Origin of the sequence: Nocardiopsis sp. L17-MgMaSL7, from assembly GCF_003182025.1 — a bacterium.
Lineage (GTDB): Bacteria > Actinomycetota > Actinomycetes > Streptosporangiales > Streptosporangiaceae > Nocardiopsis > Nocardiopsis prasina.
Genome location: NZ_QGTF01000003.1, coordinates 167,336 through 564,642, shown reverse-complemented (window position 1 = coordinate 564,642; position 397,307 = coordinate 167,336). Strand labels below are relative to the sequence as shown.

Annotated in this window: 333 protein-coding genes, 1 pseudogene and 1 CRISPR repeat array (1 of these 335 cut by a window edge); of the genes and pseudogenes, 176 read left to right on the top strand and 158 right to left on the bottom strand. The window is 71.1% G+C overall.

Annotated features, from left to right (window positions below; translation table 11 throughout):
* Positions 1–151: 151 nt before the first annotated feature.
* Positions 152–793 carry a TetR/AcrR family transcriptional regulator gene (locus tag BDW27_RS07790; protein WP_110048784.1) on the bottom strand — a complete coding sequence of 214 codons (642 nt, stop codon included), beginning with the start codon at positions 791–793 and terminating at the stop codon, positions 152–154.
* 158 nt (positions 794–951) lie between these two features.
* Here BDW27_RS07790 and BDW27_RS07785 point away from each other — a divergent pair, with 158 nt between their 5' ends.
* The 4 genes from BDW27_RS07785 to BDW27_RS07765 all read left to right on the top strand — a co-directional run bounded on the left by BDW27_RS07785 (position 952) and on the right by BDW27_RS07765 (position 3,159).
* Positions 952–1,341, top strand: a complete 390-nt coding sequence (locus BDW27_RS07785; protein WP_017544916.1) for a hypothetical protein — start codon at positions 952–954, stop codon at positions 1,339–1,341.
* A gap of 273 nt (positions 1,342–1,614) precedes the next feature.
* Positions 1,615–1,995, top strand: a complete 381-nt coding sequence (locus BDW27_RS07780; RefSeq protein WP_017544917.1) for a GntR family transcriptional regulator — start codon at positions 1,615–1,617, stop codon at positions 1,993–1,995.
* A 516-nt stretch (positions 1,996–2,511) separates the two neighbouring features.
* Entirely contained in the window at positions 2,512–2,691 is a 180-nt protein-coding gene (locus BDW27_RS07770) for a hypothetical protein (RefSeq protein ID WP_017544919.1), read from the top strand.
* A gap of 51 nt (positions 2,692–2,742) precedes the next feature.
* Complete coding sequence (locus BDW27_RS07765; protein WP_110048782.1) at positions 2,743–3,159, top strand: hypothetical protein; 417 nt, start codon at positions 2,743–2,745, stop codon at positions 3,157–3,159.
* Positions 3,160–3,212: 53 nt separating this feature from the next.
* Here BDW27_RS07765 and BDW27_RS07760 read toward each other — a convergent pair whose 3' ends face one another.
* The 3 genes from BDW27_RS07760 to BDW27_RS07750 form a co-directional block, all read right to left on the bottom strand.
* The gene (locus BDW27_RS07760) at positions 3,213–3,566 is read right to left on the bottom strand and encodes a hypothetical protein (RefSeq protein ID WP_110048781.1); all 354 of its coding nucleotides are present in this window, start codon (positions 3,564–3,566) and stop codon (positions 3,213–3,215) included.
* A gap of 145 nt (positions 3,567–3,711) precedes the next feature.
* The gene (locus BDW27_RS07755) at positions 3,712–5,124 is read right to left on the bottom strand and encodes an RNA polymerase sigma factor (protein WP_017544922.1); all 1,413 of its coding nucleotides are present in this window, start codon (positions 5,122–5,124) and stop codon (positions 3,712–3,714) included.
* 520 nt (positions 5,125–5,644) lie between these two features.
* On the bottom strand, positions 5,645–6,916 hold the full coding sequence (locus BDW27_RS07750; protein WP_110048780.1) for an AMP-binding protein: 1,272 nt from the start codon (positions 6,914–6,916) through the stop codon (positions 5,645–5,647).
* 174 nt (positions 6,917–7,090) lie between these two features.
* On the opposite strand from BDW27_RS07750, the gene menB reads away from it, so the two are divergent.
* From menB to menD, 3 genes are all read left to right on the top strand, one after another.
* Positions 7,091–7,930 carry a 1,4-dihydroxy-2-naphthoyl-CoA synthase gene (gene menB, locus BDW27_RS07745; RefSeq protein WP_049579029.1) on the top strand — a complete coding sequence of 280 codons (840 nt, stop codon included), beginning with the start codon at positions 7,091–7,093 and terminating at the stop codon, positions 7,928–7,930.
* Entirely contained in the window at positions 7,930–8,913 is a 984-nt protein-coding gene (locus BDW27_RS07740) for an o-succinylbenzoate synthase (RefSeq protein ID WP_110048831.1), read from the top strand. Before menB ends, BDW27_RS07740 begins: the two co-directional genes overlap by 1 nt.
* 185 nt (positions 8,914–9,098) lie before the next feature.
* Positions 9,099–10,817 (top strand): 2-succinyl-5-enolpyruvyl-6-hydroxy-3-cyclohexene-1-carboxylic-acid synthase, encoded by a 1,719-nt coding sequence (gene menD, locus BDW27_RS07735; protein WP_110048779.1) that lies wholly within the window; start codon positions 9,099–9,101, stop codon positions 10,815–10,817.
* 60 nt (positions 10,818–10,877) lie between these two features.
* On the opposite strand, the gene BDW27_RS07730 is transcribed toward menD, so the two are convergent.
* Entirely contained in the window at positions 10,878–11,495 is a 618-nt protein-coding gene (locus BDW27_RS07730) for a Uma2 family endonuclease (protein ID WP_026129323.1), read from the bottom strand.
* A 245-nt stretch (positions 11,496–11,740) separates the two neighbouring features.
* On the opposite strand from BDW27_RS07730, the gene BDW27_RS07725 reads away from it, so the two are divergent.
* The gene (locus BDW27_RS07725) at positions 11,741–12,304 is read left to right on the top strand and encodes a dihydrofolate reductase family protein (RefSeq protein ID WP_110048830.1); all 564 of its coding nucleotides are present in this window, start codon (positions 11,741–11,743) and stop codon (positions 12,302–12,304) included.
* Between the two features lie 56 nt (positions 12,305–12,360).
* Here BDW27_RS07725 and BDW27_RS07720 read toward each other — a convergent pair whose 3' ends face one another.
* The 8 genes from BDW27_RS07720 to BDW27_RS07685 all read right to left on the bottom strand — a co-directional run bounded on the left by BDW27_RS07720 (position 12,361) and on the right by BDW27_RS07685 (position 23,782).
* Positions 12,361–13,788 carry a glutamine synthetase family protein gene (locus BDW27_RS07720; protein ID WP_110048778.1) on the bottom strand — a complete coding sequence of 476 codons (1,428 nt, stop codon included), beginning with the start codon at positions 13,786–13,788 and terminating at the stop codon, positions 12,361–12,363.
* Positions 13,785–15,677 carry an IucA/IucC family siderophore biosynthesis protein gene (locus BDW27_RS07715; RefSeq protein ID WP_110048777.1) on the bottom strand — a complete coding sequence of 631 codons (1,893 nt, stop codon included), beginning with the start codon at positions 15,675–15,677 and terminating at the stop codon, positions 13,785–13,787. The genes BDW27_RS07720 and BDW27_RS07715 overlap by 4 nt, the downstream gene beginning before the upstream one ends.
* Positions 15,678–15,706: 29 nt before the next feature.
* Positions 15,707–17,527, bottom strand: a complete 1,821-nt coding sequence (locus tag BDW27_RS07710) for an IucA/IucC family siderophore biosynthesis protein (RefSeq protein ID WP_233515674.1) — start codon at positions 17,525–17,527, stop codon at positions 15,707–15,709.
* Between the two features lie 47 nt (positions 17,528–17,574).
* Entirely contained in the window at positions 17,575–18,894 is a 1,320-nt protein-coding gene (locus BDW27_RS07705; protein ID WP_110048775.1) for a lysine N(6)-hydroxylase/L-ornithine N(5)-oxygenase family protein, read from the bottom strand.
* Entirely contained in the window at positions 18,891–20,405 is a 1,515-nt protein-coding gene (locus BDW27_RS07700; protein WP_255421466.1) for a pyridoxal-dependent decarboxylase, read from the bottom strand. The genes BDW27_RS07705 and BDW27_RS07700 overlap by 4 nt, the downstream gene beginning before the upstream one ends.
* Positions 20,406–20,607: 202 nt before the next feature.
* Positions 20,608–21,198, bottom strand: coding sequence for a GNAT family N-acetyltransferase (locus tag BDW27_RS07695; RefSeq protein ID WP_110048773.1), 591 nt, complete (start codon positions 21,196–21,198; stop codon positions 20,608–20,610).
* Between the two features lie 150 nt (positions 21,199–21,348).
* Positions 21,349–22,662 (bottom strand): alanine racemase, encoded by a 1,314-nt coding sequence (locus BDW27_RS07690; protein WP_110048772.1) that lies wholly within the window; start codon positions 22,660–22,662, stop codon positions 21,349–21,351.
* 94 nt (positions 22,663–22,756) lie between these two features.
* Entirely contained in the window at positions 22,757–23,782 is a 1,026-nt protein-coding gene (locus BDW27_RS07685) for an iron-siderophore ABC transporter substrate-binding protein (RefSeq protein WP_110048771.1), read from the bottom strand.
* 195 nt (positions 23,783–23,977) lie between these two features.
* Here BDW27_RS07685 and BDW27_RS07680 point away from each other — a divergent pair, with 195 nt between their 5' ends.
* The 4 genes from BDW27_RS07680 (at position 23,978) to BDW27_RS07665 (ending at position 29,353) form a co-directional block, all read left to right on the top strand.
* Positions 23,978–25,054: an iron ABC transporter permease gene (locus BDW27_RS07680; protein ID WP_110048770.1), complete on the top strand. Its 1,077-nt coding sequence runs from the start codon at positions 23,978–23,980 to the stop codon at positions 25,052–25,054.
* On the top strand, positions 25,051–26,148 hold the full coding sequence (locus BDW27_RS07675; RefSeq protein ID WP_110048769.1) for an iron chelate uptake ABC transporter family permease subunit: 1,098 nt from the start codon (positions 25,051–25,053) through the stop codon (positions 26,146–26,148). Before BDW27_RS07680 ends, BDW27_RS07675 begins: the two co-directional genes overlap by 4 nt.
* On the top strand, positions 26,145–26,996 hold the full coding sequence (locus BDW27_RS07670; protein ID WP_199560575.1) for an ABC transporter ATP-binding protein: 852 nt from the start codon (positions 26,145–26,147) through the stop codon (positions 26,994–26,996). The genes BDW27_RS07675 and BDW27_RS07670 overlap by 4 nt, the downstream gene beginning before the upstream one ends.
* A gap of 341 nt (positions 26,997–27,337) precedes the next feature.
* On the top strand, positions 27,338–29,353 hold the full coding sequence (locus BDW27_RS07665; RefSeq protein WP_110048768.1) for a PhoX family phosphatase: 2,016 nt from the start codon (positions 27,338–27,340) through the stop codon (positions 29,351–29,353).
* Between the two features lie 102 nt (positions 29,354–29,455).
* Here the strand turns inward: BDW27_RS07665 and BDW27_RS07660 are convergent, their stop codons facing one another.
* On the bottom strand, positions 29,456–29,905 hold the full coding sequence (locus tag BDW27_RS07660) for a GNAT family N-acetyltransferase (RefSeq protein WP_017544942.1): 450 nt from the start codon (positions 29,903–29,905) through the stop codon (positions 29,456–29,458).
* A gap of 163 nt (positions 29,906–30,068) precedes the next feature.
* Positions 30,069–31,385 carry an isochorismate synthase MenF gene (locus tag BDW27_RS07655; RefSeq protein WP_017544943.1) on the bottom strand — a complete coding sequence of 439 codons (1,317 nt, stop codon included), beginning with the start codon at positions 31,383–31,385 and terminating at the stop codon, positions 30,069–30,071.
* A gap of 319 nt (positions 31,386–31,704) precedes the next feature.
* On the opposite strand from BDW27_RS07655, the gene BDW27_RS07650 reads away from it, so the two are divergent.
* The 6 genes from BDW27_RS07650 to BDW27_RS07625 all read left to right on the top strand — a co-directional run bounded on the left by BDW27_RS07650 (position 31,705) and on the right by BDW27_RS07625 (position 37,273).
* Positions 31,705–33,339, top strand: coding sequence for a glycoside hydrolase family 10 protein (locus BDW27_RS07650; RefSeq protein ID WP_110048767.1), 1,635 nt, complete (start codon positions 31,705–31,707; stop codon positions 33,337–33,339).
* Positions 33,340–33,542: 203 nt separating this feature from the next.
* Positions 33,543–33,944 (top strand): molybdopterin-binding protein, encoded by a 402-nt coding sequence (locus BDW27_RS07645; RefSeq protein WP_017544945.1) that lies wholly within the window; start codon positions 33,543–33,545, stop codon positions 33,942–33,944.
* Positions 33,937–34,788: a molybdate ABC transporter substrate-binding protein gene (modA, locus tag BDW27_RS07640; RefSeq protein WP_110048766.1), complete on the top strand. Its 852-nt coding sequence runs from the start codon at positions 33,937–33,939 to the stop codon at positions 34,786–34,788. Before BDW27_RS07645 ends, modA begins: the two co-directional genes overlap by 8 nt.
* A 44-nt stretch (positions 34,789–34,832) precedes the next feature.
* On the top strand, positions 34,833–35,642 hold the full coding sequence (locus BDW27_RS07635) for an ABC transporter permease (protein WP_017544947.1): 810 nt from the start codon (positions 34,833–34,835) through the stop codon (positions 35,640–35,642).
* Positions 35,639–36,727 carry an ABC transporter ATP-binding protein gene (locus tag BDW27_RS07630; protein WP_110048828.1) on the top strand — a complete coding sequence of 363 codons (1,089 nt, stop codon included), beginning with the start codon at positions 35,639–35,641 and terminating at the stop codon, positions 36,725–36,727. Before BDW27_RS07635 ends, BDW27_RS07630 begins: the two co-directional genes overlap by 4 nt.
* Positions 36,728–36,946: 219 nt before the next feature.
* Positions 36,947–37,273 (top strand): DUF3040 domain-containing protein, encoded by a 327-nt coding sequence (locus BDW27_RS07625; protein ID WP_110048827.1) that lies wholly within the window; start codon positions 36,947–36,949, stop codon positions 37,271–37,273.
* 94 nt (positions 37,274–37,367) lie between these two features.
* Here the strand turns inward: BDW27_RS07625 and BDW27_RS07620 are convergent, their stop codons facing one another.
* The 5 genes from BDW27_RS07620 to BDW27_RS07600 all read right to left on the bottom strand — a co-directional run bounded on the left by BDW27_RS07620 (position 37,368) and on the right by BDW27_RS07600 (position 44,399).
* Positions 37,368–37,616 (bottom strand): hypothetical protein, encoded by a 249-nt coding sequence (locus tag BDW27_RS07620; protein WP_110048765.1) that lies wholly within the window; start codon positions 37,614–37,616, stop codon positions 37,368–37,370.
* A 164-nt stretch (positions 37,617–37,780) separates the two neighbouring features.
* The gene (locus BDW27_RS07615) at positions 37,781–38,074 is read right to left on the bottom strand and encodes a hypothetical protein (protein WP_017544951.1); all 294 of its coding nucleotides are present in this window, start codon (positions 38,072–38,074) and stop codon (positions 37,781–37,783) included.
* 567 nt (positions 38,075–38,641) lie between these two features.
* Complete coding sequence (locus tag BDW27_RS07610; protein WP_370446456.1) at positions 38,642–41,710, bottom strand: penicillin-binding transpeptidase domain-containing protein; 3,069 nt, start codon at positions 41,708–41,710, stop codon at positions 38,642–38,644.
* Between the two features lie 383 nt (positions 41,711–42,093).
* Positions 42,094–43,440 (bottom strand): FAD-dependent oxidoreductase, encoded by a 1,347-nt coding sequence (locus BDW27_RS07605; RefSeq protein ID WP_017544952.1) that lies wholly within the window; start codon positions 43,438–43,440, stop codon positions 42,094–42,096.
* Between the two features lie 278 nt (positions 43,441–43,718).
* Positions 43,719–44,399, bottom strand: a complete 681-nt coding sequence (locus tag BDW27_RS07600) for a 1-acyl-sn-glycerol-3-phosphate acyltransferase (protein ID WP_017544953.1) — start codon at positions 44,397–44,399, stop codon at positions 43,719–43,721.
* A gap of 249 nt (positions 44,400–44,648) precedes the next feature.
* Between BDW27_RS07600 and BDW27_RS07595 the strand changes: the two genes are divergently transcribed.
* Positions 44,649–45,302 (top strand): cyclase family protein, encoded by a 654-nt coding sequence (locus BDW27_RS07595; RefSeq protein WP_017544954.1) that lies wholly within the window; start codon positions 44,649–44,651, stop codon positions 45,300–45,302.
* A 48-nt stretch (positions 45,303–45,350) separates the two neighbouring features.
* Here BDW27_RS07595 and BDW27_RS07590 read toward each other — a convergent pair whose 3' ends face one another.
* The 3 genes from BDW27_RS07590 to BDW27_RS07580 form a co-directional block, all read right to left on the bottom strand.
* On the bottom strand, positions 45,351–47,438 hold the full coding sequence (locus BDW27_RS07590) for an FUSC family protein (RefSeq protein ID WP_017543674.1): 2,088 nt from the start codon (positions 47,436–47,438) through the stop codon (positions 45,351–45,353).
* Between the two features lie 96 nt (positions 47,439–47,534).
* Entirely contained in the window at positions 47,535–48,710 is a 1,176-nt protein-coding gene (locus tag BDW27_RS07585; RefSeq protein ID WP_110048763.1) for a hypothetical protein, read from the bottom strand.
* A 243-nt stretch (positions 48,711–48,953) separates the two neighbouring features.
* Entirely contained in the window at positions 48,954–49,496 is a 543-nt protein-coding gene (locus BDW27_RS07580; protein WP_110048762.1) for a GNAT family N-acetyltransferase, read from the bottom strand.
* A gap of 314 nt (positions 49,497–49,810) precedes the next feature.
* Between BDW27_RS07580 and BDW27_RS07575 the strand changes: the two genes are divergently transcribed.
* Positions 49,811–50,740, top strand: a complete 930-nt coding sequence (locus BDW27_RS07575) for a LysR family transcriptional regulator (protein WP_017543671.1) — start codon at positions 49,811–49,813, stop codon at positions 50,738–50,740.
* 38 nt (positions 50,741–50,778) lie between these two features.
* On the opposite strand, the gene BDW27_RS07570 is transcribed toward BDW27_RS07575, so the two are convergent.
* Positions 50,779–51,699, bottom strand: coding sequence for a LysR substrate-binding domain-containing protein (locus BDW27_RS07570; RefSeq protein WP_110048761.1), 921 nt, complete (start codon positions 51,697–51,699; stop codon positions 50,779–50,781).
* A gap of 71 nt (positions 51,700–51,770) precedes the next feature.
* Here BDW27_RS07570 and BDW27_RS07565 point away from each other — a divergent pair, with 71 nt between their 5' ends.
* From BDW27_RS07565 to BDW27_RS07550, 4 genes are all read left to right on the top strand, one after another.
* The gene (locus BDW27_RS07565; protein WP_110048760.1) at positions 51,771–52,820 is read left to right on the top strand and encodes a DMT family transporter; all 1,050 of its coding nucleotides are present in this window, start codon (positions 51,771–51,773) and stop codon (positions 52,818–52,820) included.
* A gap of 271 nt (positions 52,821–53,091) precedes the next feature.
* A complete protein-coding gene (locus BDW27_RS07560; protein ID WP_017543668.1) occupies positions 53,092–54,894 on the top strand; it encodes a hypothetical protein in 1,803 nt (600 codons plus the stop codon).
* A gap of 87 nt (positions 54,895–54,981) precedes the next feature.
* Positions 54,982–55,629 carry an alpha-ketoglutarate-dependent dioxygenase AlkB gene (locus tag BDW27_RS07555; RefSeq protein WP_110048759.1) on the top strand — a complete coding sequence of 216 codons (648 nt, stop codon included), beginning with the start codon at positions 54,982–54,984 and terminating at the stop codon, positions 55,627–55,629.
* Between the two features lie 115 nt (positions 55,630–55,744).
* The gene (locus tag BDW27_RS07550) at positions 55,745–56,830 is read left to right on the top strand and encodes a magnesium and cobalt transport protein CorA (protein WP_017543666.1); all 1,086 of its coding nucleotides are present in this window, start codon (positions 55,745–55,747) and stop codon (positions 56,828–56,830) included.
* Between the two features lie 15 nt (positions 56,831–56,845).
* On the opposite strand, the gene BDW27_RS07545 is transcribed toward BDW27_RS07550, so the two are convergent.
* Complete coding sequence (locus BDW27_RS07545) at positions 56,846–58,450, bottom strand: hypothetical protein (RefSeq protein ID WP_110048758.1); 1,605 nt, start codon at positions 58,448–58,450, stop codon at positions 56,846–56,848.
* 139 nt (positions 58,451–58,589) lie between these two features.
* On the opposite strand from BDW27_RS07545, the gene BDW27_RS07540 reads away from it, so the two are divergent.
* Both BDW27_RS07540 and BDW27_RS07535 read left to right on the top strand, forming a co-directional pair.
* Positions 58,590–59,972, top strand: coding sequence for a GH1 family beta-glucosidase (locus BDW27_RS07540; RefSeq protein ID WP_017543664.1), 1,383 nt, complete (start codon positions 58,590–58,592; stop codon positions 59,970–59,972).
* A gap of 202 nt (positions 59,973–60,174) precedes the next feature.
* On the top strand, positions 60,175–60,741 hold the full coding sequence (locus BDW27_RS07535) for a TetR/AcrR family transcriptional regulator (RefSeq protein WP_017543663.1): 567 nt from the start codon (positions 60,175–60,177) through the stop codon (positions 60,739–60,741).
* 68 nt (positions 60,742–60,809) lie between these two features.
* On the opposite strand, the gene BDW27_RS07530 is transcribed toward BDW27_RS07535, so the two are convergent.
* The 5 genes from BDW27_RS07530 to BDW27_RS07515 form a co-directional block, all read right to left on the bottom strand.
* Entirely contained in the window at positions 60,810–61,037 is a 228-nt protein-coding gene (locus BDW27_RS07530) for a hypothetical protein (RefSeq protein WP_040693363.1), read from the bottom strand.
* 291 nt (positions 61,038–61,328) lie between these two features.
* The gene (locus tag BDW27_RS27435) at positions 61,329–61,475 is read right to left on the bottom strand and encodes a hypothetical protein (RefSeq protein ID WP_233515671.1); all 147 of its coding nucleotides are present in this window, start codon (positions 61,473–61,475) and stop codon (positions 61,329–61,331) included.
* Positions 61,476–61,566: 91 nt separating this feature from the next.
* The gene (locus tag BDW27_RS27430; protein WP_199560573.1) at positions 61,567–61,974 is read right to left on the bottom strand and encodes a hypothetical protein; all 408 of its coding nucleotides are present in this window, start codon (positions 61,972–61,974) and stop codon (positions 61,567–61,569) included.
* 418 nt (positions 61,975–62,392) lie between these two features.
* The gene (locus BDW27_RS07520; protein ID WP_233515670.1) at positions 62,393–62,785 is read right to left on the bottom strand and encodes a CBS domain-containing protein; all 393 of its coding nucleotides are present in this window, start codon (positions 62,783–62,785) and stop codon (positions 62,393–62,395) included.
* Positions 62,786–63,401: 616 nt separating this feature from the next.
* Positions 63,402–64,529 (bottom strand): glycosyltransferase family 9 protein, encoded by a 1,128-nt coding sequence (locus tag BDW27_RS07515; protein WP_110048756.1) that lies wholly within the window; start codon positions 64,527–64,529, stop codon positions 63,402–63,404.
* Positions 64,530–64,749: 220 nt separating this feature from the next.
* Between BDW27_RS07515 and BDW27_RS07510 the strand changes: the two genes are divergently transcribed.
* From BDW27_RS07510 to BDW27_RS07450, 13 genes are all read left to right on the top strand, one after another.
* On the top strand, positions 64,750–66,414 hold the full coding sequence (locus tag BDW27_RS07510; protein ID WP_110048755.1) for a carbamoyltransferase C-terminal domain-containing protein: 1,665 nt from the start codon (positions 64,750–64,752) through the stop codon (positions 66,412–66,414).
* Positions 66,411–67,910 (top strand): HAD-IIIA family hydrolase, encoded by a 1,500-nt coding sequence (locus BDW27_RS07505; protein WP_110048754.1) that lies wholly within the window; start codon positions 66,411–66,413, stop codon positions 67,908–67,910. Before BDW27_RS07510 ends, BDW27_RS07505 begins: the two co-directional genes overlap by 4 nt.
* Positions 67,907–68,917 (top strand): glycosyltransferase family 9 protein, encoded by a 1,011-nt coding sequence (locus tag BDW27_RS07500; RefSeq protein WP_110048753.1) that lies wholly within the window; start codon positions 67,907–67,909, stop codon positions 68,915–68,917. Before BDW27_RS07505 ends, BDW27_RS07500 begins: the two co-directional genes overlap by 4 nt.
* Entirely contained in the window at positions 68,914–69,954 is a 1,041-nt protein-coding gene (locus BDW27_RS07495) for a glycosyltransferase (RefSeq protein ID WP_110048752.1), read from the top strand. Before BDW27_RS07500 ends, BDW27_RS07495 begins: the two co-directional genes overlap by 4 nt.
* Complete coding sequence (locus BDW27_RS07490; RefSeq protein ID WP_110048751.1) at positions 69,951–71,210, top strand: glycosyltransferase; 1,260 nt, start codon at positions 69,951–69,953, stop codon at positions 71,208–71,210. The genes BDW27_RS07495 and BDW27_RS07490 overlap by 4 nt, the downstream gene beginning before the upstream one ends.
* Positions 71,210–71,803 carry an SIS domain-containing protein gene (locus tag BDW27_RS07485; RefSeq protein ID WP_110048750.1) on the top strand — a complete coding sequence of 198 codons (594 nt, stop codon included), beginning with the start codon at positions 71,210–71,212 and terminating at the stop codon, positions 71,801–71,803. Before BDW27_RS07490 ends, BDW27_RS07485 begins: the two co-directional genes overlap by 1 nt.
* Positions 71,800–73,179, top strand: coding sequence for a PfkB family carbohydrate kinase (locus tag BDW27_RS07480; protein ID WP_110048749.1), 1,380 nt, complete (start codon positions 71,800–71,802; stop codon positions 73,177–73,179). The genes BDW27_RS07485 and BDW27_RS07480 overlap by 4 nt, the downstream gene beginning before the upstream one ends.
* A 26-nt stretch (positions 73,180–73,205) precedes the next feature.
* Positions 73,206–73,892 (top strand): SDR family oxidoreductase, encoded by a 687-nt coding sequence (locus tag BDW27_RS07475; protein ID WP_110048748.1) that lies wholly within the window; start codon positions 73,206–73,208, stop codon positions 73,890–73,892.
* A 55-nt stretch (positions 73,893–73,947) separates the two neighbouring features.
* The gene (locus BDW27_RS07470) at positions 73,948–75,006 is read left to right on the top strand and encodes an NAD-dependent epimerase/dehydratase family protein (protein ID WP_110048747.1); all 1,059 of its coding nucleotides are present in this window, start codon (positions 73,948–73,950) and stop codon (positions 75,004–75,006) included.
* Positions 74,954–75,832, top strand: a complete 879-nt coding sequence (locus BDW27_RS07465; RefSeq protein WP_110048746.1) for a glycosyltransferase family 2 protein — start codon at positions 74,954–74,956, stop codon at positions 75,830–75,832. The genes BDW27_RS07470 and BDW27_RS07465 overlap by 53 nt, the downstream gene beginning before the upstream one ends.
* Positions 75,814–76,722, top strand: a complete 909-nt coding sequence (locus tag BDW27_RS07460; protein ID WP_233515669.1) for a glycosyltransferase family 2 protein — start codon at positions 75,814–75,816, stop codon at positions 76,720–76,722. Before BDW27_RS07465 ends, BDW27_RS07460 begins: the two co-directional genes overlap by 19 nt.
* A gap of 106 nt (positions 76,723–76,828) precedes the next feature.
* Positions 76,829–78,124 carry an acetyl-CoA carboxylase biotin carboxylase subunit family protein gene (locus BDW27_RS07455; RefSeq protein ID WP_110048744.1) on the top strand — a complete coding sequence of 432 codons (1,296 nt, stop codon included), beginning with the start codon at positions 76,829–76,831 and terminating at the stop codon, positions 78,122–78,124.
* A 10-nt stretch (positions 78,125–78,134) separates the two neighbouring features.
* Positions 78,135–80,165 (top strand): CocE/NonD family hydrolase, encoded by a 2,031-nt coding sequence (locus BDW27_RS07450; protein ID WP_110048743.1) that lies wholly within the window; start codon positions 78,135–78,137, stop codon positions 80,163–80,165.
* 244 nt (positions 80,166–80,409) lie between these two features.
* Here the strand turns inward: BDW27_RS07450 and BDW27_RS07445 are convergent, their stop codons facing one another.
* Genes BDW27_RS07445 through BDW27_RS07430 form a run of 4 tightly spaced genes read right to left on the bottom strand, consistent with a single transcriptional unit; the run spans position 80,410 to position 82,772 of the window.
* A complete protein-coding gene (locus tag BDW27_RS07445; protein ID WP_110048742.1) occupies positions 80,410–80,730 on the bottom strand; it encodes a PRC-barrel domain-containing protein in 321 nt (106 codons plus the stop codon).
* Between the two features lie 5 nt (positions 80,731–80,735).
* The gene (locus tag BDW27_RS07440; protein ID WP_110048741.1) at positions 80,736–81,122 is read right to left on the bottom strand and encodes a hypothetical protein; all 387 of its coding nucleotides are present in this window, start codon (positions 81,120–81,122) and stop codon (positions 80,736–80,738) included.
* Between the two features lies 1 nt (position 81,123).
* Positions 81,124–82,353, bottom strand: a complete 1,230-nt coding sequence (locus BDW27_RS07435; RefSeq protein ID WP_110048740.1) for an NRAMP family divalent metal transporter — start codon at positions 82,351–82,353, stop codon at positions 81,124–81,126.
* Entirely contained in the window at positions 82,350–82,772 is a 423-nt protein-coding gene (locus BDW27_RS07430; RefSeq protein ID WP_146223247.1) for a hypothetical protein, read from the bottom strand. Before BDW27_RS07430 ends, BDW27_RS07435 begins: the two co-directional genes overlap by 4 nt.
* A gap of 170 nt (positions 82,773–82,942) precedes the next feature.
* Here BDW27_RS07430 and BDW27_RS07425 point away from each other — a divergent pair, with 170 nt between their 5' ends.
* Positions 82,943–83,689 (top strand): YqjF family protein, encoded by a 747-nt coding sequence (locus BDW27_RS07425; RefSeq protein WP_233515668.1) that lies wholly within the window; start codon positions 82,943–82,945, stop codon positions 83,687–83,689.
* Between the two features lie 46 nt (positions 83,690–83,735).
* On the opposite strand, the gene BDW27_RS07420 is transcribed toward BDW27_RS07425, so the two are convergent.
* Positions 83,736–85,019, bottom strand: coding sequence for a cytochrome P450 (locus tag BDW27_RS07420; RefSeq protein WP_233515667.1), 1,284 nt, complete (start codon positions 85,017–85,019; stop codon positions 83,736–83,738).
* A gap of 286 nt (positions 85,020–85,305) precedes the next feature.
* Positions 85,306–87,165, bottom strand: coding sequence for a glycoside hydrolase family 15 protein (locus tag BDW27_RS07415; protein ID WP_110048737.1), 1,860 nt, complete (start codon positions 87,163–87,165; stop codon positions 85,306–85,308).
* Between the two features lie 268 nt (positions 87,166–87,433).
* On the opposite strand from BDW27_RS07415, the gene BDW27_RS07410 reads away from it, so the two are divergent.
* On the top strand, positions 87,434–87,892 hold the full coding sequence (locus tag BDW27_RS07410) for a hypothetical protein (protein WP_040693376.1): 459 nt from the start codon (positions 87,434–87,436) through the stop codon (positions 87,890–87,892).
* A 565-nt stretch (positions 87,893–88,457) separates the two neighbouring features.
* Complete coding sequence (locus tag BDW27_RS07405) at positions 88,458–89,069, top strand: flavodoxin family protein (protein WP_110048736.1); 612 nt, start codon at positions 88,458–88,460, stop codon at positions 89,067–89,069.
* A gap of 314 nt (positions 89,070–89,383) precedes the next feature.
* On the opposite strand, the gene BDW27_RS07400 is transcribed toward BDW27_RS07405, so the two are convergent.
* Positions 89,384–90,292, bottom strand: coding sequence for a sigma-70 family RNA polymerase sigma factor (locus BDW27_RS07400; protein WP_017543659.1), 909 nt, complete (start codon positions 90,290–90,292; stop codon positions 89,384–89,386).
* A gap of 440 nt (positions 90,293–90,732) precedes the next feature.
* Between BDW27_RS07400 and BDW27_RS27735 the strand changes: the two genes are divergently transcribed.
* Together BDW27_RS27735 and BDW27_RS27730 are read left to right on the top strand one after the other, a co-directional pair.
* Entirely contained in the window at positions 90,733–91,215 is a 483-nt protein-coding gene (locus BDW27_RS27735; protein ID WP_233515666.1) for a hypothetical protein, read from the top strand.
* Between the two features lie 21 nt (positions 91,216–91,236).
* Entirely contained in the window at positions 91,237–91,611 is a 375-nt protein-coding gene (locus tag BDW27_RS27730; RefSeq protein ID WP_370446454.1) for a molybdopterin dinucleotide binding domain-containing protein, read from the top strand.
* A 60-nt stretch (positions 91,612–91,671) separates the two neighbouring features.
* Here BDW27_RS27730 and BDW27_RS07390 read toward each other — a convergent pair whose 3' ends face one another.
* Complete coding sequence (locus BDW27_RS07390) at positions 91,672–91,887, bottom strand: hypothetical protein (RefSeq protein WP_026129083.1); 216 nt, start codon at positions 91,885–91,887, stop codon at positions 91,672–91,674.
* Between the two features lie 508 nt (positions 91,888–92,395).
* Here BDW27_RS07390 and BDW27_RS07385 point away from each other — a divergent pair.
* The 5 genes from BDW27_RS07385 to BDW27_RS07365 all read left to right on the top strand — a co-directional run bounded on the left by BDW27_RS07385 (position 92,396) and on the right by BDW27_RS07365 (position 97,771).
* The gene (locus tag BDW27_RS07385; protein WP_026129082.1) at positions 92,396–92,791 is read left to right on the top strand and encodes a Fur family transcriptional regulator; all 396 of its coding nucleotides are present in this window, start codon (positions 92,396–92,398) and stop codon (positions 92,789–92,791) included.
* A 232-nt stretch (positions 92,792–93,023) separates the two neighbouring features.
* Positions 93,024–94,535, top strand: a complete 1,512-nt coding sequence (locus BDW27_RS07380) for an ABC transporter substrate-binding protein (RefSeq protein ID WP_110048735.1) — start codon at positions 93,024–93,026, stop codon at positions 94,533–94,535.
* Complete coding sequence (locus BDW27_RS07375) at positions 94,535–95,533, top strand: ABC transporter permease (protein WP_110048734.1); 999 nt, start codon at positions 94,535–94,537, stop codon at positions 95,531–95,533. The genes BDW27_RS07380 and BDW27_RS07375 overlap by 1 nt, the downstream gene beginning before the upstream one ends.
* On the top strand, positions 95,530–96,381 hold the full coding sequence (locus BDW27_RS07370) for an ABC transporter permease (RefSeq protein WP_051061269.1): 852 nt from the start codon (positions 95,530–95,532) through the stop codon (positions 96,379–96,381). Before BDW27_RS07375 ends, BDW27_RS07370 begins: the two co-directional genes overlap by 4 nt.
* The gene (locus BDW27_RS07365; RefSeq protein WP_110048733.1) at positions 96,374–97,771 is read left to right on the top strand and encodes an ABC transporter ATP-binding protein; all 1,398 of its coding nucleotides are present in this window, start codon (positions 96,374–96,376) and stop codon (positions 97,769–97,771) included. Before BDW27_RS07370 ends, BDW27_RS07365 begins: the two co-directional genes overlap by 8 nt.
* A 380-nt stretch (positions 97,772–98,151) precedes the next feature.
* On the opposite strand, the gene BDW27_RS07360 is transcribed toward BDW27_RS07365, so the two are convergent.
* The 4 genes from BDW27_RS07360 to BDW27_RS07345 all read right to left on the bottom strand — a co-directional run bounded on the left by BDW27_RS07360 (position 98,152) and on the right by BDW27_RS07345 (position 102,689).
* Entirely contained in the window at positions 98,152–99,009 is an 858-nt protein-coding gene (locus BDW27_RS07360; protein ID WP_110048732.1) for a cyclopropane-fatty-acyl-phospholipid synthase family protein, read from the bottom strand.
* A 64-nt stretch (positions 99,010–99,073) separates the two neighbouring features.
* Positions 99,074–100,390, bottom strand: coding sequence for a salicylate synthase (locus tag BDW27_RS07355; RefSeq protein ID WP_110048731.1), 1,317 nt, complete (start codon positions 100,388–100,390; stop codon positions 99,074–99,076).
* Positions 100,391–100,662: 272 nt separating this feature from the next.
* Positions 100,663–100,860 carry a ferredoxin gene (locus BDW27_RS07350; protein ID WP_110048730.1) on the bottom strand — a complete coding sequence of 66 codons (198 nt, stop codon included), beginning with the start codon at positions 100,858–100,860 and terminating at the stop codon, positions 100,663–100,665.
* A 158-nt stretch (positions 100,861–101,018) separates the two neighbouring features.
* Positions 101,019–102,689, bottom strand: a complete 1,671-nt coding sequence (locus BDW27_RS07345) for a (2,3-dihydroxybenzoyl)adenylate synthase (protein ID WP_110048729.1) — start codon at positions 102,687–102,689, stop codon at positions 101,019–101,021.
* Between the two features lie 165 nt (positions 102,690–102,854).
* Between BDW27_RS07345 and BDW27_RS07340 the strand changes: the two genes are divergently transcribed.
* The 4 genes from BDW27_RS07340 to BDW27_RS07325 are packed head-to-tail and all read left to right on the top strand — an operon-like array spanning position 102,855 to position 118,001.
* Positions 102,855–109,439 carry a non-ribosomal peptide synthetase gene (locus tag BDW27_RS07340; RefSeq protein ID WP_233515664.1) on the top strand — a complete coding sequence of 2,195 codons (6,585 nt, stop codon included), beginning with the start codon at positions 102,855–102,857 and terminating at the stop codon, positions 109,437–109,439.
* Positions 109,436–114,901 (top strand): non-ribosomal peptide synthetase, encoded by a 5,466-nt coding sequence (locus BDW27_RS07335; protein ID WP_110048727.1) that lies wholly within the window; start codon positions 109,436–109,438, stop codon positions 114,899–114,901. The genes BDW27_RS07340 and BDW27_RS07335 overlap by 4 nt, the downstream gene beginning before the upstream one ends.
* Complete coding sequence (locus tag BDW27_RS07330; RefSeq protein ID WP_110048726.1) at positions 114,898–116,043, top strand: NAD(P)H-binding protein; 1,146 nt, start codon at positions 114,898–114,900, stop codon at positions 116,041–116,043. Before BDW27_RS07335 ends, BDW27_RS07330 begins: the two co-directional genes overlap by 4 nt.
* Entirely contained in the window at positions 116,040–118,001 is a 1,962-nt protein-coding gene (locus BDW27_RS07325) for a Gfo/Idh/MocA family oxidoreductase (protein WP_110048725.1), read from the top strand. Before BDW27_RS07330 ends, BDW27_RS07325 begins: the two co-directional genes overlap by 4 nt.
* Here BDW27_RS07325 and BDW27_RS07320 read toward each other — a convergent pair.
* A complete protein-coding gene (locus tag BDW27_RS07320) occupies positions 117,991–119,172 on the bottom strand; it encodes a cytochrome P450 (protein ID WP_233515663.1) in 1,182 nt (393 codons plus the stop codon). The two genes, BDW27_RS07325 and BDW27_RS07320, sit on opposite strands and share 11 nt — an antisense overlap.
* A 253-nt stretch (positions 119,173–119,425) precedes the next feature.
* Between BDW27_RS07320 and BDW27_RS07315 the strand changes: the two genes are divergently transcribed.
* From BDW27_RS07315 to BDW27_RS07290, 6 genes are all read left to right on the top strand, one after another.
* Entirely contained in the window at positions 119,426–120,217 is a 792-nt protein-coding gene (locus tag BDW27_RS07315) for a thioesterase II family protein (RefSeq protein WP_110048723.1), read from the top strand.
* Between the two features lie 25 nt (positions 120,218–120,242).
* Positions 120,243–120,995 carry a trans-aconitate 2-methyltransferase gene (locus tag BDW27_RS07310; protein ID WP_017543639.1) on the top strand — a complete coding sequence of 251 codons (753 nt, stop codon included), beginning with the start codon at positions 120,243–120,245 and terminating at the stop codon, positions 120,993–120,995.
* 635 nt (positions 120,996–121,630) lie between these two features.
* Positions 121,631–123,721 (top strand): catalase, encoded by a 2,091-nt coding sequence (locus tag BDW27_RS07305; RefSeq protein ID WP_110048825.1) that lies wholly within the window; start codon positions 121,631–121,633, stop codon positions 123,719–123,721.
* A 299-nt stretch (positions 123,722–124,020) separates the two neighbouring features.
* Entirely contained in the window at positions 124,021–125,205 is a 1,185-nt protein-coding gene (locus BDW27_RS07300; RefSeq protein WP_199560572.1) for an alcohol dehydrogenase catalytic domain-containing protein, read from the top strand.
* Between the two features lie 58 nt (positions 125,206–125,263).
* Positions 125,264–125,701: a ChaB family protein gene (locus BDW27_RS07295; protein WP_026129075.1), complete on the top strand. Its 438-nt coding sequence runs from the start codon at positions 125,264–125,266 to the stop codon at positions 125,699–125,701.
* 61 nt (positions 125,702–125,762) lie between these two features.
* Positions 125,763–127,571, top strand: a complete 1,809-nt coding sequence (locus tag BDW27_RS07290; protein WP_110048721.1) for a thiamine pyrophosphate-requiring protein — start codon at positions 125,763–125,765, stop codon at positions 127,569–127,571.
* A 249-nt stretch (positions 127,572–127,820) separates the two neighbouring features.
* Here BDW27_RS07290 and nrfD read toward each other — a convergent pair whose 3' ends face one another.
* The 5 genes from nrfD to BDW27_RS07265 form a co-directional block, all read right to left on the bottom strand.
* Entirely contained in the window at positions 127,821–128,891 is a 1,071-nt protein-coding gene (gene nrfD / locus BDW27_RS07285; RefSeq protein WP_110048720.1) for an NrfD/PsrC family molybdoenzyme membrane anchor subunit, read from the bottom strand.
* Positions 128,888–129,814 (bottom strand): 4Fe-4S dicluster domain-containing protein, encoded by a 927-nt coding sequence (locus BDW27_RS07280; protein WP_110048719.1) that lies wholly within the window; start codon positions 129,812–129,814, stop codon positions 128,888–128,890. The genes nrfD and BDW27_RS07280 overlap by 4 nt, the downstream gene beginning before the upstream one ends.
* A complete protein-coding gene (fdh, locus tag BDW27_RS07275; protein WP_110048718.1) occupies positions 129,814–133,068 on the bottom strand; it encodes a formate dehydrogenase in 3,255 nt (1,084 codons plus the stop codon). The genes BDW27_RS07280 and fdh overlap by 1 nt, the downstream gene beginning before the upstream one ends.
* A 57-nt stretch (positions 133,069–133,125) precedes the next feature.
* The gene (locus BDW27_RS07270; protein ID WP_017543631.1) at positions 133,126–133,980 is read right to left on the bottom strand and encodes an SDR family oxidoreductase; all 855 of its coding nucleotides are present in this window, start codon (positions 133,978–133,980) and stop codon (positions 133,126–133,128) included.
* A gap of 238 nt (positions 133,981–134,218) precedes the next feature.
* A complete protein-coding gene (locus tag BDW27_RS07265) occupies positions 134,219–134,839 on the bottom strand; it encodes a TetR/AcrR family transcriptional regulator (protein WP_110048717.1) in 621 nt (206 codons plus the stop codon).
* Between the two features lie 200 nt (positions 134,840–135,039).
* On the opposite strand from BDW27_RS07265, the gene BDW27_RS07260 reads away from it, so the two are divergent.
* Positions 135,040–135,753 (top strand): SDR family oxidoreductase, encoded by a 714-nt coding sequence (locus tag BDW27_RS07260; protein WP_110048716.1) that lies wholly within the window; start codon positions 135,040–135,042, stop codon positions 135,751–135,753.
* Positions 135,754–135,893: 140 nt separating this feature from the next.
* Here BDW27_RS07260 and BDW27_RS07255 read toward each other — a convergent pair whose 3' ends face one another.
* Positions 135,894–136,754 (bottom strand): alpha/beta fold hydrolase, encoded by an 861-nt coding sequence (locus tag BDW27_RS07255; RefSeq protein ID WP_110048715.1) that lies wholly within the window; start codon positions 136,752–136,754, stop codon positions 135,894–135,896.
* Positions 136,755–136,816: 62 nt separating this feature from the next.
* On the bottom strand, positions 136,817–137,812 hold the full coding sequence (locus BDW27_RS07250; protein WP_110048714.1) for an NADP-dependent oxidoreductase: 996 nt from the start codon (positions 137,810–137,812) through the stop codon (positions 136,817–136,819).
* Positions 137,813–138,215: 403 nt separating this feature from the next.
* On the opposite strand from BDW27_RS07250, the pseudogene BDW27_RS07245 reads away from it, so the two are divergent.
* Positions 138,216–138,941 (top strand): annotated as a pseudogene (locus BDW27_RS07245) (NADPH-dependent F420 reductase); the annotation flags it as partial.
* A 52-nt stretch (positions 138,942–138,993) separates the two neighbouring features.
* Here BDW27_RS07245 and BDW27_RS07240 read toward each other — a convergent pair.
* A complete protein-coding gene (locus BDW27_RS07240) occupies positions 138,994–139,704 on the bottom strand; it encodes a nitroreductase (protein ID WP_110048712.1) in 711 nt (236 codons plus the stop codon).
* Positions 139,705–139,827: 123 nt separating this feature from the next.
* Here BDW27_RS07240 and BDW27_RS07235 point away from each other — a divergent pair, with 123 nt between their 5' ends.
* A complete protein-coding gene (locus tag BDW27_RS07235; protein ID WP_017543625.1) occupies positions 139,828–140,187 on the top strand; it encodes a MerR family transcriptional regulator in 360 nt (119 codons plus the stop codon).
* A 93-nt stretch (positions 140,188–140,280) separates the two neighbouring features.
* Here BDW27_RS07235 and BDW27_RS07230 read toward each other — a convergent pair whose 3' ends face one another.
* Positions 140,281–140,814, bottom strand: a complete 534-nt coding sequence (locus BDW27_RS07230) for a PACE efflux transporter (RefSeq protein WP_110048711.1) — start codon at positions 140,812–140,814, stop codon at positions 140,281–140,283.
* 88 nt (positions 140,815–140,902) lie between these two features.
* Here BDW27_RS07230 and BDW27_RS07225 point away from each other — a divergent pair, with 88 nt between their 5' ends.
* Positions 140,903–141,811, top strand: coding sequence for a LysR family transcriptional regulator (locus tag BDW27_RS07225; protein WP_110048710.1), 909 nt, complete (start codon positions 140,903–140,905; stop codon positions 141,809–141,811).
* A gap of 234 nt (positions 141,812–142,045) precedes the next feature.
* On the opposite strand, the gene BDW27_RS07220 is transcribed toward BDW27_RS07225, so the two are convergent.
* Positions 142,046–142,465: a CBS domain-containing protein gene (locus tag BDW27_RS07220; RefSeq protein WP_110048709.1), complete on the bottom strand. Its 420-nt coding sequence runs from the start codon at positions 142,463–142,465 to the stop codon at positions 142,046–142,048.
* A 499-nt stretch (positions 142,466–142,964) separates the two neighbouring features.
* On the opposite strand from BDW27_RS07220, the gene BDW27_RS07215 reads away from it, so the two are divergent.
* The 7 genes from BDW27_RS07215 (at position 142,965) to BDW27_RS07185 (ending at position 150,862) form a co-directional block, all read left to right on the top strand.
* Positions 142,965–143,735: an IclR family transcriptional regulator C-terminal domain-containing protein gene (locus BDW27_RS07215; RefSeq protein WP_110048708.1), complete on the top strand. Its 771-nt coding sequence runs from the start codon at positions 142,965–142,967 to the stop codon at positions 143,733–143,735.
* 862 nt (positions 143,736–144,597) lie between these two features.
* The gene (locus tag BDW27_RS07210; RefSeq protein WP_158543567.1) at positions 144,598–146,022 is read left to right on the top strand and encodes a DASS family sodium-coupled anion symporter; all 1,425 of its coding nucleotides are present in this window, start codon (positions 144,598–144,600) and stop codon (positions 146,020–146,022) included.
* A 134-nt stretch (positions 146,023–146,156) separates the two neighbouring features.
* Complete coding sequence (locus tag BDW27_RS07205; RefSeq protein ID WP_199560571.1) at positions 146,157–146,990, top strand: alpha/beta fold hydrolase; 834 nt, start codon at positions 146,157–146,159, stop codon at positions 146,988–146,990.
* A gap of 37 nt (positions 146,991–147,027) precedes the next feature.
* On the top strand, positions 147,028–147,585 hold the full coding sequence (locus BDW27_RS07200) for a carboxymuconolactone decarboxylase family protein (protein WP_199560570.1): 558 nt from the start codon (positions 147,028–147,030) through the stop codon (positions 147,583–147,585).
* Complete coding sequence (locus BDW27_RS07195; protein WP_199560569.1) at positions 147,572–148,462, top strand: amidohydrolase; 891 nt, start codon at positions 147,572–147,574, stop codon at positions 148,460–148,462. Before BDW27_RS07200 ends, BDW27_RS07195 begins: the two co-directional genes overlap by 14 nt.
* A gap of 41 nt (positions 148,463–148,503) precedes the next feature.
* Complete coding sequence (locus tag BDW27_RS07190) at positions 148,504–149,301, top strand: SDR family NAD(P)-dependent oxidoreductase (RefSeq protein ID WP_110048704.1); 798 nt, start codon at positions 148,504–148,506, stop codon at positions 149,299–149,301.
* Between the two features lie 859 nt (positions 149,302–150,160).
* Positions 150,161–150,862 (top strand): AAA family ATPase, encoded by a 702-nt coding sequence (locus tag BDW27_RS07185; protein ID WP_110048703.1) that lies wholly within the window; start codon positions 150,161–150,163, stop codon positions 150,860–150,862.
* Between the two features lie 24 nt (positions 150,863–150,886).
* Here BDW27_RS07185 and BDW27_RS07180 read toward each other — a convergent pair whose 3' ends face one another.
* The 5 genes from BDW27_RS07180 to BDW27_RS07160 form a co-directional block, all read right to left on the bottom strand.
* Positions 150,887–152,050 (bottom strand): oxygenase MpaB family protein, encoded by a 1,164-nt coding sequence (locus BDW27_RS07180; RefSeq protein WP_110048702.1) that lies wholly within the window; start codon positions 152,048–152,050, stop codon positions 150,887–150,889.
* 13 nt (positions 152,051–152,063) lie between these two features.
* Positions 152,064–153,116 (bottom strand): polyprenyl synthetase family protein, encoded by a 1,053-nt coding sequence (locus BDW27_RS07175; protein WP_110048701.1) that lies wholly within the window; start codon positions 153,114–153,116, stop codon positions 152,064–152,066.
* Positions 153,109–153,390: a hypothetical protein gene (locus tag BDW27_RS07170; protein ID WP_233515661.1), complete on the bottom strand. Its 282-nt coding sequence runs from the start codon at positions 153,388–153,390 to the stop codon at positions 153,109–153,111. Before BDW27_RS07170 ends, BDW27_RS07175 begins: the two co-directional genes overlap by 8 nt.
* A 494-nt stretch (positions 153,391–153,884) precedes the next feature.
* Positions 153,885–155,141, bottom strand: coding sequence for an NADH:flavin oxidoreductase/NADH oxidase family protein (locus BDW27_RS07165; protein WP_110048699.1), 1,257 nt, complete (start codon positions 155,139–155,141; stop codon positions 153,885–153,887).
* Positions 155,138–156,163 carry an NAD(P)-dependent alcohol dehydrogenase gene (locus BDW27_RS07160; protein ID WP_110048698.1) on the bottom strand — a complete coding sequence of 342 codons (1,026 nt, stop codon included), beginning with the start codon at positions 156,161–156,163 and terminating at the stop codon, positions 155,138–155,140. The genes BDW27_RS07165 and BDW27_RS07160 overlap by 4 nt, the downstream gene beginning before the upstream one ends.
* A gap of 344 nt (positions 156,164–156,507) precedes the next feature.
* Here BDW27_RS07160 and BDW27_RS07155 point away from each other — a divergent pair, with 344 nt between their 5' ends.
* Positions 156,508–156,753 carry a PLD nuclease N-terminal domain-containing protein gene (locus BDW27_RS07155; RefSeq protein ID WP_110048697.1) on the top strand — a complete coding sequence of 82 codons (246 nt, stop codon included), beginning with the start codon at positions 156,508–156,510 and terminating at the stop codon, positions 156,751–156,753.
* Positions 156,754–157,099: 346 nt separating this feature from the next.
* Here BDW27_RS07155 and BDW27_RS27425 read toward each other — a convergent pair whose 3' ends face one another.
* The 7 genes from BDW27_RS27425 to BDW27_RS07125 form a co-directional block, all read right to left on the bottom strand.
* Positions 157,100–157,567 (bottom strand): cytochrome P450, encoded by a 468-nt coding sequence (locus tag BDW27_RS27425; RefSeq protein ID WP_199560568.1) that lies wholly within the window; start codon positions 157,565–157,567, stop codon positions 157,100–157,102.
* Positions 157,564–158,313, bottom strand: a complete 750-nt coding sequence (locus BDW27_RS27420; RefSeq protein ID WP_199560567.1) for a cytochrome P450 — start codon at positions 158,311–158,313, stop codon at positions 157,564–157,566. Before BDW27_RS27420 ends, BDW27_RS27425 begins: the two co-directional genes overlap by 4 nt.
* Before the next feature lie 454 nt (positions 158,314–158,767).
* A complete protein-coding gene (locus tag BDW27_RS07145; RefSeq protein ID WP_110048696.1) occupies positions 158,768–159,325 on the bottom strand; it encodes a TetR/AcrR family transcriptional regulator in 558 nt (185 codons plus the stop codon).
* A gap of 257 nt (positions 159,326–159,582) precedes the next feature.
* Complete coding sequence (locus BDW27_RS07140; protein WP_110048695.1) at positions 159,583–160,188, bottom strand: ABC transporter permease; 606 nt, start codon at positions 160,186–160,188, stop codon at positions 159,583–159,585.
* 131 nt (positions 160,189–160,319) lie between these two features.
* Entirely contained in the window at positions 160,320–161,285 is a 966-nt protein-coding gene (locus BDW27_RS07135; protein ID WP_199560565.1) for an NAD-dependent epimerase/dehydratase family protein, read from the bottom strand.
* A gap of 118 nt (positions 161,286–161,403) precedes the next feature.
* Positions 161,404–163,638 (bottom strand): GMC oxidoreductase, encoded by a 2,235-nt coding sequence (locus BDW27_RS07130; protein ID WP_110048693.1) that lies wholly within the window; start codon positions 163,636–163,638, stop codon positions 161,404–161,406.
* 159 nt (positions 163,639–163,797) lie between these two features.
* Positions 163,798–164,352 (bottom strand): TetR/AcrR family transcriptional regulator, encoded by a 555-nt coding sequence (locus tag BDW27_RS07125; RefSeq protein ID WP_110048692.1) that lies wholly within the window; start codon positions 164,350–164,352, stop codon positions 163,798–163,800.
* A gap of 248 nt (positions 164,353–164,600) precedes the next feature.
* Here BDW27_RS07125 and BDW27_RS28000 point away from each other — a divergent pair, with 248 nt between their 5' ends.
* The 6 genes from BDW27_RS28000 (at position 164,601) to BDW27_RS07100 (ending at position 169,204) form a co-directional block, all read left to right on the top strand.
* Positions 164,601–164,723, top strand: coding sequence for a hypothetical protein (locus BDW27_RS28000; RefSeq protein WP_255421462.1), 123 nt, complete (start codon positions 164,601–164,603; stop codon positions 164,721–164,723).
* 70 nt (positions 164,724–164,793) lie between these two features.
* Positions 164,794–165,342 (top strand): TetR/AcrR family transcriptional regulator, encoded by a 549-nt coding sequence (locus tag BDW27_RS07120; protein ID WP_110048691.1) that lies wholly within the window; start codon positions 164,794–164,796, stop codon positions 165,340–165,342.
* Between the two features lie 95 nt (positions 165,343–165,437).
* A complete protein-coding gene (locus BDW27_RS07115; RefSeq protein WP_199560564.1) occupies positions 165,438–166,856 on the top strand; it encodes an MFS transporter in 1,419 nt (472 codons plus the stop codon).
* Positions 166,857–166,918: 62 nt separating this feature from the next.
* Complete coding sequence (locus BDW27_RS07110; RefSeq protein WP_110048690.1) at positions 166,919–167,773, top strand: SDR family oxidoreductase; 855 nt, start codon at positions 166,919–166,921, stop codon at positions 167,771–167,773.
* Between the two features lie 70 nt (positions 167,774–167,843).
* Positions 167,844–168,251, top strand: coding sequence for a Dabb family protein (locus BDW27_RS07105; RefSeq protein ID WP_110048689.1), 408 nt, complete (start codon positions 167,844–167,846; stop codon positions 168,249–168,251).
* A 221-nt stretch (positions 168,252–168,472) separates the two neighbouring features.
* Positions 168,473–169,204 carry an alpha/beta fold hydrolase gene (locus tag BDW27_RS07100; protein WP_110048688.1) on the top strand — a complete coding sequence of 244 codons (732 nt, stop codon included), beginning with the start codon at positions 168,473–168,475 and terminating at the stop codon, positions 169,202–169,204.
* A 175-nt stretch (positions 169,205–169,379) separates the two neighbouring features.
* On the opposite strand, the gene BDW27_RS07095 is transcribed toward BDW27_RS07100, so the two are convergent.
* Both BDW27_RS07095 and BDW27_RS07090 read right to left on the bottom strand, forming a co-directional pair.
* Positions 169,380–169,763, bottom strand: a complete 384-nt coding sequence (locus BDW27_RS07095; protein WP_110048687.1) for a nuclear transport factor 2 family protein — start codon at positions 169,761–169,763, stop codon at positions 169,380–169,382.
* 32 nt (positions 169,764–169,795) lie between these two features.
* Positions 169,796–170,641 carry a DUF1684 domain-containing protein gene (locus BDW27_RS07090; protein ID WP_146223246.1) on the bottom strand — a complete coding sequence of 282 codons (846 nt, stop codon included), beginning with the start codon at positions 170,639–170,641 and terminating at the stop codon, positions 169,796–169,798.
* A gap of 346 nt (positions 170,642–170,987) precedes the next feature.
* Here BDW27_RS07090 and BDW27_RS07085 point away from each other — a divergent pair, with 346 nt between their 5' ends.
* The gene (locus BDW27_RS07085) at positions 170,988–171,977 is read left to right on the top strand and encodes an NAD(P)/FAD-dependent oxidoreductase (RefSeq protein WP_110048685.1); all 990 of its coding nucleotides are present in this window, start codon (positions 170,988–170,990) and stop codon (positions 171,975–171,977) included.
* A 172-nt stretch (positions 171,978–172,149) separates the two neighbouring features.
* On the opposite strand, the gene BDW27_RS07080 is transcribed toward BDW27_RS07085, so the two are convergent.
* From BDW27_RS07080 to BDW27_RS07060, 4 genes are all read right to left on the bottom strand, one after another.
* Positions 172,150–173,349: a serine hydrolase gene (locus BDW27_RS07080; protein WP_110048684.1), complete on the bottom strand. Its 1,200-nt coding sequence runs from the start codon at positions 173,347–173,349 to the stop codon at positions 172,150–172,152.
* 681 nt (positions 173,350–174,030) lie between these two features.
* Complete coding sequence (locus BDW27_RS07070; protein WP_110048683.1) at positions 174,031–174,993, bottom strand: CPBP family intramembrane glutamic endopeptidase; 963 nt, start codon at positions 174,991–174,993, stop codon at positions 174,031–174,033.
* A 53-nt stretch (positions 174,994–175,046) separates the two neighbouring features.
* The gene (locus BDW27_RS07065) at positions 175,047–175,610 is read right to left on the bottom strand and encodes a DUF3887 domain-containing protein (RefSeq protein ID WP_017543616.1); all 564 of its coding nucleotides are present in this window, start codon (positions 175,608–175,610) and stop codon (positions 175,047–175,049) included.
* Positions 175,611–176,224: 614 nt separating this feature from the next.
* A complete protein-coding gene (locus tag BDW27_RS07060; protein ID WP_110048822.1) occupies positions 176,225–176,878 on the bottom strand; it encodes a TetR/AcrR family transcriptional regulator in 654 nt (217 codons plus the stop codon).
* A gap of 294 nt (positions 176,879–177,172) precedes the next feature.
* Here BDW27_RS07060 and BDW27_RS07055 point away from each other — a divergent pair, with 294 nt between their 5' ends.
* Together BDW27_RS07055 and BDW27_RS07050 are read left to right on the top strand one after the other, a co-directional pair.
* Positions 177,173–178,690: an MFS transporter gene (locus tag BDW27_RS07055; protein ID WP_233515660.1), complete on the top strand. Its 1,518-nt coding sequence runs from the start codon at positions 177,173–177,175 to the stop codon at positions 178,688–178,690.
* A 121-nt stretch (positions 178,691–178,811) separates the two neighbouring features.
* Positions 178,812–179,819: an SDR family NAD(P)-dependent oxidoreductase gene (locus BDW27_RS07050; RefSeq protein WP_110048681.1), complete on the top strand. Its 1,008-nt coding sequence runs from the start codon at positions 178,812–178,814 to the stop codon at positions 179,817–179,819.
* Between the two features lie 36 nt (positions 179,820–179,855).
* Here the strand turns inward: BDW27_RS07050 and BDW27_RS07045 are convergent, their stop codons facing one another.
* Positions 179,856–181,568: a DASS family sodium-coupled anion symporter gene (locus tag BDW27_RS07045; protein ID WP_110048680.1), complete on the bottom strand. Its 1,713-nt coding sequence runs from the start codon at positions 181,566–181,568 to the stop codon at positions 179,856–179,858.
* A 273-nt stretch (positions 181,569–181,841) separates the two neighbouring features.
* Complete coding sequence (locus tag BDW27_RS07040) at positions 181,842–183,008, bottom strand: enolase C-terminal domain-like protein (RefSeq protein WP_110048679.1); 1,167 nt, start codon at positions 183,006–183,008, stop codon at positions 181,842–181,844.
* A gap of 115 nt (positions 183,009–183,123) precedes the next feature.
* Between BDW27_RS07040 and BDW27_RS07035 the strand changes: the two genes are divergently transcribed.
* Positions 183,124–183,825 carry a GntR family transcriptional regulator gene (locus BDW27_RS07035; protein ID WP_110048678.1) on the top strand — a complete coding sequence of 234 codons (702 nt, stop codon included), beginning with the start codon at positions 183,124–183,126 and terminating at the stop codon, positions 183,823–183,825.
* A gap of 645 nt (positions 183,826–184,470) precedes the next feature.
* Here BDW27_RS07035 and BDW27_RS07030 read toward each other — a convergent pair.
* On the bottom strand, positions 184,471–185,445 hold the full coding sequence (locus BDW27_RS07030) for a phosphatidylinositol-specific phospholipase C (protein ID WP_110048677.1): 975 nt from the start codon (positions 185,443–185,445) through the stop codon (positions 184,471–184,473).
* A gap of 421 nt (positions 185,446–185,866) precedes the next feature.
* The gene (locus tag BDW27_RS07025) at positions 185,867–186,640 is read right to left on the bottom strand and encodes a DNA polymerase beta superfamily protein (RefSeq protein ID WP_110048676.1); all 774 of its coding nucleotides are present in this window, start codon (positions 186,638–186,640) and stop codon (positions 185,867–185,869) included.
* A gap of 250 nt (positions 186,641–186,890) precedes the next feature.
* On the opposite strand from BDW27_RS07025, the gene BDW27_RS07020 reads away from it, so the two are divergent.
* A complete protein-coding gene (locus BDW27_RS07020; protein WP_110048675.1) occupies positions 186,891–187,694 on the top strand; it encodes an SAM-dependent methyltransferase in 804 nt (267 codons plus the stop codon).
* A gap of 716 nt (positions 187,695–188,410) precedes the next feature.
* Here BDW27_RS07020 and BDW27_RS07010 read toward each other — a convergent pair.
* Positions 188,411–189,217: a sulfite exporter TauE/SafE family protein gene (locus BDW27_RS07010; RefSeq protein ID WP_110048821.1), complete on the bottom strand. Its 807-nt coding sequence runs from the start codon at positions 189,215–189,217 to the stop codon at positions 188,411–188,413.
* Between the two features lie 87 nt (positions 189,218–189,304).
* On the opposite strand from BDW27_RS07010, the gene BDW27_RS07005 reads away from it, so the two are divergent.
* Positions 189,305–190,078, top strand: a complete 774-nt coding sequence (locus BDW27_RS07005) for a helix-turn-helix transcriptional regulator (RefSeq protein WP_110048674.1) — start codon at positions 189,305–189,307, stop codon at positions 190,076–190,078.
* 402 nt (positions 190,079–190,480) lie between these two features.
* On the opposite strand, the gene paaK is transcribed toward BDW27_RS07005, so the two are convergent.
* Positions 190,481–191,839: a phenylacetate--CoA ligase PaaK gene (paaK, locus tag BDW27_RS06995; protein ID WP_110048673.1), complete on the bottom strand. Its 1,359-nt coding sequence runs from the start codon at positions 191,837–191,839 to the stop codon at positions 190,481–190,483.
* Positions 191,840–192,129: 290 nt separating this feature from the next.
* Here paaK and BDW27_RS06990 point away from each other — a divergent pair, with 290 nt between their 5' ends.
* The 11 genes from BDW27_RS06990 to BDW27_RS06940 all read left to right on the top strand — a co-directional run bounded on the left by BDW27_RS06990 (position 192,130) and on the right by BDW27_RS06940 (position 202,699).
* Positions 192,130–193,365 (top strand): thiolase family protein, encoded by a 1,236-nt coding sequence (locus BDW27_RS06990; protein ID WP_110048672.1) that lies wholly within the window; start codon positions 192,130–192,132, stop codon positions 193,363–193,365.
* Between the two features lie 86 nt (positions 193,366–193,451).
* Entirely contained in the window at positions 193,452–194,189 is a 738-nt protein-coding gene (locus BDW27_RS06985) for an enoyl-CoA hydratase/isomerase family protein (RefSeq protein ID WP_026129069.1), read from the top strand.
* The gene (locus BDW27_RS06980; RefSeq protein ID WP_110048671.1) at positions 194,186–195,070 is read left to right on the top strand and encodes a 3-hydroxyacyl-CoA dehydrogenase family protein; all 885 of its coding nucleotides are present in this window, start codon (positions 194,186–194,188) and stop codon (positions 195,068–195,070) included. Before BDW27_RS06985 ends, BDW27_RS06980 begins: the two co-directional genes overlap by 4 nt.
* Positions 195,067–195,855 carry an enoyl-CoA hydratase/isomerase family protein gene (locus BDW27_RS06975; protein WP_110048670.1) on the top strand — a complete coding sequence of 263 codons (789 nt, stop codon included), beginning with the start codon at positions 195,067–195,069 and terminating at the stop codon, positions 195,853–195,855. Before BDW27_RS06980 ends, BDW27_RS06975 begins: the two co-directional genes overlap by 4 nt.
* Before the next feature lie 175 nt (positions 195,856–196,030).
* Complete coding sequence (gene paaA, locus BDW27_RS06970) at positions 196,031–196,996, top strand: 1,2-phenylacetyl-CoA epoxidase subunit PaaA (protein ID WP_110048669.1); 966 nt, start codon at positions 196,031–196,033, stop codon at positions 196,994–196,996.
* Positions 196,993–197,304 carry a 1,2-phenylacetyl-CoA epoxidase subunit PaaB gene (paaB, locus tag BDW27_RS06965; protein WP_017543597.1) on the top strand — a complete coding sequence of 104 codons (312 nt, stop codon included), beginning with the start codon at positions 196,993–196,995 and terminating at the stop codon, positions 197,302–197,304. The genes paaA and paaB overlap by 4 nt, the downstream gene beginning before the upstream one ends.
* A gap of 36 nt (positions 197,305–197,340) precedes the next feature.
* Complete coding sequence (gene paaC / locus BDW27_RS06960) at positions 197,341–198,219, top strand: 1,2-phenylacetyl-CoA epoxidase subunit PaaC (protein WP_110048668.1); 879 nt, start codon at positions 197,341–197,343, stop codon at positions 198,217–198,219.
* The gene (paaD, locus tag BDW27_RS06955; RefSeq protein WP_110048667.1) at positions 198,213–198,728 is read left to right on the top strand and encodes a 1,2-phenylacetyl-CoA epoxidase subunit PaaD; all 516 of its coding nucleotides are present in this window, start codon (positions 198,213–198,215) and stop codon (positions 198,726–198,728) included. The genes paaC and paaD overlap by 7 nt, the downstream gene beginning before the upstream one ends.
* Before the next feature lie 2 nt (positions 198,729–198,730).
* Complete coding sequence (gene paaE / locus BDW27_RS06950) at positions 198,731–199,834, top strand: 1,2-phenylacetyl-CoA epoxidase subunit PaaE (RefSeq protein WP_110048666.1); 1,104 nt, start codon at positions 198,731–198,733, stop codon at positions 199,832–199,834.
* A gap of 41 nt (positions 199,835–199,875) precedes the next feature.
* Positions 199,876–200,253 (top strand): hydroxyphenylacetyl-CoA thioesterase PaaI, encoded by a 378-nt coding sequence (gene paaI, locus BDW27_RS06945; RefSeq protein WP_110048820.1) that lies wholly within the window; start codon positions 199,876–199,878, stop codon positions 200,251–200,253.
* 133 nt (positions 200,254–200,386) lie between these two features.
* Positions 200,387–200,841: a CRISPR direct-repeat array (repeat unit 29 nt; unit sequence GTGAGCCCCGCGCACGCGGGGATGGACCG).
* 484 nt (positions 200,842–201,325) lie between these two features.
* Entirely contained in the window at positions 201,326–202,699 is a 1,374-nt protein-coding gene (locus tag BDW27_RS06940) for a Vps62-related protein (protein WP_110048665.1), read from the top strand.
* Positions 202,700–202,922: 223 nt separating this feature from the next.
* Here the strand turns inward: BDW27_RS06940 and BDW27_RS06935 are convergent, their stop codons facing one another.
* From BDW27_RS06935 to BDW27_RS06925, 3 genes are all read right to left on the bottom strand, one after another.
* Positions 202,923–203,291 (bottom strand): hypothetical protein, encoded by a 369-nt coding sequence (locus tag BDW27_RS06935; protein WP_110048664.1) that lies wholly within the window; start codon positions 203,289–203,291, stop codon positions 202,923–202,925.
* An 84-nt stretch (positions 203,292–203,375) separates the two neighbouring features.
* Positions 203,376–204,677, bottom strand: a complete 1,302-nt coding sequence (locus BDW27_RS06930; protein WP_110048663.1) for a hypothetical protein — start codon at positions 204,675–204,677, stop codon at positions 203,376–203,378.
* Between the two features lie 428 nt (positions 204,678–205,105).
* A complete protein-coding gene (locus BDW27_RS06925) occupies positions 205,106–205,372 on the bottom strand; it encodes an acyl carrier protein (RefSeq protein WP_233515680.1) in 267 nt (88 codons plus the stop codon).
* Between the two features lie 642 nt (positions 205,373–206,014).
* Between BDW27_RS06925 and BDW27_RS06920 the strand changes: the two genes are divergently transcribed.
* A complete protein-coding gene (locus BDW27_RS06920; RefSeq protein ID WP_199560563.1) occupies positions 206,015–207,049 on the top strand; it encodes a LacI family DNA-binding transcriptional regulator in 1,035 nt (344 codons plus the stop codon).
* 850 nt (positions 207,050–207,899) lie between these two features.
* Here BDW27_RS06920 and mmsB read toward each other — a convergent pair.
* The 8 genes from mmsB to BDW27_RS06880 form a co-directional block, all read right to left on the bottom strand.
* Positions 207,900–209,174, bottom strand: coding sequence for a multiple monosaccharide ABC transporter permease (mmsB, locus tag BDW27_RS06915; protein WP_110048662.1), 1,275 nt, complete (start codon positions 209,172–209,174; stop codon positions 207,900–207,902).
* Complete coding sequence (locus tag BDW27_RS06910; RefSeq protein ID WP_110048661.1) at positions 209,171–210,748, bottom strand: sugar ABC transporter ATP-binding protein; 1,578 nt, start codon at positions 210,746–210,748, stop codon at positions 209,171–209,173. Before BDW27_RS06910 ends, mmsB begins: the two co-directional genes overlap by 4 nt.
* The gene (gene chvE / locus BDW27_RS06905; protein WP_110048660.1) at positions 210,745–211,836 is read right to left on the bottom strand and encodes a multiple monosaccharide ABC transporter substrate-binding protein; all 1,092 of its coding nucleotides are present in this window, start codon (positions 211,834–211,836) and stop codon (positions 210,745–210,747) included. The genes BDW27_RS06910 and chvE overlap by 4 nt, the downstream gene beginning before the upstream one ends.
* A gap of 75 nt (positions 211,837–211,911) precedes the next feature.
* Positions 211,912–213,348, bottom strand: coding sequence for an L-fucose/L-arabinose isomerase family protein (locus BDW27_RS06900; RefSeq protein WP_110048659.1), 1,437 nt, complete (start codon positions 213,346–213,348; stop codon positions 211,912–211,914).
* A gap of 9 nt (positions 213,349–213,357) precedes the next feature.
* Positions 213,358–214,065, bottom strand: coding sequence for an L-ribulose-5-phosphate 4-epimerase (locus BDW27_RS06895; RefSeq protein ID WP_017543584.1), 708 nt, complete (start codon positions 214,063–214,065; stop codon positions 213,358–213,360).
* Positions 214,062–215,759: a ribulokinase gene (gene araB, locus BDW27_RS06890; protein WP_110048658.1), complete on the bottom strand. Its 1,698-nt coding sequence runs from the start codon at positions 215,757–215,759 to the stop codon at positions 214,062–214,064. Before araB ends, BDW27_RS06895 begins: the two co-directional genes overlap by 4 nt.
* Positions 215,760–216,030: 271 nt before the next feature.
* The gene (locus BDW27_RS06885) at positions 216,031–217,248 is read right to left on the bottom strand and encodes an MFS transporter (RefSeq protein WP_110048657.1); all 1,218 of its coding nucleotides are present in this window, start codon (positions 217,246–217,248) and stop codon (positions 216,031–216,033) included.
* A gap of 397 nt (positions 217,249–217,645) precedes the next feature.
* Complete coding sequence (locus BDW27_RS06880) at positions 217,646–218,629, bottom strand: LacI family DNA-binding transcriptional regulator (RefSeq protein WP_199560582.1); 984 nt, start codon at positions 218,627–218,629, stop codon at positions 217,646–217,648.
* Positions 218,630–219,940: 1,311 nt separating this feature from the next.
* On the opposite strand from BDW27_RS06880, the gene BDW27_RS06870 reads away from it, so the two are divergent.
* The 10 genes from BDW27_RS06870 (at position 219,941) to BDW27_RS06825 (ending at position 230,497) form a co-directional block, all read left to right on the top strand.
* The gene (locus tag BDW27_RS06870) at positions 219,941–221,044 is read left to right on the top strand and encodes an LLM class flavin-dependent oxidoreductase (protein ID WP_110048655.1); all 1,104 of its coding nucleotides are present in this window, start codon (positions 219,941–219,943) and stop codon (positions 221,042–221,044) included.
* Complete coding sequence (locus BDW27_RS06865; RefSeq protein WP_017543578.1) at positions 221,041–221,658, top strand: FMN reductase; 618 nt, start codon at positions 221,041–221,043, stop codon at positions 221,656–221,658. The genes BDW27_RS06870 and BDW27_RS06865 overlap by 4 nt, the downstream gene beginning before the upstream one ends.
* A gap of 170 nt (positions 221,659–221,828) precedes the next feature.
* Positions 221,829–223,127 carry an extracellular solute-binding protein gene (locus tag BDW27_RS06860; RefSeq protein ID WP_110048654.1) on the top strand — a complete coding sequence of 433 codons (1,299 nt, stop codon included), beginning with the start codon at positions 221,829–221,831 and terminating at the stop codon, positions 223,125–223,127.
* A 104-nt stretch (positions 223,128–223,231) separates the two neighbouring features.
* Positions 223,232–224,101 (top strand): carbohydrate ABC transporter permease, encoded by an 870-nt coding sequence (locus tag BDW27_RS06855; protein ID WP_110048653.1) that lies wholly within the window; start codon positions 223,232–223,234, stop codon positions 224,099–224,101.
* Positions 224,098–224,937, top strand: a complete 840-nt coding sequence (locus BDW27_RS06850) for a carbohydrate ABC transporter permease (RefSeq protein ID WP_017543575.1) — start codon at positions 224,098–224,100, stop codon at positions 224,935–224,937. The genes BDW27_RS06855 and BDW27_RS06850 overlap by 4 nt, the downstream gene beginning before the upstream one ends.
* Complete coding sequence (locus tag BDW27_RS06845) at positions 224,934–225,755, top strand: IclR family transcriptional regulator (RefSeq protein WP_110048652.1); 822 nt, start codon at positions 224,934–224,936, stop codon at positions 225,753–225,755. The genes BDW27_RS06850 and BDW27_RS06845 overlap by 4 nt, the downstream gene beginning before the upstream one ends.
* 343 nt (positions 225,756–226,098) lie before the next feature.
* The gene (locus BDW27_RS06840) at positions 226,099–227,505 is read left to right on the top strand and encodes a glycoside hydrolase family 6 protein (protein ID WP_110048651.1); all 1,407 of its coding nucleotides are present in this window, start codon (positions 226,099–226,101) and stop codon (positions 227,503–227,505) included.
* Between the two features lie 82 nt (positions 227,506–227,587).
* Complete coding sequence (locus BDW27_RS06835) at positions 227,588–228,610, top strand: glycoside hydrolase family 5 protein (RefSeq protein ID WP_110048650.1); 1,023 nt, start codon at positions 227,588–227,590, stop codon at positions 228,608–228,610.
* 60 nt (positions 228,611–228,670) lie between these two features.
* The gene (locus tag BDW27_RS06830; RefSeq protein WP_017543571.1) at positions 228,671–229,741 is read left to right on the top strand and encodes a lytic polysaccharide monooxygenase; all 1,071 of its coding nucleotides are present in this window, start codon (positions 228,671–228,673) and stop codon (positions 229,739–229,741) included.
* 84 nt (positions 229,742–229,825) lie between these two features.
* Positions 229,826–230,497, top strand: coding sequence for a maleylpyruvate isomerase family mycothiol-dependent enzyme (locus BDW27_RS06825; RefSeq protein WP_110048649.1), 672 nt, complete (start codon positions 229,826–229,828; stop codon positions 230,495–230,497).
* An 85-nt stretch (positions 230,498–230,582) separates the two neighbouring features.
* Here the strand turns inward: BDW27_RS06825 and BDW27_RS06820 are convergent, their stop codons facing one another.
* Positions 230,583–231,176, bottom strand: a complete 594-nt coding sequence (locus BDW27_RS06820) for a flavin reductase family protein (protein ID WP_017543569.1) — start codon at positions 231,174–231,176, stop codon at positions 230,583–230,585.
* Positions 231,177–231,226: 50 nt separating this feature from the next.
* Between BDW27_RS06820 and BDW27_RS06815 the strand changes: the two genes are divergently transcribed.
* Positions 231,227–232,186, top strand: coding sequence for a threonine/serine dehydratase (locus BDW27_RS06815; RefSeq protein ID WP_110048648.1), 960 nt, complete (start codon positions 231,227–231,229; stop codon positions 232,184–232,186).
* An 8-nt stretch (positions 232,187–232,194) separates the two neighbouring features.
* On the opposite strand, the gene BDW27_RS06810 is transcribed toward BDW27_RS06815, so the two are convergent.
* The 3 genes from BDW27_RS06810 to BDW27_RS27415 all read right to left on the bottom strand — a co-directional run bounded on the left by BDW27_RS06810 (position 232,195) and on the right by BDW27_RS27415 (position 233,998).
* Positions 232,195–232,548 (bottom strand): hypothetical protein, encoded by a 354-nt coding sequence (locus BDW27_RS06810; RefSeq protein ID WP_233515659.1) that lies wholly within the window; start codon positions 232,546–232,548, stop codon positions 232,195–232,197.
* 149 nt (positions 232,549–232,697) lie between these two features.
* On the bottom strand, positions 232,698–233,567 hold the full coding sequence (locus BDW27_RS06805) for a serine/threonine kinase (RefSeq protein ID WP_370446451.1): 870 nt from the start codon (positions 233,565–233,567) through the stop codon (positions 232,698–232,700).
* Between the two features lie 275 nt (positions 233,568–233,842).
* Complete coding sequence (locus tag BDW27_RS27415) at positions 233,843–233,998, bottom strand: hypothetical protein (protein WP_017543566.1); 156 nt, start codon at positions 233,996–233,998, stop codon at positions 233,843–233,845.
* Positions 233,999–234,160: 162 nt separating this feature from the next.
* On the opposite strand from BDW27_RS27415, the gene BDW27_RS06800 reads away from it, so the two are divergent.
* Positions 234,161–234,466 carry a hypothetical protein gene (locus BDW27_RS06800; protein ID WP_110048647.1) on the top strand — a complete coding sequence of 102 codons (306 nt, stop codon included), beginning with the start codon at positions 234,161–234,163 and terminating at the stop codon, positions 234,464–234,466.
* A gap of 79 nt (positions 234,467–234,545) precedes the next feature.
* Here the strand turns inward: BDW27_RS06800 and BDW27_RS06795 are convergent, their stop codons facing one another.
* On the bottom strand, positions 234,546–236,009 hold the full coding sequence (locus tag BDW27_RS06795) for an alpha/beta fold hydrolase (protein ID WP_110048646.1): 1,464 nt from the start codon (positions 236,007–236,009) through the stop codon (positions 234,546–234,548).
* A gap of 283 nt (positions 236,010–236,292) precedes the next feature.
* On the opposite strand from BDW27_RS06795, the gene BDW27_RS06790 reads away from it, so the two are divergent.
* Positions 236,293–237,543 carry a sensor histidine kinase gene (locus tag BDW27_RS06790; protein WP_110048645.1) on the top strand — a complete coding sequence of 417 codons (1,251 nt, stop codon included), beginning with the start codon at positions 236,293–236,295 and terminating at the stop codon, positions 237,541–237,543.
* Positions 237,544–237,625: 82 nt separating this feature from the next.
* Here BDW27_RS06790 and purB read toward each other — a convergent pair whose 3' ends face one another.
* The gene (gene purB, locus BDW27_RS06785) at positions 237,626–239,056 is read right to left on the bottom strand and encodes an adenylosuccinate lyase (RefSeq protein WP_110048644.1); all 1,431 of its coding nucleotides are present in this window, start codon (positions 239,054–239,056) and stop codon (positions 237,626–237,628) included.
* Between the two features lie 137 nt (positions 239,057–239,193).
* On the opposite strand from purB, the gene BDW27_RS06780 reads away from it, so the two are divergent.
* Positions 239,194–240,609 (top strand): sensor histidine kinase, encoded by a 1,416-nt coding sequence (locus tag BDW27_RS06780; protein WP_110048643.1) that lies wholly within the window; start codon positions 239,194–239,196, stop codon positions 240,607–240,609.
* Positions 240,576–241,265, top strand: a complete 690-nt coding sequence (locus BDW27_RS06775; RefSeq protein WP_017543560.1) for a response regulator transcription factor — start codon at positions 240,576–240,578, stop codon at positions 241,263–241,265. The genes BDW27_RS06780 and BDW27_RS06775 overlap by 34 nt, the downstream gene beginning before the upstream one ends.
* A 16-nt stretch (positions 241,266–241,281) precedes the next feature.
* Here BDW27_RS06775 and BDW27_RS06770 read toward each other — a convergent pair whose 3' ends face one another.
* Complete coding sequence (locus BDW27_RS06770) at positions 241,282–241,995, bottom strand: nuclear transport factor 2 family protein (RefSeq protein WP_017543559.1); 714 nt, start codon at positions 241,993–241,995, stop codon at positions 241,282–241,284.
* A 192-nt stretch (positions 241,996–242,187) separates the two neighbouring features.
* On the opposite strand from BDW27_RS06770, the gene BDW27_RS06765 reads away from it, so the two are divergent.
* Together BDW27_RS06765 and BDW27_RS06760 are read left to right on the top strand one after the other, a co-directional pair.
* Entirely contained in the window at positions 242,188–243,141 is a 954-nt protein-coding gene (locus BDW27_RS06765) for an oxygenase MpaB family protein (RefSeq protein ID WP_110048642.1), read from the top strand.
* 45 nt (positions 243,142–243,186) lie between these two features.
* Positions 243,187–243,408 (top strand): DUF3099 domain-containing protein, encoded by a 222-nt coding sequence (locus BDW27_RS06760; protein WP_017543557.1) that lies wholly within the window; start codon positions 243,187–243,189, stop codon positions 243,406–243,408.
* A gap of 48 nt (positions 243,409–243,456) precedes the next feature.
* Here the strand turns inward: BDW27_RS06760 and BDW27_RS06755 are convergent, their stop codons facing one another.
* Complete coding sequence (locus BDW27_RS06755) at positions 243,457–244,554, bottom strand: alanine--glyoxylate aminotransferase family protein (RefSeq protein ID WP_110048641.1); 1,098 nt, start codon at positions 244,552–244,554, stop codon at positions 243,457–243,459.
* 183 nt (positions 244,555–244,737) lie between these two features.
* Between BDW27_RS06755 and BDW27_RS06750 the strand changes: the two genes are divergently transcribed.
* The 3 genes from BDW27_RS06750 to BDW27_RS06740 all read left to right on the top strand — a co-directional run bounded on the left by BDW27_RS06750 (position 244,738) and on the right by BDW27_RS06740 (position 248,267).
* Positions 244,738–245,283, top strand: a complete 546-nt coding sequence (locus BDW27_RS06750) for a GNAT family N-acetyltransferase (protein WP_110048640.1) — start codon at positions 244,738–244,740, stop codon at positions 245,281–245,283.
* Between the two features lie 164 nt (positions 245,284–245,447).
* A complete protein-coding gene (locus BDW27_RS06745; protein ID WP_017543554.1) occupies positions 245,448–246,941 on the top strand; it encodes an aminopeptidase P family protein in 1,494 nt (497 codons plus the stop codon).
* A 324-nt stretch (positions 246,942–247,265) separates the two neighbouring features.
* On the top strand, positions 247,266–248,267 hold the full coding sequence (locus tag BDW27_RS06740; protein WP_017543553.1) for a hypothetical protein: 1,002 nt from the start codon (positions 247,266–247,268) through the stop codon (positions 248,265–248,267).
* Between the two features lie 172 nt (positions 248,268–248,439).
* Here the strand turns inward: BDW27_RS06740 and BDW27_RS06735 are convergent, their stop codons facing one another.
* The 3 genes from BDW27_RS06735 to BDW27_RS06725 form a co-directional block, all read right to left on the bottom strand.
* On the bottom strand, positions 248,440–249,360 hold the full coding sequence (locus tag BDW27_RS06735; protein ID WP_110048639.1) for an LLM class flavin-dependent oxidoreductase: 921 nt from the start codon (positions 249,358–249,360) through the stop codon (positions 248,440–248,442).
* A 69-nt stretch (positions 249,361–249,429) separates the two neighbouring features.
* Positions 249,430–250,341 carry a patatin-like phospholipase family protein gene (locus tag BDW27_RS06730; RefSeq protein WP_199560562.1) on the bottom strand — a complete coding sequence of 304 codons (912 nt, stop codon included), beginning with the start codon at positions 250,339–250,341 and terminating at the stop codon, positions 249,430–249,432.
* 49 nt (positions 250,342–250,390) lie between these two features.
* The gene (locus BDW27_RS06725) at positions 250,391–251,569 is read right to left on the bottom strand and encodes a trans-acting enoyl reductase family protein (protein WP_110048637.1); all 1,179 of its coding nucleotides are present in this window, start codon (positions 251,567–251,569) and stop codon (positions 250,391–250,393) included.
* 130 nt (positions 251,570–251,699) lie between these two features.
* On the opposite strand from BDW27_RS06725, the gene BDW27_RS06720 reads away from it, so the two are divergent.
* Entirely contained in the window at positions 251,700–252,266 is a 567-nt protein-coding gene (locus BDW27_RS06720; RefSeq protein ID WP_110048636.1) for a TIGR03086 family metal-binding protein, read from the top strand.
* A 22-nt stretch (positions 252,267–252,288) separates the two neighbouring features.
* Here the strand turns inward: BDW27_RS06720 and BDW27_RS06715 are convergent, their stop codons facing one another.
* Positions 252,289–253,695 carry a PLP-dependent aminotransferase family protein gene (locus BDW27_RS06715; RefSeq protein ID WP_110048635.1) on the bottom strand — a complete coding sequence of 469 codons (1,407 nt, stop codon included), beginning with the start codon at positions 253,693–253,695 and terminating at the stop codon, positions 252,289–252,291.
* Between BDW27_RS06715 and BDW27_RS06710 the strand changes: the two genes are divergently transcribed.
* Positions 253,694–254,662 carry a DMT family transporter gene (locus BDW27_RS06710; RefSeq protein WP_051061264.1) on the top strand — a complete coding sequence of 323 codons (969 nt, stop codon included), beginning with the start codon at positions 253,694–253,696 and terminating at the stop codon, positions 254,660–254,662. The genes BDW27_RS06715 and BDW27_RS06710 overlap by 2 nt on opposite strands.
* On the opposite strand, the gene BDW27_RS06705 is transcribed toward BDW27_RS06710, so the two are convergent.
* Positions 254,659–256,272 (bottom strand): BCCT family transporter, encoded by a 1,614-nt coding sequence (locus BDW27_RS06705; RefSeq protein ID WP_110048815.1) that lies wholly within the window; start codon positions 256,270–256,272, stop codon positions 254,659–254,661. The genes BDW27_RS06710 and BDW27_RS06705 overlap by 4 nt on opposite strands.
* A gap of 248 nt (positions 256,273–256,520) precedes the next feature.
* Entirely contained in the window at positions 256,521–257,564 is a 1,044-nt protein-coding gene (locus BDW27_RS06700; RefSeq protein ID WP_110048634.1) for a LacI family DNA-binding transcriptional regulator, read from the bottom strand.
* A gap of 317 nt (positions 257,565–257,881) precedes the next feature.
* On the opposite strand from BDW27_RS06700, the gene BDW27_RS06695 reads away from it, so the two are divergent.
* The 5 genes from BDW27_RS06695 to BDW27_RS06675 all read left to right on the top strand — a co-directional run bounded on the left by BDW27_RS06695 (position 257,882) and on the right by BDW27_RS06675 (position 262,525).
* Positions 257,882–258,925, top strand: coding sequence for an extracellular solute-binding protein (locus tag BDW27_RS06695; protein ID WP_017543545.1), 1,044 nt, complete (start codon positions 257,882–257,884; stop codon positions 258,923–258,925).
* Positions 258,926–259,041: 116 nt separating this feature from the next.
* Positions 259,042–259,833, top strand: a complete 792-nt coding sequence (locus BDW27_RS06690; protein WP_110048814.1) for an ABC transporter permease subunit — start codon at positions 259,042–259,044, stop codon at positions 259,831–259,833.
* Positions 259,830–260,591, top strand: a complete 762-nt coding sequence (locus tag BDW27_RS06685) for an ABC transporter permease (protein WP_110048633.1) — start codon at positions 259,830–259,832, stop codon at positions 260,589–260,591. The genes BDW27_RS06690 and BDW27_RS06685 overlap by 4 nt, the downstream gene beginning before the upstream one ends.
* On the top strand, positions 260,588–261,688 hold the full coding sequence (locus BDW27_RS06680; RefSeq protein WP_110048632.1) for an ABC transporter ATP-binding protein: 1,101 nt from the start codon (positions 260,588–260,590) through the stop codon (positions 261,686–261,688). The genes BDW27_RS06685 and BDW27_RS06680 overlap by 4 nt, the downstream gene beginning before the upstream one ends.
* Positions 261,689–261,748: 60 nt before the next feature.
* Positions 261,749–262,525, top strand: a complete 777-nt coding sequence (locus BDW27_RS06675; protein ID WP_110048631.1) for an MBL fold metallo-hydrolase — start codon at positions 261,749–261,751, stop codon at positions 262,523–262,525.
* Between the two features lie 83 nt (positions 262,526–262,608).
* Here BDW27_RS06675 and BDW27_RS06670 read toward each other — a convergent pair whose 3' ends face one another.
* The gene (locus tag BDW27_RS06670; protein WP_017543540.1) at positions 262,609–262,833 is read right to left on the bottom strand and encodes a hypothetical protein; all 225 of its coding nucleotides are present in this window, start codon (positions 262,831–262,833) and stop codon (positions 262,609–262,611) included.
* A 156-nt stretch (positions 262,834–262,989) separates the two neighbouring features.
* Between BDW27_RS06670 and BDW27_RS06665 the strand changes: the two genes are divergently transcribed.
* The 4 genes from BDW27_RS06665 (at position 262,990) to BDW27_RS06655 (ending at position 266,593) form a co-directional block, all read left to right on the top strand.
* Complete coding sequence (locus BDW27_RS06665) at positions 262,990–264,228, top strand: MmgE/PrpD family protein (protein ID WP_110048630.1); 1,239 nt, start codon at positions 262,990–262,992, stop codon at positions 264,226–264,228.
* Positions 264,225–264,347 (top strand): hypothetical protein, encoded by a 123-nt coding sequence (locus tag BDW27_RS27995; protein WP_017543538.1) that lies wholly within the window; start codon positions 264,225–264,227, stop codon positions 264,345–264,347. Before BDW27_RS06665 ends, BDW27_RS27995 begins: the two co-directional genes overlap by 4 nt.
* Positions 264,348–264,459: 112 nt before the next feature.
* Positions 264,460–265,206, top strand: a complete 747-nt coding sequence (locus tag BDW27_RS06660; protein WP_110048629.1) for a GntR family transcriptional regulator — start codon at positions 264,460–264,462, stop codon at positions 265,204–265,206.
* A gap of 34 nt (positions 265,207–265,240) precedes the next feature.
* Positions 265,241–266,593, top strand: a complete 1,353-nt coding sequence (locus BDW27_RS06655) for a carboxylesterase family protein (protein WP_110048628.1) — start codon at positions 265,241–265,243, stop codon at positions 266,591–266,593.
* Positions 266,594–266,660: 67 nt separating this feature from the next.
* Here the strand turns inward: BDW27_RS06655 and BDW27_RS06650 are convergent, their stop codons facing one another.
* Positions 266,661–266,921, bottom strand: a complete 261-nt coding sequence (locus BDW27_RS06650) for a PLDc N-terminal domain-containing protein (RefSeq protein WP_017543535.1) — start codon at positions 266,919–266,921, stop codon at positions 266,661–266,663.
* Between the two features lie 352 nt (positions 266,922–267,273).
* Between BDW27_RS06650 and BDW27_RS06645 the strand changes: the two genes are divergently transcribed.
* The gene (locus BDW27_RS06645) at positions 267,274–269,151 is read left to right on the top strand and encodes a calcineurin-like phosphoesterase family protein (RefSeq protein WP_233515658.1); all 1,878 of its coding nucleotides are present in this window, start codon (positions 267,274–267,276) and stop codon (positions 269,149–269,151) included.
* Between the two features lie 52 nt (positions 269,152–269,203).
* Here the strand turns inward: BDW27_RS06645 and BDW27_RS06640 are convergent, their stop codons facing one another.
* Positions 269,204–269,779 carry a snapalysin family zinc-dependent metalloprotease gene (locus BDW27_RS06640; RefSeq protein ID WP_110048627.1) on the bottom strand — a complete coding sequence of 192 codons (576 nt, stop codon included), beginning with the start codon at positions 269,777–269,779 and terminating at the stop codon, positions 269,204–269,206.
* A 363-nt stretch (positions 269,780–270,142) separates the two neighbouring features.
* Here BDW27_RS06640 and BDW27_RS06635 point away from each other — a divergent pair, with 363 nt between their 5' ends.
* Positions 270,143–270,856: a class I SAM-dependent methyltransferase gene (locus BDW27_RS06635; protein ID WP_199560581.1), complete on the top strand. Its 714-nt coding sequence runs from the start codon at positions 270,143–270,145 to the stop codon at positions 270,854–270,856.
* Positions 270,857–271,136: 280 nt separating this feature from the next.
* Positions 271,137–271,466, top strand: coding sequence for a hypothetical protein (locus BDW27_RS06630; protein WP_110048625.1), 330 nt, complete (start codon positions 271,137–271,139; stop codon positions 271,464–271,466).
* A gap of 6 nt (positions 271,467–271,472) precedes the next feature.
* On the opposite strand, the gene BDW27_RS06625 is transcribed toward BDW27_RS06630, so the two are convergent.
* A complete protein-coding gene (locus tag BDW27_RS06625) occupies positions 271,473–272,090 on the bottom strand; it encodes a GNAT family N-acetyltransferase (RefSeq protein WP_110048624.1) in 618 nt (205 codons plus the stop codon).
* Positions 272,083–272,709, bottom strand: a complete 627-nt coding sequence (locus tag BDW27_RS06620) for a TetR/AcrR family transcriptional regulator (protein WP_233515657.1) — start codon at positions 272,707–272,709, stop codon at positions 272,083–272,085. Before BDW27_RS06620 ends, BDW27_RS06625 begins: the two co-directional genes overlap by 8 nt.
* A gap of 166 nt (positions 272,710–272,875) precedes the next feature.
* On the opposite strand from BDW27_RS06620, the gene BDW27_RS06615 reads away from it, so the two are divergent.
* Together BDW27_RS06615 and BDW27_RS06610 are read left to right on the top strand one after the other, a co-directional pair.
* The gene (locus BDW27_RS06615) at positions 272,876–273,772 is read left to right on the top strand and encodes a UTP--glucose-1-phosphate uridylyltransferase (protein ID WP_110048623.1); all 897 of its coding nucleotides are present in this window, start codon (positions 272,876–272,878) and stop codon (positions 273,770–273,772) included.
* A 131-nt stretch (positions 273,773–273,903) separates the two neighbouring features.
* On the top strand, positions 273,904–276,093 hold the full coding sequence (locus tag BDW27_RS06610) for an NB-ARC domain protein (protein ID WP_110048622.1): 2,190 nt from the start codon (positions 273,904–273,906) through the stop codon (positions 276,091–276,093).
* Between the two features lie 18 nt (positions 276,094–276,111).
* On the opposite strand, the gene BDW27_RS06605 is transcribed toward BDW27_RS06610, so the two are convergent.
* The 3 genes from BDW27_RS06605 to BDW27_RS06595 form a co-directional block, all read right to left on the bottom strand.
* Positions 276,112–277,827 carry a translation initiation factor IF-2 gene (locus tag BDW27_RS06605; RefSeq protein WP_110048621.1) on the bottom strand — a complete coding sequence of 572 codons (1,716 nt, stop codon included), beginning with the start codon at positions 277,825–277,827 and terminating at the stop codon, positions 276,112–276,114.
* A 191-nt stretch (positions 277,828–278,018) separates the two neighbouring features.
* On the bottom strand, positions 278,019–279,368 hold the full coding sequence (locus BDW27_RS06600; protein WP_199560561.1) for a PepSY domain-containing protein: 1,350 nt from the start codon (positions 279,366–279,368) through the stop codon (positions 278,019–278,021).
* Between the two features lie 208 nt (positions 279,369–279,576).
* Complete coding sequence (locus BDW27_RS06595) at positions 279,577–281,844, bottom strand: ATP-binding cassette domain-containing protein (RefSeq protein WP_199560560.1); 2,268 nt, start codon at positions 281,842–281,844, stop codon at positions 279,577–279,579.
* Positions 281,845–281,915: 71 nt separating this feature from the next.
* Between BDW27_RS06595 and BDW27_RS06590 the strand changes: the two genes are divergently transcribed.
* A complete protein-coding gene (locus tag BDW27_RS06590; protein WP_017543521.1) occupies positions 281,916–282,887 on the top strand; it encodes a YafY family protein in 972 nt (323 codons plus the stop codon).
* Positions 282,888–282,905: 18 nt separating this feature from the next.
* Here the strand turns inward: BDW27_RS06590 and BDW27_RS06585 are convergent, their stop codons facing one another.
* Positions 282,906–285,212 carry a penicillin acylase family protein gene (locus tag BDW27_RS06585; RefSeq protein ID WP_110048620.1) on the bottom strand — a complete coding sequence of 769 codons (2,307 nt, stop codon included), beginning with the start codon at positions 285,210–285,212 and terminating at the stop codon, positions 282,906–282,908.
* A gap of 268 nt (positions 285,213–285,480) precedes the next feature.
* Here BDW27_RS06585 and BDW27_RS06580 point away from each other — a divergent pair, with 268 nt between their 5' ends.
* Positions 285,481–286,227, top strand: coding sequence for a thioesterase II family protein (locus tag BDW27_RS06580; RefSeq protein ID WP_110048619.1), 747 nt, complete (start codon positions 285,481–285,483; stop codon positions 286,225–286,227).
* 65 nt (positions 286,228–286,292) lie between these two features.
* Here the strand turns inward: BDW27_RS06580 and BDW27_RS06575 are convergent, their stop codons facing one another.
* Positions 286,293–288,122 carry a glycoside hydrolase family 13 protein gene (locus BDW27_RS06575; protein WP_017543518.1) on the bottom strand — a complete coding sequence of 610 codons (1,830 nt, stop codon included), beginning with the start codon at positions 288,120–288,122 and terminating at the stop codon, positions 286,293–286,295.
* A 214-nt stretch (positions 288,123–288,336) separates the two neighbouring features.
* Here BDW27_RS06575 and BDW27_RS06570 point away from each other — a divergent pair, with 214 nt between their 5' ends.
* Complete coding sequence (locus BDW27_RS06570) at positions 288,337–288,858, top strand: GNAT family N-acetyltransferase (RefSeq protein ID WP_110048618.1); 522 nt, start codon at positions 288,337–288,339, stop codon at positions 288,856–288,858.
* Between the two features lie 98 nt (positions 288,859–288,956).
* On the opposite strand, the gene BDW27_RS06565 is transcribed toward BDW27_RS06570, so the two are convergent.
* Positions 288,957–289,835 (bottom strand): aldo/keto reductase, encoded by an 879-nt coding sequence (locus tag BDW27_RS06565; RefSeq protein WP_110048617.1) that lies wholly within the window; start codon positions 289,833–289,835, stop codon positions 288,957–288,959.
* Positions 289,836–290,010: 175 nt separating this feature from the next.
* Positions 290,011–290,883, bottom strand: coding sequence for an NAD(P)H-binding protein (locus tag BDW27_RS06560; RefSeq protein ID WP_110048616.1), 873 nt, complete (start codon positions 290,881–290,883; stop codon positions 290,011–290,013).
* A 109-nt stretch (positions 290,884–290,992) separates the two neighbouring features.
* Here BDW27_RS06560 and BDW27_RS06555 point away from each other — a divergent pair, with 109 nt between their 5' ends.
* On the top strand, positions 290,993–291,571 hold the full coding sequence (locus BDW27_RS06555) for a TetR/AcrR family transcriptional regulator (RefSeq protein ID WP_110048615.1): 579 nt from the start codon (positions 290,993–290,995) through the stop codon (positions 291,569–291,571).
* Positions 291,572–291,604: 33 nt separating this feature from the next.
* On the opposite strand, the gene BDW27_RS27410 is transcribed toward BDW27_RS06555, so the two are convergent.
* Complete coding sequence (locus BDW27_RS27410; protein WP_199560559.1) at positions 291,605–291,763, bottom strand: hypothetical protein; 159 nt, start codon at positions 291,761–291,763, stop codon at positions 291,605–291,607.
* 25 nt (positions 291,764–291,788) lie between these two features.
* Between BDW27_RS27410 and BDW27_RS06550 the strand changes: the two genes are divergently transcribed.
* The 5 genes from BDW27_RS06550 (at position 291,789) to BDW27_RS06530 (ending at position 297,535) form a co-directional block, all read left to right on the top strand.
* Positions 291,789–292,337: a CGNR zinc finger domain-containing protein gene (locus tag BDW27_RS06550; RefSeq protein WP_110048614.1), complete on the top strand. Its 549-nt coding sequence runs from the start codon at positions 291,789–291,791 to the stop codon at positions 292,335–292,337.
* A gap of 82 nt (positions 292,338–292,419) precedes the next feature.
* A complete protein-coding gene (locus BDW27_RS06545; RefSeq protein ID WP_110048613.1) occupies positions 292,420–294,303 on the top strand; it encodes a helix-turn-helix domain-containing protein in 1,884 nt (627 codons plus the stop codon).
* Between the two features lie 129 nt (positions 294,304–294,432).
* On the top strand, positions 294,433–295,701 hold the full coding sequence (locus BDW27_RS06540) for a hydroxymethylglutaryl-CoA reductase, degradative (protein ID WP_110048612.1): 1,269 nt from the start codon (positions 294,433–294,435) through the stop codon (positions 295,699–295,701).
* Positions 295,701–296,150 carry a hypothetical protein gene (locus BDW27_RS06535; RefSeq protein WP_017543509.1) on the top strand — a complete coding sequence of 150 codons (450 nt, stop codon included), beginning with the start codon at positions 295,701–295,703 and terminating at the stop codon, positions 296,148–296,150. The genes BDW27_RS06540 and BDW27_RS06535 overlap by 1 nt, the downstream gene beginning before the upstream one ends.
* The gene (locus BDW27_RS06530) at positions 296,147–297,535 is read left to right on the top strand and encodes a tripartite tricarboxylate transporter permease (protein WP_017543508.1); all 1,389 of its coding nucleotides are present in this window, start codon (positions 296,147–296,149) and stop codon (positions 297,533–297,535) included. The genes BDW27_RS06535 and BDW27_RS06530 overlap by 4 nt, the downstream gene beginning before the upstream one ends.
* Positions 297,536–297,597: 62 nt before the next feature.
* Here the strand turns inward: BDW27_RS06530 and BDW27_RS06525 are convergent, their stop codons facing one another.
* Positions 297,598–298,401 carry an IclR family transcriptional regulator C-terminal domain-containing protein gene (locus BDW27_RS06525; RefSeq protein WP_110048611.1) on the bottom strand — a complete coding sequence of 268 codons (804 nt, stop codon included), beginning with the start codon at positions 298,399–298,401 and terminating at the stop codon, positions 297,598–297,600.
* A gap of 179 nt (positions 298,402–298,580) precedes the next feature.
* On the opposite strand from BDW27_RS06525, the gene BDW27_RS06520 reads away from it, so the two are divergent.
* The 7 genes from BDW27_RS06520 (at position 298,581) to BDW27_RS06490 (ending at position 305,135) form a co-directional block, all read left to right on the top strand.
* Positions 298,581–299,459 (top strand): CoA transferase subunit A, encoded by an 879-nt coding sequence (locus BDW27_RS06520; protein WP_110048610.1) that lies wholly within the window; start codon positions 298,581–298,583, stop codon positions 299,457–299,459.
* Positions 299,456–300,211, top strand: coding sequence for a CoA-transferase subunit beta (locus BDW27_RS06515; RefSeq protein ID WP_110048609.1), 756 nt, complete (start codon positions 299,456–299,458; stop codon positions 300,209–300,211). Before BDW27_RS06520 ends, BDW27_RS06515 begins: the two co-directional genes overlap by 4 nt.
* Before the next feature lie 84 nt (positions 300,212–300,295).
* Complete coding sequence (pcaH, locus tag BDW27_RS06510; protein WP_110048608.1) at positions 300,296–301,048, top strand: protocatechuate 3,4-dioxygenase subunit beta; 753 nt, start codon at positions 300,296–300,298, stop codon at positions 301,046–301,048.
* A complete protein-coding gene (gene pcaG, locus BDW27_RS06505; RefSeq protein WP_110048607.1) occupies positions 301,045–301,626 on the top strand; it encodes a protocatechuate 3,4-dioxygenase subunit alpha in 582 nt (193 codons plus the stop codon). The genes pcaH and pcaG overlap by 4 nt, the downstream gene beginning before the upstream one ends.
* A 71-nt stretch (positions 301,627–301,697) precedes the next feature.
* Positions 301,698–303,071, top strand: a complete 1,374-nt coding sequence (gene pcaB / locus BDW27_RS06500; protein WP_110048606.1) for a 3-carboxy-cis,cis-muconate cycloisomerase — start codon at positions 301,698–301,700, stop codon at positions 303,069–303,071.
* Positions 303,061–304,200 (top strand): 3-oxoadipate enol-lactonase, encoded by a 1,140-nt coding sequence (gene pcaD / locus BDW27_RS06495; RefSeq protein ID WP_110048605.1) that lies wholly within the window; start codon positions 303,061–303,063, stop codon positions 304,198–304,200. The genes pcaB and pcaD overlap by 11 nt, the downstream gene beginning before the upstream one ends.
* A 95-nt stretch (positions 304,201–304,295) precedes the next feature.
* Positions 304,296–305,135, top strand: coding sequence for an isocitrate lyase/phosphoenolpyruvate mutase family protein (locus BDW27_RS06490; RefSeq protein ID WP_110048604.1), 840 nt, complete (start codon positions 304,296–304,298; stop codon positions 305,133–305,135).
* 13 nt (positions 305,136–305,148) lie between these two features.
* Here the strand turns inward: BDW27_RS06490 and BDW27_RS06485 are convergent, their stop codons facing one another.
* The 5 genes from BDW27_RS06485 to BDW27_RS06465 form a co-directional block, all read right to left on the bottom strand.
* Positions 305,149–305,985 carry an SAM-dependent methyltransferase gene (locus BDW27_RS06485; RefSeq protein ID WP_110048603.1) on the bottom strand — a complete coding sequence of 279 codons (837 nt, stop codon included), beginning with the start codon at positions 305,983–305,985 and terminating at the stop codon, positions 305,149–305,151.
* A gap of 71 nt (positions 305,986–306,056) precedes the next feature.
* The gene (locus tag BDW27_RS06480; RefSeq protein ID WP_110048602.1) at positions 306,057–306,836 is read right to left on the bottom strand and encodes a hypothetical protein; all 780 of its coding nucleotides are present in this window, start codon (positions 306,834–306,836) and stop codon (positions 306,057–306,059) included.
* Complete coding sequence (locus tag BDW27_RS06475) at positions 306,833–309,841, bottom strand: DEAD/DEAH box helicase (RefSeq protein ID WP_110048809.1); 3,009 nt, start codon at positions 309,839–309,841, stop codon at positions 306,833–306,835. The genes BDW27_RS06480 and BDW27_RS06475 overlap by 4 nt, the downstream gene beginning before the upstream one ends.
* Before the next feature lie 76 nt (positions 309,842–309,917).
* Entirely contained in the window at positions 309,918–311,315 is a 1,398-nt protein-coding gene (locus tag BDW27_RS06470; RefSeq protein WP_110048601.1) for an MFS transporter, read from the bottom strand.
* Between the two features lie 9 nt (positions 311,316–311,324).
* Positions 311,325–312,137 carry a glycerophosphodiester phosphodiesterase gene (locus tag BDW27_RS06465; protein WP_026129058.1) on the bottom strand — a complete coding sequence of 271 codons (813 nt, stop codon included), beginning with the start codon at positions 312,135–312,137 and terminating at the stop codon, positions 311,325–311,327.
* A gap of 154 nt (positions 312,138–312,291) precedes the next feature.
* Between BDW27_RS06465 and BDW27_RS06460 the strand changes: the two genes are divergently transcribed.
* The 5 genes from BDW27_RS06460 to BDW27_RS06445 all read left to right on the top strand — a co-directional run bounded on the left by BDW27_RS06460 (position 312,292) and on the right by BDW27_RS06445 (position 318,667).
* Entirely contained in the window at positions 312,292–312,753 is a 462-nt protein-coding gene (locus BDW27_RS06460; RefSeq protein ID WP_026129057.1) for an Rv3235 family protein, read from the top strand.
* A 408-nt stretch (positions 312,754–313,161) separates the two neighbouring features.
* Entirely contained in the window at positions 313,162–315,060 is a 1,899-nt protein-coding gene (locus BDW27_RS06455) for a S9 family peptidase (RefSeq protein ID WP_110048600.1), read from the top strand.
* A gap of 479 nt (positions 315,061–315,539) precedes the next feature.
* Positions 315,540–316,541 (top strand): C40 family peptidase, encoded by a 1,002-nt coding sequence (locus BDW27_RS06450; RefSeq protein WP_110048599.1) that lies wholly within the window; start codon positions 315,540–315,542, stop codon positions 316,539–316,541.
* Positions 316,542–316,630: 89 nt separating this feature from the next.
* The gene (locus BDW27_RS27405; protein ID WP_017543491.1) at positions 316,631–316,807 is read left to right on the top strand and encodes a hypothetical protein; all 177 of its coding nucleotides are present in this window, start codon (positions 316,631–316,633) and stop codon (positions 316,805–316,807) included.
* 192 nt (positions 316,808–316,999) lie between these two features.
* On the top strand, positions 317,000–318,667 hold the full coding sequence (locus tag BDW27_RS06445) for a glycosyltransferase (protein WP_233515656.1): 1,668 nt from the start codon (positions 317,000–317,002) through the stop codon (positions 318,665–318,667).
* A gap of 163 nt (positions 318,668–318,830) precedes the next feature.
* Here BDW27_RS06445 and pstS read toward each other — a convergent pair whose 3' ends face one another.
* Positions 318,831–319,970 carry a phosphate ABC transporter substrate-binding protein PstS gene (pstS, locus tag BDW27_RS06440; RefSeq protein ID WP_110048597.1) on the bottom strand — a complete coding sequence of 380 codons (1,140 nt, stop codon included), beginning with the start codon at positions 319,968–319,970 and terminating at the stop codon, positions 318,831–318,833.
* A 301-nt stretch (positions 319,971–320,271) separates the two neighbouring features.
* Between pstS and treY the strand changes: the two genes are divergently transcribed.
* The 7 genes from treY to treZ all read left to right on the top strand — a co-directional run bounded on the left by treY (position 320,272) and on the right by treZ (position 328,934).
* Positions 320,272–322,641, top strand: a complete 2,370-nt coding sequence (treY, locus tag BDW27_RS06435) for a malto-oligosyltrehalose synthase (RefSeq protein ID WP_110048596.1) — start codon at positions 320,272–320,274, stop codon at positions 322,639–322,641.
* 166 nt (positions 322,642–322,807) lie between these two features.
* The gene (locus tag BDW27_RS06430; RefSeq protein WP_110048595.1) at positions 322,808–323,689 is read left to right on the top strand and encodes a TetR/AcrR family transcriptional regulator; all 882 of its coding nucleotides are present in this window, start codon (positions 322,808–322,810) and stop codon (positions 323,687–323,689) included.
* A gap of 52 nt (positions 323,690–323,741) precedes the next feature.
* Positions 323,742–324,641: a 3-keto-5-aminohexanoate cleavage protein gene (locus BDW27_RS06425; RefSeq protein WP_110048594.1), complete on the top strand. Its 900-nt coding sequence runs from the start codon at positions 323,742–323,744 to the stop codon at positions 324,639–324,641.
* A gap of 29 nt (positions 324,642–324,670) precedes the next feature.
* A complete protein-coding gene (locus BDW27_RS06420; RefSeq protein WP_110048593.1) occupies positions 324,671–325,660 on the top strand; it encodes a 3-hydroxyacyl-CoA dehydrogenase NAD-binding domain-containing protein in 990 nt (329 codons plus the stop codon).
* Positions 325,657–326,109, top strand: a complete 453-nt coding sequence (locus tag BDW27_RS06415; protein ID WP_110048592.1) for a thioesterase family protein — start codon at positions 325,657–325,659, stop codon at positions 326,107–326,109. Before BDW27_RS06420 ends, BDW27_RS06415 begins: the two co-directional genes overlap by 4 nt.
* Positions 326,110–326,188: 79 nt before the next feature.
* The gene (locus BDW27_RS06410; RefSeq protein ID WP_110048591.1) at positions 326,189–327,037 is read left to right on the top strand and encodes a putative RNA methyltransferase; all 849 of its coding nucleotides are present in this window, start codon (positions 326,189–326,191) and stop codon (positions 327,035–327,037) included.
* A gap of 88 nt (positions 327,038–327,125) precedes the next feature.
* On the top strand, positions 327,126–328,934 hold the full coding sequence (gene treZ, locus BDW27_RS06405; RefSeq protein WP_110048590.1) for a malto-oligosyltrehalose trehalohydrolase: 1,809 nt from the start codon (positions 327,126–327,128) through the stop codon (positions 328,932–328,934).
* 35 nt (positions 328,935–328,969) lie between these two features.
* On the opposite strand, the gene BDW27_RS27400 is transcribed toward treZ, so the two are convergent.
* From BDW27_RS27400 to erm, 3 genes are all read right to left on the bottom strand, one after another.
* A complete protein-coding gene (locus tag BDW27_RS27400) occupies positions 328,970–329,266 on the bottom strand; it encodes a hypothetical protein (protein WP_199560558.1) in 297 nt (98 codons plus the stop codon).
* 84 nt (positions 329,267–329,350) lie between these two features.
* Positions 329,351–329,932 (bottom strand): hypothetical protein, encoded by a 582-nt coding sequence (locus tag BDW27_RS06395; protein WP_110048589.1) that lies wholly within the window; start codon positions 329,930–329,932, stop codon positions 329,351–329,353.
* Between the two features lie 24 nt (positions 329,933–329,956).
* Entirely contained in the window at positions 329,957–330,838 is an 882-nt protein-coding gene (gene erm, locus BDW27_RS06390) for an ErmE/ErmH/ErmO/ErmR family 23S rRNA (adenine(2058)-N(6))-methyltransferase (RefSeq protein WP_110048588.1), read from the bottom strand.
* 552 nt (positions 330,839–331,390) lie between these two features.
* Here erm and BDW27_RS06385 point away from each other — a divergent pair.
* Positions 331,391–332,092, top strand: coding sequence for a class I SAM-dependent methyltransferase (locus BDW27_RS06385; RefSeq protein WP_110048808.1), 702 nt, complete (start codon positions 331,391–331,393; stop codon positions 332,090–332,092).
* A 48-nt stretch (positions 332,093–332,140) separates the two neighbouring features.
* Here the strand turns inward: BDW27_RS06385 and BDW27_RS06380 are convergent, their stop codons facing one another.
* Together BDW27_RS06380 and BDW27_RS06375 are read right to left on the bottom strand one after the other, a co-directional pair.
* On the bottom strand, positions 332,141–332,989 hold the full coding sequence (locus BDW27_RS06380) for a phosphotransferase enzyme family protein (protein ID WP_110048807.1): 849 nt from the start codon (positions 332,987–332,989) through the stop codon (positions 332,141–332,143).
* Between the two features lie 86 nt (positions 332,990–333,075).
* Entirely contained in the window at positions 333,076–334,410 is a 1,335-nt protein-coding gene (locus BDW27_RS06375; protein ID WP_370446445.1) for an MFS transporter, read from the bottom strand.
* A gap of 73 nt (positions 334,411–334,483) precedes the next feature.
* Here BDW27_RS06375 and BDW27_RS06370 point away from each other — a divergent pair, with 73 nt between their 5' ends.
* On the top strand, positions 334,484–335,032 hold the full coding sequence (locus tag BDW27_RS06370) for a winged helix-turn-helix domain-containing protein (RefSeq protein WP_026129056.1): 549 nt from the start codon (positions 334,484–334,486) through the stop codon (positions 335,030–335,032).
* Between the two features lie 40 nt (positions 335,033–335,072).
* Here the strand turns inward: BDW27_RS06370 and BDW27_RS06365 are convergent, their stop codons facing one another.
* Complete coding sequence (locus BDW27_RS06365; RefSeq protein ID WP_110048587.1) at positions 335,073–337,328, bottom strand: DUF6351 family protein; 2,256 nt, start codon at positions 337,326–337,328, stop codon at positions 335,073–335,075.
* A gap of 243 nt (positions 337,329–337,571) precedes the next feature.
* Positions 337,572–338,132, bottom strand: a complete 561-nt coding sequence (locus BDW27_RS06360; protein WP_026129055.1) for a pyridoxamine 5'-phosphate oxidase family protein — start codon at positions 338,130–338,132, stop codon at positions 337,572–337,574.
* 359 nt (positions 338,133–338,491) lie between these two features.
* Between BDW27_RS06360 and BDW27_RS06355 the strand changes: the two genes are divergently transcribed.
* A complete protein-coding gene (locus tag BDW27_RS06355) occupies positions 338,492–339,148 on the top strand; it encodes a response regulator transcription factor (RefSeq protein ID WP_110048586.1) in 657 nt (218 codons plus the stop codon).
* Between the two features lie 27 nt (positions 339,149–339,175).
* Here the strand turns inward: BDW27_RS06355 and BDW27_RS06350 are convergent, their stop codons facing one another.
* The 6 genes from BDW27_RS06350 to BDW27_RS06325 all read right to left on the bottom strand — a co-directional run bounded on the left by BDW27_RS06350 (position 339,176) and on the right by BDW27_RS06325 (position 349,301).
* Positions 339,176–340,948 carry a GAF domain-containing sensor histidine kinase gene (locus BDW27_RS06350; protein WP_110048585.1) on the bottom strand — a complete coding sequence of 591 codons (1,773 nt, stop codon included), beginning with the start codon at positions 340,946–340,948 and terminating at the stop codon, positions 339,176–339,178.
* A gap of 193 nt (positions 340,949–341,141) precedes the next feature.
* Positions 341,142–344,450, bottom strand: a complete 3,309-nt coding sequence (locus BDW27_RS06345; protein ID WP_110048584.1) for an NACHT domain-containing protein — start codon at positions 344,448–344,450, stop codon at positions 341,142–341,144.
* Between the two features lie 134 nt (positions 344,451–344,584).
* A complete protein-coding gene (locus BDW27_RS06340) occupies positions 344,585–345,895 on the bottom strand; it encodes a VCBS repeat-containing protein (RefSeq protein ID WP_110048583.1) in 1,311 nt (436 codons plus the stop codon).
* Positions 345,896–346,214: 319 nt separating this feature from the next.
* Complete coding sequence (locus BDW27_RS06335; RefSeq protein WP_017543468.1) at positions 346,215–347,576, bottom strand: MFS transporter; 1,362 nt, start codon at positions 347,574–347,576, stop codon at positions 346,215–346,217.
* Between the two features lie 345 nt (positions 347,577–347,921).
* Positions 347,922–348,605, bottom strand: a complete 684-nt coding sequence (locus BDW27_RS06330) for a nucleoside/nucleotide kinase family protein (RefSeq protein WP_110048582.1) — start codon at positions 348,603–348,605, stop codon at positions 347,922–347,924.
* 159 nt (positions 348,606–348,764) lie between these two features.
* Positions 348,765–349,301, bottom strand: a complete 537-nt coding sequence (locus tag BDW27_RS06325; RefSeq protein ID WP_017543466.1) for an NUDIX hydrolase family protein — start codon at positions 349,299–349,301, stop codon at positions 348,765–348,767.
* A 458-nt stretch (positions 349,302–349,759) separates the two neighbouring features.
* Here BDW27_RS06325 and BDW27_RS06320 point away from each other — a divergent pair, with 458 nt between their 5' ends.
* A complete protein-coding gene (locus BDW27_RS06320) occupies positions 349,760–350,113 on the top strand; it encodes an STAS domain-containing protein (protein ID WP_017543465.1) in 354 nt (117 codons plus the stop codon).
* 109 nt (positions 350,114–350,222) lie between these two features.
* On the opposite strand, the gene BDW27_RS06315 is transcribed toward BDW27_RS06320, so the two are convergent.
* Together BDW27_RS06315 and BDW27_RS06310 are read right to left on the bottom strand one after the other, a co-directional pair.
* Positions 350,223–352,013: a PH domain-containing protein gene (locus BDW27_RS06315; protein WP_110048581.1), complete on the bottom strand. Its 1,791-nt coding sequence runs from the start codon at positions 352,011–352,013 to the stop codon at positions 350,223–350,225.
* Positions 352,010–352,507, bottom strand: a complete 498-nt coding sequence (locus BDW27_RS06310) for a PH domain-containing protein (RefSeq protein ID WP_026129053.1) — start codon at positions 352,505–352,507, stop codon at positions 352,010–352,012. Before BDW27_RS06310 ends, BDW27_RS06315 begins: the two co-directional genes overlap by 4 nt.
* Before the next feature lie 120 nt (positions 352,508–352,627).
* On the opposite strand from BDW27_RS06310, the gene BDW27_RS06305 reads away from it, so the two are divergent.
* Both BDW27_RS06305 and BDW27_RS06300 read left to right on the top strand, forming a co-directional pair.
* Positions 352,628–353,536 (top strand): SPFH domain-containing protein, encoded by a 909-nt coding sequence (locus BDW27_RS06305; RefSeq protein ID WP_017543462.1) that lies wholly within the window; start codon positions 352,628–352,630, stop codon positions 353,534–353,536.
* 16 nt (positions 353,537–353,552) lie between these two features.
* Positions 353,553–353,792 carry a hypothetical protein gene (locus BDW27_RS06300; protein WP_110048580.1) on the top strand — a complete coding sequence of 80 codons (240 nt, stop codon included), beginning with the start codon at positions 353,553–353,555 and terminating at the stop codon, positions 353,790–353,792.
* Positions 353,793–353,951: 159 nt separating this feature from the next.
* On the opposite strand, the gene BDW27_RS06295 is transcribed toward BDW27_RS06300, so the two are convergent.
* Positions 353,952–355,616 (bottom strand): FAD-binding dehydrogenase, encoded by a 1,665-nt coding sequence (locus tag BDW27_RS06295; protein ID WP_110048579.1) that lies wholly within the window; start codon positions 355,614–355,616, stop codon positions 353,952–353,954.
* A 148-nt stretch (positions 355,617–355,764) separates the two neighbouring features.
* The gene (locus BDW27_RS06290) at positions 355,765–356,859 is read right to left on the bottom strand and encodes an alcohol dehydrogenase catalytic domain-containing protein (RefSeq protein WP_110048578.1); all 1,095 of its coding nucleotides are present in this window, start codon (positions 356,857–356,859) and stop codon (positions 355,765–355,767) included.
* Positions 356,860–357,106: 247 nt separating this feature from the next.
* Between BDW27_RS06290 and ddaH the strand changes: the two genes are divergently transcribed.
* Both ddaH and BDW27_RS06280 read left to right on the top strand, forming a co-directional pair.
* On the top strand, positions 357,107–357,946 hold the full coding sequence (ddaH, locus tag BDW27_RS06285) for a dimethylargininase (protein ID WP_026129052.1): 840 nt from the start codon (positions 357,107–357,109) through the stop codon (positions 357,944–357,946).
* 214 nt (positions 357,947–358,160) lie between these two features.
* Positions 358,161–358,784 carry a TetR/AcrR family transcriptional regulator gene (locus tag BDW27_RS06280; RefSeq protein WP_017543457.1) on the top strand — a complete coding sequence of 208 codons (624 nt, stop codon included), beginning with the start codon at positions 358,161–358,163 and terminating at the stop codon, positions 358,782–358,784.
* 29 nt (positions 358,785–358,813) lie between these two features.
* Here the strand turns inward: BDW27_RS06280 and speB are convergent, their stop codons facing one another.
* On the bottom strand, positions 358,814–359,773 hold the full coding sequence (gene speB / locus BDW27_RS06275; RefSeq protein ID WP_110048577.1) for an agmatinase: 960 nt from the start codon (positions 359,771–359,773) through the stop codon (positions 358,814–358,816).
* A gap of 138 nt (positions 359,774–359,911) precedes the next feature.
* Here speB and BDW27_RS06270 point away from each other — a divergent pair, with 138 nt between their 5' ends.
* A complete protein-coding gene (locus BDW27_RS06270; protein ID WP_110048576.1) occupies positions 359,912–361,489 on the top strand; it encodes a PucR family transcriptional regulator in 1,578 nt (525 codons plus the stop codon).
* Between the two features lie 415 nt (positions 361,490–361,904).
* The gene (locus BDW27_RS06265) at positions 361,905–363,251 is read left to right on the top strand and encodes a GAF domain-containing protein (RefSeq protein WP_233515655.1); all 1,347 of its coding nucleotides are present in this window, start codon (positions 361,905–361,907) and stop codon (positions 363,249–363,251) included.
* 303 nt (positions 363,252–363,554) lie between these two features.
* Here the strand turns inward: BDW27_RS06265 and BDW27_RS06260 are convergent, their stop codons facing one another.
* Positions 363,555–364,172, bottom strand: a complete 618-nt coding sequence (locus tag BDW27_RS06260; protein WP_110048575.1) for a hypothetical protein — start codon at positions 364,170–364,172, stop codon at positions 363,555–363,557.
* A gap of 550 nt (positions 364,173–364,722) precedes the next feature.
* On the opposite strand from BDW27_RS06260, the gene BDW27_RS06255 reads away from it, so the two are divergent.
* Positions 364,723–365,955: a PLP-dependent aminotransferase family protein gene (locus BDW27_RS06255; protein ID WP_017543451.1), complete on the top strand. Its 1,233-nt coding sequence runs from the start codon at positions 364,723–364,725 to the stop codon at positions 365,953–365,955.
* A 52-nt stretch (positions 365,956–366,007) separates the two neighbouring features.
* On the top strand, positions 366,008–366,958 hold the full coding sequence (locus tag BDW27_RS06250) for a D-alanine--D-alanine ligase (protein WP_110048574.1): 951 nt from the start codon (positions 366,008–366,010) through the stop codon (positions 366,956–366,958).
* 226 nt (positions 366,959–367,184) lie between these two features.
* Here BDW27_RS06250 and yicI read toward each other — a convergent pair whose 3' ends face one another.
* The 7 genes from yicI to BDW27_RS06215 all read right to left on the bottom strand — a co-directional run bounded on the left by yicI (position 367,185) and on the right by BDW27_RS06215 (position 377,828).
* A complete protein-coding gene (gene yicI / locus BDW27_RS06245; RefSeq protein WP_110048573.1) occupies positions 367,185–369,524 on the bottom strand; it encodes an alpha-xylosidase in 2,340 nt (779 codons plus the stop codon).
* Between the two features lie 55 nt (positions 369,525–369,579).
* Positions 369,580–370,500, bottom strand: coding sequence for a carbohydrate ABC transporter permease (locus tag BDW27_RS06240; RefSeq protein WP_110048572.1), 921 nt, complete (start codon positions 370,498–370,500; stop codon positions 369,580–369,582).
* On the bottom strand, positions 370,497–371,405 hold the full coding sequence (locus BDW27_RS06235; protein WP_110048571.1) for a carbohydrate ABC transporter permease: 909 nt from the start codon (positions 371,403–371,405) through the stop codon (positions 370,497–370,499). Before BDW27_RS06235 ends, BDW27_RS06240 begins: the two co-directional genes overlap by 4 nt.
* Positions 371,402–372,655: a sugar ABC transporter substrate-binding protein gene (locus BDW27_RS06230; protein ID WP_199560557.1), complete on the bottom strand. Its 1,254-nt coding sequence runs from the start codon at positions 372,653–372,655 to the stop codon at positions 371,402–371,404. The genes BDW27_RS06235 and BDW27_RS06230 overlap by 4 nt, the downstream gene beginning before the upstream one ends.
* A 136-nt stretch (positions 372,656–372,791) precedes the next feature.
* Complete coding sequence (locus BDW27_RS06225; RefSeq protein WP_110048569.1) at positions 372,792–373,811, bottom strand: LacI family DNA-binding transcriptional regulator; 1,020 nt, start codon at positions 373,809–373,811, stop codon at positions 372,792–372,794.
* A 388-nt stretch (positions 373,812–374,199) separates the two neighbouring features.
* Positions 374,200–375,222, bottom strand: coding sequence for a xanthine dehydrogenase family protein subunit M (locus BDW27_RS06220; protein WP_370446442.1), 1,023 nt, complete (start codon positions 375,220–375,222; stop codon positions 374,200–374,202).
* Positions 375,219–377,828 carry a molybdopterin cofactor-binding domain-containing protein gene (locus BDW27_RS06215; protein ID WP_110048568.1) on the bottom strand — a complete coding sequence of 870 codons (2,610 nt, stop codon included), beginning with the start codon at positions 377,826–377,828 and terminating at the stop codon, positions 375,219–375,221. The genes BDW27_RS06220 and BDW27_RS06215 overlap by 4 nt, the downstream gene beginning before the upstream one ends.
* A gap of 219 nt (positions 377,829–378,047) precedes the next feature.
* On the opposite strand from BDW27_RS06215, the gene dctA reads away from it, so the two are divergent.
* Entirely contained in the window at positions 378,048–379,466 is a 1,419-nt protein-coding gene (dctA, locus tag BDW27_RS06210; RefSeq protein WP_110048803.1) for a C4-dicarboxylate transporter DctA, read from the top strand.
* Between the two features lie 103 nt (positions 379,467–379,569).
* Here dctA and BDW27_RS06205 read toward each other — a convergent pair whose 3' ends face one another.
* The 5 genes from BDW27_RS06205 to BDW27_RS06185 all read right to left on the bottom strand — a co-directional run bounded on the left by BDW27_RS06205 (position 379,570) and on the right by BDW27_RS06185 (position 386,394).
* The gene (locus BDW27_RS06205; RefSeq protein ID WP_110048567.1) at positions 379,570–381,012 is read right to left on the bottom strand and encodes an NCS2 family permease; all 1,443 of its coding nucleotides are present in this window, start codon (positions 381,010–381,012) and stop codon (positions 379,570–379,572) included.
* A 213-nt stretch (positions 381,013–381,225) separates the two neighbouring features.
* A complete protein-coding gene (locus BDW27_RS06200) occupies positions 381,226–383,661 on the bottom strand; it encodes a xanthine dehydrogenase family protein molybdopterin-binding subunit (protein ID WP_110048566.1) in 2,436 nt (811 codons plus the stop codon).
* Positions 383,661–385,019: an 8-oxoguanine deaminase gene (locus BDW27_RS06195; protein WP_110048565.1), complete on the bottom strand. Its 1,359-nt coding sequence runs from the start codon at positions 385,017–385,019 to the stop codon at positions 383,661–383,663. Before BDW27_RS06195 ends, BDW27_RS06200 begins: the two co-directional genes overlap by 1 nt.
* Positions 385,016–385,534 carry a (2Fe-2S)-binding protein gene (locus BDW27_RS06190; RefSeq protein ID WP_110048564.1) on the bottom strand — a complete coding sequence of 173 codons (519 nt, stop codon included), beginning with the start codon at positions 385,532–385,534 and terminating at the stop codon, positions 385,016–385,018. Before BDW27_RS06190 ends, BDW27_RS06195 begins: the two co-directional genes overlap by 4 nt.
* Positions 385,525–386,394, bottom strand: a complete 870-nt coding sequence (locus tag BDW27_RS06185; protein WP_049571708.1) for a xanthine dehydrogenase family protein subunit M — start codon at positions 386,392–386,394, stop codon at positions 385,525–385,527. Before BDW27_RS06185 ends, BDW27_RS06190 begins: the two co-directional genes overlap by 10 nt.
* 293 nt (positions 386,395–386,687) lie before the next feature.
* On the opposite strand from BDW27_RS06185, the gene BDW27_RS06180 reads away from it, so the two are divergent.
* Both BDW27_RS06180 and BDW27_RS06175 read left to right on the top strand, forming a co-directional pair.
* Complete coding sequence (locus tag BDW27_RS06180) at positions 386,688–388,271, top strand: PucR family transcriptional regulator (protein WP_110048563.1); 1,584 nt, start codon at positions 386,688–386,690, stop codon at positions 388,269–388,271.
* Between the two features lie 51 nt (positions 388,272–388,322).
* The gene (locus BDW27_RS06175; RefSeq protein ID WP_017543435.1) at positions 388,323–389,027 is read left to right on the top strand and encodes a pentapeptide repeat-containing protein; all 705 of its coding nucleotides are present in this window, start codon (positions 388,323–388,325) and stop codon (positions 389,025–389,027) included.
* An 84-nt stretch (positions 389,028–389,111) separates the two neighbouring features.
* On the opposite strand, the gene BDW27_RS06170 is transcribed toward BDW27_RS06175, so the two are convergent.
* Positions 389,112–389,987: an NAD(P)H-binding protein gene (locus BDW27_RS06170; protein WP_110048562.1), complete on the bottom strand. Its 876-nt coding sequence runs from the start codon at positions 389,985–389,987 to the stop codon at positions 389,112–389,114.
* Entirely contained in the window at positions 389,984–390,847 is an 864-nt protein-coding gene (locus BDW27_RS06165) for an NAD(P)H-binding protein (protein WP_110048802.1), read from the bottom strand. The genes BDW27_RS06170 and BDW27_RS06165 overlap by 4 nt, the downstream gene beginning before the upstream one ends.
* A gap of 81 nt (positions 390,848–390,928) precedes the next feature.
* Here BDW27_RS06165 and BDW27_RS06160 point away from each other — a divergent pair, with 81 nt between their 5' ends.
* On the top strand, positions 390,929–391,930 hold the full coding sequence (locus BDW27_RS06160; RefSeq protein ID WP_051061260.1) for an AraC family transcriptional regulator: 1,002 nt from the start codon (positions 390,929–390,931) through the stop codon (positions 391,928–391,930).
* 220 nt (positions 391,931–392,150) lie between these two features.
* Here BDW27_RS06160 and BDW27_RS06155 read toward each other — a convergent pair whose 3' ends face one another.
* The 3 genes from BDW27_RS06155 to BDW27_RS06145 all read right to left on the bottom strand — a co-directional run bounded on the left by BDW27_RS06155 (position 392,151) and on the right by BDW27_RS06145 (position 395,556).
* Positions 392,151–393,077 carry an aminoglycoside phosphotransferase family protein gene (locus tag BDW27_RS06155; protein WP_110048561.1) on the bottom strand — a complete coding sequence of 309 codons (927 nt, stop codon included), beginning with the start codon at positions 393,075–393,077 and terminating at the stop codon, positions 392,151–392,153.
* A 58-nt stretch (positions 393,078–393,135) separates the two neighbouring features.
* A complete protein-coding gene (locus BDW27_RS06150) occupies positions 393,136–394,212 on the bottom strand; it encodes an endo-1,4-beta-xylanase (protein WP_304592158.1) in 1,077 nt (358 codons plus the stop codon).
* A gap of 90 nt (positions 394,213–394,302) precedes the next feature.
* Positions 394,303–395,556, bottom strand: coding sequence for a cytochrome P450 (locus tag BDW27_RS06145; RefSeq protein ID WP_110048559.1), 1,254 nt, complete (start codon positions 395,554–395,556; stop codon positions 394,303–394,305).
* 296 nt (positions 395,557–395,852) lie between these two features.
* Between BDW27_RS06145 and BDW27_RS06140 the strand changes: the two genes are divergently transcribed.
* On the top strand, positions 395,853–397,307 hold the 5' portion of the coding sequence (locus tag BDW27_RS06140; protein ID WP_110048558.1) for a serine/threonine-protein kinase. 384 nt of this gene lie beyond the right edge of the window; the window shows 1,455 of its 1,839 coding nt (coding positions 1–1,455); it begins with the start codon at positions 395,853–395,855; the stop codon falls past the right edge of the window.

Sequence of the window (397,307 nt, the reverse complement as noted above, 5' to 3'; positions counted from 1 at the left end):
GAGATGGGTGACAGCGACTCGGTCTACGAGAACCCGCAGAGCGACTACACCAGGCAGCTGCTCACCGCCGCCCCGGTCCTGGACCCGGACGAGGCTCGCGAACTGCGCAGTGAACGGGTGCGGCTGCGGTCCCGGGGCGACTGACGGCGGCTCAGCCGGCCAGTCCCCTCAGCAGGGCGCGCAGACCGAACCGGAACCCGGCCAGGGCCTCGCTCGCGTCGGGCGCGTCCTCACGGTCACTGTGCCGGACCTGGTGGGCGACCGAGCCCAGACAGTAGGCGTTCAGGGCGTCGCAGGCCCGGGACACGTCGTCCTCCGCGAGCCCCGCCTCCGTGAGGGCCGTGTGGAGCAGCGCCCGTGTGTCCTCCTCGCCCAGGGTGTGCGGCGCCCGGTGCATGAGCAGGGACAGCGCACCGGAGTAGGTCAGCAGCCGCTCCCGGTAGGCCTCGGCCCAGACGGTCAGGCGCCGGTCCCAGGGGAGGTCGTCGGACCCGGCCGCCGCCACGGGGTCGGTCCCGGTCGCCTCCTCGCCCTCGGCGCCGTCGACGTCCCCGGGCGGTCCCTGCCCCTCGGCCAGTCCGCTGACCACCCGCGCCGTGGTGACGTACGCGGCGATCGCGTTGAACAGCTGCTCCTTGCCCTTGGGGAAGTGGTGGTAGATCGCCATGGCCTCCACGTCCAGAGCGTCGCCGAGCCGGCGCATGGACAGCCCGCCCAGCCCCCGTCCGGCGATGATGTGGAGGGCCTCGACGATGATGCGCTCGCGGCTCAGACCCGCGTAGTTCCTGCTCACTCTGGTGCCTTTCGGGGGACTGGGGGGTCGACGGAGTCAAGCTGGCAGGTCCGCCGCCGCGACGCCACCACCGACGCACGGTCCGGCTCGCCCGATGATCTTCGTCACCCATAGAGTTGCCTCGACACGGCTGACGGTACTCCCCACGGAGAGCGGACATGGGACTTGCCAAGCAGGACATGACGAAGGCGCGCGAAGAGCTCGCCCACGACCAGGAACGGGCCGATCAGCTGCCCGAGCTCCTGAGGTCGGTGGCCGAGGCCGAGCGGGCCCTGGACGAGGTGCGCGAGCAGGGCGCCCCGGTCGAGGAGGTCCACGCCCACGGCGTGCGGTTCGACACCGCCCTCACCGAGGCCATGCGCGCCGCCTACGCGCGGGAGCGCGTGCTGGTCGGGGTCAAGGGCTATACGGACCGCATCAAGCGCCGTAAGCGTCTGGCCCGGCCCGAGATCAAGCAGGCCACCCAGGTGGCGGAGGACCTGCTCACGGTTCGGGAGGCGCACCGGCTGCACGGTATCCAGCAGGTGCCCCGGTCGGTGGTGGTCTGACTCCGGCCCCGGCGGCCCCATGGGTTCACCCCGTGGGGCCGCTTCGTCTGTCGGGGCCGATCCCTCGGGGCCGGCAATGGTCGGAGTGGCGGGTGGGGTGTGCGCGCGGAGCGTGTCGTTTGAGGGTTGGTGGTGGGCGACGGGTGGGGGGGTGTGCGCGCGGAGCGTGTCGTTTGAGGGTTGGTGGTGGGCGACGGGTGGGCATAGGTTGGACGAACACCCGGTTCGCGCCGGGTGAGTGGTCGGCGATTCACGTGGGGAGCACATAAGGACATGGCGGATTTCATCCGCATTGATCCAACGTCGAAGGTTCCGCCCTACGAACAGATCAGAGCTCTCGTCGCGATCGCCGCGGCCAACGGTGAACTTCCCGTCGGCTACCGGCTGCCCACCGTCCGTGCTCTGGCCGGGCAGCTCTCCGTCGCGGTGAACACCGTCGCCCGTGCCTATCGGGAGCTCGAACAGGCCGGGGTCGTGGAGACCCGGGGCCGCTCGGGGACCTTCGTGGCCGCCGCCGGGGACGACCAGCGAGCCGAGGCCCTGGCCGCCGCCCGTGCCTACGCCGAGGTCATCACTCGGGTCGGGTTGGAGCACGACGAGGCCGTCGACATCCTGCGTGCCGCCCTGAAGGGTTCACCGGGGGCCGGTAACTGACGACGCGTGCGGGACTCGTGTGGTTCCCTTCCCGGCGCGTGATGACCGCAATCGGACCAAACCACTCCTGAAGCCCCTGAACTGGGGTGTTCGGCGATACTGTCGTGGTGCGCCGCCCTCCCCCGGTGGCGGTGAACGACAACCCCCAAGGAGGCGCCGATGAGCAGGAGATCTGGCGGCGGACGGTCATCAGGCGGACGATCCGGCGGAGGCCGTTCCAGCGGAGGCCGTTCCAGCGGAGGCCGTTCCAGCGGAGGCCGTTCCAGCGGCGGACGATCGGGCGGCGGGCGCTCCAGCGGTGGAGGCGGCAGCTCACGCGGAGGGGCCGCACGCCGTGGCGGCGGCTTCAACTCCCGCAGCAGTAGCGGTGGGGCCGGTCGCTCCGGAGGTGGCTTCGGCTCCGGTGGCGGCGCCGCGCGTGCCGGTGGCGGGTTCAACTCACGTTCGGGATCGTCCCGCCCCGCGCGGACCCCGAGGGCCGGGCGTCCCTCGCGACGCAGCAACCAGGCCCACGTCGTGGGCTCCGCGCACGCACCGCGCCCCCGGAACCGCTGGTACTACGGCAGGAACCGCCACTACTACAGCGACGGCCCGGGGTTCGCTCCCCGCGGCGGAGGACTGGGCGCGGTGCTGGGCTGCCTGGGAGCCGTCATCGGCCTGCTGGTCATCCTGGCGCTCCTCGCCGTGCTGATCTGACCCCGACCCGCGATCCCCCGAAAACCCCCGAGAAGGAAACGAGCAGCACCCGTGTCCCACCCCCGAACCCCCACCCGTGTTCTGTCGCTGGCCGCCGCGGCCGTGGTCGTCCCCCTGGCGCTGACCGCGTGTTCCGGGAACCAGGCCGAGATCGACGCCGCCTGCGCCGACATCCAGAGCAACATCTCGGCCGTCGACCTGGCGGCCGAGAGCATCGGGACCGACGTCCTGGTCGACGACGTCCCCTTCCAGGACGACCACTACAGCGTTCTCGACGCCCACGTGCTGGACGTCGAACGCCTGGAGGAGGCGGCCCGAGGCGACCTCAGCAGGGACGCCACCGAGCGCGCCGACGCGGTCAACGCCGTCCTGGAGGAACTGGACTTCGGAGACCACGACGGGCTGGCCGACGCCCTGGACTGGACCTCCGACACGCACGACATGATCCTCGCGGCCTGCGACTACTGAACGGCCGACGACGGGGTGGGAGCACAGGGTTCCCGCCCCGTCCCGCGGGCGACTCAGCGGCGCAGACCCAGCACCGCGATCAGGTAGAAACCGATCAGGCCCGCCCACACCATGAAGACGGACATGGCGCCCCCGATGAGGGAGGCGACGATCGCCGTGATGGGGATGCTGATCCCCAGGCACACCAGGGCCAGGACCATGCGCACGGTGTTGGAGGCCACGCCGACGCGGGGCTCGTCGGCCCCGGTCCGGCGCGCCACGTGGTGCTTGACGCGTTCCTCGATGGTGTCGTCGACGCGCTCGACGAGGGAGGCCGCCACCGCCTCGTCGTACTCGGGGCCCAGCTCGCGGCTGGCGCGCAGCGCGGCGGCGATCTCTTCCTGGTGCCGCTGGGGGTTGTCGGTCATCCGCCCATCGTCCCACCGGCTGGGGGGCGCCGACAGCTCCCGTCCCCGGATACCAGGGGAAGTCCGGGGTTGTCCCTGAGCCCGGAAACGCCGAAGGGGCCGCTCTCCCGAGGGGGGAACGGCCCCGTACGTCACACGAGGGTGGTCAGCTGGCGAAGTCCAGCAGCTGCTGGGCCCGGCTCGGGTGGCGCAGCTTCGACAGCGACTGCTTCTCCAGCTGCCGGATGCGCTCACGGGTGAGCCCCAGGTGCTTGCCGATCTCGTCGAGGGTGCGCGGCCGGCCGTCCATCAACCCGAACCGCAGCGACATGATGGTCGCCTCACGCGGCTCCAGGTCCGACAGGGCGTTGCGCAGCTGGTCGGCCATGAGCTGGCGGTCGACCACCTCGGAGGCCTCCGAGGCGTCCACGTCCTCGATCAGGTCGCCGATGCGGGTCTCGCCGTCCTCACCGATGGTGGAGTCGAGGCTGATCGGCTGGCGGGTGACGCGCAGCAGCTCCTCGATCTGGGCCGGGGTCTTGTCCAGCTCCAGTCCCAGCTCCTCCGGGGTGGGCTCGCGGCCCAGCGCCTGGTGCATGTCGCGCTCCAGACGGCTCACCTTGCTGAGCAGCTCCAGGACGTGCACGGGCAGGCGGATGGTGCGGGCGGAGTCGGCGAACCCCCGCTGGATGGCCTGGCGGATCCACCACATGGCGTAGGTGGAGAACTTGAAGCCCTTGGTGTAGTCGAACTTCTCCACGGCGCGGATGAGGCCGAGGTTGCCCTCCTGCACCACGTCCAGCAGGGACATGCCGCGGTCGCTGTACTTCTTGGCCACGGACACGACCAGGCGGAGGTTGGCCTCCAGCATGTGGGACTTGGCCTTGCGGCCGTCCTCGGCCACCCACTCCAGCTCTTCGCGTTCGACGTCGGCCATCGGGACCGAAGCGTCGATCTCGCCATGCTGTCCGAGCCGGTACTCGGCGTACAGTCCGGCCTCGACCCGCTTGGCCAGGTCCACCTCCTGCTCGGCGGTGAGCAGCTGCCGCCGCCCGATCGCCTTGAGGTAGGTGTGGACCGAGTCGCCCATCGCGGGTGACTGGTCGTCGAGGTCGGCTTCGCCGGTCTCCGGGTCGGTGGTGTTCTGGTTGGTCTCGGTCTTCTTGGTTCGCCGCGTGGTGGTGCGGGCCTTCCTCCGGGTGGAGGGGCCCTTGCGCGAGGCGGCCTTGCCGGATGCGGCCTTGGGTGCCTCGTCGGTGTCGGGTACCGTCGCGATGAGAGTGTTTTCCAGCACGTCGTCCTCGGCGTCAGGGTCGGCCACCATCGCGGAGTCCTCGCCCCCGTTGGCGAGTCGGACCCCGTTCTCGGTGAGTTCACGCAGGATGGAGCGGCCGTCACTGGAAGTGACTCCGGCCGCGGAGAAAGCGGTACGTAGTTCTGAGAGGGACAGGTGTCCCTGGGCGCGCCCCTGGGTGATCAGGTCGGTCAGAGCCTCGTGGGCGGCACGGCCCTCGGTCGGAGCGTTGCCGTCGGGGACTTCGGCCTCGGGGCCCGAAGCGTCTAGGGCAGTGCTCGTCATGTGGGCACCTCCCTCCCTTCCAGGACGTCTGGCACGCGGCGGAGGGTTCCCGCCGACTGGTCGCGCCAATATGTCCAACGTGTCGGCGAGTCAAATGTTCCCTGTCTCGATTGGATATCGAAGAGGGTGGTATGGATCACTCTCCCATGAGTGGCGCAGGACCGACCCATGCGGGTAATGGCGCCCGCTCGGTCCGAGTGCGGGAACCGCCCCGCGACAGGCGTTCCGGGCTTGGGGGAGGACGCAGGGGAGCGGACGATGGGATCGATGGCTGCCGCCAACCGCGGACCTCCTTGGAAGAGGGGCCGAAGAGACCGGATACTCAGGTAGACGCCGGGGAGCTTTCGGAAGTTCCCCGCCAACCGGACAAGGTCTCCCGGGCCAGGGTCCCACGTGTACGGACCACACCGGTAAACGCGCCCTCGCGCCCGGTACGGCCGGTGTTCCCGCTCCGACCAGCGACAGCGACCTCTCTGGGGAGTGCTGCCGGGCCCGCGGAGGCAGGCCGGCGGCCAGCCGCTCAGGAACCGGGGCGGCGCAGTGTGACCAGGTCGGGCTTGCCGGAGGCGAGCATCGGGAGCGCGGCGCGCACGTCCAGTTCCCGAGGGCACGCGTAGGCGGGCAGCCGTTCGCGGACCCATCCCCGCAGCTCCTCCAGCGCGGGCGGATTCCCGGGGTCGGCGGGTACCACGACCGCTGTGACCCGCTCGCCCCACTCGGGGTCGGGGCGGCCCACCACCACCGACTCCGCGATCTCCGGGCGGGCGGCCAGGATGGCGTTCACCTGACCGGGGACCACCTTGTGACCGCCCGTGTTGACCACCTCGTCCATGCGACCCAACACGTGCAGGCGTCCCTCGGCGTCCACACGGCCCAGGTCGTTGGTGCGCAGCCACAGACGCCCGGCGTCGTCGCGGACCATCCCGGCGTCGTCCCCGCCCCGGGCCCAACCCCGTGACTCCGAGCCCGGCGGCAGCCGGTAACCGGTGAGCAGGGTCGGGCCGCCCAGCACGACACGGCCGGGCTCACCCGGCTCCGCACCGGCGATCCGGACCTCGGTCCCGTCCAGCGCGACGCCGTCGTACACGCATCCGCCGCAGGTCTCGCTCATGCCGTAGGTGGTCACGACCCGGCCGCCCGCCGCGCGGGCCGCGTCCAACAGGGAGGGCTCGGCCGCCGCGCCGCCGAGCAGGATCGTGCCGAACACCGACAGGTCCGCGCCAGCGGCCATCAGACGGCGCAGCTGGGTGGGGACCAGCGACACGTGCGGTCGCAGCTCGCGCGCCAGCTCCGCCACCGTGTCCGTGTCGAAGGGGGCGTGCACCACCTCACCCCCGGTGACGAGGGCTCGGATCATCACCTGGATGCCGGAGATGTGCCCGGCGGGAAGCACGCACAGCCAGCGGTCGCCCGGGGCGGCTCCGATCCTCGCCACCGAGGCGCGGGCCGAGGCGCGCAGGGCGGACGCGGACAGCTCCACACCCTTGGGCTCCCCGGTCGATCCGGAGGTGGTGACCACCAGAGCCGCGTCCGGGCCCACCGCGACGCCACCGGGCAGCTCGGTGGTTCCGTCGGGGGTACACAGCGACGAGGGCCGCATGGCGGCCACCAGTGCCTCGGCGCGCGGGTCGGGGGTGCCGTCGGGGATGGGAAGCAGAGCGGGGCCGGTACCGTCCAACGCGCGGGCGAGCCGCTCGTGCATGACGGCGGGGGTCAGACCGCGTACCGCCTGGAGGGCGCGTTCGCCCTCGCGGCCGGGGACCTGGGACCGGGGTTCGCTTGCTTGTGCCACGGTGCTCCAGCGTACGCCCGACCAGGGGAGCGGCCGTCCGGTGGGGCCGGGTGTCGGGTGCGTGCCTGCCCGTCCCGGCTCGCCTGGCACAATGCGTAGGGTTGACGTCTGGGCGCGACGGCCACCCCGGCCGCGCCCACACCGTCCCCATCCCCGTGAGGAGAAGCAGAAGCCGTGAGCAGCGTGATCGACTGGCAGCGGTCGGGCGAGTATTCCGACATCATCTACGAGACCGCGGAGGGCATCGCCAAGATCACGATCAACCGCCCCGAGCGGCACAACGCGTTCCGTCCCCAGACGCTCTTCGAGCTCCAGACGGCCTTCGGCAACGCCCGGGACGACTCCAGTGTCGGCGTGATCATCTTCACCGGCGCCGGTGACCAGGCGTTCTGCTCCGGTGGCGACCAGAAGATCCGCGGCGACGACGGCTACATCGGCGACGACGCCGTGGCCCAGCAGGGCATCGGCCGCCTCAACGTGCTCGACCTCCAGGTGCAGATCCGCCGCCTGCCCAAGCCCGTGATCTGCATGGTCGCCGGTTGGTCCATCGGCGGCGGCAACGTCCTCCAGGTGTGCTGCGACCTCACCATCGCGGCCGACAACGCCAAGTTCGGCCAGACCGGCCCCAAGGTCGGCTCCTTCGACGGCGGCTACGGCGCCTGGCTGCTCGCCGAGACCGTCGGGCTGAAGAAGGCCCGCGAGATCTGGTACCTGTGCCGCCAGTACAGCGCCCAGGAGGCGCTGGACATGGGCATGGTCAACACCGTCGTGCCGCTGGCGGACCTGGAGAAGGAGACCGTCTCCTGGGCCCGCGAGATGCTGGACAAGTCCCCGCTGGCGCTGCGCATGCTCAAGGGCGCCATCAACGCCGTGAGCGACGGCGCCGCCGGGATGCAGCAGTTCGCCGGTGACGCCACGATGCTCTACTACATGAGCGAGGAGGCCCAGGAGGGCCGGGACGCCTTCAAGGAGAAGCGCCGTCCGGAGTTCGACAAGTTCCCGCGTCGCCCGTGATCGGCGCCTCGGAGCCTGCCCCGGCGGTGACCGCCGCCGGGGGGCGGGCCTTCGCCATCGGCCTGCGCAACCGCTTCCGGGGCATCACGGTCCGCGAGGGAATGCTGGTGCGCGGCCCCGCCGGGTGGGGCGAGTTCTCACCCTTCGCCGAGTACGGGCCGCGTGAGGCCTCCCGCTGGTGGGCCGCCTGCCTCGAAGCGGCCCACCGGGGCTGGCCGGAGCCGGTACGCGACCGGGTGGCCGTCAACGTGACCGTGCCCGCCGTGGACCCCGGACGCGCCGCCGCGATCGTCGCGGCGGGCGGCTGCGCCACCGCCAAGGTCAAGGTCGCGGAGAAGGGCCAGGACTGGCGCGAGGACGTGGCCAGGGTCGAGGCGGTCCGGTCCGCGATCGGCCCCTCCGGCCGGGTGCGGGTGGACGCCAACGGCGCCTGGGACGTGGACACCGCCGTGCGGATGACACGCGAGCTGGACCGGTTCGGCCTCGAGTACGTGGAACAGCCTTCCGCGACCCTGGACGAGCTGGCCGCCGTGCGCCGCCGGGTCGACGTTCCGGTGGCCGCCGACGAGTCCATCCGCCGCGCGGAGGACCCCCTGCGGGTGCGCGCCTCCGAGGCGGCGGACATCGTGGTGCTCAAGGTGCAGCCCCTGGGCGGCGTCCGCGCCGCGCTGCGGGTGGCCGAGGCCTGCGGACTGCCGGTGGTGGTCTCCAGTGCCGTGGAGACCTCGGTGGGACTGGCCGCCGGGGTGGCCCTGGCCGCCTGCCTGCCCGAGCTTCCGTACGCCTGCGGCCTGGCGACCATGCAGATGCTCGAAGCCGACGTCACCGCCGCCCCGCTGCTGCCCGTGGACGGGTTCCTCCCGGTCCGTCCGTCCGAGGTGGACGAGGCGGCGCTGGCGGCGGTCGAGATCGATCCGGGTGCCTGGCGCGCACGGGCCGAAGCCGCCGAGGCGGCCGGGCGGACCACCTCCGACCCGGCCTGACCTCGCGGGGCACGGTGACCGGTGTCCCGGAGTGACGTACCACCGCACCCGGTGGGCATGAGATCACAGCCGGGTTCGCTCGCCGTTCGGAACCGAACGGGGTTCACTGGAAGGGACCGGGCCCGTTCGACCGGGTCGAATCGCACGGGGATACTGGTACATACCTTGACGAACGAAAGACTCTGATGAATCCGTCTACCGCCCTGGCTCGGGTCCTCGTCGACGAACTGGCCCGCTGCGGGATGGTCGAGGCCGTCGTCGCCCCCGGATCGCGCTCGACACCCCTGGCGCTGGCCCTGGTCGCCCACCCCGGCGTCCGGGTCCACGTGCGTGTGGACGAGCGATCGGCCTCCTTCCTCGCCCTCGGCCTGGCCCGCGCCTCACGCCGACCTGTGGCGGTCGTGTGCACCTCCGGCACGGCGGCCGCCAACCTCCACCCCGCGGTGATGGAGGCGGACGAGAGCGGCGTGCCACTGCTGGTGCTCACCGCCGACCGGCCCCCGGAACTGCGCGGCACCGGTGCCAACCAGACGGTGGACCAGATCGGCCTGTACGGCGGCGCCGTGCGCATGTTCGCCGAGGTCGGCACCCCCGACCCGGCCCCGGGCATGGTGGCGTACTGGCGCTCGCTGTCCTGTAGGGCCTGGGCGTCCGCGACCGGCGGCCGCCCCGGCCCCGTCCACCTCAACGTGGCCTTCCGCGACCCGCTCACCCCCGACGAACCCTCCGCCACCCCCACCTGGACGGCGCCCCTGGACGGGCGCCCGGACGGCCGCCCGTGGATCTCGCGTCCCGGTCCGTTCACCGAGCCCGCGCCGCTGGTGCTGCCGGACGTCGAGCGCGGCGTCATCGTCTGCGGTGACGGCGACTTCGACCCCGTCCCCTTCCTGGCCCTGGCCGAGGTCACGGGCTGGCCCCTGCTGGCCGAGCCGACCTCCAACGCCCGCCGGGTGGGCGCGCTCTCGACCTACCGGCAGCTGCTGGCCTCACCGGGGTTCGCCGACGCGCACGCCCCCGAGCTGGTCGTGAGCGTGGGGCGGCCGAACCTGTCCCGGCAGGTCCTGGCCTACCTGCGCCGAGCCGAACGCCACGTGGTGGTCACCGCCGGGGCGCTGGGCGACCCCGCGGCGAGCCTGGCCAACGACTTCTCCGACCCCGCGCGCACCGCCACCGACGTCGTCGCGGCGGTGGCCCCGCCCGCCGGGCTGGACTGGGCGCACCCGCGCCGCACCGACTGGTCGGGGTCCTGGGAGCGCGCCGAGGCGGTCGCCCGCGAGGCCATCGACGCGGTGCTGGACGCGGACGAGACCCTGTCCGAGCCGCGCCTGGCCCGCGACCTCGTCGCCCACCTGTCCGCCGGTTCGCTGCTCTTCGCCGGCGCGAGCATGCCCATCCGCGACCTCGACGCCACGATGCGCGCCCGCTGCGGTGTGCGCCTGGTCGGCAACCGCGGGGTGAGCGGGATCGACGGGACGGTGTCCACGGCGATCGGTGCGGCCCTGGCCCACCAGAAGGAGGGCGAGGGCCCGGCCTACGCCCTGCTGGGCGACCTCGCCATGCTGCACGACCAGAACGGCCTCATCATCGGGCCGGACGAACCCCGACCCGACCTCGCGGTCATCGTGGTCAACAACGACGGCGGCGGCATCTTCTCGGGCCTGGAGCAGGCGGGTCACCCCGACTTCGAGCGGGTGTTCGGCACCCCGCACGGAGTCTCCATGGAGAAGGTGGCGGCCGTGGCCGACCTGCCCTACACCCGGGTGGAGTGGGCCACCGACCTGCCCAAGGCGCTCCTCGGAGAGGGGCTGCGCATGGTGGAGGTCCGCACGACCAGAGCGGGCAGCGCGGCCCTGCGACGCCGCGTCCAGGACGCCGTGGACCACGCACTCGGCGCCCTGTCCTAGCGGGAGCGTCACACGGAGGGGGAGGCACGGAGCACCGTGCCTCCCCCTCCGTGCGCCGGGTCAGCGGTCCAGGATGTTCGTCAGGTCGAACTCCAACTTCAGCGGAACGGAGGTCCTGAGGGACTTCCGGTGGATGGTCGGCCTGCCGTAGTCGCCCGACGGGCTGGCGGGGTCCTTCTCGTACTCGTAGACCACCGCGTCGTTCCCGTCCTGCTCGACGCGCCAGTAGAAGCGCACACCGGCCCGCGCGTAGAGCTCGGGCTTGCGTTCACGGTCCCGTACCTCCGACTCCTTGGAGACCACCTCGACCGCCAGCTCCACCGCCTCCGGCGGGAACCAGGTCTGTTCCAGCTTCTGGAACGCGTCCGTACGCACCAGCATCAGGTCCGGCTCCGGCCGCTGCCGTTCGGAGAGTCTGATGGTGAACTCCCTCGCGACCCGCAGTCCGGCGGACACACACCGGTCGAGTTCACGTTCCAACAGTTTGAGTACGAGCATGTGGAACAGCTTCTGGGGGCTCACCAGTACCAGGTTTCCGTCGATGAGTTCGGTGTGCGGCGGAAGATCCGGGATACGGTCGAGGTCGTCAGCGGTGAAGCCGTCCTGCGGCGGCATGGGGAGGACCACGGTGTCCTCGAACTCTGGCGCTTGTTGCTCGGCCACTGTCGGAGCGGACATGTGACTGCCTTCGGTCGTCGGATCGTTCTTGTCGCTCACCGTAGCCATCCCCGCTGTCCCTGGTGTCGCTTTTCGCGATTGTTCCTACCCAGAGCATGCACCAGAACCCGGGGTCGCCGGTCGACCACGGGTCCGAGGACACGCCCGAGTCCCCCCGGGGGGCGGTGTCGAGGTCGGCGCGCGTCGTGACGGGTTCCGCGGGGTTCGACGGTCATGCTGTCGGGACCGTCACGAGGGAGGGCGCGATGCGCGACGTGGTCTATTCGATGGGTGTGTCGTTGGACGGCTACATCGTCGGGCCGGACGGCTCCTTCGACTGGTCGGTACCGGACGAGGAGGTCTTCGCCCTCGCCACCGACGAGGTGCGCCGGGTCGGCGTCTACCTGCTGGGACGACGCCTCTACGAGACGATGGCCTACTGGGAGACCGTCGACCAGAACCCGGCACACGACCACTCGACGGTCGAGTTCGCCGAGATCTGGCGGGCGCTCCCGAAGGTGGTGTTCTCCTCCACGCTGTCCGAGGTACGCGGCAACACCCTTCTGGCGTCCGGCGGTCCGGCGGAGGAGATCGCACGGCTGAGGGCCGGTCCGGGGGAGGGCGACATCGCCGTCGGCGGCGCGACCCTGGCAGCCCAGGTGGCCGATCTGGGCCTGATCGACGAGTTCCGGCTCCGGGTGTACCCGGTGCTGGTGGGCGGCGGCATCCCGTTCTTTCCCCGGGGCGAGCGCCGGACGGATCTCCGGCTCGTCGAGTCCCGCACCGTCGGTGGGGGGATCGTCTACCTCCGCTACCGAGTGGCACGCTGACCGCGAGAGCGGAGGGACCGACGCCCCGCCGGAGCGGTCCGGCGGGGCGCCCGTACCTAGCCCCGCTCGAAGTGGCGGCGGCGTTCGAGGTCGGTGACCGTGGCGGAGAACGCCGCCAGCTCGGCGCGGCCCGCCGCCGCCTGGTTGCGCACCACTTCCGGGCCGAAGCAGGACCGGGCGATCTCGCTGTTCTCCCAGGCCCGGACGGCCTCCTCCAGGGAGGCGGGCAGCCGGGCGGCGTCGCTGGCCGAGGCGTCGCCCGCCGTGGGCTCGGGCAGGGGGAGCGCCTGGTCGATCCCGTACAGGCCCGCCGCGACGACCCCTGCCACCGTCAGGTAGGGGTTGGCGTCCCCGCCCGGCACCCGGAACTCGATCCGCGCGGACTCACCGGACCCGATCACGCGCACCGGGCAGGTGCGGTTGTCCAGCCCCCAGGTGACCGTGTTCGGCGCGTAGGCCTGCGGTGACAGGCGCTTGTACGAGTTGACGTTGGGCGCGTACAGCAGGGCGAAGTCGCGGGCGCAGGCCAGCTGTCCGGCCACGAAGTGCTCCATGTGCTTGGACATGCCGTGCCGCCCCGCGCCGTCGTCGGCGAAGACCGGTGCGCCGGTCTCGTCGCGCAGCGACAGGTGCACGTGGCACGAGTTGCCCTCGCCGCCGTCGAACTTGGCCATGAAGGTCAGCGCGACCCCGGCCTGCGCCGCCAGCGCCCGGGCCCCGGCTTTGTACACGACGTGGTTGTCGCAGGTGCGCAGGGCGTCGTCGTAGCGGAAGACGATCTCGTACTGGCCGGGATGACACTCGCCCCGGGCCGACTCCACCGTCATGCCGGTGCGCTCCATCGCGGTGCGGATGCGCCGCATGAGCGGGTCGATCTCGGTGACCTCGGGCAGCGCGTAGTCGGAGTTGAACCGGGTGGCGGTGGTCAGGCCCCGGTAGTCGGCCTCGAAGGCCTCCTGGTAGGAGTCCCGGAACACGAGGAACTCCAGTTCCGTCCCGGCCAGGGCGTGCCAGCCGCGTTCGGCGAGGCGGTCCAGCTGGGTGCGGAGCACCTGCCGGGGCGCCACCGGTACCGGGCGCCCCTCGGAGTCGCGGGCGTCTCCCAGCACCAGGGCCGTGCCCGGGTCCCAGGGCAGGTAGCGCAGCGTGGCGGGATCGGGCAGGACCGAGAGGTCGCCGAGGCCGCCGCCCCAGGGATCGACGGCGTAGCCCGGCCGCGACTCCATCTCGACGTCCGTGGCGAGCAGGTACTGGCAGGCGTCGAAGCCGTTGGTCAGGGTCCGGGAGAGGAAGTCGCGCGGGTTGATCCGGCTGCCCTGCACCCGCCCCTGGAGGTCGGGCAGGGCCACGATCACGTCGGTGACGGCCCCGGACTCCACGTCGGCGCGCAGCCGGTCGAGCGGCACCGGGAAGGGCGGAGGCGGCGGGCTGGGCGGCAGGGTCTCGGTCAGGGGCGGCAGTCCGTCGCCGACGAGCGGGTTCACCGGGTCTCGTCGGTGCTGGTGGCGGGGGCCCGGTACAGCGGGTTGGGGATGGGCGGCGCGTCCAGGTGGAACTCGGCGTCGCGTTCGGCCCGGTCGTGGTAGCCGCCGCCCAGCAGGCGCTCGCGGTTCAGGCACACCCGCTCGTACTCCGGGGCGAGCAGGTCGAACGTCGCGAAGCGTTCGGCCAGCTCGGGGAACTCCTCCTGGTAGCGCGTGACCTCCGCGCGGACGAGGTCCCAGAAGCGTTCCTCTGACACGTCCAGCGACTCGTGGACCAGCGGCGCGAGGTAGCGGAAGTGGCCGACGAACAGGGACTTGGCGACGGAGGAGGTGAGCTCCCGGGCGTCGAAGCGCATGAGCACGCCCAGGGTCTCCCCGGGCAGGTCCGCGTACTCGGGCAGGTCGGTGTCCAGGAGCTTCATGTCGTCCACGAAGTCCTTGACGGCGAGCCGTGCCGGGCGGTCGCGCTCGTCGTGGACCACGATCGCGTTCTCCCCGTGCGGGTTGAAGGCGAGCCCGTACCGGTAGAGCAGGTGCAGGATCGGCGGCAGGAGGGCGGAGAAGAGGGCGCGCAGCCACTCCTCGGCCCCGAGGCCGGAGCGCTCCACGAGTTCGGCGACGAGCGCCCGCCCCTCGCCGTCCACGTGCAGCAGCGCGGCCAGCGTGCGGGCGCGCTCGCCCGGGTCGAGCTGCTCGGTGACCGGCTCGCGCCACAGGGCCCCCAGCAGCTGACGGTGCCGGTAGGGGGCGTCGGGGATGTCCTCCAGGACCGGGTGGCGCACGGCCACCGCCGCGACCTCGCCCGGCAGGACCACCCGGCAGCGCTCCGAGAGGAAGGGGTCCCGGTCGCGCAGGGCGTGCACCCACCCGGTGCTGGCGGGCGCCGCCCGGCACAGCTCGGTGGGGATGCCCCGGTAGACCATCGTGTTGAGGATGGCCAGTGACAGTTTGACGTTGAGCCGGTCGGGGCGGCCGAGGTTGGTGAAGGTGCGGATGGACTGCTGCGGCAGGTAGTCGTCGGCCGCCTCGCCCAGCGGCACGACGAGGCGGTGCGCGATCTCGGCGGCGAACAGCGGCACCACCACCTCGTCCCACTGCCAGGGATGGACCGGCAGCCACACGAACTCGGTGGCGGTGGCTCCGGAACCCCGGAGCGAGTCCTCCAGGCGGTCGGTGAACAGGGAGGTTAGCTCGGGGCCGAGTTCCCGGGCGCGCAGTGCCTCCTGGTCCAGGCCGGGCACTCCGTGGTGCTCGGCCAGGGAGCGGTGGACCGCGATCCAGGGCATACGCGCGGGCCTGCGGGCCTCGGGCGGGAACTGGGCGCGGTCCCGTGCGGAGAAGCCCACCCGGCCCTTGTTGGCGAAGATCCACGGGTGGCCGGTCTGGTGCCCCTCCAACTCGGCGTGGGGGAGCGCGGCCAGCGCGGCGCTCGTGGTGCGGGAGGAGGCCAGACGGGCGTCGCCGCTCAGCGTGGCGGTCAGCTCCCCGACCGTGAACGCCTCCACGGCGGGGTCGACGATCCCGGCCGCGCCGAGGTCGCGTAGGAGCACGAAGGGTGAGGCGGCGGTCCGGGTACCGTCGGCGGCCTCGCGCTCGGCGGTGCCGGGGCGGACCCGCCAGCCGTCCATGCTGGTGCGCCGTCCCTCGAACACGTAGGAGGCGCCGGAGTGGACCCGGGCCCGCCAGCGTCCGGGACCGTCGGGGTCGGGGCGCAGGGCGTACTCGAAGCAGAGTTCGGCGAGCATCTTGGCGGCCAGGTGAGCGCTGGCTCGGTCCCAGTGATCGGCGGTGAGTTCCGGGGGGACCGGCAGCGGGCCCCGGGCGGTGGCCGCGTCCTGTGTCGCGGTCACGGAGGGGGTCCGGACACGGGGCGGGTTCTGGGTGGTCATCGGTGGGTTCTCCGGGCTGGTCGCGGTCGTCAGGGCTGGGCGAGGGGGTTGTCGACCAGGCCGTGCATGACGTCGAACTCGGCGTCGCGTTCGGCGCGTTCGTGGAAGCCGCCGCCCATGAGCTGTTCGCGGTTGAGGGCGACCCGGCCCACCTTGGGGGCGAGCAGGTCGAACATCGCGAAGCGGTCGGCCAGCTCGGGAAAGCGCTCCTGGTAGGCGAGGACCTGCTCGCGGGCGAGGCGCCACAGGGTCTCACCGGGCACACCCAGCTGGCGTTCGACGATGTCGGCGAGGAACCGCAGGTGCCCGGCGCAGATCGCGGACAGCACGGAGTGGGCCAGCTCCTCGGGCTTCCAGCGGTGCAGGACCGAGCGCACGTGGTCGGGGATCTCGGCGTATTCGGGCAGGTCGAAGGGGAGCAGCTCGACGTCGGAGCCGAAGTCCTTCAGGGCGACGCGGACGGGGGCCTCGTCGCCGTCGAAGACCAGCACGACGTTCTCGCCGTGCGGCGTGAAGGAGGCGCCGTAGCGGTGGAGGTAGTGCAGCACCGGTGGGAACAGCGCTCCCAGGAACCGCTCCAGCCACACCTGTGGTTCCAGCCCCGAGCGTTCGACGAGTTCGGTGACCAGCGCCCGCCCGTCGGAACCCTCCAGGAGCAGGCAGGCCATGGTGCGGGCCCGTTCCCCCGGGGCGAGGTGGCGGTGGATCGGCTCGCGCCAGATGGTGCCCAACAGCTCGTGGAAGCGGTAGGGGGCCTGCGGCATCCGGTCGAACACGGGGTGGGGGACGGTCGCGGAGGCGCGCTCGGCGAGCATGATCACCCCGGTCTCGGCGAAGTAGGGGTCGCGTTCGGCGAGCGAGCGCAGCCAGGTGCTCGTGTGCGGGGCGCACCCGGTCTGGGTTCCCGAGAGTCCGCGCCACACCAGGGTGTTGCGGATCATCAGCGGCACCTTGACGTTGAGGCGGTCGGGCCGGTCCAGGTTCATCAGGGTGCGGATGGACTGGAAGGGGCGGTAGCGGTCACGGCTCAGCCCCAGCCGCACCACCCGGCCGAGGGCGATCTCGGAGGCGAAGAGCGGCGAGACGACCTCGTCCCACTGGAAGGGGTGGACCGGCATCCACAGGTAGGCGTCCGGGTCCTCGCCGCGCGCCCGCACCGCCTCGGCGAACTCCGCGCGCTGGTCCTCGTCGAGTTCGCGGGCGAGCAGGCCGTGCCGTTCGGTGTCGGCCATGGACTGGAAACGTCCCAGATCGGGGTGGACCGCGATCCACACCAGGCGGAACGCGCCGCGGGCCTCGGGGGTGTAGCGGGCGGCGTCGGCGGCGGAGAAACCCAGGCGGCCCTTGTTGACGAAGATGCAGGGGTGACCGGTCTGGTGCCCCTCCAGGTCCTCGTAGGGGAGGTCGGCGAGCTCGGCGGCACCGAGGGCGGAGGCGATCAGCCGGGCGTCGGCGGCGTGGGTGGCCAGCAGGTCGCGGACCACCTCGGCCAGGGAGTCGCCGGGCAGTCCCACGGTGGTCTGCGCGTCGGTGACGAACAGGGCCGGCTCCCAGGCGGGCTCCTCACCGTCCCGTGTGTGACGGACCAGGGAGTCGGGGTCCACGTGCCAGGAGCCGAAGCCGCCCCTCCGAGCGGTGAACCCGTAGGCGACCCCGCCGTCCACGGTCAGCGTCCAGGCGGGGGAGCCGTCGGGGGCGCTCCGTCCCGCTGCCTCGGGGACCACCATCTCCTCGTAGGCCATCTCTCCGATCATGTGGGCGAGCAGGCGTCGTCCGGCCCTTCGCCAGGTCGCGGGATCAGTGGTGGCGGGGTCCACGGGGTCGGGTGTGGCGGGTGCGGTCTCGGGCAAGGGGTTCCCTTCCGTCCGGAGGTCGGCCGGTGTGGTGGACGTGCCGGTCACCGGTGTTCCCCGGCCGGTACGCCGAAGGTCTGGTAGGCGGTGCGTTCGGGGAGCCGGTACACGGCGCGTCCGGTGAGGCTGTTGAGGATGGTGGCGGCCCTCCAGGCACCAAGGCCCAGGTCCGGGGTGCCGACACCGTGTGTGTGCAGCTCGGCGTTCTGCACGTGGATGGGGGTGGACAGCGCGGGATCGGTCTCCAGACGGTGGTCCGCCCCGATCACGTGCCGTCCGCGCGCGTCCGTGCGCAGGAACTTGGCCACGGGCGCGAGGAAGTCGGGTGCGCGCTGGGCGTAGCCGGAGGCGGCCACCACGGCGTCGGTGCGCACGGTGAACGCGCGTTCCTGCTCGCGGTGGCGGAAGCGCAGCTCGTAGCCGTCCCCCTCCGCGCGGGCCCCGACGAGTTCGCACTGGGCGGCCAGTGAGGCGCCGACCTCGCCGCCGCCGATACCGCGCTCGTAGAGCACGTCGTGGATCTCGGCGATGGTGTCGGCGCTGACGCCCTTGTAGAGCTGCCACTGCTCGGGCACGAGGCGGTCGCGTACGGGCTCCGGCAGGGCGTGGAAGTAGGCCGTGTAGTCCGGGGTGAAGTGCTCCAGGCCCAGCTTGGAGTACTCCATGGGGGCGAAGGCGGGCGAGCGGGTCAGCCAGCGCACCCGGGTGTCGCGGTGCTCGGGGGAGCGCAGCAGGTCCAGGAAGACCTCCGCGCCCGACTGTCCGGAGCCGACGACGGTCACGTCGCCCGCCCCTGCCAGGGCGTCCGCGTGGTCGAGGTAGTCGGCGGCGTGCAGGACGCGTTCGCCCTCCAGCGCGCGCAGGGGCTCGGGCAGCACCGGAGCGGTGCCGATCCCGAGTACCAGGGCGTGGCCGCGCACGGCCTCCCGGGATCCGTCGGCCCGCGTGTACTCGACCGTGAACGCGTCGTCCTCCGCGCGTACGGCGGTGACCTCGGCGTCGAACCGGCAGGAGTCCAGGCTGCGGGCGACCCACCGGCAGTAGTCGTCGTACTCGCGGCGCGGCACGTGGAAGTGCTCGGCGAAGTAGAAGGGGAAGAGGCGGTCGTGCTCGCGCAGGTAGGACAGGAACGACCACCGGCTGGTCGGGTCCACCATGCTCACCAGGTCGGCGAGGAAGGGCACCTGGAGGCGGGCCCCCTCCAGCAGGAGCCCCGGGTGCCAGGAGAAGTCCGGACGCGCCTCCAGGAAGCGCGCGGAGAGCCTGGGCACCGCGTCGGCGAGGGCGGCCAGGGCGAGGTTGAACGGGCCGAGGCCGACCCCCACCAGGTCGTGGACGCGGTGGTCGTCGTGCGGGAGGGTCAACGGTTCTCCTCGGGGACGGTCCGTTCGGCGGCGCCCGCCCCGACCACCTCGTCGAGCAGTGCGGCGGTGTCGTCGGCGGTCGTGTCGGGGTTGAGCAGGGTGAGCTTGAGCCACACCCGGCCGCCCACCGATGTACGGCCGACCACGGCGCGGCCCTGTTCGAGCAGGCGGCGGCGCAGGCGCGCGTTGACGGTGTCGGAGTGCTCTCCCGCGCGGTACCGGAAGACCACGGTGGTCAGGCTGGGCGTGGCCAGGAGTTCCAGGTCCGGGTGGGCGGCGGCCAGGGCGGCGGTCTCCAGTGCGAGGTCGTGGCAGGCCTCGACCAGGCGTCCGATCCCGTCGGTGCCAAGGGCCCGCAGGGTGACGGCGATCTTGAGGGCGTCGGCCCGGCGGGTGGTGCGCAGCGAGTAGCCGAGCAGGCTCGGGTAGCCCGCCTCCTCGTCGTCGGCGGGGTTGAGGTACTCCACCGAGCGGGACAGCGGCGCGAACAGGGCGCGCTCACGGGTGAGGAGCACCCCGGCGGCCACCGGCTGCCAGCCGAGCTTGTGCAGGTCCAGGCTGACCGAGTCGGCGTCCTCGATCCCGGTGAGCAGGCCGCGCAGGCGTCGGGAGAAGAGGGCTCCGCCGCCGTAGGCGGCGTCCACGTGCAGCCACACGCCGAACTCCCGGCACAGGCGGGCGACCGCGTCGAGCGGGTCGACACCGCCCAGGTCGGTGGTTCCGGCGGTGGCGACCACGGCCACGACCGTGTCGCCCTCGGCGCGCACGCGTTCGACGGCCGCGCGGAGCGCCTCGGGGCGCATGCGGTGCCGCTCGTCCACCGCGACGGTGACCACGGCGTCCTCGCCCAGACCGAGGAGGGCGGCGGAGCGCTGCACGGAGAAGTGCGCGGCCTCGCCGCACAGCACGCGGGGCCGGGCGGTGCCGGTGGTCCCGGCCACCCCGCGGCGCCCGGCTCCGGGCAGGGCGTGGTCGCGGGCGAGCAGCAGGGCGGTCAGGTTGGACTCGGTGCCGCCCGAGGTGACCACGCCTCCGGAACCGGATCCGTCGTAGCCGAGAAGCCCGGCCAGCTCGGTCACCACCTCGGTCTCCAGGGCGGTGGCGGCGGGGGCCTGGTCCCAGGAGTCCATGGACTGGTTGAGTACCGACGCGACGGTGTCGGCCGCCACAGCGACGGCCAGGGGCGGGCAGTGCAGGTGGGCCGCGCAGTGGGGGTGGGCGGGGTCGGCCGCGCCCAGGGTCAGGGCGTGGGTGAGCCGCTCCAGGACGGTCTCGGCGGAGGCGTCGGGTTCGGGGAGGAGGGGGCCCAGGGCGGCGTGGACCCTTTCGGCCACCTCGGCGGGGCCGTGTGCGGGCAGGGGACCGCCCCGGAGGGCGGTGGCGGTGGCCAGGGCCTCGGCCGCCTTCCCCACGAGGGCGGCGACCGTGGCGGGACCGCCGGGAGCGCCAGCGAGCCTGGAGGCGAGGAGGGGAGCGGGTGGGTCGGTCTCGCTGTCACCTGGGGTGCTCATGGTCAGAGTCGAGTCACTCTGTGTGATGGGCATGGGTGTCGGGCTCCTGTGGGTCCGGGTACGGAACACGCGGGGCTGGTGGAGGTGCGCCGACCGTTCCGGGATGCTGCCGGGCCGGACGGTGCGGGGGAGGGCCCCTGTGTGGGGCGTTCCGGAGGTGAGCGGGCCGGGGCCGGCGGACCGGCTGGTCAGGGGAGCGGGCTCAGGGGCGCAGGGGCCGGACCAGACCGTGGTGCCTGCGCCAGCCCGGGTGCGGAGCGAGGTCGCCCACGTGCCGCGGGCCGTTGTCGAGGAAGAGGTCGAGGGCGCGGGTGTTGTTCTCGGAGACCAGCGCGGCGGCACGCTCCTCCCGGCGGTCTCCCAGCAGCAGGGTCAGGGTCCGGCGCGCCACGCCGAAGCCGCGGAACCGCTCGTGGACCAGGACCTCGCACAGGGCGAGGGTGCGGCCGGGGCGCTCCCGGACGGTCTCGTCGGCGTCGACGCCGGGCAGGGGCTCGAACCCGTCCCACCAGCCGGTGGTGGCGGGCAGCGTGTACCCGTAGGCGAACCCGGCCGGTTCGCCGTCGACCCGGCAGGAGGTGAGGCGGAAGCCGGGCCGCGCCGCGCTGAACGCCAGGCGTTCGCCGAAGGTGGGGTCCCGGTGATCGGGCAGGTGCAGGGAGTCGGCGTGGACCGTCTCGTAGGCCTTGATCCAGGGGGTGGGGTCGGCCATGACGTCGTGGCCCCGGAGGTTCTCCAGGTGCCACTGGGCGTCCGGCGCTGGTCCGGCCGTGGGAGCGGGTGTCACGGGCATCGGGGGCGCTCTTTCGTCGGTGTCCTCGGGGTGCCGCGGGGGAGGGTGTGTCGCCGGAGCGACCGTGGTGTTTCGGTCACGTCATGTGAGCCGGGTTCAATTAGGGCAGGCTAACCTAAGCAAGTCAATGCTCCAGTCGAGTGCTCAAGCTCACGTTTGCGCGCGGGTGGCGCGGGTGTCGACGGTCCGCCTCGGAGCCCCCGGATGCGCCAGGAACGCGGGCATGGCGAACTCGTGGCCGTAGGCGCCCGCGTTGGGGAAGACCAGCACGTCACCCGCGCGCAGCGAGCCCACTCGCACGTCCCTGGCCAGCACGTCCTCGGGTGTGCACAGCTCACCAGAGACCGTTACCGAGGCCCCCTCCACTCCGGGGCGGGGCAGGTCCCGGGGCCAGTCCCCGCCCTCCACGACCGCGAAGTTGTGCCGGATCTCCCAGGACGTGGGCAGCTGGAACTGGTTGATGCCGCCGCGTACCACCGCGAAGTGCTCGCCGTAGGCCGACTTCACGTCGGTCACCCGCGCCGCGTACCAGCCGGTCGGCGCCGCGATCCACCGGCCGGGTTCGAACACCACCTCCACTCCCGGGTCGGGCAGCGCGGCCAGGGCGGCGCCCAGGGCGGTGAGGTCGAACTCGCCGTCACCCTCCTCGAAGGGCACCCCGAGCCCGCCGCCCACGTCCACCACGCGCAGGTCCACCCCGTGCCGCTTGGCTGTCTCCGCCGCCCACTCCAGGCACCAGAGCACGTAGGCGGCGTGCGCCACGGCGTCGGTGTTGCCGCTCACCGCGTGGACGTGGAACCCCACCAGGTCCAGCTCAGGCAGGGACATCGCGGCCGCCACCGCGTCCGGCACCCGGGGCTCGGGCAGCCCGAAGGGGCTCGGCGCGCCGCCCATCACCAGGGACCCGCTCACCGGCACCCGCTCGGGGTTGACGCGCAGCGTCACCGGGAGCACGACGTCCGCCGCACGGGCAGCGGCGGCGGCCCGGTGCAGCTCCAGTTCGCTCTCGACGTTGACCACCACGTCGGCGCCCCGCTCGGCGCGCAGGCGGGCCAGACCCAGCAACATCTCCGGGGTCTTTCCAGGACCGCTCACCGCGATCCGCTCACGGGGCGCGGAACCCGCGCCCGGTCCTTCGCCGGGACCCTCCGGTTGGTCGCGTTCCCGCAGCGCCGTCAGGGCCGTGCGGGCCTCGCTCAACGACGCCGCCTCGAACCCGTCCACGGTCCGGGCCAGGTGCGACAGCACCGGGGGGAACCCGTTGGACTTGACGGCGAAGTACACGCGGGCCCAGTCCGGCAGGGCCGCGCGCAGGGTGCGCACGCGGTCGGCGGCCAGGGCCGGGTCGTAGACGTACCCGGAACCGGGGGAGTCGGCCAGTTCGAGGGCGGCCCGGCGGACCGCCTCGGGGAGGACGTCGGCGGACAGGGCGGGGGTGTGTTCGAAGGAGCGGGGCGGTTCCATGGGATGCCCTTTCGTCGTGTCATGGTCCGCGCACCGAGCGTGCGCGGTTCAGGGCAGGGAAAGGGGGCCCGGAGTCCGGGCCCCGAGGGGGTGGTCAGTTCCGGGGGTCGACGCCGAAGACCTCGGCGACGTCGTCGAGGACCGCGTGCGCGGAGATCAGACCCACTCCGGACATCCAGTAGGCGTCGTCCACGTCGGTCTTCTCGCCCTCCAGCTGGTCCCACAGGGGGTTGGTGACGTAGTCGCCCTTGGACTCGTCCACCTCGCCCGCGCCGTCGTCGTAGGTGGCCACCAGGATCCGGTCGGCCTCCAGGTCGAGCAGGCGCTCGGGGCTGTGGTAGGTCGCGATCTCCTCGGAGTCGGTCTCGGTGTGCTCGCTCGCGGGCAGGCCCAGGTCGTCCAGGATCACGCCCACGTAGGAGTTGCGGGTGTACAGCCGCACGCCCTCGGCGTCCCCGGCGAAGCGGACCACCGAGACCGTGGGCGCCTCGCCGTCGTGGACCTCGGTGATCTCCTCGCCGATGGCGGCCGCGCGCTCCTCGAACTCGGTGACCAGGCGCTCGGCCTCCTCGGCCTGCCCCATGGCCTCGCCGGTCAGGCGGAGGTTGTCCTTCCAGGAGGCCCCGGTGTCCCTGGACATGACCGTCGGAGCGACCTCGGCGAGCTGGTCGTAGGCGTCGCCGTGGCGGACCTCGGCGGACAGGATCAGGTCGGGCTGGGTCTGGGCGACCAGCTCGGGGCTGATCTCCCACAGCAGGCCGACCGACTCGGCGTCGTCGGCGCCGCCGGTGTTCCAGTCGCTCTCGAACAGGTACTCGGGCAGCCCGTCCTGGTTCTCGGCGATCTGGGTGTGGCCCACCACGTTCCCGCCCAGGGCGAGGACGGCGTCCACGTACGTGAAGTCCAGGGGCAGCACCCGCTCCGGGGCGGCGGCGATCTCGGTGGAGCCCATGGCGTGGTCGACGGTGAGGGGGAATCCCTCGGCGGTCGCGCCGTCGCCGCCACCGCTGACGGCGTCCTCGCCGGGGCCCGCCGCGCCGCACGCCGTGAGCAGGGCCAGCGAGGAGGCCGCCGCCAGGGCGGCCAGGCCCGCGCGGCGGGGGAGGAGGGGGTGGGTCATGATGGGGGCTCCCGGAGTGGTGTGGGCGGTTCCGGCGCCGCTCCGTCGAGGTTGTCGCGACGAGCTGCCAGAACATGACTAACGGTCGGACGGGATGACTCTCTGGTGTGAACCGTGGCAAACTTAGATCATCCAAGTGTGGCCAGGCAAACCTAACTTAGGTCTGCCTGGCCTTTTCCTGTGAGGGGAGATCCGGTGAGCCAGACCACAGGCCCGTCCCAGGGGGCGGCCGGGCCACCGCGCTCCCGGGAACCGGCACGCTCGGCCGTCGCCGCCCGACGATCACGCCGTCTGGGCGGGCTGGCACTGCTCACCCTGCTGCTGGTCCTCGCCCTTGCCGCCAGCGTGCTCGTGGGCGCCCGCACACTGGACCCGGTCACGGTGTGGCAGGCTCTGACCACCGGCGCGGGACCCGAGGCCGACACGATCGTCAACGAGATCCGCCTGCCCCGCACCGTGCTCGGCCTCCTGGCCGGGATCAGCCTCGGCCTGGGCGGCGCGCTGATGCAGGGCCACACCCGCAACCCCCTGGGCGACCCCAGCATCCTCGGCGTCACCTTCGGTGCGGCCCTCGCCGTCGTGGCGGGCATCTACTTCTTCGGCGTCACCGCCCTGCACACCCAGGCCTGGTTCGCCTTCGCCGGGGCGGGCGCCGCCGTGGTCCTGGTCTACGCGGTGGCCTCGGTGCCCGGGCGCGGGCCCACCCCCGTGACCCTGGCTCTCGCGGGCACCGCCGTCAGTTGGATGGCCTACTCGGTGGCCTCCGGGCTGGTGCTGCTCGATCAGTCCACCATGGAGAACTTCCGGTTCTGGCGGGTCGGCTCCCTCTCCGGCCGGGACCCGTCGATCATCCCCCAGATGATCCCGGTCGTGCTCCTCGGCGCCGTGCTGGCCCTCGCCAACGCCCGCGCCCTCAACGCCCTGGCCCTGGGCGAGGACACCGCCCGCGCCCTGGGCTTCCGGGTCGGCCGGGCCCGACTCGTCGGCCTCGTGGCCATCACCCTCCTGACCGGGATCACCGTCGCCGCCTGCGGGCCCATCGCCTTCGTCGGGCTCATCGTCCCGCACCTGGCACGGGGGATCGTCGGGGCCGACTACCGATGGCTGATCCCCTACTCGGCCCTCATGGGCGCCGTCCTCCTCCTGTCAGCCGACATCCTCGGCCGGTTCCTCGCCCCGCCCGGCGAACTCCAGGTCGGGGTGGTCCTCGCACTGGTCGGCGCGCCCTTCTTCATCCACGTCGTCCGCCGCCGGAGGTTGTTCGCCCTGTGACCGCCACACTCGAACCCCGGGCCCCGCGCGACCCCCTGGCGCGCCGGGCGCGCGCGGTCACCCTCGGCCCGGTCGCGATCCCGCTCCGCCCACGCCTGATCGTCGTCGGAGCGCTCACGGCCCTGGCGATCGTGGCCCTGACCGGGCTCAACCTGTCCGTCGGAGACGTGTTCGTCACCCCCGCCCAGGTGTGGGCCAACGTCGTCGGCACCAGCTACGACGAGTACTTCACCATCTGGCGGGTGCGCATGCCGCGCGTGGTGGTCGGCCTGCTCGCGGGCGCCGCGCTGGCGGCGGCCGGTGCCATCACCCAGGCGATCATGCGCAACCCCCTGGCCAGCCCCGACCTGCTCGGCGTCACCCACGGAGCCAGCGCGGGCGTGGTCGCGGTGATGGCCTTCGGCGGCAGCTACGGGATCGTCAGCGGTCCGCTCGCCCAGATCGGGGTGCCCGCCCTCGCCCTGATCGGCGGCCTGGCCGCCGGGGTGCTCTGCTACGGGCTCGCCTGGCGCAACGGGATCGACGGCTTCCGTCTCCTCCTGGTGGGCGTGGGCGTGTCCACCGTCCTCATGAACGTCACCATCTGGATGCTCACCCTCGGCGAGGTCAACGACAGCGGCCGGGCCATGGTCTGGATCGCGGGCAGCCTGTCCATGCGCACCTGGGCCCACGCGCTGCCGGTGGCGGTCGCCCTCGCCGTCCTCCTGCCGCTGGCCCTGGTGGGCGCGCGGACCCTGGACGCCCTGTCCTTCGGCGACGACGTCACCCGAGGACTGGGCGTGCGCGTGGAGACCGCCCGCACCGGCATGCTCGTCCTGGCCGTGCTCCTCGCCGCGTTCGGCACGTCCGCGGCCGGACCGATCCTCTTCGTGTCGCTGGCCGCCCCGCAGATCGCCCTGCGCCTCGGCCGCGCCGCACGGCCGCCGGTGCTGCTCTCCGCCCTGGTCGGGGCCGCCCTGGTGGCCGCCGCCGACCTCGTGGCCCGCAACATCTTCGGCACCGTCCAGCTCCCGGTCGGTATCGTCACCGGCTGTCTGGGCGCCCTCTACCTCGTGTACCTGCTCGTCCGCGGCAACCGAAAGGTCCAGGCGTGACCACCGAACAGACCCACCCGAACCCGCTCCTGGCGGCCCCGGCCGACACGGACACGCCCCGGACCCGGCTGAGCGCGCGGGGCCTCACCCTGGCCTACGACGAACGCACCATCGTGGACGGCCTGGACACCGACATCGTCGAGGGCACCGTCACGTGCGTGATCGGTCCCAACGGCTGCGGGAAGTCCACCATGCTGCGCGCCCTGGGCCGTCTCATGCGCCCGCGCTCCGGTGTGGTGGAGCTCGACGGCCGCGACATCCACCGGGTGCCCACACGGGAGGTCGCCCAGGTCCTGGGGGTCCTGCCGCAGCAGCCGACCGCCCCCGACGGACTCACCGTCGCCGACCTCGTCGCGCGGGGCCGCCACCCGTCCCAGCGGTGGTACCGGCAGTGGTCGGGCGACGACCACCAGGCCGTCTCCGCCGCCCTGGAGCGGACCGGCCTGCTGGAGCTGGCGGACTCCCCGCTGGAGGAACTGTCCGGCGGCCAGCGTCAGCGCGCGTGGATCTCGATGGTCCTGGCCCAGGGCACGGACCTGCTGCTGTTGGACGAACCCACGACGTTCCTGGACCTCGTCCACCAGGTCGACGTCCTGGACCTGGTCCGCGACCTGCACCGGCAGGGCGGCCGCACCATCGTCATGGTCCTGCACGACCTCAACCTGGCCGCCCGTTACGCCGACACCATCATCACCATGCGCGAGGGCAGGGTGGTGGCCAGCGGAACGCCCGCCGAGGTGCTCACCCCGCAGCTGCTGCGCGAGGCCTTCGACCTGGAGGCCGTGGTCGCCGAGGACCCCGTCTCGGGCGGCCCGCTGGTGGTTCCCGTGGGCCGCGCGGGGCACTGAACCGCCGCCACGAGAGGAGAGGGGCCCGCACCGCGGGGAGCGGCCGGGGACACGCGGACACTCCGACCTGGGCGAGGCTTCTGGACGTGATCGAGTGGGTAGGCGAGGATCACCACAAAGGTCCGACGGAGCGTGTTCGTACGACTTTGCAGAGTGATGCCCCCGGCCGTGTCAGGGGAGTTGTCGGCGCGTTCACCCGGGTTTCACCACGGCGTGTGAAACCTCGGCCAAGGTCGTGAGCGACCAGGCAGGACCTCCTGCACGATCGCTGGCGCGCCGCTGAGCGGCACCCCGCAGCCGCACGGGGGCGTGTGAGCGATCACGATCCCCGAGGAGAACGTGTGACCCCATCCGCGCCCCGCCGCCTCCTGCCCCTGCTTGGAGTCGGAGGAGGACGATCCCCCAAGACCTGCGAGTACCGGTGCGGCAACGCCTGCTTCCATCCCGCTCCCAACAGGAGCGACAACGCGTACTTCGGTGACATCTTCCAGGGCGTGCTCTCGCGGCGCACCGCGCTCAAGGGAGCGGCGGTGGGCGCCGGAGCCAGCGCCCTCGGCCTGGCGGCGCTGAGCCCCGCGTCGGCGGACAGAGGACCCGACCGCCCGCACCCCTCGCCCCGCCCCACCTTCAGGAGCGTCCAGCCCAACAACCGCGACGCGGTCACCGTCCCCGAGGGCTACGACCACCACGTGATCGTCCGCTGGGGCGACCCGGTGCTACCCGACGCCCCGGAGTTCGACTTCGACAACCAGACCGCCGAGGCCCAGGCCCGGCAGTTCGGCTACAACTGCGACTACGTCGGCTTCCTGCCTCTGGACGACGACAGCGGGCTGCTCTGGGTCAACCACGAGTACACCAACGAGGAACTGATGTTCCGCGGGTACTCCGGTGGCGCGGACGCCGACCCCGAGTGGATTCGCGTGGCGATGGCCGCCCACGGCGGTTCCGTGGTGGAGCTGGACCGGGTGGACGACACCGGCCAGTGGGTGCTCGCCGACGGCGAGCGGCCCTTCAACCGGCGCGTCACCCTCGACACGGAGTTCCGGCTCACCGGCCCCGCCGCCGGGGACGAGCTGCTGCGCACCGAGGCCGACCCCGAGGGCACACGGGTCCTGGGCATGCTCAACAACTGCGCGGGCGGCACGACCCCCTGGGGCACCATCCTCAGTGGCGAGGAGAACTACAACCAGTACTTCGTCGCCGCCCCCGACACCGAGCCCTACGCCCGCTACGGCTTCTCCACCGGCCGCGACGGTCGCCGGTGGGACCGCGTGGACGAGCGCTTCGACCTGGGCAGGCACCCCAACGAGGCGCACCGCTTCGGCTACATCGTGGAGATCGACCCGCACGACCCCGACTCCACCCCCGCCAAGCGCACCATGCTGGGCCGCTTCAAGCACGAGGGCGCCAACGTCAACCTCACCGAGGACGGCCGAGTCGCCGCGTACATGGGTGACGACGAGCGCTTCGACTACATCTACAAGTTCGTCAGCGCCAAGAAGTACGTCGAGGGCTCCCGCAGACACAACATGACGCTGCTCGACTCCGGCACGCTCTACGTCGCACGCCTGGAGGGCAACAGCCCCGAGGAGGAGATCGACGGCACCGGCGCGCTGCCCTCGGACGGTGAGTTCGACGGCACCGGCGAGTGGATCCCGCTGTGCACCGACACCGAGAGCTTCGTCGAGGGCTTCACGGTGGCGCAGGTACTGATCCACACCCGCCTGGCCGCCGACAGGGTCGGCCCCACGAAGATGGACCGTCCCGAGGACTTCGAGCCCAGCCCGGTGACCGGCAAGGTCTACTGCGCGCTGACCAACAACAGCGCGCGCGAGCCCGGCCAGGCCGACGAGCCCAATCCGCGCGGCCCCAACAAGTTCGGGCACATCCTGGAGATCATCGAGGACGGTTCGGACTCCGCGTCCACCACGTTCACCTGGGTCGTTCCGATCGTCTGCGGTGACCCCGAGGACGAGTCCACCTACTTCGCCGGGTACGACAAGTCCAAGGTGATGCCGATCTCCGCGCCCGACAACGTGGCCTTCGACAAGCACGGCAACCTGTGGATCTCCACCGACGGCCAGCCGGGCAGCCTCGGGATCAACGACGCCCTGCACGTGGTCCCGGTCGAGGGGCGCTTCCGCGGCGAGCTGCGCACCTTCGCCACCGTCCCGGTCGAGGCCGAGACCTGCGGTCCGCTCATTACCGACGACCAGAAGACCGTCTTCCTCGCCCCGCAGCACCCGGGCGAGAACGGCACGGTCGAACAGCCGACCAGCTTCTGGCCGGACGGGGACTTCCCGCGCCCGTCCGTCGTCTGCGCCTGGCACAAGGGCGGCCGCGACATCGGCAGTTGACCACTGCCCGGGGCCGTGACGCTCCGGACCGAGCCACCGGCCCCGGTTCCCTCCGTCGTGGGGGAGGAACCGGGGCCGGTCTCCGTGCCACCGGTCATGGGGTCACAGGACCCGCTCGAAACAGAGCGCTCCGGGCGCGTCCGCGTAGGCACCGAAGGGCGGAACGGGACCATAGCCCGCCTTCGTGTAGAAGCGCACCGCGTCCGGCTGGCGCTCACCGGTCTCCAGTCGCAGGCACGTCCAGCCCCGGTCGCGGGCCCAGTCCTCAAGGGCGTGAAGGAGGGTGGAGGCCGCGCCCGAACCCCGGCTCTCCGGCACCACGTACATGCGTTTGACCTCGCCGAACCCCTCTCCCAGGTCCCTGAGCCCACCGCAGCCCACGGCGGTGTCCTCGTCGTCGCGCACCACCGCGAACACGGCGATGTCCTCAGCGGAGGGCGGGGTACCCGGCTCCGAGTCCGGGGACGCGTAGCGTTCGGCGATCTCCCGCCGCTGACACGCGCGGAGCGCCGCGGCGTCGGGGTCGTCCCAGGGGACCAGTTCGATGTTCATGCAGTGAGCCTGCCGCAACCGTGTTTCCCGTGTGTGAAGCCGTGGACCGCGCCCCTGGAGCGCGGTGACACCCCGCCTCGCGGGAGGGGTGTGCGGTCAGTGCCCCGGGGCCGCCCTCCGGCTTCCGGAAGGACCTTCGGAGGCCGCCCGGGGACCCGGACTCTCAGCCTTCGGGGTCCGTGAGGGCCTCACGCATCACCCGGAACTTCGACTCGGCCTCGGCCACCTCCGACGCCGGGTCCGAACCCGCCACGATCCCACCGCCCGCGTACAGGCGAGCGTGGGCGCCGTCCACGTGGGCGCAGCGCAGCGCGATACCCCACTCGGAGTTGCCCGCGCCGTCCAGCCAGCCCACCGGTCCGGCGTACCCGCCCCGGTCCATGCCCTCCACCTCGGCGATGAGGCGCATCGCCGTCGCGGTGGGGGTGCCGCCCACCGCGGCCGTGGGGTGCAGTGCCGCCACCGCGTCCAGGGCGGACACCCCGGTGGAGAGGCGGGCGTGCGCGCGGGTGGCCAGGTGCTGCACGTTGGCGAGTTTGAGCAGGTGCGGCCACGCGGGGACCACCAGCTCCTCGGCGAGGGGTTCCAGGGCGTCGCGCAGCGAGTCCACGGCCAGCCCGTGCTCCTCGATGTCCTTGGCGGAGGCCAGCATCTCCTGACCCAGGCGCTGGTCGGACTCGGGGTCCTCGCCACGGGGGCGGGTTCCGGCCAGGACCAGCGAGGTGAGCTGGTCGCCCTCCCTGCGCAGCAGGAGTTCGGGGGTCGCGCCGACCATGCCGCCGACGGAGAAGGTGAAGCAGGCGGGGAAGCGGGTGCGCAGTCTCTCCAACAGCACCCGGACGTCGACAGGGGCTTCGGCGTCGGCGAAGGAGTCCCGGGCCAGCACGGCCTTCTCCAGTTCACCGGCGCGGATGCGCTCGACCGTTCCGGCCACCGCGCCCATCCACTCCTCGCGGGTCAGGGACCCGGGGCGCCACCGCACCGGCCCGACCGGCCGCGGAGCCGAGTTGGGGCGCAGCAGCTCCTCGGGGTGGGCGCCGGGCTCGTCGGTCACGGTGGTCAACCAGGTGCGGCCCTCGCGGCGGCCCACGACCACGCGCGGCACGATCAGCGTCGAACCGGCCGAGGTGGGGGCGAACGTGAACGTGCCGAAGGTGACCAGTCCCGTGCCGGGCAGCTCGACCTCGTCCTCGACCTCGGCGTGCTCCAGCAGGGCGTCGAACCAGCGTGCCGCCTCGTCGAACCGGGTGGTGTCGGTGGGCTCGGTGCCCTCCGGCAGCGGTGCGCACTCCAGCCGGGCGGCCTCGCCCCAGCCCACGACGCCGTCGTCTCCGGTCAGCCAGGCGAGCGGGACCCCGGTGGGCAGGCGCCGCACCAGACTGCTGCCGACGCGGTCACGCAGGGCGACGGTGTGGACGAACAGTTTCCTGGCGTCGGTGTTCGGGTGGCTCGGCTTCTGGGGGTGCGGCACGGCGTTCACGGGACTCGATTCTAGGACCTGGCCTGGGACGTTGTGTCCCGGGTCGGCCCCGTCGGGGCGATGCGTGCCGGGAGCGCTCCTCGGCGCGGGCCAGGCACCGGGGGCGAACTTTGCCCGAACGGGGGTGTGACGAGCCGGAGGCGCTTCTGGGGCGGTGCTTCGTTGACCTGGCAAAACATTCCCGTTGAGCACCCTGTGCGACGTTATCCACACCTTGCCCGAATCGTGTCCGAAAATTGACATCTTGCTCTACTCTGGTTCGCGGCGTGGCGCCAAGGGGACGGCGGCGCGCGGACCTCCCGAAGGAGATCTGTTGTTGATGCGTTCGAAGGCACGGAACGTGAGTACTCCGCGCGCCGGAGCACGGTGGGCGGCGGCCGCAGCGGCGGCCACGGCACTGCTGGCCGGTTGCTCCGCGAAGGACGGCGCCCCCGAGACGGGGGCCGAGGCCGCCGTCCCCGGCGGTGAGGGCATCGCCGCCCCCGCCCAGTGCGGGACCGACGGCGACAAGCGCGAGATGCGCGGCGCCTGGCTCACCACGGTCCGCAACATCGACTGGCCCTCGGAACCGGGCCTGTCCGCCGACGAGCAGAAGGCCGAACTCGACGAGTGGCTCGACGAGTCCGTCGACATGGGCCTCAACGCCGTGTTCCTGCACGCCCGGCCCACCGCCGACGCCGTATACGACTCCGACCTCGAACCGTGGGCCCGCTACCTCACCGGCGAGCAGGGCGGGGACCCGGGCTACGACCCGCTGGAGTACGCGGTGGAGGAGGCGCACAAGCGCGGCCTGGAGATGCACGCCTGGTTCAACCCGTACCGGGTCGGCCTCCAGGACCCCGACATCGAGAACCTCACCGACGACCACCCCGTCAAGCAGAACCCCGACTGGCTGGTGGACTTCGGCAAGGAGGCCTACGTGGACCCGGGCAACCCCGAGGTCCGCGAGTGGGTCACCTCCGTCATCATGGACGTCGTCGAGCGCTACGACGTCGACGGCATGCACTTCGACGACTTCTTCTACCCGTACCCGCAGGACGGCGCGACCTTCGACGACGACGCCACCTGGGAGGAGTACGGCGGAGACTTCGACGACCGGGCCGACTGGCGGCGCGACAACGTCGACCAGCTGATGCGTGACGTGCACGGCCAGATCCAGGAGACCAAGCCGTGGGTGAGCTTCGGTGTCTCCCCGTTCGGCATCTGGCGCAACGACAGCACGGACTCCTCCGGTTCGCCCAGCTCGGGCCTTCAGTCCTACGACGCGCAGTACGCGGACACCCGCACCTGGATCCAGGAGGGGACCGTGGACTACGTCGCGCCCCAGCTGTACTGGGAGCGGGGCTTCTCCACCGCCGACTACGAGGCCATGACCGACTGGTGGGCCGACGAGGTCGAGGGCACCGACGTGGACCTGTACGTGGGCCAGGGCGCCTACCGGCTCGGGGAGAGCGGCTGGACCGGCGACGACGCGCTGAGCACCCAGCTCGACTACTCGGGTGAGCTCGACCAGGTCTCCGGCGACATCTACTTCTCCATCAAGAGCATGCGCGACAACCCGGACGCGGTGGACCACCTCAAGGAGTCCCACTACGCCCAGCCCGCGCTGCCCCCGGTGATCGACTCGCCCGAGGGCGACGGCCCCCGGGTCGGCGCGCCCACCGGTGTCACCGCCCAGGGCGACGACGAGGTGGAGGTGGAGTGGCAGGCCATCGAGGACGCCCGCTTCTACGCGGTCTACCGTCTGCCCGCCGACGCCGCCCAGGCCCTGGAGTCCGGTGACGACGAGGCCTACTGTGCCGCGCTCGCACCGGAGAACCTGGTCGGCATGACCGGTGAGCCCGGCCTGACCGACACCGAGCCCCTGGACGACGGGGCCGGATACGTGGTCACCGCCCTGGACGACTACCGGGCCGAGGGGCCGGTCAGCGAGATCGCCGACCCGCGCGGCTGACAACCGACCCGGCAGGACCGACGGGCCCGCTCCCCACACGGGGGCGGGCCCGTTCTGTGTCCGGCGGGGCCGCGACGCTCAGCCGCGCACTCCACCCGCTCGTGCTCCATCCGGCACATTCGCCAGAATCCACCGGATAAAGCTATGATTTGCTAGCCCAAAGTCCATGAAAACCTTGTAAGTGCGAGTAGTAGGTTACTGCCATGCCGACCTTCCAGATCAGCGAGGCCGCAGACCTCCTCGGCGTCAGCGCCGACACCGTGCGCCGATGGGTGGACTCCGGCCGCCTGGCCGCCACCCGCGACCCCTCCGGGCGCCGCCACCTGGACGGGGCCGAACTCGCCGCGTTCATGCGGGCCGGGGCCGACGAGGACCCGGGCCGCCGCGTCTCCTCGGCGCGCAACCGTTTCCACGGCCTGGTCACCCACGTGATCCGCGACCAGGTCATGGCCAGCGTCGAGATCCAGGCCGGACCGCACCGGGTGGTCTCCCTGATGAGCCGTGAGGCCGCCGACGAGCTCGGCCTGGAGGTCGGGACCGTGGCCACGGCCGTCGTGAAGTCCACCAACGTCATCATCGAGACCACCGGAGAAGACCATGCGTGACCGCTCCCCCCGACGAGCCGGGCGTCGCGGCCACCGGCCGCTCACCGGGCTCGCCGCCGTCGCCGCCCTCGGCGTCGCGCTGACCGCCTGTGGAGCCGAGGACACCGGCCCCGGCGACGGGGCCGACACCTCCGGGGACGCCCTCTCCGGGGAACTCACCGTCTTCGCCGCCGCCTCCCTCACGGACGTGTTCGCCGAGATCGCCGACGACTTCCAGGAGCGGTACCCGGACGTCGAGGTCACCTTCAACTTCGCCGGCAGCAGCGAGCTGGCCCAGCAGATCAACGCCGGGGCGCCCGCCGACGTGTTCGCCGCCGCCAACACCGCCACCATGGAACAGGTGGTGGAGGGCGAGGGCCTGGACGCCGACTGGGCGGGTGAACACGGCGAACACGGCCTGGTCTTCGCCACCAACACCCTGCGCATCGCCGTGCCGCCGGACAACCCCGCCGGGATCGGGGATCTGGCCGACCTCGCGGGCGACGGGGTGCAGGCGGCCTTCTGCGCCGAGGAGGTGCCCTGCGGTGCCGCCACCACGACCGCCGTGGGCGCCTCCGGCCTGGAGATCACCCCGGTCACCTACGAGGAGGACGTCCGCGCCGTCCTCACCAAGGTCGAGCTGGGTGAGGTGGACGCGGGTCTGGTCTACTCCACGGACGTCATCTCCGCCGAGGGCCGGGTCGAGGGGCTGGAGTTCCCCGAGGCCGAGGAGGCCGTGAACGACTACCCGATCGGCGTGCTGGCGAACTCCGGCGACTCCGCCCTCGCCGCCGCGTGGATCGAGGCGGTCACCTCCGCCGAGGGCGCCGCGGTCCTCACAGGCGCGGGGTTCGGCGCACCGTGACCGCACAGACCCCCGACCGCTCCCGGCGCCGACCGCGTACACCCGTGCCGCGCGGTCGGGTCCGGCGCCCCCGGGCCGGGCGCGTCCCCTGGATCCTGGTCGTTCCGGCCGTCGCGGGTGTGCTCTTCCTCGTCCTGCCCTTCGCCGGGATGCTCGTTCGCGCGCCCTGGCCCACCATGGGCGCCCGCGTCACCGACCCCGCCGTGCTCGCCGCCCTGTGGCTGTCGCTGTCCACCGCCACCGTGGCCACCGTCGTCTCGCTCCTACTCGGTGTGCCCCTGGCCTGGCTGCTCGCCCGCACCGAGTTCCCCGGACGCCGCTTCGTCCGGGCCCTGGTGACCGTGCCCCTGGTGATCCCGCCCGTGGTGGGCGGCGTGGCCCTGCTACTGGTCCTGGGCCGCAACGGCCTGGTGGGCCAGTACCTGGACGCCTGGTTCGGGCTCACCCTGCCCTTCACCCCCGCCGCGGTGGTCATCGCGCAGGTGTTCGTGGCCATGCCCTTCCTCGTGATCAGCGTGGAGGGGGCGCTGCGCGGCGCGGACCGGCGCTACGAGGAGGCCGCGGCCACCCTCGGCGCCGACCGCGTCACCGTCTTCACCCGTGTCACCCTGCCGATGGTGCTGCCCGGCATCGGTGCGGGGGCCGTGCTCTGCTGGGCGCGCGCCCTGGGCGAGTTCGGCGCGACCATCACCTTCGCCGGGAACTTCCCCGGCACCACCCAGACGATGCCGCTGGCCGTGTACATGGCCATGCAACGCGACCCCGAGGCCGCCATCGTGCTCAGCCTGGTCCTGCTCCTGGTGTCCCTGGTGGTCCTGGCCACCCTGCGCGAAAGGTGGGTGAACGCCTCGTGAGGCCCACCACCCCGGCCCCCACCGCCGGACTCGACGCCGAACTGCGCCTGACGCGCGGCGACTTCACCCTGGACGTGGCCCTGAGCGCCCGGCCCGGGGAGATCATCGCCCTGCTCGGCCCCAACGGGGCGGGCAAGTCGTCCGCCCTGCGGGCCCTGGCCGGGCTGGTCCCGCTCACCGGCGGCCACGTGCGAGTGGACGGCGCCGACGAGACCACCACCGCCGTCGAACACCGGCCCATCGGCATGGTCTTCCAGGACTACCTGCTCTTCGAGCACCTGAGCGCCCTGGACAACGTCGCCTTCGGCCCGCGCTGCCAGGGCTCCAGCAGGGCGGAGGCACGTTCACGCGCCGCCGAACTGCTCGATCACATGGATCTGGCCGCCCACGCCCACTCCCGGCCCCGGCAGTTGTCCGGGGGCCAGGCACAGCGGGTGGCGCTGGCCCGCGCCCTCGCGGTCCGACCGCGCCTGCTGCTGCTGGACGAACCGATGGCGGCGCTGGACGCCAGCACCCGGATCGACGTCCGGGCCCGCCTGCGCCACCTGCTGGAGGACTTCGACGGAGTGACCGTGCTGGTCACCCACGACCCGCTGGACGCCATGGTGCTGGCCGACCGCATCGCGGTGGTCGAGTCCGGCCGCGTCGTGCAGCGCGGCGCACCCGCCGAGGTGGCCCGGCGTCCGCGCACCTCCTACGTGGCACGCCTGGTGGGACTCAACCTCTTCCAGGGGCGGGGCGAGGGGGAGACGGTGGCCCTGGACAGCGCCCCGGGGAAGGACGGCGCGGACGAGGTCGCGCGGGTGACACCGCGTGAACCGTATGAGGGGCCCGCCCTGGTGGCTTTCCCGCCGCGCGCCGTGGCCCTGTACCCGGAGCACCCCCACGGCAGTACCCGCAACGTGTGGCGCCTGACGGTGGAGGGAATCGAACGCTTCGGCGACCAGGTCCGCGTTCACCTGACGGGGCCGCTGTCCCTGGCGGCGGACATCACCCCCGCGGCCCTGGCCGAGCTGGGGCTGACACGGGGCGACACGGTCTGGGCGGGGGTCAAGGCCACCGAGGTGGAGTGCTACCCGGGCTGAGCGGCTGCCCGCCCGGTGGGGGCCTCGTGGCGGCGCACTCTGCCTTTCCGGGCGCGAAACCCGGTTCTCACATCATGAAACAAACCATCCCATTGGTACTCAACAGTGAAAAAACGGTACGGAATTACCGTGAAGCCTTGGATATCCGGACGCCACCCGGGGGAGACTCTAGGACATCCGGTGACGACAGTCCTTCCCTCAGTGGCCGAGGAGGGTTTCATGTCCCTGCGAGAGCACGAACGACGCATCCTCGCGGAAATAGAGCGACAACTCAGCGAAGAGGCTCCGGCACTGGCCGGCCGCCTCGAGGCGTTCGGGAGCGATGATCCCGACGCCCCCATCGACCCCGGGTTGCGTAGTTGGAAGCCCTGGGTCGCCTGCGGACTGATCGCCGCGGTCACCGCCGGGCTGCTCGTCCTGCTGTTCGTGCTCACGCCGAGCGCACCGCAGCCGGAGGACACACCACGCCCAGCCGAGACCTCACAGGGAGCCGAACCGGCACCGGAGGGCGGCACCGTGGACCGTGTACCCGCACCCGCCGACTGACCACCCGTGCCCCACGGGGTTCGGAGCAGAGGGAGGACGACGACGGCCGGTGGCCCCGGGAGGGACCACCGGCCGTCGTCCGGCGCTGCCGCGCTCAGCGAGCCGCGCTGCGGACATGGGACACCGTCGCCCCGTCGGGCCCCGCGGTGATGGTGACCGTCACGAAGTAGACGGAACCGTCGTCCCTGGCGACGCTGCGCGTCACGGTGTGGGAGGCGCCCTCGGGACCGGCCCAGGAGTCCTCGCTGTGGAAGAACGAGTCGGCGGCGGCGAGCGCGGGTGTGCCCAGGGCGAACCCCAGCGCCAGGACCGCTGTGGTCATCATGCGACGTGAATGGGCCATGGGTGTTGTCCTTCGTCTGAGTACCGGAGAGGGGCCGACGCTCCGCGCGCCGGCCCCTCGACACTGCTGGGGTGTGTTCGGCGGGCACTCACCCCGGCGCGTCACCCGGTGCCCCCCGGGCTCCGGCCGTGACGGTCACCGCCCGTCGAACACCGCCTCGTCGGCTAGTTGGTGCCGCTGATGACGCCACCCTGGGCGGCGCCCCACGGGCCAGCGGTCTCGAAGCCCTTGATGTAGATGGTGCTGGGACCCTTGTGGTCGTGGTCGTGCCCGTGGCCGTGGCCGTGGCCCGACTTGGCGGCGGAGAAGACGCCGCCCTGGCCGGCGCCCTTGGGGCCGGCGTAGCTGCCACCGGCACCGTAGAAGGTGTCGGCCATGGCCACCGCAGGAGCTCCGAAGGCGAGGGCGGGGGCGATGACGGCGGCGAAGGCGATACGGGTCACGGTCTTGCGGTTCATCGTCTGATTTCCTCTCAGTGCGATCGGTCCGGGAATCCGCCCCTTTGGTTGGACTCCGGTCCGGTCACTCTTGTTTCGTTCCGGGAAGCTGGTGTCCGGCTCCCGCTGTTTAGATGTCCGCTGGGTCGGCCGATCAATCGCTGAATTCTCGGTAATTTCTTAAACGAAAAAGTGGTGGGCGTGACTGGAAAGTTGCCGTCGGACCGCGTTTCCGTGCTTGGGATTCCCGCTCTGGTGGGGGATGCTGGTGGGTATGCCCAATGTCCGGGGCGGCTATGTCGGAAATATATGCCGGTCCCGACCGGTGCGCGAGGGTCGCTACGCGCGAGGGTGTCGTTCCGTTTACTCGGATCCAGTAAAAATCCTCCCCGGAATTTCTTCCGGGAGAATTCGTGCAATTTCTGAAATGAGTTCGATCTCGGTCGTGATCGAAATATAGCCGTCTTGTCTCATGGGTGTCGGTCATAGGCGTATGCACGAACCCTCGGGCGGCTTGTCGTACTACGTCCATGCGAGAGGCCCCGCCCGGAGTGATCCGGACGGGGCCTCTGTCTTCCCTGCGTGCGCCTAGAGCGCGTTGGTGAACTTGGCGGCCAGCGGACCGGCGACCGACCCACCGCCGCCACCGCCCTCCACCACGAGGGCGAAGGCCACGTCGCCCTTGTAACCGACCATCCACGCGTGGGTGGGCAGTTCGTCGTCCTCGTCGGCGTCGTCGGCGGTCCCGAACTCGGCGGAGCCGGTCTTGCCGAACACCTCGCCCTGGAAGCCGGCGTCCTTGGCCGTGCCGTCCGTGATCACCTCGCGCATCATCGGGCGCAGGGCCTCGGCGTTGCCGATGGTCTGCGGCTCGCGCAGGTCGTCCCGGGCGGGCTCGGTGACCAGCACCGGCTGCCGCCACGCACCGTCCGCGACGGCGGCGGGCACCGTGGCCATGTGCAGCGGCGAGGTGAGGATCTGACCCTGGCCGATGCCCTGGGCGCCCATCATGGTGGTGCTGTCCACGGCCGGGAAGCTCGGCTCCTGGGTGCTCACACCGATGTCCAGCGGGGCGTTCATCCCGAACTGCTCGGCACTGGCCTGGAGGGTCTCCGGGCTCAGGACCTGGCCGATCTCGTGCACCAGGGCGGTGTTGCAGGAGGTCGCGAAGGCCTCGGTCACCGACTGCTGCCCGTACTCGGCGCCGCCCGCGTTGCGGAACGGCCACCCGCCCAGCTCGTACTCCTCCGGACAGTCCATGGAGGCGTCCACCGACAGACCGTTGTCCAGGAGTGCGCTGTAGGTGACGATCTTGAAGGACGAACCCGGCGGGTACTGCCCCTCGAAGGCCCGGTTGAAGCCGCCCGGCACGTTCACCGCCGCCAGGATCTCACCGCTGGAGGGACGGATCGCCACCAGACCGGCGGGGTCGTCCGCGTCGATGATCGCGTTGGCGGCCGCGCTCTGGACACCCATGTCGAAACTCGTGGTGACGGACTCGCCGTCGGAGCCGTCCAGGGACGCGACGGTGTTCTCCTCGGTGACCTCCGGAGCCTGGCCGTCCTCGATCTCGGCGGCGTCCACCATCACGATGGTCGCGGCGGCCTCACCGGCCAGCCGCTCCTCGTAGGTGCGCTGGAGGCCGGTCTTACCGACGGTGTCGCCGACCTTGTAGGCCGGACCCAGTCGCTCGACGTCCTCCTCGTCGGCCTCGCCCAGCTCGCCCACGATCATCTGGATCGAACCGGAGACGTCCGCGGCGTCCAGACGGGTGCCGTCGGCGGCCAGGACCTGGCCGCGCTCGCCCCACACCGCCGTGCGGGTCAGGGTCTGGCCCTCACCCAGCCCGGGGTAGGCGACCTCGGGGGAGAACTCGACCAGCCACTCGCCGTCCTCGCGCAGCAGCGGGAGCTCGCCCTCCCAACCGAAGTCACTGGCGTTGGTCAGCGAGAGCGTCACCTCGTAGGGGGCGCTGCCGGTGCCGCCGTCCGTGGTGGGGGAACCGACCTCGACGTCGACACCGTCCACTCCCAGGCCGGAGTCGATCCCGCCGAGGATCGCCTCAGCGTCGTCGCCGGTGGTGACGGCGGCCAGACGGGCGAAGTCCTGCTCCTCCCAGGCGGCCTCGAACTCGGTCGTGGCCTCCTCGGGCTGGGGCAGCGTGTACACGTACCAACCGGCGCCCGCGCCGACCAGGGCCAGCACGACCACGGTCGCCACCACACCGATGACGAGCCCGCGCCGGGACTTCCGGGGCGGCGGCCCCGGGTCGTAGTCGTCATAAGCGTCGTAGTCGTCCGGACCACCGGGACCCTTCGGCCCCTCGGGTCCACCGGGACCGTCCTGGCCCGCTCCGCCGTAGAGGTACTCGTAGCCTTCTCCCCGGCCGTCCCGCTCCCGGCCCTCGGACCCGGCGGACGGCTCCGGGGCGGAACCCGGATAGGGGGTGTCGCCCTGGTAGGCGGGCTGACCCGCGTACGGGGTCTGCCAGGCCTCGTGGGCGGCCCCGACACTCTCGTGCCCCTGGGCCGTCTGGGCCCACCCGTCCTCGGGTGCGTGCCCGGGTGTGTCCTGCGGCCTGGGCGCGACCGGGGTGCCCCACGGTTCGTAGGGCTCCTCCCCGGAGGCGTTCGGGCGCTCCTGAGAACCCGGGGGCGGGACGGGCGTGCCCCAGCCGTCCGTCGGGGTCTGTGGTCCGGAGGGGTCGTTCCAGCCGTACTGCGGGGACTGCGGTTCCGAGGCGGACCCCCAGCCCGGTCCGGAGGCCTGGGAAGGGGAACTCCAGCTGTCGGCTGGTGCCTGCGGTCCTGAGGGGGTGTTCCACTCCTCGCGTGCGGCCTGCGGCTCCGGGGCCGAACCCCAGCTTTCGGAGGCCTGGGGAGTAGCAGGAGTGCCCCAGCTGTCCGTCGGGGTCTGTGGTCCGGAGGGGTCGTTCCAGCCGTACTGCGGGGACTGCGGTTCCGAGGCGGACCCCCAGCTGTCGGCTGGTGCCTGCGGTCCCGAGGGGGTGTTCCACTCGTCCCGTGCGGCCTGCGGCTCCGGGGCCGAACCCCAGCTTTCGGAGGCCTGCGGAGCGACGGGCGTGCCCCACGACTCCTGCGGATCGGCCGATCCGGTCCAGCTCTCCGAGGAGGACCGGGACGTCTCCGAGGCGGGGGCGTCCCAACCGTCGGACGAGGGCTCGGGGGCGGTGCCCCAGGTCTCGGAGACGGTCGGGGAATCGGAGGGGGCCCGCGACTCGGACGGTGCGTCCCAGCTCTCCGCCGAGGACCTCGGCGCGCTGGGGGAGCCCCACGGCTCATGGGGCTCCGGAGCGGCGGGCGCTGACTCCGGCTCGGACTCCTGCCGCGAACCCCGGTACGGGGCGCCCCAGGAGTCGTCCGTCCCGTCGTCACCATCGGAGGCCTCGCCGCCGTACTGGCCGGCGTCGGCGCCCCACGACTCCGCGGGCGCGCTCGGCTCCGACACCGGCGGCGCCGGGGGGTCAGCCGGGCGAGGGTGCTCGAACCCGAAGTTCCCGGTGTCCGAGGGGCGGGCACCTGAGGGTCGTGCCGGAATGCGGTAGGGATTCTCCGGGCGCGGTCGACGCGCCTCTGTACCGTCCGAATCCTCGGGCGGCCCGGAGGAATCCGGCTGCCGGGGGGACCGTTCGTCCACGCCTGACCGTCCTTCGTTGCGTTTTCCTGGAGATACCACGATGCCCCGCTCCCACCTCGGTGGGAGCGGGGCACGAGGATGAGGTCGGCATGGCGGTCGCCTCTCGGCGCGGGGCACAACGGGGCTCCTGACCGTCCGATCAGCCCACCCGCGAGGGGCGGGTGCCGGACACGGTATTCCGCGAAGGCAATAGTTGAGGCCCGGGGGACACTTGCTACCACACCGACCAACAGTGACTCTAACCCATACGTCCGAGGAGTTGTTCCACGAACCCGGGGAGAGCTCCATGCGCAATCTCACGGTGACACACGGGCCGGATCGGGGAAAGACGAAGGGCCGGTCCCGCAAAGGGGTACGGGACCGGCCGGGAAGCTCACACGCGGCTACGCCTGGCGTGCGACGCTGGTCTGTTCCTGACGGGTGAGCAGCTTGAGGCGCTTGCGTCCGCGCTCGGCGCCCAGCTCCTCCTCGCGGGCCTCGATGCGCTTCCAGCCCTCCCAGGTGGTGAACTCGACACCGCGCTCGGCGAGCAGCGACTCGAAGGCCACCGGGTCCGGCTCGGCGGCCGGGGTGAAGGCCTCGCGGTCGGCGACGAGGTTGGTGACGGTCTCCAGGGCGTCGCCCTTGGTGTGGCCGATGAGGCCGACCGGGCCGCGCTTGATCCAACCGGTGGCGTACACGCCGTCCACGTGCCGGTCGTCCAGGTCCAGGACCCGTCCCTCGGAGTTGGGGACGACCCCCCGCTCCTCGTCGAAGGGCAGGTCGGTCAGGGGCGAGCCCAGGTAGCCGATGGCCCGGTAGACGGCCTGGACCTCGGTGTCCACGTACTCGCCCGTGCCCTTGACGTTGCCGTCGCCGGTCAGTTCCATGCGCTCGGTGCGGATGCCGGACACCCGGTCCTCGCCGAGGATCTCCACGGGGGAGTGCAGGAAGTGCAGGTGCAGGCGGCGCTCGGCACCGCGCTCGTCGCGGATCGCCCAGTTCTGGAGGACCTTGACGTTGGTCTTGACCTGGTTGGACTCGTCGCAGGCCCGGAGGCTGCCCTCGTCCATCTCGAAGTCCTCGGCGTACACGAGGACCTCGACGCCGGGCTGCTTGTCCAGCTCGCGCAGTTCCATCGGGGTGGCCTTGCACTGGGCGATGCCCCGGCGGGCGAACACGTGCACGTCGGTGATCTGCTTGGCGCGCAGACCCTCGTAGACGTTGTCGGTGATGTCGGTGGACAGCAGGTCGTCGGCGTCCTTGGCCAGGATGCGCGCGACGTCCACGGCCACGTTGCCCGCGCCGATCACGGCGACGCTGGTGCCGTCGACGTGCCAGGACGGGGCGACGTCGGGGTGGGAGTCGTACCAGAAGACGAAGTCGGCGGCGCCGTGGCTCCCGGGCAGGTCCACGCCGGGGATGTCCAGGGGACGGTCGCGGTCGCTGCCGGTGGCGAAGATGACCGCGTCGTAGTGGTGGCGCAGGTCCTCCAGCTTGAGGTCCACGCCGTACTCGACGTTGCCGTAGAAGGTGATCTCCGGCTTGTCGAGGATCTTGTGGAGGGCCCCCTGGATCTGCTTGATGCGGGGGTGGTCCGGGGCCACGCCGTAGCGGACCAGGCCGTAGGGGGAGGGCAGCTTGTCGAGGATGTCGATGCTGACGGACGTGCCGCACGAGGACAGGGTCTCGTCCTTGGTGAGCAGGTCCGCGGCGTAGATTCCCGCGGGGCCCGCACCAACGATTCCCACTCGCAGTGGTCGCGTCATCGCACAGCTCCAAGTCTTCGTGCCAGGGTCGGACGCCATAGGTAAGGCTTGCCTAATCTATCCGATGTCACCACCGGAAAAACCTACTATAAGGGTAGGGAATTCTTCACACCCCGCCAGGGAGGGGGGAAGGCTCCGGACCGCCGCCCCGTGGCCGCGATCCAGGCGGGAGGCCGGGTCCGGCCTCGCCGAAAGGGCCTTCAGTCTGGGGTCAACGCCTCGTCAAGGAGGATTCAGCCCCGTGGGGACTGTGGGGAAGGTCACTGTTCCAGCTCCGCCTTGACGGAGGCAGCGTACCGGGAGATCTGCTCCTGGCCGGACAGCTTGGCGATCGCGCCCATGATCGCGTCCGTCGCCTCGCGGCGCGACCTGGCCCTGTCAGCCCCGCCCTCCCAGGGTGACAGGTCGACCGGCTCCCCGAAACGCACTCCCACGCGATTGAACGACGGGAGCTTGCGGCCGGGAGGAAGGATGCGCTGCGTTCCCGTGAGCGCGACCGGGACCACCGGAGCCCCCGTGCTCAGCGCGAGCCACGCCAGACCGGTCTGTCCCTTGTACAGGCGACCGTCGGGGGAGCGCGAGCCCTCGGGGAAGATGCCGAACACCTCGCCGCCCTTGATGACCTCCACGCTGTTGTTCATCGCCTCCTGGGAACTCTGCCCCGGACGCCGGTCCACTGAGACCGGCCCCAGCATCTTCAGGGCGCGGGAGAGCAGTCTCCGGAAGAACGTGCTCTCGTTGAAGAGTTCCTTCTTCGCGATGAAGCGCACCTGCCGGGGGCAGGCGAGCCCGAGGAAGAGCGGGTCGATGTTCGACAGGTGGTTGGCGGCCAGGATCACCGGGCCGCTCTCCGGCACCAGGTGCGCGCCCTCCACCTTCTGGGGCCACACCACACGGGTGACGGGTGCGACGACGGCCTTGGCCGCTCCGTACGGTGACACAGGTAGCCCCTTCTCGGTGGGTCGCGGAGTACGCGTGGGAAACGCGGGTGTGCGGGCTCGAGGGGAGTCGGCCGCCCACGACCGCGCCACCAGAGCTTATCCGGGTTGCCGACGGGCCGCCGGGGCCAGGTCCGCCGAAGTCGGTGCCGTGGAACACTGCCGTGACCTGGGACACGCGCGCTAGGCTGATGGTCTAGACCTCTGATCCAGGTCGGAGGTCCCCTCCGGACGCGAACGAGGAAGACAGCCATGGCGAAACTGGTCGATGTCAGCCACCAGATCACCGACGGGATGAACACCGGTCCCGGCCTGCCGCGACCGGCGATCGAGGAGAGCACCACCGTCGCGGGGGCCGTCCCCGGACACGGTGACAGCAGCGGCCGCGTCAACATGGTGGGAGCGACCGGCACCCACGTCGAGATCCCCGCCCACCGCTACCGGGACGGGGCCGACCCCGCCGACCTCGACCTGGAACGCGTCGCCGACCTCCCCGGAGTGGTGGTCACAGTGACCGAGGGCCACCAGATCGGCCCCGAGGCCTTCGCCGGACTCGACCTGCGCGGCCGGGCCGTCCTGGTCCGCACCGGCTGGGACCGGCACTGGCGCACCGAGGCCTACGGCGCGTTCGAGCACCCGCACCTGACCGAGACCGCCGCCAAGGCCCTGGTGGAGTCCGGCGCGACCCTGGTCGGCATCGACTCGGTCAGCGTCGACGACACCGCCCCCCACACCGAGGGCGCGCGCCCCGCCCAGGCCGCACTCCTGGCTGCGGGGGTCCCCATCGTCACCCACCTGTGCCTCCTCGACCAGCTGCCGGAGGAGGGGTTCCGGTTCCACGCGGTCCCCGCCAAGGTGAGGGGGGTGGCCGCGTTCCCGGTCCGGGCCTTCGCGGTGGTCTCCTAGGGCTCCGCGCCCCGCATCGGACGGAGGGGCGCCCCGACCCTCCCGCGGCTACAGGTCGGCGTCGACGTCCTTCTGGGCGCGGCGCCGCTCGCGTTGGGCCCGGCGCTCGGCCTCCTGCTGAGCGGAACGCTCGTCCTGGGCGACGGCGCTGGTCATCGAGTTGGCCAGCGCCCGCAGCTCCATGTTGATCCTCGGATAGGCGGGCAGGCGCGGCAGCGCGCCCAGCCTCGGGGTGCGGCGTTCCTCCATCGCGGAGATGAGCTCGTGGAAGGCCAGGTCCACCCGCTGGAGGGTGATGGTGCCCGCGGGGTTCGGGCTGCGGTCCTGCGACAGCGCGGCCAGGGCCAGGTAGCCGATTCTCTGGGTGGCCACCACCACGGGCCACAGCGGGCGCGTGGAGGCGGCGCGGGGGACGTCGCCGATGGCGCTGTCGTACACCCCGCGCAGGCTGACCAGGGCAGCCCGCATGTCGCGGCGCAGACGGTAGCGGCGCTCCTCGGTGATCTCCACGTCCTGGTCCAGCACCGCCATCATGCACTGGCGGGTGCTCGCCAGAACGTTCGCGATGGCCTGCGGCAACCGGGTGGCCGAGGCCCGACGCCACAGCAGCAGCGCACCCACCAGGCCGAAGGCCGAACCCACCAGGGTGTCGATGATCCTGGAACCCGCGAGTTCGGTGACGGGGTACGGGTTGGCGGTGTACGACAGCAACAGCGCCATCGGGGTCAACAGCACCGAGCCGTAGAAGAAGTTGCGCCCCACCACCAGCTGGGTGGCGCCCTGGAGCAGCCCGGCGGCGAGGATGACCACGACCAGGGGCAGGTCCAACGTGAGCAGCGCGACGCCGCCGAGCACACCCAGCAGGGTGCCCAGCGAACGCTGGACCGAACGGTTCAGGGTCAGCACCACGTTGCCGCCCTGGAGGACCGCCGTGGTGGTCAGGGCCACCCAGTAGTAGTGGTCCAGGCCCATCGAGAGCCCGAACGCGCCCGCGAGCGTCACCGTCAGCCACATGCGCAGCGCGGTCGGTCGGATCAGGGAGTCGCCGCTCAGACTGGAGCGCAGCGAGCTCCACAGCGCGGGGTAGCGGTCGTCGTGGAGGTCGGCGGTGCGCCGGTCGTCGTCGTTCTCCTCCTCGTCGGAGCCGCGCCGTGCGGACTGGGCCGCGCGCGACAGGAGGTTGTACAGGCGCGCCTCAAGGGAACGGGGGCGCATGCCGCGGCGCAGGTCGTCCAGGGAGTCCGGATCGGGCGCGCTGGCCGGGTCGGCGACGGCCAGGGCCATCTGGTCGGCGAAGTCCGCCGCCTCCTCGGGCAGCGCGGTGGGCCGGGCCATGCACACCTGGGTCGCGGCCAGATGGATGTCGGAGACCCACCGCAGCAGTGCCCGCAGTCGCGCGGCCTCGGTCGTGGTGCGGTAGCCGCGCGTCTGGCCGAGCAGTACGATTCGCCACGCCTCGGCGAGCGCCACCGACGCCGCGTGCTGCGCGTGGTCGAGTTCGGCCGTCCCCACCGCCCGCAGCAGGGTGGCCAGCCCCCGGTAGGCCGCGGCCACCGCCCTGTACTCGGGGTGGCGGGCACGCAGCGGGGCGCCGGACATCGAGACCGCCCACCCGACGGCGGCACCGAGCGCGGCGACCAGCGCGTGCAGGGGCACCTCGGCCAGGCCGCCGGGGGCGATGGTGGAGATGGTGGCGACCAGCACGAAGAACATCGTTCCGGGCTTGTCCACCCGCCAGGCGGCACACACCCAGGTGGCGACCCCGGCGGTCAGCCCGATGGAGGCCACGGCCGCCCACGGGGAGAGTGAGGCGGCCAACGAGTTGACGGTCACGGCCGCGACGAACCCCAGTCCGACCAGGGCCAGGGCCGCGGCGCGGTAGGCGTAGGGGGTCTTCTTCTCGTACAGGACGGTCATGGAGCCCAGGGCGGCGAGGGTGCCGATCTGGGGTCCGAAGATGACCGAGGCCAGGGCGAAGGACACGGTCATCGCGATGGCGGCCTGGAGTGCGGTGGTCCAGGCCCAGGGGCCCGCCTCCAGGCCGAAGATGGCCTTGAGGTTGACGCGCGGTCGCGGACGCTCACCCACCGTGACGCGTTCCGGGGTCTTGGCGGACTCCTCCCCGCCCAGGTTCATCGGGCCGGTCTCGCCAGTGGTTCCCAGATCTCGCACGTGGCCATCCTAAGCCGAAATACCGTGACGAAAGGGCACGTAGGTCGCAGATGTGCTCGATCAGGCACTCTGGGCGGCGGCCTCCCTGGCCCCTCTGAGGTCGGTCTCGGCCCTCTCGGCCCGCTCCAGCGCGCGGTCCCGCGCCTCCTCCGCCACGGACAGGCGCGCGGCCGCGGCCTCCCGGGCCTCGGTGAGGGTGAGTTCCGCGTTGCGGCGCTGGGCGTCCAGCTCGGTGGTCAGGCGTTCCAGTTCGGCGGTGAGCCGGGCCCGCTCGGCCTCCGCGGCGGCCCGGTCGGACTCCGCCCTCTGGTGGGCGCGCTCCAGTTCGGTGCCGAACCGGGCGCGCTCGGTCTCCAGGGCCGCGGCGTTGCGGGCGGCCTGTTCCTCCGCGTGCTCGGCCCGGGCCAGCGCGCCGCGCTCGGCCAGTTCCGCCTCGTCCCGACGGCGGGACTGCTCGGCCAGGTCGGTGCGCAGGCGCTCGGCCTCCACCTGCACCCGTTCCAGGCGCTCGGAGGATTCGGCCCTCTCCCGCAGGAGTTCGGTACGGGCCCGTTCAGCGGTCTCGGTGATCCGGTGCTCGGCGGCGGCCAGCCCGGCGTTGGCCTCGGCCACGGCCGCGTCGCGCTCGGCCACGGCGGCGCGGGCCAGTTCGGCCTGGTGTTCGCGTTCGGTCTCGGCGGTGTCCCTGCGGAGCAGGGCCTCCTCGGCCATGCGTTCGGCCTCCTGGGTGGCCGACACGGCGGCGGCGGTGGTCTCCTCCGCCGAGCGGCGGGCGGCCTCGGCCTCACGGCGCCGGTTCTCCGCCTCCAACCGGGCGGAGTCGGCCTCCGACACCTGACGGGAGGCGGCCAGCCGGGCCGCCTCCACCTGGGCCTCGGCGGCGGCCGGGTCGGACATCGTCGAGAAGGCCTCGGTCGCCGAGTCGAGCGTGGCGCTGAGCTGTTCGGCCTGGACGGCGAACCTCGTGAGGAGGTCGTCCGCGCGCAGTCGCGCGGCGGTCACGGGCTCCCCGCCCTGCGCGGGTGCCGCGGCTGCCGTCTTCTCCTCCGGCTCGGCGCGGGCCGCCTCCTCAGCGTTCTCGGCCTCCTGAGCGAGCCGCTGCCGTTCCTTCCACGCCCGCCAGCGGGTGTGTTCGGGCAGGTCGCAGTACTGCGGAGGGCGACCGGGGGAGGAACCCCGGGGAACCGGGCGGGTACAGCCGGGGAAGATGCAGGTGCTGGAGTCGGAGGAGGCCACGGGCCCGAGCGTAGCGCTTCGCGGTCCGCCCGCGCCGGGGTGTGTCGCGGGGTGTCGCCGGACGGGGCGCGAGCCGGATCACTCGTGGGCGCGGTGGGGGAGCGGGAGCCGTGGACGGGGGTCACGGGGGCGGGCCCCATCCCGGGCAGGGAGAAGCCCCCGCGCGGGACGTGGGTATGACCGCGCGGGGGCTCGTTCGCGGAGCCGTCACCGCTTCACCGCCGGTGAGGGGGCGGTGGGTGTTCAGTCGTGGGCGCCGAAGCCGTCCACGCGGGAGACCATTGTGGTGACGAAGGGGCGGAACCCCTCCTGTTCCAGGAAGCTGATGTCCTCGGAGGCGGTGGCCAGAGCGGAGAACTCGATGTCACGGATGCCCGTGGCGGCGAGCTGCCGGCGGACCTCCTCCAGGAGCTTGGAGCCCACCCCGGTCCCGGTGTAGTCGGGGTCGATGGCGAAGGTCTGCACGACGGCGACCCGCTCGCCCCGGTCCCAGCTGCCCTGCGCGCTCTCGCGGACGGTGACCATCGCGTACCCGGCGAGGTCGCCGTCGTGCTCGGCGAGGATCGCCATGGTGTCGGGGTCGCGGAGCCAGGCCAGGTACTGGGCGCGGCGCCGCCGCCAGGACTCGTCCAGGCTCACCGCGCTGATGATGTCCTCCAGGTGCGGGGCCGTCACCGTGTGCTGCTGGTGCTGGGCACCCCACAGGTCGGCGAGCTCCTCCACCTCGTGGGCGCCGAGGTAGCGGAAGCCGAGAACGTCGACGTTCCTTGAACGAGGTTTGGTCATCAGCGAAGTTTGCATTTTCTTCTCACCCGTTCCACCAGCATGGGGTGCTGTCCCTGGGAAGGTGCACTCCGCACCTCCTTGGTTGAGCTGTGGGTCTGACTGTACGTGCCGGTATCAACCGGAACAGGGGCGACACGGAGAAAAAGCCTGCCCGACATCCCTGATGGAGAAAAAAGTGAAATCTTTCTTCAGGGTGCTCCGGTGCGACCGGAAGCGGACACTGGTGGACGATGTGTAAGGAATCACCATCAAAGAGTCGGTAATCAGACCGGAACACCATCGAAACCTGTTCGTTCTGTCCTAAATTAGGCAGCATGATCGACGTTCGGCGGTTGCAGCTCCTTCAGGCCCTTGACCACCACCGCACGGTGGCAGCCACCGCGGAGGCGCTCAACGTCACCCCGTCGGCGGTCTCCCAGCAGCTCGCCGCCCTGGCCAAGGAGGCCGGGGTCCCCCTCGTCGAACGCCAGGGCCGTCGCTTCCTGCTCACCGGTGCCGCCCGGGTCCTGCTCAAGCGCGCGCACGTCATCTTCGCGGAGATGGAGCGCGCCGCCGCCGACCTGGCCGAGTACTCCGACGGCGACCGCGGTGTCGTGCGGGTGGGTTCCTTCTCCACCGGCATCAGCGACCTCGTCGCCCCGGCCCTGGCCCGCCTGCGCACCAGCCACCCCGGCTGGAACTTCGAGGTCGTGCAGGCCGAACCCGAGGAGAGCGCCGAAATGGTGCGCTCCGGCCGACTGGACGTGGCCGTCACCATGTCCACCAGCCACCTGCCCGCGGCGGGCGACCCGGACTTCCGCAGCGATCCGGTCATGGTCGAGCTCTTCGACGCGATCCTGCCCTACCAGCACCCCCTGGCCACCCGGACCAGCCTGCACCTGGCCGAGGACCTGGCCGACGAGGACTGGATCATGTCCGGTCCGGGCACGGCATGGAACTCCTGCGTGACGGCCGCCGCCAACCAGGCCGGGTTCCAGCCCCGGGTCGTGCACACGGTCGACGACTTCAGCGCCGTCTTCTCCATGGTCCAGGCGGGCCTGGGGGTCGCCCTCATGCCGAGGCTGGCGTGGACCGGGCTCAACCACCCGCAGATCGTCGTACGGGGGGTACGCGAGACCGCGCGCCGCCACATCGTCGTCCTGTCCCGGGCCGGGTCCACCCCCGAGCCGCTGCTCACCGCGATCCGCGAGGCCGCCAGCAAGGTCCCGGTCCCTTCGGTGGGTCCCTTCGCCATCGCGGGCTGAACCGGGGGCTCCCGGGTGCCGTCTCCTTGGCGGCGGGGTCAGAAGGGGAGCGGCGCCACCTCGTCCAACACGTCCTCGGCGGCCTGGTGCAGGTAGGAGGCCACCACGCGGATCGGCCGCCAGGCCCAACCGCCGGTGCGCCCGGCGAGGTACACCTGGCGGAAGCCGCCCAGCTCTCCCAGGGGCGCGTGCGCGACCCCGCGCCGGGTGGAGGTCGACAGCCGTGGCACCACGCCCACGCCCACACCGGTGGCCACCAGCTCCTCGAACAGCTCCAGGGTGTCCACGCGGTGCCTGATCCTCGGGGTGAACCCGGCATCGGCGCACATCCGTTGCAGGAGCGCCTCCTCGTCCCCTCGGAAGGGACTGGCGATCCAGGAGGCGTCGGCGAGCTCGCGCAGGCGGCGCCGGGTCAGTGTCCGACTGTCCGCCCCCTCGGAGGGCTGGGAGAGCAGGAGCGCCTCAGTGCCCACCGGGTACACCGTGAGCGTGCCCGGGAATTCCCGGGGGAGAAGACTGTACTGGTACACCACCCCCAGATCCGCGCCTCCGTCCTGGAGCAGAGCCAGCGCCTGGTCGGACTCGTACTCGGTCAGGCGGATGTCGATCCCGGGGTGGTCGCGCCGCAGACGGCGCACCGCGGGGAGCACGATCGGCGCCGCCGACGTGTACATCACCAGGTCGACGCGACCGACGGGGTCGGTGTCGCCGTCGAACTCGGCCTGGGCCGCCTCCACCCGGGCGAGGATGTCCACGGCGTGCTCCGCGAGTCGGCGCCCCGCGGGGGTGAGCCGCACCCGCCGCCCGTCCGGGGCGAGGAGGGGAACCCCGGCCTCCTTCTCCAGGACGGCGAAGTGCTTCGAGACGGCCGACGTACTCATGCCTGTGACCTCGGACACGGCGGCCATGGTCCCGAGTCGTTCCAGTTCGACGAGCAGGCGGAGTCGCGTGAAATCCATCAACCAAAACTACATGGTTCGTCAACCATCAGTCCGTGGACAGAAACGAACGAAATGAGTCCAATGGTCGGGTGATCCCCTCCTTCCTCTCCTCGCCCCGCCGTGCCCGGATCCGGGTCCCGGCGCCGTTGATGCTGCTCGTCGCCATGTTCACGCTGCACACGGGCAGCGCCCTGGCCGTGACCGCCTTCGCCCACGCGAGTCCGGCGACGGTCACCTGGCTCCGGCTGACGTGGGCCGCGCTCCTCCTCCTGGCGCTCGGCGGTCCCTCCCTGTGGCGGGCCGTGCGCGCGGCGACACCGCGCGAGCTGGGTGCCGTGGTGATCCTGGGCACGGCGAGCGCGGGGATGATGCTGTTCTACTCCGAGGCGACGGCGCGGATCGAGCTCGGCACCGCCACCTCCATCGAGTTCCTCGGCACCCTCGTGGTCGCCGTCGCGGCCATGCGCCGCCGCCGCGAGCTCGTGTGGATCGTCGCGGCCGTGGTCGGCGTGGTCTGCCTGACGCGCCCCTGGCAGAGCGAACTCGACCTCGCGGGCATCGGCTTCGCGCTGGCCGGTGCGGTCTGCGTGGTCGGCTACATCGTGCTCACGCAACGAGTCGGTGCCGGGTTCGGCGCCGTGCACGGCCTCGCCCTGGCGATGACCGTGGGCGCGCTGGTCACCGCACCCCTGGGCGCCCCGGCCGCCATCGCCGAACCGAACCTCGAACTCATCGTGTTCACGCTGCTCATCGCTCTACTCTTCCCGATGGTGCCGTTCCTGCTGGAGATGATCGCCCTCCAGAGGATGAGCCGGACCGGATACAGCACCTTCTCCAGCCTCGAACCCGCCGTGGCCCTGGTGATGGGCATGATCGTCATCGGCCAGGCACCCGTCACCGTGCAGCTGGTGGGCATGGCCCTGGTGGTGGTCGCGGGGATCGGCGCCGCCCGGGGGGACCGCAGTCCCCGGCCCGCCGTCCCCCGGAGCGAGCCCGTGCGGACGCGCCGCCACGGCACCGCTCCGGCGAACGCCCCGGGCGGCGGGCACACCGGTGCGCCCCTCCCGGAGATCGTACGGTTCCCCTCGGCGCCCGCCGACGAGGGCCCGCACGACCGCGAGCCCGAGCGGGCCGCCTGAACCCGGTCCCTCGCCGCGTGCCCCCAAGAGGGTGGACGCGGCGCGGCGGGGGACCGTCACCGTGCCGCCACCCAAGGGTGAGCGGGTCAGCGCCCCCGGCCCCGCGCCAGTGGTGAGACCACCGGAACGAGGAGCGTCGCCTGGGAACGGTGACGGCGTCGGACCCGACGCGGACCAGCCCGGACCGATCGGCGGCATGACACGTCCCACCCCGCCGCAGCGCGTCCCAGGGCGCGCACGTTCCTTTCCATGCACTAACTTGGTCCGAATCATGGCGGCCAAATCTGACCTCGAACTCCTGCGCGCCCACGAACCGGTGCTCATGTGCACCAAGGGGGAGTTGTTCTTCCCCACCGAAGTGGACGCCTACGTACGCAGCTGCAGCCTCTGGATCGAGGAGCCCGGCGGACGCGAAAGCGTCATCGTCCCCGCCGGTGAGCTGACCCTCGACCGGCTCTCCCAGGCCGAGGAGGAGTGGCCGGGCCGCCACAAGCACCTCCGCTTCGTCCAGGAGGAGTCGCTGCGCGAGGAGGCCCGGCGCTTCAAGGGCATCGCCCGCTCAGTGATCCCCAAGAGCGGCCGTCTGGCCGCCGTGGGCGTGCTCGGCCGCGTCCTCGACATCCTGATGAAGCTCTCCCTGCTCATCCGGGGCGCGGTCCCCGGCGGCGTCACCTTCGCCGCGGTCACCCGCTACCGCGAGCGCGTGGACAACGGCGGTGCCACCTACTACGGACGCGTCACCCGCGAGGGCGGCTACATCGTCCTCCAGTACTGGTTCTTCTACGCCATGAACGACTGGCGCACCATCTACGGCGGGGTCAACGACCACGAGGCCGACTGGGAGCGCGTCACCGTCTACGTGGTGGAGAACCCCGACGGCACCACCCGGCCGGTGTGGGTCGGCGCGTCCTCGCACGAGTACCACGGCGACGACCTGCGCCGTTCCTGGGCCGACCCCGACCTGCACCGCGACGGCGTCCACCCCGTCATCTACGTCGGAGCGGGCTCGCACTCGCACCAGATGCTCCCCGGCGACTACCTCATCCAGGTGGACCCCGCCTTCCTGCGCGGCCTCGTGCGCGGCTGGCGCCGGTTCACGCAGCGGCTGTTCCGCGCCGACGCCGCCATCAACCGGCACGGCATCGGTGTCCCCTTCGTCGACTACGCGCGCGGCGACGGCGAACGGCTCGGCCCCGGCGGCGACCGCGAGTGGAACGCCGTCCTGATCGACGAGGACACCCCCTGGGTGCGCGGCTTCCGAGGCCTGTGGGGACGTGACACCCGGGACTTCTTCGAGGGCGAGCGCGCCCCCAGCGGTCCCCGGTACGAGCGTGACGGCACCATCCGCCGGTCCTGGGCCGATCCGCTGGCATGGGTCGGGCTCCAGAAGGTCGCGCCCACCGAGACCGCCGCACGCTCCGAACTGCGCGCCCACGTGCGCGGCCTGGAGTCGCGCCTGCGCCGACTGGACGGCGACGTCGTCAGCCGCCGCGACAGCCTCCGCCAGCTCGACTCGGCCCGCATGGCCCTGGACCGGGAGGCCGCCTCCCGGCCGCGCGCCCGCGAGTACGGTCAGCGGATCGAGGGACTGGAGAAGGAGCTGGCGGAGATCTACGAGAAGCGGGCCCTGCTCGCCGACGAACGCGACACCCTCCTGCGTTCCCTGGACAGCCAGACCCCGCTGGTGCCGTCCCCGACCGGGCACCTCAAGGCGCCCCACATGCCCTACGCCTCCGGCGAGCAGCGCGCCAACCGCTTCCTTCACCTGTGGGTCGCCCTGAGCACACCGCTGCTGCTCATCTCGCTGGCGCTGACGCTGTTCCTCCTCCACGGACAGATGACCCTCTGGGCCATGCTCGGAGTGGTCCTGGCCTTCGCCGCGATCGACTCCGTCGCGCGCCGCAATTTCGTCCAGTACCTGACCGGGATCGCGATCGCCGCGGTGGTCATCGGGTTGATCGTGGGCGTGGTCGCCGCCTTCATCGCGGACTGGCGCATCGCCATCACCGTCCCCATCGTCCTGATCGTGGTCGTGCTGCTGGTGGTCAACATCCGCGACCTCATGCGCCGCTGACCCCGCCCGACCGGGCTCCGGGCGGCGCGGCCTCCGCCCGGAGCGCCTTCCCGGGCGGACGCATCGAGGGCCGTGCATGATGGACCCATGGACGATGCGCTGTTCGGACGACCGCCCGTCTCCGTCGCCCCGGGCGCGGTGCACCTGCCCGGTTGGCTCACCCCGGACACCCAGGCCGACCTGGTCCGCAGGTGCCGCGAGTGGGCCCGGGGCCCGGCCGGAACACGCCGCCACCCCATGCCGCGCGGTGGGGTCATGAGCGTCTCCATGACCTCACTCGGCTGGCACTGGGTCCCCTACTCCTACTCCCGGACCCTGCCCGACGGCACCCCCGTCCAGCCCTTCCCCGACCTCCTCGGCGAGCTCGCCGTCCGCGCCGTCGAGGCCGCCTACGAGGCCCCGTACGAGGGTGACCCCCACGACGTGGCCCTGGTCAACTTCTACGACGCCGACGCCCGCATGGGCATGCACCAGGACCGCGACGAACGCTCCCCGGCCCCGGTGGTCTCCCTCAGCCTCGGTGACACCTGCGTCTTCCGGTTCGGCAACACCGAGACCCGCACCCGCCCCTACACCGACGTCGAACTCCACAGCGGGGACCTGTTCGTCTTCGGCGGGCCCTCCCGCATGGCCTACCACGGGGTCCCCCGCACCCGGCCGGGTACCGCCGACCCCGCCCTCGGACTGGACGGCAGGCTCAACATCACCATCCGGGCCTCCGGCCTGCCCGGCTGACCCCGGACACCACCGGGTTCCCGGCCTCCCCCGGTCGCCCCGGCGTGTCGGGGCGCGCCCGCGCCGACCCCGCGTCAGGATCGGGCAGGTCAGGCCAGGCAGGGAAGGGCACACCATGACCGAATCCGCGCCCGAACGCACCATGGCGCTGGGCCGGGCGGAGGCCGCGCTCCCCGCCGACGCGCCCCCGGGGGAGTGCCGGATCGTCCTGTACCGCTCCGGTGAGCGACAGCGCGAGGCGGCCACCCTCGCCGAGGCGCACGCGGCGGTGCGCGCCGACCCCTCACTCGGGGCCTGGGTGAGCCTCACCGAGCCCAACCGGGACCAGCTCCGAGAGGCCGCCCGCGAGTTCCACCTGCCCCGCCTGGCGGTGGAGGACGCGATCGTCGCCCACCAGCGGCCCAAGGCCGAGACCTACGGTGACGTGTTCTTTCTGGTGCTGCGCCCGGCCACCTACGACGAGGACAAGGAGACGATCCGTGTCGGCGAGGTGCACGTCTTCGGCACCCGGGACGTCGTCATCACCGTCCGCCACGACCCCTCGGTGGACTTCGAGCGGATCCGCGCGCGCCTGGAGGCCAAACCCCACATGATGGGCCACGGCGCCCTCGGAGTGATCTACGCGGTCCTGGATCGGGTCGTGGACGACTACGCGCCGGTCGTCGCGGCCCTCCAGGAGGACATCGACGAGGTGGAGAGCGCCGTCTTCGCGGGGGCTCGGGACGCCTCCCAGCGGACCTACAGGCTGGCCCGACAGATCATCCTGCTGCAACGGGCGGTCGACCCGCTCGGCCGCGTCCTGGAGGAGATCATGGAACCCCTGGACAGCCCGGAGCGGTTCGGTCCCAACATGCCCCGGCCGGGCGAACACCACAGGGGAGAGCTGAGGGAACACCTGCGCGACGTGGCCGATCACGTGGCGGCCGCCAGGGACCACGTCGAGGGGTTCCGCCAGTTGTTGAGCAACATCATGACCGTGGAGAGCAACCTGGTCGACCAGGCCCAGAACGAGGCGATGAAGAAGGTCTCGTCCTGGGGCGGAATCCTAGTCGTCCCCACGTTGATCGCGTCGATCTTCGGCATGAACATCGCCCCCCAGCCCGGCTTTCACTGGGTGTTCAACTGGCCGCTCGTCCTGGTCTTCATGTTCCTCTCGTCGCTGCTGCTCTATCTGCTCTTCCGACGCAACGACTGGCTCTGACCGGGGTGTGCGGGCTCAGGAGGCGAGCAGGGAACGGATCGCCTCCAGGTCGTGCCGGGCCGCGACCGCGTGCTCCTCGGTCTCCGACCGTGTCCGGCGCCACTCCCTGACCGCCGTGTCCACCTGCTGGTCCAGCTGGCGGCTCTGGTGCCGGACCACGCCCTCGGCGTCCGCCTTCTCCCGTTCGGACAGGAAGAGGGCGTATCCGGCGGAGGCCGCCCCTGCCAGGGTCAGGACCCACAGAAGGCCGTTGGCGGTGAGCACCGAGAGCAACAGCAGGACCCCGGTGACGGCGGAGGCGCCCCAGAAGGACCGGCGGGGGCCACCCTCGGGGACGGCCCGCTGACGCAGCCGCTCACGTGTGTCCTCGACCTGCTGGCGGTTCGCTCCGGAAGGCGTCAGCTGGATCGCCGCCCCGTGCACCCTCAGGATCGCCGTCTCCGGGCACGGTTCGTTGGCCCGGTTCGCGAGTGCCTCGGCGGCGTCCAGGACGGCGGAACGCACGAGGACCAGCGAGAACGTGCGGCGCTGCGGGGGTGCGTCCTCCCTGGTCAGGTCCTGCTGGAGGAGCGAGGCCACCGTTCCCACGTCGTCGCTCCACGCCGGAAGGGTTCCGTCCTGGCCACTGTTCTCGATCACCGCGCGCAGACGGTTGGCGTCGGCCAACAGGGGAGCCTCCTCCGGGCTGCCCTCCTCCACGAGCAGACGCAGGGAGTCCTGGAGGAAGTCGGAGCTGGCCCGGTCCGGACCGAGTGTCTCGGAGGTGGCGCCCTCCCCGCGCACGTCGGTGATGCCGCTGATGCGTTCGCGCAGGTGGGCGAGGTCGGAGGCGGCCTGGCGCCACGGAGCGGCCGTGGTGGAGAGTGGGAGGGCACCCGAGTCGCGCGGTCCGCGGGGGCGCCCGCCCCGGCCGTTGGCGGGAGTGCCGGAGCCGAACCATCCGTCGACCAGCGGGCTGCGGACCCCGTCCCCGGGCCAGCCGCGCAGGGTGGACAGCAGCAGGTGCTCGCGGGCGTCGTCCCCGAAGGAGCCGTCGGCGGTGAGGATCCACAGCGCGCGCTCGCACCGGGTCACCTCGGAGTCGGGATCGGGAAGGCGGGGCAGCAGGTCCGCGGACACGTTCTCGCCCAGGGTGCGGGCGTGCTCGGCTCGGGTGAGCGCGCCCGTCAGAGCCGCGAACCCGCGAGCGCGCAGCGGGTCGACGCGGGCCGCCTCGTCGAAGTGCAGGCGGGCTCGGGGGAGGTCGTCGCCCAACAGGGAGTGCAGGCCCCGGGCGGCCGGGACCAGCCAGTACCCGGGGACGTCCTCGAGTTCCAGGCTGGGAAGCGCGGTTCCGTTCAGCATCTGGAGGGTGCGGTGGCGGGCGATGGCGGCGTTGTCGAACATCGCCAGTGTGGCGCGCACGTCACTGAGCTCGATGAAGGCGTCCAGGGTCGCGGACACCCGGTCCAACCGCTGCTCCAGCGTGCCCCGGACACGGCTCAGCTCGGACCGCACACGGCTGCGGTCGCGGGCCATCTGCGAGTACGCGACGTCCAGGTTCTCCTGGAGTTCGCGGATCCTCCGGTCCTGGGACATGTCCCTGGAGAGGAAGATCTGTGAGTAGTCGGTGTGGCTCAACCCGTTCCCTTTCCCTGTGTGCCCGGCGATCGCGGGGCGCGCTCACGACTGTGACGGATCCGGATCGCCTCTGGTTCGGGGGTTGCCCGGAACCGGTTCACCGGGCAGGCTTGGGAGCGCTCCCAAGAGAAAGGCCCCCATGAGCGCACCGCAACTCCCCCCGAACCTGCTGTTCGGTACCGCCACCGCCGCCTACCAGGTCGAGGGCGCCGCCACCGAAGGCGGCCGCGGCCCGTCCATCTGGGACACCTACTGCCGTACCCCCGGGCGAGTGGCCCGTGGGGAGTCCGGTGACGTCGCCTGCGACCACTACCACCGCTACGCCGAGGACGTCGACCTGATCGCCGGACTCGGCGTGGACCTGTACCGGTTCTCGGTCTCCTGGCCCCGCGTCCAGCCCGACGGCCGCGGAGCCCCCAACCCCGAGGGTCTGGCCTTCTACGACCGGCTCGTCGACACCCTCCTCGACGCGGGAGTCGAGCCCGCCCTCACCCTCTACCACTGGGACCTCCCCCAGGCCCTGGAGGACGAGGGCGGATGGCGGGTCCGCGACACCGCGCACCGGTTCGCCGAGTACGCGAGGATCGTCGCCGACCACCTCGGCGACCGGGTCGACCGCTGGATCACCCTCAACGAACCCTTCTGCAGCGCCTTCGTCGGGCACGCGGTCGGTCGCCACGCCCCCGGAACCCGGGAGGGCGCGGGCGCCCTCGCTGCCGCCCACCATCTGCTCCTCGCCCACGGCCAGGCCGTCGGGGAGCTGCGCGGCGCCGGGGCCGGGGAGGTCGGTATCACGCTCAACCCCGACCACCTGGTGCCCGCCACTGACTCCGAGGCCGACCGCGCCGCCGTCGAACGTGTCCGCACCCTGCACAACCGGACCTGGTTCGACCCGCTCTTCACCGGTGCCTACCCCGACAACGAGCGCGAGGTCTGGGGGGCGCTGGCCGACGCGCCCCACCGAAGGGAGGGGGACCTGGAGACCATCGGCCGACCCCTCGACTTCCTCGGTGTCAACTTCTACCGGCCCCTGATGTTCCGCGACGCCCCGCACGCCGAACCGGACCCTGCGCTGCGCACCGCCGTGGACGTCGGCGCCGAGCAGGTGGAGTACACCGGTTCGTGGCGGCACACCACCATGGGATGGCCGGTGGTCCCGGAGACCTTCGAGGAACTGCTGGTGGACCTGAACCGCCGCTACCCGGGGCTCCCACCCATCCTCATCACCGAGAACGGGTCGGCCGAGCCGGACGCGCCCGACGACGACGGCCGGGTCCACGACACGGACCGCGTCGCGTACCTGCGCGAACACCTGGCCGCGCTGGGCCGAGCCATTGAGGCGGGAGTGGACGTCCGGGGCTACTTCGTGTGGTCGCTGCTGGACAACTTCGAGTGGGCCTACGGGTACGAGCGCAGGTTCGGACTCGTGCGCGTGGACTACCAGAGCCTGGAGCGCCACCCCAAGGACAGCTACCACTGGTACCGGGAGTACCTGGCCGCGCACCGCGCCCGCCGGGGATAGGGGACGGCGGGAGCACGGACCTCCTGCCCACAGGGTTCCCTGGCGGACCAACGGCGTGTTGGCATACGTTCCGATCTGGGGCAAGCTGGAGGGCGTAGACGACGCACGAGGGCCATGGGGGCTCATGACGGACGGATCGGGTATGACGGCGCCGCGGGATGCGAGTTCGGGGACCAGCGGAAGCCTCCGCGCCGCACAGCGCATGCTCCAGTTGCAGAACAGCCTGGTGGAACTGCTGCGGACCAAGCCCTTCAGTCAGGTCACCTACAAGGAGATCACCGAGGGCGTCGACATCGACCGTTCCACCGTCTACCGGTACTACAACCACAAGAACCAGGTGCTCCAGGCCGCCGTGGACGTGCGGCTGACCGCCTTCGCCTCCCAGGTGGACCTCACCTTCGGTCGGATGGAGTCCATCGACGGGTACATGGGCCGCCTGGTCGACGCCTGGATGGCGCTGTGGCTGGAGTCGGGCGCGCTGCTGGCGGCCGCCTCCGGCCTGGGCGCGGAGCCGGGGGAGCAGCGCAGGTGGTGGCGCGAGCGGACCGAACCGTGGATCGAGGCGGTCCGTGAGGCGATCGAGGTGGCCCGTTTCGTCGAGGAACTGCCCGAGGACGGGCGTCCGGCGCTGCCGCTGGCCGAGATGACGGTGGGGATGTGCCTGTCCACCTTCAACAACGAGCTCACCGTCGCGCACACCGCCGAGCACCGTGAGATGCTCCGGGAGCTGCTGGTCGACGCGGTTCTGCGCACGATGGGCCGCGGCTAGCCTCCTCCGGGGACCACCACGGACGGTCACCCCCGGCAGGAGGCGGGACCGCGCCGCGCGACCGGGAGTCAGGCCGGCTGTCGGGCCAGCTTGCCGAAGGAGCCGACGACCGCGCCGAACGCGAACATGGACGCCTCGTCCTCGTCCATGTGCACGATCCCGGCGGGGATGCGTACACGGTAGGGCTTCTCCTCGGCGGGCAGGACATCCAGCCCGTCGATGATTCCCTGACCCTCCAGCAACAGGAGGGCCTCCCCGACGCGCCCCGTGCGGTCTCCCCGCGCCCAAATCGACATACGTTCACCCTAACTACAGCGCGTGGCCGAAAGCGGAGCCGGTCCGTGTTCCGGGCGGCCGCGCCGTGGCATCGCGGGAGGTTCGCGGCAAAGCGAATCCGACCTGGAACGCCCGGTTCACGGCGCCCCGGCTACCCCGCCCGGATTGGGGGAGTCTGTTCCCAGTGATATCACCGGCGGTGCAGTTGCACGTGCATGCGCACGTGAGTCTGGCCGGAAACGGCCATGGGCCCGGGAAGTGACTCTCGACCCGTTGGCCAGAGCCGAATCGGGGTAGGGCGGCGCTCGACCTCAGGGCGACAGGACGGTCATCGGTTCCCCCTCCGTGTCCAGGGCGGTCAGGCCGACCTCCGTCGCGGGAGGCGCCTCCGAGCGGGGTCCGGTCACCGCCAGCGCGCTCTCACCGCGCTCGGCGGCCCCCTCGGCGCCATCCTCCACGGTGAGGAGGCGACCTCCCGGGTGGCGGCGGCGAGGTAGTGCCACCGGCTGTCGTCGTCCCGCCACCACGTGCCCGCGGCCACCTCGCGGTTCAGGTTGCTACAGTCCCAGCCGCCCTCACGCTCCCCGGCCACCACAGTCCCCGTTCCCCCGCCGGTCCGAGTGACCAGCACCGCGCGAGCCAGCCCGCCGCCGTCGTGCCCGCCGAAGCGCACGCAGGTCCAACGGCCCTCGCCGCCGCCGGGACCCGCAGTCCCGCCTGGCCGCGCGGATGCCAGCTCCGGGGGTGCAGCGACCTGCGCAGGACCCGGCGGCGGGTCCTCGCGTACTCGTGCGGGCGGGGATGGCGGCGCCCGCGCGGGAGCGCGCCGGTCACGAGCCGGTGGGCGTCCTCCAACAGGCCTGGGGAGTCCCGGTGCCCGGAGAGCGTGGTCAGGGCGAGCAGGACGAGGTTGCGGTAGGAGTTGGGCGGAAGGCGTTGCTCCAGGGGGGTGGGCATGGTGTCTCCTTCGGATCTTCCGAGCGAGACTAGGGAAACCGGTGCACACACACTCGGCGAACACCGATACCCGCCCCCTATGTCCAGAAAGTCCAGGACAGCAGGTGCTTTCGTCCTCCCGGGATCGCCCGCGGCGGACTCGCGCAGCGCCGGTGACCACCCTGCCGGAGAGAGGGCCCCGGCACTCCTGCGGTCCCGTGGTCGGAGGTTCCCCGAGGGCGCTTCGAGCCGCCCCGCGCTCACGGTCTCACTCAGAGAACGGAGCACCCGAGATGGAACACTCCGAAACGGGACCGCCCCCGCGCATCACGGGAGCGGCCCAGACGCCCCCGGTAGGAGAGCGTGGACGACTCCAAGGTCCGTCATTCCTCCTCGCGCGTGCGTGGTGGTGAAGCCCACCAGCCGACGCCCGCGCGGCCTAGTTCAGGCTCAGCGCCTTCACCAGACCCCCTACTTCGGGATTGGGGAGAGCGCGTGCGATGTCAGCGGTCGTGACGATCCCGACGAGCGTGACACCGTCGATGACGGGGAGCCTCTTGACCCCGTGTTCCAGCATGGTGTCCATGGCTTCGTCCACGGAGTCGTCCGCTCCCACAGTCACGGCTTCGCCCTGGGTCAGGCCTCCGGCCGAGTCGGCCAGGTCCTTACCTCCGGCGAGCCCCCGCACGACGATGTCGCGGTCGGTCAGCACACCCTTGAGTCGACCGTCCTGCCCGCAGATGGGCAGTGCCCCCACCTGGTCGGCGGCCATGAGGTCCGCTGCCTTCTGCAGTGAGTCGTCCGTACCGATGCACCGGGGGTCGGCTGTCATTACTTCTCGGACCGTGGTCGGTGCCATCTCGAATCCTCTCCCTCCACGTGATGGCAGCGCGGTTCAGCGCCACTGCGGCCGGTGTGCCGGTCTGTTCCGGTCATACGGGCGGCGTTCAGATGTTCCCAAGGCACGGTTCGAGGTGAACGGCCCTTCGGACGACCGTGCGTCCTCGGGTCAGCGGGACCGTGTGGTTGCACCGAGACGTTGCCCGACCGCCCTGTGGGAGGCCTACCCGGCGGATCCCCCACCAACACGAACTCGGACGAATCCAGCCATCTGCGACAGGGAGACGAGTACCCGCGAGAGTACGGGCTGGTCGGCGGCGGACAACGGTGCCACTCGAACACATCGTTCCCTCTTGCGCCGTCCGCTCCGCCTCCCCTTCTCGCCCCGTGGACGCTGGACGGAGCCCCGGACCTGCCCGCTGTCCGCCGCCATCCGGGGTCAGAGCGCGTCCACACCGGGGTGGCCGGAACGAAGACGGGGTGCTATGGGGCCTGGTCGCGGGACTCCTGGGGAAGACGGGGGTTCGTGTTGCCTCCTCAGCCGCCCCGGTGATGGTCGTTGCCCTCGGGCACTGGGGAGGCGAGTGCGGCCGCGAAAGCGGAACCGGTCACTCTCCTGAGCCGGACGCCCCGGCCGGGGGCTCGTGGACCTCCACGTGCCATGGGCTGATCCGGTCACGGCGGAGGGCGCGTTCGCAGGCCTCGCGTACCTCCATGAAGCCCAGGGCGTCCAGGCCGGGATCGAGTCGGTCCCCATGGGGGTCGCCCGTTCTCCCCGTCCACAGGCACTCGTGCCGGTCGAGGTCGATCAGCGGGCCCCACAGGGCAGGTGACACCGGACCGAACAACCGGACCGACGGTGTGCCGTAGACGGTCGCGAGGTGGGCCACACCCGTGTCACCGCTCACCAACAGCCCGGCGTCGGCGACCAGACGGGCCAGACACGGTAGGTCGGTGCGTCCAGCCACGACCGCTTGTGGACTCAGCCCCGCCTCCCTGGCCACCCGGCACGCCAGGGGGCGTTCTTCGGCCGAACCCGTGAGCACCACTCGAAGCCCCTGTTCCCGCAGCCACCGTGCCACGAGCGCGAACCGTTCGGGAGGCCACCGCCTGGACGCGGTCTTCGCACCCGGGTGCAGGACCGCCGTGGCCGGACGCGCCCCGAGCTCTCCGTCGTGATCGGCGGGCCGCGGCCAGAGCATGTCCGTGGGCACGGTGCGTACGCCGTTCCACTCCAGGAGTCCACACCACAGGCGAGAGTCGTGTACAGCTCCCGGCCAGGGCGCTTCCGTGTACCGAGGGGGCGTGGAACGGGATGCGCGTTCGTCCGGTGCGCCCGTCGTCGCTTCTCCGGGTGGCGCGTAGGACCAGAGCCGGGTCGGTGCGAGCCCGCGCAGGACGGCGGTGCTCTGTGGGCCTCGCCCGTGCAGGTTCACCGCCACATCGGGTGCGGGGCCCCGCCACGGGGGAGTGCGCAACGGTTCCGAGGCAAGCACCGTCCATGTCAGCCCCGCCAGGCGCACGAGATCGCGATAGACGACCGGTGCCGCGAGGAGGCGCTCGTGGTGCGCGAACTCCCGCTCCAACGCGCGCAGGGCGGGGACGGCGGTGACGAAGTCCCCCAGACCCAGACAGCGCAGCGCCAAGAGGGAACCGCGCCCCGCGGGAGCCGACGACCGACTCGGGCCGTCTCCCCGGCCCGGGAGGGGCCGGTGCTGTGGGTGCCGACCGTCCATTCAACCTCCTCGTCGCACAGCCGTGTGCTCTGCGCCTGACCCGTCGCTCCGGCCGATAAACACCGGTCACGGTCGTAACCACAAAGCGGTCGCGACCGTGGGGGGAAACGAAGTCGCAGGTCAATCAGATGTGGCGGTCACGTTTATACCGGTTCGCGCTAGGTAGTCGAGTGCTTGTGTTCGGTGTCCGAGTTGTACCCCGACGGTGAGGAGGAGGACCATGCGGGTACTTGGCGTCAACGCCGTCTTCCACGATCCCGCGGCGGCCCTGGTGGTCGACGGCAGAACCGTCGCCGCCGCCGAAGAGGAGAGGTTCTCCCGCCGCAAGCACGGCAAGGAGGCCGTCCCCTTCTCCGCCTGGGAGCTGCCCGAGCAGGCCATGCGCTGGTGCCTGGACCATGCCGGACTCCATCCGTCGGAGCTGGACGCGGTCGCCTACTCCTACGACCCCGAACTCGCGAGCGACGAGGGTCCGGGACTCGAACCGGTCTGGGAGCGTCTGCGGTCCATCTACGTCGAGCGCGCGCCGCACTTCCTGGCCACGGCCCTCCCGGGCCTGGACCCGGCCAGCGTCGTCTACGTGCCGCACCACGTCGCGCACGCGGCCTCCGCGGCCCTGGCGGCGCCTCCCCCCTCCAACGGATCCGAGGGAACGGCTGTCCTGGTTGCCGACGGCCGAGGGGAGACCACGTCGCACCTCGCTGGTGCGTACACCGCGGACGGGGCACTGGAGATCCTCGCGCGGCAACCGCTCCCGGAATCCCTGGGCCTGGTGTACGAGGAGCTGACGCAGCACCTGGGGTTCCGGCGCTCCAGCGACGAGTACAAGATCATGGCCCTCGCCTCCTACGGCGAACCCTCCCTCGACGAACTCCTCAAGGACCGGATCGCGTACCTGGGTGACGGGCTCGTCGTGGCCTCCGGAGTGGACTGGGAAGCGCTGGTCCCAGCGCGACGACCGGGCGAGGAACCGGACCGGCGTCACGCGGACCTCGCCGCCAGCGTGCAGAACCGGATGGAGGAGGTTCTTCTCCAGCTCGTCGAGTGGCTGTACCAGAGCACTGGACTGAGCCGTCTGGCGATGGCCGGTGGAGTGGCCCTGAACTGCGTGGCCAACAGCCGCATCGCCGTCGAGGGACCTTTCGACGAGGTGTGGGTCCAACCCGCTGCGGGCGACGCCGGCACCGCCCTGGGCGGTGCCCTCCAGGTCGCCGCCGACCTGGGCGACACCATCCGACCCATGCCCGGCGCCGACCTCGGCCGCAGTTGGGACGAGGACCAGCTCCGCGAGATCCTCAACGACGCCGACGTCGAATACGAGCGCCCCGACGACCTCGTCGCGGAGGTGGCCCGGGCCCTGAGTGACGACGCCCTGGTCGCGTGGTTCCAGGGGAGGTCGGAGTACGGACCCCGAGCCCTGGGGCACCGTTCCCTCCTGGCCAACCCGTCCCGGGAGGAGAACCTCGAGAGGCTCAACCGGGTCAAGGGTCGGGAACAGTTCCGCCCCGTCGCCCCGATGGTGTCGGCCGAACGAGCCCCGGAGATCTTCTCCCAGGGGCCGCTGCCCAGCCCCTACATGCTCTTCGTCCACGAGGTCGCGCCCGAGTGGCGCGACCGGATCCCGGCGGTGGTCCACGTCGACGGCACCGCCAGGGTCCAGACCGTGGAGCACGGGGACGACCCGACCACCGCGCGGCTGCTCGCCGAGTTCGACGCGCTGACCGGACTTCCGGTCCTGGTCAACACGAGCCTGAACACGGCGGGACGGCCGATGGTGGACTCCCCACGTGACGCCCTGGAGTGTTTCGGCTCCGCCCCGGTGGACGTCCTCGCGCTGGGCCCCTTCCTCGTCCGACGCGCCCGGGCCGACGGAGCACGGTCATGAGGGGCCCCGAGTACGCGATCGTCATCCCGACCGTGGGGCGTCCGGGCCTGGCCGAGGTCCTGCGATCCCTGCTCGCGCCTTCGGAGGAGAACGCTCCCAGGGAGATCGTCGTCGTCGACGACCGCCCCGCGGCTGTGGAGGCCGACCCGGTCCCCGGCACCCACCTGCCAGGGGTCCGCGTCCTGCGAACCGGCGGTCGCGGTCCCGCCACCGCGCGCCAGGCCGGATGGCACTCCTGCACGGCCCCCTGGATCGTCTTTCTGGACGACGACGTACGGCCGCCACCCGACTGGTCGGCACGGCTCTGCGCTGACCTGGCCGACCTCCCACAAAACGTCGCGGGCAGCCAGGGGCGCATCGTCGTCCCGCGTCCCGTGGGGCGGCGCCCCACGGACAACGAGCGCAACACCATCGCGTTGGAGGGGGCCCGGTGGATCACGGCCGACCTGGCGGTGCGCCGGAGCGCCCTGGAACGCATCGGCGGTTTCGACACCCGTTTCCCCCGGGCCTACCGGGAGGACACGGACCTCGTGCTGAGGTTGGAAGAGGCGGGCCTGGGCCTGGTTCGGGGAGACCGTGTGTGCGTGCACCCCGCGGCCAAGGGCCGCCGAGGAGCCTCCCTCGCCGCTCAACGGGGCAACTCCGACAACGCCCTCATGCGCCGGCTCCACGGGCCGCGCTGGCGTGAACGCGTGAAGGAGGTCCCCGGGGCGCTGCGTTCCCACATGCTCACCACCTCCCTGCTCGTCCTGGCGGTCACCGCCGCCCTCACCCGACGCAGATCCACGGCGCTCGCGCTCGGAGCTGCGTGGACCGCTCGCACGGCCCGTCTCGCGGCGGCCAGGATCCTGCCCGGACCCGCCGATCCCGTCGAATGGGCTGACATGGCCTTCACCAGCGCGCTCGTCCCGCCATTGGCCGTCTGGCACCGGAGCGCGGGGGAACTTCGACACGCCCGCTCCAAGCGGAGGTCGACCGTGAGAGCGATCGTCTTCGACCGCGACGGCACCCTGGTGCAGGACGTGCCCTACAACGGCGACCCGGACCTGGTGGTGCCACGGGACGGCGCGGCGAAGGCCATCGAGCTGGCGCGCAGCCACGGGCTCTCGGTGGCGGTCGTGACCAACCAGTCCGGTGTGGGGCGCCGCCTGATCACCGAGGACGACGTGTCCGCCGTCCACCGCAGGATCGACGAGCTCCTCGGGGAGGTCGACGTGTGGGAGGTCTGCGTCCATCGCGAGGACGAGGGCTGCGCCTGCCGCAAGCCGCGCCCCGGGATGGTCTTCTCCGCAGCCAGGAGGCTGGGGGTCTCCCCGGCCGAGTGCGCGGTCGTGGGAGACATCGGGGCCGACGTGGAGGCGGCAGCGGCGGCGGGGGCCAGAGGCGTCCTTGTGCCCACCCCCCGCACCAGGGCGGCCGAACTGCGAGCGGCGCCCGAGGTGGAGGACGGTCCCTTCCAAGCGGTGGCCCGGATCCTGGGGGGTGTACGGCCGTGACCGCAGGCACCGTGATCGTGGCACGTATGGACAGCATGGGCGACGTGGTGCTGTCGGGACCGGCCGTACGCGCTGTTGCGCACGGCTCCGAAAGGGTGGTCATGCTGGTCGGGCCCAGGGGCGCGGCGGCCGCTCAGCTCCTGCCGGGCGTGGACGGCACCATCGTGTGGCGGTCCCCGTGGATCGATCCCGTTCCGCCGGCCGTCGAGCGCGCCGACGTGGACGCCCTGATCTCCCGGATCGCCGAGACCGGTGCGCGGGAGGCCCTCATCCTCACCTCGTACCACCAGTCACCTCTGCCCCTGGCCCTGCTACTCAGGATGGCCGGGGTCGGACGCGTCAGTGCCATCAGCGACGATTACCCGGGGAGCCTCCTGGACGTACGGCACCGGAGCGCTCCCGGGATTCCCGAGCCCGAGCGCGCCCTCTCCTTGGCGGAGGCCGCCGGGTTCGGGCTCGCACCCGGTGATGACGGACGACTGGCTCTCACCGAAGCCCTTCCGGACACGGTCGGTATGACCGGCCCCGACGGGTACGTCGCGGTCCATCTGGGGGCGGACGCGCCAGCACGCGAACTTCCCCGGGCTCTGGCCTCCGAGGTCGCGCGGGCGCTTCACGACCGCGGGCACCGGGTCGTGGTGACGGGCTCGGACGGCGCCAGCGCGTCCTCCGTGGCGGCGGATCACGCCCTCAACCTCGCGGGCCGCACCAGCACCGGCGAACTGGCGGACGTGCTGCGCCGAGCGAGGGTCCTGGCGGTGGGCAACACCGGCCCCGCCCACCTGGCGGCGGCGCTGCGCACTCCCGTGGTGTCGCTCTTCGCTCCCGTGGTGCCCGCCTCGGCCTGGGCGCCCTACGGGGTGGCGCGCCGTGTCCTCGGTGACCAGGGGGCGCCCTGCGCCGGCACCCGCGCGCGCCAGTGCCCGGTCCCGGGCCACCCGTGCCTGCGCGGTGTCACCGCACAGGACGTGCTGACCGCCATCGAGGAACTGGAGGGTCCACGATGACCGCGAACACGTACACGGCCTCCCCACGGGGGCGGGGGACGGCCCCGACGGCGAGGAACCCGGCGCGGGTCCTCCGTATTCTGCTGTGGCACGTGCACGGATCCTGGACGACGGCCTTCGTCCAGTCGGGGCACACCTGCCTGCTGCCACTCGAAGCCGAGCGCGGACCCGACGGGCGAGGCAGGGCCCGCACGTGGGACTGGCCCGCCAACGCCGTCGAGGTGCCCACCGAGGAGCTCCTCGACACCGACGTCGACCTGGTGGTGTTGCAGCGGCCCCACGAGCTGGAGCTGTCCGCGCGTTGGCTCGGGCGGGCACCGGGCCACGAGGTACCCGCCGTCTACGTCGAACACGACACTCCCCGCGGCGCGGTGCCCGACACGCGGCACCCTCTGGCTGACCGGTCCGACATACCGGTGGTGCACGTCACGCACTTCAACGAGCTGTTCTGGGACTGCGGACGCGCTCCCACTCGTGTGGTCGAGCACGGTGTTCCCGACCCGGGCCACCTCTACTCGGGCGACGTCCAGCGCGCCGGGGTGGTCCTGAACGAGCCTTTGCGTCGCTGGCGCTTCACTGGCACCGACCTGCTGCCGGGAGTCGCGGAGCACGTTCCTCTGGACCTGTTCGGGATGGCCGTCGCGGGAGTCCCCGGGCAGCTGGGCCTGGAGGAGTCGGAGCTCCGGGCCCACGAGGACCTGCCCCAGCTCGCCATGCACCACGAGCTGGCCCGGCGCCGGGCCTACCTGCATCCTCTGCGATGGACCTCGTTGGGCCTCTCCCTCATCGAGGCCATGATGCTGGGTCTTCCTGTCGCGGCTCTGGGCGCCACCGAGGCCTACGAGGCAGTGCCGCCCGAGGCCGGAGTGGTGTCGACCGACCCTCGTGTGCTGCGGGATGCCCTCCTCACGTTCCTGGAGGACCGCGAACACGCCGAACGGGTCGGAACCGCTGCCAGGCAGGCCGCACTGGAGCGGTACGGACTCTCCAGGTTTCTTGACGACTGGGAGCGACTGTTGGAGGAGGTGTCACGATGAGGATCGCTATGGTGTCGGAGCATGCCAGTCCGATGGCGTGCATCACCGGCGAGGACGCGGGGGGCCAGAACGTCCACGTCGCGGAGCTGGCCACGGCGCTCGCCGGTCTGGGGCACGAGGTGGTGGTCTACACGCGTCGCGCGGACACCACGAACCCCGACCGAGTACCCCTGGCCGACGGAGTCACCGTCGAACACCTCAGGGCCGGACCGGCCGCCGAGGTCAGCAAGGATCAACTGCCGCCGTACATGCCCGAGTTCGGGCGACGGCTGCGCAGGGCCTGGGCCTGGTGGCGACCGGACGTCGTGCACGCCCACTTCTGGATGAGCGGAGCCGCGGCCATCCCGGCCGCCGAGGCCTTCGGAGTGCCCGTGTTCCAGACCTTCCACGCCCTGGGGTCGGTGAAGCGTCGGTTCCAGGGGACCGCCGACACGAGCCCTCCGCAGCGCTGCGGGGTCGAACGTCAGGTGGCCCGAGCCAGCGCCATGGTGGTGGCCACCTCGAACGAGGAGCGGAACGAGCTGCTGACCTGGGGTGTGGGTCCGGAACGGGTGGCGGTGGTCCCCTGCGGGGTCGACCCGGAACGCTTTTCGCCGACCGGTCCGGTCCTGGACCGGAACAGGCGCCCCCGGATTCTCAGTCTCGGCCGCCTGGTGCCCCGCAAGGGCGTCGACACGGTCATGCGAGCGATGGCGTCGGTGCCGGAGGCAGAACTGCTCGTGGCCGGTGGACCACCTCCCGCGGATCTGGCCGAGGACCCCGAGGCGGCACGTCTGCAAGCGATGGCCGCGCAGCTGAGCCTGCGCGACCGCGTGCGCTTCCTGGGCTGCGTCGACCGCACCGACGTGCCAGCCCTGATCAGGTCGGTGGACGTGGCGGTCAACGTGCCTTGGTATGAGCCGTTCGGGATTTCGACCCTGGAGTCGATGGCCTGCGGGGTCCCCGTGATCGCCTCTCGCGTGGGAGGCCACAGGGACACGGTCGTGCCGGGTCACACGGGGATGTTGGTGCCGCCGCGCCGTCCGGCGCGACTGGCGGAGGCCCTGCGGTGCCTGCTCGCGGACCCACGTGCACGGGACGTCCTCGGAAAGGCGTCCAGGCGGAGGGTCGAGGACCGGTACACGTGGGAAGCGGTCGCGCGTGCCACAGAGGCCTGCTACCGCGCGGCGGCTTCCGCGGACGTGCCCCGACCGAGGCGTCCCCGCACGCAAGTCCTGGAACGAACGGTCGGCACGGTCATGGGAGGCGAGGAGTGATGCACGCACACATGCGAGAACTCTCCGACGCCCTCACCCGCACCGACGTGGAGAGCGTCGAGCACTGGGGGCACACAGCGGCGCCCGCCCTGGCGTCCGGGAAACACCTGTTCGCCTGTGGGAACGGAGGCAGCGCCGCTGAGGCGCAACATCTGACCGCCGAGCTGACAGGGCGCTTTGAGAGGGAGCGAGCCCCCTTGTCGGCTCTGGCGCTGCACGCGGAGACCTCCAGCCTGACCGCCATCGCCAACGACTACGGCTACCGGTACTCGTTCGCGCGGCAGTTGCGCGCCCACGCCTCTGAGGGCGACATACTCGTGTGCCTGTCCACCAGCGGGGCCAGCGAGAACGTGGTCGAAGCGGCCAGAGCAGCCCGTGAACTGGGGGTGGTGACATGGTCGTTGACCGGCCCGGAGGCCAGCGCCCTGTCCGTACTCAGCGACGAGGCGGTGGGTGTACCAGCGGTCTCCGCGTCGACCATCCAGGAGGTTCACCTGGCCCTCGTGCACGTCTTCTGCGCGGCCGTGGACCACCGGCTGGAGCGGCTCGGCCTGGCCCTGGAGGTCCCCGTTCCGAGGAGGACGTCGACATGAGCACCATCGTGGTGATCGGCGACGCACTGTTGGACGTCGACCTTCGAGGCGAAACGTACCGGACCTGCCCGGACGCGTCGGCGCCCGTCGTGGAGCACACCGTGCGCCGCCACCGGCCCGGAGGAGCCGCCCTCACAGCCCGGCTGCTCAGCGAACACGCGGGAGTGGACGTGGTACTCCTGACCGCGCTCGGGACGGACTCCGCGGCGGCTGAGGTCGCCCGGGGGCTGGGCCCCGAGGTGACCCTCGTTACGCCGTCCCCGCGTGGACACACCCCGACCAAGACGCGCATCCAGACGGGCGCGGGAACGGTCGCCCGAGTGGACGAGGGTTGCGAACCCGGCTTCGAGTGGAGTGGCGACTCCGACGTCCACGCCCTGATCCGGGAAGCCTCGGCCGTCCTGGTCTCCGACTACGGCCTCGGCATGACCGGTCAGGAGGCCGTGCGCGACGCCCTGGCCCGAGTTGTGGGGCGCGTGCCCCTGGTGTGGGATCCGCACCCGAAGGGCGCCCCGCCCGTGCCGGGGACCGACCTGGTCACCCCGAACGAGTCGGAGTCGTTCCTGGTCGGTCCAGGGGCCTCCGACACACCCGCGGACCGGGCGGGCGTTCTCGTGGACCGGTGGAGTGCGAACGCGGTCACCGTGACGCTGGGCGAACGGGGAGCGGTGTGGTCCGACCGGCGGGGGGCCCGCGGACGGACGGCTTCGCCGCCGGTGCGCACGCCCGCGGACACCTGTGGCGCCGGCGACGCCTTCGCCGCGGCCTGCACGGTCTCCCTGGCCTCGAACCCGGACGTGCACACGGCGGTGTGCGCCGGCGTCCGGGCGGCCACCGCCTTCGTCGGTCGGGGGGCGGCAGGGGGCCACGCACCCGCTGAGACGGGCCGTGGGCCCGCCGTCGGCCTCCACGCTCCTTCGCCCGTCACCGAAGCCGTCCGCCGTGGCGGCGGGCGGGTGGTGGCCACCGGCGGCTGCTTCGACGTGCTCCATGCCGGACACGTGGACCTGCTCCGACGCGCCCGCGCGCTCGGGGACCACCTGGTGGTCCTGCTCAACGACGACTCCTCCGTCCATGCCCTGAAGGGAGAAGGGCGTCCCGTCATGCCCCAACACGACCGGATCAGAGTGCTGTCGGCCCTGGACTGCGTGGATTCGGTCGTCCTCTTCGACGACCGCACTCCGATCCGGACCCTCGAACGGCTGCGGCCGGACGTGTGGGTCAAGGGAGGAGACTACGAGCCCGACCTCCTGCCGGAGACACCCGTGGTCCGGGGCGCCGGGGGCGAGGTCGTCACCGTGCCCTTGCTCGCCGGGCGTTCCTCCACCCGGCTCATCGACCGCATGCGCGAACGCGTGGACGTTCCCACGAGTTGAACACACCCGTTGGAAGGAGAAGGACAATGCGGGAAATCGGTACGACGATTGTCACCGGCGGAGCCTCCGGACTCGGCGCCGCCACCACACAGGCCATCTCGGAGCAGGGCGGTACGCCGGTGGTGCTGGACCGACGCCATCCGGGCAACGGTACGGCCTTCGAGGAGGTCGACCTCTCGGACCGGCGCGCCGTCGAACGGGCGGTGTCGCACGTGGTCGAGAAACACGGGCGAATCGACGCGGTGGTCAACGCGGCCGGGACGGACGCCTGCGGGACGTTGGGAGAGGTCTCGGCGGAAGAGTGGGAGCACGTCGTCGCCGTCAACCTCCTGGGAACGGTCGCGGTCACCCGCTCGGCCCTGCCACACCTGAGGGCGAGTGAGGGCACGATCGTGAACTGTGCCTCCACCCTGGGGCTCCGGGCGCTCAGCGACGCCACCGCCTACTGTGCCTCCAAGTTCGGCGTGGTGGGGTTCACCCGGGCGCTGGCGGCGGAACTCGCGGGAACGGTCGGCGTCACGCTCCTCGTGCCCGGAGGGATGCGGACCGCCTTCTTCGACGACCGCCCCGAGCAGTACAAACCCGGCCCGGACGCCAAGCTCAACGACCCGGCCGACGTCGCGTCGACCGTGCTCATGGCACTTCGCCAGCCACGCGGATGCGAGATCCGGGAGATGGTCGTGTGCCCGTCCATGGAGACCTCGTGGCCCTGAGCTCCGTCACACGTATCAGGGTCCGCGAGGCCCGAACCCAGAGGAGGAACCGAACATGCGGCATTCCGGACGAGGCGCCGTCCTGGTGACGGGCGGCGCCGGATTCCTCGGATCACACCTGTGCGAACGCCTGGTGGAGCAGGGTCGGCGGGTGGTGTGCCTGGACAACCTGGCCACCGGGCGGACGGACAATGTCCGTCATCTGCTGGACCACCCGCTGTTCCACCTCAACCTGGTCGACGTCACGGAGCCGTGGTCGATCGACGAACCGGTGTCGGCGGTGTTCCATCTCGCGTCCGCCGCCTCACCGCCGGACTACCTACGGCTGCCGGTGCAGACGCTGGAGGCCGGAAGCCTGGGCACCCGCAACGCGCTGGCCTGCGCCAGAAGGCACGGTGCCCGGTTCGTTTTGGCCTCCACCAGTGAGGTCTACGGCGACCCCCGCGAGCACCCCCAACGTGAGACCTACTGGGGACACGTCAACCCCATCGGTCCGCGCAGTGTCTACGACGAGGCAAAACGGTATGCCGAGGCACTGGTGATGGCGCACCACCGGGAGGGCCTCACGGACGTCGGGATCGCCAGGGTGTTCAACAGTTACGGACCCAGGATGCGCCCGGACGACGGGCGCATGATCCCGACCTTCATGACACAGGCGCTGTCCGGGCGGCCGATCACAGTGACGGGCGACGGGCACCAGACGCGGTCGATCTGCTTCGTCGACGACACGGTGGAGGGGCTGCTCCGCCTGGCGGAGTCCGAAGAGTGCGGACCCGTCAACATCGGCAGCCAGGAGGAGGTCAGCGTGCTGACGCTCGCCCGCTTCATCCGCGACTTCTCCGGGTCGGGATCGGAGGTCGTCTTCGTTGACCGTCCCCAGGACGACCCGCACTTCCGCAGGCCCGATATCACCAGGGCCGTACGGGCGCTGGGCTGGAGCCCGAAGGTCCGGCTGGAGGAGGGGCTGCGCCGCACACTCGCGCACTTCATGACCCAGCACACGGACATGGTGACGGAGGAGTGCGAGGGACGGCCACGCCACTTCGGGAAGGAGGGCAAGAATGGAGTCGGACACGAAGCGGTCCAGGGTGTCGGTCGTGGTGATCACCCGTGACCGGGTCCGGGAACTGTGCCGAACCCTGACCGAACTGCGCTCGCTCGATCCGGCGCCGCCGGTGGTCGTCGTGGACAACGGCTCGCAGGACGGGACGCCGCAAGCAGTGCGGAGCCGGTTCCCCGAGGTCACCCTGGTGGAGAACGGGTACAACGCGGGCTGCGCGGCGCGGGACACGGGGGTGGCCCGTACCAACACACCCTACGTGGCCTTCAGCGACGACGACTCGTGGTGGTATCCGCAGGCGTTGGAGCGGGCGGCCGACGCGCTGGACGCGCATCCAAGGCTGGGGCTGGTCGCCGCGGCCGTCTACGTCGGCGAGGAGGAGCGCCCCGACCCCGTCAACGAGGATCTGCTGCACAGTCCGCTGGCTCCGGCGCCCGACCTGCCCTGGCCACGCGCCATGGGTTTCCTGGCCTGCGCCAGTGTGGTGCGCCGTTCCGCGTTCGACGAGGCGGGAGGCTTCGGGTCGCTGTTGTTCTTCGGTGGAGAGGAGGCGCTGCTCGCACAGGACCTGGCCGCGCGTGGGTGGGCACTATGCCATCTGCCGCACGTGCACGCCCACCACCGGCCCTCCGCCTCGCGTCCGCCCGGTCGTTGGCGTCGCACCCTGGAGCAGCGTAACGCGCTGCTCACCGTGTGGCTTCGACGCAGGCCCATAGTGGTCTTGGACCGTACGGCCCGTGCCCTGGTCCGGGGCGTGCGAAACACCGAGACCCGGCGGGCGCTGCGCCTGGCGGTGGCCAAGGTGCCCATGGTCGTCACTGAGCGCAGCCGACTGCCCGCTCGGGTGGAGGAGGACCTCGCGTGTCTGGAACGGACGTGAACCCGCGGATCGGTGTCGTGGTCATCACCCACAACCGCAGACGGGAGCTGAAACGAACCCTGCGCCTCCTGGAGGAACTGCCGGAGTCACCGCCGATCGTGGTCGTGGACAACGCCTCCTCGGACGGGACGGTGCGGGCCGTCGAGAAGGAGCACCCGGGAGTGCACCTCATCCGCTCGGCCGTCAACCTGGGAGCGATCGGCCGTAACCTCGGTGTTGAGGCCCTGCCGACTCCCTACGTCGCCTTCTGTGACGACGACACCTGGTGGGAGCCGGGTGCGCTGGAACGCGCGGTCCAGCTCCTGGACGAACACCCCCGGCTGGGAGCGATCACAGCCCGCCTCTTGGTCGAGCCCGGGGGCGAGGAGGACCCGCTCACACCGGAACTGCGCCACTCTCCGCTGCCGTGCCCGGTCTGGCTACCGGGACCAGCCCTGCTGGGAGTCCTCGCCGGGGTCACCGTCTTCCGAGTGGAGGCCTTCAAGCGTGCGGGAGGGTTCTCCTCGCGCCTGTGGCTGGGAGGGGAGGAAGAACTCCTGGCGCTGGACCTGGCGGCCGACGGATGGTGGATGTGCTGGAACGAGTCCATGGTGGCCCACCACGAGGCCTCCGTCATTCGGGAACCGCGTCGCCGCAGGCGCCAGGGGATCCGCAACACTCTGTGGACCGCCTGGTTGCGGCGTGCGCCATGCGGTGCGTTCGCCCACACACGGGCCGTCCTGGGGTCGGTGCCGCCCGACCTCACCAGTGCCCTGGCGGTGATCGACGCGTTGGCGGGGCTTCCCTGGGTCCTCCGGGAACGCGAACGGGTGCCCGCGCACGTGGAGGACGGGCTGCGCCTGCTCGCCGAGCCCCGACGCAGGTCGGCGGCCAGGCGCTACGTCGACTAGCCCGTGCGCACGACTCATGGTGTTCGCGTGTACCGCGGGCACCAGCCGGGTAGCCGCGAGGGTGAGCCCACACGTCTCCCGCGCTGTGTGAAGGAGAGATGAGGACATGAAGAACGTCTTCGTGATGGGGCTGGACCAACGCAACCGCGAACTTCTGGATAGGACTCCGACCGGCCAGGGGTGCCGGTTCCACAAGCTCCTCGGCATCGAGGAACTCCAGAGCGGTGAGATCGATGTCGAGGAGACTCTCAGGGCCGCTCGGGCGGTGCTGGAGGGCTTCGACGGGTCTGTCGACGCCATCATCGGGTTCCGCGACTTCCCGATCACCCTCCTCGTGCCGGTCCTGTGCGCCGAACGCGGTCTCTCCGCACCGGACCTGGAGTCGGTGGTCCGGTGCGAACACAAGTACTGGAGCAGGCGGGTCCAAGCGGGCGTGACCGACGCCCACCCGCCCTTCGCGTTGGTCGATCTGGACGCGGACCGGCCCGAGCACGGTCTCCACTACCCACTGTGGGTGAAGCCCATCAAGTCGGCCTCCTCCGAACTGGCGTTCCGGGTGGAGGACGACGAGGAATTCGATGCGGCGGTCGAACGACTGCGTCGTGGGGTTGACCGGCTTGGTCGCCCCTTCGAAAGAATTCTGAGCCGGGTGGACCTCCCGGCGGAGGTCGCACGGGCCGATCGACACCACTGTCTCGCCGAAGGAGCCCTGCACGGAGTACAGGTCGCTGCTGAGGGGTGTGTGTACCAGGGAGAGATCACCGTGTACGGGGTGCTCGACTCGGTCGACTACCCGGGAAGCCCGTCGTTCCTGCGTCACCAGTACCCGTCGGGTCTGCCGGAGGAGGTACAGCGGCGTGTCGTCGAGACCACCGAACGCGTCATCGCCGCACATGGGCTGGACAACTCGACCTTCAGCGTCGAGTTCTTCTACGACCCCATCCTGGACTTCCTCGGCATCGTGGAGATCAACCCCCGGCATTCCCAGAGCCACGCCGCGCTCTTCGAGTTCGTGGACGGCGTGGCCAACCACGAGCGCATGCTCCGCCTGGCCCTGGGCCGTGATCCGCACCCTCCTGACGTGACCGGAGAGGTGTTCCCGGTGGCAGCCGAGTGGTACCTGCGGCGGTTCCGCGACGGTGTGGTCGCCCGCGTTCCCTCTCCTGAGGACGTGATCGCGCTCGGGGACTCCCTACCCGGGGTGAAGGTCCAGGTCGTGCCCCAGGAGGGCCAGCGGCTCTCCGACATGCTGGCCCAGGACAGCTACAGCTTCGAGCTCGCCAAGATCCTTACCGGAGGAGCGGGCGAGTTGGAGATTCGGGCCAAGTTCGAACGCTGCGTGAAGGCCCTGCGGTTCGAGTTCCGGGACGACGGTCCGACCGAGGGCCCCGCTCGGGTCTGAGGAGGTACACATGCGTTTCGTCGACGACCTGCCCCACGAGGTCCGAATTGAGGAGCACGTCTGGATCCCGATGTCCGACGGCGTGCGCCTGGCGGCCAAGCTCTGGCTGCCCAGCACGGCGAAGGAGGCTCCGGTTCCGGCTGTTCTGGAGTACATCCCCTACCGTCGGCGCGACCTGACCGCGGTCCGTGATTCCACGCACCACCCCTACCTCGCCGGACACGGGTACGCGTGCGCGCGGGTCGACCTTCGGGGCACCGGTGACTCCGAGGGCGTGCTCACCGACGAGTACCTCGACCGTGAGCAGCGGGACGCGGAGGAGGTCCTCGCCTGGTTGGCCGCCCAACCCTGGTGTGACGGGAACACCGCGATGATCGGCCTGTCCTGGGGCGGCTTCGCGGCACTCCAGGTCGCGGCGCGGCGGCCGCCGAGTCTGCGGACCATCGCTGTCAGCTGCTTCACCGATGACCGGTACGCCGACGACTTCCACTACATGGGCGGATGCCTCCTGTCGGACAACCTCGCCGAGGCCGGCACCACGTTCGCCTACGCCACCTGCCCGCCAGACCCGGAGACGGTCGGCCCCGCCTGGCGCGACATGTGGTTGAAGCGCCTGGAGGCCAACCGGCCCTGGGTGATCGAGTGGCTCCAGCACCAGCGCAGGGACGGTTACTGGCGGCACGCCTCCGTCAGTGAGGACTACGACCGGGTCCAGTGCCCGGTCCTCGCTACCAGCGGTTGGGCGGACGGCTACTCGAACGCCGTCCTCCGACTCATGGAACGGCTCGACGTTCCGATCAAGGGACTGGTGGGCCCGTGGTCCCACCGGTATCCGCACATGGGCGTACCCGGTCCCGCGATCGGTTACCTCCAGGAGGTGGTCCGGTGGCTCGACCGCTGGACCAAGGGTGCGGACAACGGCATCGACGGAGAGACCGGCCTGTGGGCGTGGATGCAGGAGAGCGTGGAGCCGTCCGCCTCCTATGAGGAGCGGCCCGGGCGCTGGGTTCACGAGGCTGACTTTCCGTGCGCACGGGTGGAGGATCGCACGTTCGCCCTGACGGAACACGGGATCGTCCACCCCGGTGAGGACCGACACATGGTGGGGACGGCGCGGACGGTTCGCTCTCCCCTGTCAGTGGGGCAGTTCGCGGGAAAGTGGGCCTCCTACAGCGCACCGCCCGATCTTCCATCCGACCAACGCGAGGAGGACGGGGGCTCGTTGGTCTTCGACTCCGAGCCGTTGCAGGAGCGCTGCGAGATCCTGGGGACGGCACGTGCTGTCCTCGAACTCTCGGTCACCGAACCAGTGGCGATGGTCGCCGCTCGGCTGAGCGACGTCGCACCGGACGGAAGCGCCACGCGGGTGACTTACGGGCTGCTGAACCTGACGCACCGCGACGGGGACGATGTCCCGGAGCCTTTGGTGCCCGGTCGGACCTACAGCGTGGAGGTCATTCTGAACGGTGTGGCGCAGGCCTTCCCACCGGGACACCGGGTGCGGCTTTCGCTGTCGACCTCCTACTGGCCCCTCGCCTGGCCCCCGCCCCGACCGGTGCTCCTGACGGTCCACCCGGAGCACAGCCACCTCGTCCTGCCGGTACGGAGCGTTCCGGAGGAGGACGCGCCGATGGAGAGGGTGTTCGACGAACCGGAGTCCGTGGCCCCGCTGCCGACGACCCGGGTACGCCCCGGAGAACACGAGTGGACGGTCAGCAGGAACCTGGCGGACAACCGCTTCTCCCTGGAGATCGAGAAGGACGGCGGGGTGCTGCACTTCGACGGCATCGACCTGGACGTCTCCCGGCGGGCCCATGAGGTCTACGAGGCGCTGGGCGACGACTTCACCTCGGTCCGCGGCCGGACGGCGTGGACGATGCGCTTCTGTCGGGGCGAGTGGTGGACCAGGACCGAGACCTACACGGTCCTGGAGTGCACCGAGGAGGAGTTCCGCGTGCACGCGACCCTCGACGCCTACGAGTCGGGGGAGCGCGTCTTCTCCCGTGAGTGGACCGAGCGGGTTCCCCGTGACCACGTCTGAGCTGTGCCCTCCGGGGCGCCTGTCCGCGCCGATCCGGCGCTAACCCGGCCGTCGTTGAGAGGGGCGTCGGGACCTGGCGTGTGAGGACCTCCACTGGCAGCCAGCTCGGGAAACGTGCTCCTCGCCCGGCTGGCCTGTGGTGGCTTCACCTGCTCGAAGGGGCTCTGCCATGGAGTGGGACGAAGAGCGGCGGCAGGGGAGCGGTCCTCTCGGAGCCCGGAAGGTGACAGGGTGCCCCGGGGGCTCAGCCTTCCTGATGCCAATGGCGGGGGAGGGAGGCGTGGTCCACCCCGATCTCCACGCGGTTCGTCTCCACCGAGACGACGTCCTCCCACCTCACGTAGCGTTCGTGGCGCCGTAGCCACGCCAGCAGGTGCCGCCAGGGCGTCGGCGGTTCCAGGGAGTCACCGAATCCGAGCCGCCCGGCGAGCGCCGAACGCCCCAGGACCAGCCCCAGGACCTGGTACTCCCCGTCGTCACGGCGGACCACGACGTCCTGGACCGAACCCGCGGTTTTGCCTGAGCGGTCGACGACACGGGCCCCCAGCAGGTCTCCCGCGAGCATGCGCCTCACCTTGTGGCCCCCGGAATCCGAGCGATGACGTTGCGGGCGATCCAGTCCTCCACGGGGCGCCCGCCCGGCGGGGCCTCCGTGGACAGCTCCGTGGTCGGTGTGAACTCCTCCACGTCGGCGAGTGGGACCGTGGCGGGAGCGTGGTCCAGTGGGCGCAGGCGTTGGAGAACGGCCTCCCAGGATCGTCCGAGACGCCCGGCGAGTCTGCCGCCGAGAGAGGCGGCGTCGACGACCAAAGCGGACATGATCGGGGCCTCGCCCGTCCGCCAGGTGAACACCACGTCATCGACCTTGCCCAGGTTCTCGCCGTGCCGGTCGACGACCTGGCGGTCCAGGACCGCGAATCCGATCCTGAAGGGCCGCTCGCTCTTGTCCCGCGACATCTCACTGCCCCGCCTTCGTGTAGACCATCAAGGGGATCGCGGCCACCGACACCACACAGACCAGGACCAGGTAGGCCGAGGCCAGGACGTTGGTGAAACGCGAGTTCACCCGTTCGCCAAGGTATCCCCGGTCGTTGGCAACCACGAGGATCGGCAGGTACGTCAACGGAAGGGCCGCCGCAGAAAAGATGAGGCTGTACTCGGTGACGGTCACCGGGTCGACCCCGGTGAGAATGAAGAGGGTGCCGCACAACAGACTCACCATGATGACCAGATGGAAGTAGGGCGCTCGCACCGGCGGCAGTGACTTCCCCCAACGCCAGCCGAAGTACTGGGTGACGCCGTAGGCAGCGGCCAGCCCCGACTCCAGAGCGGCGCCGAACGTCGCGGCGAAGAACCCGAGGATCACCACGATGAGGCCCACCTTGCCAAGGGTCGAGACGACAGGAAGGGCCACCTGCCCCAGGTCGGACACCTGGATTCCGGCCGGCATGAGGACGACGGCGGCGCAACCCATGATGGCGAGGGAGAGCAGCCCTCCCAGTGGAAGACCGACGAAGGCGTTGATCCGGGCCGTCGCCAGGTCCGCGGGTGTCCATTTCTCCTCCACACCGCCCGACGAGAAGAACAGCACCGTGTACGGGGTCATCGCGGCACCGAACAGGGCGATGGCGTAGTACCACCACACGGCTGGTCCCTCGTTCGGCGGTGGCGAGAAGGAGGCCGCGTCGGAGACGAGCGCCCCCCAGCCCGGGCCGAGCTGCCACAGAGCCACAGCGAACACGATCAGAGTCAGCCCGAGGAGACCGTAGGTTTTCTCCATTTTCTCGAAGGGCAGACGCCACAACACGACCCAGACGAGGAATCCGACGACCGGAACCCACAGTAGGTAGTGGATGCCGCTGGCCAGTTCGAGCGCCAGGGCGATGCCGCCCATCTGCGCGGAGAGGGTCAGCAACGTGATGAGGTAGGAGGCCAGCAGGTTGGCGAGCCCGACCCGGGCACCGAGCCGTTCGCGCACCAGGTCGAAGGTTCCGCGGCCGGTGGTTGCGACGACCCGGGCGGACATCTCCGTGAAGACCATGAGGCCGACGACTCCCACAGGGACGACCCAAGCGAGGCTCATTCCGAACCGGGAGCCGACCACGGAGTTGGCGACCAGGTCACCGATGTCCAGGAATCCGCCCACGGCGGTGAGTAGGCCGAGGGTCACGGCGCTCAGCCATCTCAAGAGAGCCGGCCCCGGAGGTCGGTGAGGTCGAGGGAGACGCTCCGCAGGGATCTCTCCGCCGCTTCCACGGCGTTTTGGTCGTCCTCACGCAGGGCGATACGGAGGTCGGCGAGCGCGTTCACCGCCGTGTCGCACAGGGGAGCCAGCTCCGAGCGTAGCGACCGGGCTCGGGCCGTGGGGGGCTGCCGTGTGCCGAAGGTGTCGTTGACGGAGCGGGCGGCGTCCTCGGCGTCCTCGACGGTGGTCTCCGTGTAGGGAGGCAGGGCCATGTCCCGGCGGTGGATCTCGGAGAGCATGATCCCCGTGCCCACAGCGGAGAGGAGGTCGGTGACGGTCTGCTCCGCGGCGTCCCGGTACAGGGAGTCGCTGGGGGTCGGCCCCGTGCAGCCGCTGACCAGTGTCAACAGGAGCAGGGACACGGTCAGGACGATGGCCGGCCGAGGTCCGGCCCCCCAGTGGCTCCGGGGTGGCATGGGATGAGAGAGCACCCTCTGACGTTACTCCAAGCGATGGGCGTATCACTGTTAGTGTCACCCTGATTCGCGCCGCGGAGCAGCCGGCGGAACGACGCCATGGGAAGTAGGACAAGGTGGCCGTAGAAGAACAACGACCGGACCGGGTGCCCCCGGTGGAAGCACCACCGTTGCCGGGGCCCGCCATGCTGTGTCAGGAGTGGGCGGGGGTGGTGTTCCTGCACTGGCCGGTGGACCCCGCCGAGGTGACGCACCTGTTTCCCGCCGGAACCCGGCCCGATCTGATCGACGGGGCGACCTACGTGGGTCTCGTGGCCTTCCACGCTCCCTCCACTCGTGTGCTGGGTGTGCGCGTGCTCGGAGCTTTCGACGAGGCCAACGTGCGTCTGTACTCCGTCGACGGACAGGGACGACGGGGAGTGGTGTTCCTGACCATGGACTCCGACGCGCTCCACGGTGTGCTCGCAGCCAGAGCCGTGCCCAGGGTGCCCTACACATGGGCCGACACCAGTCTCCGACAGACCACCGTCGGGCCGTGCGCGGGCGCGGTCAGACGCCGATGGCCCCAGCGCGGAGCGTGGGGACGTTGGCGCCTGCGGGTCGACGCACACCCGACGGATCCGACCCCGTTGGAGCACTTCCTGACCGCCCGCTGGGGTCTGCACACCTCCTGGGCCGGAGCCACACGGTGGGTGCGAGTGGCCCACGAACCCTGGATCCTGCACCGTGCGGCCGACACGACCTACGAGGGAGACCTCCTGACTCGCGCCGGGGTACGGCTGCAGCGCACACCCGTGGCCTCGGCGTTGTGGTCGCCCGGCGCGGTCGCCGAGCTGACACCGTCACTGCTGCCAGTGCGCTGACACGAGTAGGGACCCAGTACCCAGGAGGACCGGCATCATCGCGTCGTCATTGTGAGGCGGTGAGCGTGAGCTGCAGGTTGAAGTGGTTGAGCGAAGCGGGAAGCGCCTCGGTCCGCAGCGCCGGGGACCTGTCCACCCTCCGGAGATGGCCGTCCCTGAGGAGACCCCGCAGCAGATAGGAGACGGTCAGCGGCACCAGGTCACGGCCCGGGCATCCGGCGGGGCCGTAGCTGAAGGGCAGGATTCCGGGCTCCTTCTCGGCGCGGCCGTCGCTCCAGATGGAGGGCGCGAAGGCGTCCGCGTAGGAAAGCCGAGTGGGATCGCGGTGGAAGTAGGAACTCAGCACCAGGAAGGCGGTGCCGGGCGGGATGGACCGCTCACGCCAGGACGTCTCCCGCGTGCTCTCGCGGATCACCACCAGGGTGGTCGGCCACAAGCGGACCGACTCCCGCAGGGTGGCGCGCAACATCGGAAGGTCGGGGCCGTCCTCCGCCAGTGCCTCCGCCCAGACCGCCTCCACGTCAGGGCCGGTGGAGGTCAGCACGGCCAAGGACCGGAAGGTGGCGACGGCGGCGGCGTCGAAGGCGAACAGCCAGTGGGCGATCTGGTCCTCAGGCCGTTCAATCGAGCCCGGACGGCCCAGACGCGCGGCCAGACTCCCGGGTGCCGCACGGTCGATGTTCGCGCGTACGCGGTCGAGGAACTCCCCTCGACGGGCGTGGGCCGGCGGCAGCGCGTAGGACCAGTTGGCCCGTCGCCGCAGCGCCCGCAACAGTTCGGTGGTGCGGCGGTCCCTGGCGGCCTGGCTCCCGAAGACCACCCGACGCGCGAGGGCATCGAAGGTTTCGGAGAAGCGAGCCCAGTCCAGGACCCCACTGAGTGTCCCGGCATCGCGCAGGGCCCTGATCAGGGAACGTGCTTCCTCGTCCGCGTGCTCGGCGAGAGTGACGGCGTCGGGGTGCAGGCGCTCTCCCAGGGCCAAAGCCTCCTCATTGGCCCTTCGCCGGTCGGGCCGGTTCCCATGGTCGGAGACGAGGGCCCCGTGGGGCTGGAAGTGCGTCAGCGCTCCCCGTTTCTCGGCCCCGCCAGGTGAGAAGGTCTCGGGAGTCTCCAGCAGGAGCCGTCGAACGTCCTCGGGTGACAGGACCAGGGCGATTCTGCGGCCCGTGTACCCCAGGGGGAGCGGGTCGTCCCCGTGGCGCCGTCGAAGCTCGCGTAGCACCTCGACGCTTCGCTGGTCCGCGTTCAGGGCCGCCACCAGCCCCTCGCCCGAGGGGCGGCGCACGATGGCGCCACGTGCCACGGTGGGGGCCAGAACCGTCGACAGCACCTTCGTGGTTTCCTGCACATGTGTCGAGTGACGCCTCGGCCGCGCGTTCTCCGTCATGGTTGAGGTACTCCGTCCCGCTGTCGATGGACTGTCGGCCATGTTTGCCTGCTCTCCCGGGCGTTCCAGAGACGGGAGTGCGCGAGCCGCGACCAGTCGGAGACCGTAGCCGCGTCCCCGGCGTTCGGCCGGTCGGGTCGCTTTGGTGGGCCCGTGCCCTCGTCGGACGGTCTCCTAACCGTCCGCGCCGTCATCGAGGTCGGGCACCGGTTCCCTCGTCTCGTCTCGGTCATTCCCACCCCGCGGGACCGTTCCGGTTCCGCGACCGGTTCCGTGCCCACGCGTGCAGGGCCTCACGGTCGTCCGAGCCGTCCAGGTTGACGGCGGCCTCGATCAGGGCCAGGTGGGTGAAGGCCTGGGGAAAGTTGCCCAGCTGCGTGCCGTCCGAGGCCATGGCCTCGGACAGCAGTCCCAGATCACCCGCGCTCTCGCAGAGCCGGTGGAACCTGCGGGACGCCTCCGTGTGGTGCCCGGCGAGCACCAGCGCGGAAACCAGATCGAAGGAGCACAGGAGGAAAGCACCCTCGGGGGTGCCGATGCCGTCATCGGTCTCTTCGGGGTCGTACCTGTGAACGAGCCAACCCCCGTGCCCGAGTTCGGCGTCCACCCGTTCGAGGGTTCGGAGCACACGAGGATCCCTGCCGTGCAGAAAACCCAGGAGGGGGATCCTCAACAGTGCCCCGTCGACATTGGTGGAGCCGTACGACTGGACGAAGGAACCCGTGTCAGGATCGCGTCCGTGTTCGATCACCTGCTCCCGAACGGCGCGCGCCTCCTCGCGCCACTCGCCCAACGGAACCTCGTCCGCCCGACCGGTCGCTTCGGCCAACTGGACCGCGCGGTCCAGGCAGACCCAGGCGTAGACCTTGGAATTGGTCCAGTGGCGAGACTCCGACCTGATCTCCCACACCCCGTCGTCCGGTTCGCGCCACAGGTCTCGTACTGCCTCCACCATGGCGTCGAGCTGGCGAAGCTCGTGCCGTTCGAGACCGCCCCCGGCCGCCTCGAAGCAGTGCGCCGCGTCCAGGACGTGTCCGTAGACGTCGAGCTGGTGCTGCGAGAACGCGGCGTTGCCCACGCGCACCGGCCGGGCTCCACCGTGTCCCGCCAGATGGTCGAGGGTCCTCTCTCCGGGAGGCTGCCGTCCGTCCACCGTGTGGACGGGAGCGACCCACCCGACCGGCTGACCGCACACGCCCAGCAGGTAGCGCAGGTAGCTCCCGGCCTCCTCCTCGTGGCCCAGACGGAGGAAGGTGAGGACGACCAGTGCGGCGTCGCGGTGCCAGACGTACCGGTAGTCCCAGTTCCTCGGGCCCTGCGGCCATTCCGGCAGGGAGGTCGTGGGCGCGGCGATGAGGGCGCCGCTCTCCTCGTGGAGGAGTCCACGCAGGACCAGAGCGCTGCGTCGTACCTGAGCCGCGCCCACCCCGTCATAGTGCGTCCGCGCCGCCCAGGCGCCCCAGGCCTCGAGGGTCTCCCGGAGCAGGGAGTGCCCCTGTCCGGGCAGGAGGCGGCGCTCTCCTCCGAGGTAGTCCAACGCGAAGACCGCGGTCTCGCCCTCGGCGAGCTCGACGTGGAATTCCGGATCTCCGCTCGTGTTCAGGGTCGGGGAGGGCACCCCTGACAGCAGCGGTCCGGACGCCTCTCGCAGGCCCCCTTCGACGGCTTCCCAGGACGCTCGCGCTGTACCGAACCGGGGACGGGCACACAGGCGTGAGCGCACTGCGGTCGTGCCGGACCTGCACTCCACGAGCCGCACTAGGAGGCCCTCACGGAGCAGGCCCCGTCCGTCCGCACCGCGGCCGAGTGCGAGCAGGTCTCGCACGACCACCTCGATATCACTCCCGCGCCACAGGGTCTCCAGGACGAGACTGTCGTTCATGTAGGAGCGTGCCACCGGGCGTGCATCCTGGACCTCCATCGTCCACTCTCCACCCACATCGGGGTCCAGCACGCCTGAGAGGAAGGCGGGGCCGTCAAAGCGCGGCGTGCACAACCACGTGATCGCACCCTCGGGAGAGGTGAGTGCGGCGGTGTGACAGTCGGAGAGGAAGCCGTGCGCCCCGATCGTCGTCTCCTCACGTACCATCAGCCCCTCCCAACGAATCACGGACCCCGTGTCGAGCGACTGCCCTGATGAGCCCCTGCTGAAACAGGGAGCGTGAGGGGGTCGGTCCGCGTGAGCGACGTCGACGGGGCGGTCACTTCTCCACAGAGCGTTCCCCATGTGTACGAGTCGCTCGAACTGGTCAGGAACGCACCAACAGCGATGCTCGGAGGTGGCCATGTCGGACGCAACTCGTCTCCCTCCTCGCCGACCCTGGTTGAGAGGGGCCGCTCGTGGTGCCGTGGCGGCGATGGCGATGAGCGGTATGCGCCAGGCGGCGGTGGGGCTGGGGGTGATCGAGAGGACGCCCCCCGAGGCCATGTTGCTCGAGGGTGTTCCAACGGTTCTTCGCGCGGTCCCTGAGCACCGGCGGACGGCGTTCATCGAGTTCGCACATTGGGGGTACGGTGCGCTGGCAGGCGCGGCCTTCGGCTTGGTGCCTTCGCGTCTGCGCGCTTCCAGGATGACCGGGCCTCTCTACGGTCTGCTGTCCTGGGGGCTGTTCGAGCTCGCTCTGGCCCCCGCCCTCGACCTGGCACACGCCCACCGTGCACGACCGCAGGAACGGCTCGCCCTGCTGGTCGACCACGTGTTCTTCGGTCTCATCGTGGGTGCGCCGCCCGAGGCCGACATCGTTGAGCCCGCAGTGGGGGACCCTGGCGAGGGCGACCAGAGCCCTGACGACAGCGCGACCGCTGCGGAGCGGTGACGGGCAACGCAAGGAGCGGGCACTCCGACACTGAGTCCGAACCTGGGTTCGGAAACCTCAGGTGTTCGGTTCGAGCCCGCTCACATCGGCCAGCGCTGGGTCGGAGTCGGGTTCACGGGCCAGAGCGCCCATGGTCGCGACACTCACGACCCGGGTGCATCCGGGGTTTCGTGGGGGGGCGTCCCGGATACTCGCCTCAGTACAGGCTGACGACGCCGCGAGTTGAGGGAGGCCCACGGTATGTCCGCACCAGGACGCGGCCGGGATTGTTCCACTGTTCCGGTCGCGCGACTGCGCGAGTACATTCGAGCTTTCGACGCGGAGCAGGTTCGCCAGCTGATTGCCTGTGAGGAGCACCGGGGAGGTCGGTCGGAGGCCCTGGAAATCCTGCACGATCGCCTCTGTCGGTTGGAACGCGGCGCCGACCCCTCCGGGCACGGTGTGGAGTCTTGAACAGCCGGGCGTAGGCGTGCGGTGCACGCTCGATGTCCGTTCCCACGAGAACGACCCTCCATTGCAGTGGACTTCCGGGAGGTCAGGGCAGGAGGTGCGTAGGGTCTTGGACATGCCTTCAGATCTTCGGGCCCTGGCCCTGACGTGCAGTCTCAAACCGAGCCCGGACCCTTCCAGCAGTGAGTCGCTCGCCCGGCAGGTGCTCGACGAGCTCACCGGACACGGGGTGCGGGGAGAGTCGCTGCGGGTCGTCGATCATCGGGTCAGCCCGGGTGTGGCGGTCGACATGGGCCAGGGTGACGAGTGGCCCGTGCTTCGGGAGAAGCTGCTGGCAGCCGACATCCTGGTGTTGGCCACTCCCACATGGGTGGGTCACATGTCGAGCGTTGCCCAGCGGGTCCTGGAGCGGATCAACGCCGAGCTGTCAGAGACCGACGACGAGGGGCGGCCGTCGATGTACGGCAAGGTCGCCGTGATCGCGGTCGTGGGGAACGAGGACGGGGCGCACAAGATCGTCGCGGACTGCGTCCAGGCGTTGAACGACTGCGGGTTCACCATCCCCGCCACGGGGTCCACCTACTGGAACTCCGAGGCGATGAACCCGAAGGACTACATCGATCTCGACAGGACCCCGGAACCCGTGGCGGCCACCACGGCCACGGTGGCTCGTAACGCGGTACACCTCGCACGTCTGCTCCGAGAGCGCCAGTATCCGCGCCCGTGAACGGCGGTCACATTGCCTACGACCGGGACGGACACGCGAACAGCGCCGACTCTCTCCTCGGCGGGGCCGGGGTGGACACGTCTCCGTGCGGGAAGCGGTCGAGTCGCGGTGCGTACCGGCGAGTGTGGGCTGCCAGCGGAGTGAATCAGCTCGGGTGGGGCCTTCACGATGAGCTCGCAGTGCGAACCCGACGTGGTCGAAGTGTCCTTGAGCCAGAACCAACGCTCATGTCACCGGGTACCACTCCTCTCGCCGGAGGGTTGTCGAGGTGATCGTGGGACAGGAACGCGAGGCCATCGGCGCCTCACCGGCGGTCACCGCCTCATTCCGGGCTCGACCGTAGGTCGGGCTCGGGGCACATCGTGCTGCTGACCCGTTGCCGCGGCCGGCTTCGTCGGTGCCTCCTGGGCACGCAGTTCGGCGCGCAGCCATTCCAGAGCATGCGACAGGAGCCGAGAGACGTGCATCTGGGAGCAGCCCACCTCGCGGGCGATCCGTGCCTGCTTCCACTCGTCGAAGTAGCGGCGCTTGATGATGTGCCTCTCCCTCGGCGTCAGCTGCACCAGGGCCGATCGTGCGGCCTGCCGATCCACGACCAGGTCCAGGCCCTTGTCCTCCACACCCGTGAACCGCTCCCAGGCGAAACCGGACTCCTCGCCATGCGGGTCCGGCTCGCTGAGTGAAAAGGTGTTGTAGGCCTCCGAGACCAGGAGGACCTCCTCCACGTCCGCCACCGTCACCCCCATCTCTCGAGCGATCTCTGTGTTGGACGGGTGACGGCCCAGGCGTTGCTCGAGGTCCTGCCGGGTTTGGCGCATGAGTGGGCGGCGGGCCTGGGCTGTGCGCGGTGTGTGAACCGCCCACGTGTGGTCACGGAAGTGGCGCTTGATCTCTCCGGTTACCGTCGGCAGTAGATAAGCGATGAAAGGCCTACCTTTGCTCGAGTCGAATCCTTGAATGGCCTTGGCCAGGCCCAGACAAGCGGTTTGTCGCAGGTCCTCGAGAGTCTCGCCCCGTCCGCCGTAGCGGCGAGCGAGGCGGTTCAACAGCGGCTGGTAGTGGTTGAGGATGCGTTCCTTGAGCCACACGGCAGCCGCGCTGCCCTCGTGTTCCTCCCGCAGGGCCAGGAGGAGTTCCTCGACTGAGGCGTCCTCGGCCGGACACGCGTTGGTGCGGCCGTCGGGGCCGGGCGTGGGCACGGATGTCTCGGTGCTGGAGCTCATACGGGGTCCTCGCAACGATGGCATGGAGCCGAACGAGAAACGGACAGGTGACGGCCCTGTTCATGCCCGAGGCGCCGCGACGCGAAAACCTGGATGCCGGGGACTTGACGAGTCTTTGCGGCCGGTTGGATCGCGCACTCACCCGCGGCGCTCACCGTGGCGAGAAGCCGCACCGGGCGAGTCGACCTCCATCTCGCTCAGGGAGTGGCCCCCCACGAGGTGGACCACTGGGTGCCACCGGCGTCGATTCTGCATTCCAACGGTGACGCGTTGGACATCGCGGTCAAGGACGGCCGGATCGTCGGAGTGCGTGGGCGCCTTCTTGGAGGAGTACCACACCCTCGCCGCGATCGCCCACGGCGCGATCGGCACCTATCACCTGGACGGAACACCAGGTCGTGCACAGCCACAGCGGCGAGCGCCCTGAAGGAGTCCTTCGGTTGCGACGGACGGCCGGGCTCCTACGAGGACATCGATCACGCGGACGTCATCGCGCTGAGCGCGCCGCCGCGATCTGCGACCTCCCCGCCCACGAGATCCGCGAGGCGGCCACCATGCTGCTGGGCGATGCCAAGCGCCTGGTGTCGACCGTGCTCCAGGGCTTCTACCAGTCGAACCAGGCCACTGCGGCTCCAATGGCCCTGCAACGATCAGAACCCCGATGGCACTCCGCGACTCTCCTCGGACGGTCGGTTCTCAGCGCGCCGGACGAGTGTGAGAGCCACGGCAAGAACCTCGTCACGGGGGCTGCGCTGGAAGAGGATGAGTACCGCGCGGCCAACCCCAGCGGGTTGGCGATGCTCAAGGCTGTGGACTTCGTGCCACCACACGAGACCCCGAGCGAGGAATACCCGTTCGCACTGATCACGGGCCGCACGCTGTACCACTTCCACACGCGGACCAAGACCGGGCGTTCCCCCTAACTCCAGCGATCCGCCCCTGAGGTGTGGGTGGAGATCTCCCCGTCCGACGCACGAGCGGGGGGCAGGGAGGGAGACATGGTGGAGGTGCGTTCGCGGCTTGGGGGTGTCCGTGGCCGGGCGAGGGTCAGCGGAATCCGGCCGGGCGTTCTGCCAAGGGGGTGGAAGCCACCAGGGGAGACCCGGACACTGTGGAGGAGTTCGACGAGGAGGGGCATGACAAGAATGAGAGTGGCCCTGCGAGAACGGCTACCGATCCGTGCAGGCCTCGTTCCCTCCGCCAGACGCGCTGGGCGCGGGGGATGCTCAAGACGCTCTCGCCGCAGATCCTGGCGAGCTGAGCCGCGGCGTCCGCTCGTGCCGTTCGCCTCCGCGCTCGTGGTGAAGTCCAGCCCCTGACTGGGCGCCAAGGGCCGTTCTCCATCGGTGCCGATTCCTAGCTGACGTCCTGGGAAAGGGTCACTTTCCCTCCTCGAGACGCAGGGCGACGCCCAGCGCGAAGAAGGTGGGCGCCCACTGGCCGACGAAAATTCCCCACCGGTCGGCGCGATCGGTACCGGCGTCCTCCTTCTTCTTGGACACGACCCAGCTCAGGAACGACAGGCCGATGCTGGCGGCGCCTGCGCAGTACGCCATCTCCGAGGTGACGCCGAGCTCGGACAGTTTCGCGATCATGATGCCTCCCAACACTTGTGTGCAGTCCCTTGTGCCACTGCCCGACCTGCCCGGGTCCTACAAGTAAACCCGCGCAAACTCGTGCGCCGCTGTTGTGTCCGGGCCCTGGGCTGCCCTGCAGTGGGGCACTTCTGGTCGCTCATCTCCGGGGACGCGGATGATCCTTCGATCGGTGGCCATGCGGGTACAGCCGCTTGCCCTCATCAAGGACCCCGTCTGCTCGTCCGGGTTGTTGTGGCGGTCTGTCGACCGACACGTGTGTGGATGGACGGGCTCGCGGTCGGCAACCTCGAACTCGACACCCACGACAAGAGCCCCGATGGCGGCGAGTCGGGCAAGGCAGGCGTTTGGTGGCGGTGTGGGCCGTTTTGTCGTGCTACGGTTTTGATAATCATTTCCATTGGTCGTGCCTCAGACCCCTCCAGGAGGTCCCTCGTGTACGCAGGGCTGTGCCGATGCCGAGGCGCCCTCTTGTCTGTGTCGATCCTTCGTCTGGCGGTCGGCTGACATGCCCAACGTGCCCAAGTACATGGACTTCGTCCTCAGGATCATGGGGCGGGAAGCTCGCTTCCAGGGTTGCCGCGAGATCCATCAGAAGCTGGAGAAGGCACAGGCGGCCGTCTCGGACCGGCCGAGCCTCTCCACCGTCTACCGCACCCTGCATCGGATGGCCCGGGACGGTCTGCTGGACACCATTCAGTCGCCGGAGGGTGAGCGCCTCTATCGCCGCTGCCAAACCTCTGTGCATCACCACCACCTCTTCTGTCGGGTCTGTGGTGGTGTGGAGGAGATCACCGAGATCGCCGCACTCGCCGCAGCCGTAGAGCACATCCGAAACGCGAGCGGCTTCGAGAAGGTCGACCACACTTTCGAACTGAGCGGTATCTGTCCGCGGTGTCTCTGACTCCCGCGCGATCGAAGTCGAGCTCGGGCGGCACTACGCATGGTCTGCTCCACCAGGACGCCGGGCTCAACACACGGGGCCCCACGCCCGCGCGCTGGCCCAGCTGGCGCTACGAACCCACTCGCCTGGTGTTCCGCGTGCGCGGCGAACACCCACGAACCTCCTGACCACGTCAGGAGATCTCCTCCGGAGCCGTGGCGACCACGGCTTCTCCCCTGAGAAAGGCCGAACGATGAGACGACGATCCCTGGCCGCGGGCGCCCTCGTGGCGCTCCTGGCAGTAACCGCCTGTGGAGGTGGGGAGAGCGAGACAGCCTCGGCTTCCGACACCACCCTCCGCTACGCGGCGGTGGGAGCCCCGGCGGCCACCACCAACGACCCCCACGGGCGTGTCGGAAACGAGTCCGACTACATGCGGTTCGCCATGCTCTACGACGTGCTCACCGTCACTGACGAGGACGGACGGGTCCAGCCGCGACTCGCACGGACCTGGGAAGCCAGCGGTGGCGAGCTGGACCGTTGGACCATCACTCTCCGCGATGACGCCGTCTTCTCCGACGGTGAGCCGGTCACCGCGGACGATGTCCTGTTCTCCCTGAATCGCATCCAGGGCAAGGGCGCCGAGAACAACGGTCGCCTGTCGGTCTTCGACCTGGAATCCTCCTCGGTGGTGGACGAACACACCTTGGAACTGGCCACCCACCAGCCCTATGCCGAGGTCGGTAACGCTCTCGCCTCCCTGACCTTCGTGGTCCCCGACGGTAGCGACGACATCACCGAACCCGTGGTCGGCTCCGGACCGTTCCAGCTCCAGGAACACGACGACACCACCGCGGTCCTGACGCGCAACGACGACTGGTGGGGCGGGGCCGCCGACTACCGGACCCTGCAGATCAGCGCCATGCCCGACCCGGCCACACGGGCCGAGGCCGTGGCCGCGGGCCAAGCGGACGTCGGGGGCAGCGTGTCGCCCACCAGTGCGCAGCAGTACGAGGAGAGCGACGCGGTGCAGGTGGTCACCCGGCCCGCCGGAGTGAACTACCCATTGGTCATGGACCTGGACACCGAGCCCTTTGACGACCCGAACGTGCGGGAGGCCATCAAGCTGGCACTGGACCGCGAGCAGCTCGTCGAGACGGTCTTCCTCGGATACGGCGAAGCCGGCGCGGACATCCTCAATCCCCAGGAGCCCTTCGCGTCTGACCGCGCACCAGTCGAACGGGACCTGGACCGTGCCCGCGAACTGCTGGAGGACGCTGGCCACGCGGACGACGTCGAGCTCACCCTGCATGCCACCAACTCCTACCCGGGCATGGAGGAGACCGCTGCCCTGGCCGCCGAACAACTCGCGGAGGCGGGCATCAAGGTCGAGATCGAGGTGGGCGCCCCCGACACGTACTGGTCCGAGGTGTGGAACGTCGAACCCTTCTACCTCAACAGCCTGGGCGGCAACGGCTTCGTCGACTACGCCCGGATGGCCCTGCTCTCTGACGGCCCCGTCAACGAGACGGCGTGGGACGTCCCTGAGTGGGACGCCGATTTCGCCGACGCGCTGGCCACCGCCGACGAGGGCGACCGTCACGCCGTGCTCGCGGACCTCCAGGAACGCGTCGCCGACGATGGCGGCTATGTGGTGTGGGGCACCGGAGACGGAATCGACCTTGCGGGCTCCGGCGTGAGCGGACTGCCGACCGGCCCCGGCTTCCACCGCCTGTTCATCGAACAGGTCCGGGTCGCCCACTGATGTCCCGTCCCCGGACCGTCCCCGCGGTCGTCCACCTCCGCGCCCCGGGGACGGCCGCGGGGGCCTCCTTCCTGTTCGCCCTGGCTCGGACCGTGTTTCTGCTGGCACTGGTGTCGGTGGTGGTGTTCACCTCCACAGAACTCCTGCCCGGCGACGCAGCGGACCTGCGTGCGACACCCGGCGCCGACCAGGACCAGGTACGAGCACTACGGGACGAACTGGGCCTGAACGCCGCACCCTGGCGGCGCTACCTCGACTGGGCTGCCGCCCTGCTCACCGGTGACCTGGGCACGTCCCTGGTCAACGGCCGCCCCGTCGCCGACGCCCTCGCGCAACGTCTACCCGCCACCCTCACAGTGGTCGGGGGAGCCTTGGCGGTGGCTGCGCCCACCTCTGTGGCCCTGGCCTGGTGGGCAGGGGGAAGCGGACGAGCCAAGCGGGTGTCCACCGCTCTTCTGACCGGGGGCGCGGCCCTGCCCACCGCCGTCACCGCGGCGATCCTCGTCACAGTGTTCTCGGGCGCTCTGGGACTGGTGCCCCCGGTCTCCCTGCTCCCACCCGGGGCTGAGCCCTGGCAGCACCCGGAACTGCTCTTTCTCCCCGTGATGGCACTGGCACTTCCCACCGCGTTCTACGGAGCGAGCCTGCTCGCGGGAGCAGTGTCCGACACCATGTGCCTGCCACACGTGGCCGACGCCCGTCGGCGTGGTGTGCCGCCCTGGCGCATCGCCGCCACCGATGTCCTCCCCTTCCTCCTGGCTCCCTTCACCAGGGTCACGGCGGTGACCGGAGGCGGGCTGATCGCCGCCGCAGCGCTGGTGGAGACCCTCTTCGGCTATCCCGGCATCGGCTCCCTGCTGGTTTCCTCGATCGCCTCACGAGACCTGCCGGTCGTCCAGGCCACCGCTGTCCTCGCTGCTGCGGTCGTCCTCATGGGGCTGCTGGCCGGTGACCTGGTCGCCGCTCTGACCGAACCGCGTCGGAGGTGGTTGGCGTGAACCGTCGAGCCGCTGTACGCCTCGCCTCGTTGAGTGTCCCTCTCCTGGCAGCCGGGGTCCTCGCCGTCGCCCTGTTCGGCCAAGGGTGGGCACCGAACAGCCCCACGGCCCCCCTGGGGGCGCCCTGGCAGGGGCCTTCCCCCGGCCTTCCCCTGGGAACCGACGCTCTGGGCCGTGACGTGTGGTCCCGTGTGCTGGCGGGCGGGGGAGGACTGCTCGGTGTCTCCATGACCGCTGCCGTGTGCGCCTGTGTCATCGGAACAGTTGGAGGCCTGGTCGCAGGGTGGTTCGGCGGGCTGACCTCGCGGTCCCTCACCGCCGCGGCCGACCTGCTGCTCGCTCTCCCCTCCCTGCTGTTCGCCCTCGTCGTAGCGGTCGCCCTGCCCTGGTACACAGCAGTGATCATCGCGACGGTGTGCGGGGGAGCGCCGCTCACCCTGCGGGTCGTCCGAGATGCCGTCCGAGCCGCGCGCACGTCCGGTTACGTCGAAGCCGCGCTCCTGCGTGGGGAGGCCACCGCGTCCATTCTGGGCAGGGAGGTGCTCCCGGCCATGCGGGGGCTGGTCACCGCCGACCTGGGACTGCGCCTGGTGGTCGCCCTGCAGGTGGCCTCGGCACTGAGCGTCCTGGGGCTGGGCGCCGCCCCGCCCGCCCCCGACTGGGCCCTCATGCTCAGGGAGAACATGACCGGTGTGGCGATCAACCCCTGGGCCGTCGCCGCACCAGCTGTGGCTCTGGGCATCACCACCGTGCTGCTCGCGCTCCTGGCCCAGATCTGTCTCACTGCCGATCGCACGAGCCGGGTCCGAGACCACGACCCCGCACTGAAGGAGCCCGCGGATGGCTGAAGGACTGTGTGCCGAGGCGCTGCTGGTCGAGGACGAACACGGCTCCCATGTGGTGGGGCCTGTGGACCTGCGGGTGCCGGACGGTGGGGTGCTCGCGGTCATGGGAGCCTCGGGAAGCGGCAAAACCAGCGCCGTTCTGGCCGCCCTGGACGCACTCCCGCCCGGTCTGGTGCGCAGGACCGGCCAGGTGCGCTGGCAGGGAGAAACGGTGCCCGCAGGGCGGGCGGCGCGCCGATGGCGCCGCGGCAGCGCCGGCGTCCTCGGCCAGGACCCAGCCTCGGACCTGCACCCCCTGCGCCCAGTGTGCGCCCTGGTGGCCGAGGCGCTGCCGGTCGGATCCCGGCGCGCGAAAGCCGAGGCAGTCCATGCGGTCCTCACCTCACTGGGCCTGGATGCCGACACGCTGTGGCGGAGGCGCCCACACGAACTCTCCGGGGGGCAGGCCCAGCGCGTAGCACTGGCCAGGGCAGTGGTCGCCGATCCCGAGGTGCTGGTCCTGGATGAACCCACGAGCGGCCTGGACCCCGCCACCGTGGAACTCGTGCTCGGCGTTCTCGAACAGAGGCGCGGCCGTCGTGGAAGGGTCACCGTCGTGATCACCCATGATCGAGGCTTCGCTGAACGGGTGGCCGACCATCGTCTCGACATCGGTGTGACCGATCCGGTTCGCGGAGCCGGTGTCACGACCGCGGACCCCCGTCACCCACGGGGCGCCACCCTGCTGAGCCTACGGGGAGTCCGGCTCCTGGCCCCTGGCGGCCGGGAACTGGTCCGCGAGGTGAATCTGTCTGTCGGCGAGGGGGAGGCGGTCGCGGTACTGGGCCCTTCTGGTTGTGGGAAGTCCACCCTGCTCAGGAGTGTGGCCGGGCTCCATCCTCCAGCAGTGGGCACACTCTCGCTCGGCGGACGGATCCTGCCCGCCAGGCACACGGACCGGGCCAGGGAGTCGTTGCGAGCCATCCAGCTGGTAGCCCAGGACCCGGCCGCGACCCTGAACCCGTCCCAGCGAGTCGCAACCACACTCGCGCGCCCGGCTATGGTGCTTCGGGGGCTCACCCGTGGCCAGGCTGCGGCGGAGGTTCCGGGGCTCCTGCGGCGGGTGGGGTTGCCTGCGGACATCCAACGCGCGCTGCCGTCCCGGCTCTCCGGTGGCCAGCGCCAACGCGTGGCCGTCGCACGTGCCCTGGCTGCGGGACCTCGGGTGCTGCTGGCGGACGAGGTGTCCTCGGCCCTGGACGCCGAGAGTGCTTGCACCATCCTGGAGCTGCTGGACACTCTCCGTACTGAGGAGGGCCTGGCTGTCATCGCGGTCACCCACGACAGACACGTCGCCGACCGTATGGACCGGGTGCTCACGCTGGACCCGGAGCGCCGCATCTTGGCCGCGTAGCCCTGAGGCCTCGCGGCCAGCGGTATTCGTCTTCCGTCAGCTGAGGGGAGTGGACTGGCCAGCCCCGAGCCGCAACGTTCCGCCTCCCGGTCACACGCTCTTGTTCACACGGGGCGTGCACTGACGCTCTCCGGGCCCCGACGGATCCCACCGTCAGGGCCCCCGGGGCTCGTTGACCGCGGCGCCCATCGCCTGGCCGCGGCCAGGGTGTGTTCGACCGACAGCAGCCGTTGGCGGTCACGCGACGAGCGTGGCCTCCTCTCACCTGTCACCACGGCGCGGATGACGCGCCGCGCCGAGATGTGCCCGGACTGCCACGGTCGGGAAAGCCCCGCGAAACCGCCTGGCCCCAGCCGACAGGGACCAGGCGGCCGTGACACTCAGTCCGAGGACCGCCGTCCCAGGGCAAGCAGGGTCGGATGGACCATGTAATAGCCGGCGGAATCGACGATGTAGTCCGGGTGCCCGGGTGTCATGAGCCGCTCGGCCTCGGCCACCTCGTCACGGGTCAGACCCGCGTCGGTGCCACGCTTGACCACCGACTCGCGCAGTTCCGGCCACACGGCGTTCTCCAGGTAGGGGCGCACGCTCGGGTCCGCGTCGACCGGTGAACCCACTCGAGCGAAGACGCTCACCCTTACGTCAAGCAGTCCTGCGGCCGTCAGCCACGCGGCGTGGCGCTCATAGTGGGCGGGGCCACCGGAGGGGATCCCCCAGTTGAGTTCGGAAGCGGTGCGCGCCGCCCGCTCCAGCCGTGAATGACCAGGCAGGAACATGGCCTGGTAGTAGTTGCTGGTGAAGAGCCCCAGTACGCCGCCGGGGCTCAGGGCGTGCGCCGCGCGCGCGACCAAGGCGCCGGGGTCGTCGAAGTTCCCGGGCCAGACCACATCCGATGCCCAGATCGCATCGAAGCCCTCACCTGAGTCAGCGGCTTCGTCGAGTACCTCGACCAGGTCGGCGGCGCGCACCTCGACCCTGTCGGACACCCCTTCGGCTTGGGCGTGCTCCCTGGCCAGAGCCAGTACGTCGGGATTGCGGTCCACTGCCAGGACCCGTGCCCGGGGGCCGGCTGCCCGGGCCAGCGCCACCAGCCCGCCCCCGGCACCGGTTCCGGCGTCGAGCAGGCGTGTTCGTCCGGTCAGGTCCATCGCCCCGACAGCCTGTTCGACGGCTGGGGCGACGAAGGCCCGGTTGGCGAGCAGGTAGGAGACCAACCCGTTCTCTTGGACGTCTGTCATGGCATGACCACCTCGGCGAAGTCGGGAAGGGGAGTGCTGTGCTGGTGCGTCGACACGGTCACGGTCACGAGGCGGACACCACGTGCGGCAGGACGCTGGACAGCTTCTCGCGGGTTTCCTCGAATTCCCGTTCGGGGCGGGAGCCGGCCACGATCCCGGCGCCCGCGCGAAGCCAGGCCTGCCCCTGTTCCTCGTAGACGGCGCGTAGGACCAGCGCAGCTTCGAGTTCGCCGTGGGAGGTGGCAGTGACCACGGCCCCGGAATACAGGCCGCGACCCTCCTCCAGACGGACGATCGCCTCAAGCGCCTTCGGCTTGGGGATCCCCGATGCGGTGATCGCTGGGAACAGCGCCTCGAAGGCGCGCCAGGGGGTGGTGTCCTCGGCCAGGCGCCCCCGCACGGTGGACGCCAGGTGCTGGACACTGCCGCGGAGGGAGACGCTCATGAAATCCGAAACAGCGACTGAGTCGGGAAGGCACACTGACCGCATCTCCGTGACGGCCTCACGCACCGATATGGCGTGCTCGTGGATCTCCTTGGGATCGGACTGCAGCTCGGCGCGGGCCGCAGCATCGGCCTCCGCGCCCCTACCGGCCGCCCGAGTGCCCGCGAGCGGATTGGTCAGCACCTCGCCATCCCCGTCGACAGTGACGACCAGTTCGGGGCTGAAGCCCGCGCTGCGGAGCCCATCGATATCCAGCAGGAACGACCGGGCGGGGGTGTTGGCCCGGCGTCCGGCCACGTAGGTGGCGGGGATGTCGACGGCGAAGGGCACGTTCACCTTGCGCGACAGGATCACCTTGTCGTAGAGGCCGCGGTCGATCTCGGTGAGGGCCTCGCTCACGAGCCCGACGTAGGCCTGGGAGTGGTTCTGCGAGTCGATCGTGACGCGGGTCCGCTCCGTTTCGGAGACCCGTTCGCTCAGCACGGAGCGCACCTTCTGGCGCATCTGGGCTGAGCCCCCGCTGATGTGGGCCCCGCCCACGGTCATGCGGACTTCGCTCCGGGGCACGATGAGGCGGGCGAGCCGCGCGTGTTCCCTGCGGAGCGCGGGGGCCGCCGCGCGGGAGTGGAGCGCGAAGTCGAACCCCACCCAGCCGTAGGCCCGCCAGGACTCTTCGGGCAGAGCGGCCAGGGTCTCGGCCAGTGTGTCGGCCGGGCTGCCCGTGTAGGGGCGGGAGTCGACGATCCCCTCGGCGCCGCGGACCGTGACCCGGTCGCTGTCGAGGTCGACTCCCCAGCGCACTCCGCCGCCGAAGAGCCAGACCCCGTCGCGCTCGTAGAGGACGTATTCGGAGAAGAGGCCGGAGGCCGCGAGCCGCGCGGCGGCCGCGACGGGGTCGAGCGGGCCTTCGACCTGTTCGGTTTCGCTACGGCTCACGGCCGGCTCCTTGTCCCGGACGGCTCGAGGGCCGTAACTGGTGTGCCCGTGGTCAACATTCGTCTCCGGTCTGTTTTCGAGGCCAGTGGATGGTCGCTTCTTCGGGGCCCGGTCGCCTGTCTGCGGGCCCGGCGCGGGCCACACGTGCCGAGCCGGTGCCGGTTCGACGACCGCGGCCGCTGTCTCTCGCACGCGAGGTCGAGTCGGCCGAGGCCGGTCATCGTCTCTTCGCGTGCTGGCTGGGGGTGAGGGTGGATGGGCGGGCCCCGGGGTCAGTCCGAGGTGAACTCGATCGCGCCGGACGGGCAGCGATCGACCGCATCGCGCACGCGTGCGGTATCGCGGGAGTCAGGCCGGTCGGTGAGTAGACGTACCAGCCCGTCCTCCTCGCCCTGATCGAACACGCGGTCGGCGGCAATGACGCACTGGCCAGCGCCGATACAGACCTCGCTGTGGACGGTGATGCGCACGCGAGAACGTCCCCTTCACTGTGGAGCGGCCCGGGCAGGGCCGCTGAGCACCCGAGGGCGCTGTCCGATTGATCGTAAATGATAATCATTTTCGCCAGAAGCGCGTGCGTGTGTGGCTGGGGTCGCAACGCCTTACGTGTCGCTTCGGTCGCACAAGGTCACCGCGTCGCTCCCTGGTCGCGTGCGCGCAGAGCGTTCTTGTCGACCTTGCCCACGGCGGTCAGGGGAAGTTCTTCGACGACTTCGATCCGGTCGGGAGCCTTGTAGCCCGCCAACCCCCTGCCGCGCAGGAACGCGCCGAGCTCACGGGCGGTGGGCGGGGAGCCCTTGCAGACCAGGAAGGCGACCGAGCGCTCGCCCAGATCCGGATCGGGTGCGGCTACCAAGGCCGCCGCCGACACGTCCGGGTGAGTGAGCATCTGGCTCTCGACCTCGGTGGCGTCGATCTTCTCTCCACCACGGTTGATCTGGTCCTTCACCCGGCCCACGACATCGATGTGACCGGTCGGATGGAGGCGGACGAGATCACCGGTGCGGTAGAAGCCGTCGGACGTGAAGTGCGTGGTGGCGAGTTCCGGCGCGCGGTAGTAGCCGCGCAGGGTGTAGGGCCCCCGGGTCAGCAGCTCACCCACGGCTCCCGTGGGCACCACGGCGTCCGACTCGTCGACCACCCGCACCTCGTCGCCGGACGAGATGGGCCGTCCCTGCGTGGTGCACACCAGATCATCGGGGTCGTCGAGGCGGGTGACGTTGATCAGTCCCTCGGCCATGCCGAACACCTGCTGCAGACGACAGCCCAGCTCCGGGCGGACACGGCGTGCGAGCTCGTTGGCCAGCCGGGCTCCCCCCACCTGCAGGACCGAGAGGCTGTCGAGTTCGGCTGAACCCGGGTCCCGGTCGGCGTGGGCCTCCAACCACACGGGCACCATCGGGGGACTCAGTGCCGTGACCGTCACCTTCTCGCGGGCGATCAGGGGAAACGCTGTCTCAGGGGCCGGGTTGGGTGCCATCACCACGGTCCCGCCGACGGTCAGCGTGCCCAGGATTCCCGGACAGGACATCGTGAAGTTGAAGGCGGCTGGCAGTACCGCGAGGTAGACGCTGTCCGGCGTCAGGCCCGCGGCGGCAGCGGCGGCGCGGGCGTTGTAGGCGTAGTCCCGGTGTGTGCGCGGGATGAGTTTGGGCGTGCCCGTCGTCCCGCCGGAGAGCAGGAGCAGTCCGATGTCGCCGGCAGCGGGGCGCTCCCCACCGGGGGAGAGGTCGGCAGAGGCGTCGGTGCGCAGTTCCTCGAAGCCGATGGCGCCCTCGAGTTCGCCGGTGTCGCCGACGACCACCACATGGCGCAGCTCCCCGTGCCTCTCACGCATGGATGCGGCCAGCGTCCGGTAGTCGAACCGGGCGTGGCGGTCGGCCACGACGTAGCCGACGGCGCCGGTGACCCGGAGAAGGTGGGAGATCTCGTGCCCGCGGTGTCCGGGCATGGCATGGACCGGGACCGCGCCGAGGTACTGCAGGCCGAACCAGACCAGCAGGAACTCCGCCCGGTTGGGCAGCTGCACCACCACCCGGTCCCCCCGGCGCAGCCCTCGGCGGTGCAACCCCGCTGCCACCGCTCGGGCCTCGTCGGCCAGTTCCGCGTAGGACCACCGGGCTCGGCCGTCCACGAGCGCGATGGCCTCAGGGCGCTGCTCCGCCTGATGCGCCAGTAGGTCGGCCAGGGTTTCCGGGCGCCAGAATCCGGCTGCCTCATAGCGCTGGCGCTCCTCCTGCGGCCACCCGGGCCAGTCCGGCTCTCTGGACGCTTCGGGATGGTTTGCACGGTTGGTCATCTCTGCTCCTTTTGCGTCTTATGCCACACAAGGGGGGATCGCGCTCAACGCCCCGCTTAGGGTAAAAAGATAACGGTTTTCGTTTTCACTCATGTCACCGACCCCCGTGCCCCAGCGGGTCCCGGTCGGCCCCCAGCCCCTCGCGAGCCAAGGAGACGATCACGCGTGTCCCAGCCAGCCGATCCGCCAACGGTGCCCATGACGCAGGGAGAGCTGCGCGCCGCGATTGCCGCACTGGTGGACCTCCCACCGGCGGAGATCGGACCTGATGACGACTTGTTCGAGCTCGGCCTGGACTCCATCGCCCTGATGCGCTTGGCCGCTCGATGGCGACGCGCGGGCCTGACGGTCGGCTTCGATGAACTCGCGGAAGCAGCGAGCCTGCGCGGCTGGCAGCGACTCCTGGCACCGGTCACCTCATCCCAGGGGGCCGACCCCGCGGGGGAGAGCCCGAACGAACCGTTCCCGCTCGCCGCCATGCAGCACGCCTACTGGATCGGACGCCAGGAAGGCCAGCCCCTCGGCGGGGTCGGCGCGCACTTCTACGCCGAGCTCGACGGCACAGACGTCGACCCGGCACGCCTCGAAACCGCCGTCACAGCGCTGCGCCGCCGTCACGGGATGCTCCGCGTCACCGTGCTCGACGACGGACGACAGCGCGTCCTGGACCACCCGACAACACCCGCGCTGAACGTGCGCGACCTGACCAGCGAGACCCCGGAACGGGTCGACCGAGTGCTCGCTGAACTGCGCGACCACTACACCCACAGGCGTATGGACGTCGAGAGGGGCGAGGTGTTCGACCTCGCTCTGACACTCCGCCCCGGCGGGGCCACCCGCTTGCACATCGACCTCGACATGCTGGCGGCCGACGCCGCGAGCATGCGGGTGCTGCTGCGCGATCTCCAGCTGCTCTACGCCGACCCCGACGCGGCACTTCCGCAGATCCCCCTGGACTACCGCTCCTACCTGAACGCCACCGAGACGACTCGAGCGCGGGAGCGCGAGGAGGACCGCGCCTGGTGGAGCGAGAACCTGGAATCGCTGAGCGCCCCACCAGCCCTGCCCACCATCGTCGACCCGCTCGACCCGGACTCGGCCACGGCACGCTTCCACCCGACCACACGGCTGCACCACTGGCTCGACCCCGAGCGCAAGCAACAGCTGCTGGCTGCTGCCCGCAGACACCGGGTCACCCCCGCCGCCGCCTTGGCGGGCGCCTTCGCCGAAGCACTCGGCGCCTGGAGCGACTCCCCGAGATTCCTGCTGAACCTGCCGCTGTTCCACCGCGACCTGGACCTGGATGGGGCCGAATCACTCGTCGGTGACTTCAGCAGCTCGATCCTGCTCGACGTCGACCTCACCCGGGAGCGAACCTTCGCTGAGTCCGCGCGTCACGTGCAGAGCCGCCTGCGCACAGCGGCCGCCCACGGCTCCTACTCCGGTGTCGAAGTCCTCCGCGACCTCTCCCGAGCCCACGACGGCGTGCCGACCCTGGCCCCCGTCGTCTACACCAGCGCCCTGGGCCTGGGAGAAATCTACGACTCCGCGGTCCGCGGCACGTTCGGCGACCCGGTGTGGATCATCTCCCAGGGCCCCCAGGTCTGGCTCGACGCCCAGGTGACCGAACTCGACGGCGGGCTGCTCCTGAACTGGGACGTACGGCACCACGCGTTCGAACCCGGCGTGCCCGAAGCAGCGTTCGCGGCCTACCGCGACCTCGTCGAGACCCTTGTCGATGACGCCGCAGCCTGGTCCAGGCCCGCGAACCCGCCTCTGCCCGAAGCCCAGGCCCGAGTACGCGAAACCGTCAACGCCACCGATGCGCCGACCGTGACGGAACGGCTGCACGAGGGTTTCTTCCGTGCCGCACGCGAACGACCGGACGCCCCGGCCCTGCTCCCTGATACCGGCGAGCCGGTGACCTACGCCGCTCTGGCCGAAAGCGCGGGCCGTGTCAGCGCGCTCCTGGCCCGGGCGGGCGTGGAACCGGGCGACGCGGTCGTGGTCAGCCTGCCCCGCGGCGTGCGACAGGTGGCCGCTGTCCTCGGCATCCTCGGCGCGGGCGCGGCCTACATCCCCATCGGAGTGGAACAGCCGACAGAACGCACCCGACGCGTCCTCGGTGTGGCCGACGCCGCCGCCGTGCTCACCGACGCCGCGCACACCGACCGATTCACCGCCCCCGCACCGGGGCGGCAGGGGCCACCGGTCGTGCGGATCGAAGACGCGGACCGGCTCGCCCCAGTCCCGCCGGAACTCCACCAGAGCCTCGACAGCACCGCGTACATCATCTTCACCTCCGGATCCACCGGCACTCCGAAGGGCGTGGAGGTCGCGCACGGGGCCGCGATGAACACCATCGCCGCCCTGAACGACCACTTCGACGTCGGACCGCACGACCGAGGCCTGGCACTGGCGGACCTGGACTTCGATATGTCCGTCTACGACCTCTTCGCGCCCTTGTCCGCAGGCGGGGCAGTGGTCCTCATCAGCGACGAGGCCCGACGCGACGCCCACCACTGGGCCACGATGATGCGCAAGCACGGGGTCACACTCCTGAACTGCGTCCCCGCCCTGCTCGACATGGTCCTGACCGCGGCCGAGTCGCACCCCGACGGACTCGGCGACCACCTGCGATTCGTCCTGCTCGGCGGCGACTGGGTCGGCCTGGACCAGCCCGCGCGCCTGCGCGCGCTGGCCCCGGAAGCCCGGTTCACCGCCTTGGGCGGGATGACCGAAGCAGCCGTGCACTCCACCGTGTTCGAGGTCGACCAGGTCGATCCCTCCTGGGTCTCGATCCCATGGGGCCTCCCCCTGCCCAACATGCGGGCCCGGGTCGTGGACCACCACGGCCGAGACCGCCCCGACTGGGTCGCGGGAGAGCTGTGGGTCAGCGGTGCCGGACTGGCGACCGCCTACCGCGGCGACCCCGAGCGCACCGCCGAGAAGTTCGTCACCGAGCAGGGGCGCCGGTGGTACCGCACCGGAGACCGGGCACGGTACCGCTCCGACGGAGTCCTGGAATTCCTCGGCCGCGCGGACCACCAGGTCAAACTGCGCGGACACCGTATCGAGCTGGGCGAGGTCGAAGCGGCTGCCGCCTCCACACCGGGGGTCTCGACCGCGGTGGCTCTCATCACGGGCACACCGCGCAGGCTCGCCCTCCTGGCGGCCACGGGGGAGGGGACAGCGGGTGAAGCGGAGCTGCGCGCCACCCTGGAGCGCAACCTCCCCTCCTACATGGTCCCGTCCCAGCTCGTACTGGTGGACGCCCTTCCCCTGACCACCAACGGCAAGCCCGACCGGCGACGCGCCGAGGAACTGGCGGCGTCCGCGAACAACCGCACCCCCGACGAAGGCGACCGCGCCGAAGAGCAGTCCCCTCGCGGGTGGGCCGAGACCGTGGTCGCCGAGGTCTGGAGCGAGCTCCTCGGTGTCAGGGTCATCCGGCGCGACGACGGCTTCTTCGCGCTGGGCGGTGACTCGCTGCTGGCAACCCGGATGATCGGCGCCCTGCGTGAGCGCGGTGCCGGTGGCGCGGGGGTCGCACGCCTGTTCTCCTCGCCCACACTGGCCGACTTCGCCGCCACACTCACCCGGCAGGCGCCACCGACCGGCACAACCCTGGGAGAGGGCGACCACGCCAACCGCCACCAGCCCTTCCCCATGACCGACGTCCAGCGGGCGTTCTGGATCGGTCGCGACAGCAGGCTCTCCCTCGGCGGGGTCGGCACCTACCACTACAGCGAGTTCGACGGCGCCGACTTCGACCTGCACCGGTTCGAACGCGTCTGGACGATCCTGGTGGAACGGCACGAGATGCTGCGCGCCGTCTTCGACGAGGACGGAAAACAGCGAATCCTGCGACAGGTACCACCCGTCACGGTAGCGGTCACCGAGGTCGACTCCGAGGAAGAGGCGTCAACGGTCCTGACCCGACTGCGTGAAGACGCCTCCCACCTGAGCATCGATCTGACACGCTGGCCCCTGTTCGAGCTCCGTGCCGTGCGTTATCCCAGCGGCGGTACGACGCGCACGCGCCTGGCCATCGGACTCGACTACATCGTCCTGGACGCCGCCTCGATCATCGCCCTGTACGGAGAACTCGACCGTCTCTACAGCGACCCCGAGACGGAACTGGAGCCCATCGACGTCTCGTTCCGCGACTACGTTCTCCAGTCCGAACCCGACCCCGACTCGGTCGAACTCGCGCGCCAACACTGGATGCGGCGACTCCGGACACTGCCGCCCGCACCCGCCCTCCCGTTGGTCGCCGACCCCTCCACCGTGGAGCACCCGCGCTTCACCCGGCGCCAGCGCCCCGTCCACGCGCGATCGTGGCAGGCGATCACCGACAAGGCCCGAGCCCACGGGCTGACTCCTTCGGTCGTCCTCCTCACCTGCTACGCGGAAGTCCTCTCATCGTGGAGCGACCAACCAGACGTGACGGTCAACCTCACCCTGTTCAACCGGCAGCCGGTCCATCCCCACATCGACCTGATCATGGGCGACTTCACCTCGGTCTCCCTGCTCGGATACGAGCCGCGCGCCGGGGAGCCGTGGACAGCCGCCGCCCACCGCCTGCAGCTCGTCATGAGCGAGGATCTCGACAACCGCGACGCCTCGGTGACCTGGCTCCTCCAGGAACTCGCCAAACGTACCGGCGCCGTCGACGCGGCCATGCCCGTGGTCTTCAGCAGCTCCGTGGGGGTCGGTGACCGCACCGTCAAGGACCTCTCCGACGGTTTCCCCGAGAAGGTCTGGGGCATCTCCCAGACCCCGCAGGTGCTTCTGGACAACCAGGTCACTGAGTCCCACGGCGGAGTCATGGTCACCTGGGACGCCATCGAGGAGCTGTTCCGTCCCGGCGTGCTCGACGCCATGTTCGAGGCCTACAACGCGATGCTGGCCTGGCTGGCCGAGAACGACTGGGACACGGTCGCCCCAACCGTGCTGCCCCGTGCCCAGGCCGACGCGCGGCGCCCCGCCCTGGGTACCGCCCCCGCCGCCGACACCCTGCACGGCGAAGTCCTGCGCCAGGCGCGGAAGCTGCCACACTCTCCCGCCGTACTCCGGACACCGCAGAACGAATCCCTCACCTACGGCGGGCTCGCGGCACGGGCGACCCGAGTCGCGGGCGGCCTGGCCGCAAGAGGCGTGGGCGCCGACGACGTCGTCGCTGTCACCCTGCCGCCCGGAGCGGACCAGGTCGTCGCCATCCTGGGTGTGCTCTCCACTGGCGCCGCCTACCTTCTGAGTGACCCGGGGACGCCCCGATCCCAGCGCGAGCACGAGCAACGGGCGGCCGGGGCACGCACCGTGATCGTCGGCTCCGGGCACGCGGACGAACCGGACGAGGTCGATCTGGGGGATCTGGTCGCCGCAGACCCCCTGCGTGGTGACGTCGCGGCCGATCCCGGAGCTCCGGCGTACGTCACCGTCGACACCGGCCCGGATGGGCACGACACCACGGTCGAGTTCATCGAACACCGGGCGGTGCTGGCAACGATCACGGCTGTGCGCGAAAACTTCGGAATCGACGCACAGGATCGGATGCTCGCCGCCGACCCCCCATCCGCAGGAGTGAGCGCGTTCACCGTGTTCGGTCCGCTCGGTGTGGGTGGCGCACTGGTGTGCTCCCGAGCCGACCGAACGGGGAGCGGGGCCCCTTCCCCGGCCGCGCTGGTGGCCGAGCACGGTGTGACGTTGTGGAACGGTCCTCCGATGCTCCTCGAGGAACTGATCACGGCGGCCTCGGCACACGAAGGGGAGCCACTGCGCAGCCTTCGCCTGGCGCTCGTGTCGGGCGACCGGGTGAGCACGGGACTTCCCGGCCGCCTACGCGGGGCCTCCGGCGGTGGAGCCCGACTCGTGGCACTGCACGGCGGCCACGGCACCGCCGGCTGGGCGAGCGCAGTGGAGTCGCACAGCGACACCGATGGCTCCGTGACGTCGGGGCGGCCGCTGGCAGGCCACCAGTTGCACATCGTGGACTCCGTGGGCCGCGAACGTCCCGACCAGGTGATCGGAGACCTCTGGATCGGCCAGCTCCATGCCCAACCCGAGCCGGCCCTGACCGGGGCGTCCGGTTCGCCCGGACGGCTCCGCCCGGCAGGTGTCCGGGCCCGGTACCTGTCCGACGGCACCGTCGAATTCCTCGGCCCCGACCCGCAGGCTGTGCTCAGCGGTCGCCGGATCGACCTCAGCGCTGTCGCATCCGCGCTCGAGTCGCATCCACACGTCACCCAGAGCGCTGTGGTCACTGTGGGCCAGGGGCGTGAACGGCGGCTCCACGCCTTCATGGTGACCACTGGGGGCGAGGAACCCGAAGGCCTGTCGCGACACCTCGCCGACCTGCTGCCACCCTTCGCCGTGCCGGCCAGGCTCACCCGCCTACCCCGCCTACCCCTGACCGCCGACGGCGCCGTCGACCGCGGCGCCCTGACCGAAGCGGCCGTCTCGGAGGAACACGCTGCCTCGGGACCGCCCACGGGCGAGACCGAAATCCAGATCGCCACCTTGTGGAAGGAACTCCTGGGGACCGGGGCCGACCACCGCTACGCCGACTTCTTCGCCGCCGGTGGAGACAGCCTGACCGCGCTGCGCCTGGTCACCGCCACAGGCGAGGCATTCGGCGTCGACGTCTCCGTCCGTTCGTTCCTCACCGCATCCACCCTCGCCGACCTGGCCCGCCAGGTCGACCACGCGCTCGCCTCCCGCGACGAAGAAGAAAGCGGAACCCTATGAACGCCCACCAACTCGTCTCCGCCATGGAGAAGGACGGCATCCGGCTCTGGGAGGACGGCGGCGCCCTGCGGTTCCGAGCCCCCAAGGGAGTGCTGACCGAGGAGCGCAAAGCCCTGCTGCGCGAGAACCGCGCGGAGGTCCTTTCCCACCTGACCGCACGCCGTCTTGCCACCCGCATCACCCCGGACCCCCAGCACGCAGGCACACCCTTCCCGCTGACCGACATCCAGGCGGCCTACCTGGTCGGCCGAGGCAGCGCCTACGGGTACGGCGGAGTGGCCTGCCACGTCTACGTCGAGCTCTCCTTCCCAGCCGACACCGACCCCGAGCGGCTCGAAGCCTGCTGGTGGGGTGTCGTGCGCCGCCACGGCATGCTGCGTGCGGTGGTCCACCCCGACGGTTTCCAGGAGGTCCTGGCAGAGATCCCGGAAACGCCGGTTCCCACCGCTGACCTGCGCGCCGCCACCCCCGCTGAGGTCGTCGAAAGAGTCGACCAGGTGCGTCGGGAACTCGCCTCCAGGGTCCCGCCCACCGACGTGCCACCTCTGTTCGAGCTGCGTATGACGCGATGCGCCGACGAGCTCATCCTGCACCTGTCGATCGACCAGCTCATCGTCGACTACGCCAGCCTGCTGCTGGTGCTCTCCGAGCTTGAGGACACGTACCACGGCCGGGAGCCCGAAGCCCTGGAGATCGGGTTCCGCGACTACGTTCTGGCACGCCGTAACCAGACACTGACAGGCGAGTACGACCGTGCCCGGGACTACTGGACTCGGCGCCTGCCCACCCTGCCCCCCGCCCCTGACCTGCCGCTGCCCCCTGACGGCGGTCAGGTCGGTGCCTTCCGGCGCTTCGAGGAGATCCTGGGCGCCGAGCAGCGCGCATCCTTCGAGGCCAACGCCGCTCGCGCCGGTGTCACCGCCTCGGCTGCGGCGATGGCCGCCTACGCCGAGGTGCTCGGTCGCTGGAGCCGCAGTCCGCAGTTCACACTCAACGTCCCCACGTTCACCCGGCTGCCCCTGCACGCCGACGTCGACCGCCTCGTGGGAGACTTCACCGCTGTCGAACTCCTCGCTGTGGACCTGCGCCCGGCACAGACGTTCGCTGAACGTGCCGTCACGCTGCGCGACACCCTGCTCGAGGACCTGGAACACTCCCTGTACACCGGGAGCCAGGTCCTGGCCGATCTCACCCGGCGCAGTGACAGCGACACCGTGCTGATGCCGGTCGTGTTCACCAGCACCCTCGGCTCGGCGGCTGCCCGGCGTCCCGCGGCCGCGATCCGCCACGCCCAGACCCAGACCCCGCAGGTCTGGCTGGACTGCCAGGTCATGGAGCGCGCCGACGAACTGGCGCTCAGCTGGGACGTGCGCGAAGGGGTTCTGGGCGGTGACACGGCCGCTGACCTCTTCGCCGCCTTCGCCGCCCTGATGACCCGCCTCGCCGAGGAGCCCGACGCCTGGAACGAGACGGCCCGCATCGATCTGCCGGAGGCCACCAGCGCCGTCCGCGAGCGCGTCAACGACACCGCAGTGCCAGCACCGCGCGCCCTGTTGCACCAGGGGGTCCTGGCAGCCGCCGAACGCGACCCCGCGCGTGTGGCCGTCATCGACCGGGACCGCGAGCTGACCTACGGCGAGCTGGTCGGTCACGCCTCCGCGGTCGCGCGGGCGCTGGGAAGCAGTGGTGTCTCCGCGGGCGACCTGGTCGCCATCACGATGGAGAAGGGGTGGGAACAGGTCGCGGGCGTTCTGGGCACCCTGATGGTGGGCGCCGCCTACCTTCCGCTGGACACCACGCAGCCCCCGCAGCGCCGCGCGGCGATCCTCACCGACGCCGGAGCCTCGGTGGTCCTGACCCAGTCCTGGCTGGTGGAGGAGGGGGAGTGGCCCGCGGAGTGCACCACCGTCGCCGTGGACAGCCTCCCCGTCACGTCAGCTCCGCCGCCTCAGCACGAGACCGGTCCCGACGACCTGGCCTACGTCATCTACACATCGGGGTCGACCGGAGCTCCCAAGGGAGTGATGATCAGCCACGCCGCGGCGTTGAACACGGTCACCGACGTCAACCGCAGATTCGGCGTGACCGCGGACGACCGTGTTCTCGCACTGGCCCAGCTCGGATTCGACCTGTCCGTCTTCGACATCTTCGGCCCCCTGTCGGTGGGTGCGACCGTGGTGCTGCCGGACCCCGCGCGCCGAGGTGACCCCTCCGAGTGGATCGAAACGGTCCGGACCAGAGAGGTCACGTTCTGGAACTCGGTGCCGGGACAGCTCCAGATGGTGCACGACTACCTGCGATCGGACGACCCGCCCCTGTCGTCGCTGCGCGTCGCGCTGCTGTCGGGAGACTGGATTCCCACCACGCTGCCCGAAGCCGTGCGCACCTGGGCTCCGAACATGGCGGTGCACAGTCTCGGCGGTGCCACGGAGGCTTCGATCTGGTCCATCCACCACCCGATCGACCAGGTCGACCCCGCCTGGCGCAGCATCCCCTACGGCAGGCCCATGGACAACCAGACGTTCCACGTCCTGGACACGGCACTGCGCCCCTGCCCCGACCTGGTCGTCGGCGAGCTCCACATTGGCGGTATCGGACTGGCCCAGGGCTACTTCGGCGACCCCGAGCGGACGGCGGCACGGTTCATCCGGCACCCGGAAACCGGTGAGCGGCTCTACCGCACCGGTGACCTGGGCCGCTACTGGCCCGACGGGGTGATCGAGTTCCTCGGCCGCGAGGACCACCAGGTCAAGATCCGCGGCTACCGGATCGAGCTCGGTGAGGTCCAGGCCGCCGTGGAGTCGCTGCCCGAGGTGGGCGCTGCCGCGGTCGTACTCACCGGCGGGCGCGGCAACGCACCCACCGGCGCAGGCCAAAGCCTGACCGCCTTCGTTGAACCCGCTCACCGCGACACCCCCCTCCCTCTCCCGGAGACACTGCTCCCGGCTGTGCGCACCGCAGCCCTGCGGGTCGAGGAGCAGGTGGACATCGCGGAGTTGGCCGCCTTCCGCGCCGCGTTCAGCGAAGCGGCCCTGGCATCCATCGCCGACACCCTCGCGCCGGCCTTCGCTGATGGCGGTGCCCGCTCGCCGCAGGAGGTGTCCGAAACCCTGGGAGCAGCCCCCGAGCACCACCGGCTGGTGCGACGCTGGCTGAAGGGGCTCCTGACCGCAGGCCTCCTGGAGCGGACTCCCCAAGGAAAGCTGACCGCTCTGCGCGTTCCGGACCCGAAGGCCATCGCCCTCGCTTGGGACGAGGCCTCCCGGCTCGAAAGCCGTGCGGGGTGGAGCCCCGAGCTGTTCGCCACGGTGCGTTCCAGCGCCGAACACCTGCCCGCCCTGATCGCGGGTCGGGAGGAGGCAGCCGCCCGGCCGTTCTCCGGTGCTGACCTCCGGGCGCTGACCGCCGCCTACGCGGAAAACGCGGGATCCTCGGCGCTGCGCTCGGTCCTGGCCGCCGCTGCCACCGAGATCGCACGCACCAGAGACACCTCCGACCCCCTGCGGATCATGGAGGTCGGGCTGCGCGGCGGCGGGGTGGCCAACACCCTGCTACCCGCTCTGGCCGACCACCCGGTCGACTACCTGGGGGCCGACGCGTCGGCTCAGAACCGCTCCGCGTTCGAGCAGACCCACGCCGACGACCCGCGCGTGCGCTGCGCGGCCTTCGACCCCGCACACGACCCTGCCGAGCAGGGGCTGGCACGCAACTCCGTGGACCTGCTGGTCTGCGTCGGAGTCGTGGACAACCTCCCCGACGCACAAGCGGCCCTCGACCGACTCTCCACCTTGGTGGCGCCCGGCGGCTGGATGCTCCTGCTGGCCAACACCAACGACGACGACCACGCGCTCCGCATCTCCGCGGAGTTCATGGCCGAACACGCCGGACCCTTCACCGATGTTCGCCAGGCGCAGGAACAGTCCTTCCTGCGCCACGAACAGTGGCGGGAACTGCTCAACGGCCGGGACCGCCGCATCGCCGCCGAGTTCCCCGAGAGCTCCGAAGCGGCCGGGGCCTTCGGCCAGCACCTGTACCTGGTCCAGGTCAAACCCCTGCACGCCCCGGTCGCGGTGTCGTCACTGACACGACGCAGCCACGAACTCCTCCCCGAATACTCGGTTCCCTCGCACTGGGAAGTTGTCGACGCCCTGCCCAGGACGGAGAACGGCAAGCTGGACCGCACCGCTCTGGAGAAGCGGTCGCTGCAGCTGGGGACGGGCCCCGCCGAGGAGGCAGGCGACCAGACGCCCCGCGACGACCTCGAACGTGCTCTGGCCGACCTGTGGGCCGAGCTGCTCGAAACAGAGCGCATCGGTCGCGACGACGACCTCTTCGCGCTCGGCGGCGACTCACTGCTGGTGGCCCGGATCGTCGGGCGGCTCCGTGACGGGCTGGCCGGACACGAGTGGGATCTCGAATGGGAGGTCGTTCTACGCCACCTGCTGCGCCAGCCGACCATCGCCGGACTCGCCGCTTACCTGCGCGAACTCTCCGCACCCGAAGCGGAGACGGACGCTGAGAACTCCGCGCTGGTGGAGCTGATCGCGCCCGGGCCCGACGCTCCGGTGACCGTGCTCGTGCACGCCGGAACGGGCACCCTGCTCCCGTACCGTCCTCTGGTCACCCGGTTCCGTGCCCGCTCCGGAGCGGGACACGGACTGGTGGGTCTGGAGCTGCCGACGCCCGAGGACTTCCGCAACGCCGACCCGAACGGGCTCGTCGACCGCACAGCCGCCGAGTACGTGCGTGCCCTGCTCGACGCCGGCCACACACAGGTCGACGTCGTCGGGTACTGCGTGGGGGGTGTCATCGCCACCGAGGTGGCCCGAGGACTCTCCGAGGCCGGAGCCACCGTCCGCAGCCTCACGGTCATCAGCAGCCACAGCCCGACGTTCCGTATCGACGACGAACTGCTCTCCGAGTACTCCTTCGCGCTCATGATGGGCATCGAACCGGCCGACATCGGATTCCCCGCTGACTCCGAGCGGGCCGGGGCCGCGGTCTCGGCCGTTCTCGACCGTTCCCCCGGCGCCGTCCTGGACGGGGCGATCGCCGACCTGGACGACGAGTTCGCAGATGTGGCGGCCTCCTTCCAGGCGCTGGAAGCGGTGCCCCGCATGGCCCGGGTCACTCGCATGTGCGAGGCCCTGCCCCCTGAGCTCGCTGGAACCTACGAGCCCGAAGGTCTGCTCAGGGCGCTGCGCACCTACCAGCAGAGCATCTTCGCTCTGAGTCGGCACCGCGCCGAACCCTACGCGGGTGACATCACCTTCCTGCGGCACAACGGCGCCTACCCCTTCCCTGGAAGCGCCGACACCATAGCTGACCACTGGGCCCGGATCTGCCTCGGCGATCTGCGCACCCGCGACATCCCCGGCGAGCATTTCACCTGCATGACGGGTGAGAACGTCCCCACCGTGGACGGCCACCTGCACGAGATCATCGAAGGGAAGACGTCATGATCGGCCTCATCGGCGCCTCAGGCGCGGTCGGTCGCCACACCGCCGCCGCCCTGACCAAAGCCGGAGTGGGACCGCTGCGGCTGGGGGCGAGGCGCCCCTCAGCCATCCCCTCCGGCCCCTGGCCCGAAGGAAGCGAGACCGTCGAGGTCGACGCCCTGGACCCCGCCTCACTTGCCCGCTTCAGCGCTGGCTGCACCCTGCTGGTCAACTGCGCCGGTCCGAGCTACCTGCTCAAGGACACCGTCGTGCGGGCCGGTCTGGCCGCCGGAGCTGACGTCGTCGACGTCCTGGGCGACGACCCCGTCCACGAATCCCTGACGCGGTCGGGCGCGGTCGGGCCGGACCGCTGTGTCGTCCTGTCGGCCGGCACCGTCCCCGGACTGGCGGGTCTCATCCCCCTCTGGCTCGCCGGAGACGACCAGACAGAGGGGCCAGTACACAGGATGACCGGCTACGCCGGCGGGCTGGAACACGCGACCGAGAGCGTGGCGGCCGACATCGTGCTCTCCCTGGACACCGGGGGAGCGGGCGGCGAGCGGTTCGGCCGCCCCTTGGCCGCATGGCGTCACGGCCGCAGCGTGGACAGAGTCCTGCGGGTGGCCGACGGCGCCGAGGCCCCCTACTTCCCCCACAGGGTCGCCCTGCACCCGCTTCTGACGGCCGAGGTGGAGCGGCTGGCCGCACGGATGGACCTGGCCGAGGCCGACTGGTACACCGTCTTCCCCGGAACACAGGTGCGTGAGCTGTTCACCGCCCTGCCAACGCTCCCGATGGACACCGCTGAGCAACGGGACGCGGTGGCCCGGCGCATCCGTCGGGCCGCCGAGGTCGACGCCGCGGGCAGCGACCCCTACTACCGGATGGTGTTCAGCCTCTCGGGCCAGGACTGGGCACGCACATGCGTGGTCCACAGCGACAACAGCTACCAGCTCAGCGGGGCGGTCGCGGCACTCGCGGTCCTGGACGTCCTGGCCGGTCGTATCGGCAGGGGTCTGCACTACGCCGCCGAGGCCATGGATCCGCACGCCACGGTGGCAGCGCTGCGCGCGAACGGGGACGCGGAGTTCGCGACCCACCGGCACACTGTCGCACTGCCCGATCCCGGTGAAATGGACACAGCCGTCGAGGACGGTGAGCTGTGAGCGCGTCAGCGCCCCTGCGCGCCGTTGTCTGCGGCACGAACTTCGGCCGCTTCTACATTGACGCCGTCCAACGCCACCCGGGGTTCACTCTTGCGGGAATCCTCTCCACAGGCAGCCGTTACTCGCGGGAACTGGCAGAGGGGCACGGCGTACCCTGCCACACCTCTCCGGAGGAGCTCCCCGACGACATCGACGCCGCCTTCGTGGCGGTCCCCGCGGCGGTCATGGGCGGCCGGGGGTCGGAACTCACGTGCACCCTGCTCGACAGAGGTGTACACGTGCTCCAGGAGCACCCGATGCACCCCGACGAGCTGTCGGAGTCCCTTCGCCGGGCGCGGCGGGCCAACCGCCAGTTCCACGTCAACACCCACTACCCGCATGTGGCCCCGGTGCGCGAGTTCATCGAGGCGGCGACCAGGCTGAGAGAGCGGCAGCGCGTCCTCTTCGTCGACGCGGCAGCCCCGGTCCACGTCCTGGCCCCCCTGATCGACATCCTGGCGCGAGCTCTGGGTGGTACCCGGCCCTGGCGCCTGGGGGATCCGGCTCCACTGCCCGAGGACGTCGTCGCCGCCGCCAACGGCGAGGCACCGCTGCGCCTGCTGCACGGTGCCATCGCCGGCGCTCCGCTGACCTTGAGGGTCCAGAACCAGATCCACCCCGGAGACCGCGACAACCACTCCCTTTTCTGGCACCGAGTGGCTGTGGGGACCGAAGGGGGCGTCCTGACACTGGCCGACACCCATGGTCCGGTCCTGTGGCACCCACGCATGCACTCCCCCCGGGACTCCGGGCACCGGCTGGTGTTCACACCTGAGCCGGGAGCCGAGGCACTCCGGCTGCCGGCCTCGGCGATCCTGGGTCAGGCCGGTCCGCCGCCCCGTATCTGCGACATCTTCTCGGAGCTGTGGCCCGCGGCGATCGGTGAGGCGCTCGACAAGTTCGCTGCGGCTATCGCCGCAGGCGCGGATCCGCTTCGTTCGGCCCAACACGACCTCGCGGTCTTCGCGCTCTGGCGAGACCTGATGGCGCGTCTGGGGCCTCCGGAACTGATCCGTCCGGCGGATCCCGAACCTCTCGCCCCCTCCGCGCTCACATCCGGTGCGGCGCCGACGGAGCAGGCGGCGGGCCCCCGGGTCGGCAGCCCCCGGTCGGGGCCAGTCCTGCCCGGTGAGCCGACACGCCCTCCCGCGGCACAGCTGTCGGACTACAACGAAGCAGCGGAGTTCTTCGACCTCGGTGCGCGAGAGCACACCGCGCGCACCGGTCCCGCAGTCGTCGCGTGCCTGAACGGGATCGACCCGCAGGCTGGTCCCCTCGTGGACATTGGCGCGGGCAGCGGTTTGGTCACCCGGCAGGTCGCATCGGCCTACCCCGACAGCCACCTGATCGCCACCGAACCCGCCGCGGGTATGCGCGCCCTGCTCACGGCCCGGGTCGGCGATGACCCCGAGCTCGCGCGGCGAGTGACCGTTCTGCCCCACACCGCGGAAGAACTGCTTGAGCCGGGGGCGCTACCGGAGCGGATATCCGGAGCCGTGCTCTGCGGTGTACTGGGCCATCTCGAACCCGACCTGAGGCACGAACTCCTGAGAGAGTTGGTGCGGCGCCTGGCGCCCGGCGCACCGATCGTCGTCGAGCTGACAGGCATGCGCGAGCCCACGACGATCCCCCCGACACTCCTGCGCCACAGCGAGCTCGGCGACCAGCGGTACGAGTGGTGGATGGCCGGCGAACCGGACGGGCCGGACCGCATGCGCCTGGACACCACCTGGCGCGTCTTCCGCAAGGGCGGGCCCGTACGCGAGGTCCGGGAGCAGTACCGCTGGTACACCCTGGAACTCGAACAGCTCGCCAAGGAGAGCGGTCTGCACCTCACTCCGGCGCCCGCGCCCCACGCCGCGAGCGTGCCCTACCTGGGCACGCTCGCGGCGTCAGGGAACGGGGTGGTCACCACGTGACGAGCACCCGTTCGGGCCCGAACGCGATGCCGTCGTGACGGTACCGGACCGACTCGAACGGCTCCGCGGCCCGGAGCCCGGGCATGCGGTCGACCAGGGTTCCGATGGCGATCCCGAGTTCGAGACGGGCCACGTTCTGGCCCACGCACTGGTGGATCCCGTAGCTGAACGCCACGTGGGTCCTACCAGTGCGGTCGAAGTCGATGCGTTCGGGGTCGGGGAACACCGTGGGGTCGTGGTCGGCCGCAGCCAGCAGCGGGATGATCCCATCGCCCGCAGGGATGACGGTGCCGCCGATCTCGATGTCCTCCGTGGCTGTGCGCAGCGCGATGGAATCGCCCACGGACAGGGACCGAAGGAGTTCTTCGACAGCCTGAGGAAGCACAGCGGGGTCGCGTCGCAACCGGTCGAGCAGCTCGGGTCGCCGCAGCAGGGCGAGCACGCTCAGGGCGATCTGATTGGTGGTGGTCTCCCAGCCCGCGACGATCAGAATGCTGATCGTGGTCACCAGTTCCTGTCGAGTCAGCTCACCCGAGGGCAACCGCTCGTGGACCAGTCGACTCAGCAGGTCCTCACCGGGGTCGCTTTCCCGTGCACGCACGGCGTCCTCCACCACCGCTCCCAGGGCGCCGATGCCCTCGCTGGCCCCCTCCGCGGTGCTGGAACCGCCGCCGAAGACCTGGGAACCGAGGGTCTCGGTGACACGCCGGAACAGCGGGTCGCCGCGACGCAGCCCGATCAACTCGCACATGACGGTGCTGGAGACCACATGGGCGAAGTGGGTCACCAGATCAGCGGGCGGGCCGTAGGACAGCAATTCATCGATGCGGTCGTCGACGACCCGCTGAATGTCACGGCGCATCCGACGCGCCTTGCGCACTGTCATCTCCGCCAACAGCATTCGGCGGAACCGGGAGTGCTCAGGCGGGTCCATTCGGATGAACGGTGTCGTCTTCGTGCCCGCCTCCTGCTCACCCTCCACCAGCGCCGGAAAACCGGGCCTGCGGATGTCCGCGCTGACGCGGGGATCGGCGAGCACCGCGCGCACCTCCTGGTAGCCGGTCACCACCCAGGCGGTGCGGCCGGTGGGCAGGCGCACCTGGGCCACGGGGCCGCGCCGTCGCAGGTCGGCATAGGCGCTTGGAGCCGAGAACGGGCATTCGCGCGGCATGGGAAAAGTCGGAAGCTTCACCCCGTCGGCGTCGGACATACGCACACCAGCCCTTCTTGGAAGAATAGAGCGAGAAAACGGGAAGGCGGATAAATCCACAGATCCCCGTGCCTGACTTTACAGTGGGCGGATCTGAATTCCAACACGAAATCGAAATCGCGACTCGAGACCAATATCACTGGCGCTGCCAATGTCGGCGCCATTAAAAGCCATTCCATTATGCGTGGAATAGAACGTGATCAGGAGAACTCCCGTGGACCCGCAGCACCCACCCCTCAGCCCATGGCTGCGCAGGCCCCGGCACCGCCCCCAGGCGGATGTGCGCCTCATCTGCCTGCCCCACGCCGGGGGATCGGCATCCTCGCTACGCCCGTGGCAGTACCTGCTGCCATCCGGCATCGAGGCGCTCACCGTGCAGTATCCCGGGCGCGAGGACCGCTTCGGTGACCCCATGGTCGACACGATGCACGAAGTCGTCGACGCAGTCGTCAACGCACTGGACCCCCTCACGGACCGCCCCTACGCGCTCTTGGGACACAGCATGGGAAGCGCTGTGGCCTACGAGGTGGCTGTGGAAGCGCGTCGGAGGTCGATTCCAGCGCCTGTCCGGCTCTTCGCGTCAGGGCGGCCCGCACCCCACCACGCCCACCGCGGCGACGTCCACCTGCGCGACGACGCCCATCTGGCAGCCGACCTCACTCGTCTGGGTGGCACTCCGCCCGAGGTCCTGGCCGACGAGGAGCTACGAACAGCAGTGCTGCGCTACGTGCGTAACGACTACCGACTGATCGAGACCTACCACCCGACCAGGGCGAAACCCCTCGACATTCCTGTGCACGTCCTCATCGGTGCGCAGGACCCGGAGTGCTCGGTGGAAGCGGCGGCGACCTGGGAGACCACGACAACCCGAGAGGTCACCACCGAGGTGTTCCCTGGCGGTCACTTCTTCCTCGCGCAGCAGCGCCGCAGGGTCGCGGCCACCATCGCCCAGGCCCTCGGGCAGGACCCCGGCGACACGGCACCCACCTGGCCCAGCACACCCTGACACCTCAGCTAGAAGGGACACCACCATGGTCGCCGACTACTACACGGCCTCAGCCGAGTTCTACGAAATGGTCGCCGCACGCCATGTGCGCACCAGCGCGGGACCACTGCGGACCGCGTTGGCCGGTGTCAACGCCGGAACCGGCCCCATCGTCGAGATCGGCGCGGGCACGGGCAGCATCACCGAAGTGATCGCGGCCGCCCTGCCCAGTGCTCCAATCATCGCCGCGGAACCCTCGACGCCCATGCGGGCCATGCTCACCAGCCGCGTCTTCGGCAAGGTCGACCTGCGGTCTCGCGTGACCATCAGCGCCGAACCCGCCCAGCACATCCGCCTGCCCGATCGTGTGGGCGCGGTGGTCATCTTCGGTGTGCTCGGGCACCTCACCAAGGACGAACGAGCCGCACTCTGGCGCAAGCTGGGCGACCACGTTCCACCCGGAGCACCGATCATCGTGGAACTCATGGGCACCGGCTCCGCCAAGGCGATCCCTCCCTTCCGGATGCTGCGCGAACGTATCGGCGAACAGACCTACGAGTGGTGGATGCAGGTCGAACCTGTCGAGGGCAACATCCTCAGATGGGAAACGACCTGGAAGGTGCTTCACGACGGCACGGTGGTGCGCAGCACCCACGACACCTACCTGTGGGAGAACCTCAGCATCGCCGACCTCGCTGAGGAAGCGGGAATGACGGGGAAGCTGATCAGCGGGCCCGGTGTGCCCGGGGCCCCCGAGATCGGTGTCCTCACCATTCCACAGTCCGGTCGGGGGCACTGAGGAAGAAAGCCCCCTTCGACCAGTCGCACGGGAAGCAGCCGACACACACGGGAACCGTCCGACGCGCGCGACGAGGAGACCGCAGTGAGAACGGCTCGCGGAGGACGACCCACAAAGGACGTGGGGACGAACCAGGACGCCCGTCCACGTCCGCGCGCATCCACACGGGAACCCCACGCACGAGGGGTTTGCCCCGACAAGAAGAAGTCGGAGGCACGCGAACGAGTTCCTCACCTCTGACAGGTCCAGCCCGCCCCGCCGGCGTCCATCGAACCGGCGGGCGGGCTGAACGGGCAGGCGGCGGCACGTCAGAACTCTGCTCGCAAGGAGGCCGCGTCGGTCTCGGCACTACCACCAGGGAGCCTTGGCCACTCGGCTGGCAACGCCGGGCTGCCCTCGGCCCGCAGATGCACGGGGCTTCTCCGCAGACCCCCGCTCGGATCGGCGCGGCTGGGCACCCCGCGGCAGCATCGATCGCGATGGCAGCGCGTCGCCGCCCGACCAAGCTCGGCATCCGGCGGGGCGAGACGGGGTCAAATTCCGGTGTGCGGCGTTTACGAGGTCGTCTCCTCGGTCATGGCGAGGCGGGACGGGCGGTGCCCGTCCCGACCTGGACCCGACGGGGGGAGTTCGACATGCCCGACCACGAGCAGGACGCCAAGGACCGGCTTCTGGAACAGAACCGCACTGACTCCCAGGGCCCGCTGACCACCGAGACCGGTGTGCGGGTCGAGGACACCGACAACTCCCTCAGCGCCGGGGAACGTGGCCCCACCCTCCTGGAGGACTTCCACGCTCGGGAGAAGATCACCCACTTCGACCACGAGCGCATCCCCGAACGCGTCGTGCACGCCAGGGGAGCGGGGGCCTACGGCCACTTCACGCCCTACGAGGACCTCTCTGAGGTGACCGCGGCCCACTTCCTCAGCGGGCCCGACGTCACCACCCCCGTCTTCGTCCGCTTCTCCACCGTGGCCGGGTCCCGAGGTTCCGCGGACACCGTCCGCGACGTGCGCGGCTTCGCGGTCAAGTTCTACACCGAACAGGGGAACTACGACCTGGTCGGCAACAACATGCCCGTCTTCTTCATCCAGGACGGCATCAAGTTCCCCGACTTCGTGCACGCGGTCAAGCCCGAGCCGCACAACGAGATTCCGCAGGCCCAGTCCGCGCACGACACCCTGTGGGACTTCGTCGGACTCCAGCCGGAGACCACCCACATGATGATGTGGCTGATGTCGGACCGGGCGATCCCGCGCAGCTACCGCACCATGCAGGGCTTCGGCGTGCACACCTTCCGGTTCGTCAACGCCGGGGGTCGGGGGACCTTCGTCAAGTTCCACTGGAAGCCGCTTCTGGGCACGCACTCGCTGGTGTGGGACGAGGCCCAGCGCATCCAGGGCAAGGATCCCGACTACAACCGGCGTGACCTGTGGGAGTCCATCGAGCGCGGCCAGTTCCCCGAGTGGGAGCTGGGGGTGCAACTGATCCCGGAGGAGGACGAGCACGCGTTCGACTTCGACCTGCTGGACGCCACCAAGATCATCCCCGAGGAGCAGGTGCCGGTACGCCCCATCGGGCGCATGGTGCTGGACCGCAACCCGGACAACTTCTTCGCTGAGACCGAACAGGTCGCCTTCCACACCGCGAACGTCGTCCCGGGGATCGATTTCACCAACGATCCGCTGCTCCAGGCCCGCAACTTCTCCTACCTGGACACGCAGCTGTTGCGCCTGGGCGGGTCCAACTTCCAACAGATCCCCGTCAACCGGCCCGTGGCACAGGTGAGCAACAACCAGCGCGACGGGTTCTCCCAGCACCGGGTACACCGCGGCCAGACCTCCTACTACCCGAACTCCCTGGGCGGCGGCTGCCCCGCGCTGGCTGACGAGAACGTCTACCGGCACTACACGGAGAAGGTCGAAGGCAACAAGATCCGCAAACGGGCGGAGAGCTTCAAGGACCACTACTCCCAAGCCAGGTTGTTCCTGAACAGCCTCGTCGACTGGGAGCGGGAGCACCTGGTGGCCGCGTTCCGCTTCGAGCTGGGCAAGTGCGAGGAGTTGGCGGTGCGTCAACGGGCGGTGGCCAACCTGGCCCACGTGGACCACGGCCTGGCAGTCGAGGTCGCCGAGGGTGTGGGCGTGGAGCCGCCGCAGGACCCCGGTACCGGCCGCCACACCCGGACCTCACCCGCGCTCAGCCAGGCCAACACCGCGTTCGGAGACCTGACCGGACGCCAGGTCGCGGTGCTGGTCGACCACGGAGTGGACGGCGCCGAGGTCGAGGCTCTGCGGCAGGCCCTGGTGGCCGAAGGAGCCGTCGTGGAGGCGCTCGCCCGGCTGGACGGCTCGGTGCGCACCCGTGAGGGCGGCACTCTGCCGGTGGACCGCGCCTTCACGACCGTCTCCTCGGTCCTCTACGACGCCGTGGCCGTCCCCGGCGGCGGCGACGCCGCAGCCTCGCTCGCCCAGGACGGCGAGGCCCGGCACTTCGTGCTGGAGGCCTACAAGCACGCCAAGGCCATCGCCGCGGTCGGGGCGGGAACCGTGTTGCTCGACGCCCCTGGGCTCCCTGACACCCTCGGCCATCCGCCCACGGTCACCGAGACCACCCATGGCGTGGTCCGGGCCCCTGGGGTGGACGAGGGCCTGGTCAGGGAGTTCGCACGCCTGATCGGGGAACACCGCGACTGGACTCGGCCGACCCAGCCCGTCTCTGCCTGACTGCTCCGCGTCCGCGAGGGGACTGTCGCGGGAACAGGGAGTCAGTGGATGTTTCAGGGGCCGGGAGGTCGGCAAGGGCACCCATAGAAGGCAGTCAACGTGTGGCCTGGGAGACCCAGCCCAGGCGGTCCGATCAGCATGGTGACGCCGACCGCTGAGCGGACCACCGCCGACGGGACCACCCTGGAAACGGAACCCGCCCCGCCCGGTCAAGGGGGCCCGGGCGGGGCGCTCCGTCGGGACGTCGGCGCCCCAAACAAGGTAGGCACCCGCACGCGTGAACGGAGCGGAGGAGAACCGTGAGAGCAGTGGTGTGGAACGGCACACGCGACGTCAGGACCGAGAACGTGCCCGATCCGCGCATCGAGCAGCCCGACGACGCCCTCATCCGGGTCACCAGTTCCGGCCTCTGCGGATCCGACCTGCACCTCTACGAAGTGCTCGGGCCCTTCATGAACGCGGGTGACATCCTCGGACACGAACCCCTGGGCGTGGTCGAGGAGGTGGGCCCGGGCGTCACCACGCTGGCACCGGGGGAGCGCGTCGTCATCCCCTTCCAGATCTCCTGCGGACACTGCGCCATGTGCGACAGCGGTCTGCAGACCCAGTGCGAGAACACCCGCGCCGAGGAACAGGGGATGGGCGCCAGCATCTACGGCTACAGCTCCCTGTACGGCTCGGTCCCCGGGGCGCAGGCCGAGTACCTGCGGGTACCGCGAGCCGCCAACAACGCCATCCCGATCCCAGGCGAGGGACACGACGACCGCTACGTGTTCCTCTCGGACGTGCTGCCCACGGCCTGGCAGGCCGTGCGGTACGCGGACGTCGCACGTGGTGGATCGGTGGCGGTCCTGGGCTTGGGACCCATCGGTGAGATGTGCTGCCGAGTCGCCCAGCACCTGGGCGCCGGACGTGTCTTCGGTGTCGACCCGGTGGCTGAGCGGCGCGCACGCGCCGCCGCGAGGGGGGTCGAGGTCTTCGACCCCTCCGAGGGCTCGGACGGCCTGGTCGAGCAGGTCCGGGACCGCACCCAGGGGCGCGGCCCGGACGCGGTGATCGACGCCGTGGGCATGGAGGCCCAGGGCCACGGGTCCGCGAGGTTCGCGCAGCGAGTCGCCGCGTTCATGCCCAAGGGTGCGGCGGCCAAGATGATGGAGACCGCCGGGGTGGATCGCCTGGCCGCGCTGAGGACAGCGATCGACCTGGTGCGCCGGGGCGGCACCATCTCACTGATCGGCGTCTACGGAGGCATGGCGGACCCACTGCCCATGCTCACCCTCTTCGACAAGCAGATCCAGCTGCGAATGGGTCAGGCCAACGTCCGCCACTGGGCGCCGGAGATCCTGCCGCGACTCGACGATGACGACGTTCTGGGTGTGGACGACTTCGCCACCCACCACGTCACCCTGGACGAGGCCCCGCAGGCCTACCAGAACTTCCAGGCCAAGTCGGAGGGGACGTTCAAGGTGGTCTTCCGACCTTGAGCGAGTCACGGGCACGCACGCGGCACGGGAAAGAGTCGAAACAGAGGAGGCGCACACGATGCCTGGAGTGACGGAACTCCCGGACACCCTGCGCAGGTCGCCCAAGAAGGCGCAGCGCACGTGGATCGAGGCGCACGACAACGCCGTCAAGGAGTACGGGGAGGGTGAGAGGGCCCACCGGGTCGCCTTCGCCGCCCTCAAACACAAGTTCGAGAAGGTCGGTGACCGCTGGGAGCGCAAGCAGGCAGACCGCGGGGGCCCCTCGGACGAGCAGGCCAGGAACCCGCGGGCGGGCAAGCGCCCGGGCCGCGACCTGCCCACCGCCGGCGGCGTCGACGCCAAGGCCACCAAGGACCACCTCTACAACAGGGCCAGGCAGCTCGACATCCCCGGCCGCTCCAACATGAACAAGGACGAGCTGGTGGAAGCGCTCCGCAAGGAGAGCAACCGGCGCACCTCGGGGAGCGGCGGGTCCGCACGGAGCCGCTCCCGCTGACCCCCGCGCGTCACCGCCCGGTGCCTCAGGACGCCGGGCCCCACCCGATGAAGGAGGGGACATGGCCCAGAACGTCGCCAACCACGTGCTGCGCCGACTGGCGCAGTGGGGTGTCACCGAGGTCTTCGGCTACCCCGGCGACAGCGTGAACGGCCTCGTCGCCGAGATGGCGAAGGTCGCGGACGGACCCCGCTTCGTCCAGGCCCGACACGAGGAGATGTCCGCCTTCGAGGCGGTCGGCTACGCGAAGTTCGGCGGCCGTCTGGGCGTGTGCATGGCCACCGGGGGGCCGGGCGCCGTGCACCTGCTCAACGGCCTCTACGACGCCAAACTCGACCATGTCCCGGTCCTGGCGATCGTGGGTCAGGCCAGCCGCACCGCCATGGGCGGCGCCTACCAACAGGAGATCGACCTCCACAGCCTTTTCAAGGACGTCTCCTCGGCGTTCCTGGAGACGGTGAACGTACCCCAGCAGCTCCCGAACGTCCTGGACCGCGCCGTGCGCTCGGCCCTGGCGGAGCGAGCCCCGGCCACCGTGATCATCCCCGCCGACGTGCAGGAGCTCGACTACGCGCCGCCGGAGCACGAGTTCAAACACGTGCCGTCGAGCGCTCCGGACCAGCGGGTCCGTGGCGGCACCGTGCTGCCGCCCTCCAGCGATCTGGACCGCGCCGCCGAGGTGATCGACGCCGGTGAGCGGGTGGCGATCCTGGTCGGGCAGGGCGCCAGGGGAGCGGCGGACGAGGTGCTGGCCCTGGCCGACGCGACCGGAGCGGGGATCGCCAAGGCGCTCCTGGGCAAGGACGTGCTCCCCGATGACCTGCCGAGGGTCACCGGAGCCATCGGATTGCTGGGGACCCGGCCCTCGTGGGAGCTGATGCGCGACTGCGACACCCTGCTCATCGTGGGCTCGAACCTGCCCTACTCCCAGTTCCTGCCACCTTTCGGACGCCGGGCCGTGGAGATCGACATCGACCCGCGGTTCATCGGGATGCGCTACCCCACCGAGGTCAACCTCGTCGGGGACGCGGCGGGCACACTGCGTGCGCTGCTCGAACGGCTCGATCCGCCCGAGCCGGTGCGCGACGGCCGTGAGCGCTGGAGCACCGAGGTGGAGGGCAACGTGCGCCGCTGGCGGCGGGTCCTCGACTCGCAGGCGAAGGTCTCCGCGGACCCGGTCAACCCGATGAGGGTCGTCAGCGAACTCTCTCCGCGGCTGCCCGACGACGCCATGGTGACCGTGGACTCGGGTTCGGCCACCAACTGGTACGCGCGGTTCCTGGACCTGGGCTGGGGCAACCGGGGATCGGTCTCCGGCACCCTCGCGACCATGGGGTGCGCCGTCCCCTACGCCATCGGGGCCAAGTTCGCCGCTCCCGACCGGCCCGTGGTCGCGCTGGTGGGCGACGGCGCCATGCAGATGAACGGGCTCATGGAGCTGCTGACCGCGCGCCGCTACCAGCACCTGTGGGACGACCCCCGGCTGGTGGTGTGCGTGCTGCACAACAACGACCTCAACCAGGTCACCTGGGAACTGCGGGCGATGGGTGGTTCGCCGAGGACCCCGTACTCACAGGATCTGCCGGACCTGTCGTATGCGGACGTCGCCGAGTCGGTGGGGTTCACGGGGATCACCGTGAAGCGGCCGGAGGACGTCGGCCCCGCCTGGGACCGGGCCCTGTCCGCCGAGGGGGCCGTGGTGCTGGACGTCCACTGCGACGCCGACGTACCGCCGATCCCGCCCCAGACCGAGTGGGACCAGGTCACCGACACGCTCAGAGCACTCCTGAGCGGGGACCCCGACCTGTCGGGCGTCGCGGCACGCGGCCTGGCCACCAAGATCCAGGAGTTCCTGCCGCACGGCCGCTGACCGGCGCTCCCGCAACGCGCGGACCGCGTACCTGATCGCCGACCATCGGGGGCTCGACGCTCAGATGTGGGGCCCGGGACCTGCGGTGGCGTGCGAGCCGTGCGGTGCCGCGCGCTGGCGTGCGAGCCGTTCGGTCGCGCACGGGTCGTTCGATCGCGCACGAGGCGTGCGGCGGCGCGCGGGGCGTCGGCAGGACGCGGGGACCGGTGCCGTCAACCGGCACCGGCCCCCGAGCGTCCGCCCGGAGGGTCAGCTGCGCTGCCGGAGGCGCTCCCTCTGGGGTACGACGGTGTACTTCGGGTCCTCTGCCGACTGCACACCGGCCTGGAAGACACCCAGCCGGGTCAGCGCGGACCCGCCCACCAGCGCGGCTCCGCTCAGGGCCGAGACCACCCGGTTGCGCCGCCCCAGCACCGCGCCCACCGCGCCCGCCAGGGTGAGGGACTTGGCGGTACGCGTGAGCGCCCCCGCCAGCCCCCGGCCGTAGGGCTCTCCGACCAGGCCCATCCGCTTCTCCATGAAGGTGGACACCGCGAGTTCGGTCAGCGCCCCGCCCACGGCGGCCCGTCGGAACGGGTCGGCGTGCCCCGTCGGTGTCGTGACCAGCCCCATGCCCCCCGCCGCCGCGACCGCGGAGGAGGCGAAGACGTAGGGCATCTCCCGGTGGCCCTCGTGCCAGGAGGGAACCGCCGTGTCGCAGATCAGCGGTGCCGTGTAGGTGGCGACCAGCGGACCGAGGACCCCGGCGCCCATGGTCGCGGCCGTCCCGATCCGTGGGAACCACCCGGTGGCGGCGGTCACGGCGGCCGTCCCGGCCAGGGGGCCGTAGCCCGCGAGGAGCCAGGACCCCACACTCATCGGTGAGGTCGGCTTGAACACCCGCAGCATGTTGAGGAAGCGCTCGGGTCGCCCGAGGTCGTGGACGAGCGCGACCAGCGACCCGGAGACCGCCACCAGCGCCGTGTACTTGAGCGGTCGGGCCAGATCGGCGCGACCGTTGGCCTCCGCTCCCGCTGCGAGGATCGAGGACGCCCCGGCCAACCCGCCCAGGAAGAGGTAGCCGCCGATGTCGCGGGCCTCCCACACCACCCCGTTGAGCACCGGTCGGCCGTGGTAGGTGCGGAAGTCGGCGTCGGGTACGCGGGTGGGCTCGCCCCCGCGGCGGCCCCGGCGGCGACCGCTCGGGCGTCCGGACGTCCGGACAGCCTGAGCCCGGTCACGTTCGTTCCGCTGCTCCTCGGAGACCACGTCCGCCGCGCCGGTGATCGCGTCGCGCCCGCGATCGCTCGGGCCCGCTCCGTCGAGTTCGGGATTGCTCATGACCGCCTCCCCGCGAACGCCGCGAGCGCACCGGCGAACAGGACCACCGCCGCCGCACCCGCGTGCCGCCACATCGATGGCAGGTCCCGCGTGGTCACCACCGGGTCGGGTGGCAGACCGTACACCTCTGGCTCGTCCAGCAGCAGGAAGAACGCGCCCGCGCCGCCCACGCCGTCCTCCGGATCCTCGCCGTACAACCGAGCGGAGGACACCCCCGCCCCCTGGAGGTCCTCGACCCGCCTCTGGGCCCGTTCCCGCAGCTCGTCCAGGTCGCCGAACTGGATGGAGTCGGTGGGGCACGCCTTCGCGCACGCGGGCTCCAGACCATCGCCGATCCGGTCGTAGCAGAGCGTGCACTTCCAGGCCCGACCGTCGACCTCACGACGGTCGATCACCCCGTACGGGCAGGCGGACACGCAGTACCCGCACCCGTTGCAGATGTCCTCCTGCACCACCACCGTGTCGAACTCCGTGCGGAAGAGCGACCCCGTGGGACACACGTCCAGGCAGGCCGCGCTCGTACAGTGCTTGCACACGTCGGACGACATCAACCACCGGAACTCACCCCGGCCCGTCCCGTCGCCGTCCTCGTCCGTGCGCTGTCCCGGGAGGTCGAACGAGGGCATGCCGAGGTCGACCGTCCCGGGCCCCGAACCGCCGCCGGGGGTCCCGTCGCCGCCCGCCGTCCTGCCCACCCCGGACTCCTGGTGTCCGAGCGGTACGCGCTGCTCGACGAAGGCCACGTGGCGCCAGGTGTCGGCGCTCAGGCGACCGCTGTTGTCGAAGGACGAGGCCAGGAAGTCCAACCCGTCCTCCGGGACCATGTTCCACTCCTTGCACGCCACCTCGCAGGCCTTGCACCCGATGCACACGCTGGTGTCGGTGAAGAAGCCCTTGCGTGAGGGCCGTTCGTCCGCGGTCATCAGTCCTCCGTTCCGGTCCGCTCGGTGACGCCCGCCCTGCGCCGGTACTCCTCCACCAGGGCCACGCGTTCGGGGCCCCGGGGACGCCGACCCGGACGGATGTCCGCGGTCAGCGCCTTCACTTCCTGGATGTGCACGTTCGGGTCCAACGCCATGGACATCAGTTCGTTGGCCGAGTCACCCGTCGAGTACCCGTTGGGGCCCCAGTGATAGGGCATGCCGATCTGGTGCACGACGCGCCCCTGCACGCGCAAGGGCCTCATACGGTCGGTGACCAGCACCCTGGCCTCGATGGCGTTGCGCGCCGTGACGACGGTCGCCCAGCCGCCGTGCTCCAGCTCCCGCTCCGCCGCCAGCTCCGGACCGACCTCGCAGAAGAACTCCGGTTGGAGTTCGGACAGGTAGGGCGTCCACCGGCTCATCCCCCCGGCGGTGAAGTGCTCGGTGAGCCGGTAGGTCGTCACCACGTACGGGAACACCCCGGACCCCGGTGTGCCCGGGGCGGGGTGGTAGCGGTTGAGCTCGTGCTGGAAGAGCAGGCGGGTCGGGTTGCGCTGCTGCCCGTACAGCGGGTTGCCGAACGGGGTGTCCTGTGGCTCGTAGTGCGTGGGCATGGGGCCGTCGTGCAGACCGGCCGGAGCGTAGAGCCACCCCTTGCCGTCCGCCTGCATGATGAACGGGTCCACCCCGCTCAGGGCCTCGACACCGGTCGCGTCCTCGGAGGGCCGGTAGCCGGGCGCCTTGTCGTACTCGAAGTCGGCGACGTCGTACCCCGTCCAGTGCCCCGCCTCCTCGTCCCACCACACCAGGGCCTTGCGATCGCTCCACGGGCGGCCCTGCGGGTCGGCGGAGGCGCGGTTGTACAGCACGCGCCGGTTGTCCGGCCACGACCACGCCCACTCGGCGGCGATCCAGTCCTGCTCGTTTCCCGGCTTCTTGCGCGCGGCCTGGTTCACCCCGTCCGCGAACACCCCGCAGTAGATCCAGCAGCCGCAGCTGGTGGACCCGTCATCCTTCAGCTGGGTGTACCCGTCCAGCGGACGGCCCCGCGCGTCGTACCCGTTGATCTCACGCAGCACGGCCTCCGCGCTCGGCTCCCCGTCCGGTTCCAACGGGTAGTCCCAGGTGAGTTCGAGGACCGGCAGGTCCTTGGGGTCCCGTGACCCGGCCAGCCGCTCCCGGACCAGCCGCCCCAGGTGGTACATGAACCACAGGTCACTGCGCTGGTCGCCGCTGGGCTCCACCGCGCGGTCGTGCCACTGGAGGGTCCGGTTGGTGTTGGTGAACGTGCCCGACTTCTCCGTGTGCGCCGCCGCCGGGAAGAAGAAGACCTCCGTGCCGATGTCCTCCGTGCGCATCTCCCCGGACTCGATCTCCGGGCCGTCCTTCCACCAGGTGGCGCTCTCGATCAGCGAGAAGTCGCGCACCACCAGCCATTCCAGCTCGGCCATGCCGAAGCGCTGCGCCCGGCTGTTGGCCGATCCCACCGCGGGGTTCTCGCCCATGAGGAAGTAGCCCCTGCACTCACCCTCCATCTGGGCCATCACGGTGTCGTACGTGCTGTGCGACCCGGTCAGCCGGGGCAGGTGCCCGAAGCGGAAGTCGTTGTCGGCCGTGGCGTGCTCGCCGAACCACGCCTTGAGCAGGCTCACCGTGTAGGACTCCATGCCCGACCAGAACCCCTTGCGCGGGTAGCCGGCCGCCAGCACGTACCCCTCCAGGTCCTGCTCCTCGTGGGCGTGCGGCATCGGCAGGTAGCCGGGCAGCAGGTCGAACAGCGTGGGCACGTCACTGGAGCCCTGGATGCTGGCGTGCCCGCGCAGCGCCTGGATGCCACCGCCGGGTCGGCCCACGTTGCCCAGCAGCAGCTGGAGGATCGACGCGGTGCGGATGTACTGCGAACCCACGGTGTGCTGCGTCCAGCCGACCGCGTAACAGAACGCGCTGGTGCGGTCCGGCCCCGAGTTCTCGGTGAGGTGGTCGCACACCCGCAGGAACACGTCCTTCGGGACACCGCACACCTCCTCGACCATCTCGGGCGTGTAGCGCGAGTAGTGGCGCCTGAGAACCTGGAACACACACCGGGGGTCCGTGAGCGTGCGGTCCTCCTCGGGGCGCTCCCGGATCACCGCGCCTCCCGAGCCCTGTTGTTCCGGGCGCCCCGAGTGACTGGTGTCGCTCGTGACACCCTCACGGGTCCGGGGGAGCTGGTTGCGGTCGCCCGCCGCGGCCGCCACCGTCGCTCCCTCGTAGGTCCAGGTGGAGACGTCGTAGGAGCGGTCCTTCTCGGAGAACCCGGAGAACACCCCGTCCAGGTCCTCGGTGTCCCGGAAGGCCTCACCCACGATGGTCGCGGCGTTCGTGTACTCCAGGACGTAGTCGTGGAAGTACTTCCCCTCCGAGAGCACGTGGTTGATGATGGCGCCCAGGAAGGCGATGTCGGTGCCCGCGCGGATCGGCACGTGCAGGTCCGCCAGGGCGCTGGTCCGGCTGAACCGCGGGTCGACGTGGATGACGACGGCGCCCCGCGCCTTGGCCTCCATCACCCACTGGAATCCCACGGGGTGCGCCTCGGCGAAGTTGGAGCCCTCGATCACGATGCAGTCGGAGTTCTGGAGGTCCTGGAGGAACATGGTGGCCCCTCCGCGCCCGAAGGAGGTCCCCAGCCCCGCGACCGTGGAACTGTGGCACACCCGGGCCTGGTTCTCCACCTGGATCACGCCCAGGGCGGTGAGGAGCTTCTTGATCAGGTAGTTCTCCTCGTTGTCGAGGGTCGCCCCGCCCAGGCTCGCGATGCCGAGCGTGCGCGCCACGCGCCGTCCGTCGCACTCCTCCTCCCAGGTCTCCTCCCGCGTTGCCACCACGCGGTCGGCCACCATGCGCATGGCCGTGTCCAGGTCCAGCTCCTCCCAGTCCGTGCCGTAGGGGGGCCGGTACAGGACCCGGTCCCGCCGGGACGGTCCTGTGGTGAGCTGGAGGCTCGCCGAACCCTTGGGGCACAGGCGTCCCCTGCTGACGGGGGAGTCAGGGTCCCCCTCGATCTGGATGACCCGCTCGTCACGGACGTACACGTTCTGCCCGCAACCCACCGCGCAGTACGGACAGACCGACTTGACCACCCGGTCCGCCCGCGCGGTGCGCGGGCGCAGCCGCTCGGTGCGCTCCGACCTGGCCGCGTCCCCGAGCCCCCTTCGGTCGTCGCCGGTGACCTGCTTCAGCACGGGCCACGACCGGAGCCATCTCCACACACTCATGGAACTCCTCTCGGGCCCGGGGCGTCATCGCCCACGGGCCCGCTTCCTCGCCTGACGTCAGCTGCCCTGGATCTCTCCGCCGGTGGGTGTGAGGGTCTCGCCGGTGTAGTAGGACGAGAGCCTGTTGCTGGCGAAGAACACGTAGGAGGGGGCGATCTCGTCCGGTTGGGCGGCTCGTCCCATGGGTGCCTGCTCGCCGAACCCTTCGGATCCCTTCCTGCCCAGTGTCGAGGGGATCAGCGGTGTCCACACCGGCCCCGGCGCCACGCAGTTGACCCTGATGCCCTGGTCCATGAGCACCTGGGACAGCGACAAGGACAGGTTCATGACGGCTGACTTGCTCGACGCGTAGTCGATCAGCGACTTGTTGCCCCGTAGGCCGTTGATCGATCCGGTGATGATGACGGAACCGTCCCGGGACATGTGCGGCAGTGCCTCGCGGAGGGTCCAGAACACTCCCATCACGTTCACGTCGAAGGTGCGGCGTAGTTGTTCCGTGGTCAGGTCCGTGAAGTTCTCGACCGGGGTCTGGGTGGCGGCGTGCTCCACGAGGACGTCGATTCCGCCGAGTTCCTGCACGGCCCTGTTGACCAGGTGCGCGCATTCGGACTCGTCGGCCAGGTCGCCGCGTACGCCTACGGCTCGGCGGCCCTGAGCCTGGACCAGGTCGACGGTGTGTTGGGCCTCGGCGTCCTCGCTGAGGTAGCCGAAGACGATGTCGGCGCCTTCTTTGGCGAAGGCCACCACGACGGCCCTGCCGATGCCGGAGTCGCCTCCGGTGACCAGGGCGCGTTTACCTTCGAGGAGTCCTCTGCCCTGGTAGTCGCGCATCTCGTCCCGGGGTTGGGGTTCCATCGGTTCGGTGCGGCCCGGGTAGGGCTGGCTCTGCGCGGGTGGCTGTGTCTCGTTCACGGGGGTCCTCCCTCCGATCGGCCTTCCTGGACCGCCCTGCCCGACTGGCGGGAGCCGCACACCTGCCCGGCCGATACGGAGCACCATCCTTTGCCCCGGTCCGCGAGTGGAGGGGGACGTCTTTCCGGGTGATGGAGTTTCCGTAGAGGTCGCACGGGTCAGGGCCACAGCTGGAACCGGGTTCGAAGGGGCGGGTTCGCCAGACCGGGGGATGAGCGGATCGCGCCGGCGCGGGTGCTCAGGTGGGGCCGCTGGCCGTGCCAGGGAGCATGACGGCGATCTGACCGCGGATGTCCCTGGCGATGGTCTCGGCGTCGGACGTCACGTTCGCCGATGTCGCCATGCTGAGGAACATGACGGCCGACACGATGTGCGCCAGTGCCGCCGCGTCGTTCACACCGGTTGCGGTGTCGCGACCGATCACCGCGGCGATGGCCGCCTCGGTCCGGGCCGTGATCATGAGGGCGTCGCGGTGGCGGGGCTCCTCGGGGTCGCCGAACACCATCTCGCGCAGGTAGGTGCGTCCGTTCTCGACCTGTCTGCGGTTGCACTCCACGATCGGGCGCACGATGGCCATCACGGCGCCCAGTGTGTCAGCGGTGCCCTCGGCGTCCCTGATCCCCCGGTCCAGGGACTCGGAGTAGTGGGAGTTCTGAACCAGCAGAAGCAGTTCGCCCTTGCTCTTGGCGTAGAGGAACAGGGTGCCGGTACCGATGTCGGCGCGTTCGGCGATCTGCTGGGTGGTGACCTCGTCGACCCCGTACTCAGCGAAGAGCTCACTGGCCGCCGCGGTGATGCGTTCGAGCTTCTGCTGTTTGTTGCGCTCGCGTCGCCCCGGCGCCCGGGAGGCGGATGACATCGACCCCTCCTTGGGGAATAGGTTTTGACCAGGCTCAGTTATGAGCGTAGTCATTAACGCCTGGATTCGGGTACGCCCGGGGCTCATTCTTCCACGCGGGAGCGGGGACCCCTGGGCGGTCCCAGGCGGTGCTCACGACCGACGGCGCCACCCGGGCACCCACCACGCCCAGCGCGCGGACAACACCTAGGAGAGTCACCATGCCCACACTCGACGGATCCGTCGTCCTGGTCACCGGAGCCAACGGAGGCATCGGCACGCAGTTCGTCAGGCAGGCCCTGGCGCGCGGCGCCAGCAAGGTCTACGCCTCCGCGCGCAACCCCCGGGCCTGGGACGACGAGCGCATCGTCCCCCTGCGGCTCGACGTCACCGACCACGCCTCCATCCTGGAGGCGGCTGAGGCCGCCGGCGACGTGACCGTGCTGGTCAACAACGCCGGAGCCTCGGTGTCCAGTCCGGGCATCCTCACACACAGCGACGAGGAGATCCGCACCAACGTCGAGACGAACTTCCTGGGCCCGCTCTTCCTCGCCCGCGCCTTCGCCCCCGTCCTGTCGGCGAAGAAGGCGTCGGCCATCATCGACATCCACTCGGCGCTGAGCTGGTACGCCGTCGCGGGCATCTACAGCGCCACCAAGGCCGCCCTGTGGTCGGCGACCAACTCCCTGCGTCTGGAACTCGCCCCTCGGGGAGTGCACGTCGTCGGAGTGCACGTGGGATACGTCGACACCCCGATGGCCGCTCACACCACCGATCCCAAGACCGACCCCGCCGACCTGGTGAGCACCGTGTTCGACGCCACCGAGGCGGGGCAGTACGAGGTTCTCGCCGACGAGACCTCCGTTCAGGTCAAGGCGGGGCTCAGTGCGCCGATCGAGGCGCTCTACCCCCAGCTCGACGCGACCGACGCCTGAGCCTCCGGGACCGGGCGCCGCGGCCGTGTGAGGCGCGTGCGCGGCCGCGGCGCCCCCGCTGACGAAGGCCCTCGTGACCGGTGGGCCGTCCGCTCGCCCCTCCCGCACTTCGACTGTCCTGGGGCGGAGCGCTGGTGGAGTCAGCGGGTGAGGAACTCCACTGCGACAGGGGCGAACTCCCGGTGGTACTGGAAGATGCCTCCGTGCCCGGAGTCGGGGTAGATGACCAGTTCCGAGTCGGGGATGCGACGGTGCAGGTCCTCGGAGAGCACCGAGGGCACCATGCGGTCGTTGTCCCCGTTGGCGATCAGGGTGGGTTGGGTGATCCCCGACAGGTCGGCGGGTGCCGAACGCCCCCACCTCTTGATCGCCTTCAACTGCTGCTGGAAAGCGTGGACCCTGATGGGTGCGTCACGATCCGTGGTGCGTTCCCTGAGCCGTTCGACGAACGCCCTTCCCGCGTGCCTGCCGGTGGCGTCGCGGTTGAAGAACAGGAACTCCTTCGGGTCCGACCGGGTCAGGGCGGCTCGCGCCATGTCGTAGTAGGTGGTCCGGGCGACCTTGTCGATGTCCTTCCCGCCTGCGGGCCCCGTACCGGTGAGGATGAGCCTGCGGACGAGTGCGGGACGCTCGGCCACCAGGGCTTGGGCGATCATGCCGCCGAGCGAGAAGGAGAAGACGTCGATCTCCTCGAATCCCAGGGCCTCGACGAAGGTCACCGCGTCGGAGGCCATGGCCTCGACCGTGTCGGGGACCGCGCCGGTCGAGGCCCCGACCCCGCGGTTGTCGAAGGCGATGACGTGCCGTTCCCTGGCGATGGGGTCGACGATGCGCGGGTCCCAGTTGTCCAGGGTCGCGGCCAGGTGCACGAGGAACACGACGGGGACACCCCCTCTCGGCCCCAGTTCCCGGTAGGCGTAGGTCACCGCGCCCGCGGTGACGGTGCGGGTCGGCGCCTCCGCGTACGAGGTGTTGACCGGATCATCGCTGGTGTCGTTCATGATGACCTCCCTTGAGGGCACGCGCAGGTGTGCCTCGACGGTGATGGACGATGCCTGGTGAGTCAGGTGTGGCTGATGACCGTCTTTCCCCGGGCACCTCCGGAGGCCAACTCCTGGAGGGCCTGGGGTGTCTGTTCGAAGGGGAACACCTTCCCCACGACGGGGCGCAGGCTCCCTTCGTCGACGAGGGCACTGATCCGGCGTAGCTGGTCACCGTCGGCGCGCATGAACAGGAACTCGTACGTCACGCCGAGTTTCCTGGCCCGGCGGCGAACCCCCGCGCTCAGCGCGGTGATCGCCAGCCGCAGCAGCGGATTCAGTCCGGCTCCTCGTGCGAAGGCCGGATCAGGCGGGCCGGAGATCCCGATCGCCTTGCCGCCGGGCCTGAGTACCCGCAGGGACCGCTCCAGGTTCGTGCCGCCCAGGCTGTCCAGGACCAGGTCGTAGTCGCTCAGTACCTTCTCGAAGTCCTGACTGCGGTAGTCGATGACCGTGTCCGCACCCAGTTCACGGACGAAGTCGGCGTTGGCGGCGCTGGCAGTGGTGGCGACGCTCGCGCCGAGGTGTTTGGCGAGCTGGATGGCGATCGAACCGACACCGCCGGCGCCCGCGTGGATGAGGACCTTCTGCCCCGGCCCCACGCCGCCGCGTTCGACGAGCGCCTGCCATGCGGTGAGCACGACCAACGGTAGCGAGCCCGCCTCCACGAAGGAGATGGACGCTGGTTTGAGGGCCACGTCGGCCTCAGCGACGGCGACGCGTTCGGCGAAGGTACCGATCCGGTCCTTGTCGGGCCTTGCGTACACCTGGTCGCCGGGTTCGAAGTCCCGGACTCCGGCTCCGACGCCGATGACGGTGCCGGCGACGTCGTGTCCCAGGATTAGCGGAAACCCGTAGGGGAGGATCTGCTTGAACCCACCGACGCGGATCTTCTCGTCCAGCTGGTTCAGTCCGGCGGCCTCCACCCGCACGAGGACGTCACGTTCCCCGACCACGGGCTCGGAGACCTCAGCCTCTCGCGGCTCCTCCTTGTACCTGGTGATGACGAACGCTCTCATGGGCTGTCGCCCCTTCTGCCTGATGAGTGTGGTGGCACGGCCCCGTGCACACAGTGGAGGGGCCGACCCGCGGCGATGAACACGCGGCGCCTCTGAAGGTCAGCACCTTCAGCACCTCCTCCGCGCCGCCGCAGTGGTAACGGAAGCCACGGGACCGGATGTAGCTGTCCACGGCTTCGTGGATCCCTGTACCCCTGACCTGCCCCTACCCGAACTCGGTGAATATAGTCAATAATGAGTGTACTCATGTTTATGGGATGGGGGTCAGCGTGTGTGTGATTCGCGTACCGTCCGGACGGTGCGTCGCTGATTTGCCCCTGACACTGGTGTCAGGTCCTAATGTGGCCGGGTATCCGGTGCGCTCGCGAGCGCACGGACGCCGAACGGCCAGCACAAGGAAGAGGAACGGGCGATGTCGACTCTGGGGATCATCGGAAGCGGGAACATCGGAACCGCGGTCGCGCGGTTGGCGGTGGCAGCGGGGATCGATGTGGTGATCGCCAACTCACGCGGCCCGCAGAGCCTGACCGGGCTGATCGAAGAGCTGGGACCGCGCGCCACCGCGGCTACTGTGGAACAGGCCGCCCGGGCTGGGGAAGCCACCCTGCTCAGCGTCCCGTTGACGGCCTACGGCTCCCTGCCCGAGGGACTGCTGCGGGGGCGGACCGTGTTGGACACCGGCAACTACTACCCGTTCCGCGACGGACGGATCACCGAACTCGACTCCGAGCAGGAGACCACGACCGAACTCGCCCAACGGCTCCTGCCCGGCGCCCTGCTGGTCAAGGCGTTCAACAACATCATGGCCCACCACATCCCCCAGCTCGCCCGCCCCGCTGGGGCCGACGACCGCAGCGCCCTGCCCATCGCCGGTGAGGACCCCGCAGCCAAGGCCCGAGCCGCGGCGTTGATCGACAGGCTCGGCTTCGACACCGTAGACGCCGGGACCCCGGCCGAGAGCTGGCGTTTCGAGCCCGAGTCCGACGCGTACACCAGGATCTACCTCGCCGACCCCGGCGTACCGGTTGACCAGATCATGCAGGCCCCCGCCGCCCCGGTCCCCGCCAGCGAGCTGGCTGCCCTGCTGGAGTCGAGTCGGCGGGTGAAGGTGGCCGAACGCACCTTCTGAGCACGCTCGAAGGGGGGCCTCCACCGCGGGACCGGTGGGGCCCCTTGCGTGCCTAGGACACCTCGTCCAGGACGCCGGGCGTGTCATGCGCCACGACGCTCTCGGCCAGCGGCACCCGCCCCATCCGGAACGTGCTCGCAGGCCCCTCGGGGTCGGCCAGGCCGAAGGAGATACCGAACAACAGCCTCATCTCCGGATCGACGCCCAGGGACTCGCGCACGACGTCGGCGTAGAAGCCCAGCATCGTCTGCGGAATGCCCGACAGGCCGCGTGCCTCCAGTGCGAGTAGGAAGGTCTGCGCGTACATACCCAGGTCACCGGCAACGCGCACTCCGTCGCCGAACTGGGGCATGAACAGCAGCGCGACGTGGGGGGCGTCGAAGAACTCCAGGTTGCGCAGCGCGGCCTCGTGGCGTCCCCGGGTGTCGGAGCGCTCCACGCCCAGGGACTGGTAGTAGGCCGCTCCCTGTTCCCGGGCGCGCTGGAGGTAGTAGCCGTCGCCGAAGTCCGCGTAGTCGAAGCTGAAGTCCGGGGAGGTCCGGCCGTCCCGGTCAGCTTCCAGCAGTCGGGCGCTCAGCTCGTCGCGGCGGGTGCCCGAGACGACGTGCACCTGCCAGGGCTGGGTGTTGCAGTTGGAGGGCGCACGCTGGGCGTCCTCCAGGACCGCGCGGATGTCGGACGCGGCCACCGGTTGGGGGAGAAAGCCCCGGACCGAGCGGCGTGAGCGCACGATGTCGGCGAAGGAGCGGGGACTGTGGGGCACAACGATTCCTCTCAGGTGGTGTCGGCTCGTGCACACCAGGCGACCGGGCCCTGGTCTCCGATGTACGCGCGGCTACACTAGGACCTGACACTGGTGTCAGAGGCAAATCGGATCGGAGGTCCTGTGCGGATCGGAGACCTGGCCGAGCGGACCGGGGCCAGCGTGCGCTCTCTGCGCTACTACGAGAAGCAGGGCATGCTCTCCAGCGAACGCAGCGCCAGCGGGCAGCGCCACTACGGCGAGGACGCCGTGAGCCGCGTGGTGTTGATCCGGCAGTTCTTCGCCGCCGGCATGAACAGCAGGACCATCGCCGCGCTGCTGCCGCACATCAAGAACAACGGGGAGCGCTGCCCGCCCCAGGTCCTGCGCCAGCTCGTCTCCGAACTCGAGCGCATCGACGCCCAAGCGGACGAACTGGCCCGCGCACGTCGGACCCTGAACGACATGGTCGAGGCCACGAAGGAGGCCATGCGGGCCACCTGAGGGGCGCCCTCACGCGACCGCGCGAAGAAGGGCACCCGCGCAGCGCGGATGCCCTCGGACCTGCCCCGGCACGGTCGGTTCTTCTTCGGGGTCCTACCGCCCAGAAGGAGGGTGCTCACGACCATCGCCGCGCTGAGAATCATCATCAGGGGCGTTCGCGACGAGGGCATGGGGTTCTCGAACCGGATCAGCATCAGGAACCGGGTCCGCGATGGCGGAGGACGGCAAGCCGAAGACCTTGTCGAAGGCCCAGTTGTAGCCGAAGGTGTAGAACGGGATGTAGACGATGAACACCAGGTCCAGCAGCAGCGCCTGAAGCAGCGTGATCTCCAGCCACCACGCGATGAGCGGGATCAGGAAACACACCAGCGTCAGCTGGAACGAGACCGCGTGCAGGACCCGCCTCCCCACTGTGCGCTCGCGGCTGGCCTGCCGTCTCTCCCATGCCTCGAACAAGTAATTGAAGGCCATGTTCCACAGCGACGCCACCGTGGCGATCATGATCGCGAGCGGGGCCGTCGTCGCCGGGCCGCTGCCGGTCAGGGCCGTCATCACCGCGGTACCGACCAGGAATCCGATGACCTCGTAGCCGCCCACGTAGACCAGCTTGCGCTTCAGACCTTGCACTTCGCACTCTTTCCAGCGTTCTCGGATGCAGCAGGGGCGACGTTAGCGTCAGCTAGGGTGATGGAAAAAGTCAGCTTCTTTCAGTTGGATTGATAGACCGACGGGCCTGTCCAGCGACAACATCGACCTGTTCCTCGCCGTGGTCGACCACGGCTCCTTCTCGGCCGCCGCACGGGCGCTGAACCGGGTCCCCTCGGCGGTCAGCATGGGGATCGCCAACATCGAGGCCGAACTCGGCTACCCGCTGTTCGACCGCTCCAGACGCGAGCCCGCGCCCACCGCGCAGGCGCACGCCCTCATCCCGCACGCCCGGCAGATCGCCAGCAGGCTGCGCCTCCTCCAGGCGCACGCGATCGAGCTCTCCGACGACCTGGAGAGCACGCTCACCGTGGGTGTGGCGGCGGGGGTCGACCGGGGGCCCCTCCTGGACGCCGTGGCGGAGATCGCCGAACGCCACCCCCTGCTTCCCGTCGAGATCGCCGACGCCCAGCAGGACGACGTCCGCGAGATGCTGCACGGCGGGGCCGTGGACCTGGCGCTGATGTTCGCCAGGACCCGGAACGACAGGGAGGAGGTGTTCCTGAACGTGGCGGAGGAGAGGTTCGTGGCGGTGGCGTCCGCGACGGTGGAGACCTTCGGGCTGCCCGCGGACCTCCGGCGCCTGGAGGACCTCGCCGGCGCCCGCCAGATCACGGTGTCCAGCCTGGAGCAGGAACTCTCGGAGCGGCGTTTGGTTGTCTCGGACGCCTACTGGCGCACGAACTCGGCGGAGACCGCGCTCGGGCTGGTGGAGCGCGGGGTCGGCTGGGCCAACCTGCCGCTTCCCGTGGTGAGGGGGAAGGTCGCCGAGGGGGCCGTGCGCGTGATGGAGTTCGAGAACCTCCGGAACGGGTTGGCCATGCCGGTGCAGCTGGTGTGGCTGCGCGGCCGTCCCCTACGGAAGGCGGCGGGGCGGTTGGTCGCCCGGATGGGCCCGGACCGGAGGGTCGAGGGCTGACGGGGGAGCGGAGCACGAAAGGTCCTGGGGGAGAAGGCTGCTGATCCTCCCGGGGGTCCCGCTCCCGGCATCCATGACCGCGGAGATCCCCCCACCGCGACCCGGTCCGGCCCGCTCCCGCGCATCGCGGCAGCGGGCCGGAGAACCCTCGGTGGCAGAGCGTGGACGGCCCCCAGGGGCCGTCATCTGTCCCGTTCGCGTGGGGAGCGGCGGAGCCGCCTCGGCCCACGCGGACTAGCTCAGGCTCAGCGCTTCCACCAGATCCCCTGTTTCGGGGTTGGGGAGAGCGCGTGCGATGTCAGCGGTCGTGACCATCCCGACGAGCGTGACACCGTCGATGACGGGGAGCCTCTTGACCCCGTGCTCCAGCATGGTGCTCATGGCTTCGTCAACGGGGTCGTCCGCTCCCACAGTGGCGGCCTGGCCCTGGTTCAGGCCTCCGGCCGGGTCGGCGAGGCGCTTGCCTCCGGCGAGCCCCCGCACGACGATGTCGCGGTCGGTCAGCACACCCTTGAGTCGACCGTCCTGCCCGCAGATGGGCAGTGCCCCCACCTGGTCGGCGGCCATGAGGTCCGCTGCCCTCTGTAGTGAGTCGTCCGTACCGATGCACCGGGGGTCGGGCGTCATCACTTCTCGGACCGTGGTCGGTGCCATCTCGGAATCCTCTCCCTCCGTGTGACGGCAGCGCGGGTCAGCGCCGTTGACCGGCGTGCCGGTCCCCTCCACGCAGATGGGAGGGGTTCGGGTGGTCCCGAACGTCCCCAGGGGTCCGACCCCTGGACGACCGTGCGCTCCCGGCTCGGAGAACCTCGCACGTGCTCCAGTGCGGAGCCGCAGGTTCGCTGAGATGCTGCCTGATCGGCCTGTTGGTCGCCCTACCCGGCACAGTGCCTGACAACACAAACTCGGACGAGCCCGACAGCTGCCGAAGAGCGGCGAGCGACCGCGAACGCCGTGGCGATGGAACTGCCCACGGCCGCGATTCCGGCCCAGGTCGATGCCCCCGCCGCTTCGAGGGGCGGGGATCGTGTGACCGGCACGGTTCGAACGCGTCACCGGACGACTCCCGCGTTCCCTGTTCCTACGAAGCCGCCGAACGCTCCGCGTACACTCGTTGGGGCGGTGGACGGCGATCTAGGTGTGGAGTGTGCCGGTGGGCAGGGACGAGGAAATCGGTTCCGTTGTCAAGGCTTTCAACGTCCTCCAGGTGTTCTCCGAAACCCTCCCCAAAGCGACCATCACGCAGGTCGCCGAAAAGACGGGATACACACGCCCGACCGCGCGCAGAATTCTGCTCACGTGCGTCAGTCAGCAATTTATGGCGACGGATGGGAAGTACTTCTGGCTCACGCCTAAGGTGATGCGTCTCGGCTTCGGGTATTTGTCCGCGCTTCCTTTCTGGGAAATGGCGCAGCCGCACATGAGGGTGCTGGCCGAAGAGCTTGACGAATCCTGCTCGCTCGCCACGCTGGACGGTGCCGAGATCGTCTACCTGGCCCGCGTCCCGGTGCGTCGTGGGATGATCCCGTTGCAGGTCGGATCCCGTCTGCCGGCGCACGCGACGGCCCTGGGCAAGGCTCTCCTGGCCTTCGCTGACCCGGCCACGGTCGAGGACTTCCTGGCTGGGGCGCCCTACGAGGAGCTCACGCCCAACACGATCACCCGGTCCGCCGCGTTGGCGAAGGAATTCGAGCAGACGCGAAGTCGAGGGTTCGCCGTCAACGAGGGGGAGCGTGAGATCGGTGTCCGCTCGATCGCGGCTCCGGTGCTCGATCGCTCTGGTGTCGCGGTAGCCGCCCTGAACATCTCGGTCAATGCCGTTCGGGTCTCCGAGACCGCCCTGACGCAGGTCTATGCCCCCAAGCTGCTCGAGACCGCGAGGACGATCTCGTCGGAGATCGCGTTCGTCCCTTCGAACCGGTAGTTGTCCGCTCCTCGGTCCGAGCGGCCCTGGTGCGCCGGTGGCGCCGGGACTCTGGCTGCCGCGCCCGCAGGCCTTCAGGCATGAGTTCGTCCCGGTCGTGAGCGGCGTGTTCGGCCCCGTGGCCCCGGATCGCTCGTTCGCCCCGTCCCGTTGACGTGACCGGGGGCACACTGTACGGTGAGCTTTGCGTACAAAGGTACGCAATGCGTACAACGCGTGCTGAGGTGGCGAAATCCGCCCACCCGATCGCACCGTGCACCCCGTGACGAGCGTCCTGGCGGAAGTGGTGCGGACCATGCCCACCTCCGCGGTCGCCCTGGCGTCGTCTGCCTGCCTGCCGGTCGGAGGCGTGGCGACGTCGAGGCGAGGTGCCCGTCCGTCCACGGAAGGGGACCGGGTCCTGTCGCGGGGGAGTCGGCCGCCTCGGCGCGACCTTCGGGTCGGCGGGGGATTCGCGTCCGGAAGGACAGCGTCCTCGTCACCCGGATGAGCGAGTCGAGTGCGGAACCCGGGCCCCCGCTGTGCCGCAGACGACCGATCCACCCAGCCGAAGGGGCCCATGCTCCGACGGGCTCGGGCCACCCACTGATTCTTGGCGGGGATCGCTCCAGTCGAAGGCCGGAGCGGCACGCCGACGTCCCTGTGTTCGAATCATCCAGGGGGTTAGGAAGAAATGATGGCAGCAGTGTCCAATTTCCTATGGTCTGAGCATGATCGGACCAAGGGGATTATCGGAAGGATCATCAGGCCCGGACGCGCCTCGGAGCCCTCTCGCGTCCCTGGGGAGGAAAAGCAGGTAGCGAGAGGTGACGGAAGCAGGAAGAGGACCCCCGGAGGCGGTGTCGCGCTCAGGCGTCTGTGCATGGCACTCGGCCCTCTCGCCTTCGCTCTCTTCGCCTTCGTCTACCAACCCGCGGGTCTGTCGGCCGAGGGTTCGATCGTCCTGGGAGTCGTCGCCTGGATGGCCCTGTGGTGGGTGAGTGAGTGCATTCCCCTGCCCGCCACCGCCCTGCTTCCCATCATCGTCCTGCCCCTGACCGGGGTGGTCGATTCCGGAAGTGTCTTCTCGGCCTACAGCAACAACATCATCTTCCTGTTCATGGGCGGGTTCCTTCTGGCTGGCGCCCTGGAGAAATGGGGCCTGCACAGGCGGATGGCGATCGGCATCATCAGACTCCTCGGGAACTCGGCACCTCGCCTGATCCTCGGATTCATGATCGCGACCTCGATTCTCTCCTTCTTCGTGACCAACACGGCGGCCACGATGATGATGCTTCCGATCGCCCTGGCCATCATCACGAGCGTGAAGGACGCGGAGAAGGGCGACTCCCACGCGGCTGACTCGCGTCGTTTCGAGAAGGCACTCATCTTCGGCGTCGGATACTCGGCCACCATCTTCGGGATGAGCACCGTCCTGGGCGGGACCAGCATCCCCTTCTTCATCTCCCACGCCAACGAGTCGCTCGGCGTCGAGATCTCCTTCGCGCAGTTCGCGGCCTTCGCCGTGCCGTTCGCGACCGTCTTCCTCCTGTGCTTCTGGCTCTACCTGGTGAAGATCCGGTTCAGAATGCGGATGAGGACCATCCCCGGGGGTCGGGCGATCATCGATGACGAGCACCGTGCGCTGGGACGCATGTCGTTCGAGGAGAAGCTCGTCACCGCCGTCGGGCTGACCGTCTCGCTGCTGTGGTTCACCCGGACCTGGCTCGTGGCACCGTTCGTGCCCGAGATCACCGACGGCATGATCGCCGTGGTCGGTGCGGTCCTCCTGTTCCTGCTGCCCTCCCGTAGCGCCGAGTCCCCTCGCCTCCTTGAGTGGAGCGACACCAAGAAGGTTCCCTGGGGAGTGCTGCTGCTTCTCGGCGGTGGATTCGCCCTGGCCGGCGCGGTGGACTCCTCCGGGCTCTCCCAGTGGGTGGGCGACCGGTTCATCGGGCTTCAGGGCGTGCCCGGGGTCGTCTTCCTGATCATCATGGTCGTCTCCCTCGCGATGCTGACCGAGTTCACCTCCACCGGGGCCACAGCCATCCTCTTCGTGCCGCTCATGGGCACCGTGGCCATTGCTCTCGGGCACGATCCGCTCTTCGTCATGCTCGCCGCCACCCTCGCCGTGAACTGCGCGTTCATGCTTCCGGCCGCGACCCCACCGAACAGCGTGATCTACGGCACCGGGCTCATCACCATCGGCGACATGATCAAGGCGGGGTTCGCCGTCACCATGCTGGGCTCAGCGCTCATCGTCCTGGCGATGTACGCCTGGGCGCCGTTCGTCTTCACGTTCGGTTAGGCCACGCGGCGCCGCGGGCGGAACCGCGTCCGCGGTCGGGCGAGCGCCTCCTTGACTCACACGAGCTTTCGCAACAGACTGATGTTCATAAGACGTACAAAAGTACGTAATGCGTACAGAAAGAGGGGTTGAACGTGGATCCAGCAGGTACTCGCCAGCAGGAAGCCGTGCGGCAGCTGATCGTCAGGCGTGGCGATGTCACCGTCGAGGTCTTCGTCCAGGGCTCGGGGGACCCCGTGGTCCTCCTTCCGTCGCTGGGGCGCGGAGCGGCCGACTTCGACGAGGTCGCCCGCCTGATCGAACAGGCCGGACACCTGGTGGTGCGGCCCCAGCCCCGCGGCTTCGGTCAGAGCCAGGGCCCCACGGAGAACCTGACCCTGCACGACCTGGCGTCCGACGTGGCCGCCGCCGTCGAGGAAGCGGGCGTGCGCGACGCGATCGTCGTTGGCCACGCCTTCGGCAGCCAGCCCGCCCGCATGCTCGCCCACTCCCGTCCGGAACTCGTCAGGGGCCTGGTCCTTGCCGCGGCGTCGGCCGGCAAGGTTCCGCCCACGCTCACCGAGCGCCCCTACGGCCGACTCCGCGAGGAGATCGACGGCGCGGGCAACCCCGAGCTCAGCGAGGAGGAGCGCGTCCGGTGCCTGCGGGCGGCCTTCTTCGCCCCCGGCCACGACCCCCGGGTCTGGCTCGAGGGATGGAGCTGGCCCACACACCTGATGCAGGCCCACGCGCGCGAGAACACGCCGGTCGATGAGTACTTCCCCGCGGGAGGCGTTCCCATCCTCGACCTCCAGGCCGAACACGACGCCGTCGTCATCCCCAACCTCTACCTGCCGCTGCTCGGCGCGGACCGCGTGACCGAGGAGGTCATCCAGGGCGCGGGCCACGCCCTGCTCCCCGAGCGTCCCGCGGAGTGCGCGGACGCGATCATCCGGTTCGCGGCCTCGGTTCCGCCCCGTCAGTCCTGACGGCCCCCGCTCGCACACCACAGACACTGGAGCTTCCATGCCACGCATCGCGTACGGATCCCCCACGGGGCCTGCCGAGACTGAGATGCGTGCCCGCCGTGGCGGCACGCTGACCCCGCTCGATCTGCTGCTTCTGCACAACGACCCCCTGGCCCGGGGATGGAACGCCCTGCTGGGCGCCGTCCGCAGCCGGTTCACTCTCGGCGACGACCTGCGGGAACTCATCATCCTTCGCGTCGGTCACGTGAACGGGGCCGCCTACGAATGGCACGCGCACGTCGATGTCGGCAGACGCGCCGGCCTCACGGAGGACGTGTTGGAGGTCGTCGCGTCCGACTCCGCGCGGACGGGCAACCCCGTCTACGACGTGATCCTGCGCTACACCGACGAGATGACGCGGCACGTCACGGTCGAGGAACCGACGTTCGCCGCCTTGGCGGCGGAGTTCACCGACCAACAGGTCGCCGAGATCACCGCGACCGTCGCCGCCTACAACATGGTGAGCCGTTTCCTGGTGGCCCTGGACGTCCACCCGCAGGACAGAGACGCCGTGACCACCGCTCCCGAAGAGGTGTCCGACCGTGCACGATCTTGAGGTGACCACGCCCGGACCGCACCGAGAGTTCCGGAACCCGGGGATCTCCCTTCCCCCGGGCAGTTGCGACGCGCACGTCCACGTCTTCGGACCCCACCGCGTCTTTCCCTTCGCTCCGGAACGCACCTTCACCCCGCAGGACGCGCCCTTGGAACTGCTGCGCGAACTCCACGCGACGATGGGATTCGAACGCTCCGTCCTGGTCCAGTCCGCCACCCACGGCAACGACCACTCGGTACTGCTCGACGCACTCGAACGCGGTGAGGGCGCCTACCGGGCTGTCGCACTCCTGGACCCCACCACGTCCGTGACGGAGGTGGGGAGACTCGACGCCGCCGGTTTCCGCGGAGCCCGCATCCACTTCGCGCCCCATCTCGGAAAGTCACCCTCCCAAGACCGGATCAGGGCCCTGGTGGACCTGATCGGCCCCCACGGTTGGCACCTGGAGGTCCACGTGATGGAGGACGGGCTGGCGGAGTTCGCAGAGGTCGTGGACGACATCGACATCCCCGTCGTCATCGACCACATGGGACGCGTCGACCCCACCCCGGAGAACGAGGACCCGCGCGTCTTCCTGCTCGACCAGCTCCTCGAACGAGGCGGGACCTGGGTCAAGCTCAGCGGTGCGGACCGGATCTCGCGTCGCACCCCCTCGATGGCGGACGGTCTGGCCTTCGCGCGCCGGCTCGCCGAACGACACCCGGACCGCTGCGTGTGGGGGACCGACTTCCCGCACCCGAACACCCATGGATTCATGCCCTGGGACCGCGACCTCGTCCAGGGAATCGCGACCATCGCTCCCACCCACGAGGAGCGGTTCCGCCTGCTCGTCAGGAATCCGGAGATCCTCTTCGGTTTCGAGCCCACGACCGCGTGACGGTCTTCCACCACCCGGACAGAGAACAGGAGACAAGGGCCATGGCTCGGCTACAGGACAAGGTGGCACTCGTCGTCGGTGCCGGGAGCGTCGCCCCCGGTTGGGGCAACGGAAGGGCCTGTGCGGCGATCTTCGCCAGGGAGGGCGCCCGGGTCACGGCCGCCGACATCAGCGTCGGGGCTCTCGAACCGACGGTGGAGCTCATCCGAGGCGAGGGCGGGGTCGTGACCCCCGACACCTGTGACGTGACGGACGCGGCTTCGGTGCGCCGACTCGTGGAGGCCACTGTGGAGCGGGAAGGACGCGTCGACGTCCTCGTCAACGTCGTCGGAGGCTCGCGCCACGGTGGTGCTGCCGAGCTGAGCGAGGAGGACTGGCAACGCCAGATCGACCTCAACCTCTCGAGCGTCTACCGCACGTGCCACGAAGTGCTCCCGCACATGCTGCGCCAGGGAGCGGGGTCGATCATCAACATCGCCTCCACCTCCGGCATGCGTTTCACGGGTTCCCCACAGGTCGCCTACGCGTCGACGAAGGCGGGCGTGATCCAGTTCTCCAAGGTTTCCGCCGCTCAGTACGGGCCGCAGGGGGTCCGGGTCAACACCGTGGTCCCGGGGCAGCTGCACACACCCATGGTCGAGGCGCGTCTCGCGGGCCAGCGCACGGGTGGGGACGTGGAGAAGCTGCTTGAGCAGCGCCAGTCGCGCATCCCGCTGGGGTTCATGGGAGATGGTCGGGACACGGCGTACGCCGCCCTGTACCTGGCCTCGGACGAGGCCCGGTTCGTGACCGGCACCGAGATCGTGGTGGACGGCGGCATGACCGCGCGGTGCGACTAGGCACCTCCTCAGGGAGCGGGAGCGGAGCAGGGTCTGCCCGGTCAGGTTGGCGCGTGTGCCTGACGCGATGCCGAGCGGGCCCTGCCCGGGCCGCTCATGCCTTCCGACGCACCCCAAGGAAACCAGTGGGTTGACCACGACAACCCAGCAGGCCCCTGCTCGGCCCCTGATCACATGAGGCTATGACCTGGGGTTCTGTGGTGCGCCCGGCGCGATGCGCACCTGCGGCTGTCGGAGGGGAAGTGGCGCTCCGATGCCCCCGTGTCACTCCGTTCCGTCCCGGACCATCCACAACAGGGTGTCCTTCTGTGCCGCGTTGTGCCCCCTGCTGACGTCCCGGCCCCGGACCGCGGAGCATGCAACCACCCTCCGACACGGAGGGCGACCAAGGTCGACCATCGACCACCGTCGTACCCCAAGGCTCTGACGGGAGTTGGATTCTCGGGGCGGTCATCGACGATCACTCACCTCTCACGCGGCGTGCCAGGGAGCGTTTCGAGAGTGGATCAGGGTCATGCGATGATCATGTCTCGTGGCTCGGAGTTCTGACAGACGCTCAGTGGGCGGTGCCGGAGTCGGGGCTTCGAAGGGCGTTCGAGCGCCCTGTTCCGCCTCTGGCAGCGCGAGGGCACCGGCCACCGGGTCTTCGAGCAGATCCAGGTCCGAGTCGCCCGCACCCACCAACACACGGCCTGTGCACCCAGTCGTGGTAGAGGCACTGGCCGTTACCCGGGGTGTGCGGGAACGCGCGGTACTCGTCGACGGCGTCGATGCGCGGCAGCACCATGATGCAGGTGACGCGGCCACTGTAGAGCGGCGCCCCACCGGCGCGAAGGTCGGCTTTGAGGAGCTACCGAAGATGTTCCAGGGTCGGGTGCGGTACGTGCCCACGGTGAATGACGCGATGGTGCGCGGGGCCGTCTACCCTCGGCGGTCCCTGGTTCTGGTCGCCGGGGTGCCCGGGGCCGGGAAGAGCACCCTGCTGCGGCGGTTGTTCGGTCTGCGCGGGGACGAGGAACGGACCGTGCTCACCGCGGACGGTGTACGGGTGATCGACTCGCTACAGTCGCGGTACCAGCTGCGACCGCTGCTCGGCAGGGTCCCCTACCCACTGTGGCGCTGGGTGGTGCACGTTTTACATCTGGTCCAGGTGGCCGCGGCGCTGCGCGGCGGCCCGGTGGTGGTGCACGAGTGCGGGACCCGGCGCCCGGTCCGCTTGCTGCTCGCCCTGCTCTGCCGACTCCGCCGGTACGAGATGCATGTGCTCATGATCGACGCCACCCCGCAGGAGGCCCGGAGCGGGCAGAACGCCCGGGGGCGCCGGGTGACCGAGCGCAGCCACCGGATGCATTCTCGGCGCTGGCGGCGACTGCGCGCGGCCACCAGGAACGGGCCGACGGCGTTCGCGCCGGGCGCGCGCAGTCTGCTCGCACTCGACCGGCGCCGGGCGCGGGAGTTGGCCTGGATCCGATTCGGTCCGTCGGCCAGCACGGTGCCGTTGGCGGGGGTGAGGGAGCTGAGGGTGAGCGGCGGTGGCGGAGAAGCCGTGATCCACATCTGATCGGGCCCGGGGCCGTGCCGTCACTCAGGCGCGCGGCGTCAGGGGAGGTGGGCTCCAGCGGTCGGTCCGATCGGTCCGGGAAGTGACACCGAACTCGTCCTTGAGCTGCTCGGGGATGGCGTACTGCATGACCCGGCCACGGGTGAGGGAGCTGAGTTCGAGGTGGGTGGTGAGGTGGCCGAGCCGGTCCAGGGCCCACTCTCCCAGCGGAGAGCGGTCCTCGATGCGCTCGAAGATGCCGAGCAGGGCGGGGGAGAGCTTGACGGCCGTGTCCCAGCCGGTGCGCGGGACCTGGAGCCAGTCGGCGCAGGTGTCGCCGATGAGGTAACGGATGAGAGCGGCGACCACGGGATCGAGGAGGGTTCCCGGGACCACCTCCTCATAGAGATCGATGAGCTGGCGGGTCAGCCGCGCCCCTTCCTCGGAGGGGCCCATGTACCTGGTCATGTACAGGTCGGAGAACTCTCGGGCCTCCTCCAGATCGGCGGGGGCGTGGGCGGGGCTGATCCCGAGCATCTCGCCGACGACGCGCCAGACGTAGAAGTAGGACTCCGCGCCGTCGACCGACATATGGATGCCCAGGCGGTGTAGCGCGTCCAGCACCTGGAGGGAGAACATCATCTGGCCGCCGATCATGTCCTCCTGGCAGATCGGCGTGCCGAGCGCGGCCACGTCCCAACGGCCCTCACGGCGCATGTGGTAGCGGATGGAGGCGTGCAGCAGCCGTACCTTCTGGACGGCGGGGACGAACCGGCTCCCCGCCTCGAAGGCGTCGGGCCGCATCAGGTAGACGGTGAACTGCCCGGTCTCTGCCATGCGCCGTGAGGGGTACTCCAGGGCATGGGTGGCGCTGAGCAGCTTGGCCACGTGCGGGATGACGTAGCAGGCGGGCATCGCTGAGAAGGCCAGGGCAGTGGATATGTGCACGTTGTTGTCAATGAAGAACGACCGTGCCTTCTCCATCTCACCCCAGTCGATCCAGGTCGGCGGTGCGGAGGTGGCGTGCAGGTACTCACGGGCGACGTCCGGCAGTCCGTCGGGCAGGTCCTGACCGGCGGTGGAGAAGTAGCGCATCAGGGTGTTGAACTTGCCGACCTCTCCGCGTTCGAACAGTTCCCACACCGTCGCGTCGGCGAGTTCGTCGCCCAGGAGCCTCAGCGCGTCCATGGACTGTGGTGTGTAGGTCATGGCATTCCTTCGGTCAGTAACGGCGGGACGCGACGGAGACCACCATGTGGGACAGGGCGGAGGCGGCTTCGTCCGGGAGGTCCGCGTGGGCGAGTACAGCGGTCGCGGCCCGGACGCGCTGGACGATCATCTCCTCGACACGGTCGAGGGCCCCGGTGCGTCGCGCGATCGCTCGCACTCGCGACAGGCCCTCGCCGTCCAGGCCCCGTCTGCCGAGCAGTCCGCGCAGCTCCCGTCGTTCGGCCGCGGTGGCGGCCGACCAGGTCTCGGCGAGCAGGACGGTCGGCCGGTTGCCCCGGACATCGTCCAGGTTCGACTTTCCCGTGAGTTCCGGATCTCCGAAGAGCCCCAGCAGGTCGTCACGCAGCTGGAACGCCTCGCCGAGGGGAAGTCCGTAGGAGGTGAAGGCCTCCATCAGCGTGCCCGGTGCTCCGGCCAACGCCCCGCCGATGCGCAGGGGGTGCTCGACCGTGTACTTGGCGGTCTTGTAGCGGATCACCTGCAGCGACCTGCCCGTGTCGGGCGGGGAACCGGTACGGAGGATCTCCAGGCACTCCCCGGCGATCAGTTCCCGGGTCATGACCGCCCACAGCTCGCGAGCGCGGGACAGATAGGCCGCGGGCAGGCCGCAGTTGAGGAACAGTTGGGCGGCCCACGACATCAGCAGGTCCCCGGTCAGCAGGGCCAGAGCTCGGCCCCCTGCGTGGGGTCGAGCCCGACCGGTGAACGCGGCGCGCAGCGCCACATGTGAGCTCGGCACGCCGTGGCGCATCGGGCTCTCGTCGATGAGGTCGTCGTGGATGACGGCGGCGGCGTGCACCAACTCCATCGCTGTGGCGGCCCTGACCAGAGCATCGCTGTCCGGTTGCCCGGCCGCGCGCCATCCCCAGTAGCAGAACGCGGCGCGCAGACGCTTGCCGCTGGCGACCGCCACGGCCAACTGCTCGGTCACCGGCAACAGGTCGGCGTCGATGGCGAGGAGCCGATCCGTCTCCTGCCGCGCGAACTCCTGCAACGCCGCGTCCACCCGGGTGCGGAGCAGCGAGTGCTCCCTGATCTCAGACATCGCTCTGCCCGGGCCGGGACGCGGCCCGCCGGGCAAGCAGCTCCACATGGGACTCGGACGCGGGGACGTACCGTTGCAATGCGAGCCGACCCCGCTGCCGCAGTTCCTCCCGGCCGTCCTGAGACAGCTCCACCAGGTCCGACCGGACCAGCAGCGCCCTCGCCTTCTTCAGAGCCGCCCCGATACCGCTGAACGCCAGGTCGGCCACCCCGGCCGCGATCAGTACCGGTTCGCCCACGTGGTCGGCCCTCGCACCGTCACCGGTGTGCGCCACAGCATCCCTGCTTTCAGTCGACATGAGAAGGACCGCGGCGGAAGAACGGACAAAAGCTCCCGGAAGTATTCGGCACGACCATTCTCATATCCGTTCAGCGTCCTTGCATATCAAGCATCTTGGGTAATTGCCTCTTTTGTCAATGCGATGCTGCAACCTGGTCCGTTTTGGTGTTTTTGGTAGATATTCCCGAGCGTGAAAGAAGGGGACAATCCTCACTAAAGGGGTTTTGGGAGTGGAGAAGTCGGGTCACCTCCGGAATCCGAACGGCTCTCGTGGGTCGCTGCCGGTGCGGTCGCGTGACCTGCGCACGCGGGGGCGGCGACGTTGGCGTTGGCTGCGGCGGTGAAGGTGGTGCAGGCGAGGTGGGCACACGCGGGCATCGAGTTGACGGCGACACCTGTTCCACGGCGTTGTTCCACCGCGCAGCGGTAGGCGGCCACAGCCAGTTCGAGGCTCACCGCCTCTCGACTCTCCGGGAACCCCAGGCCGCTTCAGGACCAGGGCGGCCGCGCTCGCCGGTGGCGACGGATCGCGCGTGAGCGCCGGTACTGGTCCACGACGAGTGAGGCGAGCGGGGGGACGGGGCGGTTCGGTCTGCCGTGGCCCAGGTTGTGCAGGCGCGCGGTGACGCTGGCTTGTACGGCCGCGGCGCGAAGGGACTTGGAGCGAGCCAGCGTGCACGGCGGCTCGACTTCGGCGTCCTGGCCCGCGAGCCACCGCTGAGGGGCGTCGGGCTGTTGGGCCAGCGCGGTCGCCACACCCACGAGCGAGAACCCGCGGGCGAGCACGTCCTGCGCGACCCGCCCCCGCCGGATGCCACCGGTGAGCATGAGGGGGACCGGCGCGTGCTCGACGAGTTCTCCGGCCAGTTCCAGGAAGTAGGCCTCCCGTTCGAGGGTGCGACCGTCCGCGGGGTGACCAGCGGTCGCGAGTGATTCGACGCCCCCTCCTGAGAGTTCGACGAAGTCGACGCCGTCACTGAGCCAGTCGATGACCTGACGCGCGTCGTCGGGCTCGAAGCCTCCGCGCTGGAAGTCCGCCGAGTTGAGTTTGACGGCTATGCCGAAACCCGCGGACACGCGCGCGCGGACGGCGGCCAGGACTTCGAGGAGCAGCCGGGCGCGACCGCGCAGGGAGCCTCCCCACCGGTCGTCGCGCCTGTTCACGAGCGGGGAGAGGAACTGAGCGAGCAGGTAGCCGTGCGCGGCGTGGATCTCCACACCCGCGAAACCGGCCTCCTCCGCCAGCCCCGCCGTGGTGGCGAACCGTTCGATGGTTTCGTGGATGTCGTACTCGGTCATCGGTACCGGGGTGGCGAAGAGCCTGGACAGCGAGCCGATCCTCACCGGGACCGCCGAGGGAGCGAGCGCTCTCGATCCGGTGTCGCGCTGGACCACACGACCCGGGTGGTTGATCTGCATCCACAGCGAACTGTTCGGCACCGCCCTCGCCCAGGCCCGGAAGGGTGCCAGGTTGCTGGCTCCGTCCAGGACGACGTCGGCCGGCTGCGCGACGGCGGACCGATCGACCATGACGTGGCCGGTCAGGATCATGCCCGCGCCACCACGGTCCCAGGTGCGGTAGAGCGTGACGAACCGTTCACTCGGATGACCGCCGGGGCCTGCGAGCTGTTCCTCCATCGCTGCCTTGACCAGGCGGTTCGCGACGGTGATCCCACGGGGGAGTCGGAGTGGCGAGGCGAGCGCGGGAACCGCGGCCGACTCGCGGGAGCGTGGCGTACTCGTCATCGCGTGAGCACCAGCTTCCCGACACTGAGCCCCAGACGGCTCTCGTCGATCGCCGCGTTCACTCCCTCGACCGTCAGCGGGAAGGTACGGGCGATGTGGACCCTGGCATCGCCGCTTTCGACGAACGCGTCGACGCGCCGCAGCAGCGGTCCGGAGGCCTTGAGGAAGACCGGTACGTACTTCACGCCTCGAGTGCCCGTGCCCCGGATCCGGCGGGCCGAGATCGTCGCGAGCAGCCGCGTCGCGGAGGCGGGGGTGACGGCGCCGTCCTCGTCGCGGGCGATCGTGACGAACCGTCCTCCCGGTCGAAGGACGTGCCGTGCCCGCACCCACTGCTCGATGCCTCCGGCGGTGTCGATCACGACATCGAACGAGGCCGGGCCGAATCGCGAGACCAGGTCGGTGGTGGTTCTGTCGATGACCTCGTCCGCGCCCAGCATGTGGACGAACCCGAGGTTGCGAGTGCTGGTGGCGCCGACGACGAAGGCGCCGACGGAGTGTGCCAGCTGGACCACGCAGTGGCCCACTCCTCCGGACGCCCCGATCACCGCGACCCGGGTCCCCGCGGTGACCTGAGCGCTGTCGAGGCAGGTCAGCGCCGTCTGCGCTGCCAGGGGTATCGCTGCGGCCTCCGCGAAACCCACACCTGCCGGAACCGGGGCGAGCAGCCCTTCGCGCACATTGACGTACTCGGCCCCGCCACCCCCGCCGGTCTCGTTGTCGGCGTGCACCCGGTCGCCGACTCTGAACGAAGTGACGCCGTCGCCGACCGCGGTGACGACCCCCGCGAGATCGAACAGCGGTGTGAAGGGGAATCGGCGACGGCTGATCAGGCGCCGGTTTCCCTCGATCATCTGCCAGTCGATGGGGTTGATCGACGACGCCCGCACGCACACCTGCACTTCCCGCTGGCCTGGAGCGCGCACGGGCATGCCCTCGGACAGTTCGAGCACGTCGCGCACGGCGCCGTATCGGGTGTGGACGATCGGCCGCTGGACGCTCGGCACCGAAGTAGCGGTCATCAGGCGGCCCCCGAGTCTTGAGTACGTGTGGGATTCATGGTTTGACAACCCTTTCGTAGTGACTGTTTACTATCAAACGGACGACAGGTAGGGGCCACGAGTCGGCTTCGAGCACCACCGCGGGCATGCCGTCACCAGTGGCCGCCTCGATGGGCTCACCCGCCCTCCCCGTCAGTGAAGTGGGGGCGGCCGGTTGTCGCTCTCAGGTCCCTGGGCTGGGTGTGGTCTGGTTGCTGGCCATTAGATAGTGATCACTCACTATCGATCCTTGATGGTCAGTCCTGGCGTGAAAGTTCATTACCAGGGAGGACTCGGTTCCCCCTGGAGATCCGAAAGGGATTGACATGACCATGTGGACGCTGGCCGACTTGACCCCGGTGGACATCGGAGTGCTCACCGTGGGGCTGGTGCTGACACTGGCTGCCTTCGTGCTCTTCATCGCCGCCGTGTTCTCTGTTCTGTTCTCTCGGTTGGACGTGCCGATGAAGATCGTCTGGATCGTCTTCGTCTTCGCCGCGCCCCTGATCGGGGCCCTTCTGTGGTTCTTCGTCGGACGCAAGCGCGCGCCCGCCCACCAGATCGGCGGCTAGTGGTACTTCTCTGAGTCCCGGATTTCTCGGCTTGGTTCCACCGCCATGGTCGCGTGGACGTGGCCGCCGTGAACGTACTCCGCGAGGGCCTCGACGCTTCCTGCGCCGAGGTCTTCGCCTCCATCCCGATCCGCGCCTGGGGGGACCTGCCACCCGCGCGGGCTCATGCTGGACGGGCCGCGCGCAGTGGACACTGGGTCCGTCGGGGTGGACCACACAGTTGCCCCGGTCATCTTCGATGAGGCCAGTGCAGGGGCCCACACGAACGGCGCCTCGTGTCGCACAGGGAGTTCTCGCGCCCTGCTCCTTCCCCTTCGGGAGCGTGCGCGTCGTCGAGGCGGGCGCCCTACCAGGTGACCGGGAGCTCGCGGACGCCGTAGACGAGAGCGTCGTCCTTGAACTCCAGCTCCTCGACGGGAACGGCGGGGCGGATGTCGGGAAGTCTGCGCACGATCGTGTCCAGGACGACCTGGAGCTCTGTACGGGCCAGGTGCTGACCGAGGCACTGGTGCGGCCCGTGGCCGAACGACAGGTGGTTGCGCGCGTTCCTGCCCGTGTCGAACGCGTCGGGGTCCCGGAAGGCGCGTGGGTCGCGGTTGCCCGCGTGGGCCAGGGCCACGATGCCCTCCCCGGCTCTGATGATCCTGTCGCCCAGTTCGATGTCCGCGGTGGCCAGCCGGACGAGTGTGTGTTCGGCGATCGTGAGGTACCGCAGGAGTTCCTCGACGGCGAGCGGGGTCCTGCTCGGGTCCTGGCGAAGCGTCTCGCGAAGCTCCGGGCGCTGACTGAGGTGGAGGACGGACAGCGAGATCATGTTGGCCGTGGTCTCGTGGCCCGCGATGAGCAGGAGGAACGGAGCCCCAGGAGTTCGTTGTGGTCGACCTCGCCGTTGTCCCGGAGCTGGCGTTCGATCTGGCGGCCCAACAGGTCGTCGCCCGGGTTCTCCGTCTTGACTCGAATGAGTTCGCCCAGGTAAGTGGCCAGCGTGTACAGCGCCTCGTTGAGTTCGTCGGGTTTGGTGTCGTGCGCCACCATCGTGCTGGAGAGCCCTTGGAAGAACGCGTGATCCTCGTAGGGCAGACCGAGCAGTTCACAGATGACCAGAGACGGCACGGGCAGGGACAGGGCCCGAACCAGGTCCACGGGCTTGGGCCCCGCGAGCATCACGTCGACGTGCTCGTCCACGATCTCCTGGACACGGGGCTTGAGCTGGCTCGCCCGCTTGGCGGTGAACTCTCCGATGAGCGCGCGACGTGCCTCGCGGTGTTCGGGCCCGTCCATGTTGACGAGCATCGGTGGAAGGACGCCGTCGGCCGAGCCCGCCTCCTCGTTCGGGCCCAGCAAGGGGAAGCGGGGGTTGTTTCGGTCGGAGCTCACACGGGAGTCGCCCAACAGTGCGCGAATGTCCTCGTGGCGGGACACCGCCCAGGCTCGACGCCGTCCGGACGGCAGCGTCACCTCACGGACCGAGTCCGTCTCGCGAAGTTCGACGTGTGCGTCGTGGGGAGCGAAGGGGCAGGTGCGCCCCCAGGGAAAGGCAGAAGACTGCTCCGCGGTCATGGTCGGGATCTCCTTGCGTCGTTGCGTTTCTGAGTGTTCCGCGCGGCATCTCCGTGCGAGCGTGCTATCGACTCCAGTGAGGAGGTCGCCGCCAGGGGGGATAGTGAATACTCACTGCATTTTGGTGGTGAGTATTCACTATCCAAGCCTGGAAGGGGCTTCCGATTGGTCTGGAAGTCGGAGTCCTCAGTTCCGAAACGGAACTCACCCCGTCTGGCGATCGGTCAGGGTCTGCCACTGCGGCCCTGTCGGAATTCGCGCACTCAGAGACTTATCACGGCCCTGGGGGAGAAGGAAAGGACTTCGTCATATCGGATTGCGCAAAGTGGCAAGCTGAACGAAACAACAGTCCTCGTGCCATGCCCGTACCAGCCTCAGGTGCCCGTTCGCCCGCTGTCGCGAACGACGGAAGGACGATCCATTCGCGTTCCCGCCCCCCTTGGGAGGCGGGCCGTCAGGAACCCGAGGCCAGAAAACGGTCCGCCCATGCATCCTCTTCCGCACGAGAGGGCAAGTTCATGGAGGCCGCCACCATGTACAACATGCCCGCGGCGAAGAAGTCGTGCGCCAGGTTCGTGCCGACTCCGGGGATCGCCTCGAATCGCTCGAACACGTCCTGCGTCCACTCCTGCATGAGGTCGCGAATGTCGGGGTCGTTGCCAGCCGCATATCCCTGAAGGAGGATGAGCATCAGCTCGCGGTGCTCCATGAGCACGCCCCAGGCGTCGGCCATTGTCTGAAGCGGATTGTCTTCGGCCTTTTCCCCCGGAATGAGCATGTCTTTTTCGACTTGCTCGAAGGTCTGCCTCAGAACCGCCATGAAGAGTTCCTTCTTGGTGGAGAAGACACGAAAAAGATTGGGGTGGGAAATCTCCACTTCCTTGGCAATAGTCACCGTCGATCCGCCGTGCAGTCCTTTGTGACTGAACTCCTTCAAAGCCGCAGCGAGAATCTGCTCACGACGCAGCTCGATACTGACGCGCGGCCTTCGTTCCCTCCGAATTTCCGTCATGCTTGATAGTCTACACTCAGCAAATCCGGAGGGGCGAAACAGGACACGACCACGGGTGCTTCCCAGGGCGGATCCGCGCACCCACGATAACCGAGCCTCGCATCACCGGCTCCCGGGCGACGTCGCCAGACCAGAGGCAGCCGACCGCGGCCTCCAGAGCGGCGTCTTCGCGGGGTGAACGCGGTGGTTCGAGGCAACCACCGCGTTCACTGCCCTGCGCACCATGGCGCTCCTCCCGCTGGACGGAGTGGGGGAGTTCAGCCCAGGGCGGCGATGCGGCGGCCTTCGAAGAAGGCTGCCAGAAGGTAGGCGGTGCTCCCCGCGAGAGAGAGGACCCAGAACGGGCCGGGCGGGGAGAACAGGAGCGCCGCGGTGGCGATGAGTGCCAGAGCGGTCCCCAGGCTGTAGTGGAGCACGTTGCGGCGGGCGGCGCCTTCGGCGATGTTGATCAGGCCGACGACGAACACCGCACCGGTGGGCCACAGGACGTCCTGGGCTTCGGAGGGGATGTCGAAGGTGGTGGTCAGTCCGGTGATGCCCAGCGTGAGGGCGACGAAGACGGTCGCCCAGGCGTTGCCGAGGAGCTTCTCGGAAAGGACCTCGGCCGGTCCGGCGCCCTTCTGGGCGCGCTTGGCGGCCATCAGGGAGGAGGCCACACCGGGAATGATGCCGCAGGCCAGGAGGGTCAGGGGCACCCAGATGGGCAGGTCCAGCAGGGGGTCGGCGCCTCCGGAGACGGCGAAGGCGCCGTGTCCGAACACGAAGGCGAAGGCGAAGGCCAGGTAGGCGAACCGGCTGTCGATCGTGCCGGGCCGAGGGCCGCTCGTGGTGTCGTCTACGGCGACGGAAGGTGTGGTTGACATGGTGAGCCTCCGGTCGGGGTCTCGTGTGCGCGCACGAGTCATGGTTGGCGAAGCCTGGAACAGGGAGGGACCGGGATGCCGGTCCACCGCCTGTGGCACCGAGTGCCGGGTGCCACAGGACACGGGGCCGGTCAGGAAGCGGCCCGGCGAGTACCGGAGGGCCCGGAGGCCTTGTCCGGGACGCCGCCACTCAGTTCGGCCGCCTCGCGCAGGGCCTCGCCGATCGGCTGCGGGCGCAGGCCGAAGGTGGTGGAGGCCTTTGAGGAGTCCATGACGAACGGCGCCGAGAACTGGTAGGCCGTGGTCTGGAACTCGCGCACCATCGGGACGAAGTGACCGCTGACCTTGAACATCCAGTCGGGGAACTTGCCGATCCTCGCAGCGGGCGCTCCGTTCGCCTCGCTGAATCGGGCGGCGAGTTGGCGGACCGTCAACGGGTCCGCGCTGGGCACGTGCCAGGCGCGGTTCCACGCTCGCTCTTCGGTGGCGGCGGTGATCAGCATTGTCGCCACGTCGTTGATCGAGGTCCAGGTGTGTGGGACGTCGAGCGGGGCGGGGACCAGGGCGCGGCTGCCGGACAGCAGCGGCTTCGCCAGGAAGAGGCTGAGGAGTGATCCGGCCTGGATGTAGTCGCTGGCGCGCACCTCGGTGACGGCGCGGATCCGCCCCGCCTGCTGCGCGGCGAGGGCTTCGCGCCACATGTCGGCACGCACCTTCAGCTTGGGCTCGGTGGCGGAGAGCGGGGTGTCCTCGGTCATGGGGCCGGTGACCTCGCCGTACCCGTAGAGGCAACCGGCGATCACCAGGGGTGCTTCGGAGCGCTCGGCGGCGGTGAGCAGCGCGGCACTCATCGGCGGCCAGTCGGTGAGCCAGCGGTGGTAGGCGGGATTGAGGCAGTTGTGGATCGCCGCCGCCCCGTGCGCGAGCTCGCTGAGGCGGTCGGCGTCGTTGGCGTCGGCCGAGATCAGCTCGATCTGCTCGTGGACGGGCCCACGGCCCGAGCGGCTGACGAGCCTGACGTGTTCGCCGAGGTCAGCGAGCTTGCGCGCGGTGGTCGAGCCGACCATGCCGGCGCCGACGATCAGGTGTACGGACACAGGATGTCTCCCTGCGGGAAAGGAGAGCGGCGCTCTCATACTGGATAGGACTTCTGGTGATGGGGGACTTGCGGGGCCTGACCGCGTCGGGTCGCGGTCGGAGCCGTCGTTGCGGGGACTACCGGCGTGAGGACGCCCCCTTCCCGGGACCGGTGGTGGTGCGTGGACCGACTGTCGGGTCCGGGCTCCGTCGTCGCAGGGCGGAAACCGCGAAGAAGGACGCGAACCGTGCCGACGCGCGCAGGCGCCGGGAGAGGGTGAAGCCCCGCCCGGAGATCGACGTGCCCAGCCGGACCAGGTCGGCGGTGCCGATGGTGAGCACGAAGCGTCGGCTCTCGTTCGTGTCCGCGTTGATGGGCGTGATCTGGGTGCGCAGGTTGGTCAGCCCGGTCAGGAGATGCACCGGGTTGCGCGAGCGCACGGTCTTGGCTCCGCTGAGCAGCCACGGTTCGCCCTCGTCGTCGTGGAAGCGCAGCGCGTAGGACATCGCCTCGTGCCCCCTTCGCGGAAACAGGGACAGCGTTCCCGAGATGGGCACGCCCGTGGCGAGGTCCTCGACGTCGATCGAGCCCCGCATCGGCACCGTGTGCTCCTGGTCGGCGAGGAAGAGGTCCATTCCGGGGATCTCCGCCTTCAGGGTCAGGACGACCCTGGGGCGCCTGCCTCGACCCGTGGTCATGCGTTCGGTGAAGACGAGGCCGTCGCCCTTGGTTGCGGCGCGGAGCCGGGCCTGGGAGGAGAAGGCGGCGTCCTCGGGGACGTCGGCGGGAACCACCGAGTCCCACTCGGGTGCACGCCAGTCGGGCCTTCCGGAGCGGCGGATGACGGTCTCGACCGCGCGTTCCGCGGTGGCGAGGATCGTGGCGGAGGGGTTCACACCGGTGGCGGCGGGCAGTACGGAACCGTCCATGACGAACAGACCCGGGTAGCCGTGCACCTCTCCGGCCTCGTCAGCGACCGAGGTGGCCGGATCGGTGCCGGGGCGTACCCCGCCCAACGGGTGGACGGTGATGGTGCGGCGCAGGACGGACCAGGTGAAGGGGTTGTACAGGCGCGCGTCCAGGAGCTTGGCGACCGCGGGACCCACGCGTACCTGGGACCGGTACAGGGCCGCCTGCCACCGGTTGTCCCAGGCCAGCGTGGCGTCACCCCCGGCGTCCAGTCGTAGCCTCCCCTTGCCGGAGTCCTTGCCCATCGCGAGGACGGCGAAGGTCTGGCGCGGGTTGGTGCCGCGCACCTTGCGGCGCCACCAGGCGCGTGCCTTCCGGGCCGGGAGGAGGCTGTCGAGCAGGTCGTTCAGGGGCGGCGGGAAGGCGCCGTCCTGGACCTGGTACCAGACGGGGCGCCGCCCTTCGGGAACGTCGAGCACCGTGTTGGTGGTGATGGTGGGCCCGGTCGTCATGTCCTCGCGGTCGCCGCGGAGCTCGGCCAGGGTGAGGAAGTCGCCGTTGCCCGAGAACCCGTGGCCGAGGCGGCGGGAGAGGCGGGGCAGGGTGCCGTGGATGTCACGGGAGCGCAGCAGGAGCTCGTTGGTGGCCACCGCGCCGGCGGCGAGCACGACCCTGGGGGCGGACCACTCGCGTCGCGGTGCGTCGGGATCGGAGGGGGTCGAGGTGAACACCGTGTAGCCGTCGTCCCGCGGTTCGACGCGGTCGACCTGGGCGTCGGTGACGGCCCGCGCTCCGGCGTTCTCGGCGGCGGTGAGGTAGGTGTGGTCCAGGGTGTTCTTGGCCCCGTGGTTGCAGCCGATGACGCACTCCCCGACGAACGCGCAGCCGCGACGCTGGGCGCCGTGGACGTTGGTTCGCCAGGTGTCGGGGTCGCCGAAGGTCACCGCCAGGTTGGGCCGCACGGTGGCCTCGGCCTTGTCCGAGCCCTCCAGGAGCTGTTCCAGGAGCTGGGTGCGGGGAGGGGTCCGTCCGGTGCGGGGGTCGTCGCCCACCGGCCCGACCCCCATCATGTGCGCGGCCAGGTCGTAGTACGGGTCCAGCTCCTTGCGGCGCAGGTGGTCCGGCCACCGGTGGTCCAGCGTCTCCTCGAACGGGCGGGCGAAGACGTTCGCGTACACGAGTGACCCGCCGCCCCAGCCGGCGGCCTGAACACTGGCCATCTTGTCGAGCCAGCGGATGTCGTAGAGCCCCCGGTCGAGCTCCCACAGCCAGCCGTCGTCCAGTTTGGACGCGCGGGGGAACTCTCCGAGCCCCCACCGTCGGCCGCGTTCGAGGACGATGACGGAGAGCCCCGCCTGCGCGAGGCGGGCCGCGGCCACCGCACCACCGAAGCCGCTGCCGACGACGATCGCGTCAGCGTCGTATTGACTGGTCATGAGCTTCTTCTCCAAGTTGTGTGTCATCGGGGGACGGTGTACGACACGACCGAGCCGTCCTCCCTCCGCATCGGTCAGCTGCCATGCGCGTGCGGGTCCGGGGCGCTCGCGTGGTGGAGTTCCCCGACTCGCGACCCCTACTGATAGTGAGTGCTCGCTATCAATAGGTCAAATGTCAGGAACCTTTCAGGGGTCGGCATTGGAGGCCAGAAGTCGTCCCGCCCATGCCTCGCCCTCGGTACGGGCCGACAGGTCCATGCAGGAGGCCACCGTGTACAGCAGGGCCGTGGCGAAGCGGGGGTTGTCCGGCCCGGCGTCCGCTTTCGACAGGGCCTCCATGTGCTCGAAGGTCTCCCGCGTCCACCTGTACATCCGATCCTGGATCTCGGAGTCCTCGCAGGCGGCGTACCCCTGAATCAGGAGGAGCATCAGTTCGCGCTTTTCCATCAGGGACCTCCAGGCCATCACCGTGGCGTGGAGCCGGTCGCCCTCCGTCGCCTGGTTCGCGACGGCCAACTCCCGCTCGATCGTGGTGAACACCTGCTCCAGTGTCGCGAGGAAGAGCCTCTTCTTGGTGGGAAAGGTTCGGAAGAGGCCTGGATGCGAACTGCCCGCCTTCTCGGCGATGGTCACGGTCGAGCCGCCATGGAATCCCTTGTGGCTGAACTCCGCCAGTGCCCCGGTGAGGATCTGCTCCCGGCGCGGCGCGCCCTGGCCCTGCGCCTCTCGCTCTGTCGTCATGTTTGATAGTTAACAGTCACTACAAAGTGCGAGTCAAGCCCGCGCCCCGAGTCGCACACCTGGACCCCCTCGGGTGTCTGCGTATCGCTGACCTGGGTGTTTGTGGGGCAGACATCGACTTGCGGCGCCAGCAAGGGGGGTGTCCTTCTTGGTGCGGGTGTGCTGTCCGGAGTTCGGGTCGCAGCCGTGAACTGCGGATTCGTGCTCTCCAGTTACGGCTGGAGCGCATCCAAAGGAAATGCAGTGACGTGCGTCACTTTTTCTTCAGCGAGGGTTTGATGGCGCACCTGGTGGTCCGGCACGGGGGAGGCTTCGGCGTCGCGGCCGCCGCCCGGCTCGCTCCAGCTCAGTCCCTGGTGCGCGAACGCTGACTTCGACCCCCCGCCTCTCGGGGTGGGTGCGAGTTGACAGCAATCTCGTAGTGACTGTTTACTATCAAACATGACGACAGGGCGGAGACCACGAGTCAGCATCGAGCGGCGTCGCGAGCAGGTCCTCGCCGCGGCGCTGACGGAGTTCAGCCACAAGGGATTCCATGGTGGCTCGACCGTGGCCATCGCCAAGGACGTCAAGTTCCCTCACCCGAACCTCTTCCGAGTCTTCTCCACCAAGAAGGGGCTCTTCATCGCGGTGCTGGAACGCACGTTCGCGACGATCGAACAGGAGATGCTCGTTCGCGGCGAGGAAGCCGACAACGACCAGCTGTGGGCGATGGCGGACGGCTGGGGTGCCCTCATGGAGAGCCGTGAGGTGATGCTCATCCTGCTTCAGGGCTACGCGGCCTGCGAAGACCCCGACATCCGTGACCTGATGCACGGGTGGACGCAGGATGTGTTCGAGCGAGCCGAGGCCCTCCCCGGGGTGGGCTCCGACCTGGCGCACGACTTCTTCGCCGCGGGGATGCTGTACTTGGTCGCGGCCTCCATGAATCTGCCGGGCAGGGCCGGAGGCGACCCGTGGGTCGAGCGGTTTCTGGCGTCCGGCTCCTGACCTCGGTCGGATCCGTGTTTTTTTAGCCTTTTGATAGTGACGACTCACTGTCTATCGGTCCCGTAAGCCCTCCACTCCGAACAAGGAACGGCGAGATGAGCAACGACACCGCCCGCACCCCACCACTCCGCCGCTTACGGGTTCCGCGCGGTGTGGCGATGGCCGGGCTGGCGACCTCCATGTTCCTGGTCGTTCTCGGCACCGCGATGGTCAACCTCGCCGGCCCGGCGATCCGCCAGGGGCTGGGGCTCTCGGCTGCCGAACTCTCCATGGTCGCGAGCAGCTATCTGGTCGCCCTGGCGGGCCTGCTGTTACTCGGTGGCCGTCTCGCCGACGTGCTCGGGGCCCGCAGGGTGTTCCTCGCCGCCATGGCCCTCTACCTCGCGGCATCGGTCCTGTGCGCGGTCGCCGTCAGCGGACCGATGCTGATCGCCGGGCGGATCGGGCAGGGGATCGGAGCCGCGGCCCTGATGCCCTCCTCGTTCGCGCTCATGCTCTCCCTCTACACCTCCGCTGCCGAACGCGCCCGTGCGATGGGCCTCTGGGGCGTCATCTCGGGCATCGGCAGCCTGCTCGGGGTGTTCTTCGGCGGCTCGCTGACCGACGCTCTGGGGTGGCAGTCGGTGTTCTGGGCCCCACTGGCCTTCGGCGTCGTCAGTGCGATCGTGGTGTGGTGTTCGGTCCCACCGGCACCGTGCCAGCCCGGACGGTTCGACGTTCCGGGCGCCGTGACGATCACCCTTGGCATCTGCGCCCTCGCACTCGGCATGATCACCGCCTCGGAGGCCGGATGGGGCGCGCCGAGCACACTGATCAGCCTCACGATCGGCCCTGCCTCCCTGGTCGTGTTCGTCCTGGTCGAATGGCGCTCCGCGCACCCCCTCGTGCCGCTCGACGTCTTCCACAAGAAGCCGGTGGTGACCGCGAGCGCGGTGCTGGCGCTGATCGGCGCCACCCTGGCGAGCCTGCTCTTCTTCCTGCCCCTGTACCAGCAGGACGTGCTCGGAATGAGCGCGTTGTCGACCGGCCTGACCCAGGCCCCCATCGCCCTCATGATGATCGTCGGCAGTGGCCTGGCCCCCTGGGCGGCCAGGCGGGTCGGGCCCGCCCGAGCACTGCGAGCAGCCCTGGTCCTGCTGCTTCTCGGTCTGCTGTGGCTGGTCGTGAACCCGACCACCACCGGCTTCTCCCCGAACCTCCTGGGCGCGTTCTCACTGATCGGCGCGGGTCTCGGACTCGGTTCCGTCAACGCCGTCACGATGGCGGTGCGCGACAGCGGAGCAGGCGAAGGAGGCCTGCTCAGCGCGCTGGTCACCACGGCACAGCAGTTGGGTGGCGCGATCGGGCTCGCGGCCCTGGCCGGGATCGCCATCGGAGCCGCGGGGGAGAGCGGGGACATCGCGTTCACGACCGTCTTCCTGGGCCAGTGCGCGCTCGTCCTCGTGGCGCTCGCCCTCTCATACGTATCCGCTGCGGGGAGGGACCGCCCTCGGGCCGCCTCCCCACGGCTCTGACCTCCGACAGGACCTCCGTCGAGGAACAAGCCTCGGCGAGACCACGAAACGGAAAGTTCGCCATGACCAACCCCACCGTGCTCGTGACCGGCGCGACAGGAACCGTGGGCTCCGCGCTGTTGCCCGCTCTGAAGGCCCGCGGTGCCACCGTCCGCGCGATGATCCGCAGCCCCTTCAAGGCCATGCCCGGTGTCGAGAACGTCGTCGCCGACCTGCGGGACCCGGAGGCGCTCACCGCGGCGCTGAAGGGCGTTGACGCGGCCTTCCTCAACAGCCCTTCTGATGAGGACGCCGCCGAGCTTCAGATGCGGTTCGCCGATCTCGCCCACAAGGCCGACGTGAACCGGCTCGTGGTGCTCTCCCAGTACGAGGCCCGCACCGACTCGCCGGTGCGGTTCCTGCGCTGGCACGCCGAGGTGGAGGCCCACGTGCGAGGGCTCGGCCTCGACCACACGGTGCTGCGTCCCAACCTCTACATGCAGTCGCTGCTCGGCTTCGCGGGCACCATCGCCCAGGGTCTGCTCGCCGCGCCCATTGGTGACGCCGCCGTCAGCGTCGTCGACACCAGGGACGTCGCGGCCACCGCCGCGGCGGTGTTGACCAGCCAGGGACACACCGGACGTACCTACACCCTGACCGGCCCCCGGGCAGTGACCCACGAACAGATCGCCCAGGCGCTGTCGAAGGCCACCGGTCAGGCAATCGACTTCGAGGACGTTCCCCCCGGCCAGTTCGTCTCCGCGCTGACCGGCATGATCCCGCCATGGCAGCTGCGGGGGCTGGTCGAGGACTACGCCCACTACGCCAGGGGCGAGGCCGCGGAGGTACACACCTCGGTCACCGACCTGACCGGAGCACCCGCGCGCGACATCGCCGACTTCGCCCACGACCACGTCGGCGCCTTCACACGGGACTGAACCACCCCGCTCAGACCGGCCCGACCCCAAGCCTCACCACTCAGGTGAACACCCAAGGAAAGGGAATTCCATGATCTACCACTGCATCCGGTTCACCATCCGGCCCGACGTCCCCAAGGAGACCGCGGACGCCATCGTCCAGGGCATGACCGGGCAGAACACGGACGACCCGACGGGGATCTTCGGCCGCGACTTCGGCGGCGGATACCAGTACGGCGCCGTCAACGCCGCCCAGGACCTGGAGACCTACGAGAAGATGATGAACGACCCCGCGCACCTGGAGATCGACCGAATGGGGCTCCCGCTGATCTCCAGGTTCGCCTCGTTCGACATCACCGACGACCCGGACCCGGAGATGGACGCGAAGATCGCCGCGATCCACCAGCGCCGCTTCGACGCCCACCCCGACCTCGTCGAACTGATCGACAACCTCGACGAGTACCTCGGCAGCGCCGCGCCCGGCAAGCACGCGGCCTGACCGACCACGGGTCATGAAGCCGTTCACCCGCACCGCGTGCTGACATCCGGCAACGTGCCGGTGGAACGGTGAACACCGTCGCACCGGTGAGCGCGGGGCCCGGATCACCTCCCTGATCCAGGCCTCGCGCTCCGCCGGGCCATCCAGCCCCTCTCGAACAGGGCGAGTACGTGTTCGGGGCTTCCTTCCAGCGGAAGCCCGCGACAGGAAGGGCAGGACCCATGACCGCACACCTCGTCGGAGACGTGACGACACGCTATGCGGACATTCCGCCGCTGGCCCCAGGGGACCCCGTTCCGGTCCTTCTGCTGCACGGTTTCGGGGTCGACTTCGACATCAACTGGCGTCAGGCCGGATGGCCCGACGCGCTCGCCGCGGCCGGCCGCCGTGTGATCGGCCCGGACCTGCGCGGCCACGGTGCCAGTGACAAACCCACCGACAGCGGGCTCTACCTACCCGAACACTTCGTCGCCGACCTCCTGGCACTGCTCGACGACCTGGGCCTGGACTGTGTCGACGTCATCGCCTACTCCATGGGGGCCCGGATCGCCTGGGAACTGGCGCGCACCGCGCCCGAGCGGGTCCGTCGGCTGGTCCTGGGCGGGTTCGGCCCCCGCACCCTTGACCTGGCCGGGCTGGGCGCGGTCCACCCCGACGGGGACAGTGCCTTCGACGACATGTACCGCACCGTCGCCGCGATCCCGGGGAACGATCCGGCCGCGCTCGTGGCCTGTGCCCGGGGTCAGGCCTCCCGTCCCTTCCAGGAGGAACCGCGCCCCGAGGGCCTGCCCCTGCTGCTGGTCCACGGCACCGCGGACCACTTGGCCGAAGGCGCCGCGGGCCTCGCCGAACGCAGCGGAGTCACACACGTGGAGATCCCCGACCGCGACCACGTGGACGCCGTCTTCTCCCCACTCTTCATCAAGACCGTGGTGGACTTCCTCGCCGACTGAAGGCGTTCCGGTGCAGGTGTGGACCACGCGACCCGCATCAGAACCGGAAGCCCCCGCCCAGGGTCGGGTGGTCGAAGACACGGGGACCCCCGACGCGAGTCCGTCGGGGGTCCCTTTTCGCGTGAGGTGTGACCTCACCGGTCCGGCCCTCACACGTGAGGATCACCTCGCACGGTCAGACAGTGGCGCCCTCCCCCTGCTCCGGTACGAAGTTGGCGTACTCCTCGATACGAGTGATGAGGCCGTCGTCGTCGAAACGGAAGTAGACGGCGGCGAACACCTGACCACGCGTGCCCCCCGCTGTGGCCACGTGCACCACGTGCTGCTGGAGGACCTCGCCGGGCCGGGCGAACTGTCGGATGATCTCGTAGCGCATCGACTCGATGCTCTCGACCTGCTCGGCCATCCCAGCGATGTTGTCCGCGATGCCCTGCTCGCCCTTGCCGTCGTTGTGCCAGACGGTGGCCGTCGACGCGCACATCGCACGGGCGCTCTCCCAGTCCCCCCGTTCGAGACTGCGCAGGTAGGTGACGGCCTTGTCCTGGAGATCTCGGCTCATGGTGTCGCTTCCTTCTCTGTGAGGTGTTCTCTTCACGACGCGGGCCCCCGCTCGGTCGTGCCGTGGATCAGGGAGCGCTCGCCTGCTTCGACGCGCAGAGGCAGGTGGTTGCCGGGAGGCGAGAGCGGGCACACGAACACGGATGGCCGCAGGTGGTGGTGGGAGAGGGTCGCCTTGTTGAAGTCGACCGGCAACGTGCTGCCCGGTTCGAGCAGCGGCAGCACCAGCCAGCGGCCGATCTCGGGTGTCCCGTGCCCGTTGGTCTGGTCGGTGAAGACCACCAGGCGTTGGCCGGGCATGTCCTCCAGGACCGCCATGACGTGTTCGTTGCCGTTGACCGTGACGACGAGGTCGACGGGGGCGAGGATCGCCTCGGTGCTGCGCGGCGAGGTCAGCCGTTCCACTTCGATGCGGCGGCCCTCGGGTGCCGCGCGGTACTCGCCCTCGAAGACCCAGGCCGGGTCGTAGGGGTAGACGTCGATGCCGGTGAGCCCGGAGCGTTCGACGGCATTGTGGTCCATGACGACCAGCCCGTAGGAGCCGGCACCGCCCCAGACGAAGCCGACGAGCCCGCCGGAGAACTCCACTGAGTCACCGGTTGGTACCTGCGTGGTTCCGTCCACTGCGGCGCCGTCCACCACGACGCCGTCCGCGGCCGACGCCGTGACGGTCAGGGCTCCGGTCTCGTCCGTGGTCCACTGGCCCGGGACGCCCGGGAGGGTGTGGACGTCCGGGCCGGTCACCATCCCGTTGGCCACGACTTTGGCCTTTCCGTTCGGTCCGGCGATCTCCTCCCATCGGCCGTGGCGCCAACCGTCGTACTCCGTGGGTGTGTCGACGGGGGGAGAGCCGCTGAGCCGTGTCTGCTCTGTTGACATGAACCGGTCCCTTCTGGGCCGCCGCGCACACCTGTCGCTGGAGTGTGGCGCGGCGGTCGTGTCTGCTTACCTCTGCTTGGGCGGGTACGTGTCGCACAACGAGCCAATGCCATCGACGCATCCCTGGTTGCGTACACCGCAAGAAGGACAGTGTGCGTGTTGACGTAGGAGCAAACGGGGGACTCATCGGCCGGGGTGCGGATGCGTTTGCGCGGCAGGCGGCCCCTAGCGCGACGTTCTTGCCTAGTAAGCAAGATGCCATGCCCTGACCGCAATCCATGGTTAGCGTCGTTCTCGGTTCGCTCCGGAACGGCCGGGGCCGTGCCCGCAGGAAGGGTAGGGCGGCATGCCTGAGAAGACCATCTCCCACAGCACCCTCGTTCCAACGACCGGACACTTCGACGCCGTGGTGATCGGCGGCGGAGCAGCGGGTCTGAGCGGTGCGCTGATGCTCGCACGCTCACGCCGCTCGGTCGTGGTGATCGACGGCGGGACCCCGCGCAACGCCATCGCCGATGGCGTTCACGGCCTCCTGGGGCTGGAGGGCACGCCGCCCGCCGAGCTGCTCGCGAAGGGCCGAGCGGAGGTGCGCCACTACGGCGGCCTCGTCGTCTCCGGCGAGGTCGTCGCGGCGGAGCCGACCCCGACCAAGGGCGGGGATCCGCGTTTCCGCGTCAGGTTGGCCGACGGCGGCACAGTGACGGCGCGCCGCCTGTTGGTGGCCACGGGCCTACGCGACGTGCTGCCCGAGGTCCCGGGGCTCGCGGAGCACTGGGGGAGTGGTCTCGTGCACTGTCCGTACTGCCATGGCTGGGAGGTACGCGACGAGCCCATCGGCGTTCTCGCGGTCGGTCCTGCCTCGGTGCACCAGGCGCTGCTGTTCCGGCAGTTGACCGACGACCTCGTCTACTTCACCCGCGGAACCGATCTGAACGCGGATGCCCGAGAGCGCTTCGCGGCTCGCGGCGTCCAGGTCGTCGACGGCCAGGTGCACGAGGTCCTCAAGGACGACGAAGGCGGCATCGCGAGTGTGCGGATGGCTGACGGGCGGATCGTGGCCCGTCGAGTCCTCGCCGTCGCCACCTCGATGTGGGCGCGCACCGAGGGTGTGGACGGTCTTCGGCTTCCGCTGGAGGACCTGCCCAACGGCATGGGCCGCCGCTTCGCCTCCGGCATGGCCGGAACCACCGACGTGCCGGGCGTGTGGGTGACGGGAAACGCCACCGACCCGACCGCCCAGGTGGGCGCGTCCGCTGCCGCGGGGGCTCTCGCGGGTGCACACATCAACGCCGACCTCGCCACCGCCGACACCGAGGCCGCCCTCGGCTCGGTGTGAGGCCGCCGGAGCCTGACGCGGCACCGTCTCTGTCGCGCTGACAGCAGTCAACGCCCCTGTGACCGGGTAGAAGGTGGCTCAGCCCCAGCTGCCCGTCGCCGCACCTCCGGTGTGCCGGGCGCCCCTGTGAGCGAGTGGAAGCGCTCGCAGGGGCGACCGGAGCCACGACCGATCAACGGGGGTCGGGAGTCGGTACCAACTCGTCGTAGGCGGCTCGTTCGAACTCGAGGTATCCGCCATAGGACGCGGGGTCGATGAAGGGCAGGACCTGGGTGGCCCAGAACCCGCCGATGCCGTTCTCCCGATCGATCCAGTAGTAGAGGTTCGCCAGTCCCGCCCATCCCTGGGTGCCCGCCGGTCGTCCCGTGGGGGTCGCGTCCTGGTTGATCATGAAGGCCAGGGACCATGTTTTGCGGACGCCGGGGTAGAACTCGCCGTCGTTGGTCGCCGTGGGCATCGCGCTCCGGAACGGGGTGACCTCCACATGGTCCGGGAGGTGCTGACGGACCGCGTCGCGGACCGTCTCGGCCTCCAGTACGCGTCCGCGCTCTCCGACCCCGTCGTTCAGCCACATGCGGATGAACCTGAGGTAGTCACCCACGGTTCCGTACAGTCCGTGCCCGCCGGAATCGACCTCGGGCGAGGTGGGCGGTTCGACGTCCAGGGGCACCAGGTCGCCCTCCTGCGTGCGCAGGTGGGTGCCCACGAGTGCGCGGCGTTGCTCGGGGCCGGGCACGAAGGTCATCGTGGTCATTCCGAGCGGAGACAGCACCTCACGGGCGAGGACCTCGCTGAGGCGCTGTCCGGTGACGCCCTCGATGACCCGGCCCACCCAGTCGATTCCGGTCCCGTACTCCCAACGGGTCCCGGGGTCGAACAGCAGTGGTGTGTCCAGTGCCGCCCGGGTGGAGGTCGCGATGGGCGGCTGCCGCTCCTCACCCACGAGACGGGCGTAGTCGGCGTTGAAGTACTCGTACCCGAGGCCGGAGGAGTGCGTGAGCAGCTGACGGGTCGTGATCTGAGTGGCGGGAGGCCGAAGCACCGGTTCGCCAGCCTGGTCGAAGCCCGCCAGCACCCGCAACCGACCGAGGTCCGGGGCGTATCGGCTGGCTGGGGCGTCCAGGTCGAGCCTTCCCTGTTCGACAAGGCGCAGTGCCGCTGTCGCCGTGATCGCCTTCGTCGTCGACAGGAGGGCCACCGGTGAGTCGGTGGTCACCGGCTCGGCACCATCGACTCGCCGGACCCCCTCCGCGTTCAGGTACAGGGTCTGGTGCTCGTTCGTGACACCGGCGATCACACCCGGCACCCCGGGCAGGGAGCTCACGGTTCGACGGAGCACCTCGTCCGCCTTGGCTTTGAAGCTGTCAGTCATCGTTGTTTCCCTCTCATGGGAACCCAGTGGTTGCTGTTGCACAGGTGGTGCGCCATCACCCGAGCCGAACCATCAGCCCCGGAGTCGGCGCCATCCTGATGATAGTGAACGTTCACTATACTAAGGGCACAAGGGTCGTCTCTCGCTAGCAGGGGCCCTGCGGCAACGGTGAGCCCGAGCGGAGCGGTGAGTTGCCCAGGCGCGGGTTCCGCACGAGTGCTGGGAACGTACACACGGTCGCCGACGGCGCGGTGTCTGCCCTGGGTCGTCAGGGTCGGGTCGGTGGCGCACTCATCGCTGCTGTGAGGAACGTGATCACCCATCGCCGGGCCGCGTCCAACGGTGAGATCCTGGTCCGCCTCCCGGCACGGGTGAGGGGTGCGACGTGACGAGAACGCCGCCCGGGCGGCGTTCTCGTCACGGAGCTGACCCCGGCGACCGGGTCGCCCCCCACCGGGGAGTCCCGGCTGCCCCCTGGAAGGCCCGGTCTCCCGCCTCGACCGGGCAGGGAGGGGAGGGGAATCGGGGGCCCAGGCCGATAGCCACCCGGGTCCTCGGTGCCTTCGGCTGGTGGTGGCGGGGGACCGGCCGTGGACAAGAGCGTCACCGGCCACGCCGGGGGCTTGGTGTCTCACTGGCCGCACCGCCACATCCACGTGAGGTTCTCAGGATTCCCTGTGACTACTCACCGGTTACCTGTTCCGCGGCCGGGCGTTCAGGGGCCTGACCCTTCTTCGGCGGTGGGGTGGAGGGGTGCTTGGCGGCAGAGAACTGTCCTGTGGCGACGAGGACCGCCACGAGCGCGAGCGGCACGATCCACCCGCTCCAGCCCAGGACCGTCGCCTGCGTGGTGTCGACGTGCTCACCAGCCCTGGCGAAGAGAAGATAGGTCGCACCCGCCCCGTTGAACGAGGCATGCGCCAGGGCCGCGGGCCACACGGATCCCGAGCGGAGTCGCAGCCAGCCGAAGACCGCGCCGATCAGAACGCACATGCCGACCATCGCGCTCAAGCCGAGCCAGCCTGGTGCGTCGGGGTAGTTGTAGCCCAGCAGGATGAGCGGAGCGTGCCACAGACCCCAGATCACGCCTGAGACCAGCAGGGCTGGGAGCGTTCCCAGCGGCATCAGCTTCGGGAGCAGCCACCCTCGCCACCCGAGTTCCTCGCCCAGAGCCGGAACGAGGTTGATGAACGCCGCCAGAGGGAGCGTGGCCAGCTGGAGGACGATGAGCGCACCGATCGGTATCGGGATCTCGGTGGTGCCCGTCTGCTCGTCGAGGACCTGCTGGAACGCGGAGAAGTTCGCGAAGTCGGCCGGATAGACCCCCAGCAGCGCACCGACCGGGAGCGCCACCAGGACCAGCGCGATGGGCACGAAGATCCCCAGCACCCCGTAGCCGAGCACCCTCCGCACCGGTCTGAGCGGCCACAGCCCGAGCACCCAGGCCTTCTGTCGAGGCCGCTCCACGAAGAACACGACGACGAGGGCGGCGATCGCGGGGGTCAGCATCGTGGCGGTGGCCACGAGGGTGAACCAGCGGCTGGCGAGTCCGTCACCGAGCCAGAGCGGGAGCGCGAGGAGCCAGGCGAGTGCGAACGCCAGGATGATGAACACGGTGACGGATCGCAGGTCGCGTCTGTCCATGCGGGGTTCGCCCCGGGGCGTGGGCGGCTTCGATCCGCCCGGAGAATCGGTGGTCACGACGTCTGTCCTTCCAGGATGTGCAGACCGGTGATGGTGCGGTCGTCGCGGAACGCGATCCGTGCCGTGTAGTCGCCCGCCTCGAACGCGAGCGGCGTGTTCGTGATCGTCAGGTCACCGGCTCGGGTGACCTCCGGCTCGCCACGACTCTCGAAGGCTCCCGAGAGGCCGACGAGCTGGGCCCAGGCGGCCGCGAGTGCCTCCTCCGACAGGCCGTCGCGCATGGTCGTGTCGAACTGCTCGGTGACCCGCGCCCACTGCCCGGAGGCGAGGTGCTCGATCACCGTGGCGGCCAGTTCCACGACGCCGGGGAGTGGCGTGGTGTTCATGGGTTCTCCTGTTCTGGGGTCGATCGGTTTTCCATAGCGCTGAAACGCCGCCTGCCTGCTCACGCCGAGTGCGTCACCGATGACCTGCCATGTGGCGCCGTTCTGGCGTGCCTGTTGCACGACGGCACGCACGACGTCGTCGGCGGCCGCCTGCATGCTCACGGCACTGGCTATCGAATCGGCCCAGTCCTCGTCCCTGTTCAGGACACGTGAGGCGAGGAGTGCGTCCATGCGCGTCTTCAAGGCACGCAGGGCGTCAGTCAATCGTTCTTGCACATGTAAAGCATAGCTTTACAAGCGGGCTGTGTGTCAAGAGAGGGTGCGCAACACCGATCGGCGGAAGGAACCCCACGGGTGCGCACCTCTTCGAGATCGCGCACGCTGGCGTGCCTCGCACAGGCCGATCAGGAACGGGGGTATCGGTCACGGTGGGTCACCCAGGCGGGCCTGTGTCGGGCTGGTTGGCGGGGCGCCACGCGCGTTCGCTCTCGCTCCCCGCGCTGGTGCGAGCGGAAACAGCCGGGAATGTGGTCAGGGTGCCGGCATCCCGGGACGCACAGAGGCCAGCCTCGTGGGCTCCGGCATGGCTACTTCGGGTGAGTCGTGGGGGTCTGGTTTCCCGCACGACAACAGGAGTCGCTGCGCGTTCGTCGTCAACCGCACCAGCCAGACGGTCAGTATCCACAGGACCACGAACAGCACCGGATCGGCCCCACTCTTGATCCGGGTGGCGGGACGAACTCCCGTTCGCCCGCGGCGCCCGCATTGCCTGACCGGCTCGGGGCCCGGGGGATGACGGCGCACGAACACGAGAACAAGGGGACGCGTGGTTCGCGCCGGATTGATCAGACCAACACGCGGGTGACCGGAGCCGTCCACAGGCCGGTGAGCGCGTCAGTCAGGCCGACCGCGGTCTGGGGCCAGGAGCTCCACGACGTGCTGTTGCCCGCAGCCACGGCTCGCTCCCGCTCGGCGATGGTGTGCACGATGAGCTGGCGAGTCATGGCCTGGCGTTCCAGGCGAACCTCCGTCGGCAGGTCGGTGAGACACCTGTGCAGCTCTTCCCCCGCCCGCGCGAGCGAGGGCGAGTCCAGGGCCTCGCTCGCCGCGATCTCCCGGTAGGCCGGATCCGCCAGGACCTGGGCGCTGAAACGCCCGTACCAGGAGGGTGAGCCCAGCTCCTCCAGGTGTAGGGCGAGCGGCTCGACCGTGCACGCCACCCAGTCCCTGACCTCGTCCGAGCCGTCGATCCGCGCCACCATCCTGCCCCGCGCGCCCTCGATCTGCTCGGTGTGCTGGCGCACGATCGCGCGCACCAGTCCCTCCTTGGAGCCGAAGTGGTAGGAGACTGCCGTGTTGTTGCCCTGGCCCGCCTCCTGACTGATCTGGCGGTTGGACACACCGGCCACACCGTGCTCGGCGAACAGCCGCTCCGCGGTCAGCAGGATCGTCTCCCGTGTCGCCGCGACCTGCTCCGACCTCGCCACCCTGTCACTCATGCGGACCACGGTACCGACATCCGCCCGTAGCGGCCCCTCAGCTTCAGCGGCGTCGTCGCTGCGTCCGCTGGCAGACCTGGCTCGGGGGCATGATCCGCGGATGCTCCCTGGAGGGGTGCGGGTGGCCGTCGTGTGATCGGGCTGCCGCCGGATCGGTTCGCACTTCGCATGGTGGTGTGGGTCCTCACTTGGTCGTCCAGCGTGGAACCGCCGTGTACGTACTGTTATCGTAAGTCAAGCGCCTGACTTAAACGTGGGCGCTTTCGCGTGTCCGAATACGGGGGTTCCTGCTCGATGACTCATGTGCGTGCCAGCCCACCGGTCGAGCGCTCTCGTGCCCGGCCGAACGTGATCGTCTGTGTCCTGGCCTTCTGCGGCATCATCGTCTCACTCATGCAGACCCTGGTCATCCCGCTCGTGCCGGTCCTGCCCGGCCTGCTGGGAGCCACCCCCGGGGACACGGCGTGGGCGATCACCGCCACCCTGCTCGCCGCCGCGGTCGCCACCCCCACCGTGGGACGCCTGGGCGACATGTACGGCAAGCGCCGCATGCTGCTGATCAGCCTGGCGGTCCTCGTGGTCGGTTCGCTGGCCTGCGCCCTCGCCACCAGCCTGGTGCCGATGGTCGTGGGCCGCGCCCTCCAGGGACTGGCGGCCGGGGTCATCCCGCTGGGCATCAGCATCATGCGCGACGAGCTGCCGGCCGAGCGCCTCGGCGGGGCGACCGCCCTGATGAGCGCGTCCCTCGGCGTGGGCGGCGCACTCGGCCTTCCCGCCGCCGCGCTCGTGGCGCAGGTCGCCGACTGGCACGTCCTCTTCTGGGCGGCCGCCGTGCTGGCGGCAGCGGGAGCCGTTCTGGTCCACACCCTGATTCCCGATTCCGGTGTTCGTAGCGGGGGCACGTTCGATCTGATCGGTTCGCTGGGCCTGTCCGTCGCGCTTCTCCTCCTGCTGCTGGCGATTTCCAAGGGCTCGGACTGGGGCTGGGGGAGCGGTGTTCCGGGGGCCATGCTCGCCGCCGCGGCGGTGGTGCTCCTGGTGTGGGGCTGGTGGGAGCTGCGCGTGCCCCACCCGCTGGTCGACCTGCGCACCAGCGTGCGCCGTCAGGTCCTGCTCACGAACATCGCCTCCCTGGTGTTCGGGTTCTCCATGTTCGCCATGTCCCTGGTGATTCCGCAGCTCCTCCAGCTACCGGAGGTCACCGGTTACGGGTTCGGGCAGACGATCCTGGTCGCGGGGCTGGTGATGGCCCCGAACGGTCTGGTCATGATGGCGATGTCCCCGGTCTCGGCACGCGTCTCCCGAACAAGGGGACCGAAGACGACGCTGATGTGCGGCGCCCTGCTGGTCGGTCTCGGCTACGGCCTGAGCCTGTTGCTCATGTCCGGCGTCTGGCAGCTCATGATCGCCTCCACCGTCATCGGTGCGGGTGTGGGTCTGGCCTACGGCGCCATGCCCGCACTGGTCATGGGAGCTGTGCCGCGGTCCGAGACAGCCTCGGCCAACAGCCTCAACACCCTCATGCGCTCCATCGGTACCTCCGTGGCCAGCGCCGTGGCCGGGCTCGTCATCGCCAACGTGACCATGACCGCGGGTGGTGAGGTGTTCCCCGCTCAGAACGCCTTCGTGTTGATCCTGGGCATGGGCGCTCTGGCGGCGCTCTCGGCCCTCGCCGTCGCGGCTTTCCTGCCCAAGCGTGTGGCGGCCTCCGACCCCGGTGAGCCCGTCCCCGTCCCCGTGCCCGAGGCCAAACCCGAGGCCGAACCCGGCCCCGAAGCGACCCCGCCCGCCCGCACCGCCAGCGGAACCTGAACACCGCGTACTGCGCGGACGTTCGACCGGGCCGCCGTTCCTTCGACCGTGCGCCGCCTCCAGAGCCCACGTCGCCACACGACGGCCCGGCCCCGGCAAGCCCCGAAACACAGGAGAAGACATGACCGCGAACGACAGACCCGTCACCGCCGCGAACACCGTGGAGGAGTGGCTCGCGCACCCCACCGGAGGACCGGTCCTGCGCGAACTGCTGGAAGGGTCGGGACAGGACGCGGACGCGCTGCGCCCCGTCGGTAAGCTCTCGCTGGCCAAACTCGTCGAGATCGCCGGGGACCGCTTCCCGCAGGAGTTGGTCGACGAACTCGTGCTCCGCGCCAACGGCGGGGTCGCCCCCGCCCCGGAGGAGGAGCCCGAGGCGCCCACGGCGGGTGCGCGGTTCGCCGGGCGCACGGTCGTGGTCACCGGGGCGGCCTCGGGGATCGGCCGCGCCACCGCCGCGCGGATCGTGCGCGAGGGCGGGCGGGTCGTCGCCGTGGACATCGCGCAGGAACGCCTCCAGAGCCTGGTTGACGCCTCGCCCGACGGCACGGTCGTTCCGGTCGCGGCCGACATCACCGGCGACGAGGACGTGGCCAGGATCGTCGAGGCGGCGGGGGAGCGCGTCGACGGTCTGGCCAACGTCGCCGGGATCATGGACGACATGTCGCCCCTGCACGAGGTGAGCGACCAGACCTGGGAGCGGGTCTTCGCTGTCAACGTCGACGGCACCTTCAAACTCTCGCGCGCCGTGGTCCCGGCCATGCTCGCCGCCGGACGGGGCGCGATCGTCAACGTCGCCTCCGAGGCCGCCCTGCGCGGCAACGCGGCCGGCGTCGCCTACACGGCCTCCAAGCACGCCGTCGTCGGCATCACGCGCAGCTCGGCGTTCATGTACGGACCGCACGGTGTCAGAGTCAACGCGGTGGCCCCGGGGCCGGTGGCGACGGGGATCGACGGCACTTTCGGCTCGGAGTTCGGCAAGGCCCGCATCGGCGAGTTCATGCGTCTCATCCCGCAGGTCGCCGACGCGGACAAGCTCGCCGCGTCGATCACGTGGCTGCTCAGCGATGACAGCGACAACGTCAACGGCGTCGTGCTCGCCTCCGACGGCGGCTGGTCGGTGCAGTAACCGCACCGGTGGTGAGCGGCCGAGAGCCGTACCCGGTCACTGGAACGCGGGGGGAGTGGACATCAGGTCGATTCCCCACATCCACGGCAGCATGTAGAGGACTCCCAGGACGATGAGGGCAAGGGCGACCCAGTTGAGCCAGAAGCCGACCTTGACCATCTCGATGATGGTCAGCTTCCCGGTGCCGAACATGATCGCGTTCGGCGGGGTGCCCACCGGGAGCATGAACGCGCAGTTCGCGGCCATCGCGCAGGGGACCATCAACGCGTACGGGTGAATGTTCAGCGAGATCGCGAAGGCGGCCATGACCGGGAGGATCATCGTCGCCGTCGCGGCGTTCGAGGTGATCTCCGTCAGGAGCAGCACGAGTGTGGTGGCGACGACGATGATCAGCACCACGCTGACCCCGTCGAGCATGCGCAGTTGCTCGCCGATCCACGACGAGAGGCCGGTGTCGACGAACCCCGCCGCGATGGCCAGTCCGCCGCCGAACAACAGGAGGATTCCCCAGGGGATCCTCTTCGAGTCCTCCCACTGGAGGATCCTTTTGTCCCTTCCGCCGCGAGTCGGCAGCATGAACAGGGTCACCGTCGCGACGATCGCGATCACTCCGTCGCTGATACCCGGAAGAAGGCCCTCCCACAGGAAGGATCGGGACACCCACATGAACGCCGCCCCGAGGAAGACGCCGAGCACGACCTTCTCCTCGGCGGACATTCTGCCGAGGGACCTCTTCTCCTCCCGGATGATCTCCTTGCCGCCGGGAAGGTGCTTGAACCGGACCCTGAACTTGATGCTCGTCAGGTAGAACCAGGTGAAGGCCAGGAGGGCGACGACGATGGGAACGCCGAACACCATCCAACCGCCGAATGAGATGCTCTGGCCGAAGAGCTCCCCGGAGGTCGCGGCGAGGATGGCGAGGGGCGGTGTGCCGATCAGGGTTCCGAGGCCGCCGATGGTGGCCGCGTAGCCGATGCCGAAGACCATGGACTTCTCGAACTTCGACAGGTCGTCGGCGAATTCACCACCCCGGAGTGAACGGGCGGCCTGGTACGCGACGGCCAGGCCGACGGGGATCATCATCATCGTGGCGGCCGTGTTGGAGACCCACATCGAGAGGAATCCCGTCGCGACCATGAAGCCGAGAACGATGCGGCGGGGGCTCGTGCCGATCGCCGCGACGATCGTGAGGGCGATGCGCTGATGGAGGTTCCATTTCTCCATGGCGATCGCGATCGAGAACCCCCCGAGGAACAGGAAGATGATGTCGTTGCCGTAGGCCGAGACCACGACGTCCCCGTCCAGCGCGCCGGACAGCGGCAGGAGCACGATGGGGAGCAGGGACGTGACCGGGATGGGGATCGCCTCAGTGATCCACCACGTCGCCACCCAGAGAGTGGTGGCCAGGACCGCCCTGCCCTCAGGGGACAGTCCCTCCGGGTGGAAGAACAGCAGCGTCAACACGAACAGGAGCGGACCGAGGACCAGGCCGATGATCCGGGCGGGCGTGTACCCGGGGTCGGAGCCATCGGGTCCACCGGGCCCGTCGGGGCCGTCCGAGCCTTCGACCGATGTGGAACTCGGGGGTTCGCCGCGGGCTTCGGTGCGGCCGCTGCTCTCGCCCGTGGCCGCTGCCACCCGCTCCGTCCGACGCGGCGTCCTGCGCGTCGAGAACGTCAGTAGCTCTTTGATCTGCCGGTGTGAGTCCCACAGGTTTCCCCACAGGGAATGCGCATAGGAGTGTGCCATTGCTGTACCTTCTCTGGTCTTCGGCTCGGTTCGACCTGCCGCAGATCGGTTCGGGTGGAGTTCGGCGAACATCGGTGATGAGGGAACTGGGAGCGCGGGTTCTCCGCGGGGGAGGCGCAGACCCCTCTTTCGGTCGTGGAACCGGCGCCTCTTGCGGCATGCGCCGTTCGCGTGGTGGCGAACGCGTCTCGCTCCTCGGAGTGGCCCCCTACGGTGGCGGGAGCGGGCACTCCCGTGTCCGCGGTCGGACCGGAAGGCCGGGGGGTCGGGCGGTCAGGCGTGCAGGTCGCGGAGGACCTCGTGGAACTTCGCCTTGCCCTCGAGCCCGATGCCCGGGAGGTCGCCGGGCGCCACACGACCGTGGTGGATCACCGCGTCGTCAGTGAAGCCGCCCGTGGGCTGGAACTCTCCGGGGTAGGACTCGTTGCCGCCGAGTTTGAGCGCCGCGGCGATGTGCAGCGAGAACTGGTGCCCGCCGTGCGGGACGCACCGGCGGGAGGACCAACCGTGCTGGGCGAGCATGTCCAGGACCCGGCGGTACTCGGTCAGTCCGTAGCTCAGCGCGGGGTCGACCTGGATGAAGTCGCGGTCCGGTCGCATCCCGCCGTAGCGGATCAGGTTCCGGGCGTCCTGCAACGAGAAGAGGTTCTCACCCGTCGCGATGGGATGGCGGTAGTCCTCCGACAGCGTCGCGTTCAGACCGTAGTCCAGGGGGTCGCCGACCTCCTCGTACCAGAAGAGGCCGTACTGGTCGATGGCCCGGCCGTAGTCCAGCGCCGTCCGCAGGTCGAACTTGCCGTTGACGTCCACCATCAGGCGGGACCCGTCACCGCCCAGGACGTCGATGACCGCCTCGATGCGCCTGAGGTCCTCGGTCAGGTCGGCGCCGCCGATCTTCATCTTGACGATGTCGTATCCGGCGTCGAGGAAGCCCCGCATCTCGTCCTGGAGGTCACGCAGGGTCTTGCCGGGGGCGTAGTAGCCGCCGGCGGCGTAGACGAAGACGTCCTGATCCGGGTCGCCGTCGCCGTAGTGGTCGGAGATCCACCGGTAGAGGGGCACGCCCGCGGCCTTGGCGGCGAGGTCGTGCAGCGCCATGTCCGCCACACCGACGGCGACGGAGCGCTCTCCGTGACCACCGGGCTTCTCGTTGCGCATCATGACCTCCCACGCCCGGGCGGGTGAGAGTTCACCGTTCTCGTCCAGCAGTTCCTCAGGCGTGGCGTCGCGCAACCGCGGCAGCATCCGCTCGTTCAGGATGGCTGTGGCGTTGTACCGGCCGTTGGAGTTGAAGCCGTAGCCCACCAGGGGCTTTCCATCGACCACCACGTCACTGACCAGCGCCAGGATCGTGCAGTCCATCTTGCTGAAGTCGATGTAGGCGTTGCGCATCGACGAGCTGATCGGGATGGTGCCGACGTGGGCGGAAACGATTCTCATAGACTTCCTCCTGTCGAACGATGTCTTATAAGACCCTTATAAGTACGGCGGAGTCTATGCTGACTGAGACGGGGGTCACAAGCCCGTGGGTGAGGATTCTGTGAGAGAGGTCACGATGAGCAGCGCGAAGGCCTCCTCCAGCAAGGGCGGATTGGCCTACACCGAACTGCGCCGCCGCATCACCTCCGGCGAGCTCGCCCCGGGATCACGCCTCTCGCAGTACGAACTGGCCGAGGAGCTGGGGATGAGCATCACTCCTCTGCGCGAGGCGATCAGGCGACTGGTCAGCGAGGAGTGGGTCGTGATGGACGCCCACCGCGATGTGCGCGTGGCGCCCATGAGCGCCTCCGAGGCTCGCGAACTGCTGGAAGTCCGCTTCTCGCTGGAACCCTCGGCCACCGAGCTCGCCGCTCTACGCAGGACGGAGGAGGAGATCGCCGCGATGAGGGCGGCGGCCGACCGGCTGCTGCCGGTCACCCGCAGCTGGGGTGAGGAGGCCATCGCGACGCATCGGGCCTTCCACCGGGCGATCTACGCCGCTTCCCACAACAACGTGATGATCAGGCTGCTGGACGACCTGTGGGACAAGGCCGACCGGTACCGGCGGATCGGCCTCGAACTGCCCGCGGGCGCCGAGCCGCGCACCATCGACCTGAACCAGCACCACAGGATCCTGGAGCTCGTGATCCTCGGCGACGGTGCGGCCGCGGCCGACCTGGTGCGCTCCCATATCCGCAACAGCCTCGGTGCCATGGTCACGGACGCCCTCGAGGGGCTGGAGCGTGCCTACCACCCCATCGCCGCGCGTTCGACCTGAGGCCACCCGAAGCCCAGGTTCGCAAGCCTCAGCCACGCGCGGGGCGGGTGTCCGTGCGGAACCTGACGCCCCGCACCCCTGGGTGCGCCAGTTCGGCCCTGGTGCTCACGTGGCGGAACCGTTCGGCAGAGAAGGGTCCAAAGCGGAAATCTACGACATAAAGGTGGGTTCCGTTCCGCGTCACATCGTCGCGGAAAACTTGCCGGATTCACCCACCCGGGACAAGCCGGATTCCGTACTCTGGACCCGCGCGCAACGCGTGAGCGCCGGTGCGGAACGCGGTGGACGGGTGATCCGCACCGGCCGCCCCTTCGTACCCGAACCCTCCTGGGAGGGCACGCTGTCCCGGCCGCGCAGCTACCGGGACCACGGGGCAGCGCCCCATGGAGCTTGCGTCCGGTCCGTGCGACCGGTCGATGGACGGCGGACGCCCCCCTCTCCCTAGGGGAGCCGGGGGAGCGGAGCCGACCGGGGCGGTGGCGGGCCGCTCGCCGACACCCGGCAGGGACGGTGCCACCGCTGACGGCCTTCGAGCGCCCCCTGCCGCTCTGCTGACTCGCTGCGTGCTGTGAGCGCCGGGCCCTCGAACGTGGCCCCGGCCGGGGGCCGTGGGGTCGAGGACGCCCACCGCCCCCCGCGAACGGCTCAGCCGGGGTTGTGCGCGATGACGAGGTCGGTCAGTTCCTGGCTGGGGAAGTCCATGACCACCACACCCGTGCGAGGCGCCTCCACGGGGCGCAGGTGGTCGACCGCGCGGGGGTTCACACCCCGGATGCCCAAACCGCCCAGGGCGACCTCACGCGGGTTCGCGAAGGGGGCTCCGCTGCCGCTGAGGTGGTTGACGTACAGGACGTCGTCGGCGCCCGAGGCGGTGCGCTCGAAGTGGGCGCGGGCCTTCTCCCACTTGGCGGGAATGTCGAAGAGTGTGGGCACCCGGTAGTCGTCCTGGATGTCCAGGGAGGACCCGTTCCAGCGGACGCCGTAGTCGCGGGAGGCGGAGAAGTCCTGCACGATGACGATGCTGCCCCGGACCTCGCCGAGGTCGGGTACGCGGTCCACGCCCTGCTCGGGCACCCACAGGCGTTCGGTCAGGATGTCCCGGGTGTCCGGGTTCTCCTCGACGTAGTGGTCCAGGGTCTGCTCGTAGGACCGGGTGTTCTCCTCCTCGGTGTGCTCCTTCTTCATCCGCATGAGCACGGTCTCGGAGGGGTTCTCGTCGAGGAAGGCGCCGATGTCGGTGACCACGTCGGTGAAGTTCAGGTTCAGGTACTCGACACCGTGGTGGATGGGGAAGGCGTCCCGGTAGTGGCGGGTGCGCACGTCGAGGAAACGCACCCCGGAGTCGAGCTGTTCGGTGAGGGTGAGGTCCTGCGTGCGCGACCACACGGAGCCGGTCCAGGCGCCGGTGTCGTGGGTGCCGGGGACGGACAGCGCCGACAGGTTCGTGTCGTCGGGGATCTGCCCCATCCAGGCGGTGCGCGCGACCGACGGGCCCTGCTCGGCGGCGGCCGGAGCGGCGGGGGCGAGCACGGACAGGAGCGAACCGGTGAGGAGGAGGGCGGCCAGCACCGGTCCGGTGCGTCGGGGGACAGCCGTGGTGGCGGAGGGGAGGGTGAGCATGGGGGGTCCTTCGGGAGCGGGGGCGGCCCTGGGATCGGGCCGCTTTCACCCTGCCACGCGGCGGTCGCGTTGGCATCCCCCCTTCCTCACGCGCTGGGCGGAGGAGACGGGTGACGGGCGCACGTGTGCGCCCGTCGACCCGGTGCTGGGGCGTCCGCTCCTAGCGGGTCTTGACGACGGCCGCGATGAGACCGGAGATGATCATCATGGACAGGCTGACGATCATGAGCACGAACGCGACGGTTCCGACCATGGTGTTTCCTTCACTGTGTCGTCCCCCGGGCGCCGTGGGCCGTTCCCCCGGCGCCCGGCACACCGGGACACCCGTGATTTCGGGCGCGGCATGTTACCTCTTCGGTCCACAACCCTATCTCGCCGTCGCGAGGTCGCCGCGTCGGGTGCCCGCTCTGACCAGCGTGGTTCAGCTCTCGTTCCAGAACCGCTGGTAGGTCCCGACCAGCCAGCGGTCGGCCCAGTCGGAGTCAGGTCCTTCGGGCAGGTGGGAGGTCCGGCACAGCTCCTCCAGACGGCGCTCCAGTTCCCCCGCCCGCTCCAGGGCCTCGTCGCGGGAGCGCTCTCCCCGGCGTAGGGCCAGCAGCCAGCCCCGGTCGGGTTCGGGCATGGGCAGGGTGATGTCGCCGGTCTCCATCAACTCGACGCCCTGGAGGCCCAGCCGGACCATGTGGTAGGCGTACTTCGTGTCGAAACCGTGCCGTTCCACCAGCTCGGGGCGGTTGGTGTGCCTGCCGCCCCTGGTGCCCGCCATACGGTCCCGCTGGGCACGCAGGTAGCCGAGGAAACGCTCTCCCGCACGGCGGGACAGGAAACGGTGGGCGTTGTCCCGTAGGTCGACGCCGACGGGCGTGAGGGTGGTGATCTCGTCCTCGGGGACGAAGAGCGGCAGCAGGACGGTGGGGTTGCTCTCCAGGGCCAGGCGGGTCCACTTGCGCAGTGAGTAGACGGTCAGGTCGAGGTCGCCGGGGCCGGACCGGACGTGTTCGCCCTGGTCGCGGAGGATGTACTGCTCGAAGGCGCGCAGACCGATCACGTACTCGGGCGGCTCGACGCAGATGCCCATCTCGTCGCGGTCGTTCTGGCCGTCGAGGTTGAGTCCGTGGACGACGGAGCCGACCTGACAGCGCAGGACGGTGCCCTGCGCGGCGATACGGGCGAACTCCTCACTGGAGTGCTTCACCTGAGCCTCCCGGTTCGGTGGATCGTGGTCGCAACCTATCGGGGCCGCAGCGGGCACCACGAACGGATTTCGGGGGCCGTCGCTCGTACGAGACCGCCTCAGAGGGCGCGTGAGGCGACCAGTGACAACAAAACTCTTATTTCCTTACAAACCAGGGCCTATGGTTCTTGCCGGGCATGCCCCGCGTCCGTTTAGCTGGTCCCGTACCCCGCCCGGCAACCGCCGGGCCCGGCAGTGGAGAGCAGGACCCGTGCCCCCCGAGAACACCGAATCCAGGATCGACACCACCGTCCCGCACAACGCCAGGATCTGGAACTACTGGCTGGGCGGCAAGGACAACTACCCCGTCGACCGGGAGATGGGCGAACAGATCCGTTCCTTCTTCCCGGAGATCGTCGACAACGCGATCGCCGACCGCGCCTTCCTCGTCCGCACCGTCACCTACCTGGCGCAGGAGGAAGGAATCCGGCAGTTCCTGGACGTCGGCACCGGACTGCCCACTCACAACAACACCCACGAGGTCGCGCAGTCGATCGCGCCCGACGCCCGTGTGGTCTACGTGGACAACGACCCGCTGGTGCTCACCCACGCCCGTGCGTTGCTCACCGGCACCGACCAGGGTGTGACCGACTACGTCGACGCCGACCTGCGCGACCCGGACGCCATCCTGGCCACGGCCGCCAAGACCCTGGACCTCGACCAGCCGGTGGCCCTGATGCTGCTGGGCGTCGTGAACTTCGTGGCCGACGACGACGAGGTGCGCTCGATCATGGACCGGCTGCTGGACGCGCTCGCCCCGGGCAGCTACCTGGTGGTCTCCCATCCCACCGACGACATCGACCACGAGCGCGCCCACCAGGTGGCCGCCGCGTGGAACGAGAAGGGCACCCCCAAGATCACCATCCGCACGGCGGCGGAGATCACGGGGCTCTTCGACGGCCTGGAGCTGCTGGAGCCGGGCGTGGTGTCCTGCTCGCTGTGGCGGCCGGGGCCGACCGAGGTGGGCACGCTGCGCCCGGTGGCCGAGTACGGCGGCGTGGCCCGCAAGGCCTGACCGCCCCGGCCGCCCCGTCATCCGACCCAGCCTCACCCCCGAGGGGCCCGTGGCCAGCCAGCCGCGCGCACCGATCGATACCGACCACTGGCGCGTGCGGCTGGCCGCCCTCTGTGAACGCCACGCGGTCCCCGGGGCCCAGCTCGGCCCCTGCGGGTCGGCCCCGGCGCGGAGGGCGGTACCCTTCGCCCCCTTGGGATGACCCGTGCCTGCACCCTGCCGGAGGAGGCCACGCTGCACGGTGCGGCGGTCGGCCACGTGCGGGGACTGCCCGAACCGGAGATCGCTCCTGTGTGGGGGATACCCCGATCCATGGGCCCGGCCGGCACCGGTCCTGGCCAGCGCCGGGGACGTGCCGCGCTTCGCCGCCGCCCACCTGCGCGGCGGTCTCGGCGCGGCCGCGCGGCACGCCCGGGAGCGCCTTCATGTACTCGGGCGGGGGGCGCCCCCGCTTTCCAGGGGTGGCGCACGTATGTACTCGCGACCCCGGTGCATGGGGCGCCGTCGTAGCAAGTGCGGGTGGGGAACGCCCTTCCACTCTTGAGCGGGAGAGCGCTCCCCGAATCCCCGCAGAGCCGACGCTCCCGCCCCAGCGGGCAGCGTCCACGCGGTGCGGGGCCAGCCAGTCCGCGACGGGCATGGTGTTCGGGGGTGAACCTGTCGCACCTGCCCACGGCGCTGACTCCTGCCACAGGTATCGCGAACGCGGTGCTCCTCTACAGCACCAGGAACACGACCAGCACCACGGCGAGCAGGATCACGTAGGACACCGCGTGTGCGCGGTCGGGGATCCGGCCGACGAGGCGGCGGACCAGCGCGATGGTGGGCAGCGACCCGGCCAGCAACAGGGCCCCGGCCACCAGGTCCACCGAACCCAGGTGCCCCTGGTCGGCTCCGGCGCCGCCGGTTCCCCACAGCACGTACACCAGCGTCCCGGCGAGCGCGACCGGCACCGTGAGCGGGTTGGCCATCGCGGTGGCCTCACCCATGGGCAGCCCGCGTCGGCGCAGCAGGGGAACGGTCATGACGCTGCCGCCCACCCCCAGGAAGCCGGTGACGGCGCCGATACCCAGCCCCACCGACCGGGTGACTCCCGGGCGTGGGACCCGTGGCGTAGTGCCCGGTGACGGTGAGAGGAACCCCCTGCGCAGCACGCTGTCGGCGATGGTCACGGCCAGGTAGACCACGAACAGGGCGTGTTGGACCGCGCCGCCCGCCATCGTGGCGGCCAGCGCCCCGACGGCCGAGCCGATTCCGATGGGGACGGCCAGGGGCCACAGGTGTTCGCGGCGCAGGCGTCCGGCACGGTACTGGGCCCAGGTGGCGCTCAGGGAGTTGACCACCATGACCGCCGTGGAGGTGGCCACGGCGACCGCCATGGCGTCGACGCCCGGTTCGGCGCGGGCCAGGGTGACGGCGTACACGACCGGAACGGTCACGAAGCCGCCGCCGAAGCCGAACACGACCGTGGTGACGCCGGTCAGACAGCCCAGGGCCAGGAGAACGAGGATCGAGGAGAGCACCCGCACCACGGTAGGGAGGTGTGGGGCTGGCGTGCATTCGATGAAAGGACATGAATGATCGTGTAACAGACACGGTAGCGTCGGTCCGTGCGCAACGTCCCCGTGTCCGAAGTCGACCACATCGACCGACCGGTGCTGGCCATCGGTACCGACTACCCGCCCGGATTCCTACTGGCCCGGCACCGGCACCGGCGTGCCCAGTTCCTCTACGGCGCCACCGGGGTGATGCGGGTGGTGACCGACGACGGCGCGTGGACCGTGCCGCCGCAGCGGGCGGTGCTCGTGCCCGCCGGAACCGACCACGAAGTCACGATGGAAGGGGTCAGCACCCGCAGCCTGTACGTGGAACCGTCGGCGGTGCCGTGGTTCCCCGCCCGGTGTCAGGTGGTGGAGGTGTCCGCGCTGCTGCGCGAGCTGCTGTTGGCGGCGGTGGACATCGAGCCCCGCCACGAACGCCATGGCCGGGACGCCGCCCTGGTCGAACTCCTCCTCCACGAGCTCCGGGGGCTGGCGCCGCTGCCGTTGGACCTGCCCCTGCCGCGCCACGAGGGACTGCGCGCCCTGTGCGAGGAGTTCCTGGAGGCTCCCCGCGTCCACGATCCGCTGGCCCGGTGGGCGGGACGACTGCACGTGAGTGAGCGCACGGTGAACCGGCTGTTCCGGGCGGAGACCGGGATGGGGTTCGCGCGATGGCGGCAGCGGGCCTGTGTGCTGCGTTCCCTGCCCGAGCTGGCTCGGGGAGAGGCGGTCGCGCGGGTCGCCTCGGACCTCGGATACGACAGCCCGGCGGCGTTCTCTGCGGTCTTCGCGCGACTGCTGGGGACCAGCCCCCGGGACTACCGCTCCGCCGCCACCCCGTAAGTCGCCGGGCACGGGACCTCATCGAGCGGCGCGGCATCATTGTCGGGTGCTGGGGGTGCTGGGGGTGCTGGGGGTGCTGGGGGTGCTGGGGGTGCTGGGGGTGTCCGCAGCACTGCTGTTCCGGGTGCCCGACGGAGCTTCCCGTCCGGTGTCCTGTACCCCGCGCGGGAACGGCGGGGAGGGGCCTGCGAGCCGGTCCGCCGTGGCGTCGTGTCCGGTATCCGCGCGCGGACGGTGGGGAGGGGCCTGCGAGCTGGGCGGCCGTGGCGTCGTGACCTGGCACCCGCACCGGAACGGTGGCCATTCCCGAGGGGTCTGGCTCGCCGCCGCTCCTGGCTCTGCGAGGTCCTTCGACCCCGCGCCTGGAGCCCCGCGCCGGGAGTCCGGCGCGGGGCGAGGCCGCTACTCCCGCGGGCGCTGGTCGATGATGCGGCGGAACTTGCCCACCGAACGCTCGATCTGCTCGGGGTCGACCACGTCCACGGTGACGCTCACGCCGACGCGGTCCTTGATCGTCGCGGTGATCTCCCTGCTCAGGGTGGTGCGCCGGTCGGTGGTGCAGTCCGGTGCGGCCTCGACGCGCACGGACATGCGGTCCAGGCGACCCTCCTTGGTGAGCACCAACTGGAAGTGCGGGGCGAGTCCGTCCAGACCCAGCACGATCTCCTCGATCTGGGTCGGGAAGACGTTGACCCCGCGCAGGATGATCATGTCGTCGCTGCGGCCGGTGATCTTGTCCATGCGCCGCATCGGGCGGGCTGTGCCCGGGCGCAGGGTGGTCAGGTCGCGTGTGCGGTAGCGGATGATCGGCATGGCCTGCTTGGTGAGCGAGGTGAAGACCAGCTCACCGTTCTCCCCGTCCGGCAGCACGTCCTGGGTGACGGGGTCGAGCACCTCGGGGAAGAAGTGGTCCTCCCACACGTGCAGGCCGTCCTTGGTCTCCACGCACTCGTTGGCCACGCCCGGGCCCATCACCTCGGAGAGCCCGTAGATGTCCACGGCGTTGATGTCGAAGCGCTCCTCGATCTCCAGGCGCATCCGCTCGGTCCACGGCTCGGCGCCGAAGATCCCCACCTTGAGCGAGGTCGTGCGCGGGTCGATGCCCTGGCGCTCGAACTCGTCCATCAGGGTCAGCATGTAGCTCGGGGTGATCATGATGATCTCGGGCCGGAAGTCCTGGATCAGCTGGACCTGCTTGGCGGTCTGGCCGCCGGACGCGGGGATGACGGTGCAGCCCAGCTTCTCCGCGCCGTAGTGGGCGCCGAGCCCGCCGGTGAACAGGCCGTAGCCGTAGGAGACGTGGACCTTGTGGCCGGGGCGTCCGCCGGCGGCGCGGATCGAGCGCGCCACGACGGTGGCCCAGGTGTCGATGTCCTCGCGCGTGTAGCCGACCACGGTGGGCTTGCCGGTGGTGCCGCTGGAGGCGTGGATGCGGCTGACCTGCTCCTGGGGAACCGCGAACATCCCGAACGGGTAGTTGTCGCGCAGGTCGGCCTTGGTGGTGTGCGGGAAGAGGGCGATGTCCTCCAGCGACCTGAGGTCCTCTGGACGCACCCCGGCCTCGTCGAACTTGCGCCGGTACAGGGGCACGTTCGTGTAGGCGTGCTCCAGGGTCCAGCGCAGGCGCTCGAACTGGAGGGAGCGCAGCTCGTCGACACTCATGCGTTCGGCGGCGTCCAGTGACTCGGGCGCCGGGGGCCGCCCGAGGCGCCTCTGGAGGGCGGTGCCGGCCGACTGCGTGGTGGTGTCCTGGCTTGCCATGGGCCTCTCCGGGTACTGTGCACGGTGTTTCCGCCGGGCCGGACTCGGTCGGCCGTCCCATGAGAAGGGGGCGGGGCCCGCCGTGCGAAGCCGCGGCACACTTTCTGGCGGTCCAACCGCGCTGAGGTGGGTCTTCATCGGTCCGTGGAGGGGGCCGACTTGCTTACTGACCGAACGTTCGGTTACTAATGCATTTATTCAGTCTCCGCGTGGCCGTGTCAAGGAGACGTGTTGAAGAGTTCACACAGGACGGTGGCACACGCCACCGTAGTCAACAAGGGAGGCCGTTCGTGAGCGACGTCTACGTGGTCGACGGGGTGCGCACCCCTCAGGGCCGTTACGGGGGCGCCCTCGCGGCCGTCCGCCCCGACGACCTCGCCGCCCGGGTGGTGGCCGAGGCGGTCCGCCGTGCCGGGGTCCCGGGCGAGGACGTGGACGAGGTGATCCTCGGTGCCGCCAACCAGGCCGGTGAGGACAACCGCAACGTCGCCCGGATGGCGGTCCTGCTGGCCGGGCTGCCCTCCACGGTCCCCGGCTACACGGTCAACCGGCTGTGCGCCAGCGGGCTGACCGCCGTCGCCTCGGCCGCGCAGGCGATCCGTGCGGGCGAGGCCGACCTCGTGGTCGCCGGCGGCGTGGAGTCGATGACCCGCGCCCCCTGGGTGATGGCCAAGCCCGGCACCCCCTGGGCCAAGCCGGGCGAGGTCGCCGACACCTCCCTGGGCTGGCGCTTCACCAACCCCCGCTTCGCGGCCGCCGACGCCGAGGTCGCACCGGACGCCACCCCCGACGAGCTGCGCTACACGCTGTCGATGGGGGAGACCGCCGAGGAGGTCGCCACGCTGGAGGGCCTCACCCGCGAGGAGTGCGACGCCTTCGCCCTGCGCAGCCACGAGCGGGCCGTGTCAGCCGCCCAGGCGGGCCGGTTCGCCGACGAGATCGTCCCCGTCACCGTGCACGGCCGCAAGGGTCAGACCCACGAGGTCACCGAGGACGAGGGGCCCCGCCCCGGATCCACCATGGAGAGCCTGGCCAAGCTCCGCCCGGTCTTCCGACAGGGCGGCATCGTCACCGCGGGCAACTCCTCCTCGCTCTCCGACGGCGCCTCCGCGCTGGTCCTGGCCAGCGCCGAGGCCGTGCGCCGGTACGGCCTGACCCCGCGTGCCCGCGTGGTCGCCTCCGCCTCGGCCGGGGTGGACCCGCAGGTCATGGGGCTCGGTCCGGTTCCGGCCACGCGCAAGGTCCTGGGCCGGGCCGGATGGGCGCTCGACGAGGTCGGCGCGGTCGAGCTCAACGAGGCCTTCGCCGCCCAGTCCCTCGGTGTGATGCGCCAGCTGGACCTCGACGAGTCCCGGGTGAACGCCGACGGCGGCGCGATCGCCCTCGGCCATCCGCTCGGCTCCTCCGGCGCCCGCCTGGTGGTCACGCTCATGAACCGCATGGAGCGTGAGGACGCCCGGCGCGGCCTGGCCACCCTGTGCGTGGGCGTGGGGCAGGGGACCGCGCTGCTGGTGGAGCGCCCGTGACCCCGAACCCCGACCGGTCCGGCCCCGCACGCGATGGCGGCGCGCAGACCGGCATCCCCCAGCCCCCGAACGAGAACGGCCGGCCCATGGACTTCGAGACCCTGCGCGTCGACTGGCGCGAGGACCGCGTGGTGGTCGAGCTGCACCGCCCCGAGGCCCGCAACGCCATCAACGGCCGGATGATCGCGGAACTGCACGAGGTGTGCGCCCGGATCGAGGCCGAACCCCGCCCGCTGCTCCTGACCGGCCACGGCACCGTGTTCGCGGGCGGCGCCGACATCTCCGAACTGCGCGAACGCGGCCGTGAGGAGGCCCTGGCCGGGATCAACAGCCGCCTGTTCGAACGACTGCACCGGCTCCAGGCCCCCACCGTGGCGGCGGTCGACGGGTTCGCCCTGGGCGGCGGCGCCGAGCTGTCCTACGCCTGCGACATCCGGATCGCCACCCCCACCGCCGTGTTCGCCCAGCCCGAGCCGGGTCTGGGCATCATCGCCGGAGCGGGTGCCTGCTGGCGGCTGAAGGAGCTCGTCGGTGCCTCGGTGGCCAAGCAGGTGCTGCTGGGCGGGTTCCGTCTGGACGCCGAGGCCGCGCTGCGCCACGGCCTGGTCGCCGAGATCGTCCCCTCCGAGGAACTGCGCGAGCGCGCGCACGCCCTGGTCGACCGGATGGCGGCCTCCTCGGCCACGGCGCTGCGGATGACCAAGCTGGTACTGGACGCCGAGGGCGTGCACCCCCTGGCCGACGACCTCACGCAGGCGGTGCTGTTCGAGAGCGCCGACAAGCACGACCGCATGACCCGTTTCCTGGAGAGGAAGAAGCGTTGAGCGAGATCACCCCGCAGGGCGTGCCCGACACCGTCGCCGTCATCGGCGGCGGCACCATGGGCGCCGGAATCGTCCAGCAGTTCCTCATGGCCGGGGCGCGCGTGGTGCTGGTCGAGGCCACCGCCGAGGCGGCCGAGGCCGGGCTGGGGCGGGTCTCCGCCGGGCTGGACAAGGCCCGTGAACGCGGCAAGATCGATGCCGAGCCCGCCGCCTACCTGGCCCGCGTGAGCACCGTCACCGACGCCTCGGACCTCCCGGACGACACCGGGCTGGTCGTCGAGGCCGTCCCGGAGAAGCCCGCGCTCAAGATCGCCGTGCTCACCGCGGCGGAGGCCGCCGTCGGCGAGGACACCGTGCTGGCCTCCAACACCAGCTCGCTGTCGGTGACCGAGCTGGCCGCCGCGCTCAAGCGGCCCGGCCGGTTCCTGGGCACGCACTTCTTCAACCCTGTCCCCGCCTCCAAGCTCGTGGAGATCGTGACCGCGCCCGAGACCGACCCCGAAGTCCTGGAGACGGTGCGCGGCTGGGTCAGCGCTCTCGGCAAGACGGAGATCGTGGTCCGGGACGCCCCCGGGTTCGCCACCAGCCGCCTCGGTGTGATGCTGGGCCTGGAGGCCATCCGGATGGTCGAGGAGGGTGTGGCCTCGCCCGCCGACATCGACACCGCCATGGAGCTCGGCTACCGCCACCCCATGGGCCCGCTCAAGCTCACTGACCTGGTCGGACTCGACGTGCGCCTGGCCATCGCCGAGTACCTGGCGAGCGAACTGGGGGACCGGTTCTCGCCCCCCGAGCTCCTGCGCCGTAAGGTCGCCGAGGGCAGGCTCGGCCGCAAGAGCGGCGAGGGATTCCACCTCTGGGACAAGGGAGACAAGGCGTGAGTGAGGACAGGGCCGCGGAGTTCGGCGAGGTCGACGGGCTCGCCACCATCAGGCTGCACCGTCCGGGGCTGACCCGGAAGGCCAAGGAGGAGCTGCTGGAGGCGGTGACCCGGGCGGCGGAGTCCACCACCGCGCGGGCGGTGCTGTTCCTGGGGTCGGACCGGGCGTTCTGCCTGGGCCAGGACCTGGCCGAGCACGCGCGGATCCTGGAGGAGACCCCGGACCAGGCGCTGACCACGGTGCGCGAGCACTACAACCGGATCGTGCTGGCGCTGGAGAGCATCCAGGTGCCCGTGGTGGTCGGGATCAGCGGTGCCTGCGTGGGGGCCGGGCTGGGGTTCGCCCTCGCCGGTGACGTGCGCGTGGCGGCGGGCAGAGCCAAGTTCGGGACCGCGTTCACCGGGATCGGCCTGGCCTCGGACTCCGGTCTCGCCCTCCGGCTGGTCCGCTCGCTGGGCCAGGCGCGTGCGATGGAACTGATGCTGCTGGGCACGGTGTTCGGTGCCGAGCGCGCCCAGGAGCTGGGCCTGGTCACCGAGGTCGTGGCCGACGAGGACTGGGAGGCGCGCGCCCGCGAGGTGGCCGTGCAGCTGGCCTCGGGGCCCACGGCGGCGTTCGTGGCGGCCAAACGCGAGGTGCGCTCGGCCGCGGACGGTCAGAGCGACCTGGCCGAACTGCTGGAGGAGGAGGCCGACCTCCAGAACCAGCTCGGGGTGACCGCCGACCACGTCAGTGCGGTCTCGTCCTTCCTGAACAAGCAGAAGCCCACGTTCACCGGCCAGTGACGGGTCCGGGGCCGGTTCCGCTGTCCGGCGCCGGAACACGTGCCGTGTCTGGGCGAGGGCCTGCGCAAACAGGGTGACCAGCCCCGATTCGGGGGTCCGGGGACTTGCGTCGGACCCCCGAACCCGGGGATACTAATTACTGACCGAACGTTCGGTTATGAATGGGGATTGATCAATGCCGACCACGGCCCAGGAAGCGCCCCCCGGCGCGGACGAGGCACTCCAGGCGGAGTTCGACGCCCGCATCGCCGCCAACCAGCGCGTCGAACCGCGTGACTGGATGCCCGAGGCCTACCGGAGGACCCTCGTCCGCCAGGTCTCCCAGCACGCCCACTCCGAGATCATCGGCATGCAGCCCGAGGGCGACTGGATCGCCTCCGCGCCCAGCCTGCGCCGCAAGGCCATCCTGCTGGCCAAGGTCCAGGACGAGGCCGGGCACGGCCTGTACCTGTACGCGGCCGCCGAGACCCTCGGAGTCGACCGCAACGACCTCACCGAGCGGCTCATCGAGGGCCGCCAGAAGTACTCCTCGATCTTCAACTACCCCTCGCTGAACTACGCCGACGTGGGCGTGATCGGCTGGCTGGTGGACGGCGCCGCGATCTGCAACCAGGTCCCGCTCTGCCGCACCTCCTTCGGCCCCTACGCCCGCGCCATGGTGCGCATCTGCAAGGAGGAGTCCTTCCACCAGCGGCAGGGCTACGAACTCCTCATGCGCATGATGGAGGGCACCGAGGGCCAGCGCCGGATGGTCCAGGACGCCGTCGACCGCTGGTGGTGGCCGTCCCTGATGATGTTCGGCCCGCCCGACGCCGACTCGCCCAACACGCGGCAGTCCATGACCTGGGGCATCAAGATCGACACCAACGACGACCTGCGCCAGCGGTTCGTCGACATGACCGTCCCCCAGGCCGAGAAGCTGGGCGTCACCCTGCCCGACCCCGAGCTGGTCTGGAACACCGAACGCGGCCAGCACGACTTCGGCACCCCGGACTGGGACGAGCTCAAGCGGGTCATCAAGGGCGACGGACCCAAGAACGCCGAACGCGTCTCCCGCAGGCGCGCCGCGCACGAGAAGGGCGCGTGGGTCCGCGAGGCCGCCACCGCCTACGCCAGGAAGCAGCAGGAGGCCACGGTATGAGCAGGAACGACGACGCCGCCCCGGCCCGCCCCGAGTGGCCCCTCTACGAGGTGTTCGTCCGCGGCAAGCGCGGCCTCAACCACGTGCACGTGGGATCGCTGCACGCCCCCGACGCGACCATGGCGCTGCACAACGCCCGCAACCTCTACACCCGCCGCAACGAGGGGGTGAGCATCTGGGTGGTGCTCGCCGAGGACGTCACGGCCTCCAGCCCGGACGAGAAGGACCCCTACTTCGAGCCCAGCGGTGACAAGGTCTACCGCCACCCGACCTTCTACCCCATCCCCGAGGACGTCCCGCACATCTAGGGGGACCACGGTCGGCACGACTCTTCAAGGACAAGCATGAGTGGCGAGAACATTTTCACCGGACTCACCGAGGAGCACGACGGCGACGCCCGCTGGGCCTTCGGGACCGGCTTCACCGAGGCGCTCGCGGGCGTGGACACCACCCTGCCCGCCGGGGTCGACGGTGCGGACCTGGCGGTCTACTGCCAGATGCTCGGCGACGACGCGCTCGTCCAGTCGCAGCGCCTGGTCCAGTGGGTGACCGACGCCCCCGAACTGGAGGAGGAGGTGGCCCTGGCCAACATCGCCCTGGACCTGCTCGGCCAGGCCCGGCTCCTGCTGGCCCGCGCCGGACAGGCCGACGGCACCGGCCGTGACGAGGACGCCTTCGCCTACCACCGGGACCCCGCGCAGTTCCGCAACGTGCGCCTCACCGAGGCCCCGCGCGGCGACTTCGCCCACGCCGTCGCCACGCTGCTCGTCCTCTCCTCCTGGCGGTTGGCCCTGTTCACCCGGCTCGCCGACAGTGCCGACCCGGTGGTGGCCGCGATCGCCGCCAAGGGCGTGAACGAGCTGGCCTACCACCGCGAGTACGCCGTGGCCTGGACCCTGCGCCTGGGCGACGGGACCCCCTACTCCCACGAACGCATGGGCGCGGCGATCGCCGACGTGTGGCCGCTCACCGGCGAACTCCTCGCCACCCACCCCCTCGAAGCGGCGCTGGCCGCCCAGGGTGTGGCCGTGGACCCGGCCTCCGTGCGCGACGAGGTCCACGACGTCCTCACCCAGGTGCTGACCGCCGCCACCCTGCCCGCCCCCGAAGCCTTCCCCCGACCAGTGGTCGCCGGACGCGACGGCGAGCACACCGAACACCTCGCCCCGCTGCTGGAGGAGCTCCAGAGCGTGGCCCGGGAGCACCCGGAGGCGACATGGTAACCACCACGGACACCCGGCGGCTCCTCTGGGAGGCGGCCGCCGCGGTCACCGACCCCGAACTGCCCATGCTCACCCTCGCCGACCTCGGCATCCTGCGCGAGGTCACCGTGGAGGAGAACGGCACCGCCGCCGTGTGGATCACGCCCACCTACTCCGGGTGCCCCGCGCTCGCGGAGATGCGGGTGGACGTGGACCGCGCCGTCCGCGCCGCCGGGTTCGACCGGGTCGAGGTGCGCACCGCGCTCTCCCCGGCCTGGACCACCGACTGGATCACCGACGAGGGCCGACGCAAGCTCACCGAGCACGGCATCTCACCCCCCGGCGGTGCGCCCAAGCGGCAGGCGGGGCCCGTCCCGCTCACCCTGATGCCCACCCGCACCGTGCCGCGCTGCCCGCTGTGCCGTGCGGCCGACACCGAGGAACTGTCCCGGTTCGGCTCCACCTCCTGCAAGTCTCTGCACCGCTGCCGGTCCTGCCTCGAACCGTTCGAGCACGTCAAGGAGATCTGACCGTGTCCACACCCGTCACCGAGACCGCCGGGGCCCCGGTGCGCGGCTGCGCCGCGTTCCACCGGCTGCGCGTGGCCGCCGTCGAGCGCCTGTGCGACGACGCCGTCGCGGTCACCTTCGACGTACCCGATCACCTGACCGAGGAGTTCGCCTTCGCGCCCGGCCAGTCGCTGACCCTGCGCCGTGAGGTCGACGGCGTGGAGGAGCGGCGCAGCTACTCCATCTGCTCCGCCGTGGGGGAGGCGCCCCGCGTGGGTGTGCGCCTGGTCGCCGGGGGACTGTTCTCCAGCTGGCTGGTCCGGGAGGTCGAGCCGGGCTTCGAGATCGAGGTGGGCGTGCCCACCGGCCGGTTCAGCCCCGACCTCACCCAGGCCGCGCGCCACGTGCTCGTGGCCGCCGGTTCGGGGATCACGCCGGTCCTGTCCATGGCGGCGTCCCTGCTGCGCCGCACGGACTCGCACGTCACCCTCCTGTACGGGAACCGCCGCAGCGACACGGTGATGTTCGCCGACGAGATCGCCGACCTCAAGGACGCGTTCGGGCCCCGCTTCGAGCTGGTGCACGTGCTCTCCCGCGAGCCCCGCGAGTCCGAGCTGTTCACCGGCCGACTGGACGGCGCGAAGCTGGATGCGCTGCTGTCCACCATCATCGCCGCCGACGCGGTCGACCACTGGTGGCTGTGCGGGCCCTACGGCATGGTCACCGACGCGCAGGAGGTCCTCGCCCGACACGGTGTGGACGGGGAGAGGGTCCACCAGGAGCTGTTCTTCGTCGAGGGGGCGGAGCCGCCGCCCCAGGCGCGCCACGAGGAGCCCGAGGTCGAGGGTCCGGCCAGCGAGGTCACCGTTGTTCTGGACGGTCGCACGACCACGCTGACACTGCCCCAGTGTGTGCCGGTGCTGGACTCCGCGCAGCGCTACCGTCCCGACCTGCCGTTCGCCTGCAAGGGCGGGGTGTGCGGGACCTGCCGGGTCAAGGTCTGTGACGGTGAGGTGAAGATGCGCCGCAACTACGCGCTCACCCCCGCCGAGGTCGAGGCCGGGTACGCGCTGGCGTGTCAGTCGTTGCCACAGACCGACACCGTCACCGTGGACTTCGACTCGTGAGCGGTGCCGCGTCCGAGGGACGCAACGAGACCGCGTGGCGGATGTTCGAAGCCGACCGGGCCTCCAAGGGACTGGGGATGCGCCTGGTCGAGGCCCGCGACGGGTACGCGGTGGTGGAGATGGTCGTGGGGCCCCTGATGCTCAACGGCTACGACATCACCCACGGCGGGTTCGTGTTCGCCCTGGCTGACACCGCCTTCGCCTGCGCGTGCAACCTGGACGGCGGCGACGTCACGGTGGCTTCGGGCGCGGACGTGACCTTCGTGGCCCCCACCAAGGAGGGGGATCTCCTGGTGGCGACCGCCGAGGAGAGGGTTCGGTTCGGGCGCAGCGGCGTCTACGACGTCACGGTCCGTCGGGGTGACCAGGTTGTCGCGGAGTTCCGGGGGCGCAGCAGGAGCCTGCCGCAGAAGAGTTGATGGGTGTGGGGCTGGGGTTCGAGGCTGGGGACTGAGGGTTTCACGGCCCCGGCCTCTGACATCATGTGCACTAGATGTGTGGCTGTGAAGGTCAAGCGGAGATAACGGCCCGCGTTGTCGCAGGTCATTAAGCGTGAGCCCCGCGCACGCGGGGATGGACCGCGAACGTCGGGCAGCGGGCTCGTTCGGCGTGAGTGAGCCCCGCGCACGCGGGGATGGACCGCCGATGGCCTCGATGGCGCACGCTCGCCTGCCGTGAGCCCCGCGCACGCGGGGATGGACCGCCGCCACCGGCCGCTTCCGTGGCGCCATCCCCGTGAGCCCCGCGCACGCGGGGATGGACCGAGACTCCTACCGAAGTCGCACAGGACCACCCTGTGAGCCCCGCGCACGCGGGGATGGACCGCCCGTGACTCTGCTCGGCAACGCCGAGTACAGTGAGCCCCGCGCACGCGGGGATGGACCGGCCACATGCCCGCCCCGGACTACCCGCTCCCCGTGAGCCCCGCGCACACGGGGATGGACCGCGCTGCTGCGGCACCTCCGTCGGCGTCATCATGTGAGCCCCGCGCACGCGGGGATGGACCGGTGGCCCACTACAAGGACCGGGTCCGCAGTCGATGGACTATTTGGCCCGCGGGCCCAGGTCCGAGACGACCAGAGAGCTACAGAAGACGCTTAACTCCGGGAAGTGTTGAGCCGATGGGTGCGGCCCGGTACCCCCAGGGCGCCGGGCCGCTCGCGCTGTTTTCTGGGCGCCCAGTCCGTCCCGTGGTCATCTCCAGCGTGTGGAACTCAACCTGGGGCATCGATGGTGAACGGTAGTTGGCAATTCGTGGGCGAGTGACCTTCTGGTCCTGTGCAGCGAATCCTCACGGACGCCCCTTTCCCTTGGCGAATTGATCAACTATGAAGCACTCGATCACGCTTTGTTCTCGACCAAATACGCCCCATCAGTCATTGGTGGTTTTCGTGGTTACCTCGGGGTCATGACAGGAGGGCTGCCAAGAGCAGCGGAGGAGACCCCTCTCCAACCAGGACATCCCCTTGGATACTTCAGAAAGGCGGCAGAGTGAAGAACGCGAAGTCGTTCGGCGAGCTCTTCGTCACCCATGTCGAGAACTTCACCGAGTACTGGCACGACGGCGGCTCGCGAAGCCAGAAGCCGGTCGGTTTCTGGCAGCCCAACATCCCGGACAACTATCGGGCGCTGGGCACGGTCGCGATCCCGGGGTGGGGCTCCAAGAACCTCCCGCACGCGGGGGTGCATGTGGTGGACGAACACGTCGTGGCCATCTGTGTGAGGCAGAACCCGACCGTTCCTGCCGCGCGCCCCGAGCCCTCCCTGGCTGACCCGGTCGACTACGAGCTGGTTTGGGACGACAAGGGCTCCGGGGCCAGGTACAAGTGCTCCCTGTGGCGCCCCATCCCGCCTGAGGGCTACGTGGCCATGGGCCTGGCGGCCTCCGACGACTCCTACGACAAGCCACCGCTGGACGCGGTGGCCTGCGTTCGCGAGGACCTCACCCACCGCGCGGTGGCTTCGGACGAACCCGTCTTCACCGGCCAGGGACTGGGCACGAAGCACGACGTCAGCGTGTGGCGCAACAACGCGCCCCCGAAGTACGTCGACAGCCCTGACAGCTCCCACGTGCTCATCGCTCCGAACACCTACGTCGCCCACACGTCCACCGATCAGCCCAAGCATCTGCCTGAGATGCGTGTGCTGTGCCTGCCGGTCCCCTCAGACAAGAACGTGCGGCCAGCGCAGCCGGAACTGGAGGGCCGCACCTCCCCGGCTGGCGTGACCCCCGAGTTGCTCACGAACGCCGCGTGGCTTCCCTTCGAGGCGGTCAAGGACGACGAGCGGTCCACCGAGTGGAAGCTGGCGAACTCGCCGTTCTACCGGGTGGAGCGCAGGGCGTCCTGGACCCTGCTGAAGTTCTTCAACAACACCACCGACGCCGCCCAGAACGTCGGCACCACGGTGACCACGGGGGTGGAGGAGGAAGAGGCCCAAGCCTTCAGCGTCAACACCGGGTTCTCGTATGCGGGAACTGGCGGCTTCTCCATCGGTGTGGTCACCGCCTCTGTCACCACGACCCTGAGTCTGGACTTGGGCTTCTCACGTAGCAGGTCGACCAAGAAGCTGGAAACGCGTGCTGACAACGTGAGCATCAATGTTCCGGCGAACCACGCCGGGGCGCTGTGGGTGGCGACCAACTCGCTCCAAGTGGTCCGTGGGGATGGAACCCTCGTGTCGGAGCCTTTGGTCTTCTACTCCTTCGACAACTTCCACGCGGATCAGTTCCCGGACAACCCGGAGCACACGAACGTGACCACCACGGGCGGGGCCCCGACCCAGGTCGGCATCATCAAGAAGCCCGGGACCGCGGGCAAGGCCACTGCTGGTGCGGGGGCCTCCAAGCGCTCCGCGAAGGCCTAGCTTCCCCGGGACGTTCGCCTTGGACCAGAGGAGCACGCCCCTCCTGGACGGCGAAGGCCTCCACCTGGCGGGTGGAGGCCTTCGCCGCGCCTGGAGCTCAGGGCACTCGCTGAACTGCTCGGTTGCCAAGGCCCTGAGAGGTCCCAGACCTCACCGATCCGCAGCTTGTGGGGCCGTCGGATCTGGGCGGTGGTGATGGCGTGGCCGGAGCGATCGTCGGGACTCAGTGCACTTCGGTCCACCTCGCGTGCGCGAAGTCGAGTTCGCGCGAGGCCGGTCCGTACTGGTGGGTCACACGGTAGGCACCTCGTCCGTAGTCGTAGGTGATGTATGCGGCCCAGTACTGGCGGCCGTCGTAGGTGTAGCCGGTCTCGTGGAGCTTGCCGGTCGTGGCCCAGGCCCCGTGTCCGTAGTCGGCGGGGTAGCCCCTGGTGGCCCACTGCCACTGGTTGGCCAGGTAGCCGTCGGCCCCGGCCTGAGCGGGTTCCCGGTCGTAGAGGGCGACCGAGTCCCACGCTCCGGGGTTCGCGACCTGCCACTGGAGTGAGATGTGGCCGCGGGACTCTCCCAGGGCCAGGAAGAGGTCGGACATGCGTTTCTCCGTTTCGATCAGAACGTCCTGGACAGCCGAACCCGCCGCCGGGAACTTGCCTCGGGGCAGCGGGTCCCGGGTCTGTCAGTCGGCCATGTGCAGGCACATCACCTGTGTGCTGAGTTCGTCGTTGACCGGATGGAAGGGCACCAGGACCGGAGCCGACCGGTTGGTCAGGTCCGAGAGGGCGAAGGGACCACGCACACCTCCGTCAGGGGAGAGGCCACTCCAGCCCAAGGCCGTGTTGTTCAGCGCCTCACTGACCGCCAGAACGGCGGAGGTCCCGCCCGGGATCGCCCAGCTCGCGATTCCCGCCCCGGTGGAGGTGCGGTGTCCGGCGATCTTCTCCGGGGCCGACCAGTCGTCCTGCCACACCCGGGTGCTGGAGCACCACAGCTCCTGGCTGTCCCTGTCGGTGAAGGCGCAGTAGAGACGGGCGTCGAAGTCCTCCAGGAGCACGGCCACGGACGGGGGCGTGTTCGTCGACCAGTACGAGGTGGGCACGCCCTCGGCGCGCAGGGGCTCGGCCGGCTGCCAGGTGCCTTCGTTGCAGACGGTCCGGTAGAGGGTTCCGCTGTCGTCGGCGCTGCGGTAGAGGCAGTGCAGGACCCCGCCCGCCGACGCCAACGCGGGCACGGTCCAGGAACTCTGGCCCTTGATGGTTTGGGCCGAGCTCCACGAGGTGCCGTCGAAGGTCGTCTCGTACAGGTCGGCGCTCTCGTCGGCGCTGCGGTAGACGCAGTGGAGGAGGCCGTCATCGTGTACGGCGAGAGCTGGCCGGTTCCATGACCTCTGACCCGGCAGTTCCTGGTTCCTGAGGATGCCCTTCTGGCCGGGCCCCGTGGCGTTCAGGTCGAACCGGGACCAGTACAGGGCGGTGTCCGAGCCGCCACCGCGGTGCACGCAGTAGAGGCTGTCCTGGTAGACGGCGGCGGCCACCCCGCTGGAGTGCACGTTGTCCAGGGGGAAGGCGACCTCAGGCCCCCACCGCGTGCCGTCGAAGACGGTCCAGCGCAGTTTGGTCCCCTCGGCCGAGGTGTCGATGCTCCTGGGGTCGACGGTCGGGGTGTGGACCGCGGCCGCGTCGTTCCAGTCGATCTCTCCCGGGGTCGGCACGATGACGAAGATCGCCAGCCAGCTCGCGTTGAGGACGACGCCCTTGTCGTTCTTCTCCAGGCCCATGAGCAGGGCTTCGCTCAGAAGATAGGCCTCGATCGCCCAGCCGATCGGTTCGTTCTCGATGGTGGCGAGGACGAAGTGCACCGGATCGAGGGCCTCGTTGGCCTCCTCGATGGCCTCGACGACCGGGGCGCTCAGGTGGAGACGGTATCCCCACCACTTCTCCTCGAGCTTGACGTGCCAACCCTCGGGGGCGGTGTCACTCATCTGGGCTCATTCTGTGTGGAGGTCGGTTGTGGAGCCTCCATGGTGGGCCCGCTGGGTCGTGGCTGGCGGTGATGTCCCGGAAAACGGGGGTGTGACCGGCCGGACTGTTCGGGACATTTCCCTTTTGCGGGGTGCCTTCAGGCTGACCGGAACGCCCTTCCGGTCACGAGAGGCCGACAAAGCGGGGACCCCGAAAGGACGGACTCCCTCCGTCAAGGTGTCCGGGGCGTAGGAAGGAGGGCATCTCGGGATCCTGAGGGGTGCACGTCCGACCTGGGTGCTGGAGGAGTAGGACCGCTGCTGTGGTGCGGGAGCCGTGTTCTCCTGTTGGGGGGCGTTCCGCCCCGGGGAGAGGAAACGGCGTCTCGGGGAAGCCCCCGAGTGGCAGAGGCCGCTCGGAGGCCCGTTCACCTACGAGGAGGTCCCGGTCAGGCCTGTTTTCCCTCGACGTAGTCGATGACCGACTGAACGGTCGTGAACTCGATCTCCTCGTCAGGGATGAGGATGCCGAACTCCTCCTCCAGGCCCAGGGCGAGTTCGATCATGCCCAGGTCGTTGGCCTGGAGGTCCTCGGTCAGGGACGCGGTGTTGACGACCTGGTCCTCAGGGACGTCGAACTGAGCGGCGATGACCTTCTTGACCCGCTCCTCGACGGTCGCGGCCTGCGCGCTCCGGCCAGTCTGGTCGGCCGACACGTGGTCGCTCGCGGTGGTGCCGACTACGGCCGGAATCGCCTGCTCGAAGGTGGACTCATCGGCCATGGCCGGACCGTGGGCCAGGGTGAGCGCGACGGTCACCGTGGTGGCGAACGCGGCGGTGTTGAACAGCAGCGGGGTTCGCAAGAATTCTCCAGCTCTCACATCGACTAGCTTTCATTACTCAGAGTAGCGGGATGGTGTCGGAGGGATCAATTTCCCGTCGGCGGATCAAGTCCACTGCCCCGAGTGAGCGGGCCTGTGGCACGGCTTCCACCGCCCGACACGCATGGGTCGCTGTCAACGCCGAGCTCCTATGCCACCGCGCCGGCCGCGAGCTCTCGAACGACTGAGGGCAGAGGAAGAGCGATGGCGTTGCCCTCCATCGCAGCCAGCGCGCCCTCCTCAGTGATCGCACCACCCGCTTGACGCTCTTCACTCGAAGCCCACGTGGCGGGGAGAAGGCGGGACAGCGCGCCCACCGCACTCTCGCTTCGGTACGTGAGCGCTAACAAGAAGGAGTCAGGGGAGCTCCCGGCAGACCCGTGAACATTGAACCTTTCGGGCGAGTGGGATATGTTAGCGCCAACTCAACCGCACCATAGGGATTCCCGGATCACACCGCCAGCCAAGGAGTCACGGGTGGACCACACCTCCTCATCCACCCGGACGAACCGCGACCCCGCGATGACGGACGTCGCCCGGCTCGCGGGGGTGTCCCACCAGACCGTCTCCCGCGTTCTCAACGGGCACCCCAACGTGCGCGAACAGACCAGGCTGCGAGTACGAGCCGCCATCGAACAGCTCGGCTACCGACCCAACCGCGCGGCCCGCACACTGGCGACCGGCAAGTCCCAGCTCATCGGCGTGGTGGCGCAGAACTCCACTCTCTTCGGACCTTCATCGCTGCTGGCCGCCTTCGAGCTGGCCGCCGCCGCCCAGGGCTTCGTGGTGAGCGTGCGCCGGGTCCGGGTCCTGGACCGGGGCTCCATCACCGCCGCGGTGGAACACCACCGCGAACAGCGGGCAGCGGGAATCGTGGTGATAGCCCCCACCGCCGCCGCCGACGCGGCCCTGACCGAGGTCCCGACCGACGTCCCCCTGGTGGCGGTCGACGGTGACCCCGAACGCGCCGGGGCCGCATTGGTCACCGTCGACCAGGAGGCCGGGGCCCGGCTGGCCACCCGGCACCTGCTGGACGCGGGGCACGAGACCGTCTGGCACGTCAGAGGCCCCGAGGACTGGTTCGACGCCGCCGGTCGCCAGCGGGGGTGGCGACAAGCCCTGGAGGAGGCGGGCGCGGAGGTTCCGCCGGTCAGTCCGGCCGACTGGAGCGCCGCCTCGGGTTACCGCGCGGGGCTCATGCTCGCCCGGATGCCCGAGGTCACGGCCGTGTTCGCCGCCAACGACCATCTGGCCCTGGGGATCCTGCGGGCCATGTCGGAACGCGGCCGGTCCGTACCGGGGGACGTCAGCGTGGTGGGGTTCGACGACGTGCCCGAGGCGGGCTACTTCATCCCGCCCCTGACCACCGTGCGCCCCGACTTCGACACCGTGGCCGCCGAAGCACTGAGCCTGCTGCTCTCCGGAATCTCCGGAGAACAGCAGGCCGAACGCCGCATCGTCACCCCGACCCTCGTCGAACGTCACAGCGTGGGTGCTCCGGCCGGAGACTAGACGGGTTCCGTCGCATGCGCAGCAGGTAGGTGTGGCCAGCCGCGTCAGCCTGCCCCACGCTGTCCTGCTCGCTGAACGCAGCTCGCGACTGCGCGGAGGGGCTAGGGCCTCCATGACCGATCGTCCTCGGCGCGCTCCTCACTGGTGATGTCCTGGCTCAGCGGTGCGAGCCGTGCCACCACGACCCGAACACCGCCAGATCGTCGTGTGTACCCGCGCCGGGACAGAAGGTGAATAAGCGCCAAGGCGATCTGAATGGATTTTGGAGTACCGTCGTCAGAAGAGGGTGTCGCTGAGGAGAATGATCGCTCCTGTGTCATTGATTGTGCCGCATTGCGTATTCCGAACGTCGTGTGGCCTGACTGGATTGATCGCGACTCCGGTGCGCACCGGGAGTGTCCTCCTGTGCCGCGTTCGGGGAGGATGGGGCCTGCACCTTAATGCGAACAAGGGCTGGAGGTCTGTTGTCTGTTGTCATTTCCGGAGCAGGTGGATACCTGCCCGATGAAGAATTCACCAATTGTCAGGTCGCTGAACAATCGGGCCTGGGGCGGCGGTTGAGGGCGGGGCCTCGGAGCCCTGGGAGGACTCCGGGACCAAAGCCGTGGGCCTGCTCGCAGTGGATTCCGGGCCCCTCCGATGCGGAGCCGACCGGCAGTGAACTCCGCGCACCCGGGAGGGCGGACCGTGATCAGCGCGAAGTCCCGGTAGCGCGGACCTGCCCCCGGGGGCAGGGGCGCAGGTCATTTCGCCAGGCCCGATGGGGACGTCGAGCGAGACCGCCCTCGCACGTCCGTGGCCGCGGACCCGCCTCACGTCGCGGGTCCGCGGCCACCCGCGTGCTGTCAACTCAGGCCGGGGAGCTCCCCCCGGACACCCGTGCGGGTTCGCCGCCGCCAGTGGGGCCGCCACCACCGGCGCGTGAGCGCATTCCGGGCAGGATCGGCCCCGAACCGCCCACGCGCTTCTTGTTGTAGATGTCGAAGGCCACCGCGAGCAGCAGGACCAGCCCCTTGATGAACTGCTGCCAGTCCACGCCCAGGCCGATCAGCGACATGCCGTTGTTGAGCACGCCCATGAACAGGGCACCGATGACCGCGCCGATCACGCTGCCCACACCACCGGACGCGGAAGCGCCGCCGATGAAGGCCGCCGCGATGGCGTCCAGCTCGAACATGGTGCCCGCGCCCGGGGTGGCCGCGTTCAGCCGGCCGGTGAAGATGAGCCCGGCCAGCGCCGAGAGCACCCCCATGTTCACGAACACCCAGAACGTCACTCGCTTGGTGCGGATCCCCGACAGCGCGGCGGCCCGCTCACTGCCGCCCACGGCGTACACACGCCGTCCCATGGTGGTGGAGCGCATCACGAACGCGTAGCCGCCGATGAGCGCGATCAGCAGCACACCCACGAGCGGCAGACCGTTGTGCCCGGCCAGCGCGTAGGTGAACGCGACGATGGCGGCGGACACCACCACCGAACTCGCGACCGTCACCGCCGCGGGAGGCACCGGCAGGTCACGGGCGAGGGACCGGGCCCGCGAACGCCACTGGACCCACACGATGGCCGCCGCCCCGGCCACGCCGAGGGCGAGGGTGGGCAGGTGGAGCCCGTCCGTCTGCCCGGGCAGGAACCCGCTGGCGATCACCCGCAGCGACTGCGGGAGCGGAGCGATGGACTCCCCGCCCAGGGCCGCCAGGGTGGCGCCCCGGAAGATCAGCATCCCCGCCAGGGTGACGATGAACGCGGGAACCCCCACGTAGGCGATCCAGAAGCCCTGCCAGGCGCCGATGGCCGCTCCCAGCAGCAGCGCGATGGGGACCACGACGAGTGTCGGCAGCCCCCACGAGGTGAGCATGATCGCCGACATCGCGCCGGTGAAGGCCACCACCGAACCGACCGACAGGTCGATGTGACCGGTGATGATCACCAGCATCATCCCGATTGCCAGGATCAGGATGTAGGAGTTCTGCATGATCAGGTTGGTGATGTTGAGCGGGGTGAGGAGCAGCCCTCCGGTGAGGACCTGGAACAGGATGATGACGGCCACCAGGGCGATGGCCATGCCGTACTGGCGGGTGTTGCCCCGCAGCAGCCCCCTCAGGGGGGTTCGGGTCGGGTGGTTCACGTCGGGTCCCCGGTTCGGGTCATGAGTCTCATCAGGGTTTCCTGGTCGGCGTCGGCCGCCGCGACCTGGCCGGTGACGCGCCCCTCGCACATGGCGTAGACGCGGTCGCTCATGCCGAGGACCTCCGGCAGCTCGGAGGAGATGAGGAGTACACAGGCGCCCTCGGCCGCCAGTCGGCGCACGATCAGGTAGATCTCGTACTTCGCGCCCACGTCGATGCCACGGGTGGGTTCGTCCAGGATCAGAAGTTCGGGTCGTGTGAACATCCACTTGCCCAGCACGACCTTCTGCTGGTTCCCGCCGCTGAGGGTGCGCACGGTCTGGTCGACCCCGTGGCTGCGCACGCGCATGCGTTCGCTCATGCTCCGGGCCTCCACCGTCTCCAGCCCCGGGTCGAGGACCCCGTGTGTGGAGACCCGGTCCAGGGCGGCCAGGGTGGTGTTGTGCCGGATGTCGTCGTCCAGGACCAACCCCAGCGACTTGCGGTCCTCCGGCACGTAGGCGACCCCCGCGGCGATGGCGTCGGCGACGTCGTTCACGCGCAGCTCGGCGCCGTCACGGAGCAGGCTGCCCCGGACGTAGCGGCCGTAGGAACGCCCGAACAGGCTCATCGCGAACTCGGTGCGTCCCGCCCCCATGAGCCCGGCCAGCCCCACGACCTCGCCGCTTCGGAGGGTCAGGTCCACCCCCTCGACCATGCGCCGTCCCGCCTGGGTGGGGTGGTCCACGGTCCAGTCGCGCACCTCGAAGCGGACCGGCCCGATCTCACCGTCGGGATCGGGGTAGCGCTGGTCCAGGTCCCGACCGACCATCCCCCGGATGACGCGGTCCTCGTCGATCGAGGGCCTGCCCTGGTCGTCGCGCTCCACGGCCAGGGTCTCCACGGTGCGGCCGTCGCGCAGGATGGTGACCTCGTCGCTGACCCGCATGACCTCACCGAGCTTGTGTGAGATGAGCACGCACGCCACTCCCTGCTCGCGCAGGTCCAGGAGCAGGTCCAGCAACCGGTCGCTCTCGGCCTCGTTGAGCGCCGAGGTCGGCTCGTCCAGGATCAGCAGCCGCACGTCCTTGGCCAGCGCCTTGGCGATCTCCACCATCTGCTGGGCGCCGATGCTCAGCGCGGAGACGGCGGTGGCGGGGTTCTCGTCCAGCCCCACCCGCAGCAGCAGTTCGCGCGCCCGGGCGTGGGTCGCCCCCCAGTCGATGACGCCGAACCGGGTCTCCTCGTGGCCCAGGAGCACGTTCTCACTGAGGGACAGCTGCGGGACGAGGGCGAGTTCCTGGTGGATGATGGCGATTCCGGCCCGCTCGCTGGCCGCGACGTCGGAGAAGGCGCGGGGCTCCCCGTCCACCTCCACCAGCCCGGTGAAGGAACCCGCCGGATGCACGCCGCTGAGCACCTTCATCAGGGTGGACTTGCCCGCGCCGTTCTCGCCCATGAGGGCGTGGACGCTTCCGTGGGCCACGTCCAGGGAGACACCGTCCAGGGCCCGGACCCCGGGGAACTCCTTGCGGATGTCGCGCATGCGCAGCAGTGGCCCCGGGGCAGCGGGCACGCGGTTCGGGGTGCTCATTCGAGGTCGGTCTCCTCGTAGTAGCCGCTCTCGACCAGCACCGCGTGGTAGTTGTCCAGGTCCACCGAGACCGGCTCCAACAGGAACGAGGGCACGACCCTGGCGCCGTTGTCGTAGGTGTCGGTGTCGTTGACCGGCACCTCCTCGCCCGCCAGGATCGCCTCGGACATGTCGACGGTCTGTGAGGCCAGCGCGCGCGTGTCCTTGAAGACGGTCTGGGTCTGCTCCCCGGCGATGATGGACCGCACCGAGGACAGGTCGGCGTCCTGCCCGGTGACGATCGGCAGGGGGCGGGACTCGGAGCCGTAGCCCACCGCTCGCAGGGACTCGATCACCCCGAGGCTGATGCCGTCGAAGGGCGACAGGACCGCGTCGACGTCCTCCCCGGAGTAGTTGGCGCTGAGCAGGTTGTCCATCCGTGACTGGGCCACGGCACCGTCCCACCGCGGCGTCGCGATCTGTTCCATGGAGGTCTGCCCGCTGCGCACGTCGAGGGTGCCGTCGTCGATGTGCGGTTGGAGCACCGACATCGCGCCCTCGTTGAAGAAGTAGGCGTTGTTGTCGTCGGGGGAGCCGCCGAACAGCTCGATGTTGAACGGACCGTCCTCGTTCTCCAGGTCCAGCGAGTCGACGATGTACTGCCCCTGGAGCACGCCGACCTCGAAGTTGTCGAAGGTGGCGTAGTAGTCCACGTTCTCGCTGCCCATGATCAGCCGGTCGTAGGCGATCACGGGGATGTCGTTGCTGGCGGCGGTGTCGATCACGTCGCCGAGCGCCTCACCGTCGATGGACGCGATGACCAGGACGTCCACCCCCCGCGTGATCATGTTCTCGATCTGGGAGATCTGGTCCTGGACGACGTCCTCGGCGTACTGGAGGTCGGTGCCGTAGCCGCGCTCCTCGAACTCGGCGACCATGTTGGCGCCGTCGTTGACCCACCGCTCGGACGACTGGGTGGGCATGGCGATGCCGATGACGCCGTTCTCGCCCTGGGGGCGGGCGGCGTCGCCGACCCCGTTGCAGGCGGTCAGGGCCAGGCCGACGCTGGCGAGCGCCGCGGCGAGGGGTAGGAGTGGTGGTCGTGACATCGGGGCCTGCTTTCCTGGGGTGTGTCGGAGGGGAGGACCGGCGCGTCGGCGCCCGTCGGCGGCGGTCGGGGTGTCTCAGACCGGGGCGTACTCGATCCCGGCCAGCTCGCACAGGACCTTCCAGTCCCGCGCGATGTGACCGGAGTTCATGACCATGTGGTGGGTGCCGCCCGCACGCAGCCAGGCGTCCATGCACCCCCGGACACCCGACGAGGGGCGGAACTGTCCGTAGGGCATCTCCAGAGCGGGCAGTTCGGGGGAGTCCAGTACCTCGCCCTCGGCCACCACGAGGCGGAAGCGCTCTCCGCCCAGCGAGACCAGGGAGGCCAGGGTCGCGGGACCCGGGCGGTACCGGAACAGGATGGTGGGCGGGTCCGCCAGGCCGCCGATGCCCAGCGGGCGCTTGATCATCCGGGTCGGCTCGTCGTCGCGGGCCAGCCGCCAGTTGCCCTCGCCCATGTGGCTCATCAGGATGGAGTCGCTGGGGAAGTCCATCGCGTACATCTCGGTGAAGTGACCGTCCCCCGCCAGCTGGTGCCCGGCGTAGACGACGGACGCCGCCAGCACGTCGCCCTCTCCGGCGAACCCGTACCCCTGGGCCATCAGGGTGGAGGCGGCCGCCATGGGGAGACGGGTGAAGCGGCCGTCCTCGCCGATGGCGTCGAAGTGGGTGGAGTAGGCACCGCAGCCCGACTCCTCCAGCAGGTGTTCGATGCCCAGCTGCATGCGGGCGTGGTCCTCGCGCTCCTCCCCGGACAGCCGGTCGTCCACGTCGAACACCTTGTCCTCCCAGGCGAGGAGGTCGCTCACGGCACCTTCGGGCAGGTCGGCCATGGTGCGGTGCAGGGCGCCGGGGGCGATCACGTGCACCTCGGGGCCGAGCTTGCGCAGCAGCGCCGTCTCGTCCACACGGGCGTCGCCCATGCCGTTCATCGGGTAGCCGAACACGCCCACGCGCAGCCGCCGCAGCGCGCTGACGGTGTGCGCGGCCCGGGCCCAGCGGTCCACCCGCTCCACGAACTCGGGGCTCTGCCAGTCACCGGTGATGACGTCGAAGTCGATCCCGGCCCGGACCAGTGCGTTGGCGGTGTCCTGCGCCCCGTGGATGCCCTGGTTGTAGGTCATGTCGGCCATGTCCCAGGAGGCGCTGACCGCCGGGTCGGGCTGGGTGTTGGCGAGCGCGACGGGGAGCCGGGTCCCGGTCAGGGCCCGCGTGACGCGGAGGGAGGGGCCGTAGGTGAGCATGACGACGAGGACCCCGTCCAGGTCCCGGCCCTCGAAGTCGCGGATCGCCGCCTCGGCGTCCTCCCGGCCGCGGACCGGTGGGGCGAGGGTCCACTCGGCGGCGTCGGAGAGGCCGTCGGCGAGCCGTTGGGCGTAGGCGGCCTGGTGCTCCGTGATACCGGGGATCATGGCGTCGTAGAGCGGTTGCATGACACCGAGGAGCCCGATCCGGGGGAGGCGGGTGCGCACAGCCGGGTTGTCGCTCGCGGGGGGCGTGGGTGGGGGCACGGGGTTTCCTTACTGTCCGTAGGCGTTCTGGTAGCGGTGGTAGAGGGCGTCGACGGCCTCCTGGGGGAGGCGTTCGACGGGACCGCCCTGGCGGGCGATGTGGACGGTGCGGGCCACGTCCTCGCACATCACGGCGGCCTTGACCGCCGCCTTGGCGGAGGCCCCGACGGTGAACACGCCGTGGCCGCGCATGAGGACGGCCGGGGAGCGGTGTCCCTCCAGGGTCGCGACGATGCCCCTGCCGATGGAGTCGTCTCCGATGAGCGCGAACGGACCGACCGGGATGTCGCCGCCGAACTCGTCCGCCATCGCGGTGACCGCGCAGGGGATGGCTTCGCCCCGGGCGGCCCAGGCGGTGGCGTAGGGGCTGTGGGTGTGCACGACCCCGCCCACGTCGGGGCGGGCACGGTAGACGTGGGCGTGGGCGTCGGTGTCGCTGGAGGGGTTGTGGTCGCCCTCGACCAGGCGCCCGTGCAGGTCGCACACGACGACGTCGCGGGGACGGAGGTCGTCGTAGGAGACCCCGCTGGGCTTGATCACCATCAGGTCCGTGCCGGGGACGCGGGCGGAGATGTTGCCGCTGGTCCAGGTGACCAGGTTCCACCGGGGCAGTTCCGCGTGAAGCTCGCAGACCCGCAGGCGCAGGCGTTCCACCTCCTCGCGGTGGCGGGTGAGCTGGTGGTGCGGGTCCGTTCGGGGTGCGTCGGTGGAGGTCATCGCTCTCCCTCGGGGGCGGGTGCGGTGGAGGTGTCGCTGGAGGCGGCGCCGGTCGTGAAAGCGGCGCCCCGCAGGGCGCGCAGCCGACGGAGGCTGTCGCTGCCGCCCCGGCCGAAGTGGTCATGGAGTTCGGTGTAGATCGCGAACAGCGAGTCGTAGGTGGCGGCGCGCTTCGGGTCGGGGTCCACGGTGTCGGCGCGGACCCGCCCCATCACCTCGGAGGCCGCGTGGACGTCCGGGTGCGCTCCGGCGGCGACCGCGGCGTGGATCGCGGCACCCACCGCGCAGCTGTGTTCGGTGTCCACCACGCGCAGGGGTCTGTTCAGCACGTCGGCGTAGACCTGGAGGACGAAGGGGTTGCGGACCATCCCGCCGCCCACAGTGAAGTCGTGCACCGGGATCCCGGCGCCGGTGAAGGCCTCGACGATGGTGCGGGTGCCGAAGGCGGTGGCCTCGACCAGGGCCCGGTAGACGTCCTCGGGGCGAGTGGCCAGGGTCATGCCCACCAGCACGCCGGACAGGGAGTGGTCGACCAGGACCGAGCGGTTGCCGCTGTGCCAGTCCAGGGCCACCAGTCCGTGTTCGCCCACGGCCGCACGCCCGGCCCTGTCGGAGAGCAGTTCGTGGACGGACACCCCCTTCGAGGCGGCCTCCTCGTGATACGCCGGGGGCACGTGGGTGTCGACGAACCATCCGAAGATGTCGCCCACCCCGCTCTGACCGGCCTCGTAGCCCCACATGCCCGGCGTGATGCCGCCCAGGGCCATGCCGCACATGCCCGGAACCTCGGCCAGGACCTCGGAGTTCATCACGTGACAGGTGCTGGTGCCCATGATGGCGAGCATCCGCCCGGGGCCGGTGGTCCGGGCGGTGGCCGCCGTGACGTGCGCGTCGATGTTGCCGACGGCGACGGGGGTGCCCTCCGGGAGTCCGGTCCAGGCGGCGGCGCGCGCCGTGAGTCCGCCCGCGCGTTCGCCCAGCTGGGAGAGCGGGTGTTCGAGGCGCTCACTGACGAAGTCGGTGAAACGCGGGTCCAGAGCGGCCAGGAAGTCCCGGGTGGGCCAGGCGCCGTCCTGGTGGATGCCCTTGTAACCGGCGGAGGCCACGTTACGGGTCTCGTGTCCGCACAGCTCCCAGACGATCCAGTCCGCGCCCTCGATCCAGCGCCCGGTGCGTTCGTACACGTCGGGGTCGTCGCGCAGCACCTGGAGGGCCTTGGCGAACTGCCACTCGGAGGAGATCCTCCCGCCATAGCGGGGGAGCCATGACTCGCCGCGTTCGGCCGCCAGGGCGTTGATCTCGTCGGCCTCGGGCTGGGCCGCGTGGTGGCGCCACAGCTTCGGCCAGGCGTGCGGACGGTCGGCGAGGTCGGCGAGTTCGCACAGCGGGGTGCCGTCGGCCGTCACGGGGAGGACGGTGCAGGAGGTGAAGTCGGTGCCGACGCCGATGACCTGGTCGGGTGAGATCCCGGACTCCCGCAGGGCCGCGGGGACGGCTCGCCTCAGGACCTCGCGGTAGTCGTCGGGGTCCTGGAGAGCGCTCTCCGGTTCGAGGGGGTCACCGTGACCGGGCAGGCGGTCGGTGATGACCCCGTGCCGGTAGGCGTGCTCGGCTGTGCCCAGTTCGGCGCCGTCGCTGACCCGCACCACGACGGCTCGGCCGGAGAGGGTTCCGAAGTCGATCCCGACCACCACCGGTTCGGGCGCCGCGTGCGCTCCCCTCCCGGCTTCCGAGTCAGGATTGTGGGCGTTAACATTCTGGGCCAAGGAGGGGGTCCCTTCACGGATGCGCATGCTGAATAGTTCCCTCTGGCTCCGGATTCTGGAGGCCCAAGGGGGTCAGTGTGAGCTGGCCAACATTGTTGGCGTTAACAATCCATGAAGTCAACCCCCCGAACCCACTCCGTCGGGTACACAACGAAGCGCCCGCACCCCCGGGGGGTACGGGCGCTTCGCCAGTCTCGGGTCAGCCGTGGGCCACGGGGGCGGAGACCGGCCCCTCCGCCGAATCGCGGTGCTCCGAGGAGGGCTCGTTGCCGGAGCCCTCGCGGTCGACCAGCCCGGCGGTGACGGCGATACCGAGCCCGACCAGGGCGAGGACCACACCGATCACGGCGGGCGAGACGTATCCGAGCCCCATGCCGATACCGAGACCGCCCAGCCAGGCGCCACCGGCGTTGGCGAGGTTGAACGCCGAGTGGTTGGTGGCGGAGGCGATCGTGGGCGCGGCCTCCGCCTTGCTCATCACCAGGACCTGGAGCGGAGCCGTCACGCCGAAGCCGACGGCGCCCAGGACCACCACGGTGGCGGCGGCGGTCCAGGGGTTGTGCACGGTCAGCGTGAACAGCGCGAGCACGACGGCCAGCGAACCGAGCGAGACGTAGATGGTGGGCCGCAGCCAGCGGTCGGCGATCGGGCCGACCACCAGCGACCCCAGGGTCATGCCCACACCGAACAGTGCCAGGACGATCGGGACCCCGGTGCTGGGCATCCCCGCGAGCTCGGTCATCATCGGCGAGATGTAGCTGTAGACCGCGAACACCCCGGCGAATCCGAAGACCGCCGTGGTCAGCCCCAGGATCACCTGCGGGTGACGCAGGGCGGAGAGCTCGCCGCGCAGGCCGCCCACGCGGGACGCCGGGGTGTGCGGCACGAACCGGGCCACACCGACGATGGTCAGGGCGGACAGGGCGACCACCACGAGGAAGGCCACCCTCCAGCCGAGCAGCTGGCCGAGCAGGGTTCCGGCGGGTACGCCGACGATGTTCGCCACGGTCAGGCCGAGCATCACCCGCGCCACGGCCGTCGCCCGCCGGGCGGGGCCGGCCAGGTGCGCCGCGACCAGCGCGGCCAGGCCCAGGTACGCGCCGTGCGGAAGTCCCGCGAGCACGCGGGAGGCGAACACCGCGCCGTAGGAGCTGGTGATCACGGTGGCCAGGTTGCCGACCAGGAACACGCCCATGAACACGAGCAGCATGGTCTTGCGCGGCAGGCGGGTGCCCAGAGCGGTGAGCAGGGGAGCCCCGATCACCACACCGAGCGCGTACGCGGAGATCAGGTATCCGGCGGTGGAGATGGGCACGCCGAGATCGGTGGCGACCTCGGGGAGCAGGCCCATGATCACGAACTCGGTGGTGCCGATGGCGAACGCCCCGAGAGCCAGGGCGAGCAGGGCCAGAGGCATGGCGATGCCCCCTTCCAGACGGTGGACGGCGTGCACACGGGCCGAGGAGGGCCTCGCGGCGTGGATTGGGCGGGGCGACGTGGGTCCGGTCGCTCGGTGGGGGTGGGACACGGTCATTTGGCACGTGCTAAATCAACAATGACACCCGTGTCCGAGAAATTCCAATCGTCCGCTACGTGATCTGCCTCGCGCAGCCGGTCCCATCATCTGGTGCTGGGGTGCTGGGGTGCTGGGGTGCTGGGGTGGTGATGCCACAGCCGGGGTGCGAGGGCCCGAGGGGTGAGGTGTTTGCCGGGACGGGGGCGCGGGCGTCTCGGATCCAGCGACGAGTGCGATCCGGGGCCACCGCGATCCGGGGCCACAACGGGATGAGGGGTTGAAGAGCGGTGCGTGATGCTCAGGCTCGTGGGGGAGCGGTGCTCTCCCGCACGGTGAGTGTGGTGGGGAGCAGCACGTGCGTGCTTTCCGTGCGCCCCTCTTCCAGGCGCTCCGCGACCGCGCCGAGGGTGAGCTCGGCGATCCGGTGCACGTCCTGGCGAACCGAGGTCAGCCGCAGGAACGAGAGCCGGGCGGCGCGGCTGTCGTCGTACCCCACCACGGACACCTCCCCGGGCACGGAACGGCCCGCACGCAGCAGGGTCTCCATGAGACCGCGCGCCGACTGGTCGTTGCAGCACACCACGGCCGTGGGCAGGGAGCCCCGGGACAGGAGCGCCGACGCGGCGTGCGCCCCCGCCTCCTCGGTGTAGGCGCCCGGGACCAGGTCCACGCAGTCCTCCAGTCCGTGCGCCCGCATGCCCTCCAGGTAACCGGCTCGGCGTTCCGGCGCACTGGGCAGATCACCGCCGCACACGTGAGCGATCCGCCGGTGTCCGAGGGCGACCAGGTGGTCGACCGCCTGCCGCACACCGGACACGGCGTCAGTGCGCACACTGTCGGTCCCGGCGGCGTTGGTGCGCTGCCCGATCTCCACCACCGGCACCCGCTCGGCCACGCGGGCGAGGTCCTCCGGAGCCTGGGCGGACATCCCGATCAGGACCAGCGCCTCACAGCGCAACCCCACGAGTTCGTCGATCGCCTGGCGTTCGGTGCGGTTGGCGAGCATCGCGCTCAGAGCCACGCTGTAGTCGAGCCGGGCCGCCTCCGGGTACAGGGCCTCGACCAGGTCGGCGTCCATCGGATGCTCCATGGTGAACAGCACCCCCACTTGGCGGCTGCGTGCCCGGCGTAGCAGCTGGGCCGCGGTGTCGGCGCGGTAGCCGAGCTCCTCGGCGGCGCGCAGCACACGCTCGCGGGTGGCCGCGCTGGGGCCGGGCCGGTCGCCCAGGACCAGGGAGACGAGCTGCCGGGAGACGCCCAGGTGCGCGGCGACGTCGGCCATCGTCGGACGCCCGCCAGCCGTTCCACCATTCGCCATCGCGATCCCCTCCCACGCAGGCGCATCGTACCGTTCCCAGCGGTGGTGGGTTCGCGAACCATGCGCCACGCGGGCGCACAGGAGCGGCCGATCGAAGGTCCCCTGGCTCCCCGCCACTGACGCCGTCCCCGCCACGCACGGGCTCTCACCCCGGAGCCGGGTGGCCTGACAGCCCTCGGCCCGTATCGGGCGGTGGTCCACGTGGCGGGCTTCCGTTCCGGCACCCTCGGCCCCTGCTCGCCGGTGGCCGGACTCGGCCGATTCCTGGTGGAGGGCGGTCCAGGCACAGAAAAGGGGGGGCGCGCCCTGAGGCGCGCCCCCCTGAAGCCTGGCCGGGTCCCACGTCCCCCAACGTGGAACCCGACCGCGCGGCCTACGCACTAGGTGCGGTCTGGCCGCTGGGAAGGCGGTTGTAGCGATGGTTTCGTGTCAGAAACCCCCATTGCCGACACGAACGCGTACAACCGCGCATGGTCTTGAGGTGATCTCGGAAGCTTCGCACAGACTCTGTGGGTGAGTTGGGGTCGGGGCTGGTCTGGGGTGCTTCACCTGTGAGAACGCTTCTCTGAGGATAGGTGTTCCCGGTGAGTGCTCCGATTTTCGTTCGGCCCGGTAAAAAGCGTGTGCGGACTCGGGCACGGGAGTCCTAAGCGTCCGCCGAACCGGGTCCGTGAGGAGGCGACCAGGTCCGGGACGACGACCCTGTGGTGCCCCGCCGGCCCGGGGAACTCGCCCTGGACGGGGATCCCGGCTGACGGGAGTGGCCGCCGCGCCTGCTCGGGCAGCCCGTCTTCGCCCCCCCGGTCCTGAGCGAGGACCGCGCGACACGGAGCGCCTCGGAGTGGAACCCGCCACGCGATAGTGAGGGACACGTCACCCGTTTCCGTGTGGAAGCCGTGTTCGCCTCACGCTACCGGCGTTCGGCAGGTGGGAGGCGAGGCGGTCCTGGAGCTGTGGGGTCAGTCGAGGTGCGGGCCGGGTTGAACGGGCACATCGTCGGCGGGATCGAGTGGGTGCGGTCCTTCCTGCGCGCGGGGTGGGGCCAGTGAGGAGGGCGGGCGTCGCGACCCCGGCCTTTCGTGCTCCCACCAGTGTTGGTTTCCCCCGATCCGGTGCATTTCGGGGCATAGTGGCTCTTCGGTAGGCGTTCCTGGTGACGCGGGCCGTGCGTGCGCGCGGTGCGCGGGCGGGAATACCTGGCTTCCGGGTGGGGTTCCGCATGATAGTTTCATCGAAAGCATTTTCCTAGGAAGCTATTCGGATCGGGGAACGGCCATGCAGTTCGGAATCTTCTCGGTCAGCGACGTGACGACCGACCCCACCACGGGGCGTACGCCGACCGAGGGCGAGCGGATCAACGCGATGGTGCGGATCGCCCTGAAGGCCGAGGAGGTGGGCCTGGACGTCTTCGCCACCGGTGAGCACCACAACCCGCCGTTCGTGGCCTCCTCGCCCACGACCATGCTCGGCTACGTCGCGGCGAAGACCGAGAAGATCATCCTGTCCACCTCCACCACCCTCATCACCACCAACGACCCGGTCAAGATCGCGGAGGACTTCGCGATGCTCCAGCACCTGGCCGAGGGCCGTGTGGACCTGATGATGGGCCGGGGCAACACCGGACCGGTCTACCCCTGGTTCGGACAGGACATCCGCCAGGGCATCCCGCTGGCGCTGGAGAACTACAACCTCCTGCACCGCCTCTGGCGCGAGGACGTCGTCAACTGGGAGGGCAAGTTCCGCACGCCGCTCCAGGGCTTCACCTCCACGCCGCGCCCGCTGGACGACGTGCCGCCGTTCGTCTGGCACGGCTCCATCCGCAGCCCGGAGATCGCGGAACAGGCCGCCTACTACGGTGACGGCTTCTTCCACAACAACATCTTCTGGCCCGCCACCCACACCAAGAAGCTCATCTCGCTGTACCGCCGCCGCTTCGAGCACTACGGCCACGGCAGGGCCGAGCAGGCCATCGTCGGGCTCGGCGGCCAGGTGTTCATGCGCAGGAACTCCCAGGACGCGGTGAAGGAGTTCCGCCCCTACTTCGACAACGCGCCGGTCTACGGCGGCGGCCCCTCCCTAGAGGAGTTCACCCGCGAGACGCCGCTCACCGTCGGCAGCCCGCAGGAGGTCATCGACCGTACCCTGGGATTCAGGGAGTCGTTCGGTGACTACCAGCGCCAGCTCTTCCTGATGGACCACGCGGGACTGCCGCTCAAGACCGTCCTGGAGCAGTTGGACCTCCTCGGCGAGGAGGTCGTGCCGGTGCTGCGCAGGGAGTTCGCCGCCAAGAAGCCCGCCCACGTGCCCGACGCCCCGAACCACGCCTCGCTCCTGGCCGCGAAGGAGCGCGCCACCACGAACACGGAGGTCCAGGAATGACCCGCAAGCTCGTCACCGTCACGGCCGGGCTCAGCAACCCCTCCTCGACCCGTCTGCTCGCCGACCGGCTGACCGCCGCCGCCGAGGAGGCCCTCACCGAACGCGACGAGAAGGTCGAGGTCCGGGTGGTCGAACTCCGCGACCTGGCCCACGACATCATGAACGCCATGACCACGCGCGTCCCCACGGGCGACCTGCCCGGGGTGCTGGCGGACGTGGCCGAGGCCGACGGGATCATCGCGGTGACCCCGGTGTTCAACGCCTCCTACAGCGGCCTGTTCAAGTCCTTCTTCGACGTCGTCGACACCGAGGCGTTGGACGGCAAGCCGGTCGTGGTGGCCGCCACCGGGGGCAGCCCGCGCCACTCGTTGGTGTTGGAGCACGCCCTGCGCCCGATGTTCACCTACACCCGTTCGGTGGTGGTGCCCACGGGCGTCTACGCCGCATCCGAGGACTGGGGCGCGGGTGAGAGCGGCGGCCGGGAACTGTCCGAGCGCATCGCGAGGGCGGCCCGGCAGCTGGCCCTGCTCGTCACCGACGCCGCGCCCACGGCGACCGACCCCTACGAGGAGCCCACACCCTTCGCTGACCTGATGTCCGGGCTGGGGCGCTGAAGGCGGCCCCACACCGTGGCCTCCGGGCCCCGTGCCCTGCACTGCGCACCCCGCGTTGTGCAGGGCACAACTTTGTCCCCGTGCCCTTCTGCCTGGTCCGAGGGCGTCCCTAGAGTCATCCCACCAATGGTCGGCTACCGCTTTCCCTACCTCCGGCCTGGGGAGTTTCGATGCGACTCACCACCCCCGCGCGCCTGTGCGCGCTCCTCGGACTCGCGGCCCTGACCACCGCCTGCGCGCCCTTGCAGACCACCGGGGCCGCCTCCGGCGTGGACGAGCCGGACGGCACCCTGCGCGTCTGGCTGTTCTCCGAGGTCGACCAGGCCCCCAAGGAACGGGTCGTCGACGCGGCCGTCGCGGAGTTCGAGGCCGCGCACGACGGAGTCGACGTCCAGGTCCAGTACATCCCCGTGGAGACCCGGGCCGAGCGCTTCCAGGGCGCCTTCCTCGACCCCGCCTCCGCCCCCGACGTCGCCGAGTACGGCAACACGGACCTGGCCGGGTACGTGGAGTCGGCCGGGTTCGTGGACCTCACCGAGGACCTCGCCGACTGGGCGCCGCACGAGGACATCGCCGACGACGTCGCGGCCACCGCGCGGGTGGACGGCTCCTCCTACGGCGTTCCCTGGTTCCTCGGCGCCCGCGCCCTCTTCTACCGCACCGACGTGCTGGAGGAGCTGGACCTGGAGGTGCCGGAGACCCTGGAGGAGGTCGTGGAGACCGGCCGCGCCGCGCGTGAACACCACCCTGGCATGCTCGGGGTCTCCGCGGGCGGCGCCTACACCTACGCCATGATGCCGTTCGTCTGGGCGCACGGCGGCGACATCGCCGAACCCCGGGGTGACACCTACTCCGCCACCATCGACTCCGCCGAGTCCCGGCGGGGACTGGAGCTGTACGGGCGGATCCTCTCCGAGGACGTCTGCCCGCCCCAGACCTGCTCACAGATGACCGGTGACGCCTCCGTGCAGAACTTCCTCGCGGGGAACGCGGCCATGACCATCGGCGGCAACTTCAACCTCAACGCTCTGCGCGACAGCGAGGTCGCCGAGGACGCCGCCGTCATCCCCCTGCCCGGAACCGAACCCGGCACCGTCGCGCCCGCCTTCGCCGGGGGCAACAACCTCGGTGTCCTCGCCGGGACCGAGCGCCGCACCCTCGCCGTGGAGTTCGTCAAACTCCTGGCGGGCAAGGAGTACCAGCTGAAGATGTACGAGGCCATGGGCAACCTGCCCGCCTACACCGACGTGCGCGAGGAACTGGCCGCCTCCGACGAGGAGATCACCCCGTTCGTCGAGACCATCGACGCCGGGACCCGGTTCGTTCCGGTCACCGGAGCCTGGGCGACGGTGGACGCCGAGGGCATCCTGCCCGCCATGGTGCAGCGGGTCGCCGCCGGGAACACCACCGTGGACCAGGCCGCCGACGAGGCCGCCCGCGCCCTCGACGACGCCTTCGGGGGAGAGTGACGCCCGTGGACGCCAGACCCCCGACCCCCGCCCCCGCGACCTCCCCGCCACGGCGCCCCACCGGTCGACCCCCGGGCTCCCGGAGCCGCCGGATCGAACCCTGGATGTACCTGGTACCGGCCGCGCTGGTACTGGGCGTCATGCTGGTCTACCCGCTCTACCAGCTGGTCCTGGTGTCGTTCTTCGACTACCGCCAGCCCCAGGTCACCGGCGCCGAACCCCTGGAGTTCGTCGGCTGGGCCAACTACCGGACGCTGCTCTCGGACCCCCAGTTCTGGGAGGTCCTGCTCAACACGGTCGGTTTCGCCGCTGCCTGTGTGCTCGGCACCCTCGCCGTGGGCGGTTCCCTCGCCGTGCTGGCCACCCGCCTGAGCCCCTGGGTGCGCACCGTGCTCTTCCTCGCCGCGCTGGGCGCCTGGGCCACCCCCGCCGTCACCGGCAGCGCCGTGTGGCTGCACCTGTTCGACCCCACCCTGGGTCCGGTGAACCAGGCGCTGACCTGGCTGGGGTTCGGTGACTTCTCCGGGCACTCCTGGACCTACGACAAGTGGTCCGCCTTCGCCCTGGTCGGCGCCCAGGTGGTCTGGTGCTCGTTCCCGTTCGTCATGGTCACGCTCTACGCCGGGATCAGGGCCATCCCCGAGGAGGTGGTGGAGGCCGCCCGGCTGGACGGCGCCTCCACGTCCCGGATCGCGTGGTCGGTGATGCTGCCGATGCTGCGTCCGGCCGTCACCATCGTCACCATCCAGTCCATCATCTGGGACTTCAAGATCTTCACGCAGATCTACATCATGACCGGGGGCGGCGGGATCGCCGGGCAGAACCTGGTCCTCAACGTGTACGCGTACCAGAAGGCGTTCGCCTCCGGGCAGTACGGCCTGGGATCGGCGATCGGCGTGATCACCACCCTGCTCCTGCTGCTGATCACCCTCGTGTACCTGCGCGCGCTGCGCCGCCAAGGGGAGGTACTGTGACGCTCCGCAGACTCAGGAACGACGTCGCCGGGCTGCTGGTGGCGCTGGTCGTCGCCCTGCCGCTGTACTGGATGCTGCTCTCGGCGCTCAAGCCCCGGGCGGCCCTGGAGGCCGGGGACCCCGCCCCCTACACGCTCGAACCCACCCTGGAGTCGTTTCGCAGGGTCCTGCTGATCGACGGGTTCGGTCAGTACCTGCTGAACAGCGTGCTGGTGGCGGTCGTGGTCGTGACCGTCTCCACCCTGTGCGCCTTCCTGGCGGCGGTGGCGCTCACCCGTTACCGCTTCCGGCTGCGCACCACCCTGCTCATCATGGTGCTGACCGCGCAGATGGTGCCGGTGGAGGCGCTGACCATCCCGCTGTTCTTCCTCATGCGCACCCTGGGGTACAGCATTCCCGGGATCGGGCTGAACCAGCTGGGTTCGCTCATGCTCGTGCACACGGCGTTCGCCATCCCGCTGGCCGTGTGGATGCTGCGCAGCTTCGTGGCGGCGGTGCCGAAGGAGCTGGAGGAGGCGGCCTGGCTGGACGGCGCGGGCAGCCTGACCTTCGTCACCCGGGTGCTGTTCCCCCTGGTCGCCCCCGGCGTGGTGGCGTGCAGTATCTTCTCGTTCATCATGACCTGGAACGACTTCCTGTTCGCCCGCACCTTCATCATCTCCGCCCAGGAGAACCAGACCCTGCCCATCGCCCTGCTGTCCCTGTTCAAGCCGGACGAGAACGACTGGGGCGGGATCATGGCGGGCTCGGTCCTGATGACCCTCCCCGTCCTGGTGTTCTTCCTGTTCGTGCAGCACCGGCTGGCCAACGGACTGGGCGGGGCGGTCAAGGGGTGAGTCCGGAGTCCGAACCCCGCCGCAACGCCTCGGCGTCGCTGCGCCGCGCGCTGGCGGTGGTGGAGCAGGTCCGCGCCACCCCGCCCGAGCGCGGCGGCACCACCCTGACCGAGCTCGCCGAGGGTCTGGGCGTGAACAAGAGCACCGTGCTGCGGTTGTCCGTCCCGCTGGTGGAGTACGGCCTGCTCACCCGGGACGCGCGCACCGGCCGGTTCCGCGTGGGCACGGCCGCGCTGCTGCTGTGGCAGTCCTATCTGGACCACATGGATCTGCGCTCGGTCGCGTCGGAGCACCTGCGCGGCCTGATGCGCCACACCGGCCACACCTGTCACCTGGTGTTGCTTGACGGGCACGACGTCGTCTACGTGGACAAGGTCGAGAACGCCTCGACGGTGCGGATGGCCTCGCGGATCGGCGCCCGGATGCCCGCCTACCGCACGGCGGTGGGGCGGGCGATCCTGGCGTTCAGCCCGGACGACCTGGTGGCCGACGTGGTGGCGCGGGGTCTGCCCGCCGTCACCACGCGAACGGTCACCGACCCCCGGGTCCTGGCCGAGGAGCTGCGGAGGGTGCGGGAGCGGGGGTACGCGATCGACGACCGCGAGAACGAACCCGAGGTGCGGTGCGTGGCCGCTCCGGTCTTCGACCACAACCGCGACCCCGTGGCGGCGATCAGTGTGTCCTCGCTGGTCAGCCAGTTGCCCGTGGCGCGGGTGCGCAGGCTCGGCCCGGAGGTCGCCGCCGTGGCGGCACGGGTGTCCGCGCAGCTGGGCGGGCGTCCCGCGGACGCCACGGGCGCAGGCCACGGGGCGTCGTAGGCCCACAGGGACCCGGACCATTCCCGGGTGATCGGGTAGACCAGCGGCTTCCGCGATCGGGCCAAAGCTCCGCAGAGTTTTCTGTCCGTCACCCATTGCAGCGAGTTTTCAATGGTGTTAACTTTCCGGAAAGCGAAGCATGGGAGCGCTCCCGAATCCGGGTGGCGGCCCGCGCTCGCAGTCCGGACCGCACCACGACCGACAGGTGCACGACCCGGCGGCGGGAGTTCCCACCCGGCCGAGTCCGCGCACCGCGTCGCCCCGCCCGGCCTCTCCGGGCCCCCGTGCGACGCCCTTCGCAAGCTCACTCTCCTTGGCACCCCCCCTACGCGAGGAAACGAAGATGAGCAGACTCCCTTCCCACGCACACCCGACCAGGTCGCGGCGTGCGCTCGCCACGGCCTCCGCCCTCCTGCTGGGCGTGACCACCGCGCTGACCGCCGCCCCCGCGACCGCTACCACCGACGGAGCGTCCGCCGCCAACGAACGGGTGGACAACCCGTACGTGGGCGCCGACGTCTACGTGAACCCGATCTGGTCCGCCAACGCGGCCGCTGAGCCCGGCGGGGAGGCCGTCGCGGACGAGCCCACCGGCGTCTGGATGGACCAGATCAGCGCCATCGAGGGCAACGACAGCCCCACCACCGGTGACATGGGCCTGCGCGACCACCTCGACGAGGCCGTCGAGCAGGCCGCCGGAGAGCCGCTGGTCTTCCAGCTGGTCGTCTACAACCTGCCGGGACGCGACTGCGCGGCCCTGGCCTCCAACGGCGAGCTCGGGCCCGACGAGATCGACCGCTACGAGTCCGAGTACATCGACCCGATCGCGGACATCCTGGGCGACTACGAGGACACCTCCCTGCGGATCGTCACCACGATCGAGATCGACTCGCTGCCCAATCTGATTACCAATGTGTCCCCCCGCAACACCGCCACCCCCGAGTGCGACGTCATGCTGGCCAACGGCAACTACGTCAACGGCGTCGGCTACGCGCTGGCCCAGCTCGGCGCGATCGAGAACGTCTACAACTACGTGGACGCCGGCCACCACGGCTGGATCGGCTGGGAGGACAACTTCGCACCCTCCGCGGCCCTGTTCCACGAGGCCGCCAACGCCAACGGGGCCACCCCCGACGACGTGCACGGCTTCATCGCCAACACCGCCAACTACTCGGCCCTGAAGGAGGAGCACTTCGCGATCGGGCAGACCATCAACGGGACCCCGGTGCGCCAGTCCAGCTGGGTGGACTGGAACAACTACGTCGACGAGCTCTCCTTCGCCCAGGCCCTGCGCGGCGAACTGGTCTCCCAGGGGTTCGACCCGGGCATCGGGATGCTCATCGACACCTCCCGCAACGGCTGGGGCGGTGCCGACCGGCCCACCAGCGCCGGACCCACCACCGACGTGAACGCCTACGTCGACGGCGGCCGCTTCGACCGCCGCATCCAGTACGGGAACTGGTGCAACCAGGCCGGCGCCGGTCTGGGCGAGCGGCCCACCACCGCGCCCGAGCCGGGAATCGACGCCTACGTGTGGATGAAGCCCCCGGGTGAGTCCGACGGCTCCAGCACCGAGATCCCCAACGACGAGGGCAAGGGGTTCGACCGGATGTGCGACCCCACCTATGAGGGGAACCCCCGCAACAACCACAACATGAGCGGCGCCCTGCCCGACGCGCCCGTCTCCGGCCACTGGTTCTCCGAGCAGTTCCAGGAGCTGCTGGCCAACGCGCACCCGCCCGTCCAGTAGGAGGCCCTCCCGGATCGGGCGCCCGCCGCTGTCCCCCGGCGGCGGGCGCCCGGCAGGGCCACCCCTCCCGAACGGAGCCCCCGTGAAGCAACGCCTGACACTCGCCCTCGCCACGGCCCTCGCACTCGTGGCCGCGCTGTTCGCCCACTCGATCCCCGCGCACGCCGAGACCGGGTTCCGGGTCAGCGACGGGCGCCTCGTCGACGCCGCGGGCAACGACTTCGTCATCCGCGGGGTCAGCCACCCGCACACCTGGTTCACCCACGAGACCGGAGCCCTGGCCGACATCGGTTCGCTGGGCGCCAACACCGTCCGCGTGGTCCTCAGCAGCGGTGACCGCTGGCAGGAGAACGACGCCGACGACGTCGCCGCGATCGTCGCCGACTGCAAGGAGAACCGTCTGATCTGCATGCTGGAGGTGCACGACACCACCGGCTACGGGGAGGAACCCGAGGCCGCGACGCTGGACCAGGCCGTCGACTACTGGCTGCGCATCCAGGACGCGGTCGCCGGTGAGGAGGACCACGTCCTGGTCAACATCGGCAACGAGCCCTTCGGCAACGACGAGGCGACCAACACGTCCTGGGCCTCCGCCACCTCGGAGGCGATCCAGCGCCTGCGCGCGGCGGGCTTCGACCACACGCTGGTCGTCGACGCCCCGAACTGGGGTCAGGACTGGACGCACACCATGCGCGACGGCGCCCAGGGCGTCTTCGACGCCGACCCCCACGCCAACACCGTGTTCTCCATCCACATGTACGGCGTGTACGAACAGGAGTCGGTGATCGTCGACTACCTGGAGTACTTCACCGACCGCGGCCTGCCCCTCGTCGTCGGTGAGTTCGGGTTCGACCACAGTGACGGCGACCCGGACGAGGACGCCATCATGCGCCACGCCGAACGGCTCGGCCTGGGGTACATCGGCTGGTCCTGGAGCGGGAACAGCGACGAGGTCGCCTACCTGGACATGGTCGAGGACTTCGACGCCGACTCCCTGACCCCCTGGGGCGAACGGATCTTCCACGGCCCCGACGGCATCGCCCAGACCTCGGTCCGGGCTCCCGTGTACGGCGCGGAGCGGTTCGACCCGCGCGCACGTACGTGAAAGCCCCCGGCCGCGTACCCCGCGTGGCCGGGTTCCCCCAACACACACGAGGAGTGACCTATGCGGTCACGTCAGACCATCGCCGCGGTGGCGCTCGGAGGCCTGGCCATCGGCTACGCCGTCGTCGCCGCACCCGAACCGGCCGAGGCCCACGGGGCCTTCACCTATCCCGCCTCACGCACCTACGCCTGCTTCCAGGACGCCACCGGCGGCAGTTCCGGGGGCGCCCTCCAGCCCGTCAACGCCGCCTGTGCCGACGCCCTCGCCGAGGGCGGCGACTACGCCTTCTGGAACTGGTTCGGCAACCTGATCAGCAACTCCGCCGGCCAGCACGAGGAGTTCGTGGCTGACGGGGAGCTGTGCGGTCCGACCGAGCAGTTCGCCGCCTTCAACGCGGCCCGCACCGACTGGCCGTCCACCCAGTTGGAGCCGAACACCACGGTGGAGTTCCACCACAACGCGTGGGCGCCCCACCCGGGGACCTTCTTCACCTACGTCACGGTGGACGGCTGGAACCCGAACTCGCCTCTGACCTGGGACGACCTGGAACTGGTCGACGAGGTCGTCGACCCCCCGCTGCGCAGCGGGGGAGAGGCGGGTGCCGAGTACTACTGGGACGTGGACCTCCCCGACCGCGAGGGGCGCCACCTCGTCTACTCGGTCTGGGAGCGCTCCGACAGTCCCGAGGCCTTCTACAACTGCTCCGACGTCGTCTTCGGCGACGACCCGGGGACCGACCCGGGGCCGGGTCCGGACCCTGCGGACCCCGAGCCCACGGACCCCGAGCCCACGGACCCGCCCGTCACCGAGCCCACGGACCCGCCCGCGCAGGACTACTGCACGGCGGATTACAGGGTCACCAACGCGTGGAGCGACGGCTTCCAGGCGGAGGTCGAGGTCACCGCAGGGGAGGACGGCGTGACCGGGTGGATGGTGGACTGGGTGTTCGCCAACCGCCAGGAGATCACCAACGTCTGGAACGCCTCGCTCGTCAACCACGGCGCGCACTTCGAGGCCTCCAACGTGGCACACAACGGCACGCTCGCCGCCGGTGACTCCACCTCCTTCGGGTTCACCGCGACCTTCGAGGGAGCCAACATCCTGCCCGGCGTGGAGTGTCAGCGGCCCTGACCGGTGACACGTCGGACCGGTCCCGGGGCGTCGTGCTCCGGGACCGGCCCCCTGGTCCCTAACGGTGTTAGGTAACCTGGGCCGATGGACTCCGCGCGTATCTACCAGAACTGCCAGGACCGCCTCCTCGACCTGGCCGCCGACCTCGATCAGGACCAGCTCGCCACCGTCGTCCCCGCCTGCCCGGACTGGACCGTCCAGCAGGTGTACGCCCACCTCGCCGGACTCGGCGCGGACGTGGTGCGGGGCGACGTCACGCCACCGGTCAGTGACGAGGTCACGGCGCGCCAGGTCGCCGACCGGGCCCACCTGAACATCGGCTCCGTCGCCGACCAGTGGCGCGAGGAGGCCCCCGCCGTGCTGGAGCTGCTGAGGACCAGCAGGCGCAGGCGCTACAGCCTGCTCGCCCTGGACCTGTGGCACCACGAGAACGATCTGCGGGGCGCCCTCGGACTGGCCGCCCAGACCGAGGACGCCGACCAGCTCGCGGACTTCCCGCTCGGCGGACTGGCGAAGGCCTGGCCCACCGAGGGTCCCGCCCTGCGGGTGGTCGCCACTGACACCGGTCAGAAGTGGGACCTCGGCGAGGGCGGCGTCCTCACCCTGAGCGGCACCGCCTACGAGCTGGCCCGGGCGGTCACCGGGCGCCGCAGCGTCCGTCAGATCACGGCCATGGACTGGGCCGGCGGCGACCCGGCCGGGGTGGCTCCGTTCCTGCCCACCCTGCCCGCCCCCGAGGCCGACCTGACCGTCTGACCGGTTCTCCGAGGAGACCCGGTGCGGGCGGAGGCGTGGGCGTTCCCTCGCCGGTCGGGCGCTCGGTGACGGTCTGGTCAGCGGTTCAGGGGGTGTAGGGGATGCGGTCGATGGCGCGCACCTCACCCAGGGTGGACCACTCGTTGCGCCCGAGCCGGGCCATCGGGCGCAGCAGGGTGACCTCCGGGAGGCCGTCCACCAGGACGGACTCGTCCACGGCCACGGTCCGGACCCGGCCGAACACCACCGTGGAGTCACCCAGGCGCAGGGTCGAGTGCAGGGCGCACTCCAACGCCACGGGCGACGCCGCGACCCGGGGCGGCCGCACCGTGGTGCTCGCCTCCCGCTCGATCCCCAGCTCGTCGAACTCGCTCAGGTGCGGCGGGTAGTCCGTCGCGGACGCGTTGATCTGCTCCTGGAGCGGTTCGGTGGCCAGGTTGACCACGAACTCCCCGGTGGCCTCGGCGTTGCGCAGGGAGTCCTTGCGGCCCACCGAGGTGAACTGCACGATCGGCGGTTCCGTGCAGGAGATCGTGAAGAAGGAGTGCGGCGCGAGGTTGTCCACGCCGGACTCGGAGGTGGTGGAGACCCACGCGATCGGGCGCGGCAGGACCACGGACGACATCAGCTTGTAGAAGTCCCGGCCGGGCAGGGCGACGGGGGTGTATTCGGTACGCATCACCAACGAGTATCCCGTGTGCGGGTGGTGGACGCGGGCATACCCACCGGATGGAACTGGTCACTGCCGACGACGTCCGCGCCGCCGCCACCCGGGTTCAGGGACACGTGGTTCGTACACCCCTCACCGCGGGGCCCCACGGGACGGACCTCCTCCTCAAACCGGAGAGCCTGCAACCCACCGGCGCCTTCAAACTGCGCGGCGCCACCAACGCCGTCGCCCAGCTCACCCCGGTCCAGCGCGAACACGGAGTGGTCACGCACTCCTCGGGCAACCACGGCCTCGCGCTGGCCCTCGCCGCCGCCCGGCAGCGGGTGCCCTGCACCGTGGTGGTGCCGGAGGGCGCCCCGGAGGTCAAGGTGGACCGGATACGCGGGTACGGAGCGCGTGTGGTGACCGTCCCGCCCGCTGAACGCCTGGCCGCCGCCATCGAGCTCCGGGATCGCGAACTCCTCGCGCTGGTCCCGCCCTTCGACGACCCCCGGGTGATCGCCGGGCAGGGCACCGTGGGTCTGGAGATCCTGGAACAGTCACCCGAGGTCACCACCATCGTGGTGCCGGTGGGTGGGGGAGGGCTGGCGTCCGGGGTGACCACGGCGGCCTGGACGGTGCACCCCCGCCGGGTGCGCGTCGTGGGCGTCGAACCCGAGTTGGCCGCCGACGCCGCCGAGAGCCTGCGCGAGGGACGTCTGGTCGCCTGGGAACCGGAGCGCACCCACCGGACCATGGCCGACGGGGTGCGCGTCGGCCTGTCCGAACGCACCTTCGCCCACCTGGCGGCCCGGTTGGACGAGATCGTCACCGTCTCCGAGGACGAGATCGCCGGAGCGGTGTCCGCGCTCGCCCACGGGGCCCGGCTGGTCGCCGAACCCAGCGGTGCCCTGGCCACGGCGGCGGTCCTGGCGGGAAAGGTGGAGACGGTGCCGGGGCGGCCGGAGGCCACGGTCGCGGTGGTCTCGGGCGGCAACGTCGACCCCGCCCTGTTCACTCGGTTGACCGCCGTGGGTTGAGCCCGGGCTCAGTCGTCCAGACGCACGGTGACGGTGACTCGGCCCCGCTGGTCCGTACTGGCCACCGCGTGCCCGGACCGCACCCCTTCGGGCAGCTCCAGGGACAGGGGGCCGCCCTCACCGGTGAAGTTGCGCCACCACTTCTTGCGTTCGGGGATGGCGACCGGGACGGTCACCGTCGATCCGCTGAGCCGATAGGCGACCGGGGTGGAGAACTCCCGCCCGGACCGCCGTCCCGTGTAGGTGACCACCGTCAGGTGTCGGCGCAGCGGCCGCCCCCAGCGGGGTGAGGAACGCAGTGCCAGTACACACTGGTTGAAGGGCCGGACCACACGGTGCGGGATCGGACCTGCGTAACGCACGGGGACTCCAAGCTGGGGCTGTCGGGGGGCGGACGCGACCGTCGACGAGCGTCGGACGCGTGATCACCCTAGCCACGCCGGAGCGGGGTGGGGCCCAAGTGAGAGGCTGACGCGGAAAAGCCTCTCACCTGGTCCCTCACACGCAGTCCTCAGGCGGCGCGCCAGCGGTAGCGCGAGTCCTCCGCCGTGGTCGTGCACTGCATGAGCGTGCCGTTGTTGGTGCGGCCGTACTGCCAGTGCTGCGAGCAGAAGGCGCCGGGATGCACGCCCTGGACCGGGGCCGGTTCCGGTGCGGGCTCCGGATCGGGCGCTGGTGCGGGCGCGGGTTCGGGCGCCGGTTCGGGCGCCGGTGCGGGTTCCGGAGCAGGCTCGGGCTCAGGTTCGGGTTCGGGTTCCGGGGTGGGGCTGGGGTCGCCGATCTCCCCGGGGCAGTCGAGGTCGGCGGAGACCACGAAGAGCTCCACCTCGAGGGTGTCGGAGAACGGTGCGGTGGCGCCCTCCCCCTCGGGCTCCTGTCCGCAGACGGTGTGCCCGCCGGCGTCCGCCGCGTCCGGGGCGTCCACGTCCCCGAAGGCGCTCTCGACCACCATGGTCAGGCCCGCGCCCTCAATCCACTCCTGGGCCTCGCCGACCCTTTCGTCGGCGAAGTCGGGGAGCCTCGGCCACTCCTCGGTGGTGTCGTCATCGGGGCAGTCCGCTCCCGCGGGCACCACGGTCAGCACCGCGGTGTCCTCGGTGAGTTCCTGGTCGCACACGACCATCGCCGAGCGCGTCCACGGCGCGTCCTCGGAGAGCGCTCCCAGAACCAGGTCGTCGAGGTCCAGACCGGCCTCGTCCAGCTCTTCCTCGGCGTCCGGCAGGTCGAGCCCCACCAGTTCGAGGACGGTCTCCTCCGCGGGGGAAGCGGACGCGGGTTCCTCGGCCGTCGGAGGCAGGATCAGCGCGAGGACGACCAGCGCGACGAAGCCGAGGAAGGCCAGGGTCGCGCAGCCGCCGCACCCCAGGCCGATCCTGGCCAACGGGGAGAGTCTCCTCCGCCCCGGGACAGCCCCGGGCGCGGATGGGGGATGGGTCATACGGGCTCCGTCTCAGGATCCGTGAGGGCGGAGCGGGCGCCGATCACCGTGCCGCACCATGCGGCGAAAGCCACCCTAACGGGGCACAGAGAGTAGGGGCGGATCATCGAGAGCGGCGGAGAGCGCTCACAGAGCGTTCACCAGGTACGTCCGTTCCGGAGCGCCGCGCAGGCGAAGACGCCCACGGCGATCGCCGAGCGGGACGGCTCGGCGTCGCGTCAGTCCTCGGTGGCGCGCCGGTCCGGAGCGGCCGCGCGGTCCTCGCGGCGGCGCATGGCCATGTCGGACAGGACGGCCAGGCCGAAGGCGATCACCAGTGTCGCGATGACCGCCAGCGTGGTCAGGGCGGTGCCGAACGAGGTGGCGTCGATCATGGGGAGCTCCGGGGGTTCGAGGTCGCCGACGCCTCCAACCGTAATAGGTGTTAACTTTCAGACCCAGTGTAAGCTTGAGTGAACTGCGTCATATCCCGTCGCGGGCTCCGCCGCCCGGACCGTCCGGTGTGGCGCGGACGGGGCCGGGGCAGGCTCCCGACCATGTCGGACGCCGAACCCACCCCGGACGGCCGCTACGTCGTCGTCCGGGGACGAAAGTGGCGGGCCAGCGACCCGGAGCTCCCCGCGCCGGTGCGCCAGCGCCTGGTCGATCACCTGATGGCGGCGCGCCGGGACGTGGCCTCGGCCCTGCGGGCGCGTGACGCGGAGGCGGAGCGGGAGGCTCGGGCGAACGTGCGGCGCGCCAAGGAGGGCCTGGGGGAGAGGGGCACCCCCTGGTGGGAACTGACCGTCGACGAGAGACGTCGCCGCTGGGAACGGGCACTGAGCGACCTCGACCCCGGCTGACCGCGCCCTCAGCTGACCCGCGCCCCCAGGGGGACCCCGGTGCCCTCCCGAGTGGCGGGAGGGTACCCGGGCCGTTCTCTCAACCCCGGGGAGTGGGCGGGGTCGTACCCGGGCAGGTGTCGGTGACCGCCTCACGGGTCTCGAAGAACTCCACCGCCGTCTCGGCGCAGGGCAGGTCGGACAGTGTGCCGTGGCCGTCGTCCTCCACGCTCAGGACCCGACCGCCGACGACCTCACTCATGTCCAGGGCCCAGCGGTGGGGCGTGACCATCTCGCGGGTGTGGCCCACCAGCTGGAGCGGGCTCTCACCCCGGCTCAGCTCCGGCGCCAGACCCGCTGAGGGCCAGCCCACGCACAGGTGCTCGTAGAAGCCCAGAGTGCCCATGGCGGGCAGACGCTCGGCCCGTTCAGTCCGGTTCTGCCACACCTGGTCGAAGTCACGCGGGCTCTCGGAGTCGTTGCACAGCAGCGCCATCTGGGCGAAGAAGGTGCCACCGTCGGTCTCGGTGTCCCAACCGAACCCCTCGGAGTGGGGCTGCCCCAGCTCGGGGACGCCCCCGTCCAGCAGGGTCACCAGGGCAGCCGCGTTGTCGGGCCACTCGCGCTCGGGCGTGGACAGTAGCGCCGTCACGGCGTCGCCGTCCACCACGGTCCCGTCGGGTGCGGTGCGCGGCTCCTCCGCCAGTTCGTCACGAAGATCCAGCACCCGCGTCCGCACCGGCCCGCCCTCCGTGCCCAGACCGTAGACGTCGTCGTGTTCGGCCACCCAGTCGGTGAACCGGTGGAAGACCTCCTCGCCCGCCTCCGCCTGGCCCTCCTCCAGTCGGGACACGCTGGTGTCCGGGGACACCACCGAGTCCAGGAGCATGGCCTCCACCCGGTCGTCGAACAGGGAACGGTAGGTCACGCCGAGCAGGGACCCCCACGAGACCCCGTAGTAGCCGATGGTCTCCGCGCCCAGTGCCTGGCGGACCAGTTCCATGTCACGGGCCACGTTCTCCACGGTCAGGGAGTCGACCAGCTCCGGGTCGTTGGCGTGACACTCCGCGTTGATCCGGGCGTGCTCCTCGGCGAGGGCGCGCGCCCGTTGCTCCGCACTCAGGTCGGGCGAGGGATCGGGCGCGACGTAGTCGTCGTCGCACTCCAGGGCCGCGCTGTGGCCGATACCGCGCGGATCGAACCCGATGAGGTCGTGCCGCAGCCCCAGGTCCCGCGCCTCACTGTCGAGGATGCGTCCGGGCATGGTCACGCCCTGGTGTCCCGGCCCTCCGGGGTTGAAGAGCACCGGGTAGGTGTTGTCCTCGGCGGCGGGGATCCGGGTCACGGCGATCTCGATGGTGCGCCCGTCGGGGTCGTCGTGGTCGAGGGGCACGGCCACGGTCCCGCACAGGGTGCGTTCGTCGTCCTCGTCCCAGCCGGCGGCCACCTCCGAACAGAGCCGCCAGTCCGGTTCCGGGGCGGGCACCGCACCGGCCGGGACGGCTCCGGTCGTGAGCATCAGTCCCGACAGGGCGGTCAGGGCCGTACCGCGTGCAAGGGGCATGGGGGTCTCCACTCGGGGTCGGGGACGCGTCTGAGAATGAGCTGACCGGAGCACGTGGCGCCCCGGTGTCTCGGAGTCGCCGCAATGCTACGTACGGCCTCCCCCTCCGGGCATGCCCCTGGCGGATGATCCGCCGGGTCTCCCAAGTACCGGGTGGAGACCGTCGCGCCGTGTCCTTGGTCGGTTCGGGTCACCGACTTTCGTGGGGGGTCGAGCGAGCATGGGGGCTGGTCGGACCGACACGCGGCCCGGACGCGGTGACGGGCGCCTACACTCAGCCCTCATGCGCACCCGGATCCCTCTTCCCAGCCGCTGCCTCGCCCGATGGCGCGATCTGGACCCCCTCAGCCGACGCGAGTGGCGCGGGACCGCCGCCGACTGGCTCTACGCTCTGGGCACTCTGCTCTTCACCGTCCAGTTCCAGATCCAGGCCCTGGACGGCTGGGGCCTGGCCGGAGCCTGGACGGATACTCTCCTCGAGACCCAGTCCGAGCTGTACGGCCCTGAGCTTCCGGGGCTGCTGTACGTCGCCGCGCCCGCGCTGTGCGCGTCGGCGGCCATGCTGGTCCGGCGCACCCGCCCCCTGTGGTTGCTGGTGCTGGCCTTCCTGCTGCTCCTGGGTTTCGGCAACATCGTCCCCGCCCTCGTGGCCGTCTACTCCTACGCGGCCTTCGCCCGGAGCCCGCTCGCCCCGGTCGCCTGGTCGCTGTGCTTCGCCGCGGTGGTGGTCGTCGTCTACCAGGATGAGGCCCAGTTCGTGTTCATGGGCGTGATGGCCGTGCTGCTGATCCTGGCCCTGGGACTGTACGTGGGCACCCGCCGCCAGCTCGTGGACGGGCTCACCGAGCGGGCCGAACGGCTCGACCGGGAACGGCACCTGCTCGCCGAACGCGCGGTGAGCGCCGAACGCAACCGCATCGCCAGGGAGATGCACGACGTGGTCGCCCACCGGGTCAGCCTGATCGTCCTGCACGCCGGAGGGCTGGAGGTCTCCACCAGCGATCCGAGGGCCCTGGAGACCGCGGGGCTCATCCGTGGGACGGGACGCCAGGCACTCGGAGAGCTGCGCGACATCCTCGGCGTGCTCCGCCAACAGCCCTCGGGCCCCGCGCCCGGCCAGCCGCAACCCACCCTGGAACGCGTGCGGGAACTGCTCGACGAGTGGCGTGAGGCGGGGATGACCGTCGAACTCCGGGACGGGCTCCCCGGGGCGGGCGACCTCCCGCTCACCGTCCAGCGCGCCGCCTTCCAGGTGGTGAAGGAGGGGGTGACCAACGCCGCCAAGCACGCGGCGGGAGCCGACGTGACCGTGTCGGTCCGGGTGGACGGGGAGACCCTGACGGTGGAGGTCGCCAACGCGGAACCGCCGAGCGACCTGGTGCCGCCGCCCGAGAGCGGATACGGGCTGTCCGGGCTCCGGGAGCGGGTGGACGCCCTGGGTGGCCGACTCACCTCGGAGGAGACCCCCGACGGCGGGTGGCGACTGACCGCCGAACTCCCCGCGGTGGCGGACGCTCGGTCGGCTCCCGCCTGACGGAACGAACGGGGGCGCGACCGGCGCGGGAACGACGAGGGGCCCGGGGGCGTCGCGCACCCCGGGCCCTCGTCGTAGGTACCTACAGGATCGACCCGGGCGCGTAGGCGGCGGCCTCCGGGCGGGCGGCGGTGATCTCCTCGATCCGCGCCACCACGGTCGCCACCTGGTCGGCGGCCGCACCCGTGAAGGTGATCCGGTCGGCCAGCAGCGCGTCCAGGGCGGCGCGGTCCAACGGGAAGCGCTCGTCGGCGGCCAACCGGTCCAGCAGCTGGTTGCCCACGCCCTCCTGGCGCATGGCCAGCGCGGAGCCCACCGCGTGCTCCTTGATGAGCTCGTGGGCTGTCTCACGGCCCACCCCGGCGCGCACCGCCGCCATCAGCATCTTGGTGGTGGCCAGGAACGGCAGGTAGCGGTCCAGCTCGGCGGAGACCACAGCGGGGAAGGCAGCGAACTCGTCCAGGACCGTCAGCATGGTCTCGACCAGCCCGTCGAAGGCGAAGAACGCGTCCGGCAGCGCCACCCTGCGCACCACCGAGCACGACACATCGCCCTCGTTCCACTGGTCGCCCGCCAGCTCACCGGTCATCGACGCGTACCCGCGCAGGATCACGGTGAGGCCGTTGACCCGCTCGCACGAGCGCGTGTTCATCTTGTGCGGCATGGCGGAGGAACCGACCTGGCCCTCGGCGAAGCCCTCGGTGACCAGCTCGTGCCCGGCCATCAGACGGATCGTCTTCGCCAGGGAGGACGGGCCCGCGGCGAGCTGCACCAGCGAGGTCAGGACCTCGAAGTCCAGCGAACGCGGGTACACCTGGCCCACGCTGGTGAACCGGTGCTCGAAGCCCAGGTGGGCGGCGACCTCGTCCTCCAGCGTGTCCAGCGCCGCACGGTCACCGCCGAGCAGGTCCAGCATGTCCTGGGCGGTGCCCACCGGGCCCTTGATCCCGCGCAGCGGGTACCGGGCGATCAGCTCGTCCAGACGCCCCAGGGCCACCAGCACCTCGTCGGCGATCGACGCGAACCGCTTGCCCAGCGTGGTGGCCTGCGCGGCCACGTTGTGGGAACGGCCCGCCATGACGGTCTCGCCGTACTCGGCGGACAGCCTGCCGAGCCGGGCCAGCAGCGCCACCACGCGGTCGCGCACCAGCAGGAGGCTGTCGCGGACCTGGAGCTGCTCGACGTTCTCGGTGAGGTCGCGCGAGGTCATGCCCTTGTGGACGTGCTCGTGACCGGCGAGGGCGTTGAACTCCTCGATCCGGGCCTTCACGTCGTGCCGGGTGACCCGCTCGCGCTCGGCGATGGAGGCCAGGTCGACCTGTTCGAGGACCTTCTCGTAGTCCTCCACCACACCGGCCGGAACGTCCACGCCCAGACGCGCCTGGGCGCGCAGAACGGCCAGCCACAGCCGCCTCTCGGCGACCACCTTGTACTCAGGGGACCACAGCCGGGTCAGCTCCGCGGACGCGTAGCGGGCAGCCAGGACATCGGGGATCACAGGTTTCGCGCTCACGTCGTCCCACCCTATCGCCCCGCGGCGGGGCGGTCGCGCGTCGGTCCAGCTCCAGTTCACCGGTAGTGCCGTCCCTACCCCCGACCGGTGGGCCCGGCGGATGTCCCCGCCCCCGCGCCGCGCCCTAGCGTTGAGGCATGATCACCCCGAACGTCCGCCGCAGAGGGCCGGGCACGCTGCTCCAGTCGCTCGCCAGCCCCCGGTACCTGCTCTCGGCCTGGCCGTGGCGGTCCCTTGCCTACCAGCTGACCACCCTGGCCGTCGGGGGCACGCTGGTCGTCGTGGCGTCGCCCGTGTACGCGCCCTGGGCGGTGTTCGTGGCGCGCCTGGGAAACGGTTACGACGCGGGCTCGTTGACGTCGTGGTTCCTGTTCGGGCTCCTCATGGTGCTCTGCTTCGCCCCACTGGTGGCCATTCCCCTGGGCGCCCTGGAACGCCGACGCCTGTACCTGGTGATGCCGGAGGAGAACCGCAGCGGACACCGGCCCCCGCCACCCGGCCTGTGGGGCTGGGTGCGCACCCGCTACTCCGAAGCCGCGACGTGGCGGGAAGTCGCCTACGCGGCGGTCATGTTCCCGATCCTCGGCCTGTCCCTGCTGGTGACCGTCTCGCTGACGGTGGCCACGGCGATCCTGGCGGCGGGACCCATCCTGCTGCGCGACGAGAACGAGGGCCCGATCGCCCTGGGCTGGACCACCCTCACCACCCCGGCCGAGGCGCTGCCCTACGCCCTGGCCGCCCCGCTCACGGCGGCCCTGCTCTTCTACGCCTGCGGGCTCATCTCCTACGGCCACGGGGTCATCGCCCGCGCCCTCCTGGTCGGACCGCCCAAGGAGGAACTGCGAGCCGAGCTCGACCAGGTCACCGAGTCCCGCGCCCGGCTCGTGAACGCCTTCGAGTACGAGCGCCGCCGGATCGAACGCGACCTGCACGACGGCGCCCAACAGCGACTCGTGGCCCTCAGCATGGACCTGGGTATGGCGCGCGTGGACCTGGACGAGGGCTCACCGGCCGACCTCCGCGTGGCCGCGGCCCAGGCCAAGGCGGACGACCTCATCACCGAGATCCGTGAACTGGTGCGCGGCATCCACCCGCGCGTGCTCACCGACCGCGGACTGCGCGACGCCCTCCAGGAGCTGGCCGACCACTGCCCGGCACCCGTCACCGTGGAGACCGCTATCCCGCACCGCCTGCCCGCGCACGTGGAGGGGACCGCCTACTTCGTGGTTGCCGAGGCGCTCACCAACGTCTACAAGCACGCCCGGGCCGACGCCGTGACCGTGCGCGCCCACCTGGCACCCGGACACCCCGGGGCCGCGACACCGGGAGCCCCGGGCGGGCCGCAGGACGACGGAACCGCCGTCCTCACCGTGGAGGTCACCGACGACGGGGTCGGCGGTGCCGACGCCGACCGCGGCAGCGGACTGACCGGACTCCGTGACCGGGTCGCGGTGATGGGCGGGACAATGAGACTCACGAGCCCCGAAGGCGGGCCGACCCGAATCCGAGTGGAGCTGCCGTGCGGACCGATCCCCGCGAACCCGACGCCGTGACCCCCGTTCCGACCGTGCTCGCGGAGGACGGAGTGCTGCTGCGTGAGGGCCTGGTTGGGGTACTGGAGCGCTTCGGCTTCCCGGTCGTCGCCGCGGTCGAGGACGGTGACGCCCTCGTCGAGGCGGTGACCGAGCACCGCCCGGGCCTGGTGGTCACCGACATCCGGATGCCCCCCGACTTCACCGACGAGGGGCTGCGCGCCGCCGTGCGCCTGCGCCGTGAGGACCCCGGGCTGGCGGTGGTGGCGCTCAGCCAGTACGTGGAGCTCAGCTACGCCACCGACCTGCTCGACTCGGGCGACGGCAAGGGCGTGGGCTACCTGCTCAAACAGCGGGTGGGTGACGTCCGCGAGTTCGCCTCGGTCCTGCGCAGGGTCGTGGAGGGCGCCACCTTCGTTGACCCCGAGGTCGTCCGGCAGCTGCTGCGCCGCAGCTCCGACCCCCTCGAACGACTGACCGCCCGCGAACGGCAGGTGCTGGAGCTGATGGCCGAGGGTCACTCGAACGGGGCCATCGCCCGCAAGCTGGTGGTCAGCGACGCGGCGGTGGGCAAGCACGTGGGCAACATCCTGGCCAAACTCGACCTGCCGCCCGACGACGACACCCACCGCCGTGTCCAGGCGGTCCTGGCGTTCCTCCGCGCCCAGGCCGACTGACCCGGGCGCCCGACACTCAGCCGTTCATGGACCGGTCCACGACCACCGCGGGCTCGTCACCGATGACCCAGGCGTCGTGCCCGGGCGGAACGAACGCCACCTGGCCCGCGCGCAGTTCGCGCTCGGCGCCGTCGGAGGTGCGGAACCCCATGGTTCCCCGCATGAGCGTGAGCGAGTGGGTGGCCATGCACAGGTCCGTGCCCGCGTCGGGCCCCATGTGCTCGCTCCAACGCCACCCCGGCTCGAGGGTGAGGCGGTTCAGTATCTGGCCGCCCAGGCGCACGGACTCCACGTGCCCGTGGTCGAACTCCATGCGGTCGTCGGAGGTGTCGAAGTCGCCGATCCGCACGGCGCCCGGGGACTCCTCGTCCCAGGCCTGCACCATGGACTGGTGGACGATCCGGCCGTCCTCCAGGTCCAGCATGGAGATGCTCCTGACGGTGAGGCCGTCCGGGTAGGTGCACCGCTCCGTGTAGGCGGCGTGGTCGCCGTCCGTCACGCACTCCAGGACCTCGTGGTCCAGGTCCATCGAGTAGACCTGCCGGATCTGGTCCTCGATCGACGCGCGTCCGTGGAGGACGGTGGGTGCGCTGGGCGGGGTGCGGCGGTCGACGGTCTCCATGTCCGCGTCCTCCGCGAACTGGCCTACGAGGGTGTCGGTGTCACCGTCCTCGACGGCGCGCCGGAACACGTCGATGTCGAATTCCGTGCCGCTGGTGTTGACAGACATGGTGCGGACCCCTTTCCGCTGAGAACTTCAGTAAGGCACGTTGGACTCACTGGTGCCTCTCCCTCCACTCTCCTCGCCCCCCAGCTCCCGGTTCGACCAATCCCGGGTCAGGCCTGGGTTTGCCCGGGCCGGGGGAGGGGGATCGACCGGTGGCGCGCAGGGGTGCGCACCCGTACCCCCGGAGGAGGCAGGATGAGGCCCACGGTCGCCGCTCCCGAGAGCGTCACCTGGAGGGTGCACCTGGACCGTTCCATGTGGGTGGCGGGCGTGCGCGCCCTCATGCTCCAGGCACTCCACCCGATCGCCATGCAGGGGGTCTGGCAGCGCTCCGACTTCCGCTCCGACCCGACCGGGCGCCTGCTGCGGACCGCCCACTTCGTGGCGGTCACCACCTACGGCAGCCTGACCGAGGCCGACGCACTGGGGCGGCACGTCCGCCGCGTCCACCGCGCGCTGAGCTTCACCGACCCCGCCAGCGGCCGACTCCACCGGGTCGACCGGCACGACCTCCTCGTGTGGGTGCACTGCGCCGAGGTCACCTCGTACCTGGAGACCTGCCACCGTGCCGGAGTGGAGCTGAGCGCCGCCGACCGCGACCGCTACCTCGACGAGCAGGCGCACACCGCCACGCTCGTCGGCCTCTCACCCGGCGACGTCCCCCGTGACGTCGCCGCCATGCGCCGCTACCTGGCCGCCGTCCGGCCCAGCCTGCGCGTGACTCCCGAAGCCCGCCAGGCCGTGCGCTTCCTGCTCTGGCCCAGGATCCCCGACCGGCTCGCCTGGCTCACACCGCTCAAACCGCTCTGGTTCCCGGTCGGCGCGCTGTCCTACGCCACGCTGCCCTCGTGGGCGCGCAGGGCCTACGGGACGCTCCCGGAGGTGCCCGGGGCGGGAGCGGCGGCCACCGCGAGCCTGCGGGCGCTGCGCTCGGGGCTCAACCGGGTGCCCGAGCGCTACTACGACCTGCTCTTCGACGAAGCCACCGTGCGCAGTGCGGACGAGGCCAGGCGACGGCTCCTCGCGGCCGGATACCGCGTGGAGGACGGGTTGCGGCTCGCGCGTCCCCGCTCCGTGCCCTCGTCCCCGCACGCCTCGGCCCTTCGCGAACGGAGCCGGACCTCGACCGTGCCCGACCCCGCGGACTAACGTGGAACGCGGAGGCGGCCTCACCAACGGGACACCGGAGGTGACATGGTCAAACGCAGGAAGGTCCGGTACGCGCTCGTCATGGGGACGTGCCTGGTGCTGTTCGTCGGCGCCACCCCCGCCTACTACCTGCTCGGCACGGGATGGGCGGTGGCGATGTGCCTGGTGGCCATGGTGCTGCCACCGATCGCGATGACCCTGGGCAGCATCTCCGACCCGGACGACCCGCGCGACCACGACAACAGGTACGGGCCCAACGCCGAGTAGTCCGACGCCGAGAGCGCCCGGCCCCGCGCCGGACCCGTACCCGGGGTGTCAGCGCTCCAGGACGCGCCGCAGGGCGCCCAGGACCAGCTCGGCGCGGTCCAGGCGGGCGTTGTGACCCATGAGGCCGATCCGCCACACCGTCGCGGCGTACGGACCCACACCGGCACCGATCTCCAGGCCGTAGTCGCGCAGCAGTCGCTCGCGCACCTTGCCCGAGTCCACGCCCTCGGGCACCCGCACCGAGGTCAGCTGGGACAACCGGTGGCCCTCGGCGGCGAACAGCTCCAGCCCCATCTCCTGGAGGCCCTCGCGCAGGCGCGCACCGGCAGCCTCGTGGCGGGCAGCGACGGAGTCCACGCCCTCCTCCTCGATCCGGGTCAGCGCCGCGTCCAGGGAGGCGACCATCGCGGTCGGGGCGGTGTGGTGGTAGGCGCGCCCACCCGGGCCGCCGCGCACGTACGCGCCGAGCAGGCCGAGGTCCACGTACCATACGGGCGGGGCCTGCACCCTGCGCTCCCAGGCGCGCTCGGAGAAGGTGAAGGGCGCCAGGCCCGGCGCCACGCCCAGGCACTTCTGGGTGCCTGAGTAGGCGATGTCCACCCGCCACGCGTCGAGGTCCATCGGCATTCCGCCGAGCGAGGTGACGCAGTCGGCCAGCAGCAGGGTGTCGTCGGACCGTTCGCGCAGGGCCCGGCCCAGCGCGCCGATGTCGCTGACCACACCGGTGGAGGTCTCCGCGTGCACGGCCGCCACCAGCTTCGGCGCGGGGTGGGCGTCCAGGACGCGCTGGACGTCCACGGGCTGGCCCCACTCGTGGTCCACCCGGACCACCTCGGCGCCGTAACGCCCGGCGACCTCGCACATCCGCTCGCCGAACAGCCCGTTGACCGCCACCACCACGACGTCACCGGAGTGCACGGTGTTGGCGAAGGCGGTCTCCATGCCGAGGGATCCGGTACCGGAGAGCGGGAGTGTGAGCGGGTTCTCGGTGCCCCAGAGGGAACGCAGCCGCTCGCAGGTGCGTTCCAGCAGGGTGATGAACTCGGGGTCCAGGTGCCCGAGGAGCGGAGCGGTCAGGCCCAGAGTCGCCTCCGGGTAGGGGTTGCTCGGACCGGGGCCCAGTAGGGTGCGTTCGCTGACTGACATGGTCGAACACTAGCCGGGACGCGCCCACCGGGCCCAAACGGGGTGATCCGGGGCCGTGCTCCGGCTCTCGCGCCACCACCCGCGGCTCCCCCGCCTCGAACCGGTCCCGAAGCGGCCCAACCAGGAAGGAGACGGGCGTCTCCCGCCCCAGCCGGAGGCTGGTGCCCGCACGCCCAACCACCCATGACCGACACCAACACCGAGGCGGCCACACGAGCCGACACCGACGGCGTGCGCATGCTCCGGGTGGCCCACGACGACCCCCGGGTGGACGGGCTGCTCGCCGGACTCCTGGAGGAGTACACCGAACGCTACGGCGCCGAGGGCGCGGCCGACGAACTCAGCCGCTACCCGGTCACCGAGTTCGTCGCCCCGCACGGCTGCCTGGTCCTGGCCGAGATCGACGGGGAGGTCGTGGCCGGGGGAGCGCTGCGCCCGTACCACCGGGACCGCGCGAGCCGGGCCGACACCGTCGAGTTCAAGCGCGTGTGGACCAGCGCCCGGCACCGGAGGCGCGGCCTGGGGCGGCGGATCATGAGCGCGCTGGAGGGCGCGGCGCGTGACCTCGGCTACAGCCGGGTCATCCTCTTCACCGGGCCCTCCCAGCCCGAGGCGGTCGCCCTGTACGAGCGCATCGGCTACCGCTGGGTGGACCCGGCCACCGTCGAGGACCTGCCCTACCCGAAGGCCATCCCCTTCACCCACGACCTGGCCACCGAACGGACCTGACCGGCCGCGCACGGACACACCGGCGCTGGTCCGGACGTTATGGGCAGCGCTATGTCCGGCGCGCGGACAGGGGTATGAAGGCCCCCGTACGATGAGGACAGGCGACCGCCGCCAGCGGTCCGCGCTTCCCCGCACCCTTTCGACGAACTCTGGAGAGTCACAACGTGAGCGAGCAGCAGCGCCCCGAGGCCGAGGTCGACGCCCCCGTGTTCAGGCCGCGCAAGAACGGCCAGGCGCAGTCGGTCTCCGACGAGCTCGCGGCGTGGATGACCACCGGCTGGGCCGACACCGAACTGCGGGACCTCGAACCGATCGAGCAGGCCGAGCACACCGCCCGCCGCCGGGCCGCGCTCAGCGCGGCCTTCCCCGGCGACCGGCTGGTCATCCCCTCCGGTCAGCTCCTGACCCGCTCCAACGACACCGAGTACCCCTTCCGCGCCGCCACCAACTACGCCTACCTGACCGGTGACACCACCGACGGCAACTGCCTGGTGCTCACCCCGAAGGCCGACGGCGGCCACGACGTCGTCCTCTACCTCAAGCCGCGCTCCAACCGCGACAACGGCGAGTTCTGGCTCGGCGGCTACGGCGAGCTGTGGACCGGGCGCCGCAACAGTCTCGGCGAGGCCTCCGACCTGCTCGGCGTGCCCACCGCCGACGTGCGCACCCTGCCCGCGGCCCTGCGCGGCGACGCCTCCGCCACCACCCGCGTGGTGCGCGGCCACGACGCCGAGATCGACGCCCTCGTGGACGAGCTGCGCGCTGACGCCGACGACGATGCCCGCGCCAAGTCGGCCCAGCTCGACGAGGACCTCGGCGTCGTCCTGGCCGACCACCGCCTGGTCAAGGACGAGTGGGAGGTGGCCCAGCTCCAGCTGGCCGTCGACGCCACCGCGCGCGGCTTCAGCGACGTCGCCAGGGCGCTCCCGCAGGCCAGGGACACCTCGGAGCGCTACGTCGAGGGCACCTTCTTCCTGCGGGCCCGGGTGGAGGGCAACGACGTCGGATACGGCACCATCGCCGCCTCCGGCGCCAACGCCACCACCCTGCACTGGACCCGCAACGACGGCCCGGTCCGCGAGGGCGACCTGCTGCTCCTGGACGCCGGTGTGGAGACCACCACCCTCTACACCGCCGACGTCACCCGCACCATGCCGGTCTCGGGGACCTTCACCGACCTCCAGCGCAAGGTCTACGACCTGGTCTACGAGGCGCAGGAGGCCGGGATCGCCGCCGTGGCCCCGGGCCAGCCCTTCACCGCCTTCCACGAGGCCTCCCAGCGCGCGCTGGCCGAGGGCCTGGTGGAGTGGGGCCTGCTGGAGGGGCCGGTCGACCTCGTGCTGGAGCTGGGCCTCCAGCGCCGGTACACGCTGCACGGCACCGGCCACATGCTCGGCATGGACGTCCATGACTGCGCCGTGTCCCGTCAGGAGACCCACCTGTACGGCGAGCTGAAGCCGGGCATGGTGCTCACCGTGGAGCCGGGCCTGTACTTCCAGCCCGACGACCTCACCGTCCCCGAGGAGCTGCGCGGCATCGGTGTGCGTATCGAGGACGACGTCCTGGTCACCGAAGAGGGCCGCACCGTGATGTCGGCCGGCCTGCCGAGGTCCTCCGTGGACGTCGAGGCCTGGCTGGCCGAGCGCCTGCCGCGCTGACCGCGGCGTCCCCGAGGCCCGAACCGGCGCACGGGCCGTCTTCCCCGGAGGAAGGCGGCCCGTCGTCGTGTCCGGCCCGGGATTCGGTCACCGGTGGGCCGGTGCAACGGCAGTGGTCGGAGGATTTCGGCTGTCCGTAGCCTCGGCCCGATCGTGGGTGGGAATGTGGCATGCCCGCCCTGTCCGGATATTCACCGGGGCGGGTGTGGAACCATCAGTCTGATCCACCGACGGCCTTCCCGATCAGGGGGCGGTCCGATCTGGCACCCGCTACGGTTTTTGTGGCGAGCGGATACGTAAGACAGAACTGGGGGAGGTTCACGCGTGCGCGCGGAACGGCTGTGGCGCAGGGTGCTGAGGTTTCCCCGCCTGTTCCTGGCGGAGCGGACGGTCCTCGTTCACGGCGACGTCGACCCCAACCCCGACCCCAGGAAGTCGCGGTACGAGGCCCGGGCCTTCGACACCCGCTCCCTGCGCCCCCTGGGCACCGCCTTCGAGGCGCAGGGACCGGTCAACCTGGCGCGGGCGCCCGACGGGCAGCAGTGGCCGGGCACGGTCCTGGTCCAGGCCTCCCGGCGCTCGGTGACGGTGCGCGACCCGAGCACCGGCACGCCGCTGCTGGAGACCGACCTCGCCGAGCCCGGTGAGCTGTGGCCCGACGACGTGGCCCTACGCGTCCTGGACAAGGAGGCGGTGGTCCTCCTCTTCGGTGAGGACGGTGACGGCGGTACCCGGTGGTGGGCGGTGGACCCGTTCACGGGTGAGACCGTGCCCGACCTCGCCGACTCCCGGCCCGGCCACGAGGCCAGGGGGGAGCGGATGTCCTTCGCCGGGGACTTCCTGGTCGCTCCCGGCCAGGACCCCGGGTTCGACCCGGTCATCCTCGCCGACTACGAACACCCCCGTGAGCGCGTGTACCGGCTGGAGGACGGCGAGTACCTCGGCGAGGTGGAGAGCCACGCCGACTCCGAAACCGTGGCGGCACGGGTCGGCGGCCGGTCCCTGCTGGCGGTGGCCGGGCGGATCCACTCGCTGCCCGATCTCGAACTGGTCGCCGAGCTCGGCGGGCCGCGCACGCTGGTGTCCCTGGTCGAGTGGGAGGGCGAGGCGGTCGCCGTCTACCAGGAGGAGGACGCCCGCCCCGGCGGTCTGGGCTCCTGGTACCTGGACCGGCTGCGCGTCCGGTACCTGGACCGCCCGGGGCAGCCGGTCGTGGAGATCCCCGAGACCTGGCCGGGCGACCTGGAGGACCTGGTCGCCGCACCGGACCGGGTGGTGGTCTTGGCCACCACCGAGGGTGTGTACGCCCTGAACGTGAAGCCCTAGGGTCCGGCCGGGGCGGGCCAGGGCGCCGCGGCCGCCCGCCACCGGACCGCCCCCCGTCCCTGCGCCTCGTCTGCCCGGGGGCCGGGCCGCAGTGGGACCACGGCGGGGCCGGTCCCTGTCCGGTCGCGTGCCCCTCCCGTCTCGGGGACAGCACGCCGGGCGGTCTCGGCCCCTAGCCGGGCAGCAGGGCGCGGGCCTCGGCGACGAAGTCCAACTGCTCCATCCACCCCACGTTGTCCGCGCCCGCGACGACGCGGTCCGCCCCGGCCTCCGCGTACGCCGCGTACAGCTCGGCGAGTTCCCCCGGGGTCCGCGCCGTCATCGGCGCGCGGGTCGCCTCCTCCTCGGGGACCCCGTGCTCTTCCACGAGCTGCCGGACGAGGGTGTCGTGGGCCAGGCGGGCCGACGGCCCCTCACCGAGGATGAGGTGACCGCCCACGGTCACCGGGGGACGGGGGAGCCCCCGAGCCTCGGCGCGCGTGCGCAGACGTGTCACGGCCGCTCCCAGGGCGGCGGGGGAGAGCTGGGAGGGGAACCACCCCGCGCCCAGCCGCAGGACCCGGTCCAAGGCCCGCTCCCCGCCGCCCACGAGGAGCGGCGGCATCGGCGCGGGCGGGGCCAACCGCAGTGACGTCTCGGCCGACGGGAAACGGACTTCCTCCCCAGCCACAAGGGGCGGGAGGAGGTCCAGGACGGCGTCGGTGGCCCGGCCGCGCCCCTTCGCGGGGACGCCCAGCGCCTGCCACAGGGGGGAGTCGGGGAACCCGCCGACCCCCACACCCAGGAGGATCCGGTGGTCGGACAGGTGTTGGAGGGTGGCGATCTGCGCGGCCAGCCAGGGAGCCGGCCTCGGCGGAACGGACAGGACCCCGAACCCCAACCGGACCGTTCGGGTGACGGAGGCCGCCGCCGCCAGGGTCAGGGCCGGTTCCAGGGCGGGCGTCCCGTCACCCAGGACCAGGTCGGCCACCCACAGCGACTCCAGACCGCGCTCCTCGACCGCCCGGGCGGCTTCGGAGACCCCGGGGGTACGGGGATCGCTCAGTTCGTCCATGGCGGTGGGCAGCACCGCACCGATGTCGATCATGCTCATGCCCCCAGCCTGAGTCCTCAACACCGGTTGAGGTCAAGGGCCGCGTGTCGGAGCCGCGAGAGCCCCCGTTCAGGCGCCGACCCCGGCCAGGTACCCCCGTGAGGCCTCGTAAGCGCGGTCGATCCGCCTCTGTACGGTGTCCAGCCGCCGGAACGCCAACGGTTTGTCGTCGCCCGCCAACGCACCCCCGCTGGGCAGTACGTGCAGCCGGACGTCCTCCGGCAGCGTCGCGAGGTCCCGGGCGAAACGGTGGCGGCGCGCGATCTCGAAGGCCACCCGCGCCGTCTCCACCGGGTTGGTCGGCGGCGACAGCGGTTCCTCCACCCGACCCACCTGCAACACGTACACCGTGCGCGCACCCGCCCGCACGGCGGCCTCGATCGGGATGGAGTTGACGATCCCCCCGTCCATGAAGTGCTCGCCGTCGATCCGGGTGGGCGGCAGCAACCCGGGGACGGCGGAGGAGGCCAGTACGGCCTCGATCAGCGGCCCCTCCGAGAACCAGTGCTCGGCCGCGCGCTCGATGCTGGCCGCCACCACCCGCAGCGGTACCGCCAGGTCCTCGAAGACGGGATCGGGGCCGAGCATCTTCACCAGGAGGCGGCGCAGCGGTTCGGGTGAGATCAGGTGGGTGCGGGTCGTCACGATCCGGTGCAGTTGACGGCCCACCGCCTCCCCGAACACCGTGTCGGCCTCCTCCGAGGTCCAGGTGCGGGTCAGCCGCTCCACCGCCGCCGTCGAGGGGTCGGCGGCCAGCACCGCGCCGTTGATCGCGCCGATGGAGGTCCCCACCACCAGGTCCGGGGTGATCCCCTCCTCCAGCAGCGCACGGATCATGCCCACCTCGACGGCGCCGCGTACCCCGCCCCCGCCGAGCACGAACGCCACCGGACCGGGGTCGCGTCCACCGGTGGGGGTGTCCGGAGGGTCGGCTGCGAGGGGCGGGGTGGTGCCACGGGGGGTCTCAGGCGCGTCTGTCACCCGGACAGTGTAGGAAGGGAGGCGCTCCCGAACCGGCCTGGGCAGCCCCTCAGCCCTCGACGGTGCGCAGGACCTCGAAGTCGATCCCGGCCCGGGGCAGCCTCCGGATGAGCGCGTCGCCCATGGCCACGGCGGTGGTCACCTGGCCCGAGGTCTGCGGGAGGTCGTCCTGCCACAGGCACAGCGCCGACTCCGCGAGCATCCCCGAGGTCGCCCCGTATCCGGGCTCGCCACCCGAGACCAGCGTGTGTACCCGACGGCCGCCGCCCGACCCCGAGAAGTGCACGGTGAACCACCCGTTGGCCAGCTGCTCCTCGGAGGGGCCCGCGCCCGGCGGACGCAGCGACTTCAGGCGATCCCGCAACGGCGGTGCCTGGGCGGCCGCCATCACCCCGGCGGCCGCCCCGACCGCGCCCAGGGCGCTGCCGAGCCGCCGGAAGGCCGCGTAGTGGCCGTAGGTGAAGTCCGGCCCGTAGCGTTCGAGGGCCGCCGCCGACCTGACCACCACCCTGGGGTCCAGGGTGGGCAGGGGCACGGTCCACCCCCGCGCCAGCCGGGTACGCGGCCGACCGCGGTTGTCGATCCGCACCCGCCGATCCCGGGGCCCGTCCTCGACCCGACTCCGCTCCCGGGCCGCCGCCAGCATGCCCGCCGGGTCCGCGAAGGCGTCCACGGCCGAGTGCAGGGTGCCCCCGGAGACGTTCCCCCGGGCCCGGACGAACCCCTCCACGTGCAGCGGAACCCCCTCGGGCAGTCGCTCGACGGTGAACAGCACCCCCAGGTCGTGGGGGATCGAGTCGAAACCGCAGGCGTGCACGATCCGCGCGCCGGTGCGCTCCGCGGTGGCGTGGTGGCGGACGTACATGAGGTCCACGAAGGCGGGCTCGCCGCACAGGTCCACGTAGTCGGTGCCCTCGGCCGCGCAGGCGGCCACCAGGGGTTCGCCGCGCTCGGCGTAGGGTCCCACGGTGGAGATGACGACCCGGGCGGAGGCGGCGAGGGCACGGATCGAGGCGGGGTCCTCGACGTCGGCCAGCAGCAGCTCCGGCAGGGGCCGGTCCGGGTCGATCTCGGCCAGCTCCGCCCGCACCGCCTCCAACCGGTCGCGGTCCCGCCCCGCGAGGGCCCACCGCAGCCCGCGTGGGGCGTTGGTGGCCAGGTACTCGGCGGTCAGCGCCCCGGTGAAGCCGGTCGCGCCGAACAGGACGATGTCATGACCGCGTTCCACGGTGGTCCAACCTCTCAGATCTGCTCCATGAGCCGCACTCAGTCTCGCACGCCCGGTCCAACCGGTTTGGCGCGCCGGGACCACCGGGTAGGCAGCTCCGGAACGGCATCCGAACACGGGAGAGACAACCATGGCCGACCTGGTCGACCTGCACGGCACCGCGATGGCGGAGTTCGACCGCCGAGTGGCGGAGGTGGCTCTGACCGACTGGGCGCGACCCACCCCCTGCACGGACTGGGACGTGCACGACCTGGTCAACCACCTCACCTCGGAACAGCTGTGGGTGCCGTCCCTGCTCGACGGGGCGAGCATCGAGGAGGTCGGGGACCGTTTCGACGGCGACGTCCTCGGCGAGGAACCGGCCGCCACCTGGTCCGTGGCCTCTCGAGAGGCCCGAACCGCGTGGCTGGCCCCCTCCGCGTTGGACCGGACGGTGCACCTGTCCTTCGGCGACGTCCCGGGCCACGTGTACCTGTGGCAGATGACCTTCGACCTCGGGGTCCACGCCTGGGACCTGGCCAGGGCGGTCGGCGTCGACGAGCGGCTCGACCCCGCTCTGGTCGCGGAGCTCCTCGAATGGGCCGGTGAGAACCAGGCGGTGCTGTCCGGCAGCAGCCTGTTCGCCGAACAGGTCCCCGTGGGACCCGACGCCGACCCCCAGACCCGGCTCCTCGCCCTGACCGGGCGCGCGGCCTAGGCGCAAGCCCCGGGCGGCGCCCTCAGCCGCGCGCCAGGGCGCGACCCAGCACGCGAGCCCCCTCGGGGAAGGCCCCCGGGCGCGGGCCCGCGTAGTTGAGCCGGAGGTAGGGGCCGGTGGGTTCGGCGGGGAACCACTCGCCGCCCGGGGCGACGACGACCCCCGCCTCCTCGCACTCGCGGACGACGCGGGGCAGGTCGGTGGCGTCCGGCAGCCGCAGCCACAGGTTGAGCCCGCCCTGGGGGACCGCCTCCAGGTACGTGGTGGGCGCGTGCTCGCGCAGCGCCTCGACCAGGAGGTCGCGGCGGGCGGCCAGCTGCTGGCGCAGCCCCCGCAGGTGGGTGCGCCAGGCGGGCTGGGTGACGACGTCCAACGCCACGGCCTGCAACACCCCGCTGACGTACATGGCCTCGGACTGCGCGTCCGCGAGGACGCGTTCCCGTGCCGGGCCCCGGGCGACCAGCCCGGCCACGCGCACGGACGGGGACACGCTCTTGGTGAGTGAGCGCAGGTACACCACGTGCCCGCCGTCGTCGCGCGCCGCCAGAGGGGTCGGCCGCGCGTCGATCCCGAAGTCGTGCGCCCAGTCGTCCTCCACCAGGAACGCGCCGTGGCGACGCACGATCTCCAGCACCCGGTCGCCCAGGTCGGTGGACCAGCGCGCTCCGGTGGGGTTGGCGAAGTTGGGCTGCGCGTACAGCACCCGCGCGCCGGTCCGCTCGAACGCGCGGTCCAGTTCGTCCGGGTCCGGTCCGCGGATTCCGCTGGGCACCGGAACCGCCTCCACGCCCGCCTGCGCGGCCGCGCGGGTGGCGCCCCAGTAGGTGGGGGACTCGATCAGGGCGGGCCGTCCGGCACCCACCAGGGAGCGGAACACGCCGCTCAGCCCGCTCTGGCTTCCAGGGAGGACGAGCACGTCGCCGGGCGCGGGTGGCGTGACACCCACGGGGGTGTGCGCGGCCAGCCCGGCGGCGAACCAGGCCTGGAGGTCCGGCAGTCCGGCGGACGGGGGCCTGGCCACGGTCGCCTCGCTGCGGGCCGCGCGCGCGAAGGCGGCGCGCACCAGTCGTTCGGGGAGCAGGTCCCGGTCCGGGTAGCCCGAGTGGAGCGCGATCGCGTCGTTGGGCGGGGTGCGCAGCGCCGTGTTCAGACCGGGGGAGCGGTGCCGGGGCGCGCCGAGCGCGGCGGTCTGCCACCCGTAGTCGTGGGGCCGGGCGACCCTGACCGCGCGTACGAAGGTGCCCACGCCCGGTCGGCTCTCCAGCACTCCCTGCGCGGCCAGTGTCCGCAGGGCCTTCTGCACCGTGACCGGACTCGCGGCGTACTCGGCCACCAGGGCCCGGGTGGAGGGCAGCCTGGCTCCGGGCGGCGCGCCGGCGATCCACGCGCGCAGCCCCTCGATGATTCGCGCACTGCTATCGTTGGACATGAGGATCAATAGTAGCGCTACTCATGATCAGCCCGGGGTGCTATCCACTCGAACCGGACTCTGGTGGGGACTTCTGGGGGTCGCGGCCTTCTCCCTGACCGTCCCGTTCACCCGCGTCGCGGTGGCGGGTGGAACCATGTCACCCCTGTTCGTCGGCTCAGGGCGCGGGGTGGCCGCCGCCCTGCTGGCCGCCGCGGCGCTCGCGCTCACCCGGCAGCGTCTTCCCCGGGGCGGCCAGTGGTTCCGTCTGGCACTGGTCGGCGGGGGAGTGGTGGCCGGGTTTCCGCTACTGACCTCGTTCGCCCTCACCACCGCGTCGGCCAGTCACGGGGCGGTCGTCATCGCCCTGCTGCCCGCCGCGACCGCCGTGACGGCGGTGCTGCGCGGTCACGAACGGCCCCCGGCGGTGTTCTGGGCCATGGCGGCGGTGGGCGCGGCCGCTGCTGTGGGCTTCGCGAGCCTCCAGGGAGCGGGGGCCGGTTCCGGCCTGGTCTGGTCCGACCTGCTGCTGTTCGGTGCGGTCGTCGCGGCCGCGATCGGCTACGCGGAGGGCGGTCTCCTCGCCCGTGAGCTCGGCGCGTGGCAGACCGTCTCCTGGGCCCTGGTGCTCTCCGCCCCGCTCATGATCGCCCTGTGCGGGGTCGCGGTGGCCCAGCAGCCGCCGAGCGGGACCCCGGCAGAGTGGGCCTCGTTCGCCTACCTGGCGGTGGTCAGCATGTACCTGGGCTTCTTCGCCTGGTACCGGGGCCTGGCGATCGGCCCGATGACCCGGGTGAGCCAGATCCAGCTCACCCAGCCGGTGATGACCCTCGGATGGGCCGCCCTGCTGCTGGGTGAGCACCTGACCTGGCCCACGGTCCTCGGCGGGGCCGCGGTGGTCCTGTGCGCCACCGTCGCCGTCCGGTCCAGGCTCGGACGGTCGACGGTGGTCGGGCGCGGCCCCGTCGTGCGGGGAGGCGGGACCTAGCCGGTGGTCACCCGCTCGGCCTCGGCGTCGGTTTCGGAACCCTCGTCCTCGCCCGCCGTGCGGGGAGCGGGGGCGGGGACGATCCCCTGCTCCACCGCCATCTCGCGGACCAGGCGCGGCGCGCTCCACAGGGTGGGCAGCAGGATCAGTCCCACCGGTACGGCGGTCACCACGATGAACGACTGGAGCGCCTGTACACCGTTGTCGCCCACGGTGAGCAGCACGATGGCGGCGGCGCCCATGCCGAGGCACCAGAACGCCCGCACCCACGGGAAGGGCTCGCCCGAGTGCATGCTGGCGGAGGAGATCGAGTACGACATGGCGTCGAGCGTGGCGGCGAAGAAGATGAGCGTGACGACCACCATGATCAGCGCCAGCACCGCGCTCAGCGGCAGGGCCTGAACGATCGCCAGTGCCGCGGCGGGCAGGCCGTGCTCCTCGTACGGGCCGGAGACGGCCCCCGGGTCGCGCTGTTCGAGCCACAGTCCGCTGCCGCCCAGCGCGGTGAACCACACGGAGGTGACGACGGCGGGCAGCACGGTGGCGCCCACGTAGATCTGTCGGACCGTGCGGCCCTTCGAGATGCGAGCGATGAAGATGGCCATGATCGGGCCGTAGCCGATGAACCAGCCGAAGAAGAAGACGGTCCAGTAGCCGAGCCACTCCGTGTCGCCCCGGAACAGGGCCATGGGCACGAACTCACGCACGTGCACGGCGCTGGCCTGGAGGAACAGGTCGACGACGAAGGGCAGTGAGGACAATCCCACGACGCACACGATCAGCACCAGCGCGGCCCAGACGTTGATCCGGCTGAGCAGCTGGATGCCCCGGTCGAGCCCGCTGAGCACCGAGATGGTCGCCACGACCGTGAGGCCCAGGATGATCGCCACCTGGGTGCCGAACCCGGAGCCCACCCCGAACATCTCGCCGCCGATGTAGGACATCTGGAGACCGAGGAAACCGATCGGGCCGACCGTTCCGGCGACCACCGCGACCACGCAGCTGATGTCGGCGACGGCGCCGATCCAGTGGGTGCGGACGCGCTCACCCATGAGCGGCCACAGCAGCGTGCGGGGCCGCAGGGGCATGCCCTTCTCCACACCGCGCATCATCACCAGCGTGGCCAGCGAACCACCGATCGCCCAGGCCGGGAAGCCCCAGTGGACGAAGGTCTGCGCGAGGGCGACCGAGGCGCCCTCCATGCCGCCCGACATGTGCGCGTACTGCGGCGGCGGGTCGACGTAGTGGGCCAGGGGCTCGGCGGCGGCCCAGAAGACGCCTCCCGCGGCCAGCAGGGTGGTCAGGACCATGGCGACCCACCGGAACCAGGTGAACCCGGGGGCGTCGGTCCCGCCCATACGCACCCGCCCGTAGCGGGAGAAGGCCAGGATCGTGGCGACGACCACGGTGGCCAGGAGCAGGACCTGCCAGTAGGCGCCGAACCAGCGCGCCGACCACGCGAACGCGGCGTCCACGGCGGCGCTGACACCGGAGGGGGACACGAGCGCCGCCAGGACGAAGGCGATCAGCAGGCCGCCGGAGACTCCGACGACCCAGGGATCCGGTCGTCGGCCGGTTTCGGGCACACGTGTGCTCGGGGTGGAAGACATGGAGTAGAGGATGCCCATCGATTGGAATCATCCACCGGAAGCCCCGGCAGACCGGCCGAGTCTACGTGCGTTCGTCCAGGTTGGAGCGGAGATGAGAGGGTGCGTCGTGCCACGCCGCTGTGTGGCCGTGAACGCTTTCGCGCCGGTGCCTCCGTACGGGGGAGATGCCGAGAACCCCCGCGTACGGGGCGATCCGTCGTACCGGCCGCCACCGTCGCATCCCCGACTCGGGGGCGACAGCGGCCGCCTCAGTCGAGGAGGGCCACCGAGTCCCGTTCCACCAGGTGCACGGGAAGCCGGACGCCGCGCCCTTCGGGGCCCTCGTCCGGGGAGACCAGCAGGCGCATGGCGTGGTCGCCCAGCAGCTCGCGGTCCAGTCCCACGGTGGTCAGCCCCGGGTCGAGCAGCCCGGAGGTGGCCAGGTCGTCGTGCCCGACCACGCTCACGTCCCGACCGACCCGCATCCCCAGGGAACGGGCGGCGGCGTACACGGCCGTGCCCAGGTAGTCGGAGTTGACCACGAAGGCCTCGTGTCCGCCCGCCCCGTCGCCCCCACGGGCGCCGACGCCCAGCCGCCCCACGACCATGCGGGCGACGCTGTCGTGGTCCAGGGGACAGCGCACCACGGTTCCCGTCAGGCCCCACTCCTCACAGCGGCGGACGAACTCCTCCTCGCGCCCCCAGTCGGCGGCCAGCCCCTCGGGGGCCACGACCAGCGTGGCCCCGCGGTGACCCCGTGCGCGCAGGTGCCCCAGTGCCAGGGCGACCGCGGCCCCGTCGTCGGGGCCCACCGTGGACAGTCGTGGCCCACCCGGGATCGGGGGTTCGGGCGTGCGGTTGAAGGCCACCACGGGGACGTCGGGGTGGCGGGAGAGCCAGGCGGTCAGTGGCCCGTGCCGGCCGACCGGGCTGATCGCGACCCCGCCGACCCCCTCGGCGGCGAGCCTGCGCAGCGCGGCGGCCTCACGGTCCACGTCGTAGTCGGAGCTGAGGATGAGCAGGAACGCGCCCTCCCGGTGCGCCCGCACCTCCATGCCGCGCAGCACGTCCAGGAAGAAGGGGTTGCGCATGTTGCGGATGACCACCCCGTAGGCCGACCTCTGGCCGGTGCGCAGCGCCCGCGCCCGACCGTCCACCTGGTAGTCGAGGTCGGCGGCGGCCCGGCGGACCCGCTCCACGGTCGCTGTGGCCACCCGACCCTGGCCGTTGAGCGCGAAGCTGGCCTGGGCGACCGAGACCCCGGCTCGGGTGGCGACGTCGCGCAGGGTCACGCGCTTGCGAGAGGCGGGCATGGGCGGTCCTTCCGAAGGCGGGTCTACGGCCATGATGCCGGGGCGGCGGCGGGTGTGCCACGGCGGTCCCGGGCGGGTGGGGGCTCAGAATCGGCGGTCGAGCGGGGCTCGTGCCCGCCCTGCCACCGGGTCTTCGGCGGAGGGCCGGGGCGGGGCCGGGTGGCGGGGTTGGCCGAGGGTTCCCAGGGTGTTGGCCCGCCGGACACCGATCACGACAGTGCAGGTCACCCCCATGGTGAATCGTTTCATCACGAAGCACCCCCCACCCGCCCTCGGCCCGACGACCGGGCCGCCTGCTGATCACCCTCGGAGCCCTCATGTCCCACCGACGCACGGCGATCACCGGCGCCGTCGTGACCCTCTCCGTCCTGGCCCTGACCTCGTGCGGCAACGTCGACGCCCCCGCGGGATCGGCCTCGGGCGACGGCGACGTCGTCATCACCTACAACTCGCCCTCCGAGTGGGGCAACTACGGCGAGGTCCTGCGCGCCTTCACGGAGGAGACGGGAATCAACGCCCCGAACGACCCCAAGAACTCGGGGCAGGCCCTGGCCGCGCTCCAGGCCGAGAGGGGTTCACCCGTCGCCGACGTCGCCTACACCGGCATCGCCTTCGGTGAACAGCTGGTGGAGGCCGGGGTCCTCCAGGAGTACGTGCCCGAGGGCGCCGAGCAGGTCCCCGACGAACTCCGCGACCCCGACGGCGCCTGGACCAGCGTGCACACCGGCACCATCGCCCTCATCGTCAACGAGGACCACCTCGACGGCGCCCCGGTGCCCCGGAGCTGGGACGACCTGCTCGACCCGGCCTACGAGGGCAAGGTCGGCTACCTCGACCCCACCCAGGCCGCCGTGGGCTACTCCGCCGCCACCGCCGTCAACGTCGCCCTCGGGGGCGACTTCGACGACTGGGGGCCGGGCCTGGACTACCTCAACGCCCTCAGGGACAACGGGGCCGCCACCTCCGCCCAGACCGCCACCGCCAAGGTCGCCCAGGGCGAGATCCCCATCCTCATCGACACCGACTTCAACGGCTACAAGCTCCGCGACGAGGGCGCCAACGTCTCCGTGGTCATCCCCGAGGAGGGATCGCTCCAGATCCCCTACATCGTCGGCCTGGTCGAAGGCGCCCCCAACGAGGACAACGGCAGGAAGCTCCTCGACTTCTACTTCTCCGAGCAGGGCCAGGCCCTCTTCGCCGCCGGGTACATGCGCCCGGTGACCGGCGAGATGCCCGACGAACTCGCGGACAAGGTGCTGCCGCCCGAGGACTACGAGCGGGCCGCCACGATCGACTACGTCGAGCAGGGCCTGCGCCAGCAGGAGTTCATCGAGCTCTACCAGGACGAGGTCGGCTTCTAGTGCCCTCCAGCACCACCGCCGGGAGCCGCACGGAACCCGCCACCGGAGGGGGCGCCGCCCCCGTCGTCCGCCGACGCGGGCCGACGCCACCGGCCTGGCTCGCCGCGCTCCCCGCCCTGGTCGTCATCGGCCTGTTCAGCGCCTATCCCGTCGTCGTCATGGTCGCCAACTCCCTCGGTCTGGGGCAGCCCCCGGCCGACGGAGGACCCACGCTGGAGCACTACGCCCGGGCGTTCGGTTCGGCCGCCGTCCGCGACGCGCTCCTCAACTCGCTGTACATCGCCGTGGGCTCGGTCCTGTTCACGCTCTGCGTCGCCGTGCCCGTGGTGCTGCGCCAGGCGGAGGACGACCGCGCGGGCCGGGGCGGCGCCACCACCGACGCCCTGCTCACCCTGCCCATCGCCCTGCCCGGGATCATCATCGGGTTTTTCGCGATCGTCCTCACCGGACGGACCGGACTGCTGGGTCTGGCGTGGGACGGCTTCTCCGGCCTGGCCTACACCTTCCCCGGACTGCTCATCGCCTACCTGTACTTCTCCCTGCCCCGCGTGCTCGGCCCGCTGCGCGGCGCCGCCGCCACCCTGGACCCCTCCCTGCCCGAGAGCGCCCGCACCCTGGGCGCCTCCCGTCCGCGCGTGTTCCTCACCGTGACCCTGCCCCTGCTGCTGCCCGCCGCCATCGAGACCAGCGGCACCGCGATCGCGGTCGCCCTGGGCGGGTACGGCACCGTCGCCACCCTGTCCGAGGGGGTGCGGCTCCTGCCGCTCAACGTCGCCAACGAACTCACCACCGGCTACCGGCTCGCCGCCTCGTCGACCCTCGCGGTGATCCTCGCCGCGACGGCCGTGCTGGCGCTGGTCCTCGGCCGGGTCCTGGCCCGAGTCGTCCGCCGGGCGGTGGCCTCATGACCCGGCTCGTCACCCGACTGACCTGTGCGTTCGTGGCCATCCCGCTCCTGGCCACCCTCATCGCCGCCACCAGCGTCGACTTCACCCAGGGCCCCTGGGGCGGCGGGCCCACACTGGACTGGTTCGCCCACGCCTGGCCGCCGCTGGCCCCGGTGATCGGCCGCAGCCTGGCCGTGGCCGCCCTGGTCGTGGCGCTGAACCTGGCCGTCGGCGGACCGCTCGCCTGGTGGGTGGCCCGCCACCCCTCCGTGCTCACCCGCCTCACCGGCTACCTGGTGAACGTGCCCTTGGCCGTGCCCGGAATCGCGCTGAGCGTGGCACTCGTGGGCACCTACCCGATGCTGCGCCCCAGCGGACTGCTGCTGGTCCTGGGCCACCTCGTCTTCACCCTGCCGTTCACGCTGGCGGCCCTGGTGCCCGCCCTGGCCGACGACGAGCTGCGCACCAACGAGGGCGTCGCGCGCAGCCTCGGCGCCGGACCGGTCCGCGTCCTGCGCACCATCACCGTCCCGGCCTGCCTGGTCGCCGTCACCCAGGCGGTGACCATGGTGTTCGCCCTGTCCTTCGGTGAGTTCAACGTCAGCTTCTTCGTCAACCCGCCAGCCACACCCACCGCGCCCTTCGCCCTGTTCGACTCCTACTCCACCCAGCGCCTCGAACTCGCCTCGGCGCAGTCGATGATCTTCGTCGCCTTCGTCGCTCCGGTGCTGACCGCCATCGTCCTGGCCCGGCGCCGGGCCCCGAGGAGAACCCCGTGAGCACCCAAGCCACCGCACCCGACACCACGCCCCGTCCCGCGTCAGCCGGCGCGCGCACGTCCGGGCTGACCGTGGACGACCTCACCGTGCGCTACGGCTCCACCACCGCCGTGGAGCGCGTGTCCCTGGACGTGGCCCCGGCCGAGACGGTCGCCGTCATCGGCCCCTCCGGCTGCGGCAAGAGCACCACGCTGCGCGCCGTGGCCGGGCTGGTCCCGGTCTCGGAGGGAGCCCTCACCCTGGCCGGGCGGGACGTCACCGGCCTGGGCCCCGCCAGGCGCAACATCGGCCTGGTCCCGCAGAACTACGCGGTCTTCTCGCACATGAGCGTGGCCGCCAACATCGGCTACGGACTGCGAGCCCGGGGCACGGCGGCGGCCCGCCGCGAGCGGCTGGTGCGGGAGATGCTGGAGCTGACCCACCTCACCGACCTCGCCGAACGCCGCCCCGACCAGCTCTCCGGCGGGCAGCGCCAACGGGTCGCCCTGGCCCGGGCTCTCGCGATCCAGCCGGACGCCCTGCTGTTGGACGAGCCCCTGGCCGCGCTGGACCCGCAGCTGCGCGGCGGACTGCGCCGGGAACTCGCCGCCATGCTGGCCGCGACCGAGTGCGCCACCCTCATCGTCACCCACGACCAGCGCGAGGCACTGGCGCTGGGATCGCGGATCGCCCTGCTCCGTGACGGGAGGCTGGTCCAGTTCGACACTCCCCAGAAGCTCTGGGACGACCCGGTGGACGCCTTCGTCGCCGACTTCCTGGCCAGCGCCGTCCTGCTCGACGCCGAACTCGACGACGGCCACGCCGTGGCCCTGGACGGGCGCTGGCGGCTCCCGGTCGCGGACCTCACCGTACGGCCCACCGCGCACGGCGCCGTCCGGCTGCTGCTGCGCCACGACAGCCTCACCGTCACGGACGAGGAGGACGAGTCGGCGCTGGTCGCGGAGGTGACCCACTCGGAGTTCACCGGCGACGGCGTACACCTCACCGTTCGGGCGGGGGAACACCTCCTGGGGGTGCGGGTGCCGCCCGACGCGCGGATCGGGCGCTCGGTGCCGCTGGCGGTGGTCCCGGGGCGGGCCACCCTGCTACGCCCCTGAACCGACCGCCCGCGCCCCACTCCCGGTTCGCCCCCGACCACAGTCACGAGAGGAACACGCATGCTGGAACTGGAGATCCTCGGATCGAACGCGACCGCGCCCACCAAGGAGGGGCCCGCCTCCTGCTACCTGCTCCACACGGAGACCGGTCTGGTGCTGGTGGACGCCGGGCCAGGGTCGCTGCTGGCCTACTGCTCCCGGTACGAACTGGAGCAGCTGCGCGGGATCGTCGTGACCCACATGCACGCCGACCACAGCCTGGACCTCATGGCCTGGGCCTACCGGTGGACCTTCCCCGAGGTGCTGCCGCGCGTCCCGCTCTTCCTCCCCGAGGGCGAGGCCGAGCGCGTGGCGGCCTTCGACGCGGTCTTCGGCATCCCCACCCTGCCGACCATGAACCAGCCCATCACCCAGTCCTTCGACATCACCGCCATGCCCCGGGACGGCCGGACCGTGCACGAGGTGGACGGGGTCGCGTTCCGTTCCTACGCAGCGCACCACAGCGTGCCGTCCGCGGCGCTGCGCTTCGAGTCCCCGGACGGGCGGGTCGTCGCGTTCTCCTCCGACACGGGCTACTGCGCCCCGGTCGCGGAGGCCGCCCGCGAGGCCGACCTGTTCGTGTGCGAGGCCACCTACCTGGAGGCGGACGAGCGGTCCCTGCACGGCCACGGCCACCTCACGGCGCGGATGGCGGGGGAGCTGGCCGCCGAGGCGCGGGCGCGCCACCTGGTGCTCACCCACTTCGCCAGCCCCGCCGACTGGGACGAGGGCCGCCGTCACGCGGAGGGTGCCTTCGGAGGCAGCGTCAGCGTCGCCGTCCCGGGCAGTCGGTTCTGAACTGAGGACGCCCCCGGCGGCGGTCTCCCGGTACGGGTGGGACCGCGGTCAGGGGCGTGCCTCGGCGCGCTCCGGCCCCGGGGTCACGGCATGTGGACGCCGCCCAGCCTCGGTCCGGTGACGAAGGCGGCGTCCGCACCGTCGAGGTGGCGCACGGCCGCCGCCACCTCGTCGGTGCGCCCCGGCGGCCCACCGGTCCCCGTCGGTCCCAGCTCCTCGCGGGCCCGGTCGACCCCGGCCAGCGCGGCGAACGGACGCCCCTGACGTCGACCTCCGCCCGCATCTCGCGTCTCGATATGTACGGCCATTTAAGTGCCCTTGTTCCCCGCCTTCGGGCGCCTTGTCAGGGGCATCCTGGTGGGAAATGGCTCTGGATCCATTGACAAGGCGAATCCGCGAGCCAAAAATGGCCGTACAAATCAGCCGGAGGGTTGCCGACCCTCCCTCCGTAGGGAGCCCCGCCCATGGCCGTCGCCCGAACACTCGCCGACTGGGCCCACGCCCTGGACCCCAGCGAGGACGATCGCGCTCTGGCGCGTCGTTCGCTCCGCGACACGCTCGCCGTCACCCTGGCCGCACGGGACCACCCCCTGGTCCCGCTGACCCGTGGCCTCCCCGAAGAGGCCCGTTGGGCCGCGATCGGTCACGTACTGGACTTCGACGACCTGCACCTGCCCTCGACCACCCACATCAGCGTGGTGTGCGTTCCCGCCGTACTCGCTACGGGGGGAGGCGAACGCGACTACCTGGCCGCGGCCGGGGTCATGGCACGACTGGGAACGGCCCTGGGGTGGCGGCACTACACGGACGGCTGGCACGCCACCTGCACGGCGGGGGCGCCGGCCGCGGCGGCGGGGGCGGCCCTGGCCCTCGGGCTGCCAGCCGACCGCGTCGCCACCGCCATGGCCCTGGCGGTCCCGGCCGCGGGGGGAGTCCAGCGCGCGTTCGGCACCGACGCCAAGTCCCTCCAGGTCGGCTTCGCCGCACACGCCGGTGTCCGCGCCGCCCGCCTGGCCGCGGCCGGAGCCGACGCCGACCCGACCGCGCTCGACCAGTGGTTCGCCATCATGGGGGGCGACCCCGCGGCCCTCGACACCGGTGGCGACGCCGTCCCCGACGGCCTGGCCACCAAGGTCCATCCCTGCTGCTACGCCATGCAGCGGCCCATCGAGGCGGTCCGCTCGCTGGGGCCGATCGACCACTCCGCCGTCGAGCGGATCGAGGTCGAGGCCCCGGAGGCGACCCTGCACCCGCTCATCCACCACAGGCCCGACACCGGGCTCCAAGCCAAGTTCAGCCTGGAGTACGCGGTCGCCGCCGCCGTCCTGGACGGCCACCCGGGATTCGCCGGCTTCACGGATCGGGCCGCCCTGCGCCCCGAGGCCCGGCGCCTGGTCGCGGCGGTGCGCGTCCGGGCCACCCCCGGCGGCCACGGTCTCCTCGACGGGTCCACCACGGTCCGGGTCCGCACCCGGGACGGCGCCGTGCTCGACACCATCCTGGACCTGCCAGCAGGAGCTCCCCGGCGACCGGCGACCGACACCGAACTCGCCGCGAAGTTCGCCGACTGCGGGGCCGACGTCCCGGAGCACGTGGACAGGACCACCTGGTCGAACGCCCCGGACCTGCTGCGCTCCCAGTTTCCCGGAGCCCTCGGGGACGACCCGCGGGGGGACACCCCGAACACCGAGGGGGACGGGTGAGCCGCCGACCGCTCGACGGTGTCACTGTCATCGGCCCGAAACGGGCCGTCACCGCGTTCTTCGCCGCCGACCAGTCGGGTGACGAGATCCAGCGCGACGTGGTCGTCCGCCGACTGTGAAACACCCCCGGGTCGAGCAGGGAGGTCCGATACCCCCGGACCCGCGTTGTCCCCGTCCCCTCCCGGGACGGGGACAATGGGACCTCGGGGCAATGGGGAGGGGCCGGGGGCGATGGCGGTCAACAGCGGCGAAGCGGCCTACCAGAAGGTCGCGCGGGAACTGCGCTCGGCGCTGCTCGACGGCACGTTCGACGACGGCTCCCGCCTGCCCACCGAGGCCGAACTCGCCGACCGGTACGACGTCAGCCGCCAGACGGTCCGGCGTGCCTTCCAGGACCTGGTCTCCGAGGGGCTGGTCCACCGGGTCCGCGGCCGGGGCACCTTTCCGGCCCCCCGCGACCAGGGACGCTACCTGCGCCAGTTCGGTTCGATCGACGACCTCATGGCTTTGTCCGAGGACACCCGGATGCGCGTGCTCCGACCGCTGCGCCGCAGGGTGGACATCGACGCGGCGGGCCGCCTGCGCCTGGACGACGACACCGTGCACACCGTCGACTTCGTGCGGATGCACGCGGAACAGCCGTTCTGCGTGACCACAGTGCACCTGCCGCCGACCGTGGCCTCCGTGCTCGGCGCCGTGCCGGAACTGGCCTCCGAGGGTGTGAGCAGTACCATCACCGTCATCGGACTGCTCGATCGGGGGCTGGACCACCCCATCGCCGAAGCGGAGCAGAGCATCACCGCCGTGGACGCGGGGGACGACCTCGCAGCAGATCTGGGATGTCCACGGGGGCAGCCCCTGCTGAGGGTGGACCGCGTCTACCTGGACGTGACCGGGTCCCCGGTCGAGCTGGCCACCAGCCACTTCCTGCCGGAGCAGTACTCCTACCGTGTCCGGCTTCGACGCAGCACGCGCTGACGTCCCACCGCCGGACCGACCGAACAGGGAAACCATGACTGAACAGACCTCCGTCTCCCGGGACGAGCTCCGCCGCGTCGACACCCCAGCCGGACCCGTCGTCGGCGCGGTCCGGGGAGAGGTGGTCCGCGCCCTCGGCATCCCCTACGCGCGCGCCGAACGGTTCGCCCCGCCCCGGCCCGCGCCCCCGTTCACCGAACCCTTCGAGGCCACCCGGCCCGCGCCCGCCTCACCGCAGCTCACCTCCAAGGTGGTGTCGACGGCGGTCGACGGTGTCTCGGTCGGCCGCCACGACGAGGACTGCCAGCGGCTCTCCGTCACCTTCCCCGCCGACCTCACCGAGGACGAGCGCCTGCCCGTCATGGTGTGGATCCACGGCGGCTCCTACGTCACCGGGGCCGGGGACATGGAGATCTTCGACCCCACGAGCCTGGTCACCGAGCAGCGCGTCATCGTCGTCGCCGTCACCTACCGCCTCGGGGTGCTCGGCTACCTGCGCATCGGCGACTCCGTCCCCGCCAACCTCGGTCTCCTCGACCAGATCCAGGCGCTGTGCTGGGTCCGCGCCAACATCGCCGCCTTCGGGGGAGACCCCGACCTCGTCACCCTCTTCGGCCAGTCCGCCGGTGGTGACGCCGTCGCCCACCTCATGATCAGCCAGGGCGCCGAGGGCCTCTTCCGCCGCGCCGTGGTCCAGAGCGCCCCGCTCGGCATCATCACCGGACGCTCCCGGATGTCCGAGGCCATGGCGCGGGCCGTGGGCGTTCCCGACCCCGAAGCGACCGCCACCGAGCTGGTGGCCCTCGAAGAGCGCGCCGGCGCCGCCGCCAAGGGGCACGGCCTGGCCAGCGCCATGCCGTTCGGTACCCAGTACGGGCACGCACCCCTGCCCGCCGAGACGATCCGGCTCCGCGCCTGGGGCGCGGCCGCCCCCGGGATCGACCTGCTGATCGGTGCGACCAGCGAGGAGACCGGGCTGTTCGCCGAGTTCCTCCCCGCGATCCGGCGCCTGGCCGCGCTGCCGCTCGTGGGACCGTCGCTGCGCCGGTTCCTGGTGTGGGCCACCACGTACCGCATCTACACCGGCCCGACCAAGCGCTTCGCCCGCCACCACCGCAGGTCCGGCGGCAGGGCCACCCGCTACACCGTCACCTGGCGACCGGAGGGCAGCCCCTACGGCGCCGCCCACATCGTGGACGTCCCCCTGCTGCTCGGCAACCGGAAGGCCTGGGAGAACACCAAGCTCGTCGGCCGCACCAGCTGGGCGGAACTCGACCGGCGCGGCCGCGCGGTCCGGCGCCTGTGGGCCGACTTCGCCCGCACCGGGACGGTCCGCCCGAGCAACGCCGAAGCCGCCTCCGAAAGCCTCACCGTCCACCGTTCCTGACAGCCGCCCGCACGCCAGCGGGCCCGAGCCCCGGACGGTGGGCTCGGGCCCGCTGGCGGTTCGAGGGTCAGCGGTACCCGTACCGCTGGGCCGGAACCCGGTTGCGTCCGATCAGGAACCACAGGAGCGCACCGATCAGGGGCGCGAGGAAGACGAGGACGATCCAGACCAGCTTCATGGGGACGTCCAACCGGGAGAACAGGATGCTGAACACGGCCGCGACGATGAGCACGATGGCCGCCAGACCCACCAGCAGCGCGCCGATCATCAGGGCCAACGCGATCCCGGTCTCCGGGGTCATCGACTCGAACAGGTTCAACAGCGTCATCGCGGGTCTCCTCAGTCTCTTGCGGGTTCCGGCCGCCCCCGTCGTGGTGCGGAACCGGACCCCCTGGCTACGTACTCAACGCTAGGTCCACCGCACCTTCCCGGGCATCCACCTGGGGGACGCTCCGCCGCGTCGCCTAAGAAGGCGACACGGTGCCCCGGGTGGGCCTTTTGACGGACGGCTCGTACCGACTTTCGTCGGGGGTGCGCGGTCACGGAGTGGGACCAGTCGTCACCGAACGGTGGTCGTCCGTTGGCTGGCGCCTGTGCCCGCGTTCAGTCGCGTCGAGGAGGGTGGCGTTGCGCCGGTCCCCCGACCGGTCAGGCCCCCTCACGTATCGGAGAGCAACCGCATGCTCACGACACACGCCCCCACCGAACGCACCCGCCGCGGCCTCCGCGCCGCGCTGACCGCCTCGGCGGTCGTCGCCCTCACCGCCTCCCTGACCGTGGCGATCGCCCCGGCCGTGGCGGCGCCCTCGGACGGCGGGGACGAGCCCGTCTACCGAGGTGCGATCGAGATCGTCCGCACCCCCGACGACGCCCCGGATACCCCGCTGCTCAACGGCACGGTGTTCGTCGACACCGACCGCGACGGCGTCAGCGGCGACGAACCCGGCCTCGCCGGGGTCGTGGTCACCAACGGCCGCGACGTGGTCCGGACCGATGACCAGGGCCGGTACCAGCTGCCCGCGTTCGACAACATGACGGTGTCGATTACGCAGCCGTCCGGCTACCAGGTGCCGCTGGACGAGTACAACGTCCCGCAGTTCCACTACAACCACCTGCCCGAGGGTTCCCCGGAGCTGCGCTACGGCGGTATCGAGCCCACCGGTCCGCTGCCGTCCGAGGTCAACTTCCCGCTCGTGGAGAGCGAGCTGACCGCCGCGGACACCCAGAGCTGCGTCATCGCCGGAGACCTCCAGACCTACGACAGACAGGAGATCGAGTACGCGCGCGCCGGGGCCATCAAGGACCTGTCCGAGCGCGACGACTACGCGGGCTGCGGGACGCTCTTCGTCGGCGACGTCGCCGGTGACGACCTGTCGCTCTACCCCGACATCAAGGAACTGGTCGCCGAGACCAACGGTCCGGCACGCTTCCTGCCCGGCAACCACGACCTCGACTTCGACGCGCCCGACGCGGCGCACTCCTTCGACACCTTCCGCGCGGCGCTGGCGCCCGCGTACTACTCCTACGAGGTCGGCGACGCGCACGTCGTTGCCCTGAACACCGTCGACTACCCGTGCACGGCGGCCGACGACAGTCCCGAGGGCATCGCGGCGCACTGCGACCCCGGGGGCTCCCCGGCCTACAACGGCCGGATCAGCGACGACCAGCTCACCTGGCTCGAACAGGACCTGGCCAACGTCGACGAGGACAAGCTGATCGTCGTGGCGGGCCACATCGGTCTGCTCAACTACGCCGACGAGGGCTCCCCGGTCCACCAGGTCGACCAGGTCACACGCGTGCACGAACTCCTCGAGGGCCGGGAGGCCGTGGCGGTGGCCGGACACAGCCACAGCATCGAGAACCTGAGGACCGGTGACGACGTCGAGGGCTGGCGCGAGCTGTTCGGGATCGAGGGACTGCCGTTCCCGCACATCACCGTGGGCGCGATCTCGGGCGACTGGTACTCGGGCGAGGTCGGTGAGGACGGCTACCCCACGGCCCTCGGTCGTGACGGCGGGCGTCCCGGTGTGGTGACCCTGGACATCGAGGGCAACCAGTTCGAGGAGCGCTACACCGTCACGGGGGAGCCCGACGAGGTGCAGACCCAGCTCGGCCTGAACAGCCCCACCTACCGCGAGTGGTTCACCGAACGCCGCGAGTGGAACGCCGACCCCGTCGGAGAGGCTCCCGAGCTCACGGAACCGCTGGTGGTCGACGCCGACGACTTGGCCGGGGGCACATGGCTGACCACCAATCTCTTCCTCGGCTCCACGGGCTCCACCGTGGAGGTCAGCCTCGACGGGGCACCCGCCGCAGAGGCCGAGCGCACCCAGCAGCTCCAGGGTGAGGCCGTCAACGTCGGTGTGGAGTACTCCGACCCCCACGCCGTCTCCCAGCAGCTGGTCCACGGCGGCAGCCTCGCTGACCGCACCATGCACCTGTGGCGCTTCGATCTGCCCGAGGACCTCGGAGCCGGTGCCCACACGGCGGAGGTCACCGCCACCGACGCCCACGGACGTTCGTTCACCGACACCCTGGAGTTCGAGGTCGTGAAGTAGCCCCGGACGAAGAGAGGAGGGCCGACGCGTCCGCGTCGGCCCTCCCGTGTCCCTAGTGGCGGTCGACCAGGAGTTGTCCGTCAGCGGGCTGCTCGCCAGCCAGCCCGCCGCCGTAGTTGGCCTCGACCCGAGACCGCTCGGAGGCGTTGGGCTGGGCGTTGGTGCAGTCCACACCGCCCGTGGAGCCCGACATCAGGGACGAGCAGGGGCCGGGCTTGGCGTCGGGCAGGCCCAGGCTGTGGCCGAGTTCGTGGGCGGCGATCCGCAGCGGGTCGTGGCCCTCGGCGGTGCCCTGACGGCCCATCCACACGGTGACCTGACCGCCCGGACGCACGGGTCCGAGGTGGGCGCGCGGCCAGCCGTCGTCGGCGATGACGCGGATCTCGGCGCGCTGCCCTGAGGGGGCGGGCTCGAGGCGGACGTTGTCGACGCTGGAGTTCCACACGTCCACCGCCGAGGCGACGACCGAGGTGAACTCGGCGGCCTGGCTGGAGTCGTAGTAGAGGACGGTCGGGTTCTGCTGGAGGGACGGCTCGGAGTGCGCCGCGCTCGCCGGTGCGGTGCCCACCAGCGTGAGTGCCAGTGCGCTCAGCGCGACCAGGAGGGGTGTCAGGACGCGTCTCAGCATGGGGTCTCCCTGGGGTGAGGGTGCTGATGATCTTCGTGACCCGGTGGGGTCGCGGTGATGCTATGTGTGGCGACCCATCGCCACAAGGAGGGCTGAACGCTAAGATTCCGCAGCGCCTCCCCGGGCGGCGGGCTCAGGAGCCCGCCGTGTCCAGGTGGGTCACGAGGTCGTCCAGGCGCGCCGTCACCACTTCCGGCTCCAGCTCTGGGGTCGCGGGGATTCCGGGCAGCCGAGCGAGGGGAATCCAGGCCAAACCCCTGGCACTCGGCGGCGGACCGGCGTTACCGTGCCGGGATGACTGACGTTGAACCGGCACCAGAGCCCCACGACCCGTCCTCGCCGTCCCCGGTGTGGGACGCCGAGATGGCGCGGTCCTATGACACCCCGGGCGAGGGGATGTTCGCTCCCGAGCAGGTCGATCCGGCGGTGGCGAGGCTGGCCGAGCTCGCCGGGAACGGCGCCGCACTGGAGTTCGCGGTCGGAACCGGAAGGATCGCCGTCCCCCTGGTCGCCAGGGGCGTCCCGGTCACCGGCGTCGAGCTGTCCGGGGCGATGGTCGACCGGCTGCGTAGCAGGGCCGACGAGGCCACCATCCCCGTGGTGATCGGCGACATGGCCACCACCCGGGTGCCCGGCGACTTCACCCTGGTGTACCTGGTCTACAACACGATCTCCAACCTCCTCACGCAGGCCGAACAGGTCCGGTGCTTCCGCAACGCCGCCAGTCACCTGGGGCCCGGCGGGCGGTTTGTCGTGGAACTGGGCGTGCCCAGCCTGCGGCGGCTCCCTCCCGGCCAGGAGGGGCTGGTGTTCGCCCACGGCGACGGCTACGTGGGGCTGGACACCTTCGACCTCGAACACCAGCACCTGGTCTCGCACCACATCAGGTTCGAGAAGGGAGGCGAACCCAGCGTGATCCGGGTGAAGCAGCGCTACGTGTGGCCGTCCGAGCTGGACCTCATGGCGCAGATGGCCGGCTTCGAGCTGGAGTCCCGGCACGCGGACTGGAAGGGCGCCCCGTTCACCGGCGACTCCGGCTCCCACGTGTCCATCTACCGGCTGCCTGAGCAGGACTGAGCCACGAGGAGCGGTCACACGTCGCGGCAAACGAAGCGGAGGGCCCGGGCTGTGGTGGCCCGGGCCCGGACGCCGGTCACCTGTGCGTCCAGCCCGCCTCCGGGCCGTGGGTGCGGGTGCGCCCCCCGGGGGGCGCACCCGCACGTCCGGTTCTGTGATCCCCGGACCCTCTGAGATCGGGTTGTCCACAGCCGGAGGAGACCCACTTGTGGCCACCTGCGCCGCCTCGCAGACTGGGAGGACAACCCCTCCTCCCACCCGCCGAGCAGTAGGGACGGCCATGCCGGAATCCATCTTCGCCACGCACGCCTGCCTCGACTCCCTCGTCCTCTACACCACCCGCGCAGAAGAGTGCCGGGACTTCTACAACGCGCTCGGCCTGGCCTTCGGAGAGGAGTCCGACCCCGTCCGGGACGGGCCGAGCCGCTACACCAGTCGGCTCCCTCTCGGGCCCGTCCTGGAGATCCGCCCGGCCCCCGACGGACACGGGGCCAGCGACCTCCGGCTGAGCCTGGCCCTGGACGTCACCGAGACCGACCCTCCGCTCTCCCGTGGGGAACACCTGCTGATCGATCCCGACGGCCGGAGGGTCGACGTCACCGTCCTGTGAACCCCGTCATCCCTGGGTGAGCTTCATGGACACGTACGCGTGGAACCCGCTCCACCGGGAGCGGCCGACGTCGCGCCGCTTGTACTCGCGGAAACCGAGGTGCTCGTAGAGCCCGAGGGCGGGCGTGTTGGTGTCCTTGATGTCCTCCAGTGTGTACTCGTTGTATCCGGGCAGGGCGAGGAGGTGATGGAGTACGGCCTTGGCGGCGCCCCGCCCCCGGAAGCGCCGGGCGCTGGCGACGAAGCCGATCTCGGCGCGGCCGGGTCCGGACCCGGCGGAGCCTCCCTGGAAGTGCGTCCGGAACACCCGGTCCGCGATGGTCCCCTTGACCAGGCCCAGGTGCCCGCGCAGCGTGCGGGCGTCGTGGTCGATCGCCTCCTGCCCGACCTCGGTGAGACTGGCCAGCGCCGCGGGTCGCCCGTCGACCAGCGCCACGTGGAAGCGCTCCAGCACCAGCATGTGCTCCACGGCCCCGGCGAGCCGCGCCGGGTCCTTGGCGAAGTACGCCAGGTCCTCCCCGAAGCCCTCGACGAACACCTCCGCGATCGCCCTCCGGTACCCCTCGCCCAGGGCGTCGCCGCGCCTGACCTCGATCACCACCGGTTCCCCGGTACCGTCACCCATCGTTTCCCTCCTTGAGGAGCAGACCCATCACCGTGGACGTACTCGGCAGCACACACCGCTCACCCAGGGCCGAACGCATCGTCACCAGACCGTCCAACAGGGCGAAGTAGCACGACGCCAACTCGTCGGCGGGGCCCTCACGCAGCGCGCCGCGCGCCTGACCGCGTTCCATGAGCTCCACGGCCGCGCGGAGCAGTTCCGCGTTGCGGGTGACCAGCTCGCCGACCGCCGACGGTGCGTCCTCCTCCGGGGAGTTCCCCTGCGTGAACGCCTGGTGCATGAGCTGGAAGAACTCGACGAAGTCACCGGTCCCGGCCAGGTCCGACAGAAACTCGTCGGTGAAGGTCCGCAGGGAGTCCACGGGGGACTCCGAGCCCCGGAACAGCTCCGCGACGGCGCCCATCCCCGTCGCGGCCTCGGCGACCAGCTCCTCGAACAGCTCCTCCTTGGTGCTGAAGTGCCGGTAGATGGAGCCGGTGCTGATGCCCGCCTCCTCCGCGATCTGACGCATGTTCACCGCGGCGAACCCCTGACGTGCGAACAGCCGCACGGCGGCGGACCGCACCCGCTCCCGGGTGGCGGCGCGCATCGCCTCGTGCTGCTCCGGACTCCGTGGCATCGGGCCCTCAGCTTCCGACTTTTTGAATGAACATCTGTTCATTCTATTCGGATCGGAGCTGACCGCAAGACCGACCCCGCGACCTGGGCCCCGCCCTCCCGGCCCGCCGACCCCGGCGCCGATACCATCGGCCTCCACCGCACCCAGCCTCGACCGGGGGAGACTCATGACCAGGACGATCCGACGCGCAGTGATCCCCGCGGCCGGCATGGGATCGCGGCTCCTGCCACTCACCAAGGCCACCCCCAAGGAGATGCTCCCCGTCGGTGACAAGCCCGTCATCGAACACACCGTCCGCGAACTCGTGGCCTCCGGCATCACCGACATCACGATCGTCGTCTCCAGCGGCAAGACCCTCATCCAGGACCACTTCCGCCCCGACTCCGCCTTGGTCGAGCGTCTGCGCGGCGACGGGAAGGAGGAGTACGCCGACGCCGTCGAGGAGGTCGCCGAACTGGCCCGCCTGGGACACATCACCTACCTGGACCAACACGGTCCCTACGGCAACGGGACACCGGTGCTCAACGCCTACCGGGACGCCCGCGACGAACCGGCGCTCGTCCTGTGGCCCGACGACGTCTTCGTCGCCGACGTCCCCCGCGCACAACAGCTCGTGAGTGCTTATGAGCGCACCGGCCACCCCGTGCTCGCCCTCATGCCCATGGAGCGCGAGGAATCGCGCCGCTATGGGGTGCCCCGGGTCGCGGAGGACCTGTCCGACGGACTCCTGCGCATCGACGGACTGGTGGAGAAGCCCAAGCCCGAGGACGCCCCCTCCGCCTACGCGGCCATCGGCGGCTACGTGATCACCCCCGACATCGTCGACCAGCTGCGTGCCCAGACCGAGCGCTGGTACACGCACCGCACCGGCGAGATCTACCTGACCGACGCCATCAACGCCCACGCCGCCGACCACCCCGTCTACGGACAGGTCATCCAGGGACGCTGGTACGACACCGGCAATCCCGCCGACTACCTGGTCGCCCAGTTCGCCTCCGCCCTGGCCCACCCCGAGTACGGTCCGCTCCTGCGCCGCCTCGCCACCCGCCCCGAAACCCCCTGACCCCGGGGCGGCGACCGGAAGCGGCCACGGCCCGACGGCGGGGCCCCCACCGGACGTCGGCCCCCTAGGATCGTCGGAGGCCATGACCACGCGACGCGCTCGCGCGAACCCACCCCCCCAGGAGGCCAGCGGTGCCGGATCACCACCGAAACGACCTGTCGGGACACGCGGACGCCGTGGTCCAGGCCAGGAGTATCGGCAGTGTCCACTTCGGAGAGCCCCGGCCGCCCGCACCACCCCACCAGGCGCCCTCCGCCGACCGCAGGTTCACCAACCGGGTGGACGACCTCGTCCGGCTGGACGCCCTCGCGGCTGAGGTCAGGCGCGAACGCCGTGGCGCGCTGGCCCTGCTCCTGGGGGAGTCCGGGATCGGCAAGAGCGTCACCCTCGCCGAGGCCAGCGCCCGCCTGTCGGACCGGTTCGAGGACGGCGTCCTGTATCGGGATCTCGACACCTGGCGCGACCGCGAGGGCAACCTCGACCTCACCGGGGTCCTGCGCGGCCTCCTCCAGGACCTCCACGTGCGGGACGTCGACGCGGAGAGCGACGTCAACGTCCTCATCGGTCGTCTGCGCGGCGTGACCGCGGGGAAGCACCTTCTGCTGCTCCTGGACGGCGCCGCCAGCGACACCGAGATCGATCACTTCTCCCTCGGGTCGGGCCCGCACCTGGTCGTGGCCGCCTGTGAGGAGGGCTTCGCCGGTGCGGCGGCCCGGATCGCCCGGGGAGCCGAAGCCCTCACACTGCGCTCCCTGGCAGAGGCCGACTCACTCCGCCTGTTCCGTTCGTTCCACGCTGTGGACCGACGCATGTCCCACCGCGACGAGTACGAGGCCGCCACCCGACTCGTCCGGCTCTGCGGCGGGCTGCCCTCGGCGATCCGCATGGCCGCCGGTCACGTGGACGCCCAGGGACTGAGCATCGCCGCTCTGGTCGACGCCGTGGTGGCCAGGCAGCGCTCGGCCGTCCCGCCGCTCGCGGGCGTGGACGCCGTCATCGACGTGGCCCTGTCCGGGCTCGGCGCGGACGAGCTGCGGCTCCTGGAGTTCCTCTCCGCGCATCCGGGGCGTTCCTTCCCCGACGAACTGGGGCACGCAGCGGTGGGGGAGAGGGCCCCGGCGGTCATGGGCAGGCTCGCCGACGCCAGCCTGCTCCACCCGGAGACCGGTGCTGGCAGGGGGATCGTCGAACTCGTCCGGGAACGGGTGCGTGAGGGCACCGGGGAGCGGTGGAGGTTCGACGCCGCCGCCGTCCTGCGGTTCTTCACCGTCACCCACCACCTGGCCGACCGGGCCAGCCTCGGTGAACGCCACCGCCTGGTGAACTCCCTGGACACCGCCGAACTCACCGTCGCCCCCGCCGACCACCGGCTGCCCTTCAGCCGCAGGAGTGAGGCGGCCGACTGGCAGGACCGGCACCTGGCACACGTGCCCGACCTCATGCGGTTGGCCCACGAACTCGACAACCCCGTCGCCGTGCTGGTCCTGGCCGACGCCGTGTGGCCCGCCTGCCACGGTAGGCGCCGCCTGGAGATCGGCACCCGCGTCTACGGGCACGCCCTGGACGTGGCGCGTCAGAGCGGTCACCGCGGCGCCGTCGCCCGCTGCGCGGTGTACCTGGCCCGCATCCACTGCGAGCTGGGTCAGGGGGAACGCGCCGCCGCGCTGGTGGCCGAGGCCGCTCGGGCAGCGGAGGGGGCCGAACCGGACCTGGCCGTGGTGCTGGAGACCCAGGGGCTCCTCACGGGACGCTTCCCCGAGCTGGAGGGCAGGGCCGGTCCGGGGTCGGAGCAGAGCCCGGAGGAACTGCTCACCCGGTCACGCGACATCCACCGGCGAGCCGGACGCCCGCGCGGTGACGCCCTCCAGACCTACCAGCTGGGGGAGCAGGCCCGGCGCCGGGGCGACGCGTCCCTCGCCGAGTCCGAACTCCGTGAGGCCGAGCGGATCGCCGACCACCGGCTGGCCGAGCTCTCCCGTGACAGGGGAGAACGTGAGACGGACTGGGCGATCCACGACTGGGAGCTGCTGCGGGCCCGGGTGCGACTGGCACTGGCCCGCGCCCTGACCGACCTGAACCGCCTCGACGAGGCCGAGGCCAGGGCCGACGCGGCCAGGATCGTCTTCGAGGAACTGGCCGAACCGGTCAAGCAGGTCCAGGCGGCGCGGATCCTGGCCGGTGTCGCGGAGCGCCGGGGGGAGAGGGCCCAGGCCCGTACCCGGCTGGCCTGGGCGCTGAGGATCACCGAGTACTACCACCTGGACGGCGTCGCAGGCCTGATCTCCGGGGATCTCCAGCGCCTCACGACGGCGCGGGACTGATTCCGCGTCCCACCCCGGTCACTGCGGGGCCACCTCAGCCTCCCCTAGAAAGCACAGATCTCGCGGGGGGGGGTAGCCCCGTAGGTGCACGGTGCGCTCGCCCAGACGGACCCGGACCCGGTGGTGCCAGCGGTGCCACGGCAGTCCCTCGCGGGCCCAACCCACGGCGGCGGCCGCGACGATCGACGCGTCCACCCGTGGGCGGGCGCCGTCCGCGTGGACGCGCATCGCGGCCCCGGAACGGTGCAACAGCAGCACGGACCCCTCACCGAGCGCGGCGACCGCCAGCAGGGCCTTCGGATGCGTGTCGACCCGTTCCTTCAACCAGGACACCGCCTCCTCCTCGGTATGGCCCCGCCGGTTGGACCACGCGTCGGCCGAGCCCCAGCGGGGCATCACCGCGTCCTCGGCGTCCACGACCAGGGGGCGCACGGCCGACCTGCCCGACCGCGGCAGCGGAGCGCCGGCGGGATAGCGCCTCAGCCGAACGTCGGTCCCACTCGTGTCCGGCTCCGGGAGATCCCACGCGGCCGGATCCACCCGAAGGTCCACCCGCCACGCGGTCACGTCGTCCGGGGCGTCGGGCAGGTCCGGCAGCGGCCGGTAGTACGCGGCGCGCTCCGGCTCGGGCAGTGCGAGCAGGGAGTACAGCAGGGACCGCAGTCGTGGAGCGGACTCGGCGTGGTTCTCCATGAGCAGGTCGGCGACCGGCGGCACCGGCGTGCGCACGACCCGCTCCACCTGTTCGGCGATCCCGCCCCGGGTGAGCCTCGGCATCGCCGCGCCGAACTCCAACAGGGGTGAGCGAGGGTCCAGGTCCCCGGTCGAGAAGGCGGCGAGCAGGACCGGCCGCCCCAGTGACGCGGCGTAGTAGGTCACCGAACCCACGTCACCGACGACGAGGTCGGCGGCCACCAGCGCCGCCCGCCACCCCTCGGCCGGGGGAATCAGGACCAGCCCCGCCTCGATCTCGTCGGCTAACCACAGCTCCAGCTGGGCCCGGCCGTGCTGACTCCACACGTTGGGATGCGCGACCAGCGCCACCCGGTAGTCGTCACAGGGCAGTTCGGACAGCAGCCTGCGCAGCACCTCACGCTGCGAACCCAGTAGCGAACCCTGGTTCCAGGTGGAGGAGACCACCACCAGCCGACGCCCGCCCAGGCGCAGGGCGGTCCGGTAGCGGTCACGGCGCCCCAGAGCGGCGAGCATCCGGTCGAAGGCCGGGTCCCCCACGACCGCGCCGCGCCCCTGGGCCTGCGGACACGACTCGTGGAGGCGCGCCTCCTGCTCCCGGTGGGCCAGCACGAAGCGGTCGGCGATCAGCCGTCCCTCGTGTACGAGTTCGGACCCGTCCAGCCCGGAGGCGCTCGACAACGACCCCGGGTGTGAGCCCACGAGCCGGTTGTGCCCGGCACCGTGCGGCATGAGTACGAGGGGCGCGGCGATCCGGTGCAGGCCCCCCTTGGTGCTGGCGGCCAGGGCCAGATCGAACCCGCCCGACCGCGCGACCGCCGTCTCCCAGGGCAGGGAGTCGACACCGGCGGCGCGGAGCATGGGCGCGATCCCGGCCTCGGAGGCCGAGCCGGGGGTGACCGTGAAGGTCAGGCCCACCCGGTCGTCGCCCAACAGCCCGGCCACGTCCAGCAGCCGCCCGGCGGCAGGGACACTGCGCACGACCGCCAACACCTTGCGGTCGGGGGTGATGGTGGCCCACGCGTCGGTTGGGTGCTTCATGCCAGGGGTTCTCTAGTCGTCGCGCCCGGATGGTCCCGGTTCGGCAGGTCAGCCTACGGGAACCCGGTCCCACCCCCGAAACCCGTCGTCGCTCCGGGAGTGGTTGGCCGACTGGGCGGACCTGGCCGTCGACAACACCGACCTCAGCCCGTCCCGGGTGGCCGACCGGGTGCTCCGACGGTTCCCCGAGCTCACCCGGAACCCGACCTGACCCGACCGGCCCCGGAGAACCGTCCGACCAGGGCGTCGATCACCAGGAAGACCAGCAGCGAGACCCCGAGCATGGGCAGGGCCAGGCCGACAGCGGCGCAACACAGCACGACCGCGACCCTCAGGGGCCAGGAGAGCGCGAGGAACGAACCGCGCGGATACGGCCTGCCCAGGGCCCACGCCCCGGCCCGCGCGGGCCTGCGCCGCCACCACATGCGGTAGCCGAGGACGATCACTGTGAGCAGCCCACCGCAGACCGCCGTGAGGACGAGCTGGTTGGGCACGCCGAACAGCAGCCCCATGTGGGCGTCCACTCCCCATCGGCTCAGTTTGGCCATCAGGGGGTGGTCCTCGAAGCGGACGACGTCGACGACCTCGCCGGTGTCCTGGGCGACGGCGACGGAGTCCGCCTGGGTCGGCCACGAACGTTCGAGCTGGGTGACCACGTACGGAGAGGTGTGGTCTGTGGGCAGGTCGACGGTGAGGCGCCCGTCGAGCCCGGCCTCCCGGGCACTGGCCAGGACCGCGTCCGGGCCGACGTCCACCCCTGGGCTGGCTGAGGGTGTCTGCGTGGACACCGCCGGGGTGGTCCACGACATCCGCTCCCGTAGCTCGGAGACGTTCGCCCCCGCGTATTGGGACCAGGTCAGCCCGGTGGCGGACAGGAACAGTAGCACCAGGAGGATCCACGCCCCCGTGGTGGCGTGCAGGGAGACCGAGCGCGCCCGTTCTCCGCGCTGGCGCCCGCGCCGCCGCCGGGCCACCCACAGCGCCAGCCCGCCCAGGGCGACCACCCCGAGCCAGCTCGCCGCGAGTTCGCTGTACAGCCGCCCGACCTCACCCAGGTGCAGCTGCCGGTGGAGCAGGTCGATCCAGGTGCGGACCGGCAGCGCGCCGCTGGTCCCGTAGCTCTCGGACACCCCCAGGACCTCGCCCGCGTGGGGGTCGACGAACACGGTCGTGCGCGCCCCGGTGCCGCTCTCGGCCAGGTCCATCAGCACCCAGGTGGAGTCCTCCGGGGTGGTGGCCGGGCGTATCGAGTGCACGTTGGCGTCGGGCACCTCGGCCCGGGCGATCCGTACCTGTTCGGCCAGGGGAAGCGACTCCTCCGCGGCGGGCACCCTCAGCTGGTCGGCGTACAGCACCTGTTCGACCTGGGGCGTCCACACGTACAGCAGCCCGGAGACGGTCGCCACCAGGAGGAAGGGCGCGACCAGCACGCCGGCGTAGAAGTGCAGCCGCAGCACGAGCGGCCTGAGCTGGGCCCACACGCCCGGCTTCGGCGGGGGTGCCCCGTCCTCGGTCACGGGCCTCGTGGTCACCGGTTCCATGGGTCTCCTCTGGCGTCGCCGTCCCGGTCGACACTGATGTCGTCCGGCGGGCCCGAGGAGTTCCCGGCGGACGGGAATTCGTTGCCGGAAACGCGTGGGACACGCGGATCGCGCGCCCGGTCTCGCTTCGCTGCCATCGCCCCGTACCTCCTACCGCTGGGGAGGTACGGGGCGAAAGCCCACGCCCGGCGGTCCCGTCCTGCCGGTATCACCCGGCCAGGTGGGCGCGCAGGGCGTCTGCCGTCGCACCCCTTCCAGCGGCGGCCATCCGGGCCGGCGTCCCCTCGAACACCACGCGCCCGCCCTCGCCGCCCGCGCCTGGACCCAGGTCCACCACGTGGTCGGCCGCGGCCACCACGTCCATCCGGTGCTCGACGACCACCACCGTCGCTCCCTCGTCAACCATGCGGTCGAACAGCGCGACGAGCCCGGCCACGTCACCGCCGTGCAGGCCGGTGGTGGGTTCGTCCAGCACGTACAGCCGCGCGGGCTCCGCCAGCTCGCGGGCCAGCCGGAGGCGCTGGCGCTCTCCACCCGAGAGCGTGTCCAGTGACTGCCCCAGGCGCAGGTAGCCCAGTCCGACCCGCTCCATCCGGTCCAGCGCCTCGGACACGGGCCCCTCGAAGACCTCCCGGGCACGCGCCGCCGTCATCGACAGCACCTCGGCGATCGTGCGCCCGCCGAGGGTGTACGACAGCGCCCGGTCGTTGAACCGCAGTCCGCCGCAGCGCTCGCACACCGTCTCGACGTCGTCGAGGAAGGCGAGGTCGGTGACGATCACGCCGCGCCCCCGGCACGTGGGGCAGGCGCCCGTGGAGTTGGCGCTGAACCACCCGGACGCCACCCCGTTGGCGCGGGCGAACAGCGTGCGCAGGGTGTCCTGGATCCCCAGGTAGGTCACCGGCGTGGACCGGGGACCGCCGTGCAGCGCGCCCTGGGTGAGCACCACCGCGTCCGGGCGGACCCGGGGCAGCTCCCCGTGCACGAGCGAGCTCTTGCCCGACCCCGCCACACCGGTCACCGCCGTCAGCACCCCGGTGGGAACGGACACGTCGATCCCGCGCAGGTTGTGCAGACGTGCGCCGAGCACCTCCACTGATCCGTCGGGGGTACGCGTGCGGGACCGCACCGAACGGGGCTGACGCAGGTAGCGGCCGGTGGGAGTGGCGGCGCGGCGCAGACCCTCCACGGTCCCCTCGTAGACGACGCGGCCGCCCTCGGTTCCGGCGCCCGGTCCGAGGTCCACCACGTGGTCGGCCACCGCGATCACGTCCGGGTCGTGTTCGACCACCAGCACCGTGTTGCCCTTGTCGCGCAGGCGCCGCAGCAGGCCGGTGAGCCGGTGCACGTCGGCGGGGTGCAGCCCGGAGCTCGGTTCGTCCAGCACGTAGGTCAGCCCGGTCAGGGCACCACCCAGGTGTCGCACGAGTCGCACCCGCTGGGCCTCGCCGCCGGACAGGGTGGCCGAGTGCCGGTCAAGACTGAGGTAGCCCAGCCCCACCTCCTCCAGGCCGCGCAGCCGTTCCAGCAGCGCGGCGGTCACCGGGGCCACGCGCGGATCGTCGACCTTCGCGATCTCGGGGGCGAGCCGGGACACCGGCAGGGCACACAGGTCGGCGATGTTGTGCCGACCGATCCGGCAGGCCAGCGCGGCCGGGTTCAGGCGTGCGCCGTCGCACTCGGGACAGGTTCCGCGCCACACCACCCGTTCCAGCTCGTCCCGGTCCGTCTGCTTGAGCTTGGCCACGTCCAGAAGGCTGCGGGTGATACGGGGGACCACTCCCTCGAACACTCCGGTCACCGGGAACTCCGGGTCCGGGTTCGGGGGCCTGACCCCCTCGGCGCGCAGGAGGAGGTCGCGTTCCTCGGCGGTGTAGCGGCCCACCGGCTTGCGGCGGTCGAACAGTCCCGCGTGCACGTAGCGCTTCCACCGCCAGGACCCCGGTGCGAAGGTGCGCAGCCGGATGGCCCCCTGGTCGAGGGAGAGGGTGTCGTCCAGGAGGGCGTCGGCGTCCACGCGCCGGACGGCGCCCAGACCCTCGCACTCCGGGCACATACCGCTGGGGTCGTTGAACGAGAACGCGGGGGAGTAACCCGCCCAGGGCCGACCGATCCGGGAGAACAGCAGACGCAGGAGCGGGGCGAGGTCGGTGGCGGTGCCCAGGGTCGAGCGCGCGTTGCCGCCGAACCGCCTCTGGTCCACGGCGAGGGTCACGGTGAGGTTCTCCAGCCGGTCCGCGTCGGGCACGCCCAGGTGGGCCATGCGGCTCCGGGTGAAACTGTCGTGGGCCTCGTTGAGCTGGCGCTGGGACTCCGCCGCGATGGTGCCGTACACCAGGGACGACTTACCCGACCCCGAAACCCCGGTGAACACGACGAGCCGTTCCCGGGGCAGGGTCAGGTCCACCCCTCTCAGGTTGTTCTCCCGGGCTCCGGTCACGGTGATCCCCGGCTTGGCGCGTGGTGTGGTGCTCATGCCGGCCACGGTAGGCGGGATTGTGGTCAGATTCCGGCCACAACTCGGCGGTGATCGGGAAGAATGCGAGCATGGCCGACACCAGTCAGCGCATGCTGCGCCTGCTCTCCCTGCTCCAGGACGGACGCGCCTGGTCCGGCGCCACTCTGACCGAGGCGCTGGGCACCAGTCCCCGGTCCATGCGGCGCGACATCGACCGTCTCCGCGAGCTCGGCTACCCGGTGGAGAGTCTGCGCGGCCCTGGCGGACACTACCGGCTCGTGGCGGGCAACGCCGTGCCGCCGCTGATGTTCGAGGACGACGAGGTGGTCACCGTTGCGCTCGGGCTGCGGATGGTCGCGGGAGGGCTCAGCGGTGTCCAGGACGCGGAGGAGGGAGCCGAGCGGGCCCTGGGCAAGATCGAACGGGTGCTCCCCTCCCGGCTGTCCCGGCGCGCCAGCACCCTGGCCTCCGCGGTGGACCCCGGCCGCAGCGTCTGGCCGGGGGCGCCGGTCGACCTGCTCACCGGCCTGGGTGAGGCGGTCGCCGCCGGGCACCGGATCAGGATGACCCACCGGGGCCGCGACGGACGGGAACTCCGCCGCCACGTGGACCCCTACCGGCTGCTCCTGTTGGGAAGGCGCTGGTACCTGTTCGCGTGGGACCGCGACCGCGAGGACTGGCGCTCCTTCCGGCTGGACCGGATCAGCGGCCTCACCCCGACCCGCGCCGCGTTCACCCCCAGGGAACTCCCGGCCGAGGACCTGGCCGCGTACCTGGAGGAGGGGTTCGGCGCGGGCCGCGCGCGGCACACCGTCACAGTGGTGTTCCATGCTCCCGCGGCGGAGGTGGCCGCCCGACTCACCCGGGTGGACGGCTCCCTGGAGGTGGTCGGTCCCGACCGCTGCCGGTACGCGGCCCGGGTGGACTCCTACGAGTGGATCGCCATTCTGTTGGCCCTGAGCGGACTGGACTTCACGGTGGAGGGACCGGAGGAGTTCCGGACCCACACCGCCGGACTCTCCGCCCGGCTCGGACGTGCGGTCACCTCCCGGGCTCCGTGACGCGACCCGCCCGGGAGGTCACGAAGCGGCCGGGACGAGGTGGAGGGTCGAGGCGCGGTGGCGGTCCACGGCCTCGCGGGAGTACAGCAGCGGGAAGTGGCGACCCCGCGCCCACAGGTCGGTGAGGTCGTCGCGGTGGGGGTCACGGGGGTCCCCGGACTGGCCGGGCGCGTTGACCGCCACGGACTCGTCCCAGGAACCGACGTCCACCACGATCCGGAAGGAGGCGCCGTGGTACTGGCGGCCCGAGGAGTCCGAGGCGGTGAGGTCGACGGTGTCCGCGCTGCCGGGCCGGGCCACCCGCCGCCCCCGCGCCCACAGCGGAGGGTCGGGGAGGGCGGCCAGCGGGTGGTCCAGCCGGGCGAAGTGGTGTTCACCCCAGTGCCAGGCCGGACCGGGCGGACCGAGGCGCTCAGCCAGGTCCCGGTGGGCCGCCCCGAGTGAGCGCGCCACCAGCGCGCGCCCCCGCTCGCTGAGGACCGCCTCCGCCAGCAGGCGCAGGCACACGCGCGGGTCGGCCGCCCGGTCCGGGTCGGGGGTGAGCGCCGCGACCGCCGCCTCGACGCGTTCGGGGCCGACCGTCCTCAGCAGGCGCTCGTGCAGCAGCGAGGGGCGCAGCCGGTGCGCGAACCAGTGCTCGAACAGGGTCGGCTGGGGCAGGTCGACCGCCATCGTCCCGTTCCAACCGCTGTCCCTCAGGAGTTCCAGCGCCTGGGCGGTCCCCGGGAAGGTGTCGGGAAGTCCGTCCAGCACGGTCAGGGCGGCACGTGCGACCGGGCTCACGTGGTCTCCCTGGAGGCGGCAGGTGTCCTCGATGGTCCAGTCGGCCCGTGCGGACAGCTCCTCGGCGATGCGTTCGTAGCGCAGCGGGGCCGCCCAGTCCCGGGTCACGGTGAACGGCGCCCACCCGGGCGCCCGGTGGGTGTTGTACTCGTTCGCGGAGGCGAACCACCCCTGTTCCGGCCGGTGTGCGGCGGGCAGGTCCCCTCCGGAGTGGAAGCCCGCCCACTCGTGGCTCCCGTCACCGGGCACGGGCAGTGAGCCGTCCCAGTTCGGGCGCACGGGTACCCGGCCCGCCGCGATCCAGCCGATCCCCTCCGCGTCGGCGTACACCTGGTTCTCGCCCGGCGCGCCCCACACCCGCAGGGCGTCGCGGAAGTCGCGGCCGTTGCGGGCCCGCATGTACTGCACGCTGCCCAGATAGGGGGCCATGCCCGGTTCCAGCCAGGCCGCGCGCACGGCGAAGGCGGCGTTGCGTTCGGGGTCGGAGCGCACGAGCGGTCCGTGCACGGTGAACTCCAGCCGTACCTCGCGGTCGGGCCCGCCGCGCACCGGCACGCGTTCGGTGACCGTCTCCAGAGCCCGCCAGCCGTCGCGGTGGCGGTACCGTCCGGGGTCGTCGGGGTGGAGCTCGTAGACGTACAGGTCCTCCTGGTCGATCGGGAAGATGGTGAGCCCGAAGGCGACGTGCCCGTTGTGCCCGATCGACACCCCGGGCAGGGCGGGCTCGCCCGCGCCGATCACGTCGAACTCCGGGCAGCTCAGATGGGTGAGGTAGCGCAACGCCGGATCGCCGACCGCCCGGTGCGGGTCGTTGGCCAGGATCGGGCGGCCGGTGGCGGTGCGCTCGGCGCCGATCACCCAGTTGTTGCTGCCGTCGGGTTCGTGCGCCGCGCGCGGCGGCGCCGCGCCGGACAGGTCCAGGGGCGCGCAGGCCAGCCGGTACACGTCCAGGACCTCGGGGTGCAGGACGTCCAGGTCCAGGCCCTCGGGCACGTGGAGCGGACCACCGGGTTCACGGACCGCGCGCAGGTCCTCGGCCTCGTGGCCGAGGTCGCGCAGGGTGAGGGCGCGGGCCAGTTCCTTCTCCACGTTGGCGTAGAGGCCGTGGGAGCGGACACGGGCCAGGTCCTCAGGGGCCCAGCGGTCGGGGGTGAACCCGAGTTCGGCGAACTCCGGTCCGAGCAGCCCGGGTTCGCGTGCGGTGAGGTCGACGTAGGCGTTGATCCCTGTGGTGAAGAGCTCGGCGATCCGGTGCACGCCCTCGCCGTAGGCGGACCACTCGGCCTCCATGTCGCCCCGGTAGAGGAAGAGGCGGGCCGCGCGGTCGCGCTCCAGGTACCGCTCGCCCAGGACCTCGGAGAGCAGGCCGAGGCCGCGGCGCCGCCACAGGTCGAGCTGGAACAGCCGGTCCCGCGCCGCGGTGAAGCCCTGGGCGACGAACGCGTCCTCGGCTCCGTGCGCGCGCACGTGCGGAACGCCCCAGCGGTCGTAGACCACCTCGACCGGCGAGGTGAGCCCGGCGACGACGTGGGTGTGTTCCATGGGGGCCTCTCAGGACGGGGCGCGGGCCGGGGGACGGCCACACGGGCGGCTAGCACGCTTCGTACCCTTCGAGCGCCCTTGTCACCGCGCGGAGTGGGAAGGACTCCGGTGGCGGCGACGGACGTGGGGCCGCACGGGGGAGGGGAACGAGGGGCGAGTGTGGCAACGCTCACGCGGGGGAGCGGTCCGGGTTCTCCGGGTTACCCGAAGCCGATTACCGACTGGTAGGTTCGCGTAGTTACCCATCGGTAGAAAGGAGTGGAGAGCCGTGCACGAGGGCGCACTGAACCGGCTCAGACCCGTCCCCCACAGCCGATTCCGGCTCTTCGTCCTCCACCACGCGGGCGGCTCCCACCTGGGCTACCGGGGCTGGGTCCGCCATTTCCCCGACGACTGGGAGATCTGCCTGCTGGACGCGCCCGGTCGCGTCCGCAGCGCCCACGAGCCGCCTCTCCGCGACGCCGAGGCACTGGCCGAGCGCATGCACGAGGTGGTCCGCCCCGAACTCGACCGGCCCTTCGGCCTCTTCGGGCACAGCATGGGCGCGCTCGTCGCCTACGAACTCGCACTCCGTCTGACCGACGCGGGGACCCCGCCGCGCTGGCTCGGCGCCTCCGCCTGGAGCCCCGCGCCCGGTCCCGAACGCGCCGCGCCCCGCCACCTGGTCTCCGCCGACCGCCTGCGCGAGACCATCGCCCGCATGGGCGGCACCCCCCGACGCGCTCTGGACGACCCCGACCTGTGGTCCTACGTGGAGCCCCTGGTCCGCGCCGACCTGGAACTGGTCGACACCTGGAGCCCGACGCCCAGGGGCCGACCGCTGAGGGTCCCGCTGTCGGTCTTCGGCGGTGCGCAGGACCGGGGCATGACCCCGGAGCGTCTCGCGGGCTGGTCCGAGCACGTCGAGGGAGGCTTCGCCCACCACACCCTGCCCGGCGACCACTTCTACTTCACCGGCCGCACCGCCGAGGTGGTCACCCGGATCGCCCAGGACGTGGAACCCCTCCTGGACTGATCCGCCCCCGCCCCACGCGGGGCTGCGGATGGCGGGGCGGTCGGACCCTCGCCCCCCGACCGCGTTCAGCCCGCGGACCGCGTTCCGACCGCGAACACGTAGCCGGGGCCGTCGGCGGACAGCCCCACCGTGTCTCCCAGCCGCGCCCGCACCGAGCCGTCGCTCTCCACGACCTCCAGCCCCGCCGCGTCCAGATCGCCCAGCGCGGCCGTGCGCTCCTCGTGCGGGCCGTCGGCCAGGTGCACCAGCACCACCTGCTCGCCGAGCGTCCGCAGGAACGTCATGTGGTGCTCGCCCGCGTCCAGCCAGCGCAGCCCGCCGCCCTGGAGCGCGGGCAGGTCCCGGTGCAGCGCGAGCAAGCGGCGGTGGGAGTCCAGCACCCTCCGGTCCCAGTCCTGGGGGCGGTGCCAGGGCATGGTGCGCCGCCCGTTCTCACCGTCGCGCCCCTCCAGCCCGATCTCGTCCCCCGCGAACACGAAGGGAACACCCGGCAGCGCGGCCTGCGCCGCCACTCCCACCGCCTGGCGGAGCGGATCGCCCACCACGGTGCGAAACCGTGCGGAGTCGTGGGTGCTCAGGGCGTTGACGCTGTGGACGCGCACCCGCCAGGGCAGCCCCGCGTTGGTGGCCCGCATCGCTCGCACGGCCTCGATGGCGCCGCTCCTCGGAAGTGGCGCCGACGTGTGCGTGGCCGCGTACCGGACCCCTTCCGGGCCGGTGTTCAGCCAGGCCCACACCGGCCGCGTGAACCCGGCGTAGTTCATCACCCCGTGCCAGCCGTCGTGGCGGGTGTCGGGGCCCGCGTCGTAGAAGTGCTCGGCCAGCAGCCATGCCTGGGGCGCGGCCTCGCGCACACGCGCGGCGATCTCACCGGACACCTCGTGGTTCACGTCCTGGGCCCCCAGGCGGCCGGTCATGTTGGCCACGTCGATCCGCCAGCCGTCCAGGCCCTCGTCGCCGCCCAGCCGCTCCACCAGGACGGAGTCGTCGGCCCCGTAGACGCGCTCGCGCAGAGCGGCCGAGGAGTAGTCGAGCTTGGGCAGCGTACGCACGCCGAGCCAGCTCACGTAGGAGTCGGGGTGCTCGTCGAAGTAGTAGTACCCGGCCTCCTCCGAGTCCGGGTCCGCCTTGGCCGTCCGGAACCACTCGTGCTCGTCGCCGGTGTGGTTGGTGGTGAGGTCGCCCATCACCCGCATGCCGCGCGCGTGCGCCTCGCGGGTCAGCGCGCGCAGGGCTCCGTCGCCGCCGAGCAGCGGGTCCACCTCGTCGAAGCTGGAGGCGTCGTAGCGGTGCGTCGACCGGGCCGGGAAGAAGGGGGTCAGGTACACGACCCGGGCGCCGAGGTCGGCCAGGTGGTCCAAGTGGCGGCGCACGCCCTCCAGGGTGCCGCCGTAGTACTCGCCGGGGGCCGCCGGGCCGGAGCCGGAGGGTTCGTCGTCCCAGGCCCGGGGAGTCGCCCACTCGGGGTGCTCGGTCGGGGCGTCCACGGAGTCGTCGTCGCGGGCGAAGCGGTCCGGGAAGATCTGGTAGACGGTGGTCCCCGGGACCCAGGCGGGCGGGTTGGGCGCGTTCACCAGCCGGAAGTCGGCGTCGTCGGTGACCTCGTGGTCGTGGGCGCCCGCCTGGTTGAGCCAGGTGTAGCGGCGCTCGCGCACGATCGCGAAGCGGTAGGGGGTCACCACGGGCTGGAGGGGGATCTCCACGACGAACCAGCTCACCCCGTTCGCGGCGCCCTCCAGCGAACCCTCCACCAGGCCCGCCTCGCCGTCCTCCACCACGTACGCGTACACGGAGTCCGCGCCGCCGGGGACCCGCACCCGAAGCCGTGCCCGGTTCCCGTCGAGGATCACGTGGTCGGGGGAGCCGTCGTGGTGGGGGTCGTGGCTGAAGAGCATGTGGGACTCCAGGTACCGAAGGAAAGTGCAAGTCACATCATGGCAAGAAAACGTCGTCGATGCGAAAGTTCTTACGCAGTTCTCTTGCGGGACCGGAGATCCGTGCGGTCCCGGACCGCTTCCTCGCTCCGGTGGTCGGGGAGGAGTCGCAACGGACCCAGTCTCTTCGGTCGCCCCCCTGTCCCGCCGGATTCTTCCGGGTTACCGTTGGTATATGAGCCTTGAGCTGCCAACCGAAAGACTCCTGATCAGGGAGTGGGAGCTGGGCGATGCCGACGCGGCCCTCCAGATCTACGGGGCCGAGGAGGTCGCGCACTGGCTGACACCGGAGTGGCACCCGGTGACCGACATCAGCGCGATGCGCTCCGTGCTCCACGCGTGGATCGAGGCGGGACCGAACCTCATCCCACCCGCCGGGCGCTGGGCGATCATCAACAAGAAGGACGGACAACTGGTGGGAGGGCTGTCCCTTAAGCTCCTCCCGCCCTTCGAGGAGGACTTCGAACTCTCCTGGGTGCTGCGTCCGGACGTGTGGGGGCAGGGCTACGCCACCGAGGCGAGCCGGGCCATCATCGACTGGGCCTTCCGCCAGGGGATCGAGGAGGTGTTCGCGGTCGCGCGCCCCCGCAACGAGCGGGCGCTCGCGGTGGCTCGCAGACTCGGGATGGAATGGGTCGGCGAGACCGAGAAGTACTACGACATGCGTCTCCAGGTGTTCCGCATGCGTCCCAGCTGACACTGGACGACGGCCGCCGCGGCAACGGGCGGCCCCACGGGCGCGGCCCGACGGAGGAACGCTCCGCCGGGCCGCGCCCGTGTCCGGGGGAGTGCGGGTCAGGACAGGAGCTGGCTGATCCGCTCGACCTCCTCCTCGGACAGTCGGACGGCGGCCGCCGCCGTGTTCTCCTCCAGGTGGGACACCCGCGAGGTGCCCGGGATCGGCAGCATCACGGGGGAGCGGTGCAGCAGCCAGGACAGCGCCAGCTGGACCGGGCTCACCCCGTGGTGGGCCGCGATCCCGGCCAGCGGGGAGTCGGCCGCCGCCATCTCGCCGCGGCCGACCGGGGCCCACGGCAGGAAGGCGATCCCGTCCTTCTCGCACTGCTCCAGGACGTCCTCGGACTGACGGAAGGACGGCGCGTACTGGTTCTGCACCGAGGCGATCGGGGTGATCGCGCGAGCCGCCGACAGCTCGTCCACACCCACCTCGCTCAACCCGATGTGCCGGATCTTGCCCTCGCTCCGGAGCTCGGTGAGCGCACCGAGCTGGTCGGCCAGGGGCACGTCCGGGTCGATCCGGTGCAGCTGCATCAGGTCGATGCGCTCCACCCCCAGGTTGCGCAGGCTCAGCTCCACCTGCTGCCTGAGGTACTCCGGGCGCCCCAGCCGGTGCCACTGCGCGGGGCCGGTGCGTACGAAACCGGCCTTGGTGCCGATGACCAGGTCGTCCGCGTACGGATAGAGCGCCTCGCGGATCAGCTGCTCGCTGACCTGTGGGCCGTAGGAGTCGGCGGTGTCGATGAAGTTCACCCCGAGCTCGGCGGTCCGGCGCAGGACGGCCAGGGCCTCGTCGCGGTCGCGGGGTGGTCCCCACACCCCCTCGCCGACGATCCGCATGGCCCCGAACCCCAGACGGTGGACCGGCAGGTCCCCTCCGAGGAGGAGGGTGCCCGCCTGCTCTGCGACGTGGGGCGTGGTGTGTGCGTCGGTCACTGTCTTCCTTCCGCTGCGGCACGACGGCCGGGTCCGTGCCATGGTGCCAGGTCGGCGCGGGTGGGGCCGGTGTCCGCCGTCCCGTGTCGCCCTCGGCCGGGGACCGCAGGATTCCAGGTGGCGCCGGGGCGCGCAAGGAACCCGGGACCCGGTGGGGGCGTTCTGGTCGGGGTGACTACCGGAAGGCGTCGAGGTGGTCGGCGACCCACCGGGCGTAGGTGCGCCCGGGGCGGCCGATGACCCGTTGGTAGTCCGGGGACACGTACTCGTCGGGAGTCGGATCGGTGTCGGTCCCGTCGTCCTCGGGGCCGGGTTCCCACAGCAGCCAGTCGCAGAGCTCGGGCGGGACGCCCCGCGCGAGCCACAGCTCGCGGGCCTCGGCCAGGGTCAGCGGCACGAAGGTGATCTCGCGCCCCAGGGCCCGACTGATCACCTCGGTGCGCTGGGCCGGGGTGAGGGACTCCGGGCCGGTGATCTCGTAGGCCCGGCCGTGGTGGCCGTCCTCCAACAGGGTGGCCGCCGCCATGTCGGCCATGTCGGCCTCGTGAACGGGCGCCCCGGGCTCGTCGCCCCGGGGAGCGCGGACCACCCCCTCGGCTCGGACGGAGTCGGGAAGGGAGTCGAGGTCGTTGACCATGAACTCACCGCCGCGCAGGTGGGTCCATTCCAGCCCGGAGCGCTCCACCGCCTCCTCCACGGGGCGGTGGTGCTGGTGACCGTGGTTGTGCTCGGTGTCGGCGCCGGGGGCGGTCTGGACCGATGCCGAGGAGATCAGGACGATCCGTCGCGCCCCGGCGTTCCGGATACGGTCGACGACCTCCTCGGCCGTCTCGGGGTGGGGATAGAGCATGACCGCGTCCACCCCGTCGAAGACGCCGTCCAGGGTCGCGGGGCGTTCGAGATCGCCCTCGACGGGTTCGACGCCCTCGGGGAAGACGCGGTGGGCGGGGTCGCGGCTGAGCGCCCGGACGGCGGCACCGCGTTCGATGAGTCTCGGGACCACCAGGGAGCCGACGGTCCCGCTGGCTCCGGTCACCAGGACGCGCACGGGGGTTCCTCTCCAGAGATTGTGGGATTGATGTCTATCATAATGGGACACTGGTGTCCCATAAAGAGTGGCGGGGTTCCGTTTTTGGTGCGAACGGTAGGTTGGCGCCATGACGAGCACCGAGAGTCCGAGGACGGGTGTACGTGCCCGGACGCGGGGGGCGATCCTGCGCGCCGCCGCCACCGTCCTGGCCAACGACCGCAACGCGCCGCTGTCCGAGGTCGCCGAGGCGGCGCGGGTGGGACGCAGCACCCTGCACCGCTACTTCCCCGACCGCGACGTGCTGCTCGCCGCCACCTACGAGGAGGCGCTGTCGGAGATCGGGCGGGTCATGGACGAGGCGCGCGTGGAGGAGGGGTCCGCCCAGGAGGCCATGCGCCGGGTGGTCGCCGCGCACGTGGAGGTGGGGGACTGGGTGGTCTTCGCCTTCGGTGACACCGCCAACGAGGTCTTCGACGACGCCCCGGACGCCACGGAACCCGAGCCCGAGATCCTCACGGGTCTGGTGCGCCGGGGGCAGGAGGAGGGGGCGTTCGACCCCGACGCCGATCCCGCCTGGGCGGTCCAGGTCCTGTGGGCGCTGGTCTTCACCGGGCTGGAGCGAGCCTCGCGGGGGCAGATGCCCCGGCACGCGGTGGCCCCGGCGGTCGTGCGCACCCTGGAGCGGGGGATCGGCGTCCGGTGGTGATCGGGGATGGAGGGGTGATCGGCGTGGTGGGACTCAGCGGCCGCGCCCCGGGCGGGTGGACGTGTGCGCCTGGAGGATCGGCGCGGACAGGGCCACACGGTGCTCCCCGCAGCGGCAGCGCTGGTAGGTGACCATGCCCTCACTGGTCGAGTGGGTGGAGTCGGTGGTCCAGCGGTGTTCGTGCTCGGTCATGGCCCCAGTCTGGTGTAATGGCATTATGCATCTCAACCCTTACGGTCAGGGTCCCCTCTCCCTGGCGGTGGACCTGGCCAACCGGCCGTGCTCCGAGACCGCCGACCTGGAGCGCCGCTGCGCGGAGGTGGGCTTCCTCCTGGAGCGCGCGGTGGGGGAGGACGACCTCGCCCGGGTCCACGACTTCCTGACAGGGTGGGCCGCCGTCGTCGACAGCGCGGACCCGACCACCCGCGCCGACTGCCTCAACGCCCTGCTCACCGAGTACTCCAGTCCGCCGAGGCTGACCGACCACGCGGGCACCGGCTGGCACCTGCACTACCGCCCCGACGACCTGCCCGCGCACCGGCAGATCGCCTCGCTGATCGCCGTGGGCACCGCCCTGCACCTGACCGGACGTGGCATGCACCGGCTGGGCCGCTGCGCCGCCCGCGGCTGCGCACTGGTCTACGCCGACTTCTCCCGCAACGGCCGCCAGCGGTACTGCTCGCCCGCCTGTGGCAACCGCGACGCCGTCCGCCGCCACCGCGCCCGCGTCGCCGACGATACGGAAGGGGCCGATCCCGCGCTCTGAATCCGCCCGCTCGCGGACGGGCCGCACGCCGAACCGCAGGGCGGACGTACCGCCCCACCAGCGAGGATGTGAGACTGGTGCGATGCAAGAAGGTCTCCCGCGTTTCGACGCGAGCAGCCAGCGCGCGCTCGCGGAGCTGCTGGTCCGGTTGGAGGAGGGCGAACACCCGTCCACGGACGACGTCACCGCTCTCCTCGGCCCCGTGGACGACGCTCTGGTGGAGCGCGTCAGGAGCCTGTCCGCACGCCTGACCCGCCTCCGGCGCCGCGAGGGGGAACTCTCGGCGCTGATCGCGAGCACACGCGACCTCGTCGAGGTCCGTGACGTGGAACCACTGCTCAGGCGGCTGGTCGACCGCGCCCACGACCTCGTCGGAACGGACGTCACCTACCTGTCCGTCCACGACAGGGACACCGACGAACTCTTCGTGCGGGCCAGCCGGGGCACGGTCTCCCCGCGCTTCCCGGGTCTGCGCGTCCCCGCCGGGGCCGGGATCGCGAGCCGGGTGGTGCGCACCAACACCCCCCAGTGGACCTCCGACTACGGGGTGCGGGACGACTTCGACCGCGACCCCGGGATCGACGCCGCCATCGCCGAGGAACAGCTGCGCTCCCTCGTCGGGGTGCCGATGTCCGCCAACGGCGAGATCCTGGGTGTCCTCTTCGCCGCCGACCGCGCCTCACGCCCCTTCGCCCGGGAGGAGATCGCCCTGCTCTCGGCCTTCGCCGACCAGGCGGCGGTCATCCTGCACACGGCCCGTCTGTTCGCCGCCGCCACGGAGGCGGCGGAACGCGCCGAGCGTCACGCGGAGGCCATGGCCGCCGCCGCGCGGGTGCACGAACGGCTGACCGCACTGGTCCTGTCCGGGCACGGTCCCCGCGAGGTGGCCCTGACCCTCGCGGAGTCCCTGGGGCGCACCGTCGCCATCGCCGACCGCGATCACCACGCGGTCACCCGTACCTCCGAGGTGGCCGCGGGCTGGTGGCCGGACGGGCGACTGGCCCCCGCCGCCACGAGGGCACTCGCTCGCAGCCGCGAGTCCGGCCACTGCGTTCCGGTGGAGGGGCCGGGGCCGGAGGTGGTGGTCGCGGTCTCCGCGGGAGCCGAGCTGCTGGGCATGCTGCTGGTGGGGGAGGGCGACGGCGTCCTCAGTGACGTCGAGCGCCGCACCGTCGAACGATCGGGGCAGATCCTGGCCCTGCTGACCATGCAGAGCGAGGCCGTAGCCCACGCCGAGGAACGGGTGCGCGGTGAGCTCGCCCTCGACCTGTTCTCCGGCACGGCCGACACCGACACCCTCCGCCGCCGGGCCTCGGCGCGCGGCATCGTCCTCGACCAGCCCTGGACCGTGGTCGTCGTCCCCGTCCCCGACCGCCACCGGCACGCCCTGCACCGGGCCCTGGCCGTCCACCAGGGGTGGATGGCCGCACCGCAGGGGGAGGGGGTGAGCGTCCTCGTCCCCGGAAGGAACCCCACCGCCGCAGCCGAACAGGTGGCCCAGAGGGTCGCAACGGCCACGGACGCGCCAGTCCTGGCGGTGGGCTCAGCAGTCGGAACCCTCCCCGGCCTGCCCGCCGTCCTCACGGAGGCCTGGGAGTGCGCCGCGTTCCTGCCCGCCCTGGGCGTGCGCCGGGGCGCCTTCGAGGTGGACGACTACGCCCCCTACCTGGCGATGTTCGGCACCGACGGGGGTCGCGCGCTGACCTTCGTCGAACGGATGATCGGCCCCGTCGTCGCCTGGGACGACCGGCACCACTCCGACCTGACCGGGACCATCACCGCGCTCGCCGCGAACGGCGGGAGCGTGACCCGCGCCGCGCGCGCCCTGTACGTCCACCCCAACACCGTCAAACAGCGTCTGGAGAGGATCACCTCGTTGCTGGGCGAGGACTGGCGGTCCGCCGACTCCATGTTCCGGGTGACCGTGGCCACCCGCCTCCACCTGCTCGGACGGGGCGGGAAGTGACAGGTTAACCGTGGGTTTCCTGTCCGTTTCGGACATGTCCCGGGGGTGAACGGCGCTGCTTGGATGGACCAATCCGCAGTGACGTACCCCACATCGGGGGCGCCCCTTCCCTCAGGAGTGAATCCACACGTGGTGCAAACCAGCAGGTTGTCCGGTTTCCGTTCCCTCAGCGTCCAGGAGCGGCGCGCGAGCCTGGCCTCCGTCAGCGGCCTGGACGCGACCGTGTTCGACGCCCTCGACGAGCACGGCTTGAGCGTGGCGGCGGCCGACCACATGATCGAGAACGCCGTCGGCGTGATGGGTGTCCCGGTCGGCGTCGCCACCAACTTCACGGTCAACGGACGCGACGTCCTCGTTCCGATGGCCACCGAGGAGCCCTCGGTGGTGGCCGCCGCCAGCAACGCCGCCCGCATCGCCCGGGTCCGGGGCGGGTTCAGCACGAGCTCGACCGGCCCGGTGATGCAGGCGCAGATCCAGGTCGTGGACGTGGCCGACCCCGAGGCCGCCCGCCTGCGCGTCCTGGAAGCCCGCGCCGAACTCGTGGCACTGGCCAACGAACAGGACCCCCGACTCGTCGAGGTCGGCGGTGGCGTGCGTGACCTCACGGTGCGCACGGTCAGGGCGTTCGAGGAGACCTACGTCGTGGCCCACCTGGTGGTCGACGTGCGCGACGCCATGGGGGCCAACGCGGTCAACACCATGGCGGAGGCGGTGGCGCCCCGCCTGGCGGAGGCCGCTGGCGGCCGTCCGGTCCTGCGCATCCTCACCAACAAGGCCGACCTGCGGCTCACCCGCGCGCGGGCCGTCCTGGACACCGAGGCCCTCGGGGGCGAGGCCATCGCCACCGACATGATCCACGGTTACCGCCTGGCCGCCGCCGACCCCTACCGCGCCGCCACCCACAACAAGGGCATCATGAACGGTGCCTCCGCCGTCGTGCTGGCCACCGGCAACGACACCCGAGCGGTCGAGGCCGGAGCCCACTCCCACGCCGTCGACGCCGACGGACGCTACACCTCGCTGTCCACCTTCGAGCGCGACGCCGACGGCAACGTCGTGGCCACGCTGGAACTGCCCACCCCTGTGGGCCTGGTCGGCGGCGCGACCCGCACCCACCCGGCCGCCCAGGCCGCCGTCGCCCTCACCGGGGTCGCCGACGCCACGGAGCTCGGTGAGCTCATCACCGCCGTGGGGCTGGCCCAGAACATCGCCGCGGTGCGCGCCCTCGCGGGCGAGGGCATCCAGCGCGGCCACATGTCGCTGCACGCCAGGAACATCGCGGTCGCCGCCGGAGCGAGCGGTGACGAGGTGGACCGCGTCGTGGCCGTCCTCGTCCAGGAGAAGGCCATCCGACAGGACCGGGCCGAGGCGGTCCTCGGCCAGCTGAGGGGACGATGATGACCGAACCCACGACGGAGCAGGAGGAGGACGGCGGCCGCCTCCTGGAGATCTGGGGCGACACCGTCGACTCCCGCCACACGATCTGGGCGATCGCCCTGGGCATCGGTCTGACCGTGCCCCTGTACCTGGGGGCGGAACTGCTGTTCTCCCGCCTGGTCGACGACCAGACCGTCGCCGGGACCTACGCCCTCCTGGTCGGACTCGTCGGCTGTCTGCTGGCCGGGTTCGGCGGGGCGCTGCTGTTCCCGCCCAAGCGCGTGGTCACCGAACACGCACCCACCGAGCAGAGCAGGCGGGCCGCCATGGACGCCGTCGAGGCCGACTACGGCCCGCTCGGCGACCCCACCGAACTGTCCGAACCCGTGCAGAGGGAACTGCGTGCGCTCGGACTCTTCGACGACCTGCTGGCGCAGCACCGCCGCCGCAGCGAGGAGCAGAACCCGTGAGTCCCGAACTGCTGACCGACGCCTCCTGGGCCCTGGGCATGGGCCTGATCGGCGCCGTGGTCTTCGCTTTCATCGGCCTGGCCTCCTACACCGACGAGACGGCCACGATCGCGCCGCTGACCCTGCTGGTGGTGCTGCTCGGCGTTCCGCCCGCCGGGGTGTTCACCTTCTTCATGGCGGGGATCGTCGCCAAGCACATCACCCACGCCATCCCCACGGCCCTGTTGGGCATCCCCGGCGACACCCTCGCCGTGCCCATGCTCAGGGACGCCCAGCTGCTCCGAGAGCTCGGCGTACCGCACATCGCGCTGCGCAAGGCGATCTCGGGCGGCGTGATCGCCGCCTTCCTGTCGGTGCCCCTGGCCGTGCTGTTCGCGTGGGCGCTGAGCCCCTTCGCCGACGCCATCGGCGAGGCGGCGCCGTGGATCTTCGTGGTCGCGGCCGTGCTCATCGCCTACACGTCCAAGGGCAAGCTGGCGGCGGTGCTCGCCCTGGTGCCGTTCGTCCTGCTGGTCGTGGGCATGCAGGCCTTCGTGTCCCAGACGACCGGGGGGACGCTGACCATCAGCTTCTTCCTGGGCATCGCCACCGGGCCGCTGATCGCTGACCTGTTCCTGTCGCTGGCGCCCTCGGGCCGGGCCACGCTGCGGCGCCGCGCCCGTCGCCGCTTCGACCTGGCCCCCGACACCCGGACCTGGTCCGGGCGCCTGCCCAACCCGCTCAAGGTGCTGGACCGCAAGCAGGTCGCCTACACGAGCGCCGCCGCCGGGGTCTCCAGCGCGACATTCGTGTTCTCCCCGGTGGCCATGACGGTGCTCATGGGCGAGATCGTCGGTGCCCGGATCAAGAACGGGTACCACCGGCTCACCACGGTGATGTCGGTGCGCAACGGCACCACCGAGTCCACCTACATCGCCGAGACGCTGATCCCGCTGATCGCGCTGGGGCTGCCGCTCTCGCCGATGGCCGCCGGACCGGCCGCGCCGCTGTTCAACGCGCCGCCGGTGCACACGGTCAACACCGAGACCGGGGAGACGCACAACCTGCACGACCTGATGTCCAGCGGCGAGTTCCTCGTCTACGGACTGCTGGGCGTGATCATCGCGTCCGTCATCGCCTACCCGTTCGCGATGACCTACGCGCACCGGGCGGCCTCGTTCGTCATGCGCCGGATCTCGCACGAGGCGATCATCGGCGCCTTCGCCGGGCTGATCCTGGTGATCTGCCTGTACGAGGGCGGCCTGCTCGCGGTGGGCGTGACCCTCACCGTGGGCCTGGTCGGCGGACTCTTCGGCAAGATGTTTAACATGCACAGCGGCGTGCAGTTCATGGGCTTCTACGTGGCGGTCCTGACCGTCCCCCAGCTGCTCGCTCTGGCGGCCTGAACCGCAAAGGAAGCTCCGCGGCCCGACCCCGTCCTGGTCGGGCCGCGGAGCCGTGTCCGGGGTCAGTGCGCGGCGTCGCGCCGGGCCACGGAGGCGAGGTCGGCCTCGATGCGCGCGGTGGTCTCCAGCAGGACGGGGAGCAGGTCGCGACGCACGTCCTCGATCGAGGCGCGGTTGGCGTGCGCGGACACGTTGGTCGCGGCGATCACGCGGCCGCTGGCGTCGCGGATCGGCGCGGCCAGTGAGCGCAGCCCCTCCTCCAGTTCCTGGTCGACGATCGCGTACCCCTGCTCGCGCACGCGCAGGATCTCCGTCCTCAGCGCGGCGGAGCTGGTGAGGGTGAAGCGGGTCAGCGGACTCAGCTCGACCCGGTCCAGGTAGGCGTCGAGCTCGGCGTTTCCGTACCCCGCCAGCAGCACCCTGCCCATGGACGTGGTGGAGGCGGGGAAACGGGTGCCCACGGCGATGGACACTGCCATGATCCGCGAGGTCGCCACACGGGCGACGTACAGGATGTCGTCTCCCTCCAGGACCGACACCGAGGCCGACTCGCGCACGGTGGCGGACAGGTCCTCCAGGTGCGGCTGGGCCACGTCGGGCAGCCCGGCGGAGGCCACGTAGGCGTATCCCAGCTCCAGCACGCGCGGTGTGAGGGCGAACTTCCGGCCGTCGGTGCGCACGTACCCGAGGTCGCCCAGGGTCAGCAGGAAGCGGCGGGCGGCGGCCCGGGTGAGGTCGGTGGCGCGCGCGACCTCGCTGAGGGTCATCGACGGGCGCTCGGCCGAGAAGGCGCGGACGACCATGAGTCCCCGCTCCAGGGACTGCACGAAGTGTGCGCCGCGTTCGGGGGCGTCTTCGGTGGTCATGGGGCCTTCCAGGTCCGGGTGCGGGGATGGCGGTCGCGCCGCTTCGGGTCACGGTCATCGCGATGTTCTCATACCGAACAGCTGGGCCGTGCCTTGACCCTTTTTGTGATCGGCGCTAACGTCATTCCCAATTGTTCGCACTGTGAACATCAATTCGCTATACGAACCGGAGGGTCGCCATGGCCGTGCCCCTGGACGAGGCGGTCCGGCAGCTCATCCACGACGGCGACACCGTCGCTCTGGAGGGGTTCACCCATCTCATCCCCGTGGCCGCCGGGCACGAGATCATCCGCCAGGGTCTGCGGGACCTGACCCTGGTCCGTATGACGCCCGACATCGTCTACGACCAGCTCATCGGCGCCGGATGCGCGCGTCGCCTGGTCTTCTCCTGGGGTGGCAACCCCGGTGTCGGCTCGCTGCACCGCTTCCGTGACGCGGTCACCCGCTCCTGGCCGGTCCCGCTGGAGATCGAGGAGCACAGTCACGCGGGGATGGCCAACCGCTACGTCGCGGGCGCCTCCGGTCTGCCGTTCGCGGTGATGCGCGGCTACGCCGGCACCGATCTGGTCGAGCACAACCCCCACATCAAGACCATCACCTGCCCCTTCACCGGGCAGGAGCTGGCCGCTGTGCCCGCGCTCAACCCCGACGTCGCCGTGATCCACGCCCAGCGGGCGGACACCCGGGGCAACGTCCAGCTGTGGGGCATCACCGGCATCCAGAAGGAGGCCGCTCTGGCGTCCGATCGGGTCCTGGCCACCGTGGAGGAGGTCGTGGAGACCCTCGACCCCGTCCCGGGTCAGGTGATCCTGCCCGGCCGGGTCGTGGACGCCGTCAGCGTCGTTCCCGGCGGCGCCGCCCCCTCCTACGCCCACGGCTACTACGAGCGGGACAACGCCGCCTACCGTGCCTGGGACGCGGTCGGGCGCGACCGTGAGGCCTTCACCGCCTGGCTCGCCGACCTCACCGCGGGCTCACAGCCTCCCTCCGCCCCTCCCGCCACCTCGTCGCCCGAGTCCCCGGACAGCGACACCGAGCCCGTGGGGAGAGGCGCGTGACCACCGAGACCTGGACCTCCGACGAGATCATGACCGTCACCGCCGCGCGTTCGCTGCGCGACGGTATGGCCTGCTTCGTCGGCATCGGCCTGCCCAGCACCGCCGCGAACGTGGCCAGCCGAACGCACGCCCCCGACCTGTGGATGATCTACGAGTCCGGCACCCTGGGCGCCTCCCCCGACCACCTGCCGCTGTCCATCGGCGACGGGATCCTGGCCGACACCGCAGACACGGTGGTCCCGGTCCCCGAGGTCTTCAACTACTGGCTCCAGGCCGGTCGTATCGACGCAGGGTTCCTCGGCGCGGCGCAGATCGACCGGTTCGCCAACATCAACACCACCGTGATCGGGGACTACGCGGACCCGAAGGTGCGCCTGCCCGGAGCGGGCGGCGCCCCCGAGATCGCCGCCTCCTGCCGCGAGGTCATCGTGGTCATGCGCCACAGGCCCCGCGCGTTCGTGGAGAAGGTGGACTTCGTGACCTCGGTGGGCCACGGATCGGGCCCCGGCGACCGCGAACGGCTCGGCCTGACCGGGGCGGGGCCGGTCCGGGTCATCACCGACCTCGGTGTCCTCGAACCCGACCCCGCCACACGCGAACTCACGCTGGTGGGACTGCACCCGGGTGTGGAACTCGCGGAGGTCCACGAGGCCACCGGCTGGGACCTGCGCGTGTCCGACGACCCCGTCCGCACTCCCGCGCCCACCGACACCGAACTCTCCGTGCTCCGCTCCCTGACCGGCGCGGCCTGAACCACCCGACGGCCCCACCCCCTCGCCGCTGGAGACCCCGGGCCCCGGCCGTCCCCCGGGGCCCGCTCCGAAAGGAAGGACCGCATGTCCACCACCTCCGACGGGCCCGGGTCGCACCCGCGCGGATACGTGCGCGACCACGGCTCCCACCCGCCCCTGGACTACCCCGGTTACGGGAGCACCGCGCTGCGCCACCCCCAGCGCCCGCTCACCCTGCTGCCGCACACGCTCACCGAGATCACCTCACCCGTTCTGGGCGAGGACCGCCTCGGCGCCCACGACCACGACCTCACCCGCCAGCACGACGGCGAACCCCAGGGCCAGCGCATCATCGTCCACGGTCAGGTCCGTGACAGCGACGGCCTCCCCGTGCCGCACAGCCTCGTGGAGGTCTGGCAGGCCAACGCCGCCGGACGCTACCGCCACACCGGTGACAACTGGCCCGCCCCGCTCGACCCGAACTTCTCCGGCGTGGGGCGCGTCCTCACCGACGCACAGGGCCACTACCGGTTCGTCACCGTGCGGCCCGGTGCCTACCCCTGGAAGAACCACCGGAACGCCTGGCGCCCCGCCCACATCCACTTCTCGCTGTTCGGACGGGCCTTCACCCAGCGGCTGGTCACCCAGATGTACTTCCCCGACGACCCCCTGTTCTTCCAGGACCCCATGTGGCAGTCGGTCCCCGACGAGCGGGCCCGCGAGCGCCTGCTGGCCCGCTACGACCACGACTCCACCCAGCCCGAGTGGGCCCTGGCCTACCGGTGGGACATCGTGCTGCGCGGACGTGACCAGACCCCGTTCGAGTCCGAGGAAGAGGTCCTGGAGGACGACGAATGACACCCCGACCCACCGCCGACCAGGTGCCCACCACCCCGTCCCAGACCGTCGGCCCCTACCTGCACATCGGCCTGCCCTGGCCGGACGGCCCCTTCGCTGTCGCCGAGGGCACGCCCGGCTCCGTCCGACTGCGCGGCACCGTGTACGACGGCGCGGGCGCACCGGTCACCGACGCCCTGGTCGAGACCTGGCAGGCAGACCCGCACGGGCGGTTCGACCACCCGGACGACCCGCGCGGCGCCCGCTCCCTGCCCGGCTTCCGGGGATTCGGCCGCTGCCCCACCGACACGGCGGGCTCCTACGAGATCCTCACCCTCAAGCCCGGACCCGTCCCAGGGCCGGGTGGTGAGCAGGCACCCCACGTCGACATCTCCGTCTTCGCGCGCGGCATGCTGCACCGGGTGGTCACCCGCCTGTACTTTCCCGAGGAGGAGGCGGCCAACGCGGCCGACCCCGTCCTGCGCTCCGTCGCCGACCCCGCCGACCGAGCCACCCTCGTCGCCAGCCAGGAGGAGGGCGGCTACCGCTTCGACATCCGCCTCCAGGGCGAGGGGGAGACGGTCTTCTTCGACGTCTGACCCGAGACCCCCGCCGCCCCATCGGCTCCGACCCGCTCCGCCGCCCCACCCGACCCAGTGAGGGACCACCCATGACCGGCCTGTTCGACGGTGTCCTCAACCACGGCCCCCTCGGGCCGCTCACCGACGACACCGCCTGGCTCCGGGCCCTGCTCGACACCGAGGCCGCCCTGGCCCGAGCCCTGGCCGACACCGGCCTCATCACTCCGGAGCGGGCCGAGGCCGTCGCCGCCGCCTGCGCGGCCGACCGCTACGACCCGGCCGACCTGGGCCGGGCTGCGGCGGCCGGCGGCAACCCGGTCATCCCGTTGGTCGCACGACTCACCGAGAACGTGCGCGCGACCCGCCCCGACGCCGCCCGCCACGTCCACCAGGGGGCCACCAGCCAGGACGTCATGGACACCGCGGCCATGCTCCTGGTCCGCCAAGCCGGGGCCGCCCTGCGCACCGAACTGGCCGACCTCACGGGGGAGCTGCGAACCCTGGCCCACCGCCACCGCACCACCCCCGCGCCCGGCCGGACCCTCCTCCAACAGGCCCTGCCCACCACCTTCGGCGCCGTCGCCGCGAGCTGGACCTCCGGCCTGACCGGGGCGGCCGACCGCCTCGACCAGGTGCTGGACCACCACCTGGCCGCCCAGCTCGGCGGAGCCGTGGGCACCCTCGCCTCACTGCACCCGCACGGCCCGGCGGTGGCGGCCGCCTTCGCCGCCCGCCTCGACCTGCCCGAACCCTTCCTGCCCTGGCACACCGAACGCGGACGGATCGCCGAGATCGCCGCCGCGCTCGGCCGGGTGAGCGGCGCGGCCGGGAACGTCGCCCAGGACATCGTGCTGCTGGCCCAGACCGAGGTCGGCGAGGTCACCGAGGAGGGCGGAAGCGGTGTGGGCGGCTCCTCCACCATGCCGCACAAGCGCAACCCGGTCGCCGCCGTCAGCGCGCTGGCCGCCGCCCGCCAGACGCCCGGCCTCGTGGCCACCCTGTTCGCCGCGCAGATCCAGGAGCACCAACGCGCGGCGGGGGCCTGGCACGCCGAGTGGCTGCCCCTGACCGACCTGCTCCGGCGCACCGGCTCCGCCGTCTCCTGGCTGCGCGTGAGCGTCGCACGCCTCCGCGTGCACCCGGACCGCATGGCCGCCAACCTCGACCTCACCGGCGGGCTGGCCCTCAGCGAACGACTCACCGCGGACCTGACCCCCGAACTCGGCCGCCTGGAGGCCCACCAGCGCGTCACCACCGCCTGCCGGGCCGCCGTGGACGAGGGCCGCGACCCGGTGGAGGTCCTGGCCGAACACCTCCACGGCCTGCGCACCCGCGACCGGATCAGCGTCCTGCTCGATCCCGCCGACTACCTCGGCGCCGCACCGGTGTTCGCCGACCGGGTGACGGGTAGGACCGGCCGGACGGACCCCACCGACAACGAAGAAGGAACCGATGAGCGTTGACCTCCACCACGTCGTGAGCGGACCGGCGGACGCACCGCCGCTGGTGCTGGCCGGGTCCCTCGGCACCACCGGGCGGATGTGGGAGCCGCAGGTCGAAGCGCTCTCCACCGTCTTCCGGGTGATCCGCGTGGACCTGCGCGGACACGGGGAGTCGCCCGCGCCCGAGGGTCCCTACAGCATGGCCGACCTGGGCGGCGACGTCGTGGCCCTGCTCGACCGGCTCGGAATCGGGCGCGCCCACTTCGCGGGCCTGTCCATCGGCGGCATGGTCGGCCAGTGGCTGGGCATCCACGCTCCCGAGCGCGTCGACAGGCTCGTGCTGATGGCCACCTCCCCCCACATGGGACCCGCCCAGAACTGGCGGGACCGGGCCGCCGTGGCGAGGGACCAGGGCACCACCGCCCTGGCCGACGGGGTGGTACAACGGTGGTTCACCCCGGCCTTCGCCTCCGAGCACCCCCACGACGTCACACTCCTGCGCGACCAGATCGTCGACACCCCCGACGAGGGCTACGCGGGATGCTGCGGCGCCATCGAGCACCACGACGTCCGCGACGACCTGCACCGGATCACCGCGCCCACACTGGTCGTGGCCGGGGCCGAGGACCCCTCCACCCCGCCCGAGGGCCATGCCGCGCTCATCGCGGAGCGGGTGCCCGGAGCCCGGTTCGTGGTGCTGGAGGGCGCCGCCCACCTTCTGTCGTGGACGCACGCGGCCCGGGTCAACACGCTCATCACACAGCACCTGGCCGAGGCCGACCGCCGCGAAGCCGGGACACGGGTGCGTCGCGCCGTCCTCGGAGACGCCCACGTGGACCGGGCCGAGGCCCGCAGGACCGACTTCACCGAGCCGTTCCAGGACCTCATCACCCGATACGCGTGGGGTGAGGTGTGGACCCGGCCCGGGCTGGACCGACGCACCCGCAGCTGTATGGTGCTCACCGCCATGGTCGCCCAGGGGCACTGGGACGAGTTGGCCATGCATGTGCGGGCCGCCCTGCGCAACGGCCTGACCCCGGACGAGATCGGAGAGGTCCTCCTCCAGACCGCGGTCTACTGCGGGGTCCCGGCCGCGAACAAGGCGTTCGCGATCGCCCAGGGAGTCCTCGACGAGGGCCCGACGGAGTGAACGGTACGGAGTGAGGGCCGCCGCGCGGGGCGGGCGGCGAACGGCTCGGCGCACCCTGCCCGGTTCTGTCGGCGGCCTGGTGTACAAGGGAGGGCATGGACCAGAGCGCACAGGAACTGACGGCCCGGGGCGAACGGCTGCGTGAGCTGCACAGGGGGCCCGATCCCTTCGTGATCGCCAACGCCTGGGACGCGGGGTCGGCGCGGCTGCTGGGCGGGCTCGGCTTCGCGGCGCTGGCCACCACCAGCGCGGGACTCGCGCACGGGCTGGGAAGGGCGGACGGCGCCGGCCTGGTCTCGCGCGAGGAGACCCTGCGCAACGCCTCGGTGATCGCGGCCGCCACGGACCTGCCGGTCTCGGCGGACCTGGAGGACGGGTTCGGGCAGGCCCCCGAGGAGGTGGCCCGCACCATCGCGGAGGCCGGTGCCACGGGGATCGTGGGCGGTTCGGTGGAGGACACCACCGCCGACCCCCACACACCGATCCACGGGTTCGAGCTGGCGGTCGAGCGGGTCCGTGCGGCCGTGGAGGCGGCACGGACCCTGCCCTTCCCGTTCACGCTGACCGCCCGCGCGGAGAACTTCCTCCACGGCCGACCGGACCTCGCGGACACCATCCGTCGGCTCAGAGCCTTCGAGGAGGCCGGGGCCGACGTCCTGTTCGCTCCCGGGCTGCCGGACGCCGAGGCCATCCGAGCCGTGTGCTCCTCGGTGGAGCGCCCGGTCAACGTGCTCGCCTCCGGGGCGGCGGCGGGGATGTCCGTGACGGAGTTGGGTGCCCTGGGCGCCCGGCGGATCAGCCTCGGCTCGGGGCTGTCGAGATCCGCGCTGGCCGGTGCCCTGGCAGCGGCCGGGGAGGTCGCGGATCGGGGGACCTTCGCACGGATGACGGAGGCGGTGTCGAAGTCCGAGGTCGACGGGTGGCTCCGGGACTGACGGGCCCGCCGGATCAGTGCTTGAAGGCGACCCCGGCCATCTCCCACCGCTTGGTGTCGGCGTCGTCAGGGCGGAAGAGCGGGTCGCGCTCGGGATGGCGCCAGGTGGCGCAGTCCACCGCCTGTGGGCCCTGGTCGCGCCCGTCCGTCCAGGGACTGACCAACTCCAGCCCGTCGAAGACCGTGGCCACCTCCTCGGGGGCGCGCACCCGACCCCAGGGGGTGCCGAAGGACAGGATCTTCTCGGTCATCCACGCCCCCGCGGCGTGGTCGTCCGAGACGATGTGGGACAGGATCACGTAGGAACCCGGGACGAGCCGGTCCACCAGGCCGCGCACCAGGCCGAAGGGGTCGCTCTCGTCGGGCAGGCAGTGCAGCAGGGAGCCCAGCATGACGCACACCGGAAGATCGGGATCGATCAGCCCCTCCGCCTCGGGGGAGTTCAGGATGTCGTCGACGTCCCGGACGTCCGCTCCCAGGAACGCCGTCCCGGCGCTGTCGGTGACCAGGGCCCGGCCGTGGGCGAGCACGATGGGGTCGTGGTCCACGTAGAGGACGCGCGCCCCCGGGTTGATCGCCTGAGCCACCTGGTGGGTGTTCTCCCCCGTGGGCAGTCCGGCCCCGAGGTCGAGGAACTGCTCCACCCCCCGGGCACTCACACACTCGACGGCCCGGCCCAGGAACGCCCTGTTGTCGCGGGCGAAGGCGACGAGTTCGGGGATGCCCTCGGCCAGCGACTCACAGGCCTTGCGGTCCGCCTCGAAGTTGTCTTTCCCTCCCAACAGGTAGTCGTACATCCGCGCGATGCTCGGAGTGTCCATGTCGAGGTGTGGAGGGAAGCGATCGGCCATAGGAGAGGTACCAATCAGGACTAGTCGTGCGGGGTCATCTCCAGGCGAATCGTAACCGTGTTTCGGCGTTCTTACCGGCGTTTTCCACAAGAAAATCGATCGGACACCTCACGGGTCAGCTCCGTCTCCGAATGGCGCTTCACGGAACGGTCGAAACCGGGCAGGTGATCGGCGACACGCCCTGGGGCGACGGCCCTCACGCGGTCTCCGATTCCCTCCGGCAGCGGTGGTGGCGGGGGTGTCACGGGGTGGGACCAGAAGCCCGCAGGGGAAAGGGGATTGGTTGTTTGTGCCTGGGCGGCGAAAACGTCGATTCCGGTTTCACTGAGTTCCCGGGAATGGTCCGTCGTCCCGTCCTCCCCGAACTGCGCGCCCCCGGCCGAGGGGACCTTCGGGCCGATGGGCGGCGTCCGGACCAGTTCCACCAACGCGCGCCGTTCCCGGCCCGCCCATCGGGTGAGCACGAAGGGATCGCGGTCGGCCTCGGCCCCCAGCGCGGTCGCGACCGCAGCCAGGTGCGCGCACCGTCCGTCCCAGTGGTCGCAGGAGCACGTCGCGACCAGGCCTCCCCACCCCTCCGGCACCAGGTCCAGGCCGAGCAGAGCGAACACCCGTGCCGCGGCCTCGGGCAGTTCACCGGCGAGCAGACGCGCCCGGAACAGCGGCTGCGAGGCCAGTGCCGCGCCCACCCGCTCCCAGTCCGCGCCCTCCCACACGGTCCGGATCAGGCTCACCTCGTGCCCCCGGACCCTGGCGCCCACCTCACCGGCCCGCACGGAGAACCGCTCCACCGCCCCGGGATCGGTACCGACCGTTCCCAGGGCCCCGCTCACCAGTTCCGACCAGCTCATCCCGAGACCGCCTCCGGCGCCAGCCGCACCACCTCGCGCAGGTCCTCCACCGACAACCCGCCCAGCCACCCCTCCCCGGTGGCCACCGCGCCGTCGGCCAGCACGCTCTTGCGTTCGATCATCTCGTCCACCCGCTCCTCCACGGTGCCCACGCACACCAGCTTGCGTACCTGCACATTCCTGCGCTGACCGATCCGGAAGGCCCGGTCCGTGGCCTGGTTCTCCACCGCCGGATTCCACCAGCGGTCCACGTGCACCACGTGGTTGGCGGCGGTCAGGTTCAGTCCGGTCCCGGCCGCCTTGAGCGACAGCAGGAACACCACCGGGCCCGCCACCGTCTGGAAGTGCTCGGTCATCCGCTCGCGGTCGGCGCGTGAGGTGCCGCCGTGCAACCACAGCACGGGCACGCCCAGCCGGGACCGCAGGTAGGGCGCCAGCCGTTCACCCCAGCGCGCGTACTGGGTGAAGCACAGCGCCTTGTCGCCCTCGGCCACCGCCTCGCCCAGGATCGACTCCAGGCGGTCGAGCTTGCCTGACCGGCCCGCGAGCGCCGAACCGTCCCCGAGGAACTGCGCCGGGTGGTTGCAGATCTGCTTGAGTCGGGACATGGACGACAGCACCAGCCCCTTGCGCTCCTTCTCGTCGGCCTCGGCCATCCGCTCGGCGAGGTCGTCCACCACCGCCTTGTACAGGGAGGCCTGTTCGGGGGTGAGCGTGCACCAGGTACGCATCTCCTGCTTCTCCGGCAGATCCGCGATGATCGAACGGTCCGTCTTCAGGCGACGCAGCACGAACGGCCCGGTCAGCCTCCGCACCAGGTCAGTGCCCTCGCCCGATCCCTCCTCCGCCTCGGCCCGGTCGGCCACCGCGCGCTGGAAGTCGGCCGCCGTCCCGAGCAGCCCGGGGTTGGCGAACTCCATCACCGACCACAGCTCGCCCAGGTTGTTCTCCACCGGGGTCCCGGTGAGCGCGATCCGTGTGGCGGCGGGCAGCGAACGCACCGCCCGCGCCTGCGCCGTGGCATGGTTCTTCAGCGCCTGGGCCTCGTCGCAGACCACCCGGTGCCAGGGCATCCCCGACAGCTCCTCGGCGTCGCGCGTCACCACCCCGTAGGTGGTGACCACCAGGTCGCAGGCGCCCACGATCCGCGCCAGCGCGTTGCCGGTCGGCCGGTCCGGCCCGTGCTGGACGTGCACCCGCAGCCCCGGGGCGAACTTCCCCGCCTCCTTGCGCCAGTTGCCGACCAGCGACACCGGGCACACCAGCAGGGTCGGACCGGGCGCCGGACCCTCGGCGCGCTCGTCGGTGAGCAGGGCCAGCAGCTGCACGGTCTTGCCCAGCCCCATGTCGTCGGCGAGCACCGCGCCCAGCCCCAGCTCGCCCAGGAACCGCAGCCAGGCCGAACCCCGGTCCTGGTAGGGGCGCAGTGCCCCCTCGAACCCGGGCGGGGCGCCCATGGGACGGGGCGCGGCCTTGGCCCCGCCGTCCAACAGGGCGCCCAGCGGCCCTCCGGCCACGACGTCGGCCACAGGCAACGGGGTGGGCTCCGCGCCGATCGCCGTCCGCAGCGCCTCCTCGCGGCGGATCGGGCCCCGACCGCTCCGCCGCATCAGGTCCAGGGCGGCCTCGACGCGTTCGGGGTCCATCTCCATCCACCGGCCGCGCACCTGGACCAGGGAGCGCTTGAGCCGGGCCAGTTCGGCGAGCTCGTCCAGTTCCTCCCCGTCCAGTGGCTCCCGCGCTCCGGGGCCGCCCAACAGTGCCTCGAAGGACACATCGACCAGTTCGGTGGGGCCCACCCCGCCGCGCCCGCGCCGCTTCGGTTCCTCGCTGACCGTCATGCGCAGTGTGAGGGCACCGCGGCCGCTCCACTCGGGCAGGACCACGCCGAACCCCGCCGAGGTGAGTCGAGCGGCGGTCTGCCCGACGAAGGCCTGCGCCCGTGCGGTGTCCATGGTGAGGCGGGTCGGGGCCAGGTCGCCCAGAGCGCGCTGGAGACCGGGCATGTGGCGAGCGGCCCGGCGCAGGTCGGCCAGGGCGGTGGTGGCGACGTCCTCGGGCAGCCAGGCGGCGCCCTCGCCCAACCACACCTGTTCCAGCGGCAGGCGCAGACCGGGATCGGTGGTGGAACGCACCCAGAACTCCACCGTCCAGGGACGCGGACCGCCCTGGGCGCTCTCGGGTTCGGGTTCGCGCAGGACGAAGAGGAGCTGGGCCCGGCCGCCTCCGCGCACCCGGGACCGCCACTCCCGCAGGGGGCCGCGCAGGTCCCTGGCGGTGTCGGGGTCCACCCGGGAGTGGTCTCCGGTGAGCGCGGACGCCAGCCGTGCGGCCGCTGGTACATCGGCGTCCGGGCGCGCGTCCCCACGGGCTCCGGGCGCGGCCGTGGCGAGTCGCCGGGCGACAGCGTCGGTGAGGAGTTCGAGCGGGGCCAGCACGCACCGGCGGGGCGCCTCCCCACGGTCCTCGGGGGCCAGGTGCGCGACGGCAGCCGGGGGAAGCGCCGCGGTGAGCGCGGACAGGTGCTCCTCCGCTGTGTCGAGGGGGGCGGGCCGCCACCGGGCACGGGGCGGGTCGCCGACCAGATCGGGCAGGACGCATCCGGCTCGGACCAGCCCTTCGGCGAGGGTGTGCACCGCCCGCAGGTGGGTCAGGGCGGGGCCGAGTGCCACGGGGAGGGCCTCCGCCGCCGACAGCAGGGTGTCGGCCCGAGCGGCGGACAGCTCCAGCCCCGGGACCGACCAGGCGCGGAACTCCGCGGGAGCGGTGTCGTCGGTGTCGGACGGGGCGGGGGCCTCCCGGGTCCCCGGCAGCCACAGGACCGGAGTGACGGAGCCGGGGGAGTCGGGGTCGATCCCGGCCTTGGCGGCCATCGCGCGCAGCTCCTCCACCCCGGCGGCGCCGGGGTGGGTCCCCGTCGCCGGGGCGGCGGGGGTTTCCCGCTCCTCGGCCTCTCCCCAGAGCACCAGCGTGTCCCTGGACCACACCGCGTGCAGAACCCGCACCACACCCCCCGCACCGAACACGAACGTCGTCGGCACCCAGTATCACCGGGGCCGACGACGTTCCGGGACGTGCGGGTCAGAGGTTGTTCGGCACCGTGTTGCCCACGGACTCGATGCCCTTCCTCAGGTCGGTGCGCCACAGCAGCACACCGCCGATGATGAAGAAGACCACCAGCGAGAAGATGGCGGTACGGAACCCGCCGGTCAGGTTGACGACCAGGGTGATCGAGGCCGCGCCCAGCAGCACCGAGCCCCGGTCGGCCAGCTGGAACAGGCTGAAGTACTCCGCCTCGTGCCCGCGCGGGATGAGCAGCGAGTACAGCGCCCGCGCGAGGGACTGCGTGCCGCCCAGCACCATGCCGATGCCCGCGCCCAGGAGCAGGAACAGTACCGGATCGTCGGGCGGCAGGTAGTAGCCGCAGGTGACCAGGGCGCACCAGGCGACCAGGCTCGCCAGGACGGTGTTCTTGGTGCCGAACCGGCGGCCGATCCACCCCATGAGGAGCGCGCCCGCGAAGGCGACGAACTGGATGAGCAGGATGGTGGCGCTCAGGATCGCCAACGACAGGTTGAGGTCCTGGCTGGCGAAGCTGCCCGCGAAGTAGATGACCGCCTGGATGCCGTTGTTGAACAGCACGAACGCGATGAGGAACTTCAGCGTGTTCGGGAATCGGCGCATCTCCCGCAGTGTGCGCCAGTACTGCTTCAGCGACGCACCCAACCTCGGCGGACCCGGCTCGGCCGCGAGCCTGCCGTAGCGGTTGCGCAGCAGACGGATACCGATCACCGAGAACACGAACCACCACAGGCCCACCGAGGCGAAGGCGATGCGGACCGCGTGCCCCTCCGAGACGCCCAGAGTGTCGGCGGAGGCGAGCAGGCCCATGTGCGCGGCCAGGAGGAGACCGCCGCCCAGGTAGGCCATCGCCCACCCCGTCACCGACACGCGGTTGCGTTCGTCGGCCGTGGCGATCTCCGGCAGGAAGGCGTTGAACACCACCAGGGACATCCCGTAGAAGGTGTTGCCCGCCACGAAGAGCAGCACGGCGACCTGGTAGTCGCTGGTGAAGTACAGCGAGCTGACACACAGGGAACCGGCGGCGGCCAGCCAGAACAGCCAGCGCTTCTTGTGCTGGGTGTGGTCGGCCAGGGCTCCCACGACCGGCAGCATCACCAGGAGGATGAGCCCGGCGACCGTGGTGACCATCGGGTGTAGGGAGTTCGGGTGCAGGCTGAACCACTCGACCCCGAGCGGGTACAGCACCAGGCCCGGCTGGGAGCAGTCGCCGGCCGCACCCGCCTCCGAACAGGCCAGCCCCGACAGGTAGGGGCCGATGAGCACGGTGACCACCGAGGTGATGAACACCTGGTTGGCCCAGTCGTAGGTGTACCAGCCGCGCTGTTCGCGTCTGCGCAGCGCGGGGTCGGACGCGGGGGAGTTGTCCGCCGCCGGAGGCGGGGGTGTGGTGGACATCGAGGGGGGCTATCCGATCTTCGTGGTTCTGGGGGGCTGGTTCCAACGGCCGCGTCGGAGGAGAACCTCGCGCAGCGCGACGGTGTTGTCGGTGATGATGCCGTCCACGCCCGCGTCCAGCAGGCGCTCCATCACCTCGGGCTCGTTGACGGTCCAGACGTGCACCTGCATGCCGATCCGGTGCGCGGCGCTGATCACGTCCCGGCTGAGGATCGGGAAACCGCCGTGGCTCATCGGGATCTGCGCGCAGACCGGGGTGCGGCTGGCGGTGGGGCGCAGGAGCGGGGAGAGCGAGGCCAGCCGGAGGCGGGCCACGTCGACGGGGCCGCAGGAGGTGGCCACGCGGGGGCCGTAGATCCGTCGGGCCCGCTCCAGGCGGTTCTGGTCGAAGGAGCCCACGCACACGCGGTCCCACGCCTGGGTGCGGCGGAGCACCTCCAGAAGCGGAAGGACGGCGCCGTCCGCCTTGAGGTCGATGTTGAAGCGTGCCTCCGGCCAGGCGCCGAGCAGATCCTCCAGGAGGGGGACGGGTTCCTTGCCCGCAACCCGGGCCCGGGCGACCTCCCGGTGGGGGAGCGCGGAGATGGCGCCGTCCCGGTCGGTGGTGCGGTCCAGGGTGCGGTCGTGGAAGGCCATGAGCACGCCGTCGCTGGTGGCGTGCACGTCCGTCTCCAGGTACGTGTAGCCCAGGTCGACGGCGTGTTGGAAGGCCACCGCCGTGTTCTCCAGCTCGGTGCGGCGCACACCCTGGTCGTCGGTGAGCCACCCGCCCCGGTGGGCGAGGGCGACGGGCACGGGGGAGGAAAGGTACGCGTGAGTCACGTCTTGAAGTATGACGGTTCCCAGGTGGGGCCGCTCGCCGAGGGGCGGCCGTGTCGACGGTCGTGAGAAACCTGGAATGCCAGGTGGCACGGGAGTGCGCCCGCCCGCTCCTTGACGGGCGTCAGGGTGTCGTCCCCCCGGAAGGAATCCGTTCATGTCGCACTCCTCTCACCGCCACCCCTGCCAGCACCCGGTCTGCGCCCGCGGCGCGGCCAATCCATGGCGACCGGTGCGGACCCCCGCCCGCTCTCCGCGCCGTGGGATGACCTCGGGCCGGTGCGCGGCGTCCCCGCTGGCGGGCCACCGGACCCCCGGCGACGTGCACCGGCTGGCGCAGCAGATGGCGGAGGTCCTGGTCGGCAGGCGGGCTCCGGAGGTGCTGCGGAACCACGTGACGGTCCCGGTGCGGGAGGAGCTGCGTCGCCTGCGCGGATCGGTGCACTGCGCGATGGCGCCCCGGCTGACCCGGGTGTTCCACCAGCCGCTCGGCGCGGGCGGGATGGAGGCCAGCGCCGTGATCGCCTGCGACAGCCGTACCCGGGTGTTCGCCTTCCGTCTCCGTCGCGAGGGAGAACGCTGGGTCTGCACCCGCCTGGAGACCGACAGGACCCGCTGACGGGGGCGCGCTGGGGGCCCGGGTGCGCGGGTGGCCCGGCGGCGGCCGCCGCCGGGCCCTTCCGGCCTGATCGTGGGGGACGGCTACCGGCTCGTGGGTGAGGGGAGGACCACCGGTGGATCCCGGTGCTCGCATGCGGGGGCTCCAGGGCACCTCGGGTGTCGAGGGTGTGGCGGCGTCGCCGAAGTGCGGCGGGGGAGAGGGGGAGAGCGGCTCCCGCGCGGACCACGGGTACCGATCGGCTCGAACACGCACCAATGGTGCAAAAGCTATGGATGCGGCCGATCGCGCGTCGATAGGGTCCGTGTGGGATGACCCCCTGACCGGGGGGCGCCTTCGGTCATCGGCATCCCCGTACTTATGGGAAGGAGAAGGCGGACCGCGCCCGCGCGCGGCCGCCACTCGTGTATGAAACCCGTTGACATCGCTCGCCTGCACAGCCTCAGCGCACCGTCACTGTCCCCGGACGGTGCCCTGGCGGTCCTCGCCGTGTCCCGCCCCGACCTGGAGGAGGACGCCCACCTCGGTTCCCTCTGGAGCGTTGCCACCGACGGCTCCGCACCCGCCCGCAGGATCACCCGGGGCACGCGCGACAGCGCCCCCGCCTTCTCGCCCGACGGTCGCTGGATCGCCTTCCTTCGCCCCGATGAGGACAAACGCCCCCAGATCCACGTCCTGCCCTCGGACGGCGGCGAGCCCTGGAAGATCACCGACCACCCGCTCGGCACCGGAGCGTTCACGTGGAGCCCCGACTCCTCCCGCCTGGCCTACAACGCGCGGGTGCCCGAGGAGAACCGCTACGTGGAGGGAGCCCCGGACCAGGAGCCGCCACGCCGGATCACCACGCTGAAGTACCGCCGTGACGACTTCGGGTTCACCAACGACCGCCGCCAGCACGTCTTCATCAGTGCCCCCGTCGACCCGTCGGGTGAGACGGGCGAGCCGGTCCAGGTCACGGAGGGGGACGCCGACCACGGTCGCCCGTCGTGGACCCCGGACGGCACGGGGCTGGTCTTCGACGCCTCCCTGCACGGGACGCGCGACACCGATCTGGTCCGCGACGTGTGGGCCTGCCTTCCCGAGGCCGGGGCCGAACCGCGCCGGATCACCCGGGGCGACCTGGGCGCCGGGACGGCGAGCCTGTCCGAGGACGGCGCCACCGTGTACTTCCTCGGTGACGAGCTCGGCCCGGACCGCGACGACTTCGTGGGGCGGGTGACGGGCCTGTGGTCGGTGCCCTTCGACGGCTCCGAGGCTCCTCGGAGGCTGACCGGGACCGAGGACCCCCGCATGGCTCTGCGCACCCAGGTGACCGACGAGGGCGTGCTCGTCGCCGGTGAGAACCGGGGCGCGGTCGAGCTGTACCTGGTCACCCCCGGCGGCGTGCGCACCACGCTGTTCGGCGGTCGCGTGCAGGTGACCTCCTTCGACCACGCGGGCGGGGTCACCGTGGTGGCGGCCGCCGGAGAGCGCCACAGCGGCGAGCTGTACGTGGTCACCGGGGACGGCGCCCGGGCCCTGACCTCGTTCGCGGACCAGGATCTGGACCCGCTTCCGGTGACCGAGCTGACCGCCCGCACCGAGGACGGCAACGAGGTCCACGGCTGGTTGGCGGTGCCCGAGGGCGAGGGGCCGCACCCGGTGGTGCTGATGATCCACGGTGGCCCGTTCGCCCAGTACGGCTGGCAGCTCTTCGACGAGACCCAGGTGTACGCAGCGGCCGGGTACGCGGTGGTCTACTGCAACCCGCGCGGTTCGTCGGGCTACGGCCAGGAGCACGGCCGGGCGGTCATCGGTTCGGTGGGCGCCACCACCTCCGTCGACGTCCTGGCCATCCTTGACGAGGCCCTCGGGGACGACCGGCTGGACGCCTCCAGGGTGGGGGTCATGGGCGGCTCGCACGGCGGGTTCATGACCACGTGGATCGCGGCCCACCACGGCGAGCGCTTCCGCGCCGCCATCAGTGAGCGCGCGGTCAACGCGATCGACAGCTTCCAGGGGTCCTCCGACATCGGGGCGTACTTCCCGGAGCCGCTGTACGGTCCGCCGGAGACCTGGGCCGAGGAGAGCCCGCTCAGCCACGCGGACCGCATCGACAAGCCGTTCCTGATCATCCACTCCGAGCAGGACTGGCGCTGCCCCGTGGAGCAGGCCCAGCGTCTGTTCGTGGCGCTCAGGAAGCGGGGACACGAGGCCGAGATGCTGCTGTTCCCGGGAGAGGGGCACGAGCTCTCGCGCTCTGGTCTGCCCAGCCACCGGGTGGCCCGATTCGAGGCGATCCTCGACTGGTGGGACCGCCACCTGTGACGCGGCCGGGTCGGACACCCCCGGGTGTCCGACCCCCTTCCCCGTGCGGGAGTGAGACGCGTCACGGTCAAGTCCGCGCTTGGTCCGGTTTTGACTCGACGTCCACGGGAAGAACGAAGCGCCACCCGCGCCCCCGGCGGGGTTCCGGGACGGGGCGTGCCCGGTTCGGGAGGACCGGGTTGCCCATCGGCAAGTAACGAAAGGGTCGCTTCGGGTCCGGGGGATGAATTAGTGTTCCCCCAGGTCGGAACGCCCCAGTTCGTCACCACCAGGGTGACAGCGTACGACCTGCCGTTGCACCCCGCTCAGCAGCTGTCCTTGTCCCAGGAGCGGGGGCCGTCACGACGCCCGGCGAGTTCCCGCGACCCTTCCCGTCGCCGCCGGTATCCCCCCACCACGCATCCCCGCGCCGTCCCTCGGCGTGCCTTCGGGATGCCCGAGTGTCGGTAAACGGGTGTGGGAGAAAGGCAGTCGGTGCTTTGACTCGCAACCCCGAACCCACCCGTCGCCTGACGACGGTCGGCTTCGTCGCTCTCGGTGCCGTGGTCCTGTCCTCCGGCGTGGCCCTGGCCGACCAGACCGAGTCGGAGGCCCGTGAGCGCTACGAGGAGCTCCAGGAGGAGCTCTCCGGGCTGAACGCGGACTTCAACGAGGCCAAGGAGGACCACGCCGCGGCCGAGGCCGAACTCGAGGACCTCCAGGAACGCCTGGAGGACGCCGAGGAGGAGCTGGACGCCAAGTCCGGCCAGGTCTCCGTCATCGTGCAGGGCGCCTACACCGGCGCCACCCACAGCTCGATGGGCGTGCTGTTCGGCGCGGACGCCGACAACGCGCTCCAGAACATCGCCGACCTCGACTACCTGTCCGAGGGGCAGCAGGCGACCCTGGCCGACTACGTGACCGAGGTCGAGAACGCCGAGGAGCTGTACAACGCGGCGGGGGCGACCGAGCAGGCGGCGGCCCAGTCCATGGAGGCCGCCGAGGAGGCCGTGACCCAGAGCGAGGCCGCGCTGGAGGAACAGGCCGCTGTCCTGGAGAGTCTGGGCGGTGTCGACCCGACGGTGGGCGAGGCCGCCGACACCGGCGGCGGCTCCGCCGCGGAGACCGCCGCCGTCTCCGGTGACGTCCAGGCCGTCCTGGACTTCGCCCGCGCGCAGATCGGCAAGCCCTACGTCTGGGGCGGCACCGGGCCCGACGGCTACGACTGCTCCGGTCTGACCCAGGCCGCGTGGGCCCAGGCGGGCGTGAGCCTGCCGCGCACCACCTACGACCAGGTCAACGCCGGGACCCCGGTCTCGCGTGACCAGCTCCAGCCCGGCGACCTGATGTTCTTCTACGACGTCTCGGCGCCGAGCCACGTGGGCATCTACGCCGGCAACGGGATGATGATCCACGGGTCGAACCCGTCCAAGCCGCTGGAGGAGGTTTCGCTGGCCGCCTACTGGGACGGTGTCTTCACCAGCGCCGTCCGTCCGGGCTAGGAAACGCCGTGCGCGGTGCGCCCCGGTCCGTCCTCCCCGAGGGTGGACCGGGGTTCCGCCCGAAGCGGTGCCCGCGTATCCTTCGGCGCATGGGTCGTCTCGTTCTCAGGGTCGCCGCGGGTGTCGCGGTCGTCTTCGCCCTGTTCTGGCTGCTGTCGGTGATCGTCGGCCTGTTGGTGTGGGGAGTGATGATCGCCCTGGTCGTCGGGGTCGTCCTGCTGGGCCTGCGCATGCTGCGGTCCGAGTCCTCCGACCGGCGCCGCTGACCCCTCCGCTCCGACCGCTCCGGCGCCCCCGTGCGGTCCGGACCACTCCCTCGTGACGCCCGGAACCCGCTTCGGTGACACATCGAGGAGAGCCGACACTCACTCTGTGTGGGGAAACATCGCTATAGTGACTCTGTGTCACTGAATAAGCACGTAGGGTCTCATGTCGACGGGGTGTCGCACCGTGGCCGGGTGGAACGGGTCGCGACCCGCGTCTTCCGCAACGACTGGAGCGCGCTGACACCACCCGCAACCGGCCGCTGGACACCCGAACTCACGGTCAGCGTCATCATCCCCGCGCGGGGCGGGCAGGCCCACCTCGACCTGGCGCTGGCCTCGCTCTCCGCGCAGACCTACCCCGAACACCTCTTCGAGGTCGTGGTCGTCGACGACCACTCCGCGCCACCGCTCGCGCTCCCGGACCACCGACCCCGCCGCTGCCGCGTGGTCGCCGCGCCCGACGGCGGATGGGGCGCCGGGTACGCCCGCGCCTACGGAGCCCACGCCAGCACCGGCGACATCCTCATGTGGATGGACGCCGACATGGTCGCCTGCCCCGAGTTCGTCGAGGCCCAGGCCCGTTGGCACCACGCCCACGCCGAGTGCGTCACCCTCGGCCGCGTCCGCTTCACCGACACCGACCCCCACGGCCCCGGGGCGGTCCTGGCCGCCGCCCGCTCCGGCGACCTTCACCACGACCTGGACACCGGGGGCCGCCACGACTGGATCGAGCACCTGCTCGACCAGAGCGACGACCTGCGCGACGCGGACCACCTCGGCTTCCACGCCTACCTGGGCGCGGCGGCGGCGGTACGACGCAGCCTCTACGAAGCGGCCGGGGGCGTTGATCCCGACCTCGACCTCGGCCAGGACACCGAGTTCGGCTACCGGCTCTGGCAGGCCGGAGCCGTCATGGTCCCCGAGCCCACCGCCACCGCCTGGCACGTGGGCCCGGCCTCCACCGCCCGTACCCGCCTGCCCTCGGAACGCTTCCGCACCGCGGTCCTGGCCGAACTCATGCCGCATCCGCACGCCTACCGTGAACGGGTCCCCGAGGCGCGCCGCCGCACCCCGCTGGTCCACGCCGTGGTGGACGTGTCCGGCGCCCCCTACGACCTCGTCCGGGGTTGCGTGGACCGGCTACTCAACGGCACCGAGACCGATCTCGCGGTGACGCTGGTCGCCGACTGGGAGGGCGCCGAGGCGGCCTCGGGAGGATTCGACGGCCCCCAGATCGATCTGCGCCTGATCCAGGCCAACTACCTGCGGGAACCACGGATCTCCTTCGCCGCCACCGCGCCCAGGACCGGTTTCCCCTCCCCGTTCCTCCTCCAGGTGCCCGTCGCCTGGGGGCTGGGCGAACTGGCCCTGTCCCGGCTCCTGGCCAGCGCCGAACGGGCCCGTGCCGGGCTCACCGAACTCTTCCTGGCCGCCTCGCCCACCCGCGACGCCGGGGTCCGGCTCTGGCGCACCAGGGCCCTGGCCCGGGCCATGCGGGTGTGCGACGACGAGGAGGACCTGGCCGACGTGGTCGCCGAACTCCACGGCCGGTACCGCATCCACGGAGGAGAGGGCACCCTCACCGACCTCACCCTGCACCGTTCGGTCCCGCCGCCGCCCCGGGCGGCGGTCGGGCTCCGGGGGCCGGTCCCGACCGATTCCGTCGACACGGATGACCGTTCCGGTGACGCGGGGGGCGACGACGAGGACGAGGAGAGACGCGGGCGCTGGTGGCGCGGGCGACGCCGCGCCAGGCCCCGCCACCGGATCCGTTCACTCTGGTACCGGGCCTGCCGGGCCTGCGGACGCGAGATGCCCGACGAGGACGACCCCGGCCGGGGCCCGGCCGCGACCGGGTAGGTGGGGGAAGACACCGACCCGGACGGGCGGACCCGGTCGCACCGCACAGCGCTCGCAAATCACACGTGACCCAGCGCTACCCGGACAGTACGTAAGGTACCGGATCGTACGCGTGCGACGGGCGCGCCACCGTGGTGACGCGCCCGTGGACGCAGGTGCCGCCCTAGGAGCCGATCGCCTCGATGGACGTCAGCAGGTCCTCACGCAGGGAATCGTTGACCGGGGTCGAGTCGGTCTCCTCGGAGGCCGCCTCCTGACCCTCGGGGCTCACCACGTACCGCAGGAACGCCTTGACCCGCTCGGCCTCGCCCTGGTCCGGGAAGTCCAGGCACACGGTCTCGTAGCTGACCAGCACCAGCGGGTAGCTGCCCGGCTCGGTGGTGCCGTAGTCCAGGTCCAGCGCGAGGTCGTACTCGCTCGTGTTCTCCTCGCGGCGCGGTGAGTCGGCCACGACCTTGGCGGCCGCCTCCGGCGAGATGTCCACGAACTCGTCGCCCACACCGATGCTCGCGGCGGGAAGGCCGTGCAGGTGGGACATCTCCACGTACCCGATCGCGCCGTCGGCCCGCGAGACCGTGTCGGCGATGCCGCTGTTGCCCTGCGCGGACTCACGCGGGGTGATCGGCCACTGTCCGTCGGCCTCGTGCGGCCACGAGTCGGGGGCGGCGTCGGCCAGGTAGCGGGTGAAGTTCTCCGTCGTCCCGGAGTCGTCGGCCCGGTTGACCTGTGTGATCGCCAGGTCCGGCAGGTCGGCGTCGGGGTTGTCCTCGGCGATCTCCGGGTCGTTCCAGCGCGTGATGTCCTGGTTGAAGATCTTCGCCACGGTGTCCGGGCGCAGGTTGAGGTCCTCGATCCCGTCCAGGTTGAACACCACCGCGATCGCCACCACGTACGCGGGCAGGTTGATGGTGTCCGAACCGCCGCAGCGCGACACGGCGTCGGCGTTCTCGTCGGCGTCCATGGCCGCGTCGGTTCCCGCGAAGGTCACCGCGCCGTCGATGAACTGGTTGCGGCCGCCGCCCGAACCGATCGAGTCGTAGTAGATGCGCGCGTCCTCGCAAGCCGACTGGAAGCCCGCGATCCACGTCGTCATCGCGTTCTCCTGGGCGCTGGACCCGGAGCCGTGCAGGCTCCCCGAGAAGCACTCCAGGTCGTCGGGGACCGCCGGGCCCGCCCCCTGGACGGCGTCGTCGCTGCCACAGGCGGTGGACGCGAGAAGAAGTCCGGCCAGCGCGGCCGAGGCCGCGCCCCGGTGGGCGCTCGAACGGCGCTGGGTGCGGGTGCGCTTGTTGGACGGGAGCACGCTGCTTCTATCCCCTTCGTCGGAGTCGGTGGTCCTCGTTGTCTTGACCACGGGCCGCCGGTACCCGGCGCGTCGTCGCTGGTGATGGAACACCGCCGATGAATTTAACCATTGCCGGACCGACTTCCCCAACGCGGGTGTGTGCGGAACCGGACGTGTCCGTGGCGGTACGGGGGACTCCGGGTGGACGGGAGGTGAACGAGGCGTTTTCGCCCGGTGAAGGTCCTTTGTTCCGGCCCTCGGGCACGTGTGGGATCGGGCATGTATGACACGCCGAACGACCGGGCAGTGGTCCTGGGTGATGAGCGCGCACAGCACCGACCCGAACCGGCAGCAGGCACCCACCTCGACCTACCGACTCCAGCTGAGGCCCGGTTTCGGCCTGGCCGAGGCGACCGCACTCCTGGAGCAGCTGCGCCGGCTCGGGGTGGGCGCCGTGTACCTGTCACCCCTCCTCGCCGCCACTCCCGGGTCGGACCACGGGTACGACGTGGTGGACGCCACACGCGTCTCCGAGGCGCTGGGCGGAGAACGCGCCCGAGCCGACCTCGTCGCCCGGGCGCACGCGCTCGGGATGCGGGTGGTCGTCGACATCGTTCCGAACCACATGTCCGTGGCCCGCCCCGACGCCAACCCGTGGTGGTGGGACGTGCTCCGGCACGGCCGCGACTCCGTGTACGCCCGCTGCTTCGACCTCGACCACGGCTCCGGGCCGATCCTGGTCCCGGTCCTGGCCGACGACGGCGACGACGGCCGCGCCGCCCTGTCCGAGCTCACCCTCACCGACGGCGACCTGGTCCACTTCGACCAGCGCTTTCCCGTGGCCCCGGGCACGTACACCCCCGGCGACGACCCGGCGGACGTGCACGAACGCCAGCACTACCGTCTGGTCTCCTGGCGGCGCGGCGACAGCGAACTCAACTACCGCCGCTTCTTCGACGTCGACCACCTCGCCGCCGTCCGTGTGGAGGACCCCGGGGTCTTCGACGCCACCCACGCCGAGATCCTGCGCTGGGGCGTCGACGGGCTGCGCGTGGACCACGTCGACGGGCTCAGCGACCCCGGCGGCTACCTCCGCCGTCTCGCCGAACGCTTCCCCGGGTGGATCGTGGTGGAGAAGATCCTCGCCCCCGGCGAGTCCCTGCCCGCCTCCTGGCCGGTCGCCGGGACCACGGGATACGACGCGCTGCGCACGGTCTGCGGGGTGTTCGTCGACCCCGACGCCGAACCCGTCCTGACCGCCCTGGCCCGCGAACACGGCGTGCCCACCGACACCGGCGCCGTCGACCACCAGGCCCGCTCCCACGCCGCCAACGAACTCCTGCGCGCGGAGGTGCGCCGCATCGTGGCGACCCTGCCCGACGCCGAGGGCAGCGAGGAGGCCGTCACCGAACTCCTCGCCTCCTTCGATGTCTACCGCTCCTACCTGCCCGAGGCCGAACCCGCCTGGGCCCGCGCGGTGCGCGCCGCCGCCGAACGCCGCCCCGACCTCCAACCCGTCCTGAAGACCCTCGACCGGACCGTTCGCGACAACCCCCACGGTGAGACCGCCCGCCGCGTCCAGCAGACCAGCGGCATGGTCGTGGCCATGGGCACCGAGAACACCGCCTTCTACCGGGCCACCCGCTTCGTCGCCCTCAACGAGGTCGGCGGCGAACCGGCCCGCTTCGGCGTGGACACGGCGGCCTTCCACGAGGCCAACCTGCGCAGGGAGGCCGCCGAGCCCCTCACCATGACCGCGCTCTCCACCCACGACACCAAACGCTCCGAGGACGTCCGTGCCCGCCTGGCCGTGCTGTCGGAGATCCCCGCCGAGTTCGCCGACGCCGTCCGCCGTTGGGGCGCGCGCGTACCGCTGCCCGAGCCCGCGCTGGACCTCCTCGGCTGGCAGACCCTGCTCGGGGCCTGGCCCCTGAGCGACGAACGCCTGGTCGAGTACCTGCTCAAGGCCGCACGTGAGGCCCGCCTCGGCACGTCCTGGACCGCCCCGGACACCGACTTCGAGGACCGCGTCCGCTCCTGGCCCGAGCGCCTGCGCGCCGACGCCGACCTGTACGCCGAGGTCGGGGCCATGGCCGAGTCCCTGCGTGAGCCGGGGTGGAGCAACGCCCTGGGGCAGAAGGCCGTCCAGCTGCTGGGGCCGGGCGTGCCCGACGTCTACCAGGGCACCGAACTGTGGGACCTGTCCCTGGTCGACCCTGACAACCGCAGGCCCGTGGACCACGAGACCCGCGCCGCGCTCCTGGGCCGGTTGGAAGAGGGGTGGCGTCCGCCCGTGGACGGGACCGGCGCCGCCAAGCTCCACCTGGTTCGCACGTGCCTGCGCGCCCGTGAGGAGTTTCGTCCGACCGGGTACCTGCCCCTGGCCGCCCAGGGGCCGTCCGCCGCGCACGCCCTGGCCTTCGCCCGCGCGGTGCGCGGCTCCCGCGAGCCCGCCCTGGCGGTGGTGGCCACACGACTGCCGGTGACGCTGGCCGACGCCGGGGGCTGGGCCGATACCGTGCTGCCGCTGCCCTCGGGACCGGGGGAGTGGACCGACCTCCTCACCGGCCGCACGCTCGCCCCGGAGCGCGTGGACGGCCTCACCACCGCCCGCCTTCCCGAGGTCCTCGACCACTACCCGGTGGCGGTCCTGGTCAGGCGGGGCGCCGTTGGTTCGCTCACTGACTGATCAATCAGTCAGTTGCGCATGGCTGACGAGGTGTGCCGTCCGAACCGATTGTCCCTGCGCATACGGGGTTGTGGTCGGGTCGGAGTGGTCGGGACGACGCGTCGGCGGCGAAGTGTTTTTCGATCACATGTTGCGATAATCGCCATGGCGTTGTTACGTTCTCATCGTGAACGACAACGTGGTCGACGACGTACGCGGCAGGGCCCGGGAGGCGATCCGCCGATCCGGTCTCTCCCAGCGGCAGTTCGCGACCAGACTCGGTATCGAGCCCAGCAAACTCTCCAAGTCACTGACCGGCACCCGGCGGTTCACCGCCCTGGAACTGGCCGGTATCGCCGACGAGACCGGGGTGACGGTCAACTGGCTCATCAACGGTGAGGACGACGCCGAGACGGTCTCGGCGGCTCCGCGCGACTCGTCGGCGGTCAGACCGCCGTCCGCGAGTCTGGCGGACCACCCGAAGGCCGCCCGGGAGCACAACCGGCGTCTCCAGATCATCGAGGCCGCCTGGACCCTCATCGCGGAGCACGGTTACCACTCGGTGCGCGTCGCCCAGGTCGCCCAGGCCTGTGGCACCTCCAGCGCCACCGTCCACTACCACTTCCCGACCCTGAACGACCTCCTCGTGGAGGCGCTGCGCCACTCGGTCAAGCAGGCGTTCGACCGCCAGGTCGCCGGGCTGCACACCATCGAGGACCCGTACGAGCGCCTGCTCCAGCTCATCGAGCTCCAGCTGCCCGGATCGGACCGCCTGCGCCTGGAGTGGTCGATCTGGCTCCAGGTGTGGACGGCCGCCGCACTGGACCCCCAGATGCGCGAGCTGCACGCCGACTCCTACCGGCGCTGGCACGAGACCATCGCCCGCACCCTCCGTGAGGGGAAGGAGAACGGAACCTTCGGCGACCTCGACGTCGAGGAGACGACCAGACGCCTCACCGCCCTCATCGACGGCTTGGGCATCCAGGTCATGACCGGGATGCCCGGACGGTCCGTCGACCACATGCGTCACACCCTGCGCTCGGTCATCGACCGAGACGTCCTCGGGTGAGACGCCCCGTACCCGCACCACCACCGCACACGCCCAGAGACGGAGCCCCGCCTTGAGCGACCTCATGAACCCCACACCCATCCTCACCTGCGCCCTCACCGGTGCGGGGGACACCGTCGGCCGGAGCGAGCACGTCCCGGTCACCCCCCGGCAGATCGCCGCCGCCGCCGTCGAGGCCGCCGAGGCGGGCGCCAGCGTGGTGCACATCCACGTCCGCGACCCCGAGACGGGCGCCCCCTCCCGCGACAACGCCCTCTACCGGGAGGTCGTCGACCGCATCCGCCAGACCGGCGTCGACATCGTCATCAACCTCACGGCGGGCATGGGCGGTGACCTGGTGATCGGCCAAGAGGACCCGCTCCTGTTCGAGGAGGGCACGGACCTCGTCAACGGGCTGGACCGCCTGCCGCACGTGGAGGAGCTGCTGCCCGACATCTGCACCCTGGACTGCGGAAGCCTCAACTTCGGGGACGGCAGCCAGGTGTACATCTCCACCCCGGACATGCTGCGCGCGGGCGCCAAGCGCATCCAGGAGCTGGGGGTCCGCCCGGAGCTGGAGATCTTCGACACCGGCCAGCTGTGGTTCGCCAAGACGATGCACGCCGAGGGCCTCATCGACGACCCGTCGATGTTCCAGCTGTGCACCGGCATTCCCTACGGGGCTCCCTCGGACCCGGGCGTGCTCCAGTCGATGGTGAACCTGCTCCCGGCGGGCGCGCAGTGGGCGAGCTTCTCCATCGGCCGCAAGCAGATGCCGTGGGTGGCGCAGTCGGTGCTGCTCGGCGGGCACGCCCGAGTGGGCCTGGAGGACAACCTGTACCTCAGTCGCGGAGTGAAGGCCACCAACGGCCAGCTCACGGAGAAGGCCGTCTCCATCATCGAGCAGCTCGGCGCCCGGGTGGCCACACCGGACGAGGCCCGCGCCATGCTCCAGCTGCGCAGCGCGTCCTAGCACCCCCGACCCCCGACAGGAGAAGCACGATGACGGAGAACGCGAGAACCACCCCCGAGACTGTGCGGACGGTCGCCTGCGTCGGAGCGGGCGTGATCGGCGGCGGCTGGGTCGCCCACTACCTGGGGCGCGGCTACCAGGTGGTCGCCTGGGACCCCGCCCCCGACGCCGAGAGCAAGCTGCGCGGGCTGGTCACCTCGGCGTGGCCCGCCCTGGAGGAACTGGGCCTGGCCGAAGGCGCCTCCATGGAGAACCTGCGCGTGGTGGGCACGCTGGCCGAGGCCGTCGCGGAGGCGGACTTCGTGCAGGAGAGCGCTCCCGAGCGCCTCGACCTCAAGATCGACCTGCTGGCCGAACTCGACGCCGCCACCCCGGAGGGCGTGGTCATCGCCTCGTCCACCTCCGGCTACAGCATGAGCGAGATGCAGGTGGCGGCCGCGACACCGGAACGGCTCGTCGTCGGTCACCCCTTCAACCCGCCCTACCTGGTGCCCCTGGTCGAGGTCGTCGGCGGTGAGCGCACCGAGCGCTGGGCCGTCGACTGGGCCTCGGACTTCTACCGCGCGGCGGGCAAGTCCGTGATCAGCATGGACCAGGAGCTCCCCGGGTTCATCGGCAACCGCATCCAGGAGGCCGCCTGGCGCGAGGCCCTGCACATGGTCGCCGAGGGCGAGGCGACCGTCGAGCAGATCGACCAGGCGATGACCAGCGGACCAGGGCTGCGCTGGGCCTTCTTCGGACCCTGCCTGACCTTCCACCTGGCCGGGGGAGAGGGCGGGATGGCGCACATGCTCGACCACTTCGGCCCGTCCCTGAAGTCGCCGTGGACCCGCTTGGAGGCGCCCGAACTCACCGAGGACCTGCGGGACCGCATGGTCGCGGGCACCGACGAGGTCGTGGCCGGGCGCTCCACCGCCGAACTGATCGCCCAACGCGACCGCCGCCTGATCGCGGTGGCCCGCGCGCTGGAGGAGGTCGAACGGGCGGAGGCCGCCGAGCGGAACGGGGAGGCCGCGTGAGCACGACACTCACCCAGCGGCTGCGACCCGAGTGGATCGACTACAACGGCCACCTCAGCGAGGCCTACTACGTCCTGGTCTTCGGGTTCGCCACGGACGCGCTGATGGACCGGGTCGGCCTCGACGCCGCCTACCGTGACGCGTCCGGCTGCTCGCTGTACACGGTGGAGGCGCACGTGCGGTACCTGAACGAGGTCACGGCGGACGCCGAGGTCGAGATCCGCACCCGGGTGGTCGGTCCGGGGCCGGAGCGCCCTGGCGCCAAGAAGGTGCGGATCTGCCACGAGATGTGGGTCGGGGACGTCCTGGCGGCGACCGAGGAACTGATGGCACTCCACGTCGACCAGGCCCTGGGACGGACGGTGCCCCTGCCCGAGGGGGTCGCCGCGAACCTCGCGGCGCTCGCCGAGCCCGCCCCCGACTACGCGGGCCGGTCCGTCGGCCCGTAGCCGCAGCCAGGGGGTCCCGTCGGCGGACGCGGGAGTACGACGGGCCCCACCCTGGTCAGACGGTAGGCTGACCGCGATCATGACGAACAAGACCGGCCCCCTGCTGCGCATGCCCGCCTCCCTGGCGGCCTCCCTGACCTGCCCCGTCTGCGCGCGCCCCCTGGACCAGGGGCTCTCCTGCGCCCACGGCCACAGTTTCGACGTCGCCAGGGAGGGCTACGCGAGCCTGCTCACCGGCGCCACCCCGCCCGGGTCCGGAGACAGCAGGGACATGGTCGCCGCCCGGCAGCGCTTCCAGGAGCAGGGGCACTACGACCCCATCGGCCGGGCCCTGGCAGAGGAGCTCGCGCAACGCCGCGTCATCGTCGACGTCGGCGGCGGCACCGGGCACTACCTCACCCAGGTCCTCACCGCGCTCCCCGACGCGGTCGGCCTGACCACCGACGTCTCCAAGTTCGCCGCGCGCAGGGCCGCCAGAGCGCACCCCCGCAGCGGCGCGGTCACCGCGGACTCCTGGCGCCGCCTGCCCCTGGCCGACCACACCGCCGACGCCCTGATCAACGTCTTCGCCCCCCGCAACGCCGCAGAGTTCCACCGCGTCCTCCAGCCCGCCGGGGTCCTGCTGGTCGTCACCCCGGCCCCCGACCACCTCCGCGAACCCCGCGAGGCCCTGGGCCTGCTCGACGTCGACCCGCGCAAGGACGAACGCCTGGCCGACAGCCTGGGGGGCCACTTCGACCACATCGCCACCCGTGAGTTGCGCTTCACCATGGAGCTGGCCCACGAGGACGTGCTGACCGTGGTGGGGATGGGCCCCAGCGCCAGGCACGTCACCCCCGAGGAGCTGAGGGCCCGCTTGGCGGCCCTCCCGGACCCCTTCACCACCACGGCCTCGGTCCGCGTCCAGACCTACCGCAGATCCGAGTAGCGGGCCGGGGCGGAAAGCGCCGGATCCGGACCGCACCCTCCACCCCACGCTCAGCGTGGCGTCCGGGCCACCTGGGTAGGCCACCCCCGTGAACGAACCGGCCGCGCACCCCGTCCCGTCCCTTCCCGCTCCGCCCGTCACCCCCGGACGCGGCGTCCACGGTGACTTCTCCGTCTGGGCACCGTGGGCCCGTCGCGTACGCGTGCGCGCGGACGGCGCCGACCACCCCATGGAACGCGCCGCGGACGGATGGTGGCACGCGTGGGTGGAGGGCGCCGGTCCCGGATCCGACTACGCCTACCTCCTCGACGACGACCCCCGCCCCCTGCCCGACCCCCGCTCCCTCTGGCAGCCCGAGGGCGTGCACGCCCCCAGCCGGGTCCACGACCACACCGCGTACGCGTGGTCCGACACCGCCCGTCCCGTCTGGACCGGCCGACCACTCGCCGGGGCTGTCGTCTACGAGCTCCACGTCGGCACCTTCACCCCCGAGGGCACCCTCACCTCCGCCATCGAGCGCCTCGACCACCTGGCCGAACTCGGCGTCACCCACGTCGAACTCCTGCCGCTCAACGCCTTCGACGGCACCCGCGGCTGGGGGTACGACGGGGTCCTGTGGTCCACGGTCCACGAACCCTACGGAGGCCCCGACGCGCTCAAGGGGTTCGTCGACGCCTGCCACCACCGCGGCCTGGCCGTCCTCCTGGACGTCGTCTACAACCACCTCGGCCCCTCCGGCGCCTACCTGCCGCGCTTTGGCCCCTACTTCTCCGGGGAGAACATCTGGGGCCCCGCCCTCAACCTGGACGGCCCCGACTCCGACCCGGTCCGGCGACTGATCATCGACGGCGCTCTGGACTGGCTCCGCCACTACCACCTGGACGGCCTCCGCCTGGACGCTGTCCACGCGCTGCGCGACGACCGCGCCGTCCCCCTGCTCGCCGAACTCTCCGCCGAGGTCGACGCACTGGCCGCGGGTCTGGGGCGCCCGCTGTCCCTGATCGCCGAGTCCGACCGCAACGACCCGCGCACGGTCCTGGCCCGGGAGGCCGGAGGCCTCGGCATGACGGCGCAGTGGTCGGACGACCTCCACCACGCACTGCACGTCGCCCTCACGGGTGAGAACCACGGCTACTACGCCGACTTCGAGGGGCCGGAGGTGCTCGCCCGGACGCTCCGCCGGGTCTTCTGGCACGACGGGACCCACTCCACCTTCCGGGGCCGTGACCACGGGGCCCGGGTCGACACCGCGCGGATCCCAGGAAGCAGGTTCCTCGGCTACCTCAGCACCCACGACCAGATCGGCAACCGCGCCCGGGGCGACCGCATGGGCGAGCACGTCCCACCGGACCTGCTCGCCTGCGGCGCCGCCATCGTCCTCTGCTCCCCCTACACCCCGATGATCTTCATGGGGGAGGAATGGGGGGCCACGACCCCCTGGCCGTTCTTCGCCTCCTTCACCGACCCCGCCCTGGCCGAAGGCGTGCGCGAGGGGCGTAGGCGCGAGTTCGCCGCCCTCGGCTGGGCGGAGGAGGACGTCCCCGACCCCATGGACCCGGCCACCCGCGACAGCGCGGTGCTGGACTGGTCCGAGGCCGAACACGGGGCACGCGCGCGCGTTCTGGAGACCTACCGGTCCCTGATCGCCCTGCGCCGGGCCGAACCCGAACTCGCCGACCCGCGACTGGACCGGTTCGGCGTCGACGCGAGCGAGGACGGGCGCACCCTGACCCTGACCCGGGGGTCCCTACGCCTGGTCTGCAACCTCGGAGCCGAGGAGACCAAGGTGGAGCTGACGGCGCAGCCCCGGGAGGTGCTGCTGGAGCAGGGGCGGACGAGGGTCAGCGGGAGCACGGTCACCCTGCCGGGCGCGGCCTTCGCGGTCCTGCGAACCTGAGCCGGATCGGCTCACGGGCGGGGCGGCGGCGTTGCTCAACAGCCTCCTCCGCCGCCGCCCCCGCCGTCACCACCGCCTCCACCGCCCCCGCCTCCACCGTCACTGACGCCGCCTCCACCGACGTCACCGCCCGAGGCGGAGCGGCCCCCCGCACCGCTGCGGCGCCCTCCCCGCTGACCGCCTCTGTCGGACGGCGCGATCAGGAAGATGACGAAGAGGAAGAGGACCGACGAAATGAGGACGAGGAGGAGGGCGATGGTCTGGCCGGGAGTCTCTCCCAGGGAGCTGGTCACGGGGGAGGGGGAACCGAGGTACGCGACGAAGGTGTCCATACTCGTCGGACACCCTCGGTCCCTGGTCGGGTTGCCAAGGAGCGTGGCCGTATACGGCCACGGCCCCTGGACCGAGCGCACCGTTCACCCCACGGGGCCACGGAAGTCCGCCTCGTCCTCCCCGTTCACCACCGAGATCAGCACGGAGGAGGGGGAGTCCGGCGCCTCGCACTCCATGTCCACCGGGTGAGCCCCGGTCTCCAGCTCGCCGAGCCGCGCCTCGGAGGTGGCGGGGCCCTCCAGTTCCTCGTAGGAACACCGCACGTCCAGCAGGCCCGTACCGAAGACGCGGCCCAGCTGCGGGACCTCCACCGTCAGGGTGAACGCCACCCGCCCGGACGGGGAGAGGACGACGTCGTCCACCGTGTAGACCACGTCCTCCTCGACCCCCTCCTGGAACTCCTCCTCGTAGGCGCCGACCGGGTACGGGAAGACCGCGCCCTCACCGAAGTGGTACTCCGATCCGTCCCTGTGGCTCCCGACGGGGGCCTCGCCTCCCTCCTCCGGCTCCTCCCCCTCGTTGGTCGGCTCCTCGGTCACGGTCCCGTCGTCGGCGGAGGGCTCCGTCACGGTCGGCGGGTCCGGTGACACCTCCTGTTCGGGGGTGCCGCAACCACTGAGCAGGAGGATCGGAAGAGTCAGGACACAGGGGAGGAATCGTCGCATCCCTCCACGCTAGGTGAGGGGCTCTCACCCTCGCCTGCCGCGCCGGGATCCCGTCCGACCGGGACCGGACAGCGCAAGGAAGACCTCCACCCACTGGTCGGGGCGCACGAGTCCCACCGGTGCGCCCGTGTCCACCCCCGCCGACCGCAGCGCGTCGACCACGCGCCCGGCCGGAAACTCCCGGGACAGCGACGCCGACAACGAACCGCCCACGCCGCCGAAACCGAGTTCGACCACGCGCCGGTACTGCGCCCGGCGCCCCACGGGCACCAGGGGTTCGCTGCGCCTGCCCAGAACCAGTACCCCGGCGTCCACCCGGGGCACGGGACGGAAGCGGTTCCGGTCGACCCGCCCGGCCAGTCGCCACGACCACCACGGCCAGGTGAGCACGGTGACCAGGCTCCACCTCCCGTAGGCCCCGGTGCGTTTGCGGGCGTACTCCAGCTGGGTGACGAGCACGGCCGAGGTCAGCATCGGCGCCTCCAGGCACCACCGGACGATGTCGGAGGTCCGGGAGTAGGGGATGTTGCCCACCACCGAGAACGGCTCGCGCGGTGGCCGTGAGCGTATGAAGTCGCCGTGCACCACCCGCACCCCCTTGGCGGGGTCCCGGTAGCGGTCGGCCAGCCGCTCGGCCAGCCGGGGGTCGAGTTCGTGGGCGATCACCCGACGGGCGGCCGGGGCGAGGAACCGGGTGATGGCCCCCTCACCGGGCCCCACCTCGACCACCAGGTCGTCAGCGGTGACCTCGGCCAGCCGCACGACCCAGCGCGCGGTTCCGGGGTCGGCGAGGAAGTTCTGGGAGAGGCGCCGCCGGTTGTTCGGTCGGCCCCCGTCCCGTCCCGGACCGCCGTCGCGGTGGGTGGGGTCGCGGTGGGCGGGGGTCCTGCGGGAGTGGCGTGCCACGCGTGGTCCGTTCTGCCGCCTCGGAGGCGGGCTGACGTGGACGGGCAGCACGAGGGGACGCCTCACCCAGAGGGTGAGCGCGCACCGGGAGAACCGGGGAGGTCCGCGGCTGCCCGTCCGAAGGAAGGAGGACGTCGGCAGGGCCTGGACCGATACGTGGCTGAGCGAGAACCCGTCACGGCGAGGGCACGTCAGAGCGAGGACGTGCCCGAGCGTGAACGCGATCCCCTGGCACCGCCGACGTCGCCCCCGGGGAAAACGGGGCGCGGAAACGGCGGTGCGCTCGGAGGGGTTCGGCTACCGGTCCAGAGGAACGGACCGGAGGCGGATGAGGGCGTGAGCGACCACGGGCCAGGCGTACTGGCCGTGGAAGATCGCGTGGAAGGCTGCCATGGACAGCACGGTAGGCGAGGGGCGCAAGGCGCCGCAACGGGTTTCTCGGCGAGGAGTCCCGTCCACGCCACCCGGGCAGCCCGGACCACCGTGCGGGGCGCCCGGGCCCCCGTGAAACCCACTCGCGCTGACGGCTCCGACCGGGCCATACTCGGCGACATGCCTGACTTCTCCGACTTCGACACCCGTCACTACCGCACGGTCGACGTGGCCACCGGCTACGACGGGTGGTCCAGCACCTACGAGGACTCCGTGCGCGACGCCATGGACCTGGCCCTGCTGGACGGGCTCACCGCACCCGACTGGTCCCGGGTCCGCCGCGCCGCCGACCTCGGCTGCGGCACCGGCCGTACCGGAGCCTGGCTGCGCGGCAGGGACGTGGAACACGTGGACGGGGTGGACCTCAGCGCCGGGATGCTCGGCCTGGCGCGGAACCGGGGCGCCCACGACACCCTCACCCAGGGCGACGTCCGGGCGACCGGTCTGCCGGGCGCCACCTACGACCTCGTCATCGCCTCGCTCATCGACGAACACCTGCCCGACCTCGCGCCCCTCTACGCCGAGGCCCGGCGCCTGACCAGGCCGGGCGGGCGCTGCGTGCTGGTCGCCTACCACCCGCAGTTCATCATGGCCTCGGGCATGCCCACGCACTTCACGGACGCCTCGGGGGAGGAGGTCGCCATCACCACCCACGTGCACCTGCTCGGTGACCACGTGAGCGCCGCCCTGGCCAGCGGCTGGCGTCTGGAGGAGCTGAACGAGGCGGTCGTGGACGACGGCTGGGTGGCGGCCAAACCCCAGTGGGAGAGGTTCCGGGGCTTCCCGATCTCGGCCGCGTTCGTGTGGGTCCGGCCGGACTGACCGGCCCGGGCCACCCCCGCGCGCACCCTTCCCCTCCGGGGCGGGGGCTCACGGTTCGGTCAGCGCCTCGACCCAACGCGCCCGGTGTCGTTCGATGTAGTCGGCGGCCGGGCCCCAGTGGTCGGCGTGCCCCTCGGCGTGCAGGCGCGCCCAGGGCTGCAGACCGGTCCGCGCCCCCTCCGTGAGGATGTCGAACATCCCGCGCACCCTCCGCAGCGCGGCGCCGGGGAGGGCACGGCGCTGCTCGGTGTCACAGCCGTAGCCGTCCGCCAGCGCCCGCAGCCTCCGGCCGTCGACCTCGGGGTCGCCACCCTCGTGCAGGGGGACGAACCCGTGCGCGGCGTAGCCGAGATCGCCCATCCGGCTGGCCGGACCGGCCCCGTCCCAGTCAATGAGGCACCAGGACTCGGCTCGTCGCCCGCCCCCGTCGAACGCCTCCCGCGCCCCCTCCGGGGCGCGGACCAGGTTCCAGGGGGCGAGGTCGTTGTGGCAGATCACCTCCGGTTCCTCGGGTGGGAAGAGGCGTTGCCAGTCGGCGTCCTCCGGAGGTCGGAAGTCGGCGGTGAGGTCGTGCAGCCGCCGGGCCATCGCGCCCAGTTCGCGGAGCTCGTCGGTGGTCATGGGCGGCATCCGGTCGGCCAGGGTGCCGGGGACGTACGCCAGGCACTGGTGGCCCTCGGGGTGTTCGCCGTGGGAGACCGGGGCGCCGGTGAATCCGTGCCGGTGGAGGTGGTGCAGCAGGGCGGTCACGGCGGGGGAGGAGCGAAGCCAGGGCTTGCGCACGGTGGCGCCGATTCGCAGGACCAGGTCGGAGACGTTGCCGCCCTCCAGGACCTCGACGTCGTCGGAGTCGCCCGAAGGGAGAGGGGCAGGGCCGGAGGGGTGGTCGCGTGTCACACGGCCATCCTCACGGCGGGGACGGACGGTGTCCACCCGGTTTCCGCGCCGTGGAACCGCTCTCCGGCCCACCCCGGCCCCGCTCCTCAGACGGTGCCGCGCTCTTCGACCGTGCTCTCCCCGGCGGCCAGGGTCGCCTCGTCCATGCGCGCCAGGGGGACCAGCAGGGTGAGCATGAGTACCCCCATGCTCAGGAAGACCACCCTGACCCCGAGGAACTCGGCGATCAGACCGCCCGCCACCGCGCCCAACGGCATGGTGCCCCAGGCCAGCAGGCGGTAGGCGCTGTTGACCCGCCCCATCAGCGCCGCCGGAGTCACACGCTGGCGCAGCGACACGGTGATGACGTTCCACACCGTGATCCCGACCCCGCCGACGAGGAAGCCGGCCCCCACCAGCCAGGCGCTGGAGGTCAGACCGGGTACCAGGACCAGCAGGGCGAACAGGGGGACGCACAGCCACAGCGAACGGGCCCGGCCCAACCACCGCTCGCACCCCTCCGCCACGAACGAACCCAGGAGGCTGCCCACGGCCGTGGCCGTCAGCAGCACGCCGAAGGCGGGTTCGGACAGGCCCATCGGGGAGTCCGGGCCCACCGCGTACAGCACCATGATCGCGAACGCGGCACTGGTGGCGAAGTTGGAGACGCCGACCATCACGGCGAACGAACGCAGGAGGCGGTGGGACCACAGGTAGCGCAGCCCCTCGGCGATGTCGGCGCGTATGCCGGTGGGCGGGCCGGTGCGGTTCACCCGGAACCGGCCACGGACCAGGAGCAGGACGCCCACGGCGGCCACCCACAGCGCGGCCGGGGTCACGAAGGCCAGGGCCACGCTCACAGCCACGAGGGCGCCCCCGAGGGGCGGGCCGACGAACTGGTTGGTGGTCAGCTCCACGGCGTACAGCCGCCCGTTGGCCCGGGAGAGCCGGTCCCGGTGGACCATCTGCGGCAGGATCGACTGCGCCGAGGTGTCGTAGAGGGTCTCGGTCGTCCCGATCAGGAACGCGGCCGCGTACAGGAGCCAGATCGAGCCCACGTCCAGAGCAAGACCCAGGGCCAGTACGAGGACCACGGCACCGCGCACGACGTTGGCCCCGACCATCGCCCACCTCCGGTCGACGCGGTCGGCGAGGGCCCCCGCGGGCAGGGCGCACAGGAGCCAGGGCAGGCCCAGGGCCACGGCGACCCCGGCGACGAGTACGGGGGAGTCGGTGAAGCGCAGGGCCGCCAGGGGCAGGGCGACCTTCAGTACACCGTCGGCCAGGTTGGAGAGGCCGGAGGAGACCCACACCCGCCAGAAGGAGCGGCCCAGGGAGTCGGGGACGGTCACGGAGCCGGACGCGTCCACGGTGCCGGGCGGGGGTTCGGGCGTGGCGGAGTCGGGGGGATCACAGGGCGTCGGCCCTTGGGGATCGGACATGCACGGAGCCTGACAGAACGATTGAGAAAACTCAATCGATTGGGGTACTCAATTAATCCACTAGGCTTCTTCTATGGCAGAACCGGCCCCAGAACCGACCGCCCGACGCCAGCGCCGACGCGCCACAGCCCGCGAGGCCAAGGCGCTCGGGCACCCGTTGCGCCTGCGCATCCTGCGTCTGTGCCTGATCAGGGACCGCACCAACCGGGAGCTCGCCGACCGGCTCGACACCAACCCGGGCACGGTGCTCCACCACGTGCGCACCCTGGTGGACGTCGGATTCCTCGTCGCGGGGCCTGTGCGCAAGGGCGCCGCCGGAGCGCTGGAGAAGCCCTACCGGGCCACCGGGGAGACCTGGTGGCTGGACGACCCGCTCCGCGACACGCCGCCCGCCGAACGGACCTCACCGCTCACCGCGTTCACCACCGAACTCGACGAGGCGGGACCCGACTCGGTCCAGATCGTCGGGCGGTTCGCCCTGCATCTCGACGACGAGGAGCTCTCGGAGTTCAACCGGCGGCTCCTCGACGTCGTGGACGAGTACGTCACCACCGACCACGAGCGCCGCGACCGCCCCCTGCGCGGCGGCGCCCTCCTGTGGCACGACATCCCCGAGGACTGATCGCGCGCGGCGGTCCTGCTCCGAGGCACCTGTGCCCAGGTCAGAAGGACTGCCACGGCCCCCTGGGCGGCCGCTGTCCCTCGCCGGGCCGCGACCAGTCGCAGACCCCGTCCGCGAACACCTCCCGGGCGCGTTCGGCCTGGGCATCGTCGAACTCCGCCGGGTGCGCGGCCTCGTCGAACTCGGTGAGCCGGCACTTGACGACGTCGGAGGCGAGCGGACCGCCCGCCCCGATCCTCGGTGATCCGTAGGTGGGAAAGGCGTCGGCGCAGCGGTCGCCGCGCCCCTCCGGCAGCGGCAACTGCGGGGCGACCACGCGTTCGTCACCGATCCAGCAGGAGTCCGTCAGCCACTCCGGACGAGACCTTCGCAGGTGGTCGGCGGGCGTCCCCCCGGGGTCGGCCAGGGCCAGCTCGGCGGCGCCGGTCACCCACGCGTCGAGTTCGGTCAGCGCGCGACCGGCCACCGGCTGGTCGGCGGAGAACACGCCGCCGCGGTGCTCCTCCACCAGCATCACGTGGTTGTCGGCGGTGCCATTGGCGGCCGACAGGCGTTCCCGGGTGCTGAACGAGTGGTAGCGCATGTGGATGTCACCGTCCGGGGCGTGGTCCTGGTGGGGGCGGTGGTCCACCACCGGGATGTCGGCGAGCCCGCCGCCCCCGTGGAGCAGACGACCGCTGTCATGGGCGGCCCGGACCGCCACCGGATCGCCCACGGTGCGTTCGGGCACCACGGCGCCGTCCTCGTCGAGACCGCCGACGTGCTCGTTCAGGTGCAGGAACCGGTCGACGTCGATATCGCCGTCGAGCAGGGCGGACAACCCGTACTGCACCCCCACGTTGTCCAGCGGGCGGCGCGGTAGACCGGTGTCGGGGTCGGTTCCGTAGACGTTGCGGGCGTGGGAGAAGACGTCGCAGCGGGCGCCGTCCGGGTTGTCCTGCGGGTGGTAGCGCTCCTCGGGCGGCAGCGCGGACGGACACACGCCCCGGGGGTCGAGCCGGGCGGCGGCGTCCGCCATCGCGCCGATCCCCTCCCAGGTGCCGAACCCGGACACTGCGCGTAGCTGCTCCCTGGTCAGGGCGTCCGGGTGCGCCTCGGCGTAGGAGCGCAGCAGCAGGGCGTCGGAGACGGCCGGAACGGTCGAGAAGCCGACGTCGGGGTAGCTCTGGGAGACCACGATCCCGTCGAGCAGCCCGGGATAGTTGTCGGAGATCTGGTGTGCCTGGTAGGCGCCGCCGGAGGAACCCCAGCCCAGTGTGTGGTCCGGGACGCCGTGGGAGAGGGCGAATCGCTCCTTGACGGCACTGGTGGTCTCGGCCGCCAGCAGGTCGTCGCAGTTGTGCCCGAACACGTTCAGGGAGGCGGAGGCCACTGCGTACCCCTGGGAGAGCATGCCGTGGTCCACCACCCCGGCGGTCCGCTTCCCCTGCACGAACCAGCCCCCGGGGCAGCCCCCGCCGAACTTGTACACCAGGCGGCGGTTCCAGCCCTCCGGAGCGGTCCACGGGTCGGGTTCGGGGTCGCGGGGGTCGTGCAGGACGGCCGTCTCGTACACGGCCCGGTTGGCGGTACCGGTCTCCACCCGGACCGTGTAGGGCACCTCCTCCCCGGTGGAGGTGATCGTGCGGGCGACGTCGGAGGGCAGGGACCGGCCCTCCGGCAGCGGGGCGAACCGGCCGTCCGTGGTGCGGTAGACGTAGCCCACCACGGTCTCCACCGAACAGTCGGTGTCCGAGGGGGCACCCAGGTCGCCGCCCCAGGCGAGTGCGAAGTCCTCTGTCTGGCAGACGAACGGGTCCTGGTGCGGCCCGGCGAACACCGGCCCGGTGACGGGGTGGTTGGTGACCACGACACGCACCTCGGCGGGGGAATCGGGGGTCAGCGCCGCCTCCGCCTCCCCGGTCAGCGCCGCGACCAGGGTGGTCGTCCCCTCGGGAAGATCCGTGACCAGCCCCTCCAGTACGTGTCCGCCCTCGGGCAGGTGAACCGGGCGCAGCCCGTCGGTGACGTCGGTCCCGTCCGCCTCCAGGCGCACCTCGTGCGGTTGGGCCGTTGGCGGCGGCTCCACACGCACCAGTGCCGTCCCGCCGGTGACCGTGTCGGGACGGGAGGACAGCACACGCAGCCTCAGCCCCTCGGAGTCACCGTCCGAGGCCGGTGTGGCCGGTGCGGACGACGGAGGCAACGTCAGCGCCGTGGCCTGATGGAGCAGCAACGGAGTACCGGAGACGGTGAAGAGGGTGGCGGTGACGGCGGCGCCCGCACCCAGGGCGACCCGTCCCCACAGGGGCCTCAACGGACACCCTCCCGGCGGGTGGGCGTGTTCGTCGCCGTTCCGGAGCCGGAACCGTGATGGCAGTGATGACCGCTGTCGCACGAGGTGATCGTCTCCGTGCGGCGCGCGGCGGGGTCAGGGACACACCGGGGGTGAAACGGGCTTTGCGCTCCCATGTCGCCACCGATACCCCGATTGGTGCCAAACACACCAGACGTCCGGCGTCAGTCCTCACCCCTGTCGTTCCCCCGGGGCGTCCCGTACTCAGGTGCGGTGGACCTCGCGCCCGGTCACCCGGCCCGGGGTGATCTTCAGGACCTGGTCGCGCGGCCCCTCAGCCCAGGGCTGGGGGAGGCGCCCCTGGGGGATGCGCTCCAGTTCGGCGGGGTCGCGCACCCAGCGGCAGCGGCCGGAGACCAGCACGCTCCATCCCTCGCGCCGCTCCTCGTCGAAGTGGTCGATCTGGAACGCCGCGTACCCCCGCGCGTGGCGCATGATCGTCCCGGCCAGCGTGGACCGGAGGACGACGGTGTCGTTGACCATCGCGTAGTTGACCGGTAGCACCGTCGGCGCGGCGTCCCCCTCGATGGTGAAGGCGACCCGTCCGAGGTCCCGTGTGGCCAGGAGGTTGAAACAGGTCTGACGCTCCAGGACCGTGAAGGCCGAGTGCTGGTCGTCGGCCAGGTCGGCCCCGGCCGTCAACTGATCCGTCCCGGAGAGCCGCTCGGTGCCCTCCTCGGCGCTGCGCTGTTCCGGGGGTGAGGCCTGTCCGGCCACCCAGCTCCGTTCCTGAGCGGAAGCGTCCGTACCGCCTGTTCCAGTCATCACGACCCCCGATGTGCGATGCCCTCTGTACCGGCCTCCGCCATCGTCGCCCGTCGTCCCCCTGAGCGGCAGGGGCACGAGCCCCCTGACCGACGGCGAAGGTCCCCACCTGCGGACTACCCCCCAGGACACTCGCCCCAAACAGAAAAGGACGTTCGACTCATATGCCATCAATCTGAACTGTCTAGGCTGGTAGGCGCACCGTGACGTCGCACGCCCGAGGGCACGCGCCCTCGCCCCCGTTCGCCCGTGCTCCGCCACGGGACCGGAACGGTGCGACCACGACCCCGTGCGACCCACGACCCGAGACGGCGAGGCCGTCCCCGGTCACCGCATCCAGTGCTGAGGAGATGTGCCCGATGGCCGGTGACGCAATGATCCGGGTGTTCCTGGTGGACGACCACGAGATCGTCCGACGAGGGGTCGGAGCACTCCTCGACGACGAGGACGGCATCCAGGTGGTCGGCGAGGCCGGAACCGCCGCCCAGGCCCTGGCCCGGATCCCCGCCCTCGAACCCGACGTGGTCGTGCTCGACGTCCGCCTCCCGGACGGCGACGGCGTCACGGTCTGCCGCGACATCCGCTCGACGCTCCCCGACACCCGCATCCTCATGCTCACGTCCTACTCCGACGACGAGGCCCTCTACGGCGCCGTCATGGCGGGGGCCTCCGGCTACATCCTCAAGCAGATCCACGGGACCGACCTGGTCGGCGCCGTCCGCACGGTCGCCGAGGGACGCTCACTCCTCGACCCCGAGTCCACCACCCGCATGCTCGAACGGCTCCGCGCGGAGGCCGTGCGCAAGGACCCGCTGAGCGAACTCACCGAACAGGAACGGCGCGTGCTCGAACTCATCGGGGAGGGGCTGACCAACCGGGAGATCGGCACCAGGATGTACCTGGCCGAGAAGACCGTGAAGAACTACGTCTCCCGGGTGCTGGCCAAGCTCGGCATGGCCCGCCGCACCCAGGCGGCCGCCTACGCCGTGCGGCTGTCGATGAACCAGACCGCCTGAACCCGCCGGAACCGGGGGCCGGACGCCCTAGACGGTCCTCTCCTCGGCCCCGTGCCGGGCCGGAACCGACCACTCCACCCGGGTGCCCTGCTCCGGGCCGGAGACCACCGACACCGCCCCGCCCAGCTCCTGCGCGCGCGAGGCGATGTTGCGCAGACCGCTGCGGTGGCCGCCCTCCCGAATCCCCCGGCCGTCGTCGGACACCCGCAGCACCAGCGCGTCGTCACCGACGGACACCTGGACGTCCACCGAGGCGGCCTCGGAGTGACGCGCGGCGTTGGACAACAACTCCCGCAGCACGGCGACCAGGTGTTCGCCGGTCCGTTCGTCCACCCCGTTGTCCACGGGGCCCTGAGTGAGCAGGCGGGGAGCGAACCCCAGGGACTCCGTGGCCGAGTTGACCACGGCCAGCACCTGGGAGCGCAGGGACGCGGAGTCGTCACCGCCGGAGCTCTGGAGAGCGAAGATCGTGGACCTGATCTGCCGGATCGTGTCGTCGAGGTCGTCGACCGCCGCCTGGACGCGACCGGCCGACGTGGAGTCGTCGATCCGCCGCACCGTACCCATCAGGGTGAGAGCGGTCGCGTAGAGGCGTTGGATGACCGTGTCGTGCAGGTCCCGGGCGATCCGGTCCCGGTCCTCCAACACACTCAGCCGCTCGGAGTCCAAGCGGGCCTCGGCCAGCTCCAGTGCGACCGCCGCCTGGTTGGCGAACGACGACAACATGCTCAACCAACTGCTCTGGAAGGGCTCCCGGTCCTGGTCACGGGCCAGCACCAGGACACCCCTGGCACCGTCCGGCGGGCCGAAGGGCAGCACCAGCACCGGACCCATCCCCATCCGGCTCAGGAAACCCACCCCGAGGTGGTCGAACTCGACGACGTCGGTCCGCACCGGCGTTCCGCTCAGGTAGACCCGGCCCAGCAGGGTGTCGGCCTCACGGGTCAGGGTGGCGCCCCGCGCACCGGAGTCCGGGGGCGCGCACGGGTCGTCCGGGCCGTCCCACACCCGCACGGTGAGCGTCTCGGGTTCCTCACCGGGCATGGCGATCACCGCGAGGTCCGCGTGGGCCATCACTCTTGCCCTGCGGGCCACCAGCCGCAGGACCTCCTCCGGGGCGGCGCCGGACAGCAGCCGGGTGGTGATCTGCCCTGAGGCGTCCAGCCAGGTCTCCCTGCTCTGCGTCTGGGCGAAGAGCTGCGCGTTCTCGATTGCCGTGCCCGCAGCCGTGGCCAGCGCGCGCAGCAGCAGCTCGTCGTCGCCGGTGAACTCGGCGCCTCCGAGCTTGTCGGTCATGTACAGGTTGCCGAAGACCTGGTCCCGGATCCGGATCGGTACCCCGAGGAAGGTGTGCATGGGCGGGTGACCGGCGGGAAAACCGCGCGACTCGGGGTGTTCACGCACGTTCCGCAGCCGCAGGGGTCTGGGCTCCTTGATGAGGAGCCCGAGGATGCCCTCGCCCTTGGGCCAGTGCTCGATCTGGTCGATCTCGTCGGGGTCGAGCCCCACGGGGATGAACCGGCTCATGTCCCCTTCCGGGCCGATCACCCCGAGCGCTCCGTACCGGGCCTCCACCAGGCTGGTCGCGGTCTCGGTGATCCGCAGCAGGAGGGGTTCGAGCTCCAGGCCCTCTCCGATGGAGACGACGGCCTCCAGGAGCGTGCGGATGCGTTCCTGTGTCCGGGAGATCTCGGTCATCCGGGACCGGACCTCGTCAAGGAGATCGTCCAGGCGCACCTCCGGAAGCGACAGCCGGTCCTCGCTGAGGTGGCGGTGGGCGTCGCCGTCTGTCGCGTGCATGGGGGACTCTTTCCGGCAGCTGTCCTGGGGCGCCCCCGAGTCTAGGTGTGCGTCCTCGGGGCTCGTCGCTGCGTCCGCGTCAGCTCGGTGTTCCAGGTCACCCGCGCTGACCAGGCAGTTCTCCCAACTGCGACGATCAGGGGCACAAGGGCCAAAGGGCCCATCCAGAGATGACCTTGGACCCTGAGCATGGTCAAGCTGTCCCTGCGCCTGCCCGCGGTCTGAACAGGTAGGGAGCATCCCGCACCACGCGTGAACCCTCCCCGAGGAGTTCCGCCCCGGTCACCGTGGACGACCGGAACGCGGCGACCTCCACCGTGAGGTCCCTCATTCCTGCCAAGGAGGTCAGGTCCACGGGGCCACGGCCGTGTATGCGCAGGGTACGAAGATGTGGAATCTGTCGTATCCAAGGGGGAGCTATGAAGTGATCCGTTTTGTGGATCAGGTTGATTCTGTGCAGTGCGGAAAGTTCCGTAGCGGCCTTCGCGAAATCCTCGTTCTCTAAGTGGTGGTCCTCGATTTCCAGTTCTTCGAGGAGGGGTAGGCCTCGTAAGATGGAAGGGGGGAATGATTGAAGCTCATCATCGACAACGGAGAGGCTGGCGAGGGAATCCTTCTGGCTGAACAAGGGTCTCATGTTGAAAGGATTTCGGCAGCTGATCAATGTGATTCTATTTAGAGAGTTTGGTGCAGTTGTCAGGTACTCTAGGTATTCCGCATTGTTTTGAAAGCGGAATGACAGTGAGAGATTCCTGTTGAGCTTGGGAAGTAAATCGTTCAGGGAATGCGGTGGAAGGGTGTGGTCGAGCTGAAGGTGCTCCAAATTTCGAAAACAAGCTAACTTTTGCAGGTCGAGAACGGTTTCTGGGTGACTCAGGGAGAGGTCTCTGATCTGGTTCTTGGGGAGTGGTTCAATGCTGGAGATGTAAGTTCTACCGAAGTTCTTGAAGGCCTCCAGTTTATTGAGGTTGCTGAGTGGGCTGAGGTCGATCTCCCATGGGGGGCTGGCGGAGTCGACTTTCAGGGAGACCTGGGTGAGGCGTAGCATTTCGGAGAGCGGTGTGATTTCGTCGCCTTCGGTTCCCTCGACCATGACGACACGGGCCCGCGGTACGTATCGCGGCAGCAGGTGCAGGTCACTGGTGGCTATGGGAAAGGCATAGCGGTAGGTGCCAAGCATCTCCTCCAGTGCCGCCTTGGCCAGTTCCAGGGAAGGGGCTCGCTGCCAGGCATAACGCGTGGCCAAAAAAACGGCTTCGCTGCGGTAGGGTAGACACCGCTCGATCACGGGGACCGATGCAGGGCCGCCGATCAGCGAGGCTGCCTCGATGATTTTCGCTGCCTGTCTCGCGTTCTGTGCCGGGGTCCTGGCGAGCAGTTGCAGAGCCGACTCACCGACCAGCCCCAAGGCGTGAACGTGCTCCTTGGTTCTGGGTGGCAGGATGCTCTGGACCCGTTTCTCCACCGCCTCCCGGAGGTGCTCGGCCAGCTGAGGAGAGGTCTCCAGGCAGGCGAAGGCCACCAACAGCAGCCGATCGTGGTGCTTCTTCACCTGGTCAGCCCGCTCCAACAGCCCGGTGACCAGTTCCTCCCTCTGCGTCGGGGTGGCGTGCCCGGCGGCCATCACCACCACCTCGTGCCACTGGTCGTCATGCGCCTTGCTGACCAGTAAGGGGAAGCTGTCCTCCTCCACGATCGCCTTGGCGGCCAGGTACTCCTCGAAGGTGCGGTGGAGGAAGCTCACCCGGTCGACCGTCGGGCTCTGGAGCAGCCCGCTGCGCACGATCAGGTGGGTGAAGACCTCTCCCGGCTCCTCCGTGACCCGGTGCATGCTTCGCAGCACCTTGGTGACCTGGCGTTGCGCGGTGGCGGTCGGTGCGTCCGAACTGCCGTTGATGATCAGCCACTTGGCCAGTTCCTGGAGTAGCAGCACCAGTTCGCTCCGGGACAGCTCCACTCCCTCGATTCCGCGCTGCTGGTCGCGGTCCTTGAGCAGCATCGCCAGCGCAGCCTCGTACACCTCCATCCGGTCCCTGGGCAGCGATGTGTGCCGATCCCGGTACAGGGCGCACAGCAGCGCACAGAGGAGCGGCGTCGCCGCGATCGCTCGCAGGTGCCGCTGCCCCAACACCTTGCGAGTGAGTTCGTGTTCGTAGGTGTCCAGGCGTTCCAGTTCGGCCTCGTCGGCGATCTCGCTCCGTACTGCCTCGTGCCAGTGGTGAATGAAGGAGCCGACGTCGTCGTCGGTGAGGGGTTGGAGTTCGGCACTGACGAACCCGTCCGCCTCCAGCCATGTCTCCTGTGCGGCCCCGGGTCGGGTGGTGACCACGTACCGGCTCTCGGGGAAGTCGGACATGAGATCCCGCAGCCAGCGCCGGGCCGCCTCCCTCTGGGTCTGAGGGAGTTCGTCCACACCGTCCACCAGCACGATCCCCCTGCCCTCGGCGAGCACACGGTTCGCCCACCCCACCGGAGCCTGGTCGGCCAGGTGGCGTCCGGTGTGCCGGACGAAGTCAGCGGGCTCGGGCAGTTTCTCGCCCACGTACTGACGGAGCGGAACCATGAAGGGGGTCAGCCCGTTCCAGGCGGACATCGCCTCGGGGAAGTCGCCTCGGCAGGCACGCACCCCCACCCAGCGCATCAGGGTGGTCTTGCCGGTTCCGGCCGGTCCGCGCAGGAAGGTGCGCCTGTGCGAGGCCAGGGCCTGTTCCACGCGCAGGTCGCCCGAGAGAGCTGGATCAGCGTGCAGTGTCGGGTCCCACGCCTGTTCCTCCTGGTGCCAGGACACCCGAAGGCTCAGGTACGCCAGGGTCAGCGGATACCGCTGGGTCCGCGCGTCCGTGCCGAACAGCTCCAGAACGTCCCACCGCTCGGCGGCCGTCCTGCGGTAGGCGGTCACGAAGGCAGCCTCGGCGTCCTCCTCCCGGCCCTTCCCCTCCCGGCCCTCCGCCTCCGGGATGCGGTCCAGCAGTTCGTCCAGCTTGCCCAGGACCAGGCTCTCCCGGCGCAGCAGTTCGCTGAACGCCCCGGCCTGGAAGCGCGGCAGGGTCCTCAGGGTGGCCATCACGTAGGCACACGACTCCGGCAGGACCCGGTCGAAGAGGGTGACCGCCTGCCCGCTGAGGTCCCTGGTGGCGCCGGGTGCCCTGGCCCGCACGTACCGCTCCAGGTACAGGGGGTCCAGGTCCTGCTCGAACAGCACGCGGTCGGTCAGTCCGGCCCGCTCGAAGGCGTCCGCGACGGCCAGCACCGCCGCCTCGCGCTCGTTCTCGGCCAGACCCTGGAACTCGTGGTCGAGGTAGCCGACGACCCGGTCGGCGATGCTCTCCTCGATCTCCGCGAACTTGCGCTCCAGCTTGCGCTGGTCGCGTCTGCCGGTGACCTTCTCCTGGACCAGGTCCACCACGGTGGTCGCGGCGTTCTCCGCGATCGGGTTGCCGATCCAGATGCCACAGGCGGCCTTGACGACCGAGACGCCCAGCTTGAGCGCGGCTTCGTACACGTGCGTACTCCGGGGGGTCGGAGGGAGAGGGGGCGAATTCCACACTAGAACGCGAAGGGCCGGTTCGGGCGTTTTCCACAACCCGAACCGGCCCCTGTCCGAAGACGGACTCCCGTCCCCTGACTCCGGCTGCCCTACAAGCCTTCGGTGGTGAACTCGACCGGCTCCTGGTCGAAGCCGCCGGGTCCTCCCGGGAACAGCACGTACCCCGTGACGCCCTCCGGCATGGACGGTCGCACGGTGCTCAGCAGCAGGTCCGGGTGCCCGTCACCGTCGTAGTCGGCCAGCGCGTGGTGGTGGTAGGAGCCGAGGTCGCCGCGCTCCGGGACCGTCAGGGCGGCCGCCCGCTCACCGGTCAGGCCCTCGGGGCCGCCGAACAGCAGGGTGGCGGTCTCGTGGGAGTGGAACGGTCCGGTCATGGCCACCGCGTCGTCGTACCCGTCGCCGTCGACGTCACCCACCAGGAGGCCGTTGCCGAACCCGTCCCCGTCCTCGGCTTCGCCGGGAACGCCCTCGCTGTCGAGGGTGAGGCGGTTCGGTTCGGCGTCCAGGAAGCCGTCCCCGCCCGCGTAGGCGTCCACGTACCCCGGGTGCAGTTCGTCCTCGTGCCCCGGCTCGTTGTTGGGGATGCCGCTCACCCCGATGAGCAGGTCGGGGTGGGCGTCGCCGTCGAAGTCGCCGTTCGCGTACGCGTGGCTCAGCCCCGTGTCGCCGACGACCTCCTGAGCGGGTCCGTCCGGCCCGGAACGGAGCACCAGGTGGGGTGCGGGGGACTCGTCGCGGTTGCGTACCAGCAGCAGGTCCAGCGCCGCGTCGCCGTCGGCGTCGATCACGTCGAGCTCGGCGTCCGCGGCGTCACTGGGCAGGGTCACCTCGCGGCTCTCGGCGGCGGAGCCGTCCCGCTCGAAGGGACCACGGTGGAAGGTGGTCTCGAACTCGTCCATCGGGGAGCCCTGGAGGTGGTCGAGGACGGTGACGTCGGTGTTTCCGTCCCCGTCGAAGTCGCCGACCACCAGGGACACCGCGTACATACCTCGCGGATCGTCCATCTCCAGCCAGGGCAGGGGCTGGGCCTCTCCGGAGGGGCCATCGGGTCCGCCCCACACCACGTAGCCGCTTCCGGCGTCCACGAGCAGGTCGGTGTAGCCGTCGCCGTCGAGGTCACCGGTGTCCAGGACGGTGAGGAGCTCGCCGTCGTCGGCCAGCCCCAGATCCTCGCGGGTCAGGGTGACGGAGCGGTCGGGGGACAGCCCGTCCGGCCCGCCGAGCAGCACGCCGACGTAGGGCTGGCCGGTTTCCGGGTCTCCGGTGCGTCCGCTGATCGGCAGGTCCGTGTAGCCGTCGCCGTTGACGTCGTCGGCGGCCGGGGTGGTGCTGCTACTGCTGGTGTTCTCCGCCTCGTCGAGGTCGGTGCTCGGGGCGCCGCAGGCCGTGGCCAGGAGCACGAGCGCCGCGCTCAGGGGAACGGTGGTTCGGTGAAGGATGGGGGCCTCCCAGGGGTGAGGAGGACGGCGAGTCCGTCCGGTGGGTGGGCGGCACGGGGCCGCGGGAGTTCACCAGTTCAGGGGCGTGGTCCCGGGCGCTCCGGGCCGCTCGGTACACCCTTCCGTGTACTCCCCGGTGGATAAGTTCGCCGTGAAGGCCCGAGGAACACGAGGTGAGCCGTGCGGGCCGGGCGCCAGGGACAGAAGGAAGGGCCGGTGCGGCCTCTGCCGCACCGGCCCTTCCAGCGTTCCTCGGGAGGGAGCCCTGTCCGTCACCCGGTCACTTGGTCACCTTGGCCGAGATGGTGTCCAGGTCGTCGTGCCGGGTCTCACGGCTGACGATCAGCGCGCCCAGGGTGATGGTGCCGACCACGATCAGGTAGCCGCCGACCCAGGCCAGTCCGAAGGTCCCCGCGAGCCAGGTCGCGATGTAGGGCGCGAACGAGGCGCCCAGCAGGCTGGCCAGGTTGTAGGCGGCCGAGGCGCCCGTGTAGCGCACCTTGGTCGGGAACAGCTCGGGCAGGACCGCCGCCATCGGGCCGAAGGTCAGTCCCATCAGGGACAGGCCGATGATCAGGAAGGCCATCACGCCGACGGTCCCGCCGCTGCCCATGAGCGGGCCCATGGCGAAGCCGAACACGATGATCGCGGAGGTGACCGTGATCAGGACGGGCCTGCGGCCGAACCGGTCCGCGAGCAGCCCGGAGATCGGGGTGAACAGCGCGAAGAACAGGACGCCGATGAGCAGGAAGACCAGGAAATCGGTGCGCTCGTAGCCCAGGCCGGTCTCCGCGTCGGTGCCGAAGCCCAGGGAGAAGACGGTCATGAGGTAGAAGAGCACGTAGGTCGCCAGCATGATGAGCGTGCCGATGACCACGGCGGGCCAGTTGTGGCGGAAGACCTCGACGATGGGGGTCTTGACCCGTTCACCGGAGGCGATGACCTTGGCGAAGGCGGGCGTCTCGTGCAGGGTGAGCCGCACCCACAGGCCGACGATGATCAGCACGGTGGACAGCAGGAACGGGATGCGCCAGCCGTAGGCCAGGAAGGCCTCGTCGGTCATGGTCTGGCTGAGGATCAGGAAGACGCCGTTGGCGAGGAAGAAACCGATGGGCGCGCCCATCTGCGGGAAGGTCCCGTAGAAGCCGCGCTTGCCGGGGGGAGCGTTCTCGGTGGCCAGCAGTGCCGCACCACCCCACTCGCCGCCCAGGCCCAGACCCTGGCCGAACCGGCACAGCGCCAGCAGCAGCGGGGCCGCGACTCCGATCTGCGCGTAGGTCGGGAGCAGCCCGATCGCGATGGTCGCGACGCCCATGGTCAACAGGGACGCCACCAGGGTCGCCTTGCGGCCGATCCGGTCGCCGAAGTGGCCGAACACCCAGGAGCCGATGGGGCGTGCCACGAAGGCGATGGCGAAGGTCGCCAGCGACTGGAGGCGGGCCGCCATCATGTCGCCCTCGGGGAAGAACAGGTAGGGGAAGACCAGGACCGCTGCGGTCGCGTAGATGTAGAAGTCGTAGAACTCGATGGACGTGCCCACAAGGCTCGCCGTGAGGACCTTCCGCTTCGGGTTGGTCGGTGGCGCGGCCGTCTCGGCTTGTGGCCGTTCCGGCGCCGGGTTGTCTTCGGCGACGTCCTTCATGAGTGAGTTCTTTCCAGGTCAGTGCGGGTTGTTGGAGGGATGCTAGCCGCGGTGGACGTCATATGGAACTTTTGTCTCAATATGTGGACACTTGGGATGAGGGTGGGAGTCCTCGTGTGAGAGCGGACGAAACGGGATCAACTGCCATGTGGGTCCTCCCGCCTCCACGGTGATCCCTCTCACCGGGCCCCTGTGTCACGTTTCAGGACACACGTCCCGTCATGTGGTCGCCACCGCTCGAAGTGTCGAGGAGGCCCCATGGCACACCAGATCCGCGTGCCCGGCGCGGACGCGCGCCGGCCGCCAACGGTGCGCCCTCGTGCGAACCGGACCGGGGGAGAGGTCTCAGCGCGCGGAGTAGCGGTCCCGCGAACCGAGCCTCGGAACCCCGCTGACCCGCACGACCCGGGTGCAGTGGTCCCGCAGCCCCTTCACCAGCTCACCGTTGGGCCGGTCGCTGCGCTCGACCCACTCCTGGGCGGCGCTCACGCTCGCGCCGCCGGCCATCTGGCGGCGACGCAGCCGACGCTCACGCACGCGGTCCTCCGCCTCCACGTACCAGAGCTCGGCGAACAGTCCGCGCACCCCGGTCCACGGCTCCTCGTCACTGGCGAGGTAGTTGCCCTCGGTCACGACCAGCCGCGTGCGGGGCCCGATCGCGTGCTGGGCGGCGATGGGCTCGTGCAGCCTGCGGTCGTAGTCGGGGACGTACACCGGGCTGTCGGTCTCGGTCAGGAGGCGGCGCACCATCGCCAGGTAGCCGTGGGCGTCGAAGGTGTCAGGAGCTCCCTTGCGGTCGCGTCGGCCCAACCGGTCCAGCTGCGCGTTGGACAGGTGGAAGCCGTCCATGGGCAGGTATCCGGCGGTGCCCGCGCCCGCCCGCTCGTCGACCGCGTGCACCAGGTAGCGCGCCAGGGTGGATTTGCCAGCGGCAGGGGCGCCGGTCAGGCCGAGAATCACGCGTGCGGGACCCTCGGGCGGGTCCTCGGGTACCAGGGCGAGCGCGTCGGCGACGAGGGATTCGAGCATGGCCTCCAGCCTAGACCCACTCCCCGTAGGAGATTCGGAGTCACGACGGCGAACGTCGCGAATCCCGGGCCCCGAGTCCGTCGCGGACACGGGGCCCAGGGCGGGCGGGGGACCGTCAGGCCGGACCGCGCGTGGTGCGCACCGCTTCGGCCCGGGAGGTCACGGGGCGTGTCCCACGTAGGCGAGCGCCTGGCGGACCAGAACGCCCTGCCCGCCGGGCATGTCCGCCCGCACCTGCGGGCTGGTGGCCTCCTCGGGGGTGAACCACACCAGGTCCAGTGCGTCCTGACGGGGTTGGCAGTCACCGCTCACCGGCACCACGTAGGCCATGGCCACCGCGTGCTGACGGGGGTCGTGGAACGGGGTGACCCCGGGGGTGGGGAAGTACTCGGCGACGGTGAACGGCTGAGGCGAGCTGGGGATACGCGGCAGGGCGACCGGGCCCAGGTCCTTCTCCAGGTGGCGCAGGAGCGCGTCGCGCACCCGCTCGTGGTACAGCACCCGCCCGGAGACCACGGAACGGTTGAAGCTGCCGTCGGGGTCGGCGCGCATCAGCAACCCCACGTGGGTCACCGAGCCCGACTCGTCCACCCGCACGGGCACCGCCTGGACGTAGAGCACGGGCATGCTGGCGCGGACGCTGTCCAGCTCCTCGGAGGAGAACCAGCCGGGCTGGGTGTCAGCGGTTTCGGTCATTGGGGTCGCGGTCGACGGTCTGCCCGGGGCAGCCGCGTGCCGCTCCCTCCCTTCGCTCTCTTCGTGTCCATGAGGGCCGTCGGTGCCCCTCCCGCAGGGGGAACGGTGCCACCGGCCGACACACGGGTGTCCAAGTACCGCTTTTACCGCACGAACGCGCGGAAAGCACGGTGCGGGGGCCGGATCGGGAGTGTCCGAGAGAAAGGAGTGGGGGTCCTGTGGACACGGGGCCCCACGACGACTCGCCCAAACACGGGAGACGGTGACACCCGGGTGACGGTCGGGTCATATCGGCGAGATTCCGGCGGATTTTCTCATGGAAACCCTCCCGGAAGCTCATGGGAGAGGTTACGATCTCGTACGCGGTTGCGTAGTGGAAAGGTTACGTCCGGTGAGAGGTGGCCCGAGTGGCGAAGGATGGCCCGTTCTCGGCCCAGGAACGTTTTCCCTGCACGGGAGTGACGGTGGTGCGCGTCCACGGTGAGGTGGACCTGGCCACCGCCGATCGGCTTCGGGAGCGACTGCTCCAGGCCGCGCAGGCCTCGCGGTGCGACTGCCTGGTCGTGGACATGTCCCGGGTCGGCTTCTTCGACGCCAGCGGAGTGCGCGCCCTGGTCGCCGTCTACCAGGTGCTGACCGGGCAGGGCAGACACGTGGTCCTGGCCGAACCCGCGCCCATCGCCGAGCGGGTGCTGGAGGCGCTCGGGATGCGGCGCCTGTTCGAGGTCTATCCCATGGTGGAGATGGCGCTCACCCACACCAGCGGTCTGCGCGTGGACGGCGAGCCCATCTTCGACAATCCCGTGCCCTGACCCGTCGAACCTCGGGCGCGACCGTGCCCGGAGACGACGCGTGTCCCGGCGCCCCGGGGAAGTGGGGCGCCGGGACACGGTTCCGGACGAGCGGTGCGGGGCACGACCGCTAGGGCAGCACGGAGGTCCCGGACTCCGAGGACGCACCGTCGCCGCCAGCTCGCACCAGGAACGGTGCCAGGAGCTCGGGTACGGCCTCGTCCGCCCATCCCAGGCCCTGACCCAGACCCACGTCCAGGGCCGTGTACATCCCCTCGCCGGAGGCCGTGGTGGCCGCCACGTCGGCCAGACCGAGCCGACGCTGGAACGGCGACCGCGTGATCCGCCAACCGATCACCGCCTCCCGCTCCAGGGTCACGGTGTCGCGGGAGGCCATTCCCTTGCGCACCACCAGGTACTTGGGGTGCAGGCCGTGGCCCAGGCCCCGGTAGGAGCCGACCGCGAACCAGAACGCCACCACCGCGAACAGCAGCGCCACCGCGAACCAGCCCCAGCCCGGGGTGGCCTCGACGGTCGGAGTGGCCAACGGGAACGGCATGAACTGCTCCTCCGCCGACCGCAGCGCGTCCCACCAGGCCTGGGTGGCCACCTGGTGGAGCCAGGCGAGCCCACCGGCCAGCGCCACCCCCGCGAGCGAGCACACCGCCGCCCGGGTGAACCGGCGGCGCAGGGCCGCCCTCGGGTGGCGGGCCAGCGGCACGTCCAGCGCCGAGGTCGGCTCGTTCATCAGGTCGGCGCCCAGTTCACGGGCCCGCTTCCGGGGCATGGCGGGGGACAGGCGGCTCTTGGCCTCGGCCTTCTCCGCGTCACCGGCGGACAGGCCCGTGGCCACCGCGCGGACGGAGGCCCCGCCGACCGACCTCAGCACGAAGGGTTCGTGGAGCACCACGCCGTTGAGTCGGCGGCCCTCCACCGACAGCGAGACGCTGGTCAGCAGACCCCGTCGCAGCCGCACGGTGCCGTCGGGCTCACGGACGAGCCGGTAGTCCCACCAGGTCTCCACGGCGACCAGGAGCAGGACGGCCACTCCCGACACCAGCAGGGCCAGCAGCAGGCCCGGGACGACCAGCAGCAGCTTCCCCATCACGAGGCTGGACATCTCCTCGGCGCTGGGCAGGTCGGCCTGCTCGGAGATCCACCTCCAGCCGTGGCCGCCGCTCTGCGCGTTGATGCCGACCAGGGCGGCGATCACACCGAGACCGATACCGAAGGTCGCCGAGGTGGCGGGCGCGTAGGCGAACCAGCGCGGGTTCAACCGGGCGAGCTCGGTCTCCTCCTCGTCCGGGACCTCCTCCGAGCCGCTCTCGGAGTCCCCGGCGCCCACGGAGCCCGTGACCGGGGCGGCGCGGCGCAGGAGTTCCCGGCGGAGCCGCTCACCCTGTTCCGCGGTCACGTACTCCAGCTTGAGCTGGTCCCCGCCGCCGGAGCCGGCCGACTCACCGGTGCCGACGGTCACCGAGCACAGACCGAAGATCCTCGTGTAGAGCGGGGCTGCCACGTCCACGGTGCGCACGCGTTCGCGGGGGATGGACCGGTAGGCCTTGGCGATCACCCCCGAGCGCATCTCCATGCGCTCGGCGGTGACCTGGTAGCGCACCGCGCGCAGGCGCACCATGTCCAGGTAGGTCATCACGCCGACGAAGGCCAGGGTCGCCGGGAGGGGTGCCAGCGCCCACCAGGCGAGTCCCACGACCACCAGGACGATGGTGCCCACGACGGCCGCCGGGACCAGGAACACGGACGCGACGACCGAGGTGGCCCACACGCTGAGCGGGCTCAGCCCCTCCCAGTCGTCCTCGGCGCCCTCCACCGGAGGTGCGGGGTGTTCCGGGTCGGCCGCGCCGCGGACGGGTTCCACGGGCGGGCCCTCCTCGGGGCGGTGGTCGTCGTGGGAGGTCATGTCGCGTCCCCCGGAATCGCCTCGGTGCTGTCGGTGAGCTGGTCGGCCACCTCGGTCGCCAGCTGGTGGTCCAGTCCGCTGATCTCGATCGGCCCGGCGGCCGAGGCGGTCGTCACGGTCACGCTCGACAGTCCGAAGGCTCTCTGGAGCGGTCCCCGTGCGGTGTCCACCGTCTGGATCCGGGACATCGGGGCGACCCGCCACTCCTGCCAGATCCATCCGCTGGAGGTGTAGACGGCGGTGTCGGTGATCTCCCAGCGGTGCACCCGGAACCGCCACTGCGGCATCACGGCGGTGATCAGGAGCCCGATCCCGCCGACGACTCCGGCGGAGACCAGGAACCAGAAGCGCACCGGTTCCCAGATCAGCGCGGGAACGACCGGGATGACGGTGAGGACGACCGTCACCGCGAGGGACCGGGTCGTCCACCACCAGATGGCACGCCGGTCCACACGGTGGTTGGGCGGTCGCAGGCGCAGAGCGTCGGTGCTCATCGCGTCCACGTCTCCTCTCAGGCAGGGCCCCGGGGGGAGGCCGTTCCTTAAAAGTGATATCACAATGCTATGCTCCAGTCATCACCCAGGAACGAGCCCCGAGGGAAGGAAGGCCGACAGATGAGCGAGACGCCGAGTGTCGTCAGGCCAGCGCCGCAGTACAGGGAACGTGAGGCCTTCGGGTCCGGCGGCATCCCCATGTTCGTCGTGTCCCTCGTGCTGTTCCTGGGCGGAGCCGCGATCGCGGCCCTGCCCCTGATCGGCCTGCACTGGTCCATGGTCGTCGTCGGCGTCGTGATCGCCGTCGTGGGCGTCGTGCTGGCCGTCGGGCTGACGATGGTCGCGCCCAACGAGGCCCAGGTCGTCCAGTTCTTCGGCCGCTACGTCGGAACCATCCGCACCGACGGTCTGCGCTGGGTCAACCCGCTCACCGTGCGCAACGCGATCTCCACGCGCATCCGCAACCACGAGACCTCCGTCATGAAGGTCAACGACGCCTCCGGCAGCCCCATCGAGATCGCCGCCGTCGTCGTCTGGCAGGTGGAGGACACCGCGCGCGCCTCCTTCGAGGTGGACGACTTCATCCAGTTCGTCTCCACCCAGACCGAGGCCGCCGTCCGTCACATCGCGGGCAAGTACCCCTACGACTCCTACGGCGACGACGCCGTGCCCTCACTGCGTGACAGCGCCGACGCGATCACCGAGCAGCTGTCCAAGGAGGTCGCCGAGCGGGTCGACGCGGCGGGCGTGAAGATCGTGGAGTCCCGGTTCACCCACCTGGCCTACGCCCCGGAGATCGCCCAGGCCATGCTCCAGCGTCAGCAGGCCAGCGCCATGATCGCCGCCCGCGCCGAGATCGTCGAGGGCGCCGTCACCCTGGTCGACCGGGCCCTGGAACGCCTCTCGGACGAGGACGTCGTTGACCTTGACGAGGAGCGCAAGGCGGCCATGGTCAGCAACCTGCTCGTGGTGCTGTGCTCGGACCGCCCCGCCAGCCCCGTCGTCAACACAGGGACTCTCTACCAGTAGATCCGGGTGAGGTGCCGTGCCCGAGCGCAAGAAGGTGCTGCTGCGGCTCGACCCCGCCGTCCACGACGCGCTCGCGCGGTGGGCGGGGAACGAGCTCCGCAGCACCAACGCCCAGATCGAGTTCCTCCTGCGCCGCGCCCTGGACGAGGCGGGCCGCATGCCCAAGGAGGCCAAGGACATACCCCGCAGGGGGCGTCCTCGCAGGGACACTCCCGAGGACCCGGAGGGACCGCGGGACCGGGGATCGGGGCCGTAGCGGACATGAGTGAGCCGGGTGCCCGACGGGCACCCGGCTCACTCTGCCGAGGGGAGGAGCGGACGTCGTTCCCCGGTTCCGGCGTCTCCCGCTGCGTGCGCGCCGGCCTGGAAACGGGCGGGGGCGGGAGCGGACCCGCCTCCCCGCCCCGTCCCCGGCCTAGCCCAGGGCGGCCGCGGCGGCCCTGCCAGCGGTACGGCCGGAGAAGATGCAGCCGCCCAGGAAGGTGCCCTCCAGGGACCGGTAGCCGTGGACACCGCCACCGCCGAACCCGGCCACCTCACCGGCCGCGTACACCCCCGGCAGCGGCGTGCCGTCGGCCCTCAGCACACGGGCGTCCAGGTCGGTGTGCAGGCCCCCGAGGGTCTTGCGCGTGAGGATGTGCAGGCGCACCGCGATCAGCGGACCGGCCTTGGGGTCGAGGATCTGGTGCGGCCTGGCCACCCGGGCCAGCTTGTCGCCCCGGTAGTTGCGGGCCCCGTGGATCGCCATGACCTGGAGGTCCTTGGTGAAGGTGTTCACCATCTCCCGGTCGCGTGCCACCACCTCGCGCGTCACCGTGTCGGCGTCGAGCACGTCGTCGCCCGCGACCTCCCTCATCTTCCGGATCAGCTCGGGCAGCCGGTCCGCGACCACGAAGTCGGCCCCGTTCTGCTTGAAGGCCTCCACCGGGCCCGGGGCGCCGGGGAGCACCCGCTGGAGGACCAGCCTGACGTCCTTGCCGGTCAGGTCCGGGTTCTGCTCGGAGCCCGAGAGCCCGAACTCCTTCTCGATGATCTTCTGCGACAGCACGAACCACGTGTACTCGTGGCCGCTCTTCATGATGTGGTCCAGCGTGCCCAGAGTGTCGAACCCCGGGAAGTACGGGGCTGGCAGCCGTTTGCCGGTCGCGTCCAGCCACAGCGACGACGGGCCGGGCAGGATGCGGATGCCGTGTCTGTCCCAGATCGGGTCCCAGTTCTGGATGCCCTCGGTGTAGTGCCACATCCGGTCCCGGTTGATGATCTCGCCGCCGGCCTCCTCGGTGATGCCGAGCATGCGCCCGTCCACGTGGGCCGGTACTCCCGACAGCATGTGCCGGGGCGCGGTGCCCAGGCGCTTCGGCCAGTTCCGGCGGACCAGCTCGTGGTTGGCGCCGATCCCTCCGGCGGTCACGACGACCGCCTGCGCACCGACCTCGAACTCGCTGACGGCGTCCCGGTTGCTGGCCCGGCCCCGTTCGGCGCCGCTGGGGGCCAGCACCGTCCCACGCACCCCGGTGACCGTCCCGTTGGTCACGACCAACGCGTCCACCCGGTGACGGAAGCGCAGCGAGACCAGGCCGCGCTCGACGGCCGCGCGGACCCGGCGCTCGAAGGGCTCGACCACACCCGGGCCGGTGCCCCACGTGATGTGGAAGCGCGGGACCGAGTTGCCGTGTCCGTCCGCGAGGTAGCCGCCGCGCTCGGCCCAGCCCACCAGGGGGAAGATCCTGAGGCCCTGCTGGCGCAGCCAGGAGTACTTCTCCCCGGCGGCGAAGTCCACGTAGGCCTCGGCCCACTTCCGCGGCCACTCGTCCTCGGGGCGGTCGAAGGCGGCCGTACCCATCCAGTCCTGGAGGGCCAGGTCCCTGGAGTCCCGGATGCCCATGCGCCGCTGTTCGGGGGAGTCGACGAAGAACAGTCCGCCGAACGACCAGAAGGCCTGGCCGCCCAGGGACTGCTCGGGCTCCTGGTCCAGCAGGACCACCCGCTTGCCCGCGTCGGCCAGTTCGGCCGTGGCGGCCAGTCCGGCCAGCCCCGCCCCCACGACGACGACGTCGGCCTGGTCGGCTCCGGTACTCATGCGGTTCTCCTCGGGGGTCGTCCGCGCCTCGGCGGGCGCGGCGTGCTCGGTGGTCCCGACTGTGCACCCGTGTGGTCCGCGCGGCAAGACGGGTGTGTGTCCGCCGCCACATCCTTTGTCAGGGGGTGACAAACCCGGTCCGGCGCGGTCAGGCGCCGAAACGCACCAGGGACCGGCCGCCCCGTCCCCGGCGCATGCGCTCGAAGGCGTCGGGGACGCCCTCCAGCGGGATCTCGTCGGTGACCATGGCCGCCAGTCGGAGGTCGCCGGAGCGGACGGGTTCGGCGAGCAGCGGGATGTCCCGGGCCGGGTCGGAGGATCCGTACACGCAGCCCTGGAGCGTGCGGGCCTGGTGGAACAGCTCCAGGGCGTTGAAGGACACCTCGTCCCGGTGCGACCCCACACCCACGACCGTCACCGTTCCGCCCCGGCGCGCCGAGTTCCACGCGGTGCGCACCACCTCGGCCCGCCCCACCACCTCGAAGGCGTGGTCGACCCCGCGTCCGCCGGTGAGCCCCCGCACGGACCGGTGGGTGTTCGGGTCGGCGACCAGGAAGTCGGTGGCGCCCAGCGAGCGGGCCAGGTCCTCCTTGTCCGGGGACACGTCCACCGCGATCAGCGGGTCGGCCCCGGCGATCCGGGCCGCCTGGAGGAGCGACAGTCCCACACCGCCCAGTCCCAGTACGAGGGCGGACTGGCCCGGCCGCAGCTTCGCGGCGTTGTTCACCGCTCCCCAGCCGGTGAGCACGGCGCAGCCCAGCACCGCCGCGACCGCCGGGTCGACACCGTCCGGCAACGGCACCAGGGCGCGGGCCGGAACGACGGTGGCCTCGGCGAAGGCCCCCGTGTTCAGCCCCGGGTAGACGGGCGTGCCGTCGGTGAGCGCGGCGTAGGGGGAGAGCGTGCCGTCCAGGGCGTGCTCGCACAGGTGGGGTTCGCCCTGTTCGCAGAACCAGCAGGCCCGGCAGGGCGGCGCCCAGTTCAGGATCACCTGTTGGCCCGGCACGACCCCGGTCACGCCGGAGCCGATCGCCTCCACGGTGCCCGCGCCCTCATGGCCGAGCACGGCGGGCCAGGTCTGCGCCAGGGTGCCGTCGGACAGCGAGAGGTCGGAGTGGCACACTCCCGCCGCGACCATCCGGACCCGCACCTGGCCGGGGCCCGGGTCCGGCAGGACGACGTCGCGGATCTCGGGGGGTGCTCCGGTGGCGAGGAAGACGGCTGCCCTGACGGTGGTACTCATGGTGAGCTCTCCAATCGCGGAAGTCCCGCGACCCTAGCAAACCGGCCGGTCGGTCTCCTGCTCGGGTGCCGTCCCCCCAGGGCAGGCCGCGTCCCTTCATCCGGCGTCCGTCCAGATTGTGGAAAGCCTGTGTTGGCGGGGCTTCGGCGCGGGTATCTCACCTCTGTCCGCCGGAGGACGCGGTCCGGTCACTGCCCGGACCGGCGCGCACCATCCGGTCTCCGGTACGCCTCGACGGGGAGGTTCCATGGTTCGACCCCACGGCCCCACGGCCGCGCCCTCACGACGGCACTACCTGATGTGCCGCCCCACCTACTTCGCGGTGGACTACGCCATCAACCCCTGGATGGACCCGGCGGTCGGGGTGGATCGCCCCCGGGCCATCCGCCAGTGGGAGGGGCTGCGGGACCTCTACCGATCCCTCGGACACCGGGTCAGCGAGATCGCGCCGATCGAGGGGCTGCCCGACATGGTCTTCGCGGCCAACGGCGCGCTGGTCGTGAACGGGCGCGTCTACGGCGCCAGGTTCGCCAGCGCCGAACGCACCCCGGAAGGCCCGGCCTTCCTGGAATGGTTCCGCCAGGAGGGGTACACCGAGACCCTGGAGCCCAAGTACGTCAACGAGGGCGAGGGGGACTTCATCACCCTCGACGACGTCGTCCTGGCCGCCACCGGGTTCCGCACCGAGGCCGCCGCACACCAGGAGGCCGAACGCCTCCTGGGCCGCCCGGTCGTCACCCTGCAACTGGTCGACCCCCGCTTCTACCACCTGGACACCGCGCTGTTCGCCCTGGGGGGCGACCGGATCGCCTACTACCCGGGCGCCTTCTCGCAGGGCAGCCGCAGGGTGCTGCGCTCGCTTTTCCCCGATGCCCTCGTCGCCACGAAGGAGGACGCGTCGGTGCTCGGCCTCAACGCGGTCTGCGACGGCCGGAACGTGGTCATCGCGGCCGAGGCCACCGCGCTCGCCGACCGCCTGCGGGGGATCGGCCTCACGGTCCACCCGGTGGAACTGGACGAGCTGCGCAAGGCTGGCGGCGGGGCCAAGTGCTGCACGCTCGAACTGCGGGACGCGCCCACGGAGTGACACCCGGTTGACCGGCCACGGGCGGACCCCGCGCACCCGCACGGCGTCCGCCCCCGGGGCGCGGTCCGCTGTGGGATGCGCCACGTGCCCGATCCGGCCCCGCGGTGGCCGCACAGGTCACGTACACGCCGGTCCGGCCCTTCGGGAACCCTCCCAGCGCCCCCGCACCCACGACCCGCGGCCGCCGTCACCGGCCCCCTTAGGCTCGGTTCACGTGACGACCAAACAACGCAGACTTCCGCGCGCGGTCAGGGAACAGCAGCTGATCGACGCCGCCGTCTCCGTGTTCTCCCGCGGCGACTACCGCACGGTCAGCGTCGACGAGATCGCGGCGGCCGCCGGGACCTCCAAACCGACCATCTACCACTATCTGGGTTCGAAAGAGCGCATCTTCGTCGCCTGCGTGCGCCGGGAGATGGAGCGGTTGATCGAGGCGGTCCGAACCGCCGTCCACGACCCCGGCGCCCCCGAGGACGACGATCCGCTGCGCCGGGGGATGCAGGCCTTCTTCACCTTCGTCGTGGACAACCGCCAGAGCTGGACCGTCCTCTACCGGCGCGCCGCCGTCCAGGGCGAACCCTTCGCGGGTGAGACCACCCGGCTGCGCGACCGCGTCACGGCGGAGGTGGCCGAGCTCATCACCTCCTGCACCCGGGACGGCTACGGCAGCCTGGAACCCCGCGACGCCCAACTGCTGGCGCGCGTGGCGGTGAGCACTGCCGACGCCTTCGCCGACTGGCTGCTGGACCACCCGGACGAGACCCCCGACACCATGGCCGGGCACGTCACCGCGCTCACCTGGTCGCACCTGCGCGAGCGCCAGACGTCCGTCACCTGACGGCGGGGCCGCCACCGGGCGGTGACGACCTAGCCCCGGGGCCTCCGCTGGTGGTTCAGGGCCAGCAGGCTGACCAGGTCGTAGGCCACGTGTGAGGCGGCCGTCGAGGTGATCTGGGCGTGGTCGTAGGCAGGGGCGACCTCGACCACGTCCGCGCCGACCAGGTTGAGGTCGGCCAGCCCGCGCAGGATCTCCAGGAGCTCGCGGCTGGTCAGACCACCGGCCTCGGGGGTGCCGGTGCCGGGGGCGTGCGCCGGGTCGAGGACGTCGATGTCCACGGACACGTACAGCGGCCGGTTCCCGATGCGCTGGCGCAGGGCGTCGGCGACCTCGTCCACGCCCTTGCGCATGACGTCGGCCGAGGTGACGATCCCGAACCCGAAGCGGCGGTCCTCCTCCAGGTCGCGCTTGCCGTACAGCGGGCCCCGCGTCCCCACGTGCGCGATCGCCTCGGTGTCGAGGATCCCCTCCTCCACCGCGCGGCGGAACGGTGTGCCGTGGGTGTAGGGCTCGCCGAAGTAGGTGTCCCAGGTGTCCAGGTGGGCGTCGAAGTGCAACAGGGCGATCGGACCGTGCTTGCGGTACAGCGAACGCAGCAGCGGCAGCGCGATGGTGTGGTCGCCGCCCAGAGTGACCAGCCTGGTCCCCGCCTCGACGAAGGCCGAGGCGCCCTGGTCCAGGGTCTCCACGGCGTCACCGATCGAGAACGGGTTCACGGCGATGTCGCCGCCGTCCACCACCTGGAGGCGCTCGAAGGGCGCCACGTCCAGTCCCGGGTGGTAGGGGCGCAGCAGGCGGCTGGCCTCGCGGATCGCGGACGGGCCGAAGCGGGCCCCGGGCCGGTAGGAGACCCCGGTGTCGAAGGGGACGCCCACGACGGCCACGTCGGCGTGTTCGACCTGGTCGATGCGGGGCAGCCGGGCGAAGGTCGCCGGTCCGGCGAAGCGTGGGACGAGACTGGAGTCGGTGGGGCCGATCGGGCTGCTCATCAGGTCCGTTCCTGTCGAGGGTGCGGTTTCGGCCAGAGTAGGGAGCGGCTAGGCTCCACTCCAGTAGTCGAACCATACGGATCGGATCCGTTCTTTGGATGAACCATCCAAAGCGGGTGCGCGCGGACAGGGGGACGCATGGGGGAAGCAGCGGGTGGGCCCGACAGCCACGACGTGCCCCTGAGCGTGGTCACGGGCCGCCGTGACCTCGCCCTGACCACCGTGGTCCAGGCGGGGGACCCCGGCATCACCTGGGCCGTGGCCAGCGAGATGGTCGAACCCGCCGCCTACCTGCGCGGCGGCGAACTCCTGCTCACCGCGGGGGTTAACCTGCCCGACACCCGCGACGGGGTGCTCGCCTACGTGGGCTCCCTGGTCCGCGCCGGGGTCGGAGCACTCGGCTTCGGGGTGGCCCCGGTCCACGCGGCCGTCCCCCCGTTCCTGGTCGAGCAGTGCCGTGCCCAGGGGCTGCCGCTGTTGGAGGTGCCCGGCCCCACCCCCTTCGCGGCGGTGAGCCGCGCGGTCGGCGAGGAACTGGAGGAACGCCACCTGCGCGACGTACGTCGGCTCGGCGAGGCCCACCAGGCCCTGGCCCGAGCGGTGGCCGCCCCCGCACCCGTGGAGCGGGTCCTCAACGTCCTGGCCCACTCCCTCGGCGGCTGGGCGGCCCTGGAGCCCTCCGACCCGGCCGCTCCCGCGTATCGGACACCCGGTGCTCCCAGCGTCGCGGACCCCGCCCTGCGCCCCCTCCTGGACCGCCTCACCACTCCGGAGGGTCCACGGAGCGCCAAGGCCCCCAGCGGCACCGACGAGGTCTTCCTGCACACCGTCGGTTCCCCGCCCGAGGAGGCGGGAGTGGTCCTGGTGGGCCGCCGCACGCCCCTGGGCATCACCGACCGCGCCGTCCTGCGCACCGCCACCGCCCTGCTCGACCTGCTCTCCCGCACGGCCGACGACACGTCCGCGCTCCCGGGGAGGCTGCTCACCGGCCTCCTCCTGGACGGCGACCTCGACGAGGAGACCCTGCCGCTGCTCACCGAACTCACCGACTCCCGTGGCAGGGGGGACGGGTCCGGGCTCCACCGCGTGCTGCGTGCCCGGGCCCCGGGCACGGGGGATCGCGTCGAGTCGGCCGACCCGCCCCTGGGCACGCGACTGGTGGACCGGGTGCGGGCGGACGGGGACGGCTCCGCCACCGGGGACACTGTGCGTGCCGTGCTCGCGGACCGGGGCGAGGACGCCCACCGCGCGCACCTGGACCTGCTGCGGTCGCACGGGTGGACCGCCGCGCTCAGCCCGCCCGTTCCCCCGGGCGAACTGCCCCGGGCCGACCGCCAGGCGGCCGCCCTGCTGGTCCGCGCACGCGCCCTGGGGGCCCCGCTGCTCTGGGACGACGACACTGACCCCTTCGACACGCTCCTGGACCCGGCCGACGCCGACGACCTCAGCCGGGTGCTCCTGGGACCGCTCGCGCGGGAGACCAGGGCGGCCCGCACCCTGCGGGAGACCCTGCGCACCTGGTTGGCCCGCCACGGCAACTGGGACCGCGCCGCCAACGACCTGGGGGTGCACCGCAACAGCGTGCGCTACCGGATCGGCGGGATCGAGCGGGACCTGGGCGTGGACCTCACCGACGCCGAACAGCGCATGCGCCTGTGGTTCGCCCTCACCCGCCACACCGAGGGCGATCGCGACCCCGCCGTCCGTAGGCACTGATAGCAGAGGCCTCTCATCCCGTGGGGTGGCTGGCCGCTTCCGGCCACGACCGCTCCCTCTTCGACGGTTCGGCCGACTCGGGGGACGAAGCTCCTCTCCGCAGAGTGACCATGGTGAACAGCGGGGCGCAACTGGCGGCGGACCCCGCAGGAATCGGAAGGTGCTGTCCGAAACACCCTCCGAATAGAACGCGTCTCCCGGTTCCGTTGGCCCTGCCCGACCCGAACCAGGAAACTGGGGATCTCCTTGACGAACCTGAGGACCTGGGGGCCACCATGAACGGCTTTTCGCAGCGGATCGGCTCCCGGGCCGCGGGTGGGTGCGGTTCGGTCGGGCACGGCGCCCCACCCGACGGACGGAGTCGTGTCGCCTGGGGCCTGCTCCGTGGCGGTACCACACTGCGTCGGAGTCCACTGTGAACGGGCGCGGTCAGTCCCTGGGCCGGGGCCAGGGCGTGCGCCTCCCCTCGCTGGACACCGCGCTCCCCTCCGGGGCGAACGCGCGCGAACACGCGGTCCTGCTCCGACGCGCCCACGACGCGCGGCTCACCGGACGGCCCACACCGGCACCGCTGCGCCCCGTGATCGAGGACTCCTGGGGGCGCATGCGCCAGTTCGGCATCGATCCGGACAGCGCGCCGCCGCCCAAGGTGGCCCGGCTGGACGAACTCCAGCGCTTCCGGGACGCCTCACCGATCTCCGAGGTGCTCCCGCTGATCCGCCGCTCCCTGGTGTCGGTGGCCGACGAGGCCGAGCACATCATGCTGGTGACGGACGCCGCCGGACAGGTGCTGTGGAGGGAGGGCTCCCGCCGGATGCGCGCGATCAGCGACAGGGTCGGGCTGGTGGAGGGCTCCTACTGGAACGAGGGGAGTGTGGGCACCAACGCCATCGGCACCGCGCTCGTGGTGGGGCGGCCTCTCCAGGTCTACTCCGCCGAACACTACGTGCGCAGCCTGCACGCCCTCACCTGTGCCTGCGCCCCCGTGCACGACCCCCGGGACGGGCGCCTGCTCGGAGCCATCGACGTGACCGGGCCCGTCTCCACCGTCCACCCCTCCACCCTGGCCCTGGTCAGCGCGGTCGCCCAGCTGGCGGAGGCACACCTCCAGGGCCTGCACCACGGCCACCTCGAGCGGCTGCGCTCGGTGGCCGCGCCGCTGCTGGCCGGTCTCACCCGCCCGGCGCTGGTGGTGGACGACACCGGGTGGACGGCGGCCGCCGTCCACATGGAGCCGGTCCGACGGGTGCTGCTGCCCAAGCACTGCGAGACCGGGACCGCCTGGCTTCCGGCGCTGGGGGAGTGCGCCCTGGAGCCCCTGCCCGGGGGCTGGCTGATCCGGCCCAGCCCGGGGGAGCGGGCCGTGCCCTCCACCGTCACCCTGGACCTGTCCCGTCCCGCCGCCACCGTGACGGTGGCCGGGGACAGCGGCGAGTGGTCCCAGCGCCTGTCGCCGCGCCACACCGAACTCCTCCTCCTGCTGGCCGTGCACCGTGACGGACGCTCCGGGGTGCAGCTGTCGCACGACGTGTTCGGCTCCGGCCAACACGTGGTGACCGTGCGGGCCGAACTCTCCCGAGTGCGGCGCAACCTGGGCGGGGTGATAGAGAGCCGGCCCTACCGCTTCTCCGACGACGTGCGGGTCCGCGTGCTCACTCCGGAGCCGCCGGTGGACCTGCTGCCCGGATCGTCCGCCCCGGGAGTACGGGAACTACGGGAGCGCGTGCGCAGGGAGGACCTGTTCGATCGCTCTGGGCGATGAGGTCGCAACCTGTTGCAACCGTTGCCGGCGACGCGTGAATCGGGTCAACTGTTACCGCGCGGCCCGCTCACCGGTGGGCGGCCTCCGGGCAAGAGAGGGCACGGCGGGCTGTCCACCGGTGCGGGACGCGTCCGCGTCCTTCGCGCCTTGAGGGGGGTGACGGGGGCTGACAGCGGACGCGCCCACGGGCTGGTGCCCCGTGAGTATCGGGGGAGACTCCGGGGCCACCGCGCACACGACGGTACGGCCCAGGGATGTGTGCATCCCTGGGCCGTGCCTTCACGCGTCATGGGGGCGTGCGCGCTACTCCTCGTCGGCGGGCGGCTCGGCCCCCTCGGGCGGCCCGGAGGCCGCGGCGTCCTTCTCCGGCGGCTGCGCGTTGGCGGGCGAGCACTGGAAGCAGTCCATCGTGAAGACCTCCTCCTCACCGACCAGACCGGTGAAGGCCCCGTGCAGGCTGTCGTCGCCGGCCTCTCGTTCGGCGAGCGCCTCGATCAGCAGACGGCCCTGGAAGCGGATCTGTTCCCCGTCCCGGCTCTGACCGGTGCACCGCACCTCCAGGCGGCCCCCGCGCGCCCGCTGCCCCGGCGCACCCTCGGCGCCCGGGGAGGCGGAGGGCTCCTCCGCGCCGCCCGCCGTGACCGCGTCCTCGGCCAGGTCCTCGGAGGGTTCGGCGGACGGGCCGCCCTCGGGTACGGCGGTGCAGTCCAGGGGCGCGGCCACGGGATGGCCCTTGCGGGCGAAGGCGCGCTCGGCTCCGGGGCGCAGGACCGACACGGACAGGGCGTCGGCTGCTCGCTCCAGCTCCAGCAGGGCGGCGTCGGGGCTCTGCTCCGGTGCCTCGTCGGCGGTGCACGAGGTGAGCGGTGCGCACAGCAGCAGTGCCAGTGAAGCGGTGACGGTGGTCGAGCGGACTCCCATGACTTCCCCCTGGGGTCGTGGCGCCGTGTCCGGCGCACTGGTCCACCGAACCAATGTCGCTGATGTGGAGTAAGTGGCCTATGTCCCACTCGGGCAGCAAGGGTGAAAAGTGCGTCATGTTCGAGTCATCCCTGTGTGAGTCGGAACACGCGAGTGGGTACCGTGCCGGGGAGACCACGCAACCGACCGGCGGGAGCACGTGCGTGAAAGGGGAGGCCACACCCGGCTCGAACCCGCAGACGCCGCCGCTGGGCTAGACTCGGGACATTTCCCGAACCGTGTTCCACCACGGTTCACTCCAGCCGAACGCCGCACCGTCACGCACCCCACGGCCCCGAGGCCACCGGGGACCAACGGTGAACCAACGGGTCGTCCCCGGCGTCGAACCAGGGATCAACGACGATCCCCGGATCGTCCCGCACCGACGGCCCACAGACCGTCCTTCCTTCGGAGGTGGATCGTGTCCGCTGACCACCGAGAGCAGCAGCCCAGCCAACAGGGTTCGCGTATCGACCCGCACGTCGGCCGCTACGCACACCGAGCACAGGGCATGGTCGCATCGGAGGTCAGGGCACTCTTCGCGGTCGCCTCACGGCCGGAGATCGTCTCCCTCGCGGGCGGTATGCCCAACGTGGCCGCCCTGCCCCTCGAACAGCTCGGCGACCTCGTCAAGGACGTCGTCTCCGAGGAGGGCGCCACCGCGCTCCAGTACGGCTCCGCCCAGGGCGACCCGGTCCTGCGCGAACAGATCTGCGAGTACATGACGCTGGAGGGCGTCCAGGCCAGCCCCGACGACGTCATCGTCACGGTCGGCTCCCAGCAGGCCCTGGACCTGATCACCCGGGTCTTCGTCGACCCCGGCGACGTCGTCCTCACCGAGGCCCCCACCTACGTCACCGCGATCAACACCTTCGCCGCCTTCCAGGCCGACATCCGCCACGTGGGCATGGACGACCAGGGCGTCATTCCCGAGGAGCTGGAGGAGGCGCTGGTCCGCGCCGAGCTGGACGGGCGGCCGGTCAAGTTCTTCTACACGGTCCCCAACTTCCAGAACCCCGCCGGGATCACCATGAGCGCCGAGCGCCGCGCCCGGGTCATGGAGACCTGTGAGCGCCACGACGTGCTCGTGGTCGAGGACAACCCGTACGGCCTGCTCCGCTACGACGGCGAGCCCGAGCCCACCCTGTACTCCCAGGGCAGCGGCAACGTCATCTACCTCGGCTCGTTCTCCAAGACACTCTCCCCGGGCCTGCGCATCGGCTGGGCCCTGGCTCCGGCCGCCGTGCGCGCCAAACTGGTCCTGGCCGCCGAGTCGGCGATGCTCAGCCACTCCACGTTCAACCAGCTCGTGGTGCGCCGCTACCTGAGGACCTTCCCCTGGAAGGAGCAGATCAAGGCGTTCAACTCCATGTACAGCGAGCGCCGTGACGCGATGCTCGGCTCCCTGGAGGCGATGATGCCCGCCGGTTGCACGTGGACCCGCCCCGAAGGCGGGTTCTTCGTGTGGGCCACCCTGCCCGAGGGCATCGACGCCAAGGCCATGCTGCCGCGCGCGGTCAACGAGCGCGTGGCCTACGTGCCCGGCACCGGCTTCTACGCCGACGGACGCGGCCGGGACAGCATGCGCCTGAGCTTCTGCTACCCCACCCCCGAACAGATCCGCGAGGGCGTCCGCCGCCTCGTGACCGCGATCGAGGGTGAGATCGACCTGCGCGACACCTTCGGTCCCGCGATCGCCACGCCCACCGAAGGCAGCCAGGCACCCACCCCTGACCTGCCCTGACATCCTCTCGTAAGGGCACAGCACCATGACAGCACAGAAGGAGGTCCGCGCCGTGGCCGACCTTGACCGGGTCCTCGTCCTCGCCGGAGGCCTGTCCCCCGAACACGAGGTGAGCGTCCACTCCGGCCGCAGCGTCGCCGAGGCCCTGCGCCGACTCGACGTCGAGGTCCAGGTCGCCGACGTCGACTCCGGACTGTTGGACCGGCTCGCCGCCGACCCGCCCCAGGTGGTCTTCCCCGTCCTGCACGGCGCCGCCGGCGAGGACGGCGCGATCCGCGAGGTCCTGGAACTGGTCGGCGTGCCCTACGTGGGCGCCCGGCCCGACGCCTGCCGCCTGGCCTACACCAAGCCCGCGGCCAAGGCCCTGCTCGCCGAGAAGGGCGTGCGGGTGCCGCGCGGCGCGACCCTGCCCAAGTCGGCCTTCCACGACCTGGGCGCCCCGGCGCTACTCGACCGCCTGGCCGACCGGCTCGGCCTGCCGCTGTTCGTCAAGCCGGACCGCGGCGGCTCGGCCTTCGGCGCGACCCCCGTCACCTCGGTCAACGAGCTGTCGACCGCCCTGGTGTCCTGCTTCGCCTACAGCGACTCCGCGCTCGTGGAGGAGCAGGTCCAGGGCACCGAGTTGGCCATCGGCGTCCTCGACACCGGTGACGGCCCCGTGGCCCTGCCCCCGGTGGAGATCGTCCCGGACGGCGGGGTCTACGACTACGCCGCGCGCTACACCGCCGGTCGCACCGAGTTCTTCTGCCCGGCGCGGTTGGACGAGGACGTGGTCGCCGCCGCCACCGAGGTGGCGCTGACCGCCCACCGCACCCTGGGGTTGCGCGACTTCTCCCGGACCGACCTCATCGTGGACGCCGACGGTGAGGCCACCTTCCTGGAGACCAACGTCGCCCCCGGACTGACCGAGACCTCCACGTTCCCGATGGCGGCGGCCGCCGCAGGGCTGGACTTCGCGGTGGTGTGCCGCGAGCTCGCCCACCGGGCGCTCCTGCGCGGGTAGCCTCAGCGTACGGATCCACCCCTGGGCCCCGCCGGAGCAGTCCGGCGGGGCCCACGGTCGGTCACCCGGGTCGCATCGGGAGCCGCCGTCCGCGTGGTGGGCGCGGCGGGCCGAGACGGGGCCGACCTGGGGTGCTTGATACATCTGAGACGCCGATGGTGCCGGTGGTTTGGGGTCCTCCGACCGGGCTGGGTCCAACAGAAGAGGAACCCCGGGCGAAAGCGGATCAGTGCAGGCGAAGAGAGAGACGGGTCGTACCGGGCGGAGCCGAGGTGAGGGTACCGCTGTCCCCCACAACGACCTCGGCGCAGGGGTCTTCGGACTCGGCGCCGTGCACTCCGACCAAGAGGACCTTCCACCCCTGATCGGGAACGGTATCGGTTTCCACGGTGATCCTGTCCTTCGAACGCTCGACGTGAAAGATCGCTGCGGCCGAGCCGTCGGCGGCCGGTACGACCACGGGGGAGCCGGCGTGCGGGGCCGTGTCACCGGCGCCGTACACCTGCAGGGTCAGTCCGTCGGTGTAGTCGTAGTCGGGGCGGTGGTCCACCGCCCCGACGGGTAGCACCGCGTGGGGCCGGACGAGCAGGGGCAGGGAGTCGAACCCGTGGACTTCGCGGCGCCACACCGGGCCTCGCACGGTCTCGCCCGTGAGCAGACTGGTCCACACCCCCTCGGGGACGTAGTACTCGACGGAGCCGTCCGGACTCAGGACCGGAGCGACCAGGAGGTCGTCTCCCAGCATGTACTGCGTGTCGAGGTGATGGCAGGTCGGGTCGTCGGGGAACTCCAGAAGCATCGCGCGCATCATGGGTACACCCTGCCGGTGGGCCTGCACCGCGGCTCCGAACAGATAGGGCATGAGACCGCACTTCAGTCGGGTGAACAAGCGGGCGATCTCGGTCGCCTCGTCGTCGAAACTCCACGGCACCCGGTAGGAGCGGCTGCCGTGCAGCCTGCTGTGTGAGGAGAGCAGACCGAACGCGAGCCATCGTTTGAACAGCGCGGAGTCGGGAGTGCCCTCGAAACCGCCGATGTCGTGGCTCCAGAACCCGAACCCCGACAACCCCAGGGAGAGGCCGCCTCGCAGGCTCTCCGCCATGGCCTCGAACGTCGAGGCGCAGTCACCGCCCCAGTGCACCGGGAAGCTCTGGCCGCCCGCTGTCGCGGAGCGCGCGAAGAGGACAGCCTCGCCCTCCCCCCGTTCACGGAGCAGTAGATCGAACACCGTCGCGTTGTAGAGCTGCGCGTAGTAGTTGTGCATGCCCTCCGGGTCGGAGCCGTCCGACCAGACGACATCAGTCGGAACCCGTTCGCCGAAGTCGGTCTTGAAGCAGTCCACACCCATGTCCAGCAGGGGTTTGAGCTTGTCGGCGTACCACGTGCGGGCGTCCGGGGACGTGAAGTCGACCAGCGCCATCCCCGCCTGCCACTTGTCCCACTGCCACACGGTCCCGTCCGGCCGCAGGACCAGGTGCCCCAGCCGGGAGCCCTCCTCGAACAGCGCCGACCGCTGGGCGATGTAGGGGTTGATCCAGACACACGTACGCAGCCCGCGAGCCTTGAGCCGGGAGAGCATACCGACGGGGTCGGGGAAGACCTCCGGATCCCATTCGAAGTCGCACCAGTGGAACTCGCGCATCCAGAAACAGTCGAAGTGGAACACGCTGAGCGGGACGTCACGCTCCGCCATACCGTCGACGAACTGGTTCACCGTGTCCTCGTCGTAGGAGGTGGTGAACGAGGTGGACAACCACAGCCCGAACGACCACGGAGGAGGTAGCGCGGGGCGGCCGGTGAGCGCGGTGTATCTGTCCAGGATCTCTTTGGGGCTCGACCCGTGGACGACGTAGTACGTCAGGGAGTGGTCCTCGATGCTGAACTGCACACGGCCCACTGACTCCGAGCCGACCTCGAACGACACCGGGCCGGAGTGTGCCACGAACACCCCGTAACCCCGGTTGGTCAGGTAGAAGGGCACGTTCTTGTAGGCCTGCTCGCTGCTGGTGCCGCCGTCGGCCTGCCAGATGTCCACGGTCTGGCCGTTGCGCACGAACGGGGTGAAGCGCTCCCCCAGCCCGTAGGTGAGCTCACGGATCCCCAGTGACAGCTGACCGAGCATGTGGTGGGCACCGGCCGCGTCCTCCACGAAGCCGATGCCCTTGGCGTCGACACTGGTCAGCGCTGTCTCTCCCGCGCGGAAGTCCATCCGCCAGGGGCCGTCGGTGCTCACTCGCAGTGTCAAGTCCGCGCTGGTCAACTCGATCGCGGAGCCGTCCCGCGTGACCGTCGGGGCGACATCCGGGTCGGTGTGCACGTCGAACGTCGGCGCACGTCGGACCGAACCGGCCAGGTGCGTGGTTCGGACGCCGATCACGCCGGGAGCGGGAGACCAGCAGTCGACCGTGACCAGCGCCGTGTTCAGCGTGTCCCCCCGGTGTCCGATCGGACGTACGGGAGCGTAGAGGGTGAACTGGTCGTCGTGCACCGCGACGTCGCGCGCCTCATGGGCGTAGTACGCGCGGACGCCCTCCCTCATCTGCCAGAAACCATCGGTGAATTTCATGGGTGGTCTACCCCTCTCGTCTTGCTCTCGATTCGCGGGTTCTGAGGAGGGCCGGTCACTTGATGGATCCGCCGGAGATCCCGGCCGCGACGTATTTCTGCGCGACGATCAGGAGTATCGCCGCGGGTATGGAGGAGAGGACGGCCACGGCCATGACCGCGCCCCAGTCGCCGACGTGCGCGCCGATGTACTCGTAGATGCCGAGCGTCACCGGCTTCACCGCGTCAGTGGTGTTCAAGGTCAACGCGAAGAGGAAGTCCGACCACGCGAACAGGAAGGTGAACAGGCCGCCGGTGATCAGTGCGTTGCGGCTCATCGGCAGCACGATCGATACCAGGACGCGCAGCTGCCCGCCGCCGTCGATCCTTCCCGCCTCGAGCACTTCTTCGGGGATGGACACCATGAACGCGCGCAGGAGGATGATGGTGAAGGGGATACCCAGAGACGCGTCCGCGAGGATCAGCCCGAGGTAGGAGTTGACCAGCTCCAGCTCGACATAGGCGTTGTACAGCGCGTTCGCCACGACGATGCCCGGAATCATCTGGGTGATCAGGGTGGCGAACACGACCGTGTCCGCACCCCGCAGCCGGAAGCGCGCCAGGGCGTAGGCGGCCGGAGTGGCCACGGTGAGGCAGACGGCGACCGCGCCGAGCGCCACCAGGATCGAAGTGAGCAGGTTGCCCGCCTGGGACTCCCAGGCTCGCTGGAAGTTCCCTGGATCGAAGGTCCGCGGGAACCAGGAGAGGTCGGCCATCCCGGTACCCGGTTGCAGCGCCGTGTTGACCATCCAGTACAGCGGGAAGAGCAGGACCGCCAGGATGAGGACCCCGAAGACCGCGCTCGCGGCGTCCCGGCGGGCCCTGCGTGTCATGCGTGGTCGGCGGGGCCGTGAAGCGGAGTTCGGTGTGGTGCCCCGCCCGGTCGGGCCAGCGGGGTCGCGGGACCCGGGGGTAGCGCTCTGCGGTATGGCGCTCATCGGGCGACACCTCCACGGTTGGCACGCAGGTAGATCGCCGCGAACACCATGCTGATGACGATCAGGACGTTACCGACGACGGCGCCTTGACCGAAGTCGAGCTGAAGGAAGGACAGCTGGTAGGTGAGTGTGCCCAGTGTCTCCGTGGAGTGCGCGGGTCCGCCGTTGGTGAGCGCCAGGACCAGGTCCAGGATCTTCACCGTCGACATGAAGCCCAACACCAGAACCACGGTCACGACGGGCCGCAGCATGGGCAGGGTCACGCTGAAGAAGGTCCGGAACGGGCTCGCCCCGTCCAGTACGGCAGCCTCCCCCAGTTCGGACGGGATCTCCTGAAGGCCGCCGTAGAGGATCACCATGTTGAAGGGGATACCGATCCAGATGTTGACCAGTACGACCGAGAGCAGTGCGTAGTCGGGGCTGCTCAACCACGGAACTGCCGACGACGTGAGGTGTAGAGCCTGGAGCGACTCGTTGAGTACACCGGACTCTTGGTCGAGGATCCGTCGCCAGACGGTGCCGGCCACCACCATGGGGATCAGCCACGGCAGGAGTAGGAGGGACCGCATGAGCCCGGACAGTGGGAACCGGCGGCTGAAGAAGACGGCGAGGGCCATGCCGATACTGAACTGGCCTGCCAGGGATCCGAGCGTGAACAACAGGGTGTGCCACAGGGACGCGGTGAACAGCTCGTTGGCGAAGACGAGTCGCCAGTTCTCCAGACCGTTGAACGGCGACTCTCCCGTGAAGTATGTGGCGAACGAGTAGTCCTGGAAGCTCATCACCACGTTGCGGATCAGCGGATACCCGAAGAACAGCAGCATGTACAGGAGAGCGGGGGTGATGAACAGCCACTTCATGAGGGTCCGGCTCCGCAGCGGCCCCTTGGCCGCGGGCATCGTCATGAGCGGCCCCCCGACGCCGCGTCGACCTGTGCCTGCGCCCTGACCATCGCGTCCCGAGGGGTCGCCGAGCCCGTGAGCGCCGCGTGCAGTGCGGTGCCGATGGCCTGGGAGTGGGTGTTCCACTCGGTGCCGACCTTCTCGGTCCTGCTGCGCGCGCTGGCCACCTGGTCCACAAACGGTGCCAGGGACGGAACCTCTTCGCGGTACTGTTCGGCCGCCTCAGGGGCGACGGGCACATTGCTGCCCTTGGTCGACCAGTCCAGCTGTGCCTCCGGTGTGGTCAGGCACGCCACGAGTTCGGCGGCGACACGTTCGCGGTCACGGTCACGGTCGTCGCCGTTGACCGGCACGGTGTAGGCCTCTCCGCCGAGGGGTGCCACCGAGGTGTCCCCTTCTTCGGGAACAGGGATCTCCACTACTGCCCATTCGAGATCGGGGTGCTCCCGCAGGACCGGCATCTGCCAGGGGCCGTTCACCATCATGGCCGCGTTGCCCGCGATGAACTGGTCGTTGACGTCGGCCTGGGTCCAGTTGACCACCGACGGGGACACCGATCCGTCGTGGAGCAGTGAGGCGACGTACTCGAGCGCCTCCACCGACTCCGGCGAGTCGAGCTCCCTCTCGTCGCCGCCGTTGGACCACAGCCACGGGAGGAACTGGTAGACACCGTCCTCGGTGGACAGGGCACTGATGCCGAGGCCGTAGCGGCCCCCCTCGGTCAGCTCGGCGGCGGCGACCCGCAGCTCCTCCCAGGTCCGCGGTGGCTCGATGCCCGCCTCCGAGAGGACGGCGGTGTTGTAGAAGAGACCGATGGAGTTCACTGATCGGGCCGCGCCGTAGTAGACGCCCTCGTGGCTGCCGAAGGTGAGCGCGCTCTCGGACAGGTTCTCGGTGGACAGGCCGAGGTCCTCCAACGGGACCAGACCGCCGGCTTCCGCGAACTGCGGTAGGTCCGAACCGTCCAGGGAGATGACATCGGGCAGGGAGTCCGAGGAGGCCATTCTCAGCGCCTTGGGGACGAGCTGGTCGGCGGGCACGCTGAGCTGGTGCACGGAGACGCCGGCCTGGTCACCGCAGGCGTCCATGACCTCCTGGTCCCAGGTGTGGTAGGGCTCGTCGGTGCCCGAGTTCATGATCGTGTAGACGTTCGGGTCGCGCTCGGCGGTGCAGCCGACGCCCACCAGGGTGAGCGCTATGGCGCAGGCGACCGTGGACGCCGCTCGGGGCGGATGGCAGGAGTATGTGTGCATGGGGCCCTGTTCAGCAGGAAGAGCGGTGCAGGGGTCGCACCGCGGTGAGGTGCGGGCGGTGAGGAGCCGCCACCGTCGGGGGCGCGATCGGTGGAGTAGGTGGTGGGGCAACCACCGGGCCGCCCGGGGGCCCGGGTCAGGCAGGGGGAGCGACCGTCCCTCCGCTGGTGATCTCGGGCGGGATGAGCTCGTGTCGTTGGCTGGAGTCGGTGGGCTCTCCTGACGCGGCGGCGACGGCCAACCGTGTCACGGCGGACGACATCCGCTCCACGGGCAGCTCGATCCGTGTCACGTCGAGCCCGCCGAGGTCTTCGGGGAAGCTTCCGATAGCCACCAGTGAGACGTCCCCGGGCACGTCGATCCCGCGCTTGGCGAGGTGCCGCAGGATGCCGGGCACGGCCGCCGGGTGCTGGACGGCGAGCGCGGTGGGGGCGTCATCGCCCTCGAACAGCGCGTCCAGCCGCCGGTGCAGCTCGGCGGGGTCCTTCGTCGAGGGGAGGGTGCGTACGGCCACGCCGAGTTCGGTGGCGGCGCGTTCGGCTCCGCGCAGGCCGCGTACTGAATAACTGCGCCCCGAGGCGATGTCCTCCTCGACCGTCGACAGGAAACACAGGTTCCGGTGCCCGGTCTCACGCAGCAGGCGCAGCGACGCGACCGCGGCTTCCTCCCAGTCGAGATCGGCCCAGGGGGCGGAGTCCTCGTCATCAGGACGACCGAGAACGACCACGGGGAACCCCAGCGCGTCCATCGCGCTGATGCGGGGGTCCCGCATCTCGACGCCCATGACCAGCGCGACGTCGGCGAGCCTGCTCCGCGCGGTGCGTTCCAGTCCGAGCGTTCCGGCGTCGTCACCGCGGACGGTCAGGACCAGGAGGTCATAGCCCAGCTCCCCGGCGGCGCGGCTCAGCCCGTACATGAATCGTCCGCCGACCGGCAGATACCCGGGCGAGGCCAGCGGCAGGGCCAGAGCGATCACGTTGGTGCGCGTGCTGCGCAGGGAGCGCGCTCCCGCGTTGGGGTGGTATCCCAGCTCGTCGATGGCCGCCCGCACCGCGATCCGGGTCGGTTCGGAGACCTTCCGCGATCCGCTGAGCACGTAGGAAACCGTGCTCGGTACCACTCCCGCCGCTGCGGCGACGTCCTTGATGGTGACCATGGTCCCTCCCGACTGAATCGAATCGATTCGACGAATGGATGAAAAAGCATCGAATCGATTCGATGAGTGGGATCATGGTAGAAATCACTCGCCCCTGTGACAACCCCCTCATTGCGGTCTCATTCTCGGGCCAGGTGTGACCACGGCGATCGTGCCCGTCGTGCGACACGGAGGGTTCAGGGCCCGTCGGCCGGGCCGGTGAACAAACGGAAGAGGGAGTCGCCGAACCTTCGGGGCAGGCTGATTCCTGTCTGGGGTTCCGTGGCGCGTGGGGCGGGACTGCCCCGGTCAAGCGGTCGTTGGTGGCCCACGACCGCCTGACCGGGACACGCGTTTCCGATCAGAGACCCGCCCCGGTGGCCGTGCTCCCAGAGTCAGGGTCCGGGCTTCACCGGTTCCGAGCCCCTAGGGCCTGCTCGATCGCACTCTGAACGCTCGCCTGGAGCAGGTGGACCTTGTAGCCGGTGGCGGGCAGCGGGGAACAGAGATCCGCGACTTCCTCCAGAGCCCGCTCCACCCCCTGGTCCAGGGCCCGACCGGGCACCGAACCCACCAGGGCCCGCTCCAGCCCGGGCAGCCGCAGCGGGGTGCGGGCCACCCCTCCCACGGCCACCGACGCGCGCGTCACCGGCCCCCGGCCCTCCTCGGCGCACTCCAGGCGGACCACCGCCTCGACCAGCGGCCACTCCGCCCTGGAACGCCCCGCCACCCGCAGGTGGGCCGCGCGCTCACCCGGCACCGGGCGGGGCAGGGCCACCGCGACCAGCAGGTCGCCGGGGGCGAGCACGTGGTCACGCGTGGGGTCGGCGCCGTCGTACAGTTCGGCCAGGTCCCGCTCGACCTCCGCCCCCGACCCTCGCTCCAGCACCGCCACGGACGCGTCGTAGGCCAGCAGCGCCACCGCCAGCGACGACGGGTGCGGGGCCGCGCACGGGCCCTGGTCCACCACCACGCCGCGCAGGTGGTCACCGGAACGGGCCGGGCACGAGTCACCGCCGGTCTGGAAGCAGTCGAAGGCCGGGTTGCGCAGGTAGGTGCAGCGATTGCGCTGGAGCAGGTTGCCGCCCACCGTCGCCGTGCCCCGGATCTGCGGGGTCGCCAGTGCCCGCGCGGTGGCCGCCAGCCCCGGGTAGGCCCCGGCCAGAAGCGGGTCGGCTCCCAGCTCGGCGACGGTGGTCATCGCACCGATCCGCGCCGAGCCGTCGTCCGCCCAGCGGACTCCGCGCAGTTCGGGCACGTCCAGCAGGTCCACCAGGGGGCCGGGCGCGGTCACCCCGGCCTCCACACAGGTGGCGATGTCGGTGCCCCCGGCGCGCGGGCGCGCGCCGCCCTCGACCAGGTCCCGGGCGGCCCCGGCCACACTCGTCGGGCGGGTGACGGTCGGGATGACGGGCCCTCGCGTGGTGTTCAACGCAGTCCTCCGATCAGTCGGTCCGGGCGCAGCGGAAGGTCGTGCGGGCGCCAGCCGGTGGCGTCGTGCACGGCGTTGCCCAGTGCCGCCGCCACACCCACCACCGAGACCTCGCCCAGACCGATCCCACCGCCCACCACGTGTTCGAACCCCTCCTCGTGGAAGTACACCTCGGTCTCCGGCACGTCCCCCATCCCGGGGAGGCGGTAGTCCTCCAGGTCGTCGGAGAGCACCACCCCCGTGGCGGGGTCGTCGCGCCGCTCCTCGTGGAGCGCGTAACCCACGCCCTGGACCACCGCCCCCTCACACTGGTTGCGAGCCAGTCGTTCCTGGTAGACGCGTCCGGCGGCGATCCCCGCCCAACAGCGGGTGGGTCTGACACGACCGAGCCGGGTGTCCACCTCCACCTCCATCACGTGGACGGCGCCGCTCATCCCGCGCCCGACCGCGAGGTCGCCCATGTTCGGGGTCAGCTGACCCCAGCGGTCCCGGCGGCGCTCACCGACCACGCTCACGCCCTCGGCGGCGGCCAGCGCCTCCTTGAGAACGTGCTCGGGAACGGGGCCCGAGGCGGGCACGTCGGGAGAGCGCTCTCGCAGGGCCTCCCGCAGCCGGTCGGCGGCGTCGACGGCGGCCGGACCCATGGAGGTGGTGGTCCGGCTGCCGAAGGAACCGGTGCCGTGCACCGACGAACTCCGACCGATCTCCACCCGGAGGTCCGCAGCGTCCACACCGAGCCGCTCGGAGACCACGCCCCCGAGCACGGCGCGGATCCCGGTGCCGATGTCCTGGGTGGCCGAGCGCACCACCAGGGAACCGCCCTCCACCGCCAGTTCCACTCGGGCGTCGGGGGCGAGCAGGTACGGCCAGCCAGCGGCGGCCATCCCCACCCCGCGCCGGAATCGCCCGGTGCGGGCACCGCGCGGCCGGTCCCGCCACAGCGGGAGGTCGGCGACCCGTTCGTACAGCGCCTGGCGCTTGGGGTTGCCGTCCCAGCGGCGGCGCAGGGCCAGCGGGTCCTCGCCCAGCCGGTGCGCCATGGCGTCCACGGCCTGTTCCAGCGCCCAGGCCATCGGGGGTCCACCCGGCCCCCGCATGGGCTCTCCCGGCGGCCGGTTGGTCACCACGTCGTAGTCACGCACCCGGCGGGGCGAGCGGCCGTACATGAGCGCGGCCAGGGCGGCGGTGCTGGAGCCCACCGAGACCCCGCCGTCGCCGTAGGAGTCCACGCTCAGCGCCCGCAGGGAGCCGTCCCCTCCGGCGAGCAGGGCCACCCGGGTCCGGGTCCCGGGCCGGTACCCGGCGTCGGTCAGCTCCTCGGAGCGGTCCAGGCTCACCCGCACCGGGTGGCCGGTCACCCGGGCCAGTTCCACAGCGGCCACCACGTCCGGGGAGAGCGAGTTCTTGGCCCCGAACCCGCCGCCCACGTACTCGGCCACCAGGTGCACCCGCTCCCGGGGCAGTTCCCAGCGGCTGGCCGCCTTGTCGGCGATCTTGCCGACCGACTGGGTGGAGACGTGCAGGTACAGGTCTCCATCCACCCAGGAGGCCACGCTCACGTGCGGTTCCAGCGGGCTGTGCACCTGGGCGGCAGTGGTGTACTCCTCGGCCACCAGCAGCGGGTCCCGGCGGCGTCCGGCGGCGCGCAGCCGGGCCACGGCGGTGGGCCCGCGCCAGCTGATCACCCCGGGGCCGCGCAGGTTCCCGTTCCAGGGGGCCGGGGGTGTGGGGGCCTCGCCGTAGGCGGGTGCGGCGTCGCGCTCCTCCTTGGTGCGGTAGAGCACGGGTGCGTCCGGAGCGGTCGCGGCCCGGGGGTCGGTCACCGAGGGCAGGGGATCGAGGTCCACTCGTACCGCCTCGGCGAGTTCCCGCGCGAGCGCCCGGGTCGGAGCGGCGACCGCCGCGATCGCCTGGCCGACGTAGCGCACTACGCGCTCCTCGCCGAGCAGGTCCACCAGGGGCGGAGGGGAGCCGTCGGGGCCGGGGTCGGCGCTCACCTTGGCCACCCGCGCGTGCGGCACCTTGGAGCGCACGATCACGCCCTCCCAGGTGCCGGGCGGGGCGTGGTCCGCGCTGAACCGGGCGCGTCCGGTCACCTTGTCGGGGGCGTCGGAGCGCGGCGGGGCCTGGTCGGGTTCGGTGTCGAACTCCCCGGCGCAGGCGGCGGCCACGGCCGCGAAGATCCCTTCGTAGGCGCCGCACCGGCACAGGTGTCCGGCCAGCGCGTCGGCGACGGCGGCGCGGTCGGGGCGGGTGTCCCCGTGTTCGGCGCGCCAGGTGTCCACGAACACCGAGGCCTCCACGGCGAAACCGGGTGTGCAGTAGCCGCACTGGAGTCCGTCGTGGGCGGCGAGGGCGCGCTGGGCGGGGTGCAGGCCGTCCAGGCCCTCCACGGTGGTGGTGGACCGGCCGGTGAGGTGGTCGGCGGGGAGCAGGCAGGAGGCGGTGGGCGCTCCGTCGACCAGGATCGTGCAGGCCCCGCACACGCCGGAGCCGCAGGCGATCTTGGTGCCGGTCAGGCCGAGTCGGTCGCGCAGGTGGTCGGCGGCGCTGAGGCCGGGGTCGTCGGGGGCGGGGGAGGGTGCCCCGTTGACGCTGGTGTCCATGGGCGGCTTCCCGGGGAGGGGGCAGAAGTTGACATTGACAACTTAAGGCGGCGAAAAGTCGGGTGTCAAAGGCCCCGGGAGGCGCCACCGTTGTTACCTGCCGGTTTGTGCGGATGTTCCTTGCGTGTTCGATGTGACGCCCGTTACTCTGGCGGAATCTCTATTCCGCCATGAGGAATAGTGGTTCCGAATTCAATGAACCCCCTGTGGAGGGCCCGCATGGCAGCAGCCACGGAAGCCGAAGCCCCCGAACGCCCACGCCCCCGCTTCTACCGGTCCCTGTTCTTCCAGGTGATCGTCGCCGTCGTGGTGGGTGTGCTGATCGGACACCTGTGGCCCTCGTTCGGTGAGAGCCTGCGCCCGCTGGGCGACGGCTTCATCCGACTGATCAAGATGCTCATCGCCCCGCTGATCTTCTGCGTGATCGTCACCGGTATCGCGAAGGTCGGAGACCTGGGCGCCGTGGGCCGGATCGGCATCAAGGCGCTGGTGTACTTCCAGGTCGTGACGGCCTTCGCGCTGCTCTACGGCATGGTCGTGGCCAACCTCCTCAAGCCCGGTGTGGGCTTCGAGGTCAACCCCGCCGACCTCGACACCGGCGCGCTGGAGGAGGTGACCCAGGGCGGCGAGATCCCCGGGTTCGCCCAGTTCCTCCTGGACGTCATCCCCGAGAGCGTCGTCGGCGCCTTCGCTGAGAACTCACTCCTCCAGGTGCTGTTCTTCGCCGTGTTCGTCGCGCTGGCCCTGTCGAAGCTGGGGGAGCGGGGCAAGCCGATCCTCGACCTCATCGACCGCTTCACCGACGTCATCTTCACCTGCATCGGCTGGATCATGCGCGTCGCCCCGCTGGGAGCCCTGGGCGCGATGGCCTTCGTCATCGGCGCCTACGGCCTGTCCTCGCTCAGCAGCTTCGGCATGCTCATCATCGCCTGCTACTCCGCGGCGGCCGTCTTCCTGCTCGCCCTCGCGGTCATCGCCCGCGTGCTGGCGGGGGTCAACCTGTGGAAGTTCCTGCGCTACACCAAGGAGGAGTTCGCCCTGGCCATCGGCGCCGCCTCCTCCGAGGCGGTCATGCCGCGCATCATGCAGAAGCTGACCAACGCGGGCTGCTCCAAGGCGACCACCGGCCTCGTGGTGCCCACCGGGTACTCCTTCAACCTCGACGGCGCCGCCATCTACCTGCCCATCGCCGCGCTCTTCCTCGCCCAGGCCTTCGGCGCGGACCTGAGCATCGCGGACCAGCTGATGATGGTGCTCATCCTCCTGCTGACCTCGAAGGGCATGGCCGGGGTCCCCGGATCGGCCTTCCTCGCCCTGTCGGCGACCGCCACCGCCCTGGGCGCCTTCCCGGCCGCGGGCGTGGCGCTGCTCCTGGGCGCGGACCGCCTGATGGACACCATGCGCGTGTCCATCAACCTGCTCGGCAACTGCGTGGCCACCTTCGTCATCGCCAGGTGGGAGGGGCAGCTCGACATGGAGCGCATGCGCGCCGTCCTCGACGGCAAGGAGCCCCCCGCCCCGGAGGAGGCCGAGACGGAGGACGACCGCGAACGCCCCGAGGAGGCGGAGTCCGTCACGGTCTCCGCGCCCGCCCCCGAGGCGCACCGGGACGACACCGGCCCGAAGCCGGAACGGTAGCCCTCCGGGCTCCGGAACGGGGACGGCCGGGCCGCCGTCGGTGGACGGCGGCCCGGCCGCGCACAGGTGGGGCGGGGCCGCCGTGTCGCGGACCCGCCCCTGGTCAAAGACCCAGAGCGTGCATCGCGAAGTGGAAGGCGAACACCGCGCTGAGGATCCACATCAGCCAGCCGACCTCGCCGAACCGGCCCTGCGCCGACTTGATCACGGTGTGGGCGATGATCCCGATCCCGATCCCGCTCGCGATGTCGTAGGCGAACGGCATGATCGCGATGGTCAGGAACGCCGGGACGGCCACCGACACGTCCGTCCACGCGATCTGCCCCACGTGCATCATCATCATGGCGCCGACCAGCACCATCGCCACGGACGCCGCCTCGGCGGGCACCATGCCGAACACCGGGGCGAAGAAGACCGCGCTCAGGAACAGCAGCCCCGTCACCACGCTGGCCAGGCCGGTCCGCGCCCCCTCGCTCACGCCCGCCGTGGACTCGACGAACACCAGGGTCGCCGACGAGCTGGTCAGACCACCCGTCACGGCACCGGCGCCGTCGGTGACCAGGATCTGGTTCACCCGGGGCATCTGCCCGTCAGCGTCGGCGATGTTGGCCTTGGTGCCGATCGCCAGGATGGTGCCCAGGGCGTCGAAGAACCCGGCCAGCACCAGGGTGAAGAGGATGACCCCGGCGGTGGTGGGCCCGGCCGTGGTCCACGCGCCGAACATGTCCACCTGGAAGAGCAGGCCGAAGTCGGGCGTGGACACCGGGCTGTCGGGCAGCGCCGGAACGCCGCCGCCCCAGGACTCGGGGTCCAGCCGCAGCGCGGAGTGCAGCACGACGGCGAGGACGGTCGCGCCGACGATCCCGTAGAAGATCGCCCCGGGCACCTTCCTGGCCAGCAGTACGCTGGCCAGGACGAGTCCGACCACGAACACCATGACGGGCCACCCGTCCAGGTGTCCGCCGCCGCCCGCGGCCCCGATCTGGAGCAGGCTGCCGCCTTCGCTGGCGCTGACGAACCCCGCGTTGGTCAGGCCGATCAGCGACACGAAGAGGCCGATACCGACCCCGATGGCCAGCTTGAGGTTGTGTGGGAGCGCGTTCATCACGGCGGTGCGGACGCCTGTGACGACCATCAGGATGATGGCCACGCCCTGCCACACGACCAGGCCCATCACCTCGGGCCAGGCCATCTGCGGAGCCGCCTGGTAGGCGACGACCGCCATCACGCCCAGGGCGGCCGCGCAGGCGATGGGCGCGCGGCCGACCACGCCCATCAGGATGGTGACCAGCCCCGCGGCCAGAGCGGTCATGGTGGTCAGCTGGCCGGCGGACAGGTGGTCGCCGTTCACGTCGGCCACGCCGCTGAGGATGATCGGGTTGAGGACGATGATGTAGGCCATCGCCATGAACGTGGTCAGTCCGCCGCGGACCTCCTGCCCGAAGGTGGAGTTCCGCTCGGAGACGAAGAAGAACCGGTCGAGCCAGGATCGATCCGTACCAGCGCGCGGGCCCGGCCGCGCGCCGGTGTCGTGGGATTCGGTCACGTCCCCTCCTGGAGGGATATGAGCACGGTGGGTATCACCATGGGTGGGGGGTTTGCTACATTGTGTAGTCAACCTTGGGTGGTGTCAGGTCGTTTCCTTCCTGACGACCCGCCCCGGGGCCGAGGGCGTCGGAGATCCGGGGCGGGCGACTGAGGGGGGCGGGGCGACGGGGTCACCCCGCCCGAGGCGGCCGCCGGGCGCGGCGGCCACGGGTCACAGCTCGATGCCGACGATGTCCTCCGGGCGCACCGGCGCGTGCGTCAGCGGACGCCCGGTGGCGGCACGCACGGCGGCCACGATCGCGGGGGTCGACGACAGCGTCGGCGGCTCGCCCGCCCCACGCAGTCCGTAGGGGGCGTGCGGGTCCGGGTGCTCCAGCACGTCGATGCGCATCGGTGGCATGTCCAGGATGGTCGGGATGAGGTAGTCGGTGAAGGACGGGTTGCGGATCTCGCTGTCCTTGACCTGGATCTCCTCCATCAGCGCCAACCCCAGCCCCTGGGCGGAGCCGCCCTGGATCTGACCGGCCAGCTGCTGCGGGTGGAGCACCTTGCCCACGTCCTGGACCGCGTCCAGGGCCACCACCTTCACCAGGCCCAGATCGACGTCCACGTCCACCACGGCACGGTGCACGCACATTCCGAACTGCGTGTGCGAGGCCCCCTGCCCCAGGGTCGGGTCGAGCACCTCGGTGGGCCGGTGGTGGTGCTCGCGTGTCTCCTCCACGACCGTCCCGCCGCTGGCGGACTCGCCCAGGAGGTCGGCCAGGGACACCAGGACCCCGGCGCTCTCCGAGACGACCTTGCCACCGACCAGCGACAGCTCCGCGTCGGCCGCCTCAGACGGAACGATCCCGCGCTCACGGGCCAGCGCGAACACGGACTCCCGGACCGCCTCGCAGGCCACCTTCACCGCTCCGCCGGTCATGTACGACTGCCGGGAGGCCGAGGACGAACCCGCCGAACCCACCTGGGTGTCGGAGGGGGCGATCGCCACCCTCTCCACCCCCAGCTCGGTCCGGGCGATCTGTCCCTTGATCGTCACCAGCCCCTGGCCGACCTCGGCGGCGGCCGTGTGCACCAGCACCACCGGCTCACCGCCCACGATCTCCATGCGCACCCGCGCCGTGGAGTAGTCGTCGAAGCCCTCCGAGAAGCACAGGTTCTTCAGACCGACCCCGTACCCCACGCCGCGCACCACACCCTCGCCGCGCGTGGTCCCGGCCACGCCGCCCGGAAGGGTGCGCTGGTCGGAGGGGTCCTCCAACGCGGTCCGCTCCACCGGCATCGGCAGGTCGCGGGCGCGCTCCAGCATCTCCACCATGGGCAGTGGCATGTCGATCTCCTGGCCGGTGATGATCCGGGAGCCCTGCGCCATCGCGTTCTTGACCCGCAGCGCCACCGGGTGCATGCCCAGCTCCGACGCGAGCTTGTCCATCTGCGACTCGTAGCCGAAGCAGGCCTGCACCGCGCCGAACCCGCGCATGGCACCGCACGGCGGGTTGGTGGTGTACACGCCGTAGGCGTCCACCATCACGTGCGGGACCTCGTAGGGGCCGATGCCCAGCGAGGAGGCCACACCCACCACCGCGGGGGTCGCCGACGCGTACGCGCCGCCGTCCACGATGATCTCCAGAGTGGCGTACACGAGCGTCCCGTCGGCCCTGGCCCCGTGCTCGAAGCGCATCTTGGCCGGGTGCCGGTGCACGTGGCCGTAGAAGGACTCCTCGCGGTTGTACACGAACTTCACGGGCTTGCCGGTGCGCAGCGCCAGCATGGCCGCGTGGATCTGCATGGACAGGTCCTCGCGGGCACCGAAGGCGCCGCCCACGCCGGCCAGTGTGAGCCGGACCTTGTCCTGGGGCAGACCCAGGGCCGGAGCGATCTGCTTCTGGTCCACGTGCAGCCACTGCGTGGCCACGTACAGGTCCACGCCGCCGTCCTCGGCGGGCACCGCCATGCCGGACTCCGGGCCGAGGAAGGCCTGGTCCTGCATGCCCACCTCGTACTCGGTCTCCACGACCGCGTCGGCTTCGGCGCGCAGGAGCTCCAGGACCCGGAGCCGCTCCTCCTCCGACTCCGCGGCCGCGGCGAAGTCGCCGCTGCGGATGGGCTGGTGGCGCACCCGGTTGCCGCTCTGGCGGTACTCCTCGTGGACCGGGAGGGTGCCCTCCTCGTGCACGAGCGGGTACTCGGGGTCGTGGGCGGCCCGCACCGAGTCGCTCACCGGGGGCAGCACCTCGTAGTCCACCCGGACGCGCTCCATGGCCCGGCGCGCCGTCTCGGGGTGGTCGGCGGCCACCACGGCCACCGCCTCGCCCTTGTAGCGCACCTTGTCGAAGGCGAGCACCGGCTGGTCCTGGTACTCCAGGCCGTAGCGCTTGGCGCCGGGCACGTCCTCGTGGGTGAGCACCGCCTCCACACCCGGCAGCCGCAGGGCCTCGGTGACGTCGATGCCCAGGATGCGGGCGTGCGGGTGCGGGCTGCGCAGGGTCGCCCCCCACAGCATGCCCTCCATCCACAGGTCCGAGGAGTAGGCGAACTCTCCGGTGACCTTCAGCGTGCCGTCGGGTCGGCGGGGGCTGGCGCCCAGGCCGTCCTTCGTGGTGCTGGACAGGTCCGTGGTCACGGTCTTGGTCGTCGCCTTCATCAGCGGTTCGCCTCCTGCATGAGGGATCGGTGCGCCGCACGACCCCGCGCGGCGGCGGTCTCGGCGGACAGGGTGCGCAGCTCACCGCGGTCGACGACGGTGTTCCCGCCGACCAGGAGCCGTTCCAGGGGAGGGACGGGGCCGAAGGTCAGCGCCACCACCGGGTCGTCGATCACGTCGTGGCCGAACCCGTCCACCCGCCACAGGGCGACGTCGGCCTGCTTGCCGACAGTCAGCGAGCCCAGCTCCGCGTCGCGGCCCAGCACCCGGGCGCCGCCCAGGGTGGCCAGCTCCAGGGACTGGCGCGCCGTCAGCGCCTGGGGCCCCTTGCGGGCACGGGCCATCAGCAGGGCCTGGTGCATCTCACCGGCCAGCCCCGTCAGCTCGCTGGACGCCGGGCCGTCCACGCCCAGGCCCACCTTCGCCCCGGCCTCCAGCAGCTCCGGAACCCGGCAGATACCGGCGCCCAGACGGGCGTTGGAGGTCGGGCAGTGCGCGACACCGGTCCCGGTGGCCGCGATCCGGCCGATCGCCGCGTCCGACAGGTGCACGGCGTGCGCGAACCACACGTCCTCGCCCAGCCAGCCGAGCTTCTCGGCGTACTCCACGGGGGTGCACCCGAACTCGGCCAGGCACTGCTCCTCCTCGTCGAGGGTCTCGGCGAGATGGGTGTGCAGGCGCACGCCCCGGTCCCGGGCCAGCTCGGCGGCGCCGGTCATCAGCTCCCGGGAGACCGAGAACGGGGAACACGGCGCCACCGCGATCCGCGTCATGGACGAGGCGGAGACGTCGTGGTGGGCGTCGATCGCCGCGGCCGTACCGGCCAGGGCTCCCTCCAGGGTCTCCACCACGCTGTCCGGGGGCAGGCCGCCCTGGCTGTGCCCCCGGTCCATCGAACCGCGCGCCAGGTCCAGGCGCACGCCCACCTCACGGGCGGCCTCCACCTCGGCGGCGACGATGTCACCGCGCCCCGCCGGATAGATGTAGTGGTGGTCGGAGGCGGTGGTGCACCCCGACAGCGCCAGGTGGGCCAGACCGGCGGAGGTCGTCCCCGAGACCACGTCGGCGTCCAACCGGTGCCAGATCTCGTAGGAGCCCACCAGCCACTCGAAGAGCGTGCCGTCCGCGAACAGGCCCTGGGTGGCCCACTGGTACAGGTGGTTGTGGGTGTTGACCAGACCCGGCGTGGCCACGCAGCCGCGCCCGTCGATCCGCTCGACCTCCCCCTCCACCCGGGGGGCCGGTCCCGCGCCCACAGCGGTGATCACTCCGTCCCGGGACACCACGTGCCCGTCGGCGTACTCCGCGCCGTCCACCGTCACGACGTGGGCGCGCTCGATGATGACGGTCCGGCTCATGAGCCGCTCCCCGCTTCCTCGGCACGACGCTCGGCCGCCAGGTGCACGGCGTCGATGATCTTCTCGTACCCGGTGCAGCGGCACAGGTTGCCCGCCAGCGCCTCACGGATCTCGGCGTCCCCGGGCGCTTCCCCGCCCGCGCCCACCGTGCGCTCCAGCAGGTCGTCGGTCTGCACCAGCAGACCCGGTGTGCAGAACCCGCACTGGACGGCGCCCGCCTCCACGAAGGCCTCCTGGACCACGCCCAGGGTCCGGTCGCCGCCCTTGCCTGACCCCTCGGCAAGACCCTCGACGGTGCGTACCTCGCGCCCCTCGGCCTGTCCGGCGGCGATCATGCACGAACACGCGGTCACACCGTCGAAGTAGACCGTGCAGGAACCGCACTCGCCCTGCTCACAGGCGTTCTTGCTGCCCGGCAGGCCCAGGCGCTCACGCAGCACGTACAGCAGGCTCTCGCCCGGCCACACGTTGTCGGCGGTGACGTCCTCACCGTTGACGTTCAGATTCACGCGCATCGCGCGGACCCCTTCCGGTAGTCGGTGACGGACCAGCTCAGCGCACGCCGCGCCATGACCGACAGGGCGTGCCTGCGGTACTCGGCGGTGCCGCGCTGGTCGTCGATGGGACGGGAGGCCGCGGCCACGAGCTCGCCGAAGCGGCGGACCACGGACTCGGAGAGGGGACGGCCGTCCTCCCAGTCGAACTCGGCCTCCAGGAACTCCTCGGCCGCCTCCGAACGCAGCGGCGTCGGGCCGGCCGAACCGATCCCGGTACCCACGGTCCGCCGCTCGGAGTCCAGAGCCAGACTGAAGGAGGTCACCGCGATCACCATGGCGTTGCGGGTGCCGATCTTGGCGAACTGCTGGGGACCGGCGGCCTCGGGCAGCAGGACCGCCGTGATCAGTTCGTCCGGCCGCAGGGCGGTGGTCCGGAACGACAGGTAGAAGTCGCGGGCCCGGACCCGCCGCGTGCCGCGCACCGAGGCCAGCTCGATCTCGGCGTCGGTGGCCAGCAGCGGCGGGTGCGCCTCCCCGGCGGGGGAGGCCCCGCCCAGGTTGCCGCCGACCGTGCCCCGGTTGCGGATCTGGGGGGAGGCCACCGACCGCGAGGCCCTGGCCAGCGCGGGCGCGCGGCCCGACAGGTGTTCGATGATCCGGGTGTAGGGAACCCCGGCGCCAAGGCGCGTGCGGTCGCCGTCCACCCCCCACTCGGTCAGCTCGGGGACCCGGGTCAGGTCGATCAGCGCCGAGGGGCGGCGCTTGTCGAAGTTCAGCTCCACCATCACGTCGGTGCCGCCCATGATGGGCACGCCGTCGGGGTGGGCGCTCCTGGCCTCTAGGGCCTCCACCAGCGTGGATGGCCTCAGGAATTCCATGCTCGTCCTCGTCCTGCGCAGTGCGGTCCGGTCGCGTCGATTCTGTCGCGACCTCTCCTTGGTGGGCGATGCTGTGAAGTAGAACACCCTGTTCCGGCGCCCGACCAGCCGTCGATGACATGAAGTGTCCGCGGAACGAACGGGCGGAGTTGGGCGTTTCCTACAAGCAGTGTCGGAGTCACGCCCCGGAACCGCCGGTGATGTCGTCGAACGCCCTGGTTCGGGGGCACACTGTCCTGGTACGAAGCCACCATCCGGGGAAGCCGCCCCACCCGACCGACAGAGGGAAGCCCATGCAGATCAGTGAGCTGCTCGCCGTCAAGCGACTGCACCTGCGGTTCCTGGCGGGTGCCGAGCACGCCCACCGCGACATCCGCTGGGCCTACACCACTGACCTGCTCGAACCCGCCCGCTACCTGCGTGGCGGGGAACTCGTCCTCACCGGCATGATGTGGCGGACCCGCCCCGAGGACTCCGAGACCTTCGTGGCCTCCGTGGTCGGCGCCGGGGCCCTGGCCGTGGGGGCGGGCACCGCCCTGGGCGAGGTTCCCGACGACCTGGTCGCCGCCTGCGCGGCCCACGACGTCCCCCTCGTGGAGATCCCCCCGGAGACCTCCTTCGGCGTGGTCACCGAGGAGGTGCTGCGCTCCCTCACCCAGCGCCGCTTCACGACGATCGCGGAGACCCGGGACCGCCAGCGCCGCCTGATGGCCGAGGTCGCCTCGGGCGCCGACTTCCCCGACGCCTTCGCGTCCGCCGCCCGACAGGCCGGGGTCACCGCCTGGGTGGTCTCCGCGAGCGGTCGCCAGGTCGCCTCCTCCGGTGGGGCCCTGACATCCGAGGAGCGCGAGGACCTCGCGGCCAAGGCTTTGACCTGGTCGTCCTTCCCGCACACCACCCGGGGCTCCGCGGGCGGGCAGGGCCGCGCCCTGACGGTCGTCCCCATCCGGACCAAGGAGTCGCACCCGCTCTCCAACTGGCTGCTCGTGTGTACCGGCGACCACGAGTCCTGGAGCGAGGAGGAACACGAGGCGGTCGCCGAACTCGTCTCCGTCAGCGTCCTGGCCCGCAGCCGCGACGAGGAGCGCTCCCTGACGACCGCGCGGCACCTCGAGGGGCTGCCGCGACTCCTCGCGGCCCAGCGCTTCGACGAGGTCACCGCCCTGATGCGCGGCACCGGTGAGGAGAGGGCCCCCGAGCCCGAGGACCGCGTGCACGTCGTGGTCAGTGCCATGATGCTCCCCGAACCGCGCGTGCCCGACCTGGCGCGCCGCGTGGTCGCCGAACTCGTGGCCGACCACCCCGGCGCCGTGGTCACCGGGGACAACGACGCGCTCGCCGTGATCCCCGTGGAGGGCCCCGAGGAGCAGGCCCGTGCCAGGGCCGAGGCCATCCGCGCCGAGCTGGTCCACCGGGCCCGCGTCCTGGACGGAGGGCTGCTGGACTACCGGCTGGCCGTGGGGCTGAGCTCGGCCTCCCAAGGCGTGGCCGAGCTGCGCGGCGCCGCCGTGGAGGCCCGCCACGCCCGCCGCCTTGCGGAGCTGCGGGGCGGGCGTTCCCGCGTGATCGCCGGGGCCGAGATCGACTCACACGAACTCCTGCTGGCCTCGGTGCCCGAGGAGGTGCAGACCTCCTACCGCGAGCGCCTTCTGGGCCCACTGCTGGAGTACGACCGCGACCACCGGTCCGAGCTCGTGGACACCCTGGAGCAGTTCCTGGCCCACTCGGGTTCCTGGCAGCGCTGCGCCGCCTTCATGCACGTCCACGTCAACACCCTGCGCTACCGGATCGGCCGGGTCGAGGAGCTCACCGGCCGCGACCTCAGCAGTCTGGAGCACCGGGTCGACCTGTTCCTGGCACTCAAACTGCGGGACTGAGGCCTCCGATACGGGCCTGCGTTGTCGGTGGTGAACGTTAGAGTCCGGAGCGTGAGCACCGACCTTCTCGGGCAGTCCGAGACCACCGACGCCGACCTGTCCGAACTCGACCTGCGCGACGCCCTGTCCAAGGATCCGGGCGCCCCGCGCGTCCTGACCCGCTGCGACCTCAGCGGGGCCGACCTGCGCGACGCCGACCTGGTGGACGCGCGGTTCGTCGACTGCCGCCTGGACGGGGCCCGCCTGGACCGTGCGGTCCTGGAGGGGGCGGTGTTCACCGGGGGAGGGGCCCCGGGTGCCTCCTTCGCGAACACCGAGTGCACGGACACCCGCTTCGAGCGCACGGACCTGGCCAACACCCGCTGGCAGGGCGCGCTGCTCACCGACACCGTCTTCACCGGGTGCAGGCTGACCGGCGCGGGGCTCAACTCGCTCCGGGGGATCGGTTACTCCTTCGCCCAGTGCAACCTGATGCTGGCCCGGTGCAAGGGGCTGGTCCTGCGCGGCCAGACCCTGGAGGGGCTGCGCCTGGACGAGGCGGACCTGGCCTCGGCCGACCTGCGCGAGACGGTGTGGGTGGAGTCGCGGCTGCGCGGGGCCAACCTGGTCAACGCCCGGTTCACCGGTGCGGACCTGCGCGGGGTGGATCTGGGGGAGCTGGAGCTCCAGCAGGCCGGGTTCCTGCGGGGCGCCACCATCGGTCCCGCCCAGGCCGGGATGATTCTGGGCTCGCTGGGCATCACCGTCACCGACTAGGCACCGGGCGGGCCGCGCCCCGCACAGTCACTGCTGTGCGGGGCGCGACGGTATGAATCTACGACGTAAAGGTGCGGCGTCGTCTCATCGCTCCCACACCCCGGAGTCCACCGCGTCCCTCACGAACTCCTCGAAGAAGCGCGGCTCGCGTCCCAGCGCCTCACCGACACCGGGTGAGACGTGGGTGTCCTTGCCCCGGGGGATGGGGGAGAGGGCCGAGGCCAGGTCGCGGGCCTCCTCCTCCGACCACCCCCGAGCCACGTGTTCGGACACGAACTCCTCGACCGTCACGGGCGTGTGGGTGACCTCGCGGCCCAGGCCGTGCGAGATCTCCCGGGCCACCTCGGTCAGGTCGAGCGCCCGTGACCCGGAGAGCTCGTAGGTGCGCCCGTGGTGCCCATCCTCGGTGAGCGCCGCCACCGCCACGGCGGCGATGTCCTCGGCGTCGATCCAGGTGGCCGCCCCGTCCCCGGTGGGCAGGCGCATCCGGCCCGACCGCACCTCCTGGCCCAGGAACCCCTCGCTGAGGTTCTGGGAGAACCACCCGGGCCGCAGGATCGTCCACTCCAGACCGCTCCCGCGCACCGCCTCCTCGCCGACCAGGTGGGTGGGGACGAAGTTCGCGTCGGACTCGAAGGCCTCAGGGAAGTAGTCGCGGTCGTCGACCCCCCGCCCGGACAGCAGCACGATCCTCTCCAGACCGTGCGCCACCGCGCGCTCCACGAAGGGCGGGGTGAGCGGTTGGGGGTCGAACTGCACCACGTACACCGCCCGGGTCCCGGTCAGGACGCGGTCCCAGGTGGAGGGGTCCCGCCAGTCGAAGGTCCACGGGGAGGAGCGCGAGGCCGACCGCACCTCCAGACCACGCTCCCGCAGACGCCGCGCCACCCGGGAACCGGTCATCCCGGTCGCCCCGAGCACCAGCACCGGTTCCCCCGTCCCCTGGACGGAGCGCGTCACGAGAGCCCCCAGCCCTCGTGGAAGGTGCGGGCCACGTAGTCCGAGAAGCCGCGCGGTTCACGCCCCAGAGCCTCCCGAACGCCGGAGACGTACGTGGATTCCAGGCCGCGCCGGATCACCGAGAGCGCCGCGGTCATCTCCTCGACCCCCGCCTCGGACCAGCCCTGCGCCACGAGGCCGCGCGAGTACTCCTCCTCGGACACCGGCTCGTAGCGGATCGTGCGGCCCAGCGCCCCGGAGATCTCGGCCGCGGCCTCCGACAGGTTCAGCGCCGCGGGGCCGCCCAGTTCGTAGGTACGTCCGTGGTGGCCCGGCTCGGTGAGGGCCGCCACCGCGACGGCACCGATGTCCTCGGTGTCGATCCAGGTGGTCGCCCCGTCAGCGGTGGGCAGCCGCAGCACCCCGGAGCGCACCCCGTCCGACAGCAGCCCCTCGCTGAAGTTCTGGGAGAACCAGTTCGGACGCAGGATCGTCCACTCCAGGCCGCTGGCCCGCACCGCCCGCTCCGCCACCAGGTGCGCGAGGGGCTCGTCCCCGCTCTCGAAGTACGCGGGGCCGTCGACGCCGCGCGCCGACAGCTGGACGATCCGCTCCACCCCGAGTGCCACGGCTCGCCCCACGAACTCCGGGATCCGCGGGTCCTCGTCGTTCTGCACCAGGTACACGGCCCCTGCGCCGTCCAGGACCCGGTCCCAGGTGGTCGGGTCGTTCCAGTCGAACCGCCACTCGGAGGAACGGGAGGCCGCCCGCACCGCCACGCCCCGTTCCCTCAGCTGGGCCAGGACCCGGCTGCCGGTCATCCCCGTCGCTCCGGTCACCAGGACCGGACGTGTCGTCCGTTGTGTCGTGTGCTCTGTCATGACCATGATTTAACCCCGACAGTCTGAGACGATCCATGGCCCAGAAGCTCAATCGGATATCCCATCGTCTACGCTGGCGGCATGGACGCACTTTCGGACCTTCTGGACGGGGTCCGCGCCCGAGGGGCGCTCTTCAGCAGGTCGGTCATGAACCCGCCCTGGGCCGTGCGGTTCGCCCACAGCTCACCGCTCACACTGGTCACCATGGTGCGCGGACGGGCCTGGATCGTCCCGGAGGACGGCGAGCCTCTCGCGCTGGCCGCCGGGGACACCGCCATCCTGCGCGCTCCCGGCCCGCACACCGTCGCCCACCCCGCCACAGCACCGGTGACCTGTACGGTCCTGGACCGCGACACCTGCCTGGGGCCGGACGGCGCCGCCCTGCCCGAGGAGGCCAGCCAGGGACTGCGTACCTACGGCGAGTCCCCGGACTCCTCGGACCTCCTGCTCAGCGGCTACTACGAGGTCGCCGGTGACCTCAGTCAGCGTCTGGTCTCCGCGCTGCCGCCCGTCCTGGTCGTCCCGGGCGACGAGTGCCACGACTGGCTCCGCGACCTGATCACCGCCGAGATCGACTGCCCGGCCCCCGGCCAGCAACTGGTCCTGGACCGCCTGCTGGACCTGGCCCTGATCACCATGCTGCGCGCCTGGTTCGACCGCCCCGGGGCCCGTCCACCGGCCTGGTACACCGCGATGGACGACCCGGTGGTGGGCCAGGCGCTGCGCCTGATGCACAACCGCCCGGACGGCCCCTGGACCGTGGCCCTGCTGGCCGAACACTGCGGGGTCTCCCGTGCCACCCTGGCCCGCGACTTCCGCGCGCTGGTGGGGGTCCCGCCCATGACCTACCTGGCCGACTGGCGGGTGGGGCGGGCCGCCGACCTGCTCCGTGAGTCCGACACCACCGTGGAGGCGATCGCGCGCAGGGTCGGCTACTCCAACGCCTTCGCCCTGAGCGCGGCCTTCAAGCGGCTGCGCGGCACCACGCCCACCGAACACCGCCGGGCCGCGTCGGGCGCGCAGCGGCCTGCGCCGAGGGGTAAGGAGGACCTGGTGGGCGCCGCCCCCGTCCCGGGCGGCTGAGGCGGTCGACGGTCACCACGATCCGAACACCGTCCCGCGGTTCACCGAGGGCGTCGAGGCCCTCTGCCCGGTGGCCCAGGAGGTCGAGTTCGCCAGCAGGAGCGAACTCGGTCGGGACCAGGTCTTTACGCCCCTGGAAGGGCTGTGGCCCGGCAGCGCGGTTCCCGAGGCAGTTCCCGAGTGGGACCGGACGTCCGGGGCAGCCGCGACCCCTGCCAGGTCAGGTGTCCAGGGCCCGCGCCACCGCGGCCTGGAACCCGGACATCTCCGCCGCGCCGCCCTCGATCTCCCAGAGGCTGTCCTCCAGGACCCGCACCAGCGTCCAGGCGCGGGCCCGCTCGCGGTCCAGCCCCGCCACCTCGGCCAGCAGGTCGAAGCGGCGCCGGGTCTCCCGGACCGCGTCGCCGGTGGCCTCCGCCTCCTCCCACCGGTTGCGCAGCGCGGGCAGCAGCTCGAATCCCGCGTCGCCCACCAGCGGTTTGGGGTCGATGGCCAGCCACGGCCCCCGATCCGAACCGGGCAGCGGTGCCAGCACGTTCCCGTAGTGCAGGTCCCAGTGGAGCAGCCGGTCGCCGGGCTCGGTGGCCAGTTCTCGGGCGAGCCCCGCCCACCGTCCCAGGCGCGCACGGGTCCGCGCCTGCACCCGCTCGGAGCCGACCACGGCTTCGGCGTTGCGCGCCATGCGCAGCGCCATGGTCCCCAGATCGCGCATCCCGGGCGGCCCGGACCGGGCGCCGAGTCGGCCCAGCAGGGAGCCGATCACCCCCAGCGCCTCGTCCAGGGGTACGGAGTCCAGCCGCCGTGCGGGGTCCAGGGCCTCCAGCAGCATCGCCCCCGTTCCGGGGTCGTGGTCCAACAGCCGCACCGCGCCGTCACCGTTCCAGGCGCGCAGTGCCACGGGTTCACCCTCGGTCTCCTCGTCCACCGGCTGCACCTTGAGCACGGCCGGGGAACCGTCCGCCCGCTCCACCGGGACGACGAGCGCCACGGCGCCGTGCATGGGAGCCCCCGTGGGCCGCAGCCCCCACCGGTCGCACTGGCGGGCGGCCAACCGGGGCAGGTCCCGGGCCCACGCGGGGCCGAAGAACCGGTCGAGCGTCGCGGCGAGCGCTGGCGGAACGGGGATCGGGGGAGTGGTCTCGTCCATGGTTTCCTTGGTCCTTCGTCGTCGGTTCGTGACGAAGGAGTGTCGGCGGGGCACGTGCCTAACGCGTACCGGACACCGTCACCTTCCCGGGGGCCCGTCCATGGGCCCGTCGGCCCCGGCGGAGGGCCTCGACCATACCGGCCAGCGCGGGTTTGGGAGCGTGGTCGTCGTCGAAGGGAAGCGCGGCCGTGTACCCCGGGAACCACTCGGGGATCCACGAGTGCGCGTCGCTCACCCCCCACACGGTCACGCCCACGCACCGTGACACCGCCAGGCAGGACTCCAGGACGTGCCGGTACTCGTCGGCCTGGGCCGAGAGGTGCTCGTCGCTGGCCGGTTCGGGGATGCGCACGTCCAGTTCGCTGATCTCCACGTCCAGGCCCAGGTCGGCGAAGCGCCGCATGTTCTCGGCCAGGTCCTCGGGCACGTTCCCGTGCACGAAGTGGCCCTGGAACCCGATCCCGTGCAGCGGCACGCCCTGGTCCAGCAGGTCCGAGGCGAGCTCGTACAGGGCGTCGGCCTTCGCGCCGCTGCCCTCCACTCCGAACTCGTTGATGTAGAGCTTCGCCCCGGGGTCGGCGTCGTGCGCTGCCCGCAGCGCCTCGGCGACGTAGTCCTCGCCCAGAGTCTGGTACCAGAGGTTCTCGCGCAGCCGTGGGGAACCGTCCTCGAAGGGTTCGTTGACCACGTCCCATGAGGCGACCCGCCCCTGGTAGCGGCCCATCACCGCGCCGAAGTGCTCTCGCATCACCTCGCGCAGCTCGTCGGGGTCGAAGGACCCCTGCGCCAGCCAGGCCGGCAGCTGGTTGTGCCACAGCAGCGTGTGCCCGCGCACCGACAGCCCGTGGTCCTCGGCGAAGCCCACCACCGCGTCCGGTCCGCTCCAGTCGAAGGAACCGCGCTCGGGTTGGACGTACTGCCACTTCATGGTGTTCTCCGCCGTCACCGAGGTGTAGTGGTCGGTCACCACGTCCCGGTACTCGGTTTCGTGGGTCAGCGGGTTCACGGCCACGGCCACACCCAGCTCGATCCCGTGCGACCCCGCCAGGGCCGGGAGTTCACTCGACGGCTCCTGGCCCGGGCCGGGGAGGACCAACGCCAGCACCGCCACCACCAGGAAGACGACCACGCACACCGCTCCCGCCGAAAGCAGGACACCCCTTCCGCGCGTGGCCGAACGCCAGCCGTTCCGGACGGCCCCCCGCACCCCGTCGGCTCCCACCCTCTACCGGCCCCCGGCGGACACCGGGAACGCGGACAGGGCCCGCACGGTCAGCGTGCCCCGCCGGGTGGGCATCGCGGTGGGCCGCAGCCCGGGGGCCCGCTCCGCCAGCGCGCGCAGCGCGATCTCGCCCTCCAAGCGGGCCAGGGGAGCGCCCAGACAGTAGTGGGCCCCGCCGGAGAAGGACAGGTGCTCACCGGCGTCGGCCCGGGTGATGTCGAACCGGTCGGGGGCGGTGAAGTGCCCCGGGTCCCGGTTGGCCGATCCGATCAGGCACATGACCTGCTGACCGGCCCGTACCGGGACCCCCTGGACCTCGGTGTCCGTCCGGGACCAGCGTCCGGTGAGCTGGACGGGCGAGTCGAAGCGCAGGACCTCCTCGACGGCGCCGGTGGCCAGTCCGGGATCGGCGACCAGCCGCTCCCACTGTTCCCGGTGGCGCAGCAGCGCCATCACCCCGTTCCCGATCAGGTTCACCGTGGTCTCGAACCCGGCCACCAGCAGCAGACGGCACATCGCGCTCAGTTCGGCGGCGGTCAGCTCCCCGCCGTCGGTCTGCGCGACCAGAGTGGAGACCACGTCCTCGCGTGGTTCGGCTCGGCGGTCGGCCATCAGACGCGCGAACAACTGGTCCAATTCTGCCGTCGCGTCCTGGATCTCCCGCAGGTGACGCGCCGAGCTGGCCCCGTCGAGTGCCCCGCCGATCACGTAGCCGATCCGCACGAAGTCGGCGTCGTCGCGCTCGGGGACGCCCAGCAGGCGGCTGATCACCTTGATGGGCAGGGGCTGGGCGAAGTCGCGCATGAGGTCGAACCCGTCGCGGGCCAGGACCCCGTCGAGGAGGTCGGCGGTGATCTTCTCGATCTCGGCGCGGTACTCGGTCATGCGGCGCGGGCTGAACGCCGGGCGGGCGAGCTTGCGCAGCCGGGTGTGGTCCGGCGGGTCCCGTTGGAGGAAGGACAGGTCGACGACGCGGTACTGCTCGGGGACCTCGACGCCCTCGGGCGGCTCCACGCCGAAGTCGCGCGAGCGCAGGATCTCGTCCACGGCGGCCCGGGTGGTGGCGGCCCTGAACTGGAGCCTGCTGGCAACCACCGGGCCCTCCTCACGCATCCTGCGGTAGGTCGGGTAGGGGTTCTGCCGCCAGGGCCAGTGCAGGAGGCGGCTGGGGTGGTCGCCGCGCTGCGCCGTGAGCCACGACACGCCGTGGGCCAGACGGAGCTGGGCGTCGATACGGAGGGTGTCGAGTGTCCGCATGCTTGATGGCTCCTCTCGGTGACCCTCCGAGCCTAGGCCTCCCGGCCCCCGTACCCGGGGCGAACGCGGGAGTTGGCCGTCTGTGGCCAGGTGGGAACCGCGCCCCGGGGACCGCTCGTTCCTTCCGTTCGCGTCGTTGTCCACGAGAGTTCCCCGGCTCCCTCCTGCGGGTTCGCGCGAACCCCGGGGCACCGGGGCGGATCACACATCGTGACGGTGGTCCGGAGGGGGTGGCCAAGGCCTAGACTGGGGCCCCGTTCGGTAGGAAGACGCCGCAGAGCCGGAGGTTGAGGACGTTGGGGCCGCTAGAGAACTCTGATCCGGAGCGGGTCGGTCGGTACCGGCTGATCGGTCGCCTGGGCGCCGGTGGCATGGGTCAGGTGTTCTTCGGGCGCTCGGCCGGCGGCCGAGCGGTCGCGATCAAGCGCATCCACCCGCACCTGGCCAGCGACCCCTCCTTCCGGCAGAGGTTCGCCCGCGAGGTCACTGCGGCGCGTCAGGTCAGCGGGGCGTTCACCGCCCCGGTCATCGACGCCGGGCCCGACGACGAGGTGCCATGGCTGGTGACCTCCTACGTGCCCTCGCTTCCCCTGGACGAGGCGGTGCAGGCCCACGGCCCGCTGCCCGAGGCGAGCGTGCGGGTCCTGGCGGCGGGCCTGGCCGAGGCGCTGGCGGAGATCCACCGGGTCGGGCTGATCCACCGCGATCTCAAGCCCGGCAACGTGCTCCTGTCGGAGGACGGGCCCCGGGTGATCGACTTCGGTATCGCGCGGGCCACCGACGGCACCGCCGCGACCCAGTCGGTGATCGGCACGCCGGGGTTCATGAGCCCCGAGCAGGTGCAGGGTTCCGAGCTCACCCCCGCCAGCGACCTGTTCGCCTACGGTGCGGTGCTGGCTTTCGCGGCGGCTGGGACCGGGCCGTTCGGTGAGGGCAACATGCCCACGATGGTCATGCGCATCATCAGCCGGGAGCCGGACCTGTCCGCCGTCCCGGAGTCGCTGCGCCACCTGATCGCGGCCTGTCTGTCCAAGGACGTGCGGGGGCGGCCGGGGCCGGGCGAGATCCTCGACTACCTGGGTGACGTGCACGCCGGGTCCTCCTGGCTTCCTCCGGCCGTGATGATGGGCGTGCAGGAGCAGGTGGCCAAGGTCAACAAGGCCCTGGCGACCTCGGCGGGCGATCCCGGCGCGACCGGCGGCCACCAGCGGACCGAGGCCCTCGGCGCGGGCGGGGCCGCCGCGCTGGGCGGCGCGGCCGGAGCGGTGGCCGGAGCCGCCGCGGCGGGCGCCTTCGGGGACGACCAGTCCACGCAGGTGGCGCCGTCGGGCGGGTACGGGACGCAGGACCCCTCGGCGGGTGCGACCTCGGTGCTGGGCAACCAGCCGGGTGCTCCCCACCAGCCCACGGCGGGCTTCCCGGGGACCCAGGCGCCGGGTCAGCCCGGCCAGGTCCCGCCCACGGCCCAGTTCCAGCAGACGCAGCAGTACCAGCAGACCCAGCAGTACGGTCAGGGTGGCCAGGGCGGGCCGAGCGAGGAGGACCCCTACGCGGACCTCTACGGCGGGCGCCGCGACCAGCGCACCGACCCGCGCCAGCAGCCGGACGGCCAGTACCGCCAGGCCGAGCAACAGCGTCAGCGGCAGATGGAGCAGCAGCGCCAGCGCCAGGAGCAGCAACGTCGCTCCCAGGAACAGCAGGAGGAGCAGCGGCGCCGCCAGGAGGCCGAGCGCGCCCACCGCGACCGGATG

What these genes read in the sequence shown, in the direction of transcription:
- BDW27_RS07785 (WP_017544916.1), top strand. Translation starts at nt 952, where the DNA reads ATGGGACTTGCCAAGCAGGACATGACGAAGGCGCGCGAAGAGCTCGCC.
- BDW27_RS07780 (WP_017544917.1), top strand. Translation starts at nt 1,615, where the DNA reads ATGGCGGATTTCATCCGCATTGATCCAACGTCGAAGGTTCCGCCCTAC.
- BDW27_RS07760 (WP_110048781.1), bottom strand. Translation starts at nt 3,566, where the DNA reads ATGACCGACAACCCCCAGCGGCACCAGGAAGAGATCGCCGCCGCGCTG.
- BDW27_RS07755 (WP_017544922.1), bottom strand. Translation starts at nt 5,124, where the DNA reads ATGACGAGCACTGCCCTAGACGCTTCGGGCCCCGAGGCCGAAGTCCCC.
- menD (WP_110048779.1), top strand. Translation starts at nt 9,099, where the DNA reads ATGAATCCGTCTACCGCCCTGGCTCGGGTCCTCGTCGACGAACTGGCC.
- BDW27_RS07730 (WP_026129323.1), bottom strand. Translation starts at nt 11,495, where the DNA reads ATGTCCGCTCCGACAGTGGCCGAGCAACAAGCGCCAGAGTTCGAGGAC.
- BDW27_RS07725 (WP_110048830.1), top strand. Translation starts at nt 11,741, where the DNA reads ATGCGCGACGTGGTCTATTCGATGGGTGTGTCGTTGGACGGCTACATC.
- BDW27_RS07715 (WP_110048777.1), bottom strand. Translation starts at nt 15,677, where the DNA reads ATGACCACCCAGAACCCGCCCCGTGTCCGGACCCCCTCCGTGACCGCG.
- BDW27_RS07700 (WP_255421466.1), bottom strand. Translation starts at nt 20,405, where the DNA reads ATGAGCACCCCAGGTGACAGCGAGACCGACCCACCCGCTCCCCTCCTC.
- BDW27_RS07695 (WP_110048773.1), bottom strand. Translation starts at nt 21,198, where the DNA reads ATGCCCGTGACACCCGCTCCCACGGCCGGACCAGCGCCGGACGCCCAG.
- BDW27_RS07690 (WP_110048772.1), bottom strand. Translation starts at nt 22,662, where the DNA reads ATGGAACCGCCCCGCTCCTTCGAACACACCCCCGCCCTGTCCGCCGAC.
- BDW27_RS07685 (WP_110048771.1), bottom strand. Translation starts at nt 23,782, where the DNA reads ATGACCCACCCCCTCCTCCCCCGCCGCGCGGGCCTGGCCGCCCTGGCG.
- BDW27_RS07660 (WP_017544942.1), bottom strand. Translation starts at nt 29,905, where the DNA reads ATGAACATCGAACTGGTCCCCTGGGACGACCCCGACGCCGCGGCGCTC.
- BDW27_RS07650 (WP_110048767.1), top strand. Translation starts at nt 31,705, where the DNA reads ATGCGTTCGAAGGCACGGAACGTGAGTACTCCGCGCGCCGGAGCACGG.
- BDW27_RS07645 (WP_017544945.1), top strand. Translation starts at nt 33,543, where the DNA reads ATGCCGACCTTCCAGATCAGCGAGGCCGCAGACCTCCTCGGCGTCAGC.
- modA (WP_110048766.1), top strand. Translation starts at nt 33,937, where the DNA reads ATGCGTGACCGCTCCCCCCGACGAGCCGGGCGTCGCGGCCACCGGCCG.
- BDW27_RS07625 (WP_110048827.1), top strand. Translation starts at nt 36,947, where the DNA reads ATGTCCCTGCGAGAGCACGAACGACGCATCCTCGCGGAAATAGAGCGA.
- BDW27_RS07620 (WP_110048765.1), bottom strand. Translation starts at nt 37,616, where the DNA reads ATGGCCCATTCACGTCGCATGATGACCACAGCGGTCCTGGCGCTGGGG.
- BDW27_RS07615 (WP_017544951.1), bottom strand. Translation starts at nt 38,074, where the DNA reads ATGAACCGCAAGACCGTGACCCGTATCGCCTTCGCCGCCGTCATCGCC.
- BDW27_RS07595 (WP_017544954.1), top strand. Translation starts at nt 44,649, where the DNA reads ATGGCGAAACTGGTCGATGTCAGCCACCAGATCACCGACGGGATGAAC.
- BDW27_RS07590 (WP_017543674.1), bottom strand. Translation starts at nt 47,438, where the DNA reads ATGAACCTGGGCGGGGAGGAGTCCGCCAAGACCCCGGAACGCGTCACG.
- BDW27_RS07580 (WP_110048762.1), bottom strand. Translation starts at nt 49,496, where the DNA reads ATGACCAAACCTCGTTCAAGGAACGTCGACGTTCTCGGCTTCCGCTAC.
- BDW27_RS07575 (WP_017543671.1), top strand. Translation starts at nt 49,811, where the DNA reads ATGATCGACGTTCGGCGGTTGCAGCTCCTTCAGGCCCTTGACCACCAC.
- BDW27_RS07570 (WP_110048761.1), bottom strand. Translation starts at nt 51,699, where the DNA reads ATGGATTTCACGCGACTCCGCCTGCTCGTCGAACTGGAACGACTCGGG.
- BDW27_RS07560 (WP_017543668.1), top strand. Translation starts at nt 53,092, where the DNA reads ATGGCGGCCAAATCTGACCTCGAACTCCTGCGCGCCCACGAACCGGTG.
- BDW27_RS07555 (WP_110048759.1), top strand. Translation starts at nt 54,982, where the DNA reads ATGGACGATGCGCTGTTCGGACGACCGCCCGTCTCCGTCGCCCCGGGC.
- BDW27_RS07550 (WP_017543666.1), top strand. Translation starts at nt 55,745, where the DNA reads ATGACCGAATCCGCGCCCGAACGCACCATGGCGCTGGGCCGGGCGGAG.
- BDW27_RS07540 (WP_017543664.1), top strand. Translation starts at nt 58,590, where the DNA reads ATGAGCGCACCGCAACTCCCCCCGAACCTGCTGTTCGGTACCGCCACC.
- BDW27_RS07535 (WP_017543663.1), top strand. Translation starts at nt 60,175, where the DNA reads ATGCTCCAGTTGCAGAACAGCCTGGTGGAACTGCTGCGGACCAAGCCC.
- BDW27_RS07530 (WP_040693363.1), bottom strand. Translation starts at nt 61,037, where the DNA reads ATGTCGATTTGGGCGCGGGGAGACCGCACGGGGCGCGTCGGGGAGGCC.
- BDW27_RS27430 (WP_199560573.1), bottom strand. Translation starts at nt 61,974, where the DNA reads ATGCCCACCCCCCTGGAGCAACGCCTTCCGCCCAACTCCTACCGCAAC.
- BDW27_RS07520 (WP_233515670.1), bottom strand. Translation starts at nt 62,785, where the DNA reads ATGACAGCCGACCCCCGGTGCATCGGTACGGACGACTCACTGCAGAAG.
- BDW27_RS07515 (WP_110048756.1), bottom strand. Translation starts at nt 64,529, where the DNA reads ATGGACGGTCGGCACCCACAGCACCGGCCCCTCCCGGGCCGGGGAGAC.
- BDW27_RS07510 (WP_110048755.1), top strand. Translation starts at nt 64,750, where the DNA reads ATGCGGGTACTTGGCGTCAACGCCGTCTTCCACGATCCCGCGGCGGCC.
- BDW27_RS07505 (WP_110048754.1), top strand. Translation starts at nt 66,411, where the DNA reads ATGAGGGGCCCCGAGTACGCGATCGTCATCCCGACCGTGGGGCGTCCG.
- BDW27_RS07495 (WP_110048752.1), top strand. Translation starts at nt 68,914, where the DNA reads ATGACCGCGAACACGTACACGGCCTCCCCACGGGGGCGGGGGACGGCC.
- BDW27_RS07490 (WP_110048751.1), top strand. Translation starts at nt 69,951, where the DNA reads ATGAGGATCGCTATGGTGTCGGAGCATGCCAGTCCGATGGCGTGCATC.
- BDW27_RS07485 (WP_110048750.1), top strand. Translation starts at nt 71,210, where the DNA reads ATGCACGCACACATGCGAGAACTCTCCGACGCCCTCACCCGCACCGAC.
- BDW27_RS07480 (WP_110048749.1), top strand. Translation starts at nt 71,800, where the DNA reads ATGAGCACCATCGTGGTGATCGGCGACGCACTGTTGGACGTCGACCTT.
- BDW27_RS07475 (WP_110048748.1), top strand. Translation starts at nt 73,206, where the DNA reads ATGCGGGAAATCGGTACGACGATTGTCACCGGCGGAGCCTCCGGACTC.
- BDW27_RS07470 (WP_110048747.1), top strand. Translation starts at nt 73,948, where the DNA reads ATGCGGCATTCCGGACGAGGCGCCGTCCTGGTGACGGGCGGCGCCGGA.
- BDW27_RS07465 (WP_110048746.1), top strand. Translation starts at nt 74,954, where the DNA reads ATGGAGTCGGACACGAAGCGGTCCAGGGTGTCGGTCGTGGTGATCACC.
- BDW27_RS07455 (WP_110048744.1), top strand. Translation starts at nt 76,829, where the DNA reads ATGAAGAACGTCTTCGTGATGGGGCTGGACCAACGCAACCGCGAACTT.
- BDW27_RS07450 (WP_110048743.1), top strand. Translation starts at nt 78,135, where the DNA reads ATGCGTTTCGTCGACGACCTGCCCCACGAGGTCCGAATTGAGGAGCAC.
- BDW27_RS07445 (WP_110048742.1), bottom strand. Translation starts at nt 80,730, where the DNA reads ATGCTCGCGGGAGACCTGCTGGGGGCCCGTGTCGTCGACCGCTCAGGC.
- BDW27_RS07440 (WP_110048741.1), bottom strand. Translation starts at nt 81,122, where the DNA reads ATGTCGCGGGACAAGAGCGAGCGGCCCTTCAGGATCGGATTCGCGGTC.
- BDW27_RS07415 (WP_110048737.1), bottom strand. Translation starts at nt 87,165, where the DNA reads ATGGTACGTGAGGAGACGACGATCGGGGCGCACGGCTTCCTCTCCGAC.
- BDW27_RS07410 (WP_040693376.1), top strand. Translation starts at nt 87,434, where the DNA reads ATGGCGATGAGCGGTATGCGCCAGGCGGCGGTGGGGCTGGGGGTGATC.
- BDW27_RS07405 (WP_110048736.1), top strand. Translation starts at nt 88,458, where the DNA reads ATGCCTTCAGATCTTCGGGCCCTGGCCCTGACGTGCAGTCTCAAACCG.
- BDW27_RS07400 (WP_017543659.1), bottom strand. Translation starts at nt 90,292, where the DNA reads ATGAGCTCCAGCACCGAGACATCCGTGCCCACGCCCGGCCCCGACGGC.
- BDW27_RS07390 (WP_026129083.1), bottom strand. Translation starts at nt 91,887, where the DNA reads ATGATCGCGAAACTGTCCGAGCTCGGCGTCACCTCGGAGATGGCGTAC.
- BDW27_RS07385 (WP_026129082.1), top strand. Translation starts at nt 92,396, where the DNA reads ATGCCCAACGTGCCCAAGTACATGGACTTCGTCCTCAGGATCATGGGG.
- BDW27_RS07380 (WP_110048735.1), top strand. Translation starts at nt 93,024, where the DNA reads ATGAGACGACGATCCCTGGCCGCGGGCGCCCTCGTGGCGCTCCTGGCA.
- BDW27_RS07375 (WP_110048734.1), top strand. Translation starts at nt 94,535, where the DNA reads ATGTCCCGTCCCCGGACCGTCCCCGCGGTCGTCCACCTCCGCGCCCCG.
- BDW27_RS07365 (WP_110048733.1), top strand. Translation starts at nt 96,374, where the DNA reads ATGGCTGAAGGACTGTGTGCCGAGGCGCTGCTGGTCGAGGACGAACAC.
- BDW27_RS07360 (WP_110048732.1), bottom strand. Translation starts at nt 99,009, where the DNA reads ATGACAGACGTCCAAGAGAACGGGTTGGTCTCCTACCTGCTCGCCAAC.
- BDW27_RS07345 (WP_110048729.1), bottom strand. Translation starts at nt 102,689, where the DNA reads ATGACCAACCGTGCAAACCATCCCGAAGCGTCCAGAGAGCCGGACTGG.
- BDW27_RS07335 (WP_110048727.1), top strand. Translation starts at nt 109,436, where the DNA reads ATGAACGCCCACCAACTCGTCTCCGCCATGGAGAAGGACGGCATCCGG.
- BDW27_RS07330 (WP_110048726.1), top strand. Translation starts at nt 114,898, where the DNA reads ATGATCGGCCTCATCGGCGCCTCAGGCGCGGTCGGTCGCCACACCGCC.
- BDW27_RS07320 (WP_233515663.1), bottom strand. Translation starts at nt 119,172, where the DNA reads ATGCCGCGCGAATGCCCGTTCTCGGCTCCAAGCGCCTATGCCGACCTG.
- BDW27_RS07310 (WP_017543639.1), top strand. Translation starts at nt 120,243, where the DNA reads ATGGTCGCCGACTACTACACGGCCTCAGCCGAGTTCTACGAAATGGTC.
- BDW27_RS07305 (WP_110048825.1), top strand. Translation starts at nt 121,631, where the DNA reads ATGCCCGACCACGAGCAGGACGCCAAGGACCGGCTTCTGGAACAGAAC.
- BDW27_RS07295 (WP_026129075.1), top strand. Translation starts at nt 125,264, where the DNA reads ATGCCTGGAGTGACGGAACTCCCGGACACCCTGCGCAGGTCGCCCAAG.
- BDW27_RS07290 (WP_110048721.1), top strand. Translation starts at nt 125,763, where the DNA reads ATGGCCCAGAACGTCGCCAACCACGTGCTGCGCCGACTGGCGCAGTGG.
- nrfD (WP_110048720.1), bottom strand. Translation starts at nt 128,891, where the DNA reads ATGAGCAATCCCGAACTCGACGGAGCGGGCCCGAGCGATCGCGGGCGC.
- BDW27_RS07280 (WP_110048719.1), bottom strand. Translation starts at nt 129,814, where the DNA reads ATGACCGCGGACGAACGGCCCTCACGCAAGGGCTTCTTCACCGACACC.
- fdh (WP_110048718.1), bottom strand. Translation starts at nt 133,068, where the DNA reads ATGAGTGTGTGGAGATGGCTCCGGTCGTGGCCCGTGCTGAAGCAGGTC.
- BDW27_RS07265 (WP_110048717.1), bottom strand. Translation starts at nt 134,839, where the DNA reads ATGTCATCCGCCTCCCGGGCGCCGGGGCGACGCGAGCGCAACAAACAG.
- BDW27_RS07260 (WP_110048716.1), top strand. Translation starts at nt 135,040, where the DNA reads ATGCCCACACTCGACGGATCCGTCGTCCTGGTCACCGGAGCCAACGGA.
- BDW27_RS07255 (WP_110048715.1), bottom strand. Translation starts at nt 136,754, where the DNA reads ATGAACGACACCAGCGATGATCCGGTCAACACCTCGTACGCGGAGGCG.
- BDW27_RS07250 (WP_110048714.1), bottom strand. Translation starts at nt 137,812, where the DNA reads ATGAGAGCGTTCGTCATCACCAGGTACAAGGAGGAGCCGCGAGAGGCT.
- BDW27_RS07220 (WP_110048709.1), bottom strand. Translation starts at nt 142,465, where the DNA reads ATGGCACCGACCACGGTCCGAGAAGTGATGACGCCCGACCCCCGGTGC.
- BDW27_RS07210 (WP_158543567.1), top strand. Translation starts at nt 144,598, where the DNA reads ATGGCACTCGGCCCTCTCGCCTTCGCTCTCTTCGCCTTCGTCTACCAA.
- BDW27_RS07200 (WP_199560570.1), top strand. Translation starts at nt 147,028, where the DNA reads ATGCCACGCATCGCGTACGGATCCCCCACGGGGCCTGCCGAGACTGAG.
- BDW27_RS07190 (WP_110048704.1), top strand. Translation starts at nt 148,504, where the DNA reads ATGGCTCGGCTACAGGACAAGGTGGCACTCGTCGTCGGTGCCGGGAGC.
- BDW27_RS07185 (WP_110048703.1), top strand. Translation starts at nt 150,161, where the DNA reads ATGTTCCAGGGTCGGGTGCGGTACGTGCCCACGGTGAATGACGCGATG.
- BDW27_RS07180 (WP_110048702.1), bottom strand. Translation starts at nt 152,050, where the DNA reads ATGACCTACACACCACAGTCCATGGACGCGCTGAGGCTCCTGGGCGAC.
- BDW27_RS07175 (WP_110048701.1), bottom strand. Translation starts at nt 153,116, where the DNA reads ATGTCTGAGATCAGGGAGCACTCGCTGCTCCGCACCCGGGTGGACGCG.
- BDW27_RS07165 (WP_110048699.1), bottom strand. Translation starts at nt 155,141, where the DNA reads ATGACGAGTACGCCACGCTCCCGCGAGTCGGCCGCGGTTCCCGCGCTC.
- BDW27_RS07160 (WP_110048698.1), bottom strand. Translation starts at nt 156,163, where the DNA reads ATGACCGCTACTTCGGTGCCGAGCGTCCAGCGGCCGATCGTCCACACC.
- BDW27_RS07155 (WP_110048697.1), top strand. Translation starts at nt 156,508, where the DNA reads ATGACCATGTGGACGCTGGCCGACTTGACCCCGGTGGACATCGGAGTG.
- BDW27_RS27425 (WP_199560568.1), bottom strand. Translation starts at nt 157,567, where the DNA reads ATGATCTCGCTGTCCGTCCTCCACCTCAGTCAGCGCCCGGAGCTTCGC.
- BDW27_RS27420 (WP_199560567.1), bottom strand. Translation starts at nt 158,313, where the DNA reads ATGACCGCGGAGCAGTCTTCTGCCTTTCCCTGGGGGCGCACCTGCCCC.
- BDW27_RS07145 (WP_110048696.1), bottom strand. Translation starts at nt 159,325, where the DNA reads ATGACGGAAATTCGGAGGGAACGAAGGCCGCGCGTCAGTATCGAGCTG.
- BDW27_RS07140 (WP_110048695.1), bottom strand. Translation starts at nt 160,188, where the DNA reads ATGTCAACCACACCTTCCGTCGCCGTAGACGACACCACGAGCGGCCCT.
- BDW27_RS07130 (WP_110048693.1), bottom strand. Translation starts at nt 163,638, where the DNA reads ATGACACACAACTTGGAGAAGAAGCTCATGACCAGTCAATACGACGCT.
- BDW27_RS07125 (WP_110048692.1), bottom strand. Translation starts at nt 164,352, where the DNA reads ATGACGACAGAGCGAGAGGCGCAGGGCCAGGGCGCGCCGCGCCGGGAG.
- BDW27_RS07120 (WP_110048691.1), top strand. Translation starts at nt 164,794, where the DNA reads ATGACGACAGGGCGGAGACCACGAGTCAGCATCGAGCGGCGTCGCGAG.
- BDW27_RS07115 (WP_199560564.1), top strand. Translation starts at nt 165,438, where the DNA reads ATGAGCAACGACACCGCCCGCACCCCACCACTCCGCCGCTTACGGGTT.
- BDW27_RS07110 (WP_110048690.1), top strand. Translation starts at nt 166,919, where the DNA reads ATGACCAACCCCACCGTGCTCGTGACCGGCGCGACAGGAACCGTGGGC.
- BDW27_RS07105 (WP_110048689.1), top strand. Translation starts at nt 167,844, where the DNA reads ATGATCTACCACTGCATCCGGTTCACCATCCGGCCCGACGTCCCCAAG.
- BDW27_RS07100 (WP_110048688.1), top strand. Translation starts at nt 168,473, where the DNA reads ATGACCGCACACCTCGTCGGAGACGTGACGACACGCTATGCGGACATT.
- BDW27_RS07095 (WP_110048687.1), bottom strand. Translation starts at nt 169,763, where the DNA reads ATGAGCCGAGATCTCCAGGACAAGGCCGTCACCTACCTGCGCAGTCTC.
- BDW27_RS07090 (WP_146223246.1), bottom strand. Translation starts at nt 170,641, where the DNA reads ATGTCAACAGAGCAGACACGGCTCAGCGGCTCTCCCCCCGTCGACACA.
- BDW27_RS07085 (WP_110048685.1), top strand. Translation starts at nt 170,988, where the DNA reads ATGCCTGAGAAGACCATCTCCCACAGCACCCTCGTTCCAACGACCGGA.
- BDW27_RS07080 (WP_110048684.1), bottom strand. Translation starts at nt 173,349, where the DNA reads ATGACTGACAGCTTCAAAGCCAAGGCGGACGAGGTGCTCCGTCGAACC.
- BDW27_RS07070 (WP_110048683.1), bottom strand. Translation starts at nt 174,993, where the DNA reads ATGGACAGACGCGACCTGCGATCCGTCACCGTGTTCATCATCCTGGCG.
- BDW27_RS07065 (WP_017543616.1), bottom strand. Translation starts at nt 175,610, where the DNA reads ATGGACGCACTCCTCGCCTCACGTGTCCTGAACAGGGACGAGGACTGG.
- BDW27_RS07060 (WP_110048822.1), bottom strand. Translation starts at nt 176,878, where the DNA reads ATGAGTGACAGGGTGGCGAGGTCGGAGCAGGTCGCGGCGACACGGGAG.
- BDW27_RS07055 (WP_233515660.1), top strand. Translation starts at nt 177,173, where the DNA reads ATGACTCATGTGCGTGCCAGCCCACCGGTCGAGCGCTCTCGTGCCCGG.
- BDW27_RS07050 (WP_110048681.1), top strand. Translation starts at nt 178,812, where the DNA reads ATGACCGCGAACGACAGACCCGTCACCGCCGCGAACACCGTGGAGGAG.
- BDW27_RS07045 (WP_110048680.1), bottom strand. Translation starts at nt 181,568, where the DNA reads ATGGCACACTCCTATGCGCATTCCCTGTGGGGAAACCTGTGGGACTCA.
- BDW27_RS07040 (WP_110048679.1), bottom strand. Translation starts at nt 183,008, where the DNA reads ATGAGAATCGTTTCCGCCCACGTCGGCACCATCCCGATCAGCTCGTCG.
- BDW27_RS07035 (WP_110048678.1), top strand. Translation starts at nt 183,124, where the DNA reads ATGAGCAGCGCGAAGGCCTCCTCCAGCAAGGGCGGATTGGCCTACACC.
- BDW27_RS07030 (WP_110048677.1), bottom strand. Translation starts at nt 185,445, where the DNA reads ATGCTCACCCTCCCCTCCGCCACCACGGCTGTCCCCCGACGCACCGGA.
- paaK (WP_110048673.1), bottom strand. Translation starts at nt 191,839, where the DNA reads ATGGCAAGCCAGGACACCACCACGCAGTCGGCCGGCACCGCCCTCCAG.
- BDW27_RS06985 (WP_026129069.1), top strand. Translation starts at nt 193,452, where the DNA reads ATGGACTTCGAGACCCTGCGCGTCGACTGGCGCGAGGACCGCGTGGTG.
- paaA (WP_110048669.1), top strand. Translation starts at nt 196,031, where the DNA reads ATGCCGACCACGGCCCAGGAAGCGCCCCCCGGCGCGGACGAGGCACTC.
- paaB (WP_017543597.1), top strand. Translation starts at nt 196,993, where the DNA reads ATGAGCAGGAACGACGACGCCGCCCCGGCCCGCCCCGAGTGGCCCCTC.
- paaC (WP_110048668.1), top strand. Translation starts at nt 197,341, where the DNA reads ATGAGTGGCGAGAACATTTTCACCGGACTCACCGAGGAGCACGACGGC.
- paaD (WP_110048667.1), top strand. Translation starts at nt 198,213, where the DNA reads ATGGTAACCACCACGGACACCCGGCGGCTCCTCTGGGAGGCGGCCGCC.
- paaI (WP_110048820.1), top strand. Translation starts at nt 199,876, where the DNA reads ATGTTCGAAGCCGACCGGGCCTCCAAGGGACTGGGGATGCGCCTGGTC.
- BDW27_RS06935 (WP_110048664.1), bottom strand. Translation starts at nt 203,291, where the DNA reads ATGTCCGACCTCTTCCTGGCCCTGGGAGAGTCCCGCGGCCACATCTCA.
- BDW27_RS06930 (WP_110048663.1), bottom strand. Translation starts at nt 204,677, where the DNA reads ATGAGTGACACCGCCCCCGAGGGTTGGCACGTCAAGCTCGAGGAGAAG.
- BDW27_RS06910 (WP_110048661.1), bottom strand. Translation starts at nt 210,748, where the DNA reads ATGAGCACCCCGAACCGCGTGCCCGCTGCCCCGGGGCCACTGCTGCGC.
- chvE (WP_110048660.1), bottom strand. Translation starts at nt 211,836, where the DNA reads ATGTCACGACCACCACTCCTACCCCTCGCCGCGGCGCTCGCCAGCGTC.
- BDW27_RS06895 (WP_017543584.1), bottom strand. Translation starts at nt 214,065, where the DNA reads ATGACCTCCACCGACGCACCCCGAACGGACCCGCACCACCAGCTCACC.
- BDW27_RS06885 (WP_110048657.1), bottom strand. Translation starts at nt 217,248, where the DNA reads ATGCCTCTGGCCCTGCTCGCCCTGGCTCTCGGGGCGTTCGCCATCGGC.
- BDW27_RS06880 (WP_199560582.1), bottom strand. Translation starts at nt 218,629, where the DNA reads ATGGCCGACGTCGCCGCGCACCTGGGCGTCTCCCGGCAGCTCGTCTCC.
- BDW27_RS06870 (WP_110048655.1), top strand. Translation starts at nt 219,941, where the DNA reads ATGCAGTTCGGAATCTTCTCGGTCAGCGACGTGACGACCGACCCCACC.
- BDW27_RS06865 (WP_017543578.1), top strand. Translation starts at nt 221,041, where the DNA reads ATGACCCGCAAGCTCGTCACCGTCACGGCCGGGCTCAGCAACCCCTCC.
- BDW27_RS06860 (WP_110048654.1), top strand. Translation starts at nt 221,829, where the DNA reads ATGCGACTCACCACCCCCGCGCGCCTGTGCGCGCTCCTCGGACTCGCG.
- BDW27_RS06855 (WP_110048653.1), top strand. Translation starts at nt 223,232, where the DNA reads ATGTACCTGGTACCGGCCGCGCTGGTACTGGGCGTCATGCTGGTCTAC.
- BDW27_RS06840 (WP_110048651.1), top strand. Translation starts at nt 226,099, where the DNA reads ATGAGCAGACTCCCTTCCCACGCACACCCGACCAGGTCGCGGCGTGCG.
- BDW27_RS06830 (WP_017543571.1), top strand. Translation starts at nt 228,671, where the DNA reads ATGCGGTCACGTCAGACCATCGCCGCGGTGGCGCTCGGAGGCCTGGCC.
- BDW27_RS06825 (WP_110048649.1), top strand. Translation starts at nt 229,826, where the DNA reads ATGGACTCCGCGCGTATCTACCAGAACTGCCAGGACCGCCTCCTCGAC.
- BDW27_RS06820 (WP_017543569.1), bottom strand. Translation starts at nt 231,176, where the DNA reads ATGCGTACCGAATACACCCCCGTCGCCCTGCCCGGCCGGGACTTCTAC.
- BDW27_RS06815 (WP_110048648.1), top strand. Translation starts at nt 231,227, where the DNA reads ATGGAACTGGTCACTGCCGACGACGTCCGCGCCGCCGCCACCCGGGTT.
- BDW27_RS27415 (WP_017543566.1), bottom strand. Translation starts at nt 233,998, where the DNA reads ATGATCGACGCCACCTCGTTCGGCACCGCCCTGACCACGCTGGCGGTC.
- BDW27_RS06800 (WP_110048647.1), top strand. Translation starts at nt 234,161, where the DNA reads ATGTCGGACGCCGAACCCACCCCGGACGGCCGCTACGTCGTCGTCCGG.
- BDW27_RS06795 (WP_110048646.1), bottom strand. Translation starts at nt 236,009, where the DNA reads ATGCCCCTTGCACGCGGTACGGCCCTGACCGCCCTGTCGGGACTGATG.
- BDW27_RS06790 (WP_110048645.1), top strand. Translation starts at nt 236,293, where the DNA reads ATGCGCACCCGGATCCCTCTTCCCAGCCGCTGCCTCGCCCGATGGCGC.
- BDW27_RS06780 (WP_110048643.1), top strand. Translation starts at nt 239,194, where the DNA reads ATGATCACCCCGAACGTCCGCCGCAGAGGGCCGGGCACGCTGCTCCAG.
- BDW27_RS06770 (WP_017543559.1), bottom strand. Translation starts at nt 241,995, where the DNA reads ATGTCTGTCAACACCAGCGGCACGGAATTCGACATCGACGTGTTCCGG.
- BDW27_RS06765 (WP_110048642.1), top strand. Translation starts at nt 242,188, where the DNA reads ATGAGGCCCACGGTCGCCGCTCCCGAGAGCGTCACCTGGAGGGTGCAC.
- BDW27_RS06760 (WP_017543557.1), top strand. Translation starts at nt 243,187, where the DNA reads ATGGTCAAACGCAGGAAGGTCCGGTACGCGCTCGTCATGGGGACGTGC.
- BDW27_RS06755 (WP_110048641.1), bottom strand. Translation starts at nt 244,554, where the DNA reads ATGTCAGTCAGCGAACGCACCCTACTGGGCCCCGGTCCGAGCAACCCC.
- BDW27_RS06750 (WP_110048640.1), top strand. Translation starts at nt 244,738, where the DNA reads ATGACCGACACCAACACCGAGGCGGCCACACGAGCCGACACCGACGGC.
- BDW27_RS06735 (WP_110048639.1), bottom strand. Translation starts at nt 249,360, where the DNA reads ATGAGCATGATCGACATCGGTGCGGTGCTGCCCACCGCCATGGACGAA.
- BDW27_RS06720 (WP_110048636.1), top strand. Translation starts at nt 251,700, where the DNA reads ATGGCCGACCTGGTCGACCTGCACGGCACCGCGATGGCGGAGTTCGAC.
- BDW27_RS06710 (WP_051061264.1), top strand. Translation starts at nt 253,694, where the DNA reads ATGAGGATCAATAGTAGCGCTACTCATGATCAGCCCGGGGTGCTATCC.
- BDW27_RS06715 (WP_110048635.1), bottom strand. Translation starts at nt 253,695, where the DNA reads ATGTCCAACGATAGCAGTGCGCGAATCATCGAGGGGCTGCGCGCGTGG.
- BDW27_RS06705 (WP_110048815.1), bottom strand. Translation starts at nt 256,272, where the DNA reads ATGTCTTCCACCCCGAGCACACGTGTGCCCGAAACCGGCCGACGACCG.
- BDW27_RS06700 (WP_110048634.1), bottom strand. Translation starts at nt 257,564, where the DNA reads ATGCCCGCCTCTCGCAAGCGCGTGACCCTGCGCGACGTCGCCACCCGA.
- BDW27_RS06695 (WP_017543545.1), top strand. Translation starts at nt 257,882, where the DNA reads ATGTCCCACCGACGCACGGCGATCACCGGCGCCGTCGTGACCCTCTCC.
- BDW27_RS06685 (WP_110048633.1), top strand. Translation starts at nt 259,830, where the DNA reads ATGACCCGGCTCGTCACCCGACTGACCTGTGCGTTCGTGGCCATCCCG.
- BDW27_RS06675 (WP_110048631.1), top strand. Translation starts at nt 261,749, where the DNA reads ATGCTGGAACTGGAGATCCTCGGATCGAACGCGACCGCGCCCACCAAG.
- BDW27_RS06670 (WP_017543540.1), bottom strand. Translation starts at nt 262,833, where the DNA reads ATGGCCGTACATATCGAGACGCGAGATGCGGGCGGAGGTCGACGTCAG.
- BDW27_RS06665 (WP_110048630.1), top strand. Translation starts at nt 262,990, where the DNA reads ATGGCCGTCGCCCGAACACTCGCCGACTGGGCCCACGCCCTGGACCCC.
- BDW27_RS06660 (WP_110048629.1), top strand. Translation starts at nt 264,460, where the DNA reads ATGGCGGTCAACAGCGGCGAAGCGGCCTACCAGAAGGTCGCGCGGGAA.
- BDW27_RS06655 (WP_110048628.1), top strand. Translation starts at nt 265,241, where the DNA reads ATGACTGAACAGACCTCCGTCTCCCGGGACGAGCTCCGCCGCGTCGAC.
- BDW27_RS06650 (WP_017543535.1), bottom strand. Translation starts at nt 266,921, where the DNA reads ATGACGCTGTTGAACCTGTTCGAGTCGATGACCCCGGAGACCGGGATC.
- BDW27_RS06645 (WP_233515658.1), top strand. Translation starts at nt 267,274, where the DNA reads ATGCTCACGACACACGCCCCCACCGAACGCACCCGCCGCGGCCTCCGC.
- BDW27_RS06640 (WP_110048627.1), bottom strand. Translation starts at nt 269,779, where the DNA reads ATGCTGAGACGCGTCCTGACACCCCTCCTGGTCGCGCTGAGCGCACTG.
- BDW27_RS06635 (WP_199560581.1), top strand. Translation starts at nt 270,143, where the DNA reads ATGGCGCGGTCCTATGACACCCCGGGCGAGGGGATGTTCGCTCCCGAG.
- BDW27_RS06630 (WP_110048625.1), top strand. Translation starts at nt 271,137, where the DNA reads ATGCCGGAATCCATCTTCGCCACGCACGCCTGCCTCGACTCCCTCGTC.
- BDW27_RS06625 (WP_110048624.1), bottom strand. Translation starts at nt 272,090, where the DNA reads ATGGGTGACGGTACCGGGGAACCGGTGGTGATCGAGGTCAGGCGCGGC.
- BDW27_RS06620 (WP_233515657.1), bottom strand. Translation starts at nt 272,709, where the DNA reads ATGCCACGGAGTCCGGAGCAGCACGAGGCGATGCGCGCCGCCACCCGG.
- BDW27_RS06615 (WP_110048623.1), top strand. Translation starts at nt 272,876, where the DNA reads ATGACCAGGACGATCCGACGCGCAGTGATCCCCGCGGCCGGCATGGGA.
- BDW27_RS06605 (WP_110048621.1), bottom strand. Translation starts at nt 277,827, where the DNA reads ATGAAGCACCCAACCGACGCGTGGGCCACCATCACCCCCGACCGCAAG.
- BDW27_RS06600 (WP_199560561.1), bottom strand. Translation starts at nt 279,368, where the DNA reads ATGGAACCGGTGACCACGAGGCCCGTGACCGAGGACGGGGCACCCCCG.
- BDW27_RS06595 (WP_199560560.1), bottom strand. Translation starts at nt 281,844, where the DNA reads ATGAGCACCACACCACGCGCCAAGCCGGGGATCACCGTGACCGGAGCC.
- BDW27_RS06590 (WP_017543521.1), top strand. Translation starts at nt 281,916, where the DNA reads ATGGCCGACACCAGTCAGCGCATGCTGCGCCTGCTCTCCCTGCTCCAG.
- BDW27_RS06585 (WP_110048620.1), bottom strand. Translation starts at nt 285,212, where the DNA reads ATGGAACACACCCACGTCGTCGCCGGGCTCACCTCGCCGGTCGAGGTG.
- BDW27_RS06575 (WP_017543518.1), bottom strand. Translation starts at nt 288,122, where the DNA reads ATGCTCTTCAGCCACGACCCCCACCACGACGGCTCCCCCGACCACGTG.
- BDW27_RS06570 (WP_110048618.1), top strand. Translation starts at nt 288,337, where the DNA reads ATGAGCCTTGAGCTGCCAACCGAAAGACTCCTGATCAGGGAGTGGGAG.
- BDW27_RS06555 (WP_110048615.1), top strand. Translation starts at nt 290,993, where the DNA reads ATGACGAGCACCGAGAGTCCGAGGACGGGTGTACGTGCCCGGACGCGG.
- BDW27_RS27410 (WP_199560559.1), bottom strand. Translation starts at nt 291,763, where the DNA reads ATGACCGAGCACGAACACCGCTGGACCACCGACTCCACCCACTCGACC.
- BDW27_RS06550 (WP_110048614.1), top strand. Translation starts at nt 291,789, where the DNA reads ATGCATCTCAACCCTTACGGTCAGGGTCCCCTCTCCCTGGCGGTGGAC.
- BDW27_RS06545 (WP_110048613.1), top strand. Translation starts at nt 292,420, where the DNA reads ATGCAAGAAGGTCTCCCGCGTTTCGACGCGAGCAGCCAGCGCGCGCTC.
- BDW27_RS06535 (WP_017543509.1), top strand. Translation starts at nt 295,701, where the DNA reads ATGACCGAACCCACGACGGAGCAGGAGGAGGACGGCGGCCGCCTCCTG.
- BDW27_RS06525 (WP_110048611.1), bottom strand. Translation starts at nt 298,401, where the DNA reads ATGACCACCGAAGACGCCCCCGAACGCGGCGCACACTTCGTGCAGTCC.
- BDW27_RS06520 (WP_110048610.1), top strand. Translation starts at nt 298,581, where the DNA reads ATGGCCGTGCCCCTGGACGAGGCGGTCCGGCAGCTCATCCACGACGGC.
- pcaH (WP_110048608.1), top strand. Translation starts at nt 300,296, where the DNA reads ATGTCCACCACCTCCGACGGGCCCGGGTCGCACCCGCGCGGATACGTG.
- pcaG (WP_110048607.1), top strand. Translation starts at nt 301,045, where the DNA reads ATGACACCCCGACCCACCGCCGACCAGGTGCCCACCACCCCGTCCCAG.
- pcaB (WP_110048606.1), top strand. Translation starts at nt 301,698, where the DNA reads ATGACCGGCCTGTTCGACGGTGTCCTCAACCACGGCCCCCTCGGGCCG.
- pcaD (WP_110048605.1), top strand. Translation starts at nt 303,061, where the DNA reads ATGAGCGTTGACCTCCACCACGTCGTGAGCGGACCGGCGGACGCACCG.
- BDW27_RS06490 (WP_110048604.1), top strand. Translation starts at nt 304,296, where the DNA reads ATGGACCAGAGCGCACAGGAACTGACGGCCCGGGGCGAACGGCTGCGT.
- BDW27_RS06485 (WP_110048603.1), bottom strand. Translation starts at nt 305,985, where the DNA reads ATGGCCGATCGCTTCCCTCCACACCTCGACATGGACACTCCGAGCATC.
- BDW27_RS06480 (WP_110048602.1), bottom strand. Translation starts at nt 306,836, where the DNA reads ATGAGCTGGTCGGAACTGGTGAGCGGGGCCCTGGGAACGGTCGGTACC.
- BDW27_RS06470 (WP_110048601.1), bottom strand. Translation starts at nt 311,315, where the DNA reads ATGTCCACCACACCCCCGCCTCCGGCGGCGGACAACTCCCCCGCGTCC.
- BDW27_RS06460 (WP_026129057.1), top strand. Translation starts at nt 312,292, where the DNA reads ATGTCGCACTCCTCTCACCGCCACCCCTGCCAGCACCCGGTCTGCGCC.
- BDW27_RS06455 (WP_110048600.1), top strand. Translation starts at nt 313,162, where the DNA reads ATGAAACCCGTTGACATCGCTCGCCTGCACAGCCTCAGCGCACCGTCA.
- BDW27_RS27405 (WP_017543491.1), top strand. Translation starts at nt 316,631, where the DNA reads ATGGGTCGTCTCGTTCTCAGGGTCGCCGCGGGTGTCGCGGTCGTCTTC.
- treY (WP_110048596.1), top strand. Translation starts at nt 320,272, where the DNA reads ATGAGCGCGCACAGCACCGACCCGAACCGGCAGCAGGCACCCACCTCG.
- BDW27_RS06420 (WP_110048593.1), top strand. Translation starts at nt 324,671, where the DNA reads ATGACGGAGAACGCGAGAACCACCCCCGAGACTGTGCGGACGGTCGCC.
- BDW27_RS06410 (WP_110048591.1), top strand. Translation starts at nt 326,189, where the DNA reads ATGACGAACAAGACCGGCCCCCTGCTGCGCATGCCCGCCTCCCTGGCG.
- BDW27_RS27400 (WP_199560558.1), bottom strand. Translation starts at nt 329,266, where the DNA reads ATGGACACCTTCGTCGCGTACCTCGGTTCCCCCTCCCCCGTGACCAGC.
- BDW27_RS06395 (WP_110048589.1), bottom strand. Translation starts at nt 329,932, where the DNA reads ATGCGACGATTCCTCCCCTGTGTCCTGACTCTTCCGATCCTCCTGCTC.
- BDW27_RS06385 (WP_110048808.1), top strand. Translation starts at nt 331,391, where the DNA reads ATGCCTGACTTCTCCGACTTCGACACCCGTCACTACCGCACGGTCGAC.
- BDW27_RS06375 (WP_370446445.1), bottom strand. Translation starts at nt 334,410, where the DNA reads ATGTCCGATCCCCAAGGGCCGACGCCCTGTGATCCCCCCGACTCCGCC.
- BDW27_RS06370 (WP_026129056.1), top strand. Translation starts at nt 334,484, where the DNA reads ATGGCAGAACCGGCCCCAGAACCGACCGCCCGACGCCAGCGCCGACGC.
- BDW27_RS06360 (WP_026129055.1), bottom strand. Translation starts at nt 338,132, where the DNA reads ATGACTGGAACAGGCGGTACGGACGCTTCCGCTCAGGAACGGAGCTGG.
- BDW27_RS06355 (WP_110048586.1), top strand. Translation starts at nt 338,492, where the DNA reads ATGGCCGGTGACGCAATGATCCGGGTGTTCCTGGTGGACGACCACGAG.
- BDW27_RS06350 (WP_110048585.1), bottom strand. Translation starts at nt 340,948, where the DNA reads ATGCACGCGACAGACGGCGACGCCCACCGCCACCTCAGCGAGGACCGG.
- BDW27_RS06335 (WP_017543468.1), bottom strand. Translation starts at nt 347,576, where the DNA reads ATGAAGGACGTCGCCGAAGACAACCCGGCGCCGGAACGGCCACAAGCC.
- BDW27_RS06330 (WP_110048582.1), bottom strand. Translation starts at nt 348,605, where the DNA reads ATGCTCGAATCCCTCGTCGCCGACGCGCTCGCCCTGGTACCCGAGGAC.
- BDW27_RS06325 (WP_017543466.1), bottom strand. Translation starts at nt 349,301, where the DNA reads ATGACCGAAACCGCTGACACCCAGCCCGGCTGGTTCTCCTCCGAGGAG.
- BDW27_RS06315 (WP_110048581.1), bottom strand. Translation starts at nt 352,013, where the DNA reads ATGACCTCCCACGACGACCACCGCCCCGAGGAGGGCCCGCCCGTGGAA.
- BDW27_RS06310 (WP_026129053.1), bottom strand. Translation starts at nt 352,507, where the DNA reads ATGAGCACCGACGCTCTGCGCCTGCGACCGCCCAACCACCGTGTGGAC.
- BDW27_RS06305 (WP_017543462.1), top strand. Translation starts at nt 352,628, where the DNA reads ATGAGCGAGACGCCGAGTGTCGTCAGGCCAGCGCCGCAGTACAGGGAA.
- BDW27_RS06295 (WP_110048579.1), bottom strand. Translation starts at nt 355,616, where the DNA reads ATGAGTACCGGAGCCGACCAGGCCGACGTCGTCGTCGTGGGGGCGGGG.
- BDW27_RS06290 (WP_110048578.1), bottom strand. Translation starts at nt 356,859, where the DNA reads ATGAGTACCACCGTCAGGGCAGCCGTCTTCCTCGCCACCGGAGCACCC.
- ddaH (WP_026129052.1), top strand. Translation starts at nt 357,107, where the DNA reads ATGGTTCGACCCCACGGCCCCACGGCCGCGCCCTCACGACGGCACTAC.
- speB (WP_110048577.1), bottom strand. Translation starts at nt 359,773, where the DNA reads ATGAGCAGCCCGATCGGCCCCACCGACTCCAGTCTCGTCCCACGCTTC.
- BDW27_RS06270 (WP_110048576.1), top strand. Translation starts at nt 359,912, where the DNA reads ATGGGGGAAGCAGCGGGTGGGCCCGACAGCCACGACGTGCCCCTGAGC.
- BDW27_RS06260 (WP_110048575.1), bottom strand. Translation starts at nt 364,172, where the DNA reads ATGGGAGTCCGCTCGACCACCGTCACCGCTTCACTGGCACTGCTGCTG.
- BDW27_RS06255 (WP_017543451.1), top strand. Translation starts at nt 364,723, where the DNA reads ATGGTCGCATCGGAGGTCAGGGCACTCTTCGCGGTCGCCTCACGGCCG.
- yicI (WP_110048573.1), bottom strand. Translation starts at nt 369,524, where the DNA reads ATGAAATTCACCGATGGTTTCTGGCAGATGAGGGAGGGCGTCCGCGCG.
- BDW27_RS06240 (WP_110048572.1), bottom strand. Translation starts at nt 370,500, where the DNA reads ATGAGCGCCATACCGCAGAGCGCTACCCCCGGGTCCCGCGACCCCGCT.
- BDW27_RS06235 (WP_110048571.1), bottom strand. Translation starts at nt 371,405, where the DNA reads ATGACGATGCCCGCGGCCAAGGGGCCGCTGCGGAGCCGGACCCTCATG.
- BDW27_RS06230 (WP_199560557.1), bottom strand. Translation starts at nt 372,655, where the DNA reads ATGCACACATACTCCTGCCATCCGCCCCGAGCGGCGTCCACGGTCGCC.
- BDW27_RS06225 (WP_110048569.1), bottom strand. Translation starts at nt 373,811, where the DNA reads ATGGTCACCATCAAGGACGTCGCCGCAGCGGCGGGAGTGGTACCGAGC.
- BDW27_RS06215 (WP_110048568.1), bottom strand. Translation starts at nt 377,828, where the DNA reads ATGGACACCAGCGTCAACGGGGCACCCTCCCCCGCCCCCGACGACCCC.
- dctA (WP_110048803.1), top strand. Translation starts at nt 378,048, where the DNA reads ATGGCAGCAGCCACGGAAGCCGAAGCCCCCGAACGCCCACGCCCCCGC.
- BDW27_RS06200 (WP_110048566.1), bottom strand. Translation starts at nt 383,661, where the DNA reads ATGAAGGCGACGACCAAGACCGTGACCACGGACCTGTCCAGCACCACG.
- BDW27_RS06195 (WP_110048565.1), bottom strand. Translation starts at nt 385,019, where the DNA reads ATGAGCCGGACCGTCATCATCGAGCGCGCCCACGTCGTGACGGTGGAC.
- BDW27_RS06190 (WP_110048564.1), bottom strand. Translation starts at nt 385,534, where the DNA reads ATGCGCGTGAATCTGAACGTCAACGGTGAGGACGTCACCGCCGACAAC.
- BDW27_RS06185 (WP_049571708.1), bottom strand. Translation starts at nt 386,394, where the DNA reads ATGGAATTCCTGAGGCCATCCACGCTGGTGGAGGCCCTAGAGGCCAGG.
- BDW27_RS06180 (WP_110048563.1), top strand. Translation starts at nt 386,688, where the DNA reads ATGCAGATCAGTGAGCTGCTCGCCGTCAAGCGACTGCACCTGCGGTTC.
- BDW27_RS06165 (WP_110048802.1), bottom strand. Translation starts at nt 390,847, where the DNA reads ATGACAGAGCACACGACACAACGGACGACACGTCCGGTCCTGGTGACC.
- BDW27_RS06160 (WP_051061260.1), top strand. Translation starts at nt 390,929, where the DNA reads ATGGACGCACTTTCGGACCTTCTGGACGGGGTCCGCGCCCGAGGGGCG.
- BDW27_RS06155 (WP_110048561.1), bottom strand. Translation starts at nt 393,077, where the DNA reads ATGGACGAGACCACTCCCCCGATCCCCGTTCCGCCAGCGCTCGCCGCG.
- BDW27_RS06145 (WP_110048559.1), bottom strand. Translation starts at nt 395,556, where the DNA reads ATGCGGACACTCGACACCCTCCGTATCGACGCCCAGCTCCGTCTGGCC.